We start from the raw sequence: 461,373 nt of genomic DNA, 5'->3' as shown, positions 1-461,373 counted from the left end.
TCGTCATCGCGGTCACCGGACACCGGCTGCTGGTCAGGGTCCAGCCGTACTTCGCGGTGGCGGTGGCCGTGGTCTTCGCGCTGCTGCTCTGCTGGACGATCGGCGGGGTGGACTGGAACTGGCACCCGCCGCACCACGCGGGCGGCGGCAGCGGCAACTGGCTCGCCCTGGTCGTCTCGGCCGCCGCCCTGATCGCGTCCGGGTCGCTCTCCTACCTGGTGGTCTCGCCGGACTACGCGCGCTACCTGCCATCGGACACCCCGGTCCGCAAGGTCTTCCCGCGGGTGCTCGGCGGCGGCGCCGGAATGGCGGTCTACCTGGGCATCGCCGGTGTCCTGGTCGCGACCCGTACGGACCTCACGGACCCGGTGGCGGGCGTCCGGCCGCTGGTGCCCGGCTGGCTGTACATCCTCTACATCGCCGCCTGCTTCCTGGGCTCGATCTCCAACAACGCCTCGGTCTTCTACTCGTCGGGCCTCGCGATCCAGGCCATCGGCATCCCGCTGAAGCGCTGGCTCGCCACGGCCCTGGACGCCACCCTGGCCCTCGCCGCGGTGCTGCTGATCCTCTTCGTGTACGACTTCGAGACCGCGCTGAACGAATTCCTCTCCCTGGTCAACGTCTGGGCTGGTCCGTTCGCCGCCGTCTGGATCGTGGACGGCGTCCTGCGCCGCTGGCACTACGACCAGCACGACATCCACACCAGCGACCGGAGCAGTCGCTACTGGGGCGTCGGCGGGGTCAACGTCCAGGGGCTGATCGCGCTCGCCTGCGGCATGGCCACCGGGCTGCTGACCATCAACTCGCCTCTCCTGCACAGCTGGCTGAGTGGCCGGCTTGGCGGCGCCGACCTCTCCTGGTTCCTGCCGATCCTGGTCTCGGGCGCGGCCTATCTGCACCTGGCCGGGCGGCGGGTGCGCGGCGAGCGGGAGCGGGACGGGCAGGTGAGTCGCACGTAACCGGCAGCGCAGCCGCGGTGGTCTCGGCGGGGCCCCGGGACGGCGGGCAGCGGCCCGGCGTCCCGGGGCCCCCGTGTTCTCCGGGCCCGCACTCACACGCACGCCCCACGTATCGGCAACAAAGTATTTCGGTATCCGATGTAATCTTCTTCCGCAGGGTCCCCGGGCCCGGCACCCCGGCGTGCGAGTGGAGGAGATGTGAGCAGGCGTACGACGACGCTGCACGACGGACGGCGCCCTTCGTGGCCGGCCGCCCTCCTGCGGGAGCGGGCCAGGCCGGAGCGGATCCGGGTGCGCCCCGGCGCCTGGTGGCTCGCGGTGGGGACGGTGTGCTTCGGCGCGTTCATGGGGCAGCTGGACGCGAGCATCGTCACCCTGACCTACGGCAGCGTGCGGACGGATTTCCACACATCGCTCGCGGCCGTGGAGTGGGTGTCACTCGCGTACTTGCTGACGCTGGTCGCGCTGCTGGTTCCGGTCGGCCGGCTGTCGGACGCGTACGGGCGCAAGCTCTTCTATCTCTACGGCTTCGTGGTCTTCACCGCCGCATCGGCGGCCTGCGGCCTCGCGCCCTCGCTGGGGGCGTTGGTGGCATTCCGGGTGGTCCAGGCGGCGGGTGCGGCCATGATGCAGGCCAACAGCGTCGCGCTGGTCGCCACCAGTGCGCCGCGTGAGCGGATGCGGACCGCGCTCGGCGTCCAGGCCGCCGCGCAGGCCCTCGGCCTGGCACTGGGGCCCACGGTCGGTGGCGCGCTGGTGGCGACGCTCGGCTGGCGCTGGGTCTTCGGCATCAATGTGCCGATCGGACTGTTCGCGCTGGTCGCCGGCCACTACCTGCTTCCGAGGACACGCGGCCGGCAGCGGGCGCGAGGCTTCGACTGGGCGGGCCTGGCGCTGCTCGTCGTGGCGACGACCAGCGGGCTGCTCGGGGTCTCGGCCGCGTCAGGACTGCCGGTGCCGGGCTGGGGCGTGGCCGGGCTGTTCGTCCTGGCCGCCGGGGCGGGCTGGGCGTTCGCGGTCCGCCAGCGGGTGGCCGCCGTGCCCCTGCTGGATCTGGCGCTGCTGAGGTTGCGCGCGGTGTCGGCCGGGCTGACCGGTGCGCTCTGCGGCTATCTGGTGCTCTTCGGCCCGCTGGTCCTGATCCCGATCGTGCTGACGGGCAGCGGCTCCTCGGAGCTGACGGCGGGCCTGGTGCTGACAGCGCTGCCGGTCGGCTTCGCGGTGGCCGCGACGGCGGCGGACCGCGCCCTGCCCCCGGCCCTGGGCGACCGGGGCCGCTGTGTGCTGGGCGCGCTGGTCTGTGTGGCGGCGCTGGGGGCGATGGCCCTGGCGCCGCTGACGCCCGGCCCGCTGCTCCTGCTCCTCGCGGTGCTCGGACTCGGACTCGGCGTCTTCACCCCGGCCAACAACACGCTGATCATGGGCGCGATCCCGGCGAGCTCGTCGGGTACCGGCGGCGGACTGGTCAACATGGCACGGGGCCTGGGCACCGCTCTGGGCGTCGCCCTGGTGACCCTGGCCCTGCACCTCGCCCCGCCGCACGGTGTGCCGGACGGGCCGCGCTGGGCCGTACTCGTCCTGCTCGCGGCAGCGCTCGTGGCGGTGGGTGCTGCGGGCGCCGGAACCCGGGCGGGCGCTCGTCCGCGTACGTGACGGGACGGAGATGACGGGACGGAGACGCGCCCCGGTCACCCGGGGGCGTTCCCGGAGGAGGAGCCGGAACCGGAGGACGAGCCCGAACCGGAGGACGAGCCCGAACCGGGACCGTGACCGGGCTCCGGGCCGGACCCGGAGCCGGGAGTGGCCCGATCACGGGTGGCGACGAGGTAGACCAGGGCTCCGGCGAACAGTACGGCGGAGACCCAGTCGTTCAGCCGCAGGCCCAGGAAGTGGTTGGCGTGGTCGATCCGCAGGGCTTCGATCCAGGCGCGTCCCGTGGTGTACGCCAGCACGTAGCAGGCGAACAGCCGTCCCCTGCGCGGGCGGTAGCGCCGGTCCAGCCAGAGCAGCAGAGCCATCACGCCGAGGTCCCACAGCGACTCGTAGAGGAACGTCGGGTGGTAGAAGGCCGCGGTCGGGCTGGACTCGGGCCGGTGCGCGGGGTCGATCAACAGGGCCCAGGGGAGATGGGTGGGGCCACCGAACAGCTCCTGGTTGAAGTAGTTGCCCCACCGTCCGATCGCCTGTGCCAGCACCAGACCGGGAGCGGCGGCGTCCGCGAAGTCCGCCAGCGCGATGCCCCGGCGCCTGCACCCCAGCCAGGCGCCCACGGCGCCGAGCGCGACCGCACCGGGGATACCGAGTCCGCCGTCCCAGATGTACAGCGCCCGGATGGGCTGCTTCCCGGCGGCGAAGTACAGCTCGGGGTCGGTGATGACGTGGTAGAGCCGGCCGCCCAGCACTCCGAACGGCACCGCCCAGAGGGCGATGTCGGCGATGTGGTCCCGGTTGCCGCCGCGGGCCGCCCAGCGGCGGCCCGTCAGCCACACCCCGGCGAAGATCCCGGCGATGATGCACAGCGCGTACGCCCGGACCGGGAAGGGTCCGAGATGCCAGACGCCCTGCGAGGGGCTCGGAAGGTACGCCAGGTTCATCGGCGGGACCGCTCTCGACGTGAGGTTGCCGACCGGGGGCCGGAGGAACCCGAACGAGATTACATCGGTCACCGAACCTTTCGGTTGTGGCCCTTGTGGCCCTTGTGGCCCTTGTGGCCCTTGTGGCCCTTGTGGCCCTTGTGGCCCTTGTGGCCCTTGTGGCCCCTGCGCCCTCTGTGGACTCTGGGGCCCGTGTGATTCCTGCGCCCCTCGTGACTCGGGTGACTTCCGGATCCCTGCGGTCCCCAAGTGACTCCGGTGACCCCTTTGGTTCCGGTGACCGCTGTGGCCCATGCCCCCGTCCGCCCTGCCACGGTCCACCCGGCCGTTGTCCGCCGCTTTCGCCGCCCATGCAGGGGCGGCCCCCGGACAGGTGGCACCGAGCCGGTGGTCCCGGGCCGGTGGCCCCGGTCTCCGGGATCAGTAAAGTTCGCGTATGCCGCCCCAGCCCCGATCCGGGACCCGTAAGCCGCCGAAGGACCACACGTCCGACGCGCGGCTGCTCACCGAGGCCGTCACGCGTCTGCGCCGTTCCCTCCGGGCGTCGATCCGTACCGACTATCCGTGGGAGACGCTCCCCATGGCCCAGGTCGAGTTGCTTCAGGTCCTCGCGGAGCACTCCCCGGCCCGGATCAGCGATCTGGCCACCCGCCAGCACCTGGCGGCCAGCACGGTCTCCGGACTGATCGGGCAGATGATCGCTGCCGGTCTGGTGACCCGCGACGTCGACTCCGCCGACCGGCGGGCCTCAGTCGTCGTCCTCACCGACGCGGGCCGCGCCCAGCTCACGGCGTGGGCCAAGGCTCACGAACGCCGCCTGGGAGCCGCCCTCGGAGCCCTGGGCGAAGGGGACCGTGAGACGGTCCGTGCGGCACTTCCCGCCCTGCTCCGCATCGCCGAGCACCTGGACGACACCGGCGGCTGACGGCAGCGGGCGTCCCCTCACGCGGACCCCGCGCGGTCCCGCGCCCGGCTCGCGGCGCGGGACGAGCCCGCAGGTCCCGCGTCTCCCGGTTCCGGGCGCAGCGGACCCTTACGCGGTCACTACGTCGTTCTCGCTAAGTTCCCCGGACCTGAGAAAGGCCCTCCCGGTGGGAGGGCCAGGCCGCGGTGCGGCGGGAGTGCCCCCGGCAGGACTCGAACCTGCGGCCAAGCGCTTAGAAGGCGCCTGCTCTATCCACTGAGCTACGGGGGCCGGATCGTGGCCTCGGCGGCCTGGAGCCCCGGTTGTACGGGTGCGTGACCTTGCCGGGGACCAGGATAGGGCTCCATTCACCTGCTCCCCGTTGCTTCACCTCCGTGGCACGATGTGGAGGTTCAGTGAAGCGAACTGATAATCGCAGGCGGGTGCGGATCGCGCATCGCTTTTGGCCCATCGGATCGCGGGTGTTGTGCAGTCGTTATGCCTGCGCCCCACTCGTCCTGAGTGTCCCGGGTGTCCGAACGGCCCTGATCACGCCCGATTGGCGCGCAGAAGTGGCTATACGCTTCAAAAAGCCAACTAAATTGGGCATTCTTCGCATGTGGTGACCTTGGATGTACGGCCTCAGCTGATTGACGCACTCTCCGTCTTGCGTGACCGAGTCGCCGCCGTGCGCCTTCCGCTCCCGTTGCCCGGCGCGCCACGCGCCCGCCGGACGCAGACCGAACTGCTCGCACAGCTCGACGACTACCTGGTGCCCCGGCTCAGAAGCCCGGAGGCTCCGCTGCTCGCCGTGATCGGTGGATCGACCGGTGCGGGGAAGTCCACACTCGTCAATTCGCTGGTCGGGCGCCGGGTCAGCGAAGCCGGCGTGCTGCGGCCCACCACGCGGACGCCGGTCCTGGTCTGCCACCCCGACGACCACCACTGGTTCGCCGGGCTGCGCGTGCTGCCGCGCCTCACCCGCGTCTGGCTTCCGCAGCAGGACGACACCGGTGACGGCGCAGCCCCGGAGCCGCACGGCCCCGCCGGCGGTGCGCTGCGGGTCGAGGTCGCCGAGAACCTGCCGCGCGGGCTCGCCCTGCTCGACGCCCCCGACATCGACTCGCTCGTCGCGGGCAACCGCGCGCTGGCCGCCGAGTTGATCTGCGCCGCCGATGTGTGGGTGATGGTGACCACCGCGTCCCGGTACGCCGACGCCGTCCCCTGGCATCTGCTGCGTACCGCGAAGGAGTACCGAGCGACGCTCGTCACCGTCCTCGACCGGGTACCCCACCAGGTCGTCGGCGAGGTCTCACGGCAGTACGGCGCGCTGCTCACCCGGGCCGGCCTCGGGGACGCGCCCCGCTTCACCATCCCCGAACTGCCCGAGTCCGCGGGCGGGGGCAGCGGACTGCTGCCCACGACCGCCGTGGCGCCGCTGCGCGCCTGGCTGACCGAGCGCGTGCAGGACCCGGCCGCCAGGCAGCAGGCCCTCGACCGCACGGCGAACGGGGTGATCGATTCGCTCGGTTCGCGGATGCCCGAGCTGGCCGCAGCCGTTGCCGTTCAGTACGCCGCTTCGGTCCGGCTCACCGGCACCGTCGACGAGGCGTACGCGAGTGAGGGCAGACGCGTACGGGCGCGTCTCAGGGCGGGCGCCGTGCTGGCCGGGGACGCCAGGACCCGGTGGCGCGGCTACCCGCTGGACAGTTCGTCGGGCGAGCTGCTCGACGCGCTGTCGGAGAGCCTGGCTGCGCTGCTCGAGTGCGCGGTGGCCGCCGCCGACGAACGGGTCCGCGAGAGCTGGGGGCGCGAACCGGCGGCGGCCGGGCTGGTGGCGGAGTCGATGGAGGCGGGCGAGCGGGTCGGGCTCGCCGTGCGCCGCTGGCGGCGGGTCCTGGAGGAACTCGCCGAGGAAGAGGTGCGGGAGCTGGAGCGCTCGGCCGCGCCGGATCCCGAGGCGGTTGCCGCGCTGCTGGCCGCGGCGTTGCTGGGTGGACGCAGGACCCGCAAGGCGGGGGAGCGGCTGGCCGAACGGATCGGGGCGCAGGGGGCGCTGAGGCTGCGCGACAAGGGCGCGGAGCTGGTCGGCACATACATCGACGAGGTGCTCGCCAAGGAGCGCCGACGCCGGCTCGCACCGCTCGAAGCCCTCGACGTGGGCCCCGAGTCGCAGGCCGAACTGATCGCCGCGCTGTCCGTACTGCAGAAGGAGAAGTGGCCGCGATGACCGAGGTGACACAGGTGACGGGGACGGCCGGAACGGCGGACGCGGCGACGGACGGGGCCGCGGTGGCCGACGCGGCCACCGCGCCGTCCGCAGCGGCCGGTTCGCACGGTACTGAGGGGACGGCTCCCGGCACCTGCGGGGCGGACCCGGACGTGGGCCGGGACGCGGCGGCGGGTGCCGTGGACGACGCTGCCCCGTCCGGCGCACCGGACCTGGCGCCCGGCACCGCTTCGCGCACGGCCCCGGGGATGGCGGACACCGCCTCCGACTCCGGCGACCCCTCCGGCGAGCTGTCCGGCGACCCGTCCGGCGACCCGTCCGGCCCGGTCCGGATGCCCGGCCAGGGCGGACACCGCTGGGACGACGGTTTCATCGCCCGGCGCGCGGCCGACCGGGAGAGCACGCCCGGCGCTGCCCGGGACCTCACCATGGGCCCGCAGCCCGAGTCGTACGAGGACTTCCCGCGTTCCGTGTCGTACGGCGCCGAACTGCGTGCCCGGCTGGACGCCCTGCGGGAACTGGTCGGGCTCTCCCGTACGCGCCTCGACGGCCCGACGCTGGCCGAGGCCGGACGGGTGCTGGACGAGGCCTCGGCCCGGCAGCGGCTCTCCTCGCAGCACACCGTCGTCGCCATCGCGGGCGCGACCGGGAGCGGCAAGTCGACACTCTTCAACGCCCTTGCCGGAGTGGCGATCTCCGAGACCGGGGTGCGCAGGCCCACCACCTCCGCCCCTCTCGCCTGCAGCTGGACCGACGGCGCCGCCGGCCTGCTCGACCGGCTGGCGATCCCCGGGAGGCTGCGCCGCAGGCCCTGGATGAGCGCGGGGCCCGGCGACGAGTTGCACGGACTCGTCCTCATCGACCTTCCGGACCACGACTCCGCCATGACCGCGCACCGCGACCAGGTGGACCGGGCGATGGAGCTGGTCGACGCGGTGATCTGGGTGGTCGACCCGGAGAAGTACGCCGACGCGGCCCTCCATGACCGCTACCTCAAGCCGCTCGCGGGCCATGCCGAGGTCACCTTCGTGGTGCTCAACCAGATCGACCGGCTGCCGGGCGAGGCCGCGGACCAGGTCCTCGACGATCTGCGGCGACTGCTCGACGAGGACGGTATGGCGCTGGGCGAGCACGGTGAGCCGGGCGCGACGGTGCTGGCGCTGTCGGCGCTCACCGGAGAGGGAGTGGGCGAACTGCGGGAGCTGGTCGGGCGGTTCGTACGGGAGCGGGGTGCGCCGGCACGGCGGCTGTCGGCCGATGTGGCCGCGGCGGCCGGCGAACTGCGGTCGGCGTATGTCGCCGAGGGGCACGCCGGGCTCGGCGAGCTGGCGCGCGAGCAGTTCGGCGACCGGCTCGGTGACGCGATCGGCGCCCTGGCGGCGGGCGAGGCGGCGGAGCGCGAGTGGAGCCGTAACGCGGTGAAGGCGTGCGGGACGCCGTGGCTGCGGCTCTGGCGGTGGTACGAGGCCACGCGCGCGCCCGGCGGCCCGGAGCCGATGCCCGCGGAGACCGGCCCGGAGCCCGCGGGTACGGAGGCCACGGCCAGACAGCAGGTGGAGCAGGCGGTGCGTACGGTCGCCGACGACGCGGCAGGCGGCCTCCCGGCACCCTGGGCGCAGGCGGTGCGTGAGGCGGCCGCCCGCGGCGGCGAAGGACTGCCCGAGGCCCTGGACGAACTGGCGGCGACGACCACCGCGCCGCGGCCGGGCGGCCGTTCGGGGCGGCCCGCGTGGTGGCCGGCCGCCGTACTGGCCCAAGTAATGATGACGGTGCATCAGATTCTTGGTGTGCTCTGGCTGCTGGGGGCGCTGGCGGGGGTGCTCGATGTCGCCCCGCTGACCCCTGTCCTGGTGATGCTGGCCGGGACCGCGGGCGGCCCGCTCGTCGAGTGGGCGTGCGGAGTGGCCGTACGGGGGCCCGCTCACCGGTACGGGCAGGACGCCGAGCGCAGATTGCGGGAGGCGGCAGCCGCGTGCGGCAGGGCGCGGGTGCTCGATCCGATCGGGGCCGAGCTGCTGCGCTACCGGGAGGTCCGGGAGCAGTACGTGACGGTGAACGGGTTGTCCACAACAGGTAAGTAGTCCACAGGCGCGAGCGGGAGAGGCTCCCGCCGGGCCAGCATGGGGACCGGATCAGCAACCGGCGACAGCGGGCGGCGGAACGGGCCGTGCGGGGCGCATGGGCCGTGCGGGGCGAATGGACGGCGCGGCCCGGCAGGGCGTGCCCGGTCCGGGGTTCGCCGCGAGAGTGGCCGGGTGCACCCGCGCGGCTGTCACGGGGGCAGCCGCGCAGACCAGGACGGGACGGGGAGACAGGCTCATGAACGACACCTTGGTGACATTGGTGGGAAATGTGGCGACGCAGCCTGAGTACCGGGATTCGGTCACCGGCGGAATGGCGCGATTTCGCTTCGCGGTCACCGCGCGCCGCTGGGACCGGCAGAAACAGGCCTGGACCGACGGGCCGACCAGCTTCTACACGGTGTGGGCCTGGCGGACACTGGCCGCGAATCTTGCGGGGTCCGTGTCCGTCGGTGAACCACTCGTCGTGCACGGCAGGTTGAAAGTGCGCGAAGAGGACAAGGACGGACAGCGCAGATTCTCGGCGGACATCGAGGCGCTGGCGGTGGGGCACGACCTGACCCGTGGAACCAGCGCCTTCAAGCGTGTGGCCAGGGCGGATACGTCTCTGACGGAGCGGCCGAAGGACCTTGTGTCCTGACCGGCGACGGTGCGCGCCGCGGCGCCACCGGCCCCTGGGGGGTGGTGATTTGTCGATATCGTCGGGTGACGGAGCGTATTCGCGGTAACGATTCTGATTCGGAATGGTTATCAGACGCCATGTGTGGAGACTGTGTTGCTCCAGCGTCCTTAGGATTCCCAGATACTCACGGGGCATTTGAGTCTGCCGGCGAGGAACTTCCCCCACGCGCGCCGCGAGGCGCATCGCGCGAAGAGTCCTTGCCCGAAGGGGAATTCTGTGTTTTCTGCGGTTTCTGTGTTTTCTGCGGGTTCTGGTTCCCGCATACGGCGGCTGGGCACCTCCCGGCTGGCCGCCGCCGCCCTGACTGCGGGGCTGGTCGCCGGTGGTGCGATGGCCACTGCCGGGCCCGCCTTTGCCGACGACGCTCCCACCAACTCCTCCGGTGTCACCGCCACCCTGGACAACCCGGGGGTATCGGTCGGCGGCAAGGTCGTGATCGACGGTGCCGACGAGACGGCCGGGCTCTTCGAGCTGAAGGTCGACGGCGGCGGCACCATCAAGACGTACTGCATCGACCTGCACAACCACACGCAGGCCAACACCTCCTACCGTGAGGTCACATGGGCCGAGTCCTCACTCGCGCACAACGACGACGCGGGCAAGATCCGCTGGATCCTTGAGCACTCCTACCCGCAGGTGACGCCCGCCTCGCTCGGCGCGAACCTCGATGTCGCGCTGACCGACGCGACGGCCGCCGCCGCGACCCAGGCCGCGATCTGGCACTTCTCGGACCACGTCGACGCGGTGCCGAAGGACGAGGCCGGGCGCAAGCTCACCGAGTACCTGGAGAAGTCCGCGGACAACGTCGCCGAGCCGTCCGCTTCGCTCTCGCTCGGCCCGGCCGACGTCGCGGGTCACCCGGGTGAGTCGCTCGGCCCGGTGACGGTCTCCACCAACGCCGCCAAGGCCGAGGTCGCCCTCGCCCCCGACGCGCCGCAGGGTGTCAGCGTCGTGGACAAGGACGGCAAGCCCGTGACCAGCGCGGTCAACGGTACGCAGCTGTTCTTCAAGGTCCCGGCGGGTACGCAGCCCGGCTCGGCCAAGGTGAACGTCACCGCGCAGACCGCGGTGCCGATCGGCCGCGCCTTCGTCAGCGACTCCAAGAGCCAGACGCAGATCCTCGCGGGCACCAGCACCGCTTCGGTCGGCGCTGTCGCCTCGGCCAACTGGGCCAGCAAGGGCGCCGTCCCGGCGCTCTCCGCCATGAAGGACTGCGCCAAGGGCGGCGTGGACATCACCGCCAGCAACAAGGGCGATGAGGCGTTCACCTTCGAGCTCGCCGGCCAGAAGCACACCATCGAGGCCGGCAAGTCGCAGACGGTGACCGTTCCGGTCGCCGAGGACCAGGCCTACGACTTCACGATCAAGGGCCCGAACGGCTTCGAGAAGCGCTTCCAGGGCGTCCTCGACTGCAAGACGGCCGGCAGCACGCCCACCCACAGCGCCGCTCCGTCCCCGAAGCCCAGCGCGGCCTCGGCCGGCGGCAGCACCTCGGGTGCGAAGGGCGGCGACCTGGCCGAGACGGGCAGCTCCAGCTCCACCCCGGTGATCGCCGGTGTCGCGATCGCCCTCGTGGTGCTCGGCGGCGGCGCGGTCTTCATGCTCCGCAGGAAGAACGGCACCGCGGGTCAGTGACCCCTGCCCGGTCACCGGAGCGCCGCTCCGGTGACCGGACGTGAGCGGTGAGAGAAGTGAGTGAGTGGTCACCGGACAGGGATGGCCACAGCGGCCCCGGTACGCCTCGTGCGGACCGGGGCCGCCCCCATGGGCAGGCGCTGAGAGCGCTGAGAGCGCTGAGAGACGCGAGCGGGCACTGAGCGGCGTCCGTCCCCGCCGGGTGATCGTTTCCTGGGCCGCCCCCCGGCCGCCCCCCGGCCGTCCCTGGCCGCGCAAGCGCGGTCCCCGCACCGTGCGAGACCGCCCGGCAGTGACCTACGGCGACGGCAGGTGACGGACCGGCTACCGGCGGGACGGGCGAAAGTCCAGGTCGCGGACGCTCGACCGTGCGGGTTTCCATCGAGGGATGGCCGTCAGGCAAGATGGGGTGTATCTGCCCACACATCTAATGCCGGACGGTTTCTCTTGGCTGAGTTCATCTACACCATGCGCAAGACGCGCAAGGCGCACGGCGACAAGGTGATTCTCGACGACGTCACCCTGAACTTCCTGCCCGGCGCGAAGATCGGTGTCGTGGGCCCCAACGGTGCCGGTAAGTCCACGGTTCTGAAGATCATGGCGGGCCTTGAGCAGCCCTCCAACGGCGAGGCGTACATCTCGCCCGGATTCAGCGTCGGCATCCTCATGCAGGAGCCCGAGCTGGACGAGTCGAAGACCGTCCTGGAGAACGTGCAGGACGGCGCCGCCGAGATCATGGGCAAGCTCAAGCGCTTCAACGACGTCGCCGAGCTGATGGCGACCGACTACTCCGACGCGCTCATGGACGAGATGGGCAAGCTCCAGGAGGACCTGGACCACGCCAACGCCTGGGATCTGGACGCTCAGCTTGAGCAGGCCATGGACGCCCTGGGCTGCCCGCCCGGCGACTGGCCCGTGGTGAACCTCTCCGGCGGTGAGAAGCGCCGCGTCGCGCTCTGCAAGCTGCTGATCGAGGCGCCCGACCTGCTCCTCCTCGACGAGCCCACCAACCACCTGGACGCCGAGTCGGTGAACTGGCTGGAGCAGCACCTCTCGAAGTACCCGGGTGCCGTCGTGGCCGTGACGCACGACCGGTACTTCCTGAACAACGTCGCCGAGTGGATCCTCGAACTCGACCGCGGCCGCGCGCTGCCCTACGAGGGCAACTACTCCACATACCTGGACAAGAAGTCGGCCCGTCTCAAGGTCGAGGGCCGCAAGGACGAGAAGCGCGCCAAGCGGCTCAAGGAAGAGCTGGACTGGGTCCGCTCCAACGCCAAGGGCCGCCAGACCAAGTCCAAGGCCCGCCTCGCGCGTTACGAGGAGATGGCGGCCGAGGCGGACAAGATGCGGAAGCTGGACTTCGAGGAGATCCAGATCCCGCCGGGCCCGCGGCTCGGTTCCATCGTCGTCGAGGTCGAGAACCTCTCGAAGGCCTTCGGCGACAAGGTCCTCATCGACGACCTGTCGTTCACGCTGCCGCGCAACGGCATCGTCGGTGTCATCGGCCCGAACGGCGCGGGCAAGACCACGCTGTTCAAGATGATCCAGGGCCTGGAGACGCCGGACTCCGGCGCCATCAAGGTCGGCGACACGGTCAAGATCTCGTACGTCGACCAGAGCCGCGCCAACATCGACCCCAAGAAGACCCTCTGGGCGGTCGTGTCGGACGAGCTCGACTACATCAACGTCGGACAGGTCGAGATGCCTTCGCGGGCGTACGTCTCGGCATTCGGCTTCAAGGGCCCGGACCAGCAGAAGCCGGCCGGTGTGCTCTCCGGTGGTGAGCGCAACCGTCTGAACCTGGCGCTGACGCTCAAGGAGGGCGGCAACCTGCTGCTCCTCGACGAGCCCACCAACGACCTGGACGTCGAGACGCTCTCCTCGCTGGAGAACGCGCTGCTCGAATTCCCCGGTGCGGCCGTGGTCATCTCCCACGACCGTTGGTTCCTCGACCGCGTCGCCACGCACATCCTGGCGTACGAGGGCGACTCCCGGTGGTACTGGTTCGAGGGCAACTTCGAGTCGTACGAGAAGAACAAGATCGAGCGCCTCGGTGCCGACGCGGCCCGCCCGCACCGCGCCACGTACAAGAAGCTGACGCGAGGCTGACCGTGCGGCACATCTACTCCTGCCCCCTGCGCTGGTCGGACATGGACGCCTTCGGGCACGTCAACAACGTCGTCTTCCTCCGCTATCTGGAAGAGGCGCGGATCGACTTCATGTTCCGGCTGGCGCCGGGGGACGGTTCGCCGTCGTTCTCCGGCGGGTCCGTGGTGGCCCGGCACGAGATCGACTACGTACGTCCGCTGGTGCACCGGCACGCGCCGGTCACCGTCGAGTCCTGGGTGACGAAGATCGGTGCCGCGTCGCTCACCATCGCCTACGAGGTGAAGGACGAGGACCAGGTGTACGTACGGGCGTCGACGGTCGTCGTCCCGTACAACCTGGAGGCCCAGCGGCCGCGGCGGATCACCGCCGAGGAGAAGTCCTTCCTCCAGGAGTATCTGGACCAGCCGGGAGTGCTCGCTGCATGACGGGACTCCCGCTGCGACTGGTCTTCGCCGACGCCGGGGAGGCGGCCGATCTCGCCGCCTTCCTGGCCCGGCTGATCCACTACGACCGAGCCGCGGCGGTACGGCTGCAGGCCCGGCCCGGTGCCGGGGACGCCGGTGCCGAACAGGGCCTGGCCGTCTTCGGGCGCCCGCCGTCGTTCGAGGTGCTGGCCATCCGTACGGCGCGGCTGGCCGCTCCGGTGGCCCTGGACACCACCGTATCCGCGGGTGAACTGCTCGAATCCGTGGACGAGCAGGGTGCGGCGGCCACCGTGCCCGCTCCTGTCACCGGCCCGCCGTGGGCGGGCCTGCTGCCGCCCCGCAGCGGCTGGCAGCAGCTGCCGGGGCTTCCGTCACCGGACGCGCTGCACGCCGCTGTTGCCGCTGTCGTCGCCGAATTCCGGTCCCGTACCGAGCAGTTGCCGACCGAGCGGCGCACGCGTGCCGAACTCGACCGGATCGGGCGGGAGATCTGGTCCCGGCCGCTCGGCGACACCCCGCTGCCGGTCCGCGCGGCACACGCCGCCCAGTCGCTCGGGTTCCTCCGGCCGGTCCGGGTGGCCGTCCCCGAGCGTTCCTCCGGTACCGGAGGAACCGGCCCGTACACGCTGCTCGGCGCCGGTTCCTGGCTCCGGCTGCGCACCCCGTACGGCTCGACCGCGGTGCGCGAGGCGTCCGCACTGGGCGGGCTGAGCGTCACTCCCGCGTAGGGAACCCTGCGAACGGCCGGTTCAGCCCTCGGTGTTGACCATGGAGGCAGCCGCGTAGGTCAGGTACTTCCAGAGCTGCTGCTCGTGCTCCTCGGCCAGGCCGAGCTCGTCGACCGCCTTTCGCATGTGCGCGAGCCATGCGTCATGGGCGGCACGGTCCACCTGGAACGGGGAGTGCCGCATCCGCAGCCGGGGATGGCCGCGGTTGTCGCTGTAGGTGCGCGGGCCGCCCCAGTACTGCATGAGGAACAGGGCGAGCCGCTCCTCGGCCGGGCCGAGGTCCTCCTCCGGGTACATGGGCCGCAGCAGGGGATCTCCGGCCACGCCCTGGTAGAAGTGGTGGACCAGGCGCCGGAAGGTCTCCTCGCCGCCGACCTGCTCGTAGAAGGTCTGCTCCTGAAGCGTGCCGCGCGGGATCTCTGTCACCCCTCCATGGTCGCAGACGGCGGAGCGGAGTGCTGCGGTCCCAGTGCACTCGATGCCGCCGCCACCGGGCGAGCAGACCCGCGGACAGGGGCCCGGCTCGATACGGCCGGACAGCCGGACGCGCTGTCACACGTTCTTCATTCTCTGTGCATGGTCCGGGGGCGCGGCCGCACCCGAGGATGGGCAGCGCCGCGGAAGCACCGCCCGGACCGGGCCTCGTACTGCCGGGGGCCCGCTTCGTGGGCACTTCGCCCGCCACGCCCACCGCTCGGATGCCCCGCCCGGGGGCGCTGCCGACCGGGCCGACCGAATGGAATCGACTCGTGCCCCTGACCGTCCGGCGTTCCCCCGTGAGACGTGACGGCCTCCGGCGTCTCCTGCCGCCCGCCCTTCTGCTCGCCGCAACCCTGGTGGTGTCGGAAGCCACGCCGGGCACCGCCGCCCCGGCCACCCCCGCCGACTCCGGCTCACCGGCCGCCTCTGCGTTCCCTGCCAACCCGTACGCGGGACCACCGGGAACCGCCACCATGCACGGGGACACCGGCTCTTCCGACACCACCCCGCTCGCCGGCCCCGGGGCCGGGAAGCTCACCGGGAAGCGGACCGGGCTGCTGTCGGCCTGCCCCACCGTCCTGGCCGGGTCCGACGACTACCCGGTGGCCCTGTGCACGCCGATCCTGGGCCAGGTGCCCACCGTCCACCTCCTCGATCCGCACACCGGCGCCTCCCTCACCTCGCTCAAGCTCACCAAGGGGTCACTGCTCGGCGGTGTCTACGCCTACATCGACCACCAGGACCGGCTCGTCGTCGTGGACGGCAGCCGCTCCCTGCTGCGCATCGGGCACCACCGGGACGCGGACAACACCTGGCGGCTGACTGTCGACAAGAGCCTCTCGCTCGCCTCGGCCGTGCCCGCCGACGACGCGGTCACCGGGCTCTCGCCGGACTGGCAGGGGCGCGTCTGGTTCGCCACCGGCGGTGGCGTGGTCGGCACAGCGGACGACACCACGGGCACGGTCCGGTCCACGAGCCTCCCGGCCGGTGAGCGGATCGCCAACAGCATCTCGACCGCGCCGCAGGGCACCGCCGTGACCACCACCCACGCCACGTACCTGCTCACCGCGACCGCCGACGGCACCCCGCAGATCGCCTGGCGCCGGGCGTACGACCGGGGCCGGGCGCGGAAGCCCGGCATGCTGAGCTGGGGCAGCGGTTCCACCCCCACGTTCTTCGGGCCCACGGGTGGCACCGACTACGTGGCCATGGTCGACAACGCCGACTCCTCGGTCGCGCTGAAGGTCTACCGGACGACGACGGGTGAGAGCGTCTGCTCCGTGCCGGTGCTGCTCGCCTCCCACGGCCCCGGCAGCGAGAACTCACCGATCGGAGCCGACCGGAGCGTCTTCGTCGCCGGCACTTACGGATACCCCTACCCGGCCGTTCCCGAGGGCGCGGGCGACAGCGTGCCCGCATCGGCGCCCTTCGCCGGCGGACTCAGCCGCGTCGACGTCCGCGCCGACGGCTCCGGCTGCGACCTGGTCTGGGACAACACGGTCCGCTCGGCGGCCGTGCCGAAGCTCTCCACCGCGGACGGAAGACTGCGCACCGTCCTGCGCGACCCGGTCATCCCCGGCACCACCGGGACCAGCCTGCTCGATCCCTACCGCTACGCCGAGATCGACCCGGACACCGGGAAGGTCCTCCGCAGCCAGCTGCTGGGCATCGGCGCTCTGTACGACACCCTGCAAATGGCCGGAACGGTGACACCGGACGGCGCCTATCTGCAGGGCACCGTCACCGGCATCCTCCGGATCACCGCGGGCTGACCGGCCGCCGGGGCGCCCCGCAGCCGTCGGACGCGGCTCGCGCGGCTGCCCCGGCCCCGGCTCTCCGGCCGTACCGGGTTCGCCTCCCGGCACGGAACGCAGCAGAGTGGATATATGGGTGCAGACCAGGCATTGCGGGCCGCGCTGGTGCGAGAGATCGCGGAGAGTGGGGCCCTGGCGGATCCCGCCTGGCGGGACGCGTTCGCCACGGTGCCGAGGCATCTCTTCGTGCCGTACTACTTCGCGGACGGGGTGGGGCGGCGGGCGCGACTCTGGGGTGAGGATCCCGACCCCGAGCGGCGCAGGCGATGGCTGGAGGGGGTCTACACCGACCAGCCGCTGGCCACCAGGATCCGGGACGGTGAACTGATCTCGTCCAGCAGCCAGCCCTCGCTGATGGCGCGCATGCTGGACGGACTCGCGGTGCGGGACGGGGACGCCGTACTGGAGATCGGGGCGGGCAGCGGCTACAACGCGGCTCTGCTGGCCCACCGGCTGGGCGACTCCCTGGTCACGACCGTCGATCTCGACCCGGAGATCACCGAGTCGGCACGGACTCATCTGTCCGCCGCCGGCCACGACCCCGCCGTCGTCACCGGGGACGGCGCACTGGGCTGCCCCGCACGGGCCCCCTTCGACGCAATCATCGCGACCTGCGCGCTCCCTTCCGTGCCGCGGGCCTGGCTCGCACAGTGCCGGCCCGGGGCGCGGATCCTCGCCCCGCTCGCGACCGGGCTGATCGTGCTGCGCGTGCGGGACGCGCAGCACGCGCAGGGTCGGTTCCTGGAGACCCCCGCCTACTTCGTACCCCTGCGCGGCGCCGGGGAGACCAGGCCCGCACTGCGCAGCGGCGGGCTGCCGCCCAGCGTGCTGGAGGACGGGCTGTTCCGCTTCGTGCTCACTCTGACGGGCGGCACGCTCGATCCCGTCGAGGCGTTCTCCCTCTGGGAGCGCGAGGGGCGTCCGCAGCGGGAGCGCTTCGGTGTGACGGTGAGCGGGGAGTACGAGTGGGCCTGGCTGGACGACCCCGAAGGACCGTACGCCTGGCCGCTCGTCCCCCCGGCCCACTGCCCGGTGGCTACTGCCCCCGGTGGATCCTGATGGTGGTCCAGGCGCCGACGTGCACCCGGTCGCCCTCTTCGAGGGGGATCGGGACATAGGGCGGGATCGGGTCCTCGGCGCCGTTGACCGTGGTGCCGTTGGTCGAGTTCTGGTCGACCACAGCCCAGGAGCCGTCGGGCTGCTGGACCAGGACCGCGTGCTGGTGCGAGACCCCGGGGTCCTCGGGAGGCACTGCCAGGTCGATGTCGGGTGACTCGCCCGTGGAGTGCCTGCGGCGGCCGATGGTGAGCTGGTTCCCGGTGAGCGCAATGCGCTGCTCGGGGGAGTAGGCAGGCAGATTGAGCCCGGTGGCTTCGGGCCCGCTGCGCTGCATCATCGCCATGAAGTACTCACGGTCGGGGCCGACCGTGGCCGACCAGCCCGCGGGAGCCTGAGGCTGCCCGCCCGGTTCGCCGGGCCTGCCGGACTGGTCGGGGCGGCCCGGCTCATGCTGCTGCGGCGGCTGCGAGTGAGGGGCCTGGGACTGCGGCGCCTGGGAGTGCGGGGCATGGAACTGCTGCGGCGGCTGGTGCTGCTGCCCCTGCGGCTGCCCGGGGTACTGCGGCCCCGGGCCCTGCGGGAGCCCAGGGTGCTGAGGCTGCCCGGGACCCTGCTGTCCCGGGCCCTGCGGCTGGGACGGCGGCGGGAGCAGCCAGTCGTCCGCGGCCGGCTGCTCGGGAGGGCGTGGTGCCCGCGGCGGCTGCGCGAACGAGGGCGGCGGCGGGGCGGACTGCTGCTGGTACGCCGGGGGCGGAGGCGGCGGGGCAGGCCGTCCGGTCGGCGCGTTCGTCAGCGGCTCGGCGGGCCGGTTGACCTGCGAGGGCCGCGAGCCCTGGTAGTCGTAGGCGTCCGGCGGCCTGGGCGGCTGCTGGGACTGGAGGCCCGGCGGCAGATTCGGGGCCACCGGTGTGTACGAGGTCGCGGTGTTGGTGAGGAAGTTCCACCGGCACTCCTCGCAGAACGGCGCCCCGGCCTCACGCGGCGTGCGGCACTGCGGGCAGATCTCCGCCTGGGCGGTGGGTTCCTGCGGGTAGCCGTAACCGGCCCCCTGGTTCCGGCCCGGCGGGGGCTGCTGGTGCGTGCCACCGCCGGTGTACGGCGGGGGCGGCGGGGGAGGCGGCGGCACGGCGCCCATGCGGTGGCCGCAGACCTCGCACCAGTCGTCGGATCCCGACTGGTGTCCGTTCGGGCAGGTCGGCATGGAGTCGCTTCCCCCTCTCCTCGTCCGGCCCGAAGGCCGCAAAACGTCACTTCTGCTGCTTGTGGTGCTTTTACTGTTACTTCTTGACGCGAACTGTCTTGGTGGAGCGCGTTTCGAGGGTCATCTCGTCCGCCTCCGCGACCTTTGCCTTCAGTCGCACAGTACCGGTCGCTTCGTCGACCACGTCCACCACCTTCGCGAGCAGTTTCGCAGTCTCCGCGTTCCCCGACGCCGCCGCAAGCTGGACCGCGCGGCCCAGCTTGGCCGTCGCACCGTCCAGATTGCCGGACTTGCGGTCATCCAGCCCTTGTTGAATGACTAGTGCCAGTTCGGCCTGGCCTGTGTAGTGGGCGACCTGGGGGTTGATCGACGTCGAAGCGACCAGGTCGTCCGTCCACACCGCACGCACCAGGCCCTGCGCGAGTGCCTGCGCCACACCTCCGGAGGGGCCGGGCAGGACGAGCGAGACCCGGGCGGCCAGCATCTCCTGGCCGATCCCCGCTTCCGGCACCTGGACGCAGACGTGGTAGTCGCGGGACTCGTCCCCCCACGAGCCGGTCGGGTAGTCCCCGGAACGCGGCCCGGCCTCGGTGCGGCGGTCCGTCAACTGCTCGACGCTGGGGGCCACTTGCTTGACGTACTTGATCTCCACGCCGACCGGTGTCCAGAGCCGCAGCGCGACATCGGCGACCTCCTTGCCCATCGCGTCCTCCATCATCCGCGTGAAGTCGGCGGAGAGGCCCGAAGGGTCGGCCACGATGTCGGCGGTGCCGAGCAGTGCCGACGCGATGCCGGTGACCTCCTTGACCTCCCAGTCCGTACCGACCCCGCGGGCGTCACAGGTGAAGCGGCCCGCCGCCGCCTCCAGTGCGGCCCGCAGATCCTCGGGGGCCTCGTGTTCGTTGCGGCCGTCGGTCAGCAGGATGCCGTGCCGGATCGCGGGGACACCGCCGCCCGCCGTGTCCGGGGTGTTGAGCAGCCGGTCGGCGAGGCGCAGCCAGGTGCCGATCGCCGTCCCCCCGCCGGCGCTCAGCCTGCGCAGCGCCTCCCGGGCCTGGGCGCGCGTCTGCCCGTCGGCGATCGCCAGCCGGCCGTTGCCCGGGTAGATGTCCTTGGCCACATGGGTGCCGGCCACCACCGAGAACGCCGTGCCGTCCCGCAGCGCCCCGATCGCCGAGGCTGTCGCCTCCCGCGCGTTGCGCATCTTCGCCGGCGGGTAGTCCATCGAACCCGAGCAGTCCACCATGATCACCACGGCGGCGGCCGGTCCTCCGCCCGGCAGGGGAGCAGGCGCGGCGCCCGCACCGCCGCGTGCGGAGCCGCTGGTGCCGCCCCCGGTCGAGGTGACCGTGACGATCGCGTTCACCTCGCGCCCGCCCTCCGGCAGGAACTCGTTCTGGTACACGTCGACGGAGAATTGCGGCACGCTGGATTTGGCGAAGTTGGCCATCTGCGGGGCTCCTTGAGGACAACGCGGCAATATCGGCAGAGCTGACGGGGCAGAGCGGCCTTCACACCTTCACGCCTGCGCGGATCCTGCCCTCTGCGGTGGCATGGGGAACGGCACGACGGCCACTGTTACGTTGTCGTGGCCCCCGCCGTCGAGGGCGTGGCCGACCAGCACCTGAGCGCTGTGCAGGGCCCGGGTGGCCGCGTCGGGCGGGACGACGCGGGCCATGTCGCGCGCCGACTCCGCGTAGTTCCACAGGCCGTCGGAGCAGACCACCACCACGCCCGGCCGGTCCGGCTTGAAGGACGCGGTGTGCGGCTCCAGTTCGTACGCGTCGGCGCCGAGCCAGCCCGTGATGGCGTGCGCCCGCTCGTCCGCGTACGCCTGGGCCTCGCCCATCAGCCCGTTGGCGACCATCTGAGCCGCCCAGGAGTCGTCCTCGGTGAGCCGGGACGGGTGGGCGGTGCGGTCGTCCGGTACCCAGTACACCCGGCTGTCGCCCACCCAGCCGACGACGAGCAGCGCGCCCACTGTGATGGAGGCGACCAGGGTGCACGCCGGAGCGTTCTGATGGCGGTGCGGGTCGTGGTCCGCGGCCGGCTCGTCGGCCAGGGAGTTGACCGCGTCCGACGCGGCGATGATCGCCTCGTGCAGCGCCTGCTGCGGGTGGGTCCCCGCGGGAAGGGAGGCCAGCAGCGCCTCGTTGGCGGCAGCCGCCGCGGCGGCCGACGCCTCGTCGGGACGGGTCGCCGATGACACCCCGTCACAGACGATTGCCACGGTGGCGGCGGAACCGTCCGGCAGGCCCACCGAGGACACCGCGAACGCGTCCTCGTTGCGGTGGTGGCGCAGCCCGCGGTCGCTCACCGCGGCGACCGCGGCCAGTTCCTGCTCCATGTGGTCCCGCTCGCGGGGCTGGGCGTGGCCGCAGTTCTCGCAGTAACCGTCGCCGTCGATCCGGCCCGTGCGGCAGGCGACACAGACCTTGGTGCCCGTTGCCGCGGCCGCCACCGGGGTGGACGGGGCCCCGGCGGCCGGCTCTCGGGGGTCGGGGGCCGGCAGCGCGTACTCATCCGGCGCGGGCGGGCCGTCGAGCCTTGCACCCGCGGGCAGTTCACCACCGTCCGACGCGATGCCCGGCACATCGGAGCCGGCCTGGACGGGCGCCGGAAGGCCCGAGCCGTCCCGGTCGCCCGCGACCGGCCAGGCGGCCTGGGGCGCTCCCGCGGGGCTCGCTCCGCCCCCGGCGGCGCTCACAGGGGCTTCGCGGGGCGGCCCGGGGACCGCCGACAGGTCGTACCCGCATGCTCCGCAGAACAAGTCGCCGGGCTCCAGCGGTTCCTCGCAGCTGGGGCACGCGGCCGGATTCGTCTGGGACATCAATTCACACCCACGTCCGGGGGCGGAAACGGTTGGCCCGCTCCACCAGGTCGATCCTCTCCTCGCCACGCTGGGCGAGCCGGGCGAGTACCCGGTACGAGCGTTCGAGTCCGAAGCGCAGGCCACGCTCGTCGAGTGGACTGCCGAGCAGGGTGGTGGACTGCACCACCTGGCCGCCCCGGCCCCCGGAGAGTACCCAGTCCAGGGCCGTACCCAGTACTTCGGTGGTCAGCTGTTCACGCCGCACGGCGTCGAGGCCGAACTGCTGGAGCGCCGCCACCTGGTCCGCGGCCGACCGGAGGTCGTCCACCAGCGGGTCGGTCGGGACCCGGTGGCGCAGCCGTGCGCGCACGGCTGCGACGCGCGCCGCCGTGTAGTGGATCGACGCTTCGGGGACCGACTCCAGGGTCCGCACGGCCGCCGTGCGCTCACCGGACGCGAGCTGCACCCTGGCGAGGCCGAACGCGGCGCTGACATAGCCGGGGTCGGTCGTCCACACGAGGCGGTAGTACTCCGCGGAATTGTCCAGCTGGCCGAGTACCTCCGCACAGACACCGAGCGCCAGCTTCGGCGCGGGCTCACCGGGGAACGCGTCGTAGATCGCGTCGAAGGAGAGCGCGGCGGTCTCCCGGTCGCCGGTGACCAGGGAGGCCAGCCCGCGGTACCAGACGACCCGCCAGTCGTACGGGTACTCGGCCTCCAGCTCCGCGATCACCGCGACCGCCGCGTACACGTCGCGGTTCTCCAGCAGGGCGCGGGCCCGGCGAAGGCTGAGCTCCAGCGACGGGACGGGCGCGGACTCCAGCGCGGAGACCAGCTCGCCGGGTGCCGCCGCCATCAGGCCCGCCAGCAGACCGGCGTTCGGGTCGTGCGGGTCGATACGCGGCACGGGCAGCGCCAGCGCGGTGCCGCCCGCTTCGAGACCGGCGAGGAAACCACCGGACGCGTCCCCTCCGGGCCGGGTGGCTGCGGGACCTGTCACCGCGGGACCGGTGGCCGCGGGGCCGGGCAGGGCCGGTGGCCGCTGCGCGGGGATGCCCGGATGCGCGGCGGCCCTGCGGCCGGCCGGCCGCGGGCGGGCGCCGAGCAGGGAGGCATCCCCGGTCAGTTCGGTGAAGAGCGCGGTGTCGGTGACCCGCACCTCGGGCCCGAACAGCGTCGACAGCGAAGGCCGCGGCCGGCCCGTCTGGACGGACACGACCTCCCGCAGCACCCCGGTGAGCTGCTCCGCCATCTCGGCGGCGGAAGCGAACCTGCGGGCCGGGTCCGGATCCGTGGCCCGGACGAGCAGCCGGTAGAAGGACTCGTACCGCCGGAACACCTCGATGTTGTCCGGATCGGGGAGGCTGTCCGCGAACACATTCGTGTAGCCCTGGAAGTCGAAGGTCAGCACCGCCAGCGTCCGCGCGACGGTGTACAGATCGGAGGCGACCGACGGCCCCACCTCGGCGACCTCGGGTGCCTGGTATCCGACCGTGCCGTAGATGGCCGACTCGTCGTCGTCCATCCGGCGCACCGCGCCCATGTCGATGAGCTTCAGCTGGTCCTGCTGCTGTATCGCGTTGTCCACCTTGAAGTCGCAGTACAGCAGCGCCCGGCTGTGCAGATGGCCGAGCGCCTCCAGCGCCTCGATCCCGTACGCGCAGGCCTGCTCCACCGGCAGCGGGTCGCGCCTCCCGGACGGCCCCCGCCGCTCGTTGGCGATCTCCTTGAGCGACTTGCCCCCGACGTACTCCATGACGATGTAGCCGTCCAGGGAGCCGGTGCGCTGGTCGAGGTGTTCCACGAAGTTGTAGATGCGCACGATGTTGGAGTGCTCGATCTCGGCGAGGAAGCGCCGCTCCGAGATCGCCGCGGCCATCGCGTCCTGGTCACCGGTGTCCAGCAGGCCCTTCAGCACGACCCAGCGGTCGGACACCGCCCGGTCGACGGCGAGATAGACCCAGCCCAGACCGCCGTGGGCCAGGCAGCCCATCACCTCGTACTGCCCGTGCACGACGTCCCCGGTGTGCAGCTTCGGCACGAACGAGTAGGGGTGGCCGCACTTGGTGCAGAACCCCTCCGTGCGTCCTGCCCGGTCACCGCGGGAGCGGCCCACCTGCGCACCGCAGTCGGCGCGTGAGCAGAACCGCTTGCGCTCGGGTACCTCCGGGTTCGCCATCACAGCCGACTGCGGGTCCGGCCGCGGGACGCCCGGGACCGTGATCAGGCCTGCGCCCAGCCGGTTGCGGCTCGACGAACTCGCCGAGGCGCCGGAGCTGCGCACCGAGACCGAACGTCCCGACCCCTGCTCCGGCAGGGAACGCGAGAGCCGCCCGGAGACCGACCTGCGCGACGTCGACGAGCGGGACGACGGCCGCGACGAGCGGGACGACGATCCGGAACCGCTGCGTGCCGAGGCGCTGTTGCTGCCCCGGCCACCGCCGGCGATGCCGGTCGGCGGTGAACTCACCAGCCCGCTGGGGGACACCACCAGCGCCAGGCCGCAGGTGTCGCAGTACAGCTCGCCGCCGCCCATGTCCTCATAGCTGCCCTCGCACCCGGGCCGCTGGCACTCCTGCTGTTCGCTCATCCCGCATCCCTCACGCGTTCCCCCTGTGGTCGGTGGGCCCGGAATCCCTCGGGACCAGGACCTCCGCCGTGGCCTGCTGGTAGCGGAGCACCGCCTGTTCGGCGACGCGCAGATCGCACGGCGCGCTCCACAGCATTCTGCGGGCCGCGTCGTACCGCTCGATCAGCAGGGGATCCTCCGCCATCCCGTGCCGGGCGACCTTGGCCCGGTACGCGTCCAGCCGGCCCCGCAGTTCCGCCCGGACGGCGAGTGGCGCGGTGACCGCCGACAACGAGTCGCGGGCGCGCCGGAGTTCGTCATCGGCCTCCCTCTCAAGGGACTCCAGGAGCGGCGAGAGCCGGTGCCACTGGGCGTGTCTGCGGTACTCGGCTGCGGCCCGCAGCTGCTCCTGGAGCACGGTCGAAGGGCCACTGACCGCGGGCACCTCGGACGCGGCGATCTTCGCGAGCACCTCACCGCGGGCCGATCGCGCCTCGGTGAGTGTGCGGTCCGCGCGCGTCAGCACGTCCCGCAGCCGCAGCAGCCGCTGCTCGGCGTCCTGGCGGACGGTGAGCACCGCGTCGATCTCCCGGCGGATCTCCTCCAGGGCGCGTGCGGCCCGGTCGTACCGCTCGGTGTCGGGGCGCCCGCCACCGGGGGCCGAACTGCCCTGCGTGGGCACCCAGTAGGCGAGCGGGTCGGAGATCACCCCGGCGCGCAGCGCCGTCAGCTCCCGGGTGATGGACTCCAGGTCGTCACCCGCCGGATGCTCACCGGGGCGTACGCCCACCGAGTGCGCCAGCGACCGGGTGCGTCCCAGCTCGGCGGCGAGCAGGTCTATCCGGGCGGGCAGCGCCGACCACACCGAGTCCGATGCGACGACCATGTCCAGCGACTGCGCGTACAGACCGTTCATCCGCGCCACCAGCTCTTCGAGCGAGAACCGCTCGGTGAGTCCGGGGGGCCCGGTGAGCGAGGCCGGGAGCTCGGCGGCGGTGCTCGCCAGGGTGACGCCCCGGCCGCGCAGCACGTCGGTGAGCCCGGCCAGCTCGTCCCGGCCGGGCCAGCGCCGCCGGGAACGGAGCGTACGGGCCTCCTCCAGCGCTTTCGCGTACGCGTCGAAGTACGTCCAGAGGACGGTGATCCACTGCTCGGCCGTGGCCCAGCGGTCCTTGGTGACCCCGGTCAGCTCGGCGCCCTCCAGGAGCCGGCGCCCGGCATGGTCCTGCAGGGCGAGCAGCGAGGTCTCTATGGCCTCGTGCTCGGCACCGAGCCGTGCCAGCGCACGGTCCACCTCGTCCCGGTCCATCACCGGCCCGGGGGGATCCCCCGGCCCGCCCGGACTGGGGGCAGAACCCGCGACGCCCATCGATCACCTCTCCGCTCCGCCGGCCCGCGCTGGTCGCCCAGTGCTGTGTGGTCCTGTGCTGTGTCGCTCTGTTTACTGCGTCGCCCGGTACTGCATCGTCCAGTACTGGGCTGTCCAGTACTGGGCTGTGCAGTGTCGTGCTGTCCTGTCCTGTCCTGTACTGCGTCGTCCTGTGCTGCCTACAGTGTCAAGTTCTGACCGTGGCCGGGGCGTTCTGCCGGTACTCGGCGAGACCGCTCCCTGGCTCCGCCGGGCATGTCCCGCCGGCCCGCCCCACCGGCACGTCACCGGCAGGTCACCGGTACTTCGGTGCCGGCGGCCCGTCGATCCCCTTCAGATCCGCCGACAGCCACTTCCGGTACGCCTGCATCCAGGGGCTGTTCCCGCCGCCCTTGCGGTAGTCGACGAGCACCTGATTGATCCGGCGCACCAGGTCGTCGTTGCCCAGCTTCGTCGCCACGCCGTAGTACTCGGTGGTGAAGGGCTCGCCCTTGAGGTCGACGGCCGGGTCCTGGGCCGCCTGTCCGGCCGCCAGGGCGTTGTCCGTGACCACCGCGTCGACCAGGCCCAGTTGCAGCTCGACCAGGCAGTCCAGCTGGTTGGGAACGGTCCGCTGCCGGGACGGTGTGTCGGCGAAGACGGCGCCGTACGACGTGGCCCTGAGGGCGTCGTAGGCCGTCGAGCCGGTCGCCGTGCAGACCTTCTTGCCCTTGAGCGTGGCGTTGTACCCGGTGATCGTGGAGCCCTTGGGCGCGAGCACCTGCTGCCCGGCCTGGAAGTACGCCGTGGAGAATGCGACCTGCTTGACGCGCTCGCAGTTGATCGTCATCGTCCGCACGACCATGTCGACCTTGCCCTCCTGCAGCGCCTCGACCCGCTGGTTGGTGGGGATGGCGCGGTAGATGACCTTGTCCTTGCTGCCCAGGATGTTCTTCGCTATGGCGCGGACGAGAGCGATGTCGAAGCCGTCCAGCCTGCCGTTGGCCGGGTCGCGGTATCCCCAGCGGTAGCTGTTCTGGTCGACACCAACGACGAGGTGGCCGGCCTTCTTGATCCTGTCGATGGTGGGGCCGTCGGCGCTGGACGGCGAGAGGCTCGCCTCGGGATCCTTGCAGGTCCCGGCCTTCGCGGGCGAGGCCTGCGCCACCTGCTGCCCGGCGGGCCGCGCACCGTCACCGGAATCGCCGCCCAGGACGAGCGGGAGCACGGTCACCGCTGCGGTCAGCGCACATGCCGCGGCCATCGCGGTGACCCCGCCCCAGCCGTGGAGCCTTCCGGTCCCCCGATTCAGCACGCTGCCCCTCCTCACCCGGCCCTTCCTCACCCGGCCCCTCCTCACCTGTACTCCGAAAGCCTGCGGCTGATGCCCAGCCCCGCGGCGGCCGCACCCAGTACGGCCAGTACCGCGGCGCCCACCGGCAGCCCGGACAGTGCGCCCCGTCCGTCCGACGCGGCCCGGGTGAACTGCTGCTGCTCATGGCCGAGAGCCCGCTGCAGCGCCGTGTCCACCTGGTCGAACGACTGCCCCGTCGAACCCGACCTGCCTATGACCTGCGCCAGGGCGCCGTCGTAATCGCCGCTGTCGTCCGTACGGCGCGCCGCCGCGTGCCGCTTCCGCCAGGTGGCCACGTCATCCACCGCGGTGGCCACCGGGGCGCTGCCCGCCTTGTCGCCTGCGGCCAGCTTCTCCGCCTTGCCAAGCCCGCTGACCAGGGCGGCCATGTCCTTGGTGAAGTCCGACTCGTACTGGTCGTGTTTGCCGTCCTTGGTCAGCACGGAGCCGCGCGACACCAGGGTGAGGTTCTCGTTGGAGCGGGCCTTCAGCGAGCTGATGCGTGCGTCGTTGAGCACCTTCAGCGACTCCTGGCCGTGCGCCCGGGACGTGTGCAGGTCCGAGGAGGCGACCAGGTGTCCGGTCACCAGCCACAACAGCACCGCCACGGAGGCGGCGGACGCGGCCAGCAGACCGTGGTTGAACACCCGGTTGGTCCGCTGGTAGTCGCGCCGCTGGAGGCAGAGGAGGCCGCCGAGCGCCAGGATCCCCACCGCGGTGCCCGCGTACGGCCAGAGCGTGGCCGAGTCGTAGTCGTCGTACAGCCGGCCTGTCTCCGCCTCGTAGAGCTTCTCCGCTGCGGGCAGCAGCAGCGTGCTCATCTGCTGGTTGGCGTACCGCAGATAGGCGCCGCCGAGCGGCAGCCCCTGCCGGTTGTTGGCGCGGGCGCGCTCCACCAGTCCGGTGTAGCGCGGGAGCTGCTCGTTGAGCTGGGCGATCTGCCGTCCGGACTCGGTCGAACCGTCCGTGTGCGAGGCGGCCTTCACCAGCAGTCTGGACGCCGTCGCGATGTCCTTGTCGTACCGTGCGTGCACATCCGCCGGCTCCTGGGAGCCTGCCAGGAATCCGCTCGCAGCCGCGGTGTCCGCGTCGGCCAGCGAGCGGTAGATGTTCGCCGCGTCCGCGCTGAGCGGCTGGCTGCGGCTGACCACGTCGTCGGCGGATGCCGCCCGGCCGGAGATCTCGGAGGCGGTGACCGCGCCGAAGGCCACGACCAGCGCGGCCACCAGTGCCCCCATGATCCACAGCCGGCCGGGCTCGGTGGTCGCGGCGGCACGCAGCCGGTCCCGGGATCCGGCCCAGGAACTGCGTCGCACCGGCGGCGCCGGCGCGTGCGCGGGAGGCGCGGGCGCCGGTACCCGCGCGGGTGGCGCGGGCAGGGGAGCCTGCGCGGGCGGCGGCCCTTGCGCTGTGCCCCCGATCGGCGGATGTGCCACGTGCCCTCCCCCTCGTTCAGTGTTCCGTCACGTATGCGTTCCGTCACGCAGCCGTTCCGGTCGAGCACTCCGGACACGCCCTGTGTGCACAGGGACCTCCGGTGGTGAACTCCCCAGCACGGCAGGGGAAGTGCCCAGGCAGCAGTATGGCTGCCGTGGCCAGTACACACACCGGGATTGGCTGGATCTTGATCGAGCTGTCGCCTGTCCTCCCTGTGCCCTCCCCACCTTGAATACGCCGCCCGGACCAGTTCGGTTCCCGTTCCGCGCCACACCGTTCGAGTACGGATGGCCCGTCATGCGGGCGTCGCGCGCCCGTCGTCCGGCTCGAACGCGCACATCAGGGGCGTGAGGAAAGGAGGGTGAGGAATGGGGCGTGAGGAAAGGGAGGGAGGGAGGAAAGAGGCGTGAGGAAAGGGGGTAGCGCCCCGCGCCACGCCGGACACCGCCCCCCCCTCACGCCCCCCTCACGCCCCCGGCTCCGGCCCTCAGCTGTACTGCTCCCGCACCCGGGCATAGGACTCCGCGGGGGCCGCGATCCGGTCAAGGCCCAGCAGTGCGGCGCCGAGTACCGGCGAGACCGACACCACCCGGGGCAGCGCCAGCGGTGCGCGCTCGGCCAGCAGCTGCCGGACGCGGTCGTCCAACTGCGGGTGACGGGCGGCCAGTACGCTCCCGCCGAGCAGCACCGGGGTCTCCTCGTGGAGCAGGCCGAGCCGGCCCAGCGCCACCGTCGCGAGCGAGACGACCTCCTCAGCCTGCCGTTCGACAACCGACCGGGCCACCGGGTCGCCGTCCGCCGCGGTGGCGAAGAGGACCGGGGTCAGCTCGTGCTTGCGCTCCGCCGGTATACGGCCCAGGTGGAGCGCCTCGATCACGGCGTACATCGTCGGCAGTCCGAAGTGCGCGGGTACCGTCCGCATCAGCTCGGTGCGCCCGCCGCGCCCGTCCTCGGCACGCGCCGCGTGCCACAGCGCCTCGTCGGCCAGGCCGCCGCCTCCTCCCCAGTCACCGGAGATCCGGCCGATGGCGGGGAAACGGGCGGTCCGGCCGTCGGGCGTCATCCCGACACAGTTGATGCCGGCGCCGCACACCACGGCCACCCCGCGCGGCTCGTCCACCCCTGCCCGCAGGATCGCGAAGGTGTCGTTGCGGACCTCGACCGCCCGCCCCCAGCCGCGTGCATCGACGGCGGCGGCCAGTTCCCGCTCCTCGACGGGCAGATCGGCGTTGGCCAGGCAGGCGGAGACGAAGGAGGCGTACGGCGGGCCCCCGGGCCCTGCCCCGGCGTCCGCCCCGCCGGCGAGTCCGCCCGGGGGTCCGTCCGCGGGCCCGCCCCCGAATCCGGCGCCACTCGCCCCGAGCGGGGCACCGGCGCGCACGCGCGCACCCGCACCCGCCCCCGTCGGCGCGCAGGCGCCGGCCCGCGCCGCGGTCGCCTCCCGCATCGCCGCGTCGACGGCGACGGCCAGCACGTCCACCGCCGCCTCGACCCCCACCACGGGCGGCTGGAAGCCGCCGGAGCGGCCCCGCCCCAGGACGGTGCCGTCCGCCGCGATGACGGCCACGTCCGTCTTGCTGTTGCCGGCGTCGATCGCCAGCACACTTGCTGTCAGGCCCACGCGAAGTGCTCCCGGTTGTGCGCGACGAGCTTGTCCGTCAGCTCATCGGCGTACGCGTACTGCCCGATCAGCGGGTGCGCGAGGAGCGCGCGGAAGACCCGGTCCCGGCCGCCGCGCAGCGCCGCTTCCAGGGCGAGGTCCTCGTACGCCGTCACGTTCGCGACGAGCCCCGCGTACAGCGGGTCGAGCGCGGGCACGGCCAGCGGCGTCGCGCCGCTGGTGTCCACCGTCGCCTGCACCTCGATCACGGCGTCGTCCGGGAGGAAGGGCAGGGTGCCGTTGTTGTACGTGTTGACGACCTGGTACCGGGAGCCCCCGGCCCCGAGCAGCGACGACGCCAGGTCGACCGCCGCCTCCGAGTAGAAGGCACCGCCCCGCTTGGCCAGCAGCGCGGGCTTCTCGTCCAGCTTCGGATCGCCGTACATGGCGAGGAGTTCCTTCTCCATCGCGGCGACCTCGGCGGCCCGCGACGGCTTGCTCCCCAGTTCCCTGACGACCTCGTCGTGCGCGTAGAAGTAGCGCAGGTAGTACGAGGGCACCACCCCGAGCCGGTCCATGACCGAGCGCGGAAGACGCAGGTCGCCGGCTATCGCGTCGCCGTGCTCGCCGAGCAGCTTCGGGAGGATGTTCTCGCCCTCGGGGCCGCCCAGCCGGACTCCCAGCTCCCAGGAGAGGTGGTTGAGCCCCACGTGGTCGAGGAACACGTCGGACGGTGCGACGTCGAGGTGCGCCGCGAACTTCCGCTGGAAGCCGATCGCGACGTTGCAGAGCCCGACGGCCTTGTGCCCGGCCTGGAGCAGGGCCCGGGTGACGATGCCCACCGGGTTCGTGAAGTCGATGATCCAGGCGTTCGGGTTGGTGCGCCGTACGCGCTCGGCGATGTCCAGCACCACCGGCACCGTGCGCATCGCCTTGGCGAGGCCGCCCGCGCCCGTGGTCTCCTGCCCGACGCAGCCGCACTCCAGCGGCCAGGTCTCGTCCTGCTGCCGGGCGGCCTGGCCGCCGACGCGGAGCTGGAGCAGGACGGCGTCGGCGTCGGCGACGCCCGCGTCGAGGTCGGACGTCGTCGTGATGACACCCGGGTGCCCCTGTCTGGCGAAGATCCGCCGGGCCAGGCCGCCCACCAGTTCGAGGCGGTCGGCCGCGGGATCGACGAGCACCAGCTCGCTGATCGGCAGCGTGTCCCGCAACCGCGCGAATCCATCGATGAGTTCGGGCGTGTAGGTGGACCCGCCCCCCACTACTGCGAGCTTCATTTCAGCTAACCCTTCACTCCGGTCAGTGTGACGCCCTCGACGAATGCCTTCTGTGCGAAGAAGAAGACGAGGATCACAGGGGCCATGACCAGGACGGTCGCGGCCATGGTCAGATTCCAGTCGGTATGGTGTGCGCCCTTGAAGGACTCCAGGCCGTACGAGAGCGTCCAGGCGGCCGAGTTCTCCGAGGTGTAGATCTGCGGGCCGAAGTAGTCGTTCCACGCGTAGAAGAACTGGAAGAGCGCGACGGCGGCGATCCCCGGCTTGGCCATCGGGACGATGACCTTCAGCAGCGTGCGGAATTCACCGCAGCCGTCGACCCTGGCCGCGTCGATGTACTCGTTGGGGATCGTCAGCAGGAACTGCCGCAGCAGGAAGATGGAGAACGCGTCGCCGAACGCCATCGGGATGATCAGCGGCCAGAGCGTGCCGGACAGGTCGAGCTGCTTCGCCCAGAACAGGTACATCGGGATGATCACGACCTGCGGCGGCAGCATCATCATCGAGATGACGAGCATCAGGGACAGCTGCCGGCCACGGAAGCGGAACTTGGCGAGGGCGTACGCCACGGGAAGTGACGACACCACGGTCAGTACGGTGCCGAGCCCCGCGTACAGCAGGGTGTTCCGCCACCAGGAGAGGAAGCCCGGGGTGTCGAAGACCTTGCGGTAGTTGGACCACTCGAAGGTGTGCGGCCACAGGTCGCGGGTGAGTGCCTGCTGGTCGCTCATCAGCGAGGTGAGGATCACGAAGACGAACGGCAGTACGAAGAAGAGCGCTGCGGCGACGCCCAGGGCGTGCACGGCGATCCACTGCAGCAGGGCCCTGCGGCCGGCGGTCCGCCGCGCCGGGTCCGCACCGGCGTGGACCGCCGGGCTTTCGGAGACATCGGTGAGTGTCATGACGGTCAGTCACCTGCCTGTACGAGCCCGCTGCGGCGCCGCATCAGCAGTGCGGTGAACGCCATGGCCAGGGCGAAGAGGACGAGCGCGACCACGCACGCGGAGCCGTAGTCGAAGCGCTGGAAGCCGAGGGTGTAGACGAGCTGCGGGAGGGTGAGCGTGGACTTGTCGGGGAAGCCGGGCGAGAACTGCTGCCCGGAGCCGCCGATGATGCCCGAGGCGACCTTTCCGGCCACCAGCGGCTGGGTGTAGTACTGCATCGCCTGGATGATCCCGGTGACGACGGCGAACATGATGATCGGCGAGATGTTCGGCAGCGTCACGAACCGGAACCGCTGCAGCGCGGACGCACCGTCCAGCTCGGCCGCCTCGTACTGCTCCCTCGGTACGTCCAGGAGAGCCGCCATGAAGATCACCATCAGGTCGCCGATGCCCCACACCGCGAGCATGGTGAGCGCGGGCTTCGACCAGGTGGCGTCGGTGAACCAGCCGGGTGTCGGCAGTCCGATGTCACCGAGGATCGAGTTGACGGGCCCGGTCCCCGGGTTGAGCAGGAAGACGAAGGCCAGTGTCGCGGCGACCGGCGGGGCGAGATACGGCAGATAGAAGAGGGTCCGGAAGATCCCGGCGCCCGTCTTGATCTTCGTGATCAGCATCCCGATGCCGAGCCCGAAGACCACCCGGCAGGCGACCATCACGACCACCAGCCAGAGCGTGTTGCGCATCGCGGGCCAGAAGTCCGGGTATTCGGTGAAGACGTACGTCCAGTTCGTCAGGCCGTTGAAGGCCGGGGCCTTGAAACCGTCGTACTGGGTGAACGAGAAGTAGACGGTCGAGACCAGCGGGTAGACGAAGAAGACGCTGAACCCGATGAGCCAGGGCGACATGAAGGCCGCCGTCCGCAGCGCCGCCCGGCGGCGCTTGGAGCGCGGGGTGTACGTGGTCATGGCGAGGCTACTTCGCCTTCTCGTTGTCCTTGTCGATCTGCGCCGCTGTCGTGCGCAGACCGGCCTTCAGATCCTTCGTCCTGCCGGACTCGAAGTCGTATCCGAAGTCCTGCAGGGTCATCTGGTAGGTGCCGCCGTTCACCGACGGAGGCGTCGTGTTGGACTGCGGGTTCTGCGCGATGTCCAGGAACGTCTTCAGCCGGGGGTCGAACTTCAGCTTCGGCGACTTCAGCGCGGCCAGCGTGGAAGGGATGTTGTGGATGTCGTTGGCGAAGTCCACGACCGCTTCGGTGTCGGTGGTGATGTACTTCACGAACTCCCAGGAGGCGTTCTGCTTCTTGCTGGTCGACGCGATACCGGCGATCGTGCCGGTGATGTACCCCTTGCCGTACGAGGAGGCCTGGTCGTCGGGGACGGGCAGGGGCGCCACCCCGATGTCCACGGCCGACTTGGCGTCCTGGGCCATCCCCAGCCGCCACTCACCGTCCACCTGCATGGCGACCTGACCGGTCTGGAAGGGGTGCTTGGCGCCCCACTCGTCGCCGAACGTGGCCCGGTACTTCTCCAGCTTGCCGAAGCCGCCCAGCTTCTTCACCAGGCCCTGCTGCCAGCTGAACATCTTCGCGAAGGCGGGGTCCCTGGCGACATCGGACTTGCCGTCCTTGCCCACGTACGTGGGGCTCCACTGCGCCACCATGTGGCTGGGCGTCGACTCGTAGCCGTGGAAGGTCGGCATGAAGCCGAGCTGCCGGTACGAGTCGCCCTCGGGCTTCGTCAGTTCGACGGCGTCCCGGTCGAACTCGCTCCAGGTCCTGGGCGGCGAGGTGATCCCGGCGGCCTTGAACGCGCCCTTGTTGTAGTAGAGCGCGTACGCGTCGCTCAGCAGCGGCAGGGTGCAGCGCACGCCGTTGAACTGGGTGTAGGCCTGGAGCGGCTTGGAGAAGGTCTTGTCCAGGTCGATCTTCGACTTGGCGAGGAACGGCTTCAGGTCCGCGAAGGCGCCCGACGAGCAGAACTTGCCGACGTTGTCGGTCGTGAAGGAGGAGACGACGTCGGGGGCGTTCGAACCGCCGCCCCGCAGCGCCTGGTTGACCTTGTCGTCGGTCATGTTGCCGACGACCTTGACCTTGATGTTCGGGTGGATCTTCTCGAAGTGGTCGACGTCCGCCTGCATCGCCCTGACCTCACCGGCGGAGCTCCAGCCGTGCCAGAAGGTGATGGTGGTGTCCGCGTTCACGTCGTCGGTGGCGCCGCCCGAGCTCTGGCCGGTACAGGCCGAGGCGAGCACGGACAGGGATGCGGCAGCGACGACGGCCGTGGCCAGTCGGCTGTTTCTGGGCATGACGGAATCTCCCTCTGGCGGATCTGGGGGCTGTACGGGTACGCGCGGTGCTGCTTGCGGAGGCGCGGGGGGAGCGCCTGGGCGGCCGGGCGGGGTGCGGCGTTGCCGGGGGCCGGGGTCAGTGGGCCGAGGTGTCGAAGACCTCGTCGCGGGTGGTGGCGAGGGCGCTCTCCAGTGCGCCGCGCAGGACGGGCTGCTCCCGTACGGAGCCGAGGACGAGCCGGGGCCGGGACGCGGCCAGCTCGGCCAGCTCGCGCTGGACGAGTTCACGCAGCGGTTCGCCTCCGGCGGCGAGCAGATCGCCGGAGAGGACGAGGAGTTCGGGGTCGAGTACCGCGACCAGCGAGGCAAGACCGGTCGCCACCGCGGTGGCGAAGACCTCCAGGAGGCGGCGGTACGGCCCGTCGGTGGCCTGTGCCGCCTCGGTGATCAGCGCGCCGGCCACCTCGGTGTGCGAGCCGCTGCCGATGTCCCCGATGCCGAGCTCCCTGGCGAGTCGCGCCAGCGCCTGGGAGCCGGCCAGCTCCTGGAAGCCGCCCGCGTTGACCTTGGTCACCTGGCGCACCAGCGGGGCGCCGGGCACCGGCATGAAGCCGACCTCACCGGCGCCGCCTGTGAAGCCGCGGTGCAGGCGGCCGCCGAGGACGACGGCGGCGCCGACGCCCTCCTCGTTCCAGAGCAGGACGAAGTCCGCGTGGCCGCGTGCGGCTCCCAGCCGCTGTTCGGCGACGGCGGCCAGATTGACGTCGTTCTCGTACTCGACGGGCATCGGCAGCGCCGCCGCCAGCTCGTCGAGCAGCGTGGGGGAGTGCCACCCGGGCAGATGGGACGCGTACCGCAGCCGGCCGGTGTTCGGGTCGAAGGCGCCGGGGGTGCCGATCACCACGCGCCGCAGGTCCGCCCGCACCAGCCCGGCGGCCTTCGCGGCGCCGTCCAGCGCGTCGGTCACCTGCCGGACGACGCCGGTGCCCCGTCTGCCGGGGGTCGCGAGGCGGAACTCACCGACGGTGCGGCCTGTGATGTCCGCGACGGCGGCCCGGATGCGCTGCGGGTTCACATCGATCCCGGCCGCGTGTCCGGCCCGGGCGTTGACGGCGTAGAGCTGCGCACTGGGACCGGGCCTGCCCTCGCTGGTGCCGGTGGCCACCACGAGCCCTGCGGCCTCCAGCCGGGCAAGCAGCTGGGAGGCGGTCGGCTTGGAGAGGCCGGTCAGCTTGCCGATCTTCGTGCGGGAGAGCGGACCGTGTTCCAGCAGCAGGTCGAGGGCGGCGCGGTCGTTCATCGCCCGCAGTACGCGCGGGGTCCCTGGAGTCGTGCCACCGGCCATGTCGTAAGCACCTGCCCCTCGCGCCACTGTTAGGAAAGTTTCCAATTCGGTGTGAGGAACGTAGGCCGCAGGTCAGCCGGGCGTCAATGGTCTGCCCCGCTCCGGCAACCAAAGCGTTACCTGGGCGCACGGAAAGAGCGCCCCGCGCAGCGTGCGGGGCGCTCTTTCCACAGCGTGTGAACGGCGGCGGCGGAGCGGGGCTCGCGGAGGCGTGGCCGCGCCCGGACTCCGCTCTCCCGCCGCCCGGCCGCTCCGCTACTTCGCGAGGTTCTGCGGCGGGATCGGCGACGCGGCGAGGGACTGCGGTGACGTCGGGCTGGCCAGTGCCGAAGGGGCCGACACCGAGGCCGCCGAATCGACGGGCGGCTCCTCCGTGTCGACCGTGACCGGGCCGCCCACGACCATGATGCCCGCCTCGTCCAGGGCGATCTTGAGCCGCCAGCGCAGCTCGCGCTCGACACCGAGCGCCTTGCCCGGCATCGTCTTGGCGGAGATCCTGATGACCATCGAGTCCAGCAGTACGGAGTCCAGACCCAGGATCTCGACCGGGCCCCAGAGCTGCTCGTTCCACGGCTCCGACTTCGCCAGGTCCTGCGCGACCTCCGCGATCACCTCGCGCAACCGCTCCAGGTTCTCGGTCGGCTTGACCTGGACGTCCACGGCCGCCGTCGCCCAGCCCTGGCTGAGGTTGCCGATCCGCTTGATCTCACCGTTGCGTACGTACCAGATCGCGCCGTTGTCGCCGCGCAGCTTGGTCACCCGGAGCCCGACCTCGATGACCTCGCCGGTCGCGACCCCCGCGTCGATGTTGTCCCCGACGCCGTACTGGTCCTCCATGATCATGAAGACGCCGGAGAGGAAGTCCGTGACCAGGTTGCGCGCACCGAACCCGATCGCCACACCCGCGACACCGGCGGATGCCAGCAGCGGCGCCAGGTCGATCTTGAGGGTGGAGAGCACCATCAGGGCCGCGGTGCCGAGGATCACGAAGGACGCCACCGAGCGCAGGACCGAACCGATCGCTTCGGAGCGCTGGCGCCGGCGCTCCTGGTTGACCAGCAGACCGCCCAGCGCGGTGCCCTCCACGGCGGTCGCGCTGCGGTTCATGTGCTCTATGAGCCGGGTGAGTGCGCGCCGGACGAGGGAGCGCAGTACGACGGCGATGACCAGGATCAAGATGATCCGCAGGCCGATCGAGAGCCAGGTGGACCAGTTCTGCTGCACCCAGTCGGCGGCATTGTCGGCGGACTTCTGAGCGTTGTCGAGTGTGTCGGCCGTACCCGGCCGAGCGCTGTCACCCGTCGCTAGGGACCAGGTCACGGCGTGCACGGCGTTCACAGCGGAAACCTCCAGGGAAGCAGACAGAACCTCCACACTAACGGCGCATCACGACCGTCCCCGCCGACCTGTTCGGCGGAGAGATGTATCCCACGCGAGGGAACCGGCGGGAACCGGTGGGAACCGCGTGTCACCACGGAGAACGGTGCGCGAACGGTCAGGAACGGCCAGGAGTGGACGAAAACACTCCGAGCCCGTTACCTGACGTTGGTGGCGCTTCCACCAGGCATGAGGAGAAACTAAGAGCAGATCGTCCCGGCGCGAGCCACGCGCCGCCGGCGTACAAGGAGGCATCCACCGTGCCGCACGTCCTGGTCCTCAACGCGTCGTACGAGCCCCTCGGCGTCGTACCGCTCCGTCGCGCGCTCGTCCTCGTCCTGGAGAACAAGGCTGTCTCCCTGGAGGAATCCGGCGCCTTCATGCACAGTGCCACCCGCATCGTCCCCGCGCCCAGCGTGGTACGGCTGAAGCGGTTCGTGCGCGTCCCCTACCGGGGGCCCGTACCGCTCACCCGCCGTGCGCTCTTCGCGCGGGACGGAGGGCGCTGTATGTACTGCGGTGGCGTCGCAACCAGCGTCGACCATGTCATTCCGCGCAGCCGCGGCGGACAGCACCGCTGGGACAACGTGGTGGCCGCGTGCCGCCGCTGCAACCACGTCAAGGCCGACCGCCACCTGCTGGAACTGGGCTGGCGCCTGCGCCACCAGCCGGCCCCGCCGAGCGGCCTCGCGTGGCGCATCATCGGGACCGGGCACCGGGACCCGCGCTGGCTGCCGTATCTCCAGCCGTTCGGCGCGGAGGACGCCATGGAGAGGATCGACGGCGTCTCGGCCTAGACGGTCCGGACCCGGCCCGCCCTGCGGGAACTGCGCCGCGGGGGGTGCGGTGCTGCCCGGGGCCGGGCAGCGGGCGCGCTCCGGAGGCCTGCCGGGTGCCGAGTGCGGCGCGGCCTCCTGTCCACCCTGCGGGCGCCGCGCACCATGTGCGGCCGACGCCGCCCAGGAATCACCGAGGCCGCCACCCATGGGCGCCTGGCTCCGCCCCGGCGGAGCACGGCCGGGAGTCGTCAGCCGGTGCGCCGGAATTGCCCGATCCGGTGGGGATGAGATAATTCGTCTGCGGGGAACCGAATGTGACCCGGCGCACGTTGGTGAGACGAATACGGATGGGGCCGTCCCCGCTGGGTAGGGCTTGAGTCCGACCTCGTCACCGACCTTACGGAGATTCTCGTGGCCGCTTCAGCACAGCTTCTGCTCTCGGCCCTGTCCAAACGTGTCCCGGAGACCGTTCCGGAGCTCGTGCCGGACCTGATGCCCGACCCCGACGCGAGCACCTGCTCCATGGAACTGCCGCTGACGAGCGAACCCCCGCTCTCCGATGTCGCCCCCCTCACCAGCGAGCCGCCGCTCGCCGACTTCACCCCGTTGACCAGTGAGCCAACCGCATACGGCATGGCTGCCGGGATCTGACCGGAGCCTGATCGGGGAGTCCGCATGAGCCTTGCCAGGCTCGCCGCGCTGCACGGAGTCGCCACCAGCTACGCACCATCCGATGACGTCACCGTCCCGGTCGCCGACACCACCGTCGTCGCTGTGCTCGCCGCGCTCGATGTCGACGCGTCGACGCCCGACGCGGTCGCCGCGGCGCTCGCCCGCCACGAGTCGGCTCTGGCGGACCGGCTGCTGCCACCGACCGTGGTGGCCAGGCCCGGAGAGCGCCCCCGCGCCGTGCGGGACCTGCCGGCCGGCACCCGGCTGCGGATCGAGACCGAGCAGGGCACGACCGTCGACAAGTGGCAGGAACTGCCCCTCGGTGTCCACCGGTTGCACGCCGAGGCGGCCGACGGGCGCACGGAGCGCGCCACCCTCGTGGTCGCGCCCGAACGGGTGCCGCAGCCGCCGGGCCACAGCCACGGCTTCCTGGTGCAGCTCTACTCCCTGCTCTCCGCGCGCTCCTGGGGCATGGGCGACCTCGGCGACCTGGCCGAGCTCGTCACCTGGGCGGGCCGGGTGCACGGCGCCGGATTCGTCCAGGTCAATCCGCTGCACGCGGCAGCACCCGGAGAGCCCACCGATCCCTCTCCCTACCGGCCTTCGTCGCGGCGCTTTCCCGACCCCGTCCATCTGCGGGTCGAGACGGTCCCGGAGTACGCGTACACCGAGGACCGCAGCCACCCGCGCCGGGCCGCCGTGCTGCGGGAAGCCGTGCTCAGCGGAGGCGCCCTGATCGACCGCGACGCGGTGTGGGCGCTGAAGAAGGAGGCTCTGGAGCTGGTCCACGCCGTTCCGCTCGGCCCCGGACGCCGCGCCGCCTACGCGGACTTCCTGGCTGTCCAGGGCCGCCCGCTGGAGGACCACGCCACCTGGTGCGCGCTGGCCGAGAAGCACGGACCCGACTGGCACACCTGGCCCGCCGCCTTGCAGGACCCCCGTTCGCAGGGGACTGCCCGCGCCCGCGCCGCACTTCAGCACCGCGTCGACTTCCATATGTGGCTCGCCTGGCTGACCGACGCCCAGCTCGCCGACGCCCAGCGTGCCGCCCGGGAGGCGGGCATGGAGACCGGTCTGGTCCACGACCTGGCCGTCGGGGTCCATCCGGACGGCGCCGACGCCTGGGCCCAGCAGGACATCTTCGCCGGAGGGATGTCCGTCGGCGCGCCCCCGGACGCCTTCAACGCCCGCGGTCAGGACTGGGGCCTGCCGCCCTGGCGCCCCGACGCGCTCGCCGCTTCCGGTTACGCGCCCTACCGCGGGCTGCTGCGCGGCATCCTGCGGAACGCGGGTGCGATCCGTATCGACCATGTGATGGGACTCTTCCGGCTCTGGTGGGTCCCCGCGGGCGGCGATCCCACCACTGGAACGTATGTCCGTTATGACGCCGAGGCGATGCTGGCCGTCCTCGCCCTGGAGGCCCACCGGGCGGGCGCTGCCGTCATCGGCGAGGACCTCGGCACGGTCGAGCCGGGCGTCCGTGAAGCCCTCTCGCGCCGCGGCGTACTGGGGACTTCGGTGCTCTGGTTCGAGCGGGACTGGAGCGGTACCGGCCGTCCGCTGGCGCCGGAGAAGTGGCGCGAGGAGTGCGTCGCCACCGCCACGACCCACGATCTGCCGTCCACCGCTGCCCGGCTGAGCGGCGAACACGTCGAACTGCGCCACCGGCTGGGCCTGCTGACCCGCCCGCTGGGCCAGGAACAGGCCGAGGACAAGGCCGACCTCGCCGAGTGGCTCGGCCTGCTCTCCCGGCTCGGACTGCTGCCCGAGGGCTCCGGGGACGAGGAGGGGGAAGTCCGCGCCGTCCACCGCTTCCTGCTGCGCACCCCGGCCCGGATGACCGGCATCTGGCTGCCGGACGCGGTGGGGGACCGCAGGCCGCAGAACCTCCCCGGTACCTGGGACGAATATCCCAACTGGCGGCTGCCGGTCGCCGACGCGCAGGGCAGGCCGATGACCCTGGAGGAAGTGGCCGCCTCGCCCCGTCTGCACCGCCTGATGGCTGAGTTCCGGCCGCGTACGGCACCCCCGGGCGCGCAGACCGCATAGCCGTTCGCTACGTTTGGTCCGTGGACAAGAAGAACGCCGTGCGCGCCGGAGCCGTAGCAGCCGGTACGACGCTGATGATGCTGCTCATGTCGTCCCCCGCGCTCGCGCTGACCCGCGACGACGGCGACGACCCCGGTCCCGGCCTGAGTGTCTTCGACACGATCGGCCTCTTTGTGATCACGCCTCTCGTGCTGTTCGGGATCATCGCCGGACTGGTGATGGTCCTCGACAAGTCGCGCAAGAAGGCCTGACACCCGCCCGCTTCACCGAAGTACCCGAAGCACCCGAGGTGCCGCGGAGCCGTACGAACGGCCCCGCGGCACCTCTGCGTTCCGCACCGGATCCGGGCGGCCGGCGGGGGATAGGTTGCGGACATGACCGAGTGGGACATCCGCAAGCTCCAGATCCTCCGCACCCTGAGCGAGCGCGGCACCGTCACGGCCACCGCCGAGGTGCTCCGGATGACTCCGTCCGCCGTCTCGCAGCAGCTCTCGAACCTGTCGAAGCAGCTCGGCGTACCGCTGCTGGTCGCCCACGGGCGGCGGGTCAGGCTCACCGACGCGGCCCATCTGGTGCTCCGGCACGCCGAGGCGGTCTTCGCCCAGCTGGAGCGCGCGGACGCCGAACTGGCCGGCTACCTCCAGGGGGAGGCGGGCGAGGTCCGGGTGGGCGCCTTCTCCACCGCCGTCCCCGCCCTGGTGGTCCCCGCGGTGGCCGCGCTGCGCCGCAGCCACCCCGCCGTCGAGGTCCGGATCCGCGAGGCGGAGGCGGCCGAGGCGTACGAGCTGCTGTCGGGCGGCGACGTCGACCTGGCGATCTCCCTGGCCGCGCACGCGCCGACCGCCCGCGACCCGCGCTTCACCCGGGTACCGCTGCTGGCCGACCCGCTCGATGTGGCGCTCCCCGCCGGTCACCCGCTGGCCACCGTGGAGGGGCTGCGCCTCGCCGACCTCTCCGGCGAGGCGTGGATCTTCGGCGGCAGCGGGCCCTGGTCGGAGATCACCACGGCGGCCTGCGAGGCGGCCGGATTCGTCCCCGAGCAGGCGCACAGCGCCGCCGGCTGGACCGCGATCCTGGCCATGGTGGAGGCCGAGATGGGGGTGGCCCTGGTGCCCAGGATGGCGGTGGGGGGTGAGCGCCGTACGGGGGTGGTGACCCGGGTGCTCAGCGCCGACCAGCCGCTGCGTCATGTGATCGCGGCGGTGCGGCGCGGAGCGGAGGACGGCACCGCGGTCGGCCGGGTGCTGGACGCGCTGCGTGAGGTGGCGGGCGGGCAGGGCGGCCACCCGTAGCATCGTTCAGATCCACTGAATGGATTCTGTGGAAACTTTCGATGGACGTGATCGTTGACTCTGAGCGAGAGTCTGACCATGACCTCCACCGACGCAGCGAGCTCCCAGGACCCCCACGCCAACGATGCGGCCCCGTACGGCGGTGGCGACCCGTACGCCGACTACCGCAGCGGGAACCACGCCTTCACGGAGCTGGTCGACCTGGCGGACCGCCGGCTCGGTGCGGGCGTCGTCGCCGCCAATGACGAGTTCTTCGCCGAGCGCGAGAACCTGCTGGTCCAGGAGCGGGCCGTCTTCGACCCCGAGCGCTTCGGTCACAAGGGCAAGATCATGGACGGCTGGGAGACCCGCCGCCGTCGCGGCGCGTCCGCCGCGACGCCCTTCCCGACCCCGGACGACCACGACTGGGCGCTCGTCCGGCTCGGCGCCCCCGGCATCATCCGCGGCATCATCGTGGACACCGCCCACTTCCGCGGCAACTACCCGCAGCAGATATCCGTCCAGGGGGCCATGGTGGAGGGCTCCCCGAGCCCCGCTGAGCTGCTCGCCGACGACGTGAAGTGGGAGGAGATCGTCCCGCGGTCCCCCGTGCTCGGCCACGCGGCCAACGCCTTCGAGATCACCGGCGACCGCGTCTACACGCACGTCCGGCTCTGCCAGCACCCCGACGGCGGTGTCGCCCGCCTCCGCGTCCACGGCGAGGTCGTGCCCGACCCGGAGTGGCTCGGCCTGCTCTCCACGGTCGACCTGGTCTCGGTGCTCAACGGCGGCGCCTACGAGGACGCGTCGGACCGCTTCTACTCCTCGCCGACCCAGATCATCCTGCCCGGCACCTCCCGCAAGATGGACGACGGCTGGGAGAACCGCCGCCGCCGCGTCCGCGACACCAACGACTGGGTGCGCTTCCGCCTGGCCGCGCAGGGCGTCGTACGCGCCGTGGAGATCGACACGGCCTACCTCAAGGGCAACGCCGCCGGCTGGATCGCGCTGAGCGGCCGGGACGGCGAGTCGGGCGAGTGGTTCGAGATCATCCCGCGCACCCAGCTCCAGCCCGACACCCTGCACCGCTTCAAGCTCCCGGCCGAGGCGGTCGTCACCCACGTCCGCCTGGACACCTTCCCCGACGGCGGTGTGGCGCGGATGCGCCTGCACGGCACGTTCACCGAGGCGGGTACGGCGGAGCTGCGCCGCCGCTACAACGGGTCCTGATCCGTCAGGACCCGACAGTCGACCTCTGCCCGGAGGCCGGGGGGAACCCCGGGCAGAGGGACGGGCGGGTGGTGCGGCCCCACGGGACCGCACCACCCGCCTTCGCGTTCCCTACGCGTGCGCGGCGGCGGCGTCCGCCGCCTGGGCCCGCAGGGCCCGCTCCACGCCCGAGCGCGACTCGGACACCAGCCGCCGCAGCGCGGCATTCGGCCCGGCGGACTCCAGCCAGGCGTCCGTCGCGTCCAGCGTCTCCTGCGAGACCTGGAGCGACGGGTAGAGACCGACAGCCACCTGCTGCGCCATCTCGTGGCTGCGGGACTCCCAGACGTCCTTGACCGTGGCGAAGTACTTCTCCGTGTACGGAGCGAGGACCTCGCGCTGGTCGGTCTGGACGAAGCCCCCGATGACCGCTTCCTGGACGGCGTTGGGCAGCTGGTCGGAGTCCACGACCGAGGCCCAGGCCTCCGCCTTCGCCGCCTCGGTGGGACGCGCCGCACGGGCGCTCGCCGCGTGCCGCTCGCCCGCCGACGTCCTGTCGCGCGTCAGCTCGCCCGCGATCTCCTCCTCGTCGAACCGGCCGACCGATGCCAGCCGGTGCACGAACGCCCAGCGCAGCTCGGTGTCGACAGCCAGCCCCTCGATCGTCTCCTCGCCTTCGAGCAGCCCGTTCAGCAGATCGAGCTGGAGCGGCGTACGCGCCGTCGCGGCGAAGGCACGGGCCCACGCCAGCTGGTGGTCGCCGCCCGCGTCGGCGGCCCGCAGGTGCGCCAGCGTGGCCTCCGTCCACTGGCTCAGGCCCGCCTCGCGCCACGCCGGGTCCGCGTACAGGTCCAGGGCCAGCTTCACCTGGCGGTGCAGCGACTGGACGACGCCGATGTCGGTCTCCTTGGAGATCCCGGAGAGGACGAGCGCCAGGTAGTCACGGGTCGCCAGCTCGCCGTCGCGGGTCATGTCCCAGGCGGAGGCCCAGGACAGGGCGCGCGGCAGCGACTCGGCGAAGTCGCCGAGGTGCTCGGTGACGACGCGCAGCGACTCCGCGTCCAGGCGCACCTTCGCGTACGAGAGGTCGTCGTCGTTGAGCAGGATCACCGCGGGGCGCGGGGTGTCCCGCGGGAACGGGACCTCGGTGCGCTCGCCCTCGACGTCCAGCTCGATCCGGTCCGTACGGACCAGCTTGCCGGCCTCGTCCAGGTCGTAGCAGCCGATGGCGATGCGGTGCGGGCGAAGCGTCGGCTCGCCCTTGGCGCCCGCGGGCAGCTCGGGCGCCTCCTGGCGCACGACGAAGGAGGTGATGTGTCCCGCGTCGTCCACCTCGATCTCCGGGCGCAGGATGTTGATGCCCGCGGTCTCCAGCCACGCCGTCGACCAGGCCTTCAGGTCGCGCCCCGAGGTCTTCTCCAGCGCGCCGAGCAGGTCCGAGAGGCGGGTGTTGCCGAAGGCGTGCTGCTTGAAGTACGCCTGCACGCCCTGGAAGAACTCGTCCATGCCGACATAGGCGACGAGCTGCTTGAGTACCGAGGCGCCCTTGGCGTACGTGATGCCGTCGAAGTTGACCAGGACGTCGTCCAGGTCGGTGATGTCGGCCATGATCGGGTGCGTGGACGGCAGCTGGTCCTGGCGGTAGGCCCAGGTCTTCATGGAGTTGGCGAACGTCGTCCACGACTGCGGCCACCGGGAGCCGTCCGCGTACGCCTGACAGGCGATCGAGGTGTACGTGGCGAACGACTCGTTCAGCCAGAGGTCGTTCCACCACTCCATCGTGACCAGGTCGCCGAACCACATGTGGGCCAGCTCGTGCAGGATCGTCTCGGCGCGCGTCTCGTACGCGGCGTCGGTGACCTTGGAGCGGAAGACGTACTGGTCGCGAATGGTCACCGCGCCCGCGTTCTCCATGGCGCCCGCGTTGAACTCCGGCACGAAGAGCTGGTCGTACTTGGCGAAGGGGTACGCGTAGTCGAACTTCTCCTGGAACCAGTCGAAGCCCTGCCGGGTGACGTCGAAGATCGCGTCCGAGTCGAGGAACTCGGCGAGCGAGGGGCGGCAGTAGATGCCGAGCGGGACGGAGACACCGTCCTTCTCGTAGCTGCTGTGCACCGAGTGGTACGGGCCGACGATGAGCGCCGTGATGTACGTCGAGATGCGCGGCGTGGCCTCGAACTCCCAGACGTGGTCGCGCGGTTCGGGCGTCGGCGAGTTGGAGATCACGGTCCAGCCCTCGGGGGCCTTCACGGTGAACCGGAAGGTCGCCTTCAGGTCCGGCTGCTCGAAGTTGGGGAAGACCCGCCGTGCGTCGGCGACCTCGAACTGGGTGTACAGGTACGCCTGGTCGTCGACCGGGTCGACGAAGCGGTGCAGACCCTCGCCGGTGTTGGTGTACGCGCAGTCCGCGACGACCCGCAGCTCGTTCTCCCCGGCGAGCAGCCCGGGGAGCGCGATGCGGGAGTCCTGGAAGGCGGTGGCGACATCCAGGGGCGTCCCGTTCAGGACGGCCTCGTGCACGGTCGGCGCGATGAGGTCGATGAAGGTATCGGCCCCGGCCTCCGCGCTCTGGAAGCGCACGGTGGTCACGGACCGGTAGGTGCCGCCCTCCTGCGCGCCGCTGAGGTCGAGCTCGATCCCGTAGGAGTCAACGGTGAGAAGGCTCGCTCGCTGCTGTGCCTCTTCGCGGGTCAGATTTGTGCCGGGCACCCGGGTCATCTCCTCGGTATGTGACGTTTCCGGTCATCCTTCCACGCCGTGCGCCGTGCGAGGGGGCCGGAGGGGGCGGATACGGCGGAGCGCACAGCTCCGCGGCACCGGCGGGCGGTGCCGCGGAGCTGTGCGCTCCGGGGTGGTGAGGGGCGGGCCGGCTCAGGCGGTGAGCTCCGCGGCCACCAGCTCCGCGATCTGGATGGCGTTGAGCGCGGCGCCCTTGCGGAGGTTGTCGTTGGAGACGAAGAGGGCGAGGCCGTTCTCCACGGTCTCGTCGTTACGGATCCGGCCCACGTAGCAGGGGTCCGTACCGGCGGCCTGCAGAGGCGTCGGGATCTCGGAGAGCTCCACGCCCGGGGCGCCCTTCAGCAGCTCGTAGGCGCGCTCCACCGTGAGGGGGCGGGCGAAGCGGGCGTTGACCTGGAGCGAGTGGCCGGAGAAGACCGGGACCCGGACGCAGGTGCCGGAGACCTTCAGTCCGGGGATCTCCAGGATCTTGCGGGACTCGTTGCGGAGCTTCTGCTCCTCGTCCGTCTCGTACGAGCCGTCGTCGACGATGGCGCCTGCCAGCGGCAGCACGTTGAAGGCGATGGGGCGCTTGTAGACGCCGGGCTCCGGGAAGTCCACCGCGCTGCCGTCGTGGGTCAGCCGGTCGGCGTCGGTGACGACCTTGGCCGCCTGGCCGTGCAGCTCGGCGACGCCGGCGACACCCGAGCCGGACACGGCCTGGTAGGTGGCGACGACCAGCGCTTCGAGGCCGGCCTCGTCGTGCAGCGGGCGCAGCACCGGCATCGCGGCCATCGTCGTGCAGTTCGGGTTGGCGATGATGCCCTTGGGGCGGTCGGCGATGGCGTGCGGGTTGACCTCGGAGACCACCAGCGGGACCTCGGGGTCGCCGCGCCAGGCGGAGGAGTTGTCGATCACTACGGGGCCCTGGGCTGCGACCTTCTCTGCGAGCGCCCTGGAGGTGGCACCGCCGGCCGAGAAGAGCACGATGTCCAGTCCCGAGTAGTCGGCGGTGGACGCGTCCTCGACCGTGACACCCTTGCTCTGCCAGGCCAGGGTGGTCCCCGCGGAGCGCACGGAGGCGAACAGCCGCAGCTCGTCGACCGGGAATGCCCGCTCGGCGAGGATCTTGCGCATGACTGTGCCGACCTGACCGGTGGCTCCGACGATTCCGACCCTCACGTGATTCCTCCGTACTCACTGCGCACCTGCTGCGCGTCGTTGCTGGCCATGGCGGCCACGGCTGGCCGCACCATCATGCGTGCGACCGGCGGCGCCTTGTCCAATCCATTGTCCGGGGAGCGGACAGCGGGGCAGGCGCCGACTCTGGCACCTGCCCCACCGTTCCGCCGCTCACACCTCATTTCGTACGGTTGCGGCGTTTCACACAGTTACGGTGTGACGTTCGCGATCCGGACGCTGCCGGTCCCCGCGACCGTGCCGTGGGCGTTCACCAGCTGCACCTGGCCGAAGAGCTCGCGCCCGGCCGGCGGCGGTCCCGCGGCTGCGATGGCCGCACCGACCTCCGCCGAGGCGCCCGTGGCGAGCTTCACAGCCCTGGACGCGTCGACCTCGATCGAGCCGAGCGAGGGGGCGAAGTACACGTCCCGGTAGCTGTACTGCGTCGACCCGGCAGGGACCGCGTAGGCGTCCACCTCGACGGTGTACGTACCGGCTGCGGGCTTCAGCAGGCTGACCGACTCGTCGGAGCCCCCGGCCGCCGACGAGCCGACCTGGGTGCTGCCCCGGTAGACGTAGAGGTCCAGGTCGGCCCCGGTGTCCGAGGTCCCGCCGATGGACACGTCGAACCGGTCGACACCCTCGGGGACGGTGATCGTGGTGGTCCTGCTCGCGCCCTCCGCGATCGTCGGGGCGGCGTCCTGGGACGAGCCGAGCGGTCCGCCCTTCAGCCTGCCGTCGATCGCCGCGAAGCCGTTGCGGACCGTCCACGTGACCGGGGCCTGAGCGCCGGCCCCCACCTCGGGGAGCGTCTGGACGGCCGGGTCGAAGGAGGCGCCGAGCAGCGCCACATCCAGCTTGTACGGATTGTCGAGGTAGGGCGATGTGCGGCGGGCCTCGACCTCGATCTCCCAGACGCCCGGCGCCGGGTCCGCGTAGGACCGCAGATCCGGACGGCAGGTGTTGGCCGGGTTGTCGTAGTTCGGGTAGCAGCTGGGCGTCCCCGTGTCGTCCACCGGCACCCCGTACGGGTGGATCGAGATGAACCGCGTCTGGCTGCCCGAGCGCAGCGCGCTCATCCCGACCTCAAGGGTCCTGGCGCCCTCCGGCACGGTCAGGAAGTACGACGTGGTGCTGTTGCGCTGCACCGAGCCGGAGTGCTTGACGGTGTACGAGGGCTTGGCGAGCGGCTCCGAGACGACCACGGTGGCCATGATCTGCTGGTCGGTGCCCACCGTCTTCGGGTCGTCGAGCCGGAGGACGGCGCTGTGCACCCCGGCCGATGCGGGCTTCGCCCGGACGGTCACGGTCACGGCCCGGCCCAGCGGCAGGGACACCTGCGCGGAGCCGGCGAGCGAGAAGGTGCCGTCGTCGTTCCGGAAGGACAGCCGGTGCGGGACGGCCCGGTCGGGCCCGGTGGTCCGCACGACGGTGACCTTGTACGTCTTCTGCTGCCCGGCCTTCAGACCGCCCTCGCGGTCGTAGAGACCGGTGCCGTAGCCGGGGGTCTTCAGGGCGTCGTCGATCGCGGTGTCGACCGGCGCCTTGACGGTGTACTCGTGCGCGGGGCCCTGCCGGGAGGCCGCGGCCTTCCTGATGGTCTTCCAGGCGCCGATGATGTTGATCAGGCCCGCGCCCTCCGCGTGCGCCGGGACGCCCTTGATGTGGGTGGCGGTGCTGGTGAGCGCGGTGCGCAGATCGGCCGGGGGCAGCTCGATGTGCTGCTGCTTCGCGGCCGAGAGGAGCAGCGCGCTCGCGCCTGCCGCCTGCGGGGAGGCCATCGAAGTGCCCTGCAGCATCGAGTAGCCGGCGGGCAGCGGGTAACCCGCTTCCTTGACCGGGGCGCCGGGGAGCCAGGTCTGGGTGGAGTTGACGGCGGCGCCGGGCGCGGAGAGCGTCGGTGTGAAGCCGCCGTCCTCCCGCGGGCCGCGTGACGAGAACGGCATCATGGCGTTCTCCGTCGTCACACCCGAGCCGTAGTCGGCGGCCCAGGTCTCCCTGGAGATGGTCGCGCCCACGGAGATCACGTGATCGGCGAGGCCGGGGTCGCCGATGGTGTTGAGGCCGGGCCCCTCATTGCCCGCCGAGATGACGAGCTGGACGCCGTAGGTGTCGATGAGGCGCTTGTAGAGCTCGTCCCGTGCGCTGTTCCCGTCGTTGAGCGGGGGCAGACCGCCGATCGACATGTTCACGATGTCCACGCCGCGGTTGACGACCAGGTCCATCATGCCTTCGGTCAGGGCGACGTTGGTGCAGCCGCCGCTCCAGGAGCAGGCACGCGAGGAGACGATCTTCGCGCCGGGCGCCGCGCCGTTCATCGCGCCGCCGAAGAGGCCGTTCGCCGCGGTGAGGCCCGCGACATGGGTGCCGTGCTCGCTCTGGATGATGCCGATGCTGACGTAGTCGGACGTGTCGCCCGCCGCGTCGACGACGACGTTCTTGCGGCTCTCCACCACGAAGGGCACCCGCTCGGCGACCTCGGTCCCCGGGTCGTCCTTGCCGAAGTAGCCGATCTGGAACCCGTCCTTGTACGGCTTCATCGCGGTGTCGTCGGTGAAGTCGCCGTTGCCGTTCAGGTCCACCCGCACGGTCCCGGCGGCCGGGTCGTACAGCACGCCCCAGACGTCGGTGGTGTCGCCGTCGCGGTTCAGGTCGCCCGCCTCGTCGCCGCCCGTGGTGACCTTCTCGGCGAAGGTCCGGAAGCGGTACGAACCTGCGGGGGACTTCCAGGTGCGGCCCGCGGCGGTGAAGGCCGGGCCGGTCACGGCGCCGTCCATCCGCAGCCAGGTGCCGTCGCCGTCGGAGACCGGGTCCGTCGCCGTCACCCAGTCGGTGATCTTCCGCTCTCCGGTGCTGGTCCTCCGCAGCGCCGGGTGGCCCAGGTCCACGCCGGAGTCGAGGATGCCGATGGTCACGCCGCGGCCGTCGGACTTCGGGTGCTGCTTCACGAAGTCGACGGCGCCCGTCTCGAAGGACGGGTTGTACGGGTTCCTGGCCGGGGTCTTCCGGCCCGGAGCGGCGTACGGTCCTGCGGACGCCTTGGCCTTCGCGCGCCCGGCCGTGTCGCCGGCCGGGGTCGGATCGTCCAGCTCGATCTCCTGCTTGAGATCGATACCGTGGACGGACGGGAGCTTCCCGGCCGCCTTGATGGCCGAACCGGCCCTGGGTGTCGGCAGGGTGGCCCGGACGTAACCCAGCTTGTCGTCGGTCCTGCCGACGACCGAGCCGGGAACGGCGTCGAGCTGCTTGCGCACCCGGGCGGTCGCGCCGGGGGCGGTGGCGACCATGACGGTCACGGACTTCGTGCCGTCCTGCTCGGCCCGGCCGAGCAGCTGCGCGTCGGACGCGCCGAGCTTGTCCGGTGCGGTCCCGGCAGGCGCCGCCGCCTTCACGGCGGAGGGCGCGGGCCCGTCCTGACCTGCGGTACCCGCGGCCGCGGCCGCGACCGCGGGCACGGTGCCGGCCGCGGCGAGGGCGAGCACCACACCCGCGGCGGCCGCGACCCGGGCCGCGCGTCTCGCCCGGGTTATGGAGCTGGGGAATTCGAGGCTCATCTGCATCCCTGTATGTGGAAGAAAAGGTCCGGAATCCGGAGCTTGATGACCGGAGCTTTACCTAAATGACCCTCCCTTGGGGAGGAGTTGTCCGTTGAGTAGCCGGTGCTGGCGGACTTCCGCCATACGCCACGACGGTCATAGCGGGCTGAAACCGCCCAGCTCCGTCCCGTCCGCCCAGTTCCGCCCCGTCCCCCCGGCCCGGACCCCGGAGCCCCTCCCCGGCCGCGAGTGATCCCTGTGCGGTGATCGGTGTTGCCTGTTGCGGCCTCGTTCACGCACAGGTCATGCCCGCTGCCAACCATCCGGATGAGCGGGGAAACAACAGCCCCGCCGCCCTTGCCGATGCGTTCGCACCCGGGGAGACCGAGCCATGTCACGTATGCGTCCCGCCGCCCTCGACCGCCGCACCTTTCTCGCCGCCGCCGGAGCCGTCGCCGTATCGGCCGGTGTCGGCGCGGCCATCGGGACCGGCGGCGCCTCCGCCGCCCCGGTCCCGCCCGTGCCGGGCGCCGCCGTACCCGCCGCGCTCCGTGCCGCACCCGCGGGGCCCGCCACCCCCGCCGCGCCGTCACCGGCCGGCACCACCCTGCTCACCTCGGCGGCGCCCCGCACCGGTCACCCCGGCAGCGGGTACCGGCGGCTGGGCGACGGCCCCGGCTGGGACCGGGTCGTACGGGACCGGCTCGCCACCGCCCGCTCCGGCCGCGCCGCCCGGCGCACCACGCTCGCCGCCTTCGTCCAGCTCACCGATCTGCACCTCACCGACGTCCAGCACCCGGTGCGCGGCGAGTTCCTGCGTCCCGCCGACACCGCGTCCTGGCGCCCGCAGGAGGCGCTCACGGTGCCCGGCGCGATCTCCCTGGTGGAACGCGTCAACGCGCTGCGCGCCGGCCCGGCCACCGGGACCCCGCTCTCCTTCGTGATGACGACGGGGGACAACACCGACAACAACTCCCACGCCGAACTGGGCTGGTTCCTCGGGGTGATGAGCGGAGGGCGGATCACCCCCAACACCGGGGACCCGCACCGCTACGAAGGGGTCCAGGACTCCGGCATCAAGCACTTCTGGCATCCGGACTCGGCTCTGCGCGACACGGACAAGCAGCGCGGCTTCCCGCACATCGAGGGATTCCTCGCGGCGGCCGTCCGCCCGGTGAACAGCCCCGGACTGCGCATGCCCTGGTACTCGACCGTCGGCAACCACGACTCGCTCAGCAGCGGATCCATGGCGGCCCGGGGGCACTTCCTGGCCGACTTCGCGACCGGGGGCCGGAAGCTGTACGAGATCCCGGCCGCCGAGGCACGGGCCCAGCTGGCCACGGACCAGAAGAACGGGGACTTCGACGGCAGCCACTTCGCCGCCCTGGTCCGCAGACACACCAAGGACCTGCGCCGGATCACCCCGGACCCGGCCCGCGCCCCCTTCACCCCGCGCGAGTACCTCACCGCCCATCTCGACCCGGCGCACGCGGGCGCCGGCCCGGTGGGGCACGGCTACACCCGGGCCAACCTGGACAGCGACACCCTGTACTACAGCTTCCGGGCCGCGCCCGGCGTCCTCGGGATCAGCCTCGACACCACGGGCCGGGGCGGCCACTTCACCGGCACCGTCGGCACCGCCCAGCTGAACTGGCTGGAGCGGACGCTCAAGGCCCACCCGGGGGAGCATGTCCTGGTCTTCAGCCACCACAACAGCTGGACCATCACCAACACCCACCCGGACCCGGCCCGTCCAGGCGAGCGGAACCACTCGGGCGCCGAGATCGTCGCGCTGCTGGGCAAGCACCCCAGCGTGGCCGCCTGGATCAACGGCCACAGCCACCGCAACAAGATCCAGCCGCACGGCTCCTTCTGGGAGGTCACCACCGCCTCCCACATCGACTTCCCGCAGCTCGCCCGGGTCTTCGAACTGGTCGACAACCGGGACGGCACGCTCTCGCTCCTCACCACCCTGGTCGAGTCCGCGGCCCCGCACCGCACGGACTTCACCGATCTCTCCCAGACCGGACTCGCCGCGCTCTACCGGGAGCTCTCCTTCAACGCGCCCGGCAGCCGCACGGACCTCTCGGGCACGGCCGGTGACCGGAACACCGAACTCGTCCTCAGGAAGCGCTGATCCGGGCCCGGGGCGCCGCACCACGGCGGCGCCCGGCCGCCGACCCCGGGAACCGGCCCCCGCTCAGCGGGGCAGTACCACCACAAGACCGGCGGGCGCACGGTCCTCCGCGGCCATCAGGGCGGTGCGCACCACGGTGGCCTGCTGGGCCGGTGCGTCGCGCAGCTTGGCCGGTGTCAGATGCACGACGGTGATGCCGAGCCGCTCCAGGTGGTCGCGCTTGCGGGCGTACGGAGAATCGAGCACGTCATCCGCCCCGCCGGCCGGTGTTCCGGCGCCTGCGGGCCGGCGGCCGGAACTCCTGGGGGGCGCCGCCCTGGTGTCCAGCTCCACCGCCACCGCCTCGTCGGGCCAGTAGACGTCCACCCCGCCCAGCGAGGGCCCGCCGGGGAGCCGCAGCTCCACGTTCCACAGCGGGTCGGGCAGCCCGTGGTCGCGCACCAGCCCGTACAGCCGGTCCTCGGCGAGGGAGCGCCCCTCCGTCAGCAGTGCGTCCACCGCGTCCGCCACCGGCTCGCGGGTGAGCAGCCGGGCCAGCGTCAGTTCCCTGACGAGGGCGGCCGGTTCGCAGCGCCCGCCGCGTACGGCCTCGGTGAGCAGCCGGCGCACCGCGTCCGGCTCGGGGAGCCCGGCGACCGCGTCGGCCAGCGCGCGCTCCACGGGCGCCACCGGTACCCCGTCGATCTGTTCGGACCCCGGCAAGGTGTGCGCACGGACGATCCGGGCGCAGCCCGTGGAGCGGAGCCTGCGGGTGCGCGGCACCAGGACGTCGATCCGGTCCACGGAGATCAGCGGGGGAGCGGCCGAGAAACGGTGGAGAGCGAGCGCCGCGAGGCCAGTGACCATCGTATTGCCGTACCGGGCGGGGGTGTTGGCGCTGTCCTGCACCACGCCCTGGCGCGGCTGCGAAGGCACCGCCCCGCTCCGCTCGGCCGGGGGCCGCCCCGCGTACAGCAGTGCGGCGTGCAACCGTTCCTCGCCGGTCGGCGGTGCCTGGTGCAGCACGAAGACCCCCGGCAGCAACTGCTGCCAGGGGCCTCCGGGCCGGCACTGGGCGGCCGCACGGGCCGCCGTCACCCCCTGCTCGCGCAACTGCGGCGCCGAGAGCACCCGGCCGTGGACACCGGCGGAGTGGCGGAGGAGGGGGGAGTGCGGGGACGAGGTCTCCCCGCAGAGGGAGGTATCGCGGTTCATGCACCGGAGATGCCCACGGTCCTGCCGTCCGCTAACCCCTGTTACACAACTGTCGGCAAAACCGGACAACACCGTCCTAAAGTAAAGGCGTTCGGTGGCCGAGCGGGCCGTCGCCCGGATGGCCCAGGGCGACGGCCCGCGAGGGGGCGGACAGCTGTTCTTCCGGCCGCTGCTCCGCGGACCGCCGGCCCGGGCCCGGCTCCGACCCGGATGTCCGGGCCCGGTTCCGTCTCAGATGCCCCGGACCGCGCCGGAGCCCGCGCCCGCGTCGCACGCCTGACCGCGCAGCGAACGGGCCAGGTCGTCCCGCGCCTCCAGCACGAGCCTGCGCAGAGCGGGCGCCGCGTCCCGGTGCCCCTCCAGCCAGGCATCCGTCGCGTCCAGCGTCGACGGGTGGTCCTGGAGGCCTGGGAAGAGACCCCGTACGACAAGCATCCCGATCTGGATCGAACGCTCGGACCAGATGCGCTCGATGGCCTCGAAGTACTTCGGTGCGTACGGTGCGGTCAGCTCACGCTGCGATGCCTCGCCGAACCCGGCGATCGTGGCCTCGACCAGTGCGTTGGAGAGCGTGTCGGCCTCCACGACCGCGGCCCACGCCTCCGCCTTGACCCCGGCCGAAGGGCGCGAGGCCAGAGCGCGCACCTCGTGCCGCTTGCCGGACGCCGTGTCGTCGCGGGCCAGCTCCGCCGCGATGCCCTGCTCGTCGGCGACGCCGTGCGAGGCGAGGGGGGCCAGCAGCTCCCAGCGCAGCTCCTGGTCCACGTCGAGCCCGTCGATCTTCGCCGAGCCGTCGAGCAGTCCCTGGATCAGCTGGAAGTCCGCGTCCGCCGCCGCGGTCGAGGCGAAGAACCGCGCCCACGTCAGCTGGGCCTCGCTGCCGGGCTCCGCCAGCCGCAGTTCGCGCAGCGCGCCACCGGCGAGCAGCTTCCCGCCCTCCTCGCGCCAGTCGGGCGCCGCGTAGTGCAGCAGCGCGCCCCGCGCCCAGGTGTGCAGCATCTGGAGCACGCCGATGTCCGACTCGCGGCCCGCGAAGCGCAGTACCAGGCCGATGAAGTCCCTGGCGGGCATCAGCGCGTCCCGGGTCAGGTTCCACAGCGCCGACCAGCAGAGGGCCCGCGCGAGCGGATCGGTGATGTCACCGAGGTGCTCACGCAGGGTGTCCAGCGAGTCCTCGTCGAAGCGGATCTTGCAGTACGTGAGGTCGTCGTCGTTGACCAGCACCAGCGCGGGCCGCTCGGCGCCGGTCAGCTCCGCCACGACCGTTCGCGGGCCCGACACGTCGGCCTCGGCGCGCGCATAGCGCACCAGTGCGCCGTCCTCCACCCGGTACAGCCCGACGGCCACCCGGTGCGGGCGCAGCTCGGGATGCGAGTCGGCGGCGTCCTGCAGGACGGCCAGCTCCGTGATGCGGCCCTCCGCGTCATGGACGACAGCGGGCGTCAGTGAGTTGACCCCGGCGGTCTGGAGCCAGGAGCGCGACCAGGACACCATGTCCCGCCCGCTGGTCTCCTCCAGTACGGACAGCAGATCGCCGAGCCGGGTGTTCCCGTACGCGTGCCGCTTGAAGTAGCGGCGGGCGCCCTCCAGGAAGGCGTCCTGGCCGACATAGGCGACCAGCTGCTTGAGCACCGATGCGCCCTTGGCGTAGGTGATCCCGTCGAAGTTCAGCTTGGCGTCCTCCAGGTCACGGATGTCGGCCGTGACCGGGTGGGTGGAGGGCAGCTGGTCGGCGCGGTACGCCCAGGCCTTGCGGTTGTTGGCGAAGGTGATCCAGCCGTCGGTGAAGCGGGTGGCGTTCACCATCGAGAAGGAGCCCATGAAGTCGGCGAACGACTCCTTCAGCCACAGGTCGTCCCACCAGACCATGGTGACGAGATCGCCGAACCACATGTGGGCCATCTCGTGCAGGATGACGTTGGCCCGGCGCTCGTACGCCGCGCGGGTCACCTTGCCCCGGTAGATGTACTCCTCGCGGAAGGTCACCAGGCCCGGGTTCTCCATCGCCCCGAGGTTGTACTCGGGCACGAAGGCCTGGTCGTACTTGCCGAACGGGTACGGGAAGTCGAAGTGGTCGTGGAAGAAATCCAGCCCCTGCTTGGTGATCAGGAAGATGTCGTCGGCGTCGAAGTGCCTGGCAAGACCCTTGCGGCAGAGGGCGCCGAGCGGGATCTCCAGCTCGGTCCCGTCGTCCAGGGTCCGGCGGTAGACATCCGTGACGTGGTGGTAGGGGCCGGCCACGACCGCGGTGATGTACGTCGAGATCGGCTTGGTCCCGGCGAACCGCCACACCCCGTCGGGCTGCTGCTCACCGACCCCGTTGTTCCACACCTTCCACCCGTCGGGCGCGATCACCTCGAACGTGTAAGGGGCCTTCAGGTCGGGCTGTTCGAAGTTGGTGAAGACCCGGCGTGAGTCGGCGGGCTCGTACTGTGTGTACAGATAGACCTCGCCGTCCTCCGGGTCGACGAAGCGGTGCATGCCCTCGCCGGTCCTGCTGTACGCGCACTGGGCGTCCACGACCAGGACGTTCTCCTCGGCGAGCCCGTCCAGCGTGATCCTGGACCCGTCGAAGACGGCGGCCGGGTCCAGCTCCCGCCCGTTCAGTGTCACCGAGGTGACCGACGGAGCGATGAGATCGGCGAACGTGGAGACGTCCGCCTCGGCCGAGCGGAAGCGCACCGTCGTCACCGAGCGGAACGTACGCGGCTCGCCGGCCGGGTTGTCCCCGATCGCCGAGCGCAGGTCGAGGGCGACCGTGTACCCGTCGACGGAGAGCAGTTCGGCCCGCCTCCGGGCTTCGTCACGGGACAGATTCTCACCGGGCACGGGCACTCCTTCGTGTATGCGATCTGTTGTCCGAATCCTCCCATGCGCCGGTCCGGGGTGGCGGCCGGGAATGGCGGGGCCCGCCCGGGGCGTTGTCGCGGGGGAGTTGCAGCAGCCGAAAAGTGCGCCTCCCGAGGAGAGACATGTCAGAGAAGACCCCCGTCGACTTCTGGTTCGACCCGCTGTGCCCGTGGGCGTGGATGACCTCCCGCTGGATGCTGGAGGTCGAGAAGGTCCGGGACGTCGAGGTGCGCTGGCACGTGATGAGTCTTGCCGTCCTGAACGAGGACCGGCTCGACGACCTGTCCGACGAGTACCGCGAGCTGCTCACCGTCAAGGCGTGGGCGCCGGTGCGGGTGGTCGTCGCTGCCCAGCAGAAGCACGGTGACGAGGTCGTCGGCAAGCTCTACACCGCGCTCGGCACCCGCTTCCACAACGAGGGCCAGGGGCCGACCCGGGAGGCCATCGCGGCCGCGCTGGACGAGGTGGGCCTCCCCGCCGAGCTGCTGGACTACGCGGACCAGAGCCCGTTCGACTACGAGGCGGAGCTGCGCGCCTCCCACAACGAGGGCATCGAGAAGGTCGGCCAGGAGGTCGGTACCCCGGTCATCGCGGTCCCCGGCGCCGACGGCGAGCAGGTCGCCTTCTTCGGCCCGGTCGTGACCCCGGCGCCCAAGGGCGACGAGGCGGCGAAGCTCTGGGACGGCACTCTGCTGGTCGCCTCGGTCCCCGGCTTCTACGAGCTCAAGCGGACCCGTACCCAGGGGCCGGTCTTCGACTGACCTGAACGGTCCGGGCGCGCGGCCGGCCTCCGCGAGTCGTGTCCTCCGGCCTGAACGGTCCGGACGCACAGCCGGCCTCCGCGAGTCATGTCCTCGCGGAGGCCGGCTGTTCTTTGTCCGCCCGCAGGTGAAGGCTGAGAAGACGATCACGAGCAGGACGCCGGGCGGCGCGGTCCCGTCAGGGGCGCCGGCGCAGTGGTGTCACGGTGCGAGCAGCAGGACGTCGGCACGCTCCCGGGCGGCGGCGTAACGCTTCGCCACGTCCTGCCAGTTGACGACCTTCCACATCGCCTCGATGAAGTCCACCTTCTGGTTCTTGTACTGCAGATAGAAGGCGTGCTCCCAGGCGTCGAAGACCAGGACCGGCACCGAACCCTGGCCGACGTTGCCCTGGTGGTCGTAGATCTGCTCGACGATGAGCCGCCCGCTGACCGGCTCGTATGCCAGGACGCCCCAGCCCGAACCCTGGGTGGTCGCGGCGGCCTTGGTCAGCTGGGCCTTGAACTTGGCGAAGGAGCCGAACGACTCGGCGATCGCACCGGCGAGCTCGCCGGTGCCGTCCTTGTCGAGGGGCTCGCCGCCACCGTCGCCCGTCATGTTGTGCCAGTAGATGCTGTGCAGGATGTGACCGGAGAGATGGAACGCGAGGTTCTTCTCCAGCCCGTTCACCGCGCCCCACTGGTCCTTGTCGCGCGCCTCCGCCAGCTGCTCCAGCGTGTCGTTCGCACCCTTCACGTACGCGGCGTGGTGCTTGTCGTGGTGCAGTTCGATGATCTGGGGGTTGATCACCGGTTCCAGCGCCGCGTAGTCGTAGGGAAGTTCAGGAAGTGTGTAAGTCGCCATGTCGTTCCGAGCCTCCGACTGCTTATTGCAACCTCTATGCAAGTGCAGGCTAGCAGTAGGTACGCATGATGGGCGTGAGGGCCCGCCGGACGGCCGGGGGCGCGGGGGTTCGGCGGGTGCGCTGCCGGGCGCGCGCCGGTGCGGGTGTGCGGACAGCCGGAAGGGCGGGCGCCCTGTGCGGCGCCCGCCCTTCCGGTGTCCCTGCTTCGTGAACCGCAGCCCTCTAGCCGCGCCGTGCGCTCAACTCCCGTATGCCCGCGACGGCCAGCACCACGGCGGTCGCGCCCAGCGACCACAGCAGCTGCGGGCGCGCCGTGTCGTCGGTCAGCATCAGCACGAAGACGGTGGCCAGGCCGGCCAGTGTGGCCCAGGTCAGCCACGGGAAGCCCCACATCCTGAGCTGCAGCAGCTCCGGTGTCTCCCGCTCGATCCTGCGGCGCAGCCGCAGCTGCGAGGCGGCGATCAGCGCCCAGACGAACAGCAGGACCGCACCGACCGCGTTGAGCATGTAGAGGAAGACCGAGTCCGGCCACTCCAGATTCAGCAGGACCGACACGAATCCGAAGGCGACGGACGCGAGGACGGCCCGGCGCGGCACGCTGCCTGTGACCTTGAGCAGCCCGCGCGGCGCCTCGCCCCGCTCGGCCAGCGAGAAGATCATCCTGGAGGAGCCGTAGAGGTTGGCGTTCAGGGCGGAGAGCAGCGCCACGAAGACGACGATGTTCATGATGGCCCCCGCGGACGGCACGCCGATCGAGTCGAGCACCGTCACATACGGGGAGAGTCCGGCCTTCTGCGCACTCCAGGGCAGTACCGCCACGATGACCAGCATCGAGCCCACGTAGAAGAAGAGGATCCGGAACACCGCGCTGCGCACCGCGCGGCCGACCGCGCGCGCCGGGTTGTCGGTCTCCGCTGCGGCGATCGTCACGACCTCAAGACCGCCGAAGGCGAACACGACCGTGAGGACACCGGAGATGACGCCGTGCCAGCCGTTCGGCAGGAAGCCGCCCTTTCCGGTGAGGTTGGCCAGGCCTGCGGGATCGGTGTCCGGGAGCACCCCGAAGACCGCAAGCAGTCCGAGTGCGAGGAAGAGGACGATCGCGCCGACCTTCAGCGTCGCGAACCAGAACTCGAACTCGCCGAAGTTCCGCACGGCGGCGAGGTTGGTGACGGTGAAGACCACCATGAAGAGCAGTACCCAGGCCCACTGCGGCACGCCGGGCACCCAGCCGTTGGCGATCTGGGCCGCGGCCGTCGCCTCCACGGCGAGGACGACCACCAGCAGGAACCAGTAGAGCCACCCGGCCGTGAATCCGGCCCAGCGCCCCATCGCCCGCTCGGCGTGCACCGAGAAGGAGCCGGAGGCGGGGAGCGCCGACGACATCTCACCCAGCATCCGCATGACCAGCATCGCGAGGGTGCCCGCGATCAGATAGGAGACGACTATGCCGGGGCCCGCGACCGCGATACCGGCGCCCGAACCCACGAAGAGCCCGGCGCCGATCACCCCGCCCAGGCCGAGCATGGTCAGGTGGCGCTGCTTCAGCCCGGCGGAGAGAGGCTCCGCCCGCAGTGGTTCGGACATGGTGCTCGACACTCGCGATGCTCTGGACGATGTGCGGGGACAGTTTGGTGAGATCCCACAGTGTCCCCAAGTGGTCACCCGTTCCGCAATGGAGATCTACCTGCCAGGACCTCCAGTGATGAGCATCACGCACGGAGACGGTTGAACAGTCCACTTTGTATGAAACCAACCAAAGCCCCAAGCTCCGCTTTGTGGGCGGCTGATGGTGCTCTCCGGCGGCCCGCCAGGCTAACGTCAGCCTGTTCCCACCTGCCCTCACCTGCGGAGTCCCGATGAGCACTGCTGCCGCCACCACCCGCCCCGGAGCGGTTCTCGCCGACCTGCTGCCCGCCACCCGTGCCCGCGACATCGCGCTGGTGCTCGGCGGCGCCGCGCTCACCGGCATCGCCGCGCAGATCGCCGTGCCGGTCCCCGGCTCCCCGGTCCCGGTCACCGGGCAGACCTTCGCCGCGCTCCTGGTGGGCGCGTCCCTCGGTGCGCGCCGGGGCTTCCTCTCCCTGGCGGTGTACGCGCTGGTGGGTGCGGCGGGCATGCCGTGGTTCGCCGGGGGCACCGCGGGCGCCGGTGGTGCCACGTTCGGCTATGTCCTGGGCATGCTGCTCGCATCGGCCGTGGTCGGCGCTCTGGCCCGCCGCGGCGGCGACCGGTCCGTACTGCGCACCGCGGGCACCATGGTGCTCGGCTCCGTGATCATCTACGCGGTCGGCGTCCCGTACCTGGCCCTGACCACCGGAATCTCCGCCTCCGCGGCCATCGCCGCCGGTCTCGTCCCGTTCCTCATCGGTGACGCGCTGAAGGCGGCCCTCGCCATGGGCGCGCTGCCGAGCGCCTGGAAGCTGGCGGGCCGCCGCGGCTGACGCGGCGAGCGACGGACACCACACGCGGGAGGGGCCGCGCCCGGCAGACCGGGCGCGGCCCCTCCCGCGTGTGTCAGCGGGCGTGCGTCAGCCGCCGGCCCCGGCCGGCTCCGTGGCGAGCGCCTTCCGCCGCCGGTCCCGCACCAGGGCGACCACCATGACCAGCGCGGCCACCAGCACCGAGAGCAGCATCTGCTTGCGCCCCTCGGTGTCGTACAGCATGTAGCCGACCACGAAGAGGATCAGGCCGATCGTCGCCCAGGTCAGATACGGGTACAGCCACATCTTCACGGTCAGCAGCTCCGGGTTCTCCCGCTCGATCCTGCGGCGCATCCGCAGCTGCGAGAAGCAGATGACCAGCCAGACGAAGAGGGCCACCGCGCCCGACGAGTTCAGCAGGAACTGGAAGACGGTGTCCTGCGCGATGTAGTTGAAGAACACCGCGACGAAACCGAACGCGACGGACGCCCAGATCGCGACCGCGGGCACACCGCCCCGGTTGACGGTGGCGAACGCCTTCGGGGCGTCACCGCGCCCGCCGAGCGAGAACGCCATCCTGGAGGCCGTGTACAGACCGGAGTTGAGACAGGAGAGCACCGCGGTCAGCACCACGATGTCCATGATCGTGCCGGCGCCCGGGATGTCCAGCGAGTCCAGCACGGCCACGTACGGACTGGCCGTGACCGCCTTGGAGTCCCACGGCAGCAGCGTGACGATGACGAAGATCGAGCCGATGTAGAAGAGCGCGATCCGCCAGATCACACTGTTGACCGCCTTGCGGACCGCCTGCACCGGGTTGGGCGATTCGGCAGCCGCCAGGGTCACGATCTCCGATCCCATGAAGGAGAAGACGACCAGAAGCATCCCGGAGAGGATCGCGCCGGGCCCGTTCGGCAGGAACCCGCCGTGCCCGGTCAGATTGCTCATCCCGGCCGGATCGCCGCCCGGCGGGAGGCCGAAGATGGCGAGCAGGCCGATCACGATGAAGGCAATGATCGAGACGACCTTGATCCCCGCGAACCAGAATTCGAATTCGCCGAAGGAGCCGACCGAGACCAGGTTGGTGCCGGTCAGCACCAGCATCACCAGCAGCGCCCAGGCCCACTGCGGTATCGCGGGCACCCACCCGGTGAGGATCGACGCGGCGGCGGTCGCCTCCACGGCGAGGACCACGGACCAGAAGAACCAGTAGAGCCAGCCGATGGTGAACCCGGCCCACCGGCCGAGCGCCCGGTCCGCGTAGGTGGAGAAGGACCCGGAGACAGGATCGGCCGCGGCCATCTCGCCCAGCATCCGCATCACCAGGACGACGAGCAGCCCGGTCAGCGCGTACGAGAGCAGAATGCCGGGGCCGGCGGCGTTGATCCCGGCCCCCGAACCGACGAAGAGCCCCGCACCGATCACGCCGCCGATGGCGATCATCGAGAGGTGGCGGTTCTTCAGCCCGGCCTGAAGACCGTCCGGGGAATCACCGCCGGGCGATCTGTCAGCGACCCGCGGAGGAGGTGCAGCGCTCATGCTCTCTGTCCTTAATTGTCGCGAACGGGTCACGCCTTACGTGCCCCGACCAGGGGTCGCACCTACCCGGCGTGCCACACTCGATGCATGCGCGTGTACCTCGGTTCCGATCATGCCGGATACGAACTCAAGAACCACCTCGTCGAGTGGCTCACGGCCCACGGCCACGAGCCCGTGGACTGCGGTCCTCACATCTACGACGCCGTGGACGACTACCCGCCGTTCTGCCTCAGGGCCGCCGTGAAGACGGCCGCCGACCCCGGGAGCCTCGGCGTCGTCATCGGCGGCTCCGGCAACGGCGAGCAGATCGCGGCCAACAAGGTCAAGGGTGTCCGGGCGGTGCTCGCCTGGAGTGAGCAGACCGCCGCGCTCGGCCGCGAGCACAACAACGCCAACGTCATCTCCGTGGGCGGCCGGATGCACACGCAGGAGGAGGCGGTGAAGTTCGTCGAGATCTTCCTCGCCACCCCGTACTCCGGCGAGGAGCGCCACCAGCGCCGGATCGACATGCTGAGCGCGTACGAGGCGACCGGGGAGCTGCCGCCCGTCCCCGCCCACCACCCGCAGCAGGACTAGGGACCTTCGTGCCCGAGGGCCACACGATCCACCGACTGGCCGCCGACCACTTCGAGAGGTTCGGCGGCCGGCCTGTGCGCGCCTCCAGCCCCCAGGGCAAGTTCTCCGGCAGTGCGGCGCTCATCGACCGCCACACGCTGGAGACCGCCGAGGCGCACGGGAAGCACCTGTTCCTGGGATTCGGTGCGGGCGGCTGGGTCCACATCCACCTCGGCCTCTTCGGCAAGCTGGGCTTCGGTAACGCGCCCGCCGTGCCGCCCACCGACACGGTCCGGCTGCGTCTGGTCAACGACGAGGCGTACGCCGATCTGCGGGGCCCGACGACCTGCGCGCTGATCACGGACGCCGAGAAGCAGGCGATACACGACCGGCTCGGCCCCGATCCGCTCAGGCCCGGCGACCGTGCGGACGACGCGTGGCCCCGGATCTCCCGCTCCCGTACGACCGTGGCCGCCCTGCTCATGGACCAGAAGGTGATCGCGGGCGTCGGCAACGTCTACCGCGCCGAGGTCCTCTTCCGGCACGGCATCGACCCGTACCGCGCGGGCAAGGACCTGACCCGCGCCGAGTGGGACGCGATCTGGGCCGACCTCGTCGCCCTGATGCGCGAGGGCGTACGCAACAACCGCATCGACACCGTCCGCCCCGAGCACATGCCCGAGGCGACCGGCCGGGCGCCGAGGGTCGACGACCACGGCGGCGAGGTGTACGTCTACCGCCGGGCCGCGCTGCCCTGCCACCTCTGTGGCGCCGGGATCCGGACCGCGCCGCTGGCCGCCCGCAACCTCTTCTGGTGCCCGGACTGCCAGCAGCATTAGGAGGACAGCCCTCAGAAGCCGTGCGGCAGCCAGGGCGCCTTCTCCGAACCGAAGGCGTGGGACGCACCGGCCAGCGCACCCGGCCGCAGCTCCCGCACCAGACCCGCGTCCGCGAGCGCGGCCAGTGACGTGCCACCCAGATAGGCGGCCCCGAGCTCCCGCACCGACAGTTCGAGCTCCGCCGGGTCGTCGGTCCGGACGCAGGAAGCACCGGAGGCGTCCCCGGTGAGCCGCCAACGCCCGCTGTTCCAGGGGCAGAAGTCGTCCTGGACGCCGAACACGACATCCACCGGCGTCCGGTAGGTGCGTGCTGCGAGCCCGGCCCCCACATCGACCAGCCGCAGGTGCAGCACGTCACGGACCTGGAGCCGGCACCGGCGGATGTCCGACACCAGGTACTGCCAGGAGTCGTCCAGGGGCCGGTTGCGTACGAACAGTGTCGACGTCAGGTCGATACCGAACAGGAAACGCCACAGAGCTGCGCTCGCCGCCGGGTCCAGCGCGTCGATCTGGCGGAGCCTGACGGACCCCTTGGGGCCTGCCGCATCCGACTCGGGCTTCGTATGGAAACGGACATACCCCACCGTCTCGCCGTCCCGCTCGGCGACCACGCACTGCAGGGGCGAGGCCCCGCCCCGCTCGGCGGGCGGATCGAGCAGCGGCAGCCGCTCCCAGCCGGGCATCCGCAGGGGCATCCCGGGACGCGACCCGACGGAGCGCACATACAGCGCCTCGCACTGCTCCGCCACCTCCCCGACCGGCGCGTACCGCAGCCGTACGGCGTCGGTTCCCGGCGGAACGGCGAGCGTCACCCGCGAGGTGTCGATCTCGGCCGACAACTGCCGGGAGGCGATGCCGTATCCGAACCGGCCGTAGATCGCCGGCTCCGACGCGGTCAGCACGGCCAGCGGTTCACCGAGCGCCCGCACCTCGTCCAACTGCCGCCGCATCATGGCCGTCAGGATCCCGCGCCGCCGGTGCGTCGCCGCGACACTCACCATGGTCACGCCCGCCGCCGGTACGAAAGCACCACCCGGTACCGAGAGCCGGAAGCTGAACGCCCCGGCCGTGCCCACGCACTGGCCGCCTTCCCAGGCGCCGATCGACCGCTCGAACTCGGTGAGGTCGTCCCAGAGCGCCCGTTCCTCGGGCGACTCGTCCACTCCGCCGAAGGCCCGCATCAGCCCCTCGTACCAGGTGTCCATGCCGTCACGGCGCAGTACCTTCAGCTCTGTCTCCATGGGCCATCCCTACCAGGGGGGTCCATGCCGGGCGAGCCAATTTCGAACGCGAGGTCCCAGGGTCCCCCTGCGCGGGACCCGCGCGGGTGGATAAGGTCCGAGCCATGGCCGGTCGCGTCGGAGAAGAAGCGTTCACGGCCCGGATGCGGAAGTCGGCGCACCGGGTCAGGACCGTGCTGCGCAGGTCCGGCGTCGACTACTTCCGCGGCGACGGCTCCGAAGGACTCGCCCTCGCCACCCTCCTGCTGACCGTCCCCGCGCTGGCCTGGGCGACCATCCTGACCCCGGTCTGGTGCTCACCCTCGACGCTGGTCCTGCCCATCGTCGCCGGGGGACTGCTGCTGCGCCCGGCGAGCCTCCTCGGCCTGTACGCCGCAGCGGCCGCCGCCCTGATCGTCGAGTCGGTCAAGCTCGGTCCTTACGGCAACGGCGCCGCGGCCGTCACCCCCGGCACGGTCCTCACGGTGGCTGCCTGCGGGCTCTTCGGACTGCTCATCGCGCAGTTCCGCAGCCGGGTCGGGGTGCCGTGGCGGCGCGGCGGGACCATGCTCTTCGACCTGCGTGAGCGGATCCGTGTCCAGAGCAAGCTGCCCCGGCTGCCGCAGGGCTGGCACAGCGAGATGGCGCTGCGCCCCGCGGGCGGGCAGTCCTTCTCCGGCGACTTCGTGGTCGCCGCGCGGACCAGCGGCGGGCGCACCCTCGAAGTCGTCCTCACGGATGTCTCCGGCAAGGGCATGGACGCGGGCTCCCGTGCCCTGCTCCTCTCGGGCGCCTTCGGCGGACTGCTGGGCTCGCTCCCGCCGCACGACTTCCTGCCGGCCGCCAACGGCTATCTGCTGCGCCAGGACTGGGACGAGGGGTTCGCCACCTCGATCCATCTGGTCCTCGACCTGGACACCGGAGACTATGAACTGCTCTCGGCAGGCCACCTCCCGGCGCTCCAGCTGCACGCGGGCAGCGGTCTCTGGGAGGAGAAGTCGGGCGAGGGCCCGCTCCTCGGCGTCTACGACGGGGCACAGTTCGACGCGGCCAAGGGCTCGCTGGGCCCCGGTGACGTCCTGATGCTCTTCACGGACGGCCTGGTCGAGGCGCCCGACCGCGACATCAGCGAGGGGATCGACCGGCTGACCGGGGAGGCCGACCGCTATGTCGCGAGCACCTTCCGGGGGGCTGCGTGGCACCTCATCGAGGCGGTCGCCAAGGACGTCAACGACGACCGGGCGCTGCTGTTGATCTGCCGGGACAGTGACGCGGGGCCGGTGCTCTGACCACAGGCCCGTGGCGTGGCCGCGGGGGCCTGTCACGCGGGAGCGCCCCGTCCGGCGGATCTTCCGGACGGGGCGCTCCCGCGGGCGGTGCTGATGGTTCAGCTCAGTACCGGGGCTAGGCCGGAACCTTCTCGCGCTCGCGCTCCCGTGCGTTCTGCACGGGATCGGACCGGAAGGCCCACTTCATCTCGGGCTCCGTCGCGAAGCGCATCACCCGCCGCACCGGCGGTGTGCAGAACAGCGTCACGGCGGCGGCCATGAAGAGGGTCGCGAAGACTTCGCCCAGCGGGCTCTTCAGCCAGCCGTAGTCGTCGACCAGACCTGCGTACTCGATGGTCTTGATCAGCAGACCGTGCAGCAGATAACCGCAGAGTGTGCCGGCGCCGAGCGCGGTGAACCAGGTCTTGCCGCGCGGGACCAGGGCCAGGAAGCAGGCGGTGAGCACCAGCCCGCAGACGGTGAGGCCGAGCGTCATCACGACGCCTTCCCACCAGTCGACGCCGAGCTGTTGGGCGCTGGTGCCGCGGTAGAACCAGTTGAGCGTCATCCGGGGCGCGGCCCAGTAGGCGAAGACGAGCGTCACCAGCATGACCAGCACGGCCACCGGTCGCGCGCCACGGCGCTGCACCAGCTGGAAATGCTCGGGCTTGAGCTTCAGGCCCAGCACGAAGAACGGCAGGAACTGGAGCACCCGCTGGAGGTCGAGGTCGTCGCCGATGTTGGGGGTGACCGAGGCGAGGACCGCGATGACGAGCGAGAGGGTCATCGGATAGCGCAGATTGAGCCAGATCGGCGTGGTGAGCCGCCAGATGAAGAGGGCGATCAGGAACCACGTCAGGAAGTACGGGTCGAGCAGGCTGATCTCGTGACCGGGGTCGTTGTTGCCCCACTTCTCGTAGAGCGAGTAGGCGGTCTCGAAGATCACGTAGGGAACGACGACACCCGTCACCAAGCGGCGCAGCCGGTCGGGACGCATGTCAAAACTGCGGGAGAAATAGCCCGAAATGATAATGAATGCAGGCATGTGGAACGTGTAGACGAACATGTACAGCGCCCGGGTGGTGCGGCTGCCATCCATGATCGGTTCCCACGCGTGCGCCATGGCCACGAGGACGATGGCGAGGAACTTCGCGTTGTCGAAGAGCGCGTTGCGCTGCTTCTTGGCGCCGGGGGCCGACGCCTGTGGGTTCGCTGTGTCAGGTCTGGGTGGCGCCTGTGCGACCGTGGGGGGTTCGGGTTCCGTCTCCCGCGCCAGGGGGAGTGGGGCCCGCTGATATCCGTGTGGAGCATGAACCATTCGAGGAACCCTAGCGTCGCGTGAGGGAATCCGTAAAACCCTCTCGGGTGGCTGTGATATTCGCAGTACGTGTACCCCCGGGGCTTACCTTTACTACCCTGATCTTATGTACGTATATGAGGGGTCTCATCCCACTTAAATGGGGCATAACGACAGGTTTCTGGGCCCGCTTCGGAGTCCGTTCGGTGGCTGTTCAGTCTTATCGCAATCACCTGTGAACGAAGTGTGTGAACAGTGAAACGATCGATTCGGATTAACCGCCGGGAGTGGCGGGCCGACCCGTCCTGAAATTGCCCTCGCAGGTCCGGGCGGGGCCCGCGCGCCGGGCGCGGGGGCCGGACGCGAGGGGTGCGCGGGATGGCGCGATCCGATCGCCGCCGTTTCGCCACCGGGCAACAACCACAGGCCTGTTGGTGGCACCATGGACCCGCGGAAGAAGTGCTGGAACGACATCGTTCCCGGCCGGCAAGGCGGACCGACCAAGGGTTGTGATCAGTTGTGGCCATTTCACTGTCAGTGGTGCTGCTCTTGGCGATCGTCCTTGTGGTGTTGATCCGCGGTGGATCCATCAAGGCCGGTCCTGCGGTCGTCGCCATACTGTTCGGCTTCTTCCTGGCGTCGACGGGCATGGCCCCGTCGATCAACAGGTTCCTCGACTCGATAGCCGACACGATCAACCAGATCAAGTTCTGACGCCGGGCGCCCCCGCCCACGGCCGGTACCGGTGGACGCTTCCGCGTCCCGGGTCCCGGGTGCGCGAGTGCGCGAGTGGGGCGGTCCGCCCGGCCGTGACGGGCGACGGATGCGCGCGAGTACGGCCTGTCGCCCCGGACGGCGTGGCGAGCGGCGGGGGAGCGGGCGCCGGGTGGCGCCGCAGCGGCGTGAGGCCGGCCGGACGGCTCCGGCTGTACGTGGCTGATCCGGCCCGGGAACGACCGAGGCCCAGGCGGAGGAGGACGTCCTCTTACCTGGGCCTTTGCCATGTGGAGCGGGCGACGGGAATCGAACCCGCGTAGCTAGTTTGGAAGACTAGGGCTCTACCATTGAGCTACGCCCGCAAGCGCCGCCGGTCGGAGCGACCGCGGCACGAGAAGCATCGTAGCGGGTCGGACCCGGTCCGCGCACACCCGTCCCGCGCCGCGTGGAGCCGGGTAAAGCTGCCACGGCCGGCTCACGGGCATGTACCCTACGTCTCGCACCGACGGGGTGTGGCGCAGCTTGGTAGCGCGTCCGCTTTGGGAGCGGAAGGTCGTCGGTTCGAATCCGGCCACCCCGACCAGCAGCAAGATCACATTGTGGGTCTCCTCCTGCTTGCCGTTACTATGCAAGCTGTGTGCCCGCGTGTCTCTCAACCGGGCAGAGATTCTGAAGTCAGCCCCCAAGGAGACCGAACCGTGAAGAGCGCCGTGGAGACCCTGAATCCGACCCGGGTTCGGCTCAGCATCGAGGTGCCCTTCGAGGAGCTCAAGGACAGCCTCGACGCGGCGTACAAGAAGATCAACGAGCAGGTCACGGTGAAGGGCTTCCGTAAGGGCAAGATCCCGAACCGCGTGATCGACCAGCGCTTCGGCCGTGGTGCCGTGCTGGAGGAGGCCGTCAACGACGCCCTCCCGAAGTTCTACACCGAGGCCGTCAACGAGGGTGAGCTGAATGTCCTCGGCCAGCCCGAGGTCGACATCACGGAGCTCAAGGACGGCGAGCTGCTCTCCTTCACCGCCGAGGTCGACGTACGGCCCGAGATCGAGATCCCGGACTACTCCGGCATCGAGGTCGAGGTCGACGCCGTCGACGTCAGCGACGAGGACGTCGACAAGGCCGTCGAGGAGCTGCGTGGCCGCTTCGCGTCCACCAACCCAGTCGAGCGCGCCGCCGTCGAGGGTGACGTCGTCACCATCGACCTGGAGGCCAAGGTCGACGGTGAGGTCCTGGAGGACGGCGTGGCCGAGGGTGTCTCGTACACCATCGGCTCCGGCGAGCTGCTCGACGGCATCGACGAGGCCGTGACCGGCCTGGAGGCCGGTGGCGAGGCCACCTTCACCTCCGAGCTCAAGGGCGGCTCCGCCGAGGGCAAGCCCGCCGAGGTCACCGTCAAGGTCACCGCGGTCGCCGCTCGTGAACTTCCCGGCCTGGACGACGACTTCGCGCAGCTGGCCAGCGAGTTCGACACGCTGGACGAGCTGAAGGCCGACAGCCGCAAGCGCCTTGAGAACACCAAGCAGTACGAGCAGGCCACCCAGGCCCAGGAGCGCGTCCTCGACGAGCTGCTGAGGCTTGCGGAGGTCCCGATCCCCGAGAAGCTCCTCGAGGACGAGATCAACACCCGCAAGCACAACCTGGAGCACCACCAGCTCGGCCAGATGGGCCTCGACCTCGCCAAGTACCTGGAGATCCAGGGCAAGACCGAGGAAGAGTTCACCGCCGAGACCAAGGAGCAGGCCGAGAAGGGCATCAAGACCCAGTTCATCCTCGACGAGCTGGTCAACAAGGAGAAGCTGAACGTCAACCAGGAGGAGCTCACCGAGCACCTCATGCGGCGTGCGCAGTCCTCCGGCATGAGCCCCGACCAGTTCGCCCAGGCGGTCGTCGAGGGTGGCCAGGTCCCGATGCTCGTCGGCGAGGTGGCCCGCGGAAAGGCCCTCGCGGTTGTCGTCGAGTCCGTCAAGGTCAAGGACACCAACGGTGAGATCGTCGACCTGAGCGACGACGAGGACGAGGCCGAGGGCACGGCGGACGCCGAGGCGTCCGACGACACGGCCGAGGCCAAGCCGGAGGCCTGAGCCTCCACCGGTCTCGACCGGGCCGGACTCTGATCCCGGCCGGTTCTGATCTCGAACGAAGGGTCCGGGCGTGCTGTACGTCCGGACCCTTCGTCGTACGCGCGCGCCGGGCCTACCTTGCGCTCCCAGCGAACAGTTCGGGAAGCGGGATGGCGTTGTCCCACCTGCGCGTTAGGGTCCATGAAGAGGAGAGCTCGGGAGTACCAAGCGCCCCCGGACTCCTGCTGTACGAAGACGCTGAGACGGCCGGAGCCGTCAGAGACGAGCAGGTGGATACGTGACGAATCTGATGCCCTACGCCGCCGGCGAGCCCAACATCGGTGGCGGCCTCGGCGACCAGGTCTACAACCGACTGCTCGGTGAGCGGATCATCTTCCTCGGCCAGCAGGTCGACGACGAGATCGCCAACAAGATCACCGCGCAGCTGCTCCTCCTTGCAGCCGACCCGGAAAAGGACATCTTCCTTTACATCAACAGCCCCGGCGGCTCGGTGACGGCAGGCATGGCGGTCTACGACACCATGCAGTACATCCCGAACGACGTCGTCACCATCGGTATGGGCCTCGCGGCCTCGATGGGGCAGTTCCTGCTGACCGGCGGCACCGCGGGCAAGCGCTTCGCGCTCCCCAACACCGACATCCTGATGCACCAGGGCTCGGCCGGTCTCGGCGGCACAGCGTCGGACATCAAGATCCAGGCCCAGCAGCTGCTGCGCACGAAGAAGCGCATGGCGGAGATCACCGCCCGGCACTCCGGCCAGACCGTCGAAGCGATCATCCGCGACGGTGACCGCGACCGCTGGTACACGGCGGAAGAGGCCAAGGAGTACGGCCTCATCGACGAGATCATCTCCTCCGCGTCGGGCGTTCCGGGCGGCGGCGGCACCGGGGCCTGACGCCCCGCATCCCTGCCTCCGAACCCGACCGACCACTTGAACGCCACCAGGATGGTGAACACCAGCATGAACGACTACTCCGCCTCCGCCAGCGGCCTCTACACCGGCCCGCAGGTCGACAACCGCTACATCGTTCCGCGCTTCGTCGAGCGCACCTCGCAGGGCGTGCGTGAGTACGACCCGTACGCGAAGCTCTTCGAGGAGCGCGTGATCTTCCTCGGTGTGCAGATCGACGACGCCTCCGCCAACGACGTCATGGCGCAGCTGCTCTGCCTGGAGTCGATGGACCCGGACCGGGACATCTCGATCTACATCAACAGCCCCGGTGGCTCGTTCACCGCGCTGACCGCGATCTACGACACGATGCAGTTCGTGAAGCCGGACATCCAGACGGTCTGCATGGGCCAGGCGGCCTCCGCCGCCGCGGTCCTGCTGGCGGCCGGCACCCCCGGCAAGCGCATGGCGCTGCCGAACGCCCGTGTGCTGATCCACCAGCCGTCCTCGCAGACCGGCCGCGAGCAGCTCTCCGACCTGGAGATCGCGGCCAACGAAATCCTGCGTATGCGGACCCAGTTGGAAGACCTGCTGGCCAAGCACTCGACGACGCCCGTGGAGAAGATCCGCGACGACATCGAGCGCGACAAGATCCTTACGGCCGAGGACGCCCTCGCCTACGGGCTGGTCGACCAGATCGTTTCGACCCGCAAGGGCTCCGTCGGAATGATGTCCACCTGACGGCCGTTTGATTTACCTTCCGTCCCCTGGCACGGTGCACGTCAAAGTGAACCGTGCCAAGGGGGGCCCGAACGAGGGGCCCGGCAAGGTACCGTCGAATATGAGGCACCAGGAGACGCTGAACGTGGCGCCTCCCAGGCGAAGGGGAAGCACCTCGTGGCACGCATCGGTGATGGCGGCGACCTGCTCAAGTGCTCGTTCTGCGGCAAGAGCCAGAAGCAGGTGAAGAAGCTCATCGCAGGCCCCGGGGTGTACATCTGCGACGAGTGCATTGATCTCTGCAACGAGATCATTGAGGAAGAGCTCGCGGAGACCTCCGAGGTGCGGTGGGAGGAACTGCCCAAACCGCGCGAGATCTATGAGTTCCTCGAGGGGTACGTCGTCGGGCAGGAGCCCGCGAAGAAGGCCCTCTCGGTAGCGGTCTACAACCACTACAAGCGCGTCCAGGCCGGCGAGAACGGCGGCGGCACCAGCCGTGAGGACGCGATCGAGCTCGCCAAGTCCAACATCCTTCTGCTGGGCCCGACGGGCTCCGGCAAGACGCTGCTCGCCCAGACACTGGCCCGGATGCTCAACGTCCCGTTCGCCATCGCGGACGCGACCGCGCTCACGGAGGCCGGCTACGTCGGCGAGGACGTCGAGAACATCCTGCTCAAGCTGATCCAGGCCGCCGACTACGACGTCAAGAAGGCCGAGACCGGGATCATCTACATCGACGAGATCGACAAGGTCGCCCGCAAGAGCGAGAACCCGTCGATCACGCGTGATGTCTCCGGCGAGGGCGTCCAGCAGGCGCTGCTGAAGATCCTGGAAGGCACCACCGCCTCGGTGCCTCCGCAGGGTGGTCGCAAGCACCCGCACCAGGAGTTCATCCAGATCGACACCACGAACGTGCTGTTCATCGTGGGCGGCGCGTTCTCGGGTCTGGAGCGCATCATCGAGTCCCGGGCGGGCGCGAAGGGCATCGGCTTCGGTGCGACCATCCGCTCCAAGCGGGAGATCGAGGCGAGCGACCAGTTCCAGGAGGTCATGCCGGAGGACCTGGTGAAGTTCGGGATGATCCCCGAGTTCATCGGCCGGCTCCCCGTGCTGACCTCGGTGCACAACCTGGACCGCGAAGCACTGCTGCAGATCCTGGTCGAGCCGCGCAACGCACTGGTCAAGCAGTACCAGCGCCTCTTCGAACTCGACGGTGTGGAGCTGGACTTCGACCGTCCGGCGCTGGAGGCCATCGCCGACCAGGCGATCCTGCGCGGCACGGGCGCGCGCGGTCTGCGCGCCATCATGGAGGAGGTCCTCCAGTCGGTGATGTACGAGGTTCCGTCGCGCAAGGACGTCGCCCGGGTCGTCATCACGGCGGATGTCGTCCGGAACAACGTGAACCCGACGCTGGTCCCGCGCGAGCCGCGGATCGTCGGCAACGACGGACGGCACGAGAAGTCCGCGTAGGGGCTGCGGCGGATAGCTGAGACATGGGGGCGCCCGGTCGGTTCACCGACCGGGCGCCCCCATGTGCTGTACGCCCCCCGCTACTTGACGGGTACGCGGACGTCCTTGCGGAGATCGGCGGTCAGCTTGGCCGACTCGTCGAGGCTGAGGCCGTCACCCGCGCCCTGGGTCGGGACCCCGATACCGAGCGTGCTGTAGTCGGCCCACATGCAGAAGTACTGCGTGTTCGTCTTCTTGGTGGCGAGGTTCGGGCCCTGCGCCTGCTGGCACTTCATCACGGCGCCGTCGAGGCTGTCGGGGCTGACCGACTGGGGATCCCCGATCCACTTCACCTTGCTGTCCTTGTTGTTCTTCTTGAAAGCGGCGAACCCGGCGTCCACCGTGGCTGCCGGATCCTTCACCTTTCCGTACAGACCCTCGAAGCTGACCGAGTGTGCTCCGGCGAGCTCAAGAGGGTTGGTCTTCGCCGGATCGCTCAGGTCGACCGTGGAGTAGACGGCGCCGACCGACTTGGCCTGGGTGATACCGCTGTTGGCCAGTCCCTTCGCGTCGGCGGACGACGCGTCCTGCGCCGGCCGGTTCTCGCCGTTGCGCTTGTAGTCCCCGAGCACCTTGGCCGGTGTCGTCAGCATGTGCGGCCCGTCGTCGGCGAGCGAACCGCTGTCGCCGCCCTTCGTCAGCAGATAGACGCCGCCGCCGATCACCGCCACCGCCACGACGGCCGCGACCACGATCAGGCCCGTCTTCTTCTTCGGCGCCTGCGGCGGAGGCGGCACCTGTCCGTAGGGGGCCTGCTGCCCGTACGGCGGCTGCTGGGGCGGCTGGCCGTACGGGTTCGGCTGGCCGGGCTGCTGCTGCGGGTAGCCGTATCCCGGCTGCGGCGGCACGCCCTGCGGCTGCTGCTGCGGGTAGCCGTAGCCGGGCTGCGGCGGACCGGCAGGCTGGCCGTACGGGTTGCCGGGCTGCTGCTGGGGCTGGGGCGGCTGTCCGTACGGGCCCGGCTGCTGCGGCTGCTGTCCGTACGGCCCCGGCTGCTGCGGCGGCTGCTGTCCGTACGGGCCTGGCTGCTGTGGCTGCTGTCCGTACGGCCCCGGCTGGTTGTAGCTCATGTACTGGCTCCCCCTCTTGATCCCTACCTGATGCGAACATCCTGACGGACACCCCGGGGCACGGGGGAGACGGGGGCCACAGTCTCACCAAAGATTCCCGTTTCAGTACGGGACCGTGACGCCCTTAAACTAGGCCCGTGACCGAGAACTCTTCGCAGACTCCAGCGCCCACCACCGAACTGCCGACCCAGTACGCGCCGGCCGAGGTAGAGGGGAAGCTGTACGAGCGCTGGGTGGAGCGCGGTTACTTCGAGGCCGACGCCAAGAGTGAGAAGCCCCCGTACACCATCGTCATCCCGCCGCCGAACGTCACGGGCGCCCTCCACCTGGGCCACGCCTTCCAGCACACGCTGATGGACGCCCTCACGCGCCGCAAGCGCATGCAGGGGTACGAGGCCCTGTGGCTGCCCGGTATGGACCACGCCGGTATCGCCACCCAGAACAAGGTCGAGCAGCAGCTCGCCGAGGAGGGCAAGTCCCGCCAGGACCTGGGGCGCGAGGAGTTCACCGCGCGCGTCTGGAAGTGGAAGGAGGAGTACGGCGGCAGGATCCTCGGGCAGATGCGCCGTCTCGGGGACGGTGTCGACTGGTCCCGTGAGCGGTTCACCATGGACGAGGGGCTGTCCCAGGCCGTCCAGACGATCTTCAAGAAGCTCTACGACGACGAGCTGATCTACCGCGCCGAGCGCATCATCAACTGGTGCCCGCGCTGTCTCACCGCGATCTCCGACATCGAGGTCGACTACCAGGACGACGACGGCGAGCTGGTCTCGCTGAAGTACGGCGAGGGCGACGAGACGCTGGTCGTGGCGACCACCCGGGTCGAGACGATGCTCGGCGACACGGCGATCGCGGTCCACCCCGACGACGCGCGGTACGCGCACCTCATCGGCAAGCGGATCAAGCTGCCGCTGACCGACCGGACCATCCCGGTCGTCGCCGATACGCATGTCGACCCCGAGTTCGGCACCGGCGCCGTCAAGGTGACGCCCGCCCATGACCCGAACGACTTCGCCATCGGCCAGCGGCACGGCCTGGAGTCCATGACGATCATGGACGAGCGCGGCGTCATCACCGTGCCCGGCCCCTTCCACGGGCTCGACCGTTTCGAGGCCCGCGCCACGATTGTCGAGGCCATGCGCGAGCAGGGCCGGGTCGTCGCCGAGAAGCGCCCGTACACCCACTCCGTCGGCCACTGCTCGCGCTGCAAGACGACCGTCGAGCCCCGCCTCTCCCTCCAGTGGTGGGTCAAGGTCGAGACGCTCGCCAAGGACGCGGGCGACGCGGTCCGTGACGGCCGCGTCAAGATCCACCCGAAGGAGATGGAGAAGCGCTACTTCGACTGGGTCGACAACCTCAACGACTGGTGCATCTCGCGTCAGCTGTGGTGGGGCCACCGGATCCCCGTCTGGTACGGCCCGGCCGGCGAGGTCGTCTGTGTCGGACCGGACGACGAGGTGCCCACCGGTGAGGGCTGGCACCAGGACGAGGACGTCCTCGACACCTGGTTCTCCTCCGGCCTGTGGCCGTTCTCCACGCTGGGCTGGCCGGAGCGGACCCCGGATCTGGAGAAGTTCTACCCGACCGATGTGCTGGTCACCGGCCACGACATCATCTTCTTCTGGGTCGCCCGGATGATGATGTTCGGTCTCTACGCGATGGACGGCGTCGCACCGTTCCACACCATCGCGCTGACCGGACTCGTCCGCGACGAGCACGGCAAGAAGATGTCCAAGTCCTTCGGCAACGTGGTCGACCCGCTGGACTGGATGGACCAGTACGGCTCCGACGCCGTCCGCTTCACCCTGGCCAACGGCGCCAACCCCGGTGCGGACGTGCCGATCGGCGAGGACTGGGTCAAGGCGTCGCGCAACTTCGCCAACAAGATCTGGAACGCGACCCGCTTCGCGCTGATGAACGGCGCAACCGTCGAGGGCGAACTGCCGCCTGCCGGGAAGCAGTCGGCCAACGACCGGTGGATCCTGTCGCGGCTGAACGCGGTCGTGGCCGAGGCGGACGCGTACTACGACGACTACCAGTTCGCCAAACTCGCCGACACCCTCTACCACTTCGCGTGGGACGAGGTCTTCGACTGGTACGTCGAGCTGTCGAAGACGACGTTCTTCGCGGGCGGTGAGGCGGCGCAGGTCTCGGCGCGGGTCCTCGGTGAGGTCCTCGACGTGATGCTGCGACTGCTCCACCCGATCGTCCCGTTCGTCACCGAGACGCTGTGGACCACGCTCACCGGCAAGGAGTCGGTCGTCGTGGCCGACTGGCCGAAGGACTCCGGCTTCCGGGACAGCGCGGCCGAGCAGGAGATCACGCTGGTCCAGCAGGTCATCACCGAGGTCCGCCGCTTCCGCTCGGACCAGGGGCTCCAGCCGGGCCAGAAGGTCCCGGCCCAGCTCGACCTGGAGGGTACGGCGCTGGCGCCCCACGAGGCGTCCATCCGCCAGGTGCTGCGGCTCCAGCCCGCGGGGGAGGGCTTCCACGCCACCGCGTCGCTGCCGGTCGCGGGTGCCCGGGTCGCTCTCGACCTGTCGGGGACGATCGACGTCCCGGCCGAGCGCAAGCGGCTGACCAAGGACCTCGTCGCGGCCGAGAAGGAGAAGGCACAGGCGCTGGGGAAGCTCGGCAACGAGGCGTTCCTGGCCAAGGCGCCCGACAACGTGGTCGACAAGATCCGTACGCGCCTCGCCAAGGCCGAGACGGACATGGAGCGTATCCAGGCCCAGCTCGACGGGCTGCCGCAGGCGTAAGCGCGGCCGTCCGCGACGCGAAGACCCCCGGTCTCGCCGGGGGTCTTCGCCCTTTCCGCGGGCAGGCGCTACGTGGCCGGTGTCAGCACCTTGTGGGTCGCCGCGTCGAACTCCTCGACACACTTGCCCGTGCCCAGGGCCACGCACTCCAGCGGGTTCTCGGCCACGGTCACCCCGATGCCGGTCGCCGCCGCGATACGCAGATCCAGGCCGGGCAGCAGCGAACCGCCGCCCGTCAGGACGATTCCGTGCTTCATCACGTCCGCGGCCAGCTCCGGAGGACACTGCGACAGGGTCGACTGCACCGCGGCGACGATCGCCTCCAGCGGTTCGTGCATCGCGGCGCGGATCTCGGCGGCGGTGAGGATGAGTGCGGTCGGCACTCCGTTGATCTTCTCGCGCCCCCGCACCGTGCAGGTCCGGCCCTCCTGGGCCTCTTCCTCCGGGACCGGCCACGCCGAGCCGATCTCCAGCTTGACCTCCTCGGCCGTCCGCTCCCCGATGAGCAGGCTGCGCTCCCGGGCGATGTGGTCGATGATCGCCGCGTTCATGCGGTCGCCCGCCAGCCGCAGCGACTGCGAGGTGACGATGTCGCCCATGGAGATCACGGCGATCTCGGTCGTGCCGCCCCCGATGTCGACGACCATGGAACCGCGCGGCTCGTCCACCGGCAGCCCCGCCCCCATCGCCGCCGCCATCGACTCGTCGAGCAGATGGACGGTGCGCCCGCCTGCCTCCTGCGCGGCCTGCACGATGGCCCGCAGCTCGACCGGGGTCACCCCGGTCGGCATACAGACCACCATCCGGGTCCGCGTCCGCCGGCCCTTGAGGGCCTTGCGCACGAAGTACCTGATCATCTCCCTGGCGGCGTCGTAGTCGCCGATCACGCCCTCGCGCATCGGGCGGAGCGAGGTGACCGAGTCCGGGGTGCGCCCGAGACTCTCCCGCGCTTCGTCGCCGATGGCCGGGGCTCCGCGACCGCTGTCGCGCACGGCCACCACCGAGGGCTCGTTGAGCACGATGCCCTTGCCGCGGACGTAGAGGAGTGTGTTCGCCGTACCGAGATCAATACCTATGTCCATAATTGCTAAGTGTGCCCCGCTATTGGGGCGTTCCGCGCGTCGGAGTGCTCCGAATCGGGGGCGCGGGCGCGGAGGGGACGGGGGAGGTCCGGGCCGGCCGGGACCTCCGTAGACTGGTCCTGTGAGCGAGTCCGACCCTTTCGACGAAATCGTCGACGCAGCGACCGACCTTCCCCCAGCCGACCATGCGGAACCAGCGGGGGAGACACCGTCGTCCCCCGATCCGGCGGTGATCGAGGCCGGCAGCCGCACCCTGCGCACCCACGGCGGACCTCCGCCGGGCGACGGAGTGCCTGCCAGGCCCGCCGACCCGGAGGTGGACAAGGCACTGCGGGCGGTGGAGCAGGAGCTCGTCGGCCGCTGGCCCGAGACCAGGCTCGACCCCTCCCTCGTACGGATGGAGGCGCTGCTCGACGTCCTGGGCGATCCGCAGCGTGCGTACCCCTCGATCCACATCACCGGCACCAACGGCAAGACATCGACGGCCCGGATGGTCGAGGCGCTGCTCGGCGCCCTGGAGCTCCGCACCGGGCGGTACACCTCGCCGCACGTCCAGTCGATCACGGAGCGCATCAGCCTCAACGGTGAGCCGATCGGGGCCGAGCGGTTCATCGAGACGTACGAGGAGATCAAGCCGTTCGTCGGCCTGGTCGACGAGCGCCAGGAGCACCGGCTCTCGTTCTTCGAGGTTCTCACCGCAATGGCGTACGCGGCCTTCGCCGACGCGCCGGTGGACGTCGCGGTCGTCGAGGTCGGGATGGGCGGGAGCTGGGACGCGACGAACGTCATCGAGGCTCCCGTCGCCGTCGTCACCCCGATCTCGCTGGACCACACGGACCGCCTGGGCTCCACGCCCGCCGAGATCGCCGGGGAGAAGGCCGGGATCATCAAGCAGGGCGCGACGGTCATCCTGGCGCAGCAGCCGGTGGACGCCGCCCAGGTGATGCTGAAGAAGGCCGTCGAAATGGACGCCACGGTCGCCCGTGAAGGCATGGAGTTCGGTGTCGGCAGCCGGGAGATCGCGGTCGGCGGCCAGCTGCTGACGCTGCGCGGCCTGGGCGGTGACTACGAGGACGTCTTCCTCCCGCTGTACGGCGCCCACCAGGCGCACAACGCCGCAGTCGCGCTCGCGGCGGTCGAGGCGTTCTTCGGGGTCGGCGCGCAGCAGGCCCAGCGGCTCGACATCGACATGGTCCGCACGGCTTTCGCCTCGGTCACGTCTCCGGGCAGGCTTGAGGTCGTACGCAGCTCCCCGACGGTCGTCCTCGACGCGGCGCACAACCCGGGGGGCGCGCTGGCGGCCGCCGCTGGTGTCACCGAGGCGTTCAGCTTCTCGCGGCTCATCGGAGTGGTCGGGGCGAGCGCCGACAAGGACGTCCGCGGCCTGCTCGAAGCGTTCGAGCCGATCTTCGCCGAGGTCGTGGTGACGCAGAACTCCACGCCCCGCGCGATGAAGGCGGACGACCTGGCGGCGATCGCCGTCGAGGTCTTCGGCGATGACCGCGTGGTCGTCGAGACCCGGCTCGACGACGCTCTGGAGGCGGCTATCACGCTCGCCGAGGAGGAGGACGAGTACGCCGGAGCGGGTGTCCTCGTCACCGGTTCAGTGATCACGGTCGGCGAGGCCCGGCTGCTTCTGGGAAGGCGCTGACCTATGCGCACGCTCTGCGCTTCCACCCTGATCGGTGAATTCTTCGTGATCGGTTTCGCCGGTCTGGTCGCCATGAAGGGTGATCTGTCGGAGACCACCGTCTGGACGGTGTGCGGTATCGGCATGCTCCTCTCGGTCCTGCTGTGCGGGATGCTGAGCCGTCCGGGTGCGGTCCAGATCGGCTGGGGGCTCCAGATCGCGCTGATCGTCAGCGGTTTCTTCGTGCCGGTGATGTTCATCCTGGGCGCGGCGTTCGCGGGTCTGTGGTGGGCCTCGGTCCATTACGGACGGATCATCGACACGGCGAAGGCCCGCTGGGCGGAGCAGGCATCCGCAGGGCCTGACGCTGCGTAATAGCCGCACGACAGGGCCCTGTAGCCTGAGGCCCTGTGACCCGGACCGGTCATCTCGTACCGCCCGTACTGAAGGAGTCCGTACAGTGAGCCAGCGCACGCTCGTCCTGCTCAAGCCCGACACCGTACGCCGCCACCTGGTCGGCGAGGTCATCGGCCGCATCGAGCGCAAGGCGAACTGGACCATCTCCGCGATGGAGCTGCGCACGCTCGACCAGGACACGCTGGAACAGCACTACGGCGAGCACAAGGGCAAGCCCTTCTACGAGCCGCTCGTCGAGTTCATGGCGTCGGGTCCGGTCGTCGCACTGGTCGTCGAGGGCGAGCGTGTCATCGAGGGGCTGCGCGCCCTGGCGGGCCCGACTGACCCGATTGCCGCAGCGCCTGGCTCCATTCGTGGGGATTTCGGCACCATCGTCCGGGAGAATCTCATCCACGCCTCGGACTCGGAGGAGTCTGCGGAGCGAGAATTGAAGATTTTTTTCCCGGGCGTATCCTGACGTCATGTCAGCTGAATAGCGCTCGTGCCCTCGGGCGACCGAATTAATTCGGTCGCCCGTCGGCATATGCCGGGCGATTTCGGGAACGCATCGCACCGACATGACGTCACCATGACTGAGGCGGCCAGAACTTCCGCCCACATGGCGGAGGGCCCTCGCGCGGTGTCCGTGCAGGCGGCACTACGATGGAAGCCTTCACACCCACAGCGCTCACTTCGCCTACCAAAAAAAGCCAATCGCTCCACTTGGGAAGGCCCGACGCATCCTCATGGGGAACAAGGGGAACTCAATGTCGTTCATCGGCCGTGACATGGCTATCGACCTCGGGACTGCCAACACGCTGGTGTACGTCAGGGGTCGAGGAATCGTCCTCAACGAACCCTCCGTCGTCGCCATCAACACCAACACCGGCGGGATCCTCGCCGTAGGTGCCGAGGCAAAGAAGATGATCGGCCGTACACCGGGCAACATCGTTGCCGTACGGCCGCTGAAGGACGGCGTGATCGCCGACTTCGAAATCACCGAGCGGATGCTCCGCTACTTCATCCTGAAGATCCACAAGCGCCGCTACCTGGCCCGTCCGCGGGTCGTCGTCTGTGTTCCCTCGGGCATCACAGGGGTCGAGCGACGCGCCGTCATCGAGGCGTCCACCCAGGCGGGCGCGCGCCAGGTGCACATCATCGAAGAGCCCATGGCCGCCGCCATCGGCTCGGGCCTGCCCGTCCACGAGGCCACCGGCAACATGGTGGTCGACATCGGTGGCGGCACCACCGAGGTCGCGGTGATCTCGCTCGGCGGAATCGTCACGGCGCAGTCGATCCGGGTCGCCGGCGACGAGCTGGACAACGCGATCATCCAGCACATCAAGAAGGAGTACTCCCTCCTCCTCGGTGAGCGCACCGCCGAGCAGATCAAGATCACTATCGGCTCCGCGTTCGACCTGGAGAAGGACGAGCACACCGAGATCCGCGGCCGCGACCTCGTGTCGGGACTGCCCAAGACCGTGGTCATCTCAGCCGCCGAGGTCCGCAAGGCCATCGAGGAGCCGGTCAACGCCATCGTCGACGCGGTCAAGACGACGCTCGACAAGTGCCCGCCCGAGCTGTCCGGTGACGTCATGGACCGGGGCATCGTCCTCACCGGCGGCGGGGCGCTGCTCCGCGGCCTGGACGAGCGGCTGCGCCACGAGACGGGCATGCCCATCCACATCGCCGAGGACCCGCTGGACTCCGTGGCTCTCGGGTCGGGCAAGTGCGTCGAGGAGTTCGAGGCACTCCAGCAGGTTCTGGACGCCCAGCCCCGCCGCTGACGGACCGCGCTCTTCCGCCGTACGGGGCATGTCCGCCCCGTACGGCGGATCGTTGGAGCAGGGGGCCCGGCCGTGACTGGCCTCCCCCCGCACAACAGAACTCAACAAACGCATATGAATTCCGACGAGGAAGGCACGGCCTCCGCACGTGAGGGACACACGAGAGAGCCGGCTGCTCCTGGTGCTGCTGGTCGCCATCGCGTTCGCGCTGATCACGGTGGACATCCGCGGCGGTGAGGCGTCTCCGGTGGACGGCGCCCGGCACGCCGCCGCCACCGTGTTCGGACCGGTCGAGAACGGTGTCGCGGGCGCCGTGAACCCGGTCGGTAACGCCATCGGTGCAGTACGGGACTCCGGCGACCGGCACAGCCGCATCAGCGCACTGGAGCGTGAGAACACCGCTCTGAAACAGCAGCTCGGCAGCAGCGACCGCAACCGCAGCCGCGTCCGCCAGCTCGACAGCATGCTCAAGACCGCGGGTGCGGGCCAGTACGGGATCAAGGGAGCCCAGGTCATCGCCGTAGGCGCGGCGCAGGGCTTCTCCTGGACGATCACCATCGACGTCGGCACCGCCGACGGCATCAAGCGGGACATGACCGTACTCAACGGGGACGGGCTCGTCGGCCGGGTCACCACCGTGGGCCCCAACACCGCGACCGTGCTGCTCGCCAACGACCCCGACTTCACCGTGGGCACCCGGATGGAGAAGACCGACGAGGTCGGCTTCGCCACCGGCCGCGGCGACCGCCCGCTCTCCGTCCAGTTCCTGAACGGCAAGGCCGAGGTCAAGAAGGGCGACCGGCTGGTCACCTTCGGGTCCAGCAACGACAAGCCCTTCGTACCCGGTGTGCCCGTCGGACAGGTCGTCCGCGTCGACCCGTCGGGCGGCGACCTCACCCGTACGGTCTACGTCCGCCCGTTCGTCAGCTTCACCAAACTCGATCTGATCGGCGTCGTCGTCGAGCCGCCGCGCAGCAACCCGCGTGACACGGTGCTCCCGGCCAAGCCCGCCGGGCCGAAGCCCATCCCCACCGTCACGGTCACCGCGACGCCCTCGGCGCCCGCCGGCGACCTTCCCCAGCAGTAGGAGCTGATCCGTATGCGTCTCAACCGGATGCTGCTCTCGGCCACGCTGGTGGTGGTCGCCCTGGTCATCCAGGTGAGCGTGCTCGCCCGTCTCCAACTTCCCGGCGCCGTGCCGGACCTGATGCTGCTCACCGTGGTGGCTCTCGCCCTCGTGTACGGCCATGTGGGGGGCGCCTTCATCGGTTTCGGCGCCGGCCTGCTGGCCGACCTCGCCCCGCCCGCCGACCATGCCGCCGGGCGGTACGCGCTGGTGCTGTGCGTGGTCGGCTACGCGGTCGGGCTCGCCAAGCCGGAGAAGGGCCGCATCAGGTCCGTCACCGGGCCGATGCTCGTGGTCGTCGGCGCCGCTGTGGGCTCCACCCTGCTCTACGCCGGGGTGGGCTCCCTCGTCGGTGACACCGCCGCCCGGCACGTGGGCCTGAGCGGGCTGCTGTTCAGCGCCACGATCTACGACCTGCTGCTCGCGCCGTTCACCGTGCCGTTCATCATGGCGCTGGCCAGACGCGCCGAGAACGATCCGCTCGGCGAGGGCCGGGACAGCAGCGGTGTGACCGCCGACGTCGCGACCGGCTGGCTGGCGACGGGCACCGGACTCAGTGTCGGCGGCCAGCGCGGCGGTCTGCGCATGAAGGCGGCCAAGTCGCGGGCGGCGAAGGCCGGACGCATCAAGGGGGTCAAGAGGCTGTGAGACTGCGACACGCGGGGGCGCGGCCGTCGGATTCCGGCCGGACGATCAAGGGGACACGGCTGTGAGCAATATTCCCGAGACCGGCCGGACCTCACGCGTCCGGATCCGTCTCGTCGTCATCCAGGTCCTCGTCTTCTCCCTCCTGCTGACCCTCGGCGGCCGGCTCTGGTACCTCCAGATCCGCAACGGCGACGAGTACAGCGCGGAGGCGAAGAACAACCACGTCCAGCAAGTGGTCCAGCCTGCCGTCCGCGGCTCCATCTTCGACGCGCGCGGAGTGCCGATCGCCGACAACGAGACCAAACTCGTCGTCTCCGCGAACCGCACCGACCTGCTGAGGATGAGCGACGACGGCAAGGCCGTCCTCACCCGGCTGGCCGGCGTCCTCGGGATGAAGCCGGCCGACGTCATCGCGAAGGTCAGGCTCTGCGACGCGAAGACCCCGAAGCCCTGCTGGAACGGCTCGCCCTACCAGCCGATCCCCGTCACCGAGAACGCCACCACCCAGCAGGCGCTCCAGATCCGCGAGCGCACCGAGGACTTCCCGGGCATCACCGCAGGGCCCACCGCCGTCCGCAGCTACCCCGGCACGGGCGGCCTCAACGCCGCCCAGGTGCTCGGCTACCTCGGCCCGGTCACGGACCAGGAAGTCGCCAAGTCCAACAAGACGAACAACCCGCTGCTCCGTTCCGACCAGGTCGGCCGGGCCGGTCTTGAGTCCACGTACGACCAGCAGCTGCGCGGCAAGTCCGGTGTCACCCGCTACGAGGTGGACAACCTCGGCCGGGTCATCGGCAAGGCCGGGCAGACCGCGTCACAGCCCGGCAGTTCCCTCGTCACCAGCATCGATTCCCGGGTGCAGGCGCTGACCGAGAAGGAGCTGGACGCGACCATGAAGGCCCTCCGCAAGACCTATGACTCGGTCACCCACTCCAACTACAAGGCCGACTCGGGTGCGGCCGTGGTGATGGACGTGCACACCGGGCAGGTCATCGCGATGGCCAGCGCCCCGACCTACGACCCCAACGTCTGGGGCGGCGGCATCTCGGCCAAGAACTACAACAAGCTCACCAAGGTGTCCTCCAACTACCCCCTGCTGAACCGCGCCATCCAGGGGCAGTCGGCACCCGGCTCGACCTTCAAGGTCATCTCCACCAGCGCCGCCATCAACGCCGGTTACGCCCCGGACGGCGGCTACCCCTGCACCTCGTCGATGACCATCGGCAACCGCGAGTTCAAGAACTTCGAGGGCGAGAACTTCGGGGACATCAGCCTGGGCAAGGCCCTTGAGGTCTCCTGCGACACGGTCTTCTACCACGTGGCCTACGACCAGTGGAAGAAGGACGGCGGCAACAACCCCAAGCACCCCAAGGACTGGTTCTTCAAGGCCGCCCACGAGTTCGGGCTGGGGAAGAAGACCGGTATCGACCTGCCCAACGAGCTGGCCGGCCGGGTCCCGGACCGCGAGTGGAAGAAGGCGTACTGGGAGGCCAACAAGGACCTCTGGTGCAAGCAGGGCAAGAAGAACGGCACCTACGTCGAGCAGATCGAGTACGAGAACTGCACCGACGGCAAGCAGGTCCGCGCAGGTGACTCCGTCAACTACGCGATCGGACAGGGCGACACGCTGCTCACCCCGATCCAGGAGGCGATGATCTACTCGGCCCTCGCCAACGGCGGCACGATGTACCAGCCGAGCGTCGGCAAGGCCCTTGTCAGCGCCGACGGCAAGACGGTGCAGCCGGTCAAGCCCAAGCGCATCGGCAGGCTCCCCGACAGCAAGTCGACGGTCGCGTACATCAACAAGGCGCTGGCGGGCGTGGTCACCAGCGGTACGGCAGCCTGGCAGTTCGGCGGCTGGCCGCAGGACAAGATCGCCCTGCACGCGAAGACCGGCACGGCCGAGGTCGCCGGGAAGCAGACCACGGGCTGGCTCTCCACGTACACCAAGGACTACGCGATCGTGATGACGATCTCCCAGGGCGGTACCGGCTCCGGCGCCGCGGGCCCCGCGGTGCGCAAGATCTACGAGGCGATGTACGGCCTCGACAAGAGCGGCAAGCAGAACCTCAAGAAGGCGCTCCTGCCGAAGCCGCAGACGGCCCTGCCGAAGATCAACAAGGACGGTACGATCATCTCGCCCAAGATCGCGCCGACCAAGCCGGACCCGTCGCCCCCGGCCCCCTCGCCCTCGTCGTCCGGCGGCCAGCAGATCGCGGCCGGACCGGGCAGGAGGGACTAGCACCATGGGTGGTTTCTCCGTAGCGCGTTACGCACCCGAACAGGGCACCTGGTCCAAGCTGACCGCCCGCGACTCCCTGGTGCGCCGGCTGGACTGGCCGCTGATGGTGGCGTCCATCGCGCTGTCGTTCATCGGCATGCTGCTCGTCTACTCGGCCACCCGGGGCCGCAACTCGCTGACCCACGGCGACCCGTACTACTTCCTGCTGCGCCACGCCATGAACACCGGTATCGGGGTCGCCCTGATGATCGGCACCATCTGGCTCGGCCACCGGACGCTGCGCGGCGCCGTCCCGATCCTGTTCGGCATCTCGGTGCTGATGATCCTCGCGGTGCTCTCGCCGCTCGGACAGACCGTGAACGGCGCGCACGCCTGGATCGTCATCGGCGGCGGATTCTCCCTCCAGCCGTCCGAGTTCACCAAGATCACGATCATTCTGGGGATGGCGATGATCCTCGCCTCCCGGGTGGACGCGGGCGACCAGGACCGTCCTGACCACCGCACGGTCGCCAAGGCGCTCGGGGTGGCCGCGATCCCGATCCTGATCATCATGCTGATGCCCGACCTCGGCTCGGTCATGGTCATCGCGATGATCGTCCTGGGGGTCCTGCTCGCCTCCGGCGCGTCCAACCGCTGGGTGGTCGGGCTCCTCGGCACCGGAGTGGTCGGTGCCATCGGGATCTGGAAGGCCGGACTGCTCGACGAGTACCAGATCGCCCGGTTCGCCGCCTTCGCCAACCCGGCGCTCGACCCGGCGGGCGTCGGCTACAACACCAACCAGGCGCGGATCGCGATCGGTTCGGGCGGTCTGCACGGAACGGGCCTCTTCCACGGCTCGCAGACCACCGGGCAGTTCGTCCCCGAACAGCAGACCGACTTCGTGTTCACCGTCGCCGGCGAGGAACTCGGCTTCGTGGGCGCCGGACTGATCCTGGTCCTGATCGGCGTCGTGCTCTGGCGCGCCTGCCGGATCGCCCGCGAGACGACCGAGCTGTACGGCACGATCGTCGCGGCCGGGATCATCGCCTGGTTCGCCTTCCAGGCGTTCGAGAACATCGGCATGACGCTCGGCATCATGCCGGTCGCCGGGCTTCCCCTGCCGTTCGTCTCGTACGGGGGATCCTCGATGTTCGCCGTGTGGGTCGCGATCGGGCTGCTCCAGTCGATCCGGGTGCAGCGGCCCATGTCGGCCTGACCGGCCGGCGCAGCGGACACGCGCCCGTGCCCCGGGGGAGACCCGGAGTACGGGCGCCCTGCTGTGCCCCGCGGGACCCCGGCCGGGCCCGGGCGGATCCGGGCGGACGGGGGCGGGTGGCTCCCGGGGTACGCTGGATGGTCATCCCTGCCCGCTCATGAGAGACACCACCATGCCTGTCGAGTCGGTCGAGTCGGTCTTCCCGCGACTGGAAGCGCTTCTCCCGCACGTCCAGAAGCCCATCCAGTACGTGGGCGGAGAGCTGAACTCCACCGTCAAGCCGTGGGACAGCTGCGACGTCCGCTGGGCGCTGATGTACCCGGACGCATACGAGGTCGGGCTGCCCAATCAGGGCGTCATGATCCTCTACGAGGTACTGAACGAGCGCGAGGGCGTCCTCGCCGAGCGCACATACAGCGTCTGGCCCGACCTGGAGGAGCTGATGCGCGAGCATCAGGTCCCGCAGTTCACGGTCGACGCGCACCGCCCGGTGAAGGCGTTCGATGTCTTCGGGCTCTCCTTCTCCACCGAGCTGGGCTACACCAACATGCTCACCGCCCTGGATCTGGCGGGCATCCCGCTGGACTCCAAGGACCGGACGCTCGACGACCCGATCGTGCTCGCGGGCGGCCACGCCGCGTTCAACCCCGAGCCGATCGCCGACTTCATCGACTGCGCGGTCATCGGGGACGGCGAGCAGGCCGTCCTGGAGATCACCGAGATCGTCCGCGCCTGGAAGGCCGAGGGCCGTCCCGGCGGACGCGACGAGGTGCTCTTCCGGCTCTCGCGGACCGGCGGCGTCTACGTCCCGCGCTTCTACGACGTCGAGTACCTGCCCGACGGGCGCATCGCCCGCATGGTGCCCAACAGGTCGGGCGTGCCGTGGCGGGTCTCCAAGCACACCGTCATGGACCTCGACGAGTGGCCCTACCCCAAGCAGCCGCTCGTCCCGCTCGCCGAGACCGTCCACGAGCGGATGTCCGTCGAGATCTTCCGCGGCTGCACCCGCGGCTGCCGTTTCTGCCAGGCCGGCATGATCACGCGCCCCGTGCGGGAGCGAAGCATCACCGGTATCGGCGACATGGTGGAGAAGGGTCTCAAGGCGACCGGCTTCGAGGAGGTCGGCCTGCTGTCGCTCTCGTCCGCAGACCACACCGAGATCGGTGACATCGCCAAGGGGCTCGCCGACCGGTACACCGAGGACAAGGTCGGCCTGTCGCTGCCCTCGACCCGGGTGGACGCCTTCAACATCGACCTCGCCAACGAGCTGACCAGGAACGGCCGCAGGTCCGGCCTGACCTTCGCCCCCGAGGGCGGCTCCGAGCGCATCCGCAAGGTCATCAACAAGATGGTCTCGGAGGAGGACCTGATCCGTACGGTCTCGACCGCGTACGGCAACGGCTGGCGCCAGGTGAAGCTGTACTTCATGTGCGGCCTGCCCACCGAGACCGACGAGGACGTCCTCCAGATCGGTGACATGGCGGTCAACGTGATCGCCGAGGGGCGCAGGGTCTCCGGCCAGAACGACATCCGCTGCACCGTGTCCATCGGCGGCTTCGTGCCCAAGCCGCACACCCCGTTCCAGTGGGCCCCGCAGCTCTCCGCCGAGGACACGGATGCCCGGCTCACCAAGCTGCGCGACAAGATCCGCGGCGACAAGAAGTACGGCCGCTCCATCGGTTTCCGCTACCACGACGGCAAGCCCGGCATCGTCGAGGGGCTGCTCTCGCGCGGCGACCGCCGTGTCGGCTCGGTCATCCGCGCGGTGTACGAGGGCGGCGGCCGGTTCGACGGCTGGCGCGAGTACTTCAGTTACGACCGCTGGATGAAGGCCGCCGAGCAGACACTGCCCGACTTCGGTGTGGACGTCGACTGGTACACGACCCGGGAGCGCACCTACGAGGAGGTCCTGCCCTGGGACCACCTCGACTCCGGTCTCGACAAGGACTGGCTCTGGGAGGACTGGCAGGACTCGCTCGACGAGACCGAGGTCGAGGACTGCCGCTGGACACCGTGCTTCGACTGCGGGGTCTGCCCGCAGCTCGACCTCGACATCCAGATCGGCCCGACAGGCAAGAAGCTCCTGCCGCTGACCGTCGTCAACAAGTAGTCCTCCCCCGAGGAGCCGGCACCGGCCCCGTGCACGCCCGGAAGGCGGCACGGGGCCGGACCGTCTCCCGGGCGGACCACGGACGCGCGGGACGGCGCGGCGCGAGAGGACCCGGCGGGGCGCCGGTGACCGTGCGTCCCGGACCCCGCCCGGACACGTACGGGCGAGGTCCGGGAACCTGTTGCGCCCTGTGCGCGTACTCTGGGTAGTACAACGACTGTCCCCGAGACGGCAGCCGGACCAGAGATCTTCCCGCACGGCCCGGAAGCGGCCGGACGGGGGTGAGCCGGTCCGGATGCCCCGGGAACCCCGCCGTAGGGCGGCGCGCCCCCCGCGCCAGCCCCGCACCGAGGAGAAGAACCACTGGGCAAGCGACAGCCCGAAGGCCCGCCGCCCGCACCGGCAGTGCAGCGCATCCGACTGCGCTACACCAAGCGCGGCCGCCTCCGGTTCACCAGCCACCGTGACTTCCAGCGCGCTTTCGAGCGGGCGCTGCGCAGAGCCGAGGTGCCGATGGCGTACTCGGCCGGCTTCACACCGCACCCCAAGGTGTCGTACGCCAATGCCGCACCCACCGGCACCGGCAGTGAGGCCGAATTCCTGGAGATCGCCCTCAGCGAGGCGCGCGACCCCGAGAGCCTGCGGAAGCTGCTCGACGAGTCGCTCCCGGACGGACTCGACATCACCGACGCGGTCGAGGCACGCACCTCGGGTCTCGCCGAGCGGCTGACCGCCTCGGTGTGGGAACTGCGCCTGGACGGCGTCGAGTTCGAGGAAGCGGAGCGTGCCGTGGCCGCCTTCCTCGAAGCCGGGACGGTCGAGGTCCAGCGCCGCACCAAGAACGGCGTGCGGACCTTCGACGCCCGCAGCGCCGTGGCCGGCCTGGAGGCCGTCCGCCCCGCGGCCGTCGCGGACGCCGGGACCACCGGTGCCGACGCCTCCGCGCCGGTCAATAGGCCGGGAGGTGAGCGCTGTGCGATACTGCGGCTGGTTGTTCGGCACGTGACACCTGCTGTGCGACCCGACGACGTCCTGTCCGGTCTCCACGTTGTGGCCGACCTCGCGCCGCCGGTCCCCGCAGCGGTGACCAGGCTGGCGCAGGGGCTCTTCGACGAGGAGTCCGGCACGGTGACCGACCCGCTCTCGCCCGACCGCGAGGCAGCCCCGGCCGCTCCACCCACGGCCGCCGGAACCGCCACCCACCGGCTTCCCGCCGACGGGACACCCGCGACGGTGTGAGACGGACCTCCCCGGCCCCCGGGCCGCGGAGGCGGTCCCGCCGCGTAAGGACCAGTCGTTGTAGCGCAGCCCTCGTATCCGGGAGCCACCTGGGTCGGGCAGCGCACTGACCACGAAGACTTTCGCCAGGCCGTACGTACATCGCGTAGGGAACCGGCGAGCCAGACATCAGCTCCCGTGCGGCGCCCGCGCCCCGGACGAGCGGAACCGCGTATCTGACGCGGACCGTGCCGGACCGGACACAGACGCGGCGCCCGGGAGCGTGACGGGAGAACCGCCCGCATGCAGACGTCGAACGATTCCGGCAACGCCGGAACGAACGAAGAGACCAGTCCCAGCGACACGCTGCCCCCGCGCCGCAGGCGCCGGGCCGCATCGCGCCCCGCAGGCCCCCCGGCCGGCGGGCAGAAGGCCGCCAGCGAGGCAGCCGAGACAGTGACGCCGGCCATACCGGCCGCAGAGGGTGTCGCAGCCGGTGCCGCCGAGCCGGCGCCGCCCGTCCGCCGGCGTGCCACCCGTAAGGCGACCGCACCCGCGGGCTCCGCCAAGGCAGCGGAGAAGGCGGCGGAAGCAGAGCCGGTGAGCGAGGAGCCCGCCGCGGAGCCCGCGCCCCGTGGCCGTGCACGCCGCCGTGCCTCCGCCCCCGCGGGCGCGCCGCAGGCCGAGGCACCCGCCGCGGAAACCGCAGAAGCGGCCCCGGAGGCGGCGCCGACGCGCTCCCGCCGCCGCGCCACCCGGTCCACCGGCGCCCCCGTGGACGAGTCGCAGACCACCCAGGCGGCCGTTGTGGCCGCTGCTGAGCCGGAGGCCGCTGTGGCTGAGGAGACTTCGCGGAGCGCCGATTCAGGTGAGTCCGCCGTGACGCAGGACGCCGCTCCGGCGCGCGCCCGCCGCCGTGCCACCCGTAAGGCCACCGCACCCGCCGGCGCTCCGAAGAGCACCGAGGCTCCGGCCGCCGCGGAGCCCGCAGCTGTCGAGGAGACCGCCCCGGCCGGCACCGGTGAGCAGAGTGAGTCCGCCGTGACGCAGGACGCCGCTCCGGCGCGCGCCCGCCGCCGTGCCACCCGTAAGGCCACCGCACCCGCCGCGGCCGAGCAGCCCGCGGCCGAGCAGGCGCCGCAGGCCGCCGAGGCCGAAGCGCCCGCCGCCGAAGCACCGCGTGGCCGCAACCGCCGCCGTGCCACCTCGCCCGCCGCGACCCCCCAGCCCGAGGCCGCGCAGCCCGAGGCCGCAGGTGAGAGCCTGCCCGAGGCCGTGGCCGAGGCGCTCGCCGAGGAGACCGAGGCCGCACCGCGCGGACGCAAGCGCCGCAGGGCCGAGTCCCCGCAGTTCACCGCTGTCGCCGAGAAGGAGAAGGCACAGCGCCCCGCCGAGACCCCCGAGCCCGGACGTTCGCGCCGCCGTGCGCAGCGCCCCGCCGTGGCCGTCTTCCAGGCCCCCGTCTTCGCCGAGCCGATGTTCCAGACGCCGGAGACCGCTGCCGCGGCCGCCGCCGCCCGGCCCGCCGAGCCCGTCGAGGAGGAGGAGGCGGAGGAGGCCGTCACGGAGACCGCCAAGGCGCCCGAGCAGGCCGAGCAGGCGCCGCAGGGCGGTACGCGCGGCCGTCGCCGCCGTCGCCGTGGCGAGCCCGCCGAGGCCGAGAAGGAGAAGGCCCCCGAGCAGGCGGCCGCTCCGGCCGCCGAGCAGCCCGCCGACGAGCCCGAGGCCGAGGAGCAGTCCGCCGAGGACACGCACCAGGGCGACGACTCCGACGAGTACGGTGACCGGCCCTCGCGCCGTCGTCGCCGGGGTGGCCGCCGCCGCCGTCGCGGCGAGTCCGGCGACGCGGACGACCACAGCGACAGCAGCGACAGCGACGACCACAACGCCCACCCGGACGACGAGGCGGAGGCCTCGGACGAGGCCGAGACCCACGAGGGTTCCGCCTCCGCGGACGAGGACGACGACGACCACGCGGCTGGGTCCAGCAGCAGCCGTCGCCGCCGTCGTCGCCGTCGCCGCAGCGGTGACGCGGGCACCGACGCCGACGCCGTGGCCGACGACCCGGAGCGCACGGTCGTCAAGGTCAGGGAGCCGAGGAAGAAGGAAGCGGCCGAGCGCGAGCCCGGCACCGGCTTCGACGAGGTCCAGTCCATCAAGGGCTCCACCCGGATGGAGGCGAAGAAGCAGCGCCGCCGCGAGGGGCGCGAGCAGGGTCGCCGCCGGGTCCCGATCATCACCGAGGCGGAGTTCCTCGCGCGCCGTGAGGCCGTCGAGCGCGTCATGGTGGTGCGCCAGCACGGGGAGCGGACCCAGATCGGCGTCCTTGAGGACAACGTCCTGGTCGAGCACTACGTCAACAAGGAGCAGGCCACCAGCTACGTCGGCAACGTCTACCTGGGCAAGGTCCAGAACGTGCTGCCGTCGATGGAGGCCGCGTTCGTCGACATCGGCAAGGGCCGCAACGCCGTCCTGTACGCCGGTGAGGTCAACTTCGAGGCGCTCGGCATGGCCCACGGGCCGCGCCGGATCGAGACCGCGCTCAAGTCGGGCCAGTCGGTGCTCGTCCAGGTGACGAAGGACCCGATCGGCCACAAGGGTGCCCGCCTGACCAGCCAGGTCTCGCTGCCCGGCCGTTACCTGGTCTACGTGCCCGAGGGCTCGATGACCGGTATCAGCCGCAAGCTGCCCGACACCGAGCGGTCCCGGCTGAAGACCATTCTCAAGAAGATCGTCCCCGAGGACGCGGGCGTCATCGTGCGCACCGCGGCCGAGGGGGCCAGCGAGGACGAGCTGCGCCGCGACGTCGAGCGGCTCCAGGCGCAGTGGGAGGACATCGAGAAGAAGGCGAAGAGCGGCGGCAGCAGCAACGCCCCGACGCTGCTCTACGGCGAGCCGGACATGACCGTCCGGGTCGTCCGCGACATCTTCAACGAGGACTTCTCGAAGGTCATCGTCAGCGGTGACGACGCCTGGGACACCATCCACGGCTATGTCGCCCACGTCGCTCCCGACCTGGCCGACCGGCTCTCGCGCTGGACCTCCGAGGTCGACGTCTTCGCGACGTACCGCATCGACGAGCAGCTGATGAAGGCGCTGGACCGCAAGGTCTACCTGCCCAGCGGCGGCTCGCTGGTGATCGACAAGACCGAGGCGATGGTCGTCGTCGACGTCAACACCGGCAAGTTCACCGGCCAGGGCGGCAACCTCGAAGAGACCGTCACCAAGAACAACCTGGAGGCGGCCGAGGAGATCGTGCGCCAGCTGCGGCTGCGCGACCTCGGTGGCATCGTCGTCGTCGACTTCATCGACATGGTGCTCGAGTCCAACCGGGACCTGGTGCTGCGGCGCCTGCTGGAGTGCCTGGGCCGGGACCGTACGAAGCACCAGGTCGCCGAGGTGACCTCGCTCGGCCTGGTCCAGATGACCCGTAAGCGGGTCGGCCAGGGGCTCCTTGAGTCCTTCTCCGAGACCTGCGTCCACTGCAACGGGCGCGGCGTGATCGTGCACATGGAGCAGCCCACCTCCGCCGGTGGCGGGGGCGGCAAGCGCTCCAAGAAGCGCGGGCGCGGCGGCTCGGGCGGCGACCACGAGCACACGGCCGACCACGAGCACACGTCGGACCACGGTCACGACGAGGCGCACGACCACGACGCGGACACCGAGTACGCCGACACGGCCGAATCGGCCGACGTGACGGACGAGCGGGAGAGCTTCGTACCCGACGAGGAGCTGTACAGCAGCCCCGCGGAGGCGGAGGCGGCTGCGACCCGCAACCGTGGCCGCCGCAGGGCGACCCGCAAGGTGTCGGCTCCGGCCGGTACCCCGAAGGGCGCACAGGCGGAGCCCGAGCCGGTCGTGGCCGAGCCGGTCGTCGCCGAGCAGCCGGCCGCTCCCGAGCCGGTGGCCGAGCAGCCTGCGGCCCCGCAGCCGGACGCGGAGTCCGAGCCGGTCCAGGAGGCCGCTCCGGCCCGTGGCCGCCGCCGGGCGACCCGCAAGGCCACGGCCCCGGCCGGCGCGCCCAAGGCGTCCGACGAGGCCCCGGAGATCGTGGTCGAGGAAGCCCCGGCCCCCGTGGCCGAGGAGCCGCAGGCCCCGGCCGAGCCGGCCGCCGACGCCGCACCGCCCCGGGCCCGGCGCCGCGCGACCCGTAAGGCCACCGCCCCCGCGGGCGCGGCCGACACGGCCGTCGTAGTGGTCGATTCCCCGTCGGACGAGGCTCCTGCCGGAGCGGACGCCGAGGCGCCGGCCAAGAAGACGGCCGCGCGCAAGACGGCCAAGAAGGCGCCGGCGAAGAAGGCGGCCGTCAAGAAGACCGCGGCGGCGAAGAAGACCACCACGGCCAAGAAGGCGCCGGCCAAGAAGACGACCAGGAAGACGGTCGCCGCCGAGGAGCAGCAGGCGTCCGGGGTCACGGCCTCCACCGAGGACTGACCCCCGGCGGTTCCGTCGGACGACAGGTGCGGCCCTCCCCCGGGAGGGCCGCACCTCTCTGTCTCCGTGCCGGTCCGCGGCATACGGTCCGTGCGGCTCCGTGGCTGCCCGCTCCGGCCCCGCCGGCGCCGTACCGGCCGGTGGTACGGGCTCCGCCCTGACCGGCGGCGCAGCGCCCGCGCACGGCCCCCGGGACCCGGTTTGACCCCCCGGACCCCGACCCGTAGCCTTACCCCTCGGCGTGTTTCCTGTGCGCCACACCTCTGAGCAACTCCCTCCTGGCCCTGCCGGGAGAGGCCGCTCGTCCAATCCGGATCGTCATGGGTCCCCGGGCCCGTGTGAACGGCTGGCATCAGAGGGCCGATTCCGAGCGAAAGAGAGATCCGCGTGTACGCCATCGTGCGCAGCGGTGGTCGTCAGCACAAGGTTGCTGTCGACGACATCGTTGAGGTTGACAAGATTCCCACCGCCAAGGTTGGCGACACGGTCGAGCTCTCGACCCTGCTCGTGGTCGACGGTGACGCGGTCACCAGCGACCCGTGGGTGCTTGCCGGTATCAAGGTCCAGGCCGAGGTCGTGGATCACCACAAGGGCGCGAAGATCGACATCCTTCGCTACAAGAACAAGACCGGCTACCGCCGTCGCCAGGGTCACCGCCAGCAGTACACGGCGATCAAGGTCACCGGTATTCCCGCGGCTGCGAAGTAAGGGACTGAGGAGACATGGCACATAAGAAGGGCGCATCGTCCACTCGGAACGGGCGCGATTCCAATGCTCAGCGGCTCGGCGTGAAGCGCTTCGGCGGTCAGGTCGTCAACGCCGGTGAGATCCTGGTCCGCCAGCGCGGCACGCACTTCCACCCGGGCACCGGCGTCGGCCGTGGCGGCGACGACACGCTGTTCGCGCTGAACCCCGGTTCGGTCGAGTTCGGCACGCACCGTGGCCGCAAGGTCGTGAACATCGTTCCGGTCGCCTGATCCTTAGGCTGCCGTAGAGCGATCTGTCGAGGGCGGACCAGGTTTCCCGTTGCTTACGGGAAGCCGGTCCGCCTTTGTTGTGTTACAGGTAAGACAATTCCGTACGTTTCTGGAGGCACACCCATGACCACCTTCGTGGACCGCGTCGAGCTGCATGCCGCCGCGGGTAGCGGGGGCCACGGCTGCGCCTCCGTACACCGTGAGAAGTTCAAGCCGCTCGGTGGACCCGACGGCGGCAACGGCGGGCGGGGCGGCGACGTCATCCTCGTCGTCGAGCAGGCTGTGACCACGCTGCTCGACTACCACCACAGCCCGCACCGCAAGGCCACCAACGGCCAGCCCGGCGCCGGTGACAACCGCTCGGGCAAGGACGGGCACGACCTCGTGCTGCCGGTGCCGGACGGCACCGTCGTGCTGGACAGGGACGGGAACGTCCTCGCCGACCTGGTCGGCCAGGGCACCACCTTCGTGGCGGGCCAGGGCGGCCGCGGCGGCCTCGGCAACCACGCGCTGGCCTCGGCCCGCCGCAAGGCGCCCGGCTTCGCGCTGCTGGGCGAGCCGGGGGAGTCCCGGGACATCGTCCTGGAGCTCAAGACCGTCGCCGATGTGGCGCTCGTCGGCTACCCGAGCGCCGGCAAGTCCTCGCTGATCTCCGTGCTGAGCGCGGCCAAGCCGAAGATCGCGGACTACCCGTTCACCACGCTGGTCCCGAACCTCGGTGTGGTGACGGCCGGTTCGACCGTCTACACCATCGCGGACGTCCCCGGGCTGATCCCCGGCGCCAGCCAGGGCAAGGGCCTCGGCCTTGAGTTCCTGCGCCATGTCGAGCGCTGCTCGGTGCTGGTGCACGTCCTGGACACGGCGACCCTGGAGTCCGACCGCGATCCGCTCTCCGACCTCGACATGATCGAGGAGGAGCTCAAGCTTTACGGCGGCCTGGAGAACCGGCCCCGCATCGTCGCCCTCAACAAGGTCGACATTCCTGACGGCCAGGACCTCGCCGACATGATCCGCCCGGACCTCGAGGCCCGCGGGTACCAGGTCTTCGAGGTCTCGGCGGTGGCCCATCTGGGCCTGAAGGAGCTTTCGTTCGCGCTGGCCGGGATCATCGCCGAGGCGCGCGCCGCGAAGCCCGCCGAGGAGGCGACCCGGGTCGTCATCCGTCCGAAGGCCGTCGATGACGCGGGCTTCACGGTGAGCTTCGAGGAGGAGGAAGGCGTCTACCGCGTACGCGGCGAGAAGCCCGAGCGCTGGGTCCGCCAGACCGACTTCAGCAACGACGAGGCCGTCGGCTACCTCGCCGACCGGCTCAGCCGCCTCGGCGTCGAGGACCAGCTGATGAAGGCCGGCGCCCGTGCCGGTGACGGTGTGGCCATCGGGGCCGAGGACAACGCGGTCGTCTTCGACTGGGAGCCGACGATGATGGCGGGCGCCGAGATGCTGGGCCGCCGCGGCGAGGACCACCGGCTCGAAGCCCCGCGGCCCGCGGAGCAGAAGCGCCGGGACCGGCAGGCCGAGCGTGATGAATCGGACAAGGAGTACGACGAGTTCAAACCCTTCTAGCGGAACCGCGCAGGTCCCGCCGGAACCGTCCGTACGAGCAGAGGCCCGGGAACGCCGTCGCGTTCCCGGGCCTCTGCCCGTACGGGGTGAATCCGCGCCTCCGTTTTCGAGGGCTCGCCCTCACCGCGGCGGGCGTCCAGCCATGAGTTAACCTCGCACCCTGTGGTATCAGTCACTCACAGTGGCTGGTGGGATCCAAGTCGCTTTCCTGCCCTTAGGGTGAACACGCGGTATCGCAAGGGTTGTGGAGGCTTGGCGTCCACCTTGCGAGACGGTCACGGAGAGTGCGACCATCACACCGTTCCCTCGTCATCGCAAGGTAGGTCGTCTGTGTCTGTGCAGCACAAAGCAACCAAGCCCCGGACTACAGCAGTCGTTCTCGCCGGTGGTACCGGCCAGCGCGTGGGTCTGTCGATCCCCAAGCAACTGCTGAAGATCGCCGGGAAGGCTGTCATCGAGCACACCCTGACGATCTTCCAGCAGTCCGATTCGATCGACGACGTGATCGTGCTCATGGCCCCGGGGTACGTCCCGGACATCGAGAAGATCGTCGCCAAGTCCGGTCTCACCAAGGTCACCCGCGTCATCGAGGGCGGTTCCACCCGCAACGAGACCACCGAGCGCGCCATCGCGGCCCTCGGTGAGGGGCTGGCCGAGGGCGAGGACCGCAATGTCCTCTTCCACGACGCCGTGCGCCCGCTGCTCTCGCAGCGCGTGATCAAGGACTGCGTGGACGCGCTGGAGCGCTACCAGGCGGTGGACGTCGCCATCCCGTCCGCGGACACGATCATCGTGACCCGCACGCACGGCGGCGACGGCGAGTTCATCACCGAGGTCCCGGACCGCTCCCGGCTGCGCCGCGGGCAGACCCCGCAGGCCTTCAAGCTCTCCACCGTCCGCAAGGCGTACGAGGTGGCGGCCGGCGACCCGAACTTCCAGGCCACCGACGACTGTTCCGTCGTGCTCAAGTACCTGCCGGACGTACCGATCTACGTCGTCGCGGGTGACGAGTACAACATGAAGGTCACGCAGCCCGTCGATGTCTTCATCACCGACAAGCTGTTCCAGCTGGCCTCCACCGCGGCCCCGCGCCAGGCCGACGAGGCCGCCTACCGCGAGCTGCTGACCGGCAAGACCCTGGTGGTCTTCGGCGGTTCGTACGGCATCGGCGCCGACATCGCCGCCATCGCCGAGTCCTACGGTGCGAAGGTGTACGCGCTGGGCCGCTCCACCACCGGTACGCACGTCGAGAACCCGGAGCACGTCGACGACGCGCTCTCCAAGGCGTACTCGGAGACCGGCCGGATCGACTACGTCATCAACACCGCGGGCGTGCTGCGCATCGGCAAGCTGGCCGAGACGGACAACACGACCATCCAGGAAGCGCTGAACGTCAACTACCTGGCGCCGGTGCAGATCGCGCGCGCCTCGTACAAGTACCTGGCGGAGACCAAGGGCCAGCTGCTGCTCTACACCTCCAGCAGCTACACGCGCGGTCGCGCCGAGTACAGCCTGTACTCCTCCACCAAGGCGGCCATGGTGAACCTCACCCAGGCCCTCTCGGACGAGTGGGCCGGTGACGGTGTCCGGGTCAACTGCGTCAACCCGGAGCGCACGGCGACCCCGATGCGCACCAAGGCGTTCGGCCAGGAGCCCGAGGGCAGCCTGCTCTCGTCGGAGGCCGTGGCCCGTACCTCGCTCGACGTACTGCTCTCCGAGCTGACCGGCCACGTCATCGACGTACGCCAGCAGGACCCGACGCGCGACGCCAGCGCCGAGGCGTCAGGGTTCGAGCAGGCGCTGGCCTCAGTGCTGGACCGTCAGGAAGATGTGTAATACTTCCCGAGCATAAGTGGACGTTTCTTTTCGGGCCTCTGTGATCGCGTCGCGCGAATCGCAGAGGCCCGAATGCGTGAAGTCCCGCCTTCACAATTTCCCCAAATTGAGTATCCGGTGAAATCCCCCGAAATCCCCGGATCGAATCCCATCGAATCAATACCCCCAGAATAAAACCGGCACCCCCTGGAGCAGGTTCTTCGTGATTTCGACCGCCATTCGACTGGCGCGCGTAGGCAGCCGGTCCGAGCTGATCGCCGCAGCCTTCATGGGGCTCAGCTACCCGTGCGTGATGATCGCAGCGCTGATTCCCAACATCTGGTTCTTCGCAGCGGCCACCCTCGTGACCTATGTGTCCGACTGGTTCCTGCACCAGCGCGGCAGCTACCTCGTCAACCGCCTCGCCAAGGTCCGCGCCGGCCTGTCGATCCGCTTCCTCCTGCGCGAGCTGCTGCTCATCCTGCTGCTCGCCCGCCTCCAGCTCGCCGAGCAGAAGGTCTACTACGCGGCCGTCGCCTGTTTCCTTCTCTTCTACGGGCTCCAGGCCGCGCACGGCACGCTCACCACCCTCATCCGGCTGCGCCGGGTCATGCCGGTGGTCACCCGCAACGTGGACCTCGGCGCCATCCGGATCCCGGAGGCCCCGCCGCGCCGCCTGCTGAACCGCGCCGCGGAGAAGATGCTGCACCTGGACGTCTTCGCGATGACCGGTCTGCTGCTCGCGGCAGGGACCGGCACCGACGACTACGGCTACCTGGGCATCCTGCTCACGCTGGGCCTCGGCATCCTCTACATCGCCGCGCTCGTCCCGTTCATCCTCAAGGGCCGCCGCGTCCCGTCCGCCGCCACAGTGCTCGCAGCGCTCGACGGCTGGCTGCGCGAGTACCGGCCGACCGTCGCCCTCTACTTCTCCGGCTCCAGGGACTCCGCCTACCAGGTGAACATGTGGCTGCAGACGATGGCCAAGACGGAGGGACGCCCGCTGGTCATCCTGCGGGAGCGCGCCATCATGTCGCAGCTCGCCTCGACCACGGTGCCCGTGGTGTGTGTGCCCGGCGGTGTGCACCTGATGAACATGGATCTCTCCACCCTGCGGGTCGCGCTGTACGCGGCGAACGTCGGGAAGAACATCCACATGCTCCGCATCCCGACCGTCAAGCACGTCTTCATCGGGCACGGTGACAGCGACAAGCTCGCCAGCGTCAACCCGTACAGCAAGGCGTACGACGAGGTGTGGACCGCGGGCCGGGCCGGCCGCGACCGTTACGCGCTGGCCGACGTCGGCGTGCGCGACGAGGACATCGTCGAGGTGGGCCGCCCCCAGCTGGCCCCCATCCAGAGCTGGACCGGCGCCCCGAAGCAGCAGATCCCGACCGTGCTGTACGCCCCCACCTGGGAGGGCTGGGACGACAACCCGGGCAACACCTCGCTGCTGCTCGCCGGGGAGAACATCGTCAAGCGGCTCCTCGGCGCCGAGCGGCCGGTCCGGGTGCTCTACAAGCCGCACCCCTTCACCGGCACCCGCAGCGCGCACGCCAAGGCGGCGCACCTGCGGATCACCGCCATGGTCGAGAAGGCCGCGGCCGACCGTGCCGCCGAGCCCCGCTGGTCCGAGCAGGCGGCAGCCGGCGCGGCCGACCGTGCCGCCGCACAGGCCGAGCTGGTCCGGATCGATGCCCGGCTCGCCGAGCTGGCCGAACGCGGGCGCGCGGGCAGCGACGAGTCCGAGGAGTCGCGGGCCTCGCAGGCCGACCCGGCGCGCGAGGACGAGGCCGCGTCGCTGCGCTCCGAGTGGAACCGCGCGTACTGGCGGACCTTCGGCTACTGGGAGCACCGCGTCATCACCGGCGGTGAGCCGCATCTGTACGACTGCTTCAACGAGTCGGACGGCATGGTCTCGGACATCTCCAGCGTCGTGTCCGACTTCATCGCGAGCGGCAAGCCCTACGCCGTCACCGACTCGGCCGAACTGGGCGTCGAGGAATTCAAGCGGCAGAACACCGCCGTACGGGCCGCTGTCATCCTCACCAACACGGCCAAGGAGATCGACCAGCTGCTGGCGGCGATCACCCAGTCGTCGGCGGACCCGCTGGCCGGTGACCGGCAGGAGCTGAAGCAGTATCTGCTCGGTCCCGACGAGCCGACGTCGATGGAGCAGTTCAACGCGGCGGTACGGGCTCTCACGGCCAAGGCGGAGGCCCGCAACCTGGCCGTGGCCCAGCGCACGGCCGCCGCCGAACCGGAGGCCGCACCGGGCCTCAACGACTCGGACGCCACCGGCGTCGACTCGGCGGTCGGCGGCTGACAGCAGCCCGGTCCCATCCCGCCGTACGGCCGTTCGCGCACCTCGCGCGGACGGCCGTACGGCGTTCTGCTTACGGTTCCGCGACGCAAGAATGGATAAAATCCCACAGGACGGATCAAGCCAGACCGACTGCTCGCAAGGGACCCACAACGTGAAGGCTCTTGTTCTCTCCGGCGGTGCGGGCACACGCCTGCGTCCCATCACCCATACCTCCGCCAAACAGCTCGTGCCGGTGGCCAACAAGCCGGTGCTCTTCTACGGGCTCGAAGCCATCGCCGACGCGGGCATCACGGACGTCGGCATCGTCGTGGGCGACACCGCGGAGGAGATCCGCGAGGCCGTCGGGGACGGATCCCGCTTCGGAATCCAGGTCACCTACATCCCGCAGGACGCGCCGCAGGGTCTGGCGCACGCGGTGCTCATCTCGCGGGACTTCCTCGGCGACGACGACTTCGTGATGTACCTCGGTGACAACTTCATCGTCGGCGGTATCACGGGCCTGGTCGACGGCTTCCGCGATGCCCGGCCCGATGCCCAGATCCTGCTCACCAAGGTCCCCGACCCGAGGGCGTTCGGTGTGGCCGAGCTGGACGAGGAAGGCCGCGTCATCGGTCTTGAGGAGAAGCCCGAGGTCCCCAAGAGCGATCTCGCGCTCGTCGGCGTGTACCTCTTCACCCCGGCCGTGCACGAGGCCGTCCGCTCCATCGGGCCGTCCCGGCGCGGTGAGCTGGAGATCACGCACGCGATCCAGTGGCTGATCGACCAGAAGCACGACGTGCACTCCACGACGATCTCCGGCTACTGGAAGGACACCGGCAACGTCACCGACATGCTGGAGGTCAACCGCGCGGTCCTGGAGACCGTCGACCCCTGTGAGGACGGCACGTCCGACGAGGTCAGCGAGATCATCGGGCGGGTCAGGATCGAGACGGGTGCCCAGGTCGTCCGCAGCCGTATCGTGGGCCCCGCGATCATCGGTGCGGGGACGGTGATCAGCGACGCGTACATCGGTCCGTACACCTCGGTGTCCGAGGGGTGCCGGATCGAGGACAGCGAGATCGAGTACTCCATCGTCCTGCGCGGCTCCTCGATCACGGGGGTCCGCAGGATCGCGGCCTCGCTGATCGGCCGGGGCGTCGAGGTGACGCCCTCGCCCCGCAGCCCCGCAGCCCACCGACTTGTCCTCGGCGACCACAGCAAGGTGCAGATCTCTTCATGACGAACAGGATTCTGGTGACCGGCGGCGCCGGCTTCATCGGCTCGCACTACGTCCGCACGGTCCTCGGCCCCGGGGGCCCCGGCGACATCACGGTCACCGTGCTCGACAAACTCACCTACGCGGGCAACCCGGCCAACCTCGACGAGGTCGCGGGACACCCCGGGTTCTCCTTCGTGCAGGGCGACATCTGCGACTCCGAAACGGTGGGCCGGCTGATGGCGGAGCACGACCAAGTGGTGCACTTCGCCGCCGAGTCCCATGTCGACCGGTCCATCGACGGCGGCGCCGAATTCGTGCGGACCAATGTGCTGGGCACCCACACCCTGGTCGACGCGGCGCACCGGGCCGGCATCAGCACCTTCGTGCACATCTCCACGGACGAGGTGTACGGCTCGATCGACGAGGGTTCCTGGAGCGAGACCCATGCGCTCGAACCCAACTCGCCCTACTCGGCGGCCAAGGCGTCGAGCGATCTGATCGCGCTCTCCTACCACAGGACCCACGGCCTGGACGTGCGGGTGACCCGCTGCTCCAACAACTACGGGCACCACCACTTCCCGGAGAAGGTCATCCCGCTCTTCATCACCAACCTGCTGGACGGCAAGCCCGTCCCGCTCTACGGCGACGGGGCCAACGTCCGCGACTGGCTGCACATCGACGACCACGTGCAGGGCATCGAGCTGGTCCGCACGGAGGGCCGGGCGGGCGAGGTGTACAACATCGGCGGCGGGACCGAGCTCTCCAACAAGGAGCTCACCGGCCTGCTGCTCGAAGCCTGCGGGGCCGACTGGGACACCAGCGTCGAGTACGTCACCGACCGCAAGGGCCACGACCGGCGGTACTCGGTGGACTGCACCAAGATCCGTACCGAGCTCGGCTACGAGCCGCGCAAGGACTTCGCGTCCGGCCTGGCCGAGACCGTGCAGTGGTACCGGGACAACCGTGCCTGGTGGGAGCCGCTGAAGGAGCGTGCGGCGCTCGTCTGACGCGGGCGCGGGCGGCGAAGGGCGCGTCCGGCAGGCGCCTCGGGTAGCGTCGGCCGCAGGCCCGGACGTACCCAGAGAACAGGTGAGACATGAGCGGCAGTTGGCTGGTCACCGGGGCGGGCGGGATGCTCGCCCGGGACCTCCTCGCACGGCTGGCGGACGACGGCACCCCCGCGGCCGGCCTGGACCGCGCGGCGCTCGACATCACCGAACCGGGGGCCGTCCGCGACGCCCTCGCTGTCCACCAACCGGCGGTCGTCGTGAACTGCGCGGCCTGGACCGCGGTCGACGACGCCGAAGCCGAGGAGGACCGGGCACTCGCCGTCAACGGCACGGGCCCCCGGGTGCTGGCCGAGGCGTGCCGGGAGAGCGGCGCCGTACTGCTCCAGATCTCGACGGACTACGTGTTCGCCGGGGACGGCGTCCTGCCGTACGCCGAAGACGCCCCGGTGGCTCCGCGCAGCGCCTACGGCCGTACCAAGCTGGCCGGGGAGCAGGCCGTCCTGAGTGTGCTGCCCGAGCGCGGCTATGTGGTGCGCACGGCCTGGCTGTACGGGGAGGGCGGCGGGAACTTCGTCCGGACCATGGTCAGGCTGGAGGCCGTCAAGGAGACCCTGGACGTGGTGGACGACCAGCGCGGCCAGCCCACCTGGACCGCCGATCTGGCGGATCTGCTGGTCCGGCTGGGAGCGGGCGCCCTCGCCGGGACCGCGCCCGCGGGCGTCTACCACGGCACCAGCGGTGGCGCGACGACCTGGTTCGGCCTCACCCGGGAGATCTTCCGGCTGCTGGACGCCGACCCCGGGCGCGTGCTGCCCACGACGAGCGAGGCCTTCGTGCGGCCGGCGCCGCGCCCCGCGTACAGCGTGCTCGGCCACGACCGGTGGGCGGCGGCCGGTATCGCACCGCTCCGCGACTGGCGGCTCGCGCTGGCCGACGCGTTCCCCGCGCTGGTCGCCGCGGAGCGCTCCTGACCGCAGGCGCCGGGTTTCCGTGCGGGGTTCACCGCTGTGTTCCGCCCGCTCCCGGGCTGCGGGGTGAATGGTCGCAAATCCGTACGGACGCTTTCAACGCCCGGGGCTCATGGGGTAGCTTCGCCGGGGATCGGACCGGTCGTGATGTCGACGAAGGGCGCTCCTCGTGCACCGTCATGAATTCCTGCGCGGTATCCATCGCGTATACCGCCCCCGCACCTATCTGGAGATCGGGGTCAATGACGGTCGCAGTCTCGCGCTTTCCCGGGCGCCTTCCATTGCCGTCGATCCCGCATTCAAGGTCGTGACATCGATCAGCTGCGATGTGCACCTCGTCAAGCAGACGAGCGACGCGTTCTTCGCCCGCGAGGATCCGCTGCTGCACCTGAGGACCGGGCGCAACCCCTTCCGGGCCCTCGCCCGCCGGGACCCGCTGGGGCTCCTGGGCGCCGAACCACGCCTGGAGCTGTCGTTCATCGACGGGATGCACCTGTTCGAGTTCGCGCTCCGCGACTTCATGAACGTCGAGAAGCACGCCCGCTGGAACAGCGTGATCGTCCTGGACGACATGCTGCCGCGCAACATCGACGAGGCGGCCCGCGACCGGCACACCGGGGCATGGACGGGCGACGTCTACAAGGTCGCCGAGGTGCTGCGGCGGTTCCGCCCCGACCTGCTGGTGGTCGAGGTGGACACCAAGCCGACGGGTGTGGTCGCCGTCTTCGGAGCCGACCCTTCGAGCACCGTACTGAAGCAGAAGTACGACGCCATCCTCGCGGAGTACGTCACCGAGGACCCGCAGGACGTCCCCGCGGAGGTGCTGACCCGCAAGCGCGCGGTGTCCCCGGAGGCGCTGCTCGGCGCGGGCTTCTGGCCGGGGCTCGTCCGCGCCCGTAACCTCAGCCGCCCGCGCCCGGCCTTCACCGCTGTGCGCCGGCAGATCGAGCGGGTCACCGGCTGACCACCGGGCCGGGACGGCGGGCGGCGCGCTTCCGCGCACCGCCCGCCGTCCCGCGTGCGGACCTCAGCCGCGCAGCTTCCCGGCGTACGCCACGCACTCCGCGTACGAGGGCAGCAGCCCCTGGGCCTCCGCCTCGGCGAGCGTCGGAGCCGCGGCGTCCTTGTCGGAGAGCAGCGGGGTGACGTCCGCCGGCCAGTCGATGGCCAGGTCCGGGTCGAGGGGGTGGATCCCGTGTTCCCGCTGCGGGGCGTACCCGGTGGAGCAGAGGTAGACGACGGTGGCGTCGTCCGTCAGCGCCAGCAGCGCGTGGCCGAGCCCCTCGGAGAGATAGACCGAGCGGTGGTCCACGTCGTCCAGCCGTACGGCTTCCCACTTCCTGTACGTGGGGGAGCCGACCCGGATGTCCACCACGACGTCGAGAATCGCGCCGCGTACGCACTTGACGTACTTGGCCTGGCCGGGCGGCACATCGGCGAAGTGGATCCCGCGCAGTGTGCCCCTGCTGGACACCGAGCAGTTGGCCTGGGCGAGCCGCAGACCGTGGCCTGCCGCCTCGGTCAGATCGGGCTCCCTGAACCACTCGTGGAAACTGCCGCGGCTGTCCGGGAAGATCTTCGGCTCGTGCACCCAGGCTCCCTCGATGGCGAGCTGCCGCATCCGATCACGTCCTTGTCTGCATTTCCGCTGCCGGGACATCAAGAATCCGTGGGGATTTCCACGGTGACCGGACGGGGTGATTCCCGCGGGCCCGCGCCGCCCGTCTCCCACCGGCTCCGGCCGGTGTTCTTCGCACGGTGCCGGAAAGCCGTCCGCCGGGCGGTGATCCTATCGGGTGGGGGCCGGCTCCAGGGGATGCCCCCGCCGTACACGGAATGCCAACTTCCGGTATTCGGAGCCAGGTAAGGGCGCCGCCAACGAATGTGATAGCACCGGGTCTTGTCCGGACTCGGCCGAATCCCGTAGGGTCGGCAGGGCAACCAAATGGCGTTTTTACCGGTCTTGCTGTTGTGATGAGCACCAGTGAGCCCGATGTGACCGTTGTCGTCGGTGCGTATGAAGCGATGCCGTACCTCGTGAAGTGCCTGGAGTCCGTGGAGGCCCAGACCCTGGGGGCGGACAGAATCGAGATCGTCGCCGTGGACGACGGATCGACCGACGGCACGGGGGAGTACCTCGAAGAGTTCGCGGCCCGGTCGAAGGTACGCACCACGGTCGTCCGGCAGAAGAACTCCGGGGGCCCCAGCGGGCCGCGCAACGTGGGTCTCGGACTCGCCCGCGGCCGCTATGTGTTCTTCCTCGACGCGGACGACTACTTCGGCGAAGAGGCGCTGGAGCGCATGGTCGCGATGGGGGACCGCGCCGGCACGGACGTCGTGCTCGGGAAGGTCGTCGGCGTCAACCGCGGCGCCCCCAAGTCGATGTGGAAGCAGACCGTCGAGCGGGCCGATGTCTTCGACTCGCAGATCAAGTTCACCCTGAGCGCCCAGAAGCTCTTCCGGCGCGCGCTGCTCGAACGGCTCGGGATCACCTTCGACGAGAGCCTCAAGACGGGCGAGGACGCCCTCTTCACGCTGGAGACCTATCTGCGCGGCGACGGCGTGTCCGTCATCTCCGACTACACCTGCTACTACCTCGTGGGCCGTGACGACGGCAAGCATGTGACGAAGAGCGGCACGTACGTGCTGCGGTTCGACTCGGCGCGGGCCCTCATGGGGCTGATAGCGCAGTACGTGCCGCCGGGCGAGCGGCGCGACATGCTCATGGTGCGGCCCTTCGTGGTGACGCTGCTCCCGCAGTTCGCCGCCGGCTTCCTCAAGCAGTCCGCCGCGGTCCAGCAGAAGCGGATGGACCTCGCCGCCCCGCTGATGGCCGCGTACTGGAACCCGGGCGTCGCCCGCAGACTCAAGCCCGCCGAGCGGCTGCGGCTGCACTGCGTGGCGCTGGGCCGGACCGACCTCCTCACCGGGGCTCTCACCCAGCTCAAGGAGATCAAGCAGCCCGAGCGCGTCGGCCGGGGCCTCAACGGCACGTACCACCTCGCCCTTCCGTACTTCAGGGACCGCTCCGCCGGTATCCCCGACCACATCTACGAGGTGCCCTGCCCCCCGGTCTGGCGGCGGCTGCCCGCGGCCGGACGCACCCGGCTGCGCAGACTGCGCAAGTGGGCCGCCGCCGGACCTGTCCAGCGCGTGGAATACCCGCGCGCCGACAGACGCGGCTGACATAGATTCGGCCGTGTGACAGAGGCAAGGCAACTCGTAACGGAAGCCCGCAGGATCGTCGTGAAGGTCGGATCCTCCTCCCTCACGACCGCGGCCGGCGGGCTCGACGCGGACCGGGTGGACGCGCTCGTCGACGTGCTGGCCAAGGTCAGGAACGGCGGCGAGAAGGAGATCGTGCTCGTCTCCAGCGGCGCCATCGCCGCAGGTCTCGCGCCACTCGGGCTGGCCCGCCGCCCCAAGGACCTGGCCAGGCAGCAGGCCGCCGCCAGCGTCGGCCAGGGGCTTCTCGTCGCGCGGTACACCGCGTCCTTCGCGCGCTACGGCGTCCGGGTCGGCCAGGTGCTGCTGACCTCCGACGACACCAGCCGCAGGGCGCACTACCGCAATGCCTACCGGACCCTCGACCAGCTGCTCGCCATGGGCGCGGTCCCGGTCGTCAACGAGAACGACACGGTGGCCACGGACGAGATCCGTTTCGGTGACAACGACCGGCTCGCCGCACTCGTCGCCCATCTCGTCCGCGCCGACCTGCTCGTCCTGCTCTCGGACGTCGACGGGCTGTACGACGGCGATCCGGCGCAGCCGGGCACCCGCCGGATCGCGGAGGTGGCGGGCCCCGCCGACATCGCCCACGTCTCCATCGGCTCCGCGGGGAAGGCGGGTGTCGGCACCGGGGGCATGGTCACCAAGGTCGAGGCCGCCAGGATCGCCGCCGCGGCCTCCGTGCCGGTCGTGCTGACCTCGGCCTCGCGCGCCGCCGACGCCCTCGCGGGCCGGGACACCGGGACGTACTTCCACCGCACGGGACGCCGCTCCGCCGGCCGGCTGCTCTGGCTGCAGCACGCCTCGACCCCCCTGGGCGCGCTCACCCTGGACGACGGGGCGGTGCGGGCGGTCGTGGACCGCAACTCCTCACTGCTGCCCGCCGGAATCGCAGCCGTGGAGGGCGAGTTCAGCGCCGGGGACCCCGTGGAGCTGCGGGACACCGCCGGCCGGACCGTCGCACGGGGCCTGGTGAACTTCGATGCCAAGGAGCTCCCCCAGCTGCTCGGCCGCTCCACACGCGACCTGGCCCGGGAGCTCGGCCCTGCCTACGAGCGGGAAGTCGTACACAGAGACGATCTTGTTGTCATGGCCCCCTGAAACGGCTGAAACACCAGCCTTTCAGAAGGGACCTTCGGGAAAACCGTCACGCGCCGGGCGCCGGGCTGGTCAACTTTGTCCCGGGGGTCCGCTCCCGACCGCTGCCCGGCCCGTCGCCGCGGGGCAGACGCCGCAACGCACAGGAGGCCGCCGGTGAGACGAGCCCGTCCGGGGGCACCGCCCCGAGGAACCGGGGAGCGGACCCTGACGAGCGTCGGCGCGGGCGCCGGCTTCGAGGAGCGCGAGGAAGCGGCCGCGGACGGGGAGCAGCGGCCCCAGAGCCCCGGGGACGAAGCCGCGCTGTCGAAGCTCTGGCACATCACTCTGAGTGTGTCGGGCCGCGCCGCCCCGCTCAAGGAGGTCAGGCGCGGCCTCGAACAGCTCGCGCACGACCACCCCTTCCTGCTGACCAGCCGGTACGCCGACGACCACGCGGAGATCCGCTACTGGGAGGAGGCGCGGGACCTCCATGACGCCGCCGCGGTGGCCCTGCGCCTCTGGGGCGAGCACCGCTCCACGTCGCAGCTGCCCCCGTGGGAGATCGTGGGTCTTGAGGTCATCGACCGCGAGACCTACCACCTGCGGATAGCCGAGGGATACGGACCGCCGCCCGCGGCGCCCGTGGGGGTGCACCCCTTCTGACATTCCCCGCTCCGGGACGCCAGTACCGCGCCCGGCCGTCTCGGAGCGTGGGATAACGGACGGACGCACGCAGACCGCGCATTAGTCTGCGGGGATGACCTCGCTCTCCCCGCTCTCCGACCAGTCCCCGGTCATCCAGGCCGCCTACCGGTCCCGCGCCGCCGCGGCCGACCTCGCGCCGCTGCCGCGCGCCGCCAAGGACGACGCCCTGCTGGCCATCGCCGACGCGCTCGAAGTACGCACCGCCGAGATCGTCGAGGCCAACACCGAGGACGTCGCGAAGGCCAGGGCCGCCGGTGCCGCCGAGACGGTCATCGACCGCCTGACCCTGACCCCCGAGCGCGTCCGCGCCATCGCGGGGGACGTACGGGGTGTCGCGGCGCTGCCCGACCCGGTCGGCGAGGTCGTACGGGGCTCGACGCTGCCCAACGGGATCGACCTGCGCCAGGTGCGGGTACCGCTCGGCGTCGTCGGGATCATCTACGAGGCCAGGCCCAATGTGACCGTGGACGCCGCCGCGCTCTGCCTCAAGTCGGGCAACGCGGTGCTGCTGCGCGGCTCCGCCTCCGCCTACGCCTCGAACACCGCGCTCGTACGGGTCCTGCGCGACGCGGTCGGGGGCTCCGGGCTGCCGGCCGACGCCGTCCAGCTCGTGCCGGGCGAGAGCCGCGAGTCCGTGACGGAGCTGATGCGCGCCCGGGGCATGGTCGACGTACTGATCCCCCGCGGCGGCGCCTCCCTGATCCGTACCGTCGTCGAGCAGTCCACCGTCCCCGTCATCGAGACGGGCACCGGCAACTGCCATGTGTATGTGGACGCGCAGGCCGACCTCGACATGGCCGTCGACATCCTGATCAACTCCAAGGCCCAGCGGCCTTCCGTCTGCAACGCGGCCGAGACGCTGCTGGTGCACCGGGACATCGCCGGCGCGTTCCTGCCGAAGGCACTCGACGCACTCGCTGAGGCAGGGGTGACCGTGCACGGCGACGAGCGGGTGCTGGAGCACGCGGCCGGGACGAAGGCGACGGTCGTCGAGGCGACCGGGGAGGACTGGGAGACCGAGTACCTCTCGTACGACATCGCCGCCGCCGTCGTCGACTCGCTCGACGCGGCCGTCGCGCACATCAGGCTGTGGACATCCGGCCACACCGAGGCGATCGTCACCACCTCGCAGGCCGCGGCCCGCCGTTTCACCCAGCTGGTCGATTCCACGACGGTCGCCGTGAACGCGTCCACCCGTTTCACCGACGGCAGCCAGTTCGGATTCGGGGCGGAGATCGGAATCTCCACGCAGAAGCTGCACGCCCGCGGGCCGATGGGACTCCCCGAGCTGACCTCGACCAAGTACATCGTGACAGGGGACGGTCACATCCGGTGACCACCACGATCGGTGGACTTCGCACTCTCCCTGCCCAAAACCACCCGCCGGGTCTACTCTGAAGAGGTGCCGGACGACGTGGGGGGCAAGCCGTTCCAGGACGGCTGGGAGCCTGACGACGACCGCGGAGGAGCGGACGAGGAATTCGCCTCCGTGGTCTTCGGCGAGGACTTCGTCAGGGCCGCCACCTATCACGAACCGAGCGCCGTCGAACGGCTGCTGGCCGCCGCCGAAGCGCGCGCGGAGGCCGAGGCCGCCAAGGCCCGCGCCGGCGGTCCCGGCGGCGACGACGACCACTTCGACGAGTACGACGAATTCCTCCGCGAGAACGCAGCCGGGTACGGCCTCCTCCACGGCCCGGGCGGCGGCTCCCCGGCCGGCGGCCCCGACGACGGCGAGAGCGGCCCGTACGGGCTGCACGGCGGCGCGCTGCGCCCCTACCGGGGCCGGGCACGCTGGCACCGGCCGGTCGCCTGGCTGCTGGCCCTCGTCATGGGGATCGGCATGGTGGCGCTGGCCTTCGCCGCGGTCTACCGGGGCGCTTCGGCCAGCCGCCAGGACCAGGTACCCGCTCCGGTGACGACGGGGGTCGACGCGGTGCCGGGCGGCCCGGGAATCTCCCGGCAGGCCCCGTCGCCCTCCGTCGCCGCGGGCCACTCGATGGACCATTCGGCTGCACCCGCCCCCGTGCTTCCGGGTACGCCCTGACGGCGCTGTCCACCCGCCCCGGACCCGCGGCAGGGCCGGTGCTGCCGCGCCCCGGCTCCCGGACGGCGCCCGCCGCGCCCGCAAGTTGTCCCGTACCGGAGCGTTTAGGCAGCCCCGCCGCGACCTAGTCTCAAGGTATGGCGGGGCGCGATGAGCCGCCCGAGGGGACTCCCGAGGGCCTGCCCAGCGGTGGCGAGGACGAGTACCGGTCCGTCGTCTTCGACGAATCGTTCATCAGGGCTGCCCGTCTCCAGGAGTTCTCGGCGCAGGAGCGGATGGGCCACCACGCACGGGCCGTCCGCAGCCGCTCCGGATGGCCGCGCAGAGGTGCCGGACGGCTCCTCGTCGCTCTGTCGCTGCTGGGGCTGGCCTTCGGCACCGTGGTCTTCATGGGCACCCACCACCCGTACCGGCCTCCGCCGGTCGCCCGGGCCGAGGAGCTGCACACCGTCGTCGTGCCGCTGGCGCCGCGGGGCGCGGTGCCGGGCGGGACACCCGCCGGCCTCATCGCACACAGCCCCGCAGCCGCCTTCCGTACCGGCGCTTCGGGCGTGAACCCGCCGGGCGCCCGCGCGACCGCGCACTTCGCCTACAGCGAGGTACTGGCCGCGCTGAAGATCGCCCGGCAGTACGTCATCGAGTCCTCACTGGACCCCGGGGTGCTGATGGGCGGTCCGGCGCAGGCGGTCAGGGACCTGATCGCCCCGGCCCAGTACGCGCAGTTCAACCGGAGCCTGGCGGCGCCGTCGGCGGACGGCCGCCACGCCGCGACCGGCTGGCTGGTCCGCTTCGACCCCGCCCAGGTGGCGCTCGCGAGCTCCGACGTACGGGTAGCGGGCGAGCTGCGGTACGCGGAGGCGGCGGGCCGGACCCTGGAGGTGGTCGCGGACCACACCTTCGTCTACTCGCTCAGACCGGCCGGCCCCGCGCCCCCGAAGGCGGACGGCGCATCGCTGTTCACCGTCCACCGCGAGGTGCACTTCCGGTTCGGCGCCGAGGACCTGCGGCTGCGTCAGGCGCAGGTGACGATCGCTGATGTGGAGGCAGGACCGCAGAGCTGTACGGCGGACACGGCGAACCGGCTGCGCCCGCTGCTCGCGGGCCGGCGCGCGGCCGGCGGTGGCCCGCCCGGCACCGATCCGTACGCCACCGGGCAGCCGGCCACCGCGCTCTGCGGGACGCTCGCCGCTACCGCGCAGCCGGTCCTGCCGGACCGCCGTTAGAGCCGTCGCCGTCGTTTCCGCCGCCGCTGTCGTTCCCGGGGCCGCCTTCCTTCCCTGTGCCGTCCTTGGGGCCGCCGGCCCCGCCGCCCGTGAACTTCCCCCGCAGCTTCCCGCCCAGGTCGCCCGCGCCGCCGGCGATGTCGCCCACCAGCTTCATCAGGGGGTCCTTGCTGGTGCGCACCGTGTCGGCGTAGTGCGACGCGGACTCCCGGAAGGAGTCGGCGACCGAGGTGTCCTTGTCCTCGTCGCGCCGGGGGTAGTGGCCGTCCATGATCCGCTGGAAGTCGCGGCTCTCCGCCCACTTCTTCAGCTCGGCGGCGCGCACCGTGGTGAACGGGTGGCTGCGCGGCAGCACGTTGAGGATCTTCAGCACCGAGTCGCGCAGGTCGCCGCCCGCCTCGTACTCCTCGGCCTGCTCCAGGAACGCGTCGACGTTCATCTCGTGCAGATGGTTACCGCCGGCGATCTTCATCAGGCCGCGCATCGACGCCCGGAGGTCCTGGCCCACGAGCAGCCCCGCCCGGTCGGCCGAGAGTTCCGACTTGCGGAACCACTCGCGCAACCCCGTCACCAGCGCCATGATCGCCACATTGCCCAGCGGGATCCAGGCGACCTTCAGCGCTATGCCGGTGAGGAAGAGCAGGATCGTGCGGTACACCGAGTGGCCGGAGAGCGCGTGCCCCACCTCGTGGCCGACGACCGCGCGCATCTCCTCCTCGTCGAGGAGCTCGACCAGCCCTGTGGTGACCACGATGAGCGGCTCGTCCAGCCCGATGCACATGGCGTTGGGCTGGGGATTCTGCGTCACGTACATGGCGGGGACCTTCTCCAGGTCCAGGATGTAGCAGGCGTCCCGCAGCATGACGTGGAGGTGCGAGAACTGGGCGTCGCTCACCCGCACCGAATCCGAGAGGAACAGGAGCCGCAGGCTGCGCTCGGGCAGCAGCCCGCTGAGGGCCTTGAGCACGGTGTCGAAACCGGTGAGCTTCCGCAGTGCCACCAGGGCGGACCGGTCCGCCGGATGCTCGTACGCCCGTGAGGAGATGCCCTGGAAGCGCCTGCGCTGCCTGCCCGGCACGTTCTCGTGACCGCTGCCGTGACCGCTGTCTGTCATGAATGTCCCCCTGCTTTCCGTCTTCGAGCCCTGCTCGTCCCCCTGACGGGCCTCAGCGTATGCGGTGGGGCTACCGTGTGGCGGGGGTCCTACACCGAGAAGGAGCGCACCCGCCATGCCGGACGTGACCACACTGCTCGCCGCTGCCACGAACCAGCAGGGGCCGGGCGACACCTTGCGGGTCCTGCTCGTCGTCCTGCTTGTCGGGGCTGTCCTGCTCGCCTGGTTTCTCCTGCGCGGATATCGCGACAACGACTGAGTCGGCGTGAGCGTGCCCCGGAGGCCCGCATACGATGTGCGCGAAGCCCCCGCTCCGACTCCCGGATAGGTCCTGCTGACCATGAGCCTCCACAGCACCACTGCCAGCCTCGCCACTCTCGCCTCCGAGAGCGGGCACGGTGGCAACCACGAAAGCCTCAGCCCCTACGTCACCGGCGGCGGCGCGTTCCTCGCGCTCCTGCTGCTGCTGTGGATCACCACCCGTTTCAACCGCGACCGCTGACCCGCGGCGCTGACGGTCAGGTGGCGGGCCAGTAGGGTCTGCACGCATGGGAGAGCAGAAGAGGCGTCTCGGCGTGATGGGCGGGACATTCGACCCGATCCACCACGGACACCTGGTGGCCGCCAGTGAGGTGGCCTCTCAGTTCCAGCTGGACGAGGTCGTGTTCGTACCGACCGGGCAGCCGTGGCAGAAGAGCCACAAAGTGGTCTCCCCGGCCGAGGACCGCTATCTGATGACGGTCATCGCGACCGCGTCCAACCCGCAGTTCTCGGTCAGCCGTATCGACATCGACCGCGGCGGACCGACGTACACCATCGACACCCTGCGGGATCTGCGCGACCGCAACACGGACGCGGACCTCTTCTTCATCACCGGTGCCGACGCCCTCTCCCAGATCCTCACCTGGCGGAACGCCGAAGAGCTGTTCGCACTCTCCCATTTCATCGGCGTGACCAGGCCGGGCCACGTCCTGACGGACGACGGCCTGCCGGAGGGCGGCGTCTCCCTGGTGGAGGTGCCCGCCCTGGCGATCTCGTCGACCGACTGCCGCGCCAGGGTCGAGCAGGGGGACCCGGTCTGGTATCTGGTTCCGGACGGTGTGGTGCGCTACATCGACAAGCGCCAGCTGTACCGCGGCGAATGAGCCGTGGAGAGGGGCACCGTTGAACGACCGACAGAACCCGTATGTGCAGTACGACCAGTACGGGCAGCCGATGCAGCTCGTCGGGTACGACGAGTACGGCCAGCCGGTGTACCAGCAGGTGCAGCCGCCTCAGGAACAGCAGCAGCAACAGCCCCGGCACACCGGGCAGCAGTACGACCCGTACGGGCAGCAGCACCAGCAGCAGGCCCAGGGGTACGGATACGACCCGTACGCGCAGCAGCAGCAGTCGCCGCCCGCGCCGTACGACCGCCAGGGCTACGACTACGGGACGGCGCAGCAGCCCGCCGTGGACACCACGCAGCAGTGGATTCCGCAGCAGCAGACCCAGCCCCCGGCGCAGGCCCCGCAGACCCAGGCCCCGCAGGCTGAGTCCGCGCAGTCCCAGCCCTCCCGGCCGCGGTCCCCGCAGCAGCCGGAAGCGGCCCGGCGGGAGCAGCCCCCGCAGGAGCCGCAGCAGCGGGCCGTTCCTGGCCAGCGGCGTCCCGCTCCCGGCGATGACGAGTACCGGACCGAGCAGTTCTCCTTCATCGAGGAGCCCGACGAGGACTCCGAAGACGTCATCGACTGGCTGAAGTTCACCGAGAGCCGCACCGAGCGGCGCGAGGAGGCCAGGCGCCGCGGACGTAACCGTGTCGTCTCGCTGGTCGTCGTACTGGTGCTGGTCGTCGCGGGCGGTGTCGGCTATCTCTGGTACGCGGGCAAGCTGCCGGGCACCGGACCGGGCGACGGCAGTGCCACCGCCTCCGGCGCGCAGCAGCGCAACGCGATAGTGGTCCATCTGCACAACACGAAGGGCGGCGGCACGTCCACCGCGCTGCTCGTCGACAACGTCACCACCGGCAAGGGCACCACGCTCCTGCTGCCCAACTCCCTTGCTGTGTCGAACGACGACGGCACGGCGACCACGCTCGGCAAGTCCGTCGACGACGACGGCTCGGACGGCACCAGGGACGCGCTGGGCAGCCTTCTCGGTGCCAAGATCGGCGGCACCTGGCGGCTCGACACCCCGTACCTGGAGAACCTGGTCGAGCTGGTCGGCAACATCGACATCGACACCGACACCGATGTGCCGGACACCAAGAAGGGCGCCGAGCCCCTGGTGCACCGGGGCAGTGCCCAGACGCTCAGCGGACAGATGGCGGTCGCGTACTCCACCTACCGCGCACCCGGTGAGCCCGAGGCGAAGCAGCTGGAGCGGTTCGGCCAGGTCATGCAGGGCGTCCTGAAGAAGATCTCGGATGTGCCGCAGGCCGCGACGGCCACCGTGAAGAACCTGGCGCAGATCCTGGACCCGTCCCTGACGGACAAGGACCTGGGCGCGTCCCTGGCCAAGCTCGCCGCGCACGCGAAGAAGGGCGACTACACCACGGAGCTGCTGCCCGTGCAGGGCGACGGCACGCTCAGCCCGCAGGCGAGCGCCGGTGTGGTCAAGAACGTCCTCGGCGGTTCGGTGAAGGCGCCGGACCAGGGTGACGCGGTGAGCGTGGGGATCAGCAACGGCAGCGGCCGCGCGGCCGCGACGGAGAACGCCAGGATCGCCCTCGTCAACGGCGGGTACGCGGTCGTGGTCGGCGGTAACGCGAGTACTACCGCGTCGTCGCAGGTCAGCTATGGTGACCCGGCTCAGAAGGCCAAGGCGGACGAAGTGGCGAAGACGCTCGGTCTGCCGGCCGGAGCCGTCCGCAAGGGCAAGCAGGCGGCGAACGCGGACGTGTCCGTGGTGCTCGGGCAGGACTACAAGACCACCTAGGCCCGCCGGCCGCCCCGGGGCCCGGCCGGGGCGGCCGTTCGGCGGCCGGTCATGAAGATTGCGGGACCGTCGGCGGTCCGTGAGACCCTGGGGTACTCCACGACCGCCGACGAAAGCCTGCCAGTGACCGCCACGGACCGTTCCATCGAGCTCATCAACGCCGCCGCTCAGGCGGCCGCCGACCGGCTCGCGCACGACATCACCGCGTACGACGTCAGCGACGTGCTGTCGATCACCGACGCCTTCCTGCTCGCATCCGCGCCCAACGACCGCCAGGTCAAGTCGATCGTCGACGAGATCGAGGAGCGGCTGAACAAGGAGCTCGGCGCCAAGCCGGTACGCCGGGAGGGCGACCGCGACGCCCGCTGGATCCTCCTCGACTACGTCGACATCGTCATCCACGTCCAGCACAGCGAGGAGCGCGTGTACTACGCGCTGGAGCGGCTCTGGAAGGACTGCCCCGAGATCTCGCTGCCCGAGGACGCCGTCAAGACCCGCGGCAAGGCCGAGGAGCACGCCAGGCTCAACGGCACCGACGCCACCGGCGCAGGGGCGGGCGACGACCTGGACGGTGAGCTGAGCTGAACGGCACCAAGGGCGGCCGTGGGCGCCGCATCGTTCTCTGGCGGCACGGCCAGACCGCCTGGAACCTGGAGCGCCGCTTCCAGGGCTCCACGGACATCGAGCTGACCGAGAGCGGCCTCGGCCAGGCGCGCCGTTCCGCCCGGCTGCTCGCGTCGATGAAGCCCGACGCGATCGTGGCCTCCGACCTCAGCAGGGCGGCAGCCACCGCCCAGGAGCTCGGGGCCGTGACCGGTCTGGACATCACGTACGACGCGGCCCTGCGGGAGACCTACGCGGGCAGCTGGCAGGGGCTCACGCACGAGGAGATCATCGCGCGGTTCGGCGAGCAGTACACCGCGTGGAAGCGCGGCGAGCCCGTGCGGCGAGGTGGCGGCGAACTGGAGTCCGAGGTCGCCGACCGGGCCGCCCCCGTGGTGCTCGGTCAGGCCGACGCGCTGCCCGACGACGGCACGCTGGTGGTCGTCAGCCACGGCGGCACCATCCGCACGACCATCGGGCGGCTCCTCGGTCTGGAGTCGCGCCACTGGGAGAGCCTGGGCGGGCTGTCCAACTGCTGCTGGTCGGTGCTGGGCGAGGGCGCCCGCGGCTGGCGGCTGCTGGAGCACAACGCGGGCACCCTCCCCGAGCCGGTCCTCGGCGACGACGACTGAACACCCTCCGGGGGGTGTCCGGGCGGATTTCACTTTCCGGCTGGTCGCAGGCTAAAGTTCTTCTTGTTCGCGCCGCAGGACGCAGAGAATGCAGCGAGCGAAGCGAACAGCGGGGCTATAGCTCAGTTGGTAGAGCGCCTGCATGGCATGCAGGAGGTCAGGAGTTCAATTCTCCTTAGCTCCACAGTTGGATCACGAAATCCCGTCCCCTTCAGGGGGCGGGATTTTTCGTGGCTCCGGGCGGGCTCCCGCGCCCCCGCGGACCGCTGTCCTTCCGCCGACGTCGCCGTCCCTCTTGCGGGGCCATGGCAGAATCGGAGCGCCGGAGGGACGACGGCCTGGAGGGAGAGGGAAGCGCGATGCCCGCGAGCATGCCCGATCGCATCCCCGCCCTGGCCGGCGGGGTCAGCGCCCGCACACGCCCCCACCGCAGGGGCCTGCTCGACTGCCCCCCGCCGCCCGCCCGTCCGGCCTGTCCCGACTGCCCGCCCCGCGGCCACAGCTGGAGCTGACTGATGGGTGCACACAGGAGGAAATGCGACTGGTGCGGCAGTGGTACGCCGATCGTCAGGGACATGGATCCGGTCAACGCCGACTACCAGTACTGGTGCGAGGAGTGCGCGCGGGCGCTGATCATAAAAGGCGACCCGATCGAGACCTACCGTGAGCTGGAGGGGGAGCCGATCTACGGCCGGCTCCTGGAGGAACACTGCACGCTGAAGAGGTTCTACTCCTTCGCCACCGCCTGACTCCGGAACGGATTTGGCGGAGCAACGGGGGACCGGTAATGTTGGCGGAGCCGAGGGGGCAACCCCGCAGAACGGCGGACAGCACGGGGCTATAGCTCAGTTGGTAGAGCGCCTGCATGGCATGCAGGAGGTCAGGAGTTCAATTCTCCTTAGCTCCACAGTGAGACCTCGTAGAGGTACAGGGAAGCGGGTCATCCGAATCGGATGGCCCGCTTTCGTGTGTGCGGGGCCGGGTCGTGCGCGCGGAGCGGCGTTCCCCGTGGGGGCCTGCCCGCCCGGCCCGTCCCGTCTGCTCCCCGCTCCGGCGTGGTCTGTCACCCGCTCCGCCCCGGGGCCTGTTCCCGGCTCCGTCCCCGCCGCACCCCGGCCCGCGGCCCTTGCTGCGACCCGTGCGGGGGCCAGGTGTCCGTACGGGCCGTACGGCTCCTGCGGTACCCTGACGCCATGCGTGCCGTACGCCTCCTGCTTAGTGAGCCGCGCTGATCAGTCCCGACCGACGAAGTGTCCCCGGTCGGCATCAGCGCGGCGTCCCCTCCTGTGCGAGGGGCTTTTTCGTTTGGTGCCACAGGCACCACAGCCATGAGGATCGCGGGCAGAGACGACCGATGGAGCTTTGAGGATCATGACCGAGACGAATTCTTCCCCCGCTGCCGCAAGCGCGGGAGGGCCCTCCTCCGAGGTGGCCGCAGCGCACCGCTACACGGCCGCCATGGCCGCGGACATCGAGGCACGCTGGCAGGACTTCTGGGACGCCGACGGCACGTACGACGCACCGAACCCGGCCGGCGAGCTGGCGGGCGATCCGGCCCTGGCGGCCAAGCCCAAGAAGTTCATCATGGACATGTTCCCGTACCCCTCCGGCACCGGACTGCACGTCGGCCACCCGCTGGGCTACATCGCCACGGACGTCTACGCCAGGCATCAGCGGATGACCGGCCACAACGTCCTGCACACCCTGGGCTTCGACGCCTTCGGGCTGCCGGCCGAGCAGTTCGCCGTACAGACCGGCACCCACCCGCGGGCCTCGACCGAGGCCAACATGGAGAACATGAAGGCCCAGCTGCGCAGGCTGGGACTGGGTCACGACAAGCGCAGGTCGTTCGCGACGATCGACCCCGAGTACTACAAGTGGACCCAGTGGATCTTCGTCCAGATCTTCAACTCCTGGTACGACCAGGACGCGCAGAGGGCCCGGCCGATCGCCGAACTGGCCGCCAGGTTCGAGAGCGGTGAGCGCCCGGTCCCCGGCGGCCGTACGTGGGACGCGCTGACCGCGGTGGAGCGAGCCGACCTGCTGAGCGAGTACCGCCTGGCGTACGCGTCGGACGCCCCCGTCAACTGGTGCCCCGGTCTGGGCACCGTCCTGGCGAACGAGGAAGTGACGTCCGACGGCCGCTCCGAGCGCGGTAACTTCCCCGTCTTCAAGGCGAAGCTGCGCCAGTGGAACATGCGCATCACGGCGTACGCGGACCGGCTGCTGTCCGACCTGGACGCCCTGGACTGGCCCGAAGCGATCAAGCTGCAGCAGCGGAACTGGATCGGCCGTTCCGAAGGCGCCCGCGTGGACTTCGCGGTCGGCGGGGACTCCGGTCCCATCACCGTCTTCACCACCCGCCAGGACACCCTGTTCGGCGCCACGTACATGGTGCTGGCTCCGGAGCACGAGCTGGTCTCCGGCGAGAAGTCGATCGTCCCGGACGCCTGGCCCGAGGGCACGCACGACGTCTGGACCGGCGGACACGCGACCCCCGCCGAGGCCGTCGCCGCGTACCGGGCCTTCGCCACGTCCAAGTCGGACGTCGAGCGGCAGGCCGACGCGAAGGAGAAGACCGGTGTCTTCACCGGCGCTTACGCGGTCAACCCGGTCAGCGGCGAGCAGGTCCCGGTCTTCATCGCCGACTACGTCCTGATGGGGTACGGCACCGGCGCGATCATGGCCGTTCCCGCGCACGACAGCCGTGACTTCGCCTTCGCGCGCGCCTTCGAGCTGCCGATGCGCTGTGTCGTCGAACCGTCCGACGACCGCGGCACCGACCCGTCCGTCTGGGACGACGCGTTCGCCTCGTCCGAGGCGAAGCTGGTCAACTCCAGCGGCGAAGGCATCTCCCTGGACGGTCTGGGTGTCACCGCGGCCAAGGAGCGGATCACCGAGTGGCTGGCCGGGCGCGGTGTGGGCGAGGGCACGGTCAACTTCCGGCTGCGCGACTGGCTGTTCAGCCGCCAGCGCTACTGGGGCGAGCCGTTCCCGATCGTCTACGACGAGGACGGCATCGCCCACTCGCTGCCCGAGTCGATGCTGCCGCTGGAACTGCCCGAGGTGGACGACTACTCGCCGCGCACCTTCGACCCGGACGACGCGGACACCTCGCCGGAGACCCCGCTGTCCCGCAACGAGGACTGGGTCGACGTCGAGCTGGACCTGGGGCTGGGCGACGGCGTCAAGAAGTACCGCCGCGAGACCAACACCATGCCGAACTGGGCCGGTTCGTGCTGGTACGAGCTGCGCTACCTGGACCCGCACAACAGTGAGAAGCTGGTCGACCCGGCCATCGAGCAGTACTGGATGGGCCCGCGCGAGGGCCAGCCGCACGGCGGCGTCGACCTGTACGTCGGCGGCGCCGAGCACGCCGTACTGCACCTGCTGTACGCGCGGTTCTGGTCCAAGGTGCTGTTCGACCTGGGGCACATCTCGTCGGTCGAGCCGTTCCACAAGCTGTACAACCAGGGCATGATCCAGGCGTTCGTCTACCGCGACAGCCGCGGGATCGCGGTGCCCGCTGCCGAGGTCGAGGAGCGGGACGGCGCGTTCTGGTTCGAGGGCGAGAAGGTCAGCCGCGTCCTGGGCAAGATGGGCAAGTCCCTGAAGAACGCGGTCACCCCGGACGAGATCTGTGCGGAGTTCGGCGCGGACACCCTGCGCCTGTACGAGATGGCGATGGGCCCGCTGGACGTGTCACGGCCGTGGGACACCCGCGCCGTGGTCGGCCAGTACCGGCTGCTGCAGCGGCTGTGGCGCAACGTCGTGGACGAGGAGACCGGCGAGGCCGGGGTCACCGACAGCGCCCCCGGTGAGGACACGCTGCGCGCGCTGCACAAGGCGATCGACGGTGTCGGCCACGACATGGCGGGGCTGCGTTTCAACACCGCCATCGCCAAGGTCACCGAGCTGAACAACTACCTGACCAAGGCGGGCGGCCCGGTGCCGCGGACGGTGGCCGAGCAGCTGGTGCTGCTGATCACCCCGCTGGCGCCGCACATCGCCGAGGAGCTGTGGCGCAGGCTGGGGCACACCGGTTCCGTGGTCCACCAGGACTTCCCGGTGGCGGACCCGGCGTACGTCGTGGACGAGACCGTGACCTGCGTCGTCCAGATCAAGGGCAAGGTCAAGGCGCGGCTGGAGATCTCCCCGTCCATCTCGGACGCGGACCTGGAGAAGCTGGCGCTGACCGACCCGGGCGTGATCGCGGCCCTGGGCGGCGCAGGCATCCGCAAGGTGATCGTGCGCGCGCCGAAGCTGGTGAACATCGTTCCGGCCTAGCGTCTCCCCGCGGGCAGGCCGGGGGTTCCGATGGAACCCCCGGCCTGCCTGTTCCGTTTACCGTGGAGGTACCCAGTCCGACAACCGAGGGACGCCCCATGGAAGCCGTGATTCTCGTCCTGGTGCTGCTGTTCCTCGCCTTCATCGGCGCGGGGGTCTACGCGGCCGTGAAGGTGGTGGGCTCGGCGAGGCGGAGCGTGGACCGTACGATCTCGCAGGCCAGGCGCACCGTCGAGGACACCGCGCTGCGCGCGAAGAGCTACGGCCAGCCGGGTGCGGCGGGTGAGGTGGCGCAGCTGAGGCTGTCGCTGCGCACGTCGATGCGCGCCACCCAGGACGCCCTGCACGCGGGCGTGGCCGAGGACGAATCCCTGCGCGAGACCCTGGCCCTCTTCGAGCGGCTCAGCGCGCACGGCCTGGAGCTGGAGGCGGAGCTGCGACGGCTGGAGCGGGAGCCCGACAAGGCCGGACTCGGCCGCCGGCTGCCGGCTCTGCGGGAGCGTACGGAGCAGATCACGCACTCGGCGGACGCGCTCCGCTGGGCCGCCCGGGACCGGGCACGGCGGTTCGCCGACGAGGACCTGATCGCGCTGAACGAGCAGATCGACGTGGAGGCCGGGGCGCTGCGGCACTGGACGACTCCGGCGGCCGACAGCGGCCCGCAGGGGCAGCCGCGACGGCCGGGCCGTGCACGGACGGCCGGTCCCGGGCCTTCGCCCGACGCGAGGCCCTGGTCCTCGGCGGAGGGGGACGAGGGGGACGATCGGGCCGCCGGAGGAAACGCCGCCGCACCCGGGCCCGACGCGATCACCGGCCGGGACCCGAACAGGCAGCAGCGCTACCCCTGGCAGAAGGCCCCCCGCCCGGAGAGCACCCCCTGAGTGACTGCCGAGAGCGCTGCCACCACCGACGCCGCCGCGAGCTCCGCCGACCCCGTCGGTGAGGGGTCGCACTCCCGGGCCCCCGCGCCTGCGGGTAATCTCCGGCTCATGTCCCGCCATGTCGCGATCGTCACCGATTCCACGGCCTACCTGCCGCAGCAGGCGCTGGCGCGGCACAGCATCACAGCGGTGCCGCTGACCGTGGTCCTGGGCGACCGTGCGCTGGAGGACGGTACGGAGACCTCGGCCCGCGCCCTGGCGCTCGCGCTGCAGAAGCGGCGCTCGGTGACCACGTCCCGGCCCAGCCCCGAGGTGTTCGCCACCACCTACCGGGCGGCCGCCGACGCGGGGGCGAGCGAGATCGTCTCGCTCCACCTGTCGTCCGAGTTCTCCGGTACCTACGACGCCGCCGTGCTGGCGGCGCGGGACGCGCCTGTCCCCGTCCGCGTCGTCGACACCGGCATGGTCGCGATGGCCCTGGGGTTCTGCGCACTCTCCGCGGCGGAGACCGCGGGCTCGGGGGGCACGCTGGACGACGCGGTGGCGGCAGCGGAGAAGCGTGCAGGGAGGACCTCCGCGTACTTCTACGTGGACACCCTTGACTATCTGCGCCGCGGCGGCCGGATCGGCGCCGCCCAGGCACTGCTCGGCTCGGCCCTCGCGGTGAAGCCCCTGCTGCAACTCGACGGCGGGCGCATCGAGATGCTGGAGAAGGTGCGGACCGCCTCGAAGGCGATTGCCCGGCTGGAGGAGATCGCCGCCGACCGGGCGGGGGGCGGACAGGTGGACATCGCCGTACACCACCTGGCGGCCCCCGAGCGGGCGGCTGTACTCGCCGACCGGCTGCGAGAGCGTGTGCCTGGACTGGTGGATCTGCACGTCAGCGAGGTCGGCGCGGTCATCGGCGCGCACACGGGGCCCGGTCTGCTCGGGGTTGTGGTCTCGCCCCGCTGAGCGGGGCGGTCGTGGCGGCGCGGTCGTGGCGCGGGGGTCGTCGAGGGGGCGGCTGCTGCGGTGGCCGGTGGTGGCGCGGGGCAGTCGTCGCCTGGGCCGGCGGCTGTGTGCGCGGGCCGGTCGTGGTGTGAGGCGGGCGTGGTGTGGGCCGGTTGTGGTGTGAGGCGGGCGCTGTGCGGGCCGATTGTGGTGTGAGGCGGGCGCTGTGCGGGCCGGTGGTTCTGCCGGCCGGAGCCGCTCGTTCGAGTGGCTGTGTTATCCACAAGTCCCGGCTTCTCCACCGTAATTGACCTTGATCAGCGCGGTGACGCGGGCGTCCCTACTGTCTCGTGCCATGACTCCGCGCACGCTCACGTCACGTTCTGCGACCAGCGGCCCCGGCCGGGCCCCGGCATCGGACGGCCGCGCCCGCCTCGGCCGGCACCCCCGGCGCCCCCGGCAGACCGGCGCGCGCCGCCGTGGCCCGGCCGGGCGCGAGCGGGCACAGCCCGATGACGCGCTGCGCCTTCGTGCCGCGGTGCTCTTTCCGGGCGGGTCGGCGGTCCCGAAGGTCCCCCTGACGGGCGCTCCGACGGGTTCGGGCGGTGCGGCGTCCGATGAGGGTGATGCGCGGGGTGTCGCGGAAGGCGGTGCGCGGAAGGCCGGTGACGCGCCGGGCCGCCGGGTCCCGCAGGGCGGCGTGGCACGGGGGGCCCGCGCGGTGCGGGATGCCGGGGGAGCGCCCCAGGACGAGGGCGCGTCAGGCGACGGCGGGGGGCCGGCCGGTGGCCGTGCGGCTGCGGCTGCAGCCAGGGCGGGGGAGGCCCTGCGTGAGCGGCTGCCGCTCTGGGTGCAGGCACACTGCGGGCTGACGCCCAGGACGCTCGCCGCGCTGGCGGTCGTGCTCGTCGCCGCGGCGGCTCTAGCCCTCCAGCAGTTCTGGACCGGGCGTCCGCAGCCCGTCCGGGCGCCTGCCGTGGTCAGCGCGGGTCTGCCCGCCGGGCCACGGGCCGCTGCGGACGATCGGCTGCCTCCCGGGTCGCGCCCTTCGCCGTCCCCGGGGCCGCCGCCGTCCACGGGACCTCTCCCGGCATCGGGGGCTGGGCCTGCGCAGGCGGGGGCGGCGGCCGCCCGGATCGTCGTCGATGTGAGCGGCAGGGTGCGGCGGCCGGGCATCCAGCGGCTGCCCGCCGGATCGCGGGTGGCCGACGCGCTGCGGGCGGCCGGAGGCGTCAGGGACGGTACGGACACCTCGGCGCTCAACCAGGCGCGGGTGCTGACGGACGGCGAACAGGTGCTCGTCGGGGGCCCAGCCGCAGCCGGGGCCCCCGCGCCCGGAGTCCCGGCGACCGGGGCCACCGGCGGAAGTACGGGCGGTGGTACGGCCGGAGCCACGGGCTCCACGGCGTCCGCCGCGGTCCCGGTCAGCCTCAGCACCGCCACCGTGGAGCAGCTGGACACGCTGCCCGGGGTCGGACCGGTCCTCGCACAGCACATCGTCGACTACCGCACCGAGCACGGCGGGTTCACGTCCGTCGGCGAACTGCGGCAGGTCACCGGCATCGGCGACCGGCGCTTCTCCGACCTCCAGCCGCTCGTACGGCCATGACGCGCGCGGCAGTTCACGCGGCGTCCGGTCACCGGCTCGGCGCTGCCGACCCCCGCCAGGAGGGCCCGGCGGACCTGCGTCTCGTGGGTCCGGCCCTGGCTGCCTGGGCCGCGGCCGCCCTGGCCATCGCGGTTCCGGGGTGGTGGGCGTTCTGTGTCACCGCGGTCTGCCTCTGCGCCGCGGCAGTGGCGGGGTCCGTGGTGGTGGCGCGGGGCCGCGTCCTGCGCGGCGCTCCAGGAGGGGGAGCCGTCCGGCCGGGAGGCCGGCTGAACGCGACAGCGGTGGCCGCCGCTCTGCTGTGCGCCGCCGCGGGAGCCGCGTCCGGCGGGCTGCACGCGGCCGACGTCCGGCGCGGCCCCATCCCCGAGCTGACACACCGGCAGGCCCGGGTGACAGTGGAGTTGACCGTCACATCGGACCCCCGGCCCACGCGTCCCCGGATCCGTGGGGATCACGCCACCCGGCCGTCCGTCGTCCTCGACGCCGATGTGACACGGGTGAGGGCCCCGGACGGTACGACCTCCACGGTCCGCACCCCCGTCCTGGTGATGGCCCACTCGGCCGCGTGGCAGCGGCTGCTGCCGACCACGCGGCTGCGGCTGAGCGCCCGTCCGCAGCCACCGCTCTCCGGCGACCACCGCATCGCGGCCGTGCTCAGCGCACAGGACGGCCGGCCACCGCAGATCATCGGCGCGCCGAGCGGCGTCCAGCGCTTGGCGGGACGCCTGCGCGCCGGACTGCGGAAGGCGAGCGAAGGGCTCGCCCCGGACGCACGGGCGCTGCTCCCCGGGCTCGTGGTGGGCGACACCTCCGGTGTCCCGCCCGATCTCTCCGACGCCTTCAGGACCACCGACCTCACCCACCTGCTGGCGGTGTCGGGCAGCAATCTCACCCTTGTCCTTGCGCTGCTCATCGGGCCACCGGGTACCGCGCTGCGGGCCGAGAGGGGAGGCCTGGCGCCTCGGCTCGGTATCCCGCTGCGGACGACGGCCGTGCTCGGCGGGGTGCTCACCCTGGCCTTCGTCACCGTCTGCAGACCGGACCCGAGCGTCCTTCGGGCCGCTGCCTGCGGGCTGATCACACTGCTCGCGATCGGGACCGGCCGCCGCAGATCCCTGATCCCGGCACTGGCCGCTGCGGTACTGCTGCTGGTGCTGTACGACCCCTGGCTGGCCCGCAGTTACGGCTTTCTGCTCTCGGTCCTCGCCACCGGTGCGCTGCTCACGGTGGGCCCGCGCTGGAGCGCCGCACTGCAGCGGCGCGGAGTGCCGCGGAGGCCGGCCGAGGTCCTGGCTGCGGCTGGCGCCGCGCAGGCGGTGTGCGCGCCGGTGATCGTCCTGCTGGCGTCCCGGGTCGGGCTGGTCGCCGTTCCCTGCAATCTCCTCGCCGAGCTCGCGGTGGGGCCGGCGACGGTTCTCGGTTTCGCCGCCCTCGCGGCGGCCCCTCTGTGGGACCCGGCCGCCACCGTCCTGGCCCACTGCGCCGGTTGGCCGGCCGGCTGGATCGCGGCCGTCGCCCGGGGCGGGGCCGCCCTGCCCGGTGCGGAGATCGACTGGCCCGGCGGGTGGCCCGGGGCCCTGCTGCTCGCAGCGGTGACCGTGGCCCTCGCGGTGGCCACTCGCCGGGCGCGCCGCCACCCCTGGATCAGTGCGGCCTGCGCGCTCCTGCTGCTGCTCGCGATCGTCCGGCCCGCACCGCTCACCCGGGTCGTCACGGGCTGGCCGCCGCCCGGGTGGACGTACGCGATGTGCGACGTGGGACAGGGGGACGCGACGGTGCTGGCGACCGGCGCGGGGTCAGCCGTGGTGATCGACGCGGGGCCTGACCCCCGTCTCGTCGACCGCTGCCTCCGGGCCCTCGGGGTGACTCGCGTCCCGCTGCTCCTCCTCACCCATTTCCACGCCGACCACGTGGCCGGTCTGCCCGGTGTGCTGCGCGGCCGGACGGTCGGCGTGATCGAGACGACCACGCTCCAGGATCCGCCGGACCAGAGCGCGTCGGTACGGCGTGAGGCGGCGGCCGCACGGATCCCCCTCGTGCCTGCGGTGCCGGGGGAGCGGCGCCGGATCGGGCAGCTCGGCTGGCAGGTGCTGTGGCCGCCCGCCGGACCGGAGCCCGCAGGCGAGGGACCGAACGACGCCAGTGTCACCCTGCTGGTCCGCACGGCCGGGCTGACCCTGCTGCTGCCCGGTGACCTCGAACCGCTCGCCCAGCAGGCGCTGTTAAGGGCGTATCCGGGCCTCCCGCGGGTGGACGTGCTCAAGGTGGCCCACCATGGCTCGGCCTATCAGGACCCCGCGCTGCTGCGAGCGCTGAGCCCCCGGCTGGCCCTGATCTCCTGCGGCCGGGACAACCCGTACGGGCATCCGGCGCCGCGTACGGTCGCGTCGCTCCGGGCCGGCGGGGCCACGGTGTTGCGCACGGACACGGACGGCTCCGTCGCCGTGAGCGGCACCGGGCGCGCGCTGCGGGTGATACCGGCGGGCCGCTGACACCCGGGGCCCGGCCTCGCCCGCACGCGGACGGCTCGCACCGCGCGGGCGCCGGTGAGTGGGTGCGAGCGGCGTGTCGGGCGCCGGTGAACGGGTGCGACGGCGTGTCGGCCGAGCCGGCCGAGCCGGGCGCGCCGTGCGGCAGGTCGCGTCCGGCGATCTCTTCAGTCCCCCTCCGGACGGCGAGCCGGGCAACGACGATCTGGGTGCCCGGTATCCCGTTCGCCCGTTCGCCGGCTCCGGGACGTGGACGAGGGCGGCGTCCCGGAGCCGTACGCGTCCCGGGCGGGCGGTCTGGGCGCACGGTGTCCGCGCTGCCCGGTGCGCGGGCAACCGGCCTCGCGCCGCCCGGCGCCTGGCGTACGGCCGTGCGCGGCACGAGACTGCCTCCATGGACAGATCGCCGGAAGACCGGCCGGGTCCCCCCACGGGCGCGCAGGACGGGGGCAGCAGGGTGCCCCCGGTGCCGGACCTCGCCCAGCAGGCGGCGGTGCCCGTGGGGTCTGCCGGGGTGCCCGCCGGACAATCCGGGGTGCCCGCCCGGCATGCCGCGGGCTCAGCCGGGTCGCCCGCCTGGGTGGCCGGGTACCTCCGGCGTATCGGGGCAGACCGCCCGGCCGTGCCGGACTCGGCAGCCCTCCGCGAGCTCCAGCTGTGTCACCTGCGGACGGTGCCGTTCGAGAACCTGTCGATCCATCAGGGCGAGGACATCGTCCTCGCCGACGCACCGCTCATCGACAAGATCGTCGGTGCCCGGCGGGGCGGCATCTGCTACGAACTCAACGGCGCCTTCGCGGCGTTGCTGCGGGCGCTCGGATTCCGGGTGACGCTGCTCCAGGCCCGGGTGCACGGCGGCGACGGCGGTCTCGGTATCCCGTACGACCATCTCGCCCTGCGGGTCGGGACGGCCGGCGGTACCGGCCCCTGGCTCGCCGACGTCGGGTTCGGCGACCACAGTCACCACCCGCTGGAGCTCGGTGCGCGGGGCGGCCTGCCGGATCCGGCAGGCACGTTCCGGATCGTGACCACGGCCGACGGCGACCTCGATGTCCTGCGCGACGGAAAGCCGCAGTACCGGCTGGAAACGCGCCCGCGTGAACTGGCCGACTTCGCGGCGGGGGCCTGGTACCACCGGACCTCTCCCGCCTCCCACTTCACCCGGTCACTCATCTGCTCGCGACTCGGCGCCCACGGCCGGATCACGCTCAGCGGCACGAAGCTCATCACCACCGTGCGCGGGCAACGGCGCGAGCAGACGCTGGAGAGCGACGCGGCCGTTCTCGCGGCCTACCGCGACCATTTCGGCCTGGAGTTGGACCGGGTGCCGGTGCGGAAGAGCATCACCCCCGAGTGAGCACAACTCGTGACAGCAGCTCGCCAACCGCCCTTACCAGCGCCGTTTGCCCAGAACGGGCCAACAGTGATCGAATGCGTATTCGTCAGAGGGTCGCCGCCCCGACAATGACGTCCTTCTGTGCGTGCGACCGGGGGTCGACCGATGCGCGGGGGGTTTCCGCAGAAGTGTTCAACCGTTGGTTTGGTAACCGGTCGCAGACCGGCGCAGGACGCAGTACCGGTTCCTTCGGCGGGCCGGCGTTGCCCGCGCACGCGGGTGTGCTCAGCTGCCGGGTGCTGGACCCCGTCAACGAGCCTGTCCCGCAGGCCGAGTTCGTACTCACGGACACCATGGGCCGCAGGACCGTCGGTGGCGAGACCGATCCGTACGGCTCCCTCTTCGCCACCGTCCCCCCGGGTGAGTACCGGCTGGCCGTCACCGCCGAGGGGTTCACCCCCTGCCACCGCAGCGCCACCATCACCGAGGGCGGCCACTCCGGGCTGGGCGATCTCACGCTCCATGCAGCGCAGCCCCCCTCGCTGCCGGAGCCGGGCGAGTGGGAGATCGAGCCGATGCACTCGCAGATCAGCTTCACCGCCCGCCATATCGGCCTGGCCCGGATCCACGGCCGCTTCAACACCTTCGCGGGTGCCGTGCGGATCGCGGACCACATGGAGCAGTCCGCGATGCACGTGATCATCGACGCGGCGTCCATCGACACCAATGTCCGGATGCGGGACGACCACCTCCGCTCGGGAGACTTCCTCGATGTGGCCAACTTCCCGGCGCTGGAGTTCTACAGCGAGCGTTTCGTACACCGCGGCGGGAGCCGCTGGGGTGTGACGGGCGCCCTCACCCTGCACGGTGTCAGCCGTACCGTCACGCTGGACACGCAGTACCTCGGTCTCGGCAACGGCATGGAAGGGGAGGCCCGCGCCGCCTGCCGGGCCACCACCGAGCTCCGCCGTGACGACTTCACCGTCAGCTGGCAGACCATGCTGGCCCGCGGTATCGCGGTGGTCGGCAACAGCATCACGATCGACCTCGATGTCCAGATCGTGCAGAAGGCAGCCTGAACGCGGATCGTGCAGAAGGCAGCCTGATCGCGACGCGAGGCGACCCGCCCCGGACCGGGCGCGACGCACGCCGGCCCGCCCCCGGAGCCGCAGACTGCCCGAGCTGCGGACCTGCGAGAGCCGCGGCCCCTGCGAGAGCCGCGGCCCCTGCGAGAGCCGCGGCCCCTGCCCGGGCACTCTGGCGCGGGCCGGGGTGCCCGGTCCCGGTGGCACCCACGGCAGGGCGGGCACTCAGGCACTCACGGCAGGGCATCCCCGCTAAGGCGTCTCCAGCCATCCCTCGTACTCGGCGGCGAACGCGTCCAGCGCGCCGGGATCGAGCCGTTCCAGCGGGTCCTCGACGACGACCAGCCACTGTGCGTCCTCGGCGTCGTCCTCCCCGGCCAGAGCGTCACGGACCAGCTGGGGCTCCTGGGTCACCCCGAAGCGCTCGGATACCTCCCCGGCCACCTCCTCGGCGGTGTCGCGGTCGGGCAGCACCAGTACATGTCTCACATCGCTCACCGGGCCATTCTCCGGCACCGGCGGACGGCCGGTGCGCCGGGCCCGGCGCGGCCCACCGGACCGGCCCGGCGGGCGAAGCCGGACCGGCCCGGCGGGCGAAGCCGGGGCGGCCGGTGGCCCCGCAGCGGCGGCCCCGGGAGTTCTGCGGGGCTGTCGGTGCCGCGTGGGATGCTGGACGGCGATGATCCGGAAACAGAGTCAGCAGAACTCCGCAGACAACCCGCTCGTGCCGCTCACCCTCGCCGTGGGGCAGGAGGATCTGCTGCTCGACCGCGCGGTTCAGCAGGTGGTCGCCGCCGCCCGCGCGGCCGACGCCGACACCGATGTCCGTGATCTCTCGTCGGACCAGCTCCAGCCCGGCACCCTCGCCGAGCTGACCAGCCCCTCGCTCTTCGCCGAGCGCAAGGTCGTCATCGTGCGGAACGCCCACGATCTCTCCGCCGACACGATCAAGGACGTCAAGGCCTATCTCGGCGCCCCGGCCGATGAGATCACCCTGGTGCTTCTCCACGCGGGTGGCGCCAAGGGCAAGGGCCTGCTGGACGCCGCCCGCAAGGCCGGGGCGCGCGAGATCGCCTGCCCGAAGACGACCAAGCCTGCCGAGCGGCTCTCCTTCGTACGGTCGGAGTTCCGGGCACTGGGCCGTTCCGCGACCCCCGAGGCGTGCCAGGCGCTCGTCGACTCCATCGGCAGCGATCTGCGGGAGCTCGCGAGCGCCGCATCGCAGCTCGTCGCGGATGTCGAGGGCACGATCGACGAGGCGGTCGTCGGGCGCTACTACACGGGGCGCGCCGAGGCCTCCAGCTTCACGATCGCCGACCGGGCCGTCGAAGGGCGCGCGGCCGAGGCGCTGGAGGCGCTGCGCTGGTCGCTCTCGACCGGGGTCGCCCCGGTGCTGATCACCAGCGCCCTGGCACAGGGCGTCCGGGCCATCGGCAAGCTCTCGTCGGCCCGCGGCGGGCGCCCTGCCGACCTCGCGCGTGAGCTGGGCATGCCGCCCTGGAAGATCGACCGGGTGCGCCAGCAGATGCGCGGCTGGACACCGGACGGGGTCGCGGTCGCGCTGCGCGCCGTCGCGGAGGCCGACGCCGGGGTCAAGGGCGGCGGCGACGACCCGGAGTACGCGCTGGAGCGGGCTGTCGTCACGGTGGCCCGTGCCGCCCGGATGCGCCGCTGAGGGCAGTGCCGCGCCACGGCACGCCGAAGGCCCCGCCTCCGTCCTGGGGAAGGACAGGGGCAGGGCCTCGGCTCAAGCTGTGGTGCGCCGCACCCGCGTGGCGAACGCAGGCCGTGTGCGGCGCGGGGTGTCGTACCGGAGCGGTAGAGGGGCCGCTGGGCCCGGGACGACGGAGTGGGACCCGGTGAGAGCCCCGTCGGTCGAAGTCACGCGAAAACGGTCAGCCGTGCGGCCGGACCGAATCGGTCAGCTTCAGGCGGAGAGACCGGCAACGCGCTTGGCGATGGCCGACTTCTTGTTGGCCGCGGAGTTCTTGTGGATGACACCCTTGCTGACGGCCTTGTCGAGCTGCTGCGAGGCCAGTCGAGCGGCCGCGGCGGCCTTCTCGACGTCGCCCGCGGCAGCGGCCTCGCGGGACTTGCGGATCGCGGTCTTGAGCGACGACTTGACGGCCTTGTTGCGCAGGCGCGCCTTCTCGTTGGTCTTGTTCCGCTTGATCTGGGACTTGATGTTCGCCACGAAAGAGCCTTTTCAGGTTCGATGAATTTCGAAAATTTCGGTGAGCGCCCCGCACCGACCGGCGGGAACCATGGGGAGCGTTCATCCGGAGGGCCCAGGAGGCACAGCTGACCACGGTACCAGTCGGCCGTCCACCGGCCCAAAACGGGTTCAGCCCCGCAGCCATGGGACCATGGAGCCTACGTATCGATCCGCCATCGCCCGAGACGAGACGCCCCGGCGCCTCAAGAATCAGGACCCTGCGTGCCCGCGACTCCTACCCACGTGCCCGAGCCGAGCCGTACCGACCCGGCGCTGATCCGCAATTTCTGCATCATCGCGCACATCGACCACGGCAAGTCGACCCTTGCCGACCGGATGCTCCAGCTGACCGGTGTGGTCGACCAGCGGCAGATGCGCGCTCAGTACCTCGACCGTATGGACATCGAGCGCGAGCGCGGCATCACGATCAAGTCCCAGGCGGTGCGGCTGCCCTGGGCGCCCACCACGGGCGGGGGCCTGGGTACGACCCACGTCCTGAACATGATCGACACCCCTGGTCACGTGGACTTCACCTACGAGGTCTCCCGTTCCCTCGCGGCCTGCGAGGGCACGGTCCTGCTGGTCGACGCGGCCCAGGGCATCGAGGCGCAGACCCTCGCCAACCTCTATCTGGCGATGGAGAACGACCTCACGATCGTTCCGGTGCTCAACAAGATCGACCTGCCGGCCGCGCAGCCCGAGAAGTTCTCCGAGGAGCTGGCGAACCTCATCGGCTGCCAGCCCGAGGACGTGCTCAAGGTCTCGGCGAAGACCGGAGTGGGCGTGGACGCGCTCCTCGACCGCGTGGTGAAGGACGTCCCCGCCCCGGTGGGCCAGGCCGACGCTCCCGCCCGCGCGATGATCTTCGACTCGGTCTACGACTCGTACCGGGGTGTCGTCACGTACGTCCGTGTCATCGACGGCTCGCTGAACAAGCGCGAGCGCATCCGGATGATGTCCACGAACGCCACCCACGAGCTGCTGGAGATCGGTGTCTCCTCGCCGGAGATGACGCCCTCGGACGGTCTGGGCGTCGGCGAGGTGGGCTACATCATCACCGGTGTGAAGGACGTCAGGCAGTCGAAGGTCGGTGACACGATCACCTCGCTGCACAAGGGCGCCACCGAGGCCCTGGGCGGCTACAAGGACCCCAAGCCGATGGTGTTCTCCGGGCTGTACCCGCTGGACGGCTCGGACTACCCCGACCTCCGTGAGGCCCTGGAGAAGCTCCAGCTCAACGACGCCGCCCTGGTGTACGAGCCGGAGACCTCGGCGGCCCTCGGCTTCGGCTTCCGCGTCGGCTTCCTCGGCCTGCTCCACCTCGACGTGGTCCGGGAGCGGCTGGAGCGTGAGTTCAACCTGGAGCTCATCGCCACCGCGCCCAACGTGGTCTACCGCGTGGAGATGGAGGACGGCACCGAGCACATCGTCACCAACCCGAGTGAATTCCCCGAGGGCAAGATCGACCGGGTGCACGAGCCGGTCGTCCGCGCCACGGTGCTCGCCCCCAGCGAGTTCATCGGCGCGATCATGGAGCTGTGCCAGAACCGCCGCGGCTCGCTGCTCGGGATGGACTACCTCTCCGAGGACCGGGTCGAGATCCGCTACACCCTGCCGCTCGCCGAGATCGTCTTCGACTTCTTCGACCAGCTGAAGTCGAAGACCCGCGGCTACGCCTCACTCGACTACGAGCCCACCGGCGAGCAGGCGGCCCAGCTCGTCAAGGTCGACATCCTGCTGCACGGTGACAAGGTCGACGCGTTCTCCGCCGTCACGCACAAGGACAAGGCGTACGCGTACGGTGTGCGGCTCGTCGCCAAGCTGCAGAAGCTGATCCCGCGGCAGAACTTCGAGGTGCCCATCCAGGCTGCCATCGGCGCCCGGGTCATCGCCCGCGAGACCGTCCGCGCCATCCGCAAGGACGTCCTCGCCAAGTGCTACGGCGGTGACATCTCCCGTAAGCGGAAGCTGCTGGAGAAGCAGAAGGAAGGCAAGAAGCGGATGAAGATGGTCGGGAACGTGGAGGTCCCGCAGGAGGCCTTCATCGCGGTGCTCTCGACCGACGAGTCCGGCGAGGCCAAGAAGAAGTAACCGGTACGAAGATCTCAGACGGGCCCCCGCTCACGGAGCGGGGGCCCGTTCGTTATGAAGCACACGGCCGTTCCCTCTTACGTGGCGGACACCGGCGCTCTACTCTGATCACTAGTTACTCGCCAGTTTAATAACAGCCACCAGCCAGTCGCGCAGAGCAGCCCGCAGGCCCGGAGGACGACGTCGTGAGCGACACGCAGACTTTGATCGAGACCCGGCCGCCCTCCGTGGCGACCCTTTTCACCCAGCGGGTGGCCGAGACGCCCGACGCCGAGGCGTACCGCTTCCCGGTGCCCGCGGCCTCCGGCGAGGGGCCCGATGAGTGGAGGTCCCTGAGCTGGGGCCAGGCTGCCGAGCGGGTGTATGCCATCGCCGCCGGCCTCGTCGAGCTGGGGGTGCAGCCCGAGGAGCGTGTCGCGCTCGCCTCGTCGACCCGGGTCGAGTGGATTCTGGCCGACCTCGGAGTGATGTGCGCGGGAGCCGCGACGACGACGATCTACCCGTCGACGAACACCGAGGAGTCCGCGTACATCCTCTCCGACTCCGAGAGCCGGGTGCTGATCGCCGAGGACGCCGGGCAGCTGGCGAAGGCCCGCGAGCGGCGGGCCGAGCTGCCGGAGTTGCGGCACATCGTGGTGATCGACGCGGCCGGCCTGGAGCCCGACGAGAGCGACGGGCCCGGTTTCGTCCTCTCGCTCGCCGATCTGGAGGCCCGCGGAGCCGCGTACCTGGCGGAGCACCCGGGGGTGGTCAAGGAGCGGATCGGCGCCATCACCGCCGACCAGCTCGCCACGCTGATCTACACCTCGGGCACCACGGGCCGGCCCAAGGGCGTACGGCTGCCCCACGACAACTGGTCGTACATGGCCAAGGCCACCGTCTCCACCGGGCTGATCACCAAGGACGACGTCCAGTACCTCTGGCTGCCGCTCGCGCACGTCTTCGGCAAGGTGCTGACCTCCGGCCAGATCGAGGTCGGCCACGTCACCGCCGTCGACGGCCGGGTGGACAAGATCATCGAGAATCTCCCGGTGGTCCAGCCGACCTACATGGCAGCCGTACCGAGGATCTTCGAGAAGGTCTACAACGGGGTCGCGGCCAAGGCGCGGGCCGGCGGCGGCGCCAAGTACAAGATCTTCCAGTGGGCCGCCGAGGTGGCACGCGAGTACGCGAAGGTCACCCAGGACAACTTCCGGCACACGGGTTCCGCGTCGGCGCCGTTCGCACTGTCCGCCAAGCACAAGGTCGCCGACGCTCTGGTGTACGCCAAGATCCGGGAGGCGTTCGGCGGGCGGCTGCGTGCCTGCGTCTCGGGCTCCGCCGCCCTCGCCCCCGACATCGGGCTGTTCTTCGCCGGCGCGGGCATCCACATCCTGGAGGGGTACGGCCTCACCGAATCGAGCGCCGCCTCCTTCGTCAACCCGGGCGAGGCCTACCGCACCGGCACCGTCGGCAAGCCGCTTCCCGGCACCGAGGTCCGTATCGCCGACGACGGAGAGATCATGCTCCGCGGTCCCGGCATCATGGCCGGCTACCACCGGCAGCCGGAGAAGACCGCCGAGGTGCTGGAGTCCGACGGCTGGTTCCACACGGGCGACATCGGTGAGCTCTCGTCCGACGGCTATCTCCGGATCACCGACCGCAAGAAGGACCTGATCAAGACCTCGGGCGGCAAGTACATCGCACCCGCCGAGGTCGAGGGCCAGTTCAAGGCGGTGTGCCCGTTCGTCTCCAACATCCTGGTGCACGGCGCGGACCGGAACTTCTGCACGGCGCTGATCGCGCTCGACGAACCGACCATCCTGGGCTGGGCCGAGGAGAACGGCCTGGGTGGCCGCAGCTACGCCGACGTGGTGGCTTCCAAGGAGGCCGAGTCGCTGATCGACGGCTATGTGAAGCAGCTCAACGAGGGCCTGCAGCGCTGGCAGACGGTCAAGAAGTTCCGGCTGCTGCCGCGGGATCTGGACATCGAGCACGGTGAGCTGACCCCGAGCCTCAAGCTGAAGCGGCCGGTCGTCGAGCGGGAGTACAAGGCGCTCATCGACGACATGTACGCCGGCTCGCGCGAGGCGTAACGCGGACGCGGGTGGAGAGGGCCTGCGGCATATCCCGGCCGCGGGCCCCGGCCGCCACTCATCCGGAGCACCTCCGACCGCACCGGCTCCGTACCGGATTCCGTCCCTCTGCCACCCCCCGGACCAGCGCTTTCGCCATCCGACACGGCCCATTTGGGTAACTCGACGCATATGGGCGGGCTCCGTCTGTCACTCTGTCGTTGTCGTCATCGACGCGCAAACGTCAGAACTGGTCAGGGAGCCACCGAGTGGGGTCCATTCCCGTGCAGAGGGAGACCGCGGTCCGTGCCGTGCGCCCCTCCGGGCCACCGGCAGGCGTGCCGTCCGTGGTCCGCACCAGCCTGCCCGGCAACCCGCTGTCCCCGTCCGCCGCGCGCCGGTTCGTCCGGGCCGCCCTCGCCGACTGGACCGCGCTCGGGCTGCCGGCCGACACCGGATTCACCGACCAGCTCGCCGAGGACTCCGTCCTGATCGCCAGCGAACTCGTCACCAACGCCGTCGTGCACGCGGGCACCACGGTCGAGGTGCTCGTCCGGCTTGAGGGCGCGGTGGGCGAGGAGTCGCCCGCACTGGTGATCGAGGTCTCCGACCACCACCCGTCGCGGGAGGTACGCAACGACCCGGAGGGACAGCAGGACTCCGGCCTGCCGGAGTACGGCCGCGGGCTGCGGCTCGTCTCCGCCCTGGCCGAGGCCTGGGGCATCACCTACCGCACCGGGCTCAAGACGGTCTGGACGCGGCTCCCGCTCGACGGCGGCGACCCGCAGCCCCCCGGCAGCGAACGCACCCTCCAGCGCGGACTGCGCGCCGCGGAGATCCTGGCCCCCGCGCCCCGGCACACGGCGGGCGCCGAACGTGAGTGGAGCAGCAGCGGGGCGCTCAGCTTCCTCGCCGAGGCGTCCGAGCTGCTCGCCGGGCAGTTCGACGAGGACATGATCGCCGCGCTGGCCGGGCAGCTCCTGGTGCCCCGGCTCGGCGACTGGTGCGCGGTCTGGCTGGACCCGGAGGCGGGCGGCCCGGGCCGCAGACCGAGGCTGTCGCGGGTATGGCACGCCCAGGAGAGCCGGATCGACGAACTGCGGGCGGTACTGGAGAAGGAACCACCGCAGCTCCCCGAGAACGCACGGGGCGGCGCCGTGCCCCTGGAGTGGCCCATGGCCGACGGGACGACGGGCTCCGACGGCACGGTCCTCGGCTACCGGCTGCTCGCCGCCGGACGCCCGCTGGGCACCCTGCTGCTCGGCCGGGCCACCGGACGGCGCGCCCACCTGGAAGTCACCGCGCTGGTGGGCGACTTCGCGCGCCGGGTCGCCCTGGCGATCGGAGCCGCGCGCCAGTACACCCGGCAGGCCACCATCAGCCGGGTCCTCCAGCGCGGGCTGCTGCCCAGCAGCGTCGCCGAGATCCCCGGTGTGGACAGCGCCCTCGTCTACGAGCCGCGTGGCGAGGGCGTCGCGGGCGGCGATTTCTACGACGTCTTCCCCGGCGAGAGCGCGGGCGGCCGCTGGTGCTTCGCGCTCGGTGACGTCCAGGGCAGCGGCCCCGAGGCGGCTGTGGTGACCGGGCTCGCGCGCCCCTGGCTGCGGCTGCTCGCCCGTGAGGGCTACCAGGTCTCCGAGGTACTCGACCGGCTCAACAAGCTGCTGCTCGACGACGCGATGGAGACCGCCGAGGCGGCGGCCCGGATGGTCGCGGTGGCGGGCGGCCAGGAGCTGCACGAGGACCCCCAGTCCCGGTTCCTCTCGCTGCTCTACGGCGAGCTCGTGCCGCTGCCCGACGGCGCCGGGGTCCGGTGCACGCTGGCCAGCGCGGGGCACCCGCTGCCCCTGCTGCTGAGCCCCGGCGGCACGGTGCGCGCCGCCGCCGTACCCCAGATGCTGCTCGGGGTGGTCGAGGGGGTCACGTACCAGAGCGAGACGTTCGACCTGGTGCCGGGCGACACACTGCTCTGCGTCACCGACGGTGTCACCGAGCGGCGGGCCGGCCCCCGCATGTTCGACGACGGCGACGGTCTCGCGGCCGAGCTCGCGGGCTGCACGGGGCTGACCGCGCAGGGCGTCGCCGAGCGGATCAAGCAGGCCGTCTACGCGTTCGGCGTGGAGCCGCTGGACGACGACATGGCGCTCCTGGTGCTGCGGGCGGAGTAGTACCCGGGCCGGGGGACAATGGAGGCATGCCTTCCGTACTGCCCGATGGTGAGCCCATGCCCGATGACGGGGCGCTGCCCGGTCATGCCCTGGAGGGTGCGGGCGAAAGGCCGCTCGGGTTCTACCTGCACGTGCCCTACTGCGCGACGCGCTGCGGGTACTGCGACTTCAACACCTACACCGCGACCGAGCTGCGCGGCTCGGGCGGAGTGCTGGCCTCGCAGGACAACTACGCGGCGACCCTGTCCGAGGAGGTCAGGCTGGCCCGCAAGGTGCTCGGGGACGACCCGCGGCCGGTGAGCACGGTCTTCGTCGGCGGTGGCACACCGACCCTGCTGGACGCGGCCGACCTGGTGCGGATGCTCGCCGCCGTACGGGACGAGTTCGGTCTCGCCGACGGCGCCGAGATCACCACCGAGGCCAACCCGGAGTCGGTCGGCCCCGAGTACCTGGCGGAGCTGCGGGCCGGGGGCTTCAACCGGATCTCGTTCGGCATGCAGAGCGCACGGCAGCACGTCCTGAAGATCCTCGACCGCACGCACACCCCGGGCAGGCCCGAGGCGTGCGTCGCCGAGGCGCGCGCGGCGGGCTTCGAGCACGTCAATCTGGACCTGATCTACGGCACGCCCGGGGAGTCGGACGACGACTGGCGGGCCTCGCTCGCGGCGGCGGTCGGAGCCGGCCCCGACCACATCTCGGCGTACGCGCTCATCGTCGAGGAGGGCACCCAGCTGGCCCGCCGGATCCGGCGCGGCGAGGTGCCGATGACGGACGACGACGAGCACGCCGACCGCTATCTGATCGCGGACTCGGTCCTCTCCGACGCGGGGTTCTCCTGGTACGAGGTCTCCAACTGGTCCACCACCGAAGCGGGCCGCTGCCTGCACAACGAGCTGTACTGGCGCGGCGCGGACTGGTGGGGCGCCGGCCCGGGCGCGCACAGCCACATCGGCGGTGTGCGCTGGTGGAACGTGAAGCACCCCGGCGCCTACGCGGCGGCCCTGGCGGCCGGGAGGTCGCCCGGCGCGGGCCGGGAGATCCTGCCCGCCGAGGACCGCAGGGTGGAGCGCATCCTGCTGGAGCTGCGCCTCCGTGACGGCTGCCCGCTCACGATCCTCGCCCCGGCCGGACTCGCCGCATCCCGGCGCGCCCTGTCGGACGGACTGCTGGAGGCAGCGGCCTACGCGGAGGGGCGCGCGGTGCTCACGCTGCGGGGGCGCCTGCTGGCCGACGCGGTGGTCCGGGACCTGGTCGACTGAGACCCGGCGGTACGCGCGGCCGCCCCTGCGGCCGCTCCGCCCCACCGGGAACGAGCGGGGCCCGGCCGGCAGAGGCGGCGGGGCCTACTCTTCCTCCTCCGGCGCCGTCACGAAGTCGATCAGTTCCTCGACCCGGCCCAGCAGCGCGGGCTCCAGGTCCCGGTAGGACCGCACGCACGAGAGGATCCGCTGCCACGCGGCGCCCGTGTTCTCGGGCCAGCCCAGCGCCCGGCACACCCCGGTCTTCCAGTCCTGCCCGCGCGGCACGGCCGGCCACCCCTCGATACCCACGGACGACGGCTTCACCGCCTCCCAGACGTCGATGTAGGGGTGCCCCACCACCAGGGCGTGGTCGCCGGTGATCTCCGCGGCGATCCGGGACTCCTTGGAGCCGGGCACCAAGTGGTCGACCAGCACACCGAGCCGCGCGTCGGCCGCCGGGCCGAACTCCGCGACGATCGCGGGGAGATCGTCGATGCCCTCCAGATACTCGACGACGACCCCCTCGATCCGCAGGTCGTCGCCCCACACCCGTTCGACGAGCTCCGCGTCGTGCCGCCCCTCGACATAGATCCGCCCGGCCCGCGCGACCCGCGCCCGGGCGCCGGGCACCGCCAGTGAACCTGACGCCGTCCTGGTGGCACGCTGCGGAGCCGCGCTGGGACGTACGAGGGTGACCGGGCGCCCTTCGAGCAGGAAGGCGCGTGGCCCCATGGGGAACACGCGGTGCTTGCCGAAGCGGTCCTCCAGGGTGACCGTCGGGCCCTCGGCCGTCTTCTCGCACCGGATCACCGCACCGCAGAACCCGGTGGCGATCTCCTCGACCACCAGATCGGGCTCGGCCGCGACCTCGCGGGCGGGCGACTGGTTCTTCCACGGCGGCGTGAAGTCCGGGCTGTAGCTGCGCATTCCGCAGACGCTACGACACCCCGGAGCGCGCTGCCAGCACATCCCGCTGGGCGCGGACGAACGCGGCATCGACCACCGCCCCGTGCCCCGGTACGTACAGCGCGTCCGCACCACCGAGCGCCAGCAGCCGGTCCACCGCCGCGGGCCAGCGGCCGGGGAGCGCGTCGGGCCCTGCCTGCGGCTCGCCCGACTCCTCGACCAGATCGCCGCAGAAGACGACGGGGCGGCCGGCCGCCCCGCCCGGTACGAGCAGCGCCAGGTCATGGCCGGTGTGTCCGGGGCCGCAGTTGACCAGGGTGGCGCGGACTCCGCCGAGATCGAGCGTCAGCTCCCCGGAGACCAGGTGGTGCGGCGCGACCAGGTGGGCCACCGCCTCGGCGGCCTCCCCGGCCGGCGCCCCGTGGCGTACCGCGTCCTGGCGCAGCGCGTCGGCGCCCCGCGATCCCCGGGCGAGCAGCCCGTCGGTGCCCACCGCCCCGTAGACCTGGACACCCGCGAACACGGCGGTCCCCAGCACATGGTCGAAGTGCGGGTGGCTCAGCGCGATGTGCGTGACCCGGCGGCCCAGCGCCGCCTCCGCCCGCATCCGGACCTCGCGGCCCTCGCGCAGCGTGGCCCCCGTGTCGAAGAGCAGCGCCCCGTCCCGGCCGGCCACGAGTCCGACCGTCGCGTCCCAGCGGGGGAGACGGCACCGGCCGACCCCCTCCGCCAGACGTTCCCAGCCGGAGTCTTCCCAAGTGGCGTCCATACCGCGACGCTATCCCGGTCGGCGGAGACCGGCGCGACGGTGCGACGGGCCGCCCTTGCCAGCGGTGAACCTCTCCGCCGTACACTGGGACGTCCCTGGCACTCGAACACAGCGAGTGCCAAGCGGTACCGGACCGACAGCTGGAGGTGTGCGCGGGTGCTCAGCGAACGCAGACTCGAAGTGTTGCGCGCCATCGTCCAGGACTATGTGGGCACCGAGGAGCCGGTCGGCTCCAAGGCGCTCACCGAGCGGCACCGCCTGGGCGTCTCACCGGCCACCGTGCGCAATGACATGGCGGCCCTGGAGGACGAGGGCTTCATCGCCCAGCCGCACACGAGCGCGGGCCGCATTCCCACGGACAAGGGATACCGGCTGTTCGTCGACCGCCTCGCGGGCGTCAAGCCCCTCTCGTCGCCCGAGCGGCGCGCCATCCAGAACTTCATGGACGGCGCCGTCGACCTCGACGACGTGGTGGGCCGGACCGTGCGGCTCCTCGCTCAGCTGACCCGGCAGGTCGCCGTGGTGCAGTACCCGTCGCTGACCCGTTCCACGGTCCGGCACGTGGAACTGCTCGCGCTGGCCCCGGCCCGGCTGATGCTCGTACTGATCACGGACACCGGGCGGGTGGAGCAGCGCCTGGTCGACTGTCCGGGGCCGTTCGGTGAGACATCTCTCGCAGATCTCCGTGCCCGGCTCAACAGCCGGGTGGTGGGGCGCCGCTTCGCGGACGTCCCGCAACTGGTGCAGGACCTGCCCGAGTCCTTCGAGCAGGAGGACCGGGGTACGGTTTCCACGGTGCTCGCGACCTTGCTCGAAACGCTGGTCGAGGAGACCGAGGAACGGCTGATGATCGGCGGAACCGCCAATCTGACGCGATTCGGACATGACTTCCCGCTGACCATCAGGCCGGTGCTGGAAGCGCTTGAGGAGCAGGTCGTGCTCCTCAAGCTGCTCGGTGAGGACTCGGGCATGACCGTACGCATCGGGCATGAGAATGCCCACGAGGGCCTGACGTCCACATCGGTCGTCGCCGTCGGTTACGGTTCGGGCGACGAGGCAGTCGCCAAACTCGGCGTGGTCGGACCGACCCGCATGGACTACCCCGGAACGATGGGAGCGGTACGCGCAGTGGCACGTTACGTCGGACAGATCCTGGCGGAGTCGTAAGTGGCCACGGACTATTACGCCGTTCTCGGCGTGCGCCGCGACGCTTCCCAGGACGAGATCAAGAAGGCATTCCGGCGGTTGGCGCGCGAGCTCCACCCGGATGTCAACCCCGATCCCAAGACGCAGGAACGCTTCAAGGAGATCAACGCCGCCTACGAGGTGTTGTCGGACCCGCAGAAGAAGCAGGTCTACGACCTCGGCGGCGACCCGCTCTCGCAGGCGGGCGGCGGCGGAGCCGGCGGCTTCGGCGCGGGCGGCTTCGGTAACTTCTCGGACATCATGGACGCGTTCTTCGGTACGTCGTCCCAGCGCGGGCCGAGGTCGCGGACGCGGCGCGGCCAGGACGCGATGATCCGGCTGGAGATCGACCTCAACGAGTCGGCCTTCGGCACGACGAAGGACATCCAGGTCGACACCGCTGTGGTCTGTACGACCTGCAGCGGCGAGGGCGCGGCCCCCGGCACGTCGGCCCAGACCTGCGACATGTGCCGCGGCCGCGGTGAGGTCTCGCAGGTCACCCGGTCCTTCCTGGGCCAGGTCATGACCTCGCGGCCGTGTCCGCAGTGCCAGGGCTTCGGCACGGTCGTGCCGACCCCGTGCCCCGAGTGCGCGGGCGACGGGCGCATCCGCTCCCGCCGCACGCTGACGGTGAAGATCCCGGCCGGTGTCGACAACGGCACCCGGATCCAGCTCGCGGGCGAGGGCGAGGTCGGCCCCGGCGGCGGCCCCGCAGGCGACCTGTACGTCGAGATCCACGAGCTGCCGCACGCGGTCTTCCAGCGGCGCGGTGACGATCTGCACTGCACGGTGACCGTCCCCATGACGGCGGCCGCGCTCGGCACCAAGGTGCCGCTGCAGACGCTGGACGCGCTGGAGGACGTCGACATCCGGCCGGGCACACAGTCCGGGCAGTCGATCCCGATGCACCAGCGCGGCATCACGCATCTGCGCGGCGGCGGCCGAGGTGACCTGATCGTGCACGTCGAGGTGCTCACCCCGACGAAGATGGACGCCGAACAGGAGCGCCTGCTGCGGGAGTTCTCCAAGCTCCGCGGTGAGGAACGCCCGACCGGTCAGTTCCAGCCCGGTCAGCAGGGGCTGTTCTCACGGCTGAAGGACGCGTTCAACGGGCGGTAGCCCCGGGAGGTGTGCGCGCCCCGGGAGCGGAGCTCCGCTCCCGGGGTGACGCGGCCCCGGCGCCCGGCCGGGCGCCGATTCGGCGCGGTGGGGCGGACGTGGCACGATGCCGTCATGTCCTCCGTACTCGCCGATCTCTGCCGATATCCGATCGTGCAGGCCCCCATGGCGGGCGGTGCTTCGGGCCCGCAGCTCGCCGCAGCCGTCTCCGAGGCCGGGGGTCTCGGGTTCCTCGCCGCCGGGTACAAGACCGCGGACGGCATGTACGAGGAGATCAAGCAGGTGCGCGGGCTGACCGGCCTGCCCTTCGGCGTGAACCTCTTCATGCCGCAGCCCGACAACGCCGACCCGGCAGCCGTCGAGGTCTACAGCCACCAGCTCGCCGGTGAGGCCACCTGGTACGAGACGCCCCTCGGCGATGTCCAGGGCAGCTCGGACGACGGGTACGAGGCCAAGCTGGCGGTCCTGCTCGACGACCCCGTGCCGGTCGTCTCCTTCACCTTCGGGTGCCCCTCCCGCGATGTGCTCGACGCCTTCGACCGGGCCGGTACCTTCACCATCGTCACCGTCACCTCCGCCGAGGAGGCACAGGCCGCCCAGTGGTGCGGCGCCGACGCCGTCTGCGTCCAGGGCATCGAGGCGGGCGGCCATCAGGGCACGCACCGCGACGACCCCCAGGCAGACGGCACGGGCATCGGTGTGCTCTCGCTCATCACCCAGGTCCGGGAGACCGTGCAGCTGCCGGTCGTCGCGGCGGGCGGTCTGATGCGCGGCTCCCAGATCGCCGCGGTGCTCGCGGCGGGCGCGGACGCGGCGCAGCTCGGGACGGCCTTCCTGGTGTGCCCCGAGTCCGGGGCCAACCGGCTCCACAAGCAGGCCCTGACCAATCCGCTCTTCGTCCGCACGGACCTCACACGCGCGTTCAGCGGGCGCCCGGCGCGCGGTCTCGTCAACCGGTTCATGCGCGAACACGGGCCGTACGCCCCCGCCGCCTACCCGCAGGTGCACCACCTGACCTCGGGGCTGCGCAAGGCCGCCGCCGGAGTGGGCGACGCCCAGGGCATGGCGCTGTGGGCGGGCCAGGGCCACCGGCTCGCCCGTGAGCTGCCCGCCGGGCAGCTTGTCGAGGTGCTGGTCTCCGAACTGGACGCGGCCCGCACGGCGTTGGCCGACGGCGGTGCGCCGTGACCGCCCCGGTATTCGTCGTCGACCCGGCGGGCGGCTTCGCCCCGGTGCCCGGCGGCAGCTTCGTCCTGGACGGCGCCGAGGGCCGGCACGCGGTGTCGGTGAAGCGGCTGCGGGCGGGCGAAGAGGTCGTCCTGACCGACGGTACGGGTCGCTGGGCTCGGTGCGTCGTCCTGGCGGCCGAGGGCAAGGACCGGCTGGAGGTCCGGGTGGAGGCGTGCACCGACGATCCGCCGCCCGCCCCCCGGATCACTGTCGTCCAGGCGCTGCCCAAGGGCGACCGGGGCGAGGTCGCCGTCGAGACCATGACGGAGACCGGTGTCGACGCGATCGTGCCCTGGCAGGCGGCCCGCTGCATCACCCAGTGGCGGGGCGACCGCGGAGCCAAGTCCCTCGCCAAATGGCGCAGTACGGCACGCGAGTCGGGCAAGCAGTCGCGGCGGACCCGCTTCCCCGAGGTCACCGAAGCGCTGAGCACCAAGCAGGTCGCGGCGCTGCTCGCCGGAGCCGACTTCGCCGGGGTGCTGCACGAGGACCAGGAGTACGGCAGCGAGCCGCTGGCCGCCGCCGAACTCCCCGCGCGCGGCGAGATCGTGCTGGTCGTCGGCCCCGAAGGGGGAGTGTCGCCGGAGGAGCTCGCGGCGTTCACGGCAGCGGGCGCCGGGGTGTACCGGCTGGGACCCAGCGTGCTGCGCACCTCCACGGCGGGAACGGCCGCGGGGGCGCTGCTGCTGGCCCGCACGGGGCGCTGGGGCTGAACCGGCCCGGCCGCCCGGCCCGGTGCGACACCCGCGAGAGTGAAGTGCGCGCGAAGGGGCTGCGCTGGGCTCCCGTTCAGTGGGATCCTGCCCCGTATGGGGCCCTTGAGACGCGTATCCAGACGCGTACGGTACCGGTCGGTTCTCGCGGCAGCCGGCCTTGCAGGCGCGGCAGTTGGCGGCCTCGCGGCCTGTGATCCGATCGACGGGGCGAACACCGCGTCGGTCGCCTACACCACCGACCGCACGGCCACCAGCGCCCTGGAGAACCACGGCCTCGCCGTCGACTGGCTGAGCTGCACGGCCGACGCCGCGACCGCCGGCCCGGCATCGCCGGACACGTCCGCGCAGGGCGTGGCACAGGTCGACTGCCAGGGCAGGACGAAGGACAAGAAGGACATCACCGTCAAGGGCCGGGTGACCAGGACCGTCGACGGGCGCTGTGTCGGGGGTCATCTGACCAGTACGGTCGGCGGGGAACTGGCCTTCACGGCCACGCTGCTGGGCAACTGCGCCGCCCCGCCCCCCGATGCCACCACCCCCGCTCCTGGCCCGGCCGGCGCGGGTCCCGGCGCCGGGGGCGGAGTGCGGCCGGCGGCGACCGTGACGGTGACCGCCACCGTGACGCAGTACCCGGGCAAGTAGCGCGCGGGAGCCCGGCCCGGCGGCGGCCCACCCCCGCGCGGGACGGACCGCCGGGCAGTCTTAGGTATCCCGGCTAGGTATCCCGCATACGGATTTAGGTGTACGGATCTTCGCCCCAGGCCCGCGCGCGGCGGGCTTTCGCCGGTCACAGTAGATCCATGGCTGCACTTCCCGAAGCGGACGTAATTCCCGAACCGGAGCTCGGTGCGCTCACCGAACGCCTTGCCGCCACGCGCCTCGTGACACTCACCGGCCCCGGCGGTATCGGCAAATCACGGCTGGCCGCCAGGCTCGGTGAGACCACCGGCCCACCGGTGTACCGGGTCGACCTCTCCGGCTGCCCGGACGCGGCGCTCGTCCCGTACCTGGTGGCCACGGCGCTGAACACCGCGCCGCCGCCCGGCTCCGACCCGGTGCGCACCGTGCTCGACCTGTTCGCCCACAGCCGGGGGCTGCTCGTCCTGGACACCTGCGAACACGTACTGACCGGCTGCGCCTACCTCGTGGGCCGGCTGCACGACAGCTGCCCCTGGCTGCGGATCCTGACCACGAGCCGCAAGCCGCTCGGGGTGCCGGGCGAACACCTGGTGGAGATCATGCCGCTGAGCCGGGATCGGACCGCCGGGCTGCTCAGGGAGCAGGCCGCCTCGTACGGGGTGGAGCTGCCCGACTACTGGGCCGGGCAGCTGGCCGGGCAGCTCGACGGCGATCCGCTCTCCATCCTCCTCGCGGCCAGGAGCCTGCGGCTGATGACCGCGCGGCAGCTGCACGCATCGCTCGTCGAGCCCGGCGGGCGCTTCGCGGTCCTCACCGACGGGCCGGGCGACCCGGCCCGGCACCGCACGCTGCTGCAGGCCGTCGAGTGGAGCCACGAGCTGTGCAGCAGGGCCGAACGGCTGCTCTGGGCCCGGCTGTCGGCGTTCACCGGAGAGTTCACCGCCGAGCAGGTCCGTACCGTCTTCCCCGACGGATCCTCGCTCGCTTCGCTGGTGAGTGCGTCGGTGGTACTCGCCAGGAGCGGCGGCACCTACCGGCTGCCGCTGGCCCACAAGGAGTACGGACAACTCAGGCTCGCCGGGCTGGGGGACGCCCTAGGGTGATCCGTGTGACGCAGCCTTCCTATCTCCGGTTCCCGCATATCCAGGGCGATCTGATCGCCTTCACCGCAGAGGACGACGTCTGGATGGCCCCGCTCGACGGCGGCCGTGCCTGGCGTGTCAGTGCTGACAACAGCCCCGTCAACCATCCCCGGATATCGCCGGACGGCCGCTGGGTCGCCTGGACCTCCACCCGGGACGGGGCGCCCGAAGTGCACCTCGCGCCGGCCGACGGCGGCCCCTCCAGGCGCCTGACGTACTGGGGTGACGCCCGCACCTCCGTCCGGGGCTGGACCCCGGACGGCGAGGTGCTCGCCATCAGCACGCACGGTCAGGTCTCGCTGCGGCGCAGCTGGGCGCGGGCCGTCCCGGTCGACGGCGGCCCGGCGCGCACCCTGCCGTACGGACCGGTCGGCTCGCTCACGCACGGGCCGGACGGGCGGGTGCTGCTCCTCTCGGCGACGATGGGACGCGAGGCCGCCGCCTGGAAGCGGTACCGGGGCGGCACCGCGGGCAAGCTGTGGACCGGGGAGACGGGCCAGGACTTCGTACGGCTCCACGCCGGCATCGACGGGAACATCGAGTGCCCGCTCTGGGTGGGCGACCGGGTGGCGTTCCTCTCCGACCACGAGGGTGTCGGGGCGCTCTACTCCTCGCTCCCGGACGGCTCGGACCTGCGCAGGCACACCGCCACCGACGGGTTCTACGCGCGCCAGGCCGCGACGGACGGCGCCCGTGTGGTGTACATGGCCGCCGGTGAGCTGTGGATCCTCGACGACCTCGAAGGCGCCGGGCCCCGCCGTCTCGATGTCCGGCTCGGCGGCCAGCGCGCCGACCTCCAGCCCCACTCGGTGCGCGCCGGGCACCACATCGGGAGCGCGTCCCCGGACCGCACCGGCCGCGGCAGCGCCGTCGAGACGCGCGGCGCCGTGCACTGGGTCACCCACCGGGAGGGCCCGGTCCGCGCGCTCGCCGCCGAGCCGGGTGTGCGGGCGAGGCTGCCCCGCACCTTCCGGGCCGACGGGGCCGAGCAGGTCGTCTGGGTCACCGACGCGGAGGGCGAGGACGCCCTGGAGTGCGCGCCCGCGACCGGCGCAGCCCCCGCGACGGCCCCGCGCCGCCTCGCCGCGGGCGGCCTCGGCCGGGTACTCGGACTCGCCGCGGCCCCAGACGGCAGCCGGTTCGCCGTCGCCTCGCACGACGGGCGGGTGCTGGTCGTCGAGCGCGAATCCGGCGACGTGCACGAGGTGGACCGCAGCGAGGACGGCGACGTGTCGGGCCTGGTCTTCTCCCCCGACTCCTCCTGGCTCGCCTGGTCGCACCCCGGACCCGAGCCGCTGCGCCAGCTCAAGCTCGCACACCTCGCCGACCTCTCCGTGGCCGAGGCGACCCCGCTGCGCTTCCGGGACTTCGACCCGGCCTTCACCACCGACGGCAAGCACCTCGCCTTCCTCTCCGAGCGTGCCTTCGACCCGATCTACGACGCGCACGTCTTCGACATGGCGTTCATCGGCAGCTGCCGGCCGCATCTGCTGACGCTCGCCGCGACCACGCCGTCCCCGTTCGGACCGCAGCGGCACGGCCGCGCGACGGAGAAGGACAAGGACGCAGACGAGCACGACACGCCCACCGCGCTCCCGGTGACCCGCATCGACCTGGAAGGCCTCGCCGACCGGATCGTGGCGCTGCCCGTCGAAGCGGGCAGCTACTCGACGCTGCGCGCCGCCCGGGACGGGCTCCTCTGGCTGCGCCATCCGCTGCGCGGTGTCCTCGGCACGACCAGGGCCACCCCCGACGCCCCCTGGCCCGACACCGTCCTGGAGCGGTACGACCTGGAGAAGCTGCGCGACGAGGAGATCGCCCCCAACGTCGACCACTTCGAGGTCAGCGGCGACGGCAAGCGGCTCGTGCTGCACACGGACGGCAAGCTGCGCGTCGTCCCCTCGGACAGCAGGGTGGCCAAACCGGACGCGGACGAGGACAGCGACCGCAACATCTCCGTCGATCTCTCCCGGATCCGAAGGACCCTCGACCCGGCCGCCGAGTGGCGCCAGATGTACGACGAGGCCGGACGCATCATGCGGGACAACTTCTGGCGTCCCGACATGGCAGGCGTCGACTGGGACGGGGTACTGGACCGCTACCGGCCGGTGCTCGCCCGGGTCGCCACCCACGACGACCTGGTCGACCTGCTCTGGGAGGTGCAGGGTGAGCTGGGCACCTCGCACGCCTATGTGACGCCCCCGGCCGGCTGGCGCGACGACAGCACCCGGCAGGGGCTGCTCGGCGCCGACATCTCCCGTACGGAGGAGGGCGCCTGGCGCGTCGACCGGGTGCTGCCCTCGGAGACCTCCGACCCCGCGGCCCGCTCACCGCTCGCCGCTCCGGGCGTCGCCGTCCGCGCCGGTGACACCGTGCTCGCCGTCGACGGCCAGGCAGTCGATCCGCTCACCGGCCCCGCGCCACTGCTCACCGGCTCCGCGGGCAAGCCCGTGGAGCTCACCGTCTCGCCCGCGGGCGGGGGCGATCCACGCCATGTCGTGGTCGTGCCGACCGGGGACGAGGAAGCGCTGCGCTACCACGCCTGGGTGGCCGACCGCCGCAGCCATGTGCACGAGCGGTCCGGCGGCCGTCTCGGCTATCTGCACGTCCCCGACATGGTCGGCTCGGGCTGGGCGCAGCTCCACCGCGACCTGCGGGTCGAGGTGGCCAGGGAGGGCCTGGTCGTGGACGTACGGGAGAACCGCGGCGGCCACACCTCGCAGCTGGTGGTGGAGAAGCTGGCCCGCCGCATCGTGGGCTGGGACCTGCCGAGGGGCGTGCGGCCCTCCAGTTACCCGCTGGACGCCCCGCGCGGTCCTGTGGTGGCCGTCGCCAACGAGTTCTCGGGCTCGGACGGCGACATCGTGAACGCGGCGATCAAGGTGCTGGGGATCGGGCCCGTGGTCGGCACCCGCACCTGGGGTGGGGTCGTCGGCATCGACAGCCGGTACCGGCTGGTCGACGGGACGCTGGTGACACAGCCCAAGTACGCCTTCTGGATGGAGGGTTACGGCTGGGGCGTGGAGAACCACGGGGTCGACCCGGACGTCGAGGTGGTCCAGGCACCGCAGGACCACGCGGCGGGACGGGACCGGCAGCTGGACGAGGCGATCAGGATCGCGCTGGCCGCGCTGGAGGAGACCCCGGCGAAGACCCCGCCGGGCCTGCCGGGCTGACGGCCGCCGTCCCCCGCCCGTGACAGGGGCGGGGGAGCGGGCACCGGGGGCGGAGCACCGGTCCGCCGGCCGCCCCCGGCTAGCATGGCCGCGTACACGATCACCACGACCGACATCACCGACCGAGGAGTGAGCGCATGACGGGAGAGCCGCAGGCCGACTGCCTGTTCTGCAAGATCGTCTCGGGGGACATCCCGGCGACCGTCGTCCGCGAGACCGACACCACCGTCGCCTTCCGTGACATAAGCCCGCAGGCACCGACCCACGTGCTGGTGATCCCCAAGGCGCACTACCCGGACGCGGGCTCCCTGGCGGCGGCCGAGCCGCAGATCGCCGCGGACGTGCTGCGCGAGGCCGCCGCGGTCGCCGCGGGTGACAAGGTCGACGGGACCGGGTACCGGATCATCTTCAACACCGGTTCCGGCGCGGGTCAGACCGTCTTCCACGCGCACGCCCACGTGCTGGGCGGTCGCGGACTCAACTGGCCGCCCGGATAGTCCCGTTGTCCGTACGAGAGCTCGTGGTGCTCGGGACCGCCAGCCAGGTCCCCACCCGCCGCCGCAACCACAACGGCTATCTGCTGCGCTGGGACGGCGAGGGCATCCTCTTCGACCCCGGTGAGGGCACCCAGCGCCAGATGCTGCACGCCGGGGTCGCCGCGCACGACATCGACCGGATCTGTGTCACGCACTTCCACGGTGACCACTCGCTGGGTCTGGCCGGGGTGATCCAGCGGATCAACCTGGACCAGGTGCCGCACCCCGTCACCGCGCACTACCCGGCGAGCGGGCAGCACTTCTTCGACCGGCTGCGGTACTCCACCGCCTACCGCGAGTCCGTCTCGCTGGTGCAGGCCCCGGCGACCGGCGACGGAGGCGTCCTCGCGCGGACACCCGGCTATGTGCTGGAGGCGGTCAGGCTCTCGCACCCCGTCGAGTCGTACGGCTACCGGCTGACCGAGCCCGACGGGCGCCGGATGCTCCCGGAGAAGCTCGCAGACCACGGCCTGACGGGCCCTGATGTCGGGCGGCTCCAGCGGGAGGGCGTACTCGACGGGGTCACTCTCGACCAGGTCAGCGAGGTGCGGCGCGGCCAGCGGGTGGCGTTCGTGATGGACACCCGGCTCTGCGACGGGGTCGGCCGGCTCGCGGCCGGCTGTGACCTGCTGGTCATCGAGTCGACCTTCCTCGACGACGACGCGCAGCTCGCGGCCGACCACGGCCATCTGACCGCAGGACAGGCGGGCCGGGTGGCGCGCGACGCGGGCGTACGGCATCTCGTCCTGACGCACTTCTCGCAGCGGTACCCCGATCCCGCGGAGTTCGGCAGACAGGCGCGCGCCGCGGGATTCGAGGGCGGCCTGACCGTCGCCGACGACCTGATGCGGGTCCCCGTCCCCAGCCGGCACCTCACCACCTGACCGCCGCACGCACCCGTTCCGCCTCCTCACCGAACATCCTCACCGAACGTCCCCACCGAACGTCCCCACCGAACATCCTCACCGAACTGAGCGAGACCCGATGCAGCAACTCCCCAAGGCCGAACTCCACCTGCACATCGAAGGCACCCTCGAACCCGAGCTGGCCTTCGCCCTCGCGGCGCGCAACGGCGTCGAGCTTCCGTACGCGGACACCGAGGCGCTGCGCAAGGCGTACCTCTTCAGCGACCTCCAGTCGTTCCTGGACCTGTACTACGGGCTGATGGCCGTGCTGCGCACCGAGGAGGACTTCGAGGAGCTCACCGACGCCTACCTCGCGCGCGCCGCCGCGCAGGGCGTGCGCCACGCGGAGATCTTCTTCGACCCGCAGGCGCACTCCGCGCGCGGAGTGCCGATCGCCACCGTCGTCGAGGGGATCTCCCGCGCCCTGGAGCGCAGCGAGCAGCGGCACGGCATCTCCACGCAGCTCATCATGTGCTTCCTGCGTGACGAGTCGGCCGACTCCGCGATCCGCACCCTGGAGGCGGCCAAGCCGCATCTGCACCGGATCGCGGCGGTCGGCCTCGACTCGGCCGAGGCCGGGCACCCGCCGTCGAAGTTCCGCGAGGTGTACGCGGCCGCCGGCGCGCTGGGGCTGCGCAAGGTCGCGCACGCGGGCGAGGAGGGCCCCGCCGCGTATGTGCGGGAGGCCCTGGACATCCTCGGTGTGGAGCGGATCGACCACGGGCTGCGCTCGATGGAGGACCCGGAGCTGGTGGAGCAGCTGGTCAGGGACCAGGTGCCGCTGACGCTCTGCCCGCTGTCGAACGTACGGCTGCGGGCCGTCGACACCCTGGAGGAGCACCCGCTGCCGCAGATGATGGCCGCCGGGCTGCTCTGCACCGTCAACTCGGACGACCCGGCCTACTTCGGCGGGTACGCCGGTGACACCTTCCGCGCCGTGCACGAGGCACTCGGCCTCGGGCACGAGGAGTTGCGGACGCTGGCCCGCAACTCCTTCCTCGCCGCCTTCCTCGACCACGACGAGGAGCGCAGGGCGCGCTACTTGGCCGAGGTCGACGCGTACGAGTTCGAGTCGGACCCGGATTTGGGCTGACCGCCCCCGGTGAGCCAGTACTTGCGGCGAGGTGCCGGCTCCAGGGCGATCTCGGTGACGGTGAGTTCCGGCGCCCCCAGCTGGGGGACGCTGCCCGCCACCGCGCCGAGGTTGCCCGCGACGACGGCCGCGGGGGCGCCGCCCTTGCGGTGTACCGAACCGGGCAGCAACGGACGGCCCGCGGTGTGCAGCGCCACCGCGGTCAGCGGGACCGCCAGCAGCAGCAGCGCCGCGCACAGGACCGCGCCCATCATCGGGAATCCGGTGCGCGCGGCGAGCAGACTGCCCGCCACAGGACCGCAGGCCACGCCGAGCGACGACGCCGAGCCGACCAGGACGGCCCAGCGTCCGCGTGGGTCGAGCGAGGCGGCGAGACCGATCAGATACGACAGGACCACCGGGTAGAAGGTGTTCCAGAGGATCTCGCCCGACGCGAACGAGGCGAGCCCGCTCGCCGATGAACTCAGCGCGATGCAGGCCGAGATGATCACCGTGCCGCCGCCGATCGGCAGCGCCCTGCCGAGCCGGGAGCCGAGTGCTCCGGCTCCGGCGACGCCGATCAGCCCGGCCCCGAGCGACCCCGCGAAGATCGCACCGACCGCTACTTCGGAGAGCCCCGCCTGGTCCTGGCCGATCCGGCTGCTGACGCCCCAGAGGGAGTTCTGGGCCATCGCCCAGCAGACCATGGCGCAGGCCAGTACCGAGCCCGAGCGCAGATGGGGGATCCGGCGGCGTTCCGCCCCGCTGGGGGGTGGGTGGGCGCGGGCGAGACCGAGCCGTCCGGTCGCGGGCCAGACGAGGACGGCGACGACGGCGACGGCGGCGAACGGCGCGCTGTGACCGCCGCCGAGCCGGGGCAGGACGAGATACAGCGCGCCGGCTGTCGCCGACACCGCGAGCAGACCGGTGGCCGATGCCCGGTGCGGGTCCTGCAGCCCCGCGATACCGCCGGCGGCCACGGCCGTCACCGTGCCGGAGCCCACGCCGCCGATGGCGGCCCCCACCATGACGAGGGGGAGGTAGGCGGTGCCGGCGGCGGTGGCGTATCCGGCGGCGGTGAGCAGCAGCCCGGCGCGGGCGACCCGCTGCGGGCCGATGCGATCGACGTGCGAGGCCAGTACGAGACCGGCGCCCGCCGAACAGAGGAGGAGGACCGAGCCGGCGAGGCCGGCTTCGGCAGGAGAGAGACCGAGACCGGACCCGAGGCGTCCGACGATGGTCGGGAGGAGGTACGAGGCGAGGTAGCCAGCGGTGAACACGGCAATGAGCGGCCATGTGGCGCGTGAGCGCGAAGACACGGAGTGAATCCTGACAGAGACATGCCTGTGACCAGGCAGGAGGGGTGGGGGGATGGGGCGTCGTGTCGTTGACGTGAGCGCGCGGCCAGTGGGGGTCGACCACGCGGAGCCAACGAAAAGCTGCCACTAAGTGATCTATAACACTTTCGGTTTATAGTCGCGGAGGCGCGGGGCGAAGAGGGGTTTTTTCCTTCGAATCCATCCGTTCGGGCCGTTCTCAGGCCCAGTCCGGAGCGCCGGGCAGGGTGTGCGCGGCGTCCTCGATCTCCGCGCGTATCCCGCGCATCGTCGCGATGATCCGGCGTTCGCGCTCGGCGGTCAGCCGGGTCACCGGTACGGAGCAGCTGACGGCGTCGGCGGCGGGCGTGTCGTACCGCAGCGCGAAGCCGAAGCCGACGATGCCGGTGACCGCCTCCTCGCGGTCGACCGCGTAGCCCCGCTCGCGCACCAGTGCCAGGTCGGCGTCGAGCGCGGTCCGGTCGGCCAGGGTGTTCCCGGTGAAGGGCGTCAGCGCGCCCTCGGGGAGCCCGCCCGGGTCCCGCTCGGCGAGTAGGGCCTTGCCCAGCGCGCTCACGTGGGCGGGCAGCCTGCGCCCGACCCGGCTGAGGGTGCGTACGTATTCGTGCGACTCGCGGGTGGCGAGGTAGACGACGTCGCCGCGGTCGAACCGCCCCAGATGGACGGTCTCGCCCAGCTCCGTCGACACCTGGTCCAGGTACGGCTTCACCGCCCGTACCCGCGGGTCCGTGTCGAGGTAGCTGGTGCCGGTGAACAGGGCGCGGATGCCGATGCCGTACAGCGACCCCGTCGCGTCGGTGCGGACCCAGCCGCGGTCGGTGAGCGTCTGCAGCAGGGCGTACATGGAGCTGCGGGGCACGCCGAGCTCGTCGGCCAGTTCCTGCAGCCGGGCCGGCCGGTCGCCGCGCGCGGCGAGCACCTCCAGCAGCTCGACGGTGCGGCCCGCCGACTTCACCTCGCGTACGCCTCCGGTCTCCGGCATGCCCCAGAGCCTAAGGGCTGTCCCCGGCCTCAGGGGGGCAGCCGGAGCCCGGGGCGCCGGTCGGCACCCTTGACGCCTCTTGTTCATGTATCTAGTGTCCATTTCCATGCATGGACACCATCTACATACGGAGACAGGATGGCTGCGGGGATGAACCATACGGGGACGCATACCGGTACCGGCGCTGAACCGGACACGGTGGCCGGGACCGTGGCACGGCTCAGGGACGGCATGGCCCGCGGGGTCCTCTCGTTTCCCCTGACCGCCTTCACCGCGACCGGAGAGCTCGACACCGGCGGCTACCGTGCCCACCTGGAGACCCAGCTGGCCGCCGCACCCGGCGCGGTCTTCCCGGCCTGCGGCACCGGTGAGTTCTTCTCGCTGGACGAGGACGAGTACCGCAGCGTCATCACCGCCACGGTCGAGGCGGCCGCCGGACGGACCCCGGTCGTCGCGGGCATCGGATACGGCTGGGCGCAGGCCGCCAGATTCGCCCGGATCGCCGAGGAGGCCGGGGCCGACGCCGCGCTCGTCCTCCCGCACTACCTCGTGGCCGCCCCGCAGGACGGGCTCGTCGCCCAGCTGGAGCAGATCGCCGCCCGCACCCGGCTGCCCCTCATCGCCTACCAGCGAGGCCAGGTCGCCTTCACCGCCCCGTCACTGCGCCGGATCGCCCGGATCCCCGGCGTCATCGGACTCAAGGACGGCCACAGCGACCTCGACAGGCTCCAGCGGCTGACCCTCGCCGCCCCGGACGGCTTCCTCTTCTTCAACGGCGCATCGACCGCCGAGATCCAGGCCCGCGCCTACGCCACCGTGGGCGTCCCCGCCTACTCCTCCGCCGTCCACGCCTTCGCCCCCGAGATCGCCGGAGCCTTCTTCACCGCCCTGCGCACGGACGACGGGGCCCGGCTGGACGCGCTGCTGCGCGGCTTCTACATCCCGCTGGTGGAGCTCCGCGACCGGGTCCCCGGCTACGCCGTCTCCCTCGTCAAGGCCGCGGCCCGGCTGCGCGGGCACCCCGTCGGCCCGGTACGCGCCCCCCTGACCGACCCCGGCCCCGACGACCTCGCGGCCCTGGACACCCTGCTGACCACCGGACTCGACCTCGTAGGGGCCACCCGATGACCCCGAACCCGGCCGGCCAGGCGTCACGGAGCACGACCATCGCGGAGGTCCGGCTCACCCCGGTACTCATAGCGGACCCGCCGCTGCTCAACGTGCACGGCGTGCACCAGCCGTACACCCCGCGCCTCATCGTCGAGATCGTCACCGAGGACGGAGTCACCGGCGTCGGCGAGACCTACGGCGACACCCGTTACCTGGACATCGCCCGCCCCTACGCCGGACTGCTGCCCGGCCACGCCCTCCACGACCTCAACACCATCGCCGCTCTCGGCCGGCAGGTCGGCGTGGACCGGTCGCAGCTGGCGGGCGCCGTCGACGTGGGCGGACTGCGCGGCGTCCAGACTGCCGACAAACTGCGGCTCTCCGTCTACTCCGCCTTCGAGGTCGCCTGCCTGGACGCCCTGGGCAAGATCCGCGGCCTGCCGGTCCACGCCCTGCTCGGCGGCAAGGTGCGCGACACGGTCGAGTACAGCGCTTACCTCTTCTACCGCTGGGCGGCCCACCCCAACGGTGAGGGAGAGCCCGACACCTGGGGCGAGGCCGTCGACCCGGCGGGCATCGTCGCGCAGGCACGGCGCTTCGCCGACGACTACGGCTTCACCTCCTTCAAGCTGAAGGGCGGGGTCTTCCCGCCCGCCGAGGAGACAGCCGCGGTCCTGGCGCTCGCCGAAGCGTTCCCCGGCCGGCCGCTGCGCCTCGACCCCAACGGCGGCTGGACCCCGGAGACCTCCCTGAAGGTCGCCGCCGAACTCGCGGGCGTACTCGAATACCTGGAGGATCCGGCCGCGGGCACCACCGCCATGGCCGCGGTCTCCGCAGGCACCACCGTCCCGCTCGCCACCAACATGTGCGTCACGACGGTCCCCGAGATCCGCGAGGCGTTCCTCTCCGACGCCGTCCAGGTCGTCCTCTCCGACCACCACTACTGGGGCGGACTGCGCGCCACCCGTGAACTGGCCGCGATCTGCCGCACGTTCGGCGTCGGACTCTCCATGCACTCCAACACCCACCTGGGCATCAGCCTCGCCGCGATGACCCATGTGGCCGCCACCGTCCCCAACCTGGACTACGCCTGCGACAGCCACTACCCGTGGCAGACCGACGACGTGATCACCACCCGGCACGTCTTCCGGGACGGCCGCCTCCCCGTCAGCGACGCGCCCGGCCTCGGAGTCACCCTCGACCGCGACCGGCTCGCCGCCCTCCACCGCCGCTGGCTCGACGACGACGGCACCCTGCGCGACCGCGACGACGCGGCCGCGATGCGCAAGGCCGACGGGTACGAGGACTGGACCAGCCCGGCCCTGCCACGCTGGTAGGGGCAGGACGGCCGGGACATCGTGCAGACTGGCCTGACTGCACGGCAACCGGGGAGCGCAGGGTGGTCCACGACAACAAGAAACTCGACCCTCTGGACGGGCTGCGCGCCCCCCAGGATCCCGCCTGCGACGTCTTCCTCACCGGCACGGTCTTCCTGGACATCATCTTCACCGGACTCGACAGCGCACCGGTGCGCGGTACCGAGTCCTGGGCGCGCGGCATGGGTTCGAGCCCCGGCGGGGTGGCCAACATGGCCACCGCGCTGGCCAGGCTCGGACTGCACACCTCGCTCGCCGCGGCCTTCGGCGACGACCACTACGGCGAGTACTGCTGGGACGCCCTGGAACAGGGCGAGCAGATCGACCTCTCGCGCTCCCACACCGTGTCCGGCTGGCACTCGCCGGTCACCGTCTCCATGGCCTACGAGGGCGAGCGCACCATGGTCTCGCACGGCCACGAGGCGCCGCCGCCCGGCGACAGCTACCCCAACTGCCCGCCGCGCGCCCGCGCCGCCATCGCCTCCCTGCGGCCCGGCAGCCGCGAGGAGTGGGTGCTGCACGCCGCCAGCCGGGGCACGAAGGTCTTCGCCGACGTCGGCTGGGACGACACCGGGCGGTGGGACCTGGCGGGCCTCGCCGACCTGGAGCACTGCGAGGCGTTCCTGCCCAACGCCGAGGAGGCGATGCGCTACACCCGCACCGACTGCCCGCGCGCCGCGGCCCACGCCCTGGCCGACAAGGTCCCGCTGGCCGTCGTCACGCTGGGGGCCGAAGGGGCCTACGCGGTCGACGGATCGACCGGCGAGTCCGCGTCCGTGCCCGCCATCGCCGTCGAGGCGCTCGACCCGACCGGCGCGGGCGATGTCTTTGTCGCGGGCTTCGTCACCGGGACACTGGCGGGCTGGCCGCTCGCCGACCGGCTCGCCTTCGCGGGGCTCACGGCCGCGCTCTCGGTCCAGGAGTTCGGCGGCTCGCTCTCGGCGCCGGGCTGGGCCGAGATCGCCGCCTGGTGGCAGCAGGTGCGCACCTGCGCGGGCCAGGACCCGGCCGCGCTGCGCAGGTACGCCTTCCTGGACGAGCTGCTCCCGGCGGCGGCCCGGTCCTGGCCGCTGCGCAGGGCCGTCCCGACGATCGGCTTCCGCGCCCCGTGAGACCGGCCGTGACAGGGGGCCGTCGAAAAGCCGTGGCGTTGTCGGTCCGGCGTCGTAGGCTTGGGGCTCCGGAGGTTGTCGAGCAGCGATAACCCTGCAACGGGAGGTATGTGCAGGCCCGAGGGCCGGCCCATGACTCAGACACCAACACAGCCGCCGGCGCGCGCCCACATCACGATCCCCGCCGCACACCCCATGGTGATGCTGCTCGGCTCGGGCGACTCGCTGCTGCGCGTGATCGAAGCGGCGTTCCCGGCAGCCGACATCCATGTCCGGGGCAATGAGATCAGTGCCACAGGAGCGGCAGCCGATGTCGCCCTGATCCAGCGCCTGTTCGACGAGATGATTCTGGTGCTCCGCACCGGGCAGCCGATGACGGAGGACGCTGTGGAACGCTCGATCGCCATGCTCCGGGCCAGCGAGAACGGCGGGGGCGAGCCGGGCGGCGAGACGCCGGCCGATGTCCTCACCCAGAACATCCTCTCCAGCCGCGGCCGCACGATCCGGCCGAAGACGCTCAACCAGAAGCGCTACGTCGACGCCATCGACAAGAACACCATCGTCTTCGGGATCGGACCCGCCGGCACCGGCAAGACCTATCTCGCGATGGCCAAAGCGGTCCAGGCCCTCCAGTCCAAGCAGGTCAGCCGGATCATCCTGACCCGCCCCGCCGTCGAGGCGGGGGAGCGGCTCGGCTTCCTCCCGGGCACGCTCTTCGACAAGATCGACCCGTATCTGCGCCCGCTCTACGACGCGCTGCACGACATGCTGGACCCGGACTCGATCCCCCGGCTGATGGCGGCCGGGACGATCGAGGTGGCGCCGCTGGCTTATATGAGGGGCCGGGCGCAGCCGGTCTTCACCAAGGTCCTGACACCGGACGGCTGGCGTCCCATCGGTGACCTCCGCGTCGGTGACCTGGTGACCGGGTCGAACGGTGAACCGACCCCGGTTCTCGGTGTCTATCCGCAGGGCGAGAAGGACGTCTACCGTGTCACGGCTCAGGACGGTGCCTCGACACTCTGCTGCGGAGAGCACCTGTGGACAGTCCGCACCGCCTCCGACCGCCGCCGGGACAAGCCCTGGCGGGTCCTGGAGACCCAGGACATGATCGGCAGCCTCCGCGCCGCACACGCGCGGCGTTACGAGCTGCCGATGCTGACGGCGCCCGTGAGTTTCCCCGAGCGTGAGGTCCCCATGGACCCGTACGCACTGGGTCTGCTGCTGGGCGACGGCTGCCTGACCGGGTCCACCACGCCTTCCTTCGCGACCGGCGATCCTGAACTGGCCACTGCCCTGGAGGCAGCGCTGCCGGGTGTGCGGGTGCGCTGGACGGACCGGGTGAACTACACCCTGAACCGGGTGAAGGACCCAGGCGGCGTCGTCACCCTGGAGAACCCGGTCACCGGGGCGCTCCGCGCCCTCGACCTGCTCGGATCCAGGTCAGGCACGAAATTCGTCCCCGACGAGTACCAGTACAACTCCGCGGAAGTCCGGCTGGCCCTGCTCCAGGGGCTGTTGGACTCGGACGGTGGCCCCGTGACGCAGGACGACAGGACGTGCAGCGTCCAGTACACCACCACGTCGATCCTGCTCCGGGACGATGTTATCGCCCTGGTCCAGTCGCTGGGAGGTGTCGCCTGCACGCGCCGCAGGGCCGCCGCAGGCAGGAAGCCGGGGCGGGCCAACGGCCGCGAAGTCCCCTACTGCCGTGACGCCCATGTCATCGACATCCGGCTCCCCGAAGACATCGAGCCCTTCCGTCTCACCCGCAAGCGCGACACGTACCACGCGGCCGGCCGCGGTGGCCGCCCGATGCGTTTCATCGACAGCATCGAGCCGGCGGGCCGCGAAGAGACGGTCTGTATCCAGGTCGCGGCCGAGGACTCGCTGTACGTCACCCAGGACCATCTGCTGACGCACAACACCCTGAATGACGCCTTCATCATCCTCGACGAGGCGCAGAACACCAGCGCCGAGCAGATGAAGATGTTCCTCACCCGCCTCGGCTTCGACTCGAAGATCGTCGTCACCGGCGACGTCACCCAGGTCGACTTGCCCAGCGGCACCAAGAGCGGGCTGCGCCAGGTGCAGGACATCCTGGAGGGCATCAACGACGTGCACTTCTCCCGGCTCACCACCGAGGATGTCGTCCGGCACAAGCTCGTCGGCCGTATCGTCGACGCGTACGAGAAGTACGACAGCGCGAAACAGGACAACGAGAAGCACGACAGCCGGAAACGGCTGTAGGCACAGACCGAAAGAGTCAGCAGGCCCCATGTCGATCGACGTCAACAACGAGTCCGGAACCGAGGTCGACGAGCAGGCGATCCTCGACATCGCCCGCTACGCCCTCACCCGGATGCGGATCCACCCGCTCTCCGAGCTGTCCGTGATCGTCGTGGACACCGAGGCCATGGAGCAGCTGCACATCCAGTGGATGGACCTGCCGGGTCCCACGGATGTCATGTCCTTCCCGATGGACGAGCTGCGTCCGCCGGCCAAGGACGAGGAGGAGCCCCCGCAGGGGCTCCTCGGTGACATCGTGCTCTGCCCGGAAGTCGCCAAGCAGCAGGGCGAGGACGCCCCGACGCAGCACTCCATGGACGAGGAGCTCCAGCTCCTGACCGTCCACGGGGTGCTGCACCTGCTGGGTTACGACCACGAGGAGCCCGACGAGAAGGCCGAGATGTTCGGTCTCCAGGCCGCGATCGTCGACGGCTGGCGGGCGGAGAAGGGATTCACCGGACCCTCCCCGGCGCCGACCGTCTCATGACCGCGCAGCTGATCGTCGGCGCGGTCGCGCTGGTCGTGGTCGCCTGGCTGGCGGCGTGTGCCGAGACCGGCATCGCCCGCACGTCGAGCTTCCGGGCCGCCGAGGCCGTACGGTCGGGGCGGCGCGGCAGCGAGAAGCTGGCGCAGATCGCCGCTGACCCGACCCGGTACCTCAACGTCGCCCTGCTGGTGCGGGTGGCCTGCGAGATGGCCTCCGGGGTGCTCGTCACCTATGTCTGCCTGCGTGAGCTGTCCGAGACCTGGCAGGCGCTCGCGCTGGCCATCGCCCTGATGGTGCTGGTGAGTTATGTCGCCGTGGGCGTCTCGCCGCGCACCATCGGCCGCCAGCACCCGTTGAACACGGCGACCGCTGCGGCCTATGTGCTGCTGCCGCTCGCCCGCGTGATGGGGCCCGTCCCGCAGCTGCTGATCCTCATCGGCAACGCGCTGACCCCCGGGAAGGGGTTCCGCAAGGGCCCGTTCGCCTCGGAGGCCGAGCTGCGCGCCATGGTCGACCTGGCCGAGCAGGAGTCGCTGATCGAGGACGACGAGCGCCGGATGGTGCACTCCGTCTTCGAGCTGGGTGACACGCTTGTCCGTGAGGTGATGGTCCCGCGCACCGACCTGGTCTGCATCGAACGCTCCAAGACGATTCGCCAGGCCACCACGCTGGCGCTGCGCTCGGGTTTCTCGCGGATCCCGGTGACCGGGGAGAACGAGGACGACATCGTCGGCGTCGTCTACCTCAAGGACCTGGTCAGGAAGACGCACATCAGTCGCGACGCGGAGTCGGACCTGGTCTCCACGGCGATGCGCCCCGCCGTCTTCGTGCCCGACACCAAGAACGCCGGTGATCTCCTCCGCGAGATGCAGCAGGACCGCAACCATGTCGCCGTCGTCATCGACGAGTACGGCGGCACGGCGGGCATCGTCACCATCGAGGACATCCTGGAGGAGATCGTCGGTGAGATCACCGACGAGTACGACCGTGAGCTGCCGCAGGTGGAGGACGTGGGCGAGGGCCGCTTCCGGGTCACCGCCCGTCTCGACATCGACGACCTGGGTGAGCTGTACGGCCTGGACGAGTACGACGACGAGGACGTGGAGACCGTCGGCGGGCTGCTGGCCAAGGCTCTCGGGCGGGTGCCGATCGCGGGCGCTTCCGCCGTCGTCGACCTGCCGGACGGCAGGCGGCTGCGGCTCACCGCCGAGTCCCCGGCGGGCCGCCGGAACAAGATCGTGACAGTGCTGGCCGAACCGGTCGCCGAAGTGGAGGAGGCAGCAGGATGACACCGCAGGAACTCAGGGCGTTCTGCCTGGAATTCAACGCAGCGGCCGAGGAGTTCCCGTTCGGCCCGGAGACCTCGGTGTTCAAGGTGTGCGGCAAGGTCTTCGGCCTGAGCCACCTCGACGGCGACCCGCTGCAGATCTCGCTCAAGTGCGACCCGGACGAAGCGGTCCGGCTGCGCGCCGAGCACGACGCGGTCGTCCCCGGCTGGCATCTCAACAAGCGCCACTGGAACACGGTGACGGTCGGGCCGCTGCCCGACCGCCTGGTCCGTGAGCTCATCGAGGATTCGTACGACCTGGTGGTGGCCGGTCTGCCGAAGGCGGAGCGCCTCCGGCTCGACCGCGCCTGAGCGGAACAGGCCCGGCCTGAGCCTGCCCGGCCGGAGCCGGCCCGTCCGGAACAGTCCCCGTCCGCACCGGGCTCAGGCGGTGCGGACGCGGTCACGGCTGCTCCGCCTGAGCCCGGTCGCCACCAGCGCCGCAGTGACGACGAGTACCGCCGCCGCGATGCCCAGCACGGTCCGCACCCCGGCGAAGAGGTCGGACTGCGTGGTGGCCAGGACCCCCAGCAGCGGGATGCCGACGGTCATGCCGACCTGCTGCGTCGTGGTGACGAGGCCGGTGGCCAGACCCTGTTCGGCGTCCGGGACACCCGAGGTGACGGTCAGTCCGTACGAGACGATCGCGCCCAGGTGCGCCATGCTGGCCACCGAGACGGCGATCGTGGCCAGCCAGACACCCGAGTCGGCGCCCAGTCCCAGCATCGCGGCGATGAACAGGCCCTGGGCGAGCAGCGAACCGGCCAGCACCCGGCGGGCACCGAACCGGCCGATGACCTTCGGGGCCGCCATACCCGCGGCCACCGACGCCAGGCCCTGGACGCCGAAGACCAGCCCGGTCCGGAAGCTGGACAGGTGCAGGACCTCCTGGAGGTACAGGGTCAGGACGAAGACCACCGTCGACATCATCGAGAAGGTGATGAGCCCGCCCAGATTGCCCCAGGCCACGGTGCGCCGCCTCAGCATCGGCAGGGACACCAGCGGAGCCTCCGCACGGGATTCGACGACCACGAAGCCGGCCAGCAGGGCGATGCCCAGCACGAGCGACACCAGGACGTCGGCGTGGCCGAAGCCGCGCTGGGCGGCCGTCGACAGGGCGTAGATCATCGCGAGCAGCCCGCCGGTGACGGTCACCGCTCCGGGTATGTCGAGCCGTGGGCGCTCCGGGTGCCGCGACTCGGTGAGCAGCCCCGGGGCCAGGGCGAGTACGAGCACCGAGGCCCCGCCCAGCAGGCCCATGGTCGAGCGCCAGCCCAGCGTGTCCGTCATGACCCCGCCCAGCACCATGCCGACGGTGAAGCCGAGCGAGAGCAGGGTGCCGCTGATGCCCAGGGCCCGGTCGCGCTGCGGACCCTCGGGGAAGGTGGTGGTCAGCAGGGACATCCCGGTCGGCACGATGACCGCGGCGCCCAGGCCCTGGAGTGCCCGTCCGGTGAGGAACACCTCCTGGTTCCAGGCGAAGGTCGCCACCAGCGAGGCCGAGCCGAAGGTGGCGAGTCCGGTGAGGAACAGCTTGCGCCGGCCGAACAGGTCGGCGATCCGGCCGAAGAGGAGCAGGAAGCCTCCGGAGGGCAGCGCGAACGCGGTGACGGCCCACTGGAGTCCGGCCCGGGTCATGCCGAGGTCGTCGCCGAGCACCGGGAGCGCGACGTTCAGTACGGAGAAGTCGAGGGCCACCATGAACTGGGCCGCGCACAGGACGAGCAGGACGAGCCCGGCCTTGCCGGAGAGGCCGCCAGTGGTGGGCGGGGCGGGAGCCGGGGTGGGCGTGGGTGCGGTATCGATCGCCATGTTCCGAGCTTCGGGCTCCGGGAACAACCGTGGGGAGCGGGTACTTATGCTGGTGGCCGCACCACCAGGCAGCCGGACAGGGGGAGATGGCGTGGCGAGTCCGATCGAGGGCGTGGCGGCCGGGCCGAGGCCCGGCACCAAGGCGCACCGGCTGAGTGAGTTGCGTGAGTTCCTGATGAGCCGGCGGGCCAGGATCACCCCGGCGGACGCGGGGCTGCCCGACGGCGGCGCCAGGCGGCGCACGCCGGGGCTGCGGCGTGAGGAGGTCGCCGTCCTCGCGGGCGTGGGCGTCTCCTGGTACCAGTGGCTTGAGCAGGGCCGGGACATCACGGTGTCGCCGCAGGTCCTGGACTCGGTGGGCCGGGTGCTGAAGCTGAGCAGCACCGAGCGCCGCCATCTGTACGTGCTGGCCGGGCTGAACCCGCCGGCGCCGGAGGTCGATCCGGCCCATGTCGACATGTGCGAGGGCCTGGAACGGCTGATCAACGCCTGGATGCCGTTCCCCGCGCACATCATGGACCAGTACTGGAACACGATCGTCTACAACGACGCGGCGGCGATGACCCTGGCCATGCGGCCAGGTCTCGTGCAGAACTGCCTGCTGGCGTTCTTCACCGACCCTGTCTACCGGGCCCGTACGAAGGGCTGGGAGGCGATCGCGCACCAGGTGGTCGCACAGTTCCGCGCGGCCTGCTCCGAGTGCCCCGACGACGAGGGTTTCCAGGCGGTCGTGGACGAGGCGAAGGAGCGCAGCCCCGAGTTCGCCGAGCTGTGGGCGCGCCGGGACATCGCGCCGGGCGGGCAGATACGCAAGGAGCTGGAACACCCGGTGGTCGGCACCTTGTACGTCGAGTCGACCCAGCTGAGGATTCCGGCCCGGCCGGATCTGGCGATCGTGCTGCACACCCCGCTGCCCGACACGGGGACGGAGGCCAAGCTCCAGTGGCTGGCCTCGCCCGAGGGGCGCAGGGGCTCGATGTACCCGGTCGCCAACTGACCGGTGCGGGCTCCATATGCTCTGCCCATGAGTGACGACGCAGCGAAGAGCGCAGACGGCGGTACGGGTACCGGTACGGGCGGCCCGGTGGCCGGGGGGCCGGTCCCCGGCGCCGAGGACCGCAAGATCATCACGCTGGCGCGCAGTGCGCGGGCCCGCAACGGGGTGCCCGAGGGTGCCGCCGTACGGGACGAGACCGGGCGTACGTATGTCGCGGGCACCGTCGAGCTCGACTCGCTGAAGCTCTCCGCACTGCGGACCGCCGTCGCGATGGCGGTGGCGAGCGGGGCGCGGTCGCTGGAGGCCGCAGCGGTGGTCAGTGCGGCCGCTGAGGTGCCCGGGGAGGACCGCGCCGCGGTGCGGGACCTGGGCGGCCCCGGCACCCCGGTACTGCTGGCGGGCCCGGACGGCACACTGCGGACCACGGTGACGGCGGGCTGACCCGGCACAGTGCCCTCCCGGTCCCGGCCCCGGTGCCGCTGACGGGGCTCGAAGGGCCGGGACCGCCCGGGGCAGCCCCGGGCATGGTCGGCGCAGCCGGTTGCCGGGACGGTCAGAGCGCGTCGGGGCCGCGCTCGTCCGTCCTGACGCGTACGACCGTCTCCACCGGCACGGCCCAGACCTTGCCGTCGCCGATCTTCCCGGTATGGGCCGCCCGCACCACCGCGTCGATGACCGCCTCGCTCTCCTCGTCGCCGACGACCACCTCGATCCGGACCTTCGGGACGAGGTCGACGCGGTACTCGGCGCCCCGGTAGACCTCGGTGTGCCCGCGCTGCCTGCCGTATCCGCTCGCCTCGGTGACCGTCAGGCCGTTGACACCCAGTTCCTGCAGGGCCGTCTTCACGTCGTCGAGCTTGTGCGGCTTCACGACCGCGGTGATCAGTTTCATGGCTTGACCTTCTGCATCACGGAGGCGGAGAGCGGGGCTCCGTGGCCCAGCACGCCGTGATCGTAGGCGCTCTCGGCGTGCACCGTCAGGTCGAGGCCCTGCTGTTCGTGTTCCTCGTCGGCGCGGAAGCCGGTCAGCCGGTCGATGCCCTTTCCGATGCCGTACGTCATGGCGAACGCGTACACCGCCACCACCAGCACCCCCAGGCTCTGCCGGCCCAGCTGGCCGAACCCGCCGCCGTACAGCAGACCCCGGGCGCCGCCCGTCATCCCCGCTGTCGCGAACAGCCCGATCAGCAGCGTCCCCACGATCCCGCCGACCAGGTGCACCCCGACGACATCCAGGGAGTCGTCGTAGTCCAGCCGGAACTTCCAGCCGACCGCGTACGAGCAGAGGACCCCGGCCGCGAGGCCGATGGCCAGTGCCCCGAGCAGGCCGACGACGCCGCAGGAGGGCGTGATCGCGACCAGCCCGGCCACCGCCCCTGACGCGGCGCCCAGCGTGGTCGGGTGGCCGTCCCGCTTCTGTTCGACGAAGAGCCAGCCGAGCAGCCCCGTGCAGCCTGCGGCGAGGGTGTTCAGGAAGGCGGCGGCCGCCAGCCCGCTGGCCCCGAGCGCCGAACCCGCGTTGAAGCCGAACCAGCCGAACCAGAGCAGTCCCGCCCCCATCACCACCATCGGCAGGTTGTGGGGGCGCATCGAGTCCTTCTTGAAGCCGAGCCGCGGGCCCAGCACCAGACAGAGCGCGAGCCCCGAAGCGCCCGAGACGATCTCGACCGGCATACCGCCCGCGAAGTCCAGTGCCTTGAGATCGGTGAGGATCCAGCCACCGGGCCCCCACACCCAGTGCGCGACGGGGACGTATACGAGCAGCGTCCACACCGGGACGAAGAGCAGCCAGGCACCGAACTTCGCCCGGTCCGCGATGGCGCCGCTGACCAGCGCGGCCGTGATGATCGCGAACGTGAGCTGGAAGGTGGCGAAGAGCAGCGTCGGGACGGTGCCGTGCACACTGCCGGGGCCGATGCCGGCCATTCCGGCGTGGCCGAGGCCGCCGATCAGCCCGCCGAACACGTCGGGGCCGAAGGCCAGGGAGTACCCCGCCACCAGCCAGACCACGGTGACGAGCGCGATCGACACGAAGCTCATCATCAGCATGTTCAGCACGCTCTTGGTGCGGACCATGCCGCCGTAGAAGAGCGCGAGGCCGGGCGTCATCAGCAGCACCAGCGCGGTCGCAGCAAGCAGCCAGGCGGTGTCGCCGGTGTCGATTCGGGCGGCCAGGCCGGTCAGCGGTGTCAGTGGTGTCGCAGGCGTCGCGTGCGTCACAGGGGGGTCACCTCTCCGGTTACGTTCCGGTAGACGTTCCCGCTTTTGCGTTTCCACACGACTGCACCCGTGTTTCGTCCGTATTTCGTGTTGCGGGGCGGTTACCGGGAACTCACCGCGGAGCCACCTGGTCGGCGCCCCCCGGACGATCGGGGAGAATGGACGCCATGAGCGTTCACACCCAGTCATCCGAAGCCGCCCACCGGGCCGGCTTCGCCTGCTTCGTCGGCCGCCCCAACGCGGGCAAGTCCACTCTCACGAACGCTCTCGTCGGCAAGAAGGTGGCGATCACCTCCAGCCGGCCGCAGACCACCCGCCACACCGTGCGCGGCATCGTGCACCGCCCCGACGCGCAGCTGATCCTGGTGGACACCCCCGGCCTCCACAAGCCGCGCACCCTGCTGGGCGAGCGGCTCAACGACGTCGTACGGACCACCTGGGCCGAGGTCGACGTCATCGGCTTCTGCGTCCCCGCCGACCAGAAGCTCGGTCCCGGTGACAAGTTCATCGCCAAGGAGCTCGCCGGGATCAAGAAGACCCCGAAGATCGCCGTGGTCACCAAGACCGACCTGGTCGACGGCAAGCAGCTCGCCGAGCAGCTCATCGCCATCGACCAGCTCGCCGTGGAGCTCGGCTTCGAGTGGGCCGAGATCATCCCCGTCTCCGCCGTCGGTGACCAGCAGGTCTCGCTCCTCGCCGACCTGATCGCCCCGCTGCTCCCGCTGAGCCCGCCGCTCTACCCGGAGGGCGACCTCACGGACGAGCCCGAGATGGTGATGGTCGCGGAGCTCATCCGGGAGGCCGCGCTGGAGGGGGTACGGGACGAACTGCCGCACTCCATCGCCGTCGTCGTCGAGGAGATGCTGCCCCGGGAGAACCGCCCCGCCGACAAGCCCCTGCTGGACATCCACGCGAACGTCTACATCGAGCGCCCCAGCCAGAAGGGCATCATCATCGGGCCCAAGGGCGCCCGGCTGAAGGACGTCGGCATGAAGTCGCGCAAGCAGATCGAGGCACTGCTGGGCACGCCGGTCTTCCTGGACCTGCATGTGAAGGTCGCGAAGGACTGGCAGCGGGACCCGAAGCAGCTGCGGAAACTCGGGTTCTGAGCCGCCTGGCCCCCGCGTGAGCGCCGGGCCCCCGCGTGAGCAGGCCCTGAGCGCCGGCTACCGGGCGCCCGGGCCCCGGGGGCCCGTCCGCTACGCCCCTTCCTTCAGCACCCGTGAGATCAGCGAGCGCTGCGCGTCACTGAGCCGCGGGTCCGTGCAGTACACCGTGCGGTCGTCCACCGTGATCCGGTAGTTGAACCCGTCGGGCACTCCGGCGGGCGGCGCGTCGTGGCCCGCCGACACCGCCTGTTCGGCGAGCGCGTGCCACTCGCCGGCGTCGGGCCGGGCAGAGGTGTCCACCTCGGCCCGGCGCTCGATACCGGCGAAGCCTCCCGTGCGCCTTACCTGGATACGCATGGGTCCTGTCTACCCCCTACGAGCCCGTCGGGACACCGACCGTGGACCAGGCCTTGGTCACCGCCTCCTGCTCGTCGCCGCTGCCGTACCGGGAGCGGGCCGCCGCCACGGTCAGCCGGGCGAAGTCGGCGAAGCTCGCGCCGGAGGCCAGCTCGCCGCCGGTCAGGGTGTCGTACCAGATCTGTCCGGCCCGCTCCCACGCCTTGCCGCCGAGGGCGTCCGCCAGCAGGTAGAAGGCGTGGTTGGGGATGCCGGAGTTGAGGTGGACGCCGCCGTTGTCGTCGGTGGTCCTGACGTAGCCCTTCATCGTGGCGGGCTGGGGGTCCTTGCCGAGCACGTCGTCGTCGTACGCGGTGCCCGGGGCCTTCATCGAGCGCAGCGCGACCCCCGAGACCCGCGGCGCGAGGAGTCCCGCACCGATCAGCCAGTCGGCCTGGTCGGCGGTCTGGCCCAGGGCGTACTGCTTGATGAGTGAGCCGAAGACGTCCGAGACCGACTCGTTGAGCGCGCCGGACTGGCCGGAGTACGCCAGGTTCGCGGTGTACTGCGTGACGCCGTGGGTGAGTTCGTGGCCGATGACGTCCACCGGGATGGTGAAGTCGAGGAAGACCTCACCGTCACCGTCGCCGAAGACCATCTGGCTGCCGTCCCAGAAGGCGTTGTTGTACTTCCGGTCGTAGTGGACGCTCGCGTCGAGCGCCAGTCCCCGGCCGTCGATGGAGTACCGCCCGTACGCCTTCAGATACAGCTCGAAGGTGGCCCCGAGGCCCGCGTACGCCCGGTTGACCGTCGCGTCCTTCCCCGGCTCCGCGCCCTCCGCGCGGACCTCGGTGCCGGGCAGCGCGGTGCCGTGCCGGGCGTCGTGGATGGTGCGCTTCGGCTTCTTGTCGGCCGGGTCGTCCGCCGTCCCGTCGGCCCCGCGGACGGTGGCGGCCGTGGCGGTCCTGCGGCGGGTGCGGTGCGAGGTGTCAGCCTCGATGGTGCGCCGGGCCGGCCCGGAGAGCGCCGGGTCGTCGGCGGCGGCCAGCTTGTCGAGGATGTGCGGCGGGACGATCGTGCAGAAGACGGGGCGAGCGGTGGGGCCGGTCGTGTCAGGCATGTCAGTCATCTCTCGAATGTGGCACTGCGTAAGCGAGTTGTCACTGGTTGCGACAGTGATTGACGAGAAAGAGTGACCGGGCACCACCCCGGCGTGGTCGTACGGGAGTCCCGCATACTGATACGGAAGCGGCGTTCCCGGCGCCGCTGGGCTAGGCTGCGGAACATCATGCGTTTCGGGCTGCTTCTCCTTAGCTGCCGCGGCGAGGGCCTGTTGTCGTAGGCCGACCCCCTCCCCGCGGAGTCTGGTGCTGCAGCGGCACAGTCGGCCTTCCCCCGCTGGATCCCGAGGAGCCCCACGCAGATGTCGCACCCCACGCCGATCACCAATGCCAACCGGATGCAGAAGCCGTCCGGCATGCCGGTGCACAAGTACGGCCCGTACGAAGCCGTCGAGATCCCCGACCGCACCTGGCCCGGCAACCGCATCACCCGGGCCCCCCGCTGGCTCTCCACCGATCTGCGCGACGGCAATCAGGCACTGATCGACCCGATGTCGCCGGCCCGCAAGCGCGAGATGTTCGACCTGCTCGTGAAGATGGGCTACAAGGAGATCGAGGTCGGTTTCCCGGCCTCCGGCGAGACCGACTTCAACTTCGTACGCTCGATCATCGAGGAAGAGGGCGCGATCCCCGAGGACGTGACCATCTCCGTCCTGACCCAGGCCCGTGAGGACCTGATCGAGCGCACCGTCGAGTCGCTGCGCGGCGCGCACCGCGCGAGCGTGCACCTGTACAACGCCACCGCGCCGACCTTCCGCAGGGTCGTCTTCCGCGGCTCCAAGGACGACATCAAGCAGATCGCCGTGGACGGCACCCGCCTGGTGATGGAGTACGCCGAGAAGATCCTCGGCCCCGAGACGACCTTCGGCTACCAGTACAGCCCGGAGATCTTCACCGACACCGAGCTGGACTTCGCCCTGGAGGTCTGTGAGGCGGTCATGGACGTCTGGCAGCCCGAGGCCGGACGCGAGATCATCCTCAACCTGCCCGCCACCGTGGAGCGTTCGACGCCGTCCACGCACGCGGACCGCTTCGAGTGGATGTCGCGCCACCTGTCGCGCCGGGCGTACGTCTGCCTGTCGGCGCACCCGCACAACGACCGCGGCACCGCCGTCGCCGCCGCCGAACTGGCCGTCATGGCGGGCGCCGACCGCGTCGAGGGCTGTCTGTTCGGGCAGGGCGAGCGCACCGGCAACGTCGACCTGGTGACGCTGGGTATGAACCTCTTCAGCCAGGGCGTCGACCCGCAGATCGACTTCTCGCAGATCGACGAGGTGCGCCGCACCGCCGAGTACTGCAACCAGATGGAGATCCACCCCCGCCACCCCTACGCGGGCGACCTGGTCTACACGTCCTTCTCCGGCTCCCACCAGGACGCCATCAAGAAGGGCTTCGACGCGATGGAGGCCGACGCCGCCGCACAGGGCAAGACGGTCGACGACATCGAGTGGGCCGTCCCGTACCTGCCGATCGACCCGAAGGACGTCGGCCGCTCGTACGAGGCCGTGATCCGGGTCAACTCGCAGTCCGGCAAGGGCGGTATCGCGTACGTCCTGAAGAACGAGCACAAGCTGGACCTGCCGCGCCGGATGCAGATCGAGTTCTCGAAGATCATCCAGACGAAGACCGATGCCGAGGGCGGCGAGGTCACGCCGAAGGACATCTGGGAGATCTTCCAGGACGAGTACCTGCCCAGCTCCGTCGCGGGCGACACCCGCTGGGGCCGCATCCAGCTGCGTTCCGGCCAGACCACCACGGACACGGACGGCCGGGACACGCTGACCGTCGAGGCCGTCGTGGACGGGGTCGAGACCGCGCTGTCGGGCACCGGAAACGGTCCGATCTCGGCCTTCTTCGCCGCGCTCGCCGAGACCGGTGTGGACGCCAGGCTGCTGGACTATCAGGAGCACACGATGAGCGAGGGCGCGAGCGCGCTGGCCGCCTCGTACATCGAGTGCGCGATCGACGGCCAGGTCATGTGGGGCATCGGGATCGACGCCAACACCACACGGGCCTCGCTGAAGGCGGTCGTCTCCGCGGTCAACCGGGCCGCGCGCTGACCCTGCGCGTCCCCCGCACGACCGGGGCCGTACCCGAGGTGTTCTTACGGGTACGGCCCCGCTTGCGATATTTCGGCCTTCCGGTCCGCGCGGACCCCATTTGACCTCATCGTTTCCCGCTCATAGCGCCACTCGTCCATGGTCGGGACCAAGCCATCTCCTGCCGGGGTGCTGACGTCGCATCATCGATGTGGCTAACATCACGTCCACATGACGGCCCCGTGTCCTCCGGAACAACCGGGGGGCGCGGGCGTGGTGGAGCGCAGCGCAACGGAGCGTTGCCGGTGTTACGGAGGTGAGCCGTGCTGTCGGTCCGTGGACGAAGCGGCAAGAAGTCGATCATCTGGTCCGTCCGCACCTCCTGGGACACGGTCGGCGACGGCGAGTTCTTCTGTGCCGGCTGCGGCGGAGACCGCAACTACCGCCGGCTGACCGGCCACCGCCGCCTCACCGTGCTCGGCCTGCCGCTCCTCTCGCGCGGCAGCACCGGCCCGGTGGTCGAATGCGCCGCGTGCCGGACGCAGTTCTCCACCGACACACTGGACCGCCCCACCACCACCCGCTTCTCGGCGATGCTCCGTGACGCCGTCCACACGGTGACGCTGGCGGTGCTCACCGCGGGCGGTACCAGGTCGCACGCGGTGGTCGAGACGGCTGTCTCCACCGTCCGGGCCGCCGGCTTCGACGAGTGCACCGAGGAGCAACTGACCGCCCTGGTCGACGCGCTCGCCGCGGACACCGGCCGCTTCGTCACGGACGCAGAGCCGTGCGGGGCCGCGCTCACCATCGAGCTGCACGAATCGCTCCAGCCGCTGGCGCCGCACCTCGCCCCGGTGGGCCGGGAGTCGATCCTGCTCCAGGGCGCCCGGATCGCCCTCGCGGACGGCCCGTACAGCCCGGCGGAGCGCGATGTGCTCGCGACGGTCGGCGGTGCACTCCAGCTCTGCACCGAGGACACGGCCCGGCTGCTGACGGCAGCGGCGCGGACGCCCTCCTGAGCGATTGCCCGCCGGGCGGGTGCCTCCCCCGGGGCGGCAGCCTCCCGGGGCCGCGACCGCACCCGCGTCAGGTGATCTCGTGCTCCGCGAACGTGCGGAAGTCGCGGGGCGGGCGGCCGGTGAGCCGCTGGACGGTGTCGGTGGTGCGGTCCTCGGCTCCGCCGGCGATGGCGAGGTCCAGGCCGGCGAGCAGTGCGGCGAAACCGGCGGGCATGGAGGCGGCCAGCCGTTCCCGCACCTGGTCGTGGCTCAGTCGGCGGTGAGTGACGGTCCGGCCGGTGATCTCCGTGAGGAGCGCGGCGACCTCCCCGTGGTCCAGCGCCTCGGGACCGGTGATGACCAGGTCGGTGTCCGGTGCCTCCGCGTCGGTCAGCGCGTGTACGGCGACGGCGGCGATGTCGTCCGCGTCCACGAACGCGACGCGGCCGTCACCCGTTGCGGTCTCGATGGTCCCGCGGTCCCGGATGGTCCGTGCGTGGTGGTGCCCGCCGGTGAAGTTCTGCATGAACCAGGAGGGCCGCAGCACGGCCCATTCGCCGAACAGTCCGGGCAGGGCCCGGTGCACCTGCCCGGCGGCCGGGCCGCCGGCGGGGATCGCGGATGAGCTGAGCAGCACCGCGCGGCGCACGCCCGCCGCACGGGCCTGCCGCAGGAAGGGCACCATCACGGCTTCCGGCTCCGGCGCGCCCGGCGGGGGGACCAGGTAGACCCGGTCGGTGCCTGCCAGGGCTTCGCCGAACGTCGACGGATCCTCCCAGTCGAAGCGGACGGCCTCGGCGCCGTCCACGGCGGGGGCGCGGCGGCCGGCCGCCCTGACCCGGTGGCCCCCCGCCACGAGCCCGGCGGTGACACGGCTGCCGGTGGTGCCGGTCGCGCCGATGACGAGGGTGGTGCCCGAAGCGGCCATCAGTTGCTCCCGGTGAAGTCGGCCGACGCGTCCCGCAGGACGGTGAGCGGGTTCCAGTAGTCGCGGTAGTGGGTGATGAGCCCGTTGTCGAAGGTCACCACGGCGATATAGGTCATGTCGAAGGGATTGCCGGTCCGCACCAGCCGCCCCACCCCGCGCATCTCGACCACGATGGTCCGCGGGGCGGTGGTCCGGTGGATCTCGACGGAGGGGAAGTCGTGGAGGTCGATGTGGCCGGGGTAGTCGCGCAGGTAGCCGGCGACCGCCGCCTTGCCCTCCAGCCGCTCGGGCCAGCCGTCGGGTGCGAACGGGAACTCGAGGACGCCGTTCTCGTCCCAGAGGTCCACCCAGCCGTCGATGTCCTTCTCCAGCAGCAGTCGCAGGCCGTGGCGGTACAGGTCCGCCGGTGCCGTGTCCGTGGTCATGGGTGCTCCGTCCCGTAAGATACGGACCCTGGGTCCGTTTCAATGGACGATACGGACCCAGGGTCCGCTTTGCAACTGGAGGTATCGCATGTCCGAGCGCAAACCACGCAAGGACGCGGCCCGCAACCGTGCGGCCGTCTTCGCCGCTGCCGATGATCTCTTCGCTCGCTGCGAGAGCCCCGAGGCCGTCACGATGGCCGACATCGCGGCGGCGGCCGGCGTGGGCAAGGCGACGCTCTTCCGTGCCTTCGGTGACCGGACCGGCCTGATCCGCGCGCTGTACGAGGCGCGGCTCGCCCCGGTCAGGAGCGCGGCCGGGGAGGGCCCGTCACCTCTGGGCCCCGCGGCTCCGCCGCTGCTGCGCGTGCCGGCCCTGCTCGACGCCATGCTCTGCTTCAAACTCGACAACCGTCACCTCGCGCTCGCCCTGGAGGGTGTGGCCGGCGACTCCGGCCCCTACCGGGCGGAGCACTACGCGTGGTGGCACGGTCTGCTCCGTGACGCGCTGGAGGGTATCCCCGGCCTCGCCGACCCCGGTTACACCGCGCACGCGTTGCTGGCCGCCACCCGCGCCGACCTCGTGGAACACCTCGTCGGCGAGGAGCGGACGGGGCGTGAGCAGCTGCGGGCGCAGCTGGCCGCCCACACCGCCCGGGTGATCGGGTCCGGTACCCCGCGGGGCTGAACGCGGGAGAGCCCCCGGGCGCCCGCCCCGTGATCCGGGGCTCCCTGCGAACCGGACCCGCCGCGTGCGGGACAATGGGCGCCATGAGTCTTTTCCGTGACGACGGCGTCGTCCTGCGGACTCAGAAGCTGGGTGAGGCCGACCGCATCATCACGCTGCTGACCCGGGGCCACGGGCGGGTGCGCGCCGTCGCCCGGGGTGTACGGCGTACGAAGTCCAAATTCGGGGCACGGCTCGAACCGTTCTCCCATGTCGATGTGCAGTTCTTCGCGCGCGGCAGCGAACTGATCGGGCGCGGGCTCCCCCTGTGCACCCAGAGTGAGACCATCGCTCCGTACGGCGGCGGGATCGTCAGTGACTACGCCCGCTACACGGCGGGCACGGCCATGCTGGAGACGGCGGAACGCTTCACCGACAACGAGGGTGAGCCGTCCGTCCAGCAGTATCTGCTGCTCGTGGGCGGGCTGCGTACCCTCGCCCGCGGTGAGCACGCCCCGCATCTGATCCTCGACGCGTTCCTGCTGCGCTCGCTCGCGGTCAACGGCTACGCGCCCAGCTTCGACGACTGCGCGAAGTGCGGGCTGGAGGGACCGAACCGGTTCTTCTCCGTGGCGGGCGGCGGTGTGGTGTGCGGCGACTGCCGGGTGCCGGGCAGCGTCGTACCCTCTGCGGAGGCCGTCGGGCTGCTCAGCGCACTGCTGACGGGGGACTGGACGACGGCCGACGCGGCCGAGCCGCGGCACGTCAGGGAGGGCAGCGGGCTGGTATCGGCCTATCTGCACTGGCACTTGGAGCGCGGGCTGCGCTCGTTGCGGTACGTAGAGAAGTAGTGAGAGGGAGACGAGCACATGGCACGACGCGGGATTCTGGGGCGTCACAAGCACGAGTACAAGACCCCCGAACTGCACTCGTCGGGCGCCCGCCCGCCGAAGATCCCCGGCGAACTGGTGCCCGACCACGTGGCGATCGTCATGGACGGCAACGGCCGCTGGGCCAAGGACCGCGGGCTGCCGCGCACCGAGGGCCACAAGGTCGGCGAGGCCACCGTGCTCGAAGTTCTCAACGGCTGCATCGAGATGGGTGTCAAGAACCTCTCGCTGTACGCCTTCTCGACCGAGAACTGGAAGCGCTCGCCCGACGAGGTGCGGTTCCTGATGAACTTCAACCGCGATGTCATCCGGCGGCGCCGGGACGAGATGGACGAGCTCGGGATCCGGATCCGCTGGGTCGGCCGGATGCCCAAGCTGTGGAAGTCGGTCGTCGAGGAGCTCCAGGTCGCGCAGGAGCAGACCAAGGACAACGACCGGATGACGCTGTACTTCTGCGTCAACTACGGCGGGCGCGCGGAGATCGCCGACGCGGCGCAGGCCATCGCCCGTGATGTGGCGGCCGGCAAGCTGGACCCGGCGAAGGTCAATGAGAAGACCTTCGCGAAGTACATGTACTACCCGGACATGCCGGACGTGGATCTCTTCCTGCGTCCCAGCGGCGAGCAGCGCACGTCCAACTACCTGATCTGGCAGAGTGCGTACGCCGAGATGGTCTTCCAGGACGTCCTCTGGCCGGACTTCGACCGCCGTGACCTGTGGCGTGCCTGCCTCGAATTCGCCCAGCGGGACCGCCGGTTCGGTGGAGCGATCGAGGAGACGACGACCGCCTGAGCCCCGGGAAGCGCCGAGAGCGGCCCGGGGGCGCGCCCCCGGGCCGGTTCAGCTCTCCGCGGCCGGTCCCGCGCACTCCGCGCAGGTCCCGAAGACCTCGACCGTGTGCGCCACGTTCACATATCCGTGCTGCACCGCGATCGACTCCGCCCACTTCTCCACCGCGGGCCCCTCCACCTCGACGGCCTTGCCGCAGGTGCGGCAGACCAGATGGTGGTGGTGCTCACCGGTGGAGCAGCGCCGGTAGACCGACTCGCCGTCGCCGGTGCGCAGCACATCGACCTCGCCCGCTTCGGCCAGCGACTGGAGCGTCCGGTAGACGGTGGTCAGGCCGACCGAGTCGCCCCGGTGCTTGAGCACGTCGTGCAGCTCCTGGGCACTGCGGAACTCGTCCACCTCGTCGAGCGCCGCAGCCACCGCGGCCCGCTGCCGGGTCGACCGGCCTCGTACTGGTGCTCCCGCAGCCACAGGTGCCTCCTCGCCGTCGCCCGCCCGTGTGTCGGGCCATTGTGCCAGCTCCGTCAGGTCCTGGCGGATTCCGCCGGCCGCCGCGCCGCCGGGACCCCGGCGCCGCACTCGGCCCCGGTCGCCTCCGCGGCGCGTGCACGCCGTTTCGCCAGGGGGGCGGCGAGTGCGGTCAGCGCGACGAAGACCGCGATGGCCAGCAGGACAATTGTCGCTCCCGGCGGGACGTCCTGGTAGTAGGACGTGATGGTGCCGGACAGCGTCACCGCCGTGCCGATCACCACGGCCAGCGTGAAGGTGACAGCGAACGACTTCGTCAGCTGCTGCGCCGCCGCCACCGGAACCACCATCAGCGCGCTCACCAGGAGCAGCCCCACCACCCGCATGGCGACGGTGACGGTGACGGCCGCGGTGACCGCGATGAGCAGGTTCAGCGCCCGTACCGGCAGCCCCGTGACCCGGGCGAACTCCTCGTCCTGGCTGACCGCGAAGAGCTGCCTGCGCAGCCCGAGCGTCACCAGGATCACGAAAGCGGCCAGGACACAGATGGCGGTGACGTCGCTCTGCGAGACCGTGGCGAGCGAGCCGAAGAGGTACGACGAGAGATTGGCGTTCGAGCCGGTGGGGGAGAGGTTGATCAGCAGCACCCCGCCCGACATGCCGCCGTAGAAGAGCATCGCCAGCGCGACGTCGCCGCGCATGCGGCCGTAACTGCGGATCAGCTCCATCGACACGGCGCCGACGACCGAGACCAGCGTCGCCATCCAGACAGGGCTGGAGTCGAGCAGGAAGCCGAGGCCGACCCCGGTCATTGCGATGTGGCCGATTCCGTCGCCCATCAGGGCCTGGCGGCGCTGGACGAGGTAGATACCGATGGCGGGGGCGGTGATGCCGACCAGGACCGCGGCGAGCAAGGCCCGCTGCATCAGGGGGCTCTGGAGAAGTTCCATGATCAGCTCAGCAGTCCTGTCCTGGCCGGCTCGGCCGCCGCATGCGGATGTACGTGGTCGTGGCCGGGCAGGGCGTGCTGGCCCAGGGCCTCGGGCGGGGGGCCGTCGTGGGTGACACAGCCGTCCCGCAGGACGACGGCGCGGTCGATCAGCGGCTCCAGGGGCCCCAGCTCGTGCAGGACCAGCAGCACCGTCGTCCGCGCCGCGACCTGCTCGCGCAGGGTCGAGGCGAGGATCTCCTGGCTGGCCAGGTCGACCCCGGCCATCGGCTCGTCCATGATCAGCAGTTCGGGCTCGGAGGCCAGCGCCCTGGCGATCAGCACCCGCTGGTGCTGACCACCGGAGAGCGCGCCCACGGAGTCGCCCGCACGGTCGCCGAGCCCCACCAGGTCGATGGCGCGCGAGACGGCCGCCCGGTCGGCCTTCGACGGCCACCGCAGCTTCGTACGGGCGAGGCGGCCGGACGAGACGATCTCGCGCACCGTCGCGGGCACCCCGCCCGCCGCTGTGGTGCGCTGCGGCACGTATCCGATGCGCGCCCACTGCCTGAACCGGCCCAGCGGGGTGCCGAAGAGCTCGATCGAGCCGCCGGTGAGGGGGACCTGTCCGATCACCGCGCGTACGGCGGTCGACTTGCCGGAACCGTTGGCGCCGAGCAGGGCGACGACCTCGCCCCTGCCCACGCGCAGATCGATGCCGCGCAGCACGGGGCGGGCGCCGAGCGCGGCGGTGGCGCCGCGCACCGAGATGACGGGTTCGTGTTCCATGTCCATGGCGCGGGCCTCCGGTGTGGTCGCAGATGGGTACGGGCCTGTGCGGGGAGTGGTCACCTCGCGCCGAGCGCCTTCTGGAGCGCGGTGAGGTTGGACTGCATGACCTGGAGGTAGTCGCGGCCCCTGGACTTGTCCGTGATCCCCTCCAGGGGGTCCAGCACGCCGGTCCTGACGTGCAGGTCGCCTGCGAGGGTCCTGGCGGTGTCCGGGTTCGCGATGGTCTCGAAGAAGACCGTGGAGACGTGGTGCTTCGCGGCCAGGCTGTGCAGGTCCTTCATGCGCGAGACGCTGGGCTCGCTCTCCGGGTCGATCCCGCTGATGGCCTCCTCGGTGAGGCCGTACCGCTCGGCGAGGTAGCCGAAGGCGGCGTGTGTCGTGACGAAGGTGTCGGACGTGCGGTCCTTCAGCCCGTCCGCGTACTGCCTGTCGAGCGCGTCGAGCTTCTTGACCAGGGCGTCGGTGTTCCTGCGGTAGTCGGCCTTGTGCGCCGGGTCAGCTGCGGCGAGTGTCCTGTCCACCCCCCTGGCCACCTGGGCGTAGCGCACCGGGTCGAGCCAGATGTGCGGGTCGAGTCCCGCTTCGCTCTGCGAGTGGGAGGCGTTGTCACCGGTCGTGTGGTGGTGGCCGTCGACCTCGGTGCCGTGCTTTTCGAGCGTGGTCATCGCGGCGGCGTCCGCGACGTGCTTCACACCGGACTGCTTGATCGCCTCGTCCACGGCGGGCTGGAGGCCCTTGAGGTAGATGATCGCGTCCTCGCCGGAGAGGGCGACGGTCTGCTTCGGGCTGAGTTCGAGATCGTGCGGCTCGACACCGGGCTTCGTCAGGTTGGTGACGGAGACATGGTCGCCGCCTATCTCCTGGGTCAGGTACTGGAGCGGATAGAACGACGCCACGACGTGCAGCTTGCCGTCCTTGTGGTCCGCGGTGGCGGAGCCGGAGCAGGCGGAGAGGGCGACCAGGGCGGCGGCGACCGCTGCGGAGACGGCTGTGGCGGGTATGAGGCGTCGTACGTTCATGACAGTCATTTTCAACAAAAGTGGAAACGATTGTCAACAAGCGCTCCGGAGGGCTCCGGCGGGAGGGGGGTACGGGGGGCATCTCCGCCCGATCCCGGCAGGAACCGGGAACCGATTTGATCCGGGGGGTGCAGCCGCCGGTAACCTGAGGCATTCCGCTGTTCGCAATCGTCGTAATGAAGAGAGCACCGTGGCCGCCGACAAGATCGACACCATCGTCAGCCTGAGCAAGCGCCGTGGCTTCGTCTACCCCTCCAGTGAGATCTACGGTGGTCAGCGTGCCGCCTGGGACTACGGGCCGCTGGGTGTCGAGCTGAAGGAGAACCTCAAGCGCCAGTGGTGGCGTTACATGGTCACCGCGCGCGAGGACGTGGTCGGTCTCGACTCGTCGGTCATCCTGGCCTCCGAGACCTGGGAGGCGTCCGGCCACGTCGCGACCTTCTCCGACCCGCTGACCGAATGCACCTCCTGCCACAAGCGGTTCCGCGCGGACCACCTGGAGGAGGCGTACGAGGAGAAGCACGGCCACGCCCCCGCGAACGGCCTGGCCGACCTGAACTGCCCCAACTGCGGCAACAAGGGCACGTTCACCGAGCCGAAGAACTTCTCGGGCCTGCTCTCCACCCACCTCGGCCCGACGCAGGACAGCGGCTCCGTCGCCTACCTGCGCCCCGAGACGGCCCAGGGCATCTTCACCAACTTCGGCCAGGTGCAGCAGACTTCGCGCAAGAAGCCGCCGTTCGGCATCGCGCAGATGGGCAAGTCCTTCCGGAACGAGATCACTCCGGGCAACTTCATCTTCCGCACCCGCGAGTTCGAGCAGATGGAGATGGAGTTCTTCGTCAAGCCGGGCGAGGACGAGCAGTGGCAGGAATACTGGATGGAGCAGCGCTGGAACTGGTACCGCGACCTCGGTATGCGCGAGGAGAACATGCGCTGGTACGAGCACCCCAAGGAGAAGCTCTCCCACTACTCGAAGCGCACCGCCGACATCGAGTACCGCTTCCGCTTCGGCGGCAGTGAGTGGGGCGAGCTCGAAGGCGTCGCCAACCGCACCGACTACGACCTGGGCGCCCACTCCAAGGCATCGGGCACCGACCTCTCCTACTTCGACCAGGAGAAGGGCGAGCGCTGGACGCCGTACGTCATCGAGCCCGCGGCGGGCGTCGGCCGGGCGATGCTGGCCTTCATGCTCGACGCGTACATCGAGGACGAGGCGCCCAACGCCAAGGGCGTCATGGAGAAGCGCACCGTGATGCGCCTCGACCCGCGCCTCGCGCCGGTCAAGGTCGCCGTCCTGCCGCTCTCCCGCAACCCGCAGCTCTCGCCGAAGGCCAAGGGCCTGGCGACCGACCTGCGCCGCAACTGGAACATCGAGTTCGACGATGCGGGCGCCATCGGCCGCCGCTACCGCCGTCAGGACGAGATCGGTACGCCGTTCTGTGTCACGGTCGACTTCGACACGCTCGACGACAACGCCGTGACGGTCCGCGAGCGCGACACGATGAAGCAGGAGCGGGTCTCGCTGGACCAGATCCAGTCGTACCTCGGCGGCCGTCTGCTGGGCTGCTGACCCGGCGCGACACCTGTATGACCGAGGGCCCCGGTCCCGCTTCGGCGGGGGCGGGGCCCTCGGCATTGGCGGATGCCCCGCCGCTGGTCAGCCGGGACACCGGCCGATCAGGCCGGGCACCCGCGTGGTGGTCCGTACGTCGCCGGACGGCCGGGAGGCCGGGAGCAGCGCCGCATGATGGTCCTGTGGTCGCGCCGGGCCGGTCAGCGTGCTGACGGTCGGGCCGGGCTGCCGGGGGTGACCAGGGGGAAGTCCGGGTCCGGGGCGTCCAGCAGCGTGCCGAAGTTCGCGAGGGCCATGGCGTCCCCTTCGAGGGTCACGGCACCGGCGGCTGTCTCGTCGGCGAAGGTGGTCCGTCCGCCGAGCACGGTGTTCAGGGTGGTGCGCGCCAGCCGCAAGGTGGCGTGCGGCCGTTCGCCGCGCGGGGCGTCGCCCGGCAGGGCGGTCAGGGCGCCGTTCGACAGCAGCAGCGTCCAGGTCTCGCCCGTGTCGGTGAACTCCCAGCGCAGCAGCAGCCGTCCGGCCGCGGCGGCGCGAGGACCGTTGATCCGTACCGCCATGGACCGGAAGACCTGCCCCGCGCTCAGTGCGGCGAGGATGTCGGGGGCGCTGCGGGTGGGCGTCGGGATGATGCCGCCACGGAGTTCCGCCGCGCCCATCAGGTAGAAGTTGCGCCAGGGGCCCGATTCGGCGCCGTGGCCCAGACGTTCGAAGGTGTCCGCCTGCAGGGAGCGGGCCTCGGCGTTCCCCGGTTCCGCGAACAGCACATGGCTGACGACCTCGGCGACCCAGCGCAGGTCGCCCTCCGCGTAGGACTTCCTGGCCTTGGCGAGTACGGCATCGGCCCCGCCCATGAACTCCACGTACCGGCCCGCGGCCTCGACGGGCGGGTGGGTCCACAGGTGGGCGGGGTTGCCGTCGAACCACCCCATGTACCGCTGGTAGACGGCCTTGGCGTTGTGGCTGAGCGTGCCGTAGTAGCCGCGGGCGTGCCAGGCGCGGTCCAGCGCCTCCGGCAGACGGAGCTCCTCGGCGATCTCGGCCCCTGTGCGGCCGGCGTTGATGAGCCGTACGGACTGGTCGTGCAGGTAGGCGTACGTGTCCCGCTGCTCTTCCAGGAAGCGGACGGCCCGCTCCTGGCCCCAGGTCGGCCAGTGGTGGGAGGCGAAGACGGTGTCGGACTCACCGGCGAACAGCCGCAGGGTCTCGGTCAGATAGCCCGCCCAGGCGCTGGGGTCGCGGACGAGCGCGCCCCGCAGGGTGAGCACGTTGTGCAGGGTGTGGCAGGCGTTCTCGGCGACGCACAGCGTCCGCAGGTCGGGGAAGTGGAAGTTCATCTCCGAGGGGGCCTCGGTGCCCGGGGTGAGCTGGAAGACCATACGGACGCCGTCGACGGTCTCCTCCTGTCCGGTCCTGGTGATGTCGACGGTCGGCGCGATCAGCCCCACCGTGCCCAGGGACGTCGTCATGCCGAGGCCGCAGCCGACCTGCCCCCCGGGTCCCTTGGCGAGGGCGGCGCCGTACATGTAGCCGGCTCGGCGGCTCATCGCCGGACCGGTGAACACGTTCTCGCTCGCGGCGTGTTCCATGAATCCCACGGGCGCCAGCACCGGCACCGCGCCGGACGCCACGTCGGCCGCGTCCACCACACCGTGTACGCCGCCGAAGTGGTCGACGTGCGAGTGGGTGTAGAGCACGGCCGTCACCGGCCGCTCCCCCCGGTGTTCGCGGTAGAGCCCGAGTGCGGCGGATGCGACCTCCTGGCTGATGAGCGGGTCGATGACCACGACGCCCCGCTCGCCCTCGACGAAGGTGATGTTGGACAGGTCGAGCCCGCGCACCTGGTAGATACCGGGCACCACCTCGTACAGACCCTGTTTCGCCGTCAGCCTGCCCTGGCGCCACAGGGACGGATGGACCGTCGGCGGCGCTTCCCCGCCCTGCTCCAGGAAGGCGTAGGCGTCGTTGTCCCAGATCAGCCGTCCCTCCGCATCCCGGACGACACAAGGGTCCAGTCGTCCCAGGAAGCCGCGGTCGGCATCGGCGAAGTCCTGGTCGTCGTCCCAGGCGAGACGGTCGGTGCTGTACGTGGTCACAGGTGCTCACACTTCTTTCCGTACGGGGGGCGGGCCGGTCGGGGCGCCGGCCGGGGAGGCGCGGGGAGCCGCGCCCGACTGCCGCTGGTGGAAGGCCGGGCCGCCCAGGGCGACGGCCGACAGGAGGCCGATGGCGGTGATCGGGGCGGGCTCCTGCAGCCGGAGCCCGAGCAGCCAGTCGGAGCACAGCGCGGCCCCGACGAGAGCCACCTTCAGTGCCACCAGGCGCCGCAGCGGCACGTGGCGGGACGGCGTGCTGCCGGTCCGCCGCTCCCGCCTGCGGCGTACGAGATGGACGAGCGGCGGGACCACCAGGATGACCACGAGCACCCGCAGCGCGTGCTCCCAGGCCGGGAATCCGGCGCCGCGCCACCACATCCCCGCCATCACCAGCCCGGCGGCCAGATACCCGGCCCGGACCGCGCGGCCCGGCCGGGCGGGCGGGGGCGGGCCTGCCCGGCCGGTCCCGGGAGGCCCGCCGGCGGGCTCGGTGCTCGGCATGCGCGACTCCTCACGGGGGTGACCGGGACGCTCGCCACCGTAAAGTGTCAGTCCTGACTTTTTCTAGTGCTCGCGCCGTCTCGTGCGGCGGAACTGTCACACATGACAGTTCCTGTCCCGCATGCCACAATCGCTCACCGTGACGACGACTGAGCCCCAGGGGCCCGGGCTGCGCGAGCAGAAGAAGGCGGCTACCCGGCTGGCACTTCAGCGGGCCGCGCTGCGCATGTTCGAGGAGAACGGCTTCGCGGGGACGACCGTCCGGGACATCGCCGCCGCCGCGGGCGTCACCGAGCGCACCTTCTTCCGGTACTTCCCCTCCAAGGAAGACCTCGTCTTCGGCGAGATCGCCGACCTGCTGCCACCCCTGCGCGACGAGATCCTCGCCAGGCCCGCCGGGGAACCACCGCTGACCGTCGTGCTGAACGCACTGCTCGCGCTCGGCGGGAAACGCCCCGGGACCGGGCTGGTGCTCCTCTTCAGCGGGCCCCCCGCCCGCTTCGCACCCGGACCTTCCCGCCCGGCGCTCACGGTCCTGTTCGACTTCGAGAGCGGCGTCGCCACCGCTCTGGCGGAGCGTCTGGGCGAGCCCGCGGGCGGCGCTGACGGTTCCGCCCTCTCCCTGCGCTGCTCGGTCCTCGCGCGGGCCGCGGTCGGCGCCGTCCGCAGCGCGGTGGTCGCGCACAGCGACCTGGGCGACGACCAGCCCGTGCCCGGCGCGATCAACGCTCTGCTCCGCGAGGCGTTCGCGGTCCTCGATTCCTGAACCGGATGTGCGGGAGCGCGGCGGTGCCGGCGCGGGGCGACGGCTGGGGATTCCCCTGGTGTCAGGTGTCAGGTGTCAGGCGTCAGGGGCGGCCTGCGGCCGGGCTGCCGGACCGGGCCAGGCCGTCTCGTAGTACTTCACCCGCTCGTCCTGCCCGGCCGGCCGCATGCCCGCCGAGGTCATCACGCGGTGGGACGCCGTGTTCCCGTGGTCGGCGTCACGAGTTCGTCCATGTACGGGTGAATATCACGCAGGCGCGGTGGCCGGCGCGCGGATTTACGGGGGCTGGGGGCGCCCGGCGCACAGAGCTGCCGCGATCTGCCGCCCCGACCGGGGAGCGCCCGCGGAATGCAAGTAAGGTAACCCTAATAATGCCTGGTCAGTGTCCCGCTGGGGGCAGCCTCTCACGGTATGGAGTACCCCTTGTCGAACGTCGCGCCCCCGCTCGCCGTCCCTCCGGCTCCCGGCTCCGCCGCCCCCGGTCCGCTCGCCGGTGCGGTGCCCGTGGGGTCGGCCGGTGAGCTGCGCGGCATCCTCGGCGTGCCCCACCCCATCGTCATCGACAAGGTGCACGACCGGCTCACCGAGGACGATCTGGACCTGCTGGCGCGTTCTCCCCTCTGTGCCCTGTCCACCTCCGACGCAGGCGGCAACTGCGATGTCTCCCCGCGCGGTGACGCTCCCGGTTTCACCCGCGTACTCGACGACCGCACGCTCGCGCTGCCCGACCGTCCGGGCAACCGGCGGGGCGACAGCTTCCACAACGTCCTGTCCAACCCGCATGTGGGGCTGCTCTACCTGATACCCGGGGTGATGGACGTGCTGCGCGTCAACGGCCGTGCCCGCCTGTTCAGGGACGCCCCCTTCTTCGACGCGATGACGGTCAGGGGGCGGCGCCCGGAACTCGCGCTGGTCGTCGAGATCGAGGAGATCTTCCGCCACTGCCCGGCATCGCTGCGCCGCTCCGGCGTGTGGTCGCCCGAGACCTGGGAGCCGGGCACGGGACCGGCCGCGGGATCCGCCCCCGCCTGATGCCCGGCCCGCCGAGCCCGGCCGCCGGCCTGCGGGCCGGGCCGGGCCATGGCTCCCGCCCGGCCCGGCCGCTTTCTCCGGCTAACCGTCTGCCCTTGCCCGCCAGAGCAGCCACCCGAAGTACGGGGCGCCGATGACCGCGGTGACGACCCCCACGGGGATCTGGGCGGGCGCGATGACGGTCCGGCCGATCATGTCCGCGGCCACCACCAGCAGCGCGCCCATCAGCGCCGCCACCGGGAGTACCCGCGTGTGGCGCCGGCCGACCAGGGCGCGGGCCGCGTGCGGTGCCACGAGTCCGACGAAGCCGATCACACCGACCGCGGCGACCGCGGCCGCGGTGAGCACGACGGAGACACAGAGCAGGGCCAGTCGCGTGGGGGCGAGGCGGATCCCCAGCAGTCTCGGGGTGTCGCCGTCCAGGCCGATGACGTCGAGCTCGCGTCGCATCACGGCGAGGACGGGCAGGCATACGACGAGCGCGGCGAGCACCGGGAGGACCTCCGGGACCGTACGCCCGTACGTCGAGCCGGAGAGCCACACCAGGGCCTTCGTGCCGTTGTGCGGATCGGTCAGCACGATCAGCAGACTGACCAGCGCCGCCGCCCCGGCGGAGACGCCGACACCGATCAGCACCAGCCGGTTCTGCTCCAGCCCGTGCCGTGCCGCGAGTCCGAAGACCAGCGCGGTGGCCGCAGCGGCCCCGGCGAGCGCGGATCCGCCGATCAGCCAGAAGCTCGCCAGCGGGACGGCCGTCACGGTGATGACGGCGCCGACCCCGGCCCCGCCGACCACTCCGAGGATGCCCGGCTCGGCGAGGGGGTTGCGCGAAACCGCCTGCACCACCGTGCCCGCCGTCGCGAGCGCGGCCCCGGCGAGCAGCGCGGCGGCGATGCGCGGCGTTCGGGTGTCGAGGACGTAGGTGACGAGCCGGCCGGACCGGCCGGTGAGCCAGTTGCCCACGTCGCCGATGAGCAGGGTGGTGTCACCGAGGAGGGCCGACGCGACGACCGCCACGGCGAGGGCGGCGGTCACCGCCGAGAGTGTGACGGCGAAAGCCCGCCGGCTGCGCAGCCGGGCGAAGGCCGCGTCGGGGCCGCTGGAGCCGCTCTCCCTGGACCGGTGGGCCAGGAGGACGAGGACCACCGCACCGGAGAAGCTGGTCACGATGCCGGTCGGTACGGTCGCGCCCGCCTGGCCGCCGAAGAGGGCACGCAGCAGGACATCGGCGCCGAGCACCACCAGGACGCCGGCCAGTGCCGACGCGGGGATGAACACCCGGTGGCGCAGCAGCGCCGGCAGGCGGGCACCGATCAGCCGCACGGTCGCGGGCGCGCACAGTCCGACGAAGCCGATGGGCCCGGCGACGGTGACGGAGACCGCGGAGAGGACCACGGCGAGCACCACGGCGACGGCCCGCGTGAGGCGGGGATCGACACCGATCACCTGGGCCTCGTCGTCACCGAGCCCGAGGATGTCGAGCCGCCTGCCCAGGGCGACGAGACCGGCCAGCGCCACGAGGGCGACGGGGGTGAGCGGTGCGATCGTCTGCATCCCGATCTGCGCGAGGGAGCCGTTGCCCCAGGCGTAGAGCCCGGTGGTCTGCTGGGCGCGCAGCAGGAGAAGCATCTGGCTCAGCCCGCTGAGCCCGAGCGTGAGGGCCGAGCCTGCCAGGACGAGCCGGGTGGAGCCCGCCCCGGCGCGGGCGAGGCCCAGCACGATGCCCGCCGCGAGCAGTCCGCCGACGAGCGCCGTGGCACCGGCCGGGAAGGCGGGCAGGGCGATGCCGAACGCGGCGACGGCGACGACCGCCAGGTAGGCGCCGGCGTTCACGGCGAGTGTGTCGGGCGAGGCCAGCACGTTGCGCGACACCGACTGCAGGACGGCTCCGGCCGCGCCCAGCGTGCAGCCGACGACGAGACCGGCGGCGAGCCGCGGCAGCCGCGAGGCCACGAGGACGGCGTCCGCCTGGCCCGGCCCGTCGTCGCCTGTCCACAGGGTGGTGAAGGCGCGCCAGAGCGCGTGCGGTCCGACGGCCGCCGTGCCCTGCCCGATGTGCACGACCGCGAGGGCGAGCAGCGCGAGGAGTGTCCCGAGCGCGAGAAGGGCGAGAGCGCCGCGGTGCGCGGGCCGGCCGGCCGCGGCGGGGAGTGGTTCCTCCGCCACGGCGGCCGACGGAGTGCGCGCGGCCTCTGTCGTGGGGGTGCTCACGGTCACGTGGTCAGCGCGTGCACAACGGCGTCGATGTACTGCGTCATCGACGCCGTACCACCGAACATCCAGATGCCGTCAGGGAGCCGGTGGACGTTGCCCTTCTTGACGAAGGGCAGCGACTTCCAGACCGCGTTGTCCTTGAGCCCGTCGGCGAACGGGTCCGCACCGTCAACGGTGTTGGTGATGTAGAGGAACCGGGCGTCGCCGATCTTCGTGAGGCCCTCCACATCCGTCGCCGCCAGGCCGTACCCCTTGTCGCCCTTCATGGTCCAGGGGCTGGCCAGGCCGAGTTCGGTGTTGATGTCGGCGAGCAGTGAGCCCTTCACGTAGGGGCGCACCGAGACCTGGCTCCCCTCCTTCCACCCGTCGGCGAAGGCGGCCTTCTCACCTCCTAGGCCGGCGGCGGAGAGCTCCTTCCGGCCGGCGGCGATCTTCCGGCGGAAGGCGGCGATCTCGGTCCTGGCCCTGTCCTCGGTCCCGGTGGCCCTGGCGATGAGGCTGACGTTGTCGGTCATCCGGTCGATCTGCCGGCCGGCGTCCGCGGACCGCACCACGAGGAGAGGGGCCACCTTGGAGAGCTGCTTCACGGCCGAGGCCGACAGGTCGTCCGTCGCGACGATGAGGTCCGGTTCGAGTGCGGCGACCGTGTCCACGCTGGGCTCGCCGCGGGTGCCTATGTCCTTGACGCCGCTGGGCAGCGGCGCAGCGGTGTCGTACGCCTGGTAGCCCTTGACGTCGGCGGCGCCGACCGGGGCGACCCCCAGGCTGACGAGCGATTCGATGACGTTCCACTCGGTGCCGACGACGCGCCTGGCGGGTCCGTCGAGTGTCACCTTCTTGCCGCGTGAGTCCGTGAGCGTCAGCTTCGCGGCCGATGCGGACTCCTTCGCCGGAGCCTCGGACGTGCCGCAGCCGACGAGGGTGAGCGCGGCGGTCACCGCGATCAGGGGCCATGCCCAGTGCTTGGTCGTCATGAGGTGTTTCAGGGCCTTTCGAGCCGGAGGTGGTGTCTTCCCACCGCGCGGGTGCGGGGGGTGCCCGTGGAAGGGTCGGATTCGACCTCGATACGGATGCCGTAGGTGTCGGTGAGCAGTTGGGAGTCGTACACCTGGGCCGGTGTCCCGGCGGCCGCGACGCGGCCCGACGAGAGCAGGACGACCTGGTCCGCCACGGCGGCGGCCTGGTCCAGATCGTGCAGGACGACACCGATGGTCACGCCGTGCGTGTCGGCGAGCTCCCGGACGAGGTCCAGGATCTCCACCTGGTAGCGGAGGTCGAGGTAGGTCGTCGGTTCGTCGAGGAGCAGCACCTCGGTGTCCTGTGCCAGACAGCAGGCGAACCAGACGCGTTGGAGCTGCCCGCCGGAGAGGCTCTCGACGCCGCGGTCGGCGAGTCCGGCGACGTCGGTGACGGCCAGGGCGTGTTCGACGAGCCGCGCGCCGTCCGGATCGGCCCCTCCGAGCCGGCTGCGGTACGGGTGCCGGCCGAAGCCGACCACCTCGCGGACGCTGAGGCCGGCCGGGGTGGCGCGGCTCTGTGCGAGCAGGGTGACGCGCCGGGCGAACTCGGTACGGGAGAGGGCGAGGGCGTCGGTGGAATCCGCACCGTCCCCGCCCACGCCCACCTGGCCCGCGCGGGCCCGGTGGAGGCGGGCGACTGCTCTCAACAGGGTCGACTTTCCGCTGCCGTTCGGGCCGATGAGCGCGGTGACCCACCCTCGCGGCAGTCGGAGGTCCGCCTCGTGTACGACATCGACGCCGTCGTAGGCGACCGTGATGCCGGTGGCGGCGAGGCCGGACGGGACGCCGGAGTGTCCGGCGTCCCCGGTGGACGGTCCGTTGCTGTCTGCCGGGGTACGGCGGGGCCTGGGGGTGTCTTCTCGGCCGGGTGCAGTCGCGATCACCCAACAGAGGTTAGCCTAACCTAAGTAATGGTCGGCATTCGGCCCCGTCTCCGATGCGGCGGCCGGAAATCGACCCCGAAGAACCGGATTTGGCCGCACCCCGGCGCGCGGTCGCCTGGACTCACCGGGCGGGCTCGGTCTCCGGCCGGGCGGCCGGGCCGGCGGCCGGGGGCGCGGTCGGCAGGTCGCGGGCGCGGCGGATCGGCGAGAAGAAGAGGAGCGACGCGGCGACCGGCAGCGCGGCGATGGTGATCCACAGCGCGGTGCGCGTTCCCAGCGCCTCGCCCAGCGCGCCGCCGAGGACCGCCCCCAGCGGAATGGTGCCGTAGTTGAGGAACGCGGCCGACGCGGAGATCCGGCCGAGCATGTCCTTGGGGCAGTACTGCTGACGGAAGGTCGAGGCGAGGATGTTCCCCGCGATCACGCCGAAGGACACCGACGTGTAGCCGATCACGAAGAGCACCAGGCCGAACCCGGCTGTGGTCAGCGGGATCAGGAGGGCGAGCGAGGGCACCGCAAGCTCGAACAGGATCAGGGCGCGGGCGCTGCCGATCCGGGCGGCGACGCGGCGGGCGGCGAAGGAGCCGATGATGCCGCCGATTCCGCCCCCGGTCATCAGCGCGCCGATGGTCCCGGACGAGAGATGGACCTCGCGCACCAGGAAGACCACCAGGATCGACTGATACGCCATCAGCGCCAGGTTGGTTGCGCCGCCCGCGATGGCCATGGCGCGCAGATACGCGTCACCGAAGGTCAGCCGCAGGCCCGTACGGATCTCCCGGCCCAGCGCTCCGCGCGCTCGCACGGTCGCAGGGCCGCGCGGTTCACGGTGCTTGATGCGCAGGACGCAGAGGAACGACACCGCGAACGTCGCCGCGTTCACGAACAGCCCGTTCGCCGCGCCGACCCCCTGCACCAGGAAGCCGCCCGAACCGTTTCCGGCGAGCTGCGCAGCCGACTCGCTGCCGTGCAGCTTGGAGTTGCCCTCCGCCTGGTCCGCGGGTGCGACGAGGTGGGGGAGCAGTGCGGTGTACGCGGTCTGGAAGAAGACGGTGGCCGTCCCTGCCAGTACCGCCGTGGCCAGCAGGTAGCCGATCGAGAGCAGGTGCAGCCAGGCGGCGACGGGTATTCCGGCGAAGAGCAGCAGGGCGGCGGCGTCGGCGGTGAGCATGACGGGGCGGCGCGGCAGCCGGTCCACCCACGCGCCCGCCGGCAGCCCGATGAGCAGCCAGGGCAGCCAGCTCGCGGCGGTGAGCAGGCCCACTTGGAGGGTGGAGGCGTGCAGCAGTGTCACCGCGACCAGGGGCAGGGCGACCGAGGTGACGGACGCGCCGTACTTCCCGGTGGTCGAGCCCGTCCAGAGGAGGCGGAAGTCGCGGTTGCGCAGCAGGAGGCTGCGTGAGGTGGAGCGCGCTGGCGTACCCGGAGTCGGCATGAGTATGAAGGTATCTTGCAGAGGACTCTCTGCAAAGGGGTTTGCAGAGAGTCCTCTGCAATATTCGGGCTCTGCGGAAATGCCAGGTCCGTGGAGCAGGCCAGGTCTTCGGAGAAGCCAGGGGCCGGCTCCGGCCGGAGGGGACGGGCCGGGTGTCAGCTCCGGCCCTCGTGGCGGGCGAAGGACTGGAGCTGGACGCTGACCGGAAGCGATCCCGGCACCGTCGGTTCGTCCGCCGCCGGGTAGTACTTGTCGACCACGGCCATCAGCTCGTCGTTCAGCTCCCGCAGCCGGGCCGGGGTCAGCCGCAGATCGTCCCAGTTGGCGATGGTGCCCGCGCTCTCCCACTCGGCGGGCCACTGCTGCGCGGCGTAGGCGGACGCCCGCTGGAAGTACAGCTGGATGAGCTCCTGGACATAGGCGTCCACGGCGACGCGCGCCGAGGGATCCTCCTGGCTCAACTGTGCGGTGTGCAGCACCTGCCGGTCCTCCACCGCCCGCCACCAGCGTTCCCGCTTGGTGCCCCGCTCCACGTCCTCCTCGATGAAGCGGTGCTCGGCGAGCTGTCGCAGATGCCAGCTCACCGTGCCGGTGCTCTCGCCGAACTCCTGGGCCAGCGTGGTGGAGGTCGCGGGCCCGTCGCGGCGCAGTGACTCCATGATGCGCATCCGCAGCGGGTGCGCGAGGGCGCGCAGACTTCGGGCGTCGATCGTCCGTACGGGCTTGTGGCTGGCCATACCGGCAGCGTAACCGGGCCCGGCCGGCTCCCGCCCGGCCCTGCCCCCGCGGTCGGCGGCCTCCCTCGTGAAGGCTGCCGGCCACGCCCGGATCAGCGCGCCCGGAGCCCGCTCAGCAGCAGATTCCGGACGGCGGTGAATTCGGCCTCGATGCCCGGGAGGACCCACTCCGCCGCGTACACGGGGTCGTGGAAGCGGACCGTGGCGTCGAAGACCGCGCGGGCCGCCGCCGTGAAGTCCGCTTCGGCGGCGGCGAACTCGCCCTGCGCGCTGCCGTCCTCGATGATCCGGGCGAGCTGTCCGACCAGGGTCCCGATGTGGCGGCCGACGACTCCGCTGTGCTCCTCGGTCAGCACCCCGAACGTCGCGAACAGCTCGGGGTCGCCGCCCGCCTTGTGGCGCTTCGCGGCGAAGAGCCGCTCCAGCCAGCTCTCCAGCCGGGCCGTCGCGGAGCCCGTCCGGTCGTCCGCGTATGCGGCGAGCATGTCCTCGGACCGGTGCAGCCAGCGCTCCGTGACGGCCTCGCGCAGCGCTGCCTTGGTACGGAAGTGGCGGTAGACGCTGCCGTGGCTGACCCCGAGCGCTCGCGCCACGTCCACAACGGTGGCCTTGGCCGGGCCGTACCGGCGCAGGACATCCTCGGTCGCCTCAAGGATGCGCTCGGGTGTCAGGGCTTCGGGTGTCATCGCGTCTGCGCTGCCTTTCGGTGCCGCGCTGCCTTTCGGAGGACGCGCTGCGAGCGGGGGGTGGAGCGTCCCCGACGGTACCGGGGGGTCAGCGCTCGCTGTCCAGGTGGGCCATCTGGGCGGTCGGGTAGCGGTCGCCCGCGGCGGAACCGGCGGGGACCGCGTCCTCGATGGCGGCGATGTCCGCCGCGTCGAGGGTGACGTCCAGGGAGCCGAGCGCCTCGGCCAGGCGGTCGCGGGTCCTGGCGCCGATCAGCGGGACGATGTCGTCACCGCGTGCCGAGACCCAGGCGATGGCGGTCTGGGCGACGGAGGCCCCCTTCTGGTCGGCGACCTTCCGCAGCGCCTCGACCAGATCGAGGTTGTGCTGGAGGTTCTCGCCCTGGAAGCGCGGGCTCATGCTCCGGAAGTCGCCGGGGCCCAGCTCGCGGTCCCGGGTGAAGTGGCCGCTGATCAGGCCGCGGGAGAGCACTCCGTACGCGGTGATGCCGATGCCCAGTTCGCGCGTGGTCGGCAGGATCTCCGCCTCGATGCCGCGCGAGATCAGCGAGTACTCGATCTGGAGGTCCGCGATCGGAGCGGTGGCGGCCGCCCTGCGGATGGTGCCGGCGCCCACCTCGGAGAGGCCCGCGTACCGGACATGGCCCGCTTCGATCAGCTCCGCGATGGCGCCGACGGTCTCCTCGATCGGCACATCGGGATCGACGCGGGCGATCCGGTAGATGTCGATGTGGTCGGTGCCGAGCCGCTGGAGCGAGTACGCGGCGAAGTTCTTGACGGCGTTCGGGCGGCCGTCGTAGCCGGTGAAGCCTCCTTCGACGGTCCGCAGCGCGCCGAACTTGACGCTGGTGAGGGCCTGTTCGCGGCGGGCGGCGGGGGCGGTGCGCAGGGCTTCGCCGATCAGCAGCTCGTTGTGGCCCATGCCGTAGAAGTCGCCGGTGTCGAGCAGTGTGACCCCGGCGTCCAGGGCGGCGTGGATGGTCGCGATCGACTCGGCGCGGTCGGCGGTGCCGTACAGCGCGGACATGCCCATGCAGCCGAGGCCGAGTACGGAGGTCAGCGGACCTGCGGTGCCCAGGGTGCGGGCGGGGACGGGAGTGGTGGCCATGCGGGCTCCTTCGCCGGAACGGAAGCTGACAGGGGTCGGTGCAGACGACTATGGCATGTCGACTGACAGATTTCAATATCTGTCATCCCGTTCGCGCTCGAAGGGGCCGCAGTGGCCGGCGGCGTTACGCGGGCGAGCCCGAGGTGAACCGGCGTACGAGCGGCGACAGTACGAGCACCGACTTGGTGCGCTCGACGAACGGCTCGCCGGCGATGCGCTCCAGCACCCGTTCGAAGTGGCGTACGTCCTCGGCGTAGATCTGGATCACCGCGTCCGCCTCGCCGGTGACGGTCGAGGCGGACGCCACCTCCGGATAGCGGGACATGCCGCGGCGGATGTCCTCGGGGGAGGTGTTGTGGCGGCAGTGGATCTCGACGAACGCCTCGGTCTCCCAGCCCAGCGCCGCGGGGTCCACCCGCACGGTGAAGCCGGTGATGGCACCGGAGGCCAGCAGCCGGTCGACTCTGCGTTTGACGGCGGGCGCCGACAGGCCGACCCGGGCGCCGATGTCGGCGTAGGAGCGGCGGGCGTCCTCGGCGAGGGCGTGGACGATGCGTTCGTCGAGATCGTTCAGTCGCACGGCGGGTGGATCACACTTCTTCTCGGGTGGACGTGGCTCAGCTGACGGGCACGTCTTCGCGGGCGAGCTGGGAGCGGCGGATGCCGTAGCCGAAGTACAGCACGAGCCCGGCGGCCATCCAGATTCCGAACCACACCCAGGTCTGGGCGCCCAGGCTGGTCATCATCCACACGCACAGGGCGAAGCCGATGGCCGGAGTCACCGGCGAGAAGGCCACCCTGAAGGTCCGCGGCATGTCGGGCCGGGTCCGGCGGAGCACGATGACGGCCACATTGACCAGCGCGAAGGCGAAGAGCGTGCCGATGCTGGTGGCGTTGGCCAGCTCGCCCAGCGGGACGACCGCGGCGAGGACACCGCAGAACAGCGAGACGATCACCGTGTTGGCGACGGGGGTGCCGCTCCGCGGGCCGACCTTCGCGAACACCTTGGGCACCAGACCGTCACGGGCCATCGAGAACAGGATCCGGGTCTGCCCGTAGAGCACGGTCAGGACCACGCTGGCGATGGCGACGACGGCCCCTGCGGCGAGCAGCACGGCCCAGAAACTCTGACCGGTGACGTCACGCATGATCTGGGCGAGGGCGGCGTCCGCGTTGTGGAAGTGCTGCCAGGGCATGGCGCCGACCGCGATCAGGGCCACGAGGCAGTACAGCGCGGTGACGATCAGCAGGGAGAGCATGATCGCGCGCGGCATGTCGCGTTTGGGGTCGCGGGCCTCCTCGCCCGCGGTGGAGGCGGCATCGAAGCCGATGTACGAGAAGAAGAGGCTGGCACCGGCAGCGCTGACGCCGGACATGCCGAGCGGCATGAACGGCTTGTAGTTGCCCGCCTTGACGCCCGCCACGGCCACCGCGCAGAACAGGATCAGGGAGGCGATCTTCACGACCACCATGATCGTGTTCGCGCGGGCGCTCTCCTTGGCGCCGCCCAGCAGGAAGCCCATCGCCAGCAGCACGACGAGCAGTGCGGGAATGTTGATGATGCCGCCGTCACCGGGCGGCGCGGACAGGGCGGTGGGGATCGTGACCCCGATCGTGCCGTCCAGGAACTCGTTGAGGTACTGGCCCCAGCCGACGGCGACCGCCGCCACGGACACGCCGTACTCCAGCATCAGGCACCAGCCGCAGAGCCAGGCGATGAATTCGCCCATCGTGGCGTAGGTGTAGGAGTACGAGGAGCCGGAGACCGGGATGGTGCCCGCCAGTTCCGCGTACGACAGTGCGGAGAAGAGCGCGGTGAGCCCGGCGATCACGAAGGAGATGACCACCGCGGGCCCGGCCTTGGGGACCGCCTCGCCGAGGACCACGAAGATGCCCGTGCCCAGCGTGGCCCCGATGCTGATCATCGTCAGCTGCCACATGCCCAGGGAGCGCCTGAGCCGTCCGCCCTCGCCCTGCCCGCCCTCGGCGATGAGCCGCTCGACGGGTTTGCGGCGCATCAGCCGGGGGCCGGTGCCACCACCGCCGGACCCGGGACCTGGGCCCGGTCCCGCGCGGTCCCGGGTGGTCGGCGCTGCGTCGGGTCGTGCCACGGTGAGGCTCCTTCATCGCTGCCTGCTCCGGCGGCTGGCCCCCGCGCCGGACGGCGCCGCCCGCGGGTGCGCGTCCCGGCGCACAGCAGGTGGGGACCGCCGAGCCTGGGGTCTCCACCGCTCCACGTACAGGGCAGAACACTACGAGGCGTGCGTAGCGGCCCGTAATGCAGGTTCCTTGTCCATCTGCGGCGATTCGTTGCGCGCATCCGCGGGGAACGGCTGTTCGTGCCGTCCCGGCCGGCTCCGGGGCGGTCCGCGAAATGCGGTGGGTCCTCCGGTGCTGCGGCCGGTACTCTGACCGGCATGGCAAAGAGTCGCAACAACCTTCTCGGCGTGGGCGGGCAGCGCAAGAAGATGGCCCGTTCCGGAGCGCAGAGCTCGGCCGCCGCAGGCGCCGAGGACCGCAGGTCGGCCGCTGACCAGAAGCAGGAACTGCTCCAGAAGATGCGTGAGCGGGCCGAGGGAGCCGGAGCCGCCGGAACCCCCTCCGCCGAGGGCTGACGTACCGGGCGCAGCAGCGACTGCCCCCGCACGGACGGAGCGCGGCACAGCAACAGCGCGTCCCAGCACAGCACAGTGGGCCCGGATCGTCTCCACGATCCGGGCCCACTGCCGTGTCCGCCCCCCCGGCTACCGGACCGTCCGTGGCAGCCGCAGGCTGAGCAGCGCGGTGACGGCGACGGTGGCCAGCTGGAGCAGCAGCGTCACCGTCAGCGCCTCCCGCATCCCCAGCGAAGGGGTCAGCGACAGGAAGAGCGTGCCGAGCGTGGCCACCCCCAGCGCGAGCGACGCCTGCTGTGTCGTCGTCATCACACCGCCGCCCACCCCGGCCCGTTCCGCCGGCACGTCGGAGAGCACGATCCGGAACAGCACGGGCAGCTGGAGCCCCTGGCCGAATCCGGCCAGGGCCGTCCCGGGAGCCAGGGCCGCGATCCCGAGACCGGACCAGTCCCACCACACGGTCGCCGCGATCACCGCGACGCCCACGGCCTGGATCAGCCCGCCCGCCGTCACGACCCGGCTCGCGTAGCGGCCGACCAGCCGGGGGCCGGCCAGGGACGCGGTGAAGAAGGCCGCCGCCATCGGTACGAGCGCGAGCCCCGCCGTCACCGGGCCCATCCGGAGTCCCTGCTGGAGCGCGACCGCGATGACGAACATGAAGCCGCCGAACCCGATCGAGAAGGGCACCACCAGCGTGAGCCCGCGCCGCAGCGAGTCGAGCCGCAGCAGGCTCGGCGGCACCAGCGGCACTTCGCCCCTGCGGTCGGCCGCCCGCTCGGTGAGGTAGAAGGCCGCCGCGGCGAAGGGGAAGACTCCCAGCGAGATCCAGGTCCACAGCGGCCATCCGGCCGCCCGGCCCTCGGTGAGCGGCGCGAGCAGTGTCACCAGCGAGAGCCCGAGCAGCAGCGTGCCCGGGACGTCCACGGGTGCGGGCTTCTCGGACCGGGTCTCCGGTACGGAGCGGACCGCCAGCACCAGTCCGACGACCGCCACCGGCACATTGACCAGGAAGATCGACCGCCAGCCGGTGCCCGCCACATCGGCGGCGACCAGGACACCGCCGACGATCTGCCCGGCCACCATCGAGAGCCCGGCCGTGGCCCCGTAGAGCCCCATCGCCTTCGCCCGCCGGGGCCCCGCCGTGGTGGCCTGGATGGTGGCGAGGACCTGCGGGAGCATCAGCGCCGACGAGGCGCCCTGTGCCACCCGCGAGCCGACCAGCGTCCAGGCGTCGGGCGAGAGGCCGCAGGCCAGCGAGGTGATCCCGAAGGCGGCCATACCGAGCAGGAAGAGCCTGCGCCGCCCGGCCATGTCCCCGAGCCGCCCGCCGAGCACCAGCAGCACCGCGTAGGCGACGCCGTACCCGGCGACCACCAGCTCCAGCATCGCGGGGCCCGCGGCCAGGTCGTGGTCGATGGTCGGCAGGGCGACGTTGACGATGAAGAAGTCGATCAGGGGCAGGGCGGCCCCGAGCAGCACCGTGAACAGCCCCAGCGTGCCGAGCACCGGGGTGGGGTGGTCGTGGCGGTGGAGGGCGCCGGATGGAGTGGATGAAGTCCGTACGGTCGTAGCTGTCGTATTGCTCACGGAGACGAGGATGCGCCACCGCTCAGCCTGGTACCAGAGTCTTATTATCCTGGTAGCAGGAGTACCTGGCACTGGGCTGCCCGGTACGGCACTCTGATTGCATGACCACTGTCGCGCCCGAGACCGACGTACGCAGGCACGAGCTCGCCGACTTCCTGCGCAGCCGCCGTGAGCGCATCACGCCCGAGCAGGCCGGGCTGCCGCGCGGGGCCAGGCGCCGGACACCAGGACTGCGCCGCGAGGAGGTCGCCCAGCTCTCCGCGGTCGGCGTCACCTGGTACACGTGGCTGGAGCAGGCGCGCGAGATCACCGTCTCCCCGCAGGTCCTGGACGCCATCGCCCGTACGCTCCTGCTCGACCTGCACGAGCGGGCACATCTCTTCTCGCTGGCCGGCGCGGTCGACCCGTCGCCCGGGGCGGTCTGCCCCTCCATCACGCCCGCGCTCTCGTCCCTGATCGAGCAGCTGGACCCGGTCCCGGCCTGTATCCAGAACAGCCGTTACGACATCCTCGCGTACAACCGCACCTACGGGCGGCTGCTCTGTGATCTGGACTCCGTCGCCCCCGAGGACCGCAACTGCATGCTGCTCTCGTACACGAACGAGGACTGGCGCTCCTCGGTCGTCGATCTCGACGCCATGTGCCGGGTGATGGCCGCCAAGTTCCGCGCGTCGATGGCCGGGCATCTGGCAGAGCCCGCATGGAAGGCACTGCTCAGGCGGCTGGAGGCGGCTTCGCCCGAGTTCCGCGAGATCTGGGCCCGGCACGAGATCGTCGGTCCCGGCGGCAAGACCAAGCGCTTCCACAACCGGCACGTCGGAGCGCTGCTCGTCGACCACACCGATCTCTGGCTCGGCCCCGCCCCCGGCCCGCGTCTGGTGACCTACGTACCGGCCACCGAGGAGTCCCGCGAACGGCTTGAGCGGCTCCACGCGCTGGCGTCCGCCACCGGCTGACCGGTGCGGCTCTACGCGTGGGCGTCCGCCACCGCTTGAGCCGTCTCGGGGGCGTCCAGCCGCTCCGCGGTCCGCCGGGCGGAACGCTGCGCCCACGCGCCACTGGTCAGCAGCCCGAAGACGAGAACGGCGAGCCCGCACCCGGTGATGATCCACCAGGCGGTACGGCTTGCTCCGGCGAAGCCCTCGGTGTGCGAGGCCCCGCTCACGCCCGAGGCCAGCACGGCCCCGATCACGGCGACCCCCAGTGTCGAGCCGATCTGCCTGCTGGTGGAGGCGACAGCCGCCGCCACCCCGGCCTGCGCGCGGGGCATCCCGGAGACGGCGGTGTTGGTGATCGGCGCGTTGACCATGCCGAAGCCGATCCCGAACAGCACATAGCCGGTGAAGAGCAGCGCCGTGTGCTTCTCCGCGTCGAGCACCGCGAAGACCAGGCCGCTCAGCGCCATCGCCACCCCGGCGGCCAGCAGGGAGATCCGGGGCCCCCGGTTGCCCACCAGCCGCCCGGAGAGCGGGGCGCAGACGAAGGTCAGCACCGCCATAGGCAGCATGTAGAGGCCGGCGTGCAGGGCGGAGAGACCGCGGACGTCCTGCAGGTAGAGCGTGTTGAGGAAGAGGAAGCCACCGAGCGCGGCGAAGCCGCAGACCGCGATGACGGTGGCGCCGCTGAACGGCGCGCTGCGGAAGAAACGCAGGTCGATCAGGGGTTCGGTGCGCCTGGGCTCGTAGAGCAGCAGCCCTGCCAGCGCCAGCACGGCCACCCCCGCGAAGGAGAGGATCAGCGGTGAGGTCCATCCGGCCGACGGCGCCTCGATGATCGCGTACGTCACCGAGCCCAGCAGCGCGATCACGAGCAACTGGCCCACCGGGTCCGGCCTGCGGCCCTTCGGAGCCCTCGACTCCGGTACGTAACGCCAGGTGAGCAGCAGCGCGGCCAGGCCCACCGGCAGATTGATCCAGAAGATCGAGCGCCAGCCGACCGAGTCCACCAGGAGGCCCCCCACGATCGGGCCTGCCGCCATCGAGATCCCGACGACACCGCCCCAGACGCCGATGGCGCGGGCGCGTTCGCGCGGTTCGGTGAAGGTGTTGGTGATGATCGACATGGCTACCGGATTGAGCATCGAGCCGCCGATGGCCTGCACCATCCGGAAGATGACCAGCGATTCCAGATTCGGTGCGACCGAGCAGAGCGCGGAGCCGAGGGTGAATATCACCAGCCCGGCCATGAAGACTCTGCGCCGGCCGATCCGGTCGGCGGTCGAACCCGCGAGCATCAGCAGCGAGGCCAGGACCAGCGTGTATGCGTCGATCGTCCACTGGAGTCCGGAGACCGACGAGTGCAGCTCCTTCTGCATGGAGGGAAGGGCGACGTTCAGGACGGTGTTGTCGAGGCTGACGATCAGCAGACTCATGCAGCAGATCGCGAGCACCAGCATCCGCCGGCGATGGTTGAGCTCGGGCATGCATGAATAGTACGGCTAACTAACGACTTCGGTGTACGCGACAATGGATGCATGACCACGCTCTCCATCGGCCCGCACTCCGTGCAGCCGCCCGTCGTGCTCGCCCCCATGGCGGGTATCACCAACGCCCCCTTCCGTACCCTCTGCCGTGAATTCAGCGGCGGGAAGGGCCTGTTCGTCAGCGAGATGATCACGACGCGGGCGCTGGTGGAGCGCAACGCCAAGACCATGCAGCTGATCCACTTCGACAAGACCGAGACACCGCGCTCGATCCAGCTGTACGGAGTGGATCCGGTCACGGTCGGCAAGGCGGTCCGCATGATCGTGGACGAGGACCTGGCCGACCACATCGACCTGAACTTCGGCTGCCCGGTCCCCAAGGTCACCCGCAAGGGCGGCGGCTCCGCGCTCCCCTTCAAGCGGCCGCTGCTGCGCGCGATCCTGCACGAGGCGGTCTCGAACGCGGGCGCCCTCCCGGTCACCATCAAGATGCGCAAGGGCATCAACGACGATCACCTCACCTATCTCGACGCGGGGCGGATCGCGGTCGAGGAGGGTGTCACCGCCGTCGCCCTGCACGGCAGGACCGCGGCGCAGCACTACGGCGGGACCGCCGACTGGGACGCCATCGCCCGGCTCAAGGAGCACGTGCCGGAGATCCCCGTCCTCGGCAACGGCGACATCTGGTGTGCGGACGACGCGCTGCGGATGATGCGGGAGACCGGCTGCGACGGTGTGGTCGTGGGGCGTGGCTGCCTCGGGCGGCCCTGGCTCTTCGCCGACCTGGTGAGCGGCTTCGAGGGGACGCCGACCCGGCAGGCGCCGGAGCTGCGGGAGGTCGCGTCGGTCATGCTGCGCCACGCGACGCTGCTGGGGGAGTGGATCGGCGACGAGAAGCGCGGCGTGATCGATTTCCGTAAGCACGTGGCCTGGTACCTCAAGGGGTTCTCGGTCGGCTCCGACATGCGCAAGAGGCTCGCGGTCACCTCGTCGCTGGACGAACTGGGCAGCCAGCTGCACGAGCTGAACCTGGACCAGCCGTGGCCGGACGGCGCCGACGGGCCGCGCGGACGCACCTCGGGCAACAACCGGGTCGTCCTCCCCGACGGCTGGCTGAAGGACCCGTACGACTGCTCGGGCGTGAGCGCCGACGCCGAGCTCGACACCTCGGGCGGCTGAGCCGGTCCCGGCACCCGGGGCGGCCGGGCCGTCCGTCCTCCGGACCGCCCGCGCGCCCTCCCCGTCTCCGCCCCTCGCCTCCGCTCATAAGAGCAGAGGCGAGGGGCGGAGACGTGTGAAGGGCGTCTGCCCAGGGGGGAGCGCGAATTCGGGTACTCCCGGCCCCCTGCGGACGCGGCACTGAGTGCACACTGCTCCGCTATCTGAGGCCGAATGTCCGTTTGGCGAACCCTGGGGGTCCGAATGGTGGCCACAGAGCCAGGCGGGTGGCGTGATTCTCGCCACCCCTGATCGCCCTACTGCTCAGATGAGCGATTAAACATGGAGTGTACTTCTCAAAGCCTGGCACTGGGTGCCAGGCTTCAATCGTTTCTGCAGTGAACCCGATATCGCCAAGCGTGGCTGAAACTGTGACCATGCGGCTACCTACAGCTGTGATGCCTTCAAGAGTTGAACGATACGGGTCAAGGGAGCCGGTCTCCCGAGCGCTTTCGATCTGCTGGCAGACGAGTGGTTACGGCCGTACGACGCACAGGTGGACGTACCCAGGGGCCTTCGATCTGGGTATGTTCCTCGCCGTCAGGGCAGCCAGTCCGCGAGGAGTCGAGTCCCGTGCCGGAATCGAAGAACGCAGAACCCCACGTAACTCAGGCGCAAGCGCCGCAGAAGTTCGTTTATGACTTCACCGAAGGCAACCGCAACCTCAAGGACCTGCTCGGCGGGAAGGGTGCCAACCTCGCCGAGATGACCAACCTCGGTCTGCCCGTCCCTCCGGGCTTCACCATCACCACCGAGGCGTGCAAGACCTACCTCGACAGCGGGGACGAGCCGGTCGAGCTCCGTGACGAGGTGAGTGCGCACCTCGCCGCCCTGGAGAAGACGATGGGCAAGGAGCTCGGCCAGGCCGGCAACCCGCTGCTGGTATCGGTCCGTTCGGGCGCCAAGTTCTCCATGCCGGGCATGATGGACACCGTTCTGAACATCGGGCTCTCGGACAAGTCCGTGGTGGGTCTCACCAAGCAGTCCGGTGACGAGCGCTTCGCCTGGGACTCCTACCGCCGGCTCATCCAGATGTTCGGCAAGACCGTGCTCGACGTCGACGGCGAACTCTTCGAGGAGGCTCTGGAGGCCGCGAAGAAGGCGAAGAAGGTCACCGTCGACACCGATCTCGAAGCCGCCGACCTGAAGAAGCTGGTCGGCCGGTTCAAGAAGATCGTCAAGCAGGCCGCGGGACGGGACTTCCCCCAGGACCCGCGGGAGCAGATGGACCTGGCCATAAGGGCCGTCTTCGAGTCGTGGAACACCGACCGCGCCAAGCTCTACCGGCGCCAGGAGCGCATCCCGGGCGACCTCGGCACCGCGGTCAACATCTGCTCGATGGTCTTCGGCAACCTCGGCCCCGACTCCGGTACGGGCGTCGCCTTCACCCGCGACCCGGCCAGCGGGCACCAGGGCGTCTACGGCGACTACCTGCAGAACGCGCAGGGCGAGGACGTCGTCGCGGGTATCCGCAACACCGTGGCGCTCGCCGATCTGGAGCAGATCGACAAGAAGTCGTACGACCAGCTCATGCAGATCATGGAGACCCTGGAGACCCACTACAAGGATCTCTGCGACATCGAATTCACCATCGAGCGCGGCCAGTTGTGGATGCTCCAGACCCGGGTCGGCAAGCGCACCGCCGGTGCCGCCTTCCGGATCGCCACCCAGCTCGTCGACCAGGGACTCATCGACGAGGCGGAGGCCCTGCAGCGGGTCAACGGGGCGCAGCTCGCCCAGCTGATGTTCCCGCGCTTCGACGGCCAGGCCAAGGCGGACCTGCTCGGGCGCGGCATCGCCGCTTCGCCGGGCGCAGCCGTGGGCAAGGCGGTCTTCGACTCGTACACCGCGATCAAGTGGTCGCGGTCGGGCGAGAAGGTCATCCTGATCCGCCGCGAGACCAACCCGGACGACCTGGACGGCATGATCGCCGCGGAGGGCATCCTCACCTCGCGCGGCGGCAAGACCTCGCACGCGGCCGTGGTCGCCCGCGGCATGGGCAAGACCTGTGTCTGCGGCGCCGAGGAGATCGAGGTCGACACCAAGCGCCGCCGGATGACCGCGCCGAACGGTGTGGTCATCGAGGAGGGCGACGTCGTCTCGATCGACGGCTCGTCCGGCAAGGTGTACGCGGGCGAGGTGCCGGTCGTCCCGTCCCCGGTCGTCGAGTACTTCGAGGGCCGGATGCACGCGGGCGCCGACGACGCGGACGAGCTGGTCGAGGCCGTCCACCGGATCATGGCGTACGCGGACCGGCGCCGCAGGCTGCGGGTGCGGGCCAACGCGGACAACGCCGAGGACGCCCTGCGCGCCCGGCGGTTCGGAGCCCAGGGCATCGGGCTCTGCCGTACGGAGCACATGTTCCTGGGTGAGCGCCGCGAGCTGGTCGAGCGGCTGATCCTCGCCGACACGGACGACGAGCGGGACAAGGCACTCGGGGCACTGCTGCCGCTCCAGAAGAAGGACTTCATCGAGCTGTTCGAGGCGATGGACGGGCTTCCCGTCACGGTCCGTCTCCTGGACCCGCCGCTGCATGAATTCCTCCCCGACATCACCGAACTCTCGGTGCGCGTGGCCCTCGCGGAGTCCCGCAAGGACGCCAACGAGAACGACCTGCGCCTCCTTCAGGCGGTGCACAAGCTCCATGAGCAGAACCCGATGCTGGGGCTGCGCGGAGTGCGTCTCGGACTGGTCATCCCGGGTCTGTTCGCCATGCAGGTCAAGGCCATCGCCGAGGCGGCGGCCGCCCGCAAGGCCGCCAAGGGCGACCCGCGCGCGGAGATCATGATTCCGCTGGTGGGCACCGTGCAGGAGCTGGAGATCGTCCGCGAGGAGGCCGACCGCGTCATCGCGGAGGTGGAGGCCGCCACGGGCACGGAGCTGATACTGACCATCGGCACCATGATCGAACTCCCGCGTGCCGCACTGACGGCGGGCCAGATCGCCGAGGCCGCGCAGTTCTTCTCGTTCGGAACGAACGACCTCACCCAGACCGTCTGGGGTTTCTCCCGCGACGACGTGGAGGCATCGTTCTTCACCGCGTACCTGGAGAAGGGCATCTTCGGCGTATCGCCGTTCGAGACGATCGACCGTGACGGGGTCGGCGCCCTGGTCCGCAGCGCCTGCGAGGCGGGCCGCGCGACGCGTCCCGACCTCAAGCTGGGCGTCTGCGGCGAGCACGGCGGTGACCCGGAGTCGGTGCACTTCTTCCACCAGGTGGGCCTGGACTACGTCTCGTGCTCACCGTTCCGCATCCCGGTGGCCAGGCTCGAAGCCGGCCGGGCCGCGGCCCAGTCGGACGGCAGCGACAGCCGCTGACAGACCCCCGGAGCCACCGTCGGGTTCACCCCGACCCTCACCGACCCCGCCGGTGGCTCCGGTGCACCGGACAGGAGGGGCGGCACCCGTGCGGGGATTGCCGCCCCTCCTGCTGTGCGGGGCGGGCTCAGGGGTGGCCACAGTCGGCCTCTTCTCCCTGGGTGCGGAGCCTCTCCGGCGCGCCCCCTCAGTCGTCGATCCCCGACCGCTCCACCCCCGCCACGATGTGCCGCTGCAGCAGCAGGAACACCAGCAGCAACGGCAGGATCGACACCACCGCAGCGATGAACAGTTCGTGGATGTTGACCACTTGGCCCGTCGTGAAGGTCGACAGTGCCACCTGTACCGTCCAGGCGCTCTTGTCCTGGCCGATCACCAGGGGCCAGAGGAAGGCGTTCCACGCGCCGATGAAGACGATCGTGCCGACGGCGGCGAAGACCGGGCGGGAGTTGGGGACCACGATGCGCCAGTACGTGCGCCAGTAGCCGAGGCCGTCGACCTTGGCCGCGTCCTCCAGTTCCTGCGGGAAGCCCAGGAAGTACTGGCGGAAGACGAAGCAGGCGAAGGCCGAGAACAGTGTCGGGATGATCAGCCCGCGCAGGGTGGAGATCCAGCCGAGCGTGGACACCAGCACGAAGCTCGGTACGAACGTCACCGCCGCCGGGACCATGAGGGTGCCGAGGATCGCGTAGAACACCTTGTTCGCGTGGCGGTAGGGGATACGGGCCAGACCGTACCCGGCAAGGGAAGCCAGCAGGACCGTCCCCAGGGTCGTCGCCACCGCGATCAGCGCCGAGTTGAGCAGGGAGCGGGCCATCGGGACCGCAGGGTCGTCGAACAGCTCGCGGATGTTCGACCACTGCAGATCCGATGGGAAGAACGTCCACTGCGGTGAGGTGATGTCCTGCTCGGTGGCGAGCCCGTTCCGCAGCAGCAGATAGAACGGGATGAGGAAGAGCGCCGCCAGCGCGATCAGCAGGGCCGTCCGCAGTGCGCGCCCGGCGCGTACCAGGCCGTCGTCGCGGCGGGATGTGCCGGTGCTGCGAGACATGTCAGTCCTCGCTCCTGCCGAGTCCGAACCAGCGGGCCTGGACGATCGTCACCACCGCGATGAGCAGGGCGAGGATGACCGCCCCCGCGCTGCCGAGCCCGAGGTTCTGCCCCTGGCCGAGCGCCGTGTAGTAGAGGTAGACGAGCGGGGGCCGCGCGTACGGCGGATAGCCGCGGGAATCGCTCAGCAGGTTGTAGAACTCGTCGAACGCCTGGAACGCGTTGATCACCAGCAGCAGCACCACGGCGACCGAGGTCGCCCGCAGCTGCGGGAACGTGATGTGCCGGAAGACCTGCCAGCCGGGCCGCGCGCCGTCGACGGCCGCCGCCTCGTACAGCTGGGGTGCGATCCGCTGGAGCCCGGCCAGGAACAGCACCATGTAGAAGCCGGCCTGCAGCCAGAGCCGCAGTGTCACGATCACCAGCCAGTACCAGGGCGGGTGGGTCGTCGACAGCCAGGCGGTCTGATCGGCACCGAACCAGCCGAGCACCGTGTTCGCCAGCCCGAACCTGACCCCGTTGAAGACCGACAGCTTCCAGACCATCGAGGCCACCACATAGGAGCAGGCCGCGGGCAGGAAGAAGACGGAGCGGAAGAAGGACCGGGCGAACCGCAGCCGGTTCACCATCAGGGCCAGGGCGAGCGAGAGCGCGTACGTGGCCGGGACGATGAAGAGCGAGAAGACCGCGAACGTCCAGAGGCTGGAGGTGAACGCGCCGTCGCGCAGCATCGACGTGTAGTTGTCGAACCCGACGAAACGCGACGGCGAGACGGTGTTGTGGGCGTCGAAGAAGCTGAGGTAGAGACTCCACAGCAGCGGGACGTACGTGAAGAGCGCGAGGCCGGCGGCGAAGGGGCCGACGAAGACCCAGAACCAGAGGGTGCGGTGTCTCACCGGCCGCTCACGACTTCTTCTGTACCCGCTGGAGCTCACCGTTGGTCGTGCGGACGACCGCCCTCAGCTCGGTCTCCGGGTTGGCGCCGTCCTTGATGATCCGGCTGAGCGCGTCCTGGTACGCGGTCTGGCAGGCCGGCGTCCACAGCAGTGGCTGGGCCCAGCCACTGCCGGTGGCGTACCTGACCGCGTCCGCGGCCGCCCCCTTCCGCAGCTTCGCCGCCTTCTCGGCCAGCGAGATCCTGGCCGGGATGTGGAAGCCGTAGGCGAGCGCGAAGTCCTCCTGGTAGGCGGTCCTGTCGATCCACAGCCACTTGGCGAAGGCCTTGGCCTCGGTACGGTGCCTGCTGCGCGCGCTGACCGCCGAGCTGTACGCGCCGACCGGCACCGATGGCTTTCCGGCGGCGCCGTCCTTCGGGAAGGGCAGCACACCGAAGTCGTCACCGAGCGCCTTCCCGACCGCCGGGAGCGCCCACAGACCGCACCACTGCATGGCGGTGAGTCCCTGGACGAAGGCCGACGGGTCGGACCAGTCGGCCGGGGCGCCGAGGAGCAGTGACTTGTCGGCGTAGAGCCGGTGGAACTTGGCCAGGGTGCGCGCCGCCGCCGGGTCGTCGAAGCCCGCTTTGCCGTTCTCGGTGACGAGGCTCAGCCCTGCTGAGTAGAGCGGGGTGCCGCCGAGCACTCCGGCGCCGCCGTCGTTGCCGAGGAACAGCCCCTTGACCTTCTTGCCGGTCAGCGCCTTCGCGGCGTCCACGAGTTCGTCGAGAGTCCGCGGGGGCTGTACGTTCGCCTCCCTGAGGAGACTCTTGCGGTAGTAGAGCAGCTGCGTGTCGATGGTCTGCGGGATGCCCCAGATCTTCCCGTCGTGGGTCTTCGGCGCGAGCACCGCCTGATTGAAGTCGTCCCGCACCCCGTCGAAGAGCTCGGTCAGATCGGTGACCTGGCCGCCCTGGATCTGGTCGAGAGTAGGGCCGTTCACCTCGAAGACGTCGGGGCCCGACGAGGTCAGCAGCGCGGCGGCGGTCTGCTGGTCGTAATTGCCCGGCCGCCACTGGATCTTGACGGTCGCCTCGCGGTACGCCGCCGCGTACCGCCGGACGGCCTGCTCGGTGCCGGGCTCGCCGTACTGGTGGTACCACTGCTGGAGCGCGGGCCCTCCGCCCCCGCCCGAACCGCTGCCGCCCCGGCCGGTGTTGGACCCGCACGCGGCGGCCAGCGCCCCGGTCAGTGCGAGGCTGCCCCCGGTGGTGAGAAGTCGCCTGCGGCTGATGGTCATGGTGCGTCCCCCTGGCTCCGGCGGCGTACGTCGTCCCTGCACGTCCTAACGATCAACCATCGTGCGGGATTACGACAGGGGTGTTGCGCGGGTATGTCGGCCGCCCCCGGCGGGCTCTCCGGTCGCCCCGGAAGGCAACTCCGTACGACCGATGAGTTTCCGTGCGGCCCGCCGTCTACCTCTTCAGAACGGCTCGCCACACGGCGGGCCGCCGGTCCCGCACCAGAGAAGAGCCCGCAATGGATCAGATGGTCTTCGTCAATCTGCCGGTCAAGGACCTTGAGGTCTCCAAGGCCTTCTTCACCGCGCTCGGCTACCGGATCAACCCGCAGTTCACCGACGAGAACGCCGCGTGTGTCGTCATCAGCGAATCGATCTTCACCATGCTGATCACGGAGCCGTTCTTCAAGCAGTTCACCAAGAAGGAGATCGCCGACGCGACCAGAACCACCGAGGTGCTGGTCTGTCTCAGTGCCGAGAGCAGGGAGGCGGTCGACCACCTGGTCGACACGGCGCTGGCCTCCGGCGGCTCGCCCGCGAACGAGACCCAGGAGCAGGGGCCGATGTACGGGCGTTCCTTCCAGGACCCGGACGGTCACATCTGGGAGGTCATGTGGATGGACCCCGCCGCGATCCAGGGCTGACGCCCGCGCGGGCGCCGGAGCCCGGGGAGGCCGCGCGTCGCCGGTGACCGCCCCGGCAGCCCCGGCCGGGCGCCGGGGCGGGCAGCCCCCGCCCGGACGGTGTGCTCACACCCCGTCGCCTGCCGGGGAACCGAGGGTGTCGAGCCCCTCGTACGTCACCCCGGTGAGCTGCTCGGAAGCCGTCCAGAGCAGCTCACCCGCCCGGTCGTTCGTCGTCCACTTCGTCCGCCGGGACGGCCCCGGGGCGCCGCGCCACCCCAGGAAGGCAGGGCCGGTGAAGGAATCGGGCAGGATGCCCGGCGCGGTGGCCGCCTGGAGCGTGGGGAGCGCTCCGGCCTCGGCCGGCTGCGCGAACAGGCGGTTGCCGAGCTCCACCACCCGCTCGGCACCCTTGCGGCCCTCCATCCGCACCCCGGCCGTCTGGAGATTGGTACTCGCGTAACCGGGGTGCGCGGCTGCCGCGACGAGACGGGACCCGACCGCGTCGAGGCGCCGCGCCAGCTCGTGGACGAAGAGGAGATTCGCCGTCTTCGAACGGCCGTAGGCGACCCAGCGCCGGTAGTCACGCTCGCTGTTGAGGTCGTCGATGTCGATATTGGCGATCGCGTGGAGACCGCTGGACACGCTCACCACCCGGGCGCCCGGTGTGGCAAGCAGCCGGGGGATCAGCAGCCCGGTGAGGGCGAAGTGCCCGAGATGGTTGACACCGAACTGCGTCTCGAACCCGTCGGCGGTCGTGCCGTACGGGAGCGCCATCACGCCCGCGTTGTTGATGAGCAGATCGAGGCGCTCGGCCCGGAGGCCGGACGCGAACTCCCGGACGGACGAGAGGTCCGCGAGGTCCAGCCGTACGAACTCGGCCTCCGCTCCCGGCACTTCGCGCCGGATCAGCTCCTCGGCCTCTCTGCCGCGCGTCTCGCTGCGGCAGGCGAGGATCACCCGCGCGCCACGCCGGGCCAGCTCGCGTGCGGTCACGAGGCCGATGCCGCTGTTGGCTCCGGTGACCACTGCCGTGCGCCCGCTCTGATCGGGGATGTCGCTCGCGTTCCAGCCCTGGCTCATGGCCCCAGCGTACGGCCGGGCGGCGCGACCAGTGTGTCCGGCTGCTGCGCGCGTCGCAGCGCGTCCGCGATGAATCCGGAGGCCTTCAGCTCCTCGACGAGCTCCCGGAGGAACCCGGCGGTCTCCGGCCTGCGGGTCCCGGTCGTCCCCACCGCCTGCTGGATCTGCATGAAGCGGTCGTCGATCAGCCGGATGTCCGGGTGGCGCGAGACGTAGGCGGTCAGCGGCTGCCTGATGCCCGCCGCCTCCAGGCCCCCGGCGCGGAACGCGTCGACTCCCTCTTCTCCCCGGACGACGGTCGCGTGCCGGAGGGTGCGGGAGAGGAAGAGGTCATAGGCGGAGCCCCGCTTCACGCCGATCCGCACGCCCGCCCGGTCGACATCGGCCGCTGTGGTGAGGGGCGATTCCCGGGGCACCGCGTAGACGCCCTCGATCACTGCGTACGGCGCGGTGAAGGCGACCTCGGCCTCGCGTGCGGGATCGACGGCAGGAAGCAGATGTCGGCCCGGCCCGCCGTCATCGCCTCGTACGACTTGCGTGCCGCGTCGAAGCAGAGGAGCTCGACCGGAACGCCCAGCCGCGCGCCGATCTCCCGCGCGATGTCCACGGTGACGCCGCCCGGTGCCGTCGGCGGCCCCTGGGCCAGGACCGGATTGCCCAGATTGATCGAGGCCCGCAGGGTCCCGGCCGGCGCCAGATCCCGGGTGACGGCGGCAGTCGCGATTTTCATGCGGCGCAGTGCAGGACACCGCGCGGGCCAGGGATCCGGGGCCGTCCGCCGGGTCCGGATCCCGGCCCCGGGCGCCGGAGGGCCGGTACTACGGCAGGGTCCCGAGGTCGTCCCAGGGGGCTGCCGCGCAGGCCTCGGTGACCCTGCGCATCAGCTCTCCGTCGACCGTGAACTCCGTGGCGTCGATCCGGCGCACCGGTGCGATTCCCCGGGAGTTGGTCACGAAGGCCGACCGGTAGGCGCCCAGACCGTCCAGGGTCACCCGGCGGCGCACCGAGGGCAGCCTGGGCCCGATCAGCGCCATGGTGATGCCGGTCAGCGCCGGGGCGTCCGGCCAGACGACCGAAGTGCCGTCCCAGAAGGCGATGTTGGTCACCGCGCCCTCGGTGACCACCCCGCCCGGGCCGGTCAGCAGCGCGTCGTCGAAGCCCGCGCGGACAGCGGCCCTGCCGTAGTGGGTCTGGGCGAAGCTCCCGAGATGTTTGATGTGCGGGACGGGCCGCTGGTACGGGACGGACATCAGGCTCCGCGGTTCCCCCGACGGCACGGCGGGCGGCTTCACGGTGACCGTCACGGTGGCGGCCCCGTCCCCGTCGGGCCAGTGCACGTACACCCGCGCCGAGGCGTCCCGTACGCCCGCGCCCTCCAGCGCGTGGAGGATCAGGCGGCGGACGTGTCCGCCGTCGAGCCCCGCGCCGAACAGTTCGCGGGTCGCCGAGTCCAGCCGGGCGAGATGCAGCCCGAGGCCGCGTACCCGGCAGTCCCTGACCTGCATGGCTGTGAAATGGCCGTAGTTGAGGAAGGCAGGGACACCGAGGGGGGTGTCGGCGACGGGCCGGCCGTCGATCTCCATGTAGCCGCTCTCCAGGTGCATGGAGCCACGGTACGGACAAGGCGGGGGCGGGGGGAGTGGGCGTCCGCCGTGCGGTGCTTGACCTCAACCGTGGTTGATGTATGACGCTCTCTCCATGGACATCGCCACGCACCCCTTGAAGCTGACCGTCGTCGTCGCCAGCAACCGCACCGGCCGCTTCGGCCCCACCGTCGCCGACTGGTTCCTCTCCCGTGCCCGCCTCCGCGCCGACCTCGCCGTCGAGGTGATCGACCTCGCCGATGTAGAGCTGCCCACGGTGCTCTCCCTCGACCCGGCGCCTGCCGTACGCGAAGTGCTGGGCCGGGTCGGCCCCCGGCTGGACGCCGCCGACGCCTTCGTCGTCATCACCCCCGAGTACAACCACTCCTTCCCCGCGGCCCTCAAGAACCTCATCGACTGGCACTACGGCCAGTGGCAGGCCAAACCGGTCGCGTTCGTCTCGTACGGCGGCATCTCCGGCGGGCTTCGCGCGGTCGAGCAACTGCGGCAGGTCTTCGCCGAGATGCACGCGGTGACCGTCCGCGACACGGTCAGCTTCCACCACGCGCACGGGCACTTCGACGAGGACGGCACGCACAAGGACCCCGAGGCCCCGGACGGCGCGGCCAAGGTCATGCTCGACCAGCTCGTGTGGTGGGGACTGGCGCTGCGGGACGCCAAGGAGGTCCGCCCGTACGGGAGCTGACGCGGCAGCCGGGCGCGGTCAGCCCCCGCCCAGCGCCCGCGTCACGCCCTTCTCGTGCGGGCCGAGGAAGTGCGGGTCGGGCTTGAACACGGCGTCCAGGGCGGCCTTCCCCGCCGCCAGGACCTCGCGGGCGCCGCCGTAGTACCAGGTCACGTCGTGTGCGTCGGACACCCCGACGCCGTACGACTCGATGCCGGCCGACCGGCAGAGCGCGATGGCCCTGCGGATGTGGAAGCCCTGGCTGACCAGGACGGCCCGGCGGACCCCGAAGACCCTCCTGGCCCGCACGCACGAGTCCCAGGTGTCGAAACCGGCGAAGTCGCTGACGACTCTGCGGCCCGGCACCCCGTGCCGTACGAGATAGGCGCGCATCGAGTCCGGTTCGTCGTAGTCGGTCCTGCTGTTGTCACCGGTGACCAGCACCACCTTCACCGTGCCCGCCCGGTACAGGTCGATGGCGGCATCGAGCCGGTGCGCCAGGTACGGCGACGGCTGCCCCTGCCGGAGCCCCGCGCCGAAGACCACGGCGACATCGGCGGGCGGTACATCGGCCGTCGTCCGCACCCGGTCGCCCGCGACGGCGAACATCCAGGTGGCGGGGGTGAGCGCCAGCACGCACCCGAGCATGACGGCCTGCACGGCGCGCCGTCTGCCGCGCGCGGTCCTCGGCAGCCGGAGCCTGCCGGACCACAGGGGCGGGCGCGGCGGTCGTATGCGGGGCAGTGCGGGTCTGTGCATGGGTGGCCCTCCGACGCCGGACGTGTCGGAAGGTCGGACGCGCGGAAGGGGGCGTCCGGTTCGCTCCCGCGGTGGCTCACCGCCCGCAGGGACCGGCCGCAGGAACCGGCCGCAGGAACCCCCGCAGCCCCGGGCGGAACACCCTGTCACCGCAGCAGGTACGTCAGGTGGGTCACCCCGTCGCCCTCGGTCACCGTGGGTCCCTCCAGCGCGCGCGGCGTGTGCTGCAGGTTGTCGAGGAAGCGCACACCGGAACCGAGCAGCAGCGGCACCAGATCGACGTCCAGCTGGTCGAGCAGGCCGGCGTTGATGCACTGCTGGGTGAGATCGGCACTGCCGACGGTGACGGTCCTCTCTCCGGCCGTCGCCCTGGCCTGAGCGACGGCGCTCTCCAGACCGTCGGTGACGAAGCTCAGCGGCGTGTCCGCCCGGGGCCAGCCGTCCGGGATGCTGTGGCTGACGACGATGACCGGCCTGCCCAGGGGGTGCCCGCCGATCCAGCCGCCCGCCTCCTCGAACGTACGCCGCCCGTAGAGGAGCACACCGATCTCCGCCAGCCCCCGGTTCAGCCGCTGGGCGCTGGATTCGGACACCTTGAAGGTCATGTCCGGGTTGGCCGTCCTGACCGGGACGTCCCCGCTGCCGTACCACCGGAACAGCTGATCTACCCCGTCCGAAGGGTGGGAGACGAACCCGTCCAGCGACATGGACATGTTGGCGGTCACCTTGGCCATCGGTTCTCTCCGCTCTGCTCGGCCGCTCTCACCTCCACGTTCCTCCGGTGCGGGCGGTCCTGCGACCCGGAGGCACCGCGCGCGGCCCGGAGCTGCCTTCTCCTGAACCGCCGCCTGGCGGGCCCGGCCGCGTCCGCGGCCCGGGACTCAGTACTGTCGGGGCATGGAAGGCACCGCGTACACCCCGACCGACTTCGAGCGCTGGGACACCGAGCCGGACAAGAGGCCGGGGCGCACCGCCTTCCAGCGTGACCGTGCGCGGGTGCTGCACTCCGGCGCGCTGCGCCGGCTCGCGGGCAAGACCCAGGTGGTCACGCCCGGCTCGCTCCCGCAGGCAGGCGGCGGCGTCCGGGCGGGGACGGCCCCGTTCCAGATCTGGGACTCCAGCCCGCGCACCCGCCTCACACACTCCCTCGAATGCGCCCAGGTCGGACGGGAGCTGGGCGCGGCGCTCGGCTGCGACCCCGACCTCGTCGAGACCGCCTGCCTCGCCCACGACCTGGGCCACCCGCCGTTCGGTCACAACGGCGAGCTGGCGCTCAACGAATTCGCGGGCGACTGCGGCGGCTTCGAGGGCAACGCCCAGTCGCTTCGCCTGCTGACCCGCATCGAGCCCAAGCGGTTCGTCCGCTCGGAGACCACCGGTGAGCTGGTGAGCGTCGGTCTGAACCTCACCCGTGCCGCGCTGGACGCGGCCACCAAGTACCCGTGGCCGCGCGGCGCCCACCCCACCGAGCCGGGGTCGGTGAAGTTCGGGGTGTACGAGGACGACCTGCCCGTGTTCGACTGGGCCAGGAGCGGCGCCCCGGCCGACCGCAAGTGCTTCGAGGCCCAGGTCATGGACTGGTCCGACGACGTCGCCTACTCCGTGCACGACGTCGAGGACGGCCTGCACGCCGGACACATCGACCCCGGCTGCCTCACCTCCGGGCCCGAGAGGGACGCCATCATGGCGGTGGCCGTCGGCCGGTACGTGTCCGCCGACACGGACCCCGCCGAGCTCACCGGCGCACTCGACGGCCTCCTCGCCCAAGAGTGGTGGCCGCACGGCTACGACGGGACCGCCGTCGCGCAGGCCCGGCTGAAGGACGCCACCAGCCAGCTCATCGGACGGTTCTGCCTGGCTGCCGAGAGCGCGACCCGCGCGTCGTACGGCGCGGGCCCCCTCACCCGCTACGCGGCCGAGCTGGTCGTCCCCCGCAGGGCCCGGCTCGAGTGCGCCGTCCTCAAGGCCGTCGCCGACCGCTACGTGATGCAGCGCGAGGAGCAGGAACGGCTCCGCATCGACCAGCGCGTCGTCCTCGCCGAGCTGGCCGGGGCGCTCACGGCCCGCGCACCCGAAGGTCTCGACCCGCAATTCCGCGCACTGTTCGAAGCGGCACCCGGCGACCGCGACCGCAAACGCGTGATCGTCGACCAGATCGCCTCACTCACGGACACCTCGGCGCGCTCGCTGCACGCGCGGCTGACCGCCCGTCACTGAGGATGACCGTTCGCCGAACGGCTGTGTCCCCCATGCCACCATGACCGGCCATTCCTGACCGTGCGTGAGCCTCAACACCTCACACCTCTTCCCCCATCACACTCCGTGCGGGACGCTCGCAAGTGGCGCCAGCACTACAAGGAGGCATCAAGTGGTCGACGCACATCTGACGTTCGTCATCATCGGCGGAGGGCTCGCGGGGGCGAAGGCCGCCGAGACGCTCCGCACCGAAGGGTTCGCGGGCCGCGTGATTCTTATCGGGGACGAACGCGACCACCCCTATGAACGCCCGCCCCTGTCGAAGGGCTTCCTGACCGGCAAGGACGAGCGGGACAGCGTCTTCGTCCACGAGACGGCCTGGTACGCCCAGGCCGACATCGAGCTCCACCTGGGCCAGACCGTCGTCTCCATCGACCGCGCGGTCAAGGTCGTACGCCTCGGCGACGACACCGCCATCCACTACGACAAGCTGCTGCTGGCGACCGGAGCCGAGCCGCACCGCCTGGACATCCCCGGCACCGGCCTCGCGGGCGTGCACCATTTGCGCCGCCTCGCCCACGCGGACCGGCTGCGGAACGTGCTGTCCTCGCTCGGCCGGGACAACGGCCACCTGGTGATCGCGGGAGCGGGCTGGATCGGTCTGGAGGTGGCCGCGGCCGCACGCGGCTACGGAGCCGAGGTCACCGTCGTCGACCCGAACGGGACGCCGCTGCACGGGGTCGTCGGACCGGAGGTCGGGCAGATCTTCACCGACCTGCACACCCAGCACGGTGTCCGCTTCCACTTCGGTGCCAGGCTGACCGAGATCACCGGCCAGGACGGCATGGTCCTGGCAGCCCGGACCGACGACGGCGAGGAGCACCCGGCGCACGACGTCCTCGCCGCGATCGGCGCGGCCCCCCGCGTCTCCCTCGCCGAGGCCGCCGGGCTCGAACTGGCCGACCGGGCCGACGGCGGCGGGATCGCCGTCGACTCCTCGCTGCGCACATCCGACCCGGACATCTACGCGGCGGGCGACGTCGCGGCGGCCCGGCACCCGCTGCTCGGCAGGCGGCTGCGCGTCGAGCACTGGGCCAACGCGCTCAACGGCGGACCGGCCGCGGCCCGCGCGATGCTCGGCCAGGGTGTGGCGTACGACCGGATCCCGTACTTCTTCTCCGACCAGTACGACCTCGGCCTGGAGTACTCGGGGTGGGCGCCGCCCGGCTCCTACGACCAGGTGCTCATCCGGGGCGACGCGGGGAAGCGCCAGTTCATCGCCTTCTGGATGAAGGACGGCCGGCTGCTGGCCGGGATGAACGTCAATGTGTGGGACGTCACCGAACAGCTCCAGCGACTGATCCGCTCCGGCGCGAGGCTGGACCCCGAGGCGCTCGCGGACCCGTCGGTGGACCTGGCATCGCTGGGCACCTGAGGACCGGACGGGCACGTGCGGCCGGCCGGGATCCGCCCGGACCGGCCGCCGCCCCCACCGCCCGCACGGGCAGGCCGTACGGAGTGTCCGAGCCGGACCGTAGACTTCACCCGTGGCAGGCAGGATCAACGATGACGACGTGAAGGCGGTCCGGGACGCGGTCCCGATCGACGCCGTCGTTTCCGAGTACCTCCAGCTGAGGAACGCGGGCGGCGGGAACATGAAGGGCCTCTGCCCCTTCCATGACGAGAAGTCCCCGTCGTTCCAGGTGAGCCCGGCCAAGGGCCTCTTCCACTGCTTCGGCTGCCAGGAGGGCGGGGACACCCTCGCCTTCATCATGAAGATCGACCACCTCTCCTTCTCCGAGGCGGTCGAGCGGCTCGCGGGCACCGCGGGCATCACCCTCCGGTACGAGGAGGGCGGCTACACCCCCAACAGCCAGCGCGGCGAGCGCATCCGGCTGGTGGAGGCGCACAAGGCGGCGGCGCAGTTCTACGTCGAGCAGCTCGACGGCGCCGAGGCGGAGATCGGCCGGAAGTTCCTCGCCGAGCGCGGGTTCGACCAGGCGGCCGCCACCCATTTCAGCGTCGGCTACAGCCCGGCCGGCTGGGACCACCTGACCCGCTACCTGCGCGGCAAGGGCTTCTCCGACAAGGAGCTCATCACCTCGGGACTGTCGCAGGAGGCCCGCGGCGGCAAGCCCATCGACCGCTTCCGCGGCAGGCTGATGTGGCCGATCCGCGACATCAGCGGCGAGGTCGTCGGCTTCGGCGCCCGCAAGCTTCGCGACGACGACAACGGGCCGAAGTACCTCAACACCCCCGAGACGTCGATCTACAAGAAGTCCCAGGTCCTCTACGGGATCGACCTGGCCAAGAAGGACATCGCCAAGTCCAGCAGGGCCGTCGTCGTCGAGGGGTACACCGACGTCATGGCCTGCCACCTGGCCGGCGTGACCACCGCCGTCGCCACCTGCGGCACCGCCTTCGGCACCGACCACATCAAGATCCTCCGCCGTCTGCTGATGGACAACGGCAGCGCCCGAGTGATCTTCACCTTCGACGGTGACGCGGCCGGTCAGAAGGCCGCCCTGCGCGCCTTCGAGGACGACCAGAAGTTCGCCGCCGAGACCTACATCGCCATCGCCCCCGACGGGATGGACCCCTGCGACCTGCGGCTCGCCCAGGGCGACGAAGCGGTGCGCGGCCTGGTCGAACCGCGCACCCCGCTCTTCGAGTTCGCGCTCCGCCAGATCGTCTCGCGCTACGACCTGGAGACCCCGGCGGGCCGGGCGACCGCGCTCGACGAAGCGGCGCCCGTCGTGGCCCGGATCAAGAACAGCGCCTCCCAGCACGAGGTCGCCGTACAGCTGGCCGGCATGGTCGGCATCCTCGACACCCAGTTCGTGGTCAAGCGCATCAGCCAGCTCGCCCAGTGGGCCCGCGGACGCGGCAACGCGCCGGCGCCCTCGCGCGGCGGCCGGCCCCCGCAGCGGACCGAGGCGCCCCGGTCCGCGGCCGGCGGCCCCGCGCTCCACCTCCGCAGCCCCGCCCACCGCACCGAGCGCGAGCTGCTGAAGCTGGCGCTCCAGCGCCCCGAGCTGGTCTCACCGGCCTTCGACGCCTACGGGGCCGACGAGTTCACCGCCCCGCCGTACGCCGCGGTACGCCAGGCGATCATGGAGGCGGGCGGCGCCGAGCAGGGCATCACCGACTCCTTCGAGTACCTCACCCGTGTCCGCGCGGCCGCGCCGGACGACACCGTCCGCGCCGTGGTCACCGAGCTGGCCGTGGAGGCGATCATGCGCCGTACGGTCGACGAGCTGTACGCGGGTGAGCAGCTGGTCCACGTCCGGCTGCGCGCGGTCGACCGGCGGATCACGGACGTCCAGGGCACGCTGGCCCGGGCCTCCACCCAGGGCGACGCCGCCAAGTACGCGGCGGTCCAGAGCGAGTTGTGGACGCTCCAGCAGTACGGCCAGTCCCTGCGCAACCACGGCGCCGAAGCGCTCTGAGCCGGCCGGTCCGCCCGGCGGGCCTTGCGGTGCATCCGGGCCGGCCGCTGCCGTTCCCGTAATCGCCGGGTCACGGACCGGACTCAGAAAGTCACCGCACGCCTCTCGTGGCGCGCTGTGCCGTGCCTCACACTGGACTGCGGTGCAGCGGACCGACCGGCACACCGGGGGTGGGTCACCCCGCGGATCCGCTCACCGCACACGGGACGGACGACGGCACGGCCGCCGAAGTCCCGCTGCCGTACGCCCCCGATCCGGCAGTCATCCTGGAGGCCGCCCCCGTGCAGACCCGGACCCTGACCGAAACCGATGCGGCCCTGGCGGTCCCCCGGCAGGCCCCGCCCGCCGGCCACCCGGAGTCCGGACCCGGCCCGGGGCACCCCGCGCCCGGCCTCGTCGTGGAGGACCCGGACGACGCGCCCGCCCCCTCCCGGACCCGGACCGCGGATACCGCGGGCCCTTCGTCCGACCTCTTCCGCCAGTACTTACAGGAGATCGGCCGTATCCAGCTGCTCACGGCGGCCGACGAGGTGGACCTCGCGCGCCGGGTGGAAGCGGGTCTCTTCGCCGAGGAGCGGCTGGGGAGTTCGTCCGATCTCGACACCCGCCTCGCCGTGGACCTGGACCGTCTCGTGGTGCTCGGCCGGATGGCCAAACGACGGCTGATCGAGGCCAACCTCCGCCTGGTCGTCTCGGTGGCGAAGCGGTACGTGGGCCGCGGACTGACCATGCTCGACCTGGTCCAGGAGGGAAACCTCGGCCTGATCCGGGCCGTGGAGAAGTTCGACTACGCCCGCGGCTACAAGTTCTCCACGTATGCGACCTGGTGGATCCGCCAGGCGATGTCCCGCGCCCTGGCCGACCAGGCCCGGACGATACGGGTCCCGGTGCATGTGGTCGAGCTGATCAACCGGGTGGTGCGGGTGCAGCGCCGGATGCTCCAGGAGCGCGGATACGAACCGACGCCCCAGGAAGTCGCGGACCAGCTCGAACTCACCCCCGAACGCGTGGGGGAGGTACTGCGGCTGGCCCAGGAACCGGTCTCCCTGCACGCCCCGGTGGGGGAGGAGGACGAGGTGGCCCTGGGCGACCTCATCGAGGACGGCGACGCGGCGTCCCCGGTGGAGTCGGCGGCGTTCCTGCTGCTGCGGCGGCATCTGGAGGCAGTGCTCTCCACGCTGGGCGAACGGGAGCGGAAGGTCGTCCAGCTCCGCTACGGCCTGGTGGACGGGCGGCCCCGGACACTGGAGGAGATCGGACGGATCTTCGGGGTGACGCGGGAGCGGATCCGGCAGATCGAGTCCAGGACACTGAACAAATTGCGGGACCACGCGCTGGCGGACCAGCTGCGCGGCTACCTGGACTGAGCACGGCACATCGGCCCCCGCCGAGCCGGGCTCCAGCCCCCGGCGTTCGAGGAGCGGAGCGGGCCGCGGATACGCGGGAAGGCGCGGGGCGGAGAAGGCGCGGGCAGGGAAGGCGCGGGGCGGAGAGCGGGCCCGCCTCAGGCGCCCCGTACCCCGTCTCCGCCCCTCGCTCCTCGCCGGGAGTCCCGCCCCCGCTACTCCACCTCCACCACGGCCTGCGCGAACTGCGCCGCGTACAGCCGGGCGTACGCCCCGTCGGCGGCCAGCAGCTCCTCGTGCGAACCCTGTTCCACGATCGCCCCGTTCTCCATCACCAGAATCACGTCCGCGTCCCGGATCGTGGAGAGCCGGTGGGCGATGACGAAGCTCGTACGGCCGTGTGCCAGCCGCGCCATCGCCTTCTGGATGAGTACCTCGGTACGGGTGTCGACGGAGCTCGTCGCCTCGTCGAGTACCAGGATCACCGGGTCGGACAGGAAGGCCCGCGCGATCGTGATGAGCTGCTTCTCGCCCGCGCTCACCCCCGTGCCCTCGTCGTCGATCACCGTGTCGTAGCCCTCGGGGAGGGTGCGGATGAAACGGTCGGCGTGGGCCGCCCGTGCCGCCTCCTCCACCTCGTCGCGGGTGACGGTGCGCGCGGAGCCGTACGCGATGTTCTCGGCGATCGTGCCGCCGAACAGCCAGGTGTCCTGGAGCACCATGCCTATACCGGAGCGCAGTTCCTCACGCGTCATCGTCGCCACGTCGGTCCCGTCGAGCGTGATCCGCCCGCCGGTCACCTCGTAGAACCGCATCAGGAGATTGACCAGCGTCGTCTTGCCCGCGCCGGTCGGTCCGACGATGGCGACCGTGTGTCCCGGTTCGACCGAGAGCGACAGATCGTCGATGAGCGGCTTGTCGGCCTCGTAGCGGAAGGAGACCTTCTCCAGCGAGATGCTGCCGCGCGACGGGGCCGGGCGACCGGCCGCACCGGAGGAGGCTTCGGCGTCGGGCGTCTGCTCCTCCGCGTCGAGCAGTTCGAAGATCCGCTCGGCGGACGCCACACCCGACTGCACCAGGTTCGCCATCGAGGCGACCTGGGTCAGCGGCTGCGAGAACTGCCGCGAGTACTGGATGAAGGCCTGGACGTCGCCGATGGACAGCGTGCCGGAAGCGACCCGCAGTCCGCCGATGACCGCCACCAGCACATAGTTGATGTTGGAGACGAACATCATCAGCGGCTGCATGATGCCGCTGTTGAACTGCGCCTTGAACCCCGCCTCGTACAGGGCGTCGTTCTGCTCGCGGAAGGCCTCGGCCGACTCCGCCTGCCGCCCGAAGATCTTGACCAGGGCGTGCCCGGTGTACATCTCCTCGATGTGGGCGTTGAGCTTGCCCGTGACCTTCCACTGCTGCACGAACTGCGGCTGTGACCGCTTGCCGACCCGCGTCGCCACCAGTACCGACAGCGGTACGGTCACCAGCGCGACCAGGGCCAGGATCCAGGAGATCCAGAACATCATCGCCAGCACGCCGATGATGGTGAGCAGCGAGTTCATGAGCTGGCCCATGGTCTGCTGCATCGTCTGGCCGATGTTGTCGACATCGTTGGTCGTGCGGCTGAGGACCTCACCGCGCTTGGCCTTGTCGAAGTACGACAGCGGCAGCCGGGAGAGCTTCGCCTGGATCTCCTCACGCACCCTGAACATGGCCTGGTTGATGATCCGGGCCGCGAGCCGGGTGGTGACGAGCATCAGCAGACCCGCACAGGCGAAGGCCGCCAGCGCCAGCAGCAGGATCTGACCCACCTGCGTGAAGTCGATGCCCTTGCCCGGGGTGAAGTCCACGCCGGAGAGCATGTCGGCCATCGCGCCCTGGCCCCGGGCGTGCAGGGCCTTCAGCGCCTGGGCCTTGGTCGTCCCCGCCGGCAGCTGCCGGCCGATGATCCCGCCGAAGATCAAGTCGGTCGCCCGGCCGAGGATCTTCGGTCCGACGACCGAGAGGGCGACGCTGCCGATCACGGCCAGCAGCATCGCGAAAAGGGCGGGACGGTCCTGCGCGAGCAGCCGCAGCAGCCGCTTGCCCGATCCCTTGAAGTCCATGGACTTCTGGGTCGGTCCCGTCATCATGCGTCCACCAGGACCGGCCATCAGGCTGCCTCCGCCTCGGTCAGCTGGGAGAGCACGATCTCCCGGTATGTCTCATTGCCGTCCATCAGCTCGTGATGGCGGCCCGTCCCGACGACCCGGCCCTCGTCCATGACGACGATCCGGTCCGCGTCACGGATGGTCGAGACGCGCTGGGCCACGATCACCACGGTCGACTCCGCGGTCTCGCGCCGCAGCGCCGCCCGCAGCGCCGCGTCCGTGGCGTAGTCGAGCGCCGAGAACGAGTCGTCGAACAGGTAGATCTCCGGCCGTTGCACCAGCGTCCTGGCGATGGCCAGCCGCTGGCGCTGCCCACCGGAGACATTGGTACCGCCCTGGGCGATCGGCGCGTTGAGGCCGGCCTCCAGCTTCTCGACGAACCCCTTGGCCTGCGCCACGTCGAGCGCGTGCCACAGCTCCTCGTCGGTCGCGTCCGGGTTCCCGTAGCGCAGATTCGTCGCGACGGTCCCGGAGAAGAGATACGGCTTCTGGGGCACCAGGGACACCGTCTTGGCCAGCAGGACGGGGTCGAGCTCCCGCACGTCGGTGCCGTCCACCAGCACCTCTCCGCCGGTGGCGTCGAACAGCCGGGGGACCAGACCGAGCAGGGTGGACTTCCCGCTGCCGGTCGACCCGATCACCGCGGTCGTCTGACCGGGCAGCGCCTCCAGGGCGACCTCCCGCAGGACCGACGCCTCGGCGCCCGGGTACTTGAACCCGGCCCCGCGGATCTCCAGATGGCCGTGCCTGGCCAGCTCGGTGACCGGCGCGAGCGGCGGTACGACGCTGGAGTCGGTGCCGAGCACCTCCTGGATCCGCTCGGCGCAGACCTCCGCACGCGGCACCATCATGAACATGAAGGTGGCCATCATCACGGACATCACGATCTGCATCAGATAGGACAGGAACGCGGTGAGCGCCCCGATCTGCATCGCACCGCTGTCGATCCGGTGCGCGCCGAACCAGACGACCGCGATCGACGACACGTTCACCACGGTCATCACCGTCGGGAACATCAGGGCCATCAGCCGGGCGGTCCCCAGGGAGACATCGGTCAGCTCGGTGTTGGCGCCCTTGAAGCGCTCCTTCTCGTACGCGTCCTTCACGAAGGCGCGGATGACACGGTTGCCGGTGATCTGCTCGCGCAGCACCCGGTTCACCATGTCGAGCCGGACCTGCATCTTCCGGAAGAGCGGCCGCATCCGCCGGACGATCAGGGAGACCAGCACGAGCATGACCGGCACGACGGCGATCAGGACGAGCGAGAGCGGTACGTCCTGGCCGAGGGCCAGCACGATCGCTCCCACGCACATGATCGGCGCCGAGGCCATCAGGGTGAACGACATCAGGACCAGCATCTGGATCTGCTGGACGTCGTTGGTCGTGCGGGTGATGAGGGACGGGGCGCCGAAGTGGCCGACCTCGCGGGCGGAGAAGGACTGCACCCGGTCGAAGACACCGGCCCGGATGTCCCGGCCGAGCGCCGCGGCGGTCCTGGCGCCGAAGTACACGGCGCCCATGTTGCAGATCACCTGCACCACGCTGATGGCGACCATGAGACCGCCGAAGCTCAGGATGTAACCCGAGTCACCCTTCACGACACCGTTGTCAATGATGTCCGCGTTGAGCGTGGGCAGATAGAGGGTGGCGCACGTCTGGAGCAGCTGAAGCAGCGCCAGCAGGGCCATGGGTTTCTTGTACGGACGCAAGTAGGTCCGCAGAAGTGATATGAGCACGTGCAGTCTCTCGGGTCGGCGGTCCGGCGGGGGCTTCCGGCAGGGGCAGGGCTGGGCGGGGACGGTGTCCGGCCAACCCAGTTTCCGGCACCGCACGACCTGAAACGAACCGTTTTCCTCAAACCGCGGTCAAGAACACGGCCGGGCCGCGGCGGGCCGTGATCCGGCTCACCGCCCGGCCGTGATCCGGGATCCCGCCAGGCCGCGGTCCGGGATCCCGCCCGGGCGGTGAAACGGGAGAGCGGCTCTCAGGACTGAGCGTCGAAGGCTCCCGGGTGGATCTGGTCGCGCGTCGCCATGTACTGCTGGCGGACCGCCTGGCCCACCGCGAGACCGTCGCCCGGTTCGCATACCTGAGCGGCGGCACCCTGCCACGCGGGCGGGGTCTGCGGGTCCAGCGTGCCCTCGGACACCCCGAGGGCCCAGGCCGCCTGACGGGCCGCACCGACCGCCGCGTAGTCGGCGGGCTGGGGGACGACGACCTGCGCCCCGAAGATGCCGGGAGCCACGGCCTGGACGGCGGGCAGTTCGGCGGCGGCGCCCAGCAGGAACACCCGGCGCACCTCGACGCCGCGGTCGCGCAGTACGTCCATCGCGTCCGCCAGCGAGCAGAGCATGCCCTCGAAGGCCGCCCGTGCAAGGTGCTCACGCTTCATCGACTCGCGCCGCAGCCCGGAGAGGGTGCCGGCGGTGTGCGGCAGCTGCGGGGTGCGCTCACCCTCCAGATAGGGCAGGAGCACCACCCCGGACGCACCCGGCGTTGAGGTCAGAGCGAGGGCCGACAGGGCCTCCAGGTCCTCGGCGCCCAGCAGTTCGGCGGTCCCGCGCAGCGCCCGTACGGCGTTGAGGGTGTGGACGACCGGCAGGTGCATACCGGTGGCGTCGGCGAAGGAGGTGATCATTCCGGAGGGGTCGGCGAGTGCCTCGTGGTGCACGGCCATCACCGAGCCCGAGGCACCGAGCGAGACGACCACATCGCCGACCGAGACCCCCAGACCGAAGGCCGCCGCCATCGTCTCGCCGGTGCCGGCCGAGATCAGCAGCCCCTCGGGGGTGGTCCCCGCGGAGTCGGCGGGGCCGAGCACCTCAGGAAGGGCGGCCGGGTGCCCGAGAGCCAGCTCCACCAGATCGGGGCGGTAGGCACCGGTCTCGGCCGACCAGTAGCCGGTGCCGGATGCCGCGCCCCGGTCGGTGATCCGCCGGGCGGGCCGGCCCAGCAACTGCCACACGAGCCAGTCGTGCGGCTGGAGCAGCGCGGCGATCTTCGCGGCCGCCTCCGGCTCCTGCCGTGCCAGCCAGCGCAGCTTGGACACCGGCTGCGCGGCCTGCGGTACGGAGCCGACGGCCTCGGCCCACGCGGAGCGGCCGCCGAGCGAATCGATCAGATCCGCCGCGGCGACCTGGGCCCGCTTGTCGTTGCCGGTCAGGGCGGGCCGTACGAGGTTGCCCTGCCGGTCCAGCGGCACCAGGCCGTGCTGCTGGGCCGACACGCCGATGGCCTGTACGCCTTCCAGCAGCCCGCCCGATGCCGCCTCGCCGAGCGAGAGCAGCCAGCTCTGCGGGTCGGCCTCGTACTTGCCGGCCTTGGTCTCCTCACCCGCCTCGGCTGTCCGCGGGTGGGGCGCGTACCCCTGGCGCAGCACGGCACCTGTGTCCGCGTCGCACACGACGATGCGCGTGAAGGCGGCTGAGCTGTCTAGACCGGCGACTATCCCCATGCGGCCCGATTGTGCCGCACGCGGGGACGTCAGGTGTTGGTGGTGCCCCAGTCGTCCTCGACCGCCCCGTTCCGCTCCCGCAGCGACCGGACCCGATGGGCCATCGCGTCGGGCATCCTGTCGCCCATCTTCTCGCTCACGGTGTGGAGCGCCTTGCCCGCGACGTCCCGTCCGTTCTGCGCCGCGGCCTCGGCGGCGTTGCGCACAGCGGGGTTCTCCGCGACCTGGCGGGCGGACTTCTTCAACTGCTCGTAACGCTCCCGGCCGGCACGTGTGCCGATCACATAACCGAGAGCGAGTCCCACGACGAATGTCAGCTTGTACCGCATGGCTGCCTTCCCTTGTGCCGGTGCTGCCCGCCTACCCGGCAAGCGCGTGATCACCCGGGGCGGAACCGATTGGCGGAGCACCCCCCTGCTTGCGCTAATGTATGTGTCGCAGCGAGCACACGCCCCCCGGGAAGGCTCCGGTGGGTACGTTCGGTGCACAGCAGCAATCCCCTGTAGCTCAATTGGCAGAGCAGCCGGCTGTTAACCGGCAGGTTACTGGTTCGAGTCCAGTCGGGGGAGCGCGGTCCCCTGTAGCTCAATTGGCAGAGCATTCGGCTGTTAACCGGAGGGTTACTGGTTCGAGTCCAGTCGGGGGAGCACAGACGGAAGAGGGCCCTCAGGGGCCCTCTTTCGCGTTGTCCTCGCACTGTTTTCCGCCGGGGTGGAACCGTCCCGTCCACGGCGCAGTCCTCATGGTCGAGCGATGCCGACCATCCGAGGCAGGAGATCGTATGAGCGGCTATGCTGCGGCAGACGGCGCGCACACATGTACGCGCCACGCCGTAATGGGGCGGTAGCTCAGCCGGTTAGAGCAGCGGACTCATAATCCGTCGGCCGTGGGTTCGAGTCCCACCCGCCCCACCGAGTATCCCCAGGCAGAATCGTTCTGACCTGGGGAAACGTGTTTTTCGGGGGCTGCTTTCCGTGCGGTACTAGCCGCCCGCGGTGCGGTACTGGCCCGCTGTCGAAGCGTGCCAGCGCACATTGGACGCGTTTGACCTGGCCTTTTGCGGCAGTTTCCTGAGAGAGCGTCGTGGCGCGGTCCCACGGCCGTCGAGGGAGGCTTCGCGTTCCGTCCACGACCCGCCACATCGCATGACGTTCCCGCTGTCCCTGCCGGGCCCGGTCTGCCAGGAGACACCGCCTGCATCGGCGAGGTCCGGGCTGGCAGGCTCTTGCTTGTCCGGGTGCGATACGGCGGCGCACCTGGTGCACGCCGCACCCGCGGTCCACGTCCCACGCAAGTCACAGTTGTTCTGGACGCTCTCGCGCAGCCACTCATCGCCGGGGCGCTGAGCGTGCTGGCCTTCGTCCGGGTCAGGCTTTGCAGCTTGCGGAGCACACGCGACCTCGACATCACCGGCGACGTCTCTGTCATTCAGATCCACGACACCGCACACGGGGCCCAGCCCTGTACACGGTTCCGGGCTGGGCCCGGCCGCTGCTGGGCCGTCCGCGCCTATCACCGGTTGGAGTCCCGCCCGGCCGGAGAGGGCGTGCTCGTCTCGGTACTGCGTTCCGGGGCACGGCATCTGTGCATACGCATCGAGGGCCGTCCTCGCCTCGAAGTGGCTGTGCTTGCCAGAGCCTTCGTTCCTTGAGCGGGAGGCGGGCTCCGTGGGTGCACCGCGCTTTGTCAAATCCTTCTGGTGCCAGGGGAGGTGTCGTCTAACGTCTGGTCTGACAGGGGAGGGACGGAGGGGGTGTTGATGAGCGGGGGCGGCGGGAAGCGGAGCCGTCTTTCACCCAAGGCGGTACTCGCCGTGTGGGTGCGCAGTGGAGGCAGGTGCATGTTGTGCAATGCATATCTGCTGGAGGGGACAATGTCGGGACGGACTCTGCCTTTGGGGGAAGTCGCGCACATCGTCGGGCAGAGCACTGATCCACGCTCGCCGCGCGGCGGAGATCCGTTGGAGAAGGCGCTGCGGGACAACGCGGACAATCTGATGCTGCTTTGTGCCCAGCAGCACATGGAGATCGATGCGAAGGCCGCGCTGGACGTCTTCACCGTCGAGTGGCTACGCGGCGTCAAGCAGGAGCACGAAGACCGAGTGAGACACCTGACCGCGCTGGGGCCGGAGAGGGCCACCACGGTGATGCGGATGGTGGGGCCGGTGCACGGAAATGTAGTGGAGTTGTCGCGGGAGACCGCTGCGAACGCTGTGACGGCAGGCCACCGGTTTCCTTTGTACTTGGAGTCCTACACCCGGCACGGTGTGGAGATCGATCTGCGGCACACTCCCGGCGAACAGGCAGCCGCTGCCTGGGACGCGGAGCCTGCCGCCGAGGCCAGCCGTCACTACTACCAGCAGGCTACGAAGATCATCGATGACGTGGTCCAGAATCGGCTGCGGCCGGGGATAGAGCGGGACTCCGTGCAGCACGTGAGTGTGTTTGGGTTCGCGCGTCTGCCGTTGCTGGTCTACCTGGGGTCGCTCTTGGACGACACCGTGCCGACGGACATCTACCAGCGTCACCGGCTCGAGCAGTCCTGGGTGTGGCCCGCCGAGAGCGGCCCGGTCACCGAGTTCGCCGCTCATCCGGTTCAGGCCGGGCCGGATGAGGACGAGGCTGTCGTCGTGCTGAATGTCTCGGGTGTCATCGCCCCTTATGAGATTCCGCGGGAGCTTTCGGCTCTGCGCCGCTACGAAGTAAGCCCGGTGAGCGCGCAGGCCGGTCCGGACGTACTGCGGTGCCGGGCGTCGCTGCGGCGGCTGGAGGAAACGCTGCGGATGCTTCTCGCGCGGCTGGAGAGGGAGGTGAAGTCTCTGCGCCGCCTGCATGTCCTGCCTGCAGTGCCCCTCTCCGCGGCTGTAGCCCTGGGCCGGGCTCACCATCCGCAGGTGCACCCGCAGATGGTGATCTACGAGCGTCTGGCGGGCAGATATGTGCCCACCTTGGAAGTGGGGCAGGTTTCAAACTGACGCAGGGGCGGCGGGCACACCGTGCGGCGTCTTCTCCTCAGAACTTGGATGTTCGGGGCCGCAGCGGGGTGTGGTCCTGCCGGAGCTGCGCTGGAGGTGCGGCCCAGGTCGCGCAGCCTGTTACTCACGTCCGGCTGCCTTCAGGGGCGGCGGCCGTGCCGGGAGATGCAGGGCCGCCGGTTCAGTGACGCGGGACTACTCCTTACGCGCTTGATGGGGAATGAAGCGTTGTGCCGGCACTGTCCCGGTGTGGGGCTGGGCGCACAGGTGGGTCCCGGATATGGGGTGGCGCATTTGGGTGCCCAGCAGGTTGACCAGGGTGGCGGTGGTTGCCATCAGGTCGGCGGCGGAGCCGTGGAATGTGGGAGTGGAGCAGCCTCTTGTGGGGCGCAGTTCGTCACCCGGGGTGGGCTCTTCCCATAGTGCGTGGTACGCCTCGAGGTTCGGGTCGTCCAGGACGTGGACGCCGGCGGCGTGGTCGATGGTGGACAGGGGGGGTGTGATTGCCGGGGGCGGCGATGGTGAGGACTCCCAGGCTGGCGGTGATGCTGTCCGTGGCGAGCTGGGCCAGGACGGCTTTGCGGTGGGGCTGTTGGGCGAGAAGGTCGAGGAAGCGTCCGGCGGTGATGCTGACGGTGGCGTCGATGATGAGGTCGGCTTGGTCCGCAGAGGTCAGGAGGGCGGGGCCGGGGGGCGGGGTGGCGATATCGATGCGGATGTCGTCACGGATGCTGCGCAGGTGGGAGGCCAGAGCTGTCGCCTTATTCATGCCGATGTGGTGTTCGGTGTAGTTCTGCCGCACCAGCAGGCCGCCGGTGACATGGCCGGGGTCGCTGAGGGTGAGATGTGAGGCGCCGGCCCGGGCGACCATTTCGGCTGCCCAGGAGCCAATGCCGCCGCAGCCCCAGATGTGGATGTGGCAGTCCTGGAAGGCGCGGACGGGGCGGAGAGTGTCACGGCGGGTGGTTACTTCGGGGCGTTCGTCGGAGAGGTAGCACCATTCGATGGGCGTGTGGCGCAGGTCGTCGGGCAGACCGCCTAGGCGGCTGGGGGTCGCGAGGCGTGCGAGGCGGCGCAGCGTGTCGCTGGCCTGGGGTTGCAGGCGACCGGCGAGGAGGAAGGGGGGTGCTGCGGGGGCGACGGGGTGCCGGACGGCCAGGACGAAGTGCTGGGCGGTGCCTTCGGGGTTGCGCAGGGCGCTGGCGGCGAGTGCGGTCAGCACCGCTGGGGATGCGGCATCGGCCGACAGAGGGTCGTGGGCGAGGGTGAGGAGTTCGGTCAGGGTGCTGCCCGCGCCCAGGGGCAGGGTGTCCACTGCCAGGATCGGGATGCGGTGGCTGTGGGAGTGTGCGGGGGCGCTGGCCAGGTCGAGCCGGTCGATGGTGCGCTGGGTGAGCCAGGCTGTGGTCGGCCGGTGGGAGACGGGTTCTCGTACGACGACGGTGGGAGTGCCCGGGGTGTGGTGCAGGACGCCGCCGACGGGGTGGTACAGGGCGGTGGCGGGGTCGAAGGTGCCGGCTGCGGCGTCTATGAGCCACTGCCACAGGCGGTTGATGACGGGGGTGATTCCGGCGGCGGGGTCCCATTCGCGGGCCGGGTCGAGGTAGAGGCACAACCGGTTGCCCTGCAGGACGTGCGGGGTGCCGGCGAACCGGATGTGGGGGGTGCGCACCTGGGGCGGGATCATCGGGGTGGTGGGCAAGGTGAGTAGAAAGTCCTCACCCTCCTTGAGCTGTAGGCCTCCTGGAGCGCGCGGCATGCCGCCGGTGCGGACCCTGATGGGGACGGTGACCAGGCCGTCGGCGTCGGTACGGGGGCGCGCGGTGATGCGCAGGTCGGGATCGTGCGTGGTTGCCAGCGTTGTGAGCTGGTCCAGGAGGCGGCGCTGGGAGGGGCTGGGGCGGGCCGCGGGCGGCTTGCGCTTGCTCATCCGGCACGCCCGGTGCGAGAGGTTGTGGTGACCAGCAGCGGGGTAGCGAACTTGGCCGCCGTGGGGGTGAGGGAGGCGGCGGTACGCGGCTGGTCAGGGAAAGCGTCGCCGAACAGCTTGCGCCACAGCCGCACGCTCCGGTCGTAGTCCGGCTCGTCGTAGGCCTCGCGGATCTCGCGGGCGTGGGTGTGGATGCGGGCCCGAAAGTAGCTGTAGGTCGTCTGGTCCCAGCGGTGGTCGAAGGTGACGCCAGAACCGGAAGGGTCGGGGATGGAGGGCTTGTAGGGGCGCTCCTGCAGCCAACGGTCGAGGTCCTCGATGATGGTGAGCAGGGTGGTGGGCACGTCGCTGTAGCAGCCGGGGTTCGTGAGCGGGTTGATCTCCTCGACGCGCTCGCCGAGCAGGGTGGTGAGGATGATGGAGCGGGTTCCGGTGAAGGAGCCGCGGTGGTTGCGCAGGTACTTCATCAGGCGGATGACCTTGCGCAGGTTGTTGTTGGCGATGCCATCCTTCTTCTGCATCCAGGTGGTGAAACCGGCCGGGTTGGTCTGCTCCCACGTGTTGGCATCGCGGTTGACGATCACCTCGCGGCCGTCGGCCAGCTGAAGGTAGGGGACGATGTCGACGTGCATGGAGTTGGCATAACTGAGCTGCACGCAACGGCACTTGCGGGTGTGGGGCATGCCTCCGTAGACGCTGTGGTGATGGAGTGCGGCATAGACCTTGTCGATGTAGGTTTTGGGACTGTCGGCCCACTCGGCGTTCTCGGCGAGGTGGAGCATGAAGTCGGCGTCGAACTCGCTGTCGCCGACGGGGTTGATGATGGTGCGCTGCGCCCAAGAGCCCTGGCGTTTCTTGCCGCGGATGAGCGGGCTGAGTTCGGTGTCTGCCTTGAGGGCCTTGTAGATGGCCTCGACGCGGACGTCGAGGAGGGTGAGCTTGGCTTGGCTGAGGTTCACGGTGTTCTTGAGGAAGGTGTCGAAGTTCTTTCGGCACTGCATGGCGAGGGCTCCTTTCTGCGGCGAGCCAGCTCGGGGCTCAGGGGACAGGGAGGTGTGGGGGCATGCCGACGGGAGACATGACGGCATAGGGCATGGAATAGACCAGGAAGGGACATGGCCTTGCCTGTGCGGCATGGGTATGGGTGCGAACACGGGTGTGCATGCGCGAGGGGCCTGGTGTGGGCTCGCGGAGCGGGCCGGCCATGGCACTGGGCAGAGGGTCGGCCGATGCGCGGCATCAGCGGATGGCCGTGGGGCGCGGCTGGCCATCGAGGTAGCCGGTGCGGTCCGGTCGACGGTTCCGGCCATCGTGGCCAGGTGCGCGTACGCCGGTACCGCCCGAGAGCGGACTGTCCCGTCGGCTTCACGCCGGGCAGGGGCCACTTGTTTCGCACAGAGACCGCTCACTCTCTGCGGTAACTAGTGCACCACACAGAGCGACACTCACGCAAGACCTTTTTTGAGGGTCAGTCTGGCTGACGTCTCTTCAGGGTAGTTCAGCAAAAAGCTGGTTCGGCTGCTCCCTGAACCGTCCTTGGACAGCCGAGGAGAGAGAAGGCGCCACGGAGCCAAAGCGGGCGTGGTAGGTGGCGTCAGAAACGCGCGCCGTGCGGCAGGGGCCGGGTCGGCAGTCTGGCCCGGTGGTGTCAGTGGGCGGGGCCCGAGACGATGCCAAGGTTCATCAGGCGGTAGGTCATCGCCATCTCGCTCAGCTGGAACTGCTTGGCCAGGACCCGCACAAGGTCATCCGTCGTGTGGAAGCTGATGTTTTGCGCCAGCCGCCGGACCATGTCCTCCGGGGCCAGCAGCGCCGCGGCGAATCGGTTGGCGTCGATCTCCTCACGGTCCGTGGCCATGCTCGAGACCGCGTTGCGGTAGTTCACGCGCGCGTCGGTGTCCAGGATCAGCGGGCGGCCTTCATGTAGGCGCAGGTGTCCCAGTTCGTGTGCCACCGTGAAGCGCTGTCGTTCGAGGGAGTGCGCCTGATTGACACCGATGACGCATGCTCCGTCTTTGCGCAGGAGCATGCCGGAGACGTCGCCGTCCATGTGCTGTGGGACGACCAGGACACCAAGGTGTTCGGCTAGGACGGAGGGGTCGACCGGTGGTACGTCGATTTGGAACTCTCGCAGCAGCCCGCGGGCCGCCAGATCAGCCTTTGCCACCGAGGCCCCTCCTCTTCGAGGCTTGCGCCCACACTGCTGCGACATCGGCGGCATGACGTGCGGCGAGGCCGGACGCTTCGTCCAGGTGGAGCGATGGAAGCAGGTCGGCAGGTTCCGCGTTGAGCGCTGCGGCGATCAGGGCGAGCCGGTAAAGGGGCGGGGTCTGGGTTCCGGACTCGATGTTTGTGATCGAACCGCGCGTCAATCCCGCCTGGCGCCCTACGTACTCCTGTGTCACCCCGGCACGCATCCGCGCCTCACGGATCAGCCGGGCAACGGTCTCGTTGAACTCCCGCTCTTCCATCTATCCCCCAAGCGCTGCCAGTCTCCCTGACAACCTAGTTCCCAACTCTGCACCCGACCAGCCTTGAGCGGTGGCACACTGATCGGCCCGGTCCCCGCTTGCTTTACCTGCTCGCCGCCAGGGGGACAGCCCTTAGCCGGGGCACCCGACGCCGCCACGGCAGCCTCGGACAACGATCACCGATCGCTTTCGAGAGCGTCCACCAAGGGCCGGATGCACTTCATGGTCTTCACCAAGAGCTTGACGCCCGAGGTGATGTGCCACTTCCTGGACCGGCTCGCCGGCCACTTCGACCATAAGATCCACCTCGTCGTCGACGGACACCGCCCACCGCGATGAAGTCGAGCTGCACTTCCTGCCGCTGTACTCGCCCGAGCTGAACCCCGACAAGCTGGTCAACGCCGACCTCAAGCACAGCCTGCCCAAACAGCACTGCGCCCGGGCCCAGGCCGAACTCGCCGCCGAAACCCGTCGGTCGTGCTACGCGTACAAGAGTTGCATGCCGCCGCTCAGATACCACGTGCTCCCCGCGAGGGCGTGGAGCAAGGCGGTCTCGAAGCTGTTGGGGTCGTATGCTGCGTGACTGGCGGCGTCTGCGCGAATGTGGGCCCGGACTTCTGCAGGCGACTCTGTATCTGCGAATAGATCCGCGTCCCGACGCCTGCGCTTGGCTACGACGCTGCCCGCTGCCTCACCGTACCGACTCGCAAGGTCGTGGCTCTCGAAGTGATGAACGATTCGACGCCTTTTCACCTCGTCCCATCCAGTGGGAGGCCGCACCTCGAAGACGGCGACTCGTTCTGCGGCGTCGATCTGGGCGTGCAGCCAACGGCCGGTGCCCAGGTCCTCGAAATACGGATGGAAGGCCTCCTCGGTGACCAAGGTGGCGAGCTTGTTGCTCTTCCCCAGATTGCACGGCCCGCACGCCGGGACGAGGTTGAGAGGGGTCAGCGCTAGGAGTGGAAAGTCGGCCTTCGGCGCATGGTGGTCAAGCTGTGCGGCCTGCTGCAGCCCGCACAGCGGGCAGGAGCCGTGTATCGCCGATGCCTTGATAGCGTCGTACAATTTGCGGCCTTCCGCCCGTTGCACGAAAGCTGTTGTGTAGGTGTTCTTGAGCAGCTCTGCGTGCCGGTCATTCCGTTGGCGCTGGCCGTAGTTCAAGAGATGCTGCAAAAGTTCGCCCTTCTCTCCGGCCGCTCGGTAGGCCTTCTCGCCTGCTTTGAGCTCTCGGAGCCGTGTTCTCACAGCCTCGTACGTTCCCTCGGACGTCAGCCAGGCTCTGCAGGCCTCGACCACCTTCTCCACGTCGAATTGAGGTGCCTCTGGCCATAGCATCAGCGCTGCCTCCGCGCTCGGGCGTAGGTCATGGCCCGCAGGAGAGCTCGGGCCTCAGATCCCAGGCCCGAGAAACGTGAGGTGATGTCCTCGTAGGAATCGCCCGTTTCTACCTGCCGAGCGACGGTGGCGTGGAAGCCGGAGGAGGCGACCTCCAGGCCGAACGCGTCATGGGTCAGCTCCCCCACGCTCTCGCCGTAAGTCTCTAGGCCCGGGCGGTGAGCAGTGAGCTCCTCCCCGTTGCGGATCATCACCCATACACAAGAGGCCGGCACCTCTTGAAGGACGACAGGAGAGTGTGTAGCAACGAGGGCCATACCGTTGCGGTCCGCGACCAGGTCCGAAATGGCCCGTGTAAGCGCGGAAAGGAGCGGTGGGTGCAGGTGTGTTTCTGGCTCGTCGATCAGGACCAAGGTCCGCTCGCCCACAACTTCGATCAAGCGAGTCACCATGAGGAGCACCACTTTGTGCCCAGAGCTCAGGTCGTTGAACACGGTGCTCATCGCCTCGGTGAATCTCAGCTCGCTCCCCTCACGCATCATGGAGTCGATCACGTCCATGTGACCGTCGAGGAATCCGCTCGCCGCGTAGTTAAGGGTGCTGACGGCTTTGCGCCAGCGCTCTCCCCTAGCGCCGACGCGTGCGGTTCCCAAGCTTTCGACGAACTCTCGCGTTCTCTGCTCGTCGGACTTGAGGCGCCCGGTGCCCTCATGGCGGAGACCGATGTAGTCAAACTTCATGAATGCATTCGGCGGCGGCTTGTAGAGCTGGTCGAAGGGGCTGAAGGAGACAACGACACAGGTGGTGAAGCTGTTGTCTTCACCACCCGAACTGCTCTCCACCGTGATCCTTCCGGCTGTCGCCGCCTCCGCGATCGCGTGCAGTAGGCGCGACTTTCCGACCCCGTTGCGGCCGATCAGGGCATGCAGGTTGGTGGTCGGAAGACTCCCGGGCTTTGTCGCGAACTCGAACTTGTGGGGTGGAAGCAGCCCGCCCTGGGGAGGTGTGTATGACCACTTGAAGGAGACGATTCGACGACGCCTTCCTCGGGCGATCTTCTGCTTCCGTCGTAGCTCCCTCATTTCGTGGTCCCGGAGCAGAGAGTTTCGGAACACGGCGAGGTGCGAGACCTGTTCCGACAGTTCCTGGGAGTAGGCGACATCATTGAGCGCACTCAAAATCTTTTTGTACATGCCGCGTGGCATGAGGGTGCGCAGACTCTCGTAGTAGTCGTCCTCCTGGGCCAGACTGAAGAACCCGGGTTCCAGAGACTCAAAGCGGGTTGGTAGTAGGTCCGCTGACCTGAAGACGCCCTCTCCTTCCATCGAGTCATGGGCAATCCGCACGTAGCCGATCCTGACCGGTTCGCTCCCCTCTGGGAGGCGCACATGTAGGTCGAAGAGGGTCAGGAACCCGTAGTCGTTCCAGCTGTCCGTCACCAGGTATGCCCCTGGCCTTGATGGAATCTTTGCGCCGTACTTCAGCACTGTGAACTGCACTACGAGTCTCCCCTGTCTGGACCGGCACCGCTTTCGCCGATCAGACTGCCGCACGGACGGCAGAGGCGGCGAATCACTGAGGTACGGCGCCGGACCAGGAAACGCTCGCGTAGTGCGACCGCGTCGGTGACGGCAGGGCCGACTACTCCTCGAAGCACAAGCGGCACGGGGTGAACGTGCAGGTCGTCACAGACCCCAGCGGGGAGATCCTGTGGCTGTCGTCGGCATTGCCGGGCCGGACCCATGATCTGACAGCAGCCCGCACCCACAAGATCCTTCGGATCTGCGAACGCCAGGGGCGTCCCGATCCTGGTCGACATGGCCTACATCGGTGCCGGCGACTGGGTCACCACCGCCAAGCGCCGCCCGTCAGGCGGCGAACTCACCACCACCGAACAGACCGCGAACCGGGCCCTGTCCGCAGCCCGTGCACCCGTCGAACGAGGCATGGCACGACTGAAGTCCTGGCAGATCTTCCGTAGATCCCGCATCAGCCCCAACCGCATGACCGTCATCGCCAGAGCCATCCTCACCCTGGAGAGGCAACGCTGAAAACGCTCAGTGTTGTCGCTGTCGTCGGCCATCGCTGCTCGGCACCCTGGTGCCGACCTGTGTTGCCCATGGCGCCCTGGCCACGCGGCAGGCGATGGCAGGATAGGACTTCAGTCGATGACCGGGGGCGTGCAGTGTACGAGTTCGTGTATGTATCAGAGGCAAAACTAAGTCAGTTCCGCCCCGAACCGAACCGGTTCACGCGCAAGGGCACCGTGCGGTTCACCTCACCGGTGGGCAGCATCGACTTGGAGCCTCCTGCGGATGACGCCGAACGAGACCGTGACCTGCGGCTGAAGAAGGTCCTCAAGCACTTGGAGGATAGGGCGGAGTGGTTCGCCGACCCCGCGCTACAACCAGGGGACTGGGTGTGGTTCGAGGTGCCGTTGCAACACGTCACCCTTCCAGGAGCCTTCGAGCATATGGTGCTGTTCGCCGACCCCGCACCGGGCCAGCACGCGGCGTACGAGCAGGAGACCAACTGCCGGCTGCTTATGCACGGCTCGACGCGACATCTCATCGGATATGCCCCGGCAACGGCCGACGGGACAGCTCTGGAGGGGATCCACGGCGGTGGAGCCAGTTTCGGCATGAAGTTTCTGACGAGTGCCGGTCAGGCGGTGTCGGCGCTGTCGACCCAGCATGACCCGGTGGCCGAGGGGGTCCCCGCGCCCCCCGTCCAGCTGACCGGATCCGCCGTGCGCGACCTGATGGAGATCGTCGATCACGCTTACGGTCCCGCGGGCGCGGCTGCTTGGATGAGCGGATTCGCCCGGGTCACCGTCGTGCTCCCCGCCTCTGACACCACCGCTCGCTGTGTTGTGGCGAGCCCGCTGACCGTGGAGTACGCGCACCGTCAGGGATGAGCCTGCCGCAGGCATGAGGGACGGACGAAAGGACAACCCGCCATGGCCGACACCGCATCACCGATCCAACTAAGGCAGGTTCGAGAGTATCTGCGGAACGGTTATCGCTCTTTGCTCGATATGAGTGACTTTGCGCATCGGTCTGCGCAGGAGCAGGACCTGGTCCTCTGCCACCGTGCTCTGGCGGCTGAAGCGGCCCGCATCCTTTCCGGCTGTGACGCCGGGGAGGCGGCCGCAGCCGTGGTGGACGGTCCCGGCGACCACGGCATTGACGCAGTGATCATCTCGCCGAGCGGTAGCGACATCTGGTTCGTTCAAGCGAAATGGAGCGACAGGGCTCAGGCTCGGATCGACGATGGTGATGCACTCAAGATGCTCTATGGCCTGAGTCGGCTTGCCAACCGCCAATACGACGGCTTCAACTCCCGCATCCGAGCTTTGAGTACACGCATCGACAGTGCTCTCAGTTCGCCGCAGTGCCAGGTGAACCTGGTACTGGCGCTGGCGACGGGTGACGGGAGGCTGACACAGCAGGCGGAAGAGCGACTCGTCCAAGCAAAGGGGGAGTTCGGCTTCAAGGACCGCACGTCGCTGAACGTGCGCGCCTTGGGACTGGCCGACTTTTACTCTGCCGCACGAGCCGATGCTGTGCCCGCCCCGGTCCGGCTGATCGCGCACCTGACCCACGGCTGGTACGGCATCGACACCCCCTACCGCTCCTGGGCCGGCAGCATCTCGGCAGGCGAACTCGCCTCCTGGTACGAAAGCCACGGCCCCCAGTTGTTCGATCCCCACCTGCGCCGCGACCAACCCGCCCAGCCGCGCCCGGAGCTCGTGGAGCAACTGGTCAGCCGACCCGAAGAATTCTGGTATCTGAACAACGGCATCACTCTGCTGTGCGACCAAGTCACAACGCACTACTTCTCCCGCAAAGTCTCCGGCCATCCTGTGCGGTTGGATCTGGACAACGCCCGCATCATCAACGGCGCGCAGACGACTGCGGCTGTCACCAGGGCGGTACTTAAACACCCCGAAGCCGGAGACCTCGCCAGGGTGAACCTGCGGATCATCTGTCTGGACGATGCATCCCCCGATGATGCAGCGAAGATCAGCCGGGCAGCTGGCTCCGATAGCCGCGTCACCACTCTGGGAGACATCGCAGCCGCTGACCCCCACCAAAGGGTCATCCGCAATGAAATGATGCACTTCCTCAATAAGCGGTACGCCTACCAGCACGGCGAACTCGTGCCTGCCCCCGCTACAGGCTGCACTGTCCAAGAAGCAGCCCTCGCGCTGGCCTGCGCCCACCCGGACGCCACCGTCATTGCCAATGCCGCGGTCCCCGCCACCGGCAAGAACGACCCCCTCGCTGGCATCTACGACCGCCTGTTCGGGCAAAAACTCGACGCATCGCAGATCTGGGAGAGCGTGCTGCTGCTGCGCGAGACGAGAACAGTCGTAGCAGGAGCGGTCGTGGGGGCGTCCACCGCAGTGCAGCAGGTCATTGAGCACGGTGAACTATTCATCGCGCACCTGCTCTTCCAAGACGCGAGCGCCGTTGTCGCTGAGACGCGCGAGACCCCGTCGTTCCATTCCTGGCTCTCCCCACGCACCCGCCAGATCGTCGAGGTGCTGACCGACACCCTTGAGCGTCTGTACGGGGCGCACGTATTCCTGGCCGCTGTCTTCACTGACCCGACACGGTGTAAGGAGCTTGCGGCTGACGTCAAGCGGTCGCTAGCCGACCAGCCGTTTCCCTCAAACGAAACCCGCTCGCGATCCCGCCGCCGCCCTAACGCGATCTCTGCCTTGGTCGGCCACGGGCGCCTGGCCGACGGCACTCGACTGATGTTCCAGCCGTCAGCTATCGAAGAACGAGCAATTGGGGAGTGGCTCAGGGAAGACCCCAGCCGCTACCTCGCAACCTGGACCAACGACCCTCGTCATCCGCTGATCTGGGCCGTCGACGGGCAGGCCTACTCACCCACCGGCCTGGTCCAGCGTATCTGGCAAGCCGCCAACTGGGACAAGGCGCCCGGGGTTGTACAAGGAGTGGCCCGCTGGGTGGTCCCAGGAGAGGGCAGCCTCGTCGAACTCGCGGCCGAACTCGCCCCCGTCTGGCCGACCGACGACAGCGGCCTGTGATGCAGACCATCCTCCAGGACCGCTTCGAACTGCGCACTCTGCTTGGCCGAGGCACTATGGGGCTTGTCTGGCAGGCATGGGACCTCCAGCTCAAGCGCGCCGTCGCCATCAAAATCATCAACCCGGAGCGGTTCGCTGGCGGAGTCGACGACATGAAACCCCAGGACATTCAGGCCCGCTTTGTCCGTGAAGCCGAAGTCGGCGCACGCCTGCACCACGCCGGTATCCCCACGCTGTACGACGCACTCTTGAGCGGCAGTCCCAAAGACTTGTACATGGTGTGGGAACTGGTGCTGGGGGACACCCTCCACCACAAACTTGACCGGCACTCCGGACGGCTGCCGCTGGCCAAAGCACTGAATGTGACTGCTCAGCTCGCCGACATCCTCGCTTGCGTACACGAAATCCCGATCGTCCATCGTGACCTCAAACCTTCCAATACCCTCATCACAGAGGACTGGCAGGTCAGGCTCCTCGACTTTGGAGTAGCAGCCCGCTTCGGTGCCGACCACCCCCGCCTGACCCGCGCGGGCGAACTCATGGGCACCGTCGCCTACATGGCGCCGGAACTGTTCCAGGAGCACGTGAAGCCCGCCCCGCAAGGCGACCTGTACTCGCTGGGCTGCATGACCTACGAGATGCTCACCGGGCAGCTCCCCTTCACGGGAGACCCCGCCGCCATGATGTACGGCCATCGCAACGCCGAGCCCGCCGCGATCAATGACTTCTGCCCCGACCTGCCCTCACCGGTCGCCAACCTCATCATGCGCATGCTGGCGAAGAAAGTCGCCGACCGCCCCGAGTCAGCCCGCTCCATCGCTGACGAACTCTTCGCCTACCGTGCCGCACCTGCTCAGCCCATCGAGACCACCGCACCAGGCACACCCACAGCAGGCGCTGCCGTTCCATCCCAGCCGCTGCACATACGCCTCGTACACGCACTCGTGCTTTTCGACGACGGCAACTATGGCCAAGCTCGCCCCCTCTATCTGCAGCTCGGTGCCGAACTTGAGCAGCCTGACGCGCTACAGGCTGATGAGGCGGCCGACTGCCGCGCCAAGGCCGCCTACTGCGCCATGCGCCTGGGAAACATCACGCAAGCCCTCACCGAGTACGAGGCCCTGGCCACAGACCTCCAACAGCGCGAAGCACCCGCCGGCGACCTGCTCCTCGATGTGCGCCTCAACCTGGGCCTTCTCCAGGAGCAAACCGATCAGCTCCAAGCCGCCGTCGAGACCCTGTCGGACATCTACAAACGCCTCGGCGCCAGCAAAGGCTCCAACGCCCCGGAGACGGCAGAAGCCCGCGCAGCACTCAACCGCCTCCTTGTGAAAGCATCCCCCGCGGCGAAAAAGTCGAACACCGGCAGGACTTAAGTGTATTGACCCGCGGGGTTGTTGACTCGGCTGATCGGGGGCTGGCCTCCGAGGGCGGTGTGGCAGCGGTGGTGGCCGTAGGTGTGGGTGAAGTCTGACAGGGCGGCTGTCCGCTCGTCGTTGGAGGTTGTAGGGCCGGAGGTGGGCCCATTCGTCGGCGAGGGCGCGGTTGAAGCGTTCGACTTTACAGTTGGTCTGAGGTCGGTAGGGGCGGGTGAGTTTGCCCGTCGCGCCGATGTCGACCAGGGCTTGTTTCCAGGCCAGGCCCTTGCGGTAGGCCCATGCGTTGTACGTGAAGACGCGCTCGATTCGGGTGATGGCCAGGCCGGCGAAGAACGCGGCGGCCCGGGTCATGAAGACTGCGTGGATTTCCGTGTAGGCGAGGCGGGAGTGATCGTCGACCGCGGAGTGGAGGCAGTCGAAGCCCATGCCGCGGACAGGCCGGCCTGGCGGCCCAGGGCCTTGTGGCCGCCGCCGTCGGGTATCCGGTCCAGTTTCCTGACGTCGACGTGGACGAGCTCCCCGGGACGCTCGCGTTCGTAGCGGCGGATCGCCGACCCGGTGGGCCGGTCCATCCAGGCGAGACGGTTCAGCCCGTGACGGGTCAGAATCCGGTGGACGGTTGAGGCGGGCAGGCCGAGAACCGGGCCGATCCGCCAGCGGTTGGCCCGGACCCACAAGTACGCCGTCCTACTTTGCATGGTGCAACGCCTTCGCAGGTTAGGCAGGCCGAGGGATGGCCTGCGGGCGAGACTCTTACCGCTCGCCTGATGTGGGGCCCACACACCGACGGGCCGTGCTGCCGTCCTGGACGAAGTGGTCAAGGCCGTCCGCGCCAGCGTCCTGTCGGTGGAGACTGGCATTCGCATGCTGATCAACGTCGGATGCCCGATCGATCACGCCCAAGCGGAGATCGCGCGCATCCGGTCCAGAGCCTTCAAGGCCGCCGTCCGCCTCGCCGACGTCACCGGGGACGACGCTGCGGTTCGCGAGTACCTGGGACTTCCCAAAGCGCTGACCACGGACTTCCGGTGCCACTTGTCCCGTCCAACGGCGGGGACTGAGTAAGTCTTCGAACGCTTCGCCGGATGGGTGCCGTCTTGTTGCCGTCTGCTTGCCGTGAGCCTGCCCGGGGGGTAAAGTCCTGCGGCAGATGGCACGCGAAACGTCAGAGTGAAGGAGGTGTCGGGTGAAGGGAGCATCGAATCCACCGCCGAATTGGCGTGATGGGAAGCTGAAGCTGGGTATCAAGGTTCGGGTAGCGGCCTGGCTCGCCTCGGAAGTGGGCGAAGGGAACACGTTCACTCGCGAGCAGCTGCACGTAGCGTTTCCTGGGGCCACTCAGGTGGAGCGGCGCATGCGGGACCTGCGTGAGCACGGCTGGGAGATTGACATCGCGCGCATGGCCGATGGCGTGCACATGCGGTTGGTTAAAATTGGGGAGCCGATCTGGAGTCCCGAAGGGCGCCTAGTCGCGAAGCGCCAGATTCGAACCTCCGCAGTGCGTCGAAGCGCCATTCTCCGCCGTGACAATTACGTTTGCACGTCCTGCGGCGTCTCGGCCGGCGAACCCCATCTTGATGCCCAGAATTTGCTTGCCAGGCTGTCCGTCCGGCACCTCGTTTCGCTTGCAGAGGGTGGCACCGATAGGCCGGAAAATCTAGTCACTATCTGTGATCGCTGCAACCTCGGAGAAGTCTCTATCCCTAGCGTAAACCGGGAAGAGGCGGCGCGGCAGATTCAGGACTTGTCCATGCAACACAAGACGGTCCTGTTGGCGTGGATGGCCCGAGGCGAGCGGACGCCTTCGCCGCTTGACCGCGCTTGGGCAATGTTCCGACACCTTGACCCGGATGGACGGAAGGAGGTCGTACGCGTACTTGCTGAAGCCATAGAGCGCCTGGCTGGCGAGGATGCCACGACCTAGCCCAAATGCACCGTCGACCCCGAGCACCTACCACAGCATCACGGGGCCGACGGCCGTCACGACCACCGCTACTAACGAGAGGAGGTGACAACTCCATGATGACGTATCCGCAGGAGAGCGGCCTACTGCCCCGCCTGGCCGGGTGGCAGAAGCTCTTGCTCTGGCTGCTGTTCCTGCTGGGCCTGCTGCTGCTTCTGAGCAGCTACAGTCCAGAGCAGGTCGGGGACCTGTTGGGCACGCTGGTCAGCGTCCTGATCGTGCGAATGGCCGAGGCCAAGGTTCGCACCGCGTAACCCAAGGCGGCGGAGCGGTACCGCTCCGCCGCCGAACGGGCGGCTACTTGCACAGCGCGGACTACTCGGTGGGGGAGCCGGAGACCTGCGGATGGTTCACGCATGACGGGCCCCCACTCCCCAACCCATTTGAACCGGTCGGGTACCGCCATGATGGGCGGCTGATCTCCCCGATTCTCGGTGCTGCTCCCGAGGACGACTCCAACAACTCCGGGGACGAAGGCAGTCCGGCCAGCGGCTCGGTCAAGCTTGAGGGCCTGTCGCGGCTGCTGGCCCGCGAGAAGACCCAGGGCGGACGTGCCGCCGTGAAGAAGCTGCTCGGCGATCTCGGCTTCGATAACTCCGAGGCACTGAGCGAGTTCATCACCACCAAGCGAGACGCCGACCAGGCCGGCTGACGGAGGTCGAACGCAGGGAGCAGGCCGCGTTCGTTCGACCCCTCCGACCTCATGCCCCGGGATCGACCCGCCCCCGGACGAGAAGCTCCAGGCACGCCTGTTCTCCTACGCCGACACTCTGCACTCCGCAGACGACGCCTTCACCCAGGCTGGCAACATGGTCCGCAAGGTCCTCGACGACGATGCCCGCGAACGACCGGTCGGCAACGTGACCCCGCCAACTACTCAACGGCGTCTCCCGACCGGTCCTGGAACGCGCGGTCCATTACTGGTGGAACGTCGACCGCTCCACCGGAGACAAAATCGCCCGGGGCGTCAACGTCACCGGACGCCCGCGAACACTCCACCCTCCCCCAGGCCCCACTACGAAGGTTGGGGCGGAAGGCTAACCGATACGCCTGCCGCTCCCCGGGCCCGGTCGATACCGAGTGTGACTGTGCAGGGCAAGAGGAGAGGAGGTAACGGAGGCGGCGGCATGCACTACGACTGAGCCGCGCGGTTGGCTGCCGTGCAGCGGATGCGCTGGGCGGACCGCCTCCCCCTGCGGGCACAGGGAGTGCCCCGTAGCCGTGCGGTACGTACCGCACGGCACCGTGGTTGACGAGGATCGAGGATGACGGAGCGGGACGCAGCAGGATGCGAATGTCCGCCTCTGTGACGTTTCCGCAGGTGAGAGGCGCCACGCTTTTGGGTTCGAGTCCCACCCGCCCCACCGAGTATCCCCAGGCAGAATCGTTCTGACCTGGGGAAACGTGTTTTTCGGGGGCTGTTTTGCGTGTGGCGTTCGCCGCACGAAGGTGCAGCGAACGTGGGTCCCCGCGCATGACTGACGAGCTTTGCATGGCTTTGACCAGGCCTTTTGCAGCGACACACCCTGGTGGGAGCGTCACTGAAGGGTCCCGCGGCCGTCGAGGGAGGCTTCGCGTTCCGTCCACCGCGGCCATACCCGCATGATGTCCCGCTGTTCCTGCCGTGCCCGGTCTGCTCCGTGCGGGCCGAGCCGACGCCGTCCGGCTTTCTGAACGGCCCGCGGAACCGTGATCAACGCGGGGGACGCCATGGTTCTGCGCTGGGGCGTCCGACCCATCGTTCGGTGCCAGGCCGACGTGACGCCGCAGGTGTTTCCTCAGCGTGGTGGCGTCCGCGAATCCCGACGCCGACGCGATCACGCCGACCTGACCGGTCGACTCCAGCAGCAGCCGGGCTCCGGGTCGGGATCACCGATCCGCGCGACCCAACACTCCTGGACCTGGCACGAACACCGGCATTCCGCCCTGACCCGTCTCGGTGAACAGGGCGCCTCGCCGTTGATGCTGGTTGATGCTGACGGCGAAGTCCGACACCAAGGAGCCGGAGGGTGTTCGCCTCTGCCGAATCGTCTCCCGCATCGATCGCCGGGCTCACGCGCCGGCTCCCGCCGGGCGGCGGTAATCGCTGGGCCGCGGTCCTCGATCCTTCTCGGTGGCGACGGCGGAGGCGGAAAGGAGAGTCACGGCGGCGAGGCTGCCCCAGAGGGCGGCCGAGCCGCGGGAGGCGAGAGCAGTGACGATCACCGGGGAGACGGCGAGGCCGAAGCCGGTGGAGAGCTGGAAGCGGGCGAGGGAACGTCCCAGGCCATGGGCCGGGGCGAGGGCAGTGACGAGCGCGGTGGCGCTGCCGGCGTAGATGATCTCGCCGATGGTGCAGACCACGGACACCACGGCGACGGCCGGGGCACCCCAGCCGTGTCCCAGGGAGGTGGCCGCGAGGAAGCCGAGGTAGGACGCGGCCAGCACCACACCGGAGAGGGCCAGCACGGTCCGCCGGGCGAAGCGGGACATGAAGACGGTGACCGGAACCTGCAGGGTGACCACCAGCACCGTGTTCGCCACGAAAATGGCCCCCGACCACACCGGGGAAGCGTGCAACTGTGTCACCAGGACCAGGGGAAGCGCGATTTCGGGGATATTGAGGCAGAAGACGTAGATCACGTTGGCAGCCAGCAGCACGCGCATCCGGGGTGCGGGCTCGTCGTCCCGGTCCTTGGCCGCGGCAACGGCCGGATACGCGCGCAGATGGACCGACCATGCCAAGGCCGCCGCGGTGAGGTAGGCGAGGCCGGTGACGGCTGCCAGTGCCTGCAACGCGGTCGTGCCACCCGTCAGGCACGCGGTGGCCAACAGTCCACCGGCGCCCAGGCCCGCGTTGCGCAGCGCACGGCCCCCTGCGAGGGCGGCGTCGCGTTCGCGGCCGTGGGCGACCGTGGCCACCAGGGCCGCATGGGCGGCCGGCCAGGACTGGTTGCCGATGCCGAGGAAGAGCGCCGCCGCCATGAACAGCCAAGAGTGCCCCGCCGGGGTGGTCAGCAGTAGCGCCACTCCCAGCACCCGTACCAGCATCGACGCTGCCACGACCGTGCTGCGTGCGCCCCGGTCCAGCCATCGCCCCACCGCGGGCATGCACACCAGAGCCACGACGCTGCTTGCCGTCATGGCGATGCCGGTGGCCGACACGGACAGCTTCAGCACCGCCACCCCGTAGAGCAGCAGGAAGGGACGCAGCAAGCCGGTGCCGAGCGCGTCCACGGCCAGGGCGACGGCATAGCGGGGGCCTCCGGAGGCACGGACGAGAGCGCGCGGCTGGATCTTGGGTGTGGTTGCCATGGCGTCAAGGGTGTGTTCGGCCGCCGGGCCGGGGCGCGTCGGTTGACTGACACCGTCAATCGACGCGGTCGTCGGCCGTGCGACCGTCGATGATGAGGGGATGACGTTGAGAATCGACATCTGCGGTCCGCCGTCGGGGCAACTGCGTTTCGCTGCCTCTCCGCTGGCCGAGCTGACCGCGATGCTGCACGTGCTGGCCGAACCCGCGCATCACCCGCAACTCGCCGGCTGGGCCGGGGGCGTCTGGGCCGGGCTGCGGCCGGAACTGGCCGAGCGGCTCAGGGAAGCGGAGTTCCTCTGGCGTTCCTCACGAGCCGACTTCCTGGTTCCCGCCCGTCCCCGGCCGACCCTCGCCGAGGAGCTGGACGACGTGGACCGGATCGACGACGAAACCTACGTGAGCGCAGCGCTCATCACTACGTGCGGCAGCAACCGGGTCCACTTCGCCGGACCGTCGCCGCTCGCCGACGCGACGGCGCGCGAGCGCGCCCTGGACCTGGCCCAGGCCCGCGGCGCACTCCAGGAGGCCTTCGCGGAACGGCTGCTCGCGGACCCGGCCGCTGTGCGGGCACGGGTGCGTCACACCCTCGAACAGTGTGCCGAGGCATTCTTCGACACCGCCTGGACGGGCGTCGCCGTGCAACTCGCCACCGATCTGCGCCTGAAGAACGACCTGTTGAAGCGCCAGGGCGTCGGGGCGGCGCTCGCATCTGTCTCCGGCGCCGTCACCCTGGCACCGGACGGCAACTGCATCATCGTGGACAAGCTCCAGGACAGAGCGACCACCGCCCACGGCACCGGGGTCACGTTCGTCCCCAGCGTCTTCGGCCGCCCGCACCTGGTAGCGGTCCACGCGCCCGGGTGGCACCCGGTGGTGCAGTACCCGGTGACCGAGCCGAGCCCCTCGGAGCCGGTGCCGCTGGAAACAGTCACCCTACGACTGGAAGCACTCGCGCATCCGGTACGGCTGCGGCTGCTGCGCACCCTGGCCCGCGGCCCGCACACCACCGGTGAACTGGCGCACGCCTGGGAACTCTCGCCCCCGGAGGTCTCCCGCCACCTCGCTGTCCTGCGCCGCGCGGGCCTGCTCGCGACCCGGCGACACGGGCGCTACGTCCAGTACACCCTCAACCTGCCCGAGATGACGACGCTGGGCACGGACCTGCTGGCGGCCGTCCTGCGCTGAGCAGTTGCGTTCTGCCAGAACGCGAGCGACCGCCACTTTCGTGACATCGTCCTACTCGGCAGGGCGCGAGCCGCCCGTCGCGACCGCCGGCCGCCCCCGGGCAAGCCGGGCAGCGCACCGGCTGCATCCGCCCCGGCCGTATCGCGCCGGGCCATGGCTCACGACCCTGCCTACCGCTGCCGGCGATCAACCCGGTTTTCTCGTGCGGCTGTTCGTGTCCTGGTATCAGGGCGCCGGGTCGCGCGTGGACCGTCACCGACGCCACCGGCTCAAGAGACGACTGGGCTCTCATTCCGCCCCGGCGGAATATGAAATCAGTCGTCAAGGTTCCAGGGACACTTCGCCGGGGCCTGCCCGGTCAGGACACCTTCAGAGAGAAGATGTGACGATGCGTGCTGTCATCCTGTCCGAATACGGTGGCTCCGACGTGCTCCGCATCGGCGAGGTCCCGACCCCTGAGCCGGGAGACGGCCAGATCCGTATCCGGGTCTCTGCAGCCGCGTTGAACCCGGCCGACGCCCTCATTCGTTCCGGTGCCCTCGCCTCGCGTGTCCCCGTGCGGGACCACTACATTCCCGGTCTCGACGTCGCGGGAACCGTCGATGCCCTCGGCGCCGGCGTCCACAGCTTCGAGGTCGGCGACGCCGTGATCGGCTTGTCCGACTGGCCGGAAACCCAAGCCGGCACGCACGCCGAGTACGTCGTCCTGCCCGCCACGGCGGTCGCTGCCGCACCCCGGCACGCGAGCCCTGTGCAGGCAGCGACGCTTCCGCTGAACGGACTCACCGCCCGACAGGCGCTGGACCTGCTCGCCGCGGCCGACGGTGCGACCGTGGCGATCACCGGTGCCGCAGGCGCCGTAGGCGGCTATCTCGTCGAGCTGGCGGCCGCGCGTGGCCTGCACGTCGTCGCCGTCGCCGGATCCCAGGACGAGAAACTGGTCCGCACGCTGGGCGCCGGCCTCTTCGTACCGCGCTCTGACGACCCCGCCGCTGCGATCCGCGCGGCCGTTCCCGGCGGAGTCGCCGGGCTGATCGACGCCGCGGCCTTGGGCGGATCAGTGATCGGTGCGCTAGGAGACGGCGGCACGTTCGTCAGTGTTCTTGGCGCCGGCCCAGCAGCGGAACGCGGGATCCGTGTCTCCCAGGTCCAGGTACACAGCGACGCGGTGCAACTCGCCGAGCTGGCTACCCTCGCGGGCGCCGGCCTTGTCACCCTACGGGTGGACCGGACGATGCCGTTCTCGGAAGCCGCCGCAGCCCACGACGCGCTGGCCTCGCGCGGCCTGCGCGGGCGCATCGTGCTCGTGCCCTGATGATCGAGCGCCTTGAAGACCTGTGGTGTGCAGGCCACAGTGCTGGTCGCGGCGCAGCCTTACCTGATGTCCTGGTACCCGAAGGCGAGCAGCGCCGGCACGGTGATCGAGCGTGAGGGCGACTGGTTTGACGGCAGGGCAATCGTGTCGAACTCACCGATTTCGCACTTGTTCGTCTGGTTATTGAGACGCCGCCACGTGCCGCAGGTCGCGCAGGCTGATCGGTGGGAGGCCGGGCTCCCGGCACAGCCGACAGGCGACGTCGCCGGCCTTCTCGGGGCGAAGCCGACCGCAGGGCCCTGTCCACGAAGACCGTGCCGGTGTCCTGCCACCGCAGCCGCGCCGCGAGCACATCGGGCCGTCGCTGTCGCTGTCGCTGCCGCGCCGGGAGACCGAGTTACGACCCGCGCCTCACGCGGAGACGTCCAGCCACGGGGCGCGGGCCTGCTCGTACGCGGCGATCCGGTCGGCGGAGCGCAACGTCACCTCCAGCTGGGTCAGCCCGGAGACGAGCCGGTCGCGGGCGTCGTCGTCGAGCCTGAACGGCTCGGCCCGGACCCCCGCAGCCTCGCAGGTGACCGTTTTCCCAGCCACGTCGACGCTGATCCCAGCGGCGGCGTCGGCCGTCGTGGCGGCCATCAGGGCAGCGACCACCGGCGGCTCGCACCACACGGGGACCAGTCCGGCGTTCGGCATGTTGTTGCGGAAGATGTCCCCGAAGCCCGGCGCGATCACCGCCCGGAATCCCCACTCGTGCAGCGCCCACGGCGCGTGCTCACGCGACGAACCGCAGCCGAAGTTCGGGCCGCCGACCAGAATCGTCGCCCCGGTTCGCTCGGGCAGGTTGAGGACGAAGCCCGGATCGCGGCGCCACTGCTCGAAGAGGCCGGCCGCGTAACCGGTGCGGGTGGTGTTCTTCAGCCACGCGGCGGGGATGATCTGGTCGGTGTCGACGTTGGGCCGGTCCAGTGGCACCCCACGGCCGGTGACGCGGATGAGCGGTTCCATTCGGCTTCTCCCTACAGATCGCCCGGCGCGGCGAAACGCCCGGCAACGGCGGTGGCGGCGGCTGTGGCGGGGGACACGAGGTGCGTCCTGGCCCCGGCGCCCTGCCGGCCTTCGAAATTGCGGTTGGAGGTCGACGCGCAGCGCTGACCCGGCCCGACGGTGTCGCCGTTGATGCCGACGCACATCGAGCAGCCCGGCATGCGCCATTCGAAGCCGGCCGCGGTGAAGACCCCGTCCAGCCCCTCCTGTTCGGCCTGGTGCCGCACGAGCATCGAGCCGGGAACGACCAGCGCGCGTACACCGTCGGCCACGCGACGGCCGCGCAGTACGTCCGCCGCGGCGCGCAGGTCCTCGATCCGGCTGTTGGTGCAGGAACCGATGAAGACCACATCGATGCCGACATCGCGCATCGGGGTGCCGGGACGCAGGTCCATGTAGGTGAGGGCGCGCTCCGCGGCGGCCCGCTCGCCGGGATCGGTACGGTCGGCGGGGTCGGGGACCACGCTGTCGACCGGCACGCTCTGCCCGGGGTTCGTGCCCCAGGTCACCCGCGGCACCATGGCGCTCGCGTCGACGACCAGCTCGCGGCTGAAGACCGCGTCCTGGTCTGTGCGCAACGTCCGCCATTCGGCGACGGCTTGGTCCCAGAGATCACCCTGCGGGGCGCGAGGGCGGCCCTTCAGGTACGCGAACGTGGTCTCGTCGGGAGCGACCAGACCACTGCGGGCGCCCATCTCGACAGCCATGTTGCACAGCGTCATCCGCCCTTCCATGGACAGCGCGCGCACGGCGGGGCCCCGGAACTCGATGAGCGTCCCCGTGCCCGCGTCGGTGCCGCCGGCCGCGAGGATGCCGAGCGCGAGGTCCTTGGCGGTGACACCGGGCGGGAGCTCTCCGGTGACCGTGACGGCCATGGATTCCGGCCGACGGGCCCGCAGGGTCTGCGTGGCGAGGACGTGCTCGATCTCGCTGGTCCCGATGCCGAACGCGATGGCGCCGAACGCACCGTGCGTCGCGGTGTGGCTGTCGCCGCAGACGATGGTCGTGCCGGGCCTGGTGACCCCCATCTGCGGGCCGATGACATGCACGATGCCCTGCCCCGGGGTGCCCACCGGATGCAGCTCGATGTCGTTGTCGCGGCAGTTGTCGGTGAGTACCTGCAACTGCTTCGCGGCGCCCGCGTCCGGCGCCAGCTCGCGGCCGTCGGTCGGGACGTCATGGTCGGAGGTGGCGACCGCCAGAGCGGGGCGGCGGACCGTGCGGCCGGCCTCGCGCAGCCCGGCGAACGCCTGGGGTGAACTGACCTCGTGCAGCAGGTGCAGGTCGATGTAGATGAGGTCGGATGCCCCGGGCTCCACGACGTGCAGGTCCCAGATCTTGTCTATCAGTGTCTTCCGGGTCATGACTCGCCCTTTCGGAGCATGTCGCTGACGGCGGGTGCGTCAGAGGGTCTGGGCCGGGATGTAGCGGCGGCGGAGCAGCGCGCGGTCGGCCTTGCCGACGACGGTGCGCGGGATCCGGTCGAATGCCAGGACCGCACCGGTCAGCCCGTGCGAGGCGAGGAGCTTGTCGACAGTGCTGACGGCGTCGTCGTCGGAGGTCCCCGGAGCCGCGCGCAGCACCACGAGCACGCGGTTGCTCAGGGTGTCCGTGTCTGCGGCGAGGCTGACGGACTCGGCCACCGGGCAGTGCCGGGCGATGAGTTCGTCGAGGAAGGGAGCGGCCAGGGGGCCGCCCGTGGTCAGCACGAGGTCGGTGACGCGCCCGAGCAGGCGGAGACTGCCGTCGTCCAGGCGCTGGGCGACGTCGCCGGTCCAGAAGTCGGGGCCACGGAAGGTGGCCGCGTTGGCCTCGTCGTCGTCCAGGTAGCCGTCGCTGGTGCAGTCGGAGGTGAGCACCAGATGGCCGAGGTCCTCCCGGTCTTCCCCGGCGAGGGACTCCAGACGGGCGCGGACGCCCGCTACCTCGTGCATACCGCCGACGGTCTGCACGTCGTCCGCCATGTTGCCCAGGGCGAGGCCGAACTCGGTCGAGCCGTAGATGTGGCGGATGTGGATGCCGAGGACATCGGCAGCGGTGGCGATGAGGTCCGGGCTCGCGTACGCGCCGCCGCACATCGGGCGGCGCAGCCGGGAGAGATCGGTGCCGGGCCGTTGCCTGGCGGCCGCGACCAGGTCCTCGTAGTGATTGGGCAGCATGCTGGTGTACGTGGCGCCGGTCGCGGCCAGCTGCGACAGCAGCGTCGCCGGTTCCGCGCCCGGATCGGCGAGGATCAGGCGGGCGCCGGCGAGCAGCGCCGCGAAGGCGTGCAGGTCGGTCGCGTGCGCCACGTCGAGGGTGTGCCGGCAGAAGAACGCGTCGCGCTCGGTCGCTTCGATATGGGCGATCCAGCGCCGGCGCTCGCGGACGAAGGGCTCCTGGCGCCAGGTGACGAGCTTGGGCGCCTTCGTCGATCCGGAGGTCCACAGCATCCGGAAGGTCCCCGGTGCGAACTCCCTGCCCTGGGGGGCCTCGCCGGCCGCGGCGCCCGCGGTCTGCAGCTCGGCGAGTTCCACGCGGGGCAGGGCGACGCCCGCACGGTGGTGATTCCCGGGGCCGACCCAGAGCACCGGTTCCGTCATCCGCAGGGCACGGTCCACGGCTGCGGCGTCGAAGTCGGCGAGCAGCGGGACATAGGCGGCGCCGACCGCGCAGAGTCCGAGCAGGAAGGCGAGGTAGGAGGCGTCGTTGGCCAGGCCCGAGCAGACGACCACACGGCCCTCGGTGACACCCCGGGCCCGCAGGCCGACCGCGATCCGGTCGGCCTGCGCGAGCAGTTCGGAGTACGAGGTGCGCTCGCCGGCCGTGGTCTCGACCGCGGTCGCGCCCGGCCGGCGTCGCGCGATCTCGCCAATTGCTCTGTAGAGCGCTGTCATTAAGAGACCCAGCCCGCATAGGTGGCGAATCGGAAGTCCTTGGCGAGGCAGTCGACGCTGCGGAATCCGGCGTCGCGCAGCCACTGCAATTGGGTTTCCAGGTCGGTGCAGACGTCGAATTTCATCCGCTCGCGGCCGGCCGCCCATTCGTGCGCCGGAGCCTGCTCGCGGGTGACGTGCAGTTCGTGCTGGCTGTCGTAGAGGGACTCCAGGTGCGGCAGCGGGCCCTGGACCTGTTCGACGTTGACGAAGACGCCGCCGGGACGCAGAGCGTCGCGGATGCGCCCGAACAGGTGGCGCTTGTCGGTGTGGCTCAGGTGGTGGATCGCGAGCCCGGAGACGACCGCGTCGAACTGCCCCTCCGGCAGCGGGTCGGTCAGGTCACCGGCCTGTACGGTGACCCCTTCCTGGCTGGCGAAACGGCTGCGGGCCTGCGTCAGCATGAGTTCCGACCGGTCGACGAGCACCACGTTCGCGCCGGGGAGTTCGCGCAGGATCTCCGCACTCAGCAGCCCCGTGCCGGCGCCCAGGTCGAGCACCCGCGGCGCGGCCGGCACGGTCGCCGCGACCGTACGCACGGCGGCCTCGTAGATCAGGTCGAACGACGGGATCAACTGCCGGCGCAGGGCGTCGAACGTTGTCGGGTCCCAGAGGTCGTTTCCCTTGATTTCAAACGCTTGCGTCACGTCTTCTCTCCGTTCATCACCGTGCCGCTGCTGCGGAACGGTGGTGAGTATTGCGGCGCCAAAGAAGCGGTGTCAACGCTCTTGCTGTAATGCGCAATGGTGCTTCCTTTTACCCGGCTTCGCTTCTGCGCAATTCCCTGGATGGCCGCTGATTTGCTGGCTAGCATGGCCTGCAATTTATGCGCGAGGAGTGTCCATGACGAACGAATTCGCGGCCCGCCCGGTCTGGAATGAGCAGCGCCCGAGCCCTATGCCGGCTCACCGCTACCGCTCGTACGCCGAGGAGGTCGAACCAGTTCTGCTACCGGATCGGACCTGGCCGGAGCGGACGATCACCCGTGCCCCGCTGTGGTGCTCGGTCGATCTGCGCGACGGCAACCAGGCCCTCGCGGTGCCGATGGACCCGGCCCGTAAGCACCGCTTCTTCCAACTGCTCGTGCGGATGGGCTACAAGGAGATCGAGGTCGGCTTCCCCGCGGCCAGCGCGGCGGACCTCACCTTCGTCCGGGAGATCATCGAGAGCGACGCCATCCCGGACGACGTCCGCATCCAGGTCCTCTCGCCGTGCCGGCCCGAGCTCATCGACCGCACCGTCGAGGCCGTCGCCGGGGCACGCAAGGTGACCCTGCACATCTACAGTCCGACCTCCGAACTGCAGCGCCGGGTGGTCTTCCGCCAGGAGCGGGCGCAGATACGAGAGCTCGCCGTCGCGTCGGCCCGCCGCCTCGCCGCCGCGGCCGAGTCGCTGACCGGCGCCGATGTGCGCCTGCAGTATTCGCCCGAGTCGTTCACCGGTACCGAGCTGGGCTTCGCGGCCGAGGTCTGCAACGCGGTCCTCGACGTCTGGCAGCCCACTCCGCAGCGTCCGGCCACGATCTGTCTGCCGGCCACGGTGGAGATGACCACCCCGAACACGTACGCCGACTCGATCGAGTGGATGAGCCGCAATCTGAAGCGGCGTGACTCGGTCATCCTCTCGCTGCACCCGCACAACGACCGCGGCACCGCTGTCGCCGCCGCCGAACTCGGCCTCGCCGCGGGCGCGGACCGCATCGAGGGCTGCCTGTTCGGCAACGGTGAGCGCACCGGCAACGTCTGCCTCGTCACGCTGGGCATGAACCTGTTCAGCCGTGGCGTGGATCCCGAGATCGACTTCTCCGACCTGGGCGAGGTCCGCCGGGTCGTGGAGGAATGCACGGCGCTGCCGGTGCACGAACGCCACCCGTGGGGCGGCGAGCTGGTCTTCACCGCCTTCTCCGGCGGTCACCAGGACGCCATCAGCAAGGGGATCTCGGCGCTCGCCGACGATGCCCGGTCGAGCGGCTACGACCTGCGCGACGAGCCCTGGCAAGTGCCCTACCTGCCGATCGACCCCAGCGATGTCGGCCGCGAGTACGAACCGGTCGTCCGGGTCAACTCGCAGTCCGGCAAGGGGGGAGTGGCGTTCGTGCTCAACGACTCCTACGGCCTGCGCCTGCCCCAGCAACTCCGCGCGGACTTCGCCGTCCTGGTCCAGCAGGTCACGGACCGCGAAGGCGGCGAGCTGAGCTCACCCCAACTGCGTGAGCTCTTCGACAGCGCGTACACGCACGCTCCCGACCGGTTTCAGCTCCTCGGCCACACACCGTCCTCCGTGACGGTCAGCCTCGACGGCATCGACAAGGAAATACCCCTGACCGGGACCGCGACGCTGCCCGCTTTCGCCGACGCGCTCAGCCAACTCGGCCTGGAACTCCCCATCTCGACGGCCACGGCACACGAACTGCCCGACGGCCGGGCCATCGCCTATCTGAACAGCGGTGGGACCTGGGCGGTCGGGACCGGCGAGGACACCGCCGCGGCCGAACTCACCGCGGCCGTGGGCATCATCAACAAGACCCACCACTGACAAGCACGCGCGTCAGCGCCGGCCGGCCACGGGTAAAGGTGGCCCTGCCGGCGCCGGCGCGTTTTTCCGGGTAAAGGCTCATAGCCGCGTGATCGCACAGTGAAAGAATTTATTGATGGGTGCGATAAACAAATGGACTTGGACCGCGCGTACCGCCTCTGGGTAAGCTGGCATCCATCGAAGCTGAGAGCATATTCGGTATTCGCCGGAGGGGGAAAGCCGGAGTCCTGTCGGCGGTCCGAGTAATTGACGACCAAGAGGAATCCCGACATGCCTGATCCGAAGCAGAATAATTTCCCGCTCCTGGCCGATTTCATGGCGGCCCTCACCTCGGTGAGCTTCCGGGAATGGCAGGAGTTCGTCGATGACTACGCCCGCCGCGCAGAGCTGGCCGGGGAGTGCCGACACCTCGCGGACCTGGCCTTCCGCGGCGGCGACGCCGCGGCGCGCGCACACCTGCACGACGTACTCGCGGGCATCTACGCCTACGAGTTCAGCCAGTCCGCGGCGCGCAACCCCGACCAGGACCCCCAGCCGGTCCTGCGGGACGTCACGAGCATCCTTGAGAACGCCATGCTGGACAACGAGTTCCGGCAGGTGCCGGAGGAGCTGCTGAGCGGCTACCCCAGCGGCGAGAAGGAGTACGTGCGCTGGCTCAAGGCCCTCATCCAGGACCACCCGGCGAGCTCCCACCCGATGTACTCCGAGCACCTGACGTCGTCGGCGACCGTCGAGGACATACGTTTCCTGCTGGCCCAGGAGACCTCCCTGGACCCGCGCTTCGACGACATCCTCGCCATCATGCAGTTCGGCGCGACAGGCGCCGAGAAGATGGAGATCGCGTCCAACTACTGGGACGAGATGGGCAACGGCACGTTCGCCGACGTCCACACGACGCTCTTCTCCCAGTGCCTCACCTCGATCGGCGTCGACCAGGGCTACATCGAGTCGAATCTGCTGCCCGTCGCCAAGGAGTGCGGCAACCTCTCGGCCGGCCTCGCGCTCAGCCGCCGGCACTACCTGCGCGCCATCGGCTACTACGGCGTCACCGAGTTCCTCGCCCCCCGGCGCTTCCGCCAGCTGGTCACCGCGTGGGACCGCCTCGGGCTCCCGGCGGAGGGCAAGATCTACCACGACATCCACATCAACGTCGACGCCCACCACGCGGCCGGCTGGTACAAGAACGTCATCGGTCCTGTCGTCCAGCGTGATCCTGCCGCGGGCCGCGAGATCGCCCTCGGGACCTTCCTGCGGCTCAACACCTCGGCGTACTACCTCGACCGGGTCCTCGAGGCATGCCTGAAGCAGCTCCTGCCCGCCTGACCCACCGCTGCCAACGCCTCATCCGAAAGGCCCCGACCGTGACGCTCAACGCGCAGCACTTCCAGATATTCGACCTCCCCGAGACGGGTGAGGACATTCTGAAGAGTTTCGACGACCTCGCCTTCGACGAGTACATCGGCAACGGCAACCGCTGGCGCCGGTTCTCCCAGTACCGGCTCGAACACCGGGACGGAGCCTGGGACTTCGAACGCCTCCCGCACCGCCCGTACGTCACCTACTCCAAGTTCAACCCGATCGCGGGCGGCCTGCGGAGGCACTACCAGCCGATCCAGATCGATCTGGTCGAGCACATCCGCGAGGCCTGCGCCCAGATCCCGCTGCCCGAGGAGGACGTCTGGCAGATCAACGTCCACCAGTACCGGGTCATCGCCAACAAGGAGCTGCAGGGCGTAGTCGTCCCGGAGGGCGTGCACCAGGACGGCCACGAGTTCGTGGTGATCTCCGTGTACAACCGTGCCGGCGTCACCGGCGCCGAGCTGACCCTGCGCAGCGCGGACGACAAGGAGAAGCCCATCTTCACCGCGACCCTGCCGGCGGGGCAGGCCATCGCGTTCGACGACCGTGCGCTGTGGCACTACGTGACCGACATCGTGCCGGTCGAGGAGGACGGCCACCGCGACATCACGGTGGTGTCGTTCTCGCGCTGGAGCGAGCGCTGGTACGGCGAGGCCTTTGAGGAGGAAGCCATCAGTGAGGGCCGCGGGTGACCACCCTCCTGAAGTACCACGTCCTCGGCAATGACTACCTCGTTGCCGACCCGGAACTCGGCGCCCCGGCGCCGGGCGCCGCTGCCACCCGGGTCCTGTGCGACCGGCGCACCGGCGTCGGGGCGGACGGCGTGCTCTACGGCCCCCTCCCCGCCGCGGGTCCGGTGGCCGGCCCGCAGGAGACGTTCGGCGTACGGGTCTTCAACGCCGACGGCTCCGAGTGCGCGCGCAACGCGAACGGCCTGCGCATCTTCGCGCGGTACCTGCGCGAACACGGTCGCACGCGCCGCGACGCGATCACGCTGCGGACACCCGGGGGAGACGTGCGAGTGCGGCTCGGGAGCCCGGTCACCGCGGCCAGCACCATCGACCTGGGCCCGTGGACCCACCACAGTCCCGCACTGGCCGGCGGCGGGGAGATGATCGGCGTCCCCCTGGAGACCGAGCCCGGCATCAGGGTGCACGCGACGGCCGTTCACAACGGCGTACCGCATCTGGTCGCGCTGGTCGACGACGCGACCGCCGCGCTCGCCGCCCGGATCGGCCCGGGGATCGTCGGGTACGCCGGCTTCACGGAGCGGCCCAACGCCGAGCTGCTCACCGTCGAGGACCGGCGCACCCTGCGGATCCAGATCTGGGAGCGGGGCGTCGGCTACGCGCCGGCTTCCGGCAGCGGTGCCTGCGCGGCGGCCTGCGCCGCCTACCGGCTCGGGCTCACCGATCCCTCGGTGACCGTGGTCATGCCCGGTGGCACTGTGGACGTGGAGATCACGGAGGACGAGCGGGTGCTGCTCTCAGGACCGAGCTCCTGCGTCGGCCGGGTGACCCTGGCCGACGAGTTCGTGCCGCACCTGGGTGCGGAGCGGTCACGGTGAAGCGGGACACCCGGGATCCGGCGCAGACGGCGCCGGGTATATCCGCGCCGGCGGGGCGTGCTCTGAAGATCCTTCCCGGAGGCTGTCCGCTCGACTGCCCGGACGCGTGCTCCTGGCAGGTCGAGGTCGAGGACGGCGTCGCGGTGGGACTGCGCGGCAACCCGGACCATCCGTACACCCGCGGAACCCTCTGCGTGAAGGTGAACCAGTATCTGGAGCACACGCGGGCTCCCGACCGCCTGACACACCCCCTGCGCAGGACAGGGCGCAAGGGCGAGGGGCGGTTCGAGCAGATCAGCTGGGACGAGGCGCTCGACGAGATGGCAGGCCGCCTCACCGAGGTGATCGGCCAGTACGGCGGGCAGGCCATCTGGCCGTACCAGGGGACAGGGAACCTGGGCTTCCTGCAGGGCCTGCAGGGCCGCGCCGGCAGTCGGCTGTGGAACACCCTGGGCGCCTCCCGTCACGACATGACGATCTGCTCGGTCGCGGGCCTGGTGGGCACCGGTTACACGCTCGGCACCAGCCGGGGCATCGACCCGGAAGACCTGCGTCACGCCAGGCTGATCCTGTTGTGGGGCTGCAACACGCTCACCACCAGCCACCACCTGTGGAAGGTGCTGTCGCAGGCGCAGCGGTCCGGGGCGTACGTCGTGGCCATCGATCCGGTCCTGACCAAGACGGCCCGGCTCGCCGACGAACATGTGCCGCTCAACCCCGGCACGGACGCCGCGTTCGCCCTCGGGCTGCTCAATGTGGTGCTGGCGCTCGGCGCCGAGGACCGCGCCTACCTGGCGGAGCACACGCTGGGCTGGCCCGAGTTCCGCGCCCGCATCGAGGAGTTCACGCCGCAGCGTACGGCGGAGATCTGCGGGCTGCCGGTGGAGACGGTCGAGCGGCTCGGGCGGCGCCTGGCCGTCACCCGGCCCACCGGGATGAAGGCGGCCCAGGGGATCCAGCGGCACGCCGGGGGCGGCATGGCGCTCCGTACGCTGGCGGCGCTGCCCGGGGTGACGGGTGACTGGAAGCTCCCGGGCGGGGGGCTTGCCTACTCGACGGACGGCTACTTCGGCGCCGACCGCGAGGCCCTCTACCGTGACGACCTGCTGTCCGGGCCGGTACGGAGCCTCTCGATGACCCGCATCGGCGAGGCGCTCACCACGGTCGACGACCCGCCGGTCAAGGCGTTGTTCGTCTACGGGGCCAACCCGGCCACGGCGGTGGGCGGGCAGGGCCAGGCACGGGCGGGCCTGCTGCGCGAAGACCTGTTCACCGTGGTCATGGACCATTTCCGCACCGACACGGTGGACTACGCCGACATCGTGCTGCCGGCCACGATGCAGACCGAGCACACCGATCTGCTCGACGGGTACGGGCACATGTACATCACCTGGAACGAGCCGGCGGTCGCCCCGCCCGGTGAGTGCCTGTCGACCACGGAGACGTTCCGCAGGCTCGCGGCGCGGCTGGGTCTGACGGATCCAGGCCTCTTCGACTCCGACGAGGATCTCGCCCGGCAGCTGCTGTCCAGTGGACACCCGTCGCTGGACGGCATCGACCTGGACCGGCTGCGCAGGGAGGGCTATGCGCGGCTCAACTATCCGAGCCCCTTCGTCCCGTTCGCGGACGGCTTCCCCACACCGTCGGGGAAGCTGGAGTTCGTTTCCGCGTCGGCGGCGGCCGACGGGCACGACCCGCTGACCGGATACACGCCTGCCGTCGAGGCCGCGGATCCGGAGCTCGCGCGCAGGCTGCCGCTGGTGCTCATCTCGTCCGCCTCGCACTTCTTCCTCAACACGACGTTCGCGAACAAGGAGTCACTGGTGCGCCGGGCCGGCGCACCCTTCGTGGAACTGCATCCCGGCGATGCGGCGGCCCGGGGGCTGGCCGAGGGAGAGCAGGTGCGGATCTTCAACGACCGGGGCGCCTTCACCGCGCGGTTGCAGGTGAGCGACGCGGTGCGGCCGGGCGTGGCCCGCACCACCAAGGGCTGGTGGTCGAAGCTCACCGGGAACGCGGCGGGGGTCAACGCGACCGTGGCCGAAAGGGACTCGGACATGGGCGGCGGCGCCGTCTACCACGACAACCGCGTCGAGGTATCCGCGATCGAACAGGGAGGGTGAGGGATGGACGACACCGAGGCAGGACGCGCGGCGCTCCTCCTGGACGCACAGGACAAGGCGGAGGAACTGTTCGAGGAGATCGGGCGCCGGAAGCTGATCGCCGCCGGAAAGGGCGAGCGGGAACTCAGCGACCAAATCCGGGACCTGGCGCACGAGATGTTCGGCATCGAGCGGTTCTGGCACAAACGCATCGTGCGCGCGGGCCCGAACACCCTGCACCCCTACCGCGTGAACCCACCGGACCGGCTGATCGCCGATGACGACATCGTGTTCTGCGACTTCGGGCCGCTCCTCGAACAGTGGGAGGCTGATTTCGGGCGGACGTACGTGCTCGGTGACGACCCGGTCAAGCACCGTCTCCGCGACGACCTGCCGGTCATCTTCGACGCCGGCCGCCGCTACTTCCACGACCGTCCGGACATCACGGGCGCGCAGCTGTTCGCCGAGACGCAGCGGCTGGCGGGCGAGGCGGGCTGGGAGATCGGGGCGACCCACGCGGGGCACCTGGTGGGGGAGTTCCCGCACGAGCGCATCAACGGCGACGACATCGACTGCTACATCACCACGGGCAGCGACGATCCGATGCGCCGCCCCGACCGCGCCGGGCGTCTCTGCCACTGGATCCTGGAGATCCACCTCGTCGACAGAACCCGGGGATTCGGCGGCTTCCACGAGGAGTTGCTGGACCTCGGACGATGACGCCCGTCCAGCGCGAGGGGGGACGGCGACAGCGAAGTGCCTCACGATCCCGCCGGCCGCCGCGGTCTCCGCGGCGGCCGGCGACCCGGACCATCACGGTGAGCAGGTCAGGCCGCACTCCGGGGTGCCTCTACGGGCTCCTCGACCAGCGGGAACTGGCGGAGCGCCGTCCGGGCGACCAGGAACGCGGCCTCGACCACGTCGGGCGGCGTGCCCGGCGCGTAGATGAAGGAGACCGGCACGGGCCCGGGATGGAAGGGCAGCATGCCTGCGGGGACGGGCGTCAGATTCCACTTCTCGCCGCTGTTGGCGAGCAGGCCGATGACGCCGAGCCCTGCCCGGGTGGCCGCGCGCAGCCCGGCCAGGTCGGGGCCTTCGTAGGCAACGTGCCAGGGGACTCCCTGGCGGTCGAGGGCGCTGACGATGTGGGTGCGCGTATTGCACGGTTCGGCGGGCAGCACCATCGGAATGGAACGGCCGGGGGCCAGGCTCGCGGCGTCGTGTGCGTACCAGGCCAGTTGGAGCGAGCCGAGCGAGCGGCTCCGTTCGCCGCGGGCGTGGCCGATGATGACGGCGACGTCGGTCTCCTGCTCGGCCGTCCGCGCGGCAATGTGCTCGCTCGCCCCGATCCGCGCGGTCAGCGTGACCCGGGGCAGCGTGCGGGTGAGTCCGACGAGCAGGTCCTGGAGCGCGTCTTCCAACTGCTCGGAGACGCCTATGGTGAGGCGGAGGTCGTTTCTTGGCGCAGTCAGCCGGGCCATCGCCTCGTCATTGACAGTGAGGATTTTCCGAGCATAGAAAAGTAATTCCTCACCGGCGTCGCTGAGTTCGAGCCTGCCTCTGGTCCTGACGAATACCGGGCCGTGCAGGACCGCTTCGAGCCGGCGAATATGATAACTTACTGCGGGCTGGGTCAGTGCGAGTGCATCCGCTGCCCGCCGGAAACTTCCCGTTTCCATTATCGTGCTCAGCGTTCGCAGTTGATTCACGTCGAGATTGCGAGACGTGATTGTTCGTTCTGGACTCATAGGTTTCACTTTCGCATTCGGCAATCCGCCTCGAACATCCCCCGAATTGCTCGAACTGAACTTCACGGAGAACGGGTTCGCCCACATTCACGGGCGAGACGCTCATCGAGTGTGTCCTCAGTAATGAGCATGGTCATGTGCGATGCCCTGTCATGGCGGGTTGGCGTGGTGACGGGCATGCGGCGCAGATACGGCTGCGGGCGCCGACTGCGATGCCGAGCTGGAAGCGGTTGTTTATGCCTAACTCGTCCATCATGGAACGGAGCATGTAGGTCACGGTGCGACGGCTGACCCCGAGCTGCCGGGCGGCGCTGGCATCGGTGTGACCGGTGACCAGCAGGGCGATCAGCCTTTCGTGGCGGTTCTCGATCGTCTCACCCGGACTGTACGGAAGTACGGTGATGGCGCGTTGATCTATTTGCTTACAGTTCTCGCACATTACCCGAATCAATCTGAGGTCGTCATATTGGTCGAATGATGAAGGGCACCGGGCCCTGTCCTTTGGGACAGGACGGCCGGACGATCGCGCATGGCGGGCGGGATTACTGCCGGTCCCTGCGGGTTCCGGCCCTGCTGAAAGGCCACTGGGCGGCGAAATGCCTCAGCGAGGGTGGAAGCCGGGGGTGATGGCCGCGCCCGCCTGCATGACGACCACTTCTCGGTCTCCTCGAATAGGACAACGATGTCATGTGGGATCTCTGTACGCGGTGAAATCCGAACGAGACTGCTGTGCGCGGCCCATCCGGAGCGAGTCGGTCTCCCGTGTCAAGTTCTATCGCGCCATTCTTCCGGCTCTCCGACACGGACTGCCATGGCTGGAAAGCTGTATAAGAACGGCGTGGAAGTCGCTTTCCATGGTTGCTCTCCGATGCCGACGGGGCCAGGTGCCATGCGGAACGCTACGGTCGATCGACGGACTCAGCCACTCACTATCGATACGTGGATACGGCATTGCCCCGCACGTTTGAAAGCCTGTTCAACCGCTGTTGGGTGGGTGTGCCCGGAACCGGGTGGAGCGAGAACAGGCGCTGCCGGGACCGCGAACTCATCATCCGTGTGTAGTCGAAGTCCAGACGGCCGACCCGGTCGTCCAGCACGCTCATGATCGGAGCGGGCGCCCCTGAGACCTGGTGCACGTCCCACATCCGGGAGAATTCCGGGCTCGCCGAGCGCAGATCGGCCACCAGCGCTGCCGCGGCCGGGTCGTAGCCCCGCTCGGCCACGATGACGCGCAGGTACGAGACGTAGTCGCGGCCGATGGCCTCCTGGTGCTCCGCCGAGTTCAGTACCGACCGCCGCCAGCGGCCCGAGCCGAACCAGCACCAGATCATGTTCCCCTCCCAGCCGGGCAGGCCTGCGACCTGGCCGAACAGCGAAGTGTGCAGCTCGTTCTGGACCACGACGCCGGCGAGGTCGTCCACGACGAACGCCGGGGATGTCGCCGTCACCGCCCGCATGACCGAAAGGAGTTCGGGGTCGACCACTCCGTCCTGATCCGTGGCCGCGGGCTCGGTGCGACCGGACAGCAGGTACAGGTAGGCACGCTCGTCCGGGGTCAGCAGCAAGGCGCGGGCCAGCCCGGCGAGGATGGCGGCCGACGGCTGCGGGCCACGGCCCTGCTCCAGCCGTTCGTAGTAGGTCGTCGACATGTTCGCCAGGCGTGCCACCTCGTCCCGGCGCAGCCCCGGAGTCCGGCGCCGTTGACCGGTCTGCAGCCCGACCAGCTCGGGTGACAACGCGTCACGTCGTCGGCGCAGAAAATCGGCCAGTGCCTCCCGCGTGGTCGAACCGGTGCTCTCCCCCATCGCCTACACCGCTCCGCGCAGGCCGGACGGCAACCAGTCCGGTAAGGCTTCGGTGTTCATCGCCTCGTGGACGACGCCGGAGCCCCGGGGGGATCCGGCGTCAGGGGGTTGGCGGTGGGGGGTGACGGCCACATTCACTCCTTTGCGGTAGGGGACACCGAGCCTGCCAGTGCGCGTGGAGTTCATGGTCGCGATCTTGGACGCTCGTTCTTCCTGCCGCAAGAGGGGGCGATGGCGCCGTCGGTTGCTCCCGGCTGATGTGATGTGGCCCTGGACCTTGTGCTTATACGCGGGGTCAGGAAACGCTCCGCGAGAGAGGCTACAAGCGTCTCCTGGCTCAACTCGCCTATTACAAAGCTGAGTTGAAGCATGAATTATTTGCCGGCGCGATGTGTCGTCCCCGGAGTGCCGGCGCTCGGGGGAGAGCGCGGTAGCGGTTGATCACGGCAGGACCGGCAGGCAGGTTAAGTGCTTGTAAAGAATCAACGGCCGGCGATAACTGTGGAGGAACACGCTCTGGGTGCAGGCGCCGTGCGGGCCTTCGCGCGCGGAGGCCGGTCCGGCCCGGGCCGGCCGGCGTCACGCTGCGGGAGGAGAGCTCCGGTCCGCAGGCCAACACGCCGGGCACCGGAGGTAGTCGGCGTGTTGGCCGGGGTGCCCCGGCCGTACGGCCGGGGCCCGAGTGGCTGACCGGTAGCCGTGCTGAAATTCCTGGCAGACGGGCGGGCGCACGACGACAGGACGGCCTTGAGCCGGTGCCCGCACCGGTGGCACGGGCATCGCCGCCCCGGCAACAGGCCGGCCCGATGCGGGCGTTGATACCTGGCTAAGGGCTGTCCCGTAATCCCTGGTGGATCAGCGCGGGGCGTCAGATGCGGTGCATCGCAAGGCGGAGGGGCGCTCGCATACTGGATGTATTCGGGCGTTCCGACAACGCAGCGAGGCGCCGTAGCTGTCGTCGTGCGCCCGCCGGGGATTACGGGACAGCCCTCAGTCGTCCGGCGCGGAGCGCCTCCCTCTCGACGACGGTCCACCCCGCCCGCCCCACGCTCTCCCTTGCCCGGCACCCCCGCCGCCCCCTGGCCCGCCCACCCGGAATCCCCCACAAAATCCCAGGCTCGGCCGTAATTCCCCGTCGATAATGCCCGCGACGGAACCTATCCGATTGTTGTCATTTTGGTCAAGGCCTGCCAGGCGGTGACCTGCGTTTATAAAATTTATTAATCGGCACTCCGGGACGCGCGATTGCGAGGCGGTCGAGTATAAGAAAGTTTAATCATCGTCCTGAGCTTGATGCCGCAGGTCGGCCGTATATTTTGACCGACCCACCCGGGGATCGATTGGAGTTTTTACCATGCTCGAAGTAATTCATCATGTCCGGCGCCCCGGTGCCGGTCCGGCCGTGTTGTTCGTCCCGGGCCTGGGAATGACCTCGCACTGTTTCGCGGACATGGCGGCCGGACTCGGCCCCGGCCACGACGTCGTCACCGTGGACCTGCGCGGGCACGGGGCGAGCCCGGAACCCCCGCTCGGCTGGACCCTTGAGGACGCCGCGACCGATCTGGCGCAGGTCATCGAGCAACTCGACCTGCACGACGTCACACTCGTCGGGTGGTCGCTCGGCGCGACCGTCACCTACAACTACCTGGACCAGTACGGGACCGGCCGGGTCTCCCGGCTGGTCTCCGTGGAGATGTCGCCCCACTTGCTGCGGGAGGAGGGCTGGGAGCACGCGGCGTTCGGTGGTCTGGACGCGGCCGGCGCACTGCAGGCGACCCAGCAGCAGTGGACCGACCCGGACGCGTACCTCACCGCGCTGATCGAGAACTGCTTCGCGTCCGGGAGTGAAGCCGAACCCGGCATCCTGCAGCCGCTGCTGGCCGAATCGCTCAAGACGTCGCGGCTTGCCATGCTGGCTCTCTGGGGCGGGGTACTCGCCCAGGACTGGCGCGAGCGGATAGGTGCGCTGACGCTGCCGACCCTGCTGGTGCACGGGGCGAAGAGCCGGATCTTCCCCACCGAGGTCGGCAAGTGGCTGCTGGGCGCATTCCCCGATGCCCGGCTGGAGATGTTCCCGGAGAGCGGCCACGCCCCCTTCATCGAGGAACCGGACCGGTTCGCCCGCGTGCTCCGCGACTTCATGGACGGGACGGCGGGCGCGTGAGGCAGTTGCGCGGCAACCCCTGGGCGACGCTGGTGGTGTTGTCCCTGGGCTACTTCATGACGCTGCTGGACTCGACGATCGTCACCATCGCGATCCCCAGCATCATCGATTCGATGCACGCGACGCTGCCCCAGGTGCTGTGGGCGCTGAACAGCTACATCATCGCCATCACCGTGCTATTGATCACCGCCGGCCGCCTGGGTGACCGGTACGGCCCGCGCCAGATATTCGTCGTGGGTGTCCTGCTCTTCACCGTGGCGAGCCTGCTGTGCGGGCTCGCCACGGTGCCCGGTGTCCTGGTGGGTGCCCGTGTGCTGCAGGGCGCCGGCGCCGCACTGCTCATGCCGCAGAGCGTGACCCTGATCGTGGCCTCCTTCCCGCGCGAGCGGCGCGGCACGGCGCTGGGGGTGTGGGGGGCGATCGGCGGTGTGGCCTCGGTGCTCGGCCCCTCCCTCGGCGGCCTGTTGATCAACGCGGCCGGCTGGCGGTGGATCTTCCTCATCAATCTGCCGATCGGCGTGCTCGTCGTGGTGGCGGGACTGATGATCGTCCCGGACCTGCGGACGGGGCGGCGGCACTCCCTGGACCTGCTCGGCGTCGGTATCGCCTCGGTCGCCCTGGCCTGCTTCGCCTACGCCGTGACCAACGGCGCGGACCACCACTGGGGCCCCCTCGTCTGGGCGCTGCTGCTGGCAGCCGCGCTCTTCGGCGCGGGTTTCACCGTCCGCCAGCGGCACCGCCAGGACAAGGATCCGCTGGTGCCCTTCGCCCTGCTGCGGATCCGCAGCTACACCGTGACGCTCGGGATCGCCGCGGCGATCACCGGTGCCACCTTCGCCATCATGGTGGTGGCCGCGCTGTACTTCCAGGCGGTGCTCGGCCTGAGCGCCTTCCGGGCCGGGGTGATCCTGGCGCCGGCCTCGGCGATGTCCGTACTGGTCGCCCTCGTCGCCGGCCGGCTGGCCGACCGGATCGAGGGACGGTACATCCTGCTGACCGGCATGGTCGTACAGGGCGCCGGCATCCTGTGGACCGCGCTGCTGATGACGGACTCGGTGCACTGGACGGCCTTCCTGGCCCCGATGGCGGTCGTCGGCATGGGCAACGGCTGCTCGATCGCGCCGAGGACGACGGTCGCGATGCGCGATGTCCCCCAGGAACTGACAGGCGCGGCCTCCGGAATCCTGGAGACGATGCGCCAGCTGGGGGCCATGGTCTTCACCGCGGGTGTCGTGGCGCTCATGCAGGGGCTGCCGTCGTTGACGGGCGGCGCTGGTGCGGCGATGCGCGCCGCCGCCGTCCTGCCGGTCGCGGCGCTGGCCATCGGCGCCGTCGCCTGCCTGGCGCTGCCGCGCGAGGCGGCCGAACCCGCCGTGCGCGCCCGGCCGGTGCCGTCCGACCGACGAGGGCGACCGGCCTGAGGGGAGCGGCTCGCCCGGCGGCGAACAGGACTCCGGAGGAGTCCTGTCGTCCCGGTCGCCGGCGCTCCCCTCAGGCCGGGCCAAGGGCTGTCCCGCAATCCCTTGCGGGACAGCCCTCAGCTTCCGGAGCCGCTCTGTCCTGGCGTGTGGTGGAGGAGGAAGGTGATGTTGTCGTGGACGGATGCGTGGTCGCCGGCCGCGAACAGGGCATGGCCTGCGCGCCAGTACCGGATGCGCAGGCCTTCGTATGCGAAGACCTTCGGAGCCCGGCGGCGGTCGAGGTCGATCGAGGTGACGGTCTCGGGGTGCGGGAAGGCGTATGAAGGCCAGGCGAAGGGTGCGCCGGTCGGGCCGTTGAAGAAGCCCACGCCGTAGTGGTCGCCGGTCGGCCGGGGCTGGCCGGGGACGCGGCCGTTGAGCATCGCGTCGAAGTAGGCCTCGTACGGACGTATCTCGTAGGCCGATTCGAGCAGTTCGACCACGCGGTCGCCGGGGTAACGCGTGTGGATCTCGACCAGCTCGATCCGGTCGTCGAGCAGCTTGATCTCGGCGTGCATGGGCGAGGTGACGAAGCCCAGCGCGGACACGACGGCCTGGAGGTACTCCTCGACCTGTGCGGTCCGCTCCTGCGTGTACTTGCTGGGCACCACGTGGCCGACTTCTTCGAAGTGCGGCATACCGGTGTTGACCTTGTCGGTCAGGGCGAACAGCGTGAGCTTGCCGTCCACGACGAGGCCCTCGGCGCTGATCTCGGGGCCCGGCACGTACTCCTCGATGATCACCTCGTGCGTACGGTGGTCCCCGGCGAGGTGGGCCACCCGGACGTCACGCTCGTCGTGGTCGGTCTCGGCCAGGTCGTACGGCTCGAAGACGCGCGCCAGCTCGGAATGGTCGGCGACGAAGGTCACGCCGTGACTGCCGCTGAAAGACCGCGGCTTGACCACCACCGGCGGCTCCAGACCGCCGAGCAGGTTCTCGGGGGAAAGCAGCGAACTCCGGTGGAATCCCACCTGGGTGAGCCCGTGCTCGCGCAGCACCTCGCGAGTCTCCGCCTTGTCCAGGACGCGGGCCTCGACGGCGGACGGGGTGCCGGGGATGCCGAGTTGCTCGCGCACGACCGCCGCGAGCTCCATGGAGAACTCGGTGATGGCGAGGACGGTGGCCGGCTCGGTGTCGCGTACGCAGTCGGCGATGAGGAACGGGTCGAGCGCCTTGACGGCCCGGGTCTCCACGGCGGTCTGTTCGCCGATCTGAGCGAGGGACTCGGGTGTGTCGACGACGAGGAGCGAGGCACCGAGTGTGGCCGCGTCACGGATGGCGTCGTCAAGTTCGTAGACGCTCCACGGGACTCCCACGAGCACGACAGTCTTAGTGTTCATCCGGCTATTTTCCATAGCCAACAGCGCGTCGACAACATCGGATACTTGCAGGAATTGTTATCGGTCGATCAAAAATCATTATTGGACCGCTCCGCCGCAGGTTGCATAAGATTTATTTGACCTAGTGCCACACGGCGTGCGAATTATGCGAATGAATCGACATTGTATTTCGCGCGTGGCCGTGTCCCTTCACCGATGTGCCAGGAGAATCATGATCGGAACCATCGACCGGGAGACCCTGCTCGCTCACGCCCGGATGATCGCCTCGTCCGGCGGGAAGGCAGTCCCCGACGGGGCGAAAGAGCTTTCCGACCTGGAGATCTGTGGTCCTGCCGAGATAACGGCGATGACCAGGGCGGCGGCCGAGCGTGACGGAAGCGTACTCGTGTCCAGCGGCGGCACCACGGGCACCCCGAAGCTGACCTACCTGCCCCACCACATGGCCTTCGACCGGCTCCTGCCGGTCTGGCGCCCGCTGGGCACCGGCGATGTCGTGCTCAACCTCTACGACGCGGGCCGTATGTGGGGCACCCACTATTTCGTCCAGAAGCTCGCCGAGCGCACCGAGTCCACGGTGATCCCTTCGGGGCCGATGACGGCCGAGGAGCTCGAACTCCGGCTTCCGATGCTCCGTGACGTCGGCGTCAGCGCTCTGGCCAGTGTTCCGTCCGTTCTCGCCGACTTCGCCGAGACCGTGCTCAAGACCGGTGTGAAGCCGCCCGTCAAGACCATCATCTGGATGGGTGAGGCATGGACGGAGTCCAAGCGGGAGCTGGTCCGACGGGCCTTTCCCGAGGCGCAGTTGTGGGGCATCTACGGCTCGGTCGAGACCTGGGCGATGGGATCCACCCGGCCGGGGTGCGACGAGACGACGCTGCATCTGCTCGCGGACGAGATCTTCGAGCTGGAAGAAGCGGGTGCGCTGCTGACCCGGGCAGGCGACGGATGGACCGTGCCTGTCGTCCGTTACCGCCTCGGTGACCGCATCGAGGCAGCGGAGTGCCGCTGCGGGCGGGGCGACGCTTTCCGGGTCCTGGGACGTGCTGACGACGGCGTCAGCCTTCTCGGCAATTACGTCAACATCGCGGATATCGTCGATTCCGCCCGGCAGTGCCCGGATGTCGAGGATGCGCAGCTCGTGCTGGTCCGCGACACCGACGCGGCGGACTCGGCGCGTTCGATGACCGTCGAATTCACCGGGACGGCCGCCCCCGAAGCCGTCAGGAGCTGGCTGGCAGGGAGCAACGTCCGGCTCGGCACCGTCGACAGCCAGCACCCCGAGGCGATCTCCGCCCGCCGGGTCGACCGCTTGCGCCGCATCGCGAGGACGAACAAGACGCCGGACGCGGTGTGGCAGGACGCGCTGGGAAGCGGCTCCTAAGGGCTGTCCCGTAATCCCTGGTGGATCTGCGCGGGGCGTCAGATGCGGTGCATCGCAAGGCGGAGGGGCGCTCGCATACTGGATGTATTCGGGCGTTCCGACAACGCGGCGAGGCGCCGTAGCTGTCGTCGTGCGCCCGCCGGGGATTACGGGACAGCTCTTAGGGCGCATCCGCGGGCCCGCGGCGCCCGGAGGGCGGGCCCGCGGCGTCCGGCGCCTGCTCTCGGCGCGCCGGGCGGAGGCTCTCGTACGGTGTACTCGGGCTTCCGTCCGGTGCGGCGCTCCTGCGACGCGCCCGGCCCGCGGTCCCTGCCGATACGATGGGGGCCGTTTGTCCGCAGGGAGTTGAAGATGCCGAGCCGCCGCCCGGAGGGGACCGCCTCCGGCACGTCGTGGAACCAGACGTTCAGCCACTCGATGTGGCGGGCGAACAACTCCGTGCGCCGCGTCCTGAACGAGCGGCTGCGTTCCCTGGACGTCACGATGACGCAGCTCGCGATCGTGATGACGCTCGACGAGTGGGGACCGCTGTCCGGGGCGGATCTGGCCCGGGGACAGGGCATCACACCGCAGAGCGTGACGACGGCGCTCGCCCATCTGGACCGGATCGGATGGATCGAGCGGCATCCTCACGCCGTGCACAAACGGGTCGTGCTGGTCGAGCCGACCGAGGCCGGGCTGCGGGGCATGGCCGAGGGGCGTCAGCTCGTCGAAGCGGTCGTGGAACGGCTCTCCGATGTGGTCGGCGGAGCCGAGGAGCTGGACCGTCTGACGCTCGGCATGCGCCGGATCGCCATCGCTCTCGACGGCCCCGACTCCCCGGCCGCCCGCATGTGGCCCGACCCGCCCGAGGTCCGCTGAGGCCCTCCCCGCCACCGGGTCACGCGACCGGATCCATGACGGCTGCCACCGTCCGCGACCGGCGCACGCACGGCGAACGACCGCCGCCGCCCGCCGCTGACCGGCCGGGCCGCCGGCCCTTCCCCCGCCCCCGGGCGGACTCCTGGCACTCCGCGGCACCGGTGCGCGCACCCGCGCTCCGGCGGGGGAGTCCACCGCGCTGCTCATCACCCGCTCAGTGATCTCAGGCATTTGAGACTATGGCAGGCAACTGATAACTTGACCTCCGCGTTCGATCAGGAGGTCCGTCTCACATGTCCGCGATATCAACCCCCCACCGTGCCGTCGCCCGCCCGGTGCTGACCACCGTGCTGGCATGTCTCGGGATGTTCGCCGCCTACGTACCCATCGGCAGCGTCTCCGTGTCCCTGTCGCGCATCCAGCAGGGGCTCGGTGCCTCCACGTCCGACCTGCAATGGGTCTCCGACGCGTTCATCCTGCCGATGGCCGCGCTGATCCTCACCTTCGGCCTGATCGGTGACCTGTACGGCCGCAAGAAGGCCTATCTCGCGGGCATGCTGCTGTTCGCCGCCGGCTCTGTGATCTCCCTGACCGCGCACAGCGTCGAGCAGGTCTGGGCCGGCCAGGCCGTCGCCGGTGCGGGCGCCGCGGCTCTCGCCTCCTCCACACTCGCCCTGATCAGCCACGCCTACCCGGACTTCCGGGCCCGCGCCAAGGCCATCGCCGCCTGGGCCGCCTCCCTGAGCATCGGTATGGCTCTCGGCCCGGTGATCAGCGGCGTCATCCTGGAACACGCCGGCTGGCGCTGGATCTTCCTGCCGGCCGCCGTCATCACCGCCGTCACCGGCCTGGTGGCCGTGCGGATGCTGGAGGACTCGCGTTCGGCCCACGGCCGCGCCATCGACGTCCCCGGCCAGATCGCCGCGGTGGTCTTCATCGTGGGCCTGATCTACGGCGTGATCGCGGGGGGCGGGGCCGGCGGCTGGGGCCAGACCAAGGTCCTCGTCGCGTTCGCCGCCGCCGCGCTCGGCCTGATCGCCTTCGTCGTCGCCGAACTGCGCTCCGCCTCGCCGATGCTCTCCCTGAAGCTGTTCTCGGTACGCCCCTTCACCGGGGCCGGTGTCGTCAACGCCGTCGTCATGTTCGGGATGATCGGGTCCGTCTTCGTCCTCAGTCTCTTCTTCGGCAGCGTCCAGCGGCTCTCCGTCCTCGACATCGCCTGGCGGATGCTGGTCTTCAACGGCGTCTCCGTCCTGACCGGCCCGCTCGTCGGCCGGCTGATGGGCAGGATCGCCCCCGGTGTGCTCCTGTGCGCCGGCCTGCTCGGCGTCGGCGGCGCCATGCTCTGGCTGACCGGCCTGGAGACCGGTTCCGGGTTCGGGGCGATGGCCGGTCCGCTCGCCCTGTTCGGCCTCGGCATGGGCTTCGTGATGACGCCGATCAGCGCGGTCGCCGTCGGCAGCGTCCCGCATCACCTGGCGGGCATGGCAGGCGCGGGCAACAACACTCTGCGCCAGCTGGGCGGCGCCCTCGGCCCCGCGGTCCTCGGCGCCGTACTCACCAGCCGCCTCGCGTCGGCGCTGCCCGGCCACCTCGCGGACTCGGGGCTGACCGTGGCCGATCAGCGGAGAGTGAGCGAGGCCCTCGCGCAGGGCGGCGTGGGCGCCGCGGGCCACCTCGGGCTCTCTCCCCGGGCGACCGGCCCCGCGCTCGGTGCGATCGGCGCGAGCTTCACCGACGCCGTCCACGTCTGTATGACCGTCGGCGCGATCGGGATGCTGGTGGCCATGATCGCCACGGCCACGCTGATCGGTTTCCGCCGTCCGCGGCCGGCTGCCCCTGCCCCGGTTCCGGAACCGTCGCCCGCGCCCGTCCAGGAAGCAGCCCGCGAAGCGCGAGGAGGCCGGACCGGTCAGGCGCCCGTCCAGGCCGGCCCGGGCATCCACGGACACATCCGCAGTTCCACCGGCGCCTCCCGCCCCACGGTCACCCTGATCTCGCTGACGGGGCGTCAACTGGCCCGGACGGAGGCCCGTTCCGACGGCGGCTACGAGCTCGCCGTGCCCGGCGCCGGCACCTATGTGCTGATCGCCGCAGCCGACGGGCACCAGCCGCAGGCGGCCACCCTCGCCGTCGGCGATGAGCCGCTCGCGTACGACATCGCGCTCTCCGGTGCGTCAGGCCTGAGCGGGACCGTCATCGGCGCGGACGGGCTGCCGCTCGCCGCCATGGTGATCGTGACCGACGCGCGCGGCGAGGTGCTCTGCGCCGGACAGTCCGGCCCGGACGGGGAGTTCACCTTCGGGGAACTGCGCGCCGGTGAGTTCACCGTCGCCGTGAACGCGGCAGGGCACCGGCCGGCCGCCGTACCCGTCACGGTCGGCGACGACGGCCCCGGCCGTGTGGAGATCGCCCTCACCACGGGCGCCCGGCTCCAGGGCGCGATACGTTCCGGCGCGGGCCTGCGTCCCCTGCCGGACGCTCGCGTCACGCTGGTCGACGCGATGGGCAATGTCGCCGCTTCGACCACGACCGGCGCGGACGGTGCGTACGCCTTCGCCGATCTGGACGCCGGTGAGTACTCCGTCATCGCCAGCGGCTACCCGCCCGTCGCCACCGCTCTGCACGTGACGGGCTCCGGTTCCGGCGCCCTCGACATCGAGCTGTCCCATCCGGCGCCCTGAACCCTTCCGGCGGAGCCGGCCGCCGCGTGCCCGCCGGCTCTGCCGGTCTCCGGGCCCCCGGCGCCCCGTTGACCGACGGTGCGGGGGCCGTCCGCGATGAAGGGGTTGTCGGAGAGGTACCGCCGGCACCCGCAGAGTGCGGAAGGCCCTGTCACAACTCTGTTCAAGTTTCATACTAACTGGTAACTTGCGGCGCTGTTACCGCTAGGTAACAGGCATCTGTCATCCCCGTGATCCATGAAACGAATCCGAGGGAACCATGCACCGCATCGCCATTGGGAAGCTGGCAACCGCAGTTGTCGCTGCTCTGACCGTCACCGCTGTTCCAGCTGCCACGGCTGTGGCCGCCCCTTCCGCGTCGTCGACTGTCGCGGCGGACGACTCCTTCTACACCTACGACGGCGGCAAGCCGTTGTCCTCGTACGCGCCGGGCGCCATCCTGAAGACGCGGACGCTGCAGTACCACGTCCTCGGTATCCCGACGCCGGTCAAAGCGACCCAGCTGCTGTTCCGCACGGTCGACGCCCAGGGCCGCCCGTCCGCCGGGGTGACCTCGGTCGTACGCAGCCCCAACGGCGACGGCGGCAAGGCCGTCTCGTACCAGTCGTTCTACGATTCGCTCAACCCCGCGGACTCACCGTCCCGGGCCATCGCGGGTGACGTCTCCCTCGGCGGCCTGATCGCGAACGGCGAGTCCCTCCTCCTGGTGCCGCTGCTGCTGGCGGGCTACAACGTCGTCATACCGGACAGCGAGGGGCAGACCGCCGACTTCGCGGCCGGCCCGGAGTACGGAACGAACACGCTCGACTCGATCCGGGCCGCGAGCCAGTCCCCGGAGACCGGTCTGAACTCCACTACCCGCGTCGGCCTGGCCGGTTACTCGGGCGGTGCCATCGCCACCCACTGGGCGGCCGCGCTCGCGCCGAGCTATGCGCCGGACGTCGACAAGAGGCTGGTGGGCTTCGCCGAAGGCGGGCTGCTCGTCGACCCGGCGCACAACCTCAAGTACATCGGCGGCAGTTCGGTCTGGGCGGGTGTCGCGCCCATGGCCGTCATCGGGGCCGCGCGCTCCTACGACATCGACTTCGCGCCCTACCTGAACAGTTACGGCGCGCAGGTGTTCAAGAAGCTGGAGCACGGGTCGATCATCAACGCGCTGGGGCAGTACCCAGGACTGACGTGGAAGAAGATGGTGAAGCCGGAGTACGCCGACCCGAATTCGGTGCCTCCCTTCGTCGAGGCGGTGAACAAGCTCAACCTGGGCTCGGCCGCCACCCCGGACGCCCCCGGGTTCATCGCGCAGGGCAGCGGGGGAGTTCTGGAGGGCACCCTCAGCAACCTCCCCGGGATCGGGAGGGGTGACGGGGTCATGGTCGCGGGGGACGTGCGCGCGCTGGCCCGGCAGTACTGCGACAAGGGCAACACGGCGATCAAGTACCAGCAGTACGACGCGCTCAGCCATGTCGGCGCCGCTGTGCCGTGGGCGCCCACGGCACTGGGCTGGCTCAATGACAGGTTCGCGGGCAAGACGGCCCCGTCGGACTGCGGCCGGATCCCCGCGGGCAACTCGCTCGCGCCCGAGGTGCCGACCACGGGGAACTGACGCCCCGGGCGCCCTGTGGACGAGGTCCCCGGGGCGCCCGCAATCCAGGCCCGGGATCCAGGCGGGCCTGCCGGACCACCGCGCCGCGTACCGGCGGAGGCTCGCCTCTCTTCCCGGCGACCGCCCCGGTACCGGTACCGTTCTCAGCCTCTCGGGTCCGGCTTCCAGTCCTGGCGGAGGAGGCCGAGCAGCACTTCGTCCAGGAACTCGCCCATGACCCAGGCCGAGGAGCGCAGCACGCCCTCGCGGACGAAGCCGTTGCGCTCGGCCGAGCGCAGCATCGCGGTGTTGTCCGACAGTGTTTCGATCTGGAGCCGCTGCAGGCCCCGCACGACGAATCCGTAGTGGCACAGCACCGCGACCACGTCGGTGCCGTAGCCCTTGCCGCGGGAGGGCGGCAGCAGTCCCAGCCCGATGTGCGCGGACCGGTTGTGGGTGTCGATGTCCCACAGCACCGCGCTGCCGGCCAGTGCGCCGCCGTCCAGCTCCACCACGGAGAACGGGACGTGCCCGTGTTCCTCGTCGTCCACCACGAACTGCGCGGCCTTCGAGCCGGGTGTGACCGGCCGCCACGGCCGGGCACTGGCCCGGGAGGAGGTGACCACGTCGTCGTGGAGCTCGGCCTGCAGTACGGGGACGTCGTCCTCGTGCCGGGCCCTGAGCGCGACCTTGCTGCCTCGTAGCATGCAGGTTTCCTATCGGACCGGGACGGCGGGCGGCAACCGGTTTAGGGTCGTTCCGGCCGGGCCTGACCGGCGCCCCGGGGCCCGGTGTGGGACACCTCACGGCCGGCCGGATTCCGGCGCCGTCCGCGTGCGCCGGCCCGCGTCGCAGTGAGAGCGTGCACTCCGGCCCCCTTCCCGCCGCGTGCCGGACGGGGTGGCCCGTCCCGGATGTGGAGTGGTCCGGCCCGGCTACGTAGGGTTGACAGAGATCGCTAACATTTGTCGAACGACAACAATAGTCCTGGCCTGCGGCAGCCACTCCGACCGCCGGCACGGGGGACCTGCTCCTCGTGGGGCGGGGCCTCGCAAGCGAAGGGTATCTGGATGAGCACGGGCGAAAGCGCAGTGCGGCAGCATGTGAGCAGCGCGTTGCACGACCGCGGCGACAAGGTCGCCGACCGCTGGGTTCAGCTGCAGCTGCAGCAGAGCGAGACCGGCGGTATCGGCGAGGCGGAGCTGCGCGAAGAAGCTGACGCCCTGGTGGCCGCTCTCGCTTCCAGCGTGGACGGCGGGCTGCCTGTGGGCCACGCCGTCGCCGGGGACGCCGAGCTGAACCAGGCGGTGACCGAGTTCTCGCTGCGCAGGGCCCGGGGCGGCGCCTCGCCCACGGCCACGTCCCTGGCGGTGCTGGCGCTCAAGGAGGCGCTGCTGGAATCCGTACAGGAATCGGTGGCGGACTCCCGCACCCTGTACGGGGTCGCCGTGCTGGTCAACCGGCTTCTGGACGCCGCGGGCGCGGTGTCGTTCGAGACCTATGTCGAGGGCCGGGAAGAGATCATCCGGCGGCAGAGCCGGCAGCTGATGGAGCTCTCCACCCCCGTGGTGCGCCTGTGGCGGCACGTGCTCGCCGTTCCGCTGATAGGGACGCTCGACACGGCCCGTACACAAGTGATCATGGAAAACCTGCTGCAGGCGATCCAGGACCACGAGGCGCTCGTCGCCATCATCGACATCACCGCCGTCCCCACGGTCGACACCGCTGTCGCGCAGCATCTGATGCAGACCGTCAACGCGGTGCGGCTCATGGGTGCGGACTGTGTCATCAGCGGTATCCGCCCGCCCATCGCCATGACGATCGCGCAGCTCGGTATCGACCTGTCGACCATCATCACCAAGGCGACGCTCGCCGACGCCCTGTCCGAGGCGATCAGGATCACCGAGGACCCGTCGTCGCCGAACGAAGCGCATGTGGGCCGATGAGTACGCCGACAGCAGGTGTGCCGATCCTGCGGCTGGGGGACGTGCTGGTCACCGGGGTGCTCAACGAGCTGGACGACCGGAGCGCCCGGGCCTTCGCCGACGAGTTGACCGCGCGCATCACCGCGGACGAGGCGCGGGGTGTCCTCATCGACATCTCACGGCTCGAACTCATCGACTCCTTCGTCGCCCGCATGCTGACGGAACTGACCACCATGGCAAGGCTGCTGGGTGCACGCGTGATCGTGGCGGGTATGCGACCCCCTGTGGCGATCACTCTTGTAGAGCTGGGTCTTCAACTGTCCGGGGTCGAGACTGCCCTCAACGCGGAACAGGGCATGGCATCTCTCGGATGGCATCAGAACCGGCAGTTCCCCGAAGGGGCGGCCAGTGACGCTGTCCGCTGAGCACACCAGTGCCCCGGCAACCCGCCACCGCCTCGCGGAGGACGGGACCGGGCCGTCCACATTCCCGGTACGCACGGAGGAGGATCTGCTGGCGACGCGCCACGCCGTGCGCGCCGCCACCCTGGCCGTCGGGTTCGGCATCGTCGACCAGACGCGGGTGGTCACGGCCGCCAGCGAACTGGCCCGCAACGCCTACATTCACGGCGGCGGTGGCACGCTCACCGTCGAGCAGCTCCAGCAGTCCCGGCGGCGGGGTCTGCGGTTGACCATCAGCGATGACGGCCCCGGTATCGGGGACCTTGAGCGCGCGCTCACGGACGGCTACACCACCGGTGCCGGACTGGGCCACGGCCTGGGAGGGGCGCGGCGGTTGATGCACGACTTCGACGTCCGCACCGCGCCGGGCAAGGGCACCACCGTGACGGCCACCCGGTGGATGGCTCCATGACGGCAAACCTCTCGGCGCCGACGGTCCAGATCCGGATCGATCACTACAGCGCCGTCGAGCTGGCCGCCTCGGCGGCCCGCTCGCTCGCCGAGGACTGCGGGCTGCCCGGGGCCATGCCGGAGCAGGCCGCGGTCCTCGCCTCCGAGCTCGCGAGCAACCTCGACAAACACGCGCGGGACGGCACGCTCTACCTCCAGCCGCTGCTCGTCGGCGGAGGCCTGGAGATCCTCGCCGCCGACTCCGGGCCCGGCATCCTCGATCCGCAACGGGCCCTCGCCGACGGCTACACCACGACGGCCACGCTGGGCGCGGGGCTGGGGGCGGTCCGCCGGATAGCGACGGACTTCACCTTCCGCAGTCTGGTCGACACCGGGACGCTGGCCTGTGCCCGGCTCTCCGTACCGGGCACCGAGGGGACCGGCCAGGGTGTCGGCTCCCTCTGTCTGCCGGTCGAGACCGAAAAGGACTGCGGAGACGCCTGCGCGGGCGCCGACACGGCGGGTGCCCGTACGGTCGCCGTCATCGACGGTCTCGGCCACGGCTCCCCGGCGGCCGAGGCGGCGCAGGCGGCGCTGCGCGTGTTCCACCGGGGCCCTGACCGCCCGCTGCCCGATATCCTGACGGGCATGCACCGTGCCCTGCGCCACACCCGCGGCGCGGCCGTCGGCATCATGCGCCTGCGGTCCGGGCAGGCCGAGTACTGCGGTGTCGGCAACGTCCGCGCCGCGGTCCTCTCCTTCGAGGACGTCCACCACCGGCTGAGCGGTCAGCCCGGCGTCGTCGGTCTCACCCTGCCCACCCCGCGGACGCACCGCATCGCTCTGCGGCCCGGGGCCACGGCCGTGCTCCACTCCGACGGCATCGACGAGCGCTGGACGCACGCCGCCTCCCCCTTCCTGCTGCGTCTCCCGCCCGGCCTGCTGGCCGTGGCCCTGGCGCACGACCACCGGCGAATCCGCGACGACGCCTGCGCCGTTGTCGCCAAAGCCCCCGGAATCCCTCATGTCTGACACCTACACAGCACTGCCGCCGCTGCGCCGTGCCGTACGCCGGCTGGCGGCGGCGCACCAGCTCCCCGTCGAGGTGAGGGCCCGGCTGGTGCTGTCCGTGACGCTCCTCGCCGGGCAGGAGATCCAGGGCGGGAGCGCCATCAGCCTCGGCAGCTCCTACGAAAGCGACCCCGACGACGAGACGGTCCTGCTGGCCGTCACCCTCGGCCACTCCCGGGCGCGTGACCCGCTCGCCCTCGGAGATCTGCCGCTGCCCGCCGAGGCGGTCTCCGACAGCGCCACCACCTGGCACGTCCCCCTCGCCGGAGCGGGAGGGGTGCCGGCGGCGAGGTCCTCCTCCCGGCCGGCCGCGGCGCCGCAGCACGCGACCGATCACGACGCCATGGAGGAGGAGCTGCGTGCCGCTCTCGCCCGAGCGGATGCCTTCGAGGCCGAACACCGGCGGCTGAAGCACGAGCTCGCCGAGACCAACAGCGGTGTCCTCGCCCTCTACGTGCAGCTCGAAGAGCGCGACGAGCAGCTCCGCAGGGCCCACGGACGGATACTCCAGGAGCTGGAGGACGCGCTCCGCCCGCAGCCCATCCAGGTCGAGGGCCTCGAACTCGCCGTCCACTACGAACCGGCGGACACCGGCGCCCCCACCGGCGGGGACTTCTACGACTGGCTCGCCCTGCCCGACGGCACCGTCCACATCACCGTCGTGGACGCCCTCGGACACGGCATCACCAGCACCCGCAGCGCGCTGAACGTCACCCATGCCGTACGTACGCTCGCCCTTGAGGGGCACCCTCTCGAATCGATCATCGCGCGCACCAACGAGATCCTCATGCCGCTGGACCGCGAGCTGATGGCCACGGTGCTCCTGGCCCGGCTCGACCCCGCGACGGGGGCACTCCAGCTGGCGAACGGCAGCCATCCGCCGGCCCTGCTCGTACGGCCCGACGGCACGTCCGAGTACCTCGAAGCCCGCGGTCGGGGCATCGGTTACCCCTTGCCCGGCAGCGAGCACATCCTGCACGCCCATCTCGACCCGGGCGATCTGCTCGTCCTCTACACCGATGGGCTCACCGAGAGCCGGAGGGATCCGCTGGAGGGCGAGGCCCGGCTCCGCGCCTCCGCGGGGCGGCACCTGGAGAAGCCCATAGCGGAGATTCCCGGAGCCATCGCGGGCGACATGCTCACTGTCGTCCTCCACCCCGACGACACGCTGGCCCTCACCGCGCGGATCAGCGCTCCGGGCATCAAGGACGAGCCGCAGCCGGGCAGCTGACCCGGCACCGGCGCATGCCGCCGGGGGCTCCGGCCACCCCGGCGGCTCTGTAGCGTCGCGTGGCCATCGTGGTGCTCCGCGACGACCACCAGGCGGTGAACCCCGCCGTCTGAACCCGCGGATCGATCGTGGCCGTGAGCTCGGTCCTGCTGTACGCCTTCGCCGCCCGTGCCGCCCGTGCCGCCCGTGCCGCCCGTGCCGCCCGTGCCGCCCGTGCCGCCCGTGCCGCCCGCGCCGCCCGTGCCGCGCGGGGCGCCCGGGGGGCCTGGCGGCGTCTGACGGTGATCTCCGCCGTCATGGTCGCGGTCATCGCCGTCATCGTCGCGCTGCCGGGGGGGGGCTTCCCCGCGTGGATGAAGATCGAACAGGGTGTCTGCGGGCTGCTGCTCGTCGCGGTCGTGGGCTACGCCGCCACACTGCGCCAGGCGTTCGCCGCGGGCCGCGACTGACGCACCGGGCGCACCCTCCGGTGGCCCGCAACGGCGTACCGCGATCCGCTCGTTACGTTCCGGACGTGAGGCTCTAGGGTGCTGGGATGCCGTCGTACAGCATTGGCCAGGCAGCGGGACTGCTCGGTGTGAGTCCTGAGACCGTCCGCCGCTGGGCCGACGGGGGGCAGATCGCCATGGACCGGGACGGCGCGGGCAACCGCGTCATCGACGGGGTGAGCCTCGCGGCCTTCGCCAAGGGGCGGGCCGCGGGACTGCATCCGGTGCCGGGGGAGGTCCACACCTCCGTACGGAACTCCTTCGCCGGGATCGTCACCCGGGTCACCGTCGACGACGTGGTCGCCCAGGTGGAGATCCAGTCCGGGCCGCACCGGCTGGTCTCCCTCGTGAGCCGGGAGGCCGTCGACGAGCTGGGGATCGTGGTCGGGGTGACCGCGACGGCGCGTGTGAAGTCGACGAATGTGCATATCGACAGGCAGTAGCGGGCCGGGGCGCCGGCGGTCGGCGGACCTTCCCCCTGACCCGGGTCCCTCCGGCGACGCCGCCCCGGCCCGCGCGGGCCCGGGGCGCCTCAGGTCTCCCTCAGCGGCACTTCAGCGCGGCGTGCAGGTCGAGCTTGTCGTCCAGGCTGGAGAGTCCGCGGCCGGTGAGGACCTCCACGCGCTGGATGCGGTAGTGCACCGTGTTGACGTGCAGATGCAGGGCCTCGGCCGTGCGGGTCCAGGAGCAGTTGTGGGCGAGGAAGGCCTCCAGCGTCTCCAGGAGCACGCGGTGCGAACTGGTGGAGCCGTCGGAGAGGGGGCCGAGGGTGTTGGCGCTGAAAGCCGCCCGTACGTCGGTCGGTATGCCCGCCAGCAGCGCGTCCAGTGAGGTCAGGTCGTCGACCGCGGTGACGCGGTCGGCGTCGGCCGCCGTGGTGGAGGCCGCGGCCAGAGCGTAACGCGCCTGCCCGAGAGCCGAGTTGAGGCCACTGGGTGCCGGTGTGCTGTCGCTGATGCCGGCGTGCAGCGGTGTCTCCGGCGAGCAGGCGTGCAGCAGTGACCACGCCTGGTCGACCGCAGGACGCCCGGAATCCTCGTCCCTGCCGGTGTGCAGGACGGCCACCGCCGCCCCGCCGGGCCGCAGCCCCACCGCGAACGGCCCCGCCGGAGAGTGGCTCAGCGCCTCGGTCAGGGCCGCCGCCGCGCCCGCCCCCTCGTTCTGCTGGGCGCCGGCGGCGCCCAGCGCGGCGACGATCACGCGGTAGTGGCCGTGCGCCGGAATCCCGCAGGCGGCCAGCGCGGAGTCCAGGGCCGTCGCGTCGCTCACCGGGGAGTCGACGAGGGCCAGCAGTTCGTCGCCGGCCCGCCGCTCCGCCGCCCGGCGGCGGTCGAGGGCATGGCGGTACTGGGCCATGATGTCGGCGATCTCGTGGAGCACGCGCGGCGGCGCCTCCGCCGGGTCGGGCAGATAGAGGTACCAGGTGTCGTAGGGGCCGGAGTCCGCCTCGATACGCAGGGCGACCCGGGTCGTGTCCCGGACGGTGTCCCTGAGAACGGCCGCGGCCTGCTGTACGGGCAGCTCGGCGGCTGACGGCGTACGGGCGAGGGTGCGGCCCGCGGCCGTCAGGAGGTAGCAGGGCAGCCGGCCGAGATGGGCGAAGGCGCGGTCCAGCAGCTCGTCGGGTCCGGCCCCGTCGGCGAGCAGCCGGGCCAGCTCCACCCGGACGTTCGCGGGCAGCGCGTAGTGGTGCGCCGGGCGCCGGCTCAGGTCGCCCCACTGGCGCAGATAGACCGCCTCGGTGATGGCGCGGAAGCTGGTCTGCGCCGGGACGGCGAGCAGCGGGACGCCGTGCTCACGGCAGGAGTCGACGAGGACGGCGGGGACGCTGCCGTGCGTCTCCTCGCCCGCGAGGAGCGCCGTCGCCCCGGCCGAGCGGAGCGCCGATACGAAGTGGTCCGTCTTCGCCTGGCTGTCGTCGGGGCTCCACCAGACCAGTCCGCTCAGCACGATCTCGCCCTGCTGGAGGAAGCGCGCGGGGTCCTCCAGATCCGTGGCGGTGACACCGCTGATCTCCCGGGTGAGGAGCGGGTGTTCCCCCCAGAGCAGGGCCAGATCGAGCGATTCGAGCTGGAGAAGTTGTTCGACGTGCATGCTCTGGCTCCTTGTGCGGCGCCCGACCTGAGATCCGGCATCTCACATTCACGAGGCGAGTGCGAGTGAAGCCATCGTAAATGCCAGGAAGCCATGCCGGAATGCCTCTTGGTTGATCGTCCAATCATCGGGCCCGGGGCACGGCTGATTTCCGTGGCTGAAACCAGTCGTGCCGGGCCGTGCCGCGTTGCTTCACTGACGGAGGACATTCCGGCGGCGCACGGCGCACGGAGCCCCGCCGGCCCGGGAAGCGGGAGCCGGCAAGCGGCACCCGGGCAGCCGCCACGCAGAAGCAGGAACCCCGGTCAGCGGTAACCCGGCGCTCGGCGAACCCGGAGAAGGACGAGGGGGAGACATGGATCTCAACACGGTGGCCGAGGTGCGCGATGCGCGCACCCGGCCGGCCTGGCGGCCCGGCGACTACTGGCTGGGCGGCGGCACCTACCTCTTCTCCGAGCCGCAGCCCCGGCTGCGGCGGCTGATCGATCTCAGCAGGATGGGCTGGGAGCCGCTGCAGGAGCTGCCCGACGGCAGCCTGGAGATCGCGGCCACCTGCACCGTCGCGCAGCTCTCCCGCTTCGGGAAGGCCTGGCCGGCCCCTGCCGCGCCGCTGGTCGAGCAGTGCTGCCGGGCGTTCCTCGCCTCCTTCAAGATCTGGAACATGGCGACCATCGGCGGGAACCTCTGCAACGGGCTCCCCGCAGGACCGATGATCTCGCTCACCGCCGCGCTGGACGGCGTCTGTCTGCTCCGCGCCCAGGACGGTTCCCTGCGCCGCCTGCCCGTCACGGAGTTCATCATCGGTGCCGGGGTGAAGAACCTGGGCCAGGGGGAGCTGCTGCGCTCGGTCACCCTGCCCGCCCGCGCGCTCGCCTCCCGCACGGCGTTCAGGCAGGCGTCCCTCTACGGGCTGGGCCGGTCCGGTGCGCTGGTCACCGGCGCGCTCGACCCGGTGGACGGTTCGCTGGCGATCACGGTCACGGCCGCGACCGTACGGCCCTTCCGGTTCTGGTTCCCGCTGCCGCCGTCTCCCCGCGAACTGCGGACGGCGATCCTGGCGACGGTCCGGGACGCCGACTGGTTCGACGACATCCACGGACTCCCCGAGTGGCGCCGCCACATGGCGCTGCGGCTCGCCGAGGAGATCCGTTCCGAACTCACCGAGGGCGGTGTGTGATGACCTTCGAGATCACAGTGAACGAGCAGCGGTTCGAAGCGGACCCCCGTCCCGGGCAGTGTCTGCGGACCTATCTGCGGGACCGCGGCTGGTTCGGAGTCAAGAAGGGGTGCGACGCGGGGGACTGCGGGGCATGCACGGTGCACGTGGACGGGGAGCCCGTGCACAGCTGCCTCTACCCCGCCGTGCGGGCCGGGGGCCGGTCGGTCACCACGGTGGAGGGGCTGGCGAAGGACGGCGAACTCCACCCCGTACAGCAGAAGTTCCTCGACGCCCAGGGCTTCCAGTGCGGTTTCTGCACCGCCGGATTCCTGATGACCACCGCGGCGCTGGACGAGGACCAGCTGACCGACCTGCCCAGGGCGCTCAAGGGGAATCTCTGCCGCTGCACGGGCTACCGCGCGATCGAGGACTCCATCCGCGGGGTCAAGCACGCGGAGGCGCCCTGCGCGGGCAAGGCCGTGGGCCGCAGCCTCCCTGCCCCGGCGGGACCGCAGGTGGTCACAGGTACCGCGCGCTACACCTTCGACATCGATGTGCCGGGGCTGCTGCACATGAAGCTGCTGCGCTCCCCGCACGCGCACGCCCGGATCGTCTCCATCGACACCTCGGCCGCGCTGCGGGTGCCCGGCGTGCACCTCGTCCTGACCCACTACGACGCTCCGGAGCGGCTGTACTCCACGGCACGCCACGAGCACCCCGAGGAGGACCCGGACGACACCCGGCTGCTCGACGACACCGTCCGCTATGTCGGCCAGCGCGTCGCCGCTGTCGTGGCCGACAGCGAGGGGGCCGCCGAGGAGGGGTGCCGCAGGATCGAGGTCGCCTACGAGGTGCTGCCGGCCGTGCTCGATCCCGAGGAGGCGATGCTCCCGGGGGCCCCGGTCGTACACGCCAAGGACGCGAAGCGGGCCCGGATCTCCCGCCCGCAGAACAACGTCGTCGGAGAGACGCACGGCGAGATCGGCGACGTCGAGGCCGGCTTCGCCGAGGCGGACGTGGTGTACGAGCAGGACTTCCAGACCCAGCGGGTGCAGCACGCCAGCCTGGAGACGCACGGTGCGGTCGCCTGGTTCGAGGACATGGAGGAGGGGGTGGGCGTCCGGGGCTCCGCCGTGGGCGTCGACAGGGTGGCCCCCACCGGGGGCGCGGACGGAGCGGGCCGTCCCGGCGGAGCTGAGGGGGCCGGCAGCGCCGGGGGAGGCGAGGGCGCCGACCGTACGGACAACGGGGCGGAGGACGCCGGACGCAGCGAGGGGATCCCCACCCCGCCCGCCGGACAGCGGCTGATCGTACGGTCGAGCACCCAGACGCCGTTCCTGACCCGGCGCGCGCTGTGCGTCCTGTTCGAACTGCCCCTGGAGAAGGTGCGGGTGGTCGCGGGGCGGGTCGGCGGCGGATTCGGCGGCAAGCAGGAAATGATCGTCGAGGACATCGTCGCGCTCGCCGCCATGCGGACGCGCCGCCCGGTCAAGCTGGAGTACACACGGGCCGAGCAGTTCTACGGGGCCACCACCCGGCACCCGTTCCGTATCCGTATCAAGGCCGGAGCGCGGCGCGACGGCACCCTCACCGCCCTCCAGCTGCGGGTGCTGTCCAACACCGGGGCGTACGGGAACCACGGCCCCGCGGTGATGTTCCACGCGTGCGGCGAGTCCCTGTCGGTGTACCGCTGCCCCAACAAGAAGGCGGACGGCTTCTCGGTCTACACCCACACCGTCCCCGCGGGCGCCTTCCGCGGGTACGGGCTCGGGCAGGTCGTCTTCGGGATGGAGTCCGTACTCGACGAGCTGGCCAGGCAGCTCGGCATGGACCCGCTGGTGCTGAAGGCCAGGAACATCATCAAGGCGGGCGAGCCCATGATCACCGCCGACGGTGAGGAGGAGGACCTGCACATCGCGAGCTACGGGCTCGACCAGTGCCTCGGCATCGTCCGCACGGCACAGAAGGAGGAGCGGGAGCGGGCGGAGGACGCGCAGGCAGCGCCCGGCGCCTCCGTGCCCGAAGGGTGGCTCATCGGCGAAGGCTCGGCCCTCTCGATGATCGCCACCGGACCGCCCGGCGGGCATGTCGCCGACGCGCGCGTCACGCTGCTCGCCGACGGCACCTTCGACCTCGCCGTGGGGACGGCCGAGTTCGGCAACGGCACCACCACCGTGCACCGGCAGATCGCGGCCGGCGAGCTCGGCACCACCGTCGGCCGGATCACCATCCGGCAGTCGGACACGGACGTGGTGCGCCATGACACCGGCGCCTTCGGTTCGACCGGCACCGTGGTGGCGGGCAAGGCGACGCTTCGCGCGTCGGAGGCGCTCGCGTCCTCGCTGCTGCGCTTCGCCGCCACCCAGCTCGGGGCCGCTGCGGCCGACTGCCGGCTCGTCGAGGAGGCCGTCGAGTGCGGCGAACGCCGGATCCTGCTGAAGGAGCTCCACGCCGCCGCACAGTCCGCCGGGCGGGAGCTCGCCGAGGACGGGCACTTCGGCGGCACGCCCCGCTCGGTCGCCTTCAACGCCCAGTGGTTCCGGATCGCCGTCGACCCGGGCAGCGGCGAGATCCGCATCCTCCGCAGCGTGCACGCCGCGGACGCGGGCAAGGTGATGAACCCGATGCAGTGCCGGGGCCAGGTCGAGGGGGGAGTGGCCCAGGCACTGGGCGCCACGCTCTTCGAGAACGTACGGATCGGTGACCGGGGCCAGGTCACCACGCCCGCCTTCCGTATGTACCGGCTGCCCGCCTACGCGGACGTGCCGCGTACCGAGGTGCACTTCATGGAGACCGAGGACGTGATCGGCCCGCTGGGTGCGAAGTCCATGAGCGAGAGCCCGTTCAACCCGGTCGCCCCGGCGCTGGCGAACGCCCTGCGGGACGCGACCGGCATCCGCTTCACCGAACTCCCGGTCACCCGCGACCGCGTATGGCGCGCCATGGACCGGCGTGCGCGGGGCGTGGATGAGTAGCACCGCGCTGACGGGTATCTCGCTTCTGCCGCCTCCCGAAGGGCCCATCGCTCCTATCAGCGAGCTTGATCGGCTGAATCGGCCAGCATGTGTGGTTCAGGGGCGGACCCGGTGGGCATCATGGGCTCCAGGCAAGGGCGGACGCCGAACGGCCCGCCTGGAGGGGGAACCCGATGAGTGGAATCAGCGCACCGCCTCGCTCTGTCCGTGCTGTCTCCGCGCCGCCCGGGAGCCTGGTCCTCCGGGGGGAGCTGATCCGGCCCTTCGCCCTGTCGGTCGCGGATCTGCGCGGACGCTGGCGGCAGCACCGGGCGGACGTGGTCTTCGAGTGCGCCAAGAACGGCCCGCAGCACCACACCTTCGAGGGGCCGCTGCTGCGCGACGTCGTCGGCGACGCGCGGCCGGCCTTCGATGCGGCACGGCGCAAGGACCGCTCGCGTTTCCTGCTGGCCGTGACCGGCGGGGACGGGCACCGCACGGTGCTGTCCTGGGCGGAGATCGACGCGGACTTCGCGGACTCGCCGATCCTGCTGGCCACGGCGCTGGACGGGCGCGGCCTCGACATGGCGGGCAGTCAGCTGGTGGTCCCTTCCGACCGCTGCGGTGCCCGCTACATCAGCGCGATCACGAGTGTCTGGGTGGGCACCTGCGTCTTCCCCGAGCCGTAGCACCGCCTGTGGCCGCCGCGGCCGGGGTCCCGTCCGCGGAGGGGGCCCCGGCAGTCGCAGCCGTGTCCGGGGCGGTGCCCGGCGTCAGGCCGTGGCGAGCGAGACCTCGGTGGACTTGATGAGCGCGACGACCGACGAGCCCGGCGCCAGGCCGAGTTCGGTCGCCGACTCCCTGGTGATGGCTGCCGTCAGCTCCGCCCCCTCCACGGCGACCTTCACGCTCGCCATGGCCCCGCCCGTCGTGACGTCGGTGACCGTGCCCGGGAGCCGGTTGCGGATGCTCAGCCCGGTGACCGGGCCGGTCGCCAGCGAGATCTCGGTGGACTTGATCATGGCCCGTACGGCTGAGCCCTCCTCGATGCCCAGCTCCCGCACGGACTCCAGGGTGATCGCGGCCGTGACGTCCTGGCCGCCTTGGAGGCGGACCTTGACGGTCGCCATGACTGCCCCGTCGGTGACGCCGGTGACGGTGCCGGGGAGCTGGTTGCGGATGCTCAGGGACATGGCGGGACCTCGCACACGGAGAGGGGTGTCGGATTTGCGATGTTACGTCCCTGTCTCCCCGCTCGCGTTTCCTGCTGCGGGGCGATCCTTGGGGTCTTCCTCCAAGAGGTGCTGCATCTGCCATATAGGTTCGCCCGATGAATTGCAAATGCGAGCCAACTGCGCATATCTTTTCGCATATGCAGTCCTACACGATCGGCCAGGCGGCTCGGCTGCTCGGCGTCAGTCCCGACACCGCTCGTCGCTGGGCGGACGCAGGCAGGGTCGCGACCCACCGCGACGAAGCCGGCCGCCGGCTCATAGACGGCCGCGACCTGGCCGCCTTCTCGATCGAGATCGGACAGGGTGCCGCGGGTGAGGACGATGCCTCCTACACCTCGGCGCGCAACGCCTTCCCGGGCATCGTCACCGCCGTGAAACTCGGCGATGTCGCGGCCCAGGTGGAAATCCAGGCCGGGCCGCACCGGCTGGTCTCCCTCCTCACCAGGGAGGCCGTCGAGGAGCTCGGCCTGGAGGTCGGCATGCAGGCCACCGCCCGCGTCAAGTCGACCAGTGTGCACATCGACCGCACCTGAGCCCCGTGCCGGCCCGGGTGCCCGCTCGCGCACACATCTCCCCAACCAGCGGCGTCGCCCTTCCCCGGAGCCTCGGAACTCCGAGCCGGGAGGCCCCCCTTCGGCGTGGCTCATCCCCATCCGCTCGGGCGGCAACTCCGCCGCCCGTCCTCCAAGGAGTCCCACCCTCATGTCTCGCACCTTCACCCGCCGCCGTACCGCTGCCGCGATCGTGACCGCCGCCCTGCTGCTGCCCCTGGCCGCCTGTGGCGGCAAGGACGACAGCAAGAAGGACAACGGCGCCAAGTCCTCCGCCTCCGCGACGCCGAAGGCCGACCTGACCGTCCTCGCGGCCTCCTCGCTGACCGACGTGTTCGGCACGGCGAAGAAGGTGTACGAGAAGGAGCACCCCGGCACGAAGATCACCTTCTCCTTCGCCGGCTCGCAGGAGCTGGCCACCCAGGTCAAGCAGGGTGCCCCGGCCGACGCGCTGGTCACGGCGGACACCAAGACCATGGACGGCCTGAAGTCCGACGTCGGTACGCCGGAGATCATCGCCAAGAACCGTCTCGTCATCGCCACCGGCAAGGGCAACCCGGACAAGATCCACGACCTGAAGCAGCTCTCCGACCCCAAGCTGAAGGTCGTACTCGCCGCCCCCGAGGTGCCGGTGGGCCGTTACAGCAAGCAGGTGCTGGACGCTCAGAAGATCAAGGTGAAGCCGGTCTCTCAGGAGGTCAACGTCCGCGCCGTCCTCTCCAAGGTCGAGCTGGGCGAGGCCGACGCGGGCATCGTCTACAAGACGGACGCGGCCACCGCCCCCGGCAAGGTCGACGCGGTCACCATCCCGGACGCGCAGAACGCCGTCGCCTCCTACCCGGCGGCGACCATCAAGGACTCGAAGCACTCGGCCGCTGCCGCCGCGTTCGTCTCCTGGCTCGCCACCCCCGAGGCGCAGAAGATCCTCCAGGGTGCGGGCTTCCAGAAGCCGTAATACGCACACCCGCCCATAACCGGGCCGTACGGGGCTGTCCTTGCCGCACGCGTGGTGGGCAGCCCCGTACGGGTTCGCCTTGTACGGACCCGCGGCCAAGGCCCCGGCATCCCGGTGGCCGGCATCCGGCAAACCGATCACAGGAACCCCGATGAGAAGCATCCGCACCCGTGCCCGCACACCGCGCACTGGCACCCCCGTCGCGCTCGCGGTGCCCGCGCTGATCGCGATCGCGTTCCTGCTGATGCCCCTGATCGGCATCCTGGCGCGTACCTCATGGGGGGAACTGGGTACGCATCTGACCAGCCCGGAAGTGACCCAGGCGCTGCGGCTCTCCCTGCTGGTCTCCTTCTGGGCCCTCGGTCTCTCGCTGCTTCTCGGCGTGCCGCTGGCCTGGCTGCTGGCGCGGGTCGACTTCCCCGGCAAGACGCTCGTACGCTCCCTCGTCCTGCTGCCGATGGTGCTGCCGCCCACCGTCGGAGGGGTGGCACTGCTCCTCGGATTCGGCCGCCGGGGCCTGCTCGGCCCCTGGCTGGAGAACACCTTCGGCATCGTTCTGCCCTTCCACACATCGGGGGCTGTGGTCGCGGCGACCTTTGTGGCGATGCCGTTCCTGATCATCAGCCTGGAGGGCACGCTCGCCGGGCTGCGGCCCCGCTACGAGGAGACCGCGGCCTCACTCGGTGCCTCGCCCGTCCGGGTGTTCTGCACGGTCACCCTGCCCATGGTGGCTCCGGGCCTCGCCGCGGGCGCGGCCCTGACCTGGGCGCGGGCGCTCGGTGAATTCGGCGCGACCATCACCTTCGCCGGGAATCTGCCCGGCACTACGCAGACCCTGCCGCTCCAGGTGTATCTGCTGCTCCAGGACTCGCCCGAGGCCGCCACCTCCGTCTCGCTGCTGCTTCTCGTGATCGCGATGGCGGTCCTGCTCGCTCTGCGCGGGCGCTGGACCGGCGCGACGGCCGAGCGCGGCCGGACGTCCGCCCGCCCGGTGGACGACACCGACCAGCCGCCCCCCGGCTTCGGGCCCGCCGGCGCGGAAGGCGGCGTGCCGGGCGCGCACGGTGCGGCCGGCGGAGCGCCCAAGTCCCTTGCCCCGCAGGAGCGCTGGCCGCTGCACGCCGTTGTCACCGGCTTCAACGAACAGACCATCGACGCGGAGCCGGGCACCACCATCGCGGTCGTCGGCCCCAACGGCGCGGGCAAGACGACCCTGTTGCGTGCCCTCCTCGGCCTGACCCCGCGCGCCCACGCCGAACTGCGCCTGGGAGACGTCGACGTCAGCCCGTTGCCGCCGCACCGCAGGGGGGTGGCGTGGGTCCCGCAGGACGGGGCGCTCTTCCCGCATCTGAGCGCCCTCACCAACACCGCCTACGGGCTGCGGTCGCACCGGGTGCCGCGCGCCGAAGCGCGCCGGGAGGCCGCCCAGTGGCTGGAGCGGCTCGGGGTCGGCCACCTCGCAGCCCGCAAGCCCTCCCAGCTCTCCGGTGGCCAGGCCCAGCGCGTCGCCCTGGCCAGGGCGCTCGCAGCCCGCCCCCGGCTGCTGCTCCTGGACGAACCGCTCGCCGCACTCGACCAGACGACCAGGGCCCATGTGCGGCACACCCTGCGTACGCATCTCAGTGGCTTCGGCGGTGTCTGCCTGATCGTCACGCACGATCCGGTGGAGGCGGTCTCGCTGGCCGACCGGGTCCTCGTCCTGGACGAGGGCCGTACGCTCCAGGACGCCCCGCCCGCCGACGTCACCCTCCACCCGCGCTCGCCGTGGGTGGCCCGGATGCTGGGCCGCAACGCCTGGCCGGGCACCGCGTCCGCGGGCGGGCTCGACCTCACCGGGGGCGGACGGCTCGTCGTCGCCGAGGAACTCGACGAGGGCGCGAGGGCGCTGGCGATCATCACCCCCGAGGCCGTCTCCGTCCACCGGGACAGGCCGTCGGGCAGCCCGCGCAACGTCTGGCCCGGGACCGTACGCGAGATCACGTCGGCCGGCAGCCGGCTCCGCATCCTCATCACCTCGGCGGAGGCACCCGACCTGGTGGCCGAGATCACTCCGCAGGCCGCGCTCGAACTCGGCCTGGCCGACGGCGTACCGGTGTGGACCAGCGTCAAGGCCACCGAGATCACCCTGGTCGAGGTCTGACGGAGAGCGGGGAGCACGCCCGGCGGCGGCCCGCGAAGCCATGGCACCCGCCCCCGCGCGGGCCACGGCGCCGAGCCGGTTAGCATCCCCTGTGACCCCGATACGCCCGCCCAGGGAGACGCCGATACGTCGGCGCATATTCGCCGACCTCACCCCGCTGCGCACATCCCCCGACTTCCGGCGGCTCTGGTTCGGCAACACCGTCTCCTGGGTCGGGCAGGGCATGACGGCCCTCGCGATCTCGCTCCAGGTCTACGACCTCACCCGCTCCAGCTTCTCCGTCGGCCTCGTCGGCCTCTTCTCGCTGGTGCCGCTGGTCGCGTTCGGCCTCTACGGAGGGGCCGTCGCCGACACACTCGACCGCCGCAAACTCGGGCTCTACAGCGCGCTCGGCTCCGCCGTCCTCTCGGTCGGGCTCTCGTCGGCCGCGTTCGCCGGCTTCCACCATGTCTGGTTCCTGTACGGCATCGTGGCCCTCCAGTCGGTCTGCGCCGCACTCAACGCCCCCGCCAGGTCCGCCATGATTCCCCGGCTGCTGCCCGGCGAACAACTGCCGGCGGCCAACGCCCTGTCCTCGATGACCAGCACCTTCGGGACACTGATCGGGCCGATGCTCGGCGGCCTCATCGTCGGCTTCTGGGGCTACCAGGCCGCGTATCTGATCGACGCCGTGTCCTTCCTGGCCGCGCTGTACGCGATGTGGCGGCTGCCCTCGATGCTTCCCGACCGGGCGGCCGGGGCGAAGAGCCGTGCCTCGGTCCTGGACGGGCTGCGCTTCCTGACCACCCGCCCCAACCTCCGGATGACGTTCTTCTCCGACTTCTGCGCCATGATCCTGGCCCAGCCGCGGGCGCTCTTCCCCGCGGTGGCCGTCCTCTGGTACGGAGGCGACGCCCGGACCACGGGGCTGCTGGTGGCGGCCCCCGCGGTGGGCGCTCTGCTCGGCGGGGTCTTCTCCGGCTGGCTGGGCGGCATCCACCGGCACGGCCTCGCCATCGTGCTCGCTGTCGCCGGGTGGGGACTGGCCATCGCGGTGTTCGGCCTGACCCGGAACCTCTGGCTCGGGTTGTTCTTCCTCGCGCTGGCCGGTGCGGCGGACACCGTGTCCATGGTCTTCCGCAACACGATGATGCAGGTCGCCGCGCCCGACGAGATGCGCGGCAGGCTCCAGGGGGTCTTCATCGTGGTGGTGGCGGGCGGTCCGCGTCTCGGCGACTTCCTCGCGGGCTCCGTGGGGGATCTGACGACCCCGGCCGTCGCCGTGATCGGCGGCGGTCTCGCCTGTGTCCTCGTGGTCACGCTGCTCGGCCTGACCCGGCGCGGTTTCCTCCACTACGACGCCCGGTCACCGGTGCCGTAGCCGTAGCCGTAGCCACAGCCGTGGACACGACCGTGTCCGGGCACCTGCCCCCACCCGTACCGACGTCCGCGTCCGGCCGCTGCCAGGCGCCGCCCACGGGTCCCCGCCCGGTGCGGTTACGACGCCTCCCACACCAGCGCGTTGCCGCCCTCGCCCTCCGGTGTCCCGTCGTGGGTGACGGTCAGACGGACCGGGTCCTCCCGCGCGTCGACGGCCACCGCCACCTGCGAGACGTCCGGCAGCCTGTGGGCGCGGGCCAGCGCCCGGCGCAGGGCGGCGAGAAGCTCCTCGCCGACCTGATCGGTGATCCGGGAGTCGACAGGGCCGATGAAGTGCACCGAGGGGGCGAACCCGAGCAGCGCCCGGGCGCCCTCCGTCTCCAGCAGCACCCGGCCGCGCAGCGTCGACGGTGCGTCGGCGGGCGGCTGCTGGAGGGCGAAGATCGCGGTCCTGACGTCCTGGATGGTCGAGTCGAGCTCGTCGACCGCCCGGCCGATCAGCTCACCGAGCTCGGTCCCGCCCGCCCGCCGCCTGGACGACTCCAGCATCATCTCGGTCGCGAAGAGCCGCTGGACGACGAGGTCGTGCAGATCGCGGGCGATCCGGTCGCGGTCCTCGTACACCGCGAGCTGCTCGCGGTTCTGCCGGGCATCGGCCAGTACGAGCGCGAGCGCGGCCTGCGAGGCGAACTGCAGGGCCAGCGTCCGGTCCGCCGCGTTGTACGGGCGGCCGCTGCGCCGCCGGGGGAGCGCGAGGGTGCCGATCAGGTTGCCGCCGCTCTGCAGCGGCAGCATCATGCTCGGCCCGAAACGGGCCCGCACGTGGGTGGTCATCCGGGGATCGGTCGACGAGTCCTCGATGTACACCGGGTCGCCGTTGAGCAGCTGGACGAGGACGGGGGAGCCGGGGGCGATCGTGGCGCCGATCAGGTCGCCCGGGTCCTCGAAGGTCGAGGCGGCGACGATCTCCATACCGCCACTGGCGGTGGGCAGGAGCACCACCCCGGCGACCGCGTCGGCGAGACCCCGGGCCTGTTCGGCGACGATGGTGAGTGCGTCGGTCGCGCTCTCGCCGGTGAGCAGCGCGTTGGTGACGGCCGCCGCGCCCTTGATCCAGCGCTCCCGGAGCCTGGCCGTCTCGTAGAGCCGGGCGTTGCCGATCGCGATGCCCGCCTGCGCGGCGAGCACCCGCAGCAGCGCCTCGTCGTCCCTGTCGAAGCTCCCCGCGTGCTTCCCTGCCAGGTGGAGGGTGCCGAAGACCTGCTGGTGCACCCGGACGGGGAGCCGCAGGAGACCGGGGGTGTCGTCCGGGAGGCCGATCAGCGCGTCGCCGTCGGCGCCGGTCGAGAAGAGGTCGCTGAGGCGGTCGCGCTCGGGGTCGACGACCCCGAGCGCCCCGCGCTGGGCGCCGGTCAGCCGGGTCGCCGAGTCCACGATGTGCTGGAGGGTGCCGCGCAGTTCGAGATCGGTCCCGACGCTCAGTACCGCTTCGAGCAGCGCCGGCAGCCGGGTGTCACCGGTCATGGCGGTCCCCCGCTCCCGTTCGTCACGGGCCCTCGGGGCGCCGCTCAACTGCCCAGCGGAGCCAGCGTCATGGGCTTGATGTTTCCCTCGATCATCGCGCCGAGTCCGAGGACCGAGCAGACGTCGGGACGCTCGGCGACGTGCACCGGCATCTTCGTCGCGTTGCGCACCATCTCTTCGAGGCCGGGGAGCAGGGCGCTCCCGCCGACCATCATGATCCCGCGGTCGGACAGGTCGGCGACCAGATCCGGCGGGCAGCCGCGCAGCACCCGGCCGATGCCGTCGAGTACCGCGGTCAGCGGGGTGTGGATGGCCTCCCGTACCGCCGCGGTGTCGACCCGGACCGAGCGGGCGAGGCCGGTGGCCACGTCCCGGCCGTGGATCTCGGTGAACTCGGGCCCGCCCGGGGACAGCCCGTCGCCGCTGAGGGCCAGCTGCAGCGGTCGCACGGACTGGTTGGGCAGCAGCAGCTCGTGATGCTGGCGCAGGTGCTGCACGATGGCCCGGTCGATGGCCTCGCCCGCGACCGGGACCCGCTCGGCGGTGACGATGGAGCCGAGCGAGAGGACCGCGATCTGTGTCGTCGCCGCACCACAGACCATGATCATCGTTGCGGTCGGCTGCTCGACGGGGAGCCCGCAGCCGACGGCGGCGGCGACGAGGGTGTCGACCAGCTCGACCCGCCGGGCGCCGAGTCCGACCAGGGTCTCGATCGTGGCGCGCTGCGCCAGCGGGTCGGACTCGTGCGGGGTGCACGCGGCGGCGCGCAGCATCGGGGTCCGCCGCAGCCTGCGCCGCAGCTTGTCACCGAGCAGCTGTCCCAGCATGCGCCGGGCCATGTCGATGTCGACCACGGTGCCGCCCGATACGGGGCGCGCCACCCGGATGTAGCCGGGGGTGCGGCCGGTCATCTGCTCGGCGAGGGTGCCGACGGCGATGAGCGATCCCGTCTGGACGTTCACGGCCGCGACGCTCGGTTCGTCCACGACGAGCCCCATGCCCTTGACGAACACCCGGGTCCGCGAGGCCCCGAGGTCGACGGCTACCTGGCAACGGCTCAACTGCTCAAGACTGACGGTCACGGTGCGATCTCCCGAGAAACGCTGGGGTGGAGCACCGGCGGAGGCCGGTCCTCATCGCATCCTGCGACGGCTGCGGCCGGTGCGCGCGCTGGGCTGAGCCAGCCGGGTGGCACCCTGACGCCCTGCCAGGAAGCGGCCCTACCGCGGCGCGTCCCCGCTTCGTACCTCCTGGAGCAGCCCCCAGGTGAATTCGGCGACGGCGGGCCGGCCGCCGGCCGAGGTGAGGGCGAGCCGCCACCGGGTCGGCGCGGTGCCCTCCATCGGCCGTACGGGCGCGAAGGCGCGGGCCACCTCGTCCACGGTGCACGACCAGGGCCGCAGATCGTCCACCGTCTCCAGGACGGGGGCCGGCGCGCCGGGCGCGCGGACCAGCCATTCGTTCCACACCGCCCCGCCGGGCGCGGTCAGCACCTCGAACCGCAGATCCGGCCAGAGCGGGACCGGCCACTGGAGGGCTTCGCACTCCAGGTCGCCGATCCTCCTGCGGGCGGTGGCGGACGGCTCACCGAGGACCGAGCGGTAGCGCTGTGCTGCGCCGCGCGACCGGGGTGAGCGGACCATGGCCTGCCAGCGCCGGTTCGCCTCGCGCATCTCCGCGAGCGTCACACCCAGCTCGTGCCGGGCGTCCTCGACGAGGCCCTGCTGGTGGTCCGCCATCCGGCGCAGCAGCACCAGCTGGAAGTCGAGCGGCCCGAAGGGGCTCCCTGATCGAGGCATGGACCCATCCTGCCCGCACCGCGCGCCCGCGCGTCCGGCGGGCCGGACGGAGCCCCCGCTCGCCGGGTCACCGGCCTCGCGTCACCGCTCCTGTGCCACTGGCCCCGGGGGCCGCCCCAGCATCCGCTTGAGGAGGTCCCGCAGCACCGTGCGCTCCCCGGCCGACAGCTCGCCCAGCGGCTCGCGCGCGAAGTCCATCGAGGCGCGCAGCTCCCGGGAGGTCCGCCGGCCCGCCTCGGTGGCAGCGGCGAGCTTGACCCGGCGGTCGGCGGGGTCGGGCCGGCGTTCGGCGAGACCGCGGGCTTCGAGCCGGTCGACGATCCCGGTGACGTTGGACGGCTCGCACTTCAGACGGCCGGCGAGACGGCGCATGGGCATCGCCTCGATGGAGAGGAGACCCAGTACGCGTGCCTGGGCCCCGGTGAGCGAGTGCACGGCCGCGGCCTCGTCGTACTCCTCGTAGTACCGGGTGACGACATCGCCGATGAGCTCGACGACTTCCAGGGTCAGCGGGTCTGTACGAGTGGCCATGCCCACCATCGTACCCGCATGCTTGACAATCTAAAATATCCAGGCGCATGGTTGTTTTAGACGGTAGATATTTCACGTCATGAAGCTTTGCTCAGGAGGTTGTACCCGATGTCCGCACTCCCCACGTCCGGCCGCGAATGGCATCTCACCGCCCGTCCGAGCGGCTGGCCCACTCCTGCGGACTTCGCCCTGCGCGAGGTCCCGGTGTCCGAGCCCGCCGAGGGGCGGATCCTGGTCCGCAACCTCTACTTCTCGGTCGACCCGTACATGCGCGGCCGGATGAACGACGTGAAGTCGTACACGCCCCCGTTCCAGCTCGACAAGCCGATGGACGGCGGCGCGGTCGGCGAGGTCGTCGCGTCGAACGCGGAGGGCTTCGCGGTGGGCGATCACGTCCTGCACGGGCTCGGCTGGCGTGAGTACGCCCAGGTGCCCGCCAAGCACGCCACCAAGGTCGACCCGTCGGCCGCCCCGCTCTCCGCCTACCTCGGTGTGCTCGGCATGACGGGCCTCACCGCCTACGCCGGTCTCTTCGACGTCGCCTCCTTCAAGGAGGGCGAGACGGTCTTCGTCTCCGGCGCCGCGGGTGCCGTCGGCAGCCAGGTCGGTCAGATGGCCAGGATCAAGGGCGCCGCTCGCGTCATCGGCTCGGCGGGCTCCGACGAGAAGGTCAAGCACCTTGTCGACGACCTCGGCTTCGACGCGGCGTTCAACTACAAGAACGGCCCGGTGTCGAAGCAGCTGCGCGAGGCAGCCCCCGACGGCATCGACGTGTACTTCGACAATGTCGGCGGTGAGCACCTCGAAGCGGCGCTCACCTCGTTCAACGTGCACGGCCGCGCCACGATCTGCGGAATGATCTCGCAGTACAACAGCACCGAGGCCACCCCGGCCCCGCGCAACCTCGCGCTGGTCATCGGCAAGCGGCTGCGGCTCCAGGGCATGCTCGTCGGAGATCACGCCGCGCTGCAGCCGCAGTTCGTCAAGGACGTCGCCGGCTGGATCGCCTCGGGCGAGCTCAAGTACCAGGAAACGGTCGTCGAGGGCGTCGAGCAGGGCGTCGAGGCGTTTCTCGGTCTGCTCCGCGGTGAGAACACCGGCAAGATGATCGTCGCCGTCAACCAGTAGTCTCGACCCCAGGCCGCCGCGGTCGTGGGCGCGAGACGCGGCGTACACAACAGAAGGAACTCGCATGGCTATCCAGAAGATCGATGTCGCGTACACCGCTGTCGCCACCGCGGAGAACGGCCGTGACGGCCGGGTGTCCTCCAGCGACGGCAACCTCGACGTCGTCGTCAACCCGCCGAAGGAGATGGGCGGAAGCGGCGCGGGCACCAACCCCGAGCAGCTCTTCGCCGCCGGCTACAGCGCCTGCTTCCAGGGTGCGCTCGGTGTCGTCGCCCGCCAGGAGAAGGCCGACATCTCCGGTTCGACCGTGACCGCGGCCGTCTCCATCGGCAAGACCGAGCAGGGCGGTTTCGGCCTGGAGGTCACCATCACCGCCTCCATCCCGAACGTCGACGCCGCCACGGCGCAGGCGCTGATCGAGAAGGCGCACCAGGTGTGCCCCTACTCGAACGCGACCCGCGGCAACATCAAGGTCGACCTGGCTGTCGCCTGATCATGACCGGCTGATCCCGGCTCCGGCCTGGACAGGAGGGCCGCACCCGCCGACGGCGGGTGCGGCCCTTTGTCATTTTTCGCGATGGTTTGCGACTCTTGCTCCGCCGTGCGAGGGCGGCTGCCCATTGCCCGCCGAACTGGGCTGTGCGTACCGTGTGTTCGTGATGCCGGTCATCGGCCGGAGTTTCGAACACGAAGGGCCGAACAGGCCGGACAGAAGGGTGGGTGACCACCATGGGACGACTGGTCCCGGCGGTGACCAGGGCGATGGACATTCTCGAACTCTTCCTGGAAGGGAACGGTTCGCTGTCCGCACCCGACGTGACCCGCAGGCTTCAGCTGCCGCGCACCACCGTGCACGAGCTGCTCACCACTCTCGCCGCCCGCGCCTATCTGGTGCCGGCCCCCGGGCAGCCCGGCCACTACCGGCTCGGCGTGCGGACGTACCAGCTCGGCAGCGCGTACGCGGAGCAGCTCGACCTCGCAGCCGAGGGGCAGCAGGTCGCCCGCGCGGTCGCCGAGACCTGTGACGAGACCGTGCACGTCGCCGTCCTGGAGGACACCGACGTCATCTACATCGCGAAGGTCGACTCGACGCACGCGGTCCGGATGGTGTCGGCCGCGGGACGGCGGCTGCCCGCGCACTGCACCTCCGTCGGGAAGATGCTGCTCGCCTCGCTGCCCGACGCCGAGCTGACCGCGCGGATATCCGGGCGGGAGCTCCCCGCGATGACACCCGCCAGCATCACCGACCCCGGGGTACTCCGGGAGGCGCTCGCCGCGGTCCGGGAGCGCGGAGTGGCGGTCGAACACCGCGAGTCCAACCCGGATGTGAGCTGTGTGGCCGCCCCGGTGCGCGACAGCGCGGGACTGGTGGTCGCCGCGTTCTCCATCTCGGTTCCCATGATCCGCTGGAGCGAGGAGCGCGAGAGCGAGCTGGCGGGGCTGGCGCTGGGGGGCGCGGCCGAGCTCTCCACCCGCCTCGGCCACCGGGGCTCCGCATGAGGCGTGCCGAGGTGGCGGTCCGGGAGCGGGCCGTGCTGGGCGAGGGGCCGACCTGGGACCCGGCGGCCGGGCGGCTGATCTGGGTGGACATCCTCTCCGCCCGGGTCCACACCTTTGACCCGGTGAGCGGCCGGCGCACGGTCATGGCGACCGAACAGCACGTCGGCGCCGCGAAGCCGCGCACCGGTGGCGGCCTGGTGGTCAACCTCAGGGACGGGGTGGGCCTGTACGCGGCCGACGGCGTCTTCTCGTGGCTGGTGCACGATCCGGTGCCGGGGCGACGGGCCAACGACGCTGCGGTGGCCCCGGACGGTGCGCTCTGGGCAGGGACCATGCGGTATGCGGAAGGCGGCCCCGGGGGCGGCACGCTGAGCCGGGTCGCAGCCGACGGTACGGTCACCGGTGTGCGCCCCGTGGGCATCTCCAACGGCACCGGCTGGAGTCCGGACGGGACCCTCATGTACTACGTGGACACCCCGACCCGGCGGATCGACGTCTTCGACTTCGATGGCGGACATCCGCGCAACCGGCGGGAGTTCGCGTCGATCGAGCCCGGGTGCGGGTTCCCGGACGGGCTCACCGTCGACGCGGACGGCTGTGTCTGGGTGGCGCTCTGGGACGGCGCGGCCGTCCGGCGCTACACCCCGGACGGCGCCCTGGACTGTACCGTCGGGCTGCCCGTGCGGCGCCCCACCGCCTGCGCGTTCGGCGGCCGGGAGCTGCGCGACCTCTACATCAGTACGGCCCGCGGCGGACTTGCCGCACCGCACCCGCTCGCCGGCTCGCTGCTGGTCGTCCCCGGCGCGGGCCGGGGCCTGCCGCAGCCGCCCTTCGCGGGCTGAGCGACAGGCCCCGGGAGAGGCCGGGCCGAGGCGTCTACGAACCGACCCGGCGCTTGTTGTAGACGTCGAAGCCGACCGCCGCGAGCAGGACCAGGCCCTTGATGACCTGCTGGTAGTCGCTGCCGATGCCGACCAGGGACATCCCGTTGTTCAGCACGCCGAGCACCAGGCCACCGATGATCGCACCGAAGACCGTACCGACGCCGCCGCTCATCGACGCGCCGCCGATGAACGACGCCGCGATGGCTTCCAGTTCGAAATTCACACCCGCGTTGGGGGTGCCCGCGTTGAGCCGGGCCGCGAAGACGACCCCCGCAAGCGCGGCCAGCAGCCCCATGTTCACGAAGACCAGGAAGGTCACCTTCTTGTCCTTGACACCGGACAGCTTGGCCGCGGGCTGGTTGCCGCCGAGTGCGTACACATGCCGCCCGACGACCGCGTTGCGCATCACGAAGCCGAGGCCGATGAGCAGGGCCGCCAGTACCAGCAGCACCACCGGCACCCCGCGGTAGCTGGCGAGGGTCATGGTGAAGGCCAGCACGGCGGCGACCATCGCCACACACTTGGTGAGGAAGAAGCCGCGCGGGAGGACGTCGAGTTCGTACTCTTTCTCCCGGCGCCGCGAGCGCACCTCCTGCACCAGCACGACCGCAATCAGTACGAGCCCCAGCAGGAGCGTGAGGTTGTGGTAGTTGGTGTCCGGGCCCACCGCGGGCAGATAGCCGGTGGAGATCTTCTGGAACCCCTCGGGGAACGGGCTGAGCGAGCGCGAGCCGAGCAGGATCTGGGTGGCGCCCCGGAAGATCAGCATCCCGGCGAGCGTGACGATGAAGGACGGTATCCCCACATACGCGATCCAGAAGCCCTGCCAGGCCCCGGCGACCGCGCCGATGAGCAGCGCGGCGATCAGCGCGAGCACCCAGGGGACCTTGTGCTGGACCATCATCACGGCGCAGGCCGCGGAGACGAACGCCGCCAGCGAGCCGACGGAGAGGTCGATGTGGCCGGCGATGATGACGATCATCATGCCGATGGCCAGGACCAGGATGTAGCTGTTCTGAAGGACCAGGTTGGTGACGTTGTTCGGCTTGAGCAGCACACCGCCGGTCCAGATCTGGAACAGGACGACGATCAGGCCGAGCGCGATCAGCATTCCGTACTGACGCATGTTGCGGCGCGCGGCGTCCATCAGGAGGGCTCCTGTGGCGGAGCCGGGGGAGGGCGGCGCCGTCGGGGCGCCCTTCGGGGTGTCGGTGGCGACGGGACCCATGGCGGCTACCTCTTGTCCGTGGTCATGTGGCGCATCAGTACTTCCTGGTCCGCGTCCGCCCGCGCGACCTCGCCGGTGAGCCGGCCGGCCGCCATCGTGTAGATGCGGTCGCACATGCCGAGCAGTTCGGGGAGTTCGGACGAGATGAAGACGACGGCCCGGCCCTCGGCGGCGAGCTGGTCGATCACGGTGTAGATCTCGTACTTGGCGCCGACGTCGATCCCGCGCGTCGGCTCGTCGAGGATGAGCACATCCGGCCCGGCGAAGATCCACTTGCTGAGGACGACCTTCTGCTGATTGCCTCCGGACAATCGCCCGACCTGCTCGAAGACGGTCGGCGCCTTGATGTTCATGGACCTGCGGTACGACTCGGCGACCCGGGTCTCCTCGTGCTCGTCGACCACACCGTGCCGCGAGACCTTCGCCAGCGCGCTCATGGTGATGTTGCGGCTGATGGTGTCGATGAGGTTGAGGCCGTACTGCTTGCGGTCCTCGGTGACATAGGCGATGCCGTGCCGGACCGCTTCGGGCACGGTCCTGGTACGGATCTCCTTGCCGTCCTTGAGCACGGTCCCGCTGATGCTGCGCCCGTACGAACGCCCGAAGAGGCTCATCGCCAGCTCGGTGCGGCCCGCGCCCATCAGGCCGGCGATGCCGACGATCTCGCCCCTGCGCACCTGCAGCGAGACGTCGTCGACCACCTTGCGCTGCTGGTCGATGGGGTGGTGGGCGGTCCACCCCCGTACTTCGAGCGCGGGGTGCGCGCCGGGGTCGCCCGGATACGGCGTGCGCTCGGGGAAGCGGTGGTCGAGATCGCGCCCGACCATGCCCCGGATGATCCGGTCCTCGGTCGTCCCCGGGTCCCGCACGTCAAGGGTCTCGATGGTGCGCCCGTCCCGGATGATGGTGACGGAGTCGGCGACCGCCGCGATCTCGTTGAGCTTGTGCGAGATGATGATCGAGGTGAGGCCCTGGTTCTTCAACTCGGCTATGAGCTGGAGGAGTTGAGCGGAGTCCTCGTCATTGAGGGCTGCTGTCGGCTCATCCAGGATGAGGAGCTTCACCTCTTTGGAGAGCGCCTTCGCGATCTCCACCAGCTGCTGTTTGCCGACTCCGATGTCGGCGACCCGGGTCTGCGGATGCTCACGCAGGCCCACCCGCCTGAGCAGCCGGGCCGCGTGCTTCAGCGTCTCGTTCCAGCTGATGACACCCCGGGTGGCGTGCTCGTTTCCCAGGAAGATGTTCTCGGCGATCGAGAGATAGGGGATGAGCGCCAGCTCCTGGTGGATGATGACGATCCCGCGTGCCTCGCTGGCCCGGATGTCCCGGAAAGCGCAGTCCTCGCCCCGGAAGAGGATCCGCCCCTCGTAACTCCCGTGCGGATGTACCCCGCTGAGCACCTTCATCAGGGTCGACTTGCCCGCACCGTTCTCCCCGCAGACCGCGTGCACCTCGCCATCGGCGACGGTCAGGGAGACATCGGACAGGGCGCGGACGCCGGGGAACGTCTTGACGATCGAGCGCATTTCCAGGACGGGCGTGGCGCGCTCCGGATCCGGGGTACCGCTCCGCGGCACCGGTGGGCCGCCGCTCACTTCAGATCACTCGCCTTGATGTAGCCGGAGTCCACCAGCTGGGCCCGGTAGTTGGACTTGTCGACGCTGACGGGCTTGAGGAGATAGGCCGGAACGACCTTCTTCTCGTTGTTGTAGGTGGTGACGTCGTTCACCTGCGGCTTCTTCTTGTTGAGCATCGCGTCGGCCATCTGTACGGCCTGCTTGGCGAGCGCCCTGGTGTCCTTGTAGACGGTCTGCGTCTGCTGGCCGGCGATGATCGACTTCACCGACGCCACCTCGGCGTCCGACCCGGTGACGACCGGGTACGGCTTGGCCGCCGTCCCGTATCCGTCCGACTTCAGCGAGGACAGGATGCCGATGGATATCCCGTCGTACGGCGAGAGGACCGCGTCGACGCGGGCCGACGCGTACGACTTGGTGAGCAGGTCGTCCATCCGCTTCTGCGCGGTGGCCCCGTCCCAGCGCAGCGTGGTGAGCTGGTCGAGCCTGGTCTGCCGGCTGCGGACGACGAGCTGCTTCTTGTCGATGTACGGCTTGAGGGTCTTCATCGCGCCGTCGAAGAAGTAGCGGGTGTTGTTGTCGTCGGGCGAGCCCGCGAACAGCTCGATGTTGAACGGCCCCTTCTTCCCCTTCGTGAGCCCCAGCTTGTCGATCAGGTACGTCGCCTGCAGGACGCCCACTTTCTCGTTGTCGAAGGAGGCGTAGTAGTCGACGTTCGGAGTGCCGAGGATCAGGCGGTCGTAGGAGATCACCTTGATGTGCTGGTCGGCGGCCTGCTGGAGGACGTCGGTGAGTGCCTTGCCGTCGATGGCCGCGATCACCAGCACGTCCGCGCCCTTGGTGATCATGTTCTCGATCTGCGACACCTGGTGGTCGACGTCGTCCTCGCCGTACTGGAGATCCGTCTTGTAGCCCAGGGCCTTGAACTGCTCGACCATGTTGGTGCCGTCGGCGATCCAGCGCTCGGACGACTTGGTCGGCATGGCGATCCCGATGGTGGACCCCTTGCCTCCGGTCCCGGTCTCCTTGCTGCCGCCTTCGCTGCTCTGCCCGCAGGCGGTGAGAGCGAGGGCCAGGGATCCGGCGACGACGGTGAGGGCGGCTCGGCGGGTGTGGCGCATGGCGGTCATCAGTCCTTCTCGGGGGAGAGGTGGGGGAGCGGGGGCGACGGGACGGGGAAACGGCCGAGAGGCCCCGGCAGCCGTGCGCCGAGCGGTGACATACCGCCGTCGGCGCCGTGCCGGGCGAGCAGGTCGAGCGCGAGCCTGCCGCGCCTGACCCGTTCACGGGCGGTGCTGAGGGTGAGGTCGCGCAGATGCGCGCCGTACGGGTAGATGCCGGGCGACTTCGAGAGGCCGAATTTCAGATAGATCGGGGCGCCGCGCCGGATCAGCTCGGCGGTCTCGTACATCCGGACGTAACCGCCCAGGTCGTCGGGGGCCTCGATGTAGAGGTCCATCGGGGCGGTGCAGACCCGCCGGATCTCGGTGAAGTGGGCCAGGGTGAGGTCGGACGGGATATTGACGGAGTCGGCGCCCAGCTGCTCGAACACGGCGTACGACGCGGGGTTGACCGGTCCGATCAGCGCCGAGACCTTGAAGGTGGTGTCGGCCGGGAGCACGCCCGCGGCGCGGAGCCTGTGCAGTGACCAGAGCACGCCCTCGTCGGCGACGAGCAGGCACTTCACCCCCAGTCCGGTGGCGCGCACGGCGTCTTCGAGCGCACCGGCCACGGCGTCGTGGCCCCGGGCGCGGAGCCCGCCGCCGCCCGAGTCCGTACGGGTGGACGCACCGATGTCCCAGGTGCCGCGCGGTCCGGTGAACAGGCACAGTTCGACGGAGCGCGCCGCGCAGGCGCCCACCATCTCGGTGATCTCGGTGTCCGTGAGCATCCAGACGCCGCTGCCCTGGCTGATGCGGTGGACCGGCACATCGAGCCTGGCGGACTCCTCCAGTACGACCGCGAGCGCCTCCGGGCCTTCCACGGAGGGGACTTCGGTGCGCCAGGTGCCGCCGTCGGGGAAGCGGTGCGGTGAGGCGTCGGCGGGGTCGGCCGCGGGCGCGGCGAGGCCGAGCGCCGCGAGGGCCTGTTCGCCGGGGCGCCGGGGGACGGGTGCTGATACGTCGGTCACGGGCGGGTTCCTCGCATGGTCGGGTTCGTGTCCGGCGGGGTGCGCGCCGGCTGCGGATGTCCGGGATATCGAACGTGGTTCGGTTCGCAGGGCATGGCTCGCTGCCCCGGTCCTGCGTGACTCACGGGCGCAGCAGCACCTTCCCCGTCCCCGGATCGCCACCGCCGACGAGTGCGAGGGCGTCGGCGTAGCGTTCCAGCGGGAGTTCGTGCGTGATCAGCGGCGCCGGGTCGAGGATGCCCGCCGTGAAGGCACGCACCGCGAAGGACCAGGCTGCGGACGGTGCGCCGAACACGCTCCGCACGGTGAGCTGGTTCAGCGCCAGATGCACCGGATCGATCCCCGTGGCGCCCGGGGCGAACATCCCGGTGAGCACCACCCGGCCGCCGCGCCGCGCGAGGAGGCAGGAGCCGGCCGCGGTGGTGGGCGCGCCCGCCGTCTCGATCACCAGGTCATGGCGTCCGGCCTCCGCATCGCCGGGGGCCCGGATGCCGGTCGCCCCGAAGTCCAGGGCCAGCCGGGCCCGTTCGGTGCGCGGGTCGATGACGGTGAGCTGGGCGGGGGAGGTCGCGGCGATGAGCTGTACGGCGAGCAGACCCAGGGTCCCCGCGCCGACCACGGCGATCCGCTCACCGGGTTCGGGCCGCCCCGCCCGCACCGCGGCCGCCACCACGGCGGCCGGTTCGAGCAGAGCGGCGGCGCGCAGATCCGCTCCGTCCGCGAGCGGGTGCAACAGCCGTGCGGGCACGACGAGATGGTCCGCGAAGGCGCCGGGGCAGGTGAACCCGGTCTCCTCGTATCCGGCGTCGCAGAGCGAGGTCTCGCCCGCCCGGCAGCGCTCGCACGTCCCGCACGACCTGAATCCCTCGGCCACCGCGGGGCGCCCGGTGAGCGCGGGGTCCACCCCCTCGCCCACCGCGTCGACGGTCCCCGACCACTCGTGCCCCGGGGTGACCGGGTAGCGCACGTGCGCCGGGTCGCGCCGCCCGTCGTACAGCTCGCGGTCGCTCAGGCAGATCCCGGCTGCCGCCACCCGGATCCTGACCTCTCCCGGGCCCGGGTCCGGACGGTCGCCGCTGACCAGCCGGGCCGCGCCCGGGGCGTCGACGACGACGGCGCGGCTGCCGCTCATCCCGCCGCTCCCGGCGAGCGCTTCTCCCAGCCGTCGGCCCAGAGGTCGAACCGGGCCTGCTGCTGGGGGAATTCGGCGGCGGCGTCCACATCGAGCTCGACGCCGAGACCGGGGGCGTCCGGCAGTTCGAAGTAGCCGTCGACGACCTGTGGAGCCCCCTTCACGACCGTCTTGATGGCGGCGTCCGCGAAGTCGTTGAAGTGTTCCAGGATCTTGAAGTTGGGTGTGCAGCCCGCCACTTGGAGCGTCGCGGCGGTCAGGACCGAGCCCCCCACGTTGTGCGGGGCGACCAGCATGTAGTGCGTCTCGGCCGTCGCGGCGAGCTTGCGGGTCTCCAGGATGCCGCCGATGTGGCCGACGTCCGGCTGGATGATGTCCGCCGCCTGGGAGGCGAAGAGCTCCCGGAACTCGATGCGGTCGTGGATGCGCTCGCCGGTGGCGACCGGGATGTCCACCTTCGCCGCGACCTTCTCCAGCGCCCTGAGGTTCTCCGGCGGGACCGGCTCCTCCAGCCAGGCGGGACGGAAGGGGGCGAGATCGCGGGCCAGGCGTACCGCGGTGGACGGCGAGAACCGCCCGTGCATCTCCAGCATCAGCTCGGTCTCCGGGCCGATCGCGTCCCGCACGGCCTCGATCAGGGAGACCGAGTAGTTCGTCTGCGCCTGGTCCAGCTCGAAGTGCCCCGTCCCGAACGGGTCGATCTTCAGGGCGCGGTAGCCCCGCTCCACCACCCCGAGGGCGGCCTCGTGGTACGCCTCGGGGGTGCGCTCGGTCGTGTACCAGCCGTTCGCGTACGCCTTCACCCGGTCGGTGACCCGGCCGCCGAGCAGCTGCCACACGGGGACGCCGAGCGCCTTGCCCTTGATGTCCCAGCAGGCCATCTCCACGACGGCGATCCCGGACATGACGATCTCGCCCGCCCGCCCGTAGTCGCCGTACTTCATCCGCCGGACCAGGTCTTCGAGCGCGAACGGGTCCGAACCCTCGATGTGGTTGGCCCCGGCCTCCCGCAGATAGCCGACGAGAGCGTCGGTGCGGCCGAGCATGCGGGTCTCGCCGACACCGGTGAGGCCTTCGTCGGTATGGACCTGCACGTACGTGAGATTGCGCCAGGGCGTTCCGACGACGTGGGTGCTGATTCCTGTGATGCGCAAGGCAGTTGCTCCCGGCGTGTTCGATATTTCGTCATGCGTTCGAAATCCTGGCGTGACCGTAATGGGGTGACGCACACCACGTCAATGGCCGTGCGCCAACGGCTCTCTGTCCCGCTCCTGCGGCCGGGGGCGGGCCCGCCGGCCCGCCCCCGGGGGCACGGGTCCCGATAGGCTGCGCCGCATGGGTGATCTCGGGGCGGGCTTGGGCTATCTGGTGAAGGGGCAGCGCTGGGTCGGCCGGCGCGGCAGGCAGTACGGATTCGGGCTGCTGCCGGGGCTGCTCACGCTGGTCCTCTATGGGGCGGCGCTGGTCGCGCTCGTGTTCTGGGCGGATGACGCCGTCGGCTGGGCGACACCGTTCGCCGACACCTGGAGCGCGCTGTGGTCCGCCGTCCTCCGGGGCTTTCTGACCGTGCTGCTCTGGGCACTGGCCCTGCTGCTCGCGGTGGTCTCGTTCACCGCGGTGACCCTGCTGATCGGACAGCCCTTCTACGAGGCCATCTCCGAGCGGGTCGACGCGTCGGAGGGCTCCGGCGTGCCCGGTACCGGCCTCCCTCTCTGGCGGGAGCTCTGGATCTCCGCGCGCGACAGCCTCCGCGTCCTGGTGCGGGTGACGTTCTACGGTCTGCTGCTCTTCGCCGCCGGATTCCTCCCGGTGGTCGGCCAGACCGTCGTCCCGGCGGTCGGCTTCTGCGTCACCGGTTTCTTCCTCGCCGAGGAGCTGACGGCGGTCGCGCTGCAGCGCCGTGGGCTGGAGTTCCGGGAACGGCTGACCCTGCTCAAGAGCCGCCGCCTGCTCACGCTCGGCTTCGGGGTGCCGCTGGCCCTCTGCTTCCTGGTCCCGGTCGTCGCGGTCTTCCTCATGCCGGGCGCGGTGGCGGGGGCGACGCTGATGGCACGCGACCTGACGGGGGAGACGGCGCCGGAGCCGGATGCCGTACCGGAGCCGCCCACGGGCGACGCTGACCGGCCCGGCGGTGCGCACACCGCCGCCGCGCCGCTGCCCGTCACGCCTCCGCCGGCCCGCTCCCGGACCACGTGACGGAGCCCGGCGCTGGAGGCGTTCGCGTTCACTCTGCCGCGTGGCCGCCGAGCAGTGCGGTGAAGGCCCGGAAGGCGGTGGGCATGTCCACCGACTCCGGGTCGAGCAGCCACTGGTACTGCAGTCCGTCCATCACGGCCACCAGCAGCGGCGCCACCTCCTCCGGTGTCAGGCCGCCCGGCAGCCGCTCCCCGAACTCGCCGCGCAGGGTGGCCGCCATCGACCCCCGCACCTGTACGTAGCGCCGGGTGAAGAACTCCCGGGCCGGATGCCCGTCCGTGACGCTCTCGCCGAGCAGTGCGGCGAAGGTCTGCACGATCCCCGGCCGCATCGCGTTGTACTCCACCAGCGAGCCGAGCAGGTCCAGCGGCCAGGCCTCGCCGGAGCGCGCCGAAGCGCCCGGATCCCAGCGGTCGCGCGCCTCCAGTACGGCGACGAGCAGCGCGTCCTTGCTCGGGAAGTAGTGCAGCAGCCCCTGCTGGGTGAGGCCCACCCGCTCGGCGACCGCGCCGAGCGTCGTCCCCCGGTAACCGCGCTCCGCGATGACCTCCAGGGCCGCACGGAGGATCTCCGCCCGCCGCCCCTCGCCTCTGACGCTCCCCATCAACCGGCTCCTTCTTCCGCACGTGTTACCGAGGACCGTACGACATTCCTCATCACGAAGAGATAACGAAACCTACCGATCTACCGGTACGCGCGTCAGGATGGAGACATCACACACGGGATGTCCGTGCTCCGGCGCTCCCGCGCCCGGCGCATCAGCACTTCGACGCGGAGGTACGACGGTGGCAGCCACCCCCATCAACGACGCGGACCCGGTCCGCGAGGCCGCGGTCGAGGCCGCGCTCGGCCGGCTCGATCTCGGCACCAAGGCGCGGCTCCTCTCCGGGCAGGACTTCTGGACCCTCCCCGGGATCCCGGAGATCGGACTCCGGTCCCTCGTCATGTCGGACGGCCCGATCGGCGTCCGGGGCGTGCGCTGGACCGCCGACGACCCGTCGATCGCCCTGCCGTCCCCCACCGCGCTCGCCGCCACCTGGGACCCCGGGCTCGCGCACCGGGCCGGGGTGCTCCTCGCCCAGGAGGCGCGGCGCAAGGGGGTGCACGTCCTGCTCGCGCCCACCGTCAACCTGCACCGCTCGCCCCTCGGCGGCCGGCACTTCGAGTGCTACTCGGAGGACCCGTACCTGACCGGCGAGATCGGCGCCGGTTATGTCCGGGGCGTGCAGAGCGGCGGCGTCGGCACCACGGTCAAGCACTTCGTCGGCAACGACGCGGAGACCGACCGCTTCACCGTCGACAACCTCATCGCGCCGCGTCCGCTGCGCGAGCTGTACCTGGCGCCGTTCGAGGCCATCGTCAAGAACGCCCACCCCTGGGGCATCATGACCGCGTACAACACGGTCAACGGCACGACGATGACCGAGCACCGCTACCTCGTCAACGAAGTCCTGCGCGGCGAGTGGCACTTCGACGGGTTCAACGTCTCGGACTGGACGGCCGCACGCTCCACCGCAGGGGACATCCTCGGCGGCCTCGACGTCGCGATGCCGGGCCCGGTCACCCCGTACGGCGAGCCGCTGGCCGCCGCCGTACGGGCGGGCGAGGTCCCGGAGAGCGCCGTCGACGAAGCGGTACGGAACGTCCTGCGGCTCGCCGCCCGGGTCGGCATCCTGGAGGGCGCGCCGCCCGTCGTCACGGAGCTCCCCGCGGAGACCGACGGCCGTGAGCTGTCCCGCGAGATCGCCCGCCGCGCCTTCGTCCTCGTACGGAACGAGGGCGGCGCACTGCCGATCGACACGGCGCGGACCGGCAAGGTCGCGCTCATCGGCGCCGCCGCCCGCGACGCCCGCATCCTCGGCGGCGGCTCGGCCACCGTCTTCCCGACCCGGGTGGTCTCTCCCCTCGACGGGCTGGCCGCCGCCCTGCCCGACGGGGCCCTGAGCTATGCCCTGGGCGCCGACCCGAGCGGTCAACTGGCCCCGGCAGGCAAGGGGTTCGCCCTGCACGCGGTCTGCCGTGACAAGGCGGGCCAGGTCATCGGCACCGCCTCGGTCCCCGGCGGACGCATCCAGTGGGTGGGCAGTGATCTGCCCGACGGCGTCACCCACGAGGCGCTGCACACCATCGAGGTCAAGGGCACGTTCACCCCCAGGGAGAGCGGCGAGCACACCTTCGGCACCCGCGGGCTCGGCGGCTTCCGGCTGGCCGTCGGCGACCAGCTCCTCTTCGACGCGGACGAGCTGCCCGGGGACGAGGCCGATCCGTTCGCCGCGGTCTTCGGCGCTCCCGTCGAGCGCGGCACCGCTGCCCTCACCGCCGGTGAGTCGGTCGCGATCGCCTTCGAGTACACCGTCTACAAGAGCGCCGGAGCCCGGCTCCAGGCCGTCGGCTTCTCCCTGATGCACCGCGACCCGCAGCACGACCCCGACGAGCTGATCGCCGAGGCCGTCGCAGCGGCGCGCGAGGCGGACACCGCGGTCGTGGTCGTCGCCACCACCGAGGAGGTCGAGTCCGAGGGATTCGACCGCAAGGACCTCAGGCTCCCCGGACGCCAGGACGACCTGGTGCGCGCCGTGGCCGCGGCCAACCCGAACACGGTCGTGGTCGTCAACGCGGGCTCCCCGGTGGAGCTGCCCTGGCGCGAGGACGTTGCGGCGGTGCTGCTCAGCTGGTTCCCCGGTCAGGAGGGCGGCTCGGCGCTCGCCGACGTGCTCCTCGGAGCGGCGGAGCCGGGCGGCCGTCTGCCCACCACCTGGCCGGTGGCCCTGACGGACGCCCCGGTCCGCAGGGTCGAACCGGAGGACGGCGAACTCCCCTACGAGGAAGGCGTGTTCATCGGGTACCGGGCCTGGGACCGGGCGGGCACCACACCCGCCTATCCCTTCGGCCACGGTCTCGGCTACACGGAGTGGAGCTACGAGTCCCTGGCCGCGACCCCCACCACAGCCACCGTGCGCATCCGCAACACCGGTGCCCGCGCCGGCCGTGAGACGGTCCAGGTCTACGCCGCACCGGCCGACCCGGGAACGGACCGGGCCATCCGGCAGCTGGCCGGTTTCGCCTCGGTGGAAGCGGAGCCGGGGGAGACGGTCGAGGTCACCGTCGAGCTCTCCGCCCGCGCCTTCGAGACCTGGGACGAGACGGCCGGCGCCTGGACACCCCGGCCCGGCACCTACGGGATCCGGGCCGGCCGCTCCGTCACGGACCCGGGGCCGGTCACCACGGTCGAGCTCTGACGGACCCGTGCTCGCCCGCTCCGCGGAGCGGGCGAGCGCCCGCCGCACGGCCTACCGTGTCGAGAACCCGTACACCGTCTCGGAGACATACGCGTCGCCCGGCCGGAGCACCGCACCGGGGAACTCCGGCCGGTTGGGCGCATCGGGGAAGCGCTGGGTCTCCAGCGCGATCCCCGCGCCCGGCCCGAACGGCCCGTCGTCGATGTGGTCGCCCGTATAGAGCTGTATCCCCGGCTCGCTGGTGGTGAGGGTCAGGACCCGCCCGGACACCGGATCGGACAGCTCGGCCGCATCCGCCCCGTCGAGCGCGTAGTTGTGGTCGTATCCGAGCCCCACCGTCCGGGGCTGCCGGAAGTCGAAGCGCGTGCCGGCCACCGCGGCCAGCTCCCCGGTCGGGATCAGCTCCGCGTCCACGGGTGTCACCCGTGAGGCGGCGATCCGCAGCGTCTGCCCGGCCGCGCTGCCGGAACCGGCACCGGCCAGGTTCCAGTACGAGTGGTTGGTGAGGCTCACCACGGTCGGCGCGTCCGTCGTCGCCTCGTACGCGATCCGCAGCGCACCGCTCTCCGTCAGGGTGTACGTCACGGAGACGGCCAGCCGTCCGGGGTACCCCTCCTCGCCGTCCGGGCTGACCCGCGAGAGCCGCACCCCGTGTCCGGTGGCCTCCGCCTCCCACACCCGCTTGTCGAAGCCCCGGTCACCGCCGTGCAGGCTGTGGGGCGCGTTGTTGCGGGGCAGCCGGTGTATCCGCCCGTCGAGCGTGAAGGTCCCGTCCGCGATGCGGTTGGCGTACCGGCCGATCAGCGCCCCGAAGTACGGCCCGGGAGAGGCCAGATACCCGGCCAGGTCAGGGAAGCCCAGCGCCACACCGGCCACCACGCCCGTCCGGTCGGGTACCTCCACCGACTGCAGGATCCCGCCGTAGGTGAGGACCCGCGCCCGCGTGCCGCCACGCTCCAGCGTCCAGCGGTGGACTGGGGTGCCGTCACCGAGACGGCCGAAGGGCTCCGGCTGCGCGCTGCTCATGACCGGGACCCTACGCCGGGGGCCGTTCGGCCGTGACGTTGCGGTACGCGATCTCGGCCAGCCGCTCCTGGCCGTCCCTGCCGGGGTGGAACCAGTCCCAGTGGCTCAGCTGCGCCCCGGTGAAGCGGAACCCGAAGACCGCCCCGCCGTCGTAACGGCAGCGCGTGTCCGCCGCGCACACGTCCTTGAGCACCGTGTTGTACGCGACGACCCGCTCCTGCACCGTGTTGCGCCGCTCCACGGCCGCCGGGTCCATCGCGTCGGCGTCCCGCAGCATCGAGGCGCAGAACCCCAGTTTCCAGATCTCCTTGCCCAGCGGGTTGCCCCGCCCCTGCGACCACAGCCGCTTGAGGTCCGGCACGCTCGACACATAGACCTCGCTCTTGGGCAGCGCCGTGCGCAAACGTTTCAGCGCCGTCTCAAAAGACGTTCGGAATTCATCCACCGGTGTCATGTGCGAAACCGAGTCGCGACACGCGTCATTGGCGCCCGCCATGATCGTCACCAGTTCGGGCCTGTGCGCCACCGCGGCGCCCATCTGAGCCGGTACGTCGGCCATCCGGGCCCCGGTCCTGGCGTCGTTCCAGCCCTCTGTCACTCCGAGCCGGGAGGCCAGACTGCGGACCCGGGTGTCCGATCCGGTCGCCCAGGACACCTTGGGACAGTCGGAGAGCACCGAACAGGCGTCGAAGCCGCGGGTGATGGAGTCGCCCACCGCGGCCACCGACCGCGGAGAGGTGTCCCAGGTCGGAGCGGGTGCGCTGTGCTGCCCACGCGTGCCCCCCGCGCCACTGTCGGAAGAGTCACAGCCGGCCAGCGCGCCGATCGGGAGGACGAGCGCCGCCGCCAGTGCCAGGGCCGCGGCGCGGCTGCGGCGGCTCCGGCCGGATTTCGACTCCCTCTGCACGCTCTGCACCCTCCAAGTGGCCGACCCGGACGTCCTGCCGAGTGAAAGCTGTGTGTCCAACGGGGCCGGGACCGACAGTACGTCACACGAGTGCGGCCGTCGCACGGTAGTTTTTCCCCGTCGAACCAGTGGCAACTTCGCCCACCCGCGGCTCCGGTAAATTACATCACGTCACATACTGTCCCATTTCAGGAGATTAACTCCCGATGCTGTTTACTGTTGTACCCCGGGGCAGAACGGGCGAGAGGCCGCTGGGGAAGGCGAACCTCGAACCGCACTGGAGGTCCCGGTGACGACACGTGGAGTTCTGTACGTGCACTCCGCACCCCGCGCGCTCTGCCCGCACGTCGAGTGGGCCGTGGCGGGTGTTCTGGGTGCGCGGGTGAGTCTCGACTGGATCAGACAGCCCGCGTCTCCCGGCACCTGGAGATCCGAATTCTCCTGGAAGGGCGGCACGGGGACCGCGTCCCAGCTTGCCTCCGCGCTGCGCGGCTGGAATCTGCTGCGCTTCGAAGTGACGTCGGAGCCGTGCCCCACGGCCGAGGGCGAGCGCTACAGCGCCACGCCCGAGCTCGGGATCTTCCACGCCGTCACCGGAATCCACGGCGACATCCTGATCCCGGAGGACCGCCTGCGGGCCGCACTGGTCCGCTCGACGGGCGGCGAGAGCGATCTGGAGGCCGAGATCGCCCGGCTGCTCGGCAAGCCCTGGGACGACGAGCTGGAGCCGTTCAGGTACGCGGGCGAGGGAGCCCCGGTGCGCTGGCTGCATCAGGTCGTGTAATCCGCTTTACGGTGGAGTCATGGCTGACAACACCTCAGTAGCTGTCCTCGGTACGGGCATCATGGGCGCCGCGATGGCCCGTAACCTCTGCCGCGCGGGGCTGGACGTCCGTGTCTGGAACCGGACCCGCTCCAAGGCCGAGCGCCTCGCAGGCGCCGGGGCGCGCGTCGCCGGCACGCCGGGCGAGGCCGTCGAGGGCGCGGACGTGATCATCACCATGCTCTACGACGGCGCCGCGGCCCTCGACGCGATGACTGCGGCGGCCCCCTCGCTCAGCGCCGGGACGGTCTGGCTCCAGTCCACGACCGCGGGCACCGAGGGACTCCTTCCGCTGGCCGCGCTCGCCCGGCAGAACGGCCTGGTCTTCGTGGACGCCCCGGTCCTCGGCACCAAGGCGCCCGCGGAGAACGGTCAGCTGACGGTCCTCGCGGCCGGCCCCGGTTCCGTACGCGACGACCTCGCACCCGTCCTGGACGCGGTCGGCTCCCGCACGGTCTGGGTCGCCGACGACGGCTCGACCGGGGCCGCGACCCGCCTGAAACTGGTCTGCAACAGCTGGGTACTGGCCCTCACCCACGGCACGGCCGAGGCGCTCGCACTGGCCGCCGGGCTCGGCGTGGACCCCGCGAGCTTCCTCGACGCGGTCGGCGGCGGTTCCCTGGACTGCGGCTATCTGCACCTCAAGGCGCAGGCGATCCTCACCGAGGACTACACCCCGAGCTTCTCGGTCACCACGGCGGCGAAGGACGCCCGTCTGATCGTCGAGGCGGGGCGCGCGGCAGGCGTACGGCTGGACGTGGCCGCCGCGGGCGGCGAGCGGTTCCGCCGGGCGGGGGCGCAGGGACACGGCGACGACGACATGGCCGCCTCGTACTTCGCGAGCTTCGAGGCGCGGGAGCCGCACCCCTGAGAGCTCTGGGCCCGCCGACGGCGGAGGCCCGCCTCTCCCGGTCCGGGAGAGGCGGGCCTCCGTACGTCAGCGCTGTGCGAGCGGGGTGCGCTCAGACCGAGCGGAACGCCAGCATCACGTTGTGGCCGCCGAACCCGAACGAGTTGTTGACCGCCGAGATCGATCCCTGCGGCAGCGTCCGGGGCTTGTCCCGCACGATGTCCGCGTCGACCTCCTCGTCGAGGTCGTCGATGTTGATGGTCGGCGGGGCCGTGCGGTGGTAAAGCGCCAGCACCGTCGCGACGGTCTCGATACCGCCGGCGCCTCCGAGCAGATGCCCGGTCATCGACTTCGTCGCGGAGATCGCGACATGGTCGAGGTCGTCGCCCAGCACCTGGCGGAGCGCCTTGATCTCGGCTACGTCGCCCTGCGGTGTCGACGTGGCGTGCGCGTTGACGTGCACGACCTCGGAGGGCTTCACATCGGTCGTCTCCAGCATGTGCCGCAGCGCAGCCGCGATACCGCGACCGGTCGGCTCGGGCTGTGCGATGTGGTGCGCGTCCGACGACAGGCCCTGGCCGACGAGTTCGCAGTAGACCTTGGCACCGCGCGCTGCGGCGTGCTCGGCCGACTCCAGGACCACGATGCCGGCGCCCTCGCCGAGCACGAAGCCGTCACGGCCCTTGTCGTACGGGCGGGAGGCGGTCTCGGGGTTCTCGTTGTTCTTGGACATCGCCATCATGTTGGCGAAGGCCGCGATGGGCAGCGGGTGGATGGTCGCCTCGGTGCCACCGGCGACGACGACGTCGGCACGGCCGGAGCGGATCATCTCGGCCGCGTAGCCGACCGCCTCGGCGCCGGACGCGCACGCGCTGACCAGCGAGTGGACACCCGCCTGGGCGCCGAGTTCGAGCCCGACGTTGGCGGACGGGCCGTTCGGCATGAGCATGGGGACGGTGTGCGGGGAGACGCGGCGTACGCCCTTCTCCTTGAGCACGTCGTACTGGTCGAGCAGCGTGGTGATACCGCCGATGCCGGAGGCGACGACCGTGCCGAGCCGCTCGGGGCGGATGGCGTCGTCCTCGCCGGCCTTCGCGGTGAAGCCCGCGTCGGCCCAGGCCTCACGGGCGGCGATGACGGCGAACTGGGCCGAGCGGTCCAGCTTGCGGGCGAGGGGGCGCGCCAGGACCTCGCTCGGGTCGACAGCCACCGGGGCGGCGATACGGACCGGAAGCTCGGCGAAACGCTCTTCGGTGAGCGGCTTGACACCGGAACGGCCTGCGAGCAGACCGTCCCAGGTCGATGCGCTGTCGCCACCCAGCGGTGTGGTTGCGCCGATACCGGTGACGACCACGGTGCGATTGGTCGGGCTCACTGGAATTTCTTCTCCACGTGTAGAGGGATCTGAATCACGGCGCCACTGCCGGGTGGCGTCAGCCGCGGGCCTGGGTCAGGCCTGGTGCTTCGAGATGTAGTCGGCAGCGTCGCCGACGGTCTTGAGGTTCTTGACGTCGTCGTCCGGGATCTTGACGTCGAAGCGCTCTTCGGCGGCGACGACGACCTCGACCATGGACAGCGAGTCGACGTCCAGGTCGTCGGTGAAGGACTTGTCCAGCTGGACGTCCTCGACCGGGATACCGGCGATCTCGTTGACGATCTCCGCGAGACCGGTGACGATCTCTTCCTGAGTGGCGGCCATGGTGGCGCTCCTTCGATGTGTAGCGGTGTGTGACGGGACTTCTGGGGGTGCTCGGACGAACCGGATTCCTCCGGAATGCCCTAGGGGAGGGTAACGACAGTCGCGGCGTAGACGAGACCCGCCCCGAAGCCGATGACCAGCGCGGTGTCCCCGCTCTTCGCCTGACCGGTCGCCAGGAGCCGCTCCATTGCGAGCGGGATCGAGGCTGCGGAGGTGTTGCCGGTGGTCTCGATGTCACGGGCGACCGTGACATGTTCCGGGAGCTTGAGGGTCTTCACCATCGAGTCGATGATCCGCATGTTGGCCTGGTGCGGGATGAAGACGTCCAGGTCTGCCGCGGCGATACCGGCCGCGTCCAGGGCCTGCTGTGCGACCTTCGCCATCTCGAAGACGGCCCAGCGGAAGACCGCCTGGCCCTCCTGGGTGATCGCGGGGAACTTCGCGCGGCCCTTGCCGTCGCGGTAGTCCGACCACGGCACGGTCTGCTTGATCGTCTCGGACTTGTCGCCCTCGGATCCCCATACCGTAGGGCCTATACGCGGCTCCTTGGAGGGGCCGACGACGACAGCGCCGGCGCCGTCACCGAAGAGGAAGGCCGTCGCGCGGTCCTCCAGGTCGGTGAGGTCGCTGAGCCGCTCGACGCCGATGACGAGCACGTACTCGGCGGACCCCTCGACGACCATGCCCTTGGCGAGCGTCAGGCCGTAGCCGAAACCGGCGCAGCCCGCCGAGATGTCGAAGGCGGCGGCCTTCTCGGTGCCGAGCTTGTGGGCGATCTCGGTCGCGATGGCCGGGGTCTGCGCGAAGTGCGAGACCGTCGACACGACCACGGCGCCGATCCGGTCCGCGGTGATACCCGCGTCCGCGATGGCCTTGCCGGAGGCCTCGATGGACATCGCGGCCACGGTCTCCTCGTCGGATGCCCAGTGGCGGGTCGCGATGCCGGAGCGGGAGCGGATCCACTCGTCGGAGGAGTCGATCGTCTCCAGGATCACCTCGTTGGGCACGACCCGGGTCGGCCGGTAGCCGCCGACTCCCATGATCCGTGCGTACGGGGCACCCTGGCTGGGCTTGATCTTCGCCATGCTCTCTCGGGCTCCTTAGGCCCCCGCCGCGTCAGCGGCAGGTGATTGGGTCTCGGCGATGAGGGCGCGAGCCGCGTCGAGGTCGTCGGGTGTCTTGAGCGCCAGCGTCCGCACACCGGGCATGGCGCGCTTGGCGATGCCCACCAGGGTCCCGCCGGGGCAGACCTCGATGAGCGCGGTGGTGCCCAGCTTCAGGGCGGTCTCCATGCACAGGTCCCAGCGGACCGGGTTCGAGACCTGGTTGACCAGCCTGGCGACGACATCGGCGCCGGTCGTGACCAGCTCGCCGTCGGCGTTCGAGAGGTACGGGACGGACGGATCGGCGACGATCAGGTCCTGTGCCGCCCTGCCGAGCCCGGCGACCGCCGGAGCCATGTGGCGGGTGTGGAAGGCACCGGCCACCTTGAGCGGCATGACCCGGCGCACCCCCTCGGGCTTGTCGTCGACGAGCGCGGCGATCTGCTCGGCGGTGCCGGCGGCGACGATCTGGCCCGCGCCGTTCACGTTCGCCGGGGTCAGCCCGAGTTTCTCCAGGTGCGGCAGCACGATCTCGGGGTCGCCGCCGAGCAGCGCGGCCATCCCGGTCTCGGTGACGGCCGCGGCCTCGGCCATGGCCAGCCCGCGGGTCCGTACGAAGCGGAGGGCGGCCGCATCGTCGAGGACGCCCGCGAAGACCGCGGCCGTGATCTCGCCGACGCTGTGCCCCGCGACGGCGCCGGGGACGAAGTCACCCAGCGCGGAGGCGGACAGCAGACCGGCCGCCACCAGCAGTGGCTGGGCCACGGCGGTGTCGCGGATCGCGTCCGCGTCGGCCTTCGTGCCGTAGTGGGCAAGGTCCAGCCCGATGGCGTCCGACCACGCGGCGACGCGGTCGGCGGCACCGGGGAGGTCGAGCCAGGGAGTCAGGAAGCCGGGCGTCTGAGCGCCTTGGCCGGGAGCGACGAGTACGAGCACCCTCACACTCTCTCTTGGGGACGGCTCCCGACGCCCGTGGGGACAGGGACGAAGAACCGTCGGGGTAATTGTCGGTGTTCGACAAAAGTCTAGAGCTGCGTATCCCCGTCGGCCAGGCGCCCCAGGATCAGAGCGATGCGCAGAGTGAACGCGGAGCGCACATCGGACGGTGACCAGCCGGTGACGTCGGTCACACGTCGGAGCCGGTAGCGAACGGTGTTGGGGTGCACGAAGAGCATCCGGGCCGCGCCCTCCAGGCTGCTCGCCTGCTCCAGGTAGACACTCAGCGTCTCCAGGAGCGCGGATCCCGCCTCCTCCAGCGGCCTGTAGATCTCCTCCACCAACTGTTCCCGCGCGGCCGGGTCCGACGCTATGGCGCGCTCCGGCAGCAGATCGTCCGCGAGCACCGGGCGCGGCGCGTCCTGCCAGGCGTAACCGGCCTTGAGCCCCGCGGCCGCCGCCTGAGCGGACCGGGTGGCGGCGAGCAGGTCGGGCACGATCGGTCCGGCGACCACAGGCCCGGCCGCATACGGGCCGATCAGGGCCTTGGCGACCTGGAGCGGATTGTCGTTGCCGCCCGCGATCACCACGAGCCGGTTGCCGAGCACGCCGGTCAGCACCTGGACCTTGGCGTGCCGCGCGGCGCGGCGGATCGCCTCGACGGTCAGTTCGCTGTCGCCCTCGGGGGCGGTGCCGAGGATCACACAGACGTGGTCGGGGGAGTTCCAGCCGAGCGCTGCGGCGCGGGACACCGCGCCCTCGTCGGCCTCGCCCGAGAGCACCGCGTTGACCACGAGGGACTCCAGCCGGGCGTCCCAGGCCCCGCGGGCCTCGGCGGCCTGCGCGTACACCTGTGCGGTCGCGAAGGCGATCTCCCTGGCGTAGACGAGCAGCGCCTCGCGGAGGATCGACTCGTCCCCGGGGGCGGCGACTTCCTCGATCGCGGTCTCCATGACCTCGATCGTGGTCCGCACCATTTCGACCGTCTGCCGCAGCGTGATGGCCCGCGTCAGTTCGCGCGGCGCGGTACCGAAGACATCGGTGGAGATCGCCTGGGGCGCCTCGGGATGCCGGAACCACTCGGTGAACGCCGCGATGCCGGCCTGCGCGACCAGCCCGATCCAGGACCGGTTCTCCGGCGGCATCGCCCGGTACCACGGCAGCGTCTCGTCCATGCGGGCGATGGCGTTCGCGGAGAGCCGGCCGGAGGACTGCTCCAGCCGCTTCAGTGTCGCGGCATGCGGATGTGCGGGAGGGGGTCCGGGCTGTGCGGTATCGGATGGGGGCACGTGGACAAGACTGCCTTATCGGGACCCCGGTTCCGCGTGGCGGGGCTACGGTGGACGCCGTGATGGATCTGCGACGCTCCGGCGAGCGCTACCGCGGGGGCGACCCCGCGGCCGGTATCGACTCCCGCCACGCCCTCTCGTTCGGCTCCTTCTACGACCCGGACAACCTGCGTTTCGGGCCGGTCCTCGCCTGCAACGAGGAGCGGCTGGCGCCCGGCGCGGGCTTCGGCGAACATCCGCACAGCCACACCGAGATCGTCACCTGGGTGGTCGAGGGCGAACTGACCCACCGCGACTCGACGGGCCGTGTCACGGTCGTGCGCGCCGGGGACGTCCAGCACCTCTCGTCGGCCGGCGGGGTGCGCCACGAGGAGCGCAACGAGGGCGGGGAGCCACTGGTCTTCCTCCAGATGTGGCTCGCGCCCCTGGAACCGGGCGGCGAGCCCGCGTACGAGATCGTGCGGGGCATCGCGGACGCCACGCCCTACGCGGTCCCGGCGGCGGGCGCCCTGCTCTCGGTCCGCAGGCCGTCCCCGGGCGAGCGGGTGGCGGTGCCGGATGCGGCGGGGGTGTACCTGCATGTCATTCGGGGTGAAGTGCGTCTCGGGAGTGCGGAGTTGGAACCGGGCGACTCGGTGCGGATCACGGGGGGCGAGGGGCTGGAGCTGGTGGCGGCGACGGCCGCCGAGGTGTTGATCTGGGAGTTCTAGCGGAGCCCGGCCACGAAGGTCTGCCAGGCTGCGGCGTGGACGAACAGGGTGGGTCCGGCCGGGTTCTTGCTGTCGCGGACCGGCACGGTACCGGGGAGGCCGGCGGCTACCTCGACGCACTCGCCGCCGGTGTTTCCGCTGTAGGACGACTTACGCCAGGCCGCGCCGTCGGTCACCGTGCACTCGACGCATTCGCCGCCGTTGGTGCCGCTGTAGGACGACTTCCGCCAGCGCGCACCGGTCAGGTCATGGCTGGTCCCCATAACGTTCCTCCATCACGCGAGCGATCAGTGCCGCCGAGTCCTCGGGGGAGAGGGCGCTGGCTTGCAGACGAGCGTAGCCGACCGAACGCTCTTTGATCACTGCTGGATTGGCCGTCATATGGCCCTGGTCGTAGCTCTCCACGTAGAAGAGGTCGGGGTCGTCGTCCAATCTCAGGAGGGTGAACGACCCCATCATCCCTGTGTGCTGGCCGACTGAGAACGGAAGGACCTGGATCTGAACCCACGGATCGTCACGGAAGTCCAACAGCCGGGCCAGTTGTCTGCGCATGATGCCCCGCCCGCCGACTTCCTGAAGCAGCACGGCCTCGCTCAGGACGATCCACAGAGCGGGCGCATGCTCCCCCTTCAGGATCCGCTGGCGGTCCAGCCGGGCCGCCACCATCTCGTCGACCTTGCTTGGGTGGTCGACGCCGAGCAGTGCCCGCGCGTACTCCTCCGTCTGCAACAGCCCGTACACCAACTGCGCCTGGTACGTGGAGATGTACGCCGCCCGCGCCTCCATCTCCGCGTACGGCTGGAACCAGGTAGGCAGCTGGCTGCGCAGGACCAGGCCGACCAGGCGGGAGAACACCCCGTCCGTGCCGAGCGCCGCGTCCACCCGTTCGGCGAAGTCGCGGGTGGGGATCTTCTTCGTGGTCTCGATCTGGCCGACCAGGGAGCCGGTGCAGAAGATGATGTCGCCGAGCTGCCCCTGCTTCAGGTCGTTGGCCTCTCGCTGCCGGCGCAGCTCCCAGCCGAAGTAGTCCAGCGGGGAAGCGCTCGGGTCGAGCGAGTGGATGTTGGCCACGTGGGCACCTCCGGCCTGCAACGCCGCGCGGCGTTCGGTTCAGTACGTAGCCGAGCGTAATCGGCGCACTGCACGCTGGTGGCATGAATGACGTAACCGGTTCCCGGGCGGACGCCGCGCAGGGCCGCTACCGTGCGGCCTTCGCGGTGAGCGAGCACTCCGCCCGGCATCTGCGCCGCATCCTGCGCATGTACCTCGCCCGCTGGGGCCTCCTCGACGTGGCCGAAGCCGCCGAACTGGCGCTCACCGAGCTGATCGCGAACGTCGTACGGCATGTCCCCGGCCGCCGCTGCCAGACGTACATCGTCCTGCTCCCGGCCGGGGGTGTGCGGGTCGAGGTCGCGGACGACTGCCCCCTGCTGCCCTGCGCGGTCATGGGTGATGAACTCGACGAGGGCGGAAGAGGGCTGCTCCTGGTCGGCGCGCTCACCGACGGCTGGGGCGTGGAGCCGCGCCGTGACGGGTGCGGCAAGACGGTGTGGTTCGAGTGCCTGACCGCGAAGCCGGCCGACACGCAGGTGCCGGCCGGGCGTGACGTGTCATCGCCCTGAGGCGACCTCCGCCAGCACCGCCTCGGTGAACGGCGGCCAGGCGTCGACCGCCCACGGCCCGAAGTCCCGGTCGGTCAGTGCCACGCAGGCGACCCCCGCCTCCGGGTCGACCCAGAGGAACGTCCCCGACTGGCCGAAGTGGCCGAAGGTGCGCGGGGACGACGAACTGCCCGTCCAGTGAGGGGACTTGGTTCCCCTGATCTCGAAGCCGAGGCCCCAGTCGTTCGGGTTCTGCAGACCGTATCCGGGCAGCACGCCCTTGAGGCCCGGGTGCACCACCGAGGTGGCCTCGGCCACGGTGCGCGGGTCGAGTAGCCGGGGCGCCTGGAGCTCGGCTGCGAACCGGGCCAGGTCGTCGGCGGTGGAGACGCCGTCCTTGGCGGGGGAGCCCTCCAGCGAGGTGTCCGCCATCCCGAGCGGTTCGAGCACCCCTTCGCGGAGGTACTCGGGGAAGGGGATACCGGTGGCAGCGGCGATGTGGTCACCGAGCGCCTCGAACCCCGCGTTGGAGTAGATCCGGCGCTCACCGGGGGGCGCCATCACCCGGTCCTCGTCGAAGGCGAGACCACTGGTGTGGGCGAGCAGATGGCGGACCGTGGAGCCGGGCGGCCCGGCCGGCTCGTCCAGCTCGACCGCGCCCTCCTCGTACGCCATGAGTGCGGCGTACGCGGCGAGCGGCTTGGTGACGGAGGCGAGCGGGAAGCGCTGCCCGGTCGGGCCGTGCGTACCGGCGACGCTGCCGTCGGCTCGTACGACTGCGGCGGCCACCGTGGGTACCGGCCAGTTCTCGGTCATCGCCAGGCTCTTCATGAGGGACGAGCCTAACTACAGCGTCAGCCGCATCGCCGGATCGGGGGTCCTGGCGAAGCCGAGAGACGCGTAGAGGGGCTCGGCACCGGCCGAAGCGCGCAGGTCGACCCTGGTCACACCGCGCTCCCGGAACCAGCCGAGCAGCGCCTCCATACAGGCGCGCGAGTACCCCCGGCGGCGCATGTCCGGGTCGGTCGCGACACTGAAGACGTAGCCGCTCGTGCCGTGCGGATTGCCCGGGCCGCCCAGCCGGTGCTCGACCGTGCCGACCACACAGGCGGCGAGACCGCCGCCCGGCCTGTCGACGACGAACGCGGTGAGATCGGCCTCCGGGTCCTTGAGCCTTCCGCGGAGCGTCTCCACAGCGGCGGGCTGCCAGCTGGTGTCCGGGTGCGGCTCGGCGGACAGGGAGTCCTGCATGAGCTTGCGCAGGCGTACGAGTTCGACGGCATCATCGGGAAGCGCGCGGCGGGCTGTGCTCATGGCCCGCGAGGTTACGGGAAGTGCCTGTGAAGTTCCCCCCGATTTCGCTTGCCTGGAGTGCACTCCAAGGATCTAGCGTTGGGGCTGTCGCGAGGATGAAGGAGCTGGGACCGCATGACTGTGACCGAGACCGTGCCCGCGCTGAGCCATGTGGACCTCTGCGCGGCGCCACCCACGGCGGGCAGGCGCCCCGACGGGCAGGACCAGTACACGATCAGCGAGGTCGTCGCCTTCACCGGTCTCAGCGCGCACACCCTGCGCTGGTACGAGAGGATCGGCCTGATGCCGCATGTCGACCGGTCGCACACCGGGCAGCGCCGCTTCACCAACCGCGACCTGGACTGGCTCAATTTCGTCGGCAAGCTGCGGCTGACCGGTATGCCGGTGGCGAAGATGGTCCGCTACGCCGAGCTCGTGCGCGTGGGCGTGACCACCTTCGAGGAACGGCAGGAGCTGCTGGAGGAGACCCGCAGGGATGTGAGGCTGCGCATCGCGGAACTCCAGGACACGCTCTCCGTGCTCGATTTCAAGATCGACTTTTACGCGGACGCCCGGCGGGCGTCGGAGAGGTTCTGAACCTGATGAGCATCGAAAAGATCGACAGGGTACGGCTCGGCCAGGACGGTCCCGAGGTCGGCGTGCAGGGCTTCGGCGCCATGGGCATCAGCGAGTTCTACGGGGAGACCGACGAGACGGCGGCCAGGGACACCCTGGAGGCCACCGTCGAGGCCGGTGTCACCCTGATCGACACGGCGGACATCTACGGGCAGGGCGCCAACGAGACGTTCCTGGCCCCGTTCGTCGCCGCGCACCGCGACGAGATCACGCTGGCCACCAAGTTCTCCATCGAGCGACGCGCCGACGACCCGCATTACCGGGGCGTCCGCAACGACGCCCCGTACATCCGGCAGGCCGTCGAGGCGAGCCTGCGCCGCCTGAACGTGGACGTCATCGACCTCTACTACATGCACCGCCGCAACCCCGATGTGCCGCTGGCCGAGTCCGTCGGCGCGATGGGCGAGCTGGTGGCGGCGGGCAAGGTCAAGTACCTGGGGCTGAGCGAGGTGACCGGCGCCGAGCTGCGCGAGGCGCACGGCGTGCATCCCATCACCGCCGTGCAGTCCGAGTGGTCGCTGTTCAGCCGCGACGTGGAGCTGAGCCTGATCGGTGCCGCCGCGGAGCTCGGGGTGGGCATCGTGCCGTACTCCCCGCTCGGCCGGGGCTTCCTCACCGGGTCGTTCGCTGACGCGTCCAAGGACCTCGGGGGCGGCGACTTCCGGCAGTTCCAGCCCCGCTTCACCGGTGACAACGCCAAGGCCAACGCGGCGCTCCTGGAGCCGGTGCACAAGATCGCGGCGGCGCACGGCGCGACGGCCGCGCAGGTGGCCCTCGCGTGGGTGCAGCAGCGTGCCGAGGCCCACGGTCTCTCTGCGGTCGTGCCGATCCCCGGCACCCGCAAGCGGACCCGGCTCCTGGAGAACACCGGCGCCACCCGGCTGAGGCTGACCGCCGGGGAGCTGGCGCTCCTCGAACCGATCGCGGGCGAGGTCAAGGGTGACCGCTACCCGGACATGTCCTCGACATCGGCGGCGCGCGAGTAGCCGTACCGGAAGGTGACGCCGGAGGGGGGCCCGCGCCGCGCGGGCCCCCCTCCGGCGTCCCTCACCGACGGCGCTTACAGCTCCGCGAGCAGCTCGGCCTTCTTCGCGCTGAACTCGTCGTCCGTGACCAGTCCTGAGGTGTGCAGCTCGCCCAGGTGCCGTATCCGCTCGGCGATGTCGGCCGGATCCCGCCGGCCGGTGGCGATGGCGGGCACCGGCACCGGCTTCGCGTGACGGGCCGCGCCCAGGACCGCGGCGGCGAAGGGCAGTGACTCGTGGACCGGTCCGTAACCGAGCCCGAAGACGACCGCCGCGGGGTCCTGATCGGCCTGCGCCGCATCCGGTCCGCCCTGCCGCAGCACGCGCAGGTATCCGTCGGCGGTCTGGGGGGAGCGCCAGTCCACACCGGTCAGCTCGGCCACCGCGAAGCTCTGGTCGCCGCACTTCCACTTGGCCGACGACGCACCGGTCCTGGACCACCGGAACGAGACCCGCGATCCGTCGAAGGACGCCTTGCCGTCGTACGCCTTGAAGTGGAGCGGCCCCTCGGGCGCCGCCACCAGGAACCGGTCGGCCGGGTCCGCGGCGTCGGGCACCAGCCGCGCCGTCAGCTCGTCCGCGTACTGCTCCGCCAGCGTCCGCTGCGCGGCGGGCAGCACCAGCCGGTACGGATCGCACCCCTCCTTGAGCTGACCCGAAGCGGCCTCCATCAGAGGGTCCGCTCCCGCGCGCGGCTCCACGCGCAGCACCACCGTCCCCCGTCTGCCCTCGGTCACCGTCACCGATCCCAGCGCTTCGTGCGGGATACATCGCTGACGCAGCGCCTGGAAGAGCCTCGGCGTGCGGATTCCCCGTTCGAAGCGGATGAGCACGGAGTCGGTCGTGAACTCCCAGGTGGCTTGAATTCCCGCCAGTACTTCACCCATGTGCCACATCGTAGGTGGCGGGCGGCTGCGCGTCGCCCCTCTGCGACGTACCTGATGTACAGGTATCTACGCGCGTGAACCCCCTCAGTCACCGCAAAATCAGCTGTGACAGGTGTCCCCGCCGTTCGCACACGTCACCGAGTCGATCGCGCCGGTGCCGACTGCCGCGAAGTTGTGCAGACTTTCGGTTCCGGGCGTGAAATAACCGGTGTGGCCCTGAGCCGCGCCCGCCGACACGACACGCGCGCCGAACTGCGGCGAGACGGGGTCGGCGCCGTGGCCGAGGCCGCCGACGTCCAGATGCGGGACGTCCTGGATCCAGTCGTCGCTGTCCCGCATCGCCCACACCCGCGCGTCCGTGTTCAGTTGTGCGGCGTTCTCGACGCGCATCCCCGGGCTCCCGGCGACCGCGATGTCACTGACCCGCGACGGGAGTGTGGGAGCGGCGACACCGCAGAGGACCGACCCGTAGCTGTGGCAGAAGAGTGCGACGGGTGCGTTGCCGGGCAGTGCGTCGACGAGCGCGTGCAGCCGCAGCGAGCCCTCGGCGGCGAGCCGGCCGATCGCGGCGTCCACGCCGATGCCGACCGGCGCCGTGTAGTCGGCCCAGGCGATGACGGCGGTGCGCGACCCGGGGGCCGCGCTGCGCTCGGCGCCGTACAGCGACGTCGCCATGCCGACCGGCGCCGTGTAGTAGGCGCGCTGCGACTTCTGGAAGGTCATCAGGTTGGTGTCGACACCGGGCACCACGATGGAGATGTGCCGGGCCTGTTGCAGATCGCCCATCACCTCGGCGACCCGGCCGGTGCCGGTCGGGTCGAAGGAGAGGATCTGACGGTCCGGCTGTGCCAGCGCGTTGTAGCGGTCATAGGTCTGGAGCGCGTCCTGCTGGCCGACCTTGTTCAGCGTGGGGTCGGTCAGCCGGGTGTGTTCCTGCGCGGCGGCCTGCTTCAGCGCGTGCCGGTTCGCGTCGTACCGCAGGGTCACCGGGGCGCCGTTGAGATTGCCGACCACCAGCGGGTAGCGGTCGGCGAGCCGGTGCCGGTCGCCGGCGTCGAGCGACGCGAAGAAACCCGCCAGCCGGTGGGATGACGCGGTGGCCGACGGGAGATGGTGACCCGCGATGGAGCCTCTGCCCCAGGCGGCCAGCGCGGCTTGGCGGGGTCCGGCGGTTCTCTGGTGGTGCACGGCGGTCCAGCCGGTCGTGGCCAGCATGACGAACACCACCGCGAGCGCGAGGAACGTGCGCCAGACGGTGAGAGTGGGGGAGGAGTCGAAGGAAGTCACTGCCCGCCACCCTAGGAGACGGGGAAGCGCGCTTGCGAAGTCAGTGAGGTACCTCACGTTTCAGAAGGGGAATGTATCCGAATGGCTACAGTCCGTGTGCGTCTTTCGTACGCCAGTTCCCGGCCAGTGCCGGCCCGATCTGGTCGAGGTGAGTGAGGGTGACGGCCCGCATGGACGCGATGCTCAGGTCCTCGCCCTGCCCCCAGATCCGGCCGGTCGCCCGCATCACCCCGTCGAACGCCGCGACGGCCACCCGCGGTCGCGGATCGGTGTCCACGTCGAGCCCCTCGCGCACGGCGATCAGATGGGCGATCCGGTCCTCCAGCTCGGCCGAGCGGCGCAGATGGATCGCGAGCAGGGCGGGGGAGGACTCGATGACCTGGCAGATCCGCATGTAGAGGTCGACGGGAACGACGTCCTCGATGGTCAGGCTGATGCTGTCCCAGGAGGCGAGCACCGCGCCGCGCATCGCCTCGAACGGGCTCTCGTGCGCCGGGCGGGACTCCAGGGCGGTGAAGAACTGCGACTCCACCAGATCGTGCACCGCGAAGGCGGCCTCCTCCTTGCTGGCGAAGTAGCGGAAGAAGGTGCGCTGGGACACCTCGACGGCGTCGGCGATCTCGTCAATGGTCGTCTGCTCGTACCCCTTGGTTGTGAAGAGTTCGAGCGCGACGCGCAGCAGGGCCTCGCGGGTGCGCTGTTTCTTGCGCTCCCGCAGTCCGGCCGGCGCGCCCGGCGCCGGCGGCTCCGTCTGCTCCATCGTCACGTGCTGTTCCTCTTTCGGTGGGGGGCAGGGCACGGCGTGCGCGGTGTGGGGGCGCTCCGACCCTGAACTGCACCCGGTTTCAGGTGCTTTGTCGTCCCAGGTTACCTGTGAGCTACGTGACAGCTACCGACTTGTGAAATGGTTTGTCAACTGTCAGCGGCTGACACTATTCTGACTCTTATGACTAGTCAGACCACTGTCGACCCGGCGCCGCAGGATATTGCGGCACCGCCGGTCAAGGGGCTCCGCGGCCACCCTTGGCTGACGCTCTTCTCCGTGGCCATCGGCGTGATGATGGTCGCGCTCGACGGCACGATCGTCGCGATCGCCAACCCGGCCATCCAGAAGGATCTCGGGGCCACCTTCGCCCAGATCCAGTGGATCACCAATGGCTACTTCCTCGCCCTGGCGGTGGCGCTGATCACCGCGGGCAAGCTCGGTGACCGGTTCGGGCACCGTCAGACGTTCCTCATCGGCGTGATCGGCTTCGCTGCCGCGTCCGGAGCCATCGGCTTCTCCGACAGCGTCAGCCTGGTCGTGACCTTCCGGGTCCTCCAGGGGCTGTTCGGCGCGCTGCTGATGCCGGCCGCGCTCGGCCTGCTGCGCGCCACCTTCCCCGCCGAGAAGCTCAACATGGCCATCGGCCTCTGGGGCATGGTCATCGGCGCCTCGACAGCGGGCGGCCCGATCATCGGCGGTCTGCTCGTCCAGCACGTCAGCTGGCAGTCGGTCTTCTTCATCAATGTGCCGGTCGGTGTGATCGCGCTCGTCGTGGGTGCGGTGATCCTCAAGGACCACCGTGCGAAGAACGCCCCGAAGTCCTTCGACATCCTGGGCATCGTGCTGCTGTCGGCGGCCATGTTCTGTCTGGTCTGGGCGCTCATCAAGGCGCCGGCGTGGGGCTGGGGCGACGGCAAGGTCTGGATGTTCCTGGCCGTCTCGGTGGTCTGCTTCGCGGCCTTCGCGTTCTGGGAGACGAAGGTCAGGGAGCCGCTCATCCCGATGGCGCTCTTCCGCTCCGTACCGCTCTCCGCCGGTGTGGTGCTGATGGTCCTCATGGCCATCGCCTTCATGGGCGGCCTCTTCTTCGTCACGTTCTACCTCCAGAACGTGCACGGCATGAGCCCGGTCGACGCCGGACTCCATCTGCTGCCGCTCACCGGCATGATGATCGTCGCCTCCCCGCTCGCGGGCGCGGTGATCACCAAGCTCGGTCCGCGTATCCCGCTGGCCGGCGGCATGCTCTGCACGGCGGTCGCGATGTACGGCATGTCCACGCTGGAGACCGACACCGGCAGCGTCCCGATGTCGATCTGGTTCGCGCTGCTCGGTATGGGCCTGGCCCCGGTCATGGTCGGCGCCACCGAGGTCATCGTCGGCAACGCTCCGATGGAGCTCTCCGGCGTGGCGGGCGGGCTCCAGCAGGCCGCCATGCAGATCGGCGGCAGCCTCGGTACGGCGGTGCTCGGCGCGGTCATGGCCTCCAAGGTCGACAGCGCCCTGCCGGTCAACTGGGCGGACGCCAAACTTCCCCCGTTCGGGCCCGGTCAGCTGGACCAGGCGTCGCAGGCCGTACAGGTCGGCATGGCACCGGTGCCGCCGCACGCACCGGCAGGACTCGCCGCGAAGATCACCGGCGTCGCGCACGACACGTTCATGTCCGGCATGGGCCTGGCCTGCCTGGTCGCCACCGGAGTGGCCGTCGTGGCCATCTTCGTGGCCCTCCTCACCAAGCGCGGCGACAACCCGGAGGCAGCCGCGGGAGCGGCCCACATCTGAGGTCTCCCGCGTCAACTCCGCGCCACCACAGCCCCGCCGGACGCTTCCGGCGGGGCTGTCGCCTATCAGGGTGGTGCGCGCGGTGTGCTCTTCCGGCGGCGTGTGACCGCGGGCGATGCTGCGGGTCGGTCGATCGAGCGATCGATCCGTACGACGCACCGGACGTCGCGTACGCGACGCCTCACACGGGGGATCATCATGAACACCGCACGCACCGAGAACGCCACACCCGCGCAGCCCATGGCACCCACCGGGGACAACCCGGCCGCGGTCGGTATCCGCAGGGCACTGCTCCGCACGACCGTCGCGGCCGGAATCCTCACGGCCACCGTGCTCGCCGCGCCCCAGGCACTCGTACCGCACACCGCGCTGGCCGCCTCGCGGCCCCGGATGGGGGAGTGCGCCACCGGCGAGCTCTGCCTCTGGGAGAAGGACGGTTTCAAGGGCGCCCGCCGGGTCTACGACCTCGCGGGCACCGGCATCGAGAGCTGTACGCCGCTCCCTGCGGGGGCGACCGCCCGGTCCGTCGCCAACCGCACCGGCCGGCCGGTCACCACGTACCAGTCCGCGGAGTGCGAGGAGACGGGTGAGTTCGAGACGTACCCGGGAGGCGGCACCTGGCTGCCGGACTCCCCCTACCAGGTGAGGGCGTTCAAGATCTGGGAGAGCTGAGCCCGCCGGGGCGCAGGCCGCTCCCGGACACACGGAGCAGGGGGCGGCGGGACCCGCGGGTCCCGCCGCCCCCTGTGTCGTCCGTGGTGGTGGCTACGCGTCGCCGCCCGCCACACCCGGATCGGCCGACGTCACATCCAGGAGCTGGTAGCGGTCGATGGCCTGCTTCAGCGCCGACCGGTCCACCTTGCCCTGCTTGGCCAGCTCGGTGAGGACCGAGACAACGATCGACTGCGCGTCGATATGGAAGAAGCGCCGCGCGGCGCCCCGGGTGTCGGCGAAGCCGAAGCCGTCGGCTCCCAGCGACTGGTAAGGACCCGGCACCCAGCGGGCGATCTGGTCCGGCACCGAGCGCATCCAGTCCGAGACGGCCACGAACGGACCGTCCGAACCGGAGAGCTTCCGCGTGACGTACGGGACGCGCTGCTCCTCCTCGGGGTGGAGGAGATTGTGCTGCTCCACCTCCACGGCCTCGCGGCGCAGCTCGTTCCAGGAGGTCGCCGACCAGACATCGGCCTTCACGTCCCACTCGTCGGCGAGGATCCGCTGGGCCTCGACGGCCCAGGGGACGGCCACACCGGACGCCATGATCTGCGCCGGGATCCGCCCCTGCTCGCCCCGCCGGTAGCAGTGGATGCCCTGGAGGATGCCCTCGACATCGACATCGGCGGGCTCCGCCGGGTGCTGGATCGGCTCGTTGTAGACGGTGAGGTAGTAGAAGACGTCCTCGCCGGCCCTGCCGTCGGCCGTCTCGCCGTACATCCGGCGCAGACCGTCCTGGACGATGTGCGCGATCTCGAAGCCGAACGCCGGGTCGTAGGCGACACAGGCCGGGTTGGTCGACGCGAGCAGCTGCGAGTGGCCGTCCGCGTGCTGGAGGCCCTCGCCCGTCAGCGTGGTCCGCCCCGCGGTCGCGCCCAGCACGAAGCCGCGGGCCAGCTGGTCGGCCATCTGCCAGAACTGGTCGCCGGTGCGCTGGAACCCGAACATCGAGTAGAAGACGTACACCGGGATCAGCGGCTCGCCGTGCGTGGCGTACGCCGAACCGGCCGCGATCAGCGACGCCGTGCAGCCGGCCTCGGAGATGCCGTCGTGCAGCATCTGCCCGGTCGGCGACTCCTTGTACGCGAGGAGCAGCTCGCGGTCCACCGACTCGTACTGCTGGCCGAGCGGATTGTAGATCTTCGCACTCGGGAAGAACGCGTCCATACCGAAGGTGCGGTACTCGTCGGGGGCGATCAGCACGAAGCGCTTGCCGATCTCCTTGTCCCGCATGAGGTCCTTCAGGACGCGGACGAACGCCATGGTGGTGGCGATCGACTGCTGGCCCGAACCCTTCTTCGCGGTGGCATACGTCTTGTCGGCGGGGAGCGGCAGCGGTTTGGCGCGCACCACCCTGGTCGGTACGTAACCACCGCAGGACGTGCGGTGGTCGTGCATGTACTGGATCTCTTCGGAGTCCCGGCCCGGGTGGTAGTACGGCGGGTTCCCGTCCTCCAGCTCCTTGTCCGCGATCGGCAGGTGCAGCCGGTCCCGGAAGCGCTTGAGGTCGTCCGCCGTCAGCTTCTTCATCTGGTGGGTCGCGTTGCGGCCCTCGAAGTTCGGCCCCAGCGTCCAGCCCTTGATCGTCTGGGCGAGGATCACCGTCGGCTGGCCCTTGTGCGCCTTGGCCGCCGTGTAGGCCGCGAAGACCTTCCGGTGGTCGTGCCCGCCGCGTCCGAGGTGCAGGATCTGCTCGTCGGACATGTTCTCGACCATCTTGCGCAGCCGCTGGTCGGTACCGAAGAAGTGCTCACGGATGTAGGCACCGCTCTCGGTGGCGTACGTCTGGAACTGCCCGTCAGGCGTGGTGTTCATCTTGTTGACCAGGGTGCCGTCGCGGTCCTGGGCCAGCAGCGGGTCCCAGCTCCGGTCCCAGACGAGCTTGATGACGTTCCAGCCCGCGCCGCGGAACTGCGACTCCAGCTCCTGGATGATCTTGCCGTTGCCGCGCACCGGGCCGTCGAGGCGCTGGAGGTTGCAGTTGACGACGAAGGTCAGATTGTCCAGGCCCTCACGGGCGGCGATGGAGAGCTGGCCCAGCGACTCGGGCTCGTCCATCTCGCCGTCGCCGAGGTAGGCCCAGACGTGCGACTTGGAGGTGTCCGCGATCCCGCGCGCCTCCATGTAGCGGTTCATCCGCGCCTGGTAGATCGCGCCGAGCGGGCCGAGGCCCATCGAGACGGTCGGGAACTCCCAGAAGTCCGGCATCAGCCGCGGGTGCGGGTAGCTGGAGAGCCCGTACGGAGCCTTCGACTTCTCCTGGCGGAACCCGTCGAGCTGCTGTTCCGAGAGCCGGTCGAGCAGGAAGGCACGGGCATAGATACCGGGGGACGCGTGCCCCTGGAAGAAGACCTGGTCGCCGCCGAGGCCGTCGTCCTTGCCGCGGAAGAAGTGGTTGAAGCCCACGTCGTAGAGGGAGGCCGACGAGGCGAAGGTGGCGATGTGGCCGCCGACCCCGATACCGGGACGCTGGGCCCGCGAGACCATCACGGCCGCGTTCCAGCGCGTGGCGTTCAGGACCTTGCGCTCGATCTCCTCGTTGCCGGGGAAGAACGGCTCGTCCTTGGTGGCGATGGTGTTCACGTAGTCCGTGCTGCGCATCTCGGGCACGGCGACACGCTTCTCGCGCGCGCGTTCGATCAGGCGGAGCATCAGATAGCGCGCACGGTCACGGCCGCGCTCGTCGACGGCGGCGTCGAGGGAGTCGAGCCATTCCTGGGTCTCTTCGGGGTCGAAGTCCGGGACCTGGCTCGGAAGGCCGCCAATGATGATCGGGGTGCGATCGGATCCGGAAACCACGCTGTTCCTTCGCTGTTCGGTGGTGCGGTATCGGGACGTACGCCGCCACCATCGTGTACCGCCGGGACGCTGACGTCATCTCTACCGAGGGGTAACCGCTGCTCGGCGGGACATCCCGTCCGGAGGCCGTTGCTGGGTCCGGCGAAATCGCAACCCTACGCCCGACCCGCTCAGACATTCCCCGGAGGATCCGGGGCACAATTGACGTATCCGGAGGCGCGGAACCCCCGCAAATACGGATGAACAGTGTGGGATGAATCACCAGAGGCCGTCAGAACCTGCCTGAGGTCGGGACGAGGTGCCAGGAAACGTCACCGTTTCGGCTGTCTCGACCGCTGGGTACTTGCGCGATCGGTCCCGCCCGTGTGGACTACGGCCAACGCCCCGCGCACGCGCGTGGCTGGTGCATTTCCAAAAACGATCAGGAGGCAAACCGTGAGCGCGACCGCGGACCACGCGGAGGAGCGGACCAATCAGGCAGCACGCCTGGGGTTCGAGCCCGGACAAGTGGTCCAGGAGATCGGCTACGACGAAGACGTCGAGCAGGAACTCCGTGAGGGTATTGAGAGCGTCATCGGCCAGGAACTCGTCGACGAGGACTACGACGACGTGGCTGACGCTGTCGTCTTGTGGTTCCGCGACGAGGACGGCGACCTTACGGACGCGCTGGTGGACGCCATCGGTCTGGTCGACGACGGCGGCGCGGTATGGCTGCTGACCCCCAAGACGGGCCGTGACGGTTACGTCGAGCCGAGTGACATCAACGAGGCATCTCAGACGGCAGGTCTTGCCCAGACCAAGAGCATCAACGCCGGCAAGGACTGGACGGGAAGCCGTCTCGTCACCCCGAAGGTGGCAAGGTCCGGCAAGCGCTGAGTCGCCACAAGCCCCGAGAAGCCCCCGCCGGCCGTCCTGCCGGCGGGGGCTTCTCCCTGTCCCGGTCCGCCCCGGCGGCCGGGGCGGACCGGGGGCCGGGGTCATAGGGTGGACATCATTCGAATGGCCCCACCGAAGGGAAGCGTTTTCATGGCGATCGAGGTCGGCACCAAGGCCCCGGATTTCGAGCTGAAGGACAACCACGGGCGCACCGTACGGCTCTCGGACTTCCGCGGCGGGAAGAACGTGGTGCTGCTCTTCTACCCCTTCGCCTTCACCGGCGTGTGCACGGGTGAGCTCTGCGCGCTCCGTGACGAGCTGCCCAGGTTCGTCAACGACGACGTGCAGCTGCTGGCCGTCTCCAACGACTCCATCCACACGCTGCGCGTCTTCGCGGAGCAGGAGGGTCTCGAATACCCGCTGCTCTCGGACTTCTGGCCGCACGGCGAGGCCTCGCGGGCGTACGGCGTCTTCGACGAGGAGAAGGGGTGCGCGGTGCGCGGGACCTTCATCATCGACAAGGAGGGTGTCGTCCGCTGGACCGTCGTCAACGGTCTGCCCGACGCACGTGACCTGAACGAGTACGTCAGGGCGCTCGACACTCTCTGACCCGGCCGGTGAAGAGCCTGCCCGGTCCGGGAACCGGTCACTAGGATCGGTTCGTTGATCCGATGCCACGTAAATACGGGGGCAAGGGCCCTCCTCGGCCCCTCGAAACCAATTGGGAGGACTCGTGGGAGTCAGCCTCAGCAAGGGCGGCAACGTCTCGCTGACCAAGGCCGCACCCAATCTGACCGCGGTCGTCGTCGGTCTCGGATGGGATGCACGCACCACCACAGGTGGTGACTTCGACCTCGACGCCAGCGCTCTGCTGACGAACGAAGAGGGCAAGGTCGCCAACGACTCGAACTTCGTCTTCTTCAACAACCTCAAGAGCCCCGACGGCTCGGTCGAGCACACCGGTGACAACCTCACCGGTGAGGGCGAGGGCGACGACGAGGTCATCAAGGTGAACCTCGCCGGCGTTCCCGCCGACGTCGCGAAGATCGTGTTCCCGGTCTCGATCTACGAGGCCGAGAGCCGTCAGCAGAGCTTCGGCCAGGTCCGCAACGCGTACATCCGCGTGGTGAACGAGGCCGACAACTCGGAGCTGGCGCGGTACGACCTCAGTGAGGACGCGTCGACGGAGACCGCCATGGTCTTCGGCGAGCTCTACCGCAACGGCGCGGAGTGGAAGTTCCGCGCGATCGGCCAGGGGTATGCCTCAGGTCTGCGCGGTATCGCACAGGACTTCGGCGTCAACGTCTGAGCAGGAGTCACTCCGTCCGGCGCCGCACCCTGTGCGGCGCCGGACGTGCTAGTCAACGTTCACACCTCGGGGAGGATCCGCGATCATGGGCGTCACACTCGCCAAGGGGGGCAATGTCTCCCTCTCGAAGGCCGCACCCAACCTCACTCAAGTACTGGTCGGGCTCGGCTGGGACGCACGTTCCACCACCGGAGCGGACTTCGACCTCGACGCCAGCGCCCTGCTGTGCCAGTCCGGCCGGGTGCTCGGTGATGAGTGGTTCATCTTCTACAACCAGCTCACCAGCCCGGACGGCTCCGTGGAGCACACCGGGGACAATCTGACGGGTGAGGGCGAGGGCGACGACGAGTCGATCATCGTCGACCTCTCCAAGGTGCCCGCCCACTGCGACAAGATCGTCTTCCCGGTCTCGATCCACGACGCGGACAGCCGCGGCCAGACCTTCGGACAGGTGGCCAACGCCTTCATCCGCGTGGTGAACCAGGCGGACGGCCAGGAGCTGGCGCGGTACGACCTCAGCGAGGACGCGTCGACGGAGACCGCGATGATCTTCGGCGAGCTCTACCGGTACAGCGGCGAGTGGAAGTTCCGTGCCGTGGGACAGGGGTACGCGTCGGGGCTGCGCGGCATCGCTCTAGACTTCGGGGTCAATGTTTCCTAAAGCATTCTTCCCGCATGGTTCAAGTCCGGGAGATTCCCCGGGTTCCGTGCGGGGAGTCCAGGGCCCGCAGCCGGGGAGAATGCAGGGCTGGGACGACACCTGGACCGCGCGCGGCGCGGGGGAACCCGTACAAACACGATGGGGTAGCCAGTGCTTCTGAAAACCTTCGGGTGGTCATTCGTGATCACCGTGGTCGGTCTTGCCGTGGCGGTGATCTACGACGGATGGACTGCCCTGGGCATTGTGGCGATCCTGGGCGTCCTGGAGATCTCGCTGTCCTTCGACAACGCGGTGATCAACGCCGGAATCCTGAAGAAGATGAGTGCCTTCTGGCAGAAGATCTTCCTCACGGTCGGTGTGCTCATCGCCGTCTTCGGTATGCGACTGGTCTTCCCTGTCGTGATCGTCGCCATCAGCGCCAAGATCAATCCGATCGAGGCGGTGAAGCTGGCCTTCAACGAGAAGGACCACTACCAGCAGCTGGTCACCGACGCGCACCCGTCGATCGCCGCCTTCGGTGGCATGTTCCTGATGATGATCTTCCTCGACTTCATCTTCGAGGACCGTGACATCCAGTGGCTCCGCTGGATCGAGCGCCCGCTGGCCAAGCTCGGCAAGGTCGACATGCTCTCGGTCTGCATCGCGCTCATCGTGCTGCTGATCTCGTCCTTCACCTTCGCCACCCAGGCCCACCAGCACGGTGGCGCGCACGCGGACAAGGCGCAGACGGTCCTCATCTCCGGTATCGCGGGCCTCATCACCTACCTCGTGGTGGGCGGGCTCTCCGGGTTCTTCGAGAACCGGCTCGAGGAGGACGAGGAGCGCGAGCAGGAGGCCGAGGAAGAGGCCAGGAAGTCCGGCTCGAACGTCCCGGCCGTCATGATGGCCGGCAAGGCCGCGTTCTTCATGTTCCTCTACCTGGAAGTCCTCGACGCCTCCTTCTCCTTCGACGGGGTCATCGGCGCCTTCGCCATCACCAACGACATCGTGCTGATGGCGCTCGGCCTCGGTATCGGCGCCATGTACGTCAGGTCGCTCACCGTCTACCTGGTCCGCCAGGGCACCCTCGACGACTACGTCTACCTGGAGCACGGCGCGCACTACGCGATCGGCGCGCTCTCGGTGATCCTGCTCGTCACCATCCAGTACGAGATCAACGAGATCATCACCGGTCTCGTCGGAGTCGTACTGATCGCCTGGTCCTTCTGGTCCTCGGTCCGCAGGAACAAGCGGATCGAGGCAGAGGGCGGCGGCAGCCCGGGCGAGCGGAAGGAAGTCCCGTCCGGGGTGTGACCCGTACCGGATTGCGGAACGCTCTGAACGGGGCGGGCAGGAAGCGGAAGCCTCCTGCCCGCCCCGTGCGCGTGGGGGAAGAAGACCGGGGAAGAACCGGGGAAGAGTCACCGAGTGAGCTGGGGGTGGGGCATGGCCTTCTGGGACAGTCTCCGACGGGAAAAGTCACCGCACTTCGATTCGGGGAGCGCCGCGTCCAACTCGATCGAGCTGACCAAGCGGCACCCGTCGGTCTCGCTGACCAAACAGGGCGCGACCACCGGGAACCTGCGCGTGAACCTGTCCTGGCGGATGCGGTCCTCGGACTTCGGAGGCAGCTCACGGCAGCGCGGCGGCCTGCTGCGCCACCCGTCCAGGCTGTTCCAGCCGGACGTCGTCCAGGCGCACACCCAGGGCGTCGTCAACGTCGACCTCGACCTCGGCTGCCTCTATGAGCTGGAGGACGGCACCAAGGGTGTGGTGCAGCCTCTGGGGAACTTCCTCGGCGGGCTCAACGAAGCGCCGTATGTGCAGCTCAGCGGCGACGACCGGTTCGGATCGCCGTCCGGTGAGACGATCTTCGTCAACCTCGACCACCGCGACGAGATCAAGCGGCTGCTGGTCTTCGTCTACATCTACGACCAGACGCCCGCCTTCGACCGTACGCACGCCGTGGTCACGCTCTACCCCAGCAACGGCCCGCGGATCGAGATCCAGCTGGACGAACGCCATCCGCAGGCCCGCTCGTGCGCGGTCTTCGCCCTCGACAAGGTCAAGGGCGATCTGGTGGTGCGCCGCGAGGTGAAGTTCGTCTACGGCTTCCAGGCCGAGCTGGACCGGCTGTACGGCTGGGGGCTCCAGTGGGGCCGGGGCTACAAGAGCAAGATCTGAGCCCGCCGGCCGGGACCGGCCGGCCGGTCCCGGCCGACTGCCGGACCGGCGCCGTCCCGCTCACCGGGGCAGGAACTGCGGTCCCATCGGGGGCAGCCGGAAGTACGGATCGGGGGCGGGTGCCGCTGCCGCGGCCGGCTGCGGGTAGCCGTAGCCGTAGCCGGGCGGCGGTGACTGCGGAGGTGGCGGGACGGCGCCGGGCGCCACCCGGACCGTGGGCCCCGTGGAGCCGGGCTGACCGGGCTGCTCGGCCGTGGCTGCCGCGGCACCCGGAGCACCGCCGGCCCCGGCCTGCTCGGCGCTCTCGTCGACCGAGATGCCGTACGCCGTGGCCAGCCCGACCAGACCGGTCGGATAGCCCTGGCCGACCGCCCGGAACTTCCAGCCGTCCCCGCGGCGGTACAGCTCGCCGCAGATCATCGCCGTCTCCTCGCCGGTCTCCGGCTGCACGTCGAACACGGCCAGCGCCTGGGTGCCGTCCCCGGCGGGCGCCGCCGCGTCGTACAGGAGGATCCGCAGATCACGTACGGTCCGGAAGGACGCGTCGTCGGACGACGCGGCCAGCACGACCTGCTCCACCGAGGGGTCCAGGGCGGCCAGATCGGCCTCGACGGTGTCGGTGAGGCCTTCGGCGACACGTTTCTTCGACAGCCTCCGCACCAGGCCCGACGGATGGCGCGGCTGGTTGTAGAAGACGAAGTCCTCGTCGGAGCGCACACGGCCGCCGGGGCCCAGCAGCAGGGCGGAAGCGTCGATGTCGGGTACGTCGGGACCCGGGGTCCAGCGCAGGACGGCCCGTACCGCCAGGGCGTCCAGCGGGACGTTCGAACCCTTCATCATCGCGTGCGTCATGCCGGTCATCCTGCCCTCCCCGCGGGGGCGCGGACAACGTGGGGGCGCTTTGCGGCGAGTCCGGTACATCCCAGCGGAACGGGTGGGACGACTGTTGCGGATCGGTGTGGATTCCGTCGCGGTTGGAACTTGTGACATGCGGCCATACGTACTATTACCGGCCACGCGTCATCGGGACGGCATGGCACTACCGGGGGACCTTATGCATCATTTCGGGCATATCTCGCCCCTCGTCCGGTCGGAGCTCTTCCACCAGCACCCGGCCGACTTCACCTCGGGGTCCCCGGCACCCGTCCTCGCCGCCGCCCTCGGCGCGACGCTCTACAGCCCGGCCACCCGGCCGCAGCTCGCCGACGACGTGCTGAAACAGGCCGCGCGCGGGGTGGTCTCCATGGTGCTCTGCCTGGAGGACTCCATCGACGACGCCGACGTCGCCGATGGCGAGGCCAATCTGGTCCGCCAGTTCGCCGAGCTGGACGCCAGGTGCGCCGGGCGCTCACTGGACCCGGACGGTGTCCCACTGCTCTTCATCCGGGTCCGCGAACCGGAGCAGATACCCGACCTGGTCCGCAGGATGGGCCCATCGGTGCGGCTGCTGTCCGGATTCGTACTGCCGAAATTCACCGAGGAGCGCGGCACGGCCTTCCTGGAGGCGCTCACCGGCGCGGAGGCCGGGTGCGGCCGGCGGCTGTTCGCGATGCCGGTCCTCGAATCACCCGAGCTGCTGCACCTGGAGACCCGCGCCGATACCCTCGCCGGGATAGCCCGCACGGTCGACAAGTACCGCGAACGGATCCTCGCGCTCCGGCTGGGTGTCACCGACTTCTGCTCGGTGTACGGACTGCGCAGGACGCCCGACATGACCGCGTACGACGTGCAGATCGTCGCCGCGGTCATCGGCGACGTGGTGAACGTCCTGGGACGCTCGGACGGTACGGGCTTCACGATCACCGGCCCGGTCTGGGAGTACTTCCGCGTACAGGAACGGATGTTCAAGCCCCAGCTGCGCCGCAGCCCCTTCACGGAGGGCCGCGCCGACCAGCTCCGCACCACGCTGATCGAGCACGACCTGGACGGACTGCTGCGCGAGATCGGGCTCGACCGCGCCAACGGACTGCTCGGGAAGACCTGCATCCATCCCTCGCACGTGATGCCCGTGCACGCCCTCTCGGTCGTCAGCCACGAGGAGTTCAGCGACGCCCAGGACATCGTCCGCCCCGAACGGGACGGCGGTGGGGTGCTGCGCTCCGCCTACACGAACAAGATGAACGAGGTGAAACCGCACCGGGCCTGGGCCGAGAGGACCCTGCTCCGGGCGGAGGTCTTCGGTGTGGCCAGAGAAGACATCGGCTTTGTCGAACTGCTCACGGCCGGGCTGCCCGGCTGATGCGAACCGGAAGAGGGACGAACGAAGTGGTCTGGTCGGGAACGTGGGTCGCGGACCGGCTCGGTGTGCGGCTCTCGGGGGACGAGGGCATCCGGGACATGCTGGGCCTCGCCCTGCGGCGCAACCCGAAACGTGCCCATCTGCTGGTGTCGAACGTGCTGGGCAAGCATGTGCCGCAGCGCCCCTCGGTGGTCCACGGCCACGGCCACGAGCTCGGTCTCGCGGTACGGCGGCTGCTGGGTGACGAGGAAGCGGCCCGTGCGGTCGTGCTCGGTTACGCGGAGACCGCGACGGGACTCGGGCACTCGGTCGCGGACGGGCTGGCGCTCGCCCCCTGTCTGCACTCCACCCGCCGCGAGGTTCCCGGAGTGGCGCGGGCGGGCGGCTTCGAGGAGTCGCACTCGCACGCGACCTCGCACCTGCTGCTGCCCGAGGACCCGGACCTGCTGGCGGGCGACGGCCCGCTCGTCCTCGTCGACGACGAGTTCTCCACCGGCAACACGGTGCTCAACACCATCCGCGACCTGCACGCGCGCTATCCGCGCCAGTGGTACGTGGTCGTCGCCCTGGTCGACATGCGCTCGGCCGCCGACCAGCGGCGGCTGGCGGACTTCGCCCGGGAGACCGGCGCCCGGGTCGACCTCCTGACGGCGGCCCGGGGTGAGGTCGAACTGCCCGACGGCGTACTGGAGAAGGGGCGCCGCCTGGTCGAGGAGCACGAGGGAACGGGCGGGCGGGGCGGGGCCCGCGACGGGCACCGCCCGCGCCCGGCGGACGGCGCCGTGTCCCCAGGGCCGGTCGTCCGGGTGGACCTCGGCTGGCCCGCCGGTCTGCCGGACGGCGGGCGGCACGGTTTCACCCCCGGACACCGCACCGCTTTGGAGGCCGCACTGCCGGGGATGGCGGCACGGCTCGCGGACGCGCTGGCCGAAGGCGCGGGCGCGACGGCTGCCCCGGACGCGCCCGCCCCGGCGCCCGCTCCCGGAAAGCCGCGTGTCCTCGTGCTCGGATTCGAGGAGCTGATGTACGTCCCGCTCCGCCTGGGCCTCGCCCTGGAGCAGGCCGGGCACGACGTGCGCTCGTCGACCACCACCCGCTCACCCGTGCTCGCCGTGGACGATCCCGGCTACGCGATCCGGACAGGCCTGGCCTTCCCCGCCCACGACAACCCGGGTGACGGGCCGGGCGAGCGCTACGCGTACAACGTGGCGGGCGGCGGCTTCGACGCGGTGGCCGTGATCGTCGACTCGGCCGCGGACACCCCCGAACTGCACGCCTCCCAGGGCCTCCTGGCACAACTCGCCGCACACGTGCCGCGCGTACTGCTGGCGGTGGTCCCCTCGTTCGTCCCTTCGCGCGTCCCTCAGCGGCCGCACGGCCACGGACAGCCGCACACCCCCCGACAGCCGCACACCCCCGGACAGCAGGAAGCAGCCCCCATGCCCGAGCCGCTGCGCGGCCCCGCCTTCTCCTCCTACGCCGCCGAGGACGTCGGCTGGCTGCTCCAGGATCTCTCCGACGTGGCCCTTGAGGCGCCCACCGAGGAGCGTGAGGAGGCGATCCAGGCGGGCGGCGCCCACTACGCCGAGTCGCTGCCCGTCGAGTACCAGCCGAGCGAGCAGTACCAGGAGCTGTTCAGGGCGGCACTGGAGACCTCGGCGCCGCGCATCGCGCAGGCCGTGGGCACGGTCACCGAAACCGTGCTCGCCGAGCGCTCCGCACGGCCGGTCCTGGTCTCCCTCGCCCGCGCGGGGACGCCCGTCGGCGTGCTGATGCGGCGCTGGGCGCAGCACCGCCACGGCCTGGACCTCCCGCACTACGCGGTGTCGATCGTGCGCGGCCGGGGTATCGACGCCAACGCGCTGCGCTGGCTGGCCGCACACCACGACCCGGCCGACGTCGTGTTCGTGGACGGCTGGACCGGCAAGGGCGCCATCACCCGTGAACTGGCGGAAGCACTCGCCGGGTTCCCCGGCTTCGACCCGGAGATCGCGGTCCTCGCCGACCCCGGCGGCTGCGTCCGGACCTACGGCACCCGGGAGGACTTCCTCATCCCGTCCGCCTGCCTCAACTCCACGGTGTCCGGGCTGATCTCACGTACGGTCCTCCGCGCCGACCTGGTCGGGCCCGGGGATTTCCACGGCGGCAAGTTCTACCGCGAACTGGCGGCGTCCGATGTCTCGGCCCACTTCGTCGACGCGGTCGCCGCCCGCTTCGACGAAGTGTCCGCGGCGGTGGACACAGCGGTCGGGAAACAGTCGGCCGAAGACCGTTCGCCGACCTGGGAGGGGTGGGCGGCTGTCGAGCGGATCAGCGAGGAGTACGGCATCCACGACGTCAACCTGGTCAAGCCGGGCGTCGGTGAGACCACCCGTGTCCTGCTGCGCCGGGTCCCCTGGAAGATCCTCGCCAGGAGCGGCGCCGGTGCCGATCTCGACCACGTACGGCTTCTCGCGGAGCAGCGCGGTGTCCCCGTGGAGGAGGTCGAAGGCCTGCCGTACAGCTGTGTCGGCCTCATCCACCCGCGCTTCACCCGCGGCGCGACCGGCGCCGACGGCACCGCGGCGGTGACCGGATGAGCAGGACGGCTCCCGTACTCGTCGCCAGCGACCTCGACCGCACCCTCATCTACTCGGCGCCCGCGCTCGGTCTGACCATGCCGGATGCCGAAGCGCCGAGGCTGCTGTGCGTGGAGGTGTACGAGAGCAGACCGCTCTCGTATCTGACCGAGACCGCGGCCGGGCTGCTCGGCAGCCTCGCGGCCGAGACACTCTTCGTCCCGACGACCACCCGCACCCGGGAGCAGTACCACCGCATCCGGCTGCCCTGCCCGCCGCCGCGGTTCGCGATCTGCGCCAACGGCGGCCATCTCCTGGTCGACGGGGTGTCCGACCCGGACTGGCAGTCCGGTGTGGCCCGGCGGCTGGCTGCCGAGTGCGCCCCGCTGTCCGAGGTGCGGGCCCACCTGGTCGCCGCCGCCGACCCCGCCTGGCTGCTCAAGGAGCGTGTCGCCGAGGACCTCTTCGCCTATCTGGTCGTCGAGCGGGCCCTGCTGCCCGAGGGCTGGCTGAAGGAGCTCGCCGCCTGGGCGGGGCCGCGCGGCTGGACGGTCTCGCTCCAGGGCCGCAAGCTCTACGTGGTCCCGGACCCGCTCACCAAGAGCGCGGCGATGCGGGAGGTGGCGCGGCGCACCGGCGCCGAACTGACCCTGGCCGCAGGCGATTCACTGCTGGACGCGGATCTGCTGCTCGCCGCCGACCGGGGCTGGCGCCCCGCGCACGGCGAGCTGGCGGACGCGGGCTGGAGCGCGCCGCATGTCGCGGAGACCGCCGGACGCGGAGTCGCGGCCGGCGAGGAGATCCTCCGGGAGTTCACCCGCGCCGCGCTCGGCCACGGTCGCTGACCGGAGTCGTGCAGCCGAGGGGCGCGGGCGCGGTGAGGTGGTACGGCGACGGCCGTGTGCACCGGCGAGCGGAGGAGCTGGTTACGGCCGGCGGGTCAGCCGCAGCAGCCGCCGCCGCAGCACCCGCCTCCACCGCCCCCGCCACTCCCGCCGGACGGAGCCCCGGCAGAGGTCCCGCCGACGGCGACGGCGGACAGCAGCTTGACCGTGTCCTCGTGGCCTTCGGGGCAGGTGGCGGGTGCGGAGGACTCCGCCATCGGGCGGCTGATCTCGAACGTGTCGCCGCAGGAGCGGCAGCGGTACTCGTAACGGGGCATGCGGCCAAGGTTAGAGGCGCGGAGCGCCGCCGCACACCACCACGGCGTACGACCTCGGCGGGACGGCCCCAGTGGTGCACCGCTCAGGCGTACTGCGGGGTCGGGTACCGCTTCGGCGTACACCGCGCCCCGGCTGAGCGCCGCGCCCCGGCTGAGCGCCGCGGCACCGGCTGAGCGCCGCGGCACCGGCTCAGCGCCGCGGCACCGGCTCAGCGGACCACCGTGCCAGGGGCCGCCCCCAGGAGCCCCAGCTCGGCCCGTGTCGGGGCGCCCTCCCAGTCACCGGACGCCGCCACCGCGAACGCTCCCGTGGTCACGGCCCGGTCCAGCCGGCCCGCCGTGCCCGAGCCGTCGAGCAGGGCCGAGAGATAACCGGCGACGAACGCGTCGCCCGCACCGACCGGGTCCACGGCGGGCACCGTACGGGCGGGGACATGCAACTCGCCCTGCAGCGTGTACGCCGTGGCGCCCGCAGCCCCGAGCTTGACCACGACCTCGCCCGCCCCGGCCTCCAGGAGCGCCTCCGCGCGCAGTGCCGGGTCCTCCGGGGAGCCCGCGGGCAGGCAGAGCGGCAACTCGTCGTCGGACGCGATCAGTACGTCCGCGCGCGGAGCCCAGTCCCGCATGACCGCCGAGGCCTCCTCCGTACTCCACAGCCGGGAGCGGAAGTTGACGTCGAGGCTGATCAGTACGTCGTTCTCGGCAGCCAGTTCCATGGCCCGTTCGGCCGCGCACCGGGCCCCGGGTGAGAGGGCGGGGGTGATGCCCGTCAGATGCAGGACGCGGGTCGCGCCCGACGCTCCCGCCCCGGTACCTGCTCCGGATCCGGCTTCGGCACCGGCACCGGCTTCGGCACCGGCACCGGCACCGGCTTCGGATCCGGCACCGGCTTCCAGGAAAGAGGTGAAGGCCCGCTCCACGTCGTCGGCCGCGACCCTCGAACCGGCCGAACCGGCCCGGTAGTAGTGCACCCGCGTGACACCGGGCAGCCGGGGCTCGAAGAGGAGCAGCCCGGTGGGAGCGCCCTCGTCCCGGGTGGAGCCCGCGACGCCGACCCCCTCGGCGCGCAGCGTCCTGAGCACCAGCTCACCCGCCTCGTCCGCACCGACCGCGCCCGCCCACCGCACCGGGTGCCCCAGCCGGGCCAGGCCGATGGCCACATTCGACTCCGCGCCCGCGACCGAGACGGCCATCGAGCCGCCCAGCTTCAGCTGTCCGTCTCCGCGCAGCGCGACCATCGTCTCGCCGAAGGTGAAGACGCTCATGACCGGCCCGCCGAGCCCGCTGCCCCGGCGGCCCGCGCCGTCTCCACGACGTCGAGGAACGCGGCAGCCCGCTTGCGCAACGCCTCCTGGTCCCCGCCGTCGGCGGCGTCCCCGATCAGCGGCGACCCGACACCCACGGCGACCGCCCCCAGCGCCAGGTACTCGGCGGCAGCCGCGGCATCCACCCCGCCCACCGGCACGAAAGGGACGTCCGGGAAGGGAGCCCGCAGCGCCTTCAGATACGAGGGCCCGCCCACCGAGGCGGGGAAGAGCTTCAGCGCAGCGGCTCCGGCCGCGACACCCGCGATGACCTCGGTGGGGGTGACGACGCCGGACAGCACAGGAAGGCCCAGCCGTACGGACTCCGCCACGCCCGCCCCGAGCCCCGGCGTCACGGTGAACCCGGCCCCGGCGTCCGCGGCCCGCCGGGCGTCGTCCGCGGTCAGCACGGTGCCCGCGCCCAGCCAGGCGCCGTCCCCGAGGGCGGCCCGCGCCCGCCGGATGACGCCGAGCGAGTCGGCGCCGCTGAGCGACACCTCGACCAGGGGTATCCCGCTCTCGACGAGCGTCATCACCGACCTGAAGGATGCTTCGGGGTCCGAGCCGCGGACGATGGCGACCAGCCGCTCGTCCCGGAGGCTCGCGGTGAAGTGGTGGCGGTCCATGCTGTTCTCTTCCTCTGCTGTGGTGATTCCTGAGCCGGGCCGGACGGCCGTCCGGGGGCCGCACGGCCCCACGGGTACGACCGGCTGCGTGCAGCTCAGTGTCCTGCCCCGCGCGCCTCACGGATCTGCTCGACCACGCGGGTGGCCGTCTTCCGTACCTCCCCGGTCTCCGTGAGGAAGTGCCAGTAGTCGGGGTGCCGCCCCTCCAGCCCAGCGACCGCCCGGTCCAGCCGCTCCACGGCCTGGTCCAGCGGACGGGCGTGCCGGGGATCCGGCGTGTTGCGGCCCGCCATCGCGAGCCGCTGGGCGTCCCGGATCGCGAACCTGGTCCGGTCGATCTCCTGCTGCGGATCCTTCGCCACGGCGTTGAGCCGGTCGAGCCGCGCACCGGCCGCCGAAACCGCCTCGTCGGTGTTGTCGAGCAGCGACCTGACCGTGGTGAGGAGGGACGTCACATCGGGCCAGCGCTGCTCCTCGCGAGCCCGGGTCGCTTCCTTGAGCTTCTCCTCCGCCTGCCGCACGGAGACGGCGGCCTGCTCGGGCACGTGCTGGAGGTCCTGCCAGCAGGGCGCGGTGAAGCGGCGCCGCAGCTCGCTGAGGACCGGGGCCACCTGCCCGGCCCGGGTGGTGAGCGCCTGGGCGCGGGTACGCAGCGACACCAGCCGCCGGTCGATCTCGGATGCCCGCTCCGGCAGCCGGGCGGCCTCGGCGCGTACCGCCTCGGCATCCCGCATCACCTGCTCGGCGCGGTCCAGCGTGGCCTGGACGCCGTGCTGGCCTGCGCCCTGGTTGAGCTTGGTCAGCTCGGGCCCGAGCTGCGCCAGGCGGGTGGCGAGGTCGTCGGCCTTCAGCCCCGACTCCCGCACGGCGTCGAGAGCATTGCTCGCGGAGAGGAGCGCCTGTCGCGCCCGTTCCACGGCGGGCGCGAGCCGGGCGAGCTGGGTCTCGGCCTTGCCGAGCAGGGGCCCCAGCCCCTGCCCGAACCGGTCCAGCTCGCTCTTCACACGTACGAGATTGTCCTTGGCCCGTGTCAGCTCCGTACGCGCCTGGGACAGGGCGGAGCTCTCCAGGCCGTCCCGGTCCAGGTCATGCGCGTCGACCGCGGTGATGTACTCCGTGCTGACCTCGTCGATCCGCTGCCCCAGCGCGGCGAACCCGGAAACCGCCCTGCGGGCCTCCGGCGAGTTGTCCACCGCCGAGATGGTCTCGATCGAGATCCGCAGATCGCGCTGTGCGGTGTCCAGGTCGTAGAAAGCCGCAGCTGCGGCGTCCTTCGCGGCCTGTGCGTCGGCCCGCTGGCTCTCGCCCCGCCCGCCGAACCAGCGCCGGGTGCCGCCGCCCGCGAAGGCACCCGCCAGCCCGGCCAGCAACGGCACCGGGAGGACCATGAGCGTCAGCACATCCCGGACGGCACTCGATCGCGCGTACGGCTGCCTGTGTCTTGCCGTCACATCCCTCTCCCGTGCTGGTCCGCCCTGCCCTGGCCATTCTCCCACCAGGCAGGGACGAACACACGGGCCGGTCAGTCCGCGCTTCGAACAGTGATCCCACCGTTGTCACTGCGCGCACTCACCGAGTGGGTGCCGGCGTCGTCCGTGGGCACCCGGACCTTGGTGCTGCCGTTGCTGCTGCGGGTGTCGACCTTGTACGCGAGTCCGGGCTTCTTCGGCAGCACGATCTCGATCGATCCGTTGTTGCTGACGGTCTGTACCCGGTCGGGGACCCCGGTGAGCGACAGCCGTACCCTGCCATTGCTGGAATCCGCGGTGATCTGCCTGGACGAGACACCGTCCGCGTTGATGGTCCCGTTGTCGCTGTTCAGGTCGAGGGCGCCGCTGGAGTTCCGGACTGTGACCTTGCCGTTGCTGGAACCGAGCTTCAGAGCGGTGTCGAACCCGCTGGCGGTCACGGATCCGTTGTCGTCCTCCACGACCACGGCAACCCCGCGCGGCACCTCGATCCGGTGCCGCGCCGAACAGTTGCTGACGACGCCGGTGCACCTCACTTTCAGGGTGAGGGTGCCGTCCTCCATGGACCAGGAGGGGTCGGGGCCGCTGCCGAAGACGACCCAGCCGTCGACATGCCGGGTGACCTGCACGGACTTCACATCGGCCGGCACCAGCTCGACAGCGGAGTCGTCGGTGCGGACGGTCAGCGTCCTGCCGCTCAGTGCGAACGACTTGTGCTCGGCGGGCGCGTCCGAAGAATCGGAGCCGCACCCGGCGAGGGCGAGCGACACCAGGACGGCCCCTCCGGCCACGATGAGCGTACGGGTGCGGAGTGCCACGTTGATCATTCCCCCAGTCGGACCGAACCTGCCGAACAGCCCTCACGGTACGGACCGCCCCCACCCCCGCACGATCCAGCGACCCACCGGACCCGGGGTGGGGTTAACCCCCGGCGGCGGGGACCTGGGGAGTGGGACGCGGGACGGTGGGTGGGCTGCCGGACGGAGCCCCTCCCCGGGGCTCCGTGGCCCCTGCAATGAGTTTGCGGACGGGGGCCCGGGGCCATGTACCCTGTTGCTTCATCCACGGGTGCGTAGCTCAGGGGTAGAGCGCTGCTCTTACAAAGCAGATGTCGGCAGTTCGAAACTGCCCGCGCCCACATGTAGTTGCTGTGCAGGTGAGACCCCCTTTCTCGCGATCAGCGAGACGGGGGGTTTTCTCTTGTCGAGGCGGCCCCGGGAGTCCACATCCAGGCCACACCGTGGATGTGATCCCTGCGCCCCCGGGTGGGACGCGCGCCCGTGGCCTGGCCGCGCATCGCCGGCGGGGATTCCGGGATTCCGGGTCTCGTTACCGGGGACGGGGCGTGCGTCGCTGCGCTATCCCCGAGGCACCCCCATACGGCGACCGGCTCCACTGGGGGCGCCCCCGGCCGTTCGGCTCGGGCCAGGGGCGCTTTGGCCCCGCCCATGTCATGCGCGGATCGCCGGTGTCCTGTGCTGTGACCGGTTCGCCACTTGGGCCGGGGAACCCGGCCTGTGCTGTTCCCTCCCGGAGAGGTACGGACGCCACCGAACTCGTCGCCCGCGCCGCCGTCAGGGGACACTGCGTTTCTAGTTCAGAGGGATCAGCTGTACACGAGAAGGTGGTCACACGTATTCGTGCCGTCGTGGAGCGAAGGGTCGCTGTTGAGTACGTAGAAAGCCCCGGCGAATCCGGTGGCTGTCATCTTCGGTACCACGATCAGTGTCTGGTTCGCCATGTTCAGCCCGCTCGGCCTCACCACGTACTGATTCAGCTGCGCGAAGAGATTCATACCGAGACTGGGCAGCCTGAGGGCTCGGTACGTACGGTCCCCCGTCCCGTCGGAGCCGGTGACCGGTACCCGGTACTGCGCGGCGTTCCATTGCGCGGGGTTGGTGGCCATGCGGCCCATCATCTCCAGTTCCTGGAGCCGCCGCTGTGTGCTCGCCCGGACGCCGGCCATGTGAATGTGCAACTGATCGAGGAACCGGGCGCTCTGCGAGTTGATCCCCAAACCGATATTGGGATACTGCACGGGGACGCTCCCCCCACTTCGCGCGTTCTCCCATGCGTCGTTCCAGTAATTCGGCGCTCCGGCGGTCTCGATGAACGGGCATTCGATACCGGTGATCCGGCAACTGGGAGTCAGGAGAAAGTTGTGCTGGCTTGAGGGCCTGCCGTGCAGTACGACGTAGTCCGAGGTCACCTTCAGGCATGCGGGCGGGTTCTGCCCGGGGGGCAGTGGCTTTCCATGCGTGCAGTACTGGACGTCCCGCCACAGCGGATCGTTGTCGGCGGGGCTGCCGCAGAGGGGCTGGAGCTGAGCAGGGGGGCAGTTCGGGGTTCCCCCGGGAGGCGGAGTGGGGCACATGTCGAGGGAGGGGGCTGCGTGCACAGGGGCGGCCGCCGAAGCGGTGCGTCCGGCCGCGGCTTCCACGCCGGTCAGGATCGTTGCCGCACCAATGGCGCCGGAGAACGCCACGAACCGACGCCGAGGCAGCTCTTTCGAAGTCTTGTCGTCATTCATGCGTGCTCTCCGATGGTGATGTCCACTGTGTGGACTTTCCGGCCGCGACTGAGAAAGGGTGGCCCGTCAGATTCCGGCCTCGCCGATTCGCTCACAGGGTAGGGAGCGACTGATGGGTTGCCTGTCGATTGAGCCGGTCAGTGTCACGTTTTCCGCCATTCAGCGGCCATCCCGTTCGGATGTCTCCTTCGCGGCGGATACTCGCAGGAGATGTTGTCGAACAATTGGTGCCGACGGGATACAAGAAGGGCTGATCCGCCCTGAGGTGGTGCCCGTTCGCGCCCACCAGCAGGACACGGAAAAGGCCCAGGCCGCAGGTAGGAAGTCGGGCATCTGGGCCTTTTTCGCTCCTCCGTAATTCCGACGGGGGGGGCGGGCGAAGTCGTGCCACGTAAGTGCCGGATGACACGTACGCCGGACGAGCATCCATGCCGGACGGGTCAGCCGTCGAACCAGACGACCAGGCGGACTCCCTCGTCGCCGTGCAGCGTCGCGAGCGTGCGCATGACCGACCAGATGGGGTCCCATTCGCTGTCGGGCACGGCATGCTTCCGCTGCAGGCGGCCGATGCGGAAGAGTCGGTCGCCGTCCGGCCACTCGGTGTTCTCGGGGTAGACCCTGCCCGCGCGGTAGAGGTGCCGCGCGTCGGTGAGGCCGGAGAGTTCGGCAAAGCGAGTGAGGCTGGAGTTCCGTCCGTGCATCTTCCAGCTGCCGTCAGGGCTCAGGCGGTACTCGTGAACACAGTCATCGACCTCGTTCGCGACCTCGCCCCAGTCTGCTGCTGTCAGCTCTCCCCAGGAGATCCAGGACTCGCCGTGCAGCTCATCGCTCCAGGGTCCGAAGCAGGCGAGGACTTCTCGCGACGCGTCATGGGGGAGGCCGCGATGATCGGCGAGCGCGCGGAATGAGGCGGTGTCGCGGACACCGAACAGTGCCCCGAAGGCACCGTAGTCGCGCCCGTTGTAGAGGTGCGAGAGGTCGATGACCTGGCTCCACGCGCGATCGTCCTCGTCCAGCCAGTAATCCCACCGGCACTCGATGAAGCCGTGTATGTCTGTCCCCATGCCCGGCATTGTTCTCCGCCGGCAGGAGACGGGCGACGCCGTTTACCGGTTTCTGGCCAGTGCGACGTCCCACTCGGCCGCGCGGCCGCTCCATCAGTCGGCTGACGGCATTCTCCGACGGCGACGCGGCGGACCGGAGCGGTCTTGACCGCATCGTGCGACTCGCCGATCCCGTACGTCCACGATCCCGCCCGCCGAGCCGTCGCAGGAGTACGGGGATGCACGGCGGCAGTGTCGTGGTCGCGGCAGTACACCTGTACTTGGTCTGCCTGGTTCGTGAGCTGCCGGTGCGCCGCTCCTCCTGTGAACTCGTGCCCCCGCCGGATCTCTGGGGGGTGACTCACGGCTTCGCGCCGGGCGTCCTGGGCGACGGAGGTCGTCAGCCGGCCGCCTTGGCGATGATGCGCTCCATCTCCTCCGGGCCGAAGGCCCTCAGGGTCGTGGAACGGACGTTGCCCACCTCACCGAGCTGCAGGAGTGCGGCCGAGGCGGTCTCGTCGTCGGGCGCCTCGATGATGGCCACGAGGTCGTACGGACCGACGGTCCAGTGGATGCTCAGGAGCTTTGCTCCGAGCTTCTGTACCGCCGAGCCGAACGCCTTGGCGCGCTCCGCGGTGTCCCTGGAGTGCCGGGCCCCATGGTCGGTCCAGCTCAGCAAGGTGATGTATGTCGGCATGTTCGTTCACCTTCACGAGGAGAGACGAGAAGACACGAGGAGTCGCAGTGTGAGGCCAAGCCTGGGGATCCGCGCGGGAACCTGCACGGGATACGCACCCGAACGAGCGGTGTGAGCGGCTACGGACGCCGAGGGGGAGGGGGAGGGGGCACGCTGACATCCACTTCTTACATCGGACACTTCTTACATCGGACGGGAGAGGGAGGGCGGTCGCTCACAGCCGCGGTGGTGTCTGCGGCCGACTTGCCGGACCGCAGCCCGGATCCCCGGAGCGCTGCCGAGCCGCTCCGGGGATCCGGGGTTGCGTGGACGAGCACACCGGCGCTGTTGGGCAGGACGCGGGCAGGACCCAGTCCGCTGACGATCCGGCCGGTGAACATGACGCGGATCCCGGGCGCCTGCCCCGGCGCGGTGATCGTGGCGCCGGTGGCGGCGGCTGCGCGGGGCCACCGGCGCCCGAGAGGAGCCGGCGCGGTGCGCCGACGATGTGCCGGTCGGTGCCGGGGCCTTGGGTGCTCCGGCACCGGCCGCCAGTCACCGGCCGGCAGTGGAAAACCAGGGGTTCAGCCGGTGGTGTAGGCGTCGGCGAGGATGTCCTCGATCAGCGTCGGGCCGGTGGGCTGCCAGGAGAGCAGTTCGCGGGTGAGGCCGCTGGAGCCGGTCATGGTCTGGCCGAAGAAGTGGCCGACGACGCCGAAGTGCTCCGCCGCGTCCGCGGGATCGATTGAGGCCACGGGCAGGCCGAGCGCCTTGCCGAGCGCCTCCGCGATCGCCTTGGTGGTGATCGTCTGCTCGGCGATCGCGTGCATGCGGGTGCCGGCCGGTGCGTGCTCAAGTCCGAGACGGATCAGCCGCGCAGCGTCCGAGACGTGCACGGCGGACCACTCGCTGGTGCCGTCCCCGATGTAGCCGGAGACGCCCTGCTTACGGGCGGCGGCGGTGAGCCAGTTCACGAAGCCCCAGTCGCCGCGCCCGTGCACGCTCGGCGCGAAGCGCACCGCGATCGAGCGGATCCCGCGGGAGGCCGCGTCGAGGGTGAGGTTCTCCGTGCCACCGCGGTCGGAGCCCGGGCCGACCTCGGGCGAGGCGTCGGTCTCCAGCGCCGGGCGGCCCTGCACGATGCCGGAGAGCCCGTTGGCGATCACGAACGGCTTCGTCGAACCCTCAAGCGCGGCCAGTATCTCCTCCACGGCGCCGCGCTCGACGCGGTCGTTGCCTGCCGAGTCGGCCCAGTCGTGCTTGTTCGCGAGGTGGACGACCGCGTCGGCGGCGCTCGCGCCCGCCCGGAAGGAGGCGGGGTCGTCGAGGTCGCCGCGCTGGACCTGCGCACCCTTGGCCCGGAGCTTCGCCGCCGACGTGTCGGAACGGGCGAGACCGAGAACCTCGTGGCCGGAGCGGAGCAGTTCGTCCACGGTGGCCGATCCGATCCAGCCGGTGGAACCTGTCACGAAGACGCGCACGGGGCGGTCTCCTTTCTGCCCTGTGGGGGCACACTGCCGGCGCTGCCGACAATTACTAACCATCGAGTATCGAAAGTAACAGATACGGTGCACGGTGTCCATGAACTAGTGGATGCCGGGGCCTCCGTAGTCGGTCAGGCGGTCGCGCCAGACCGTGTGCGGGTGCGGGTCGGCCAGGACGATGCCGTCGTGCATCGAGAACTCGATCCACGCCCGCGGGCCGTCGATCCGCACGTAGTCGCCGGGGCGGTCGAGCGCCGTCGTGCCCGAGTGGGCGAGGTAGGTGCGGTCGAGCTGGCCCGCGTAGGTGGTGAGGATCCTCTCCGCGCCGACGTCGTCCACGTCGTGCACCCACTCGCCGATCGCAGCCATGAGCATGTCGCGTTGCGCGGGGCTCAGTCCGCGGCCGGCGATGCCTTGCGCCCGTGAGGGGAACATGCCGTCGCCACCCGGGCCGAGCAGGATGTCCGGCCATGACCCGGCCGGCCGGGCCAGGCGCCGCTGAGCGGGGTCGAGGGACTTCACCAGGCCGGTCATCGCCGCGTACTTGCGCCCCATCGCCGTGGAGGCCGGGTCCTCGGCGGGGGAGTGCGCGAAGGGCTCGATGCCCCGGAAGGAGGGTGTCGCCCCGGTCAGTGCGCCCCGGTGGTAGGAGTTCGACACGGCCAGGTGGTGTCCGCCGAACTGGAGCTGCCATGTGCCGTCGTCGCTGGGCTCGCCGAGGAAGGCGACGAAGAAGTTGCCCCGGCCGTAGTGGGGTCCGGCGCCGTGTGCGGCCAGGTGGTCGTCGGCGGCCAGGTGCAGCCCGATCGCGTCGAAGCCCTGCCCGCGACCGGCGCCGGTCGCGGCGGCGAGCAGGAGATCGAGCGCCGCCCACTGCGCTTGGTCCAGGGTGGATGTCCGGAGGCCGGCCCGGCCGCGCGAGCCGAGGTAGCCCTGGGGGAGGTTCGACCAGTTCGCCGCCGTGGCGGCGGAGCGCCGCTGGAACAGGACGGCGCGCAGGGCGGGTCCGAGAGTGTCGGCGAAGGCGTGTGCCAGGCTCGCGACGGAGCCTGGGGTGAGGGTGTCGGTGTTGTCGGTGTTATTCCTGTGCATGGTGTCTCGTAATATAGGATTAGCGAGACACGGTGTCCAGTGGAAGGCGGGGATGGTGAGCGAGCACGGCAAAGTCGGCCGCCCGCGCAGCGAGGAGGCCCGTGCGGCCGTCCTGCACGCCGTCGACGATCTCGTCGTCGAGCTGGGATACGGCGCGGTCACCCTCAAGGGGATCGCCCAGCGCGCGGGCGTCTCCCGCCAGACCGTCTACCGCTGGTGGACGACGAAGGCCGAGATCCTGCTTGAGGCGAGCGCGACCGACGCGCTTCAGGAGCTGGACGTACCCGCGCACGACGACCCCGTCGACGAACTCACCGCCTACCTCAAGGCGCTGATCGCATTCCTCACCACCTCCGACGCGGGCGCCGCCTACCGTGCGCTCATCGGCGAGGCGCAGCACGACAAGGCCGTCCGCGCCCTGTTGAGCGACACCGATCCGATCGGGTCGAGTGCGGCGGCCGTCATCGGCCGCGCGCTGCCCGCGGGCGTGCTGGCGATCCCGATGTCACAGGCGACCGCCCTGCTGGTCGGGCCGGTCTTCTTCTGGATCCTGAGCGGGCGGCAGCCGCGTGATCTCGATCCGGGTGAACTGGCAGGCGACTTCCTGCGCCGTGCGGCTTCCCCGCCCGCCCGGTCCTGAACAGGCGGGCACCCGGCCTGCGTTGTGCGACCGGTCAGGCGGCCCCGGTCCGGGCCTTGCGGGCGAGCAGGTGGATCTCCCGGAACTGCCGCCGGTCGGTGGGCTGGGGCTCGCGAACCAGCCGGGCCACCTCGGCCAGACCGGCCTCCCGCAGCAGCGCGGCGAGGTGGTCGGGCCACCACCGGTAGGCCGGGGCGACAGCGTGATCGAAGACCTGCGTTCGCCGAGACGGGGCGTCGCTTGCCGAAAACCCGATCAGAAGGTGGCCGCCGGGCGCCAGCACGCGATGGAACTCCGCCAGGATGCCGGGGAGTTCCTGCGGCGGAGTGTGGATGACGGACCAGCGTGAGAGCACGCCGCCCAGCGTGCCGTCGGAGATGTCCAGCGCGGCCATCGTGCCCACGTCGAACCGCAGGCCCGGATAGGACCGGCGGGCCAGTCCGATCATCGCGGGAGAGGCGTCGACACCGAACGCCGGCAGTCCCAGCCCGTCCAGACAGGCGGTGATGTGGCCGGGCCCGCATCCCAGATCCGCGACCTGTCCGTCCCCGCTCGCACTGACGGCCTCGGCGAAGGCGCCCAGGATCGCGCGGTCCAGGGGGCTGTCCCGCAGGGTGTCACGGAAGAGCCGCGCATAGGCGGGGGCTGCGGCGTCGTAAGCCTCGCGGGTGGCCCTGAGGGCGTCGTGTCCGACCATGCTCGTGACGGTAGTTCCTGGTTCCCGGTTCTCGGTTCTCGGTTCCCGGTCCCGGTTCCCGGTCCCGGTCCCGGTCCCCGGGGCGGGCCGGGAGAGCGATGCTGCGGCCGGCGCTTCCCGGGCTGCCGGGACGGTGCCCGCGCCTGTGTACAGTGGGCGGCTGCGAAGGGGAGTAGCCCCGCAAACCGGTCGTCGACATGCTGGAGCCCTTGCGGTTCCCGGTGGCCGGGCTCGTGCAGAATCTGCCGGGCGGGCGAGACCTTCGGTTCCTTGTCGACGACGTGTGCGCGTCGCGGGGCCGAGGTCGTATGCCGGAACGTTCTCCGTGCGTCTTTCCCAGGTTCCCGCGGCGCGGGAAAGCTGGATGGTCGGTGTGATCCATTTTGTGTTGCTCATCGTGTGCGCGGTGGCGATCTATCTCTCGTGCGAGTGGTTCGTCAACGCCGTCGAGTGGCTCGGCCTGCGCCTGAACGTCGGGAAGATGGCCGTCGGTACCATCCTGGCCGCGTTCGGCACCGCGCTGCCCGAGTCCGTGGTCACCCTGGTGGCGGTGACCACCGGCGGCAGCGAGGAAGCCAAGAACATCGGCGTCGGCGCGGCCATGGGCGGACCGCTGGCGCTGGCCACCGTCGCCTACGGCGTCACCGGAGCGATGCTGCTGCTCAAGCGCCGCAAGGAGAAGGCGGAGGTCCTCGCGACCACCGGCATGCCGGAGAGCCGGGGCGATGGTGAGGGTGAGGCGCTCGGCGACCGGAAGGACATGCGCCGGCTGGCCAAGGACCAGAAGTGGTTCCTGCCGATCTTCGTCGTGAAGGTCGTGCTCGGTCTGGTCGCCTTCGCGTTCAAGCCCACTCTGGGCCTGCTGTTCTTCGCCGCTTACGCCGTCTACTTCTGGCGCGAGATCCGCGGGGGCGACGAGGGTGACGAGGGGGAGGAGGAGCTGGAGCCGCTCAAGCTCCAGCCCAGGGCGGCCTCCCCGGCCACCTGGGCCGTTGCGGTACAGACGCTCGCCACCCTGGTCGTGATCTTCTTCGCCTCCCAGCTGTTCGTCGCACAACTCGACGCCATCGGCCCGATGCTGGGGCTGTCCGCAGCCGTCACCGCGCTGCTGCTCTCACCGGTCGCCACGGAACTGCCCGAGATCATGAACGCGATCATCTGGGTCCGCCAGGGCAAGACCAGGCTCGCGCTGGCCAACATCTCCGGCGCCATGATGATCCAGGCGACCGTTCCCAGCGGACTCGGACTGCTCTTCACCACCTGGAAATTCGACGGAGCCCTCCTGTGGGCCGGGCTGATCACCATGGCGGCCATCGTCTACCTGCTCCTCACCATGCGCGCCCACCGGCTCACGCCCGCCCGCCTCACGGTGGCGGCCGGGTTCTACGTCGTCTTCGCCATCGGCCTGGTACCGATCCTCACCTGAGCCCGGCCCCGTACCGGCCGTTCCGTGCGGAGCCGGCGAAGCCGTCAACAGGGCGGGCAAGGAGGCCCGTTGGACCGGAGCCGTCACTCCCCGCCGTGGCCCGCCCCGCTCCGGCCCGTACCGGGATCCGGGCCCGCTCCGGCCGGGCCGAGCCCGGCTGTCCACTTCTCCTCGATGCGTCCCAACTTCCATACCGCCATCGCCACCAGCCAGGTCGCGAAGAACAGCCCGACGATCACGAACCCCACGGCGTTGAGGTCGAGCCCCCCGGCCCAGTCCCAGAAGGCGCCGTGCAGACCGAGCTTCTCGGTGAGCAGGCCGAGCAGTTCGACCGTACCGATGAGGAAGGCCACCGCGACCGAGAGGCCGGTGATCGTGAGGTTGTAGTAGACCTTGCGGACGGGCTTCGAGAACGCCCAGCCGTATGCGAAGTTCATGAACGAACCGTCGATGGTGTCCAGCAGGCACATGCCCGCCGCGAACAGCACCGGCAGGCAGAGGATCGCGTACCAGGGCAGCCCGGACGCGGCGCCCGAGCCCGCCAGGACGAGCAGGGCGATCTCCGTCGCGGTGTCGAAGCCGAGACCGAAGAGGAGCCCGAGCGGGTACATCTGCCAGGGCTTGGTGATCGACTTCATGACGCGTCCCAGGAGCCGGTTCATCAGGCCCCGGTTGTTCAGGTGTTCCTCCAGGGCGGCCTCGTCGAAGTCACCCGAGCGCATCTTCCGGAAGACCTTCCAGATCCCCGCCAGGATGAGGACGTTGATGCCGGCGATCAGATAGAGGAAGAACCCGGAGACGGTCGTGCCGATCAGCCCGGTGACCTCGTGCAGATGGGAGTTGTCGTCCTGCACGGGCCCGGCGAGGGCCTTCACCCCCAGGGACAGCAGGAGCGCCAGGGCGAAGACAACGCTGGAGTGGCCGAGCGAGAACCAGAAGCCCACCGACAACGGGCGCTGCTTCTCGTTCATCAGCTTGCGGGTCGTGTTGTCGATCGCGGCGATGTGGTCGGCGTCGAAGGCGTGCCGCATGCCGAGGGTGTACGCGGTGACGCCGATCCCGATGCCGAACGACTTCGTACCGAGGCTGTAGTGCTCGGGCGCCACGATCGTCACCAGCGTGAGCCACCCGACGACATGCAGCGCGACGATGAAGGCACCCATACCGCCGAGCCGGGTCCACTCCTGGCGCGTCATCGACATCCGCAGACGCCGCCCCCGCGAGAGGGTCCCGGGTGGTGCGGTGGATGTGGTGCTCATGGTGCTGCCTTCCCGGTCGTATCGCCGTGAACAGCCAATTGCAAACCTTTCGCAATTGCAACCAAGCGGCAGTAAAGCCAGGTCGGAGAGGTCGGGCGGGCGGACCCGGCGGCCCCCGACGGCAGGCGGGACCGGCGGCGCAGCGGTGCGGGCGGCGTCGCGCGGGACGGCGGTCAGGGGGCCGGCCGGGGTCTCTCGCTCGCCGCGGGCCCGTCACGCGTAGGTGCGCAGTTCGGGCCAGGCCGATGCCCAGGGCCGGCGGGGCCCGGTGCAGACGTAGACGTGGCCGCCCCGTTCGATGTTGTCCACCCCGTCCGGGCTGGAGAGGACGGCGGCCACGCGGACGTGCCGGAAGTATCGGCGCAGGCGTGCGGCGTAACCGGGGGCATGGCCGGGGCCCGGGGCGATGGCCACCACGGTGGTGGGGTGGGGGCTGCCGGGGCCCCACCACCAGTCGCTGTTCTGGCTGCTCACGGCGGCGGGCAGCCCGCTGCCGCGGCCGAGTTCGTTGATGGCGCCGGCCTCGCCGTAGTCCGCAGCGAGGATCACCGCGTTCGCGCGCCGCGCGGGCGGGAGCGCGGTCCATACCTGCCGCACGGTGCCCACCAGCTGGGGCCAGCCCAGGGATTCCCCGGAATTCGTGCTGATGCCGTACGTCCAGGCCGCGCTGGAGGGCGGCAGTACCGGCAGCACGATCACGGCGAGCAGCGCGGCCGAGACGGCGGTGCCGGCCAGCAGCCCGCGCAGCCGGCGCCGGCGGGAGTGCAGCCGGCTGTCGAGCCCCACGGCTCCGGCCGCCAGCAGGCACACGTACAGGCCGCCCAGGTAGTACACCTGCGCTCCGGTCGTCAGGGCGAACAGCACGAACAGCACGGCGTACGCCGTCACCAGGCACTGCCACAGCGGTCGGCCGGACCGCCACAGGAACCGCAGGCCCGCCACCCACAGCACCGCCATGGCCAGGCAGGACATGCCGAGCTGTCCCACGATCCAGGTGGGGATGTTCCCCGGGCCCCCGTTCTCCCCGTTCAGCGCCCGCGTCATCGCGAACATGGCCCAGTCGTGGTGCGCCTGCCACCAGAGGTCGGGCAGCACGAGCAGCACGGCGATCACCGCGCCCGCGAGCAGCCACCGGTCGGCCACGGTCCGGCGGGCCGGCCCGAGCAGCACGGCGGCCAGCAGGACGGCCCCGAAAACAGCCGCGAGGTGGTTGAACTCCGCGCCGATGCCGACCAGTGCCCCTGCCGCGAGCCACCATCGTGTGTCGCCGGTACGGCCGATCCGCACGAGCACCAGCGCTGTCGCCGCCCACGCCAGCATCTCGTACGACGTGGTGTTGGCGATGTGCGCGCCGCCCAGCAGCACGGGCATGGTGCCGGTCGCGACCGCGGCGAGCAGGTGGGTCCGCCGTGCACCGCCGAACTCACGCGCGGTCAGCCCGCCCACGATCACCGTGCCCGCGGCGGCCAGCGCGGGCCACAGCCGCAGCCCCGCCTCCGAGACCCCGAACAGCGACAGGGAGACCCGGGCCAGCAGCGGCGCCAGCACCGGCTGGTCCACATAGCTCGCCTGGAGGTGCCGGGCGCAGTCGAGGAAGTACAGCTCGTCCCGGTGGAAGCCGTAGCGCGAGGACAGCGCCATCAGTACGGCGAGGACCGTTCCGGCGACGACGTACACCCGCCGGTCGAGCGGCACGGTCCGGCCGCTGCCCTCCCCGGCATCCCCGGCACGTCCCATGGCTGCCACGTCCGTCATCCCCGCCCCCCGGTTCCGCCCCCCGGGCGCGTCGTCGGCGCGGGCCGGGCCCGGCGCGCGGGGCTCCCGGGCCGGTCGTACTTTATGCATCCGGTCCGTGTACGGGAAGGCCCCGGCCCGCGCTTCCGGGTGCGGCCCCGGAGGGGTCAGGCCCCAACGCGGCCCGGACCGTGGCCTCATGGCATACCGGGCGGGCCCCTGACGCCGGAGGGTGCGGGCTCCCCCGGGCCTCCCGGACCCGCCCGTGAAACCGAACACCCGCATAGGGCAGTCTCTGTTGACGTGTACTCACTCCCGAACCAGAGCCAGCAGAGCTCCCCCGAGGGGCACATGATCGTCTGCGGCGACGACGGTCTGGCCCACCGGCTCGCCGCCGAGCTGCGCGGTGTGTACCGGGAGACGGTGACTCTCGTCGTACCGCCGGCCGGTGCGCCGGGCCTCCCGGCGCACCCCCAGCTCACCCCGGCAGGCCGGGCCTCCGCGCTCTTCGGCCGGATGTCGCGCGTCGTCGCGGGGCAGCAGCCGGGCGACCGTGACGGGGTCGCCGACCGGCTGCTCGAAGCGGCGACTCCGGACGACGAGGTGCTGCTGCGTGCCGGAGTCGACCAGGCGTCCGCGCTGGCGCTCGTCCACCAGGACGACGAGGCGAACATCCGGGCCGCGCTCGCCGCCCGGCGGCTCAACCCCCGGCTGCGGCTGGTGATCCGGCTCTACAACCGCAAGCTCGGCCTCCATCTGGAGGAGCTGCTCGACCAGGCCGCCGCCGTCAGCGCACCGGACATGGACCGGGACGAGGTCGACGCCTCCACGACCGTCCTGTCGGACGCCGACACCGCGGCCCCCTCGCTCGCCGCGACCGCGGTGGCCGGTACGAGCAAGGTCGTCCAGGCCGACGGGCTGCTGCTGAGGGCCGTCGAACGGCCGCCCGCCGCCCGGACCGGCGTGCCCGCCGATCCGGGCCTGTGCACCCTGGCACTCCTCTCCCCGGCCACCGGTGACCCGGACGGGGCCGGCGGTTCGGACTGGAGCGGTGACACGGGGCCCCGGCTCCTCCCCGACGAGGCGTCCGTCCGCGCGACGGCCGGGCGCGGAACGGTCGTCCTTGAGGCGGTCTCCTACCGCGGCCCCGACCTCTCGCCGAGCAGGCTGGCCGGGCGGGGCGCGCCCCTCGCCCAGGTGTTCTCGCGACGGCTGCGCTGGTCGCTCTTCGGGATCTTCGCCTCGGTGCTCGGGCTGGCCGTCGCCTCCTCGCTGACGACGGGCGAGCCTCCGAAGCACGCCGCCTACCTGACCATTCTCGACATCTTCGCCATCGGGGACCCGGCGATCGGCGAGTCGACCAGCCGCCAGGTGATGCAGATGCTCTCCGGACTCACCGGGCTGCTGCTGCTCCCGGTGCTGGTCGCAGCCGTACTGGAAGGGCTCGGTACGTTCCGCACGGCAGCCGCGCTGCGCCGTCCCCCGCGCGGGCTCTCCGGTCATGTCGTCCTGCTCGGGCTCGGCAAGATCGGCTCGCGGGTGCTGGCACGGCTGCGGGAGCTGGACATCCCCGTGGTGTGCGTGGAGGCGGACCCCGAAGCGCGCGGCATCGCCCTGGCCCGTCGTCTCCGGGTGCCGATCGTGATCGGCGACGTGACCACGGAGGGCGTCCTGGAGGCGGCCAAGATCGGGCGGGCCCGCGCCCTGCTCGCGCTGACCAGCTCCGACATCACCAACCTGGAGGCCGCGCTCTACGCCCGGACGGTCAAACCCGGACTCCGGGTGGCGATGCGGCTCTTCGACGACGCGTTCGCCTCCGCCGTCTTCCGTACGCTGCGGGCGGCCCACCCGCACGCGGTCACCCGGAGCCGGAGCGTCTCCACGCTGGCCGCGCCCGCCTTCGCCGCGGCGATGATGGGCCGTCAGATACTCGGAGCCATGCCGGTCGAGCGCCAGGTACTGCTGTTCGCGGCGGTCGATGTCGCGGGCCACCCCCTGCTGGAGGGCCGTGCTCTCGGCGAGGTCTTCCGGGAGGGCGCCTGGCGGATACTCGCGCTGGACCTCACGGCCCCGGGCGAGCGCCGCGCCGATCTCTCCGCGCCCCGCTCCCGCGACGGCGGCGACCGCAGGGCCGAGCTGGTCCGGAACCTGCCGCAGAGCTACGTGCTGCGCCCCGAGGACCGGGTGGTCATCGCGGGGACGCGGCAGGGTCTTGCCGACCTGCTGGACCGGCGGCTGCCCCGCGTTCCCGCGGAGCCGTAGCGCCGGAGCGGGTGCTGCCGCGAGACCGGTCCGGGGGCGGTCAGGACGGGGAGAGGAGCGTGCGGACCGCCTGCGCGAAGGCGCCGGAGTCGATGGGTCCGAAGGCGGTGCGCTGCAGCAGATAGCCGTGGAGCAGCGCCATCACGACGCGGGCGGCGCCGGCGGGGTCGAGGCCGGCGGGCACCGTGCCGCGCTGCTGGCCGCGCCGGAGGACCGAGGCCAGCTCGTCCAGCGCACCGGCCACCCCCTCTGCGGCCCGGTCCGCCACTTCGCCGCCCCGCAGGATCTCTCCCCAGGTCTGCACCGCGCAGCGGAGGAGCTCGTCGAGCGGGATGCTGTTCCCCGCGGCGTCGACGGGCCGGATCCGGTCGAGGTCCTCGACGGTGGCAGCGATCAGATCGGCCACCGACGCGTCCGCCTCCTGGTCGTGCAGGCGTTGCACCGGGCTGAGGATGACGGCGAAGGCGCTCCTGGCGACCTCGACGATCAGGTCGTCCTTGCCGGCGAAGTACCGGTAGGCGGCGCCGACGGCGACCCCGGCCTCGGCCGCGATGGCAGGCATGGACGTCTGGTGGAAGCCGTCCCGGGAGAAGCACCGGCGAGCAGCCGCGACGAGCGCCGCGCGGTTCACGGATCGGCGTTCCGCTGTGATACGCGGCATTCGTCCTCCTGGTCGGCAGCGGATGCGCAAAGTGAATGATTGTTCGCCTTGACGGTTCGCGTCAAACGGCCGACTCTTCAGTGAATGAACATTCACTGAAGGCGGAGCCACGGAGGCAAGTCATGGACGAACGCGCGATCCGCGTCGGCGTCTTCCCCTACGAGCACACGCAAGCACTGCTCACGGGAGAGGTTCCCATCGAGGGGGTGACGGCCACGGTCGAGGGGGCGCCGATCGTCTCGGACGTCTTCCGCAGGGCGGTGCTGGGCGAGTTCGATGTCGCCGAGCTGGGGCTGACCTATTTCCTGCGGATGTGGGACACGGCGCAGCGGCCGTTCGTCGCACTCCCGGTCTTCCCCAACCGCAACTTCCGGCACTCGGCCATCTTCGTCAACACCGACAGCGGCATCGAGCGGCCCGGAGATCTCACGGGGAAGCGCATCGGGGAGTTCGCCCTCTACGGACATGACCCCGGTGTGTGGGACAAGGGCATCCTCGCCGACGAATTCGGGGTGCGCTGGGAGGAGTGCTCGTGGGTCATCGGAGGTACGAACACCCCGCTGCCCGCCTTCGACTGGCTGCCCCTTCCGGCCCCCGCGGGTGCCGGCATCCGCCACCTCGAAGAGGGCCGGACCCTGAACGCGATGCTGGAGGAGGGGGAGATCGACGCACTGATCTCCGTCGATGTGCCCAGGGCCCTCACCGAAGGGTCGCCGCGTGTTGCCCGCCTCTTCCCGGACTACGAGCGGGTGGAGCGGGACTACTACGGGCGCACCGGCATCTTTCCGCCCATGCATCTGGTGGCGGTCGACAGGGAGCTCGCTGCCGACGGCACTCTGCTCCGGGCTGTCTACGACGCGTTCTGCACCGCGAAGGGGCAGGTGGAGCAGCGTTACCTGAGCGGCGCGGTCAAGCAGCACATGAGCCTGATCACCCCGTGGTTCAGCAGCCTGTTCGAACGCAACCGGCAACTGCTGGGGGACGACTGGTGGCCCTACGGCGTCCGGCGCAACCGCAAGGCCGTCGACACCTTCCTGCGGTACCACTTCGAGCAGGGCCTGTCGGAAACGATGCTCACCATCGAGGACATCGTCGCCCCGGCGCTGCTCGATACCTGAACCCCGGGGGATTCACCCGAACGGCCGCGCCCCGGTGGTTGCCCGGCGGGCGCTCGCCGAGGCTCGGAGCTGTCACCGGGAGGGCGGCGGCGCCCGGCCCGCCTGGGCCGGAACACCCTCACCGGACTGTGGCGGACGAGCGGATCCGACGGCCCCGCATCCGCCGCCGCGCTCCCGCGTGCCTGTGCGCGGCCGAGAGGAGTCCGAAGTGACCGACCAAGCCGACCGCTCCGATCACGCAGACAGCTCCGACCGCCCCGGTGAGGCCGGTCACGGTGCCCCGGCCGGGCCCCCCGTACCCGCCGATCTCGCGGAACTGGCAGCCGAGGCGTACGTCTACGGGTACCCGCTGGTCTTCGACCTGTCGATGGTCCAGGCCGCGCTCCACGAGGGGTTCGGCTCGCTGCCGTCCGCCTCCTTCAACGAGTTCGCGCACTCCCCGCGGCTCGCCACCCCCGACGCGCACTTCGTCTCCGTGAACAACGACACGGTGTACTCGATCGCGCAGCTCGACCTCTCCGGCGGCCCGCTGCTGCTGCATGTGCCCGACACGCTCGGCGCGTACTACGTGCTGCAGTTCATCGACGCGTGGAGCAACAACTTCGCGTACGTCGGGTGCCGGGCGACCGGTACGGGCGAGACCAAGTGGCTGATCGTGCCGCCCGGCTGGGCCGGTGAGACCCCCGAGGGGATGACCGGGGTGATCGACGCGCCGACCAGCATCGTCTCCATCACCGGACGTTTCGCCTGTGACGGCCCCGGTGACCTGCCGCGCGTCCGCGGACTCCAGCGGCGGCTGACGCTCAAGGTGCTCGAAGCCGTCATGCACCACACCTGGCTGCCGGCCCCGGACTCCGGCGTACCGGAACACCTGCAGTTCTTCGAGAAGCTGCGGGTCTGGATGGCCGCCTTCCCGCCGTCGGCCGACGACCTGGCCTACCAGGACCGGTTCCAGGCGCTCCAGCTCCTGGAGGAGGGGCCGTCGCCGTACGTCCACGCGGCGCCGGAGCTCGTCCACGCGCTCACCGAAGGGCTGAGGCGCGGCGCGGAACGGGTCGAGAAGGCGAGCCGGACGGGGGAGGACGGTACGCGCGCCCCCGGCGCGTGGGAGATGAACCCGCACCTCTTCGACTACAACCTCGACTCCTTCGGGGTGGGCACCCATGACTCGCCGGAGTGGCGCATCGCCGACCGGACGGCGTCCTACCTGACGAGGGCGGTGGCCGCGCGGGTCGGTCTGTGGGGGAACCACGGCTATGAGGCGGTGTATGCGCACACCTTCGACGACGCGGACGGCCACTGGCTCAACGGCTCCCGGAAGTACACCCTCCGCTTCGATGGTCCGCCGCCCGTGCGGTCTTTCTGGTCCGTCACCATGTACAGCTCACCGGAGTACTACCTCGTCCCCAACTCCGCGGACCGGTACTCCATCGGTGACCGCACCCCGGGCCTGGTCTACGGCGACGACGGATCGCTGACGGTGCACATCCAGAAGGACCGTCCCACCGACGCGGCGGAGGCGGCCAACTGGCTGCCCGCACCGGAGGGCGACTTCCGGCCGATGCTCCGCCTCTACACGCCGGAGCAGTCGGTCCTGGACGGGAGCTACGAGATCCCGCGCATCACGCCGAAACACGAGCCCGGGGCCGGGTGACACCCGGTCGCTCCCCGTGCCCCCGCGTCACCTGGAGCGACGGGGTCGCCCCGGGCGGGCGGACCGCGTCAGACTGGGAGTATGTGCCGCAGTATCAAGACTCTCCGTCCGCCCGTCCTCCCCGGGGAAGCGACCGAGGAGGACATCGGGGCCGCAGCGCTTCAGTACGTACGGAAGGTCTCCGGATTCCGGGCCCCCGCCGCACACAACCGTGCCGCCTTCGACCGGGCCGTGGACGAGATCGCCCGCGCGACGCAGACCCTGCTCGCCGACCTGGAGGTCCGGGGGAGCGGGGCAGGAAAGGCGAGGGAGGCAGGGGAGGCCGCCGCGCAGCCCGGGTGAGCCCGGCGGCCGAGCGCAGTGGGTCCGGGGTCAGGAGGCCGGTGCGGTCACCGGCGCGGGGCGCCGTATCAGCAGGGCCGCCACCGAGCCCGCGCCGAACAGCGCGAAGAGCGAGACCGCCGTCCCCAGCCAGCTCGCACCCAGCCACTGGCCGCCGAAGTACCCGAGCCCCACGCTGTAACCGGCCCAGGCCACCCCCGCCAGGGCCGACCAGGGCAGGAACTCCTTGGCCCTGCGGTGTGCGGCGCCCGCGCCCAGGGAGACGACCGAGCGGCCCGCCGGTGCGAAGCGCGCTATCACGACGAGCAGACCGCCACCGCGCGCCAGCGCCGTACCGAGGCGTTGCTGGGCGCTGCTGAGACGCCGGGAGCGTGCGATGGCCCGGTCGAGCCGCTCGCCGCCGCGCCAGGCCAGCCGGTACGCGACCAGATCGCCCAGGACCGAGGCGGCCGCGGCGCAGGCGGTGAGGATCAGCAGGTCCGGGACGTTGTGCGGGACCTCGCCGGCCACCGTGGTCGAACCGGCGGCGGCGCCGGTGGCCGCCGTGATCACCAGCACCCCGCTGGGCAGCAGCGGTACGAAGACGTCGAGGACGACGGAGAGCGCGACCACGGCATAGATCCATGGACTGTCGGTCAGCGACCGCACACTCTCGAACACCCGGACTCCCCGTTCGTCACAGCGCCGCGGCGTCGCAGGGGAGCGGCAGGTGCGGCAGTACAGCCATACAGCGTACACGGGGAGGCGCCCCGTGGTTCCGCCGGGGCCTGTGATGTTCGAAAGGCCCCGTTCATCCGTATGGCTGCTCCTGTGCGCGGGTTCGGGCGCGGTGCGCCCAGGCTGGGTCCGTACAGCTGCGGAGCAGCGACGGACGAGCGCGAGGAGCGGACAATGGTGGTGGCAGGGGTACTGGCCGGAGCGGCGGCGCTGGCGATGCTGACGGGGGGCGGGGCCCCGCCCGCGGAGAGCGCCGGGCCCCCGGCGGGCGGCGCGCCCACGCACAGCGCGCCGACCGGCGTGTACTGGCAGCGCGTCCACGCCCGGTTCTCGCCGCCCGCCGCGTTCATCCCGTCGTCCGCGGTGACCTACGACATGAAGGTGGTGCCCGCGGCTTCCCGGATCGAGGTCGAGCAGTCCACGAGCCCCTCGGGCACCCGGGTGACCGCGCGGCTGGCGGGGCTGGAGGCGGGGCACGCCTTCGGCATGCGGGTGCACACCCGGCCGTGCGGCAGCAAGCCCGGCGCTGCGGGACCGCGTTATCTGCACGGGACGGGCGGCCGGGCGGCGGGCCCGGGCGACGAGGTGCGGCTGGATTTCACCACCGACGCGCGGGGCGCGGCCGCGGTGAGCACGCGGCGCGGCTGGAACTTCCGCCCCGGCGGCGCCGGTTCGGTGGTCATCGACCGCGGGCCGGGCGGCGCCGCGGACCCCGTCGCGTGTTTCACCGTGCCGTTCGGGCCGACGGCCGGCTCCGCCGTGTGAGGGGCCCGGCGGAGCGCGGTGTGCCGTAGGCCGGACGGGGCGCGGCCGGTCAGGCGGTCACCGGGGCTGGCCCGGTGACGCGCCTGCGGGCGGCGAGGACGGCGTCCAGCGCCAGTGCGCCGGGGCCGGTGAAGACCAGGAGCAGGAAGGCCCAGCAGAACATCGCCGAGGCCTCGCCGCCGTTCTGGATCGGCCACAGGGTGTGGGGCTGGTGCACGTGGAAGTAGGCGAAGGCCATCGAACCCGACGCGATGAAGGCGGCCGGGCGGGTCAGCAGCCCCGTCAGCACCAGCACACCGCCGACGAGTTCGATGACGGCGGCGTACCCGTCGGGCCAGCTGCCCGCCGACACCGTGCCACCGCCCTGAGCGCCGCCGAGCACACCGAAGAGGGAGGCGGCGCCGTGGCAGGCGAACAGCAGGCCGACCACGGCGCGGAAGAGGGCCAGGACGTAGGGGCGAGCCAGATCGGTCTGCCGGTTGAGTGAGGACACGGTCCTGGCTATGGCTGCAGGCATGGCGGGGGAACTCCTTCACTTGGGGGACCGGAGCAGTCTTAGATTAGGTATGCCTGACTAGAACTTGCAAGTTCAACATTCGGTCAGGTTTTCCGGTCCCCGCAGGGCTTCTTGGCCCTTGCGATACCCCCTCTCCGTACCCTTTCCGGTGCTTCTGCCTCGATTCCGTCAGGTGCCCGCCCCGATCCCCCGCGGACGCCGGTTCAGCCCCGGGTCAACTCCCGGTCCAGCACGGTCTCCAGCCGGGCGCCCGCTCCGTCGCTCCGTGCCTGCTCCAGTCGCAGCCGGGAGGAGCGGCCCCGCAGATCGAGGGTCATCAGCTGGTTGCCGAACCACGGCCCGGCGTCACCCCTGTGCCAGCCGACCGGTGGATCCGCCAGCCGTCCGTGCCGTCGAAGCACCCGGCCGAGCGCCCGGCCCGCACGGGTCCACCCGAACCGGAAGAGCAGACGGATGTACGCGGGCACGCTGTTGTGCACGGGGGAGCAGGTCAGCTGCAGCACCAGGGCGTCAGGGGCCGCAGGCCGCGACGTCTGCGGCGCCGGGGGGTGCCCCGGTCGCCTGCGTGGTGCTCCGGCGGGCCAGTGGGGCTCGGCGACGTACGCGTGGTGGACATCGCCCGAGAGCACGCAGATCGTCGCGGGCGCCCCTTCGCCCGTCCCGGCGTCGGCGATCAGCCGGGTCAGCTCCCTGAACGAGTCGGGGAACGCGGCCCAGTGCTCCAGGTCCGCCGCCCTGCGCAGTTTCTCGCCGATCCGCGCCCACCGTGCCCCGCGTGCTCCCGCGCAGAGCGCCGCGTCCCAGCTCTCCGCGTCATGGATCAGCGGGGGCAGCAGCCAGGGCAGCGAGGTCCCGATCAGGAGGTGGTCGTAGGAGCCGGGCCCGTCCGTCACCTGTTCCCGCAGCCACCGCGATTCGCCGGGGTCGATCATCGCGCGGTGCTGTTCGTCCAGGACCCGGGCGGCGCGCGAGTCGACCATCAGCAGCCGGGTACGGCCGAAGTCCCGGCGGTAGCTCCAGCGGGTGAAGGCGTGATCGGCATCGGCCGCAGCGGCGAACTCCCGCAGTACTCCGGTGCCGTCCCGCGCCGCGCGCACTCTCGCGTACAGCTCGTCGGCCGCCAGCTCGGCGGGGGAGAGGTTGCCCAGGTGCTGATGGACCCAGTACGACATCAGGCCGCTGAGGATCCGTTCCTGCCACCAGTCCGTGGCGCGGATCTCCCGCTGCCAGGCCTCGCTGGTGTTCCAGTCGTCGATGACATCGTGGTCGTCGAAGACCATGCAGCTGGGCACGGTGGAGAGCAGCCAGCGGACCTCCGGGTCCAGCCAGGACTCGTAGTAGAGGTGGGTGTACTCCTCGTAGTCCGCGACCTCGGCGCCCGGGTCCTTGCTCAGGTCCCGGCGGGTGGCGAGCCAGTCGCGGGTGTCCGCCGACACCTCGTCCGCGTAGACCTGGTCGCCCAGGAGCAGCAGGACGTCGGGGCGTTCGTCCGGCGGGGCGGCGGACAGCGTGGACGCGAGCGTGTCCAGCGCGTCGGGGCCCACCGGATCGGGCTCGCCCTGGGCCGGCGCGGCCCAGCGGCAGGAGCCGAAGGAGACCCGCACGGCCGGAGCTCCGGCCGGTCCGGGGCCCGCGCCCGGGTCGGGGGTGCGGATGGTGCTCGGGGGGAAGGACGAGTCCGCGGGCGGCCACACCTGCTCGCCGTCCAGCCGTATCGCGTACGGGGTCTCCGACCCCGGCGTGAGACCGGTCACCGGGACGAGCGCGTAGTGGTGTCCGGCGATCAGGAACGTAGGGGAATCACCCCCCGCGCCGTCCGGGCACCGGACCTCGACCGTGCAGGGCCGGTCGGCCTCGACCCAGACGGTCGCCGACTCCCCCCGGTCCCAGTCGACGTACCTCAGCAGTGGTCCCAGGCGCAGCCCGGCCATGAACGTCCTCCTTCGTCGCCCCCGTACTGCTCCGAACGACGAAGGGTGTCATGGCCGGGTGCCCGCGGGCGATCCGTTCAGCAGTCGTTCAGCACGCCCTGGAGTGCCGTCTTCTCCGCGGAGTCGACCGTGAGCTTGTAGTAGTGCTTCACCTCCACCCAGGCCCGGACGTAGGTGCACTTGTAGGCGGCGCGGGGCGGCAGCCACGTGGCCGGATCCTTGTCGCCCTTGGACTGGTTGACGTTGTCCGTCACCGCGATGAGCTGCGGCCGGGTGAGGTCGTTGGCGTAGGCCTGTCGCTGTGCGGTGGTCCAGCTGCTGGCGCCGGAGCGCCACGCCTCGGCGAGCGGGACCATGTGGTCGATGTCCACGTCGGACGACGCGGTCCAGGTGGCGCCGTCGTACTCGGAGTACCAACTCCCGCTGGTGGCGGCGCAGGTGGAGCTCTGGACGACGTTCGTCCCGTCGCGCTTGAGCACCACTTCGCGGGTGTCGCAGGCGCCGGACTGGGTGATCCAGTGCGGGAACTTGTCCCGGCTGTAGCCGCTCGACGAGCCTTCGGCGGCGACCGTGAGAGAGCTGAGGTAGGTCCGTGCGGTGGCCGCGCTCACCGGGGTGGGCAGTGCGGCCTGGGCGGAGGGGGCGGTGACGAGACCGGCGAGCGTGATTCCCGCGGTCGCGGTGAGTACCGCTATTCGACGCGCGTAGACACCTGACATGCGAACTCCCGTGGGGTGGAGGGGCTTTGCCGATCCGGCTCGGCCATCGTGATGGCGCCGTATTGCCGTGGGGTGGGCGCCAGGTAACAGACTGGCGACATGGGCACGTCACATCAAGAGGCAGGTCGATGTTTGACGCGCCGGCAGATTTCCCGCACAGCCGTACGGTTGGCGCCGGCCGGCCCCGTCCGGGCCGGCTCAGGACCGGCGTCCGGGGTGCTTCCGCTGGTCGCGGCGCCGGTGAGGGTCTTCGCCGGGACCTGGTGTGCCGGTGGACTCCGCGCCGTGGGGCCGCGTGCGGCGGTTCCGCCGCCGTTCGTCGCACTTTTGGGCGGATGGGTCATTCGATCGGGTATTTTGTCCTGTTCTGTGACTCCTGATACGCAAGAGGCTCAGGGGGGACTGAAGGGGGACCGGCCTCGTGCGGTCCGGCGTCGCGCGGTCCTCCTTGTGCGGTCCTGCCTCGCGGACCGGCCTCGCGGTCCGGCCGGAGATCCGCGGCCGGAGATCCGCGGCCGGGTGCGGGACCGGCTGGGGTGTGGGTGCTGCGGGGGTGTGGGTCCGGCTGTGAATGTGGGGCCGGTCACTCTCCCCGGACTCCTGTCCGGCCTGTCGCTGGGTGGCGCCGCACTGGACCGGGGTGCGGCGGGGGAGCTGTCTGCGCTGGTCACAGGGGGTGCGGGCCGGCGGGGTCGGGTTCTCCCGGGCGCCCGGGGCGGTGGCCGCGGAGGCGGCCGGCCCCTGTGACGGTGCCGTAGGGTGTGCGGAGCAGAAGGGGAGTAGCTCTTCGCCGGAACGTCGACATACTGCCGAACCTCGGTTCGGCCGGCGCCCGGAGGCGGTCTTCTTTGAGGACCGCCAGCGAGACCTTCGGCCGCAGTGTCCTGTTGACGCTGCCGTGCCGAGGCGACCCCTTTTCTCTCCGAGTCAGGTCCTCCGGTGCGGTCAGCCCGAACCGATTGAGGATTCAACCCGTGATCAGCTTCACGATCCTGGCGATCACCTTCGGCGTGGTCTTTCTCGCCGAACTCCCCGACAAGACCGCGCTCGCCGGTCTGATGCTGGGTGCCCGCTACCGGGCCTCGTACGTCTTCGTGGGGGTCGCGGCGGCCTTCGCCGTCCACGTCGCGCTCGCCATCGCGGCGGGCAGCGTGCTGACCCTGGTACCGCACCGGCTCCTGCAGGCGATCGTCGGTGTGCTCTTCCTCGGGGGCGCGGCGATGCTCCTCTTCAAGAAGGACGAGGAGGAGGAAGAGGTGAAGGCCCCCGCCGACCAGTCCTTCTGGAAGGTGGCGGGGGCCGGTTTCATGCTGATTCTCGTCGCCGAGTTCGGTGACCTGACCCAGATCATGACCGCCAACCTGGCGGCCCGCTACGACAGTCCGGTCTCCGTCGGCATCGGCGCTGTGCTCGCGCTGTGGGCGGTCGGCGGCCTGGGAATTCTCGGCGGGCGCAAGCTCATGAAGCATGTGCCGCTGCGACTGATCACGAAGATCGCCGCCGCGCTGATGCTGGTGCTCGCCGGATTCAGCCTGTACGAGGCCATCGCGGGCTGACGCCCCGTACCGGACGAGTGGCCGGGGCTCCGGCCGGGGCGGCGGCCCGGGCCGGGGTCGTGTCCGGGCCGCCGCCGGTCCTCCGGGGCGGGCCGTCGTGTGTCCGTGCCGTCAGTCCGTGACGTGGACCAGCAGTGTGCCGTCGGCGGCCTGCTCGACGCGGATCCACGTCAGGTCGGGCACCTGTGCGGTCGGCCGGTGGGCCGCGGCGCGCGGGCCCACGCCCACCACACGCATGCCTGCCGCCTTGCCTGCGGCGATCCCCGCCCCCGAGTCCTCGAAGACGATGCACTCGCCGGGGGCGAAGCCCAGTTCGGCGGCGCCCTTGAGGAAGCCCTCCGGATCGGGCTTGCTGGCGCCGACATTCTCCGCGGTGACCCGGACCTCCGGCATCGGCAGCCCGGCAGCCGCCATCCGGGCTCCCGCGAGTGCCGCGTCGGCCGAGGTGACCAGGGCGTGCTGCAGCCCGGCCAGGGAGGCCATGAATTCCGGGGCGCCGGGGACCGGGACGACGCCCTCGGTGTCGGCGGTCTCCAGGGCGAGCATCTCGCGGTTGTCGGCGTAGTTCTGCTCGACCGGGCGGTCAGGGAGCAGGATGGCCATCGTCGCGTAGCCCTGACGGCCGTGCACCACCTTGAGCGCCTCGCGCGGGTCCAGGCCGTGATCGACGGCCCAGCGGTTCCAGACGCGCTCGACGGCGGCGTCCGAGTTCACCAGCGTCCCGTCCATGTCGAGGAGCAGGGCACGTGCGGGCAGGACGGTCATCAGGTCTCCAGAGGTGCGGGCGCAGCGAACAAGGCGGCCCCGCCCGCCGGTCAGGGAGTACGGGCGGAACCACTTTGTTCCATCAGGATACAAAGCAGAGCGTGCTGTGCGCCAGCCGTCCTGGTCACACCCCGGGCGGCCCCGGGGGCCCGGACGGTCCGGACGGCTCTCAGGGCTGGGTCATCGCCTCCAGCGCACGCCGGGTCGGCGCCCCGTAGACGCCCGGCGGGTCGTCGTCGATGCCCAGCCAGGACTGGAACGTGCGTACCGCGTCGCCCACGTGCGCGTCGAACCGGCCGTCGGCGGGACCGCGGTAGAAATACAGTCGGCCCAGTCGCTGCTGGAGCTCCACGACCCCGGGACCGCTGTCGCCCTGGCGCAGTACGGCCGCTGTCGGCGCCACGGACCGGGGCGGGCGCGGGCCCGCGGTCCCGGTGGGGGACGCCGAGGGCGTGTACGAAGGGGGCGGCGGGGTCACAGCGGCCTCCGGGGACGCCGTGGAGGCACCGGCCGCGGGCTGCGGGGAGGGAGCGCCGGTTGTGGACGGTACCGGCCGCGCTGCCGTGGACGGCTCGGTGGAGCGGGGACCGGGGGCCGCGGACGCGGAGGGCGGGGCCGACGGCAGGACCGGGGCGTCGGGGGCGCTCGTCACCACGTCGGGCAAGGCCCGGTCGTGCGAGGGGGCGCCCGGTGAGAAGAGTCCGGCGGCGAACGCCGCGCCGCCCAGCACCGCCACCGCGGCCACCCCGCCGGCGAGCACGGTGAAGGGTCTTCGCCGCCGTGCGGGCGGTTCCGGCTCCCGGCCCGGGCCCGCCGGCCCCGGCATCCCGGCCGGCCCCGCACCCGGACCGCTCGCCCCCGGGCCCGCCGGCCCCGGCATCCCGGCCGGCCCCGCACCCGGACCGCTCGCCCCCGGGCCTTCCGCGTCCGCACCCGGACCGCTCGCACCCGGACCACCCGCATCCGTACCGGGACCGGGTCCCCGCCCCGTACCCGGAACCGCGTACGGGCCCGGATCCGTGCGGGGCCCCGCACCCGGCTCCGTGCCCGCATCCGTCACCCGGTCGGCGGTGGGCGGGGCTGCCGGGTACGCGGCCCCCACCACGTCGTCCCGTGGATCCGGCGGTGGATCCGGCAGCCGTACGTAGGGCCGTACGCGCAGCGGATCAAAACCCTCGTTGCTCACTGTGGCCACCCCCTTGAACTCGCGGCGATTATGCCGCAGCACCAGGATGGGAGACATGGCTCAGGAAACCCCGGCACCCCCGGCGGCGCCGGTGGCGGCCGACGGGCAACCCCAGCGGTCCGTCCTCGTGGCGATCGGCGCCCTGCTGCTCGGAATGCTCCTCGCCGCACTCGACCAGACGATCGTCTCCACCGCGCTGCCCACCATCGTCAGCGACCTCGGCGGTATGGAACATCTGTCGTGGGTGGTCACGGCCTATCTGCTGGCCTCCACCGCCGCCACCCCGCTCTGGGGGAAGCTCGGCGACCAGTACGGCCGCAAGAAACTCTTCCAGACGGCCATCGTCATCTTCCTGATCGGCTCCGCCCTCTGCGGTATCGCGCAGAACATGCCGGAGCTCATCGGATTCCGTGCGCTGCAGGGGCTGGGCGGCGGCGGCCTGATGGTGCTGTCGATGGCGATCGTGGGCGACATCGTCCCGCCCCGCGAACGCGGCAAGTACCAGGGGCTGTTCGGTGCCGTCTTCGGCGCGACGAGCGTCCTGGGCCCGCTGCTCGGCGGGCTCTTCACCGAACACCTTTCCTGGCGCTGGGTCTTCTACATCAACCTCCCCATCGGTGTGATCGCCCTGGGGGTGATCGCGGTCGTGCTGCACATCCCGGCCCGCTCGGCGAAGCACACCATCGACTACCTCGGCACGTTCCTCATCGCGTCGGTCGCCACCTGCCTGGTGCTCGTGGCCTCGCTCGGGGGCTCCACCTGGCCGTGGGCGTCGGCACAGATCATCGGCCTCGCCGTTCTCGCCGCCGTACTGATCGCCGTGTTCCTCCACGTCGAACGGCGCGCCGCGGAGCCCGTACTGCCGCTCAAGCTCTTCCGCATCAGGACCTTCGTGCTGTGCTCGCTCATCAGCTTCATCGTCGGCTTCTCGATGTTCGGCGCGATGACCTATCTGCCGACCTTCCTCCAGGTCGTCCAGGGCGTCTCGCCCACCATGTCCGGCGTGCACATGCTGCCGATGGTCTTCGGCCTGCTGCTCTCCTCGACGGCCTCCGGCCAGATCGTCAGCCGCACCGGCCGCTGGAAGGTCTTCCCGGTCGCCGGGACGGGCATCACCGCGATCGGGCTCGCGCTGCTGCACCGGCTGACCGATCACAGCTCCACCTGGTCGATGAGCATCAGCTTCTTCGTCTTCGGGCTGGGGCTCGGCCTGGTCATGCAGGTCCTGGTCCTCGCCGTGCAGAACGCCGTGAGCTACCAGGACCTGGGCGTCGCCACCTCCGGCGCGACCTTCTTCCGCTCCATCGGCGCCTCGTTCGGCGTGGCCATCTTCGGCACCATCTTCACCTCGCGACTGCACGGGAAACTCAGCGACGCCCTGGCGGGCCGGCCGCTGCCGCCCGGGGTGAGCGCGGACAGGCTGGAGGCCGACCCGCGCGCCATCTCCGCACTTCCGCCGCAGCTGCACCCGCAGGTGCTGCACGCGTACGCCTCGTCCATCACCGACGTGTTCCTGTACGCGGTCCCCGTGGTGCTGCTCGCCTTCGTCGTCTCCTGGTTCCTCAAGGAGGACAAGCTGCGCGGCTCTGTGACGACCCCCGAGGTCACCGAGACCCTCGCCTCCAACCCGGTCCAGCGCTCGTCGTACGACGAGGTGATGCGGGCCCTCTCGGTCCTCGGACACCGGGAGGGGCGCCGCGAGATCTACGAGACGATCACCGCGAAGGCCGGTTACGACCTGCTCCCCGCCACCAGCTGGCTGCTGCTGCGCATCAGACGCCACGGTCTGGTCGAACCGGCCCAGCTGGCCGAGATGGCGCCGGTCCCGCTGCGGGCGATCACCGAGGCGGCCCGGCAGGCCGAGGAACGCGGGCTCGCGGTACGCGAAGGGGTGCAGCTCGCGCTGACCGATCCGGGTGTGAACGTCACGGCCCGCCTCGCCAAGGCCCGCGAGGAGTCCCTCGCCGAACTGCTCGGTGACTGGTGGGGCCCCGAGCGGCCGACCGATCTGGTCGTCCTGGTGGAGGAGCTGAACGCCGAGCTGTGCGGCTCGGACGCCGAATGGCCGCGCGAGCACGAACCGCGGACCGTGTAGCGGCGCCCGCGGACCGTACGGCGCCGACGGCGGAGCGGGGCCGGGCCGCCGGGCCCGACCCGCGGGCGGGCCCTACAGGTCCTTCCCGTACCAGACCTCCATGTACGGGCCCGTCGTGTAGGCCGGGATCTCCCGGTAGCCCTGGCGCACGTACAGTCCGCGTGCCTCGATGAGATCGAGGCGGGTGTTCAGCACCATGCGCCCCGCACCGAGCTGCCGCGCCGCGTCCTCCAGCCCGGCGAGCAGCAGCTTGCCGCCGCCGGTGCCGCGCCGGCCGGGCCGGGTGTACACGCGGGTCAGCTCCGCGGTGGCCGGGTCGAGCAGGAGCACCCCGCCGCAGGACGCCGGTCTGCCCTCGTGCCGTCCGACGAGGAACTCCCCTGTGGGACAGGAGAGTTGCTCGACACCGTCCCCGGCAAGGCCCGCGTCGATCTCCTCCTCGGTGGCCGGCCGCTTCCAGTAGCGGCTCGCGACCTCGTCGTAATAGGAACGGCGCAGCGCGTACGCGTCGGGGGAGTTGAAGGGCTCGGGGGTCACGGTCCATGTCACCGGAGCATTGTGACGGCGGCCCCGCCGTTTGGCACGCGGATTCCGGGACACTCGAACGGCGTACGAATGACCGCCCGTCCGCGAGGAGGAAGGCACTCATGTCCACCGTCCTGATCGTCGCAGTAATCGTGGTGTTCGTCGCCGTTGTCGCCGCGTTTCTGTACTTCGGTCCCGGCAGGGGAAACCGCCGGGGCAGCCTGAGGAGCCGCTTCGGGCCCGAGTACGACCGGGTGCTGGCCCGTCATGGCGGGGACACCGGGGCCGCGGAGGCGGAGCTCGGTGAGCGGGTGAAGCGGCACGGCTCGCTGGAGACGCGCCCGCTGACCCCCGAGACACGTGAACGGTATGTGTCCCGGTGGACCGGGATCCAGGAGCAGTTCGTGGACGCGCCGCAGCAGGCGGTGGCCGAAGCGGAGCAGCTCGTCGGCGCACTGGCGCACGAGCGGGGATTCCCGGCTGCCGAGGACCGCGAGAACCATGTCGACGCGCTCTCGGTGCACCACCCGCACCATGTCAACGGCTACCGCACGCTGCACAGTTCGGTGGAGTCCGGGGCGGGCACCGAGGACCTCAGGGCCGCGCTCCTCGAAGCGCGCGGGCTCTTCGGTGAGCTGGTCTCCACGAAGGAGCACGATCCGGACCACGGGCACGCGCGGGCCCGCGACCGCCAGAAGGTGCTGCCGGGGCGGCACCAGCCGAAGGGAGAAGGTGCGTAATGGCCTACGAACAGGAGCGACCGGTACGGACCGGTCTGCCGGAGCAGACGGACCGCACGCAGGCAGCGCCCGGCAGGACCGGGGCGGCGCACGCCGGGAGGGCCGGCCGGGTGCCCGACCCGACGGCCGGCGTCCAGGACCCGGTGGCCGGCAACGACCTCGACAGGGACGGCGACCCGCTCGGCGCCCCGCCCCGCCCGGCCGCCGTTCCGGACGGGAGCGGTGCGGGCGTACGCGGCCCCGATCCGCGGGAGCAGGCCGGCCGCGTCCCGGACGTACGCGGTGACGGCTTCGAAACAGGGACGGCAGGCGCGCACCGGTCCACGCCGGTACCGGACGCCGTCGCGGAGTCGGGCGCGGACCCCGCGGCGGATGTGCGGGGGAGCGGCTTCGAGACCGACGAAGCGGCCCGGCACACGCCTGCCCACGCCGCCGGCCACGCCCGGACCGCGGGCGACCTGTCCGCCACCGGCCCGGCCGGCGGCGGGCTCGTGTCCGCCGGTGAGCGCGAGGAACTGGAGCGCCGTCTGCAAGGAGCCGTCAGCGGCTTCGTCGACGCCCCGAGGGAGGCTGTCGAGCAGGCCGACCGGGTCCTCGACGAGACGGTCACCCGTGTGACCGCCCTCCTCGCCGAACGGTCCGAGAGCCTGCGGACGTCCTGGCACGGCAGGGACGCGCATGCGGAGACGGAGGAGCTGCGGCTGACGCTCCGCACCTACCGTGAGGTGACGGAGCGCCTGCTGCAGCTGTGATCAGCCCTTCTTCGGGGCGGCCTGCTGGACGACCTCGAAGGACCACAGGGTCGAGCCGGAGGCGGCGGGCTTGGGACGCTCGCCGCCTTCCGCGCTGCCACCGTGGGCGCCGCGCATGGAGGTCGCCATCCACTTGTCGAAGTCGGCCTCACTGGCCCACCGCGTGTAGACGAGATACTGATCGGTGCCCTCGGCGGGGCGCAGCAGCTCGAACCATTCGAAGCCGTCGGAGTTCTCCACGGACCCGGCACGGGACGCGAACCGCTTCTCCAGCACCTCGCGCTGCTCGTCGGGGACGGTCAGGACATTGATCTTCACGATGCTCATATCGCCCATCCTGCCGTACCCGCGGGGCGCCCGAGCCGGGCGGGTCAGACGAGCGGCGGTGGTGCGTGCGCCGGTGGCGGAGGCGTGACCGGGCGGCGGCGTCCCGCACGTACCAGCAGCAGCGCGGCCACCAGGAGCACCACCAGCACACCGCCCACGGTCAGCAGCCAGACCGGAATGCCGCCCGCTGTCAGGAGGCGTTCGTCATGGATCACCCGCTGGTAGGGGCGGTCGGACGCGGAACGCCGCAGCTCGTGGTCCCCGTTGATCCGGGACGGCTCGGGGAAGCTCTGGTCCAGCGCGGTCAGATACCGCTCCCCGGCCGCGAAGCGGCCCAGTACGCCGGTCGGCGGGATCCTTCCGGCATACGTCACCTCGGGGGGCAGCCCGCCGATCGTGCCCCGGGTCTCCATCCGGTGCGCGGCCAGCACGTACAGCCCCAGGGTCTGGGGGTTCCGCGCACGGCGGGACAGCCGCATCGGATAGACGAGCCGGTCGCTCGCGAAGCGCAGCCGCAGGGGGTCCAGGACCCCGGCGAGCGTCCCGCCCTCGCGGTCGGGGGCCAGCCGCACCGCTACGTACTCCCACTTCCGGTCGACGTAGGGCCGCAGGTCCTCCGGCATTCCGTGCGGCAGCCGGAAGCCGTTCTGCCGGAGCCAGCCGTCCAGGGCGCCGGGGTCGGTGGCCGTCAGCCTGGCGACGTCGAAGGGGCCGAGCCGTTCGCGGCCCACGACACCGACGGCGGGCGCGCCCGGCGGGCGGGGAACGGCGGAAGCGCCGTCACCGGAGCCCGGGCCGAACGGCCAGTCGCCGCCGCGCGGCCAGAAGTGGTCACGGGTTCGGTGGACCGGAGCCGTGACCGACTCCAGCGCGTCGAAGAGCGCGTTGTCGCCGAGCGTGACCGTGGCCCGGTGCGGGACCGGCATGATCCAGGCCGCCTGCGACGCGTTGCCCGCGACCGTCAGGCTCATCACGATCTGCTCGCTGCGGCCGTCCCAGCGCACGACCGACGTCTCGCGGTCCACATTCAGCCGGGACGCCGGATCGTGGACCAGCGCCCCGCATCCACAGGCGTACGCCGGTGCCATCAGCGATCCCAGCTGCACCACCAACAGCGCGAGCACCACCATCAGCGCTCTGCTCCGCAACCCCGCACCCCCTGTCCGCACTCCCCGTACCCGCATCCCCCGTGGCCTCCCCTTCGCCCCGTCGTGCCGCCGTCCGACACGAGCACAGACGGCGGACGGGCGGGGCCGGTTCCGGACAACCCGGTGCCGCTCCCGCGGGGCCGCGGAGGGAACGCGGCGCGGGGTTCACGGACCGGAGCCGTCTGCGGGCCGGCGCCCGCAGTGCTTGAATGGCCGGGCGAGGGGCCGGCCACCGGCCGCCCGGGGCGACAGTCACGGGGCCCGGCGGCGCCGTACCCCCAACGGTCTTCCTCACCACGGCCCCTGGCCGGAACCGTAGGGGCCGGGTCAGGTGAACGGGGGGTTGCCTGCGTCACTGCTCCGGAGCAGTGCGAGTCTCTTCAGACACAGGGACCGGATATTTCCGGCGATGAGGACGGGCGGAGGGCCGGCGCGGCGTGGCGAATGACGGGCACAACGGGGCGCGGACAGCGGTGGGCGCGGAAGCGGGAATCGAGCGGGCACGGGCGGTGCTCTGGCTGGTCGTCGCCGCACTGGCGGTCCGCCAGGTGGCGGCCATACTCCGGCTGCCGCCCGGCAGACGCCTCACCGACCTGGAGACGTGGACGGGCGCCGACGGGGTCCTGCACCTCGGGGGCCCGCTCTACGCGACCGGCGGGTTCACCGGCACCCCGTTCGCCGGTCTCGTCCTCAAACCGCTGACCCACTCCGCCGAGCAGAGCCTCGGCGTCGCCTGGACCTTCGGTTCGCTGCTGCTCGTCGTCATCCTCGGCATGGTCGTGGCGCGCGCGCTGCCGGGCGAGATCTCCCGGCGTACGTCGCTGATCGCCGCCCCCGTCGCGATCAGCCTGCTGATGCTCTCCCTGCCGGTGCGCAACGCCTTCCACCTCGGCCAGACCAGCATCATTCCGGTGCTGCTCGTCCTGCTGGGGTGCTTCGCGGTACGGGACGAGCGCGCCTCCGGCGTGCTCATCGGGCTCGGAGCCGCGCTCCAGCCCACCGTGCTGCTCTTCGTGCCGCTGCTCTGGCTGACCGGCCGCAGACGCGCCGCGCTCTCCGCCACCGCCGCCTTCGCCCTCTGCACCGCGCTCGCCTGGGCCGTCATGGCACGCGACTCCTGGACGTACTGGATCCACCATGTGGCGGGAGCCGGTCTCGGCTCGCACCCGGACGGGCTCGCCAACCAGTCCATGCACGGTGCGCTGCTGCGCTTCGGGCTGCACGGACCGCTGGAGATCGTGGTCTTCCTGGTCCTCGCCGTGGCGGTCTCGGTGCTGGCGCTGCGCCGCGCCGCGCGTTACGCGAAGGACGGACAGCTGCTGCTCGCCGTCGCGGTGACGGGCTGCGCCGCCGTCGCGGTCTCGCCGACCGCCTGGCAGCACCAGCTCCTCTGGGTGCTGCTCGCCGTCGTCGGCCGGGTCGGCCGGCGCGCCGCGGACCGGATGGTCTGGCCCGCCGTCGTCGTACTGGTCAGCACGCTGCCCGGCACGATGCTGCTGCCCAACATGGCGGCGCTGTACCCGGTGCGGGACAACGCGGTGCTGCTGACCGCGCTGGCGGCGGCCTGTGCGGTGCCGTTCCTGGGCCGCACCGCGCCCGGCTGGGACGCGGCCGAGCCCACCGTGTACGCGACCCCCGTGCCTGCCCGCTGGAGCCGGGTCCCGCTGCTGCCGTTCTGGCGGCGCGTGCTGACCCGTCCGAATCTCCTGCTGGAACTCCTCGCGATCCGCGTCGGCTACTCGGTGTACTCGCACATCCGGGCCGCCGCGACCGGTGGCCGGTCCGCCGCCGAGGCGCACGGCCGTACGGTCGTGTCGATCGAGAAGGCGCTGCACATCGACATCGAGCACTGGGCCAACCACGCGGTGGTGAAGGTCCACTGGCTCGAAGCGTTCTTCAACTTCTACTACGAGTCGTTCCACTTCGTGGTGCCGCTGGCGATCCTCGCGGTGCTGTACGTCCGCCGCCCCAGTGACTACCGCTGGGCGCGTACGTCGCTCTCGTTCGCCACGCTTCTCGGCCTGGTCGGGTTCTTCTTCTTCCCGCTGGCCCCGCCCCGGCTGATGCCGGGCCTGGGCTTCATCGACTCGGTCCACGGCGTGCAGGACCTCGCGCACCCCGACTACGGCGCGATGACCGCGATGACCAACCAGTACGCGGCGATGCCCTCACTGCACTTCGGCTGGGCGCTGTGGTGCGGTGTCACCGTCGCGGTCCTGGTCCCGAAGCGCTGGATGAAGGCGGTCGCGCTGCTGCACCCGCTCTTCACGGTCAGCGCGATCATCGCCACCGCCAACCACTGGGTGCTCGACGCGATCGGCGGTGCGACGGTGGTGGCGCTCGGCTTCGGGCTCACCTATCTGCTGGCCGGACCGCGCAGGCTGCAGGCGCCCGGCGTTCTGGCGCCCGGCGGCGTGACCGGGACGCCCGGCGGGGCCGACGGTGACGCGCGGCCCTCTGCCGGGAGCGGCTCCGGGAGCGCTCGGCCCGCGACGCCTCCCGCGGAGCAGGAGCCCGAGGCGGCCGGCACAGGCTGACGCCCTCCCCGCTCAGCCCAGCTCGGTGTCCCCGAGCGAGACGAGCAGCCGGCGGAGGGCCGCGTCGATGGTGCCGCGCTCCGCCGGGGTCAGCCCGGACAGCATCCGGTCCTCGTTCTCCACGTGGGCCACGACCGCCGCCTCCACCACGTCGTAACCCTCGCCGGTGAGCCGTACGTTGACCGCGCGGCGGTCGGTGGGGTGCGCACCCCGGGTGATGAGCCCCTTCTTCTCCAGCCGGTCCAGCCGGTTGGTGATCGCGCCGGAAGTGACCATCGCGGAGCGCAGCAGTCCGCCGGCCGTCAGCTCGTAGGGCGCGCCCGCGCGGCGCAGCGTGGCGAGGACGTCGAACTCGCCGTACTCCAGGCCGAACTGCGCGAAGACCGGCTTCATGCCCTTCTGGAGCAGGTTGCCGGCGCGGGTGATGCGGCCCACCAGGGCCATCGCGTCCAGGTGGCCGAGGTCGGCCCGCTCACGCTGCCACTGGGCCGCGAGCATGTCGACGGCGTCCGTGCGGGTCGTATCCGTGGGGGGCTTCCCGCCGCCGTTCCCCGGTCCTGCCATCACACGCTCCTGTGTCTCTCAATGTTGAGATACTTGACGTTCGCCGGTCGTCGCGTCATATTTACCTCAACGTTGAGATTATCAATCCTGAGATTGCCAACGTTGAGGGGGGATTATGCCTGTCACCGTACCGGCCTCCGCGCCCGCTTCCGGTGGCGCCGTCCGGCCGTCCGGCCGGGGCGGCACCGTGCTGAGCGCCGCGCTCGCGGCCCTGGGTCCGCTCACCTGGGGCACCACATACGTCACCACCACCGAACTGCTGCCCCCGGACCGGCCGTTGCTGCTGGCGACGGTGCGTGCGCTGCCCGCCGGGCTGATCCTGCTGGCGGTCACCAGGCGGTTGCCCCGTGGTGCCTGGTGGTGGAAGTCGGCCGTCCTCGGGCTGCTCAACTTCGGCGCCTTCTTCCCGCTGCTCTTCCTCGGCGCCTACCGGCTGCCGGGCGGTGTGGCCGGCACGGTCAGTGCGGTGCTGCCCCTGCTGGTGGCCGTGCTGGGCTTCTTCGTGCTGCACATCCGCCCCACCGGCCGCACCCTGCTGGCCGGCGCCGTGGGGGTGATCGGGGTGGCCCTCCTCGTCCTGCGCGGCTCGGCCCGGGTGGACCCGCTCGGTATCGGCGCGATGCTGCTCGCCACCGCTCTCATGTCGCTCGCCGTCCTCCTCGCGAAGCGCTGGGGGCGGCCCGAAGGAGTCCCGCTGCTGGCGCTGACGGGATGGCAACTCACGGCGGGAGGTGTGGTACTGGCCCCGCTGGCGCTCGCCGTCGAGGGGCTGCCTCCCGCGCTGACCGGCAGGAACATCGCAGGCTTCGCCTACCTCGGGCTGATCGGCACGGCCCTCGCGTACGCCATGTGGTTCCGGGGCATCGAGCGGCTGCCCGCCGCGTCGGTCGCCTTCCTGGGGCTGACCAATCCGATCGTGGCGACCCTCGCGGGCCTGCTGCTGCTCGACCAGACGCTGACCGCCTGGCAGGGCGGCGGACTTGCCCTGGTGGTGGCGAGCGTGGCGCTCGGCCAGCGCGGGTCACGCCGCCGGGACAGCGCGATCCCGGCCCCACCCGCCGGCCCGGCCGATTCCCACAGGCCGGCCCGGCCGAGCGCCGCCGACCGAGCAGGACGGAGTTGAGAACGATGCACATCACCGTGTTCGGAGCAGCGGGGAGCGTGGGCAGCAGAGTGGTGGCCGAGGCGCTCTCCCGAGGCCATGAAGTCACCGCCGCCGTACGCGACCCGGCCCGTGCGGCAGCCCTGCCGCCCGCCGTCCGCGTCCGCACCGGGGACGCCGGCGACCCCGACGACGTGGCGGCCCTGAGCGAAGGCCAGGACCTGGTGATCAGCGCGGTGCGCCCGCCCGCGGGCCGCGAGAGCGAGCTGGCCGTGACGACCGCCGCGGTGCTGGAGGGGGTGGCGCGCGCCGGGGTGCGGGTGCTCGTCGTCAGCGGCGCGGGAAGTCTCACGGTGCCCGGCGCCGGAGGTGCGACCGTGGCCGAGGGTGCGGACTTCCCGCCGGACTGGCGCCCCATCGCGCGCGCCTGCGACGCACAGCTGGCGGTGTGCCGTGCCGACACCGCGGCCGACTGGGCCTGCCTGAGCCCGGCCGCGCTGCTGCGGCCCGGCACCCGTACCGGCCGCTACCGGCTGGGCGCCGACGAACTGGTGGTCGGCGCGGACGGCAGCTCGTCGCTCTCCCTGGAGGACCTGGCGGTCGTGCTGCTGGACGAGGCCGAGAAGCCCCGGCACCGCCAGGTCAGATTCACCGCCGGGTACTGAGACCGGCCGGACGGGGGCCGGCCGGAACGGGGGCCTGCCGGCCCGCGCGGGCGGGCCCCGGGGCCCGCCCGCCGGTCAGCCGCTGTTGACCCGGAGCTCCTTGATCCCGTTCAGCCAGGCCGAGCGCAGCCGCCGCGGGTCGCCGGTCAGTCTCAGGTCCGGCAGGACGTCCGCGATGGCGTTGAAGATCAGGTTGATCTCCAGTACGGCGAGGGACTTGCCCAGGCAGAAGTGCGGGCCCCCGCCGCCGAAGCCGAGGTGCGGATTGGGGTCCCGGGTGATGTCGAACTGCTCAGGGTCATCGAAGACCTCGGGGTCGTTGTTGGCCGACGAGTAGAAGATGCCGACCCGGTCGCCGGCCTTGATCCGCTGTCCGCCCAGCTCCAGATCCTGGGTCGCCGTGCGCTGGAACGAGACCACGGGCGTGGCCCAGCGCACGACCTCCTCGGCGGTGGTGGCGGGCCGTTCGGCCTTGTAGAGCTCCCACTGGCCGGGGTGGGTGAGGAAGGCGTGCATCCCGTGGCTGATCGCGTTGCGGGTGGTCTCGTTGCCCGCGACGGCGAGCAGGATGACGAAGAAACCGAACTCGTCGGACGACAGGTTCCCCTCGCCCTCGGCGGCGACCAGGGTGGAGACGATGTCCTTGGCCGGGCACTCCTTGCGGTCCGCCGCGAGGTTCATGGCGTACGAGACGATCTCCATCGCCGCCTCGGTCCCGACCTCCTCCGTGATCGCGTACTCCGGGTCGTCGTACGCCGCCATCTTGTTGGACCAGTCGAAGATCTTGGACCTGTCCTGCTGCGGTACGCCGATGAGCTCCGCGATGGCCTGCAGGGGCAGCTCCACCGCGATGTTGGTCACGAAATCGAAGGACCCGTCGTCCGCCGCGCCCGCCAGCGCGGTCCCGACGATGGAGCGGGCCCGGTCGCGCAGCGCGTCCTCCAGTGAACGGATGGCGCGCGGGGTGAAGCCGCGCTGGACGATCTGGCGTACGCGGGTGTGCTCGGGCGGGTCCATGTTGAGCATGATCAGCCGCTGGACGTCGATCTGGTCGCGGCTGATCGACTCGTTGAAGCGGATGACGGCGGTGTTGGTGTTCGAGGAGAACAGCTCCGGGTGCGTGGAGACGTACTTGACGTCCGCGTGCCGGGTCACGGCCCAGTACCCGTCGTCGCCGAAGCCCGCGATCCCGGTCGGCTGGGCGCACCACCAGACCGGCGCGGTCTGCCGCAGCTGTGCGAACTCCGGGTGCGGGACCCGGTCCTGGAGCAGATCCGGATCCGTGAAGTCGAATCCTTCGGGCAGATGGGGGCAGTGCATCGGCTCCTCCAACTCCAGGTCTGGCTGACTGTGTCCGACCGCAGCCTGTCTGACGGCCCATCAGATAGCCGAAAGATAGTAACGAGTTCTACAAGGAGCAAGGGTCCCGGACGGAGTTGTTGCGCGCCATGGGGCCGCGGGCCGCCGCAAGACCGGTGCACGGGCCTTGCGTACCGGGGGTAGCACTCATAAGACTGCACGGAGAACTAGAACGCGTATCAGTTCTTCCGCGCGGGCGCCGGGACGCCCCAGCGGACGTGGAGGAGAGGACGAGCTCATGGCCGCGGAACCCGTCATCGTCGAAGCCGTACGTACCCCCATCGGCAGGCGCGGAGGCGCCCTCGCCAATCTCCATCCCGCCTATCTGCTGGGCGAGACCTACCGGGAACTCCTGGGCCGCACCGCCATCCACGCCGACTGCGTCGAGCAGATCGTCGGCGGTACGGTCACCCATGCGGGCGAGCAGTCCATGAATCCGGCACGCAACGCCTGGCTGGCGATGGGGCTGCCGTACGAGACGGCGGCGACCACCGTCGACTGTCAGTGCGGGTCCTCGCAGCAGGCCGGCCACATGGTGGCCAACATGATCGCGGGCGGTGTCATGGACGTCGGCATCAGCTGCGGTGTGGAAGCGATGTCGCGGGTGCCGCTGGGCAGCGGCTCCAAGCACGGACCCGGCAAGCCCTTCCCCGACGAGTGGAACGTCGACCTGCCGAACCAGTTCGAGGCAGCCGAGCGGATCGCCCGCCACCGGGGGCTGACCCGGGAGAACGTCGACACGCTGGGTCTCCTCTCGCAGGAGCGGGCGGCCGCTGCCTGGGCCGAGGAGCGCTTCAAACGGGAGACGTTCGCCGTCCAGGTCCCCACGACCGAGGACGAACAGGCAGCGGGCCAGGGCATGTGGCGCCTGGTCGACCGTGACGAGGGGCTGCGCGACACCACCATGGAGGGGCTCGCCGGGCTCAAGCCGGTGATGCCGCTCGCCGTGCACACCGCGGGCAACTCCTCGCAGATATCCGACGGTGCCTGCGCGATCATGTGGGCGTCCAAGCGCATGGCGCGGGCGCTCAAGCTGAGGCCGCGGGCGCGGATCGTCGCCCAGGCGCTGGTCGGCTCGGACCCGCACTTCCATCTGGACGGGCCGGTCGACGCGACCCGCGCGGTACTCGGCAAGGCGGGGATGTCGCTCAAGGACATCGACCTCGTGGAGATCAATGAGGCGTTCGCCTCGGTGGTGCTGAGCTGGGCCCAGGTCTTCGAGCAGGACCTGGAGAAGGTCAACGTGAACGGCGGAGCGATCGCGCTGGGACACCCGGTGGGGGCGACGGGCGCCCGTCTCATCACCACCGCGCTGCATGAGCTGGAGCGCAGGGACAAGGAGTTCGCGCTGATCACGATGTGTGCGGGCGGTGCGCTGGCCACCGGCACGATCATTCAGCGGCTGTAGCGGACCCCGCGGCAGGGCCGGACCGTTCCGGCCCTGTCCCGGAGGCGGCCTGAACGCCGGGAACAGCCGCCGCGCCGAAGGCGGCCTCCGCGTCGAAGGCGGCCCGCCGGGTCGCCCGGCGCAGCGCCTTCAGCACGGCCGGGCCGACCACCAGGGTCAGGACGACGGTGACGGCCGCCCGTCCCAGGTCCCAGCCGAGCGAGGTGGCCGCGCAGTACGCGAAGAAGCGGGTCAGGTTCGCCCCGACCGCGTCACCGGGATGGAAGGAGACCCCGGAGGACAGCCCGCCGATATAGGTCCAGCCCTGCAGGTTCATGATCGTGCCGTACGCGAAGGCCGCCGCGCACCCGTAGGCCGCGAGCATCAGCAACTCCGCCCGCCCGCGCAGCCGCCGGGCGCCCGGCAGCAGCCCAGCGCCCATCGTGAACCAGCCCATCGCCAGCATCTGGAACGGCATCCACGGCCCGACCCCGCCGGTCAGCAGCGCGGAGGCGAACATCGTGACCGAGCCCAGCACGAAGCCGAATCCGGGACCGAGCACCCGCCCGCTCAGCACCATCAGGAAGAACATCGGCTCAAGGCCCGCCGTGCCCGCGCCGAGCGGGCGCAGCGCGGCGCCGACCGCCGCCAGCACCCCCAGCATCGCCACCGCCTTCGCGTCGAGACCGGCGTCGGCGATGGTCGCCACCACCACGGCCACCAGCAGCGGAAGCAGCGCGGCGAACAGCCACGGGGCGTCCTGCGAGTGCGCGAGCCCGGACGCGGAGTCGGCGAGCAGCGGCCAGCCGAAGGCGAACACCCCGATCACCGTGATCAGGACGAGCGCGGCGACCGAACGGGGGCCGAGCCCGATGGCTCTCACAGCGCCTCCCGGACCTGGGCCACTGTCAGCCAGTCCTGCGGCGCGAGGATCTTCGAGACCTGCGGTGCGAAGGACGGCGACGACACCACGACCTCCGGCGTCGGCCCGTCCGCGACGATCTCGCCGTCGGCCAGGATGACGACCCGGTGGGCGAGTTCGGCGGCCAGTTCCACGTCATGGGTGGCCAGCACGATGGCATGGCCGTCCCGGGCCAGCGCGCGCAGCACCCCGACGAGCCGGCTCTTCGCCGCGTAGTCCAGACCGCGCGTCGGTTCGTCGAGCAGCAGCAGCGGGGGGCGGCCGGTCAGCACGACGGCCAGCGCCAGCGCGAGCCGCTGCCCTTCGGAGAGATCACGGGGATGGGTGGAGTCCGCCACACCGGGGAGCAGCTCGGAGACGAGCTCCCGGCAGCTGCCGGGAGCCGCGCCCGCGTCGGAGTCGGCCGCCGCGCACTCGGCTGCGACCGTGTCCGCGTACAGCAGATCGCGCGGTTCCTGCGGTACGAGCCCCACCCGGCGGATCATCTCGCGCGGAGAGGTCCGGTGCGGGGTCATGCCGCCGACGCGCACCGAACCGGACGACGGCTCGTGCATTCCGACGAGCGTGCCGAGCAGGGTGGACTTCCCCGCTCCGTTGCGGCCCATCAGGGCGATTGTCTCGCCGGGCCGCACCGAGAGGGAGACCTCCCGCAGCGCCTCGACCCGGCCGCGCCGCAGGCCGAGCCGCTCGGCGGTGGCGACCGGTTCTGCGGGTGGGGGAGCGGGCGGGTCCGTGCGGGTGCGGCCGGTCAGCCGCTCGCGCAGCCCGGCCGCCCGGCGCCTGGCGTCCCGCACGGAGAGCGGCAGCGGCTCCCAGCCCGCCAGCCTGCCCAGCGCCACGACCGGCGGGAACACCGGGGACACCGCCATCACATCCGCCGGCGGGCCGAGGACCGGGGCCTCGCCGGGGCCGGGCAGCAGGATCACCTGGTCCGCGTACTGCACCACCCGCTCCAGCCGGTGCTCGGCCATCAGCACGGTCGTGCCGAGGTCGTGCACCAGCCGCTGGAGAACGGCCAGCACCTCCTCGGCGGCCGCGGGGTCCAGCGCGGACGTCGGTTCGTCGAGCACCAGCACCCTGGGGTGCGGGGTGAGGACGGAACCGATCGCGACCCGCTGCTGCTGACCGCCGGAGAGCGCGGCGATCGGGCGGTCGCGCAGCTCGGTGAGGCCCAGCAGGTCGAGGGTCTCCTCCACCCGCCTGCGCATCACGTCCGGGGCGACGCCCAGCGACTCCATGCCGTAGGCCAGCTCGTCCTCGACGGTGTCCGTCACGAAATGGGCGAGCGGATCCTGGCCCACCGTCCCCACCAGGTCGGCGAGTTCGCGGGGTTTGTGGGTGCGGGTGTCCCGCCCGCCGACGGTGACCCGGCCGCGCAGCACCCCGCCCGTGAAGTGCGGCACCAGACCGGACACCGCACCGAGCAGCGTCGACTTGCCGGCGCCCGACGGCCCGACGAGCAGCACCAGTTCGCCCTCGGACACGGTCAGATCGACCCCGCGGACCGCGGGTTCCGCGGCATCGGCGTAGGTGACCGACACCTGCTCGAACCGGATCACTTACACCCTCTCCTTCGGTACGGGGGACTTCGGCGCCGGACCCCCGGGCACGGAGGCCTTCGGTCCGGGGCCCTTCGGTCCGGGGCCCTTCGGTACGGGGGCCACGAAGGCGGGAAGCAGCCCGATCAGCACGCCGGCCGCCGGCCACAGGGGCAGCCCCGGCGCGACCAGCGGGACCACACCGGGATGCAGCGCCGCCGTGTCCTGCCCGCCCGCCCGGATCATCAGCGCGGCCACGGCGACCCCCGATCCCGCGACCAGCCAGGCGCGCGGACCCCAGCGGTCGGGCCGGTAGCGCGTCCGCACGGAGCGGCGGCCGCCCAGCCTGAGCCCGGCGAGAGCGGCCAGCAGCCCCGCGCCGAGCACCGGCAGACCGTACGAGGCCCCCTCGGCGGCCAGCAGACCGTACGTCCCCGCACAGACCCCGAGCAGCCCGCCGAGAGTCAGCGCGGTCGTGGTGTGCCGGACCGCACGGGGCACCCGCGCGGTCCGGCCGTAGCCGCGCGCGTCCATCGAGGCCGCGACGGCGACCGACCGTTCCAGCGCGCCCTCCAGGACCGGCAGCCCGATCTGCAGGACCGCCTTCACACCACCCGTGGGACGGCCGCGCAGCCGTCGCGCGGTCCGCAGCCGGACCACATCGGCGACCATGTTGGGCGCGAAGGTCATCGCGACGACAACGGCCACACCGACCTCGTAGAGGGCGCCCGGCAGGGACTTGAGGAGCCTGGCCGGATTGGCGAGCGCGTTGGCAGCGCCCACACAGATCAGCAGCGTGGCCAGCTTGGCGCCGTCGTACAGCGCGAAGACCAGCTGCTCCGCCGTCACCCGGCCGCCGATCCGCACCCCCTGCGCCCAGTGCGGCAGGGGGAGTTCAGGCAGGGTGAACAGCGGGTGCGAGCCGGGTACCGGGGAGCCGAGCACGACGGAGAACACCAGCCGGATACCGATGACGAAGAGCCCGAGCCGCACGAAGGTGCCGTACGAGCGGGCCCAGGGCGCGTCCGTGCGCCGGGCCGCCACCACATAGCCCGCCACGCCGACCAGCAGGCCGAGCAGCAGCGGATTGGTCGTGCGGGACGCGGCGGTGGCGAGCCCGAGGGCCCACAGCCACCAGGCCCCCGCGTGGAGCGTGTTGCTGCGGCCGGCGGCGGGGGCGCGGAGCGACACCGTCATCCGCTGTTGCGCCTGCGACGGGCCTGCCACGCACCGGCCGCGCCGAGCACGACCACAGCGGCGATCCCGCCGACGAGCCCGGCGGAGGGCCCGCCGCCGTCGCCGCTGTCGCCCTGCGCCGTGCCGCCGGTCCGCTTCTCGTTTCCGCGCGGGTGGTTCCCCGACACCTGCTCGCCGCAGCCGGTCCGCGGGTAGTCCGCGATCGAGCAGAGCAGCGCGGCACTGTTGTAGCGCAGCGGCTTGGCGACGGCGGCGAGTGCCTCCGCGCTGGTCGCGTCATCGCGGACCCGCGCGCACGCGGTGCGCTCGGCGGGCGGCTTCTCGCCGTCCGGTGCGTCGGCCGCACTGCCGAAGTCGATGACCAGCGCGATCCGCTTGGAGCCGTCCCCGGCCGGTGTCTTCGCGCAGATGCCGTCGAAGGTGACGGCGCCGCTCCGTGCCGGAACGCGCGGTTTGCTCGCGTCCTGGGAGTCCGCGCTGACGGCGAACCGGAAACCCTGCACGTCCCCGTCGGACGGACGGGCCGTCGACGGGCCCTGGGTGGCGTACTGCCAGCCACTGCCCGCGCGGTCCCAGAACGACCAGTACCGGTACCCGGCGGCGTGCGCGGGCGCCGCCCCGAACGTGGTGAGTGCGCTGAGCGCGGCGCCCAGGGCGACGGCCAGGGCGATCAGCCGGACCGGACCCGTCCTTGCCCGGTGCGCGGGGAGTATCGGGCGGCGCATCAGGCCTGCCGCTTCCTGCCGCGCATGCTGAGCAGGAAACCGATCCCGATCCCGGCCACCAGGCCGACACCGACGATCCACCAGACGCTGATGCCCGAGCTGTCACTGTCCTTCTTCGCGTCGGCGGTCTTCGCCGATGCGGCGGGGGCCGGGCCGGTCGCGTTGAGCTGCCCGACCAGGTCCGCGCCACCGAAGTCGTGCGGGTCGACGCCGTTCGCACGGGCCGCGAAGATCAGCTGGGCGTACGCGGCGGGGCCGCTCTGCGCGGCCCAGCCCGCAGTGTGCTGTTCCAGCCACGCGAGTGGCTGCCTGGCCTGCGCGGTGAGGCCGTCGGCGCCGAGTGCGGTCACCGCGTCAGCGGTGTTCCCGTAGTCCGGCTGGTCCTCGGCGCCCGGCATCGCCGACTTCAGATAGGCCTTCCCCGCGGTCGCCCCGGCGAGGTAGGTGGCCCCGTTGTGCGCGGCCTGGGCGGGCGTCGAGGCGTTCAGGCAGCCCGTACCGCCGACGTCCTTGCCGCCGGGGCGCGGCGCCAGTCCGGCGCCCAGCGTGCCCAGCACGGCGGCGCCCGTCGCGTCGGCGTTCGCGTACAGCTTCCCGGACTTCTTGTCGGGCTGGTACGCGAAGCCCCCGCCGCCCTCCTTCGCGTCGCACGGGATCGAGAGCGCCACCAGCGCCCTCTTGGCCTTCGCCGTCGGCTCCCCGGCCGCGGCGAGCGCGCCGATCACAACCGATGTGGAGTTCGCGTCGCTCGTGCCCCCCGGGTTGTAGCTCCAGCCGCCGTCCTTGCCCGCCACCGACTTCAGCCAGCCGGCGCCCTTGTGCACGGCGGCGTCGTGCCCGCCGAGCGCGGCCAGCGCCTGCACGGCGGACGCGGTGGCGTTGGTGTCGAGGAGGTCCTTCTCGCCGCACGGCTTGGTCACGTCGGCGCGGAAGGAGGTGAAACCGCCGCCGGCGCACTGCTGACCGGTCAGCCAGTCGACGGCCTTCGTGGCGGGGCGCACCCCGGTGGCGTCCTGGGCGATCAGCGCGAGGGACTGCCGCCAGACCCCGTCGTACTGGGGGTCCTTCTTCCCGTACAGCCCGGAGGGGAGCACCGGGGACGCCGAGGGCGACGGGGAGTCGGCCAGGGCCGCCGGGGCAGCGGCCGCGCAGAGTACGGCGGATGCGGCGAGCGCTATGGCGCTGCGGCGAAGGGTCATGGCGGGCTGGGCCTCTCCTGCGGGGAAGCCGGGACACGGGCCCACTCAGGCACCGGGGCTCCGGCTCCGTGTACCTCGACGGTGCCGGCCACCGGAGGCTTCCGGTGGCGCGAGCCGGTCACGTCCGTACGGGGCGGTCCGGCTCACCACCGGGAAGGGCGGCTGACGACGGGGGGCACCCCAGGTCGAGCGGTGCCGGGAACCGGGAAGGGCCCGGCGCCGGAATTGCACCGGCTTCCCCCTGTGCGGGCGTGATGACGACCTTCCTACTGTACCGGCCGCCCCGGGAGCGGTCCGGGGGTGGCCGGGCACCGTCGTACCCCGGGACGACGAAGGACGGCGGCGCACCGCTGGATCCGGTGCGCCGCCGTCCTCCACTGCCGTGCACGGCCCCGGGGCCGTGCGGTCCTACTTGATGTCGATCGGCCCGTTGTCCCCGTGGTCGTTGCCGGACTTCCCGCCGAGATAGCGCTGGATCTCCGCGCCCCGGCCGCTCTGGTGGGCGTCGTCGTCCTGCGCGCCCAGGTTCTTCCGTACCGAGTCGAGGATCGTCAGGCCCTGGCCGACCAGCCCGGCGGCGATCTCGCCCAGGCCGTCCGCCCCGTTGAGCACGTTCACATTGGCGCCCGCGAGGCCGGACGCGGCCTCCTTGACGATCTGCGGGAGCTGGTCGATCAGCATCCGGTCGAGCGCCACCCGGTCGTACGAGGCGGCGGCCGCGGCCTGGATCTTCATCCGCTCGGCCTCGGCGACGGCCAGCACCCTGATGCGCTCCGCGTCGGCCTCGGCCGGCTTCACGATCTCGGCGACGAGCTGCTGCTGGCGCAACTGGGCCGCCCGCTCGGCCAGTTCGGTCTGGGCCAGGAGCACCTCCTGCTGTGCGTGCGCCTGGGCGAGCGGGCCGGCCTGGGCGGCCTCCGCCTGCGCCCTGTCCACCTCCGCCGAGTACTGCGCCTGCACGACGGCGGTCTGCCGCGCGTACTCGGCCTGGTTACGGGTGGCTTCCTGCTGCGCCTCGACGGAGGCCTGGGTGGCCTGCGCCTGGGCGATCTGTGCCTGCCGCTGGATGGCCGCGGTGTGCGGGGCGGACATCGCGGAGATGTAGCCCGTCTCGCCGTCGTCGATCGACTGGATCTGGAGCGAGTCCACGATGAGGCCGATCTTGGCCATCTCCGTCTTGGAGGTCTCCAGCACCTCGGTGGCGAGCTTCTGCCGCTCGGTGACGATCTCCTCGACGGTCATCGAGCCGATGATCGAACGCAGGTGACCGGAGAAGATCCGGCCGGTCAGCACCGACATCTGGTCCTGGTCGGAGAGGAAGCGCTGGCCGGCGTTGACGATGCTCTCGGTGTCGTTGCCGACCTTGAAGGCGATGACGGCCCGCACGGTCAGAACGATGCCCTGCCGGGTCACGCAGGTCTCGGCGACCTCGGCCTCGCACATCGCGAGTGTCAGGAAGCGGGTCTTGCGGAAGACCGGAAGCACGAACTTGCCGTGGCCGGTCACGACCCTGAAGGGCGCACCGCCCAGACCCCGCCTGCCTCCCGAGATGAGCATGGCCTCGTCCGGCGCTGGAACGCGATAACCCAACATCCTTGGTCTCCTTAGTCGGTGTCGCCGGGGTCGAGGGTCAGCGCATCCAGCGGATCCACGGGATCGGCCCACTCGATGACGTCGACCTGGCGAGTACCACGGGATTCGATCACGAGCACTGTCGCCCCGTACGACAAGGGCTCTTCGGACCAGGCGAGAAAGGCTTCCCAGCCTCCCCTGACCCGGACCAGAACCTCACCGGGGCCGGCGGGTCCGCGCGTGGCCAGGACCAGCTTCCCCGTGCAGCCGATCACAGCCTCGTCCGGCGCCATCGGCGGCCGCCCCCCTCGTGATATGCGGTACTGAATGCATGACCCTAACGCTACTCCGACCAGCGGACTATCCGGCGCTGCTTCCGAGTTCGGCTGCCGGCGGTGAGCGGGTGACGAGTGCGGCGGCGGACGGTTCCGGGGCGGCGGCCCGCCGTCCCGTACCGGTGCCGCCGGGGAGGGGAGACGTTGCCGGTCATACCGCCACATAGGTCACGGGATCGCTCCCCGGGAGGGCTTCCGCGCGCCCCAGTTTCACCAGCCGCCGCAGATGGGCCTCGGCCTCCGAGACCGCGATGGAGCGTGAACCGTGCGGAATCTGCTCCCAGGGGCGGTTCCACTCCATCCGCTCCGCGATCTGCCAGGGGGTGAGCGGCCGGGCCAGCAGGGTCAGCAGGCCGCGGAGCCGGTCCTCGTGGTGGGCGAGCAACTCCCTTACCCGGGCGGCTGCGCCGGTGAAGGCGTACTGGTGGGCGGGGAGCACCTCGGCGGGGGCGAGCCGGCCGATCCGCTCCAGGGAGTCCAGGTAGTCGCCCAGCGGATCACCCCGGTCCTGCGGGGCCGGGAGGAAGGGCGGGTCGGTGGCCGTGGTGTCGTCCGGGTCCTCGTAGAGCCCGATGTGCGGGGTGATGCCCGGCAGCAGATGGTCGCCGGAGAAGAGCCGTCCGCTGCCGGGCAGGTTCGCCGGGTGCTCCTCGTCCAGGTGGAGGCAGACGTGGCCGGGGGTGTGTCCTGGCGTCCAGACGGCGCGGAGTCTGCGGCCGGGCAGCGGGAGCAGGTCGCCGGGGACGATCTCACGGTCGGGGACGGCGGCCCGCAGGCCGGGGAGCGACCGGGCCCGGCCGGACGCCCGGGCCCGGCGCAGCGGTGCGAGGTGCTCGTCGGGCGCCCCTGAGGCGGCGAGTTTCCGGGTGAGGTAGTCCAGCCAGACCGCCGGTTCGGCGTCCCGGGTGCGCTTGACGATCTCGGTGTCCGCCGCGTGCATCGCGAGCCAGGCGCCGGATGCCTCGCGCACCTGTCCGGAGAGCCCGTGGTGGTCGGGGTGGTGGTGGGTGATGAGGACGCCGTGGATGTCCGTGACGGCCAGCGAGAGCGCTGCGAGGCCCGCGGTCAGCGCGTCCCAGGAGGCGGGGTCGTCCCAGCCGGTGTCGATGAGCACCGGGCCGCGGTCCGTCGCGACGACGTGGACCAGGGTGTGGCCGAGGGGGTTGTCGGGGATCGGTACCTCGATGGACCAGACGCCTCCGCCGTGCTCGGTCACCTGCGCCATGGTGTCCTCAACTCTCCTCCGGGGTAAGGCCTTTGCTCGCGGGCCCACTATAACTAGAACCGGTTCCAATGGCCCGCGGGCCGGGCGGTCCCCCGTCCCGCCCGCCCGGGTCCGGCCGGACCCGGGGTCCTCCGGGGGTTCCGGTTGGGAAGTGGAACTGGTATCAGTTTCTGATACAGCGTCAGAAAGCGTCCCCCGGAGGCAGTCAGTCATGACCGAGCTTGTGGAACACGGACAGCTCTTCATCGGCGGGGAGTGGGCGGAGCCCCTCGGCACCGGCGTCATCGAAGTCGTCTCGCCCCACACCGAGCAGGTCATCGGGCGCGTGCCGCACGCCTCCGAGGCCGATGTGGACCGCGCCGTCGCCGTGGCGCGGCAGGCGTTCGACGAAGGGCCCTGGCCCCGGATGTCACTGGACGAGCGCATCGAGGTGATCACCCGGATCAAGGACGCGTTCGCCGTGCGGTACGAGGAGATCGCCCGCCTCATCAGCGCGCAGAACGGCACCCCGTACACGTCGAGCGTCATGGTGCAGGCGCTCGCCGCGATGATGGTGTGGGACGCGGCGATCACGACCGCGCGCGCCTTCCCGTACGAGGAGCGGCGCGACGGCGCCCTCGGCAAGCTGCTGGTACGGCGCGAGCCGGTCGGGGTGGTGGCCGCGGTGGTCCCGTGGAACGTCCCGCAGTTCACCGCGGCGGCCAAGCTCGCCCCCGCGCTGCTCGCGGGCTGCCCCGCGATCCTCAAGGTCTCGCCGGAGACCCCGCTGGACGCCTATGTGCTCGCCGGCATCGTCAGCGAGGCCGGACTCCCGGAGGGGGTCCTCTCGATCCTGCCGGCCGACCGCGAGGTGAGCGAGTACCTCGTCGGACACCCCGGCGTCGACAAGGTGTCCTTCACCGGGTCGGTCGCCGCGGGAAAGCGGGTGATGGAGGTCGCCGCGCGCAATCTGACCCGGGTGACCCTGGAACTGGGCGGGAAGTCGGCGGCGATCATCCTGCCCGACGCGGACCTGGGGGCGGCGGTCGCGGGCATCGTGCCGTTCGCCTGGATGATCAACGGGCAGGCGTGTGTGGCCCAGACCCGGATCCTGGTCCCCCGCAGCAGGTACGACGAGATCGCCGAGGCGTTCGCAGCCGCCGCGGGCGCGCTGAAGGTCGGTGACCCGCTGGACCCGGCGACCGAGGTCGGTCCGCTGGTGGCGCGCCGCCAGCAGCAGCGGTCCCTGGACTACATCCGCATCGGCCAGGAGGAGGGTGCCAAGATCCTCACCGGCGGCGGCCGCCCCGCGTCTCAGGGAAGCGGCTGGTACGTCGAGCCGACGCTCTTCGGGGACGTCGCCAACTCGATGCGGATCGCCCGTGAGGAGATCTTCGGCCCGGTCATCTGCCTGCTGCCCTACGGGGACGAGGAGGAGGCGGTGAGGATCGCCAACGACTCCGACTACGGGCTCAGCGGGAGCGTGTGGACGGCGGACGTCGAGCACGGCATCGAGATCGCCCGGCGGGTCAGGACGGGTACCTACAGCGTGAACACCTTCAGCCTGGACATGCTCGGCCCCTTCGGCGGCTACAAGAACTCCGGCGTGGGGCGGGAGTTCGGTCCCGAGGGGTACGGGGAGTACTTCGAGCACAAGATGATCCACCTCCCCGCCGGGTACGAACCGGCGGCGGGCGAGGCGCGGTGATGGGGGACCGCTGGCATGTGGAGGTCGACAGGTCGGTCTGTATCGGGTCCGGGATGTGTGTGAACCACGCCCCCGACGGGTTCACGCTCGACGCGGCGCGCCAGTCCCACCCGCGCGCGCCGGGGACCGACGCCAACGAGAAGGTGCTGGCCGCGGCCGAGGGCTGTCCGGTGGAGGCGATCACGATCACGCTGCTGGAGAGCGGCGAGCCGGTCTTCCCGCCCGACGAGTAGCGGCCGGTCCCCGTGGGGCCGTGCCTGTGCGGGGTCCTTACGGTGCCGGGACCCGGCCGGGACCGCCGCTCTCCGGGCCGGTCAGGTCGATCAGCCGGCAGACGGTCTCGATGTCGATCTTCACCTGGGCGATCGAGGCCCTCCCGGACAGCCAGGTGATCAGCGCGGAGTGCCAGGTGTGCTCGATGACCCGGACCGCCGACAGCTGCTCGGGAGTGGGGTGTTCCAGCCCCATCGCGTCCAGGATGATCGCCGTCGTCAGCCGGGAGACGGTGTCCACCTCGGGGCTGACGCTCCGGTCGGCGAAGGTCAGCGCCCGCACCATCGCGTCCGCCAGATGCGGCTCGCGCTGGAGCGCGCGGAAGGCGCCCATCAGTGTCGACGCGACGCGCTCGGCGGGGGTGTCGCCCGCCGGGGGCCGCTTGCGGAGGGCGGCGTGCAGATGCTGGAGCTGGTCCTGCATGGTGGCGACCAGCAGATGGATCTTGGAAGGGAAGTACCGGTAGAGCGTGCCGAGCGCCACCGACGAGTCCTCGGCGACCTCACGCATCTGCACCGCGTCGAAGCCCCCGCGGCCGGCCAGCTGGGCGCTCGCGTGCAGGATCCGGCGGCGGCGCGCCTCCTGCCGCTCCGTCAGGGGTGGCGACCCCGGCTTGGCTTCCACAGTCATCTGTCCCATCCGATCCCGCCGTGGCGCGAATCACCTGATCCGGCTGTTACGACGGTGCTACCTGCCGGTAGATTCGAAGCTCATTGAACGATCAAGTCTGGCCATGTTCCTCCGGGGCCGTCCCCCGGGCCCCAGGCTTGCGAGAACTTGTTCTAGATTAGCGTGAGCGACTACGCTCCGCCGGGACTGCTGCGAGAAGGGGGCCGAGTGTGACCGCTGAGGCCGTAGAAGCGGACCCCCTTGCCGGAGGCTCCGCCACCGGTGCCCGGGGCCCGCTGCGTATCGCGCTCCTCACCTACAAGGGCAACCCCTACTGCGGGGGCCAGGGCGTCTACGCCCGGCACCTCTCACGGGAGCTGGCCAGGCTCGGGCACACCGTCGAGGTGATCGGTGCCCAGCCCTTCCCGGTGCTCGACGAGGGCGTCCCGCTCACCGAGCTGCCCAGCCTCGACCTGTACCGCAGCCCGGACCCCTTCCGTACCCCCGGGCGCGACGAGTACCGCGACTGGATCGACGCCGTCGAGGTGGGCACCATGTGGACCGGCGGTTTCCCCGAGCCGCTGACCTTCTCGCTGCGCGCCCGGCGTCATCTCCTCGCCAGGCGCGGCGAGTTCGACGTCATCCACGACAACCAGACGCTCGGCTACGGGCTGCTCGGCGACCTCGGGGCGCCGCTGGTCACCACCGTCCACCACCCCATCACCGTCGACCGGCGGCTCGACCTCGCGGCAGCGGACGGCTGGCGCCGCCGCGCCTCCGTACGCCGCTGGTACGGCTTCACGCGGATGCAGAAGCGGGTCGCCCGCAGGCTGCCGTCCGTCCTCACCGTCTCCGGCTCGTCGCAGCAGGAGATCATCGAGGACCTCGGGGTGCGCCGGGACCGGATCCACGTCGTGCACATCGGCGCCGACACCGAACTCTGGTCGCCCGACCCCGCCGTGACCGAGGTGCCCGGCCGGATCGTCACGACGTCCAGCGCCGACGTACCGCTCAAGGGCCTGGTCCATCTCGTCGAGGCCCTCGCCAAGCTGCGCACCGAGCACCCGGCCGCCCACCTCGTCGTCGTCGGCAGACGCGCCGAGGACGGGCCCGTCGCGCAGGCCATCGAGCGGTACGGCCTCGACGGCGCGGTCCGCTTCGTCAAGGGCATCAGCGACGAGGAGCTTGTCGATCTCGTACGCGGTGCGCAGATCGCCTGTGTGCCCTCGCTCTACGAAGGCTTCTCACTGCCCGCCGCCGAGGCGATGGCCACCGGCACCCCGCTGGTCGCGACGACCGGCGGCGCCATCCCCGAGGTCACGGGCGCCGACGGCGAGACCTGTCTGGCGGTGCCGCCAGGCGACGCGGGCGCGCTGGCCGGAGCCCTGTCCCGGCTGCTCGCCGACCCCGTGCTCCGTACCCGCCTCGGCGCCGCGGGGCGGGAGCGCGTGCTGGCCCGCTTCACCTGGAAGCAGGCCGCCATCGGCACCGCCGAGCGCTACCACGAAGCCATCGCGGCCCACCGCGCCGGCGCCCGGACGACCGCGCCCGCGTAGGCCGTCCTGTCGTACCCCTCCCATCCTCCAGCGAAGAAGGCAGACCCCCCGTGCTGACCGTGGACTTCTCCCGCTTCCCGCTCGCCCCGGGCGACCGTGTGCTCGATCTCGGCTGCGGTGCGGGCAGGCATGCCTTCGAGTGCTACCGCCGCGGCGCGCAGGTGGTGGCACTCGACCAGAACGGCGACGAGATCCGCGAGGTCGCCAAGTGGTTCGCCGCCATGAAGGAGGAGGGCGAGGCCCCCGCCGGTGCCACGGCCACCGCCATGGAGGGTGACGCGCTCAACCTGCCGTTCCCCGACGCCTCCTTCGACGTCGTGATCATCTCCGAGGTCATGGAGCACATCCCGGACGACAAGGGAGTGCTCGCCGAGATGGTGCGGGTGCTGAAGCCCGGCGGCCGGATCGCGATCACCGTGCCCCGGTACGGGCCCGAGAAGATCTGCTGGGCGCTCTCCGACGCCTACCACGAGGTCGAGGGCGGTCACATCCGCATCTACAAGGCGGACGAGCTGCTCGGCAAGATCCGCGAGGCCGGGCTGCGCCCGTACGGCAGCCACCACGCGCACGCGCTGCACGCGCCGTACTGGTGGCTGAAGTGCGCGTTCGGCGTCGACAACGACAAGGCGCTGCCGGTACGCGCCTACCACCAGCTGCTGGTCTGGGACATCATGAAGAAGCCGCTCGCCACCCGGCTCGCCGAGCGCGCCCTCAACCCGGTCGTCGGCAAGAGCTTCGTGGCGTACGCGACCAAGCCCCACACACCGAGGGTGGGCGCGTGACCTCACCGGGCCGTACGGAACACCTGGTCCTGCCCGGAGTCCTCACCGCCGAGCAGGCCGCCCGGACGGTCGCCGGGATCCTCGCCGTCCAGCGTGAGGACGGCGCGATCCCGTGGTTCCGCGGGCACCACCTCGACCCCTGGGACCACACCGAGGCAGCCATGGCGCTGGACGCCGCGGGGGAGCACGAGGCAGCCGGGCGCGCGTACGCCTGGCTCGCCCGGCACCAGAACGACGACGGCTCCTGGTACGCCGCCTACCAGGACGGCGACGCGGCCCGGGTCACCGACCGGGGCCGGGAGACCAACTTCTGCGCGTACGTGGCCGTTGGCGTCTGGCACCACTATCTGGCCACCGGCGACGACACCTTCGCCGACCGGATGTGGCCCGTCGTGTACGGAGCGGTCGAGTTCGTGCTCCGGCTCCAGCAGCCGGGTGGCGAGATCGGCTGGAAGCGGGAGCCCGCCGAGGACGGCGGGGCGGTGGTGGAAGACGCGCTGCTGACCGGTTCCTCGTCCGTCTACCAGGCCCTGCGCTGCGCGCTCGCGCTCGCCGAGCAGCGCGAAGAGCCGCAGCCGGACTGGGAGTTGGCCACCGGGGCGCTGGGACACGCGATCCGCAGCCACCCCGAGCGCTTCCTGGACAAGAGCCGCTACTCGATGGACTGGTACTACCCGGTGCTCGGCGGCGCGGTCGGCGGAGCGGCTGCGAAGCAGCGGATCGACGCGGAGTGGGACCGCTTCGTCGTACCGGACCTCGGGGTGCGCTGTGTGCTGCCCAACAACTGGGTGACCGGCGGCGAGAGCTGCGAACTCGCCCTGACGCTCTGGGTGATGGGGGAGTCGGACCGGGCGCTGGAGATCCTCCAGTCGATCCGGCACCTGCGTGCGGACGACGGCATGTACTGGACGGGGTACGTGTTCGACGACCGGGCGCTGTGGCCACTGGAGCGCACCAGCTGGACGGCGGGGTCGCTGCTGCTCGCGGTGGCCGCGCTCGGGGGGGACGAGGCGACCACCGCGGTCTTCGGGGCGGAGCGGCTGCCTGCCGGGCTGGAACCGGACTGCTGCCGCTGACGGTGTGAACCGGGGCCGGCGCCGCCGGTCCCGGCGGGGGGCCGGTACCGGCTCAGTGCCGGCGTACCCGGCCCGCGATGAGGTGGCCGATGAAGAGGTACACGACCGCCGCGAGGCCGTAGCCGGCGACGACGCGGGCCCACGCCTCGTCGAAGGTGAACAGGTCACGGGACCACCCGGCCAGCCAGTCGGCCGTGTGATGGACGAAGGTCACCAGGTCGTTGGCCCGGTTCGCGTCCAGCAGATACATCAGGATCCACAGGCCCAGGATGAAGGCCATGACATCGGCGATCACCATGATGACGTTCGCCGCCGGACTGCTTCCGTTCGAATATCTGGACATGGCCGAACGTGTTTCCGCTTGTGCGTGCGTGAAACCCCTGCCTCGAAAACCCGTACGGACCACCCCGGCTCGCGGTGCGCGCGCAGCCGGGTGACGCTGCGGCAGTACGCAGGTCGCGCGCTGTGCGCGCCCTCCGCTCCCGGTCTCCGGAGGTCCACCGTGGTCGCCACAGCCCCGCTCCGCCGCACCGCCGTCGCCGTGGTCCTGTCCGGTGCTCTGCTGGCCGGATCCACCGCCTGCGGCAGCGACAGCGGCCACCGCACGACGTCGTCCGCGTCCGCGCCGGCGGCACCGACGGCCTCGGCCGACAAGCAGAAGCTGGCCAAGACCCGCTTCGTCGCCAACGCGGGGCTCGCGGCCGGTGCGACCTACCAGTGGATCGTGAAGCCGTACAAGAAGGGGAAGTTCAAGAAGGGCGCGAACGGCAGGACCTTCACGCTGATCAAGGCGGGCCTGGCCGGCACCTTCGCGTACAACAGGCTCAAGGCCGCGCTGAAGAACGCCAAGGGCGACCCGCTGCTGTCCAGGGCCGTCGCGCCGCTCACGGCCGGTGTCGCCTCGCTGAAGAGCCTGCCGGGCAAGCTGCGCAAGGGGGACGGCGGCGCGGCGGGCAGCTTCGACAGCGTGCTCGGCTCGGTGAAGGACGCGGGGAAGAGCGCGGGCGTCGACGTCAAGAACAAGGTGCCGTCCGCAGGGCAGCTGTCGGGCGGCTGATCCGGCCCGGCAGCCGGCGGACCCGGCGGCGGGCGGGACCCGGTGCCCCGGAAAACGACGTCGCGCGCCGGCCCTGTGAAGGGCCGGCGCGCGACGCCGGAACGGGAACCGTCAGGAGACCGGCTCGTGACCGAGGTCGATGTCGAAGCCGGCCCGGTTGGCGCCGTTGATCCGCAGCGGTGTGGCGACCGGTGCGTAGCCACTGGCGATCACGGTGTACTCACCCTCGTGGAGGTCGGCGAACCCGTAGGAGCCGTCCGTACCGGTGGTGACCGTACCGATCACGTTGCCGGCCATGTCGACCAGCGTGACGTGGGCCTCCTGCAGCGGCAGGCCGCCGGGGGTGCGCACGGTGCCGCTGACCCGGGCGCCGGGCGAGAGCGCCACCTCGTACCAGTTCGAGCCACCGCCGGCGACCTCGACCGGCAGGGCGGCCGGGCGGTAACCCTCCGCGCTGACCGCCAGGGTGTAGTTCCCCGGGACGAGTTCGCGCAGTTCGAAGCCGCCGTCGGCGCCGGACGGGCCGGAGGCGACGACCTCGCCGCTGTGGTCGGTCGCCACCACGAGCGCGCCGGGCAGGGCCGCGCCGCCCACCGCGTTGCGGACCACACCCGAGAGTGCCGAAGCGCCGCTGAGCAGCAGGTCGAAGGCGAGTGGCTCGGCTCCCACCGCCACGGTGGCAGCCTGCGGCTGACGGGCGCCGGCGGAACCGATCAGGATGTACGTTCCGCTGCCCGGCGTGCCGAGGGAGTAGTGCCCGTCGTCACCGCTCGTCGTGCGGCCCAGCTGGCGGCCACCGACGTCGATGAGGGTGACCACGGCCTGCGGTACCGCGCTGCCCTCGCTGTCGCGGACCTGGCCGTACACGGCAGGTCCCGGAAGGCCGGGCCCTGCGTCCACGGGAAGCGCGTCGAGGGGGGCGGTGCCGGCCCGGCGGTGGTGGCCGTGGCCTTCCTCGGCGACCCCGGCGGCTGCCACCGGCAGGGCGGCGGCGGGCACCGGTGTGGCCTCGGCACCCTCACCGGCCTTGCCCGCGTTCGCGGCGTCCTCCGCCGCGCGTGCCTCAAGACCTGAGACCTGGCGCAGCGGCACCTCCTTGATGAACAGCACCAGCAGGAAGGCCAGCACGATGACGCCCGCACCCAGCAGGAAGACCACGTGCATCGAGTCGGCGAAGCCCTGCTTGAACGGGGTCGCCAGGCGCGGGTCCAGCTTCTGGATGAACGAGGAGTCGCTCAGGACGCTCGGACCGCCACCCGCACCCGGGTTCTTCAGCATGTCGATCACCGGCTTGTTGGCCGGGTTCGACAGGACGGCCGGGTCGTGCAGCGCGGCCTGGAACTGCGGGGTGTGCGCGGCGGTCCTGAACGCCGAGGAGATCTTGTCGCCGACGTTGCTGAACAGCACCGACAGGAAGATCGCGGTACCGGCGGTGGCGCCCATCTGCCGGAAGAAGGTGGACGACGCGGTCGCCACACCCATGTCCTTCGGCGGGACCGCGTTCTGTACGGCGAGCACCAGCGTCTGCATGCAGCAGCCGAGGCCGAGGCCGAAGACCAGCATGTAGATCATGGTCTGCCACAGCGGGGTGTCCCACTGCACGCGGAAGTGGAAGAGCAGCATCGCCGCGACCATCAGCACGGTGCCGATGATCGGGAAGATCTTGTAGCGCCCGGTCTTCGATGTGACCTGGCCTGCCGCGATCGAGCTGATGATCATGCCCAGCATCAGCGGCAGCATTTCCAGGCCGGACTTGGTCGGGCTGGCACCCTTCACGATCTGGAGGTACTGCGGGATCATCAGCATCCCGCCGAACATGCCCATACCGATGAGCACGGCCAGCACGCTGGTCTTGCTGAACGTCCCGTTGCGGAACAGCCGCATCGGGATCAGTGCGTCGTCCCCCATCCAGCGTTCGACGAAGACCCAGGCGATGATGCCGACGCCACCGATCGCGTAACAGGCGATCGACCGCGTCGCGCCCCAGCCCCAGTCCCGGCCCTGCTCGGCGACGAGCAGCAGCGGCACCACACCGACGGCGATGGTGACCGCACCCCACCAGTCGATCCGGTGGTCGCGGCGGACATGGGGGATGTTCAGCACCTTCGCGACGACGAACAGCGCGATGATGCCGATCGGCACGTTCACCAGGAAGACCCAGCGCCAGCCGGTGATGCCCAGGATGGTGTCCTGACCGGCGAGGAAGCCGCCGATCAGCGGGCCCGCCACGCTGGACGTGGCGAAGGTGGCGAGCATGTAGCCCTGATAGCGCGCCCGTTCGCGCGGCGGCACGATGTCACCGATGATCGCCAGCGCGAGCGACATCAGACCACCGGCGCCGATGCCCTGGAAGGCACGGAAGGCGGCCAGCTCGTTCATCGAGGTGGAGAAGGTGCACATCGCCGAACCGACGATGAAGATCGTGATAGCGGCCAGGAAGTACGGCTTGCGCCCATGGAGGTCGGACAGCTTGCCGTACAGCGGCGTGGTGATCGTCGAGGTGATCAGATAGGCGGTGGTCGCCCAGGCCTGCGCGCTGAGCCCGTGCAGGTCGTCCGCGATCGTGCGGATCGATGTGCTGACGATCGTCTGGTCCAGAGCGGCCAGGAACATGCCCAGCATCAGGCCGCTCAGGATGGTCAGGATCTGCCGGTGACTGAGCCCGCCCGGCGTGGGTATCGCCTTCGCCTCCACGGCGGGCGGAGATGTGGTGCTACTCATTCGTGTCTTTCTCCCTGCTGCGCAGCACTGTCCGAATTACCTCCGGTCCCCAGCTGCATGTGTTGATGTCTCACCAAGTCATCGGTCAAGCGGGCCAGCAGACGCATCAGCTGGTAGCGGTCCTCACCGGACCAGGCCTCCAGGAACGTGGCGAGCTGGGCGTCCCGCTGACTGCGGTACTCCTCGAACCGCAGACGCCCTGCCCCGGTCGCCGACAGCAGCGAACCCCGGCGGTCCTCCGGATCGGGATGGCGCTCCACCAGGCCGCGTTCCACCAGGGAACGGACCTGCCGGCTGACCGTCGACAGATCGAGAAACGCATCCGCCGCCAGATCGGTCGCCCGCCGCGGGCCGTCGTTCACCAGCCGTGCGAGCAATACCCGGTCGGCGGCGCCCGCCTCGGTCCTGGCGCGTTGTTTCCAGGCTGCGATCAGCCGGGTCATCCGGACGAGCTCCGCGCCCAGTACGGACGCCGTCTCCTCGGCGCTTGCCGTGCCCTCGATCGCGACCGGCCGTGCCGCTCGCGTACTGCTGTCGGCCGTACCTTTGATCATCGCATTCCATATAATTGCTTGTACCTAGCAAGTTATCGTAATGCATGCCTGAGGTAACTGTCTCCGGGGCGCCCCCTTCGCTCATCCGTTCCCCCCGGGACACCCCGCCCGGTCACTGGGGTGGTGCCATGACCTCACTGGGACACGACCACTACTGCGGCGAACTGCTGCTGCAGACCGCCCTGTTCAGGGAGACGCTCGTCGGTGCCGACCTGGCGGCGACGGTACCGACCTGCCCGGAGTGGAGCCTCGGGGAGCTGGTCCGCCACGTGGGACGCGCGCACCGCTGGGCCGGGGCCATCGTACGTACGAGGGCCACCGAGGCGGTCCCGCCCGCACAGGTGCCGGACAGCGCGGGCCCGGCCGACGGTGACCCGGCGGCCCTGGACGCCTGGCTGGCGGCGGGTGCCCAGCGGCTCGCCGCGACGCTGCGGGCTTCCGGCCCCGACGCCGGTGTCTGGTCATGGGCGGCCGATCAGCGCGCCGGGTTCTGGGCCCGCCGGATGGTCCACGAGACGGTGATCCACCGGGCGGACGCGGCCCTGACCGCAGGCGTGCCGTTCGAGGTGGCGGCGGAGACCGCCGCCGACGCGGTGGACGAGTGGCTGGAGATCCTGGCCTTCGCCCAGGCGTCCGGCGACAAGGACGTGGCGGAGCTCCGGGGCGCCGGCCGGTCGGTCCATCTGCACGCCACGGACGCGGACGCCGCCGAGTGGCTGATCGAGTTCGGTGACGACGGGTTCACCTGGCGCCGGGGGCACGAGAAGGCGACGGTGGCGCTGCGGGGCCCGCTGACCGATGTGCTCCAGGTCTTCTACCGGCGGCTGCCCGCGGGAAGCGCCCGGGTGGAGGTGCTGGGGGACCGGGCGCTGCTGGACTTCTGGCTGGAGCGCGCGTCGTTCTGAGGGGTGCGCGCCGGGGTGCGGCGGTTCCGAGGGGGCCCGCACCCGGCACCGGAGCCCTGCCGGGGACGCCGCGGGGCGGGCGCGGGTCAGGTGTTCAGCTCGGCCAGCGCCCGGAGCGTCGTCCGGTCCGGAGCCGTCACCAGCAGGTCCGTCACCGGGCCCGCGCGCCACAGCTCCAGCCGCTCCGCGATCCGCTGCCGCGGCCCGACGAGGGAGATCTCGTCGGCGAACGCGTCCGGAACCGCCAGCACCGCCTCCTCCCTGCGGCCTGCCAGGAACAGCTCCTGGATCCGCCGGGCCTCGGCCCCGAACCCCATCCGCGCCATTAGGTCCGCGTGGAAGTTGCGGGCCGCGTGGCCCATACCGCCGATGTAGAAGCCGAGCATCGCCTTCACGGGGATGAGGCCCTCGGCCACGCTGTCGCAGACGTGCGCGCGGACCATCGGCGCGATCATGAAGTTCCCGGGGAGGCCGGTGAGCGATGCCTCGTAGACGTCGGAGCGGGTCGGGGACCAGTACAGCGGGAGCCAGCCGTCCGCGATACGGGTGGTCTGGGCGATGTTCTTCGGGCCCTCCGCCCCGAGCAGTACGGGGAGCCCGGCCCGCAGCGGATGGGTGATCGGGCGGAGCGGCTTGCCGGTGCCGGTGCCGTCGGCGCCCCGGTACGGATGGGCGTGGAAGCGGCCGTCCAGCTCGACGGGGGCCTCCCGCGCGAGGACCTGGCGGATCACGTCGACGTACTCACGCGTAGCGGTGAGCGGGCTGCTGGGGAAGGGGCGCCCGTACCAGCCCTCCACCACCTGGGGGCCCGAAAGCCCCAGCCCCAGCATCATCCGGCCGCCGGAGAGGTGGTCCAGGGTGAGCGCGTGCATCGCGGTGGCGGTGGGGGTGCGTGCCGCCATCTGTGCGATGGCCGTCCCCAGCCCGATACGGGAGGTGTGCGCCGCGATCCAGGTCAGCGGGGTGAAAGCATCCGAGCCCCAGGCCTCGGAGGTCCAGACCGACGTGTAGCCGAGGCGTTCGGCCTCCTGCGCCAGTTCGAGGTGGCCCGGGGCGGGGCCGCGGCCCCAGTAGCCGAGAGCGAGTCCTAGGCGCATCGTGAAAGCCTCCCGGTCGCACCACAACTGACGAGTCGTCAGGCGACTGTAGGGGCAACGGCCCCCGCCCGGAAGGGGCGGGGGCCGTGAAGTGCCGTACCGGGCCGGGCGGAAGGCCCGCCGGGGCTAGCCGCGCTGGATGCCCGTGGTGTCCTGGAGCACACCGCGCCGGCCGTCCTGGGTCTGTGCGATCAGACCGGGGCCGCGCTGCTCGACGGCCAGGTACCAGGTGCCCGGCGCGAGTTCGGCGATGGGCGTGGGGGAGCCGTCCTCCGGGTACAGCGGACGGGCCACCGGAACCGCGAACCAGAACGGCGCGAACTCCCCGCCGGAGGTACCTGCGGCGGGCTGCTGGGCCTCCTGCGGCCGGCTCGGCTGCCCGGCCTGGCCGTCGAAGGCGGCGGGCTGCGGCTGGCCCTGCTGCGGCTGGGCGCCGTACGGGGACTGGCCCTGTGCGGCCGGGTATCCGTACCCCTGGCCCGGAGCGCCCGCCGCCTGCACGCCGTACACGGACGGCGTCGCGGCCGGACGCGGGGCGCTCAGCAGCGGGGCCTTGAGCGCCGGCACGATCGGACCGGCGACAGCCCCGCCCGCGAGCACCAGCGCCGCGATGAACCCGAGGATCAGACCGGCACCCCGGTTCGACGCGTCGATCAGGGTCCAGAACGCCGTCCACGCCGCGAAGATGGTGAACGCGACACCGAACTGGGCCATGTCCAGCCCGGCGACCTTGCGCGGCTGCGGCAGGGCGCGGGCCACGGTGATCAGGGCCGCCCCGATGACGCCGGCCAGGTAGATGCCCATCAGCGTGCCCAGTGAGTCCCACGCGCTGGGGTTGTCCAGGTTGGCGCAGTACGAACCGCTGCACTGCCTGCCGTAAGAGGTGAGATCGAGGAACGAGGCGATGAACAGCACCACCGCTGCTCCGATCACCACGCCGTCGCCTCGTGTGAGGGAGCGGATGTTCACGTAAGAATCCTTAGTAGGTCGGCTCGTCGGGGCGGCGTGGAGCTCGGGGGCGGCTCCCCATCGTAGGGGTGAATCTATCGTCTGCCCCGGCGGGTCGTGTGTCGGGTCTCGTCACTCCGCGTGGAGAAAACTGCTGATGCCGTCCGCGATCCCCTGTGCTGCCTTCTGGCGCCAGCTTTCGCTTGTGAGCAGAGCGGCGTCCTTGGGATCACGCATATTGCCGCATTCGATGAACACTTTGGGCACGGTTGAGAGATTGAGCCCGCCGAGGTCGCTCCGGGTGTCCAAGCCGGTGCCGCCGCCGACGTAGTTGGAAGGTGCGGTTCCGGTGTCCCGGACGAACCGCCCGGCGATCCGGGTCCCGAGGTCGCGCGAAGGGGCCACGATGGGCGCGGTATTGGCCGTTCCCGCCTTCACCAGGGCGGGGAGGATCACATGGAAGCCGCGGTTGCCCGCGGCCGAGCCGTCGGCGTGCACGGAGACGGCCGCGTCGGCTTCCGCCTTGTTTCCGGCGGCGGCCCGTTCGGTGACGCAGGGGCCGAAGCCGCGGTCACCGTCCTGGGTCAGCCTGACCGTCGCACCCTGCTTTTCGAGCAGGGCGCGCATCCGGTGCGAGACGTCGAGGGTGAACCGGGCCTCGGCATAACCGCTATTGGTGGAAGTGCCGGTGGTGTCGCACTCTGTTGTGCCGTTACCGATGTTCACCCGGCGGTTGATTTCGCTGGGGTGGTGGTAATTGTTCGGATTGTGCCCCGGGTCGATCACGATGATCTTTCCTGCGAGCGGCCGGCCCCCGGCGGGCGCACCGTTGCCCGGCTTGTCGTCGCCGGTCGCCGTGTGCGAGGGCCTCGCCGCTCCGCCCGGGGTCCGTGCGGCACTCTCCTGCGGCCGGCCGGACGCCGGTGCTCCGGCCGCCGTCCCGTCGTCCGGGCCGCCCGCGGAGTGCCAGATGAACCATCCGGCCAGACAGGCGGGCAGCAGGACGGCGACCGTGATCACCGCGGGGGAGCTGCGCAGGCGGCGTGAGAGGGAGGGGCGGTTTTCGTCATCGTCGTACAGCACGGCGCGAGCTTAGACCCACCGGTACAGGGGCTGCGGTGTCGCGTACACCCTGGGGCCGGGGCGCTCAGACGCCGGTGCCCGTGCGCCGCAGGACGCGGAGCGATCCGGTCACGGAGATCTCTGTGAAGGCGCCGGACGCGAGGGCCCTGAGGTATATGCGGTACGGGGCCTGGCCGCCGTCGGCCGGGTCGGGGAAGACGTCGTGGATGAGCAGCAGGCCGCCGTCCGCGAGATGCGGGGCCCAGCCCTCGTAGTCGCCGGTCGCGTGCTCGTCGGTGTGGCCGCCGTCGATGAACACCAGCCCCAGCGGTCCGCCCCAGGCCTTCGCGACCTGCGGGGACCGGCCCACCATCGCGATCACATGGTCTTCGAGACCGGCCTTGTGCAGGGTGCGGCGGAAGGTGGGGAGGGTGTCCATGAGGCCCACCTCGGGGTCCACGACGGAGGGGTCGTGGTACTCCCAGCCGGGCTGCTGCTCCTCGCTGCCGCGGTGGTGGTCGACGGTGACCGCCGGGACTCCGGCCGCGCGCGCCGCGTCCGCGAGGAGCAGCGTCGAGCGGCCGCAGTAGGTGCCGACCTCCAGGAGCGGGAGGCCGAGCCCGGCGGCGGTGACGGCCGCCTCGTACAGCGCGAGCCCTTCGTGCCGGGGCATGAATCCCTTGGCGGCCTCGAAAGCTGCCAGGGTCGCTGGCGTGGGGGCGGCCATGGGGTCCTCCAGTACGGGTGCGGGCGCGGCGGGGCTGGATCATGCTAATGCGGGGGCCCGGGGGCTTCGCGCGGGCCCCCGGGGCCCGTGAGGACCGAACGGGCGGGGCCTACCGGGCCGCGGTCTGCGGCACGGTCGCTCCCAGCCGCAGGTCCACCGCGACCAGTTCGTCCACGCTGGTGTACGAGACATGGGTGGCCATCGGCTGCCGTCCGGGGGCGGTGACGGCCAGGATGTAGGCGCCGGCCGACCTGGCGGTGAGCGCGAAGTCGCCGGTACCGTCCGCGACCACGATCCCCGACTGGCGCCCGCGGTGGTCGATGAGGGTGACCGTGGCGCGCGGCACCGGAGTGCCGTCGGCGTCGAGCACCCTGCCCCGGAATCCGCGGAATCCCTGGGCCGCCGAGAGGGCCGGTGCGCCCGTGAGGGCGGCTTCGCCGACGGGCACCGCGCCGGTCTCGCTCGTCGCGACGGGCCGCGACGGGGCGGCCGCGCGCCGGCGCGAGGGCAGGAACGCCGCGAACGCGAGGCCGACGACGACCGCCGCCGTGGCGATCATGAACGAGGTGCGGAAGCCGCTCATGCTCGGTACGGCGACCGGGCCCACCGCGACCGAGGAGTGGGCGAGCACCATGCCGATCACCGCACTCGACACCGACGTCCCGATGGAACGCATCAGCGTGTTCAGGCCGTTGGCCGCGCCCGTCTCCGAGGGGTCGACCGCGCCGATGATCAGCGCGGGCAGCGAGGAGTAGGCAAGGCCGATGCCCGCGCCCACGACTACCGAGATGATGATGGTCTGCCACGGCGCGCTCATCAGGGCGAGCCCCGCCCCGTACCCGATCGCGATGATCAGCATGCCGATCATCAGTGAGACCTTGGGGCCGTACTTCGCGGCGATCCTGGCGTAGAGCGGAGCCGTGAGCATCATCGTGAGGCCGAGCGGTGCCACGCAGAGCCCGGCGACCACCATCGACTGGCCGAGGCCGTAGCCGGTCGCCTTCGGCAGCTGGAGCAGCTGCGGCAGGACGAGGGAGATCGCGTAGAAGGCGACACCGACCATGATCGACGACAGGTTGGTGAGCAGCACCTCGCGGCGGGCCGTGGTGCGCAGGTCCACCAGCGGGGCCGCGATCCGCAGCTCCATCACACCCCACAGCAGCAGGATGGCGAGCGCCCCGGCGAAGAGGCCGAGCGTGGTGCCGGAGGTCCAGCCCCAGTCGGAGCCCTTGGTGATCGGCAGCAGCAGGCAGACCAGACCGGCCGAGAGGCCGAGCGCACCGAGGGTGTCGAAGCTGCCCCGGGCACGGGTCGAGGACTCCGGTACGAAGACGAGGGTGAGCACCATCGAGATCACGCCGAGCCCGGCGGCGCCGAAGAACAGGGCGTGCCAGTCGGCATGCTGCGCCACCAGGGCGGCGGCCGGCAGGGCGAGCCCGCCGCCGACGCCGATCGAGGAGCTCATCAGGGCCATCGCCGAGCCGAGCTTCTCGCGGGGCAGTTCGTCGCGCATGATGCCGATGCCGAGCGGGATGGCGCCCATGGCGAAGCCCTGGAGCGCACGACCGACGATCATCACCAGCAGATTGTCGGTGAACCCGCAGATCAGGGAGCCGATCACCATGACGGAGAGACTGACGAGCAGCATCCGCCGCTTGCCGTAGAGGTCGCCGAGCCGCCCCATGATCGGCGTGGCTATCGCGCCCGCGAGCAGCGTGGCGGTCATGACCCAGGTCGCGTTCGACGGCGCGGTGCTCAGCAGCGTCGGCAGGTCCTTGATGACAGGGACGAGTAGCGTCTGCATCACTGCCACGACGATGCCTGCGAAGGCGAGGACGGGGACGATGCCGCCCCTGCCACGGGTGCGCGGTTCCTCGGCGAGTGTCTCGGGCAGCAAGGGAGCGGCCTGTGTCATGCGTGAAGCCTCCGGTGCGTAAGACAGGCCGGCGCACGGCCGGGCGGTCCAGGTGGGTGCATTGTGAAAGCTTCCCGGGGCGGCCGTGTATTCCGGTAAACGCCATATAAGTACGGCGTGATCTGTATCACCTGATCCAACTCCCGTATCTGACCTTCCGTCAGATTGGAACGTGTTCTAGTCTTCTCCGGTATGGGCATCGGAATCACGCAGGAGCAGAGGGAGTTGGCCGACGCCGTACGCGGGCTGCTGGCACGGGAGGTGCCGCAGGGGAAGGCCCGTGAACTGCTCGACACACCCGCCGCGCCTCCCGCGGGCCGGCCGGCGCACTGGGCGGCCCTCGCAGGGCAGGGGCTGCTGGGGGCGCATCTCCCCGAGGAGTACGGGGGCGGCGGCGGAGGCCTGCTGGAGCAGGCCGTCATCCTCGAAGAGGCGAGCCGCGCGGCGCTGCCCGGCCCCTATCTCCCGACCGTGCTGGCCTCCGCCGTACTGCACCGGGCGGGCCGTCCTGACCTGGCGGCGCCGCTCGCGGACGGGCGCCGCACCGGCGCGGTGGCCCTGGGGGGAGAGGGCGATCCGGTGCTCGGCGGCGCCGGGGCCGATCTGGTCCTGCTGCGCCACGGGGGGCGCTGGGCGGCGGTGGACGCCCCGGACCTGGAGGTGCGTCCCCAGCAGAGCGTCGACCCGACCCGGCCGACGGCGGAGGTGCGGCTGCGCTCGGCCATCCCGGCGGAACGGCTGCTGGCGGTCGACGCCGCTCTCGTCACGGATCTGGCGGCCGTGCTGTTCGCGGCGGACGCCTGCGGCACAGCGGCCTGGGCGCTGCACACCGCCACCGAACACGCCAAGGTGCGCGAGCAGTTCGGGCGGCCCATCGGCCAGTTCCAGGCCGTCAAGCACCTCTGCGCGGACATGCTCCTGCGGGTCGAGCAGGCCAGAGCGCTGACCTGGGACGCCGCGCGGGCCGCCGGAGAGGACTGCGGCACGGGCGGCGGTCCTGCCGGGGCGGGCCGGGACGCGCGAGGGCTCGTCGCCGCGCTCGCGGCCGCCACCGCGCTGGACGCCGCACACAGCTGCGCCAAGGACTGCATCCAGATCCTCGGCGGCACCGGCTTCACCTGGGAACACGATGCGCACCTCCATCTGCGCCGGGCGACGGTCGCCCGCCAGCTGCTCGGCCCTGGCGACACCCACCGGGCGCGGGCCGTGCGGCTGGCCGCCGCCGGCGCGCGCCGGGAGCTCCGGCTGGAGCTGCCCCCCGAGGCCGCGCCGTACCGGGAGCGGGCCCGTGCGGTGATCGCGGCCGCGCACGGCCTGGACCCCGCCGCGGCCCGCCGGGCCCTCGCCCCCACCGGATACGCGGCCCCGCATCTGGCGGAGCCGTACGGGATCGGCGCCGGCCCGGTGGAACAGCTCGTCGTGCAGCAGGAGTTGGCGGCGGCAGGGGTACGGATCAGCGATCTCGGGATCGCCACCTGGGTGGTGCCCTCCCTGCTCGCGTACGGGACGGCCTCGCAGCGCGAACGCCATCTGGGCCCGACGCTCCGCGGCGAGATGCGCTGGTGCCAGCTCTTCTCCGAGCCGGAGGCCGGGTCCGACCTCGCCTCGCTGCGCACCCGCGCCGACCGGGTGGACGGCGGCTGGCTGGTCAACGGCCAGAAACTCTGGACGTCGGCCGCCCAGGGGGCCCACTACGGGATCCTGCTGGCCCGCACCGACCAGGAGGCGCCCCGGCACAAGGGGCTCACCTACTTCCTGGTGGACATGGAGAGGGCCACCGGGATCGACATCAGGCCGCTGAAGGAGATCACCGGTGACTCACTCTTCAACGAGGTGTACTTCGACGATGTGCTGCTCCCCGGGGAGGCGGTGCTCGGCGCGGTCGGCGACGGCTGGCGGGTGGCCCGCAACACCCTCGGCAACGAACGCGTGCACATGGCGGACCAGTTGGCCTTCCCCACCGGGATCGAGGCGCTGATCGAACAGTCGGGCGCCCTGGACGGCGCCTGCCGGGCCCGGATCGGGGCGCTCGCCGCCGAGGCGCACGCCCTCGCCTGCATCGGTCTGCGTACCACCCTCCAGCAGGTCTCCGGCCTCGAACCGGGCGCGGGCGCCTCCGTACGGAAGCTGGTGCAGACCCCGCACCAGCAGAAGGTCGCGGAACTCACCCTGGAGCTGCTCGGCCCGGCCGGGGCGGTCAGCGAAGGGGCGGGGGAGCGGGCCGTGCACGGCTTCCTGATGTCGCGCTGCCTGACGATCGCGGGCGGCACCACCCAGGTCCAGCTCAATGTCGTGGCCGAGCGTCTGCTCGGACTGCCGCGCGATCCATGAGTCCGGGCGGCGGACCCCCGGCGGGCCCCGCCCCGGGCCGGCCCCCCGGGTGCCGGCCCGCCCCCGCCCGCGCCGGTCCTCGGGGGAGGACGGGACGGCCCTCAGGCGGCGTGGCCGGTGTGGAGACGGACGTCGGAGAAGTCGGCGCCCAACCGCGCCTCCATGTCGGTGCGGACGGCGTCGTCGAGGGGCCGGCCGCCGGAGCGCAGGACCTCATGGACGGCGGCCGAGCGCTGGACGGTGGCCTGACCGGACGGCGGGTGGGCGCAGCCCCCGCCGTGCCGATGCTGCTCCTGGGCCCCGGCCTGCCCGGTCTGTCCGTTCCTGCGCAGCAGCTGGACGACGGCCGCGTTGCCCGCGGTGCGCTGCAAGGCGGAGAGCGCCGGCGGTGAACTGCTGCCGCCGGAGGACGGCGCGGGGGCGCGGCCGCCGGGTGCGCGGGCCGGCGTCCGGTCCGTCTTCGCCCCGTCAGGAGTCCTGGCGGTGTCTCGGGCGTGCATGGGCAACTCTTCCGACAGCGGGACGCGACCCTTCCCGGATAGCAAGCCACCGGTGGTGACGCCAGGGACGCCAGGGCAGCGACTGCCGCCTGAAGAGGCAGAGTCCGTCGGCCCGCGCAGTCGCCCGCTGCCGCTGCGGACCCGGCGCTCAGGTTCCGGACCGGCGGACCGCCGCCGGTCCGGCCGCGCTCCGCCGCCTGCCGCCACAGCACGGCCCGTACGACAAGCTGAGGGACGGTAGCGAACGAGCCGACCCGCACAGGAGGCACTCCATGGCCGAGCACACCGCCCCGCACCCCGGCACCGTCCCGGAACCGGGCCCCGGCGCCCCTGCCGCGTCCCCGCTCGCGGGGATGCGCGTGGTCGACCTGTCGAAGATCCTGGCCGGGCCCTACGTGACCATGTCGCTCGCCGATCTCGGCGCCGAGGTGATCAAGGTCGAGCATCCCGAGGGCGGCGACCCGACGCGTCAGTGGGGCCCGCCCTTCGACGGCCCGGACGCCACCTACTACCTGGCGGCCAACCGCAACAAGCGCTCCGTCACCCTCGACCTCAAGTCCCCGGCCGGGCAGGAGGCCGTGCACCGGCTGCTGGCCGGCGCCGATGTGCTCGTCGAGAACTTCCGCCCCGGCAGCTCGCTCGCCAGGACCTTCGACTACCGGCAGCTGAGCGCCCGCTATCCGCGCCTGGTGCTGCTGCACATCTCCGCGTTCGGCGAGACCGGTCCGCTCCGCGACGAACCCGGCTACGACATGGTCGCGCAGGCGTCCGCCGGGCTGATGTCGCTGACCGGGGAGCCCGGCGGACCACCGCTCAAGGCCGGTTACGCCATGGGGGACCTCGGCGCCGCCCTGTTCGGACTCGTCGGCGTCACGTCGGCGCTGGTCGAGCGGGAGCGCACCGGGCGCGGCCAGTACCTGACCACCTCGCTCTACGAGTCGCAGCTCGCCCTGCACATCAACTGGGCCACCGGTTACTTCGCCACCGGCGAGCCCCCGGCCCGGCTCGGCTCGGGGCACCCGAGTCTCGTTCCGTACCAGGCGTATCCGGCCGCCGACGGGCATTTCGTGATCGCCGTCGGCAGCGACGGGCTCTTCCGCCGGCTCTGCGCGGTGCTCGCGCTCCCCGGTCTCGCCGACGACCCGCGCTTCGCCACGAACCGTGCACGCGTCGCCCACCGGGCTGAACTCAACGCCGAGCTGGAGCGGGTGCTGGCCGTGGAGGATGTGGCCCACTGGTGCGCGACGCTCAAGGCGGCCGGAGTACCCGCCGCCGCGATCCGCTCCCTCGACGAGGTCTACGACTGCCCGCAGACCGCGGCCCTCGGCATGGTCCAGGAGGCCGCCCGCCCGGACATGGGCCCGCTGCGGCAGGTCGCGTTCCCCGTGAACTTCCGGGGCGAGCGGCCCGCCGTACGCACCGCGCCGCCCGCACTGGGAGAGCACAGCCGGGAGGTCCTCGCCGAACTCGGTTACGGCGAGGCGGAGATCGACCGCCTGACCGGGGGCTGACCGGGGCCGCCGCCCACGGCCCGGGAGGCCCGGCCGGGACGTACTCCCTCGCCGCGGGCCCGGCACCCACCGGTCCCGCGGCCTTCCGCTGACCGCTTCCCGCTGCCACTATCTCCTTATCTGACGGGTAGTCAGGTATGGTTCCGGCGGCTGCGCCGGACGCGGGACAGGGCAGCGGGCCCGGGAGGCGGGACAGGACCATGAAGGCGTACATCGTCGGCGTCGGGATGACCAGGTTCGAGAAGCCGGAGAGCCGTGACTGGCAGTACTGGGACATGGCGAGGGAAGCGGGCACCCAGGCACTCGCCGATGCCGGGATCGCCTACGAACAGGTGCAGCAACTGCCCGTCGGCTACTGCTTCCAGGCGTCCACGGCAGGACAGCGCGCCGCATACGAACTGGGGCTCACCGGGATACCCGTCTACAACGTCAACAACAACTGCGCCACCGGATCGACGGCCCTGATGATGGCGCGGCAGTTCGTGGAGGGCGGCATCGCGGACTGTGTGCTCGCGCTCGGCTTCGAGAAGATGCAGCGCGGCGCGCTGGGCGGCGGCGCGGACAGCGGGGACTTCAAGACGTCCCCGGTGGCCAGGCACTACGGGATCATGGCCGCCGGGCACGGCTTCGAGATGTCGCCGCCCACCGCACAGATCTTCGGCAACGCGGCCCGCGAGCACATGGAGCGGTACGGAACGACCGCCGCGCAGCTGGCCGCGGTCGGCGCCAAGAACCACCGGCACTCCGCCGACAACCCCCGGGCCCAGTTCCGGGACGTCTTCACGGTGGAGGAGATCCTCGCGGCGAAGACCATCCACCGGCCGCTCACCAGACTCCAGTGCTCGCCCACATCGGACGGCTCGGCGGCCGCGGTCGTCGTCTCGGAGCGGTTCGTCGTCGAACACGGCCTGCACGAAAAGGCGGTGGAGATCGCAGGCCAGGCCATGACGACGGACACCGCGGCGAGCTTCGCGTCGGGCTCGTGCATCGACGCCGTGGGCCGGCCGATGTCACGCGCTGCCGCCCGGCAGGCGTACGAACGGTCCGGCCTCGGGATCGAGGACATGGACGTCATCGAGTTGCACGACTGCTTCTCGGTCAATGAACTGCTGACGTACGAGGCGCTGGGCATGTGCGCCGACGGGGAGTCCGGAGAACTCGTGGAGAGCGGGGCGACGACCCACGGCGGCCGGTGGGTGGTGAACCCGTCGGGCGGCCTGATCTCCAAGGGCCACCCGCTGGGCGCCACGGGCCTGGCGCAGGCGGCGGAGCTCGTGTGGCAGCTGCGCGGGGAGGCCGGGGGCCGGCAGGTGGCGGGGGCCAGGACCGGTCTCGCGCACAACATCGGGCTTGGCGGGGCCGCGGTGGTGACGGTGCTGCGACGGGGCTGAGGGCGGGGGCCAGGCCGGGCGGGGCACGGGGGGAGACCGAGGACCTGCGGACCATGCCCACCGGGCCGATATGCGCATGCACCATGCACCGTCCGGATGCCACGATGGCCCTCATGCTGCGCACCTCTTCGAACGCCCGCACCATCACCCCGCAGTCCGCCCCGGCCCGTACCTGGCTGGTGGTACTCGCCGCGTGCGCGGGGCAGTTCCTCGTAGTTCTGGACGTCTCCGTCGTCAATGTGGCCCTGCCCTCGATGCGCTCAAGCCTGGACCTCAGCGCCGCCGGACTGCAGTGGGTGGTGAACGCGTACGCCATCGCCTTCGCCGGGTTCATGCTGCTGGGCGGGCGGGCAGGCGACCTGTTCGGCCGCAAGCGGATGTTCCTCGTCGGGCTGGGGCTCTTCACCCTCGCCTCGCTCGCCGGGGGGCTCGCCCAGGAAGGGTGGCAGCTCCTCGCCGCCCGCGCCGTACAGGGGCTCGGCGCCGCCGTACTGGCTCCCTCGACGCTCACCATCCTCACCTCGGCCGTCCCGGAGGGCGCGGCCCGCGCGCGGGCCATCGCCACCTGGACCGCCGTCGGCGCGGGGGGCGGCGCCGCGGGCGGTCTGGTCGGCGGGGCGCTGACCGACGCGCTCTCCTGGCGCTGGGTGCTGCTGATCAACGTGCCGGTCGGCGCCCTCGTCCTGGTGGGCGCGGCCCGCTGGATATCCGAGAGCAGGGCGAGCGGCTCGCGCCGGCTCGACCTGCCGGGCGCGGTGCTGGTCACCGCGGGTACGGCCACACTCGCGTACGGCATCGTGCAGACCGAGGCCAAGGGGTGGACGGCGGCGGCGACCCTGGTGCCGCTGCTCGCCGGGGTCGCGCTGCTCGGCCTGTTCCTGGTCGTCGAGGCGCGCACCGCGATGCCCCTGATGCCGCTGAAACTCTTCCGGGTGCGCTCGGTGGCCGCCGCCAACGCCGCGATGTTCGTCTGCGGCGCCGGCAGCTTCGGCATGTGGTTCTTCATGACGCTCTACGCCCAGAACGTGCTCGGCTACACGCCGTTCGGCGCCGGGCTCGCCCTGGTGCCCAGCTCACTGAGCGTCGTCGCGGGCTCCAAGTGCGCACCGCTCCTGATGCGGCGCATCGGCGCCAAGAACGTGGCAGTCATCGGCATCCTCGCCACCGCGGCCGGATTCGGCTGGCAGTCGACGATGACCGCGCACGGTGCGTATGTCACCTCGATCATGCTGCCCGGCATGCTGATGATGGCCGGTGCCGGCCTCGCCATGACCCCGCTGGCCTCACTCGCCACATCGGGCGCGGCGCCAGGTGACGCGGGTCTCGTCTCCGGCCTGGTCAACACCTCCCGGACGCTGGGCGGTTCGCTGGGCCTCGCGGTCCTCTCCACGGTCGCCGCGTCCCGCACCCGGGGCAGCACCGGACCGGAGGCCCTGACCGAGGGGTACGCCCTGGCGTTCCGGTGCGGCGGCTTCATCCTGCTCGCGGGTGTGGTGCTGATGCTGGTGTGGATGCCCGGGGACCGCGCCCCGGTGCTGGGCCGCCCGGTCTCCTCCTCCGGCCCCTCGGGCGGCTGAGCACCGGGGGACCGCGGGCGCTACGGCCGGAGCCCCGCCGGCGGGCCCGGCGTCACAGCCAGCCCTGCTGCCTCGCCGAACGGACGGCCTCCATGCGGTTGCGGGTGCCGGTCTTGCCGATCGCCGAGGAGAGGTAGTTGCGGACCGTCGACTCCGAGAGGTGCAGCTTTCCTGCGATGTCGGAGACGGTCGCCCCGTCGACCGAGGCATTCAGCACGTCGCACTCGCGCGCGGTGAGCGGACTGGGTCCCGCGCTCAGCGCGGCGGCGGCCAGGGCGGGGTCGATGACCGTCTCGCCGGCCAGCACCCGGCGGATCGCGGCGGCCAGATCCTCCACCGGGCCGTCCTTGACCAGGAAGCCCGCGGCGCCCGCCTCCATGGCACGGCGCAGATATCCGGGCCTGCCGAACGTGGTGAGGATCAGCACCCGGCACCCCGGGGCCTGCTTCCGCAGATCGGCGGCGGCGTCGAGCCCGCTGCGGCCCGGGAGTTCGATGTCCAGCAGCGCCACATCGGGCTGCGCGTCCAGGACCGCCGCGACGATCGCGTCGCCCGTGGCCACCTGGGCGACCACCTCGATGTCGTCCTCCAGCCCGAGCAGCAGAGCCAGGGCGCCCCGCATCATGCCCTGGTCCTCGGCGAGGAGCACGCGTACACATCGGGCCGGGGGGTCTTGCGGCATCTCGTTCACGGGGAACAGGGTAGGGCTGGTGGTCCGTCGCGACAGCGGGACGGGGCCCTTCGTCGCGGGCCCCCCGGTCCGGCCGTCCCGGCGAGGGCCGCGCGCGGATCCGCCTCGGTGGCGCGCGGGCACGCGGCCGGTCACCGCGGCCTTCGGCCCTGTCCGGCCCTTCGCTCTCCCCCGGATCCCGGCTGCCCGCTCACCCCGGGAGGACGAAGAGGGTGCTGGGAACACTGACGATCAGCGAGGGCGCGGGCGGCCCGGCCGGGAGCGCCGCGCGCAGGCCCGGGTGACGGGTGAACAGCCCGCGCAGGGCCGTCCGCAGCTGGAGCTTGGCCAGGGGCGCCCCGAGGCAGTAGTGCGGCCCGCGTCCGAAGGCGAGGTGGGGCTCCCGGGCGTGGGACACGCGGAAGCCGTGTGCGTCGCCGCGCAGGCGCGGGTCCCGGTTGGCGGCGCTGTAGCAGAGCAGCAGCGCGTCGCCCGCGGGGATGGCCACGCCGCCCAGCTCGGTGTCCTCCCGCGGGAAGGCGAAGGGCAGGGCGAAGACCCCCGGGTCGTACCGCAACGCCTCCTCCACGACGTCGTCCCAGCCCGTCTCCCCTGCGAGGACGCGGCGCAGCTCGGCCGGGTGATCCAGCAGGGAGCCCACCGCGTTGGTGAGGGCGGCCGCCGTGGTGTCGAAGCCCGCCGCGAGGAAGAGCCAGAGGGTGTCGCGGGCCTCCTGGGGGGAGAGGCCGTCGGCCGTCGCGGCCTCCCGCAGGTCGGCGACGAGGCAGTCGGAGGAGGCAGGCCGGTCGAGGAGCCCGTCGAGGAAGGTGCGGATGTCATCGGTCAGTACGGCCGATTCCGCGGGGGACATCGACGCCCGGGCGAGCGCCCGGCGTACCAGGGCGGTCACGGCCCGCTGGTCGCCGTCCGGGATGCCCAGCAGCGAGCTCAGGGTGCCGAGGGCGAGCGGGAGGGCGAACCCGGCCCGGATGTCGACGGGATCCCGCCCGGGGGCGAAGGTCTCCAGGAGGCGCGCCACGTTCGCCTCCACGGCGGGTCGCAGCGCCTCGACGCGCCGCGGGGTGAAGGCGCGGGAGGCCACCTTGCGCAGCCGGGCGTGGTCGGCTCCGTCGGAGGTGAGCATCCACTGTCTGCTCAGGTGGTCGGTCATCGGCCAGTCCGGCGGAACCTCGCCCTGGGCGAGCGCTCGCCAGTGGGCGGGCGAGCGGGCGAAGAGGGGCCGGGTGAGTACGGTTTCCAGCTCGTGGTGGCCGACGACCGCCCAGCACTCGACACCGCCCGGCCAGACGGCGGGGACCACGCTCCCGAGGGCGCGCAGGGCAGCGGATCTGGCCTGTCCTCCGGCGCTCGGGTCGAGCAGATGACGGGTCGGCACGGGGCTCCTCGGTGATCGGTGATCGGTGACCGGGCGGTGGGTGATCAGTGACCGGAGTGCGGGTGCGGAGGCCGGCCGCGGCGGTGGGACCCGGAGGGTCATGAGGGCAGGAGGACCGCTTTGACGACGTCGCCACGGGCAGTGTCCCGCTCGGCGCGCGCGATGTCATGCAGCGGGTAGGTGCGGATCAGACGGTCGAACGGGAAGCGCCCCTGCCGCCACAGGCCGAGGAGGCGGGGGATGAACAACCGGGGGACGGCGTCGCCCTCGATGATGCCCTTGACCGTCCGTCCGGCCGCGAGGAGCAGCGGTCCCACCGCCAGATCGCCGTGCTGCACTCCCACCAGGCCGCATGTTCCGTACGCGTGCAGGGAGTCGATCAGTGTGGTGATCAGCGAGGGCACCCCGGTGGTGTCCAGGACGTGGTCGGCCCCGCCGGTGATGCCGGCGAGCTCCCGCCCGAGGTCCGGGTCCGCGCCGTCGAGGACGTGGGTGGCGCCGAGTTCCGCGGCCAGCCGCCGGCGCGCCGGGTGGAGCTCGACGGCGACGACGGCCGTCGCTCCGGCGGTGTGTGCCGCCATGATCGCGGCGAGCCCGACGGCGCCCGCACCGGCCACCACGACCCGCGAACCCGGCTGGACGGAGAGGGAGTTGAGGACGGCCCCGGCCCCGGTCTGGAATCCGCAGCCCAGCGGGCCGAGGATCTCCAGGGGGACGTCCGCTGCCATGTCCGCGGGCACGGGGACGACCGCGCGGGCGGGGACCACGACATGACCGGCGAACGAGGACTGGCCGAACCACGAGGCGGATACCGTGCGGCCGTCCCCGGTGCGCGCCGTCCCGGAGCCGTCCGGACGGCGGCCGGTCAGGTTGCGCGGGAAGAACGTGGCGCAGTTGGCGGGCCTGGCGGCCAGGCAGGCCCGGCAGCCGCCACAGAAGTCGAAGGAGAGGATCACCGGGTCGCCGGGCGCGACCGAGGTGACCTGGGGGCCGGTCTCCTCGACGACTCCGGCGCCCTCGTGCCCCGCGATGACCGGCAGGGCGATGCCCATGTGCGGGGCGCGGGGCAGCAGGTCGGTGTGGCAGAAGCCGGTGCCCGCGATACGTACGAGCACCTCGTCGGGGCCGGGCCCGTCCAGGTGCACGTCGGTGAGCCGGAACGGCTGGTCGTGTGCCTCCAGTACCGCCGCGGTCACTCTCACAGGCGGGCCTTCGTGCCGTCCCAGAAGGTGTCCGACCACACGTCGCCGTAGAGCCAGTTGCCCGGGGCGTCGGGATCGGGGCTGGTGTAGAAGTCGCGGTGGCAGTCGAGGACGCGGGAGAGGGGGAGACCCGCACCGCTGTCTCGGAGCCCGTATGCCCCGGCGGCCCGGCGGATGTTGTGCCCGGGTGTGCCCATGCCCCGCTGGAACGCGGTGAACTCCGGCAGCCGGATCAGGCCGTCGTCGTCGCGGTCCACGGCCCGCCAGACTGCCTCGCCCACCGGGCGGATGTGCCTGTCGTAGTCGCGGGCCCCGTTCACCAGTGCCTTCGCCATGGCCTCGCGCCACTCGGGCGGTGTCACCCGGTGGTCGGGGGCCCACCCGGTGACAGCGGCCATGTGGTCGCAGAAACCCTGGACGGCAAGGAACACCGCCCCCGCCTTGCGGCTTCCGAGGGGCTCGCCGACGTAGGTGAGGATGCGAGTGAAGAGCGTGGCTACGTCGGCCAGTTCGATCAGGCCGTCCGCGTCGTGGTCGGCGTGCGCGAAGCAGACGTCGACCTTGCGTTCGATCAGCCGGGTGCCGATGTCGTGCGGTGTGGGCATCTGTGCGTTCCTTTCCGCGGGGTACGGGGCGCTCCGCGTGGTGGTGCGGGCCCGGTCCGCGGGCACGGACGGGCGGGGTCAGGGTGCGGTGGCGGCGGCCGTGTCCACGGACGGCCGGGAGCCGGGCACCGCGGTGATCGCACGGGCCAGCCGGACGACTGTGCTGCGGTCGGCGACGGGCCAGCCGTGCCGCTCGGCCAGGCAGCTCAGCGCCCGGTCGGGCTCGAAGGCGATCGGTCTGCCGACACCGCGCAGCAGTTCGCGGTCGGATGCGCTGTTGCCGATGGCCAGCGCACGGGCGGGGTCCGCACCGAACCGGTGCACCGCCGCGCGCAGCAGAGCGGCCTTGACCTCCGGCACCGCCGGGACGGTGCGGAGGTGTGGGGTGCACACGCCGTGCCGGACGGTCGATGTGAGCCCGGTACGGTGCTCGACCCCGAGTTCGTCGCCGATCCTGTCGACCATCTCCTGAGGGCTCCCCGAGAGCAGCAGGGGCGTGTAGCCGCCGGCCCGGAGCGTCTCGACGAGAGGGGCCGCGCATGCCAGCACCCGGTGCCGGACGCGGAGCCAGGCGCGGTGGGATGCCCGGACCACTTCCTCGTGGGGCACACCGGAGACGGCGCTGCCGTACGCGGAACAGGTCCGGTACAGGGTGGTACGGAATTCGGGCCCGGCGGCGCGGTGTTCGGCCATGGCGCCCTGGACACGGGAAACAGCGGCACCGGATATCCACCCTGAATCGCGTAACTCGTCCAGTACGGAGAATCCGAGGGTGCCGTTGTAAAGAGTTCCGTCCACGTCGAGCACGGCGATGGCACTGGTATTTCCGGTGCGGCCCGTTCGTCTGCCCTCCCGGGAAGGGCGGTCCCCGGGGTTTCCCCTGCTGTTCCCGCCGTCTTTCTTTTCTCCGTGAAATCTGCGAAATCTGCAAGATTCACGGGTTCCGCAGATTTCACGGATTCTGGGGTGCTGGTGTCCATGGTGTGTTCCGGGCCGGAGCGGCGGCCGTGCGAGGCGGCCACCGCCCTGCCGGTCCCTGTGCCGGGTCAGGCACCCCGGCCGTGCTGGAAGTCGGCACCGAAGAGCCAGTTGCCGGCCGTCTCCGGGTCCGTGCTCGTGTAGAAGTCGCGGAACGCGATCATCAGCTCGTCGACCGAGAGGGAACCGTCGCCGTCGAGGTCGAGGCGCTCGAAAGCGAGGCGGGCGTTCTCCGGCGAGGTGCCGAAGGCGGCCTGGACCTTGCCGAACTCCTCGGCGGTCACGCTGCCGTCGCCGTCCCGGTCGCACAGTTTCCAGATCGCGGTGGCCACCGGCCGGCTCGCCGCGTCGAACGTCTCGGGGGCCCCGACGATCCGCCGCATGCCGACCCGGTACTCCTCGGGATCGATCCGGCCGTCGCCGTTGGTGTCGAGCCCGGCGACCAGTGCCCGCCACCAGTCGTCGCACACCTGCAGCATGGCGATCGACTTCGGGGAGGCGAAGGGCTCGTCCACCGCCGAGATGACCCGGCTCGCGAAGGTCAGGATGTCGGACGCGTCCACGACGCCGTCACGGTTCTGGTCGGCGTGCGAGAAACAGATGTCGAATTTGCGGTCGAGAAGTTCGTCCTGCGCGGTGACGGTCATCGAGGCTCCTTTATTCATGGAACAGCGCACCGGAAACCGCTTCTGCGATTTCACCGGCACGCTCGCAACACCCATGAATCTACTGACTCGTTGCAGCCCCGGACCATCGACCTCGTGGCGATCACCCGAAAGTGACAGGAATTCGGGACCCGAATCGAACCCCGTGTTGCCGGGCCGCTGCCACTCACCTGATGTGCGCCCCGGCGCCCCGGCGCCCCGGCGCCCCGGGCTAAGGCTGTCCCGTAATCCCTGGTGGATCAGCGCGGGGCGTCAGATGCGGTGCGTCGCAAGGCGGAGGGGCGCTCGCATACTGGATGTATTCGGGCGTTCCGACAACGCGGCGAGGTGCCGTAGCTGTCGTCGTGCGCCCGCCGGGGATTACGGGACAGCCCTTAGGGGCATCCGTGCGCAGCTCCGGCCACGGTGTCCGGTGCGCTGGTCTCCACCGGCAGCTCGGCCACCAGGCGGAAGCCGGACCGCGGGCCGGGGCCCGCGTCCAGCGAGCCGCCTGCCGCTGCCAGACGCTCCGTCAGGCCCTTCAGCCCGCTGCCGGGCGGCGTCCCGCCCTCGCCGCGGCCGTTGTCGCTGATGACCAGCCGCACCCGCTCCGGGTTCGTGCCGTCCACGGTGATCTCGCACCGGGTGGCCCTGCTGTGCCGCACGGCGTTGGTGACGGCCTCCCTGACGACCCAGCCGAGCAGCGAGGCGCTCTGCGGCTCCAGCGGCGGCCCCGACTGGCGTACGACGGGTTCGATCCCGGCGGCGGTCAGCGCGGAGCGGGCGCTGTCCAGTTCGGTAGCCAGACTGGCGTCCCGGTAACCGGTGACCGCCTCCCGGATCTCGGTCAGGGCCTGCCTGCCGACGGTCTCGATGTCGGAGATCTGGGCGAGGGCCGCGTCGATGTCGCGCGGGGCCAGCCGCCGGGCCGCCTCCGACTTCACCACGATCACCGAGAGGGTGTGGCCGAGCAGGTCGTGCAGATCGCGCGAGAAGCGCAGCCGCTCCTTCTCCACGGCCGAACGGGCCAGCTCCTGACGGGTGGAGCGCAGCTCCATCACGGTCTCGGAGAGGGTCAGGATCGCGGCGGTCACCGCCCCGGAGATGAAGGTGCCGTACCCCAGCGTCCAGGGGTCCCACGGGCTGTGTCCCTCACTGCTGGAGATGTACCCGGCGGAGGCCGAGAGGATCATCAGGGCGGTACCGAGCCGCCGGTCGCGCAGGGTGGTGCCGACGGCGAGCGAGAGCAGCGGGAAGAACAGCAGCCAGCTGCCGCCGTAGCCGAGGGCCAGACCGTAGGTGATGGACGCCAGGGCGCCGAGCAGCCAGAGCGTCGTTCGGCTCTGGCGCTTCTCCTTGTCGAACGCGCGGAACGCGATCGAGACGTAGAGGGAGTTGAAGGCCAGCAGCCCGGCTCCGCCGATCCACGGGTTCGGCGCCTCGCCGCCGATCAGATTGGAGAAACTGCCCAGCCCCATCAGCAGCCACGGCAGCAGGGTGAAGGCGTTGGGCGGCCCCGGACGCCTCCGCTGCTTGATCTCCCTGCGCCGCTGGACGCAGGCTCTCCACCACCGTCTCAGCAGGTCCAGCTTCGTATGCATCATCTCTCCCGTCACACGGTCCTCGCGGACCGACGGTACGAGATCACCGCGTACGTGCCGAACGCCAGCAGCCAGGCGGCGAGCACCGCCACCGTGCCGAGAGCCGGCGCGCTGCCCCGGGCGGTGGACCAGCCGAGCTCGGCGAAGCGGTTGGTCGGGGTGTAGCGGGCGACGGAGCGCAGCCAGCCAGGGAAGGCGTCGACCGGGAACCACAGCCCGCCCACGATGGCGAGCCCCATCAGACAGGCCACGTTCACCACGCCCGTGGTCTGGGCGGTGAGCCGGTAACCGTTGCCGATCCCCAGCAGCGTGAACGGCAGCGCACCGGTCCACAGCAGCAGGGTGAGGACGACCCACTGCCAGGCGTCGATCCGTACGCCGTTGACGAGCGCCCCGGCCAGCAGCACCGCGACAATCCCCGGCAGCACGGTCACCGAACCGGAGACCGCCCGGCCCAGCACCACCTGCGACGGCGGCAGCGGGGTGACCCGCAGCTGCCGCAGCCAGCCCAGGGACTTGTCCGACGCGACCCCGGTGCCGACGCCCAGCGCCGCGCCCAGCGCGCCGTACGCGGCCATGCCGACCATCGAGGTGACCCGCCAGGCCGCCGAGTCGGGGTCGCTGGGGCCGATATTGGTGAACAGCAGGTACATCACCACCGGCATGCCGATGCCGAAGATGACGAACCCGGGATCGCGCAGCGTCCGCCGCACTTCGAGCTTGATGTACTCCAGCATCAGACCGCTGCTTCCTGTGCGGTGCGCGGGGGGACCCCGGCGGACGAGGAGCCGGACGGGGTGCCGCCGGTCTCCGGTGCGGTGAGGGCCAGGAAGGCGTCCTCCAGTGTCGCGGGGGCGACCGCGAGGCCGCGGATCGCGCCCCGCTCCGCCAGGGCGACGACCGTGGCGTCCGAGTCGTCCGTACGCAGCGACGCCCGGTCCGCCCGGACCTCGACCGAGGTGACACCGGGCAGCTCCTGGAGCCCCTCGGTGCCGGCGCCCGCCAGGTCGAAGGCGACCAGGCTGCCGCCCGCCGAGCGCTTCAGCAGCTCGGAGCTGCCGTCGGCGACGATGCGGCCCTGGTGAATGATCACGATGCGGTCGGCATTGCTGTCGGCCTCCTCCAGGTAGTGCGTGGAGAAGAGCACGGTCTTCCCGCGCCGCGCGTACGCCCGCATCGAGTCCCAGAACGCCCGCCTGGCCTCCACATCGAGCGCGGCGGTCGGCTCGTCCAGCACGATCAGGTCCGGATTGCCGGCGAGCGCGACGGCGAACCTGACCCGCTGCATCTGGCCGCCGGAGAGCTTGTCGACCCGGCGGGCGCCGTGTTCGCCGAGCCCTGCCATGTCCAGCGCGTCGGCGACCGGGAGCGGGTGCGGGTACGTACTGGCCACGAAGGAGACCAGCTCCCGCACCGTGACCCTCGGGATGGGCTGCCCCGCCTGGAGCATCGCGCCCACCAGGCCGGCCCCCACCGCCTCGCCGGGTGTCCGGCCGAAGAGCCGTACCTGTCCGCTGTCCGGCTGGTCGAGCCCGAGCAGCAGGCTGATCGTGGTGGACTTTCCGGCCCCGTTGCGCCCGAGCAGGGCGACGGTCTCCCCGCGGTGGATCTCCAGGTCCGCGCCGTCCACGGCGCGCACCGCCCCGAAGGTCTTGACGGCCCCCGTGAAGCTCACCGCAGGCGCGGTGTCTGCTGTCTGCGTCATGCCCCCCACGGTAGGGAAGGGGGGCGGCCGCCGGGCAGATGCGGTTGTACGCATCCGGCCGGGACAAATGTCACCGCCGGCCGCCCGGCCGGATGGCGTGGGCCGCCGCGCCACCCCTGTCTGACGCGGCGTCAGGAGCCTTCACAACTCGTGAGGGGTGCGTTATACATGGGGCCATCGGCCTAGAACGCGTTCTAGAAGGGCGCGGGAAGCCGGTCCCGTACGACCTCGGTGCGCCTGACGGTGCGGACGGTCGCACCGAGGTCTTTCCACCGTCAAGGAGCGCCTGCCCCATGCCCATCGATGCCGCAGAGGCCATCGCAGCGGAGCCCCGCTCCGGCGAGATCGCCTGGGACCACAAGGACATCCAGCTCTACCACCTGGGAATCGGCGCGGGCCGGCCGCCCACCGGCGCCGACGAGCTGCGCTACACCCTGGAGTCCAGGCTCCACGTCCTGCCCAGCTTCGCGACCGTCGCGGGCGCCGGCATGGCGCTGATGGGCGGGCTCGCCGCACCGGGGATCGATGTGAACCTGGCGGCCGTTCTGCACGGCGGACAGAGCATCGTGCTGCACCGGCCGATTCCCGTCGGGGGGTCGGCGGTCTCCAGCTCCCGGGTCCGGGCGGTGTACGACAAGGGGAAGGCGGCCGTCATCGTGCTGCGCTCCGAAGTCTCCGACGCACAGGGCCCGTTGTGGACCAGTGACGCGCAGATCTTCGTACGCGGGGAGGGCGGCTTCGGCGGCGAGCGCGGCCCCTCCACCAGGACCGCCCTCCCCGGCCGGGCCCCGGACCGCACCGAGGACCGCCCGGTCCGCGAGGACCAGGCGCTGCTCTACCGGCTCTCCGGCGACTGGAATCCGCTCCACGCCGACCCGGAGTTCGCCAAGCTCGCGGGGTTCGACCGCCCCATCCTGCACGGGCTCTGCTCGTACGGAATGACGCTCAAGGCCGTGGTCGACGCGGTGCTGGGCGGCGATGTGACCCGTGTCGACTCGTACACCACCCGCTTCGCCGGGGTCGTCTTCCCCGGCGAGACCCTCCGGATCCGGATGTGGCAGTCGCCGGGGCGGGTCCAGGTGGCGGTCGCGGCCGTCGAGCGGGACGAGGCGCCGGTTCTCGCGGACACCGTCGTCACCCACCACTGACCCGGCCGCCCGCACGCCCTGATCCATCAGATCCAGTCGTATGTGAGGAGCCGCACCATGCGCGCAGCCGTACTGCACGAGATCGGCCAGGACAAGCTCGAAGTCCTCGACGACATCGAGGCGGTGGGTTTCGGACCCGGCAAGGTCAGGATCAGGGTCAGGGCCACCGGCCTCTGCCACTCGGACGTCTCGGCGATGAACGGGGTGCTGCCGCAGCCCGCGCCGTTCGTCCCGGGGCACGAGGGTGCGGGCGAGGTCATCGACGTCGGCGACGGGGTCACCGGCGTCGCCACGGGTGACCGGGTGGTGATCTGCTGGCTGCCCGCCTGCGGTGCCTGTCCGGCCTGCAAGCGCGGCCAGACCGAGCTCTGCCTCGCCGGGTTCATGAACGCGGGCACCCCCAACTTCAAGCGCCCCGGCGGCGACGTCTTCGGTTTCGCCGGGACCGGCACCTTCACCGAGGAGGTCGTCGTGGGTGCCGGGTGCGCGGTGCCGATCCCCGACGACGTGCCGTTCGAGATCGCCGCGCTCATCGGCTGCGGGGTGACCACCGGGCTGGGCGCCGCCATCAACACCGCGAAGGTGGAAGCCGGTTCCTCGGTCGCCGTGATCGGCTGCGGAGGTGTCGGTATCTCCGCCATCCAGGGCGCACGGCTCAGGGGTGCGTCGCAGATCATCGCCGTCGACCCGGTGGCCTCACGCCGGGAGGCGGCGCTGGCCTTCGGCGCGACGGAAGCCGTGGCGCCGGACGCGCTGAACGACGCCAAGCAGCGCGTCACGGCGGGGGAGGGCTTCGACTACGTCTTCGAGGTCGTCGGGAAGTCGGCCACCGCCCGCACGGCGTACGAGACGACCCGGCGCGGCGGCACCCTCTGCATCGTGGGCGCGGGCGCCATGGACGACTTCCTCCAGCTCAACATGTTCGAGCTGTTCTTCGACGAGAAGCGGATCCTGCCCTCCATGTACGGCGGCGGCGACGTGGTCCGTTCGTACGAGCGGGCCATCTCGCTCTGGCGGTCGGGCCGGATCGACCTGGAAGGCCTGATCACCCACCGGGTGAAACTCGCCGGGATCAACGACGCCCTGGACCAGATGCGCTCCGGTGAGGCGCTGCGCACCTGCATCGAGATCTGACACCCGGAGCACCCGAGACCGGAACGCCCGCACCCGGAACGCCCGCACCCGGGACGCACCGAGTACACCGAACGGCCGGAGCACCGGGAGCGCCCGGAATGCTGCGGACGCCCGCAGACCCGTAAGGAGAGCTCGTCCATGTCCTTGCCCCTTGATGGCCTGTCCGCGATCGTCACCGGGGCCGGCCGCGGCCTCGGCCGCGCCGAAGCGCTCGAACTCGCCCGGCTCGGCGCGAGTGTCGTCGTCAATGACTCCGGCAGGCCCGGCCGCGACGGCTCAGGCGACGCGTCCGCCGCTCCCGCCGAGGAGGCCGCCGCCGAGATCCGCGCGGCGGGCGGACAGGCGGTCGCCCACATCGGCGACGTCGCCGACCACGAACAGGCCCGTGCGCTGGTGCAGTTGGCCGTCGACACCTACGGAAAGCTCGACATCCTGGTCAACAACGCGGGGATCCTGCGGGACCGGATGGTCTTCTCGATGACCGAGAGCGAGTGGGACTCGGTCATCCGGGTGCACCTCAAGGGGCACTTCAACACCACCCACTTCGCCTCTGCGCACTGGCGCGAGCGGTCGAAGGCGGCGGGCGGCCCGGTCCACGGCCGCATCGTGAACACGTCGTCGGAGGCGTTCCTCGCGGGCTCGGCGGGCCAGCCGAACTACGCGGCGGCCAAGGGCGGCATCGTGGGGCTCACCACCTCGACGGCGCTGGCACTGGCCAAGTACGGAGTGACCGCCAACGTGATCTGCCCGCGGGCCAGGACCCGGATGACCGAGGACGTGTTCGCGGGCTTCGGTGAGCCCGTCGCGGGGGAGCTCGATCCGCTGGCGCCCGAGCACGTGTCTCCGCTCGTCGGCTACCTCGCGTCCCCGGCGGCCGCGAAGGTCAACGGCCAGCTGCTCGTGGTGCACGGGGGAATGGTGGCCGTGGTGGAACGCCCCAGGGTGGCGGCCAAGTTCGACACGGCGAAGACGGTCTTCACGTACGAGGAACTGGACGAGGCGCTCTCGCCCTACTACGCGGACCGCCCGCCGGACGAGACCTTCGCCGCCGCCGAGGTGCTGGGCCTCAAGCACGGCTGACCACGGCGCGGTCCGGCGGTGGAGCGGTCCGGTGGCGGAGCGGCACGTACGCCTGCCCTGCCCCGGCTCCTCCCGCCTGCGGCCCACGCGTGGCGGGCCTGCACAGGCCGGGAGGACCGGCCCCCGCGGATACGGTGGCCGGCCCTCCCGGTGATGGCTGAACGGTCCTGCGATGCGGACCGTTCAGGCCGCGTTCGAGTGCTGTTCCCCCGAACGGCGGTGGCGGCCGTGGGTCTCCGCCTGCGACGCCTCGGTGGGCGCCGTACCCCCCCGGTGCTTTCCGGAGCCTCCGGCTTCGCCCCGGCCGGCGGCCGCAGGCTGCGGGCGCGACTGGGCGGTGTCGGTCCTGGCTTCAGACATGATGGGAAATCTCCCCCGTCAAATCGCTGTGATTGCTTCTTTGCCGTGCTGTGCCGTGCTCGCGGTGATCATGAGCGTGCGACCACCGTTGCGTGCGCAGACCCGCGGTTTCGGCCAGGCTGCGAGCGACTCGTCAGAGGCGCCTGCTGCAACGGTACGGGCTTGCACACAGGAGGAGTCACCTGGGCTGTACATGGTTCCTGACCAGCGTCTTCCGTTTGTGCGGGTTCTGTGGCCCGGTCGCCGGACGGCTCCATCCTGAGATCGAGCGGCAGCCCGTCGAGTGGCCGGATGTCCACCACGCCGACGGGCGCCGCCCCCGTGGTGCAGGGCAGTCGGAGCACCCCCTCCGCGCTCCACAGCCCCGCACCCGCCAACCACCCCTCGGGGGCGGCACGTTGCAGCAGCCGCCGTCCCGCGGGGCGCCACACACCGAGTCGGCTGCCCGCCGCGTCAGCGATCCGCAGCGCGACCCCGCAGCTCTCCGGCATGAGCACCTGCCCCGGCTGCACGGCGAACGGCGTCACCACCGCGTCCTCCACCCGGAGGCACTCCGGGAACCTGACGGGCCGCCGGCTCCCCAGCACGCCCCACCCGAGCCGCTCGTCCCCGGGCGCGTCCGACCGTACGAGCAGCAGTCCGCTGTCCGGGTCCGCCAACAGCAGGCGGTCGTCGCTGCCGTCGGCGATCTGGAGCAGCGGGGAGACCTCCCCGCCCCGCTCCAGGTCGACCGCGACCGTCTTGGTGACCCCGCCCGTCTCCCGGTCGAGCGCCAGCATCCGGCCCGTACGGTCCAGCCACACCCCGCCGGTGCAGCGCCCGGGCACCTCGGCGATGTGCTCGGGGCCGAAGGCGCCGCCCGCCACCAGCCAGACCGTGGTCGAGTGTGCGCCGGGCGCGAGTGCGTACGCACGGCTGCCGCCCGGCGCCGGGGGCAGCAGGGTCAGCCGCCCGCACTCGACGGCGCCGAGCGGCAGTTCACCGGTGTCCGGTCCGGTCGGGTACAGCAGGGAGAAGGCGTGCCGTCCGTCCACCGACCGCCGGATCAGCACCCGCCCGTCGGCCATCGGCAGCACGTCGGAGCAGGGCTCCTCGGGCTGATGGCCGGGCAGTTCCACCGCGTAGGGCTCCGGGCCGTCCAGGGTCCAGCGCTCGGGGAACCAGGCGTCCCCGCTGCGGCGGGCCAGCCGGGCCGCGTAGGACCCGTCGCCGGCGATGGTGAGGTCCGTTCCCGCCGGCGCGCCGTACCCGGTGCTCCGGGCACGGCTCTGCGCCAGGTGTCGTGCACCGTTCTCCGTGCCGCCCTGCGGGGCGGTCCTCACGGCGGTCTCTGTCGCGGTCTTCGTGGCCGAGGCCGTCATATACCGGTCACCTCCGGACACCGAAGCTAGTTTTCGCACGTCCTGCCGAGCCGGAGGGGCACTGTCGCTTCACACATAAGGGTGGCTGTCCTGGGGTTCGGCTGAGGGGGAGGGGGCCGGTGTGCTGGGAAAATGAGAGAACGTTAAGGTAAGGCACACCTAAGTGGTCCCTGTCAGGAGCTTCGCCATGTCCGTACGTCGCCGCAGCACCGCTGCCGCCGCCCTCGCGCTCACCGGCGCGCTCGCCCTCACCGCCTGCGGGAGCAGCGACAGCGACGACGGCGGTCCGGGCTCGGGCAAGGCCGGCGCGGCGGCGAAGAAGGACGTGGCCACCGGGGGCAAGGACTTCGGCGAAGCGGCGCAGAAGACCGCCGCGCTGGGCACCGACGCCAAGCCCGGCCGGTTCCCCCGCACCATCACCCAGGCCATGGGCAAGACAGTGATCAAGGCGAAGCCCCAGCGGGTCGTCGTGCTCGACGTCGGTGAGCTGGACAACGTCGTCTCCCTCGGCATCAAGCCGGTCGGCTACGCACCCACCGAGGGGAGCGAGGGCATCCCCGGCTACCTGAAGAAGAACGCGGGCCACCCGAAGAACGTGGGCACCATCAACAGCCTCAACCTGGAGGCCATCGCCAACCTCCACCCGGACCTGATCCTGGGCAGCCAGCTGCGCGCCGCGGACAAGTACGACCAGCTCAAGAAGATCGCACCGACCGTCTTCTCCATCCGCCCGGGCTTCACCTGGAAGCAGAACTACCTGCTGAACGCCGCGGCCCTGGACCGGACCGCGGCGGCCGAGGCCGAGCTCGGCGCGTACGAGAAGCGCGCGAAGAAGCTGGGGACCGACGTCGGCGCCCACAAGCCGGTCATCTCGATGGTCCGCTACATGCCCGACCGGATCCGCCTCTACGCGGAGGACTCCTTCATCGGCACCATCCTCAAGGACGCCGGGCTGCCGCGGCCCAAGAGCCAGCAGGTCAAGGACCTCGCGGTGGAGATCAGCCCTGAGAAGATCGACTCTGCGGACGCCGACTGGATCTTCACCGGCGTGTACGGCGACCCCAAGGCCACGAAGCGGGACACCGTCCAGGCCAATCCGCTCTGGAAGAACCTCGGGGCGGTCAGGGACGGACAGGCGAAGAACGTCCCCGACGAGACCTGGTACCTCGGTCTCGGTGTGACGGCGGCCAACAAGGTCCTCGACGACCTCCAGGGCTACCTCGTCAAGTAGGACAGCGGGCGGGGCGGGACCGACCGGCAGCCGGGGTACGGAGCGCAGGTAACCTGTAACCGTGCCCCGTCTGTCTGAAGTCCTCTCCGCACTCGACGCCCTGTGGCCGCCCGAGCGCGCCGAATCCTGGGACGCCGTCGGCACGGTCTGCGGCGACCCCGACGACACGGTCGACCGCGTCCTTTTCGCCGTCGATCCCGTCCAGGAGATCGCCGACGAGGCCGTACGGCTGGGCGCCCAGCTCGTCGTCACGCACCACCCCCTCTATCTGCGCGGTACGACGACGGTCGCCGCCGGCACCTTCAAGGGCCGGGTCGTCCACACCCTGATCCGGCACGGCATCGCCCTGCACGTCGCCCATACCAATGCCGACACCGCCGATCCGGGGGTCTCCGACGCCCTGGCGGGCGCACTGGACCTGCGGGTGGTGGGCCCGCTCGTTCCCGACCCCACCGACCCGCTCGGCCGCCGGGGGCTCGGCCGCGTCTGCGAGCTGGACCACCCGCTGCCGCTGCGGGACTTCGCCGCGCTGGCGGCGGCCCGGCTGCCCGCCACCGCCCAGGGAGTCCGCGCAGCGGGCGACCCGGACGCGCTCGTGCGCACGGTCGCGGTCAGCGGCGGGTCCGGCGACAGCCTCTTCGACCGGGCGCGCGCCGCCGGGGTCGATGCCCTCCTCACCGCCGACCTGCGCCACCACCCCGTGTCCGAGGCCGTGCAGCAGTCGCCGCTCGGCCTGCTCGACGCGGCACACTGGGCCACCGAGTGGCCCTGGTGCACCCAGGCCGCGGCCCAGCTCGACGAGATTTCCGACCGCAACGGATGGGGTCTGCGCACCCACGTGTCCCGTACGGTCACAGACCCCTGGACCGCCCACGCGGCGTCCACCGCAACCGATCATTCTGGAGCCCCCAACTGAACGCCGCGCACGCCGACCAGATCCGACTTCTCGACGTCCAGTCCCTCGACGTACGCCTCTCGCAGCTCGCGCACCGGCGCAAGTCACTGCCGGAGCACGCCGAGATCGACTCCCTGACCAAGGACCTCACCCAGCTCCGTGACCTGCGCGTCGCCGTGCAGACCGAGGAGAGCGACACCGCCCGCGAGCAGACCAAGGCCGAGCAGGACGTCGACCAGGTCCGCCAGCGCTCGCTCCGCGACCAGCAGCGCCTCGACTCCGGTGCGGTCAGCTCGCCCAAGGACCTGGAGAACCTCCAGCGCGAGATCACCTCGCTCGCCAAGCGCCAGGGCGACCTGGAGGACGTGGTCCTGGAGGTCATGGAGCGCCGCGAGTCCGCGCAGGAGCGGGCCACCGAGCTCACCGAGCGCGTCTCGTCCGTCGAGGCCAAGGCGGCCGACGCCACCGAGCGCCGTGACGTGGCCGCAGCGGAGATCGACCGCGAGAGCGCCACGCTCACCAAGGAGCGCGAGATCGTGGCCGGTTCGGTCCCCGCCGACCTGATGAAGCTCTACGAGAAGCTGCGCGAGCAGCAGGGCGGTGTCGGCGCGGCCCGGCTCTACCAGCGCCGCTGCGAGGGCTGCCGCCTGGAGCTCAACATCACCGAGGTGAACGAGGTCAAGGCCGCGTCCCCCGATACGGTGCTGCGGTGCGAGAACTGCCGCCGCATCCTGGTGCGTACGGCCGACTCGGGCATCTGATGCGGGAGTTCGTCGTCGAGGCGGACGGCGGATCCCGGGGGAACCCGGGGCCCGCGGGCTACGGCGCCGTCGTGCTCGACCCGGCCACCGGGGAGACCCTCGCCGAGGACGCCCAGTACATCGGCATCGCGACGAACAACGTGGCCGAGTACCGGGGCCTGATCGCCGGGCTGCGCGCCGCCGTCGCGCTGGACCCGTCCGCCCGGATCAGGGTCCGGATGGACTCCAAGCTCGTCGTCGAGCAGATGTCGGGCCGCTGGCAGATCAGGCACCCCGACATGAAACCGCTGGCCGCCGCCGCGGCGGCGGTGCTGCCCCGGGCGCAGGTGACGTACGAGTGGATCCCGCGCGCGCAGAACAAGCACGCGGACCGGCTCGCCAACGAGGCGATGGACGCGGGCCGCGACGGCAGGCAGTGGGAGCCGTCCGCGTCGACGGCGGACCTCACCGCCCGCGGTGCGGGGGAGCGGGAGTCCGCGGCTGCCCGCCCGGCGGCACCGGCGGCCGGTGGCGAATCCACCGCTGCCCCGTCCGTCGGCTGGGGAGCCACGGCCGACCTGGGCGCCCCCGCGACCTTCGTCCTGCTGCGCCACGGCGAGACGGCGCTCACTCCGCAGAAGCGGTTCTCCGGCAGCGGAGGCACGGACCCGGAGCTGTCATCGGCCGGCCGGGAGCAGGCCGCCGACGCGGCCGCCGCGTTCGCGGACCGCTCCACCATCGAGGCGGTCGTCTCCTCGCCGCTGCGCCGCTGCCGGGAGACGGCTCAGGCCGTCGCCGGCCGGCTGGGCCTGGAGGTACGGATCGACGAGGGGCTGCGCGAGACGGACTTCGGCGCGTGGGAGGGGCTGACCTTCGGCGAGGTGCGCGCACAGTACCCGGCCGACCTGGACGCCTGGCTCGCCTCACCGAAGGCGGCGCCCACCGGCGGCGGCGAGAGCTTCGCGACGGTGGCCCGCAGGGTCGCGGCGGCCCGCGACCGCCTGATCGCCCGCCACCGGGGGACGACCGCGCTGCTCGTCACGCACGTCACACCGATCAAGACACTGGTGCGGCTCGCCCTGGGAGCACCGCCGGAGTCGCTGTTCCGGATGGAGCTGTCGGCGGCCTCCGTCTCGACCGTGGCGTACTACGCCGACGGGAACGCCTCCGTACGGCTGCTGAACGACACGTCGCACCTGCGCTGAGCCGGGCGGACACAGGGCGGGACCGCGGGCCCGGCCGTGCGGGGCCGGGCCCGCGGCGGTTCAGCCGCGCAGCGCGGCCGCGCCGCGGGCCAGCTGCTCGACCCGGTCCCAGTCCCGTGCCGCCACCGCATCGGCGGGCAGCATCCACGTGCCACCGACGCACGCCACGTTCGGCAGGGCCAGGTACGAGGGCGCCGACGCCAGTGAGATGCCGCCGGTGGGGCAGAACCTCGCCTGCGGCAGCGGTCCGCCCAGGGACTTGAGGTAGGCCGTACCGCCCGCGGCCTCGGCGGGGAAGAACTTCATCCCGGTGATGCCGCGCTCCAGGAGCTCCACCACCTCCGATGTGGTGGAGACGCCCGGCAGGAACGGCACACCGGACTGGGTCATCGCGCCGAGCAGCCGGTCCGACCAGCCGGGGCTGACCAGGAACTTCGACCCGGCGGACACGGCCTGCGCGACACCGTCGGGGGAGATCACGGTGCCGGCGCCGACGACGGCCTCCGGCACCTCGGCGGCTATGGCGCGGATCGCGTCGAGCGCGGCCGGGGTCCGCAGCGTCACCTCGATGGCGGGCAGCCCGCCCGAGACCAGGGCCCGCGCCAGCGGCACGGCAGCGGCGGCATCGTCGATGACGACAACAGGAACGACGGGGGCGAGGTCAAGCACGGAAGTCATACCGGCATCCTGCCCCGGCACACACGCCCTGCGCAACGCGCGTTGCACACCGTGCAACGCGCGCGGAGCGCGGTCAGTGGATCTCGTCCACCAGCACATCCAGCTGCCAGGGCTTCCCCGGTTTCACCGGCGCCGGGGTCTCCACCACGTAGCCCAGCTCCCGCAAGGCTTCCACCAGCTCGCCAGGACCGGCCGGTGCGGCGCCCGCGAGGAGCAGGTCCCGCACGATCCGCCCCTTCGTCGCCTTGTTGAAGTGACTGACGACCTTCCGGGTCGGCGCGTGGAGCACGCGTACCGACGCCGTACGGTCGGCGACCTCCCCCTTCGGCTTCCACGCCGAGGCGTAGGCGGCGGACCGGAGGTCGAGCACCAGCCCGTCGCCCGCTGCCTCCGGCATGACCGCGGCCATCGGCTCGCGCCAGTAAGGCCCCAGCGCGCCGAGGCCGGGCAGCTTCACGCCCATCGAGCAGCGGTACGAGGGAATCCGGTCGCCGATCCGCACCGCGCCCCACAGCCCCGAGAAGACCAGCAGCGCGTCCCCGGCGCGCCGCAGCGCCGACGCGTCGAGCGAGGCGAGGTCCAGCGCGTCGTACAGCACTCCGGTGTAGATCTGTCCGGCGGGCCGGGCGCCCGCGGTCCGCAGACCGGCGTTCTTGGCGACCTCACCGCGCAGCCCCTCGCTCAGCCCGAGCACCTCGCGCGCCTTCTCCTCGTCGGCCGCGCACAGCTCGACGAGCTCGTCCAGCACGGCGGCCCGCGTCCCGGCCAGCCCGGGCAGTGAGAGGGACTCCGGCTTCAGCGGGGCGCCGGAGCCGCTCACGGCCTTCCCCTCGGACGGCGGCAAGAGCACGAGCACAGCAGGTCTCCTCACGTACGGACAGCAGCGTCCGTCCAGGGTAGAGGGGCTCCCGCACGCCCGGCCGCGCCGTCCCGCCCCCAACGCCCCGGCGCCCCGGCTCCTCCGACCCGGAGACACCGGACAGCGCCTCGGCCGTGCCGGCCTGTGCCACGATCGGGGAAGATCTCCCATCTCACGGACGGTGGACCAGTTGATGTCCCACTCTGGCGGGCGACCGGGGAAGGGGCGTGACATGACCGCCATGCCGCATGAACCGCTCACGCAGGCAGAGGTCCTGCTGGAGGGCTTCCTGGCGCTGGGGGCGCCGGAGGGCTTCCGCGCGGAGCTGATCGAGCTGGAGACCGCCGACTTCGTCTGGAGCGCCGGCCGCGCTCCCGGTCCGGCGGCCCCGGTCCGCCGGGTAGCATGGCCGTACGGCAGACGAGTCGGCCGGACGGCCGCGTGAGGGTCCTTGTGGATCTTCCCGAGGAACGTCCGGGCTCCGCAGAGCAAGGTGGTGGCTAACGGCCACCCGGGGTGACCCGCGGGACAGTGCCACAGAAAACAGACCGCCGGGGTCCGCAAGGCCCCCGGTAAGGGTGAAACGGTGGTGTAAGAGACCACCAGCGCCTGAGGTGACTCAGGCGGCTAGGTAAACCCCACCTGGAGCAAGGTCAGGAGAGGCCGTCGCAAGACGGCTTTGCGCGGACGTTCGAGGGCTGCTCGCCCGAGTCCGCGGGTAGACCGCAGGAGGCCGGCAGCAATGCCGGTCGTAGATGGATGGCCGTCTCCCCGGCGACCGCGAGGTCTCCGGGCGACAGAACCCGGCGTACAGGCCGGCTCGTCTGCCGTCAAAACCTCTGACCTGCAAAGACTCAAGAGTTCCCTCGACCCGGCCAGGGGCTGGGGGAATCTTGGGCGATCCTTTTCCGGGAGCCCCTCCCGCACACCTCACGTGCGCCTGAGCCGGCTTGCGCCGATGTCCGCCACCGCACTGACCAGCGCGGCGATCACGAACGCGACCGACACGATCAGCCCGTGGTCGTAGGCGGTCGGCCAGCCCTCCGTCACCTGGGCGAAGAAGACCGAGCCCACCGCGGCGATGCCGATCGCCGAACCCACCCGCTGTCCGGTCTGGAGCGTGCCTCCCGCGCTGCCCCCCATCGCCACCGGGACCTCCGACAGCGTCAGCGTCTGGTTGGGGGCGATGACCAGGCCGCTGCCCAGCCCCGCCAGCAACAGTGGCGCTGCCATCGCCCACCCCGCGCCGTGGCCCGGCACCATGTGCACCGCCAGGGCCGTGCCGCCCAGCCCGACCGCCACCATGGCCAGCCCGACGGCGATGAGGGGCCGGCCGAAGCGGCTCACCAGCCGGCCCCCCAGGGCGGCCGTGGCTCCGGAGCCGAGGGCGAAAGGGGTGATGGCCAGCCCCGCGAGCAGTGCGCTGTAGTGCAGCCCGCTCTGCAGATAGAGCGTGCTGATGAAGAAGATGGAGGTGAACCCGGCGAAGTACAGCAGGATCAGCAGACATCCCAGCCAGTACGAGCGCACCCGGAAGAGCGCCATGTTCAGTACCGGCTCGATGCCGTGCGAGGAACAGCGGGACTCCCACCGGGTGAAACCGCCGAGCAGCAGCACCGCGACCGGGAGGAGCAGCCACTTCAGCGGGCCGTGCCACTGCTGGGACTGGACGAAGGGCAGCAGCAGCGCCAGCACACCGGCGCCGAGCAGGAACACACCGAGGGGGTCCAGGTCGCGCAGGCGCACCCGGCCCGCCGCCGGGGTGTCGGGCAGGAGCCGCCTGGCCAGCGGGAGGCAGACGGCGCCCAGCGGAAGGTTGACGTAGAAGACCCACCGCCACCCCTCCTCCGGGCCGGCCGCCTGGATCAGGAGGCCGCCCAGCAGGGGCCCCACGGCGGTCGAGATCCCCACCACGGTCCCGAACATCCCGAAGGCCCTGCCGCGCTCGCGGCCGGAGAACATCTGCTGGATCAGCGCGGAGATCTGAGGCGAGATCAGTCCGCCCGCCACGCCCTGCACGAGCCTCGCGATCACCAGCCAGGTACTGGACTGGGCGGCCCCGCAGGCCGCCGACGCGAGGGTGAAGAGGGCGAGGCCCACCATGAACACCGCGCGGCGGCCTCTCGCGTCACCCAGCCGCCCTGAGGGGATGAGGAACAGACCGAAGGCGAGTGCGTACCCGGACAGCACCCACTGCAGGTCGGACTCGGGGGTGTGCAGGCCCTCGCGGATCGAGGGCAGCGCGACGTTGACGATGGACACGTCCAGGAGCGTCATGAAGCCGGCGATCAGGCACACGCCGAGCGCCTTCCAGCGCCGCGGGTCGGGGCCGTCCGCGCTGCCGGATGTGCCGCCCCGGCCGGGGTCGGAATCGCTCACGGAGTGCGAGGACACAGGGTTCGGCCTTTCGTCGGGGGGTCTCCCGGCCCCTCCCGGGCGCACGCCGGGAGCCGTCGCGCCCCGGCCGGGAAACCGGTGGCGGGACCGGCGCGGAGGCCGAGCCGGCCGAGCCACGATCTTGGTGCCTGTACTGTCCCGCGGCACGTATGCCAGGCCCACCGGCGTGGCTCGCGGCCGTCCGCCCCGGGCTGGGGGCGGACGGCCGGGACGGGCCCCGGGCGGGCGGCGCGCACCGGCGCGGTGAGCGTCAGTGAGCCGCGGACAGCCCGTCCTTCGCCGCCGGTGTCTCCGCTGCGCCCCCGCCCGCCGTGCTGCGCGTGACCGCCGATACGGCGAACATCACGAGGGTGTTGACCAGCAGGGCGATGACGCCGACGTTGAGGTCCTTGACCGCCTGCGGCAGCCCCGGCAGCAGACTGCCGACCGTGGCACCGGAGACGGTCACCGCGCCGACGATCAGGACACCCACCACGATGCCCGCGGCCGCACCCTCTTTGCTGACCGGCCTGCGCGGCCCCAGGCTGACCAGGAGCGCGGGGAAGAGCTGGGTCACCAGGGAGTAGCCCATGAGCATCAGGTTCACGATGCTGCTGCCGCCGTTGAGGGTGAAGAACAGGGCGATCAGCGCCAGTACGGGCACGAGCAGCTTGGCCAGCCTGCCCACCGACTGGTCGGTCGTCGCCGGGCGGGCGAGCTTGTAGACGTTCTTGGCGAGGCAGGTCGCCGAGGTCAGCAGGAGCAGCGACCCGGGGACCAGCGCGGTGAGCACACCTGCTCCGCCGATGACACCCACGAACCACGGGTCGAAGGACTTCACGCTGATCCGCAGCAGCGACAGGTCCGCGTCGGCCCCCTTGAGACCGGGCACGGCGATCAGCGCGGCGAATCCGGCCAGGAAGACGAAGAGCAGGACGAGTTGGTAGAGCGGCATGAAGATGGCGTTGCGCCGGAACACCCGCTCGTTCCGCGCGCTGTAGGACGCGCTGAACGAGTGCGGCCACATGTAGAAGCCCAGCGTGGAGAGCAGGACCGTCGAGACGAACCAGGCCGGGCTGAGGCCGCTGTGCTGGAGGGTCAGGAACCCGGGCTTCGTGGCATCGATGGTGTGGAACATGTGGCCGACGCCGCCGGAGTAGTGCAGCGGCAGGTAGATACCGAGGAACAGGACCACCGAGAGGATCAGTACGTCCTTGAGGACCGCGGTCCAGGCCGAACCGTGGATGCCCGAGACGGTCACGTACACGGTCAGGGCGACCGTCCCGATGATCACGGCCAGGGTCTTGGGGATATGGCCGTAGGAGGCCTCCGAGACGATGATCCCCATGCCGGTGAGCTGGAGTACCAGGTACGGGATCATCGCCACGACGCCGACCAGGGCGACCAGCGCGCCGAGCAGCGGGCTGTCGAACTTCTTGGCGAAGAAGTCGGACTGGGAGACCAGGCGGTGCTCCTTGGCGTAACGCCAGATCGACGGCAGCAGCCAGTACGACATCACGTAGGCCAGTGCGCCGTAACAGAGGATGTACAGGGCGGGGCCGCCCTTCCCGTACGCCCAGCCCGAGGCGCCGAGGAAGGTGAAGGTGGTGTAGATCTCTCCGGCGAGCAGCAGGAAGACGAAGGTCGTCCCGAAGCTGCGACCGCCGACCGACCACTCTTCGAGGTCCATCTCCTTGCCGCGCCGGGCCTGCAGGCCCAGGCAGATCGCGACCAGGAGGAAGCCGAGGATGACGACGAGTGCGGTCATGCCTGGTGCTCCTCGCGGTTGCGGGGGTCGAGCTTGTAGATCACAGCCATGGTCACGGAGATCAGGGCCACCCACAGGACGATCCAGAACAGGATGAAGGGCATTCCGAGGACGTAGGGCGTCACGCGGTCGGCGAACCAGATGCCGCCGAGGATCCCGATGAACGGGAGAGTCCCGATGAGGGGGAGCAGGGCGCCGGTGACCGGACGGGGCTTGGGCACAGGAGGCATGGGGTAGTCCCGGGGTAGCGGTGAACGCTTTCATTCCACTATGCGGAATAAACTTTCCGGGGGTGAGCGTAGTCGCCGGTGCGGGAGCCCTGTCAAGGCTCCGGTGGCGACCGGGTGGAATTCAACAATCCGTTGAACTCCCGCTGGTGGGACGGGGTTTGGCGGCGGGCGGGGCCCGGTGCCGGCCCCGCCCGTACGCGCCTCGTCCGGTGAAGCGGTCAAGCGGCGAGGACCACGTCGTTCTCCGCGGTGTGCAGCAGCAGCGCGCTCACCCGTACCACCGCGTCCAGCAGGGCCTGAGTGCCGAGGACCAGCTGGTTGTCGGGGGTGTGCTCCCGGTTCGAGTGGGAGAAGCCTCCGGTGGAGGGCACGAAGAGCATCGCGGTCGGCAGCCGGGTGCTGATGACGCTCGCGTCGTGACCTGCGTAGGACAGCAGCGGCTCGGACGCCTTCGTGCGGCTCCGGCACACCTCGTCCACGGTGTCCACCAGCCGCTTGTCGAACTGCGCGGCCGGCTTCGCCGAGGTGCGGTCGAGCGTCGCGGTGCAGGACTCCTCCACGGCGACCTGCGCCAGGCGGTCCCGCAGCTCCGCCTCGATGAGATCGAGAGTGCTGTCCTCGCCTGCCCGGATCTCGATCTCGGTGCGCGCCGTGCCGGGCACGACGTTCGCCGCGCCCGGTCCGAACGCGATGACCCCCGCGTTGCCGATGGAGAACGGGTCCGCCTCGGTGCAGATGTCCCGCAGGGCAGCCGCCATACGGGAGGCGACGCGCCCCGCGTCGGACCGCAGATGGAACGGCGTGGTCCCCGCGTGGTTCTCCTGGCCGCGGGCGGTGAGGGTGTAGCGGCGCACGCCGACGATGCCGGTCACCGGGGACAGTTCGAGTCCGGACGCCTCCATGCGCGGGCCCTGTTCGACGTGGAGCTCCAGATATCCGACGAGCTCGTCCGCGTGCGGGTCCCTGGTCAGCGCGGTCGAGCCGACCAGCCCGCCGTTGGACGCCGGGGTCACCCCCTCCTCGTCGAACCAGGCGACGGTCTCCACGTGGTCGGCCATGGGATGTCCCGTCTCGTGCAGGGTGCGCAGCACCTCCATGGCCGCGATCACCCCGTACGCGCCGTCCAGATGGCCGCCACCGGGCACGGTGTCGGCGTGGGAGCCGATGAGCAGCCAGGGGCCCCCGGTGGCCTTCCTGCGGGCGAAGACATTGCCGGTGTCGTCGTAGTACGAGTGAAGGCCCGAGACCCTCATGGTCTTGTCGATCCAGTCACGGCCGGCCCAGTCGGCCTTGTTGCCGGCGATGCGGTGCACCGAGCCGTCCGGGCCCGCGCCGATCTGTGAGAGGTGGGTGAGGTCGGTGAGCAGGCGCTGGGCGTTGATACCGGGTACGGGTGCGTTGTCCATGGTGCGTGGTGTCCTCGTGAGTCAGGGGGAGCGGGTCAGTTCTTCTTGCCGGCGCCGAGTGCGATGCCGGTGATGATCAGCGCCATGCAGACGACCTGCATCGCGCTGGTCGCCTCGCCCAGCGCGAGGTAGGAGACGACGGCGACGAAGACGGGCTGGAGGTAGTAGATGATCCCGGCCCGTGCGGCACCGATCAGGTCAATGGCCTTGTTCCAGGTGAAGTACGCGACGGCCGAAGAGGCGACGCCGATGTAGAGCAGGGCGCCGACCGTGCCGCCCGACGGGGTGAAGCCGCCCTGTACGACCAGGCTCACCACATAGGCGGGGACGAGCATGACCGTACCCAGCAGGAACGTCGTGAACAGGAACGAGATGCCGGAGATCCCCTCCGGCCTGCGGCGCAGCAGCGCCGTGTAGCCCGCGAAGGTGGCGGTGGCGGCCAGCATCCACAGGTCACCGACGGCGAAGTCCATGTGCAGCAGGACGGACAGCGACCCCTTCGACACCAGTGCGACGACACCGAAGAGCGCCACCACCATGCCGACGGCGCGCCGCCCCGTGACCCTCTCGCCACCACGGCCGATCATCCCGAACAGCACGATGAGCACCGGTGAAGCAGCCGCGATCAGCGCCAGGTTGGTGGCGCTGGTGGAGCGCCCGGCCTGGTAGATCAAGGTGTTGAACAAGGTGACGCCGAGCAGGGCCGCGGCGCTGAGATACCGCAAGTGGGCCCGGATCAGGCGGCGTTGCTGCCAGACCGCTCGCGCGGCGAAGGGCAGCACGGCCAGCATCGCGATGATCCAGCGCCAGAACGCGGTCTGTACGGGGGCGACGTCCTCGTGCAGGGCGCGGGCGATGACGAAGTTGCCCGACCAGATCAGCGTCGCGAGGGTCGCGAGGACCGGGCCGATCCACATCACCGCGCGGGCCGGGCGCCCCCCTGCCCCTCCGGCCGGACGCTCCGCGGCGGCGGGGGGCCTCTCCGTGTGCGGCGCGGTGTCCGTCGCGGTGCCGTTGCGCGGCGCGGGCTCGTCGGGGGGCACGGCCTGCTCGGCCGGTACGGGTTCCACGGGCGTTTCCAACTGCTGGGTCACAACATCTCTCTCTGCGTGTTCTCGGTATTCGGCAGGTACGCGCCCGGCGTTGCGTGTGCCGCAGGGGTGCGGACGGGGCGCCAGCGGTCAGTCCCAGCCGATGCTGCTCTTGTTCTCCTGCGCCGTGGTGCTGTCCCAGCCGATGCCCGTGCTGTCGGCGGCGGCCACCGTGCGGATGACCTGGGCGGGCCCGGCCGGAGTTGCCTGGGCTGCTGCCGCACCCCCGGCGAGCCCGGTGAAGGCGAGGGCGGCGACGGCGGAAGCGGTGGCGATGCGACGAGCAGCAGACATGGCGGTACCCCGGAATCGAGAGCGGTGGGTGTTCGGGAAGTTCTCCCAGGGGGGCGCCGGTCGCGTCGTTTCCGGTCCGGCGCGCCGCCCTGGTGAGGAACAGATTTCCCGATCCGCCCCGGCGGGGGTAGGGGTTCCGGGTGGCAGCAACTGCGCCAGGCACGCTCATGCCGTCATTGCCGCAGGTCACCGCCGAACGGCGACGACGGGTGGCAGGACCCGGACAGTCGGGGCGGGGCCCGGAGCCAGAGCCTCCGGCAGCGGATTCCCCGCCTGCGGCGCCCCTACTGCTCCTCGTCGAGCCAGCCCCGCTGCGCCGCCCGCACCCCCGCCTCGAAGCGCGAACGCGCGTCCAGGCGGCTCATGAGGTCGGCCATCATCCGCCGTACGGTCCGCAGTCCGATGCCCAGCCGGCGGGCGGCGATCTCATCCGTCAGCCCCTGGGCGAGCAGCCGCATGAGATGGGACTCCTGCCCGGTCAGCCCCTCCCCGTTCAGCTCGCGGTCGCGGTCCGTGCCGAAGGGGGCCGCCCGCTCCCACGCCGCGTCGAACAGGGACACCAGCGCCACGATCACCCCCGGCCCGCCCAACTGGACGGCTCCGGCTCTGGTGTTGTCGGGGTCGACCGGCAGCAGCGCGGTCCGGTCGTCGAAGAGCACCATGCGGACCGGCAGGACCGGAGCGGTGCGGACCTGGCCGCCGAGCTGGGTGAGCCACTGGGCGTACGCACGCGTCGCCGGATCGTTGCGCACGCTGTCCTGGTACACCGTGAGGAGCTCGACGCCACGCTCCAGGGCGGACAGATCCAGCGGTCTGCTCGCCTTCAGGCTGGCGGCCGACTGGGCGCCACCCGGCATGAACGAGATGACCCGCGAGGTGCAGGCATGGGCGAGCTGCTCCAGCCGGTCCTGGATGGCGTCGATGCCGACCAGTTGCTCGATGTCGTGGCGGACCGCCCCCCGGTCGGCGTACTCCTCCAGCAGCCGCATGGCGGCCGCCTGCGTCTCGGCGAACTGCTGCTGCGTCCGCAGCACTTCCCGTTCCTGCTCGGCGAGCAGCAGCGGAAGACCCACCGCGGGGCTGATCGGGCGGAGGGAACCTTCGGTCAGGAGTGAGGAGCGCAGCAGATTCAGCTCGGCGAGCCGGTCGAGGGCGGCCCGGACCTCGGTCTCGGTCACCACCAGATGTGCGGCGATCTCGGCGACGCCCCAGTCGGACTGATCGAGCATGAGCCGGTACACGGCTTCGGCACGCTCGTCGATGCCCAGTGCGGACAACAAGACAAATCCCCCTCGTACTGCACACATTGGGATGTCCTGTCCGCCCCCGGAACGGATCGATCTTCGCAGGTCTATACCTCACCGGGCAACCTCCTGCCGCGAGCACTTCCTGCCAGCCCACGCCTCTACCGGCCCGCCGCGCACGGTCGCAGGATCGGCGGAGCACGCCGGTACTCCCCTTCGTCGCCCTGCCGGTCCCCGCTCCCGCCTGCTCCCTCCCGATAGAGGTCGGTCGATGCACATCGTCACGGTCACACTCACGCCCTGTGGCACCCCTCCGCCGAGCACTGTGCTCGCCCCGTGCGACGTGGATCTCTTCTGGGTGTCCGCCCTCCCCGGCGACGGCCTGGAACACCTCCACCTCCACCCCGGAACGGCCCGCGCGCATCTCACGTTCTTCATCCGGGCCCCCGACGCGACCGTGGCCACCACCGCCGCACGGGACATCACCCGCCGGGCCACGGAGACCTCCCCGGCGCTCCGCGGCTGGCAGCCCGTGCGCTTGTGAGAGGCCCCTCGCGCCGTACGGGAACGCCGCAGGCCGCGGGGGTGTGAGCGAAGACGTCCGAACACCGGGATGCCGTTCGGGTGATCCGGCACCCCCGGCGCACCCCCGCACAGCTCCGGTTCGTACGATCCCTCAGTGACCAGCGACGCTTCGCCCTCCCGGCGCGCAGTGCTCGGCCTCGCCGCCGCAGTGCCCGCCGCTCTTCTCGCCACGGCCGCCCCGGCCTCGGCCGCCACCGCAGTGGGGGGTGAGCGGCTCGGTCTCGACGGGATACAGGTGCGGCGTCTCGCCGGCGCGCCGCCGCTTCCGCGGGCCGCCGCCGGGTCGTGGCTCGTCGCGGACTGCGAGAGCGGGGAGATCCTGGCCTCCTACCGTGCGCACCACCGGCTGCCGCCCGCGTCCACGCTGAAGATGCTCTTCGCGGACACCGTGCTCCCCAAGTTCGACAAGGCGCTGAAGCACCGGGTCACCGCGGCCGATCTGGTGGGCATACCCGAGGGCAGCAGCCTGGTGGGTGTCGAGGCCGGTACCTCGTACACCGTCGACCAGCTCTGGCACGGGGTCTTCCTGCGCTCCGGCAACGACGCCGTCCATGTGCTCAGCGCCATGAACGGCGGGGTGCCCGCCACCGTGCGGGAGATGGCGGCGAAGGCCGTCGATCTCCAGGCGCTCGACACCCATGTGGTCAGCCCGGACGGGTACGACCACCCCGGGCAGGTCTCATCGGCGTACGACCTGTCGCTGTTCGCCCGGCACGGGCTGCGCAACACCGACTTCCGGGCCTACTGCGCGACCAGGACCGCCGAGTTCCCGGCCCGGGGCGGCAAGAAGTTCCAGATCCAGAACACCGACCGGCTGCTCGGCGAGTACCGGGGCATGATCGGCGTCAAGAACGGCTACACCACGCACGCCGGCAACACCTTCACCGGCGCCGCCACCCGGGACGGCCGCACCCTGCTGGTCACCGTCATGCATCCGGTGAACGGGTACGACCAGGTGTACAAGGACACGTCGGCGCTGCTCGACTGGGGATTCCGTGCGGCGGGCCGGGTCACCCCGGTCGGCACGCTCGTCGCCCCGGTCAGCGAGGGCGGCCGTCCCCGGGCCGCGGCCACCCCCGCGCCCGGTCCGGACGCGGCCCGGTCCGGCTCCGGCGGGGCCGGCGGCTCCTCGTCCTGGCCACTGTTCGGTGCGGGCGGCGGACTGGCCGCACTGCTCGCCGTCGGCACGGTCGCCGTGCGCAACCGCCGGCCGCGCCGGACCCGCAAGCACTGACCAGGCGCTTCCTCCCGTCCCGGGACGGGAGGAAGCGCGGGCAGGCCGCCCCTGTCAGCCGTTCTCCGGGATGCGGACGCCGGCGCCGCTCACCCGGACCCGTGTGTCGTCCGTCCGGAGCGTCACCGTGAGCTCACCGGGCCGGCCCATGTCCGCGCCCTGGTGGAGGGTGAGGACCGCGTCGGGTGCCACGAGCCCGAGCTCACGGGCGTACGCGCCGAACGCGGCGGCGGCAGCCCCGGTCGCCGGGTCCTCGACCACCCCGCCCACCGGGAACGGGTCACGGACGTGGAAGACGGTCTCCGACTCCCGCCACACCAGCTGGACGGTGGTCAGGTCCAGGGCGCGCATCAACGCGGTGAGCCGGTCGAAGTCGTACGCCAGGTCGGCAAGCCGGGACCGGGTCGCGGCGGTCAGCACCAGATGGCGCGCGCCCGCGAAGGCGATCCGGGGCGCAGCCGCCGGGTCGAGATCGGACGCCCGCCAGCCGAGCGCGGCCAGTACTTCGGTGACATCGGCCGCTGCCGCATCGAGGACGGCCGGCTCGACGCTCGTCAGGGTCGCACGCAGGGCGCCGCCCTCCTCGGTCACCGTGACCGGCACGGTGCCCGCACGGGTGGCGAGGAGGAGATCGCCGGGGCCGTGCCGTTCGGCGAACGCGATGGCGGTGGCGATCGTCGCGTGCCCGCAGAAGGGGACCTCGGCCTGCGGGCTGAAGTACCGGACGGTGAACGCGCGCCCCGGCTCCCCGCCGAGCCCTTCCGGCGGCGCCGTCAGGAACGCGGTCTCGCTGTAACCGAGCTCCGCCGCGATCGCGAGCTGTGCCGCGTCGTCGAGACCGGTGGCGTCCAGGACGACCCCGGCGGGATTGCCCCCGGCCGGGTCGGTGGAGAACGCGGTGTAGCGGAGTATCCCGGGATGCGGGAGATCGCGTGAGGTCATGTCCGTCGCCAACTCCCGGGGACCCGCGATCATTCCCCGCCGGGCCCTGGCCGGGTCAGGGAGCGTTCCGCGACCCGTTCCAGATGGCCGGCGAAGACCCCGGCGGCATCCGGGGTCAGCGTGCGCAGGGCCACCATCGCCGTCACGATCACATCGCAGAGCTCCGCCTCCACGTCCTGCCAGCTGTGCGATGTGCCCTTGCGGGGGTTCTGGCCGGTGGCGCCGATGACCGCCTGGGCGACCTCACCGACCTCCTCGGAGAGCTTGAGGATCCGCAGCAGCGTCTCCTCCTGAGGGGGCCGGGAGGCGGAGCCCGCGAGCCAGGCGTGGAGTCGGCCGACGATGGTCCAGGCGTGTTCGTCCATGCCCGGAACCCTGCCACGCCCCTGCCGCCGGCGGTGGGCTCGGCGGGTCAGCTGGTGACGTACCCCTTGCCCGGGCGCGACCACGAGACGCTGTCCTTCTTCTTGCCCTTGGAGTCGGTCAGCGTCGCGGTGTCGCGGTCGTTGTTCCACACATACGCGCCGCGCCCCTGGTACTTGGACGCCGTCGTGTTCGTGCCCTTGCCCGTGTAGACGGTGACCGACTGGTTCCGCTTGAGGGTGACGCTGCCGAAGGTGTAGGTGTGCCGGCTCGCGTCGGTCACCTTCCACCCCTTGATGCTCACGGTCGACTTGCTCCGGTTCTGGAGCCGGACCCACTCGCCGTTGAGGCTCTTGTTGCTGCGGGTGTCCGTGCCCGGCGAGTCGTACTGGACCTTGCTGATCTGCACGGGCGAGGCCGCCGCCGAGGCGCTCGGGGCGGTGGCGAGCAGCGCCCCCGTGACGGCGGTGGCGAGCAGTGCGGCGGAGGCCGTGGAACGTATGCGCAAGGTGCGCTCCTGGTGTGGAAAGTGTGAAGAACTCTTGAAGTAGTGGAGTGTAGAGGGCGGGCGTGACCCTCCGTGGCCCTTTCGGCCAACTCCCTTGCCCACACAGCTGTTCGCACCTCGCCCCGGCCCCCGCCGCCCGGCTCAGCCCCGTCCCACGTACGGCATCGCCGTCGCCATCACCGTCGCGAACTGCACATTCGCCCCCAGCGGCAGCCCGGCCATGTGCAGCACCGTGCGCGCCACGTCCGCCACGTCCATCACCGGCTCGGCCAGCAGCTCGCCGCCGGCCTGCTTGATGCCGCTGCGCATCCGCTCGGTCATCTCGGTTGCCGCGTTGCCGATGTCGATCTGTCCGCAGGCGATGCGGTACGGACGGCCGTCCAGGGAGAGGGACTTGGTGAGGCCCGTCAGGGCGTGCTTCGTCGCGGTGTACGCGATCGAGTCCGGGCGCGGCGCGTGCGCCGACACGGAACCGTTGTTGATGATCCGGCCGCCCTGCGGATCCTGCTCCTTCATCAGCCGGAAGGCAGCCTGCGCACAGAGGAACGAGCCCGTCAGGTTGGTGTCGACGACCTGGCGCCACGCCTCGTACGGCAGGTCCTCCACCGGCACCCCGCCGGGACCCGAGATGCCCGCGTTGTTGAAGAGCAGGTCCAGCCGCCCCCAGCGCTCCCGTACCGCGCCGAAGAGCGCGCCCACCTCGTCCGGGGACGTGACGTCCGCCGGTACGGCGAAGGTCTCGCCCCCGGTGAGCGCGGCCGTCGCGGCCAGTTTCTCCGTACGCCGCCCGGCCAGCGCCACCGACCAGCCCGCGTCGGCCAGGGTGAGGGCGACGCTGCGGCCGATGCCGGAGCCCGCGCCGGTGACCACTGCTGTCCTTCGAGATGTGTCCATGGGGGCGCAGATTACGACAGGGCCGGCGCCCGGGAGGGCTCCGGCCCTGGTCCCGGCCCTGTGTCAGCCCCGGTGCGCGGCCGGCGCCGTGTCCGCCGGGTACCGCACACCGGTCCGCTCCCGTACCGCGTCGAGCGTGCGCATCACGGCCAGCGTGCCGTCCAGCGGCACGAGCGGGGACTCGGTCTCGCCCGCGCGCAGGGCGCGCATCACCTCGGCGGCCTCGTCCTGCATCCCGCGCAGCCCGCTCCCGTACCGCGCGGCGGTGAACTCCTCGGGCTCCCGGCCGTCCCGGTGCAGGACGAACCGCTCCGGGTGGAAGAAGCCGCGCGGGATCTCGATGCGCCCCGCGGTGCCCGTCACCGCCGCGGTCCGCGGGGTGTCCGCGGTGACCGAGCAGCTCAGCAGCGCGGTCGCTCCGCCCGCCCAGCCCAGCAGCATCGAGGTGTCCAGGTCGACGCCCTCCGGCGACAGCCGCGCGTCGGCCCGCACCCGGTCGGGTTCGCCCAGCAGCAGCTGTGCGAACGACACCGGGTAGACGCCGAGGTCGAGCAGGGCGCCGCCGCCCTGCGCCGGATCACGCAGCCTGTGGCCGGGCCCGAAGGGGCCCGCAAGGCCGAAGTCCGCCTGGACCGTGCGTACTTCGCCGACCGCCCCGTCCTGTACGAGCTCCGCCAGCCGCCGGACGAGCGGGTTGCAGTACATCCACATCGCCTCCATCAGGAAGCTGCCGCGGGCGCGGGCGAGGGCGGCCAGCTCGGTGGCCTCACGCGCGTTCAGCGTGAAGGCCTTCTCGCACAGCACCGCGCGTCCGGCCTCCAGACAGAGACCGGCGGCGGCCCGGTGCGCGGAGTGCGGGGTGGCCACGTACACGACGTCGACGTCCGCGTCGGCCGCCAGCTCCTCCCAGCTGCCCCAGGCGCGCGGAATGCCGAAGCGCCCGGCGAATCCCTTCGCGGACGCAAGAGTGCGCGACGCCACAGCGACCACCTCGGCGCCCGGGAGTCCTTGCAGGTCAGCGGTGAAGGCGGCGGCTATGCCGCCCGTGGCGAGCACGCCCCAGCGCACGGTCTTTTCCATTCCGGCTCCCGTAATTCGTCCATACCACACCCTCTGAGCTGAGAGCATAGAGGCCATGCCGAAGACCTCTGCCCCGGAGCACATACGCACCGGGCTCCCCGCCCCTGCCGTCGCCCGCACCACCGGAATCCTGGTCACCCTCGTCCTCGGCGGGCTCACCGCGCTGCCCGCGCTGTCGATGGACATGTACCTCCCGGCGCTGCCCGAGGTCACGGACGCGCTGCACTCGCCCGCCGCGACCGTCCAGCTGACCCTCACGGCCTGCCTGATCGGCATGGCGCTCGGCCAGCTCGTGGTGGGGCCGATGAGCGACAAGTGGGGAAGGCGCAGGCCGCTGCTCGCCGGCATGGTCGTGTACGTCGCCGCCACGGCGGTCTGCGCCTTCGCGCCCAGCGTCGAACTCCTCATCACCTTCCGGCTGTTGCAGGGTCTTGCGGGCGCCGCGGGCATCGTCATCGCGCGTGCGGTGGTGCGCGATCTCTACGACGGCATGGAGATGGCGCGGTTCTTCTCCACGCTGATGCTGATCTCCGGTGTCGCCCCCATCGTCGCCCCCCTCATCGGCGGCCAGATCCTCCAGATCACCGACTGGCGCGGGGTCTTCGTCCTGCTCACCGTGGTCGGCACCCTGCTGACGCTGGTGGTGTGGAAGTGGCTGCACGAGACGCTGCCGCCCGAGCGGCGGCACACCGGCGGCATCGGTCAGGCGCTGCGGACGATGCGCTCACTCCTCGCCGACCGGGTCTTCACCGGCTACCTGATCGCGGGCGGACTGGCCTTCGGGGCGCTCTTCGCGTACATCTCCGCTTCGCCCTTCGTGGTGCAGGACATCTACGGCGCCTCGCCTCAGACGTTCAGCCTGCTCTTCGGGATCAACTCGGTCGGTCTGGTCGCGGTCGGCCAGATCAACGGCAAGCTGCTGGTCGGGCGGGTCAGCCTGGACAAGGCGCTCGGGTTCGGGCTGAGCGTGATCACGCTCGCCGCCACGGCGCTGCTGCTGATGACGTCCGGGGTCTTCGGCCATGTCGGCCTCTTCCCGGTCGCCGCCGGGCTGTTCGTGCTGATGTCGGCGATGGGTATGGCCATGCCGAACACCAACGCCCAGGCGCTGATGCGCACCCCGCACGCCGCCGGCTCGGCATCGGCGCTGCTCGGTTCCTCCACCTTTCTGCTCGGCGCGGTGGCGTCCCCGCTGGTCGGCATCGCGGGCGAGGCCACGGCAGCCCCGATGGCCGTGGTCCAGCTCGTCTGCGGGGTGGGGGCGATGACCTGCTTCCTGGTGCTGTGCCGGCCGTGGCAGCGCAGGGCGCCCGCGGCGGCGGCGCGGTAGACGGCCGGGCGGCGCGGAGCCCTGCCGCTCCGGCACCAAGCCGGTCCTGACCGCAGCGCCGCAGGTCATGACCGTGGGGACACACTCTTCGAACGGATGAACAAGGGCCACCCGTTCGGCCCCGTGCTGCGAAACCCTTCCCCCCCGGACGCCGTTCTGCTGCCGCAGACAGCGGACGAAAGAGGGGGGCGGGGTGGCTCTGGTCGAGTCGGTTGCCGGGCGGGTACCACCGCAGCGCGTGACCCATGACGCATTACCCGCGCACGGGGGCGCGGACGATCGCGGGGCGCGGGCCAGGACGGGGGCCGCGCCCCGCCACCGGAGCGGTCCCGGCGGCGCCTGCGGGGATCCGGTGTACGAAGCGGCCCGGCCGCTCCTGGACCGCGCGGGCCGTCCACGGGCCGACGCGCCCGTCCTGGCCACGGCCGCACCCGGCCACCCATGCCCCGGCGCGGCCCCCGTACGGATGCGCGGCCGAGCCGTCTCCCGGCAGGCCGTCGAGCTGCCCGGCATCGACCCGGACCGGTGCGTGACCCCGCTGGGCCGCGTCGGCGACACCGGCGCCGCCCCGATGACGCACGCACGCGCCGATGCCGATGCCGGTGCCGACGCCAGTGGCGCGCTGCGCCCCGGTGGCCAGGCGCTGCCGAACGCCTTCGGCGGCGGTCAGGCCCGGGGGCGTGCCGCGCTGCGCCGGACCGGGCCGCCCGCCGCCACCGCCCCCGCTGTCGGCGCCGCCGCTTCCGCCGCCACGGCCGCTTCCCGTACCACCGCCGCGCGGTCCGCCGCGGCCGCACTCTCCGAGGAGCTCTCATGAGGACACCCGAGATCGCCGTCACCGGACTGGGGATGATCACCCCGGCCGGTGCCGGGGCCGCCGAGACCTGGGAAGGGGTGTGCGCCGGCCGCCCCACCGCCCGCAGACTGCCCGAACTGCACGGCCTGGCAGTCGACTTCGGCTGCGCGGTGGACGGTGTCGACCTCGACGCCGAGGTGGGCGGACGGAAGACCTGGCGGATGCACCGGTTCGTCAAACTGGCGCTGATCGCCGCCCGGCAGGCCGTCGCCGACGCCGGGCTCGACCCGGGAAGCTGGGACGGCGGCCGGGTGGGGGTCGTGATCGGCGTCGGCGTCGGGGGAGTCTCCGTCCTCACCGACAACGCCCGCCGGCTGGACGCCGCCGGCCCGGGCGCGGTCTCCCCGCTGCTGGTGCCGATGATGATCCCCAACGCGGCCGCGGGCGAGGTGGCCATCGCCCTGTCCGCGCACGGGCCGAGTCTGGCACCCGTCACCGCCTGTGCCTCCGGCGCGACAGCCATCGCCGCCGCCCGCGATCTGCTGGTCTCCGGGCAGTGCGACGTGGTGGTCGCGGGGGGAGCGGAGTCGGTGCTCCAGCCACTCGTGATGTCCGGCTTCACGCAGATGGGCGCGGTGTCGAGGCGCTCCGGCGACCCGGCGGGGGCATCCCGTCCGTTCGCCGCGGACCGGGACGGTTTCGTCATCGCCGAAGGCGCCGGTGTGCTGGTCCTGGAGCGAGCCGCCGACGCGGCGGCGCGCGGCCGGCGGGTACGGGCCCTGCTCGCCGGGGTGGGAGCCACCACGGACGCCCACCACCCCACCGCCCCCGACCCGGGCGGCCGGTACGCGCGGGCCGCCGTCGAGGCGGCGCTGCGGGACGCCGGCTGGAGCCGGTACGACGTGGGGCACGTCAACGCGCACGGCACCTCGACACCGCTCAACGATGCGATGGAGGCCGCCATGATCTCCCGGGTCTTCCCGCACTGGCCGCCGGTGACCTCGGCCAAGGGCGTCCTGGGACACTCGCTCGCGGCGGCGGGCGCGATCGAGGCGGCGCTGACCGTGCTCACTCTGGAGGACGGCGTGATCCCGCCCATCGCCAATCTGGACGCCCCCGCGGTCGAGTTCGACCTGAACTGCGTGACCAAGCAGGCGCGCCACGAATCCGTGGAGCGGGCCGTCAGCCACTCCTTCGGGTTCGGCGGGCACAACGTGGTGCTGGCCTTCCAGCGTGGAGCGTGAGGCATGACGGCGGAAACCCTGACCGCGACCCCCGGGGCGGCCCGCGAGGGCGCCGCGTCCGAAGGCACCGGCGTGCGCGCTGAGCTCGTCCGGGTGCTCTTCGGGGACGACCACCGGGCCGTGCACGGCCCCTGGCGCGCGCTCCTCACCACCGAGTCCTTCCGGCGCAGGTCCGGCCTGACGCCGGACGAGGAGCTGCGGCTGGGGTACGGGCGGCTGCGCATCCTCAACTCCACGCTGGACAGCGCCTTCCGGCTGGCGGCCGACCCGGTGGCGCTGGCCAGCATGCACGAGTGGCTCAGCCCGGTCGACACCACGCTGACCACGGTCGCCGGCATCCACTACAACCTGTTCCTCGGCACCCTGCTGGACCACGACGCCGACGTGCGCAGGGACCTCTCCCCGTTCGCGGACCTGACCCGTGTCGGGACCTTCCTCTGCACCGAGCTCGACCACGGCAACGACGCGACGGCGCTGGAGACGACCGCGGAGTACGACCGTGCCCGGGACGGATTCCTGCTGCGCACCCCGCACGCGGGCGCCCAGAAGTTCATGCCCAACACCAGTACGGCGGGCGGCCCCAAGAGCGCGGTGGTGGCGGCGAGGCTGCTGGTCGACGGCCGGGACCTCGGGGCGTTCCTGTTCCTCACCGCGCTGACCGGAGCGGACGCTCCGCTGCCCGGTGTGCGGGTCAGGCCGCTGCCCCGGCGCATGGGCAGCGCGGTCGACCACTGTCTGACCTCCTTCGACGGTGTCTTCGTGCCGCGCGCGGCCCTGCTCTCCGGGGCGCAGGGCCGGCTCGACGCGGCGGGCGCCTTCAGCAGCGAGGTCGTCAACCGGCGCAGCCGCTTCCTGCTGTCGATCGGCCGGGTCACCGCGGGGAAACTGAGCATGAGCGCCTGTGCGGTGGGATCCGTACGGGCGGCCCTGGCCGTCGCGGTCCGGTACGGCTCGCACCGGCTCATCGGCGGCGTACGGATGGCCGAGCGGGTGCCCGTCATGGCGCACCGCACTCACTACGCCCCCCTCGCGGGCGCGCT

General features: G+C 71.0%; 398 protein-coding genes, 9 tRNA genes, 1 other RNA gene and 6 pseudogenes (2 of these 414 only partly in view). 223 read left to right on the top strand and 191 right to left on the bottom strand.

Annotated elements, in window-relative coordinates:
• Both OG917_RS11815 and OG917_RS11810 read left to right on the top strand, forming a co-directional pair.
• Positions 1–959, top strand: the 3' portion of a protein-coding gene (locus OG917_RS11815) for a purine-cytosine permease family protein (RefSeq protein ID WP_328317527.1). 517 nt of this gene lie to the left of the window's left edge; only the last 959 of its 1,476 coding nucleotides appear in the window; its start codon lies off the left edge, out of view; its stop codon occupies positions 957–959.
• Between the two features lie 258 nt (positions 960–1,217).
• Entirely contained in the window at positions 1,218–2,612 is a 1,395-nt protein-coding gene (locus tag OG917_RS11810; RefSeq protein WP_443059071.1) for an MFS transporter, read from the top strand.
• A 35-nt stretch (positions 2,613–2,647) separates the two neighbouring features.
• On the opposite strand, the gene lgt is transcribed toward OG917_RS11810, so the two are convergent.
• Complete coding sequence (gene lgt / locus OG917_RS11805; protein ID WP_328321833.1) at positions 2,648–3,553, bottom strand: prolipoprotein diacylglyceryl transferase; 906 nt, start codon at positions 3,551–3,553, stop codon at positions 2,648–2,650.
• A 436-nt stretch (positions 3,554–3,989) separates the two neighbouring features.
• On the opposite strand from lgt, the gene OG917_RS11800 reads away from it, so the two are divergent.
• On the top strand, positions 3,990–4,478 hold the full coding sequence (locus OG917_RS11800) for a MarR family winged helix-turn-helix transcriptional regulator (RefSeq protein WP_328317526.1): 489 nt from the start codon (positions 3,990–3,992) through the stop codon (positions 4,476–4,478).
• 197 nt (positions 4,479–4,675) lie between these two features.
• Here the strand turns inward: OG917_RS11800 and OG917_RS11795 are convergent.
• Positions 4,676–4,748: transfer RNA gene (locus OG917_RS11795), tRNA-Arg, on the bottom strand.
• 337 nt (positions 4,749–5,085) lie between these two features.
• On the opposite strand from OG917_RS11795, the gene OG917_RS11790 reads away from it, so the two are divergent.
• The 7 genes from OG917_RS11790 to OG917_RS11760 all read left to right on the top strand — a co-directional run bounded on the left by OG917_RS11790 (position 5,086) and on the right by OG917_RS11760 (position 14,350).
• Complete coding sequence (locus OG917_RS11790) at positions 5,086–6,687, top strand: dynamin family protein (RefSeq protein ID WP_328321831.1); 1,602 nt, start codon at positions 5,086–5,088, stop codon at positions 6,685–6,687.
• Between the two features lie 248 nt (positions 6,688–6,935).
• Positions 6,936–8,768 (top strand): GTPase, encoded by a 1,833-nt coding sequence (locus tag OG917_RS11785; RefSeq protein ID WP_443059070.1) that lies wholly within the window; start codon positions 6,936–6,938, stop codon positions 8,766–8,768.
• A 238-nt stretch (positions 8,769–9,006) separates the two neighbouring features.
• Positions 9,007–9,408, top strand: a complete 402-nt coding sequence (locus OG917_RS11780) for a single-stranded DNA-binding protein (protein WP_328317525.1) — start codon at positions 9,007–9,009, stop codon at positions 9,406–9,408.
• Between the two features lie 372 nt (positions 9,409–9,780).
• Positions 9,781–11,085: a Cys-Gln thioester bond-forming surface protein gene (locus tag OG917_RS11775; RefSeq protein ID WP_328317524.1), complete on the top strand. Its 1,305-nt coding sequence runs from the start codon at positions 9,781–9,783 to the stop codon at positions 11,083–11,085.
• A 447-nt stretch (positions 11,086–11,532) separates the two neighbouring features.
• Positions 11,533–13,197, top strand: coding sequence for an energy-dependent translational throttle protein EttA (ettA, locus tag OG917_RS11770; RefSeq protein WP_328317523.1), 1,665 nt, complete (start codon positions 11,533–11,535; stop codon positions 13,195–13,197).
• A gap of 2 nt (positions 13,198–13,199) precedes the next feature.
• Positions 13,200–13,622, top strand: coding sequence for an acyl-CoA thioesterase (locus OG917_RS11765; RefSeq protein WP_328317522.1), 423 nt, complete (start codon positions 13,200–13,202; stop codon positions 13,620–13,622).
• Entirely contained in the window at positions 13,619–14,350 is a 732-nt protein-coding gene (locus OG917_RS11760) for a hypothetical protein (protein WP_328317521.1), read from the top strand. The genes OG917_RS11765 and OG917_RS11760 overlap by 4 nt, the downstream gene beginning before the upstream one ends.
• A gap of 21 nt (positions 14,351–14,371) precedes the next feature.
• On the opposite strand, the gene OG917_RS11755 is transcribed toward OG917_RS11760, so the two are convergent.
• Entirely contained in the window at positions 14,372–14,776 is a 405-nt protein-coding gene (locus OG917_RS11755; protein WP_328317520.1) for a globin, read from the bottom strand.
• A gap of 350 nt (positions 14,777–15,126) precedes the next feature.
• Between OG917_RS11755 and OG917_RS11750 the strand changes: the two genes are divergently transcribed.
• On the top strand, positions 15,127–16,602 hold the full coding sequence (locus OG917_RS11750) for a hypothetical protein (protein ID WP_328317519.1): 1,476 nt from the start codon (positions 15,127–15,129) through the stop codon (positions 16,600–16,602).
• A 114-nt stretch (positions 16,603–16,716) separates the two neighbouring features.
• Positions 16,717–17,703, top strand: coding sequence for a methyltransferase domain-containing protein (locus OG917_RS11745; RefSeq protein WP_328317518.1), 987 nt, complete (start codon positions 16,717–16,719; stop codon positions 17,701–17,703).
• On the opposite strand, the gene OG917_RS11740 is transcribed toward OG917_RS11745, so the two are convergent.
• The 14 genes from OG917_RS11740 to OG917_RS11675 all read right to left on the bottom strand — a co-directional run bounded on the left by OG917_RS11740 (position 17,681) and on the right by OG917_RS11675 (position 37,148).
• A complete protein-coding gene (locus tag OG917_RS11740; protein WP_328317517.1) occupies positions 17,681–18,904 on the bottom strand; it encodes an FHA domain-containing protein in 1,224 nt (407 codons plus the stop codon). The two genes, OG917_RS11745 and OG917_RS11740, sit on opposite strands and share 23 nt — an antisense overlap.
• A 76-nt stretch (positions 18,905–18,980) precedes the next feature.
• Positions 18,981–20,354, bottom strand: coding sequence for a vWA domain-containing protein (locus OG917_RS11735; protein ID WP_328317516.1), 1,374 nt, complete (start codon positions 20,352–20,354; stop codon positions 18,981–18,983).
• 69 nt (positions 20,355–20,423) lie between these two features.
• Positions 20,424–21,734, bottom strand: coding sequence for a PP2C family serine/threonine-protein phosphatase (locus OG917_RS11730; RefSeq protein ID WP_328317515.1), 1,311 nt, complete (start codon positions 21,732–21,734; stop codon positions 20,424–20,426).
• 4 nt (positions 21,735–21,738) lie between these two features.
• Complete coding sequence (locus OG917_RS11725) at positions 21,739–24,306, bottom strand: serine/threonine-protein kinase (protein ID WP_328317514.1); 2,568 nt, start codon at positions 24,304–24,306, stop codon at positions 21,739–21,741.
• Positions 24,307–24,316: 10 nt separating this feature from the next.
• Positions 24,317–25,654, bottom strand: coding sequence for a hypothetical protein (locus OG917_RS11720; RefSeq protein ID WP_328317513.1), 1,338 nt, complete (start codon positions 25,652–25,654; stop codon positions 24,317–24,319).
• Between the two features lie 295 nt (positions 25,655–25,949).
• On the bottom strand, positions 25,950–26,897 hold the full coding sequence (locus tag OG917_RS11715; RefSeq protein ID WP_328321827.1) for a glutamate ABC transporter substrate-binding protein: 948 nt from the start codon (positions 26,895–26,897) through the stop codon (positions 25,950–25,952).
• 92 nt (positions 26,898–26,989) lie between these two features.
• Complete coding sequence (locus OG917_RS11710; protein WP_443058944.1) at positions 26,990–28,423, bottom strand: hypothetical protein; 1,434 nt, start codon at positions 28,421–28,423, stop codon at positions 26,990–26,992.
• A gap of 488 nt (positions 28,424–28,911) precedes the next feature.
• A complete protein-coding gene (locus OG917_RS11705) occupies positions 28,912–30,045 on the bottom strand; it encodes an N-acetylglucosamine kinase (protein ID WP_328317512.1) in 1,134 nt (377 codons plus the stop codon).
• Positions 30,036–31,301 carry a 6-phospho-beta-glucosidase gene (locus OG917_RS11700; RefSeq protein ID WP_328317511.1) on the bottom strand — a complete coding sequence of 422 codons (1,266 nt, stop codon included), beginning with the start codon at positions 31,299–31,301 and terminating at the stop codon, positions 30,036–30,038. The genes OG917_RS11705 and OG917_RS11700 overlap by 10 nt, the downstream gene beginning before the upstream one ends.
• A gap of 5 nt (positions 31,302–31,306) precedes the next feature.
• On the bottom strand, positions 31,307–32,203 hold the full coding sequence (locus tag OG917_RS11695; RefSeq protein ID WP_328317510.1) for a carbohydrate ABC transporter permease: 897 nt from the start codon (positions 32,201–32,203) through the stop codon (positions 31,307–31,309).
• Between the two features lie 5 nt (positions 32,204–32,208).
• Entirely contained in the window at positions 32,209–33,150 is a 942-nt protein-coding gene (locus tag OG917_RS11690; RefSeq protein ID WP_328317509.1) for a carbohydrate ABC transporter permease, read from the bottom strand.
• 7 nt (positions 33,151–33,157) lie between these two features.
• A complete protein-coding gene (locus tag OG917_RS11685; RefSeq protein WP_328317508.1) occupies positions 33,158–34,492 on the bottom strand; it encodes an ABC transporter substrate-binding protein in 1,335 nt (444 codons plus the stop codon).
• 118 nt (positions 34,493–34,610) lie between these two features.
• Positions 34,611–35,819, bottom strand: a complete 1,209-nt coding sequence (locus OG917_RS11680) for an ROK family transcriptional regulator (RefSeq protein WP_328317507.1) — start codon at positions 35,817–35,819, stop codon at positions 34,611–34,613.
• Positions 35,820–36,074: 255 nt separating this feature from the next.
• Positions 36,075–37,148 carry a mechanosensitive ion channel family protein gene (locus OG917_RS11675; protein WP_328321823.1) on the bottom strand — a complete coding sequence of 358 codons (1,074 nt, stop codon included), beginning with the start codon at positions 37,146–37,148 and terminating at the stop codon, positions 36,075–36,077.
• Positions 37,149–37,456: 308 nt separating this feature from the next.
• On the opposite strand from OG917_RS11675, the gene OG917_RS11670 reads away from it, so the two are divergent.
• The 6 genes from OG917_RS11670 to alc all read left to right on the top strand — a co-directional run bounded on the left by OG917_RS11670 (position 37,457) and on the right by alc (position 43,197).
• Complete coding sequence (locus OG917_RS11670; RefSeq protein WP_328317506.1) at positions 37,457–37,993, top strand: HNH endonuclease; 537 nt, start codon at positions 37,457–37,459, stop codon at positions 37,991–37,993.
• A 393-nt stretch (positions 37,994–38,386) separates the two neighbouring features.
• Positions 38,387–38,626: a hypothetical protein gene (locus tag OG917_RS11665; RefSeq protein ID WP_328317505.1), complete on the top strand. Its 240-nt coding sequence runs from the start codon at positions 38,387–38,389 to the stop codon at positions 38,624–38,626.
• A gap of 24 nt (positions 38,627–38,650) precedes the next feature.
• Positions 38,651–40,696: a 4-alpha-glucanotransferase gene (gene malQ, locus OG917_RS11660; RefSeq protein ID WP_328317504.1), complete on the top strand. Its 2,046-nt coding sequence runs from the start codon at positions 38,651–38,653 to the stop codon at positions 40,694–40,696.
• A gap of 20 nt (positions 40,697–40,716) precedes the next feature.
• Positions 40,717–40,947 (top strand): hypothetical protein, encoded by a 231-nt coding sequence (locus tag OG917_RS11655; RefSeq protein ID WP_164265242.1) that lies wholly within the window; start codon positions 40,717–40,719, stop codon positions 40,945–40,947.
• Positions 40,948–41,070: 123 nt separating this feature from the next.
• Positions 41,071–41,988 (top strand): LysR family transcriptional regulator, encoded by a 918-nt coding sequence (locus tag OG917_RS11650; RefSeq protein WP_328317503.1) that lies wholly within the window; start codon positions 41,071–41,073, stop codon positions 41,986–41,988.
• A 78-nt stretch (positions 41,989–42,066) separates the two neighbouring features.
• Positions 42,067–43,197 carry an allantoicase gene (gene alc / locus OG917_RS11645; protein WP_328317502.1) on the top strand — a complete coding sequence of 377 codons (1,131 nt, stop codon included), beginning with the start codon at positions 42,067–42,069 and terminating at the stop codon, positions 43,195–43,197.
• A 111-nt stretch (positions 43,198–43,308) separates the two neighbouring features.
• On the opposite strand, the gene pepN (OG917_RS11640) is transcribed toward alc, so the two are convergent.
• The 3 genes from pepN (OG917_RS11640) to OG917_RS11630 form a co-directional block, all read right to left on the bottom strand.
• Positions 43,309–45,885, bottom strand: coding sequence for an aminopeptidase N (gene pepN / locus OG917_RS11640; RefSeq protein ID WP_328317501.1), 2,577 nt, complete (start codon positions 45,883–45,885; stop codon positions 43,309–43,311).
• A 162-nt stretch (positions 45,886–46,047) separates the two neighbouring features.
• Positions 46,048–47,076, bottom strand: coding sequence for an aspartate-semialdehyde dehydrogenase (locus OG917_RS11635; RefSeq protein ID WP_328317500.1), 1,029 nt, complete (start codon positions 47,074–47,076; stop codon positions 46,048–46,050).
• A 209-nt stretch (positions 47,077–47,285) separates the two neighbouring features.
• Positions 47,286–50,633, bottom strand: a complete 3,348-nt coding sequence (locus OG917_RS11630; protein ID WP_328317499.1) for a S8 family serine peptidase — start codon at positions 50,631–50,633, stop codon at positions 47,286–47,288.
• 367 nt (positions 50,634–51,000) lie between these two features.
• On the opposite strand from OG917_RS11630, the gene OG917_RS11625 reads away from it, so the two are divergent.
• Positions 51,001–52,746, top strand: coding sequence for a TIGR03767 family metallophosphoesterase (locus OG917_RS11625; protein ID WP_328317498.1), 1,746 nt, complete (start codon positions 51,001–51,003; stop codon positions 52,744–52,746).
• Between the two features lie 63 nt (positions 52,747–52,809).
• On the opposite strand, the gene OG917_RS11620 is transcribed toward OG917_RS11625, so the two are convergent.
• Positions 52,810–53,940 carry a hypothetical protein gene (locus OG917_RS11620; protein ID WP_328317497.1) on the bottom strand — a complete coding sequence of 377 codons (1,131 nt, stop codon included), beginning with the start codon at positions 53,938–53,940 and terminating at the stop codon, positions 52,810–52,812.
• Between the two features lie 231 nt (positions 53,941–54,171).
• Entirely contained in the window at positions 54,172–56,769 is a 2,598-nt protein-coding gene (pepN, locus tag OG917_RS11615) for an aminopeptidase N (protein WP_328317496.1), read from the bottom strand.
• 143 nt (positions 56,770–56,912) lie between these two features.
• Here pepN (OG917_RS11615) and OG917_RS11610 point away from each other — a divergent pair, with 143 nt between their 5' ends.
• Positions 56,913–57,551: a mycothiol-dependent nitroreductase Rv2466c family protein gene (locus OG917_RS11610; protein ID WP_328317495.1), complete on the top strand. Its 639-nt coding sequence runs from the start codon at positions 56,913–56,915 to the stop codon at positions 57,549–57,551.
• A gap of 201 nt (positions 57,552–57,752) precedes the next feature.
• On the opposite strand, the gene OG917_RS11605 is transcribed toward OG917_RS11610, so the two are convergent.
• Complete coding sequence (locus tag OG917_RS11605) at positions 57,753–58,394, bottom strand: superoxide dismutase (RefSeq protein WP_328317494.1); 642 nt, start codon at positions 58,392–58,394, stop codon at positions 57,753–57,755.
• A gap of 223 nt (positions 58,395–58,617) precedes the next feature.
• Positions 58,618–59,982, bottom strand: a complete 1,365-nt coding sequence (locus OG917_RS11600; protein WP_328317493.1) for an amino acid permease — start codon at positions 59,980–59,982, stop codon at positions 58,618–58,620.
• 272 nt (positions 59,983–60,254) lie between these two features.
• Between OG917_RS11600 and OG917_RS11595 the strand changes: the two genes are divergently transcribed.
• A complete protein-coding gene (locus OG917_RS11595) occupies positions 60,255–60,839 on the top strand; it encodes a biotin transporter BioY (protein WP_328317492.1) in 585 nt (194 codons plus the stop codon).
• 87 nt (positions 60,840–60,926) lie between these two features.
• On the opposite strand, the gene OG917_RS11590 is transcribed toward OG917_RS11595, so the two are convergent.
• Complete coding sequence (locus OG917_RS11590; RefSeq protein WP_328317491.1) at positions 60,927–62,357, bottom strand: amino acid permease; 1,431 nt, start codon at positions 62,355–62,357, stop codon at positions 60,927–60,929.
• 87 nt (positions 62,358–62,444) lie between these two features.
• Here OG917_RS11590 and OG917_RS11585 point away from each other — a divergent pair, with 87 nt between their 5' ends.
• Entirely contained in the window at positions 62,445–62,933 is a 489-nt protein-coding gene (locus OG917_RS11585) for a ribose-5-phosphate isomerase (RefSeq protein WP_328317490.1), read from the top strand.
• Between the two features lie 8 nt (positions 62,934–62,941).
• A complete protein-coding gene (locus tag OG917_RS11580) occupies positions 62,942–63,751 on the top strand; it encodes an Fpg/Nei family DNA glycosylase (protein ID WP_328317489.1) in 810 nt (269 codons plus the stop codon).
• Positions 63,752–63,762: 11 nt separating this feature from the next.
• Here OG917_RS11580 and OG917_RS11575 read toward each other — a convergent pair whose 3' ends face one another.
• On the bottom strand, positions 63,763–64,992 hold the full coding sequence (locus tag OG917_RS11575; protein WP_328317488.1) for a GNAT family N-acetyltransferase: 1,230 nt from the start codon (positions 64,990–64,992) through the stop codon (positions 63,763–63,765).
• A 104-nt stretch (positions 64,993–65,096) separates the two neighbouring features.
• Here OG917_RS11575 and OG917_RS11570 point away from each other — a divergent pair, with 104 nt between their 5' ends.
• On the top strand, positions 65,097–66,260 hold the full coding sequence (locus tag OG917_RS11570) for a PP2C family protein-serine/threonine phosphatase (RefSeq protein WP_328317487.1): 1,164 nt from the start codon (positions 65,097–65,099) through the stop codon (positions 66,258–66,260).
• Between the two features lie 115 nt (positions 66,261–66,375).
• On the opposite strand, the gene OG917_RS11565 is transcribed toward OG917_RS11570, so the two are convergent.
• The gene (locus tag OG917_RS11565; RefSeq protein WP_328317486.1) at positions 66,376–67,557 is read right to left on the bottom strand and encodes an acyltransferase family protein; all 1,182 of its coding nucleotides are present in this window, start codon (positions 67,555–67,557) and stop codon (positions 66,376–66,378) included.
• Between the two features lie 498 nt (positions 67,558–68,055).
• Here OG917_RS11565 and OG917_RS11560 point away from each other — a divergent pair, with 498 nt between their 5' ends.
• Positions 68,056–68,250 carry a hypothetical protein gene (locus OG917_RS11560; RefSeq protein WP_328317485.1) on the top strand — a complete coding sequence of 65 codons (195 nt, stop codon included), beginning with the start codon at positions 68,056–68,058 and terminating at the stop codon, positions 68,248–68,250.
• Positions 68,251–68,541: 291 nt separating this feature from the next.
• Here OG917_RS11560 and OG917_RS11555 read toward each other — a convergent pair.
• A tRNA-Gly gene (locus OG917_RS11555) sits at positions 68,542–68,615 on the bottom strand.
• 144 nt (positions 68,616–68,759) lie between these two features.
• Here OG917_RS11555 and OG917_RS11550 point away from each other — a divergent pair.
• The 5 genes from OG917_RS11550 to clpX all read left to right on the top strand — a co-directional run bounded on the left by OG917_RS11550 (position 68,760) and on the right by clpX (position 73,413).
• A tRNA-Pro gene (locus tag OG917_RS11550) sits at positions 68,760–68,836 on the top strand.
• A 115-nt stretch (positions 68,837–68,951) separates the two neighbouring features.
• Positions 68,952–70,334, top strand: a complete 1,383-nt coding sequence (gene tig, locus OG917_RS11545) for a trigger factor (protein WP_328317484.1) — start codon at positions 68,952–68,954, stop codon at positions 70,332–70,334.
• Between the two features lie 277 nt (positions 70,335–70,611).
• Positions 70,612–71,229, top strand: a complete 618-nt coding sequence (locus OG917_RS11540; protein WP_328317483.1) for an ATP-dependent Clp protease proteolytic subunit — start codon at positions 70,612–70,614, stop codon at positions 71,227–71,229.
• Between the two features lie 51 nt (positions 71,230–71,280).
• Positions 71,281–71,964, top strand: coding sequence for an ATP-dependent Clp protease proteolytic subunit (locus OG917_RS11535; RefSeq protein ID WP_328317482.1), 684 nt, complete (start codon positions 71,281–71,283; stop codon positions 71,962–71,964).
• A gap of 156 nt (positions 71,965–72,120) precedes the next feature.
• The gene (clpX, locus tag OG917_RS11530; protein WP_328317481.1) at positions 72,121–73,413 is read left to right on the top strand and encodes an ATP-dependent Clp protease ATP-binding subunit ClpX; all 1,293 of its coding nucleotides are present in this window, start codon (positions 72,121–72,123) and stop codon (positions 73,411–73,413) included.
• 80 nt (positions 73,414–73,493) lie between these two features.
• Here the strand turns inward: clpX and OG917_RS11525 are convergent, their stop codons facing one another.
• Positions 73,494–74,522, bottom strand: coding sequence for a hypothetical protein (locus OG917_RS11525; protein WP_328317480.1), 1,029 nt, complete (start codon positions 74,520–74,522; stop codon positions 73,494–73,496).
• A 137-nt stretch (positions 74,523–74,659) separates the two neighbouring features.
• Between OG917_RS11525 and OG917_RS11520 the strand changes: the two genes are divergently transcribed.
• Entirely contained in the window at positions 74,660–77,281 is a 2,622-nt protein-coding gene (locus OG917_RS11520) for a valine--tRNA ligase (protein WP_328317479.1), read from the top strand.
• A 68-nt stretch (positions 77,282–77,349) separates the two neighbouring features.
• Here OG917_RS11520 and OG917_RS11515 read toward each other — a convergent pair whose 3' ends face one another.
• The gene (locus tag OG917_RS11515) at positions 77,350–78,363 is read right to left on the bottom strand and encodes a rod shape-determining protein (RefSeq protein WP_328317478.1); all 1,014 of its coding nucleotides are present in this window, start codon (positions 78,361–78,363) and stop codon (positions 77,350–77,352) included.
• A gap of 121 nt (positions 78,364–78,484) precedes the next feature.
• Here OG917_RS11515 and folC point away from each other — a divergent pair, with 121 nt between their 5' ends.
• The 20 genes from folC to OG917_RS11415 all read left to right on the top strand — a co-directional run bounded on the left by folC (position 78,485) and on the right by OG917_RS11415 (position 105,970).
• Complete coding sequence (gene folC, locus OG917_RS11510; protein WP_328317477.1) at positions 78,485–80,014, top strand: bifunctional tetrahydrofolate synthase/dihydrofolate synthase; 1,530 nt, start codon at positions 78,485–78,487, stop codon at positions 80,012–80,014.
• Positions 80,015–80,017: 3 nt separating this feature from the next.
• Positions 80,018–80,368 carry a DUF4233 domain-containing protein gene (locus OG917_RS11505; RefSeq protein ID WP_328317476.1) on the top strand — a complete coding sequence of 117 codons (351 nt, stop codon included), beginning with the start codon at positions 80,018–80,020 and terminating at the stop codon, positions 80,366–80,368.
• An 85-nt stretch (positions 80,369–80,453) separates the two neighbouring features.
• Positions 80,454–80,867, top strand: a complete 414-nt coding sequence (ndk, locus tag OG917_RS11500; protein ID WP_328317475.1) for a nucleoside-diphosphate kinase — start codon at positions 80,454–80,456, stop codon at positions 80,865–80,867.
• A 289-nt stretch (positions 80,868–81,156) separates the two neighbouring features.
• Positions 81,157–82,176 carry a rod shape-determining protein gene (locus tag OG917_RS11495; protein ID WP_164261203.1) on the top strand — a complete coding sequence of 340 codons (1,020 nt, stop codon included), beginning with the start codon at positions 81,157–81,159 and terminating at the stop codon, positions 82,174–82,176.
• A gap of 148 nt (positions 82,177–82,324) precedes the next feature.
• A complete protein-coding gene (mreC, locus tag OG917_RS11490) occupies positions 82,325–83,263 on the top strand; it encodes a rod shape-determining protein MreC (RefSeq protein ID WP_328317474.1) in 939 nt (312 codons plus the stop codon).
• A gap of 12 nt (positions 83,264–83,275) precedes the next feature.
• Positions 83,276–83,950, top strand: a complete 675-nt coding sequence (gene mreD / locus OG917_RS11485; RefSeq protein ID WP_328317473.1) for a rod shape-determining protein MreD — start codon at positions 83,276–83,278, stop codon at positions 83,948–83,950.
• Between the two features lie 61 nt (positions 83,951–84,011).
• Positions 84,012–86,192: a penicillin-binding protein 2 gene (gene mrdA, locus OG917_RS11480; RefSeq protein WP_328317472.1), complete on the top strand. Its 2,181-nt coding sequence runs from the start codon at positions 84,012–84,014 to the stop codon at positions 86,190–86,192.
• Positions 86,193–86,196: 4 nt separating this feature from the next.
• Complete coding sequence (gene rodA / locus OG917_RS11475; protein ID WP_328317471.1) at positions 86,197–87,387, top strand: rod shape-determining protein RodA; 1,191 nt, start codon at positions 86,197–86,199, stop codon at positions 87,385–87,387.
• A 172-nt stretch (positions 87,388–87,559) separates the two neighbouring features.
• Complete coding sequence (locus OG917_RS11470; RefSeq protein ID WP_328321822.1) at positions 87,560–89,497, top strand: TIGR03960 family B12-binding radical SAM protein; 1,938 nt, start codon at positions 87,560–87,562, stop codon at positions 89,495–89,497.
• Between the two features lie 405 nt (positions 89,498–89,902).
• Positions 89,903–90,736, top strand: a complete 834-nt coding sequence (locus tag OG917_RS11465; protein WP_328317470.1) for a TIGR03936 family radical SAM-associated protein — start codon at positions 89,903–89,905, stop codon at positions 90,734–90,736.
• Positions 90,737–91,018: 282 nt separating this feature from the next.
• The gene (locus tag OG917_RS11460; protein WP_328317468.1) at positions 91,019–95,149 is read left to right on the top strand and encodes an Rne/Rng family ribonuclease; all 4,131 of its coding nucleotides are present in this window, start codon (positions 91,019–91,021) and stop codon (positions 95,147–95,149) included.
• 387 nt (positions 95,150–95,536) lie between these two features.
• A complete protein-coding gene (gene rplU, locus OG917_RS11455; RefSeq protein WP_164265538.1) occupies positions 95,537–95,857 on the top strand; it encodes a 50S ribosomal protein L21 in 321 nt (106 codons plus the stop codon).
• Positions 95,858–95,871: 14 nt separating this feature from the next.
• A complete protein-coding gene (rpmA, locus tag OG917_RS11450) occupies positions 95,872–96,126 on the top strand; it encodes a 50S ribosomal protein L27 (protein WP_164265539.1) in 255 nt (84 codons plus the stop codon).
• A gap of 123 nt (positions 96,127–96,249) precedes the next feature.
• Positions 96,250–97,689 (top strand): GTPase ObgE, encoded by a 1,440-nt coding sequence (gene obgE / locus OG917_RS11445; protein ID WP_328317467.1) that lies wholly within the window; start codon positions 96,250–96,252, stop codon positions 97,687–97,689.
• A gap of 330 nt (positions 97,690–98,019) precedes the next feature.
• A complete protein-coding gene (locus tag OG917_RS11440) occupies positions 98,020–99,525 on the top strand; it encodes a bifunctional cytidylyltransferase/SDR family oxidoreductase (RefSeq protein ID WP_328317466.1) in 1,506 nt (501 codons plus the stop codon).
• 202 nt (positions 99,526–99,727) lie between these two features.
• Positions 99,728–101,830 (top strand): hypothetical protein, encoded by a 2,103-nt coding sequence (locus tag OG917_RS11435; RefSeq protein ID WP_328317465.1) that lies wholly within the window; start codon positions 99,728–99,730, stop codon positions 101,828–101,830.
• A 151-nt stretch (positions 101,831–101,981) separates the two neighbouring features.
• Positions 101,982–103,049, top strand: a complete 1,068-nt coding sequence (locus tag OG917_RS11430) for a glucose-1-phosphate thymidylyltransferase (RefSeq protein ID WP_328317464.1) — start codon at positions 101,982–101,984, stop codon at positions 103,047–103,049.
• On the top strand, positions 103,046–104,035 hold the full coding sequence (gene rfbB / locus OG917_RS11425) for a dTDP-glucose 4,6-dehydratase (RefSeq protein WP_328317463.1): 990 nt from the start codon (positions 103,046–103,048) through the stop codon (positions 104,033–104,035). The genes OG917_RS11430 and rfbB overlap by 4 nt, the downstream gene beginning before the upstream one ends.
• 89 nt (positions 104,036–104,124) lie before the next feature.
• Positions 104,125–105,009, top strand: a complete 885-nt coding sequence (gene rfbD / locus OG917_RS11420) for a dTDP-4-dehydrorhamnose reductase (protein WP_328317462.1) — start codon at positions 104,125–104,127, stop codon at positions 105,007–105,009.
• Positions 105,010–105,175: 166 nt separating this feature from the next.
• Complete coding sequence (locus tag OG917_RS11415) at positions 105,176–105,970, top strand: class I SAM-dependent methyltransferase (protein ID WP_328317461.1); 795 nt, start codon at positions 105,176–105,178, stop codon at positions 105,968–105,970.
• 63 nt (positions 105,971–106,033) lie between these two features.
• Here OG917_RS11415 and rfbC read toward each other — a convergent pair whose 3' ends face one another.
• Positions 106,034–106,627 (bottom strand): dTDP-4-dehydrorhamnose 3,5-epimerase, encoded by a 594-nt coding sequence (gene rfbC, locus OG917_RS11410; protein WP_328317460.1) that lies wholly within the window; start codon positions 106,625–106,627, stop codon positions 106,034–106,036.
• 353 nt (positions 106,628–106,980) lie between these two features.
• Here rfbC and OG917_RS11405 point away from each other — a divergent pair, with 353 nt between their 5' ends.
• The 6 genes from OG917_RS11405 (at position 106,981) to OG917_RS11380 (ending at position 113,286) form a co-directional block, all read left to right on the top strand.
• Positions 106,981–108,192, top strand: coding sequence for a glycosyltransferase family 2 protein (locus OG917_RS11405; protein ID WP_328317459.1), 1,212 nt, complete (start codon positions 106,981–106,983; stop codon positions 108,190–108,192).
• A 15-nt stretch (positions 108,193–108,207) separates the two neighbouring features.
• Positions 108,208–109,335: a glutamate 5-kinase gene (proB, locus tag OG917_RS11400; RefSeq protein WP_328317458.1), complete on the top strand. Its 1,128-nt coding sequence runs from the start codon at positions 108,208–108,210 to the stop codon at positions 109,333–109,335.
• A gap of 153 nt (positions 109,336–109,488) precedes the next feature.
• Entirely contained in the window at positions 109,489–109,977 is a 489-nt protein-coding gene (locus OG917_RS11395; RefSeq protein WP_328317457.1) for a hypothetical protein, read from the top strand.
• A gap of 94 nt (positions 109,978–110,071) precedes the next feature.
• Positions 110,072–111,355, top strand: coding sequence for a glutamate-5-semialdehyde dehydrogenase (locus tag OG917_RS11390; RefSeq protein ID WP_328317456.1), 1,284 nt, complete (start codon positions 110,072–110,074; stop codon positions 111,353–111,355).
• Positions 111,356–111,421: 66 nt separating this feature from the next.
• Positions 111,422–112,063: an SCO2584 family spore wall biosynthesis protein gene (locus tag OG917_RS11385; protein ID WP_328317455.1), complete on the top strand. Its 642-nt coding sequence runs from the start codon at positions 111,422–111,424 to the stop codon at positions 112,061–112,063.
• A 137-nt stretch (positions 112,064–112,200) separates the two neighbouring features.
• Complete coding sequence (locus OG917_RS11380; protein ID WP_328317454.1) at positions 112,201–113,286, top strand: SCO2583 family membrane protein; 1,086 nt, start codon at positions 112,201–112,203, stop codon at positions 113,284–113,286.
• Here OG917_RS11380 and OG917_RS11375 read toward each other — a convergent pair.
• On the bottom strand, positions 113,252–114,400 hold the full coding sequence (locus tag OG917_RS11375; protein WP_328317453.1) for a M48 family metallopeptidase: 1,149 nt from the start codon (positions 114,398–114,400) through the stop codon (positions 113,252–113,254). The genes OG917_RS11380 and OG917_RS11375 overlap by 35 nt on opposite strands.
• A gap of 115 nt (positions 114,401–114,515) precedes the next feature.
• On the opposite strand from OG917_RS11375, the gene OG917_RS11370 reads away from it, so the two are divergent.
• The 16 genes from OG917_RS11370 to OG917_RS11295 all read left to right on the top strand — a co-directional run bounded on the left by OG917_RS11370 (position 114,516) and on the right by OG917_RS11295 (position 131,165).
• The gene (locus OG917_RS11370; protein ID WP_328317452.1) at positions 114,516–114,659 is read left to right on the top strand and encodes a hypothetical protein; all 144 of its coding nucleotides are present in this window, start codon (positions 114,516–114,518) and stop codon (positions 114,657–114,659) included.
• Positions 114,660–114,740: 81 nt separating this feature from the next.
• Positions 114,741–114,902 carry a hypothetical protein gene (locus OG917_RS11365; protein ID WP_328317451.1) on the top strand — a complete coding sequence of 54 codons (162 nt, stop codon included), beginning with the start codon at positions 114,741–114,743 and terminating at the stop codon, positions 114,900–114,902.
• Between the two features lie 46 nt (positions 114,903–114,948).
• Positions 114,949–115,545: a nicotinate-nucleotide adenylyltransferase gene (gene nadD, locus OG917_RS11360; RefSeq protein WP_328317450.1), complete on the top strand. Its 597-nt coding sequence runs from the start codon at positions 114,949–114,951 to the stop codon at positions 115,543–115,545.
• Positions 115,546–115,564: 19 nt separating this feature from the next.
• Positions 115,565–117,316, top strand: a complete 1,752-nt coding sequence (locus tag OG917_RS11355) for an LCP family protein (protein WP_328317449.1) — start codon at positions 115,565–115,567, stop codon at positions 117,314–117,316.
• A gap of 123 nt (positions 117,317–117,439) precedes the next feature.
• Entirely contained in the window at positions 117,440–117,901 is a 462-nt protein-coding gene (rsfS, locus tag OG917_RS11350) for a ribosome silencing factor (protein WP_328321819.1), read from the top strand.
• Positions 117,898–118,551 (top strand): histidine phosphatase family protein, encoded by a 654-nt coding sequence (locus tag OG917_RS11345; RefSeq protein ID WP_328321817.1) that lies wholly within the window; start codon positions 117,898–117,900, stop codon positions 118,549–118,551. The genes rsfS and OG917_RS11345 overlap by 4 nt, the downstream gene beginning before the upstream one ends.
• Positions 118,552–118,662: 111 nt before the next feature.
• Positions 118,663–118,735, top strand: a tRNA-Ala gene (locus OG917_RS11340).
• Positions 118,736–119,066: 331 nt separating this feature from the next.
• Positions 119,067–119,300: a hypothetical protein gene (locus OG917_RS11335; protein WP_018103228.1), complete on the top strand. Its 234-nt coding sequence runs from the start codon at positions 119,067–119,069 to the stop codon at positions 119,298–119,300.
• An 85-nt stretch (positions 119,301–119,385) separates the two neighbouring features.
• Positions 119,386–119,458 (top strand) — tRNA-Ala (locus tag OG917_RS11330).
• 464 nt (positions 119,459–119,922) lie between these two features.
• Entirely contained in the window at positions 119,923–122,838 is a 2,916-nt protein-coding gene (gene leuS / locus OG917_RS11325) for a leucine--tRNA ligase (protein WP_328317448.1), read from the top strand.
• A 98-nt stretch (positions 122,839–122,936) separates the two neighbouring features.
• Positions 122,937–123,719, top strand: coding sequence for a hypothetical protein (locus OG917_RS11320; RefSeq protein ID WP_328317447.1), 783 nt, complete (start codon positions 122,937–122,939; stop codon positions 123,717–123,719).
• A 108-nt stretch (positions 123,720–123,827) separates the two neighbouring features.
• Complete coding sequence (locus tag OG917_RS11315; RefSeq protein WP_328317446.1) at positions 123,828–124,673, top strand: DegV family protein; 846 nt, start codon at positions 123,828–123,830, stop codon at positions 124,671–124,673.
• 334 nt (positions 124,674–125,007) lie between these two features.
• Entirely contained in the window at positions 125,008–126,261 is a 1,254-nt protein-coding gene (locus OG917_RS11310) for a ComEA family DNA-binding protein (RefSeq protein WP_328317445.1), read from the top strand.
• On the top strand, positions 126,258–128,753 hold the full coding sequence (locus tag OG917_RS11305; protein WP_328317444.1) for a ComEC/Rec2 family competence protein: 2,496 nt from the start codon (positions 126,258–126,260) through the stop codon (positions 128,751–128,753). The genes OG917_RS11310 and OG917_RS11305 overlap by 4 nt, the downstream gene beginning before the upstream one ends.
• 391 nt (positions 128,754–129,144) lie before the next feature.
• On the top strand, positions 129,145–130,107 hold the full coding sequence (locus OG917_RS11300; RefSeq protein WP_328317443.1) for an arylamine N-acetyltransferase family protein: 963 nt from the start codon (positions 129,145–129,147) through the stop codon (positions 130,105–130,107).
• Between the two features lie 167 nt (positions 130,108–130,274).
• Positions 130,275–131,165 carry a YceI family protein gene (locus OG917_RS11295; protein WP_328317442.1) on the top strand — a complete coding sequence of 297 codons (891 nt, stop codon included), beginning with the start codon at positions 130,275–130,277 and terminating at the stop codon, positions 131,163–131,165.
• A 258-nt stretch (positions 131,166–131,423) separates the two neighbouring features.
• Here the strand turns inward: OG917_RS11295 and OG917_RS11290 are convergent, their stop codons facing one another.
• Positions 131,424–131,669, bottom strand: coding sequence for a hypothetical protein (locus OG917_RS11290; RefSeq protein ID WP_328317441.1), 246 nt, complete (start codon positions 131,667–131,669; stop codon positions 131,424–131,426).
• A gap of 181 nt (positions 131,670–131,850) precedes the next feature.
• Here OG917_RS11290 and holA point away from each other — a divergent pair, with 181 nt between their 5' ends.
• Positions 131,851–132,846 carry a DNA polymerase III subunit delta gene (gene holA, locus OG917_RS11285; RefSeq protein WP_328317440.1) on the top strand — a complete coding sequence of 332 codons (996 nt, stop codon included), beginning with the start codon at positions 131,851–131,853 and terminating at the stop codon, positions 132,844–132,846.
• Positions 132,847–133,098: 252 nt separating this feature from the next.
• Here holA and rpsT read toward each other — a convergent pair whose 3' ends face one another.
• Positions 133,099–133,365 carry a 30S ribosomal protein S20 gene (gene rpsT, locus OG917_RS11280; RefSeq protein WP_328317439.1) on the bottom strand — a complete coding sequence of 89 codons (267 nt, stop codon included), beginning with the start codon at positions 133,363–133,365 and terminating at the stop codon, positions 133,099–133,101.
• A gap of 243 nt (positions 133,366–133,608) precedes the next feature.
• On the opposite strand from rpsT, the gene lepA reads away from it, so the two are divergent.
• From lepA to hemW, 4 genes are all read left to right on the top strand, one after another.
• The gene (gene lepA / locus OG917_RS11275; RefSeq protein WP_328317438.1) at positions 133,609–135,477 is read left to right on the top strand and encodes a translation elongation factor 4; all 1,869 of its coding nucleotides are present in this window, start codon (positions 133,609–133,611) and stop codon (positions 135,475–135,477) included.
• 185 nt (positions 135,478–135,662) lie between these two features.
• On the top strand, positions 135,663–137,552 hold the full coding sequence (locus OG917_RS11270; RefSeq protein WP_328317437.1) for an AMP-dependent synthetase/ligase: 1,890 nt from the start codon (positions 135,663–135,665) through the stop codon (positions 137,550–137,552).
• 248 nt (positions 137,553–137,800) lie between these two features.
• Complete coding sequence (locus OG917_RS11265) at positions 137,801–139,699, top strand: SpoIIE family protein phosphatase (RefSeq protein ID WP_443058943.1); 1,899 nt, start codon at positions 137,801–137,803, stop codon at positions 139,697–139,699.
• 56 nt (positions 139,700–139,755) lie between these two features.
• Positions 139,756–140,958 (top strand): radical SAM family heme chaperone HemW, encoded by a 1,203-nt coding sequence (hemW, locus tag OG917_RS11260; RefSeq protein WP_328321812.1) that lies wholly within the window; start codon positions 139,756–139,758, stop codon positions 140,956–140,958.
• 84 nt (positions 140,959–141,042) lie between these two features.
• On the opposite strand, the gene OG917_RS11255 is transcribed toward hemW, so the two are convergent.
• Positions 141,043–141,867, bottom strand: a complete 825-nt coding sequence (locus OG917_RS11255; RefSeq protein ID WP_328317436.1) for a DUF3097 domain-containing protein — start codon at positions 141,865–141,867, stop codon at positions 141,043–141,045.
• A gap of 10 nt (positions 141,868–141,877) precedes the next feature.
• Positions 141,878–142,615: an MBL fold metallo-hydrolase gene (locus OG917_RS11250; protein WP_328317435.1), complete on the bottom strand. Its 738-nt coding sequence runs from the start codon at positions 142,613–142,615 to the stop codon at positions 141,878–141,880.
• A gap of 156 nt (positions 142,616–142,771) precedes the next feature.
• Here OG917_RS11250 and hrcA point away from each other — a divergent pair, with 156 nt between their 5' ends.
• The 10 genes from hrcA (at position 142,772) to OG917_RS11200 (ending at position 154,356) form a co-directional block, all read left to right on the top strand.
• Entirely contained in the window at positions 142,772–143,782 is a 1,011-nt protein-coding gene (hrcA, locus tag OG917_RS11245; RefSeq protein WP_328317434.1) for a heat-inducible transcriptional repressor HrcA, read from the top strand.
• Positions 143,783–144,919: a molecular chaperone DnaJ gene (gene dnaJ, locus OG917_RS11240; protein WP_328317433.1), complete on the top strand. Its 1,137-nt coding sequence runs from the start codon at positions 143,783–143,785 to the stop codon at positions 144,917–144,919.
• Between the two features lie 114 nt (positions 144,920–145,033).
• A complete protein-coding gene (locus OG917_RS11235) occupies positions 145,034–146,107 on the top strand; it encodes a nitronate monooxygenase (RefSeq protein WP_328317432.1) in 1,074 nt (357 codons plus the stop codon).
• Complete coding sequence (locus OG917_RS11230) at positions 146,104–146,862, top strand: 16S rRNA (uracil(1498)-N(3))-methyltransferase (protein WP_328317431.1); 759 nt, start codon at positions 146,104–146,106, stop codon at positions 146,860–146,862. The genes OG917_RS11235 and OG917_RS11230 overlap by 4 nt, the downstream gene beginning before the upstream one ends.
• A gap of 96 nt (positions 146,863–146,958) precedes the next feature.
• Positions 146,959–147,507 carry a hypothetical protein gene (locus tag OG917_RS11225; protein WP_328317430.1) on the top strand — a complete coding sequence of 183 codons (549 nt, stop codon included), beginning with the start codon at positions 146,959–146,961 and terminating at the stop codon, positions 147,505–147,507.
• A 158-nt stretch (positions 147,508–147,665) separates the two neighbouring features.
• Positions 147,666–148,607 carry an ATP-binding protein gene (locus tag OG917_RS11220; RefSeq protein ID WP_328317429.1) on the top strand — a complete coding sequence of 314 codons (942 nt, stop codon included), beginning with the start codon at positions 147,666–147,668 and terminating at the stop codon, positions 148,605–148,607.
• Between the two features lie 5 nt (positions 148,608–148,612).
• Positions 148,613–151,822, top strand: a complete 3,210-nt coding sequence (locus tag OG917_RS11215) for a S41 family peptidase (RefSeq protein WP_328317428.1) — start codon at positions 148,613–148,615, stop codon at positions 151,820–151,822.
• Positions 151,823–151,959: 137 nt separating this feature from the next.
• A complete protein-coding gene (locus OG917_RS11210) occupies positions 151,960–152,319 on the top strand; it encodes a histidine triad nucleotide-binding protein (RefSeq protein ID WP_328317427.1) in 360 nt (119 codons plus the stop codon).
• Between the two features lie 5 nt (positions 152,320–152,324).
• Complete coding sequence (locus tag OG917_RS11205) at positions 152,325–153,242, top strand: ribonuclease Z (RefSeq protein ID WP_328317426.1); 918 nt, start codon at positions 152,325–152,327, stop codon at positions 153,240–153,242.
• 100 nt (positions 153,243–153,342) lie between these two features.
• Positions 153,343–154,356 (top strand): adenosine deaminase, encoded by a 1,014-nt coding sequence (locus OG917_RS11200; protein ID WP_328317425.1) that lies wholly within the window; start codon positions 153,343–153,345, stop codon positions 154,354–154,356.
• Here OG917_RS11200 and OG917_RS11195 read toward each other — a convergent pair.
• Together OG917_RS11195 and OG917_RS11190 are read right to left on the bottom strand one after the other, a co-directional pair.
• Complete coding sequence (locus OG917_RS11195) at positions 154,302–155,654, bottom strand: MFS transporter (protein ID WP_328317424.1); 1,353 nt, start codon at positions 155,652–155,654, stop codon at positions 154,302–154,304. The genes OG917_RS11200 and OG917_RS11195 overlap by 55 nt on opposite strands.
• A 217-nt stretch (positions 155,655–155,871) precedes the next feature.
• On the bottom strand, positions 155,872–156,654 hold the full coding sequence (locus OG917_RS11190; protein ID WP_328317423.1) for an IclR family transcriptional regulator: 783 nt from the start codon (positions 156,652–156,654) through the stop codon (positions 155,872–155,874).
• Positions 156,655–156,804: 150 nt separating this feature from the next.
• Here OG917_RS11190 and OG917_RS11185 point away from each other — a divergent pair, with 150 nt between their 5' ends.
• The 7 genes from OG917_RS11185 (at position 156,805) to OG917_RS11155 (ending at position 164,667) form a co-directional block, all read left to right on the top strand.
• Entirely contained in the window at positions 156,805–157,782 is a 978-nt protein-coding gene (locus OG917_RS11185; protein ID WP_328317422.1) for a 5-dehydro-4-deoxyglucarate dehydratase, read from the top strand.
• A complete protein-coding gene (locus tag OG917_RS11180; RefSeq protein WP_328317421.1) occupies positions 157,779–159,101 on the top strand; it encodes a glucarate dehydratase family protein in 1,323 nt (440 codons plus the stop codon). The genes OG917_RS11185 and OG917_RS11180 overlap by 4 nt, the downstream gene beginning before the upstream one ends.
• A 62-nt stretch (positions 159,102–159,163) precedes the next feature.
• A complete protein-coding gene (locus tag OG917_RS11175; RefSeq protein WP_328317420.1) occupies positions 159,164–160,252 on the top strand; it encodes a carbohydrate kinase family protein in 1,089 nt (362 codons plus the stop codon).
• 132 nt (positions 160,253–160,384) lie between these two features.
• Positions 160,385–162,502 (top strand): PhoH family protein, encoded by a 2,118-nt coding sequence (locus tag OG917_RS11170; protein WP_328317419.1) that lies wholly within the window; start codon positions 160,385–160,387, stop codon positions 162,500–162,502.
• Positions 162,503–162,530: 28 nt separating this feature from the next.
• Entirely contained in the window at positions 162,531–163,028 is a 498-nt protein-coding gene (ybeY, locus tag OG917_RS11165; protein ID WP_328317418.1) for an rRNA maturation RNase YbeY, read from the top strand.
• Positions 163,025–164,317 (top strand): hemolysin family protein, encoded by a 1,293-nt coding sequence (locus tag OG917_RS11160; protein ID WP_328317417.1) that lies wholly within the window; start codon positions 163,025–163,027, stop codon positions 164,315–164,317. The genes ybeY and OG917_RS11160 overlap by 4 nt, the downstream gene beginning before the upstream one ends.
• Complete coding sequence (locus OG917_RS11155) at positions 164,314–164,667, top strand: MmcQ/YjbR family DNA-binding protein (protein ID WP_328317416.1); 354 nt, start codon at positions 164,314–164,316, stop codon at positions 164,665–164,667. The genes OG917_RS11160 and OG917_RS11155 overlap by 4 nt, the downstream gene beginning before the upstream one ends.
• Positions 164,668–164,739: 72 nt before the next feature.
• Here the strand turns inward: OG917_RS11155 and OG917_RS11150 are convergent, their stop codons facing one another.
• Complete coding sequence (locus OG917_RS11150; RefSeq protein ID WP_328317415.1) at positions 164,740–166,167, bottom strand: MFS transporter; 1,428 nt, start codon at positions 166,165–166,167, stop codon at positions 164,740–164,742.
• A gap of 175 nt (positions 166,168–166,342) precedes the next feature.
• On the opposite strand from OG917_RS11150, the gene OG917_RS11145 reads away from it, so the two are divergent.
• Complete coding sequence (locus OG917_RS11145; protein WP_328321810.1) at positions 166,343–167,164, top strand: helix-turn-helix transcriptional regulator; 822 nt, start codon at positions 166,343–166,345, stop codon at positions 167,162–167,164.
• Positions 167,165–167,191: 27 nt separating this feature from the next.
• Complete coding sequence (locus OG917_RS11140) at positions 167,192–167,605, top strand: cytidine deaminase (protein WP_328317414.1); 414 nt, start codon at positions 167,192–167,194, stop codon at positions 167,603–167,605.
• Between the two features lie 112 nt (positions 167,606–167,717).
• Here the strand turns inward: OG917_RS11140 and OG917_RS11135 are convergent, their stop codons facing one another.
• Both OG917_RS11135 and OG917_RS11130 read right to left on the bottom strand, forming a co-directional pair.
• Positions 167,718–168,056: a P-II family nitrogen regulator gene (locus OG917_RS11135; protein WP_328317413.1), complete on the bottom strand. Its 339-nt coding sequence runs from the start codon at positions 168,054–168,056 to the stop codon at positions 167,718–167,720.
• Entirely contained in the window at positions 168,053–169,384 is a 1,332-nt protein-coding gene (locus tag OG917_RS11130) for an ammonium transporter (RefSeq protein ID WP_328317412.1), read from the bottom strand. The genes OG917_RS11135 and OG917_RS11130 overlap by 4 nt, the downstream gene beginning before the upstream one ends.
• Positions 169,385–169,551: 167 nt before the next feature.
• On the opposite strand from OG917_RS11130, the gene era reads away from it, so the two are divergent.
• Entirely contained in the window at positions 169,552–170,493 is a 942-nt protein-coding gene (gene era, locus OG917_RS11125) for a GTPase Era (protein WP_328317411.1), read from the top strand.
• A 90-nt stretch (positions 170,494–170,583) separates the two neighbouring features.
• Here era and OG917_RS11120 read toward each other — a convergent pair whose 3' ends face one another.
• Positions 170,584–170,850, bottom strand: a complete 267-nt coding sequence (locus tag OG917_RS11120; RefSeq protein ID WP_328317410.1) for a protealysin inhibitor emfourin — start codon at positions 170,848–170,850, stop codon at positions 170,584–170,586.
• A 16-nt stretch (positions 170,851–170,866) separates the two neighbouring features.
• On the bottom strand, positions 170,867–171,949 hold the full coding sequence (locus tag OG917_RS11115; RefSeq protein WP_328321808.1) for a M4 family metallopeptidase: 1,083 nt from the start codon (positions 171,947–171,949) through the stop codon (positions 170,867–170,869).
• Positions 171,950–172,252: 303 nt separating this feature from the next.
• On the opposite strand from OG917_RS11115, the gene leuA reads away from it, so the two are divergent.
• Positions 172,253–174,010, top strand: coding sequence for a 2-isopropylmalate synthase (gene leuA / locus OG917_RS11110; protein WP_328317409.1), 1,758 nt, complete (start codon positions 172,253–172,255; stop codon positions 174,008–174,010).
• Between the two features lie 302 nt (positions 174,011–174,312).
• On the top strand, positions 174,313–175,008 hold the full coding sequence (locus OG917_RS11105) for a TerB family tellurite resistance protein (protein WP_443058942.1): 696 nt from the start codon (positions 174,313–174,315) through the stop codon (positions 175,006–175,008).
• Between the two features lie 67 nt (positions 175,009–175,075).
• Here the strand turns inward: OG917_RS11105 and OG917_RS11100 are convergent, their stop codons facing one another.
• The gene (locus OG917_RS11100) at positions 175,076–175,915 is read right to left on the bottom strand and encodes an NAD(P)H-binding protein (protein ID WP_328317408.1); all 840 of its coding nucleotides are present in this window, start codon (positions 175,913–175,915) and stop codon (positions 175,076–175,078) included.
• On the bottom strand, positions 175,915–176,340 hold the full coding sequence (locus tag OG917_RS11095) for a nuclear transport factor 2 family protein (protein ID WP_328317407.1): 426 nt from the start codon (positions 176,338–176,340) through the stop codon (positions 175,915–175,917). Before OG917_RS11095 ends, OG917_RS11100 begins: the two co-directional genes overlap by 1 nt.
• A gap of 88 nt (positions 176,341–176,428) precedes the next feature.
• Here OG917_RS11095 and OG917_RS11090 point away from each other — a divergent pair, with 88 nt between their 5' ends.
• The 3 genes from OG917_RS11090 (at position 176,429) to OG917_RS11080 (ending at position 178,686) form a co-directional block, all read left to right on the top strand.
• Positions 176,429–177,025, top strand: coding sequence for a TetR/AcrR family transcriptional regulator (locus tag OG917_RS11090; protein WP_328317406.1), 597 nt, complete (start codon positions 176,429–176,431; stop codon positions 177,023–177,025).
• Between the two features lie 83 nt (positions 177,026–177,108).
• Positions 177,109–177,855 (top strand): DNA repair protein RecO, encoded by a 747-nt coding sequence (gene recO / locus OG917_RS11085; RefSeq protein WP_328317405.1) that lies wholly within the window; start codon positions 177,109–177,111, stop codon positions 177,853–177,855.
• Between the two features lie 18 nt (positions 177,856–177,873).
• On the top strand, positions 177,874–178,686 hold the full coding sequence (locus OG917_RS11080; RefSeq protein ID WP_328317404.1) for an isoprenyl transferase: 813 nt from the start codon (positions 177,874–177,876) through the stop codon (positions 178,684–178,686).
• A gap of 48 nt (positions 178,687–178,734) precedes the next feature.
• Here the strand turns inward: OG917_RS11080 and OG917_RS11075 are convergent, their stop codons facing one another.
• The 4 genes from OG917_RS11075 to OG917_RS11060 are packed head-to-tail and all read right to left on the bottom strand — an operon-like array spanning position 178,735 to position 181,890.
• Entirely contained in the window at positions 178,735–179,154 is a 420-nt protein-coding gene (locus OG917_RS11075; RefSeq protein ID WP_328317403.1) for a Fur family transcriptional regulator, read from the bottom strand.
• 53 nt (positions 179,155–179,207) lie between these two features.
• The gene (locus OG917_RS11070) at positions 179,208–180,101 is read right to left on the bottom strand and encodes a metal ABC transporter permease (RefSeq protein ID WP_443058941.1); all 894 of its coding nucleotides are present in this window, start codon (positions 180,099–180,101) and stop codon (positions 179,208–179,210) included.
• A 2-nt stretch (positions 180,102–180,103) separates the two neighbouring features.
• Positions 180,104–180,874, bottom strand: coding sequence for a metal ABC transporter ATP-binding protein (locus tag OG917_RS11065; protein WP_443058940.1), 771 nt, complete (start codon positions 180,872–180,874; stop codon positions 180,104–180,106).
• Between the two features lie 53 nt (positions 180,875–180,927).
• Positions 180,928–181,890: a metal ABC transporter substrate-binding protein gene (locus tag OG917_RS11060; RefSeq protein WP_328317401.1), complete on the bottom strand. Its 963-nt coding sequence runs from the start codon at positions 181,888–181,890 to the stop codon at positions 180,928–180,930.
• Positions 181,891–182,080: 190 nt separating this feature from the next.
• On the opposite strand from OG917_RS11060, the gene OG917_RS11055 reads away from it, so the two are divergent.
• Positions 182,081–183,463: a glycine--tRNA ligase gene (locus OG917_RS11055; protein WP_328317400.1), complete on the top strand. Its 1,383-nt coding sequence runs from the start codon at positions 182,081–182,083 to the stop codon at positions 183,461–183,463.
• 203 nt (positions 183,464–183,666) lie between these two features.
• Here OG917_RS11055 and OG917_RS11050 read toward each other — a convergent pair whose 3' ends face one another.
• Both OG917_RS11050 and OG917_RS11045 read right to left on the bottom strand, forming a co-directional pair.
• Positions 183,667–185,559: an alkyl/aryl-sulfatase gene (locus tag OG917_RS11050; protein WP_328317399.1), complete on the bottom strand. Its 1,893-nt coding sequence runs from the start codon at positions 185,557–185,559 to the stop codon at positions 183,667–183,669.
• Positions 185,560–185,565: 6 nt separating this feature from the next.
• Positions 185,566–186,060, bottom strand: coding sequence for a hypothetical protein (locus tag OG917_RS11045; protein ID WP_328317398.1), 495 nt, complete (start codon positions 186,058–186,060; stop codon positions 185,566–185,568).
• A gap of 139 nt (positions 186,061–186,199) precedes the next feature.
• Here OG917_RS11045 and OG917_RS11040 point away from each other — a divergent pair, with 139 nt between their 5' ends.
• Positions 186,200–186,826, top strand: a complete 627-nt coding sequence (locus OG917_RS11040) for a TetR family transcriptional regulator (RefSeq protein WP_328317397.1) — start codon at positions 186,200–186,202, stop codon at positions 186,824–186,826.
• 75 nt (positions 186,827–186,901) lie between these two features.
• On the opposite strand, the pseudogene OG917_RS11035 reads toward OG917_RS11040, so the two are convergent.
• A pseudogene (locus OG917_RS11035) lies at positions 186,902–187,045 on the bottom strand (GNAT family N-acetyltransferase); the annotation flags it as partial.
• A gap of 192 nt (positions 187,046–187,237) precedes the next feature.
• On the opposite strand from OG917_RS11035, the gene OG917_RS11030 reads away from it, so the two are divergent.
• Entirely contained in the window at positions 187,238–187,858 is a 621-nt protein-coding gene (locus OG917_RS11030) for an MSMEG_1061 family FMN-dependent PPOX-type flavoprotein (protein ID WP_328317396.1), read from the top strand.
• A gap of 81 nt (positions 187,859–187,939) precedes the next feature.
• Here OG917_RS11030 and OG917_RS11025 read toward each other — a convergent pair whose 3' ends face one another.
• From OG917_RS11025 to OG917_RS10985, 9 genes are all read right to left on the bottom strand, one after another.
• Positions 187,940–190,069, bottom strand: coding sequence for an iron ABC transporter permease (locus OG917_RS11025; RefSeq protein ID WP_443058939.1), 2,130 nt, complete (start codon positions 190,067–190,069; stop codon positions 187,940–187,942).
• A gap of 2 nt (positions 190,070–190,071) precedes the next feature.
• Entirely contained in the window at positions 190,072–191,046 is a 975-nt protein-coding gene (locus OG917_RS11020; protein ID WP_328317395.1) for an iron-siderophore ABC transporter substrate-binding protein, read from the bottom strand.
• 8 nt (positions 191,047–191,054) lie between these two features.
• Complete coding sequence (locus OG917_RS11015) at positions 191,055–191,849, bottom strand: ABC transporter ATP-binding protein (protein ID WP_328321800.1); 795 nt, start codon at positions 191,847–191,849, stop codon at positions 191,055–191,057.
• Between the two features lie 247 nt (positions 191,850–192,096).
• Positions 192,097–193,410: an MFS transporter gene (locus OG917_RS11010; protein WP_328317394.1), complete on the bottom strand. Its 1,314-nt coding sequence runs from the start codon at positions 193,408–193,410 to the stop codon at positions 192,097–192,099.
• 155 nt (positions 193,411–193,565) lie between these two features.
• A complete protein-coding gene (locus tag OG917_RS11005) occupies positions 193,566–194,147 on the bottom strand; it encodes an ArsR/SmtB family transcription factor (RefSeq protein ID WP_328317393.1) in 582 nt (193 codons plus the stop codon).
• 92 nt (positions 194,148–194,239) lie between these two features.
• Positions 194,240–194,833 carry a TetR/AcrR family transcriptional regulator gene (locus OG917_RS11000; protein WP_328317391.1) on the bottom strand — a complete coding sequence of 198 codons (594 nt, stop codon included), beginning with the start codon at positions 194,831–194,833 and terminating at the stop codon, positions 194,240–194,242.
• A gap of 88 nt (positions 194,834–194,921) precedes the next feature.
• Entirely contained in the window at positions 194,922–195,941 is a 1,020-nt protein-coding gene (locus tag OG917_RS10995; RefSeq protein WP_328317390.1) for an aldo/keto reductase, read from the bottom strand.
• Positions 195,942–196,065: 124 nt separating this feature from the next.
• Positions 196,066–196,521 (bottom strand): Lrp/AsnC family transcriptional regulator, encoded by a 456-nt coding sequence (locus OG917_RS10990; RefSeq protein ID WP_328317389.1) that lies wholly within the window; start codon positions 196,519–196,521, stop codon positions 196,066–196,068.
• Between the two features lie 37 nt (positions 196,522–196,558).
• Positions 196,559–198,052: an amino acid permease gene (locus OG917_RS10985; protein WP_328317388.1), complete on the bottom strand. Its 1,494-nt coding sequence runs from the start codon at positions 198,050–198,052 to the stop codon at positions 196,559–196,561.
• Positions 198,053–198,358: 306 nt separating this feature from the next.
• Here OG917_RS10985 and OG917_RS10980 point away from each other — a divergent pair, with 306 nt between their 5' ends.
• Positions 198,359–198,556, top strand: coding sequence for a DUF6243 family protein (locus OG917_RS10980; protein WP_328317387.1), 198 nt, complete (start codon positions 198,359–198,361; stop codon positions 198,554–198,556).
• 129 nt (positions 198,557–198,685) lie between these two features.
• On the opposite strand, the gene OG917_RS10975 is transcribed toward OG917_RS10980, so the two are convergent.
• Positions 198,686–200,143 (bottom strand): MFS transporter, encoded by a 1,458-nt coding sequence (locus OG917_RS10975; protein WP_328317386.1) that lies wholly within the window; start codon positions 200,141–200,143, stop codon positions 198,686–198,688.
• 101 nt (positions 200,144–200,244) lie between these two features.
• Here OG917_RS10975 and OG917_RS10970 point away from each other — a divergent pair, with 101 nt between their 5' ends.
• Positions 200,245–201,099 (top strand): helix-turn-helix transcriptional regulator, encoded by an 855-nt coding sequence (locus OG917_RS10970; protein ID WP_328317385.1) that lies wholly within the window; start codon positions 200,245–200,247, stop codon positions 201,097–201,099.
• 11 nt (positions 201,100–201,110) lie between these two features.
• Here OG917_RS10970 and OG917_RS10965 read toward each other — a convergent pair whose 3' ends face one another.
• Positions 201,111–202,565: an MFS transporter gene (locus OG917_RS10965; protein WP_328317384.1), complete on the bottom strand. Its 1,455-nt coding sequence runs from the start codon at positions 202,563–202,565 to the stop codon at positions 201,111–201,113.
• 51 nt (positions 202,566–202,616) lie between these two features.
• Here OG917_RS10965 and dusB point away from each other — a divergent pair, with 51 nt between their 5' ends.
• Together dusB and ppdK are read left to right on the top strand one after the other, a co-directional pair.
• The gene (gene dusB, locus OG917_RS10960; protein ID WP_328317383.1) at positions 202,617–203,744 is read left to right on the top strand and encodes a tRNA dihydrouridine synthase DusB; all 1,128 of its coding nucleotides are present in this window, start codon (positions 202,617–202,619) and stop codon (positions 203,742–203,744) included.
• Between the two features lie 612 nt (positions 203,745–204,356).
• The gene (gene ppdK, locus OG917_RS10955; RefSeq protein ID WP_328317382.1) at positions 204,357–207,101 is read left to right on the top strand and encodes a pyruvate, phosphate dikinase; all 2,745 of its coding nucleotides are present in this window, start codon (positions 204,357–204,359) and stop codon (positions 207,099–207,101) included.
• Between the two features lie 187 nt (positions 207,102–207,288).
• Here ppdK and OG917_RS10950 read toward each other — a convergent pair whose 3' ends face one another.
• Genes OG917_RS10950 through OG917_RS10940 form a run of 3 tightly spaced genes read right to left on the bottom strand, consistent with a single transcriptional unit; the run spans position 207,289 to position 210,326 of the window.
• The gene (locus tag OG917_RS10950; protein WP_328317381.1) at positions 207,289–208,152 is read right to left on the bottom strand and encodes a carbohydrate ABC transporter permease; all 864 of its coding nucleotides are present in this window, start codon (positions 208,150–208,152) and stop codon (positions 207,289–207,291) included.
• A 1-nt stretch (position 208,153) separates the two neighbouring features.
• Positions 208,154–209,047: a carbohydrate ABC transporter permease gene (locus tag OG917_RS10945; protein WP_328317380.1), complete on the bottom strand. Its 894-nt coding sequence runs from the start codon at positions 209,045–209,047 to the stop codon at positions 208,154–208,156.
• Positions 209,048–209,054: 7 nt separating this feature from the next.
• Positions 209,055–210,326, bottom strand: a complete 1,272-nt coding sequence (locus OG917_RS10940) for an ABC transporter substrate-binding protein (protein ID WP_328317379.1) — start codon at positions 210,324–210,326, stop codon at positions 209,055–209,057.
• A 239-nt stretch (positions 210,327–210,565) separates the two neighbouring features.
• On the opposite strand from OG917_RS10940, the gene OG917_RS10935 reads away from it, so the two are divergent.
• Positions 210,566–210,970, top strand: coding sequence for a VOC family protein (locus OG917_RS10935; RefSeq protein WP_328317378.1), 405 nt, complete (start codon positions 210,566–210,568; stop codon positions 210,968–210,970).
• 105 nt (positions 210,971–211,075) lie between these two features.
• Here OG917_RS10935 and OG917_RS10930 read toward each other — a convergent pair whose 3' ends face one another.
• The 3 genes and pseudogenes from OG917_RS10930 to OG917_RS10920 form a co-directional block, all read right to left on the bottom strand.
• A complete protein-coding gene (locus tag OG917_RS10930; protein WP_328317377.1) occupies positions 211,076–212,032 on the bottom strand; it encodes an oxidoreductase in 957 nt (318 codons plus the stop codon).
• Positions 212,029–212,762, bottom strand: a pseudogene (locus OG917_RS10925) (transporter substrate-binding domain-containing protein). The gene OG917_RS10930 and the pseudogene OG917_RS10925 overlap by 4 nt, the downstream one beginning before the upstream one ends.
• Positions 212,763–212,850: 88 nt before the next feature.
• A complete protein-coding gene (locus OG917_RS10920; protein WP_328317376.1) occupies positions 212,851–213,636 on the bottom strand; it encodes an aminotransferase class IV in 786 nt (261 codons plus the stop codon).
• A 94-nt stretch (positions 213,637–213,730) separates the two neighbouring features.
• Here OG917_RS10920 and OG917_RS10915 point away from each other — a divergent pair, with 94 nt between their 5' ends.
• Complete coding sequence (locus OG917_RS10915) at positions 213,731–214,321, top strand: NADPH-dependent FMN reductase (RefSeq protein ID WP_328317375.1); 591 nt, start codon at positions 213,731–213,733, stop codon at positions 214,319–214,321.
• A gap of 18 nt (positions 214,322–214,339) precedes the next feature.
• Here the strand turns inward: OG917_RS10915 and OG917_RS10910 are convergent, their stop codons facing one another.
• The gene (locus OG917_RS10910; protein ID WP_328317374.1) at positions 214,340–215,059 is read right to left on the bottom strand and encodes a SanA/YdcF family protein; all 720 of its coding nucleotides are present in this window, start codon (positions 215,057–215,059) and stop codon (positions 214,340–214,342) included.
• 146 nt (positions 215,060–215,205) lie between these two features.
• Positions 215,206–215,793 (bottom strand): dihydrofolate reductase family protein, encoded by a 588-nt coding sequence (locus OG917_RS10905; protein ID WP_328317373.1) that lies wholly within the window; start codon positions 215,791–215,793, stop codon positions 215,206–215,208.
• A 163-nt stretch (positions 215,794–215,956) separates the two neighbouring features.
• Between OG917_RS10905 and OG917_RS10900 the strand changes: the two genes are divergently transcribed.
• The 4 genes from OG917_RS10900 (at position 215,957) to OG917_RS10885 (ending at position 222,071) form a co-directional block, all read left to right on the top strand.
• Positions 215,957–217,276 carry a deoxyguanosinetriphosphate triphosphohydrolase gene (locus OG917_RS10900; RefSeq protein ID WP_328317372.1) on the top strand — a complete coding sequence of 440 codons (1,320 nt, stop codon included), beginning with the start codon at positions 215,957–215,959 and terminating at the stop codon, positions 217,274–217,276.
• A 151-nt stretch (positions 217,277–217,427) separates the two neighbouring features.
• Positions 217,428–218,690, top strand: a complete 1,263-nt coding sequence (locus tag OG917_RS10895; protein WP_328317371.1) for an NAD(P)/FAD-dependent oxidoreductase — start codon at positions 217,428–217,430, stop codon at positions 218,688–218,690.
• Positions 218,691–218,802: 112 nt separating this feature from the next.
• On the top strand, positions 218,803–220,704 hold the full coding sequence (gene dnaG / locus OG917_RS10890) for a DNA primase (RefSeq protein ID WP_328317370.1): 1,902 nt from the start codon (positions 218,803–218,805) through the stop codon (positions 220,702–220,704).
• 122 nt (positions 220,705–220,826) lie between these two features.
• Positions 220,827–222,071 (top strand): RNA polymerase sigma factor, encoded by a 1,245-nt coding sequence (locus tag OG917_RS10885; RefSeq protein ID WP_443058938.1) that lies wholly within the window; start codon positions 220,827–220,829, stop codon positions 222,069–222,071.
• Between the two features lie 194 nt (positions 222,072–222,265).
• On the opposite strand, the gene OG917_RS10880 is transcribed toward OG917_RS10885, so the two are convergent.
• The 4 genes from OG917_RS10880 to OG917_RS10865 form a co-directional block, all read right to left on the bottom strand.
• Positions 222,266–224,200: an ABC transporter ATP-binding protein gene (locus tag OG917_RS10880; RefSeq protein ID WP_328317368.1), complete on the bottom strand. Its 1,935-nt coding sequence runs from the start codon at positions 224,198–224,200 to the stop codon at positions 222,266–222,268.
• Positions 224,200–225,933 (bottom strand): ABC transporter ATP-binding protein, encoded by a 1,734-nt coding sequence (locus OG917_RS10875; protein WP_328317367.1) that lies wholly within the window; start codon positions 225,931–225,933, stop codon positions 224,200–224,202. Before OG917_RS10875 ends, OG917_RS10880 begins: the two co-directional genes overlap by 1 nt.
• A 248-nt stretch (positions 225,934–226,181) precedes the next feature.
• A complete protein-coding gene (locus tag OG917_RS10870) occupies positions 226,182–227,651 on the bottom strand; it encodes an FGGY family carbohydrate kinase (RefSeq protein ID WP_328317366.1) in 1,470 nt (489 codons plus the stop codon).
• A 29-nt stretch (positions 227,652–227,680) separates the two neighbouring features.
• Complete coding sequence (locus tag OG917_RS10865) at positions 227,681–227,980, bottom strand: YtxH domain-containing protein (protein WP_328317365.1); 300 nt, start codon at positions 227,978–227,980, stop codon at positions 227,681–227,683.
• Between the two features lie 167 nt (positions 227,981–228,147).
• Here OG917_RS10865 and OG917_RS10860 point away from each other — a divergent pair.
• The 4 genes from OG917_RS10860 (at position 228,148) to OG917_RS10845 (ending at position 230,625) form a co-directional block, all read left to right on the top strand.
• Positions 228,148–228,220 (top strand) — tRNA-Asn (locus OG917_RS10860).
• Positions 228,221–228,225: 5 nt separating this feature from the next.
• Positions 228,226–228,298, top strand: a tRNA-Asn gene (locus tag OG917_RS10855).
• A 190-nt stretch (positions 228,299–228,488) separates the two neighbouring features.
• Positions 228,489–228,562 (top strand) — tRNA-Ile (locus tag OG917_RS10850).
• Positions 228,563–229,491: 929 nt separating this feature from the next.
• On the top strand, positions 229,492–230,625 hold the full coding sequence (locus OG917_RS10845; protein WP_328317364.1) for an SAVED domain-containing protein: 1,134 nt from the start codon (positions 229,492–229,494) through the stop codon (positions 230,623–230,625).
• A gap of 397 nt (positions 230,626–231,022) precedes the next feature.
• On the opposite strand, the gene OG917_RS10840 is transcribed toward OG917_RS10845, so the two are convergent.
• The 4 genes from OG917_RS10840 to OG917_RS10825 all read right to left on the bottom strand — a co-directional run bounded on the left by OG917_RS10840 (position 231,023) and on the right by OG917_RS10825 (position 235,026).
• Positions 231,023–232,555, bottom strand: a complete 1,533-nt coding sequence (locus OG917_RS10840) for a ThiF family adenylyltransferase (protein WP_328317363.1) — start codon at positions 232,553–232,555, stop codon at positions 231,023–231,025.
• Positions 232,552–233,556, bottom strand: a complete 1,005-nt coding sequence (locus OG917_RS10835; RefSeq protein ID WP_328317362.1) for an SMODS domain-containing nucleotidyltransferase — start codon at positions 233,554–233,556, stop codon at positions 232,552–232,554. The genes OG917_RS10840 and OG917_RS10835 overlap by 4 nt, the downstream gene beginning before the upstream one ends.
• A 647-nt stretch (positions 233,557–234,203) precedes the next feature.
• Positions 234,204–234,722 (bottom strand): ImmA/IrrE family metallo-endopeptidase, encoded by a 519-nt coding sequence (locus tag OG917_RS10830; RefSeq protein ID WP_328317361.1) that lies wholly within the window; start codon positions 234,720–234,722, stop codon positions 234,204–234,206.
• Positions 234,709–235,026 carry a helix-turn-helix transcriptional regulator gene (locus OG917_RS10825; RefSeq protein WP_328317360.1) on the bottom strand — a complete coding sequence of 106 codons (318 nt, stop codon included), beginning with the start codon at positions 235,024–235,026 and terminating at the stop codon, positions 234,709–234,711. The genes OG917_RS10830 and OG917_RS10825 overlap by 14 nt, the downstream gene beginning before the upstream one ends.
• A 213-nt stretch (positions 235,027–235,239) precedes the next feature.
• Between OG917_RS10825 and OG917_RS30640 the strand changes: the two genes are divergently transcribed.
• Complete coding sequence (locus OG917_RS30640) at positions 235,240–235,365, top strand: hypothetical protein (RefSeq protein WP_443058937.1); 126 nt, start codon at positions 235,240–235,242, stop codon at positions 235,363–235,365.
• Complete coding sequence (locus OG917_RS30635) at positions 235,322–235,609, top strand: transposase (protein ID WP_443059069.1); 288 nt, start codon at positions 235,322–235,324, stop codon at positions 235,607–235,609. The genes OG917_RS30640 and OG917_RS30635 overlap by 44 nt, the downstream gene beginning before the upstream one ends.
• Here the strand turns inward: OG917_RS30635 and OG917_RS10815 are convergent.
• Both OG917_RS10815 and OG917_RS10810 read right to left on the bottom strand, forming a co-directional pair.
• The gene (locus tag OG917_RS10815; RefSeq protein ID WP_328317359.1) at positions 235,507–236,331 is read right to left on the bottom strand and encodes an HNH endonuclease; all 825 of its coding nucleotides are present in this window, start codon (positions 236,329–236,331) and stop codon (positions 235,507–235,509) included. The two genes, OG917_RS30635 and OG917_RS10815, sit on opposite strands and share 103 nt — an antisense overlap.
• Before the next feature lie 29 nt (positions 236,332–236,360).
• Positions 236,361–237,860 (bottom strand): AAA family ATPase, encoded by a 1,500-nt coding sequence (locus OG917_RS10810; RefSeq protein ID WP_328317358.1) that lies wholly within the window; start codon positions 237,858–237,860, stop codon positions 236,361–236,363.
• 113 nt (positions 237,861–237,973) lie between these two features.
• Between OG917_RS10810 and OG917_RS10805 the strand changes: the two are divergent.
• The 4 genes and pseudogenes from OG917_RS10805 to OG917_RS10790 form a co-directional block, all read left to right on the top strand.
• Positions 237,974–238,412: pseudogene (locus tag OG917_RS10805) on the top strand (transposase family protein); the annotation flags it as partial.
• 134 nt (positions 238,413–238,546) lie between these two features.
• Entirely contained in the window at positions 238,547–239,278 is a 732-nt protein-coding gene (locus OG917_RS10800) for an SAVMC3_10250 family protein (RefSeq protein WP_328317357.1), read from the top strand.
• Between the two features lie 42 nt (positions 239,279–239,320).
• Positions 239,321–241,423 carry an AIPR family protein gene (locus OG917_RS10795; RefSeq protein WP_328317356.1) on the top strand — a complete coding sequence of 701 codons (2,103 nt, stop codon included), beginning with the start codon at positions 239,321–239,323 and terminating at the stop codon, positions 241,421–241,423.
• The gene (locus OG917_RS10790; RefSeq protein WP_328317355.1) at positions 241,423–242,799 is read left to right on the top strand and encodes a serine/threonine-protein kinase; all 1,377 of its coding nucleotides are present in this window, start codon (positions 241,423–241,425) and stop codon (positions 242,797–242,799) included. Before OG917_RS10795 ends, OG917_RS10790 begins: the two co-directional genes overlap by 1 nt.
• Here the strand turns inward: OG917_RS10790 and OG917_RS10785 are convergent.
• Positions 242,796–243,455 (bottom strand): annotated as a pseudogene (locus OG917_RS10785) (integrase core domain-containing protein); the annotation flags it as partial. The gene OG917_RS10790 and the pseudogene OG917_RS10785 overlap by 4 nt on opposite strands.
• A 211-nt stretch (positions 243,456–243,666) precedes the next feature.
• Here OG917_RS10785 and OG917_RS10780 point away from each other — a divergent pair.
• From OG917_RS10780 to OG917_RS10765, 4 genes are all read left to right on the top strand, one after another.
• Positions 243,667–243,867 (top strand): hypothetical protein, encoded by a 201-nt coding sequence (locus OG917_RS10780; protein ID WP_328317354.1) that lies wholly within the window; start codon positions 243,667–243,669, stop codon positions 243,865–243,867.
• Positions 243,868–243,988: 121 nt separating this feature from the next.
• Positions 243,989–244,726 carry an HNH endonuclease gene (locus tag OG917_RS10775; RefSeq protein WP_328317353.1) on the top strand — a complete coding sequence of 246 codons (738 nt, stop codon included), beginning with the start codon at positions 243,989–243,991 and terminating at the stop codon, positions 244,724–244,726.
• Positions 244,727–244,821: 95 nt separating this feature from the next.
• A complete protein-coding gene (locus tag OG917_RS10770; RefSeq protein WP_328317352.1) occupies positions 244,822–245,019 on the top strand; it encodes a hypothetical protein in 198 nt (65 codons plus the stop codon).
• 68 nt (positions 245,020–245,087) lie between these two features.
• The gene (locus OG917_RS10765; RefSeq protein ID WP_328317351.1) at positions 245,088–245,417 is read left to right on the top strand and encodes a hypothetical protein; all 330 of its coding nucleotides are present in this window, start codon (positions 245,088–245,090) and stop codon (positions 245,415–245,417) included.
• Positions 245,418–246,817: 1,400 nt separating this feature from the next.
• Here OG917_RS10765 and OG917_RS10755 read toward each other — a convergent pair.
• Positions 246,818–248,059, bottom strand: a complete 1,242-nt coding sequence (locus OG917_RS10755) for an MFS transporter (protein WP_328317350.1) — start codon at positions 248,057–248,059, stop codon at positions 246,818–246,820.
• 100 nt (positions 248,060–248,159) lie between these two features.
• On the opposite strand from OG917_RS10755, the gene OG917_RS10750 reads away from it, so the two are divergent.
• Together OG917_RS10750 and OG917_RS10745 are read left to right on the top strand one after the other, a co-directional pair.
• Positions 248,160–249,245 (top strand): DUF5937 family protein, encoded by a 1,086-nt coding sequence (locus OG917_RS10750; RefSeq protein ID WP_328317349.1) that lies wholly within the window; start codon positions 248,160–248,162, stop codon positions 249,243–249,245.
• 388 nt (positions 249,246–249,633) lie between these two features.
• Positions 249,634–250,560: an NADP-dependent oxidoreductase gene (locus OG917_RS10745; RefSeq protein WP_328317348.1), complete on the top strand. Its 927-nt coding sequence runs from the start codon at positions 249,634–249,636 to the stop codon at positions 250,558–250,560.
• Positions 250,561–250,971: 411 nt separating this feature from the next.
• Here the strand turns inward: OG917_RS10745 and leuD are convergent, their stop codons facing one another.
• From leuD to OG917_RS10720, 5 genes are read right to left on the bottom strand one after another with little or no spacing between them, the layout of a single operon-like run.
• The gene (gene leuD, locus OG917_RS10740; RefSeq protein ID WP_328317347.1) at positions 250,972–251,568 is read right to left on the bottom strand and encodes a 3-isopropylmalate dehydratase small subunit; all 597 of its coding nucleotides are present in this window, start codon (positions 251,566–251,568) and stop codon (positions 250,972–250,974) included.
• Between the two features lie 11 nt (positions 251,569–251,579).
• Positions 251,580–252,971, bottom strand: a complete 1,392-nt coding sequence (gene leuC, locus OG917_RS10735) for a 3-isopropylmalate dehydratase large subunit (protein ID WP_328317346.1) — start codon at positions 252,969–252,971, stop codon at positions 251,580–251,582.
• 39 nt (positions 252,972–253,010) lie between these two features.
• On the bottom strand, positions 253,011–254,483 hold the full coding sequence (locus OG917_RS10730) for a class I adenylate-forming enzyme family protein (RefSeq protein ID WP_328317345.1): 1,473 nt from the start codon (positions 254,481–254,483) through the stop codon (positions 253,011–253,013).
• Positions 254,483–255,169, bottom strand: coding sequence for a class I SAM-dependent methyltransferase (locus tag OG917_RS10725; protein ID WP_328317344.1), 687 nt, complete (start codon positions 255,167–255,169; stop codon positions 254,483–254,485). Before OG917_RS10725 ends, OG917_RS10730 begins: the two co-directional genes overlap by 1 nt.
• A complete protein-coding gene (locus OG917_RS10720) occupies positions 255,166–255,336 on the bottom strand; it encodes a hypothetical protein (protein ID WP_328317343.1) in 171 nt (56 codons plus the stop codon). The genes OG917_RS10725 and OG917_RS10720 overlap by 4 nt, the downstream gene beginning before the upstream one ends.
• A gap of 29 nt (positions 255,337–255,365) precedes the next feature.
• On the opposite strand from OG917_RS10720, the gene OG917_RS10715 reads away from it, so the two are divergent.
• From OG917_RS10715 to OG917_RS10690, 6 genes are all read left to right on the top strand, one after another.
• Positions 255,366–257,057 carry a 2-isopropylmalate synthase gene (locus tag OG917_RS10715; protein WP_328317342.1) on the top strand — a complete coding sequence of 564 codons (1,692 nt, stop codon included), beginning with the start codon at positions 255,366–255,368 and terminating at the stop codon, positions 257,055–257,057.
• A gap of 270 nt (positions 257,058–257,327) precedes the next feature.
• The gene (locus OG917_RS10710; RefSeq protein WP_328317341.1) at positions 257,328–258,380 is read left to right on the top strand and encodes an iron-containing redox enzyme family protein; all 1,053 of its coding nucleotides are present in this window, start codon (positions 257,328–257,330) and stop codon (positions 258,378–258,380) included.
• 38 nt (positions 258,381–258,418) lie between these two features.
• Complete coding sequence (locus OG917_RS10705; protein WP_328317340.1) at positions 258,419–259,108, top strand: 2OG-Fe dioxygenase family protein; 690 nt, start codon at positions 258,419–258,421, stop codon at positions 259,106–259,108.
• Positions 259,105–259,983 (top strand): diaminopimelate epimerase, encoded by an 879-nt coding sequence (dapF, locus tag OG917_RS10700; RefSeq protein WP_328317339.1) that lies wholly within the window; start codon positions 259,105–259,107, stop codon positions 259,981–259,983. The genes OG917_RS10705 and dapF overlap by 4 nt, the downstream gene beginning before the upstream one ends.
• Positions 259,980–262,106 (top strand): molybdopterin-containing oxidoreductase family protein, encoded by a 2,127-nt coding sequence (locus tag OG917_RS10695; RefSeq protein ID WP_328317338.1) that lies wholly within the window; start codon positions 259,980–259,982, stop codon positions 262,104–262,106. Before dapF ends, OG917_RS10695 begins: the two co-directional genes overlap by 4 nt.
• 3 nt (positions 262,107–262,109) lie before the next feature.
• Positions 262,110–262,805 carry a M24 family metallopeptidase gene (locus OG917_RS10690; RefSeq protein ID WP_328317337.1) on the top strand — a complete coding sequence of 232 codons (696 nt, stop codon included), beginning with the start codon at positions 262,110–262,112 and terminating at the stop codon, positions 262,803–262,805.
• Positions 262,806–262,912: 107 nt separating this feature from the next.
• Here OG917_RS10690 and OG917_RS10685 read toward each other — a convergent pair whose 3' ends face one another.
• The 4 genes and pseudogenes from OG917_RS10685 to OG917_RS10675 all read right to left on the bottom strand — a co-directional run bounded on the left by OG917_RS10685 (position 262,913) and on the right by OG917_RS10675 (position 265,638).
• Positions 262,913–263,566: a LysR substrate-binding domain-containing protein gene (locus OG917_RS10685; protein WP_328317336.1), complete on the bottom strand. Its 654-nt coding sequence runs from the start codon at positions 263,564–263,566 to the stop codon at positions 262,913–262,915.
• 60 nt (positions 263,567–263,626) lie between these two features.
• Positions 263,627–263,833: pseudogene (locus OG917_RS30630) on the bottom strand (helix-turn-helix domain-containing protein); the annotation flags it as partial.
• Between the two features lie 133 nt (positions 263,834–263,966).
• A complete protein-coding gene (locus OG917_RS10680; protein ID WP_328317335.1) occupies positions 263,967–264,272 on the bottom strand; it encodes a helix-turn-helix transcriptional regulator in 306 nt (101 codons plus the stop codon).
• A 490-nt stretch (positions 264,273–264,762) separates the two neighbouring features.
• A complete protein-coding gene (locus tag OG917_RS10675) occupies positions 264,763–265,638 on the bottom strand; it encodes a helix-turn-helix transcriptional regulator (protein WP_328317334.1) in 876 nt (291 codons plus the stop codon).
• Between the two features lie 1,402 nt (positions 265,639–267,040).
• On the opposite strand from OG917_RS10675, the gene OG917_RS10670 reads away from it, so the two are divergent.
• Both OG917_RS10670 and OG917_RS10665 read left to right on the top strand, forming a co-directional pair.
• Positions 267,041–267,802 (top strand): alpha/beta fold hydrolase, encoded by a 762-nt coding sequence (locus tag OG917_RS10670; RefSeq protein WP_328317333.1) that lies wholly within the window; start codon positions 267,041–267,043, stop codon positions 267,800–267,802.
• Positions 267,799–269,223: an MFS transporter gene (locus OG917_RS10665; protein WP_328317332.1), complete on the top strand. Its 1,425-nt coding sequence runs from the start codon at positions 267,799–267,801 to the stop codon at positions 269,221–269,223. Before OG917_RS10670 ends, OG917_RS10665 begins: the two co-directional genes overlap by 4 nt.
• 116 nt (positions 269,224–269,339) lie before the next feature.
• Here the strand turns inward: OG917_RS10665 and OG917_RS10660 are convergent, their stop codons facing one another.
• Positions 269,340–270,602, bottom strand: coding sequence for an ATP-grasp domain-containing protein (locus OG917_RS10660; RefSeq protein WP_328317331.1), 1,263 nt, complete (start codon positions 270,600–270,602; stop codon positions 269,340–269,342).
• 211 nt (positions 270,603–270,813) lie between these two features.
• Here OG917_RS10660 and OG917_RS10655 point away from each other — a divergent pair, with 211 nt between their 5' ends.
• The 4 genes from OG917_RS10655 to OG917_RS10640 all read left to right on the top strand — a co-directional run bounded on the left by OG917_RS10655 (position 270,814) and on the right by OG917_RS10640 (position 277,131).
• The gene (locus OG917_RS10655; protein WP_328317330.1) at positions 270,814–271,983 is read left to right on the top strand and encodes an AMP-binding protein; all 1,170 of its coding nucleotides are present in this window, start codon (positions 270,814–270,816) and stop codon (positions 271,981–271,983) included.
• 351 nt (positions 271,984–272,334) lie between these two features.
• Entirely contained in the window at positions 272,335–272,844 is a 510-nt protein-coding gene (locus OG917_RS10650; protein WP_328317329.1) for a MarR family winged helix-turn-helix transcriptional regulator, read from the top strand.
• Between the two features lie 293 nt (positions 272,845–273,137).
• Positions 273,138–275,528, top strand: a complete 2,391-nt coding sequence (locus OG917_RS10645) for an MFS transporter (RefSeq protein ID WP_328317328.1) — start codon at positions 273,138–273,140, stop codon at positions 275,526–275,528.
• A 259-nt stretch (positions 275,529–275,787) separates the two neighbouring features.
• Positions 275,788–277,131, top strand: a complete 1,344-nt coding sequence (locus OG917_RS10640; RefSeq protein ID WP_328317327.1) for a lipase family protein — start codon at positions 275,788–275,790, stop codon at positions 277,129–277,131.
• Positions 277,132–277,274: 143 nt separating this feature from the next.
• On the opposite strand, the gene OG917_RS10635 is transcribed toward OG917_RS10640, so the two are convergent.
• Complete coding sequence (locus OG917_RS10635) at positions 277,275–277,817, bottom strand: GNAT family N-acetyltransferase (RefSeq protein ID WP_328317326.1); 543 nt, start codon at positions 277,815–277,817, stop codon at positions 277,275–277,277.
• A gap of 363 nt (positions 277,818–278,180) precedes the next feature.
• On the opposite strand from OG917_RS10635, the gene OG917_RS10630 reads away from it, so the two are divergent.
• The 7 genes from OG917_RS10630 (at position 278,181) to OG917_RS10600 (ending at position 283,119) form a co-directional block, all read left to right on the top strand.
• A complete protein-coding gene (locus tag OG917_RS10630) occupies positions 278,181–279,056 on the top strand; it encodes an STAS domain-containing protein (RefSeq protein WP_328317325.1) in 876 nt (291 codons plus the stop codon).
• Positions 279,053–279,460 carry an STAS domain-containing protein gene (locus tag OG917_RS10625; RefSeq protein WP_328317324.1) on the top strand — a complete coding sequence of 136 codons (408 nt, stop codon included), beginning with the start codon at positions 279,053–279,055 and terminating at the stop codon, positions 279,458–279,460. The genes OG917_RS10630 and OG917_RS10625 overlap by 4 nt, the downstream gene beginning before the upstream one ends.
• Positions 279,444–279,908: an ATP-binding protein gene (locus tag OG917_RS10620; protein ID WP_443058936.1), complete on the top strand. Its 465-nt coding sequence runs from the start codon at positions 279,444–279,446 to the stop codon at positions 279,906–279,908. The genes OG917_RS10625 and OG917_RS10620 overlap by 17 nt, the downstream gene beginning before the upstream one ends.
• Positions 279,905–280,918: a SpoIIE family protein phosphatase gene (locus tag OG917_RS10615; RefSeq protein ID WP_328317323.1), complete on the top strand. Its 1,014-nt coding sequence runs from the start codon at positions 279,905–279,907 to the stop codon at positions 280,916–280,918. The genes OG917_RS10620 and OG917_RS10615 overlap by 4 nt, the downstream gene beginning before the upstream one ends.
• Entirely contained in the window at positions 280,911–282,188 is a 1,278-nt protein-coding gene (locus tag OG917_RS10610) for a PP2C family protein-serine/threonine phosphatase (RefSeq protein WP_328317322.1), read from the top strand. The genes OG917_RS10615 and OG917_RS10610 overlap by 8 nt, the downstream gene beginning before the upstream one ends.
• Before the next feature lie 128 nt (positions 282,189–282,316).
• Positions 282,317–282,637: a hypothetical protein gene (locus OG917_RS10605; protein WP_328317321.1), complete on the top strand. Its 321-nt coding sequence runs from the start codon at positions 282,317–282,319 to the stop codon at positions 282,635–282,637.
• Between the two features lie 86 nt (positions 282,638–282,723).
• The gene (locus tag OG917_RS10600) at positions 282,724–283,119 is read left to right on the top strand and encodes a TOBE domain-containing protein (protein WP_328317320.1); all 396 of its coding nucleotides are present in this window, start codon (positions 282,724–282,726) and stop codon (positions 283,117–283,119) included.
• A gap of 100 nt (positions 283,120–283,219) precedes the next feature.
• On the opposite strand, the gene OG917_RS10595 is transcribed toward OG917_RS10600, so the two are convergent.
• Entirely contained in the window at positions 283,220–284,770 is a 1,551-nt protein-coding gene (locus tag OG917_RS10595) for a PucR family transcriptional regulator (RefSeq protein ID WP_328317319.1), read from the bottom strand.
• A 355-nt stretch (positions 284,771–285,125) separates the two neighbouring features.
• Here OG917_RS10595 and OG917_RS10590 point away from each other — a divergent pair, with 355 nt between their 5' ends.
• The 3 genes from OG917_RS10590 to OG917_RS10580 all read left to right on the top strand — a co-directional run bounded on the left by OG917_RS10590 (position 285,126) and on the right by OG917_RS10580 (position 289,572).
• Entirely contained in the window at positions 285,126–285,947 is an 822-nt protein-coding gene (locus OG917_RS10590) for an FAD binding domain-containing protein (RefSeq protein WP_328317318.1), read from the top strand.
• Positions 285,947–288,904, top strand: coding sequence for a molybdopterin-dependent oxidoreductase (locus OG917_RS10585; RefSeq protein WP_328317317.1), 2,958 nt, complete (start codon positions 285,947–285,949; stop codon positions 288,902–288,904). The genes OG917_RS10590 and OG917_RS10585 overlap by 1 nt, the downstream gene beginning before the upstream one ends.
• 173 nt (positions 288,905–289,077) lie before the next feature.
• Positions 289,078–289,572, top strand: coding sequence for a molybdopterin-dependent oxidoreductase (locus tag OG917_RS10580; protein WP_328317316.1), 495 nt, complete (start codon positions 289,078–289,080; stop codon positions 289,570–289,572).
• An 84-nt stretch (positions 289,573–289,656) separates the two neighbouring features.
• On the opposite strand, the gene OG917_RS10575 is transcribed toward OG917_RS10580, so the two are convergent.
• Positions 289,657–290,076: a TOBE domain-containing protein gene (locus OG917_RS10575; RefSeq protein WP_328317315.1), complete on the bottom strand. Its 420-nt coding sequence runs from the start codon at positions 290,074–290,076 to the stop codon at positions 289,657–289,659.
• A 179-nt stretch (positions 290,077–290,255) separates the two neighbouring features.
• On the opposite strand from OG917_RS10575, the gene OG917_RS10570 reads away from it, so the two are divergent.
• The 4 genes from OG917_RS10570 to OG917_RS10555 all read left to right on the top strand — a co-directional run bounded on the left by OG917_RS10570 (position 290,256) and on the right by OG917_RS10555 (position 295,124).
• Positions 290,256–290,651, top strand: coding sequence for a TOBE domain-containing protein (locus OG917_RS10570; RefSeq protein WP_328317314.1), 396 nt, complete (start codon positions 290,256–290,258; stop codon positions 290,649–290,651).
• Positions 290,652–290,820: 169 nt separating this feature from the next.
• Positions 290,821–291,624, top strand: a complete 804-nt coding sequence (gene modA / locus OG917_RS10565) for a molybdate ABC transporter substrate-binding protein (protein ID WP_328317313.1) — start codon at positions 290,821–290,823, stop codon at positions 291,622–291,624.
• A 151-nt stretch (positions 291,625–291,775) separates the two neighbouring features.
• Complete coding sequence (locus tag OG917_RS10560; RefSeq protein WP_328317312.1) at positions 291,776–293,764, top strand: ABC transporter permease; 1,989 nt, start codon at positions 291,776–291,778, stop codon at positions 293,762–293,764.
• Positions 293,765–293,804: 40 nt separating this feature from the next.
• Positions 293,805–295,124, top strand: a complete 1,320-nt coding sequence (locus OG917_RS10555; RefSeq protein WP_443058935.1) for an MFS transporter — start codon at positions 293,805–293,807, stop codon at positions 295,122–295,124.
• A gap of 116 nt (positions 295,125–295,240) precedes the next feature.
• Here the strand turns inward: OG917_RS10555 and OG917_RS10550 are convergent, their stop codons facing one another.
• From OG917_RS10550 to OG917_RS10535, 4 genes are all read right to left on the bottom strand, one after another.
• Positions 295,241–296,647, bottom strand: coding sequence for a sensor histidine kinase (locus OG917_RS10550; protein ID WP_328317310.1), 1,407 nt, complete (start codon positions 296,645–296,647; stop codon positions 295,241–295,243).
• A gap of 44 nt (positions 296,648–296,691) precedes the next feature.
• Entirely contained in the window at positions 296,692–297,729 is a 1,038-nt protein-coding gene (locus tag OG917_RS10545; RefSeq protein ID WP_328317309.1) for a rod shape-determining protein, read from the bottom strand.
• Positions 297,730–297,867: 138 nt separating this feature from the next.
• Entirely contained in the window at positions 297,868–298,446 is a 579-nt protein-coding gene (locus OG917_RS10540) for a hypothetical protein (protein ID WP_328317308.1), read from the bottom strand.
• An 81-nt stretch (positions 298,447–298,527) separates the two neighbouring features.
• A complete protein-coding gene (locus tag OG917_RS10535; RefSeq protein WP_328317307.1) occupies positions 298,528–298,977 on the bottom strand; it encodes a MarR family winged helix-turn-helix transcriptional regulator in 450 nt (149 codons plus the stop codon).
• 108 nt (positions 298,978–299,085) lie between these two features.
• Here OG917_RS10535 and OG917_RS10530 point away from each other — a divergent pair, with 108 nt between their 5' ends.
• From OG917_RS10530 to OG917_RS10515, 4 genes are all read left to right on the top strand, one after another.
• Positions 299,086–300,105, top strand: coding sequence for an NADP-dependent oxidoreductase (locus OG917_RS10530; protein ID WP_328317306.1), 1,020 nt, complete (start codon positions 299,086–299,088; stop codon positions 300,103–300,105).
• Positions 300,106–300,169: 64 nt separating this feature from the next.
• Positions 300,170–300,598: an organic hydroperoxide resistance protein gene (locus OG917_RS10525; RefSeq protein WP_328317305.1), complete on the top strand. Its 429-nt coding sequence runs from the start codon at positions 300,170–300,172 to the stop codon at positions 300,596–300,598.
• Positions 300,599–300,834: 236 nt separating this feature from the next.
• On the top strand, positions 300,835–301,605 hold the full coding sequence (locus OG917_RS10520; protein WP_328317304.1) for an IclR family transcriptional regulator: 771 nt from the start codon (positions 300,835–300,837) through the stop codon (positions 301,603–301,605).
• The gene (locus tag OG917_RS10515) at positions 301,602–302,447 is read left to right on the top strand and encodes an SMP-30/gluconolactonase/LRE family protein (protein ID WP_328317303.1); all 846 of its coding nucleotides are present in this window, start codon (positions 301,602–301,604) and stop codon (positions 302,445–302,447) included. The genes OG917_RS10520 and OG917_RS10515 overlap by 4 nt, the downstream gene beginning before the upstream one ends.
• A 34-nt stretch (positions 302,448–302,481) precedes the next feature.
• Here the strand turns inward: OG917_RS10515 and mmsB are convergent, their stop codons facing one another.
• From mmsB to OG917_RS10485, 6 genes are all read right to left on the bottom strand, one after another.
• Positions 302,482–303,717 (bottom strand): multiple monosaccharide ABC transporter permease, encoded by a 1,236-nt coding sequence (gene mmsB, locus OG917_RS10510; protein ID WP_328317302.1) that lies wholly within the window; start codon positions 303,715–303,717, stop codon positions 302,482–302,484.
• A gap of 5 nt (positions 303,718–303,722) precedes the next feature.
• Complete coding sequence (mmsA, locus tag OG917_RS10505) at positions 303,723–305,243, bottom strand: multiple monosaccharide ABC transporter ATP-binding protein (RefSeq protein WP_328321796.1); 1,521 nt, start codon at positions 305,241–305,243, stop codon at positions 303,723–303,725.
• A gap of 65 nt (positions 305,244–305,308) precedes the next feature.
• Entirely contained in the window at positions 305,309–306,415 is a 1,107-nt protein-coding gene (gene chvE, locus OG917_RS10500; protein ID WP_328321794.1) for a multiple monosaccharide ABC transporter substrate-binding protein, read from the bottom strand.
• Between the two features lie 8 nt (positions 306,416–306,423).
• Positions 306,424–307,425 carry a hypothetical protein gene (locus OG917_RS10495; protein ID WP_328317301.1) on the bottom strand — a complete coding sequence of 334 codons (1,002 nt, stop codon included), beginning with the start codon at positions 307,423–307,425 and terminating at the stop codon, positions 306,424–306,426.
• A gap of 121 nt (positions 307,426–307,546) precedes the next feature.
• Complete coding sequence (locus tag OG917_RS10490; RefSeq protein ID WP_328317300.1) at positions 307,547–308,557, bottom strand: zinc-dependent alcohol dehydrogenase; 1,011 nt, start codon at positions 308,555–308,557, stop codon at positions 307,547–307,549.
• Entirely contained in the window at positions 308,554–309,711 is a 1,158-nt protein-coding gene (locus OG917_RS10485) for a mandelate racemase/muconate lactonizing enzyme family protein (RefSeq protein WP_328317299.1), read from the bottom strand. The genes OG917_RS10490 and OG917_RS10485 overlap by 4 nt, the downstream gene beginning before the upstream one ends.
• 181 nt (positions 309,712–309,892) lie before the next feature.
• Here OG917_RS10485 and OG917_RS10480 point away from each other — a divergent pair, with 181 nt between their 5' ends.
• Positions 309,893–310,753 carry an EI24 domain-containing protein gene (locus tag OG917_RS10480; RefSeq protein WP_328317298.1) on the top strand — a complete coding sequence of 287 codons (861 nt, stop codon included), beginning with the start codon at positions 309,893–309,895 and terminating at the stop codon, positions 310,751–310,753.
• A 28-nt stretch (positions 310,754–310,781) separates the two neighbouring features.
• Here the strand turns inward: OG917_RS10480 and OG917_RS10475 are convergent, their stop codons facing one another.
• Positions 310,782–311,357: a TetR/AcrR family transcriptional regulator gene (locus OG917_RS10475; RefSeq protein WP_328317297.1), complete on the bottom strand. Its 576-nt coding sequence runs from the start codon at positions 311,355–311,357 to the stop codon at positions 310,782–310,784.
• A gap of 181 nt (positions 311,358–311,538) precedes the next feature.
• On the opposite strand from OG917_RS10475, the gene OG917_RS10470 reads away from it, so the two are divergent.
• On the top strand, positions 311,539–313,992 hold the full coding sequence (locus OG917_RS10470; protein WP_328317296.1) for a beta-glucosidase family protein: 2,454 nt from the start codon (positions 311,539–311,541) through the stop codon (positions 313,990–313,992).
• 51 nt (positions 313,993–314,043) lie between these two features.
• Here the strand turns inward: OG917_RS10470 and OG917_RS10465 are convergent, their stop codons facing one another.
• Together OG917_RS10465 and OG917_RS10460 are read right to left on the bottom strand one after the other, a co-directional pair.
• On the bottom strand, positions 314,044–315,018 hold the full coding sequence (locus OG917_RS10465; RefSeq protein ID WP_328317295.1) for an aldose epimerase family protein: 975 nt from the start codon (positions 315,016–315,018) through the stop codon (positions 314,044–314,046).
• 10 nt (positions 315,019–315,028) lie between these two features.
• Positions 315,029–315,934 (bottom strand): SGNH/GDSL hydrolase family protein, encoded by a 906-nt coding sequence (locus OG917_RS10460; RefSeq protein WP_443058934.1) that lies wholly within the window; start codon positions 315,932–315,934, stop codon positions 315,029–315,031.
• Between the two features lie 280 nt (positions 315,935–316,214).
• Between OG917_RS10460 and OG917_RS10455 the strand changes: the two genes are divergently transcribed.
• Positions 316,215–316,709: a DUF3145 domain-containing protein gene (locus OG917_RS10455; protein ID WP_328317294.1), complete on the top strand. Its 495-nt coding sequence runs from the start codon at positions 316,215–316,217 to the stop codon at positions 316,707–316,709.
• Positions 316,710–316,728: 19 nt separating this feature from the next.
• The gene (locus OG917_RS10450; RefSeq protein WP_328317293.1) at positions 316,729–317,619 is read left to right on the top strand and encodes an NAD(P)-dependent oxidoreductase; all 891 of its coding nucleotides are present in this window, start codon (positions 316,729–316,731) and stop codon (positions 317,617–317,619) included.
• A gap of 91 nt (positions 317,620–317,710) precedes the next feature.
• Here the strand turns inward: OG917_RS10450 and fabF are convergent, their stop codons facing one another.
• The 5 genes from fabF to OG917_RS10425 all read right to left on the bottom strand — a co-directional run bounded on the left by fabF (position 317,711) and on the right by OG917_RS10425 (position 322,625).
• On the bottom strand, positions 317,711–318,973 hold the full coding sequence (fabF, locus tag OG917_RS10445) for a beta-ketoacyl-ACP synthase II (protein WP_328317292.1): 1,263 nt from the start codon (positions 318,971–318,973) through the stop codon (positions 317,711–317,713).
• Positions 318,974–319,048: 75 nt separating this feature from the next.
• Positions 319,049–319,297 carry an acyl carrier protein gene (locus tag OG917_RS10440; RefSeq protein ID WP_266857402.1) on the bottom strand — a complete coding sequence of 83 codons (249 nt, stop codon included), beginning with the start codon at positions 319,295–319,297 and terminating at the stop codon, positions 319,049–319,051.
• Positions 319,298–319,377: 80 nt separating this feature from the next.
• A complete protein-coding gene (locus OG917_RS10435; protein WP_328317291.1) occupies positions 319,378–320,382 on the bottom strand; it encodes a ketoacyl-ACP synthase III in 1,005 nt (334 codons plus the stop codon).
• 15 nt (positions 320,383–320,397) lie between these two features.
• The gene (locus OG917_RS10430) at positions 320,398–321,336 is read right to left on the bottom strand and encodes an ACP S-malonyltransferase (RefSeq protein WP_328321790.1); all 939 of its coding nucleotides are present in this window, start codon (positions 321,334–321,336) and stop codon (positions 320,398–320,400) included.
• 89 nt (positions 321,337–321,425) lie between these two features.
• Positions 321,426–322,625, bottom strand: a complete 1,200-nt coding sequence (locus OG917_RS10425; protein WP_328317290.1) for a PucR family transcriptional regulator — start codon at positions 322,623–322,625, stop codon at positions 321,426–321,428.
• A 62-nt stretch (positions 322,626–322,687) separates the two neighbouring features.
• Here OG917_RS10425 and OG917_RS10420 point away from each other — a divergent pair, with 62 nt between their 5' ends.
• Positions 322,688–323,335 (top strand): pirin family protein, encoded by a 648-nt coding sequence (locus OG917_RS10420; protein WP_328321788.1) that lies wholly within the window; start codon positions 322,688–322,690, stop codon positions 323,333–323,335.
• Here OG917_RS10420 and OG917_RS10415 read toward each other — a convergent pair.
• Together OG917_RS10415 and OG917_RS10410 are read right to left on the bottom strand one after the other, a co-directional pair.
• A complete protein-coding gene (locus OG917_RS10415) occupies positions 323,332–323,598 on the bottom strand; it encodes a DUF397 domain-containing protein (protein ID WP_328317289.1) in 267 nt (88 codons plus the stop codon). The two genes, OG917_RS10420 and OG917_RS10415, sit on opposite strands and share 4 nt — an antisense overlap.
• A complete protein-coding gene (locus OG917_RS10410) occupies positions 323,582–324,406 on the bottom strand; it encodes a helix-turn-helix domain-containing protein (protein ID WP_328317288.1) in 825 nt (274 codons plus the stop codon). The genes OG917_RS10415 and OG917_RS10410 overlap by 17 nt, the downstream gene beginning before the upstream one ends.
• Before the next feature lie 83 nt (positions 324,407–324,489).
• Here OG917_RS10410 and OG917_RS10405 point away from each other — a divergent pair, with 83 nt between their 5' ends.
• Complete coding sequence (locus tag OG917_RS10405; protein ID WP_328317287.1) at positions 324,490–324,957, top strand: ATP-binding protein; 468 nt, start codon at positions 324,490–324,492, stop codon at positions 324,955–324,957.
• On the opposite strand, the gene OG917_RS10400 is transcribed toward OG917_RS10405, so the two are convergent.
• On the bottom strand, positions 324,946–325,767 hold the full coding sequence (locus OG917_RS10400) for a serine hydrolase domain-containing protein (RefSeq protein WP_328317286.1): 822 nt from the start codon (positions 325,765–325,767) through the stop codon (positions 324,946–324,948). The two genes, OG917_RS10405 and OG917_RS10400, sit on opposite strands and share 12 nt — an antisense overlap.
• A gap of 15 nt (positions 325,768–325,782) precedes the next feature.
• Positions 325,783–326,250: a GNAT family N-acetyltransferase gene (locus OG917_RS10395; RefSeq protein ID WP_328317285.1), complete on the bottom strand. Its 468-nt coding sequence runs from the start codon at positions 326,248–326,250 to the stop codon at positions 325,783–325,785.
• A gap of 114 nt (positions 326,251–326,364) precedes the next feature.
• On the opposite strand from OG917_RS10395, the gene OG917_RS10390 reads away from it, so the two are divergent.
• Together OG917_RS10390 and OG917_RS10385 are read left to right on the top strand one after the other, a co-directional pair.
• Positions 326,365–326,826, top strand: a complete 462-nt coding sequence (locus OG917_RS10390) for a MerR family transcriptional regulator (RefSeq protein ID WP_328317284.1) — start codon at positions 326,365–326,367, stop codon at positions 326,824–326,826.
• 5 nt (positions 326,827–326,831) lie between these two features.
• Positions 326,832–327,851, top strand: coding sequence for an aldo/keto reductase (locus tag OG917_RS10385; RefSeq protein WP_328317283.1), 1,020 nt, complete (start codon positions 326,832–326,834; stop codon positions 327,849–327,851).
• A gap of 74 nt (positions 327,852–327,925) precedes the next feature.
• Here OG917_RS10385 and OG917_RS10380 read toward each other — a convergent pair whose 3' ends face one another.
• The 3 genes from OG917_RS10380 to OG917_RS10370 all read right to left on the bottom strand — a co-directional run bounded on the left by OG917_RS10380 (position 327,926) and on the right by OG917_RS10370 (position 330,824).
• On the bottom strand, positions 327,926–328,777 hold the full coding sequence (locus tag OG917_RS10380; protein WP_328317282.1) for a DUF4429 domain-containing protein: 852 nt from the start codon (positions 328,775–328,777) through the stop codon (positions 327,926–327,928).
• A 99-nt stretch (positions 328,778–328,876) separates the two neighbouring features.
• Entirely contained in the window at positions 328,877–330,064 is a 1,188-nt protein-coding gene (locus OG917_RS10375) for an alpha/beta hydrolase (protein WP_328317281.1), read from the bottom strand.
• An 85-nt stretch (positions 330,065–330,149) separates the two neighbouring features.
• The gene (locus OG917_RS10370; RefSeq protein ID WP_328321785.1) at positions 330,150–330,824 is read right to left on the bottom strand and encodes a TetR/AcrR family transcriptional regulator; all 675 of its coding nucleotides are present in this window, start codon (positions 330,822–330,824) and stop codon (positions 330,150–330,152) included.
• A gap of 186 nt (positions 330,825–331,010) precedes the next feature.
• Between OG917_RS10370 and OG917_RS10365 the strand changes: the two genes are divergently transcribed.
• Together OG917_RS10365 and OG917_RS10360 are read left to right on the top strand one after the other, a co-directional pair.
• Entirely contained in the window at positions 331,011–332,609 is a 1,599-nt protein-coding gene (locus tag OG917_RS10365; RefSeq protein ID WP_328317280.1) for a DHA2 family efflux MFS transporter permease subunit, read from the top strand.
• A 240-nt stretch (positions 332,610–332,849) separates the two neighbouring features.
• Positions 332,850–333,281, top strand: coding sequence for a peptidase inhibitor family I36 protein (locus OG917_RS10360; RefSeq protein ID WP_443059068.1), 432 nt, complete (start codon positions 332,850–332,852; stop codon positions 333,279–333,281).
• Positions 333,282–333,374: 93 nt separating this feature from the next.
• Here OG917_RS10360 and aceE read toward each other — a convergent pair whose 3' ends face one another.
• Positions 333,375–336,122, bottom strand: a complete 2,748-nt coding sequence (gene aceE, locus OG917_RS10355) for a pyruvate dehydrogenase (acetyl-transferring), homodimeric type (RefSeq protein ID WP_328317277.1) — start codon at positions 336,120–336,122, stop codon at positions 333,375–333,377.
• 435 nt (positions 336,123–336,557) lie between these two features.
• Between aceE and OG917_RS10350 the strand changes: the two genes are divergently transcribed.
• From OG917_RS10350 to OG917_RS10325, 6 genes are all read left to right on the top strand, one after another.
• Positions 336,558–336,998 (top strand): DUF3052 domain-containing protein, encoded by a 441-nt coding sequence (locus OG917_RS10350; protein ID WP_328317275.1) that lies wholly within the window; start codon positions 336,558–336,560, stop codon positions 336,996–336,998.
• A 150-nt stretch (positions 336,999–337,148) separates the two neighbouring features.
• On the top strand, positions 337,149–337,607 hold the full coding sequence (locus tag OG917_RS10345; RefSeq protein WP_328317274.1) for a peroxiredoxin: 459 nt from the start codon (positions 337,149–337,151) through the stop codon (positions 337,605–337,607).
• A 124-nt stretch (positions 337,608–337,731) separates the two neighbouring features.
• Positions 337,732–338,307 (top strand): TerD family protein, encoded by a 576-nt coding sequence (locus OG917_RS10340; RefSeq protein ID WP_327297894.1) that lies wholly within the window; start codon positions 337,732–337,734, stop codon positions 338,305–338,307.
• 85 nt (positions 338,308–338,392) lie between these two features.
• A complete protein-coding gene (locus OG917_RS10335) occupies positions 338,393–338,968 on the top strand; it encodes a TerD family protein (protein WP_328317273.1) in 576 nt (191 codons plus the stop codon).
• Between the two features lie 150 nt (positions 338,969–339,118).
• A complete protein-coding gene (locus OG917_RS10330) occupies positions 339,119–340,261 on the top strand; it encodes a DUF475 domain-containing protein (RefSeq protein ID WP_328317272.1) in 1,143 nt (380 codons plus the stop codon).
• A 132-nt stretch (positions 340,262–340,393) separates the two neighbouring features.
• Complete coding sequence (locus OG917_RS10325; RefSeq protein ID WP_328321783.1) at positions 340,394–341,131, top strand: TerD family protein; 738 nt, start codon at positions 340,394–340,396, stop codon at positions 341,129–341,131.
• A gap of 60 nt (positions 341,132–341,191) precedes the next feature.
• On the opposite strand, the gene OG917_RS10320 is transcribed toward OG917_RS10325, so the two are convergent.
• On the bottom strand, positions 341,192–341,992 hold the full coding sequence (locus tag OG917_RS10320) for a TerD family protein (protein WP_328317270.1): 801 nt from the start codon (positions 341,990–341,992) through the stop codon (positions 341,192–341,194).
• A gap of 193 nt (positions 341,993–342,185) precedes the next feature.
• On the opposite strand from OG917_RS10320, the gene OG917_RS10315 reads away from it, so the two are divergent.
• From OG917_RS10315 to OG917_RS10305, 3 genes are read left to right on the top strand one after another with little or no spacing between them, the layout of a single operon-like run.
• The gene (locus OG917_RS10315) at positions 342,186–343,370 is read left to right on the top strand and encodes an HpcH/HpaI aldolase/citrate lyase family protein (RefSeq protein WP_328317269.1); all 1,185 of its coding nucleotides are present in this window, start codon (positions 342,186–342,188) and stop codon (positions 343,368–343,370) included.
• Positions 343,370–345,949, top strand: coding sequence for a phosphoribosyltransferase (locus tag OG917_RS10310; protein WP_328317268.1), 2,580 nt, complete (start codon positions 343,370–343,372; stop codon positions 345,947–345,949). The genes OG917_RS10315 and OG917_RS10310 overlap by 1 nt, the downstream gene beginning before the upstream one ends.
• Positions 345,946–346,773: an HAD family hydrolase gene (locus tag OG917_RS10305; protein ID WP_328317267.1), complete on the top strand. Its 828-nt coding sequence runs from the start codon at positions 345,946–345,948 to the stop codon at positions 346,771–346,773. The genes OG917_RS10310 and OG917_RS10305 overlap by 4 nt, the downstream gene beginning before the upstream one ends.
• Before the next feature lie 95 nt (positions 346,774–346,868).
• Here OG917_RS10305 and OG917_RS10300 read toward each other — a convergent pair whose 3' ends face one another.
• The 5 genes from OG917_RS10300 to OG917_RS10280 all read right to left on the bottom strand — a co-directional run bounded on the left by OG917_RS10300 (position 346,869) and on the right by OG917_RS10280 (position 351,316).
• Positions 346,869–347,090: an FmdB family zinc ribbon protein gene (locus OG917_RS10300; RefSeq protein ID WP_328317266.1), complete on the bottom strand. Its 222-nt coding sequence runs from the start codon at positions 347,088–347,090 to the stop codon at positions 346,869–346,871.
• A 209-nt stretch (positions 347,091–347,299) separates the two neighbouring features.
• Positions 347,300–348,355, bottom strand: coding sequence for a sugar kinase (locus tag OG917_RS10295; RefSeq protein ID WP_328317265.1), 1,056 nt, complete (start codon positions 348,353–348,355; stop codon positions 347,300–347,302).
• Positions 348,352–349,020 carry a bifunctional 4-hydroxy-2-oxoglutarate aldolase/2-dehydro-3-deoxy-phosphogluconate aldolase gene (locus tag OG917_RS10290; protein ID WP_328317264.1) on the bottom strand — a complete coding sequence of 223 codons (669 nt, stop codon included), beginning with the start codon at positions 349,018–349,020 and terminating at the stop codon, positions 348,352–348,354. Before OG917_RS10290 ends, OG917_RS10295 begins: the two co-directional genes overlap by 4 nt.
• Before the next feature lie 95 nt (positions 349,021–349,115).
• A complete protein-coding gene (locus tag OG917_RS10285) occupies positions 349,116–350,471 on the bottom strand; it encodes a hypothetical protein (RefSeq protein ID WP_328317263.1) in 1,356 nt (451 codons plus the stop codon).
• A gap of 71 nt (positions 350,472–350,542) precedes the next feature.
• Entirely contained in the window at positions 350,543–351,316 is a 774-nt protein-coding gene (locus OG917_RS10280) for a DUF4097 family beta strand repeat-containing protein (protein ID WP_328317262.1), read from the bottom strand.
• 239 nt (positions 351,317–351,555) lie between these two features.
• Here OG917_RS10280 and OG917_RS10275 point away from each other — a divergent pair.
• A tRNA-Val gene (locus OG917_RS10275) sits at positions 351,556–351,627 on the top strand.
• A 468-nt stretch (positions 351,628–352,095) separates the two neighbouring features.
• Here OG917_RS10275 and OG917_RS10270 read toward each other — a convergent pair.
• The 5 genes from OG917_RS10270 to OG917_RS10250 all read right to left on the bottom strand — a co-directional run bounded on the left by OG917_RS10270 (position 352,096) and on the right by OG917_RS10250 (position 357,314).
• Positions 352,096–352,863, bottom strand: a complete 768-nt coding sequence (locus OG917_RS10270; protein ID WP_328321781.1) for a CDP-diacylglycerol diphosphatase — start codon at positions 352,861–352,863, stop codon at positions 352,096–352,098.
• A gap of 596 nt (positions 352,864–353,459) precedes the next feature.
• Positions 353,460–354,083: a hypothetical protein gene (locus OG917_RS10265; RefSeq protein ID WP_328317261.1), complete on the bottom strand. Its 624-nt coding sequence runs from the start codon at positions 354,081–354,083 to the stop codon at positions 353,460–353,462.
• A 379-nt stretch (positions 354,084–354,462) separates the two neighbouring features.
• Positions 354,463–354,759, bottom strand: coding sequence for a GYD domain-containing protein (locus OG917_RS10260; RefSeq protein WP_328317260.1), 297 nt, complete (start codon positions 354,757–354,759; stop codon positions 354,463–354,465).
• Positions 354,760–355,322: 563 nt separating this feature from the next.
• Positions 355,323–356,219 (bottom strand): SDR family oxidoreductase, encoded by an 897-nt coding sequence (locus tag OG917_RS10255; protein ID WP_328317259.1) that lies wholly within the window; start codon positions 356,217–356,219, stop codon positions 355,323–355,325.
• Positions 356,220–356,324: 105 nt separating this feature from the next.
• Positions 356,325–357,314, bottom strand: coding sequence for a DUF3500 domain-containing protein (locus OG917_RS10250; protein ID WP_328317258.1), 990 nt, complete (start codon positions 357,312–357,314; stop codon positions 356,325–356,327).
• 52 nt (positions 357,315–357,366) lie between these two features.
• Here OG917_RS10250 and OG917_RS10245 point away from each other — a divergent pair, with 52 nt between their 5' ends.
• Positions 357,367–357,954, top strand: coding sequence for a TetR/AcrR family transcriptional regulator (locus OG917_RS10245; RefSeq protein WP_328317257.1), 588 nt, complete (start codon positions 357,367–357,369; stop codon positions 357,952–357,954).
• Positions 357,955–357,988: 34 nt separating this feature from the next.
• On the opposite strand, the gene OG917_RS10240 is transcribed toward OG917_RS10245, so the two are convergent.
• On the bottom strand, positions 357,989–358,651 hold the full coding sequence (locus tag OG917_RS10240) for a class I SAM-dependent methyltransferase (RefSeq protein ID WP_328317256.1): 663 nt from the start codon (positions 358,649–358,651) through the stop codon (positions 357,989–357,991).
• A 373-nt stretch (positions 358,652–359,024) separates the two neighbouring features.
• On the opposite strand from OG917_RS10240, the gene OG917_RS10235 reads away from it, so the two are divergent.
• Positions 359,025–360,077, top strand: a complete 1,053-nt coding sequence (locus tag OG917_RS10235) for a sodium:calcium antiporter (RefSeq protein WP_328317255.1) — start codon at positions 359,025–359,027, stop codon at positions 360,075–360,077.
• A gap of 83 nt (positions 360,078–360,160) precedes the next feature.
• On the opposite strand, the gene OG917_RS10230 is transcribed toward OG917_RS10235, so the two are convergent.
• On the bottom strand, positions 360,161–361,336 hold the full coding sequence (locus OG917_RS10230) for a HoxN/HupN/NixA family nickel/cobalt transporter (protein ID WP_328317254.1): 1,176 nt from the start codon (positions 361,334–361,336) through the stop codon (positions 360,161–360,163).
• A 213-nt stretch (positions 361,337–361,549) separates the two neighbouring features.
• Positions 361,550–363,091 (bottom strand): ArnT family glycosyltransferase, encoded by a 1,542-nt coding sequence (locus OG917_RS10225; RefSeq protein WP_328317253.1) that lies wholly within the window; start codon positions 363,089–363,091, stop codon positions 361,550–361,552.
• Positions 363,092–363,421: 330 nt separating this feature from the next.
• Between OG917_RS10225 and OG917_RS10220 the strand changes: the two genes are divergently transcribed.
• A complete protein-coding gene (locus OG917_RS10220) occupies positions 363,422–365,332 on the top strand; it encodes a potassium channel family protein (RefSeq protein WP_328321779.1) in 1,911 nt (636 codons plus the stop codon).
• A 40-nt stretch (positions 365,333–365,372) separates the two neighbouring features.
• Here the strand turns inward: OG917_RS10220 and OG917_RS10215 are convergent, their stop codons facing one another.
• Entirely contained in the window at positions 365,373–365,993 is a 621-nt protein-coding gene (locus OG917_RS10215) for a TetR/AcrR family transcriptional regulator (RefSeq protein WP_328317252.1), read from the bottom strand.
• 122 nt (positions 365,994–366,115) lie between these two features.
• Here OG917_RS10215 and OG917_RS10210 point away from each other — a divergent pair, with 122 nt between their 5' ends.
• From OG917_RS10210 to OG917_RS10200, 3 genes are all read left to right on the top strand, one after another.
• Positions 366,116–367,111, top strand: coding sequence for a 4,5-dihydroxyphthalate decarboxylase (locus tag OG917_RS10210; RefSeq protein ID WP_328317251.1), 996 nt, complete (start codon positions 366,116–366,118; stop codon positions 367,109–367,111).
• A gap of 208 nt (positions 367,112–367,319) precedes the next feature.
• Entirely contained in the window at positions 367,320–368,765 is a 1,446-nt protein-coding gene (locus OG917_RS10205) for a DUF1254 domain-containing protein (RefSeq protein ID WP_328317250.1), read from the top strand.
• Between the two features lie 81 nt (positions 368,766–368,846).
• On the top strand, positions 368,847–369,107 hold the full coding sequence (locus tag OG917_RS10200) for a DUF2277 domain-containing protein (RefSeq protein WP_328317249.1): 261 nt from the start codon (positions 368,847–368,849) through the stop codon (positions 369,105–369,107).
• Between the two features lie 30 nt (positions 369,108–369,137).
• Here OG917_RS10200 and OG917_RS10195 read toward each other — a convergent pair whose 3' ends face one another.
• Positions 369,138–369,767 (bottom strand): DedA family protein, encoded by a 630-nt coding sequence (locus OG917_RS10195; RefSeq protein WP_328317248.1) that lies wholly within the window; start codon positions 369,765–369,767, stop codon positions 369,138–369,140.
• A 138-nt stretch (positions 369,768–369,905) separates the two neighbouring features.
• Here OG917_RS10195 and OG917_RS10190 point away from each other — a divergent pair, with 138 nt between their 5' ends.
• Entirely contained in the window at positions 369,906–370,589 is a 684-nt protein-coding gene (locus OG917_RS10190) for a superoxide dismutase family protein (RefSeq protein ID WP_328317247.1), read from the top strand.
• Positions 370,590–370,638: 49 nt separating this feature from the next.
• Here the strand turns inward: OG917_RS10190 and OG917_RS10185 are convergent, their stop codons facing one another.
• The 3 genes from OG917_RS10185 to OG917_RS10175 all read right to left on the bottom strand — a co-directional run bounded on the left by OG917_RS10185 (position 370,639) and on the right by OG917_RS10175 (position 373,756).
• Complete coding sequence (locus OG917_RS10185) at positions 370,639–371,106, bottom strand: DoxX family protein (RefSeq protein ID WP_328317246.1); 468 nt, start codon at positions 371,104–371,106, stop codon at positions 370,639–370,641.
• 203 nt (positions 371,107–371,309) lie between these two features.
• On the bottom strand, positions 371,310–373,037 hold the full coding sequence (locus OG917_RS10180; protein WP_328317245.1) for an alkaline phosphatase D family protein: 1,728 nt from the start codon (positions 373,035–373,037) through the stop codon (positions 371,310–371,312).
• A gap of 77 nt (positions 373,038–373,114) precedes the next feature.
• The gene (locus OG917_RS10175) at positions 373,115–373,756 is read right to left on the bottom strand and encodes an HNH endonuclease family protein (protein WP_328317244.1); all 642 of its coding nucleotides are present in this window, start codon (positions 373,754–373,756) and stop codon (positions 373,115–373,117) included.
• 974 nt (positions 373,757–374,730) lie between these two features.
• Here OG917_RS10175 and OG917_RS10170 point away from each other — a divergent pair.
• On the top strand, positions 374,731–375,312 hold the full coding sequence (locus OG917_RS10170) for a TMEM165/GDT1 family protein (protein ID WP_328317243.1): 582 nt from the start codon (positions 374,731–374,733) through the stop codon (positions 375,310–375,312).
• 111 nt (positions 375,313–375,423) lie between these two features.
• On the opposite strand, the gene OG917_RS10165 is transcribed toward OG917_RS10170, so the two are convergent.
• Together OG917_RS10165 and OG917_RS10160 are read right to left on the bottom strand one after the other, a co-directional pair.
• Positions 375,424–376,077: an HAD-IA family hydrolase gene (locus OG917_RS10165; protein WP_328317242.1), complete on the bottom strand. Its 654-nt coding sequence runs from the start codon at positions 376,075–376,077 to the stop codon at positions 375,424–375,426.
• Positions 376,078–376,246: 169 nt separating this feature from the next.
• Positions 376,247–376,837 (bottom strand): peptidoglycan-binding domain-containing protein, encoded by a 591-nt coding sequence (locus OG917_RS10160; protein ID WP_328317241.1) that lies wholly within the window; start codon positions 376,835–376,837, stop codon positions 376,247–376,249.
• A 481-nt stretch (positions 376,838–377,318) separates the two neighbouring features.
• Between OG917_RS10160 and OG917_RS10155 the strand changes: the two genes are divergently transcribed.
• Positions 377,319–379,358 carry an MDR family MFS transporter gene (locus OG917_RS10155; RefSeq protein WP_328317240.1) on the top strand — a complete coding sequence of 680 codons (2,040 nt, stop codon included), beginning with the start codon at positions 377,319–377,321 and terminating at the stop codon, positions 379,356–379,358.
• A 72-nt stretch (positions 379,359–379,430) separates the two neighbouring features.
• On the opposite strand, the gene OG917_RS10150 is transcribed toward OG917_RS10155, so the two are convergent.
• Positions 379,431–379,907: a GNAT family N-acetyltransferase gene (locus OG917_RS10150; protein WP_328317239.1), complete on the bottom strand. Its 477-nt coding sequence runs from the start codon at positions 379,905–379,907 to the stop codon at positions 379,431–379,433.
• A gap of 98 nt (positions 379,908–380,005) precedes the next feature.
• On the opposite strand from OG917_RS10150, the gene OG917_RS10145 reads away from it, so the two are divergent.
• Both OG917_RS10145 and OG917_RS10140 read left to right on the top strand, forming a co-directional pair.
• Positions 380,006–380,623 (top strand): hypothetical protein, encoded by a 618-nt coding sequence (locus OG917_RS10145; RefSeq protein ID WP_328317238.1) that lies wholly within the window; start codon positions 380,006–380,008, stop codon positions 380,621–380,623.
• On the top strand, positions 380,623–381,375 hold the full coding sequence (locus OG917_RS10140) for a hypothetical protein (protein ID WP_328317237.1): 753 nt from the start codon (positions 380,623–380,625) through the stop codon (positions 381,373–381,375). Before OG917_RS10145 ends, OG917_RS10140 begins: the two co-directional genes overlap by 1 nt.
• Here the strand turns inward: OG917_RS10140 and OG917_RS10135 are convergent, their stop codons facing one another.
• Entirely contained in the window at positions 381,376–381,702 is a 327-nt protein-coding gene (locus OG917_RS10135; RefSeq protein ID WP_328317236.1) for an antibiotic biosynthesis monooxygenase family protein, read from the bottom strand.
• 44 nt (positions 381,703–381,746) lie between these two features.
• Positions 381,747–382,832: a DUF2330 domain-containing protein gene (locus OG917_RS10130; RefSeq protein WP_328321777.1), complete on the bottom strand. Its 1,086-nt coding sequence runs from the start codon at positions 382,830–382,832 to the stop codon at positions 381,747–381,749.
• 527 nt (positions 382,833–383,359) lie between these two features.
• On the opposite strand from OG917_RS10130, the gene OG917_RS10125 reads away from it, so the two are divergent.
• Complete coding sequence (locus OG917_RS10125; RefSeq protein ID WP_328321775.1) at positions 383,360–385,387, top strand: bifunctional glycosyltransferase 87/phosphatase PAP2 family protein; 2,028 nt, start codon at positions 383,360–383,362, stop codon at positions 385,385–385,387.
• Between the two features lie 12 nt (positions 385,388–385,399).
• Here OG917_RS10125 and OG917_RS10120 read toward each other — a convergent pair whose 3' ends face one another.
• A complete protein-coding gene (locus OG917_RS10120) occupies positions 385,400–385,951 on the bottom strand; it encodes a MarR family winged helix-turn-helix transcriptional regulator (RefSeq protein ID WP_328317235.1) in 552 nt (183 codons plus the stop codon).
• A gap of 115 nt (positions 385,952–386,066) precedes the next feature.
• Here OG917_RS10120 and OG917_RS10115 point away from each other — a divergent pair, with 115 nt between their 5' ends.
• Positions 386,067–387,074, top strand: a complete 1,008-nt coding sequence (locus OG917_RS10115; protein WP_328317234.1) for an EamA family transporter — start codon at positions 386,067–386,069, stop codon at positions 387,072–387,074.
• 5 nt (positions 387,075–387,079) lie between these two features.
• Complete coding sequence (locus OG917_RS10110) at positions 387,080–387,718, top strand: NAD(P)-dependent oxidoreductase (protein ID WP_328317233.1); 639 nt, start codon at positions 387,080–387,082, stop codon at positions 387,716–387,718.
• Positions 387,719–387,793: 75 nt separating this feature from the next.
• Here OG917_RS10110 and OG917_RS10105 read toward each other — a convergent pair whose 3' ends face one another.
• Positions 387,794–389,038: a cytochrome P450 gene (locus OG917_RS10105; RefSeq protein ID WP_328317232.1), complete on the bottom strand. Its 1,245-nt coding sequence runs from the start codon at positions 389,036–389,038 to the stop codon at positions 387,794–387,796.
• A 277-nt stretch (positions 389,039–389,315) separates the two neighbouring features.
• On the opposite strand from OG917_RS10105, the gene OG917_RS10100 reads away from it, so the two are divergent.
• A complete protein-coding gene (locus OG917_RS10100; protein WP_328317231.1) occupies positions 389,316–390,485 on the top strand; it encodes a steroid 3-ketoacyl-CoA thiolase in 1,170 nt (389 codons plus the stop codon).
• On the opposite strand, the gene OG917_RS10095 is transcribed toward OG917_RS10100, so the two are convergent.
• The 8 genes from OG917_RS10095 to OG917_RS10060 form a co-directional block, all read right to left on the bottom strand.
• Positions 390,469–391,380 carry an ECF transporter S component gene (locus OG917_RS10095; protein ID WP_328321773.1) on the bottom strand — a complete coding sequence of 304 codons (912 nt, stop codon included), beginning with the start codon at positions 391,378–391,380 and terminating at the stop codon, positions 390,469–390,471. The two genes, OG917_RS10100 and OG917_RS10095, sit on opposite strands and share 17 nt — an antisense overlap.
• Positions 391,344–392,945: an ABC transporter ATP-binding protein gene (locus tag OG917_RS10090; protein WP_328317230.1), complete on the bottom strand. Its 1,602-nt coding sequence runs from the start codon at positions 392,943–392,945 to the stop codon at positions 391,344–391,346. The genes OG917_RS10095 and OG917_RS10090 overlap by 37 nt, the downstream gene beginning before the upstream one ends.
• Positions 392,946–394,121, bottom strand: a complete 1,176-nt coding sequence (locus OG917_RS10085) for an energy-coupling factor transporter transmembrane component T (RefSeq protein WP_328317229.1) — start codon at positions 394,119–394,121, stop codon at positions 392,946–392,948.
• On the bottom strand, positions 394,118–394,846 hold the full coding sequence (locus OG917_RS10080; RefSeq protein WP_328317228.1) for an SCO2322 family protein: 729 nt from the start codon (positions 394,844–394,846) through the stop codon (positions 394,118–394,120). The genes OG917_RS10085 and OG917_RS10080 overlap by 4 nt, the downstream gene beginning before the upstream one ends.
• Positions 394,846–396,045, bottom strand: coding sequence for a prenyltransferase/squalene oxidase repeat-containing protein (locus OG917_RS10075; RefSeq protein ID WP_328317227.1), 1,200 nt, complete (start codon positions 396,043–396,045; stop codon positions 394,846–394,848). Before OG917_RS10075 ends, OG917_RS10080 begins: the two co-directional genes overlap by 1 nt.
• A 408-nt stretch (positions 396,046–396,453) precedes the next feature.
• Complete coding sequence (locus tag OG917_RS10070; RefSeq protein WP_328317226.1) at positions 396,454–397,638, bottom strand: flotillin family protein; 1,185 nt, start codon at positions 397,636–397,638, stop codon at positions 396,454–396,456.
• A gap of 11 nt (positions 397,639–397,649) precedes the next feature.
• Positions 397,650–397,910, bottom strand: coding sequence for a hypothetical protein (locus OG917_RS10065; RefSeq protein WP_328317225.1), 261 nt, complete (start codon positions 397,908–397,910; stop codon positions 397,650–397,652).
• 193 nt (positions 397,911–398,103) lie between these two features.
• Positions 398,104–399,177 (bottom strand): MBL fold metallo-hydrolase, encoded by a 1,074-nt coding sequence (locus tag OG917_RS10060; RefSeq protein ID WP_328317224.1) that lies wholly within the window; start codon positions 399,175–399,177, stop codon positions 398,104–398,106.
• Between the two features lie 211 nt (positions 399,178–399,388).
• Here OG917_RS10060 and OG917_RS10055 point away from each other — a divergent pair, with 211 nt between their 5' ends.
• Together OG917_RS10055 and OG917_RS10050 are read left to right on the top strand one after the other, a co-directional pair.
• Positions 399,389–400,864: an aldehyde dehydrogenase gene (locus OG917_RS10055; protein WP_328317223.1), complete on the top strand. Its 1,476-nt coding sequence runs from the start codon at positions 399,389–399,391 to the stop codon at positions 400,862–400,864.
• Positions 400,864–401,097, top strand: coding sequence for a ferredoxin (locus tag OG917_RS10050; RefSeq protein ID WP_328317222.1), 234 nt, complete (start codon positions 400,864–400,866; stop codon positions 401,095–401,097). Before OG917_RS10055 ends, OG917_RS10050 begins: the two co-directional genes overlap by 1 nt.
• 37 nt (positions 401,098–401,134) lie before the next feature.
• On the opposite strand, the gene OG917_RS10045 is transcribed toward OG917_RS10050, so the two are convergent.
• A complete protein-coding gene (locus OG917_RS10045; RefSeq protein WP_328317221.1) occupies positions 401,135–401,767 on the bottom strand; it encodes a TetR family transcriptional regulator in 633 nt (210 codons plus the stop codon).
• Positions 401,768–401,976: 209 nt separating this feature from the next.
• Between OG917_RS10045 and OG917_RS10040 the strand changes: the two genes are divergently transcribed.
• The 3 genes from OG917_RS10040 to OG917_RS10030 are packed head-to-tail and all read left to right on the top strand — an operon-like array spanning position 401,977 to position 405,160.
• Complete coding sequence (locus tag OG917_RS10040; RefSeq protein WP_328317220.1) at positions 401,977–403,302, top strand: glycosyltransferase family 4 protein; 1,326 nt, start codon at positions 401,977–401,979, stop codon at positions 403,300–403,302.
• A gap of 50 nt (positions 403,303–403,352) precedes the next feature.
• Positions 403,353–404,084: a class I SAM-dependent methyltransferase gene (locus OG917_RS10035; RefSeq protein ID WP_328317219.1), complete on the top strand. Its 732-nt coding sequence runs from the start codon at positions 403,353–403,355 to the stop codon at positions 404,082–404,084.
• Positions 404,081–405,160 carry a prenyltransferase gene (locus tag OG917_RS10030; RefSeq protein ID WP_328317218.1) on the top strand — a complete coding sequence of 360 codons (1,080 nt, stop codon included), beginning with the start codon at positions 404,081–404,083 and terminating at the stop codon, positions 405,158–405,160. Before OG917_RS10035 ends, OG917_RS10030 begins: the two co-directional genes overlap by 4 nt.
• A 52-nt stretch (positions 405,161–405,212) precedes the next feature.
• On the opposite strand, the gene OG917_RS10025 is transcribed toward OG917_RS10030, so the two are convergent.
• The gene (locus OG917_RS10025) at positions 405,213–405,503 is read right to left on the bottom strand and encodes a hypothetical protein (protein ID WP_328317217.1); all 291 of its coding nucleotides are present in this window, start codon (positions 405,501–405,503) and stop codon (positions 405,213–405,215) included.
• Positions 405,504–405,662: 159 nt separating this feature from the next.
• Between OG917_RS10025 and OG917_RS10020 the strand changes: the two genes are divergently transcribed.
• Positions 405,663–406,217 (top strand): hypothetical protein, encoded by a 555-nt coding sequence (locus OG917_RS10020; protein WP_328317216.1) that lies wholly within the window; start codon positions 405,663–405,665, stop codon positions 406,215–406,217.
• Positions 406,218–406,328: 111 nt separating this feature from the next.
• Here OG917_RS10020 and OG917_RS10015 read toward each other — a convergent pair whose 3' ends face one another.
• Complete coding sequence (locus OG917_RS10015) at positions 406,329–408,938, bottom strand: MFS transporter (protein WP_328317215.1); 2,610 nt, start codon at positions 408,936–408,938, stop codon at positions 406,329–406,331.
• Positions 408,935–409,492 carry a MarR family winged helix-turn-helix transcriptional regulator gene (locus OG917_RS10010; RefSeq protein ID WP_328317214.1) on the bottom strand — a complete coding sequence of 186 codons (558 nt, stop codon included), beginning with the start codon at positions 409,490–409,492 and terminating at the stop codon, positions 408,935–408,937. Before OG917_RS10010 ends, OG917_RS10015 begins: the two co-directional genes overlap by 4 nt.
• 128 nt (positions 409,493–409,620) lie before the next feature.
• On the opposite strand from OG917_RS10010, the gene OG917_RS10005 reads away from it, so the two are divergent.
• Positions 409,621–410,397, top strand: a complete 777-nt coding sequence (locus OG917_RS10005) for a maleylpyruvate isomerase family mycothiol-dependent enzyme (RefSeq protein ID WP_328317213.1) — start codon at positions 409,621–409,623, stop codon at positions 410,395–410,397.
• Positions 410,398–410,483: 86 nt separating this feature from the next.
• Here the strand turns inward: OG917_RS10005 and OG917_RS10000 are convergent, their stop codons facing one another.
• From OG917_RS10000 to OG917_RS09980, 5 genes are all read right to left on the bottom strand, one after another.
• Positions 410,484–411,494, bottom strand: a complete 1,011-nt coding sequence (locus OG917_RS10000; protein ID WP_328317212.1) for an LLM class F420-dependent oxidoreductase — start codon at positions 411,492–411,494, stop codon at positions 410,484–410,486.
• Positions 411,495–411,620: 126 nt separating this feature from the next.
• On the bottom strand, positions 411,621–412,463 hold the full coding sequence (locus OG917_RS09995; protein WP_328317211.1) for a DUF5336 domain-containing protein: 843 nt from the start codon (positions 412,461–412,463) through the stop codon (positions 411,621–411,623).
• Between the two features lie 111 nt (positions 412,464–412,574).
• On the bottom strand, positions 412,575–413,525 hold the full coding sequence (locus tag OG917_RS09990) for an N-acetylmuramoyl-L-alanine amidase (RefSeq protein WP_443058933.1): 951 nt from the start codon (positions 413,523–413,525) through the stop codon (positions 412,575–412,577).
• A 64-nt stretch (positions 413,526–413,589) separates the two neighbouring features.
• Positions 413,590–414,231 carry a class I SAM-dependent methyltransferase gene (locus tag OG917_RS09985; RefSeq protein ID WP_328317210.1) on the bottom strand — a complete coding sequence of 214 codons (642 nt, stop codon included), beginning with the start codon at positions 414,229–414,231 and terminating at the stop codon, positions 413,590–413,592.
• A 109-nt stretch (positions 414,232–414,340) separates the two neighbouring features.
• Positions 414,341–416,146: an MFS transporter gene (locus tag OG917_RS09980; RefSeq protein ID WP_328317209.1), complete on the bottom strand. Its 1,806-nt coding sequence runs from the start codon at positions 416,144–416,146 to the stop codon at positions 414,341–414,343.
• A 192-nt stretch (positions 416,147–416,338) separates the two neighbouring features.
• Between OG917_RS09980 and OG917_RS09975 the strand changes: the two genes are divergently transcribed.
• A complete protein-coding gene (locus OG917_RS09975) occupies positions 416,339–418,477 on the top strand; it encodes an acyl-CoA dehydrogenase (protein WP_328317208.1) in 2,139 nt (712 codons plus the stop codon).
• A gap of 101 nt (positions 418,478–418,578) precedes the next feature.
• On the opposite strand, the gene OG917_RS09970 is transcribed toward OG917_RS09975, so the two are convergent.
• On the bottom strand, positions 418,579–418,977 hold the full coding sequence (locus OG917_RS09970) for an eCIS core domain-containing protein (RefSeq protein WP_328317207.1): 399 nt from the start codon (positions 418,975–418,977) through the stop codon (positions 418,579–418,581).
• 272 nt (positions 418,978–419,249) lie between these two features.
• Here OG917_RS09970 and OG917_RS09965 point away from each other — a divergent pair, with 272 nt between their 5' ends.
• From OG917_RS09965 to OG917_RS09955, 3 genes are all read left to right on the top strand, one after another.
• Entirely contained in the window at positions 419,250–420,488 is a 1,239-nt protein-coding gene (locus OG917_RS09965) for a CaiB/BaiF CoA transferase family protein (protein WP_328317206.1), read from the top strand.
• Positions 420,489–420,688: 200 nt separating this feature from the next.
• Entirely contained in the window at positions 420,689–421,879 is a 1,191-nt protein-coding gene (locus tag OG917_RS09960) for a lipid-transfer protein (protein WP_328317205.1), read from the top strand.
• 113 nt (positions 421,880–421,992) lie between these two features.
• The gene (locus OG917_RS09955; protein ID WP_328317204.1) at positions 421,993–423,456 is read left to right on the top strand and encodes an MFS transporter; all 1,464 of its coding nucleotides are present in this window, start codon (positions 421,993–421,995) and stop codon (positions 423,454–423,456) included.
• Between the two features lie 52 nt (positions 423,457–423,508).
• Here OG917_RS09955 and OG917_RS09950 read toward each other — a convergent pair whose 3' ends face one another.
• The 9 genes from OG917_RS09950 to OG917_RS09910 all read right to left on the bottom strand — a co-directional run bounded on the left by OG917_RS09950 (position 423,509) and on the right by OG917_RS09910 (position 432,257).
• The gene (locus tag OG917_RS09950) at positions 423,509–424,138 is read right to left on the bottom strand and encodes a response regulator transcription factor (RefSeq protein WP_328321769.1); all 630 of its coding nucleotides are present in this window, start codon (positions 424,136–424,138) and stop codon (positions 423,509–423,511) included.
• Between the two features lie 199 nt (positions 424,139–424,337).
• Positions 424,338–425,522 (bottom strand): cytochrome P450, encoded by a 1,185-nt coding sequence (locus tag OG917_RS09945; RefSeq protein ID WP_328317203.1) that lies wholly within the window; start codon positions 425,520–425,522, stop codon positions 424,338–424,340.
• 98 nt (positions 425,523–425,620) lie between these two features.
• The gene (locus tag OG917_RS09940) at positions 425,621–426,724 is read right to left on the bottom strand and encodes an NAD(P)-dependent alcohol dehydrogenase (protein ID WP_328317202.1); all 1,104 of its coding nucleotides are present in this window, start codon (positions 426,722–426,724) and stop codon (positions 425,621–425,623) included.
• On the bottom strand, positions 426,721–427,329 hold the full coding sequence (locus OG917_RS09935; protein ID WP_328317201.1) for an EF-hand domain-containing protein: 609 nt from the start codon (positions 427,327–427,329) through the stop codon (positions 426,721–426,723). Before OG917_RS09935 ends, OG917_RS09940 begins: the two co-directional genes overlap by 4 nt.
• Positions 427,330–427,407: 78 nt before the next feature.
• Positions 427,408–428,127: an HAD family hydrolase gene (locus OG917_RS09930; RefSeq protein ID WP_328317200.1), complete on the bottom strand. Its 720-nt coding sequence runs from the start codon at positions 428,125–428,127 to the stop codon at positions 427,408–427,410.
• 248 nt (positions 428,128–428,375) lie between these two features.
• Positions 428,376–428,954 carry an EF-hand domain-containing protein gene (locus OG917_RS09925; RefSeq protein ID WP_328317199.1) on the bottom strand — a complete coding sequence of 193 codons (579 nt, stop codon included), beginning with the start codon at positions 428,952–428,954 and terminating at the stop codon, positions 428,376–428,378.
• A 392-nt stretch (positions 428,955–429,346) separates the two neighbouring features.
• Entirely contained in the window at positions 429,347–430,552 is a 1,206-nt protein-coding gene (locus OG917_RS09920; protein ID WP_328317198.1) for a sensor histidine kinase, read from the bottom strand.
• An 11-nt stretch (positions 430,553–430,563) separates the two neighbouring features.
• The gene (locus OG917_RS09915) at positions 430,564–431,289 is read right to left on the bottom strand and encodes an ABC transporter permease (protein WP_328317197.1); all 726 of its coding nucleotides are present in this window, start codon (positions 431,287–431,289) and stop codon (positions 430,564–430,566) included.
• On the bottom strand, positions 431,289–432,257 hold the full coding sequence (locus OG917_RS09910) for an ABC transporter ATP-binding protein (protein ID WP_328317196.1): 969 nt from the start codon (positions 432,255–432,257) through the stop codon (positions 431,289–431,291). Before OG917_RS09910 ends, OG917_RS09915 begins: the two co-directional genes overlap by 1 nt.
• Positions 432,258–432,550: 293 nt before the next feature.
• Here OG917_RS09910 and OG917_RS09905 point away from each other — a divergent pair, with 293 nt between their 5' ends.
• The 3 genes from OG917_RS09905 to OG917_RS09895 all read left to right on the top strand — a co-directional run bounded on the left by OG917_RS09905 (position 432,551) and on the right by OG917_RS09895 (position 435,619).
• A complete protein-coding gene (locus tag OG917_RS09905; protein WP_328317195.1) occupies positions 432,551–433,405 on the top strand; it encodes a MaoC/PaaZ C-terminal domain-containing protein in 855 nt (284 codons plus the stop codon).
• A 57-nt stretch (positions 433,406–433,462) separates the two neighbouring features.
• The gene (locus tag OG917_RS09900; RefSeq protein WP_328317194.1) at positions 433,463–434,539 is read left to right on the top strand and encodes a Zn-dependent alcohol dehydrogenase; all 1,077 of its coding nucleotides are present in this window, start codon (positions 433,463–433,465) and stop codon (positions 434,537–434,539) included.
• 138 nt (positions 434,540–434,677) lie between these two features.
• A complete protein-coding gene (locus tag OG917_RS09895; RefSeq protein WP_328317193.1) occupies positions 434,678–435,619 on the top strand; it encodes a 3-oxoacyl-ACP reductase in 942 nt (313 codons plus the stop codon).
• 183 nt (positions 435,620–435,802) lie between these two features.
• On the opposite strand, the gene OG917_RS09890 is transcribed toward OG917_RS09895, so the two are convergent.
• Both OG917_RS09890 and OG917_RS09885 read right to left on the bottom strand, forming a co-directional pair.
• A complete protein-coding gene (locus OG917_RS09890) occupies positions 435,803–435,979 on the bottom strand; it encodes a hypothetical protein (RefSeq protein ID WP_328317192.1) in 177 nt (58 codons plus the stop codon).
• A gap of 68 nt (positions 435,980–436,047) precedes the next feature.
• Positions 436,048–437,340 carry a hypothetical protein gene (locus OG917_RS09885; RefSeq protein ID WP_328317191.1) on the bottom strand — a complete coding sequence of 431 codons (1,293 nt, stop codon included), beginning with the start codon at positions 437,338–437,340 and terminating at the stop codon, positions 436,048–436,050.
• Between the two features lie 187 nt (positions 437,341–437,527).
• Between OG917_RS09885 and OG917_RS09880 the strand changes: the two genes are divergently transcribed.
• From OG917_RS09880 to OG917_RS09865, 4 genes are all read left to right on the top strand, one after another.
• Positions 437,528–438,571: an ABC transporter substrate-binding protein gene (locus OG917_RS09880; protein WP_328317190.1), complete on the top strand. Its 1,044-nt coding sequence runs from the start codon at positions 437,528–437,530 to the stop codon at positions 438,569–438,571.
• A gap of 61 nt (positions 438,572–438,632) precedes the next feature.
• Positions 438,633–439,487, top strand: a complete 855-nt coding sequence (locus OG917_RS09875) for a Nif3-like dinuclear metal center hexameric protein (RefSeq protein ID WP_328317189.1) — start codon at positions 438,633–438,635, stop codon at positions 439,485–439,487.
• On the top strand, positions 439,484–440,227 hold the full coding sequence (locus tag OG917_RS09870; protein ID WP_328321767.1) for a zinc ribbon domain-containing protein: 744 nt from the start codon (positions 439,484–439,486) through the stop codon (positions 440,225–440,227). The genes OG917_RS09875 and OG917_RS09870 overlap by 4 nt, the downstream gene beginning before the upstream one ends.
• On the top strand, positions 440,227–441,411 hold the full coding sequence (locus tag OG917_RS09865; protein ID WP_328321765.1) for a bifunctional RNase H/acid phosphatase: 1,185 nt from the start codon (positions 440,227–440,229) through the stop codon (positions 441,409–441,411). The genes OG917_RS09870 and OG917_RS09865 overlap by 1 nt, the downstream gene beginning before the upstream one ends.
• A gap of 60 nt (positions 441,412–441,471) precedes the next feature.
• Here the strand turns inward: OG917_RS09865 and eda are convergent, their stop codons facing one another.
• Positions 441,472–442,089, bottom strand: coding sequence for a bifunctional 4-hydroxy-2-oxoglutarate aldolase/2-dehydro-3-deoxy-phosphogluconate aldolase (gene eda / locus OG917_RS09860; RefSeq protein WP_328317188.1), 618 nt, complete (start codon positions 442,087–442,089; stop codon positions 441,472–441,474).
• A 73-nt stretch (positions 442,090–442,162) separates the two neighbouring features.
• Positions 442,163–442,945, bottom strand: a complete 783-nt coding sequence (gene yaaA / locus OG917_RS09855; RefSeq protein ID WP_328317187.1) for a peroxide stress protein YaaA — start codon at positions 442,943–442,945, stop codon at positions 442,163–442,165.
• 235 nt (positions 442,946–443,180) lie between these two features.
• Here yaaA and OG917_RS09850 point away from each other — a divergent pair.
• Both OG917_RS09850 and rnpB read left to right on the top strand, forming a co-directional pair.
• Positions 443,181–443,288: pseudogene (locus tag OG917_RS09850) on the top strand (Uma2 family endonuclease); the annotation flags it as partial.
• 81 nt (positions 443,289–443,369) lie between these two features.
• Positions 443,370–443,775, top strand: an RNA gene (gene rnpB, locus OG917_RS09845) — RNase P RNA component class A.
• 103 nt (positions 443,776–443,878) lie between these two features.
• On the opposite strand, the gene OG917_RS09840 is transcribed toward rnpB, so the two are convergent.
• From OG917_RS09840 to OG917_RS09810, 7 genes are all read right to left on the bottom strand, one after another.
• Entirely contained in the window at positions 443,879–445,327 is a 1,449-nt protein-coding gene (locus tag OG917_RS09840; protein ID WP_328317186.1) for an MFS transporter, read from the bottom strand.
• Positions 445,328–445,595: 268 nt separating this feature from the next.
• Entirely contained in the window at positions 445,596–447,092 is a 1,497-nt protein-coding gene (locus OG917_RS09835; protein WP_328317185.1) for a sodium:solute symporter family protein, read from the bottom strand.
• A complete protein-coding gene (locus OG917_RS09830) occupies positions 447,089–447,313 on the bottom strand; it encodes a DUF3311 domain-containing protein (protein WP_328317184.1) in 225 nt (74 codons plus the stop codon). Before OG917_RS09830 ends, OG917_RS09835 begins: the two co-directional genes overlap by 4 nt.
• 227 nt (positions 447,314–447,540) lie before the next feature.
• Positions 447,541–448,728, bottom strand: a complete 1,188-nt coding sequence (locus OG917_RS09825) for a M20/M25/M40 family metallo-hydrolase (RefSeq protein WP_328317183.1) — start codon at positions 448,726–448,728, stop codon at positions 447,541–447,543.
• A gap of 35 nt (positions 448,729–448,763) precedes the next feature.
• Positions 448,764–449,798 (bottom strand): DMT family transporter, encoded by a 1,035-nt coding sequence (locus OG917_RS09820; RefSeq protein WP_328317182.1) that lies wholly within the window; start codon positions 449,796–449,798, stop codon positions 448,764–448,766.
• A 111-nt stretch (positions 449,799–449,909) separates the two neighbouring features.
• Positions 449,910–450,113: a hypothetical protein gene (locus OG917_RS09815; RefSeq protein ID WP_328317181.1), complete on the bottom strand. Its 204-nt coding sequence runs from the start codon at positions 450,111–450,113 to the stop codon at positions 449,910–449,912.
• 284 nt (positions 450,114–450,397) lie between these two features.
• The gene (locus OG917_RS09810; protein ID WP_328317180.1) at positions 450,398–451,393 is read right to left on the bottom strand and encodes a helix-turn-helix transcriptional regulator; all 996 of its coding nucleotides are present in this window, start codon (positions 451,391–451,393) and stop codon (positions 450,398–450,400) included.
• 235 nt (positions 451,394–451,628) lie between these two features.
• Between OG917_RS09810 and OG917_RS09805 the strand changes: the two genes are divergently transcribed.
• Complete coding sequence (locus OG917_RS09805) at positions 451,629–451,901, top strand: hypothetical protein (RefSeq protein WP_328317179.1); 273 nt, start codon at positions 451,629–451,631, stop codon at positions 451,899–451,901.
• 135 nt (positions 451,902–452,036) lie between these two features.
• Entirely contained in the window at positions 452,037–453,176 is a 1,140-nt protein-coding gene (locus OG917_RS09800) for a D-alanyl-D-alanine carboxypeptidase family protein (protein WP_328317178.1), read from the top strand.
• A gap of 54 nt (positions 453,177–453,230) precedes the next feature.
• Here OG917_RS09800 and OG917_RS09795 read toward each other — a convergent pair whose 3' ends face one another.
• From OG917_RS09795 to OG917_RS09775, 5 genes are all read right to left on the bottom strand, one after another.
• On the bottom strand, positions 453,231–454,118 hold the full coding sequence (locus OG917_RS09795) for a PhzF family phenazine biosynthesis protein (RefSeq protein ID WP_328317177.1): 888 nt from the start codon (positions 454,116–454,118) through the stop codon (positions 453,231–453,233).
• A gap of 29 nt (positions 454,119–454,147) precedes the next feature.
• On the bottom strand, positions 454,148–454,483 hold the full coding sequence (locus OG917_RS09790) for a MazG-like family protein (protein WP_328317176.1): 336 nt from the start codon (positions 454,481–454,483) through the stop codon (positions 454,148–454,150).
• 47 nt (positions 454,484–454,530) lie between these two features.
• Positions 454,531–454,989 carry a lamin tail domain-containing protein gene (locus OG917_RS09785; RefSeq protein ID WP_328317175.1) on the bottom strand — a complete coding sequence of 153 codons (459 nt, stop codon included), beginning with the start codon at positions 454,987–454,989 and terminating at the stop codon, positions 454,531–454,533.
• Between the two features lie 141 nt (positions 454,990–455,130).
• Positions 455,131–455,883 (bottom strand): SDR family oxidoreductase, encoded by a 753-nt coding sequence (locus OG917_RS09780; RefSeq protein WP_328317174.1) that lies wholly within the window; start codon positions 455,881–455,883, stop codon positions 455,131–455,133.
• 63 nt (positions 455,884–455,946) lie between these two features.
• The gene (locus tag OG917_RS09775; protein ID WP_328317173.1) at positions 455,947–456,963 is read right to left on the bottom strand and encodes a Gfo/Idh/MocA family protein; all 1,017 of its coding nucleotides are present in this window, start codon (positions 456,961–456,963) and stop codon (positions 455,947–455,949) included.
• Positions 456,964–457,018: 55 nt separating this feature from the next.
• Between OG917_RS09775 and OG917_RS09770 the strand changes: the two genes are divergently transcribed.
• The 4 genes from OG917_RS09770 to OG917_RS09755 form a co-directional block, all read left to right on the top strand.
• Positions 457,019–458,293: a multidrug effflux MFS transporter gene (locus OG917_RS09770; protein WP_328317172.1), complete on the top strand. Its 1,275-nt coding sequence runs from the start codon at positions 457,019–457,021 to the stop codon at positions 458,291–458,293.
• A 238-nt stretch (positions 458,294–458,531) separates the two neighbouring features.
• The gene (locus OG917_RS09765; protein WP_328317171.1) at positions 458,532–459,110 is read left to right on the top strand and encodes a hypothetical protein; all 579 of its coding nucleotides are present in this window, start codon (positions 458,532–458,534) and stop codon (positions 459,108–459,110) included.
• Positions 459,107–460,333 (top strand): beta-ketoacyl-[acyl-carrier-protein] synthase family protein, encoded by a 1,227-nt coding sequence (locus tag OG917_RS09760; RefSeq protein WP_328317170.1) that lies wholly within the window; start codon positions 459,107–459,109, stop codon positions 460,331–460,333. Before OG917_RS09765 ends, OG917_RS09760 begins: the two co-directional genes overlap by 4 nt.
• 3 nt (positions 460,334–460,336) lie before the next feature.
• Positions 460,337–461,373, top strand: partial view of an acyl-CoA dehydrogenase family protein gene (locus OG917_RS09755; RefSeq protein ID WP_328317169.1) — the 5' portion only. 844 nt of this gene lie beyond the right edge of the window; 1,037 of the gene's 1,881 nt are visible here — the first part of the coding sequence; it begins with the start codon at positions 460,337–460,339; its stop codon lies beyond the right edge, outside the window.

Origin of the sequence: Streptomyces sp. NBC_00388 (genome assembly GCF_036061255.1) — a bacterium.
In the GTDB taxonomy this organism is placed as follows: domain Bacteria; phylum Actinomycetota; class Actinomycetes; order Streptomycetales; family Streptomycetaceae; genus Streptomyces.
Note: the sequence above shows the minus strand (reverse complement) of the source record. Positions and strands in the feature narration are given on the sequence as shown.

Excerpts from the sequence above, each read along its gene's own strand:
- lgt (WP_328321833.1), bottom strand. The coding sequence starts at position 3,553 with ATGAACCTGGCGTACCTTCCGAGCCCCTCGCAGGGCGTCTGGCATCTC.
- OG917_RS11800 (WP_328317526.1), top strand. The coding sequence starts at position 3,990 with ATGCCGCCCCAGCCCCGATCCGGGACCCGTAAGCCGCCGAAGGACCAC.
- OG917_RS11785 (WP_443059070.1), top strand. The coding sequence starts at position 6,936 with ATGGCGGACACCGCCTCCGACTCCGGCGACCCCTCCGGCGAGCTGTCC.
- OG917_RS11780 (WP_328317525.1), top strand. The coding sequence starts at position 9,007 with ATGAACGACACCTTGGTGACATTGGTGGGAAATGTGGCGACGCAGCCT.
- OG917_RS11775 (WP_328317524.1), top strand. The coding sequence starts at position 9,781 with ATGGCCACTGCCGGGCCCGCCTTTGCCGACGACGCTCCCACCAACTCC.
- OG917_RS11760 (WP_328317521.1), top strand. The coding sequence starts at position 13,619 with ATGACGGGACTCCCGCTGCGACTGGTCTTCGCCGACGCCGGGGAGGCG.
- OG917_RS11745 (WP_328317518.1), top strand. The coding sequence starts at position 16,717 with ATGGGTGCAGACCAGGCATTGCGGGCCGCGCTGGTGCGAGAGATCGCG.
- OG917_RS11740 (WP_328317517.1), bottom strand. The coding sequence starts at position 18,904 with ATGCCGACCTGCCCGAACGGACACCAGTCGGGATCCGACGACTGGTGC.
- OG917_RS11735 (WP_328317516.1), bottom strand. The coding sequence starts at position 20,354 with ATGGCCAACTTCGCCAAATCCAGCGTGCCGCAATTCTCCGTCGACGTG.
- OG917_RS11730 (WP_328317515.1), bottom strand. The coding sequence starts at position 21,734 with ATGTCCCAGACGAATCCGGCCGCGTGCCCCAGCTGCGAGGAACCGCTG.
- OG917_RS11725 (WP_328317514.1), bottom strand. The coding sequence starts at position 24,306 with ATGAGCGAACAGCAGGAGTGCCAGCGGCCCGGGTGCGAGGGCAGCTAT.
- OG917_RS11720 (WP_328317513.1), bottom strand. The coding sequence starts at position 25,654 with ATGGGCGTCGCGGGTTCTGCCCCCAGTCCGGGCGGGCCGGGGGATCCC.
- OG917_RS11715 (WP_328321827.1), bottom strand. The coding sequence starts at position 26,897 with ATGGCCGCGGCATGTGCGCTGACCGCAGCGGTGACCGTGCTCCCGCTC.
- OG917_RS11700 (WP_328317511.1), bottom strand. The coding sequence starts at position 31,301 with ATGAAGCTCGCAGTAGTGGGGGGCGGGTCCACCTACACGCCCGAACTC.
- OG917_RS11695 (WP_328317510.1), bottom strand. The coding sequence starts at position 32,203 with ATGACACTCACCGATGTCTCCGAAAGCCCGGCGGTCCACGCCGGTGCG.
- OG917_RS11690 (WP_328317509.1), bottom strand. The coding sequence starts at position 33,150 with ATGACCACGTACACCCCGCGCTCCAAGCGCCGCCGGGCGGCGCTGCGG.
- OG917_RS11685 (WP_328317508.1), bottom strand. The coding sequence starts at position 34,492 with ATGCCCAGAAACAGCCGACTGGCCACGGCCGTCGTCGCTGCCGCATCC.
- OG917_RS11680 (WP_328317507.1), bottom strand. The coding sequence starts at position 35,819 with ATGGCCGGTGGCACGACTCCAGGGACCCCGCGCGTACTGCGGGCGATG.
- malQ (WP_328317504.1), top strand. The coding sequence starts at position 38,651 with ATGAGCCTTGCCAGGCTCGCCGCGCTGCACGGAGTCGCCACCAGCTAC.
- OG917_RS11650 (WP_328317503.1), top strand. The coding sequence starts at position 41,071 with ATGACCGAGTGGGACATCCGCAAGCTCCAGATCCTCCGCACCCTGAGC.
- alc (WP_328317502.1), top strand. The coding sequence starts at position 42,067 with ATGACCTCCACCGACGCAGCGAGCTCCCAGGACCCCCACGCCAACGAT.
- OG917_RS11630 (WP_328317499.1), bottom strand. The coding sequence starts at position 50,633 with ATGCAGATGAGCCTCGAATTCCCCAGCTCCATAACCCGGGCGAGACGC.
- OG917_RS11625 (WP_328317498.1), top strand. The coding sequence starts at position 51,001 with ATGTCACGTATGCGTCCCGCCGCCCTCGACCGCCGCACCTTTCTCGCC.
- OG917_RS11620 (WP_328317497.1), bottom strand. The coding sequence starts at position 53,940 with ATGAACCGCGATACCTCCCTCTGCGGGGAGACCTCGTCCCCGCACTCC.
- OG917_RS11610 (WP_328317495.1), top strand. The coding sequence starts at position 56,913 with ATGTCAGAGAAGACCCCCGTCGACTTCTGGTTCGACCCGCTGTGCCCG.
- OG917_RS11605 (WP_328317494.1), bottom strand. The coding sequence starts at position 58,394 with ATGGCGACTTACACACTTCCTGAACTTCCCTACGACTACGCGGCGCTG.
- OG917_RS11600 (WP_328317493.1), bottom strand. The coding sequence starts at position 59,982 with ATGTCCGAACCACTGCGGGCGGAGCCTCTCTCCGCCGGGCTGAAGCAG.
- OG917_RS11595 (WP_328317492.1), top strand. The coding sequence starts at position 60,255 with ATGAGCACTGCTGCCGCCACCACCCGCCCCGGAGCGGTTCTCGCCGAC.
- OG917_RS11590 (WP_328317491.1), bottom strand. The coding sequence starts at position 62,357 with ATGAGCGCTGCACCTCCTCCGCGGGTCGCTGACAGATCGCCCGGCGGT.
- OG917_RS11585 (WP_328317490.1), top strand. The coding sequence starts at position 62,445 with ATGCGCGTGTACCTCGGTTCCGATCATGCCGGATACGAACTCAAGAAC.
- OG917_RS11575 (WP_328317488.1), bottom strand. The coding sequence starts at position 64,992 with ATGGAGACAGAGCTGAAGGTACTGCGCCGTGACGGCATGGACACCTGG.
- OG917_RS11570 (WP_328317487.1), top strand. The coding sequence starts at position 65,097 with ATGGCCGGTCGCGTCGGAGAAGAAGCGTTCACGGCCCGGATGCGGAAG.
- OG917_RS11565 (WP_328317486.1), bottom strand. The coding sequence starts at position 67,557 with ATGGTTCATGCTCCACACGGATATCAGCGGGCCCCACTCCCCCTGGCG.
- OG917_RS11535 (WP_328317482.1), top strand. The coding sequence starts at position 71,281 with ATGGTGAACACCAGCATGAACGACTACTCCGCCTCCGCCAGCGGCCTC.
- OG917_RS11525 (WP_328317480.1), bottom strand. The coding sequence starts at position 74,522 with ATGAGCTACAACCAGCCGGGGCCGTACGGACAGCAGCCACAGCAGCCA.
- OG917_RS11515 (WP_328317478.1), bottom strand. The coding sequence starts at position 78,363 with ATGGACATAGGTATTGATCTCGGTACGGCGAACACACTCCTCTACGTC.
- OG917_RS11505 (WP_328317476.1), top strand. The coding sequence starts at position 80,018 with ATGCGCACGCTCTGCGCTTCCACCCTGATCGGTGAATTCTTCGTGATC.
- OG917_RS11495 (WP_164261203.1), top strand. The coding sequence starts at position 81,157 with ATGTCGTTCATCGGCCGTGACATGGCTATCGACCTCGGGACTGCCAAC.
- mreD (WP_328317473.1), top strand. The coding sequence starts at position 83,276 with ATGCGTCTCAACCGGATGCTGCTCTCGGCCACGCTGGTGGTGGTCGCC.
- rodA (WP_328317471.1), top strand. The coding sequence starts at position 86,197 with ATGGGTGGTTTCTCCGTAGCGCGTTACGCACCCGAACAGGGCACCTGG.
- OG917_RS11470 (WP_328321822.1), top strand. The coding sequence starts at position 87,560 with ATGCCTGTCGAGTCGGTCGAGTCGGTCTTCCCGCGACTGGAAGCGCTT.
- OG917_RS11460 (WP_328317468.1), top strand. The coding sequence starts at position 91,019 with ATGCAGACGTCGAACGATTCCGGCAACGCCGGAACGAACGAAGAGACC.
- rpmA (WP_164265539.1), top strand. The coding sequence starts at position 95,872 with ATGGCACATAAGAAGGGCGCATCGTCCACTCGGAACGGGCGCGATTCC.
- obgE (WP_328317467.1), top strand. The coding sequence starts at position 96,250 with ATGACCACCTTCGTGGACCGCGTCGAGCTGCATGCCGCCGCGGGTAGC.
- rfbB (WP_328317463.1), top strand. The coding sequence starts at position 103,046 with ATGACGAACAGGATTCTGGTGACCGGCGGCGCCGGCTTCATCGGCTCG.
- rfbD (WP_328317462.1), top strand. The coding sequence starts at position 104,125 with ATGAGCGGCAGTTGGCTGGTCACCGGGGCGGGCGGGATGCTCGCCCGG.
- rfbC (WP_328317460.1), bottom strand. The coding sequence starts at position 106,627 with ATGCGGCAGCTCGCCATCGAGGGAGCCTGGGTGCACGAGCCGAAGATC.
- OG917_RS11405 (WP_328317459.1), top strand. The coding sequence starts at position 106,981 with ATGAGCACCAGTGAGCCCGATGTGACCGTTGTCGTCGGTGCGTATGAA.
- OG917_RS11390 (WP_328317456.1), top strand. The coding sequence starts at position 110,072 with ATGACCTCGCTCTCCCCGCTCTCCGACCAGTCCCCGGTCATCCAGGCC.
- OG917_RS11380 (WP_328317454.1), top strand. The coding sequence starts at position 112,201 with ATGGCGGGGCGCGATGAGCCGCCCGAGGGGACTCCCGAGGGCCTGCCC.
- OG917_RS11375 (WP_328317453.1), bottom strand. The coding sequence starts at position 114,400 with ATGACAGACAGCGGTCACGGCAGCGGTCACGAGAACGTGCCGGGCAGG.
- OG917_RS11370 (WP_328317452.1), top strand. The coding sequence starts at position 114,516 with ATGCCGGACGTGACCACACTGCTCGCCGCTGCCACGAACCAGCAGGGG.
- OG917_RS11365 (WP_328317451.1), top strand. The coding sequence starts at position 114,741 with ATGAGCCTCCACAGCACCACTGCCAGCCTCGCCACTCTCGCCTCCGAG.
- nadD (WP_328317450.1), top strand. The coding sequence starts at position 114,949 with ATGGGAGAGCAGAAGAGGCGTCTCGGCGTGATGGGCGGGACATTCGAC.
- OG917_RS11335 (WP_018103228.1), top strand. The coding sequence starts at position 119,067 with ATGGGTGCACACAGGAGGAAATGCGACTGGTGCGGCAGTGGTACGCCG.
- leuS (WP_328317448.1), top strand. The coding sequence starts at position 119,923 with ATGACCGAGACGAATTCTTCCCCCGCTGCCGCAAGCGCGGGAGGGCCC.
- OG917_RS11320 (WP_328317447.1), top strand. The coding sequence starts at position 122,937 with ATGGAAGCCGTGATTCTCGTCCTGGTGCTGCTGTTCCTCGCCTTCATC.
- OG917_RS11315 (WP_328317446.1), top strand. The coding sequence starts at position 123,828 with ATGTCCCGCCATGTCGCGATCGTCACCGATTCCACGGCCTACCTGCCG.
- OG917_RS11310 (WP_328317445.1), top strand. The coding sequence starts at position 125,008 with ATGACTCCGCGCACGCTCACGTCACGTTCTGCGACCAGCGGCCCCGGC.
- OG917_RS11305 (WP_328317444.1), top strand. The coding sequence starts at position 126,258 with ATGACGCGCGCGGCAGTTCACGCGGCGTCCGGTCACCGGCTCGGCGCT.
- OG917_RS11300 (WP_328317443.1), top strand. The coding sequence starts at position 129,145 with ATGGACAGATCGCCGGAAGACCGGCCGGGTCCCCCCACGGGCGCGCAG.
- holA (WP_328317440.1), top strand. The coding sequence starts at position 131,851 with ATGATCCGGAAACAGAGTCAGCAGAACTCCGCAGACAACCCGCTCGTG.
- hemW (WP_328321812.1), top strand. The coding sequence starts at position 139,756 with ATGCCCGATGACGGGGCGCTGCCCGGTCATGCCCTGGAGGGTGCGGGC.
- OG917_RS11255 (WP_328317436.1), bottom strand. The coding sequence starts at position 141,867 with ATGCGCAGCTACAGCCCGGACTTCACGCCGCCGTGGAAGAACCAGTCG.
- OG917_RS11250 (WP_328317435.1), bottom strand. The coding sequence starts at position 142,615 with ATGGACGCCACTTGGGAAGACTCCGGCTGGGAACGTCTGGCGGAGGGG.
- OG917_RS11235 (WP_328317432.1), top strand. The coding sequence starts at position 145,034 with ATGTCCTCCGTACTCGCCGATCTCTGCCGATATCCGATCGTGCAGGCC.
- OG917_RS11225 (WP_328317430.1), top strand. The coding sequence starts at position 146,959 with ATGGGGCCCTTGAGACGCGTATCCAGACGCGTACGGTACCGGTCGGTT.
- OG917_RS11220 (WP_328317429.1), top strand. The coding sequence starts at position 147,666 with ATGGCTGCACTTCCCGAAGCGGACGTAATTCCCGAACCGGAGCTCGGT.
- OG917_RS11210 (WP_328317427.1), top strand. The coding sequence starts at position 151,960 with ATGACGGGAGAGCCGCAGGCCGACTGCCTGTTCTGCAAGATCGTCTCG.
- OG917_RS11200 (WP_328317425.1), top strand. The coding sequence starts at position 153,343 with ATGCAGCAACTCCCCAAGGCCGAACTCCACCTGCACATCGAAGGCACC.
- OG917_RS11190 (WP_328317423.1), bottom strand. The coding sequence starts at position 156,654 with ATGCCGGAGACCGGAGGCGTACGCGAGGTGAAGTCGGCGGGCCGCACC.
- OG917_RS11185 (WP_328317422.1), top strand. The coding sequence starts at position 156,805 with ATGAACCATACGGGGACGCATACCGGTACCGGCGCTGAACCGGACACG.
- OG917_RS11180 (WP_328317421.1), top strand. The coding sequence starts at position 157,779 with ATGACCCCGAACCCGGCCGGCCAGGCGTCACGGAGCACGACCATCGCG.
- OG917_RS11170 (WP_328317419.1), top strand. The coding sequence starts at position 160,385 with ATGACTCAGACACCAACACAGCCGCCGGCGCGCGCCCACATCACGATC.
- ybeY (WP_328317418.1), top strand. The coding sequence starts at position 162,531 with ATGTCGATCGACGTCAACAACGAGTCCGGAACCGAGGTCGACGAGCAG.
- OG917_RS11160 (WP_328317417.1), top strand. The coding sequence starts at position 163,025 with ATGACCGCGCAGCTGATCGTCGGCGCGGTCGCGCTGGTCGTGGTCGCC.
- OG917_RS11155 (WP_328317416.1), top strand. The coding sequence starts at position 164,314 with ATGACACCGCAGGAACTCAGGGCGTTCTGCCTGGAATTCAACGCAGCG.
- OG917_RS11150 (WP_328317415.1), bottom strand. The coding sequence starts at position 166,167 with ATGGCGATCGATACCGCACCCACGCCCACCCCGGCTCCCGCCCCGCCC.
- OG917_RS11145 (WP_328321810.1), top strand. The coding sequence starts at position 166,343 with ATGAGCCGGCGGGCCAGGATCACCCCGGCGGACGCGGGGCTGCCCGAC.
- OG917_RS11140 (WP_328317414.1), top strand. The coding sequence starts at position 167,192 with ATGAGTGACGACGCAGCGAAGAGCGCAGACGGCGGTACGGGTACCGGT.
- OG917_RS11135 (WP_328317413.1), bottom strand. The coding sequence starts at position 168,056 with ATGAAACTGATCACCGCGGTCGTGAAGCCGCACAAGCTCGACGACGTG.
- era (WP_328317411.1), top strand. The coding sequence starts at position 169,552 with ATGAGCGTTCACACCCAGTCATCCGAAGCCGCCCACCGGGCCGGCTTC.
- OG917_RS11120 (WP_328317410.1), bottom strand. The coding sequence starts at position 170,850 with ATGCGTATCCAGGTAAGGCGCACGGGAGGCTTCGCCGGTATCGAGCGC.
- OG917_RS11115 (WP_328321808.1), bottom strand. The coding sequence starts at position 171,949 with ATGCCTGACACGACCGGCCCCACCGCTCGCCCCGTCTTCTGCACGATC.
- leuA (WP_328317409.1), top strand. The coding sequence starts at position 172,253 with ATGTCGCACCCCACGCCGATCACCAATGCCAACCGGATGCAGAAGCCG.
- OG917_RS11100 (WP_328317408.1), bottom strand. The coding sequence starts at position 175,915 with ATGGCCGCTTCGGGCACCACCCTCGTCATCGGCGCGACCGGCACCACC.
- OG917_RS11095 (WP_328317407.1), bottom strand. The coding sequence starts at position 176,340 with ATGACCACGGACACGGCACCGGCGGACCTGTACCGCCACGGCCTGCGA.
- OG917_RS11090 (WP_328317406.1), top strand. The coding sequence starts at position 176,429 with ATGTCCGAGCGCAAACCACGCAAGGACGCGGCCCGCAACCGTGCGGCC.
- recO (WP_328317405.1), top strand. The coding sequence starts at position 177,109 with ATGAGTCTTTTCCGTGACGACGGCGTCGTCCTGCGGACTCAGAAGCTG.
- OG917_RS11080 (WP_328317404.1), top strand. The coding sequence starts at position 177,874 with ATGGCACGACGCGGGATTCTGGGGCGTCACAAGCACGAGTACAAGACC.
- OG917_RS11070 (WP_443058941.1), bottom strand. The coding sequence starts at position 180,101 with ATGGAACTTCTCCAGAGCCCCCTGATGCAGCGGGCCTTGCTCGCCGCG.
- OG917_RS11065 (WP_443058940.1), bottom strand. The coding sequence starts at position 180,874 with ATGGACATGGAACACGAACCCGTCATCTCGGTGCGCGGCGCCACCGCC.
- OG917_RS11060 (WP_328317401.1), bottom strand. The coding sequence starts at position 181,890 with ATGAACGTACGACGCCTCATACCCGCCACAGCCGTCTCCGCAGCGGTC.
- OG917_RS11045 (WP_328317398.1), bottom strand. The coding sequence starts at position 186,060 with ATGCCGAGCACCGAGCCCGCCGGCGGGCCTCCCGGGACCGGCCGGGCA.
- OG917_RS11030 (WP_328317396.1), top strand. The coding sequence starts at position 187,238 with ATGGAGTACCCCTTGTCGAACGTCGCGCCCCCGCTCGCCGTCCCTCCG.
- OG917_RS11020 (WP_328317395.1), bottom strand. The coding sequence starts at position 191,046 with ATGACGACCAAGCACTGGGCATGGCCCCTGATCGCGGTGACCGCCGCG.
- OG917_RS11010 (WP_328317394.1), bottom strand. The coding sequence starts at position 193,410 with ATGCCGACTCCGGGTACGCCAGCGCGCTCCACCTCACGCAGCCTCCTG.
- OG917_RS11005 (WP_328317393.1), bottom strand. The coding sequence starts at position 194,147 with ATGGCCAGCCACAAGCCCGTACGGACGATCGACGCCCGAAGTCTGCGC.
- OG917_RS11000 (WP_328317391.1), bottom strand. The coding sequence starts at position 194,833 with ATGACACCCGAAGCCCTGACACCCGAGCGCATCCTTGAGGCGACCGAG.
- OG917_RS10995 (WP_328317390.1), bottom strand. The coding sequence starts at position 195,941 with ATGGCCACCACTCCCGTCCCCGCCCGCACCCTGGGCACCGCAGGTCCG.
- OG917_RS10980 (WP_328317387.1), top strand. The coding sequence starts at position 198,359 with ATGGCAAAGAGTCGCAACAACCTTCTCGGCGTGGGCGGGCAGCGCAAG.
- OG917_RS10970 (WP_328317385.1), top strand. The coding sequence starts at position 200,245 with ATGACCACTGTCGCGCCCGAGACCGACGTACGCAGGCACGAGCTCGCC.
- OG917_RS10965 (WP_328317384.1), bottom strand. The coding sequence starts at position 202,565 with ATGCCCGAGCTCAACCATCGCCGGCGGATGCTGGTGCTCGCGATCTGC.
- dusB (WP_328317383.1), top strand. The coding sequence starts at position 202,617 with ATGACCACGCTCTCCATCGGCCCGCACTCCGTGCAGCCGCCCGTCGTG.
- OG917_RS10950 (WP_328317381.1), bottom strand. The coding sequence starts at position 208,152 with ATGTCTCGCAGCACCGGCACATCCCGCCGCGACGACGGCCTGGTACGC.
- OG917_RS10940 (WP_328317379.1), bottom strand. The coding sequence starts at position 210,326 with ATGACCATCAGCCGCAGGCGACTTCTCACCACCGGGGGCAGCCTCGCA.
- OG917_RS10935 (WP_328317378.1), top strand. The coding sequence starts at position 210,566 with ATGGATCAGATGGTCTTCGTCAATCTGCCGGTCAAGGACCTTGAGGTC.
- OG917_RS10930 (WP_328317377.1), bottom strand. The coding sequence starts at position 212,032 with ATGAGCCAGGGCTGGAACGCGAGCGACATCCCCGATCAGAGCGGGCGC.
- OG917_RS10920 (WP_328317376.1), bottom strand. The coding sequence starts at position 213,636 with ATGCACCTGGAGAGCGGCTACATGGAGATCGACGGCCGGCCCGTCGCC.
- OG917_RS10915 (WP_328317375.1), top strand. The coding sequence starts at position 213,731 with ATGGACATCGCCACGCACCCCTTGAAGCTGACCGTCGTCGTCGCCAGC.
- OG917_RS10910 (WP_328317374.1), bottom strand. The coding sequence starts at position 215,059 with ATGCACAGACCCGCACTGCCCCGCATACGACCGCCGCGCCCGCCCCTG.
- OG917_RS10905 (WP_328317373.1), bottom strand. The coding sequence starts at position 215,793 with ATGGCCAAGGTGACCGCCAACATGTCCATGTCGCTGGACGGGTTCGTC.
- OG917_RS10900 (WP_328317372.1), top strand. The coding sequence starts at position 215,957 with ATGGAAGGCACCGCGTACACCCCGACCGACTTCGAGCGCTGGGACACC.
- OG917_RS10880 (WP_328317368.1), bottom strand. The coding sequence starts at position 224,200 with ATGGCCGGTCCTGGTGGACGCATGATGACGGGACCGACCCAGAAGTCC.
- OG917_RS10870 (WP_328317366.1), bottom strand. The coding sequence starts at position 227,651 with ATGGGGATAGTCGCCGGTCTAGACAGCTCAGCCGCCTTCACGCGCATC.
- OG917_RS10865 (WP_328317365.1), bottom strand. The coding sequence starts at position 227,980 with ATGCGGTACAAGCTGACATTCGTCGTGGGACTCGCTCTCGGTTATGTG.
- OG917_RS10845 (WP_328317364.1), top strand. The coding sequence starts at position 229,492 with ATGTTGTGCAATGCATATCTGCTGGAGGGGACAATGTCGGGACGGACT.
- OG917_RS10840 (WP_328317363.1), bottom strand. The coding sequence starts at position 232,555 with ATGAGCAAGCGCAAGCCGCCCGCGGCCCGCCCCAGCCCCTCCCAGCGC.
- OG917_RS10835 (WP_328317362.1), bottom strand. The coding sequence starts at position 233,556 with ATGCAGTGCCGAAAGAACTTCGACACCTTCCTCAAGAACACCGTGAAC.
- OG917_RS10825 (WP_328317360.1), bottom strand. The coding sequence starts at position 235,026 with ATGGAAGAGCGGGAGTTCAACGAGACCGTTGCCCGGCTGATCCGTGAG.
- OG917_RS30640 (WP_443058937.1), top strand. The coding sequence starts at position 235,240 with ATGCACTTCATGGTCTTCACCAAGAGCTTGACGCCCGAGGTGATGTGC.
- OG917_RS10795 (WP_328317356.1), top strand. The coding sequence starts at position 239,321 with ATGGCCGACACCGCATCACCGATCCAACTAAGGCAGGTTCGAGAGTAT.
- OG917_RS10790 (WP_328317355.1), top strand. The coding sequence starts at position 241,423 with ATGCAGACCATCCTCCAGGACCGCTTCGAACTGCGCACTCTGCTTGGC.
- OG917_RS10780 (WP_328317354.1), top strand. The coding sequence starts at position 243,667 with ATGCTGATCAACGTCGGATGCCCGATCGATCACGCCCAAGCGGAGATC.
- OG917_RS10770 (WP_328317352.1), top strand. The coding sequence starts at position 244,822 with ATGATGACGTATCCGCAGGAGAGCGGCCTACTGCCCCGCCTGGCCGGG.
- OG917_RS10755 (WP_328317350.1), bottom strand. The coding sequence starts at position 248,059 with ATGGCAACCACACCCAAGATCCAGCCGCGCGCTCTCGTCCGTGCCTCC.
- OG917_RS10750 (WP_328317349.1), top strand. The coding sequence starts at position 248,160 with ATGACGTTGAGAATCGACATCTGCGGTCCGCCGTCGGGGCAACTGCGT.
- OG917_RS10745 (WP_328317348.1), top strand. The coding sequence starts at position 249,634 with ATGCGTGCTGTCATCCTGTCCGAATACGGTGGCTCCGACGTGCTCCGC.
- leuD (WP_328317347.1), bottom strand. The coding sequence starts at position 251,568 with ATGGAACCGCTCATCCGCGTCACCGGCCGTGGGGTGCCACTGGACCGG.
- leuC (WP_328317346.1), bottom strand. The coding sequence starts at position 252,971 with ATGACCCGGAAGACACTGATAGACAAGATCTGGGACCTGCACGTCGTG.
- OG917_RS10730 (WP_328317345.1), bottom strand. The coding sequence starts at position 254,483 with ATGACAGCGCTCTACAGAGCAATTGGCGAGATCGCGCGACGCCGGCCG.
- OG917_RS10720 (WP_328317343.1), bottom strand. The coding sequence starts at position 255,336 with ATGCTAGCCAGCAAATCAGCGGCCATCCAGGGAATTGCGCAGAAGCGA.
- OG917_RS10715 (WP_328317342.1), top strand. The coding sequence starts at position 255,366 with ATGACGAACGAATTCGCGGCCCGCCCGGTCTGGAATGAGCAGCGCCCG.
- OG917_RS10710 (WP_328317341.1), top strand. The coding sequence starts at position 257,328 with ATGCCTGATCCGAAGCAGAATAATTTCCCGCTCCTGGCCGATTTCATG.
- OG917_RS10690 (WP_328317337.1), top strand. The coding sequence starts at position 262,110 with ATGGACGACACCGAGGCAGGACGCGCGGCGCTCCTCCTGGACGCACAG.
- OG917_RS10685 (WP_328317336.1), bottom strand. The coding sequence starts at position 263,566 with ATGGCCCGGCTGACTGCGCCAAGAAACGACCTCCGCCTCACCATAGGC.
- OG917_RS10680 (WP_328317335.1), bottom strand. The coding sequence starts at position 264,272 with ATGTGCGAGAACTGTAAGCAAATAGATCAACGCGCCATCACCGTACTT.
- OG917_RS10675 (WP_328317334.1), bottom strand. The coding sequence starts at position 265,638 with ATGGGGGAGAGCACCGGTTCGACCACGCGGGAGGCACTGGCCGATTTT.
- OG917_RS10660 (WP_328317331.1), bottom strand. The coding sequence starts at position 270,602 with ATGAACACTAAGACTGTCGTGCTCGTGGGAGTCCCGTGGAGCGTCTAC.
- OG917_RS10655 (WP_328317330.1), top strand. The coding sequence starts at position 270,814 with ATGATCGGAACCATCGACCGGGAGACCCTGCTCGCTCACGCCCGGATG.
- OG917_RS10650 (WP_328317329.1), top strand. The coding sequence starts at position 272,335 with ATGCCGAGCCGCCGCCCGGAGGGGACCGCCTCCGGCACGTCGTGGAAC.
- OG917_RS10645 (WP_328317328.1), top strand. The coding sequence starts at position 273,138 with ATGTCCGCGATATCAACCCCCCACCGTGCCGTCGCCCGCCCGGTGCTG.
- OG917_RS10640 (WP_328317327.1), top strand. The coding sequence starts at position 275,788 with ATGCACCGCATCGCCATTGGGAAGCTGGCAACCGCAGTTGTCGCTGCT.
- OG917_RS10635 (WP_328317326.1), bottom strand. The coding sequence starts at position 277,817 with ATGCTACGAGGCAGCAAGGTCGCGCTCAGGGCCCGGCACGAGGACGAC.
- OG917_RS10630 (WP_328317325.1), top strand. The coding sequence starts at position 278,181 with ATGAGCACGGGCGAAAGCGCAGTGCGGCAGCATGTGAGCAGCGCGTTG.
- OG917_RS10625 (WP_328317324.1), top strand. The coding sequence starts at position 279,053 with ATGAGTACGCCGACAGCAGGTGTGCCGATCCTGCGGCTGGGGGACGTG.
- OG917_RS10615 (WP_328317323.1), top strand. The coding sequence starts at position 279,905 with ATGACGGCAAACCTCTCGGCGCCGACGGTCCAGATCCGGATCGATCAC.
- OG917_RS10610 (WP_328317322.1), top strand. The coding sequence starts at position 280,911 with ATGTCTGACACCTACACAGCACTGCCGCCGCTGCGCCGTGCCGTACGC.
- OG917_RS10600 (WP_328317320.1), top strand. The coding sequence starts at position 282,724 with ATGCCGTCGTACAGCATTGGCCAGGCAGCGGGACTGCTCGGTGTGAGT.
- OG917_RS10595 (WP_328317319.1), bottom strand. The coding sequence starts at position 284,770 with ATGCACGTCGAACAACTTCTCCAGCTCGAATCGCTCGATCTGGCCCTG.
- OG917_RS10590 (WP_328317318.1), top strand. The coding sequence starts at position 285,126 with ATGGATCTCAACACGGTGGCCGAGGTGCGCGATGCGCGCACCCGGCCG.
- OG917_RS10585 (WP_328317317.1), top strand. The coding sequence starts at position 285,947 with ATGACCTTCGAGATCACAGTGAACGAGCAGCGGTTCGAAGCGGACCCC.
- OG917_RS10580 (WP_328317316.1), top strand. The coding sequence starts at position 289,078 with ATGAGTGGAATCAGCGCACCGCCTCGCTCTGTCCGTGCTGTCTCCGCG.
- OG917_RS10575 (WP_328317315.1), bottom strand. The coding sequence starts at position 290,076 with ATGTCCCTGAGCATCCGCAACCAGCTCCCCGGCACCGTCACCGGCGTC.
- OG917_RS10570 (WP_328317314.1), top strand. The coding sequence starts at position 290,256 with ATGCAGTCCTACACGATCGGCCAGGCGGCTCGGCTGCTCGGCGTCAGT.
- modA (WP_328317313.1), top strand. The coding sequence starts at position 290,821 with ATGTCTCGCACCTTCACCCGCCGCCGTACCGCTGCCGCGATCGTGACC.
- OG917_RS10560 (WP_328317312.1), top strand. The coding sequence starts at position 291,776 with ATGAGAAGCATCCGCACCCGTGCCCGCACACCGCGCACTGGCACCCCC.
- OG917_RS10555 (WP_443058935.1), top strand. The coding sequence starts at position 293,805 with ATGGCACCCGCCCCCGCGCGGGCCACGGCGCCGAGCCGGTTAGCATCC.
- OG917_RS10550 (WP_328317310.1), bottom strand. The coding sequence starts at position 296,647 with ATGACCGGTGACACCCGGCTGCCGGCGCTGCTCGAAGCGGTACTGAGC.
- OG917_RS10540 (WP_328317308.1), bottom strand. The coding sequence starts at position 298,446 with ATGCCTCGATCAGGGAGCCCCTTCGGGCCGCTCGACTTCCAGCTGGTG.
- OG917_RS10535 (WP_328317307.1), bottom strand. The coding sequence starts at position 298,977 with ATGGCCACTCGTACAGACCCGCTGACCCTGGAAGTCGTCGAGCTCATC.
- OG917_RS10530 (WP_328317306.1), top strand. The coding sequence starts at position 299,086 with ATGTCCGCACTCCCCACGTCCGGCCGCGAATGGCATCTCACCGCCCGT.
- OG917_RS10525 (WP_328317305.1), top strand. The coding sequence starts at position 300,170 with ATGGCTATCCAGAAGATCGATGTCGCGTACACCGCTGTCGCCACCGCG.
- OG917_RS10520 (WP_328317304.1), top strand. The coding sequence starts at position 300,835 with ATGGGACGACTGGTCCCGGCGGTGACCAGGGCGATGGACATTCTCGAA.
- OG917_RS10515 (WP_328317303.1), top strand. The coding sequence starts at position 301,602 with ATGAGGCGTGCCGAGGTGGCGGTCCGGGAGCGGGCCGTGCTGGGCGAG.
- mmsB (WP_328317302.1), bottom strand. The coding sequence starts at position 303,717 with ATGGGTCCCGTCGCCACCGACACCCCGAAGGGCGCCCCGACGGCGCCG.
- mmsA (WP_328321796.1), bottom strand. The coding sequence starts at position 305,243 with ATGCGCTCGATCGTCAAGACGTTCCCCGGCGTCCGCGCCCTGTCCGAT.
- chvE (WP_328321794.1), bottom strand. The coding sequence starts at position 306,415 with ATGCGCCACACCCGCCGAGCCGCCCTCACCGTCGTCGCCGGATCCCTG.
- OG917_RS10490 (WP_328317300.1), bottom strand. The coding sequence starts at position 308,557 with ATGAGCGGCAGCCGCGCCGTCGTCGTCGACGCCCCGGGCGCGGCCCGG.
- OG917_RS10480 (WP_328317298.1), top strand. The coding sequence starts at position 309,893 with ATGGGTGATCTCGGGGCGGGCTTGGGCTATCTGGTGAAGGGGCAGCGC.
- OG917_RS10475 (WP_328317297.1), bottom strand. The coding sequence starts at position 311,357 with ATGGGGAGCGTCAGAGGCGAGGGGCGGCGGGCGGAGATCCTCCGTGCG.
- OG917_RS10465 (WP_328317295.1), bottom strand. The coding sequence starts at position 315,018 with ATGAGCAGCGCGCAGCCGGAGCCCTTCGGCCGTCTCGGTGACGGCACC.
- OG917_RS10450 (WP_328317293.1), top strand. The coding sequence starts at position 316,729 with ATGGCTGACAACACCTCAGTAGCTGTCCTCGGTACGGGCATCATGGGC.
- OG917_RS10440 (WP_266857402.1), bottom strand. The coding sequence starts at position 319,297 with ATGGCCGCCACTCAGGAAGAGATCGTCACCGGTCTCGCGGAGATCGTC.
- OG917_RS10435 (WP_328317291.1), bottom strand. The coding sequence starts at position 320,382 with ATGGCGAAGATCAAGCCCAGCCAGGGTGCCCCGTACGCACGGATCATG.
- OG917_RS10420 (WP_328321788.1), top strand. The coding sequence starts at position 322,688 with ATGGATCTGCGACGCTCCGGCGAGCGCTACCGCGGGGGCGACCCCGCG.
- OG917_RS10415 (WP_328317289.1), bottom strand. The coding sequence starts at position 323,598 with ATGGGGACCAGCCATGACCTGACCGGTGCGCGCTGGCGGAAGTCGTCC.
- OG917_RS10405 (WP_328317287.1), top strand. The coding sequence starts at position 324,490 with ATGAATGACGTAACCGGTTCCCGGGCGGACGCCGCGCAGGGCCGCTAC.
- OG917_RS10400 (WP_328317286.1), bottom strand. The coding sequence starts at position 325,767 with ATGAAGAGCCTGGCGATGACCGAGAACTGGCCGGTACCCACGGTGGCC.
- OG917_RS10395 (WP_328317285.1), bottom strand. The coding sequence starts at position 326,250 with ATGAGCACAGCCCGCCGCGCGCTTCCCGATGATGCCGTCGAACTCGTA.
- OG917_RS10390 (WP_328317284.1), top strand. The coding sequence starts at position 326,365 with ATGACTGTGACCGAGACCGTGCCCGCGCTGAGCCATGTGGACCTCTGC.
- OG917_RS10385 (WP_328317283.1), top strand. The coding sequence starts at position 326,832 with ATGAGCATCGAAAAGATCGACAGGGTACGGCTCGGCCAGGACGGTCCC.
- OG917_RS10380 (WP_328317282.1), bottom strand. The coding sequence starts at position 328,777 with ATGGGTGAAGTACTGGCGGGAATTCAAGCCACCTGGGAGTTCACGACC.
- OG917_RS10370 (WP_328321785.1), bottom strand. The coding sequence starts at position 330,824 with ATGGAGCAGACGGAGCCGCCGGCGCCGGGCGCGCCGGCCGGACTGCGG.
- OG917_RS10365 (WP_328317280.1), top strand. The coding sequence starts at position 331,011 with ATGACTAGTCAGACCACTGTCGACCCGGCGCCGCAGGATATTGCGGCA.
- OG917_RS10360 (WP_443059068.1), top strand. The coding sequence starts at position 332,850 with ATGGCACCCACCGGGGACAACCCGGCCGCGGTCGGTATCCGCAGGGCA.
- OG917_RS10345 (WP_328317274.1), top strand. The coding sequence starts at position 337,149 with ATGGCGATCGAGGTCGGCACCAAGGCCCCGGATTTCGAGCTGAAGGAC.
- OG917_RS10335 (WP_328317273.1), top strand. The coding sequence starts at position 338,393 with ATGGGCGTCACACTCGCCAAGGGGGGCAATGTCTCCCTCTCGAAGGCC.
- OG917_RS10325 (WP_328321783.1), top strand. The coding sequence starts at position 340,394 with ATGGCCTTCTGGGACAGTCTCCGACGGGAAAAGTCACCGCACTTCGAT.
- OG917_RS10320 (WP_328317270.1), bottom strand. The coding sequence starts at position 341,992 with ATGACCGGCATGACGCACGCGATGATGAAGGGTTCGAACGTCCCGCTG.
- OG917_RS10315 (WP_328317269.1), top strand. The coding sequence starts at position 342,186 with ATGCATCATTTCGGGCATATCTCGCCCCTCGTCCGGTCGGAGCTCTTC.
- OG917_RS10310 (WP_328317268.1), top strand. The coding sequence starts at position 343,370 with ATGCGAACCGGAAGAGGGACGAACGAAGTGGTCTGGTCGGGAACGTGG.
- OG917_RS10305 (WP_328317267.1), top strand. The coding sequence starts at position 345,946 with ATGAGCAGGACGGCTCCCGTACTCGTCGCCAGCGACCTCGACCGCACC.
- OG917_RS10300 (WP_328317266.1), bottom strand. The coding sequence starts at position 347,090 with ATGCCCCGTTACGAGTACCGCTGCCGCTCCTGCGGCGACACGTTCGAG.
- OG917_RS10295 (WP_328317265.1), bottom strand. The coding sequence starts at position 348,355 with ATGAGCGTCTTCACCTTCGGCGAGACGATGGTCGCGCTGCGCGGAGAC.
- OG917_RS10290 (WP_328317264.1), bottom strand. The coding sequence starts at position 349,020 with ATGGACCGCCACCACTTCACCGCGAGCCTCCGGGACGAGCGGCTGGTC.
- OG917_RS10280 (WP_328317262.1), bottom strand. The coding sequence starts at position 351,316 with ATGATCAACGTGGCACTCCGCACCCGTACGCTCATCGTGGCCGGAGGG.
- OG917_RS10270 (WP_328321781.1), bottom strand. The coding sequence starts at position 352,863 with ATGTGCCCCACTCCGCCTCCCGGGGGAACCCCGAACTGCCCCCCTGCT.
- OG917_RS10265 (WP_328317261.1), bottom strand. The coding sequence starts at position 354,083 with ATGGGGACAGACATACACGGCTTCATCGAGTGCCGGTGGGATTACTGG.
- OG917_RS10260 (WP_328317260.1), bottom strand. The coding sequence starts at position 354,759 with ATGCCGACATACATCACCTTGCTGAGCTGGACCGACCATGGGGCCCGG.
- OG917_RS10250 (WP_328317258.1), bottom strand. The coding sequence starts at position 357,314 with ATGCACAGGAATAACACCGACAACACCGACACCCTCACCCCAGGCTCC.
- OG917_RS10245 (WP_328317257.1), top strand. The coding sequence starts at position 357,367 with ATGGTGAGCGAGCACGGCAAAGTCGGCCGCCCGCGCAGCGAGGAGGCC.
- OG917_RS10240 (WP_328317256.1), bottom strand. The coding sequence starts at position 358,651 with ATGGTCGGACACGACGCCCTCAGGGCCACCCGCGAGGCTTACGACGCC.
- OG917_RS10230 (WP_328317254.1), bottom strand. The coding sequence starts at position 361,336 with ATGAGCACCACATCCACCGCACCACCCGGGACCCTCTCGCGGGGGCGG.
- OG917_RS10225 (WP_328317253.1), bottom strand. The coding sequence starts at position 363,091 with ATGACGGACGTGGCAGCCATGGGACGTGCCGGGGATGCCGGGGAGGGC.
- OG917_RS10220 (WP_328321779.1), top strand. The coding sequence starts at position 363,422 with ATGATCGTCTGCGGCGACGACGGTCTGGCCCACCGGCTCGCCGCCGAG.
- OG917_RS10215 (WP_328317252.1), bottom strand. The coding sequence starts at position 365,993 with ATGCCGCGTATCACAGCGGAACGCCGATCCGTGAACCGCGCGGCGCTC.
- OG917_RS10210 (WP_328317251.1), top strand. The coding sequence starts at position 366,116 with ATGGACGAACGCGCGATCCGCGTCGGCGTCTTCCCCTACGAGCACACG.
- OG917_RS10200 (WP_328317249.1), top strand. The coding sequence starts at position 368,847 with ATGTGCCGCAGTATCAAGACTCTCCGTCCGCCCGTCCTCCCCGGGGAA.
- OG917_RS10190 (WP_328317247.1), top strand. The coding sequence starts at position 369,906 with ATGGCTGCTCCTGTGCGCGGGTTCGGGCGCGGTGCGCCCAGGCTGGGT.
- OG917_RS10185 (WP_328317246.1), bottom strand. The coding sequence starts at position 371,106 with ATGCCTGCAGCCATAGCCAGGACCGTGTCCTCACTCAACCGGCAGACC.
- OG917_RS10180 (WP_328317245.1), bottom strand. The coding sequence starts at position 373,037 with ATGGCCGGGCTGCGCCTGGGACCACTGCTGAGGTACGTCGACTGGGAC.
- OG917_RS10175 (WP_328317244.1), bottom strand. The coding sequence starts at position 373,756 with ATGTCAGGTGTCTACGCGCGTCGAATAGCGGTACTCACCGCGACCGCG.
- OG917_RS10165 (WP_328317242.1), bottom strand. The coding sequence starts at position 376,077 with ATGACCGTCCTGCCCGCACGTGCCCTGCTCCTCGACATGGACGGGACG.
- OG917_RS10155 (WP_328317240.1), top strand. The coding sequence starts at position 377,319 with ATGGCTCAGGAAACCCCGGCACCCCCGGCGGCGCCGGTGGCGGCCGAC.
- OG917_RS10145 (WP_328317238.1), top strand. The coding sequence starts at position 380,006 with ATGTCCACCGTCCTGATCGTCGCAGTAATCGTGGTGTTCGTCGCCGTT.
- OG917_RS10140 (WP_328317237.1), top strand. The coding sequence starts at position 380,623 with ATGGCCTACGAACAGGAGCGACCGGTACGGACCGGTCTGCCGGAGCAG.
- OG917_RS10135 (WP_328317236.1), bottom strand. The coding sequence starts at position 381,702 with ATGAGCATCGTGAAGATCAATGTCCTGACCGTCCCCGACGAGCAGCGC.
- OG917_RS10130 (WP_328321777.1), bottom strand. The coding sequence starts at position 382,832 with ATGGTGGTGCTCGCGCTGTTGGTGGTGCAGCTGGGATCGCTGATGGCA.
- OG917_RS10120 (WP_328317235.1), bottom strand. The coding sequence starts at position 385,951 with ATGGCAGGACCGGGGAACGGCGGCGGGAAGCCCCCCACGGATACGACC.
- OG917_RS10115 (WP_328317234.1), top strand. The coding sequence starts at position 386,067 with ATGCCTGTCACCGTACCGGCCTCCGCGCCCGCTTCCGGTGGCGCCGTC.
- OG917_RS10110 (WP_328317233.1), top strand. The coding sequence starts at position 387,080 with ATGCACATCACCGTGTTCGGAGCAGCGGGGAGCGTGGGCAGCAGAGTG.
- OG917_RS10105 (WP_328317232.1), bottom strand. The coding sequence starts at position 389,038 with ATGCACTGCCCCCATCTGCCCGAAGGATTCGACTTCACGGATCCGGAT.
- OG917_RS10100 (WP_328317231.1), top strand. The coding sequence starts at position 389,316 with ATGGCCGCGGAACCCGTCATCGTCGAAGCCGTACGTACCCCCATCGGC.
- OG917_RS10085 (WP_328317229.1), bottom strand. The coding sequence starts at position 394,121 with ATGACGGTGTCGCTCCGCGCCCCCGCCGCCGGCCGCAGCAACACGCTC.
- OG917_RS10080 (WP_328317228.1), bottom strand. The coding sequence starts at position 394,846 with ATGCGCCGCCCGATACTCCCCGCGCACCGGGCAAGGACGGGTCCGGTC.
- OG917_RS10075 (WP_328317227.1), bottom strand. The coding sequence starts at position 396,045 with ATGACCCTTCGCCGCAGCGCCATAGCGCTCGCCGCATCCGCCGTACTC.
- OG917_RS10070 (WP_328317226.1), bottom strand. The coding sequence starts at position 397,638 with ATGTTGGGTTATCGCGTTCCAGCGCCGGACGAGGCCATGCTCATCTCG.
- OG917_RS10065 (WP_328317225.1), bottom strand. The coding sequence starts at position 397,910 with ATGGCGCCGGACGAGGCTGTGATCGGCTGCACGGGGAAGCTGGTCCTG.
- OG917_RS10060 (WP_328317224.1), bottom strand. The coding sequence starts at position 399,177 with ATGGCGCAGGTGACCGAGCACGGCGGAGGCGTCTGGTCCATCGAGGTA.
- OG917_RS10055 (WP_328317223.1), top strand. The coding sequence starts at position 399,389 with ATGACCGAGCTTGTGGAACACGGACAGCTCTTCATCGGCGGGGAGTGG.
- OG917_RS10050 (WP_328317222.1), top strand. The coding sequence starts at position 400,864 with ATGGGGGACCGCTGGCATGTGGAGGTCGACAGGTCGGTCTGTATCGGG.
- OG917_RS10045 (WP_328317221.1), bottom strand. The coding sequence starts at position 401,767 with ATGACTGTGGAAGCCAAGCCGGGGTCGCCACCCCTGACGGAGCGGCAG.
- OG917_RS10025 (WP_328317217.1), bottom strand. The coding sequence starts at position 405,503 with ATGTCCAGATATTCGAACGGAAGCAGTCCGGCGGCGAACGTCATCATG.
- OG917_RS10015 (WP_328317215.1), bottom strand. The coding sequence starts at position 408,938 with ATGAGTAGCACCACATCTCCGCCCGCCGTGGAGGCGAAGGCGATACCC.
- OG917_RS10010 (WP_328317214.1), bottom strand. The coding sequence starts at position 409,492 with ATGATCAAAGGTACGGCCGACAGCAGTACGCGAGCGGCACGGCCGGTC.
- OG917_RS10005 (WP_328317213.1), top strand. The coding sequence starts at position 409,621 with ATGACCTCACTGGGACACGACCACTACTGCGGCGAACTGCTGCTGCAG.
- OG917_RS10000 (WP_328317212.1), bottom strand. The coding sequence starts at position 411,494 with ATGCGCCTAGGACTCGCTCTCGGCTACTGGGGCCGCGGCCCCGCCCCG.
- OG917_RS09985 (WP_328317210.1), bottom strand. The coding sequence starts at position 414,231 with ATGGCCGCCCCCACGCCAGCGACCCTGGCAGCTTTCGAGGCCGCCAAG.
- OG917_RS09980 (WP_328317209.1), bottom strand. The coding sequence starts at position 416,146 with ATGACACAGGCCGCTCCCTTGCTGCCCGAGACACTCGCCGAGGAACCG.
- OG917_RS09975 (WP_328317208.1), top strand. The coding sequence starts at position 416,339 with ATGGGCATCGGAATCACGCAGGAGCAGAGGGAGTTGGCCGACGCCGTA.
- OG917_RS09970 (WP_328317207.1), bottom strand. The coding sequence starts at position 418,977 with ATGCACGCCCGAGACACCGCCAGGACTCCTGACGGGGCGAAGACGGAC.
- OG917_RS09965 (WP_328317206.1), top strand. The coding sequence starts at position 419,250 with ATGGCCGAGCACACCGCCCCGCACCCCGGCACCGTCCCGGAACCGGGC.
- OG917_RS09960 (WP_328317205.1), top strand. The coding sequence starts at position 420,689 with ATGAAGGCGTACATCGTCGGCGTCGGGATGACCAGGTTCGAGAAGCCG.
- OG917_RS09955 (WP_328317204.1), top strand. The coding sequence starts at position 421,993 with ATGCTGCGCACCTCTTCGAACGCCCGCACCATCACCCCGCAGTCCGCC.
- OG917_RS09950 (WP_328321769.1), bottom strand. The coding sequence starts at position 424,138 with ATGCCGCAAGACCCCCCGGCCCGATGTGTACGCGTGCTCCTCGCCGAG.
- OG917_RS09935 (WP_328317201.1), bottom strand. The coding sequence starts at position 427,329 with ATGCCCACACCGCACGACATCGGCACCCGGCTGATCGAACGCAAGGTC.
- OG917_RS09925 (WP_328317199.1), bottom strand. The coding sequence starts at position 428,954 with ATGACCGTCACCGCGCAGGACGAACTTCTCGACCGCAAATTCGACATC.
- OG917_RS09920 (WP_328317198.1), bottom strand. The coding sequence starts at position 430,552 with ATGCATACGAAGCTGGACCTGCTGAGACGGTGGTGGAGAGCCTGCGTC.
- OG917_RS09915 (WP_328317197.1), bottom strand. The coding sequence starts at position 431,289 with ATGCTGGAGTACATCAAGCTCGAAGTGCGGCGGACGCTGCGCGATCCC.
- OG917_RS09910 (WP_328317196.1), bottom strand. The coding sequence starts at position 432,257 with ATGACGCAGACAGCAGACACCGCGCCTGCGGTGAGCTTCACGGGGGCC.
- OG917_RS09905 (WP_328317195.1), top strand. The coding sequence starts at position 432,551 with ATGCCCATCGATGCCGCAGAGGCCATCGCAGCGGAGCCCCGCTCCGGC.
- OG917_RS09900 (WP_328317194.1), top strand. The coding sequence starts at position 433,463 with ATGCGCGCAGCCGTACTGCACGAGATCGGCCAGGACAAGCTCGAAGTC.
- OG917_RS09895 (WP_328317193.1), top strand. The coding sequence starts at position 434,678 with ATGTCCTTGCCCCTTGATGGCCTGTCCGCGATCGTCACCGGGGCCGGC.
- OG917_RS09890 (WP_328317192.1), bottom strand. The coding sequence starts at position 435,979 with ATGTCTGAAGCCAGGACCGACACCGCCCAGTCGCGCCCGCAGCCTGCG.
- OG917_RS09885 (WP_328317191.1), bottom strand. The coding sequence starts at position 437,340 with ATGACGGCCTCGGCCACGAAGACCGCGACAGAGACCGCCGTGAGGACC.
- OG917_RS09880 (WP_328317190.1), top strand. The coding sequence starts at position 437,528 with ATGTCCGTACGTCGCCGCAGCACCGCTGCCGCCGCCCTCGCGCTCACC.
- OG917_RS09865 (WP_328321765.1), top strand. The coding sequence starts at position 440,227 with ATGCGGGAGTTCGTCGTCGAGGCGGACGGCGGATCCCGGGGGAACCCG.
- eda (WP_328317188.1), bottom strand. The coding sequence starts at position 442,089 with ATGACTTCCGTGCTTGACCTCGCCCCCGTCGTTCCTGTTGTCGTCATC.
- OG917_RS09835 (WP_328317185.1), bottom strand. The coding sequence starts at position 447,092 with ATGACCGCACTCGTCGTCATCCTCGGCTTCCTCCTGGTCGCGATCTGC.
- OG917_RS09825 (WP_328317183.1), bottom strand. The coding sequence starts at position 448,728 with ATGGACAACGCACCCGTACCCGGTATCAACGCCCAGCGCCTGCTCACC.
- OG917_RS09815 (WP_328317181.1), bottom strand. The coding sequence starts at position 450,113 with ATGTCTGCTGCTCGTCGCATCGCCACCGCTTCCGCCGTCGCCGCCCTC.
- OG917_RS09805 (WP_328317179.1), top strand. The coding sequence starts at position 451,629 with ATGCACATCGTCACGGTCACACTCACGCCCTGTGGCACCCCTCCGCCG.
- OG917_RS09795 (WP_328317177.1), bottom strand. The coding sequence starts at position 454,118 with ATGACCTCACGCGATCTCCCGCATCCCGGGATACTCCGCTACACCGCG.
- OG917_RS09790 (WP_328317176.1), bottom strand. The coding sequence starts at position 454,483 with ATGGACGAACACGCCTGGACCATCGTCGGCCGACTCCACGCCTGGCTC.
- OG917_RS09780 (WP_328317174.1), bottom strand. The coding sequence starts at position 455,883 with ATGGACACATCTCGAAGGACAGCAGTGGTCACCGGCGCGGGCTCCGGC.
- OG917_RS09775 (WP_328317173.1), bottom strand. The coding sequence starts at position 456,963 with ATGGAAAAGACCGTGCGCTGGGGCGTGCTCGCCACGGGCGGCATAGCC.
- OG917_RS09770 (WP_328317172.1), top strand. The coding sequence starts at position 457,019 with ATGCCGAAGACCTCTGCCCCGGAGCACATACGCACCGGGCTCCCCGCC.
- OG917_RS09760 (WP_328317170.1), top strand. The coding sequence starts at position 459,107 with ATGAGGACACCCGAGATCGCCGTCACCGGACTGGGGATGATCACCCCG.